General features: G+C 67.1%; 461 protein-coding genes, 12 tRNA genes and 3 pseudogenes (2 of these 476 only partly in view). 309 read left to right on the top strand and 167 right to left on the bottom strand.

Annotated features, from left to right (window positions below; genetic code table 11):
* From rlmN to BKK80_RS14720, 16 genes are all read left to right on the top strand, one after another.
* Nucleotides 1-943, top strand: the 3' portion of a protein-coding gene (gene rlmN / locus BKK80_RS14795; protein ID WP_071013949.1) for a dual-specificity RNA methyltransferase RlmN. The gene continues 221 nt to the left of window position 1, outside the view; the window shows 943 of its 1,164 coding nt (coding positions 222-1,164); the start codon falls outside the window, past its left edge; its stop codon occupies nt 941-943.
* The gene (gene pilW / locus BKK80_RS14790) at nt 940-1,716 is read left to right on the top strand and encodes a type IV pilus biogenesis/stability protein PilW (RefSeq protein ID WP_071038187.1); all 777 of its coding nucleotides are present in this window, start codon (nt 940-942) and stop codon (nt 1,714-1,716) included. Before rlmN ends, pilW begins: the two co-directional genes overlap by 4 nt.
* Nucleotides 1,709-2,743 (top strand): helix-turn-helix domain-containing protein, encoded by a 1,035-nt coding sequence (locus BKK80_RS14785; protein ID WP_071013944.1) that lies wholly within the window; start codon nt 1,709-1,711, stop codon nt 2,741-2,743. The genes pilW and BKK80_RS14785 overlap by 8 nt, the downstream gene beginning before the upstream one ends.
* A 38-nt stretch (nt 2,744-2,781) precedes the next feature.
* Nucleotides 2,782-4,074 (top strand): flavodoxin-dependent (E)-4-hydroxy-3-methylbut-2-enyl-diphosphate synthase, encoded by a 1,293-nt coding sequence (ispG, locus tag BKK80_RS14780; RefSeq protein WP_071013942.1) that lies wholly within the window; start codon nt 2,782-2,784, stop codon nt 4,072-4,074.
* A 91-nt stretch (nt 4,075-4,165) separates the two neighbouring features.
* Nucleotides 4,166-5,473 (top strand): histidine--tRNA ligase, encoded by a 1,308-nt coding sequence (hisS, locus tag BKK80_RS14775; RefSeq protein WP_167366690.1) that lies wholly within the window; start codon nt 4,166-4,168, stop codon nt 5,471-5,473.
* 110 nt (nt 5,474-5,583) lie between these two features.
* Nucleotides 5,584-6,216, top strand: a complete 633-nt coding sequence (locus BKK80_RS14770; RefSeq protein ID WP_071013937.1) for a YfgM family protein — start codon at nt 5,584-5,586, stop codon at nt 6,214-6,216.
* A gap of 42 nt (nt 6,217-6,258) precedes the next feature.
* A complete protein-coding gene (bamB, locus tag BKK80_RS14765) occupies nt 6,259-7,440 on the top strand; it encodes an outer membrane protein assembly factor BamB (protein ID WP_071013934.1) in 1,182 nt (393 codons plus the stop codon).
* 215 nt (nt 7,441-7,655) lie between these two features.
* A complete protein-coding gene (gene der / locus BKK80_RS14760; protein WP_071070084.1) occupies nt 7,656-8,999 on the top strand; it encodes a ribosome biogenesis GTPase Der in 1,344 nt (447 codons plus the stop codon).
* A gap of 210 nt (nt 9,000-9,209) precedes the next feature.
* Nucleotides 9,210-9,449 (top strand): RNA chaperone Hfq, encoded by a 240-nt coding sequence (gene hfq / locus BKK80_RS14755; protein WP_006577126.1) that lies wholly within the window; start codon nt 9,210-9,212, stop codon nt 9,447-9,449.
* 236 nt (nt 9,450-9,685) lie between these two features.
* A complete protein-coding gene (hflX, locus tag BKK80_RS14750) occupies nt 9,686-10,951 on the top strand; it encodes a GTPase HflX (RefSeq protein WP_071013929.1) in 1,266 nt (421 codons plus the stop codon).
* Between the two features lie 95 nt (nt 10,952-11,046).
* On the top strand, nt 11,047-12,432 hold the full coding sequence (hflK, locus tag BKK80_RS14745; protein ID WP_071070082.1) for an FtsH protease activity modulator HflK: 1,386 nt from the start codon (nt 11,047-11,049) through the stop codon (nt 12,430-12,432).
* An 11-nt stretch (nt 12,433-12,443) separates the two neighbouring features.
* Nucleotides 12,444-13,340 (top strand): protease modulator HflC, encoded by an 897-nt coding sequence (gene hflC, locus BKK80_RS14740; RefSeq protein ID WP_071013921.1) that lies wholly within the window; start codon nt 12,444-12,446, stop codon nt 13,338-13,340.
* Nucleotides 13,341-13,434: 94 nt separating this feature from the next.
* The gene (locus BKK80_RS14735; protein WP_071013919.1) at nt 13,435-13,623 is read left to right on the top strand and encodes a DUF2065 domain-containing protein; all 189 of its coding nucleotides are present in this window, start codon (nt 13,435-13,437) and stop codon (nt 13,621-13,623) included.
* Between the two features lie 95 nt (nt 13,624-13,718).
* Entirely contained in the window at nt 13,719-14,870 is a 1,152-nt protein-coding gene (locus BKK80_RS14730; protein ID WP_071013916.1) for an ATP phosphoribosyltransferase regulatory subunit, read from the top strand.
* 118 nt (nt 14,871-14,988) lie between these two features.
* The gene (locus BKK80_RS14725) at nt 14,989-16,329 is read left to right on the top strand and encodes an adenylosuccinate synthase (RefSeq protein ID WP_071013913.1); all 1,341 of its coding nucleotides are present in this window, start codon (nt 14,989-14,991) and stop codon (nt 16,327-16,329) included.
* A 136-nt stretch (nt 16,330-16,465) separates the two neighbouring features.
* Nucleotides 16,466-17,026: a phosphoribosyltransferase gene (locus BKK80_RS14720; RefSeq protein WP_071013912.1), complete on the top strand. Its 561-nt coding sequence runs from the start codon at nt 16,466-16,468 to the stop codon at nt 17,024-17,026.
* Nucleotides 17,027-17,090: 64 nt separating this feature from the next.
* Here BKK80_RS14720 and BKK80_RS14715 read toward each other — a convergent pair whose 3' ends face one another.
* The 3 genes from BKK80_RS14715 to BKK80_RS14705 form a co-directional block, all read right to left on the bottom strand.
* The gene (locus BKK80_RS14715; protein ID WP_071013909.1) at nt 17,091-17,702 is read right to left on the bottom strand and encodes an NAD(P)-dependent oxidoreductase; all 612 of its coding nucleotides are present in this window, start codon (nt 17,700-17,702) and stop codon (nt 17,091-17,093) included.
* A 102-nt stretch (nt 17,703-17,804) separates the two neighbouring features.
* A complete protein-coding gene (locus tag BKK80_RS14710) occupies nt 17,805-18,239 on the bottom strand; it encodes an Rrf2 family transcriptional regulator (RefSeq protein ID WP_071070080.1) in 435 nt (144 codons plus the stop codon).
* Between the two features lie 481 nt (nt 18,240-18,720).
* Nucleotides 18,721-18,807: transfer RNA gene (locus BKK80_RS14705), tRNA-Leu, on the bottom strand.
* Nucleotides 18,808-18,877: 70 nt separating this feature from the next.
* Here BKK80_RS14705 and rnr point away from each other — a divergent pair.
* The 4 genes from rnr (at nt 18,878) to BKK80_RS14685 (ending at nt 24,927) form a co-directional block, all read left to right on the top strand.
* Complete coding sequence (gene rnr, locus BKK80_RS14700) at nt 18,878-21,475, top strand: ribonuclease R (protein WP_071013904.1); 2,598 nt, start codon at nt 18,878-18,880, stop codon at nt 21,473-21,475.
* An 84-nt stretch (nt 21,476-21,559) separates the two neighbouring features.
* Complete coding sequence (rlmB, locus tag BKK80_RS14695) at nt 21,560-22,306, top strand: 23S rRNA (guanosine(2251)-2'-O)-methyltransferase RlmB (protein ID WP_071013901.1); 747 nt, start codon at nt 21,560-21,562, stop codon at nt 22,304-22,306.
* Between the two features lie 326 nt (nt 22,307-22,632).
* Complete coding sequence (locus BKK80_RS14690) at nt 22,633-23,898, top strand: GGDEF domain-containing protein (protein ID WP_071038191.1); 1,266 nt, start codon at nt 22,633-22,635, stop codon at nt 23,896-23,898.
* A gap of 270 nt (nt 23,899-24,168) precedes the next feature.
* A complete protein-coding gene (locus tag BKK80_RS14685) occupies nt 24,169-24,927 on the top strand; it encodes an SIR2 family NAD-dependent protein deacylase (RefSeq protein WP_071013896.1) in 759 nt (252 codons plus the stop codon).
* A gap of 19 nt (nt 24,928-24,946) precedes the next feature.
* On the opposite strand, the gene BKK80_RS14680 is transcribed toward BKK80_RS14685, so the two are convergent.
* Entirely contained in the window at nt 24,947-25,819 is an 873-nt protein-coding gene (locus BKK80_RS14680; RefSeq protein WP_071070078.1) for a DMT family transporter, read from the bottom strand.
* 416 nt (nt 25,820-26,235) lie between these two features.
* Nucleotides 26,236-27,180 (bottom strand): transaldolase, encoded by a 945-nt coding sequence (gene tal / locus BKK80_RS14675; RefSeq protein ID WP_071070076.1) that lies wholly within the window; start codon nt 27,178-27,180, stop codon nt 26,236-26,238.
* A 192-nt stretch (nt 27,181-27,372) separates the two neighbouring features.
* Between tal and rpiA the strand changes: the two genes are divergently transcribed.
* Complete coding sequence (gene rpiA / locus BKK80_RS14670; RefSeq protein WP_071013888.1) at nt 27,373-28,059, top strand: ribose-5-phosphate isomerase RpiA; 687 nt, start codon at nt 27,373-27,375, stop codon at nt 28,057-28,059.
* Nucleotides 28,060-28,091: 32 nt separating this feature from the next.
* Here the strand turns inward: rpiA and BKK80_RS14665 are convergent, their stop codons facing one another.
* The 3 genes from BKK80_RS14665 to argA form a co-directional block, all read right to left on the bottom strand.
* Nucleotides 28,092-28,493, bottom strand: a complete 402-nt coding sequence (locus BKK80_RS14665) for a cupin domain-containing protein (RefSeq protein WP_071070074.1) — start codon at nt 28,491-28,493, stop codon at nt 28,092-28,094.
* A gap of 328 nt (nt 28,494-28,821) precedes the next feature.
* On the bottom strand, nt 28,822-29,094 hold the full coding sequence (locus BKK80_RS14660; RefSeq protein WP_071013883.1) for an oxidative damage protection protein: 273 nt from the start codon (nt 29,092-29,094) through the stop codon (nt 28,822-28,824).
* Nucleotides 29,095-29,250: 156 nt separating this feature from the next.
* Nucleotides 29,251-30,687, bottom strand: a complete 1,437-nt coding sequence (argA, locus tag BKK80_RS14655; protein WP_071038195.1) for an amino-acid N-acetyltransferase — start codon at nt 30,685-30,687, stop codon at nt 29,251-29,253.
* Between the two features lie 23 nt (nt 30,688-30,710).
* On the opposite strand from argA, the gene hrpA reads away from it, so the two are divergent.
* From hrpA to BKK80_RS14625, 6 genes are all read left to right on the top strand, one after another.
* Nucleotides 30,711-34,814 carry an ATP-dependent RNA helicase HrpA gene (gene hrpA, locus BKK80_RS14650; RefSeq protein WP_071070072.1) on the top strand — a complete coding sequence of 1,368 codons (4,104 nt, stop codon included), beginning with the start codon at nt 30,711-30,713 and terminating at the stop codon, nt 34,812-34,814.
* A gap of 152 nt (nt 34,815-34,966) precedes the next feature.
* Nucleotides 34,967-35,947: a YVTN family beta-propeller repeat protein gene (locus tag BKK80_RS14645; protein ID WP_071038197.1), complete on the top strand. Its 981-nt coding sequence runs from the start codon at nt 34,967-34,969 to the stop codon at nt 35,945-35,947.
* Nucleotides 35,948-35,969: 22 nt separating this feature from the next.
* Complete coding sequence (locus BKK80_RS14640) at nt 35,970-36,872, top strand: polysaccharide deacetylase family protein (protein ID WP_083384112.1); 903 nt, start codon at nt 35,970-35,972, stop codon at nt 36,870-36,872.
* Complete coding sequence (locus BKK80_RS14635) at nt 36,872-37,846, top strand: sterol desaturase family protein (RefSeq protein WP_071038198.1); 975 nt, start codon at nt 36,872-36,874, stop codon at nt 37,844-37,846. Before BKK80_RS14640 ends, BKK80_RS14635 begins: the two co-directional genes overlap by 1 nt.
* Nucleotides 37,847-37,935: 89 nt before the next feature.
* Nucleotides 37,936-38,826, top strand: coding sequence for an EI24 domain-containing protein (locus tag BKK80_RS14630; RefSeq protein ID WP_071013871.1), 891 nt, complete (start codon nt 37,936-37,938; stop codon nt 38,824-38,826).
* Nucleotides 38,827-38,837: 11 nt separating this feature from the next.
* Nucleotides 38,838-39,638 (top strand): competence/damage-inducible protein A, encoded by an 801-nt coding sequence (locus BKK80_RS14625; protein ID WP_071038199.1) that lies wholly within the window; start codon nt 38,838-38,840, stop codon nt 39,636-39,638.
* A gap of 127 nt (nt 39,639-39,765) precedes the next feature.
* Here the strand turns inward: BKK80_RS14625 and BKK80_RS14620 are convergent, their stop codons facing one another.
* Nucleotides 39,766-40,230, bottom strand: coding sequence for a rhodanese-like domain-containing protein (locus BKK80_RS14620; protein ID WP_071013866.1), 465 nt, complete (start codon nt 40,228-40,230; stop codon nt 39,766-39,768).
* A 502-nt stretch (nt 40,231-40,732) separates the two neighbouring features.
* Here BKK80_RS14620 and BKK80_RS14615 point away from each other — a divergent pair.
* The 4 genes from BKK80_RS14615 (at nt 40,733) to ntrC (ending at nt 45,622) form a co-directional block, all read left to right on the top strand.
* A complete protein-coding gene (locus BKK80_RS14615; protein WP_071013863.1) occupies nt 40,733-42,148 on the top strand; it encodes a 3-hydroxylaminophenol mutase in 1,416 nt (471 codons plus the stop codon).
* A gap of 133 nt (nt 42,149-42,281) precedes the next feature.
* The gene (locus BKK80_RS14610; RefSeq protein WP_156811290.1) at nt 42,282-42,836 is read left to right on the top strand and encodes a DUF4124 domain-containing protein; all 555 of its coding nucleotides are present in this window, start codon (nt 42,282-42,284) and stop codon (nt 42,834-42,836) included.
* Nucleotides 42,837-42,840: 4 nt separating this feature from the next.
* Entirely contained in the window at nt 42,841-43,998 is a 1,158-nt protein-coding gene (glnL, locus tag BKK80_RS14605; protein WP_071013858.1) for a nitrogen regulation protein NR(II), read from the top strand.
* A 91-nt stretch (nt 43,999-44,089) separates the two neighbouring features.
* The gene (ntrC, locus tag BKK80_RS14600; RefSeq protein WP_071013857.1) at nt 44,090-45,622 is read left to right on the top strand and encodes a nitrogen regulation protein NR(I); all 1,533 of its coding nucleotides are present in this window, start codon (nt 44,090-44,092) and stop codon (nt 45,620-45,622) included.
* Nucleotides 45,623-45,735: 113 nt separating this feature from the next.
* Here the strand turns inward: ntrC and BKK80_RS14595 are convergent, their stop codons facing one another.
* Nucleotides 45,736-46,527, bottom strand: a complete 792-nt coding sequence (locus BKK80_RS14595) for an HAD-IIB family hydrolase (RefSeq protein ID WP_071013855.1) — start codon at nt 46,525-46,527, stop codon at nt 45,736-45,738.
* A gap of 226 nt (nt 46,528-46,753) precedes the next feature.
* Between BKK80_RS14595 and ugpB the strand changes: the two genes are divergently transcribed.
* From ugpB to BKK80_RS14505, 18 genes are all read left to right on the top strand, one after another.
* Nucleotides 46,754-48,070 carry a sn-glycerol-3-phosphate ABC transporter substrate-binding protein UgpB gene (gene ugpB / locus BKK80_RS14590; protein WP_071013853.1) on the top strand — a complete coding sequence of 439 codons (1,317 nt, stop codon included), beginning with the start codon at nt 46,754-46,756 and terminating at the stop codon, nt 48,068-48,070.
* A 76-nt stretch (nt 48,071-48,146) separates the two neighbouring features.
* Complete coding sequence (ugpA, locus tag BKK80_RS14585) at nt 48,147-49,028, top strand: sn-glycerol-3-phosphate ABC transporter permease UgpA (RefSeq protein WP_071013852.1); 882 nt, start codon at nt 48,147-48,149, stop codon at nt 49,026-49,028.
* Between the two features lie 21 nt (nt 49,029-49,049).
* Complete coding sequence (ugpE, locus tag BKK80_RS14580; protein ID WP_071013850.1) at nt 49,050-49,898, top strand: sn-glycerol-3-phosphate ABC transporter permease UgpE; 849 nt, start codon at nt 49,050-49,052, stop codon at nt 49,896-49,898.
* Between the two features lie 28 nt (nt 49,899-49,926).
* The gene (locus BKK80_RS14575) at nt 49,927-51,024 is read left to right on the top strand and encodes a sn-glycerol-3-phosphate import ATP-binding protein UgpC (protein ID WP_071013849.1); all 1,098 of its coding nucleotides are present in this window, start codon (nt 49,927-49,929) and stop codon (nt 51,022-51,024) included.
* A 1-nt stretch (nt 51,025) separates the two neighbouring features.
* On the top strand, nt 51,026-51,814 hold the full coding sequence (gene ugpQ, locus BKK80_RS14570; RefSeq protein WP_071070069.1) for a glycerophosphodiester phosphodiesterase: 789 nt from the start codon (nt 51,026-51,028) through the stop codon (nt 51,812-51,814).
* 364 nt (nt 51,815-52,178) lie between these two features.
* Complete coding sequence (locus BKK80_RS14565; protein WP_071013845.1) at nt 52,179-55,031, top strand: 2-oxoglutarate dehydrogenase E1 component; 2,853 nt, start codon at nt 52,179-52,181, stop codon at nt 55,029-55,031.
* Between the two features lie 92 nt (nt 55,032-55,123).
* The gene (gene odhB, locus BKK80_RS14560) at nt 55,124-56,380 is read left to right on the top strand and encodes a 2-oxoglutarate dehydrogenase complex dihydrolipoyllysine-residue succinyltransferase (protein ID WP_071070067.1); all 1,257 of its coding nucleotides are present in this window, start codon (nt 55,124-55,126) and stop codon (nt 56,378-56,380) included.
* Between the two features lie 105 nt (nt 56,381-56,485).
* Nucleotides 56,486-57,910, top strand: a complete 1,425-nt coding sequence (gene lpdA, locus BKK80_RS14555; protein WP_071013842.1) for a dihydrolipoyl dehydrogenase — start codon at nt 56,486-56,488, stop codon at nt 57,908-57,910.
* A gap of 156 nt (nt 57,911-58,066) precedes the next feature.
* Complete coding sequence (zapE, locus tag BKK80_RS14550; RefSeq protein WP_071013839.1) at nt 58,067-59,164, top strand: cell division protein ZapE; 1,098 nt, start codon at nt 58,067-58,069, stop codon at nt 59,162-59,164.
* Between the two features lie 170 nt (nt 59,165-59,334).
* The gene (locus BKK80_RS14545) at nt 59,335-61,935 is read left to right on the top strand and encodes a heavy metal translocating P-type ATPase (RefSeq protein WP_084545592.1); all 2,601 of its coding nucleotides are present in this window, start codon (nt 59,335-59,337) and stop codon (nt 61,933-61,935) included.
* A gap of 2 nt (nt 61,936-61,937) precedes the next feature.
* A complete protein-coding gene (gene ccoS / locus BKK80_RS14540) occupies nt 61,938-62,087 on the top strand; it encodes a cbb3-type cytochrome oxidase assembly protein CcoS (protein WP_071013837.1) in 150 nt (49 codons plus the stop codon).
* A gap of 163 nt (nt 62,088-62,250) precedes the next feature.
* Nucleotides 62,251-63,699, top strand: a complete 1,449-nt coding sequence (gene ccoN / locus BKK80_RS14535; RefSeq protein WP_071013834.1) for a cytochrome-c oxidase, cbb3-type subunit I — start codon at nt 62,251-62,253, stop codon at nt 63,697-63,699.
* Between the two features lie 18 nt (nt 63,700-63,717).
* Nucleotides 63,718-64,386, top strand: a complete 669-nt coding sequence (ccoO, locus tag BKK80_RS14530; RefSeq protein ID WP_071013831.1) for a cytochrome-c oxidase, cbb3-type subunit II — start codon at nt 63,718-63,720, stop codon at nt 64,384-64,386.
* A 4-nt stretch (nt 64,387-64,390) separates the two neighbouring features.
* Nucleotides 64,391-64,588, top strand: a complete 198-nt coding sequence (locus BKK80_RS14525; RefSeq protein ID WP_071013828.1) for a cbb3-type cytochrome oxidase subunit 3 — start codon at nt 64,391-64,393, stop codon at nt 64,586-64,588.
* Complete coding sequence (gene ccoP / locus BKK80_RS14520) at nt 64,585-65,499, top strand: cytochrome-c oxidase, cbb3-type subunit III (protein ID WP_071070065.1); 915 nt, start codon at nt 64,585-64,587, stop codon at nt 65,497-65,499. Before BKK80_RS14525 ends, ccoP begins: the two co-directional genes overlap by 4 nt.
* A 52-nt stretch (nt 65,500-65,551) precedes the next feature.
* Nucleotides 65,552-67,021, top strand: a complete 1,470-nt coding sequence (gene ccoG / locus BKK80_RS14515; protein ID WP_071013824.1) for a cytochrome c oxidase accessory protein CcoG — start codon at nt 65,552-65,554, stop codon at nt 67,019-67,021.
* A gap of 122 nt (nt 67,022-67,143) precedes the next feature.
* Entirely contained in the window at nt 67,144-67,362 is a 219-nt protein-coding gene (locus BKK80_RS14510) for a hypothetical protein (protein WP_071016462.1), read from the top strand.
* A complete protein-coding gene (locus tag BKK80_RS14505) occupies nt 67,359-67,604 on the top strand; it encodes a hypothetical protein (RefSeq protein ID WP_071013821.1) in 246 nt (81 codons plus the stop codon). Before BKK80_RS14510 ends, BKK80_RS14505 begins: the two co-directional genes overlap by 4 nt.
* Nucleotides 67,605-67,679: 75 nt before the next feature.
* Here the strand turns inward: BKK80_RS14505 and fnr are convergent, their stop codons facing one another.
* Nucleotides 67,680-68,405, bottom strand: coding sequence for a fumarate/nitrate reduction transcriptional regulator Fnr (gene fnr, locus BKK80_RS14500; protein ID WP_071013819.1), 726 nt, complete (start codon nt 68,403-68,405; stop codon nt 67,680-67,682).
* Nucleotides 68,406-68,485: 80 nt separating this feature from the next.
* On the opposite strand from fnr, the gene BKK80_RS14495 reads away from it, so the two are divergent.
* From BKK80_RS14495 to BKK80_RS14445, 10 genes are all read left to right on the top strand, one after another.
* Nucleotides 68,486-69,244: a sulfite exporter TauE/SafE family protein gene (locus tag BKK80_RS14495; protein WP_071070063.1), complete on the top strand. Its 759-nt coding sequence runs from the start codon at nt 68,486-68,488 to the stop codon at nt 69,242-69,244.
* A gap of 612 nt (nt 69,245-69,856) precedes the next feature.
* On the top strand, nt 69,857-70,762 hold the full coding sequence (gene scpB, locus BKK80_RS14485) for an SMC-Scp complex subunit ScpB (protein ID WP_071070059.1): 906 nt from the start codon (nt 69,857-69,859) through the stop codon (nt 70,760-70,762).
* Nucleotides 70,763-70,766: 4 nt separating this feature from the next.
* A complete protein-coding gene (rluB, locus tag BKK80_RS14480; protein ID WP_071070056.1) occupies nt 70,767-72,665 on the top strand; it encodes a 23S rRNA pseudouridine(2605) synthase RluB in 1,899 nt (632 codons plus the stop codon).
* Nucleotides 72,666-72,910: 245 nt separating this feature from the next.
* A complete protein-coding gene (rimP, locus tag BKK80_RS14475) occupies nt 72,911-73,399 on the top strand; it encodes a ribosome maturation factor RimP (protein WP_071013809.1) in 489 nt (162 codons plus the stop codon).
* The gene (gene nusA, locus BKK80_RS14470) at nt 73,396-74,871 is read left to right on the top strand and encodes a transcription termination factor NusA (protein ID WP_071013808.1); all 1,476 of its coding nucleotides are present in this window, start codon (nt 73,396-73,398) and stop codon (nt 74,869-74,871) included. Before rimP ends, nusA begins: the two co-directional genes overlap by 4 nt.
* 88 nt (nt 74,872-74,959) lie before the next feature.
* A complete protein-coding gene (gene infB, locus BKK80_RS14465; RefSeq protein ID WP_071013805.1) occupies nt 74,960-77,845 on the top strand; it encodes a translation initiation factor IF-2 in 2,886 nt (961 codons plus the stop codon).
* Between the two features lie 59 nt (nt 77,846-77,904).
* Complete coding sequence (gene rbfA, locus BKK80_RS14460) at nt 77,905-78,273, top strand: 30S ribosome-binding factor RbfA (RefSeq protein WP_071013803.1); 369 nt, start codon at nt 77,905-77,907, stop codon at nt 78,271-78,273.
* 91 nt (nt 78,274-78,364) lie between these two features.
* Complete coding sequence (gene truB, locus BKK80_RS14455; protein WP_071070055.1) at nt 78,365-79,315, top strand: tRNA pseudouridine(55) synthase TruB; 951 nt, start codon at nt 78,365-78,367, stop codon at nt 79,313-79,315.
* A gap of 369 nt (nt 79,316-79,684) precedes the next feature.
* Nucleotides 79,685-80,065: a GreA/GreB family elongation factor gene (locus tag BKK80_RS14450; protein ID WP_071070053.1), complete on the top strand. Its 381-nt coding sequence runs from the start codon at nt 79,685-79,687 to the stop codon at nt 80,063-80,065.
* A 162-nt stretch (nt 80,066-80,227) separates the two neighbouring features.
* On the top strand, nt 80,228-80,836 hold the full coding sequence (locus BKK80_RS14445) for a hypothetical protein (RefSeq protein WP_157903241.1): 609 nt from the start codon (nt 80,228-80,230) through the stop codon (nt 80,834-80,836).
* Nucleotides 80,837-80,862: 26 nt separating this feature from the next.
* On the opposite strand, the gene BKK80_RS14440 is transcribed toward BKK80_RS14445, so the two are convergent.
* The 4 genes from BKK80_RS14440 to BKK80_RS14425 all read right to left on the bottom strand — a co-directional run bounded on the left by BKK80_RS14440 (nt 80,863) and on the right by BKK80_RS14425 (nt 85,867).
* Nucleotides 80,863-82,482 carry a DHA2 family efflux MFS transporter permease subunit gene (locus BKK80_RS14440; RefSeq protein ID WP_071013793.1) on the bottom strand — a complete coding sequence of 540 codons (1,620 nt, stop codon included), beginning with the start codon at nt 82,480-82,482 and terminating at the stop codon, nt 80,863-80,865.
* A gap of 1 nt (nt 82,483) precedes the next feature.
* Complete coding sequence (locus BKK80_RS14435; protein WP_071070049.1) at nt 82,484-83,743, bottom strand: HlyD/EmrA/EmrK family protein; 1,260 nt, start codon at nt 83,741-83,743, stop codon at nt 82,484-82,486.
* A 45-nt stretch (nt 83,744-83,788) separates the two neighbouring features.
* Entirely contained in the window at nt 83,789-85,336 is a 1,548-nt protein-coding gene (locus BKK80_RS14430) for an efflux transporter outer membrane subunit (protein ID WP_071038210.1), read from the bottom strand.
* A gap of 66 nt (nt 85,337-85,402) precedes the next feature.
* Entirely contained in the window at nt 85,403-85,867 is a 465-nt protein-coding gene (locus BKK80_RS14425; RefSeq protein WP_071013785.1) for a MarR family winged helix-turn-helix transcriptional regulator, read from the bottom strand.
* Nucleotides 85,868-86,071: 204 nt separating this feature from the next.
* Between BKK80_RS14425 and typA the strand changes: the two genes are divergently transcribed.
* Nucleotides 86,072-87,892 carry a translational GTPase TypA gene (typA, locus tag BKK80_RS14420; RefSeq protein ID WP_071013783.1) on the top strand — a complete coding sequence of 607 codons (1,821 nt, stop codon included), beginning with the start codon at nt 86,072-86,074 and terminating at the stop codon, nt 87,890-87,892.
* Nucleotides 87,893-87,984: 92 nt separating this feature from the next.
* Here the strand turns inward: typA and BKK80_RS14415 are convergent, their stop codons facing one another.
* Nucleotides 87,985-88,884, bottom strand: a complete 900-nt coding sequence (locus tag BKK80_RS14415; protein WP_071070047.1) for a sterol desaturase family protein — start codon at nt 88,882-88,884, stop codon at nt 87,985-87,987.
* A 230-nt stretch (nt 88,885-89,114) separates the two neighbouring features.
* On the opposite strand from BKK80_RS14415, the gene BKK80_RS14410 reads away from it, so the two are divergent.
* The 4 genes from BKK80_RS14410 (at nt 89,115) to dusA (ending at nt 94,375) form a co-directional block, all read left to right on the top strand.
* A complete protein-coding gene (locus BKK80_RS14410) occupies nt 89,115-90,677 on the top strand; it encodes a methyl-accepting chemotaxis protein (protein ID WP_071070045.1) in 1,563 nt (520 codons plus the stop codon).
* An 84-nt stretch (nt 90,678-90,761) separates the two neighbouring features.
* A complete protein-coding gene (locus BKK80_RS14405; RefSeq protein ID WP_071070043.1) occupies nt 90,762-91,847 on the top strand; it encodes an enoyl-CoA hydratase/isomerase family protein in 1,086 nt (361 codons plus the stop codon).
* Between the two features lie 153 nt (nt 91,848-92,000).
* On the top strand, nt 92,001-92,561 hold the full coding sequence (locus BKK80_RS14400) for an NADPH-dependent FMN reductase (RefSeq protein WP_071013771.1): 561 nt from the start codon (nt 92,001-92,003) through the stop codon (nt 92,559-92,561).
* Nucleotides 92,562-93,361: 800 nt separating this feature from the next.
* Nucleotides 93,362-94,375 (top strand): tRNA dihydrouridine(20/20a) synthase DusA, encoded by a 1,014-nt coding sequence (dusA, locus tag BKK80_RS14395; RefSeq protein ID WP_071013769.1) that lies wholly within the window; start codon nt 93,362-93,364, stop codon nt 94,373-94,375.
* A gap of 574 nt (nt 94,376-94,949) precedes the next feature.
* Here the strand turns inward: dusA and BKK80_RS37090 are convergent.
* Nucleotides 94,950-95,087: a hypothetical protein gene (locus tag BKK80_RS37090; RefSeq protein WP_167366677.1), complete on the bottom strand. Its 138-nt coding sequence runs from the start codon at nt 95,085-95,087 to the stop codon at nt 94,950-94,952.
* A 188-nt stretch (nt 95,088-95,275) separates the two neighbouring features.
* Between BKK80_RS37090 and BKK80_RS14390 the strand changes: the two genes are divergently transcribed.
* The 3 genes from BKK80_RS14390 to BKK80_RS14380 all read left to right on the top strand — a co-directional run bounded on the left by BKK80_RS14390 (nt 95,276) and on the right by BKK80_RS14380 (nt 96,388).
* Nucleotides 95,276-95,533 (top strand): hypothetical protein, encoded by a 258-nt coding sequence (locus BKK80_RS14390; RefSeq protein WP_156811288.1) that lies wholly within the window; start codon nt 95,276-95,278, stop codon nt 95,531-95,533.
* Nucleotides 95,534-95,694: 161 nt separating this feature from the next.
* Nucleotides 95,695-95,770, top strand: a tRNA-His gene (locus BKK80_RS14385).
* A 291-nt stretch (nt 95,771-96,061) separates the two neighbouring features.
* Nucleotides 96,062-96,388 (top strand): hypothetical protein, encoded by a 327-nt coding sequence (locus BKK80_RS14380; protein WP_071013763.1) that lies wholly within the window; start codon nt 96,062-96,064, stop codon nt 96,386-96,388.
* 69 nt (nt 96,389-96,457) lie between these two features.
* Here the strand turns inward: BKK80_RS14380 and BKK80_RS14375 are convergent, their stop codons facing one another.
* From BKK80_RS14375 to lexA, 3 genes are all read right to left on the bottom strand, one after another.
* Nucleotides 96,458-97,618 (bottom strand): GGDEF domain-containing protein, encoded by a 1,161-nt coding sequence (locus BKK80_RS14375; RefSeq protein ID WP_231907924.1) that lies wholly within the window; start codon nt 97,616-97,618, stop codon nt 96,458-96,460.
* A 591-nt stretch (nt 97,619-98,209) separates the two neighbouring features.
* Nucleotides 98,210-98,380 carry a hypothetical protein gene (locus BKK80_RS37085; protein ID WP_167366676.1) on the bottom strand — a complete coding sequence of 57 codons (171 nt, stop codon included), beginning with the start codon at nt 98,378-98,380 and terminating at the stop codon, nt 98,210-98,212.
* A gap of 124 nt (nt 98,381-98,504) precedes the next feature.
* Nucleotides 98,505-99,161 carry a transcriptional repressor LexA gene (lexA, locus tag BKK80_RS14370; protein ID WP_071013758.1) on the bottom strand — a complete coding sequence of 219 codons (657 nt, stop codon included), beginning with the start codon at nt 99,159-99,161 and terminating at the stop codon, nt 98,505-98,507.
* A gap of 178 nt (nt 99,162-99,339) precedes the next feature.
* On the opposite strand from lexA, the gene BKK80_RS14365 reads away from it, so the two are divergent.
* The 8 genes from BKK80_RS14365 (at nt 99,340) to BKK80_RS14330 (ending at nt 105,403) form a co-directional block, all read left to right on the top strand.
* On the top strand, nt 99,340-100,341 hold the full coding sequence (locus BKK80_RS14365; RefSeq protein WP_071070041.1) for an asparaginase: 1,002 nt from the start codon (nt 99,340-99,342) through the stop codon (nt 100,339-100,341).
* A 109-nt stretch (nt 100,342-100,450) separates the two neighbouring features.
* A complete protein-coding gene (gene rpsF / locus BKK80_RS14360) occupies nt 100,451-100,825 on the top strand; it encodes a 30S ribosomal protein S6 (protein ID WP_071013753.1) in 375 nt (124 codons plus the stop codon).
* Nucleotides 100,826-100,899: 74 nt separating this feature from the next.
* Nucleotides 100,900-101,199 (top strand): primosomal replication protein N, encoded by a 300-nt coding sequence (gene priB / locus BKK80_RS14355; protein ID WP_071013750.1) that lies wholly within the window; start codon nt 100,900-100,902, stop codon nt 101,197-101,199.
* A 3-nt stretch (nt 101,200-101,202) separates the two neighbouring features.
* Nucleotides 101,203-101,481: a 30S ribosomal protein S18 gene (rpsR, locus tag BKK80_RS14350; protein WP_006575387.1), complete on the top strand. Its 279-nt coding sequence runs from the start codon at nt 101,203-101,205 to the stop codon at nt 101,479-101,481.
* A gap of 33 nt (nt 101,482-101,514) precedes the next feature.
* Nucleotides 101,515-101,967, top strand: a complete 453-nt coding sequence (gene rplI / locus BKK80_RS14345; RefSeq protein ID WP_071013748.1) for a 50S ribosomal protein L9 — start codon at nt 101,515-101,517, stop codon at nt 101,965-101,967.
* 190 nt (nt 101,968-102,157) lie between these two features.
* A complete protein-coding gene (locus BKK80_RS14340) occupies nt 102,158-103,549 on the top strand; it encodes a replicative DNA helicase (protein ID WP_071013745.1) in 1,392 nt (463 codons plus the stop codon).
* Nucleotides 103,550-103,752: 203 nt separating this feature from the next.
* Nucleotides 103,753-104,379: a DUF47 domain-containing protein gene (locus tag BKK80_RS14335; RefSeq protein ID WP_071013743.1), complete on the top strand. Its 627-nt coding sequence runs from the start codon at nt 103,753-103,755 to the stop codon at nt 104,377-104,379.
* A gap of 13 nt (nt 104,380-104,392) precedes the next feature.
* Complete coding sequence (locus BKK80_RS14330) at nt 104,393-105,403, top strand: inorganic phosphate transporter (protein ID WP_071013741.1); 1,011 nt, start codon at nt 104,393-104,395, stop codon at nt 105,401-105,403.
* Between the two features lie 81 nt (nt 105,404-105,484).
* On the opposite strand, the gene BKK80_RS14325 is transcribed toward BKK80_RS14330, so the two are convergent.
* The 5 genes from BKK80_RS14325 to BKK80_RS14305 all read right to left on the bottom strand — a co-directional run bounded on the left by BKK80_RS14325 (nt 105,485) and on the right by BKK80_RS14305 (nt 109,883).
* The gene (locus BKK80_RS14325; RefSeq protein WP_071016460.1) at nt 105,485-106,186 is read right to left on the bottom strand and encodes a C40 family peptidase; all 702 of its coding nucleotides are present in this window, start codon (nt 106,184-106,186) and stop codon (nt 105,485-105,487) included.
* A gap of 56 nt (nt 106,187-106,242) precedes the next feature.
* Nucleotides 106,243-106,713: a hypothetical protein gene (locus tag BKK80_RS14320; RefSeq protein WP_236903686.1), complete on the bottom strand. Its 471-nt coding sequence runs from the start codon at nt 106,711-106,713 to the stop codon at nt 106,243-106,245.
* Nucleotides 106,714-106,852: 139 nt separating this feature from the next.
* Nucleotides 106,853-108,556: a PhoH family protein gene (locus BKK80_RS14315; protein WP_071013738.1), complete on the bottom strand. Its 1,704-nt coding sequence runs from the start codon at nt 108,554-108,556 to the stop codon at nt 106,853-106,855.
* Between the two features lie 321 nt (nt 108,557-108,877).
* Nucleotides 108,878-109,339 carry a peroxiredoxin gene (locus tag BKK80_RS14310; RefSeq protein WP_071013736.1) on the bottom strand — a complete coding sequence of 154 codons (462 nt, stop codon included), beginning with the start codon at nt 109,337-109,339 and terminating at the stop codon, nt 108,878-108,880.
* 163 nt (nt 109,340-109,502) lie between these two features.
* On the bottom strand, nt 109,503-109,883 hold the full coding sequence (locus BKK80_RS14305; RefSeq protein WP_071070039.1) for an Mth938-like domain-containing protein: 381 nt from the start codon (nt 109,881-109,883) through the stop codon (nt 109,503-109,505).
* Between the two features lie 284 nt (nt 109,884-110,167).
* Here BKK80_RS14305 and BKK80_RS14300 point away from each other — a divergent pair, with 284 nt between their 5' ends.
* The 7 genes from BKK80_RS14300 (at nt 110,168) to crcB (ending at nt 116,868) form a co-directional block, all read left to right on the top strand.
* Nucleotides 110,168-111,403 (top strand): pyridoxal phosphate-dependent aminotransferase, encoded by a 1,236-nt coding sequence (locus BKK80_RS14300; protein ID WP_071013730.1) that lies wholly within the window; start codon nt 110,168-110,170, stop codon nt 111,401-111,403.
* Between the two features lie 51 nt (nt 111,404-111,454).
* Nucleotides 111,455-112,765, top strand: a complete 1,311-nt coding sequence (locus BKK80_RS14295; RefSeq protein ID WP_071013728.1) for a homoserine dehydrogenase — start codon at nt 111,455-111,457, stop codon at nt 112,763-112,765.
* Between the two features lie 16 nt (nt 112,766-112,781).
* Nucleotides 112,782-114,227, top strand: a complete 1,446-nt coding sequence (thrC, locus tag BKK80_RS14290; RefSeq protein WP_071013725.1) for a threonine synthase — start codon at nt 112,782-112,784, stop codon at nt 114,225-114,227.
* Nucleotides 114,228-114,469: 242 nt separating this feature from the next.
* Nucleotides 114,470-115,678 (top strand): molybdopterin molybdotransferase MoeA, encoded by a 1,209-nt coding sequence (locus BKK80_RS14285; protein ID WP_205683703.1) that lies wholly within the window; start codon nt 114,470-114,472, stop codon nt 115,676-115,678.
* Nucleotides 115,679-115,698: 20 nt separating this feature from the next.
* The gene (moaD, locus tag BKK80_RS14280; RefSeq protein ID WP_071013720.1) at nt 115,699-115,956 is read left to right on the top strand and encodes a molybdopterin converting factor subunit 1; all 258 of its coding nucleotides are present in this window, start codon (nt 115,699-115,701) and stop codon (nt 115,954-115,956) included.
* Between the two features lie 13 nt (nt 115,957-115,969).
* Nucleotides 115,970-116,488, top strand: a complete 519-nt coding sequence (gene moaE, locus BKK80_RS14275) for a molybdopterin synthase catalytic subunit MoaE (protein WP_071070035.1) — start codon at nt 115,970-115,972, stop codon at nt 116,486-116,488.
* The gene (gene crcB, locus BKK80_RS14270; RefSeq protein ID WP_071013715.1) at nt 116,488-116,868 is read left to right on the top strand and encodes a fluoride efflux transporter CrcB; all 381 of its coding nucleotides are present in this window, start codon (nt 116,488-116,490) and stop codon (nt 116,866-116,868) included. The genes moaE and crcB overlap by 1 nt, the downstream gene beginning before the upstream one ends.
* On the opposite strand, the gene BKK80_RS14265 is transcribed toward crcB, so the two are convergent.
* Nucleotides 116,850-117,794 (bottom strand): alpha/beta fold hydrolase, encoded by a 945-nt coding sequence (locus BKK80_RS14265; RefSeq protein WP_231907923.1) that lies wholly within the window; start codon nt 117,792-117,794, stop codon nt 116,850-116,852. The two genes, crcB and BKK80_RS14265, sit on opposite strands and share 19 nt — an antisense overlap.
* Before the next feature lie 247 nt (nt 117,795-118,041).
* Here BKK80_RS14265 and BKK80_RS14260 point away from each other — a divergent pair, with 247 nt between their 5' ends.
* The 9 genes from BKK80_RS14260 to clpB all read left to right on the top strand — a co-directional run bounded on the left by BKK80_RS14260 (nt 118,042) and on the right by clpB (nt 129,084).
* The gene (locus BKK80_RS14260; RefSeq protein WP_071013712.1) at nt 118,042-118,656 is read left to right on the top strand and encodes a TetR/AcrR family transcriptional regulator; all 615 of its coding nucleotides are present in this window, start codon (nt 118,042-118,044) and stop codon (nt 118,654-118,656) included.
* Nucleotides 118,657-118,767: 111 nt separating this feature from the next.
* On the top strand, nt 118,768-119,949 hold the full coding sequence (locus BKK80_RS14255; RefSeq protein WP_071038220.1) for a substrate-binding domain-containing protein: 1,182 nt from the start codon (nt 118,768-118,770) through the stop codon (nt 119,947-119,949).
* A gap of 74 nt (nt 119,950-120,023) precedes the next feature.
* Nucleotides 120,024-120,806, top strand: a complete 783-nt coding sequence (locus BKK80_RS14250; RefSeq protein ID WP_071016454.1) for an ABC transporter ATP-binding protein — start codon at nt 120,024-120,026, stop codon at nt 120,804-120,806.
* Entirely contained in the window at nt 120,799-121,527 is a 729-nt protein-coding gene (locus BKK80_RS14245; RefSeq protein ID WP_071013707.1) for an ABC transporter ATP-binding protein, read from the top strand. Before BKK80_RS14250 ends, BKK80_RS14245 begins: the two co-directional genes overlap by 8 nt.
* A gap of 61 nt (nt 121,528-121,588) precedes the next feature.
* Nucleotides 121,589-122,629 carry a branched-chain amino acid ABC transporter permease gene (locus tag BKK80_RS14240; protein WP_071013704.1) on the top strand — a complete coding sequence of 347 codons (1,041 nt, stop codon included), beginning with the start codon at nt 121,589-121,591 and terminating at the stop codon, nt 122,627-122,629.
* Nucleotides 122,630-122,648: 19 nt separating this feature from the next.
* On the top strand, nt 122,649-123,725 hold the full coding sequence (locus BKK80_RS14235) for a branched-chain amino acid ABC transporter permease (protein WP_071013702.1): 1,077 nt from the start codon (nt 122,649-122,651) through the stop codon (nt 123,723-123,725).
* 43 nt (nt 123,726-123,768) lie between these two features.
* Nucleotides 123,769-125,313 carry an acyl-CoA synthetase gene (locus tag BKK80_RS14230; RefSeq protein WP_071038221.1) on the top strand — a complete coding sequence of 515 codons (1,545 nt, stop codon included), beginning with the start codon at nt 123,769-123,771 and terminating at the stop codon, nt 125,311-125,313.
* Between the two features lie 50 nt (nt 125,314-125,363).
* Entirely contained in the window at nt 125,364-126,278 is a 915-nt protein-coding gene (locus BKK80_RS14225; protein ID WP_071070033.1) for a MaoC/PaaZ C-terminal domain-containing protein, read from the top strand.
* A 217-nt stretch (nt 126,279-126,495) separates the two neighbouring features.
* Nucleotides 126,496-129,084, top strand: a complete 2,589-nt coding sequence (gene clpB, locus BKK80_RS14220; RefSeq protein WP_071013695.1) for an ATP-dependent chaperone ClpB — start codon at nt 126,496-126,498, stop codon at nt 129,082-129,084.
* Nucleotides 129,085-129,234: 150 nt separating this feature from the next.
* Here the strand turns inward: clpB and BKK80_RS14215 are convergent, their stop codons facing one another.
* Nucleotides 129,235-129,612, bottom strand: coding sequence for a hypothetical protein (locus tag BKK80_RS14215; protein ID WP_071013693.1), 378 nt, complete (start codon nt 129,610-129,612; stop codon nt 129,235-129,237).
* Nucleotides 129,613-130,226: 614 nt separating this feature from the next.
* Between BKK80_RS14215 and BKK80_RS14210 the strand changes: the two genes are divergently transcribed.
* The 22 genes from BKK80_RS14210 to loiP all read left to right on the top strand — a co-directional run bounded on the left by BKK80_RS14210 (nt 130,227) and on the right by loiP (nt 151,587).
* Nucleotides 130,227-131,234: a sulfate ABC transporter substrate-binding protein gene (locus tag BKK80_RS14210; RefSeq protein WP_071013691.1), complete on the top strand. Its 1,008-nt coding sequence runs from the start codon at nt 130,227-130,229 to the stop codon at nt 131,232-131,234.
* 263 nt (nt 131,235-131,497) lie between these two features.
* On the top strand, nt 131,498-132,499 hold the full coding sequence (locus BKK80_RS14205) for a sulfonate ABC transporter substrate-binding protein (protein WP_071013688.1): 1,002 nt from the start codon (nt 131,498-131,500) through the stop codon (nt 132,497-132,499).
* 56 nt (nt 132,500-132,555) lie between these two features.
* Nucleotides 132,556-133,719, top strand: coding sequence for an FMNH2-dependent alkanesulfonate monooxygenase (gene ssuD, locus BKK80_RS14200; protein ID WP_071013685.1), 1,164 nt, complete (start codon nt 132,556-132,558; stop codon nt 133,717-133,719).
* Between the two features lie 10 nt (nt 133,720-133,729).
* Nucleotides 133,730-134,548, top strand: a complete 819-nt coding sequence (gene ssuC, locus BKK80_RS14195; protein WP_071013683.1) for an aliphatic sulfonate ABC transporter permease SsuC — start codon at nt 133,730-133,732, stop codon at nt 134,546-134,548.
* A gap of 88 nt (nt 134,549-134,636) precedes the next feature.
* On the top strand, nt 134,637-135,518 hold the full coding sequence (locus tag BKK80_RS14190; protein ID WP_083384230.1) for an ATP-binding cassette domain-containing protein: 882 nt from the start codon (nt 134,637-134,639) through the stop codon (nt 135,516-135,518).
* Between the two features lie 116 nt (nt 135,519-135,634).
* On the top strand, nt 135,635-135,850 hold the full coding sequence (locus BKK80_RS14185) for a TOBE domain-containing protein (RefSeq protein WP_071013679.1): 216 nt from the start codon (nt 135,635-135,637) through the stop codon (nt 135,848-135,850).
* A gap of 65 nt (nt 135,851-135,915) precedes the next feature.
* On the top strand, nt 135,916-136,761 hold the full coding sequence (locus BKK80_RS14180; RefSeq protein WP_071013676.1) for an EAL domain-containing protein: 846 nt from the start codon (nt 135,916-135,918) through the stop codon (nt 136,759-136,761).
* 32 nt (nt 136,762-136,793) lie between these two features.
* A complete protein-coding gene (locus BKK80_RS14175) occupies nt 136,794-137,492 on the top strand; it encodes an RBBP9/YdeN family alpha/beta hydrolase (protein ID WP_071013674.1) in 699 nt (232 codons plus the stop codon).
* A 162-nt stretch (nt 137,493-137,654) separates the two neighbouring features.
* Nucleotides 137,655-138,608: a sulfate ABC transporter permease subunit CysT gene (gene cysT / locus BKK80_RS14170; RefSeq protein WP_071070031.1), complete on the top strand. Its 954-nt coding sequence runs from the start codon at nt 137,655-137,657 to the stop codon at nt 138,606-138,608.
* A 1-nt stretch (nt 138,609) separates the two neighbouring features.
* On the top strand, nt 138,610-139,521 hold the full coding sequence (gene cysW / locus BKK80_RS14165) for a sulfate ABC transporter permease subunit CysW (RefSeq protein ID WP_071070030.1): 912 nt from the start codon (nt 138,610-138,612) through the stop codon (nt 139,519-139,521).
* Between the two features lie 61 nt (nt 139,522-139,582).
* Nucleotides 139,583-140,737, top strand: a complete 1,155-nt coding sequence (locus BKK80_RS14160; protein ID WP_071013665.1) for a sulfate/molybdate ABC transporter ATP-binding protein — start codon at nt 139,583-139,585, stop codon at nt 140,735-140,737.
* Nucleotides 140,734-141,681 carry a CysB family HTH-type transcriptional regulator gene (locus BKK80_RS14155; RefSeq protein ID WP_071013663.1) on the top strand — a complete coding sequence of 316 codons (948 nt, stop codon included), beginning with the start codon at nt 140,734-140,736 and terminating at the stop codon, nt 141,679-141,681. Before BKK80_RS14160 ends, BKK80_RS14155 begins: the two co-directional genes overlap by 4 nt.
* A gap of 262 nt (nt 141,682-141,943) precedes the next feature.
* On the top strand, nt 141,944-142,153 hold the full coding sequence (locus tag BKK80_RS14150; protein WP_231907922.1) for a LiaI-LiaF-like domain-containing protein: 210 nt from the start codon (nt 141,944-141,946) through the stop codon (nt 142,151-142,153).
* Nucleotides 142,154-142,188: 35 nt separating this feature from the next.
* Complete coding sequence (locus BKK80_RS14145; protein ID WP_071070028.1) at nt 142,189-142,560, top strand: DUF962 domain-containing protein; 372 nt, start codon at nt 142,189-142,191, stop codon at nt 142,558-142,560.
* An 85-nt stretch (nt 142,561-142,645) separates the two neighbouring features.
* Nucleotides 142,646-143,824, top strand: a complete 1,179-nt coding sequence (locus BKK80_RS14140; protein ID WP_071013658.1) for a sensor histidine kinase — start codon at nt 142,646-142,648, stop codon at nt 143,822-143,824.
* Between the two features lie 98 nt (nt 143,825-143,922).
* Nucleotides 143,923-144,729, top strand: coding sequence for a LytR/AlgR family response regulator transcription factor (locus BKK80_RS14135; protein ID WP_071013655.1), 807 nt, complete (start codon nt 143,923-143,925; stop codon nt 144,727-144,729).
* A 196-nt stretch (nt 144,730-144,925) separates the two neighbouring features.
* Nucleotides 144,926-146,686: a thiamine pyrophosphate-binding protein gene (locus tag BKK80_RS14130; RefSeq protein WP_071070026.1), complete on the top strand. Its 1,761-nt coding sequence runs from the start codon at nt 144,926-144,928 to the stop codon at nt 146,684-146,686.
* Nucleotides 146,687-146,741: 55 nt separating this feature from the next.
* Nucleotides 146,742-147,245: a ribonuclease E activity regulator RraA gene (rraA, locus tag BKK80_RS14125; RefSeq protein ID WP_071070024.1), complete on the top strand. Its 504-nt coding sequence runs from the start codon at nt 146,742-146,744 to the stop codon at nt 147,243-147,245.
* Nucleotides 147,246-147,247: 2 nt separating this feature from the next.
* Nucleotides 147,248-147,667 carry a gamma-glutamylcyclotransferase family protein gene (locus BKK80_RS14120; protein WP_071070022.1) on the top strand — a complete coding sequence of 140 codons (420 nt, stop codon included), beginning with the start codon at nt 147,248-147,250 and terminating at the stop codon, nt 147,665-147,667.
* 131 nt (nt 147,668-147,798) lie between these two features.
* Nucleotides 147,799-148,827, top strand: a complete 1,029-nt coding sequence (locus BKK80_RS14115) for an alpha/beta fold hydrolase (RefSeq protein ID WP_084545591.1) — start codon at nt 147,799-147,801, stop codon at nt 148,825-148,827.
* A gap of 363 nt (nt 148,828-149,190) precedes the next feature.
* Complete coding sequence (gene aceA, locus BKK80_RS14110; RefSeq protein ID WP_071038231.1) at nt 149,191-150,489, top strand: isocitrate lyase; 1,299 nt, start codon at nt 149,191-149,193, stop codon at nt 150,487-150,489.
* Between the two features lie 348 nt (nt 150,490-150,837).
* On the top strand, nt 150,838-151,587 hold the full coding sequence (loiP, locus tag BKK80_RS14105) for a metalloprotease LoiP (RefSeq protein WP_083384109.1): 750 nt from the start codon (nt 150,838-150,840) through the stop codon (nt 151,585-151,587).
* 111 nt (nt 151,588-151,698) lie between these two features.
* Here loiP and BKK80_RS14100 read toward each other — a convergent pair whose 3' ends face one another.
* Both BKK80_RS14100 and BKK80_RS14095 read right to left on the bottom strand, forming a co-directional pair.
* Nucleotides 151,699-152,133, bottom strand: a complete 435-nt coding sequence (locus BKK80_RS14100) for a universal stress protein (RefSeq protein WP_071070019.1) — start codon at nt 152,131-152,133, stop codon at nt 151,699-151,701.
* A 193-nt stretch (nt 152,134-152,326) separates the two neighbouring features.
* A complete protein-coding gene (locus BKK80_RS14095) occupies nt 152,327-153,280 on the bottom strand; it encodes a LysR family transcriptional regulator (RefSeq protein ID WP_071013634.1) in 954 nt (317 codons plus the stop codon).
* 270 nt (nt 153,281-153,550) lie between these two features.
* On the opposite strand from BKK80_RS14095, the gene BKK80_RS14090 reads away from it, so the two are divergent.
* Nucleotides 153,551-154,252: a haloacid dehalogenase type II gene (locus BKK80_RS14090; protein WP_071038232.1), complete on the top strand. Its 702-nt coding sequence runs from the start codon at nt 153,551-153,553 to the stop codon at nt 154,250-154,252.
* Nucleotides 154,253-154,296: 44 nt separating this feature from the next.
* Nucleotides 154,297-155,883: a malate synthase A gene (gene aceB, locus BKK80_RS14085; protein WP_071013628.1), complete on the top strand. Its 1,587-nt coding sequence runs from the start codon at nt 154,297-154,299 to the stop codon at nt 155,881-155,883.
* 102 nt (nt 155,884-155,985) lie between these two features.
* Here the strand turns inward: aceB and BKK80_RS14080 are convergent, their stop codons facing one another.
* Both BKK80_RS14080 and BKK80_RS14075 read right to left on the bottom strand, forming a co-directional pair.
* Nucleotides 155,986-156,459 (bottom strand): DUF411 domain-containing protein, encoded by a 474-nt coding sequence (locus BKK80_RS14080; protein ID WP_071013626.1) that lies wholly within the window; start codon nt 156,457-156,459, stop codon nt 155,986-155,988.
* A gap of 14 nt (nt 156,460-156,473) precedes the next feature.
* Entirely contained in the window at nt 156,474-157,250 is a 777-nt protein-coding gene (locus BKK80_RS14075; protein WP_071070017.1) for a 3-hydroxybutyrate dehydrogenase, read from the bottom strand.
* 161 nt (nt 157,251-157,411) lie between these two features.
* On the opposite strand from BKK80_RS14075, the gene BKK80_RS14070 reads away from it, so the two are divergent.
* From BKK80_RS14070 to BKK80_RS14005, 14 genes are all read left to right on the top strand, one after another.
* Nucleotides 157,412-158,290, top strand: a complete 879-nt coding sequence (locus BKK80_RS14070; protein WP_071013620.1) for an alpha/beta fold hydrolase — start codon at nt 157,412-157,414, stop codon at nt 158,288-158,290.
* 122 nt (nt 158,291-158,412) lie between these two features.
* A complete protein-coding gene (locus tag BKK80_RS14065; RefSeq protein WP_071013619.1) occupies nt 158,413-158,775 on the top strand; it encodes a RidA family protein in 363 nt (120 codons plus the stop codon).
* Between the two features lie 21 nt (nt 158,776-158,796).
* Nucleotides 158,797-161,019 (top strand): RelA/SpoT family protein, encoded by a 2,223-nt coding sequence (locus tag BKK80_RS14060; protein ID WP_071013616.1) that lies wholly within the window; start codon nt 158,797-158,799, stop codon nt 161,017-161,019.
* A 21-nt stretch (nt 161,020-161,040) separates the two neighbouring features.
* Nucleotides 161,041-161,117: transfer RNA gene (locus tag BKK80_RS14055), tRNA-Val, on the top strand.
* A gap of 91 nt (nt 161,118-161,208) precedes the next feature.
* Nucleotides 161,209-161,285, top strand: a tRNA-Val gene (locus BKK80_RS14050).
* 377 nt (nt 161,286-161,662) lie between these two features.
* Nucleotides 161,663-163,570, top strand: a complete 1,908-nt coding sequence (gene thrS, locus BKK80_RS14045) for a threonine--tRNA ligase (RefSeq protein WP_071038236.1) — start codon at nt 161,663-161,665, stop codon at nt 163,568-163,570.
* Between the two features lie 48 nt (nt 163,571-163,618).
* Entirely contained in the window at nt 163,619-164,140 is a 522-nt protein-coding gene (gene infC / locus BKK80_RS14040; protein WP_083384108.1) for a translation initiation factor IF-3, read from the top strand.
* 155 nt (nt 164,141-164,295) lie between these two features.
* A complete protein-coding gene (gene rpmI, locus BKK80_RS14035) occupies nt 164,296-164,493 on the top strand; it encodes a 50S ribosomal protein L35 (protein WP_006575466.1) in 198 nt (65 codons plus the stop codon).
* Between the two features lie 27 nt (nt 164,494-164,520).
* Entirely contained in the window at nt 164,521-164,877 is a 357-nt protein-coding gene (gene rplT, locus BKK80_RS14030; protein ID WP_071070014.1) for a 50S ribosomal protein L20, read from the top strand.
* A gap of 289 nt (nt 164,878-165,166) precedes the next feature.
* Nucleotides 165,167-166,204: a phenylalanine--tRNA ligase subunit alpha gene (gene pheS, locus BKK80_RS14025; RefSeq protein ID WP_205683724.1), complete on the top strand. Its 1,038-nt coding sequence runs from the start codon at nt 165,167-165,169 to the stop codon at nt 166,202-166,204.
* A 120-nt stretch (nt 166,205-166,324) separates the two neighbouring features.
* The gene (gene pheT / locus BKK80_RS14020; RefSeq protein ID WP_071070010.1) at nt 166,325-168,781 is read left to right on the top strand and encodes a phenylalanine--tRNA ligase subunit beta; all 2,457 of its coding nucleotides are present in this window, start codon (nt 166,325-166,327) and stop codon (nt 168,779-168,781) included.
* Nucleotides 168,782-168,865: 84 nt separating this feature from the next.
* Nucleotides 168,866-169,282, top strand: a complete 417-nt coding sequence (locus tag BKK80_RS14015; RefSeq protein ID WP_071013602.1) for an integration host factor subunit alpha — start codon at nt 168,866-168,868, stop codon at nt 169,280-169,282.
* A gap of 130 nt (nt 169,283-169,412) precedes the next feature.
* Complete coding sequence (locus BKK80_RS14010) at nt 169,413-169,853, top strand: MerR family transcriptional regulator (protein ID WP_071013600.1); 441 nt, start codon at nt 169,413-169,415, stop codon at nt 169,851-169,853.
* 84 nt (nt 169,854-169,937) lie between these two features.
* A tRNA-Pro gene (locus BKK80_RS14005) sits at nt 169,938-170,014 on the top strand.
* Nucleotides 170,015-170,100: 86 nt separating this feature from the next.
* On the opposite strand, the gene BKK80_RS14000 is transcribed toward BKK80_RS14005, so the two are convergent.
* From BKK80_RS14000 to BKK80_RS13980, 5 genes are read right to left on the bottom strand one after another with little or no spacing between them, the layout of a single operon-like run.
* Nucleotides 170,101-170,655, bottom strand: coding sequence for a tyrosine-type recombinase/integrase (locus tag BKK80_RS14000; RefSeq protein ID WP_236903685.1), 555 nt, complete (start codon nt 170,653-170,655; stop codon nt 170,101-170,103).
* Between the two features lie 38 nt (nt 170,656-170,693).
* The gene (gene istB / locus BKK80_RS13995) at nt 170,694-171,467 is read right to left on the bottom strand and encodes an IS21-like element ISBcen13 family helper ATPase IstB (protein ID WP_006482411.1); all 774 of its coding nucleotides are present in this window, start codon (nt 171,465-171,467) and stop codon (nt 170,694-170,696) included.
* Nucleotides 171,464-172,459, bottom strand: a complete 996-nt coding sequence (gene istA, locus BKK80_RS13990; protein ID WP_236903751.1) for an IS21-like element ISBcen13 family transposase — start codon at nt 172,457-172,459, stop codon at nt 171,464-171,466. The genes istB and istA overlap by 4 nt, the downstream gene beginning before the upstream one ends.
* On the bottom strand, nt 172,344-173,165 hold the full coding sequence (locus BKK80_RS37460) for a phage integrase central domain-containing protein (RefSeq protein ID WP_236903684.1): 822 nt from the start codon (nt 173,163-173,165) through the stop codon (nt 172,344-172,346). The genes istA and BKK80_RS37460 overlap by 116 nt, the downstream gene beginning before the upstream one ends.
* Nucleotides 173,162-173,386 (bottom strand): DUF4224 domain-containing protein, encoded by a 225-nt coding sequence (locus tag BKK80_RS13980; protein ID WP_071070007.1) that lies wholly within the window; start codon nt 173,384-173,386, stop codon nt 173,162-173,164. Before BKK80_RS13980 ends, BKK80_RS37460 begins: the two co-directional genes overlap by 4 nt.
* A 111-nt stretch (nt 173,387-173,497) precedes the next feature.
* Between BKK80_RS13980 and BKK80_RS13975 the strand changes: the two genes are divergently transcribed.
* Both BKK80_RS13975 and BKK80_RS13970 read left to right on the top strand, forming a co-directional pair.
* A complete protein-coding gene (locus tag BKK80_RS13975; protein ID WP_157903240.1) occupies nt 173,498-173,770 on the top strand; it encodes a hypothetical protein in 273 nt (90 codons plus the stop codon).
* Between the two features lie 36 nt (nt 173,771-173,806).
* Nucleotides 173,807-174,046 carry a hypothetical protein gene (locus BKK80_RS13970; protein WP_071070864.1) on the top strand — a complete coding sequence of 80 codons (240 nt, stop codon included), beginning with the start codon at nt 173,807-173,809 and terminating at the stop codon, nt 174,044-174,046.
* 2 nt (nt 174,047-174,048) lie between these two features.
* Here BKK80_RS13970 and BKK80_RS13965 read toward each other — a convergent pair whose 3' ends face one another.
* From BKK80_RS13965 to BKK80_RS13915, 16 genes are all read right to left on the bottom strand, one after another.
* The gene (locus BKK80_RS13965) at nt 174,049-175,662 is read right to left on the bottom strand and encodes a DNA cytosine methyltransferase (RefSeq protein ID WP_071070003.1); all 1,614 of its coding nucleotides are present in this window, start codon (nt 175,660-175,662) and stop codon (nt 174,049-174,051) included.
* Nucleotides 175,659-176,315, bottom strand: a complete 657-nt coding sequence (locus BKK80_RS13960) for a hypothetical protein (RefSeq protein ID WP_071070001.1) — start codon at nt 176,313-176,315, stop codon at nt 175,659-175,661. Before BKK80_RS13960 ends, BKK80_RS13965 begins: the two co-directional genes overlap by 4 nt.
* On the bottom strand, nt 176,312-176,551 hold the full coding sequence (locus BKK80_RS13955) for a hypothetical protein (protein ID WP_071069999.1): 240 nt from the start codon (nt 176,549-176,551) through the stop codon (nt 176,312-176,314). The genes BKK80_RS13960 and BKK80_RS13955 overlap by 4 nt, the downstream gene beginning before the upstream one ends.
* Complete coding sequence (locus BKK80_RS36515; RefSeq protein ID WP_157903239.1) at nt 176,551-176,700, bottom strand: hypothetical protein; 150 nt, start codon at nt 176,698-176,700, stop codon at nt 176,551-176,553. The genes BKK80_RS13955 and BKK80_RS36515 overlap by 1 nt, the downstream gene beginning before the upstream one ends.
* A gap of 184 nt (nt 176,701-176,884) precedes the next feature.
* Complete coding sequence (locus BKK80_RS13950; RefSeq protein WP_071069997.1) at nt 176,885-177,103, bottom strand: hypothetical protein; 219 nt, start codon at nt 177,101-177,103, stop codon at nt 176,885-176,887.
* The gene (locus BKK80_RS36510; RefSeq protein ID WP_157903238.1) at nt 177,100-177,351 is read right to left on the bottom strand and encodes a hypothetical protein; all 252 of its coding nucleotides are present in this window, start codon (nt 177,349-177,351) and stop codon (nt 177,100-177,102) included. Before BKK80_RS36510 ends, BKK80_RS13950 begins: the two co-directional genes overlap by 4 nt.
* Nucleotides 177,348-177,833 carry a hypothetical protein gene (locus tag BKK80_RS13945; protein WP_071069995.1) on the bottom strand — a complete coding sequence of 162 codons (486 nt, stop codon included), beginning with the start codon at nt 177,831-177,833 and terminating at the stop codon, nt 177,348-177,350. The genes BKK80_RS36510 and BKK80_RS13945 overlap by 4 nt, the downstream gene beginning before the upstream one ends.
* A complete protein-coding gene (locus tag BKK80_RS13940) occupies nt 177,830-178,756 on the bottom strand; it encodes a recombination-associated protein RdgC (RefSeq protein WP_071069992.1) in 927 nt (308 codons plus the stop codon). The genes BKK80_RS13945 and BKK80_RS13940 overlap by 4 nt, the downstream gene beginning before the upstream one ends.
* Before the next feature lie 128 nt (nt 178,757-178,884).
* The gene (locus BKK80_RS13935) at nt 178,885-179,226 is read right to left on the bottom strand and encodes a hypothetical protein (RefSeq protein WP_071069990.1); all 342 of its coding nucleotides are present in this window, start codon (nt 179,224-179,226) and stop codon (nt 178,885-178,887) included.
* The gene (locus BKK80_RS13930) at nt 179,223-179,456 is read right to left on the bottom strand and encodes a hypothetical protein (protein ID WP_071069988.1); all 234 of its coding nucleotides are present in this window, start codon (nt 179,454-179,456) and stop codon (nt 179,223-179,225) included. Before BKK80_RS13930 ends, BKK80_RS13935 begins: the two co-directional genes overlap by 4 nt.
* Complete coding sequence (locus BKK80_RS13925; protein WP_071069986.1) at nt 179,453-179,989, bottom strand: hypothetical protein; 537 nt, start codon at nt 179,987-179,989, stop codon at nt 179,453-179,455. Before BKK80_RS13925 ends, BKK80_RS13930 begins: the two co-directional genes overlap by 4 nt.
* The gene (locus BKK80_RS37760; protein ID WP_257786730.1) at nt 179,986-180,120 is read right to left on the bottom strand and encodes a hypothetical protein; all 135 of its coding nucleotides are present in this window, start codon (nt 180,118-180,120) and stop codon (nt 179,986-179,988) included. The genes BKK80_RS13925 and BKK80_RS37760 overlap by 4 nt, the downstream gene beginning before the upstream one ends.
* A complete protein-coding gene (locus tag BKK80_RS36505; RefSeq protein WP_157903237.1) occupies nt 180,117-180,278 on the bottom strand; it encodes a hypothetical protein in 162 nt (53 codons plus the stop codon). Before BKK80_RS36505 ends, BKK80_RS37760 begins: the two co-directional genes overlap by 4 nt.
* A complete protein-coding gene (locus BKK80_RS13920; protein WP_071069984.1) occupies nt 180,275-180,724 on the bottom strand; it encodes a hypothetical protein in 450 nt (149 codons plus the stop codon). The genes BKK80_RS36505 and BKK80_RS13920 overlap by 4 nt, the downstream gene beginning before the upstream one ends.
* A 132-nt stretch (nt 180,725-180,856) precedes the next feature.
* Entirely contained in the window at nt 180,857-181,423 is a 567-nt protein-coding gene (locus BKK80_RS35630; RefSeq protein ID WP_084545589.1) for a zinc-ribbon domain-containing protein, read from the bottom strand.
* A 44-nt stretch (nt 181,424-181,467) separates the two neighbouring features.
* Nucleotides 181,468-182,190, bottom strand: a complete 723-nt coding sequence (locus tag BKK80_RS13915; protein WP_071069982.1) for a LexA family transcriptional regulator — start codon at nt 182,188-182,190, stop codon at nt 181,468-181,470.
* An 83-nt stretch (nt 182,191-182,273) separates the two neighbouring features.
* Here BKK80_RS13915 and BKK80_RS38000 point away from each other — a divergent pair, with 83 nt between their 5' ends.
* Nucleotides 182,274-182,558, top strand: a complete 285-nt coding sequence (locus tag BKK80_RS38000) for a helix-turn-helix domain-containing protein (RefSeq protein WP_084545588.1) — start codon at nt 182,274-182,276, stop codon at nt 182,556-182,558.
* The gene (locus BKK80_RS13910) at nt 182,555-182,887 is read left to right on the top strand and encodes a hypothetical protein (RefSeq protein ID WP_071069980.1); all 333 of its coding nucleotides are present in this window, start codon (nt 182,555-182,557) and stop codon (nt 182,885-182,887) included. Before BKK80_RS38000 ends, BKK80_RS13910 begins: the two co-directional genes overlap by 4 nt.
* Here the strand turns inward: BKK80_RS13910 and BKK80_RS13905 are convergent.
* Complete coding sequence (locus tag BKK80_RS13905; protein ID WP_071069978.1) at nt 182,868-183,374, bottom strand: hypothetical protein; 507 nt, start codon at nt 183,372-183,374, stop codon at nt 182,868-182,870. The genes BKK80_RS13910 and BKK80_RS13905 overlap by 20 nt on opposite strands.
* 315 nt (nt 183,375-183,689) lie before the next feature.
* On the opposite strand from BKK80_RS13905, the gene BKK80_RS13900 reads away from it, so the two are divergent.
* The 5 genes from BKK80_RS13900 (at nt 183,690) to BKK80_RS13880 (ending at nt 185,317) form a co-directional block, all read left to right on the top strand.
* Nucleotides 183,690-183,914 (top strand): hypothetical protein, encoded by a 225-nt coding sequence (locus BKK80_RS13900; RefSeq protein WP_071069976.1) that lies wholly within the window; start codon nt 183,690-183,692, stop codon nt 183,912-183,914.
* Complete coding sequence (locus BKK80_RS13895) at nt 183,911-184,138, top strand: hypothetical protein (RefSeq protein WP_071069974.1); 228 nt, start codon at nt 183,911-183,913, stop codon at nt 184,136-184,138. The genes BKK80_RS13900 and BKK80_RS13895 overlap by 4 nt, the downstream gene beginning before the upstream one ends.
* Nucleotides 184,135-184,554, top strand: a complete 420-nt coding sequence (locus BKK80_RS13890; protein WP_071069972.1) for a hypothetical protein — start codon at nt 184,135-184,137, stop codon at nt 184,552-184,554. The genes BKK80_RS13895 and BKK80_RS13890 overlap by 4 nt, the downstream gene beginning before the upstream one ends.
* A gap of 170 nt (nt 184,555-184,724) precedes the next feature.
* Nucleotides 184,725-185,021, top strand: a complete 297-nt coding sequence (locus BKK80_RS13885; protein ID WP_071069970.1) for a LexA family transcriptional regulator — start codon at nt 184,725-184,727, stop codon at nt 185,019-185,021.
* A complete protein-coding gene (locus BKK80_RS13880; protein ID WP_071069967.1) occupies nt 185,021-185,317 on the top strand; it encodes a DUF1364 family protein in 297 nt (98 codons plus the stop codon). The genes BKK80_RS13885 and BKK80_RS13880 overlap by 1 nt, the downstream gene beginning before the upstream one ends.
* Before the next feature lies 1 nt (nt 185,318).
* Here BKK80_RS13880 and BKK80_RS13875 read toward each other — a convergent pair whose 3' ends face one another.
* A complete protein-coding gene (locus tag BKK80_RS13875) occupies nt 185,319-185,501 on the bottom strand; it encodes a DUF3606 domain-containing protein (protein WP_071069965.1) in 183 nt (60 codons plus the stop codon).
* A 90-nt stretch (nt 185,502-185,591) separates the two neighbouring features.
* Between BKK80_RS13875 and BKK80_RS35620 the strand changes: the two genes are divergently transcribed.
* From BKK80_RS35620 to BKK80_RS13695, 35 genes are all read left to right on the top strand, one after another.
* Nucleotides 185,592-186,569 carry a helix-turn-helix domain-containing protein gene (locus BKK80_RS35620; RefSeq protein WP_084545654.1) on the top strand — a complete coding sequence of 326 codons (978 nt, stop codon included), beginning with the start codon at nt 185,592-185,594 and terminating at the stop codon, nt 186,567-186,569.
* Nucleotides 186,566-187,072 carry a DUF1064 domain-containing protein gene (locus BKK80_RS13860; RefSeq protein ID WP_084545587.1) on the top strand — a complete coding sequence of 169 codons (507 nt, stop codon included), beginning with the start codon at nt 186,566-186,568 and terminating at the stop codon, nt 187,070-187,072. The genes BKK80_RS35620 and BKK80_RS13860 overlap by 4 nt, the downstream gene beginning before the upstream one ends.
* A gap of 83 nt (nt 187,073-187,155) precedes the next feature.
* Complete coding sequence (locus BKK80_RS13855; RefSeq protein WP_157903235.1) at nt 187,156-187,509, top strand: hypothetical protein; 354 nt, start codon at nt 187,156-187,158, stop codon at nt 187,507-187,509.
* A 2-nt stretch (nt 187,510-187,511) separates the two neighbouring features.
* Nucleotides 187,512-188,081, top strand: coding sequence for a hypothetical protein (locus BKK80_RS13850; RefSeq protein WP_157903234.1), 570 nt, complete (start codon nt 187,512-187,514; stop codon nt 188,079-188,081).
* Between the two features lie 271 nt (nt 188,082-188,352).
* A complete protein-coding gene (locus BKK80_RS13845; RefSeq protein WP_071069956.1) occupies nt 188,353-188,964 on the top strand; it encodes a hypothetical protein in 612 nt (203 codons plus the stop codon).
* Between the two features lie 195 nt (nt 188,965-189,159).
* Nucleotides 189,160-189,495 (top strand): HNH endonuclease, encoded by a 336-nt coding sequence (locus BKK80_RS13840; protein ID WP_236903683.1) that lies wholly within the window; start codon nt 189,160-189,162, stop codon nt 189,493-189,495.
* Nucleotides 189,492-189,704, top strand: coding sequence for a hypothetical protein (locus BKK80_RS13835; RefSeq protein WP_071069954.1), 213 nt, complete (start codon nt 189,492-189,494; stop codon nt 189,702-189,704). Before BKK80_RS13840 ends, BKK80_RS13835 begins: the two co-directional genes overlap by 4 nt.
* Nucleotides 189,705-189,803: 99 nt before the next feature.
* Nucleotides 189,804-190,271, top strand: a complete 468-nt coding sequence (locus tag BKK80_RS13830) for a terminase small subunit (RefSeq protein ID WP_071069952.1) — start codon at nt 189,804-189,806, stop codon at nt 190,269-190,271.
* Between the two features lie 2 nt (nt 190,272-190,273).
* Nucleotides 190,274-191,929, top strand: coding sequence for a terminase large subunit (locus BKK80_RS13825; protein ID WP_071069950.1), 1,656 nt, complete (start codon nt 190,274-190,276; stop codon nt 191,927-191,929).
* Entirely contained in the window at nt 191,926-192,117 is a 192-nt protein-coding gene (locus BKK80_RS13820) for a hypothetical protein (RefSeq protein WP_071069948.1), read from the top strand. Before BKK80_RS13825 ends, BKK80_RS13820 begins: the two co-directional genes overlap by 4 nt.
* Nucleotides 192,117-193,328 carry a phage portal protein gene (locus BKK80_RS13815; RefSeq protein ID WP_071069945.1) on the top strand — a complete coding sequence of 404 codons (1,212 nt, stop codon included), beginning with the start codon at nt 192,117-192,119 and terminating at the stop codon, nt 193,326-193,328. Before BKK80_RS13820 ends, BKK80_RS13815 begins: the two co-directional genes overlap by 1 nt.
* Nucleotides 193,306-194,001, top strand: coding sequence for an HK97 family phage prohead protease (locus tag BKK80_RS13810; RefSeq protein WP_071069943.1), 696 nt, complete (start codon nt 193,306-193,308; stop codon nt 193,999-194,001). Before BKK80_RS13815 ends, BKK80_RS13810 begins: the two co-directional genes overlap by 23 nt.
* 13 nt (nt 194,002-194,014) lie before the next feature.
* Nucleotides 194,015-195,403, top strand: coding sequence for a phage major capsid protein (locus BKK80_RS13805; protein WP_236903682.1), 1,389 nt, complete (start codon nt 194,015-194,017; stop codon nt 195,401-195,403).
* Between the two features lie 61 nt (nt 195,404-195,464).
* Entirely contained in the window at nt 195,465-195,656 is a 192-nt protein-coding gene (locus BKK80_RS13800; RefSeq protein ID WP_071069938.1) for a hypothetical protein, read from the top strand.
* Nucleotides 195,657-195,659: 3 nt separating this feature from the next.
* The gene (locus tag BKK80_RS13795) at nt 195,660-196,196 is read left to right on the top strand and encodes a head-tail connector protein (protein WP_071069936.1); all 537 of its coding nucleotides are present in this window, start codon (nt 195,660-195,662) and stop codon (nt 196,194-196,196) included.
* A gap of 2 nt (nt 196,197-196,198) precedes the next feature.
* Complete coding sequence (locus tag BKK80_RS13790; RefSeq protein ID WP_071069934.1) at nt 196,199-196,528, top strand: phage head closure protein; 330 nt, start codon at nt 196,199-196,201, stop codon at nt 196,526-196,528.
* Entirely contained in the window at nt 196,521-196,925 is a 405-nt protein-coding gene (locus tag BKK80_RS13785; RefSeq protein WP_071069932.1) for a DUF3168 domain-containing protein, read from the top strand. Before BKK80_RS13790 ends, BKK80_RS13785 begins: the two co-directional genes overlap by 8 nt.
* Nucleotides 196,926-196,991: 66 nt before the next feature.
* Nucleotides 196,992-197,633 carry a phage tail tube protein gene (locus BKK80_RS36495; RefSeq protein ID WP_071069930.1) on the top strand — a complete coding sequence of 214 codons (642 nt, stop codon included), beginning with the start codon at nt 196,992-196,994 and terminating at the stop codon, nt 197,631-197,633.
* Between the two features lies 1 nt (nt 197,634).
* Nucleotides 197,635-198,039 (top strand): hypothetical protein, encoded by a 405-nt coding sequence (locus BKK80_RS13775; protein ID WP_071069928.1) that lies wholly within the window; start codon nt 197,635-197,637, stop codon nt 198,037-198,039.
* 44 nt (nt 198,040-198,083) lie between these two features.
* Nucleotides 198,084-198,329, top strand: coding sequence for a phage tail assembly protein T (locus tag BKK80_RS13770; RefSeq protein WP_071069927.1), 246 nt, complete (start codon nt 198,084-198,086; stop codon nt 198,327-198,329).
* Nucleotides 198,329-198,763 carry an HK97-gp10 family putative phage morphogenesis protein gene (locus BKK80_RS13765; RefSeq protein WP_084545586.1) on the top strand — a complete coding sequence of 145 codons (435 nt, stop codon included), beginning with the start codon at nt 198,329-198,331 and terminating at the stop codon, nt 198,761-198,763. The genes BKK80_RS13770 and BKK80_RS13765 overlap by 1 nt, the downstream gene beginning before the upstream one ends.
* On the top strand, nt 198,756-201,641 hold the full coding sequence (locus BKK80_RS13760; protein WP_071069925.1) for a phage tail tape measure protein: 2,886 nt from the start codon (nt 198,756-198,758) through the stop codon (nt 201,639-201,641). The genes BKK80_RS13765 and BKK80_RS13760 overlap by 8 nt, the downstream gene beginning before the upstream one ends.
* Complete coding sequence (locus BKK80_RS13755) at nt 201,641-202,303, top strand: hypothetical protein (protein WP_071069923.1); 663 nt, start codon at nt 201,641-201,643, stop codon at nt 202,301-202,303. The genes BKK80_RS13760 and BKK80_RS13755 overlap by 1 nt, the downstream gene beginning before the upstream one ends.
* Entirely contained in the window at nt 202,300-202,851 is a 552-nt protein-coding gene (locus BKK80_RS13750) for a hypothetical protein (RefSeq protein WP_071069921.1), read from the top strand. Before BKK80_RS13755 ends, BKK80_RS13750 begins: the two co-directional genes overlap by 4 nt.
* Entirely contained in the window at nt 202,851-203,252 is a 402-nt protein-coding gene (locus BKK80_RS13745; RefSeq protein WP_162287347.1) for a DUF6950 family protein, read from the top strand. Before BKK80_RS13750 ends, BKK80_RS13745 begins: the two co-directional genes overlap by 1 nt.
* 117 nt (nt 203,253-203,369) lie before the next feature.
* Entirely contained in the window at nt 203,370-206,447 is a 3,078-nt protein-coding gene (locus tag BKK80_RS13740; protein ID WP_157903233.1) for a phage tail protein, read from the top strand.
* A 17-nt stretch (nt 206,448-206,464) separates the two neighbouring features.
* Complete coding sequence (locus BKK80_RS13735; protein WP_071069916.1) at nt 206,465-207,103, top strand: phage tail protein; 639 nt, start codon at nt 206,465-206,467, stop codon at nt 207,101-207,103.
* An 8-nt stretch (nt 207,104-207,111) separates the two neighbouring features.
* Nucleotides 207,112-207,714, top strand: a complete 603-nt coding sequence (locus BKK80_RS13730; protein ID WP_071069915.1) for a phage tail assembly chaperone — start codon at nt 207,112-207,114, stop codon at nt 207,712-207,714.
* A gap of 60 nt (nt 207,715-207,774) precedes the next feature.
* On the top strand, nt 207,775-208,041 hold the full coding sequence (locus BKK80_RS13725; RefSeq protein WP_071069912.1) for a spike base protein, RCAP_Rcc01079 family: 267 nt from the start codon (nt 207,775-207,777) through the stop codon (nt 208,039-208,041).
* Nucleotides 208,041-208,250: a hypothetical protein gene (locus BKK80_RS13720; protein WP_071069910.1), complete on the top strand. Its 210-nt coding sequence runs from the start codon at nt 208,041-208,043 to the stop codon at nt 208,248-208,250. Before BKK80_RS13725 ends, BKK80_RS13720 begins: the two co-directional genes overlap by 1 nt.
* A 2-nt stretch (nt 208,251-208,252) precedes the next feature.
* A complete protein-coding gene (locus BKK80_RS13715) occupies nt 208,253-209,434 on the top strand; it encodes a phage head spike fiber domain-containing protein (protein WP_071069908.1) in 1,182 nt (393 codons plus the stop codon).
* The gene (locus BKK80_RS13710; RefSeq protein ID WP_071069906.1) at nt 209,431-209,763 is read left to right on the top strand and encodes a hypothetical protein; all 333 of its coding nucleotides are present in this window, start codon (nt 209,431-209,433) and stop codon (nt 209,761-209,763) included. Before BKK80_RS13715 ends, BKK80_RS13710 begins: the two co-directional genes overlap by 4 nt.
* 464 nt (nt 209,764-210,227) lie before the next feature.
* Nucleotides 210,228-210,425, top strand: coding sequence for a hypothetical protein (locus BKK80_RS13705; RefSeq protein WP_071069905.1), 198 nt, complete (start codon nt 210,228-210,230; stop codon nt 210,423-210,425).
* Between the two features lies 1 nt (nt 210,426).
* Nucleotides 210,427-210,900, top strand: a complete 474-nt coding sequence (locus BKK80_RS13700) for a lysozyme (protein WP_071069903.1) — start codon at nt 210,427-210,429, stop codon at nt 210,898-210,900.
* A complete protein-coding gene (locus BKK80_RS13695) occupies nt 210,897-211,271 on the top strand; it encodes a hypothetical protein (protein WP_236903681.1) in 375 nt (124 codons plus the stop codon). The genes BKK80_RS13700 and BKK80_RS13695 overlap by 4 nt, the downstream gene beginning before the upstream one ends.
* Nucleotides 211,272-212,653: 1,382 nt before the next feature.
* On the opposite strand, the gene BKK80_RS13690 is transcribed toward BKK80_RS13695, so the two are convergent.
* From BKK80_RS13690 to BKK80_RS13660, 8 genes are all read right to left on the bottom strand, one after another.
* Nucleotides 212,654-212,914, bottom strand: a complete 261-nt coding sequence (locus BKK80_RS13690; protein WP_071069900.1) for a hypothetical protein — start codon at nt 212,912-212,914, stop codon at nt 212,654-212,656.
* Nucleotides 212,915-212,924: 10 nt separating this feature from the next.
* The gene (locus BKK80_RS13685; RefSeq protein ID WP_071069899.1) at nt 212,925-213,215 is read right to left on the bottom strand and encodes a DUF2471 family protein; all 291 of its coding nucleotides are present in this window, start codon (nt 213,213-213,215) and stop codon (nt 212,925-212,927) included.
* Between the two features lie 446 nt (nt 213,216-213,661).
* A complete protein-coding gene (locus BKK80_RS13680; RefSeq protein WP_071069897.1) occupies nt 213,662-214,780 on the bottom strand; it encodes a tyrosine-type recombinase/integrase in 1,119 nt (372 codons plus the stop codon).
* The gene (locus BKK80_RS13675; RefSeq protein ID WP_084545583.1) at nt 214,777-215,076 is read right to left on the bottom strand and encodes a DUF4224 domain-containing protein; all 300 of its coding nucleotides are present in this window, start codon (nt 215,074-215,076) and stop codon (nt 214,777-214,779) included. The genes BKK80_RS13680 and BKK80_RS13675 overlap by 4 nt, the downstream gene beginning before the upstream one ends.
* Nucleotides 215,073-215,249 carry a hypothetical protein gene (locus tag BKK80_RS36490; RefSeq protein WP_157903232.1) on the bottom strand — a complete coding sequence of 59 codons (177 nt, stop codon included), beginning with the start codon at nt 215,247-215,249 and terminating at the stop codon, nt 215,073-215,075. The genes BKK80_RS13675 and BKK80_RS36490 overlap by 4 nt, the downstream gene beginning before the upstream one ends.
* Nucleotides 215,246-215,782: a DUF1643 domain-containing protein gene (locus BKK80_RS13670; protein WP_071069895.1), complete on the bottom strand. Its 537-nt coding sequence runs from the start codon at nt 215,780-215,782 to the stop codon at nt 215,246-215,248. Before BKK80_RS13670 ends, BKK80_RS36490 begins: the two co-directional genes overlap by 4 nt.
* Nucleotides 215,779-215,991: a hypothetical protein gene (locus BKK80_RS13665; RefSeq protein WP_071069893.1), complete on the bottom strand. Its 213-nt coding sequence runs from the start codon at nt 215,989-215,991 to the stop codon at nt 215,779-215,781. The genes BKK80_RS13670 and BKK80_RS13665 overlap by 4 nt, the downstream gene beginning before the upstream one ends.
* Nucleotides 215,979-216,704 (bottom strand): hypothetical protein, encoded by a 726-nt coding sequence (locus BKK80_RS13660; protein ID WP_071069892.1) that lies wholly within the window; start codon nt 216,702-216,704, stop codon nt 215,979-215,981. Before BKK80_RS13660 ends, BKK80_RS13665 begins: the two co-directional genes overlap by 13 nt.
* Here BKK80_RS13660 and BKK80_RS13655 point away from each other — a divergent pair.
* Nucleotides 216,703-217,227 carry a hypothetical protein gene (locus tag BKK80_RS13655; protein WP_071069890.1) on the top strand — a complete coding sequence of 175 codons (525 nt, stop codon included), beginning with the start codon at nt 216,703-216,705 and terminating at the stop codon, nt 217,225-217,227. The two genes, BKK80_RS13660 and BKK80_RS13655, sit on opposite strands and share 2 nt — an antisense overlap.
* Before the next feature lie 2 nt (nt 217,228-217,229).
* Here BKK80_RS13655 and BKK80_RS13650 read toward each other — a convergent pair whose 3' ends face one another.
* The 16 genes from BKK80_RS13650 to BKK80_RS13585 are packed head-to-tail and all read right to left on the bottom strand — an operon-like array spanning nt 217,230 to nt 227,207.
* Entirely contained in the window at nt 217,230-219,101 is a 1,872-nt protein-coding gene (locus BKK80_RS13650; RefSeq protein WP_071069888.1) for a DNA cytosine methyltransferase, read from the bottom strand.
* Nucleotides 219,098-220,000, bottom strand: a complete 903-nt coding sequence (locus BKK80_RS13645; protein ID WP_071069885.1) for a hypothetical protein — start codon at nt 219,998-220,000, stop codon at nt 219,098-219,100. The genes BKK80_RS13650 and BKK80_RS13645 overlap by 4 nt, the downstream gene beginning before the upstream one ends.
* Nucleotides 219,997-220,269, bottom strand: a complete 273-nt coding sequence (locus BKK80_RS13640) for a hypothetical protein (protein ID WP_071069883.1) — start codon at nt 220,267-220,269, stop codon at nt 219,997-219,999. Before BKK80_RS13640 ends, BKK80_RS13645 begins: the two co-directional genes overlap by 4 nt.
* The gene (locus tag BKK80_RS13635; RefSeq protein WP_071069881.1) at nt 220,266-220,517 is read right to left on the bottom strand and encodes a hypothetical protein; all 252 of its coding nucleotides are present in this window, start codon (nt 220,515-220,517) and stop codon (nt 220,266-220,268) included. The genes BKK80_RS13640 and BKK80_RS13635 overlap by 4 nt, the downstream gene beginning before the upstream one ends.
* A 2-nt stretch (nt 220,518-220,519) precedes the next feature.
* Nucleotides 220,520-220,834, bottom strand: coding sequence for a hypothetical protein (locus tag BKK80_RS13630; protein WP_071069879.1), 315 nt, complete (start codon nt 220,832-220,834; stop codon nt 220,520-220,522).
* Nucleotides 220,831-221,013: a hypothetical protein gene (locus BKK80_RS13625; protein ID WP_071038316.1), complete on the bottom strand. Its 183-nt coding sequence runs from the start codon at nt 221,011-221,013 to the stop codon at nt 220,831-220,833. Before BKK80_RS13625 ends, BKK80_RS13630 begins: the two co-directional genes overlap by 4 nt.
* Complete coding sequence (locus tag BKK80_RS13620; protein WP_071069877.1) at nt 221,013-222,752, bottom strand: AAA family ATPase; 1,740 nt, start codon at nt 222,750-222,752, stop codon at nt 221,013-221,015. The genes BKK80_RS13625 and BKK80_RS13620 overlap by 1 nt, the downstream gene beginning before the upstream one ends.
* Nucleotides 222,749-223,429, bottom strand: coding sequence for a DNA translocase FtsK (locus BKK80_RS37990; RefSeq protein ID WP_071069875.1), 681 nt, complete (start codon nt 223,427-223,429; stop codon nt 222,749-222,751). Before BKK80_RS37990 ends, BKK80_RS13620 begins: the two co-directional genes overlap by 4 nt.
* A gap of 11 nt (nt 223,430-223,440) precedes the next feature.
* The gene (locus BKK80_RS13610) at nt 223,441-224,517 is read right to left on the bottom strand and encodes a recombinase family protein (protein WP_071069872.1); all 1,077 of its coding nucleotides are present in this window, start codon (nt 224,515-224,517) and stop codon (nt 223,441-223,443) included.
* Nucleotides 224,514-225,005, bottom strand: a complete 492-nt coding sequence (locus BKK80_RS36485; RefSeq protein ID WP_157903231.1) for a hypothetical protein — start codon at nt 225,003-225,005, stop codon at nt 224,514-224,516. The genes BKK80_RS13610 and BKK80_RS36485 overlap by 4 nt, the downstream gene beginning before the upstream one ends.
* 7 nt (nt 225,006-225,012) lie before the next feature.
* Nucleotides 225,013-225,807, bottom strand: a complete 795-nt coding sequence (locus tag BKK80_RS13600) for a RecB family exonuclease (protein ID WP_071069870.1) — start codon at nt 225,805-225,807, stop codon at nt 225,013-225,015.
* Nucleotides 225,804-225,938: a hypothetical protein gene (locus BKK80_RS37755; RefSeq protein WP_257786729.1), complete on the bottom strand. Its 135-nt coding sequence runs from the start codon at nt 225,936-225,938 to the stop codon at nt 225,804-225,806. Before BKK80_RS37755 ends, BKK80_RS13600 begins: the two co-directional genes overlap by 4 nt.
* A complete protein-coding gene (locus BKK80_RS36480; protein ID WP_157903230.1) occupies nt 225,935-226,093 on the bottom strand; it encodes a hypothetical protein in 159 nt (52 codons plus the stop codon). Before BKK80_RS36480 ends, BKK80_RS37755 begins: the two co-directional genes overlap by 4 nt.
* Complete coding sequence (locus tag BKK80_RS13595; protein ID WP_071069868.1) at nt 226,090-226,563, bottom strand: zinc-finger-containing protein; 474 nt, start codon at nt 226,561-226,563, stop codon at nt 226,090-226,092. Before BKK80_RS13595 ends, BKK80_RS36480 begins: the two co-directional genes overlap by 4 nt.
* A complete protein-coding gene (locus BKK80_RS13590) occupies nt 226,560-226,856 on the bottom strand; it encodes a hypothetical protein (protein WP_071069866.1) in 297 nt (98 codons plus the stop codon). The genes BKK80_RS13595 and BKK80_RS13590 overlap by 4 nt, the downstream gene beginning before the upstream one ends.
* Nucleotides 226,857-226,859: 3 nt before the next feature.
* On the bottom strand, nt 226,860-227,207 hold the full coding sequence (locus BKK80_RS13585) for a hypothetical protein (RefSeq protein ID WP_071069864.1): 348 nt from the start codon (nt 227,205-227,207) through the stop codon (nt 226,860-226,862).
* 177 nt (nt 227,208-227,384) lie between these two features.
* Between BKK80_RS13585 and BKK80_RS13580 the strand changes: the two genes are divergently transcribed.
* Nucleotides 227,385-227,600 (top strand): hypothetical protein, encoded by a 216-nt coding sequence (locus tag BKK80_RS13580; protein ID WP_071069862.1) that lies wholly within the window; start codon nt 227,385-227,387, stop codon nt 227,598-227,600.
* Nucleotides 227,601-227,641: 41 nt separating this feature from the next.
* On the opposite strand, the gene BKK80_RS13575 is transcribed toward BKK80_RS13580, so the two are convergent.
* The 3 genes from BKK80_RS13575 to BKK80_RS36470 form a co-directional block, all read right to left on the bottom strand.
* Complete coding sequence (locus BKK80_RS13575; protein WP_071069860.1) at nt 227,642-228,067, bottom strand: hypothetical protein; 426 nt, start codon at nt 228,065-228,067, stop codon at nt 227,642-227,644.
* Between the two features lie 312 nt (nt 228,068-228,379).
* Nucleotides 228,380-229,216 carry a hypothetical protein gene (locus tag BKK80_RS36475; RefSeq protein WP_157903229.1) on the bottom strand — a complete coding sequence of 279 codons (837 nt, stop codon included), beginning with the start codon at nt 229,214-229,216 and terminating at the stop codon, nt 228,380-228,382.
* 7 nt (nt 229,217-229,223) lie between these two features.
* Complete coding sequence (locus BKK80_RS36470) at nt 229,224-230,147, bottom strand: LexA family transcriptional regulator (RefSeq protein ID WP_205683702.1); 924 nt, start codon at nt 230,145-230,147, stop codon at nt 229,224-229,226.
* A 121-nt stretch (nt 230,148-230,268) separates the two neighbouring features.
* On the opposite strand from BKK80_RS36470, the gene BKK80_RS35605 reads away from it, so the two are divergent.
* The 8 genes from BKK80_RS35605 (at nt 230,269) to BKK80_RS13520 (ending at nt 235,617) form a co-directional block, all read left to right on the top strand.
* Nucleotides 230,269-230,577: a YdaS family helix-turn-helix protein gene (locus BKK80_RS35605; protein ID WP_205683701.1), complete on the top strand. Its 309-nt coding sequence runs from the start codon at nt 230,269-230,271 to the stop codon at nt 230,575-230,577.
* Nucleotides 230,577-230,813, top strand: a complete 237-nt coding sequence (locus tag BKK80_RS13560; protein ID WP_071069854.1) for a hypothetical protein — start codon at nt 230,577-230,579, stop codon at nt 230,811-230,813. The genes BKK80_RS35605 and BKK80_RS13560 overlap by 1 nt, the downstream gene beginning before the upstream one ends.
* Before the next feature lie 313 nt (nt 230,814-231,126).
* Entirely contained in the window at nt 231,127-231,438 is a 312-nt protein-coding gene (locus BKK80_RS13555) for a helix-turn-helix domain-containing protein (RefSeq protein ID WP_071069852.1), read from the top strand.
* Nucleotides 231,439-232,046: 608 nt separating this feature from the next.
* The gene (locus BKK80_RS13540) at nt 232,047-233,096 is read left to right on the top strand and encodes a DNA-methyltransferase (RefSeq protein ID WP_071069846.1); all 1,050 of its coding nucleotides are present in this window, start codon (nt 232,047-232,049) and stop codon (nt 233,094-233,096) included.
* 57 nt (nt 233,097-233,153) lie between these two features.
* Nucleotides 233,154-233,471 (top strand): hypothetical protein, encoded by a 318-nt coding sequence (locus BKK80_RS13535; RefSeq protein ID WP_071069845.1) that lies wholly within the window; start codon nt 233,154-233,156, stop codon nt 233,469-233,471.
* Between the two features lie 49 nt (nt 233,472-233,520).
* Nucleotides 233,521-234,519 carry a YdaU family protein gene (locus BKK80_RS37210; protein WP_071069843.1) on the top strand — a complete coding sequence of 333 codons (999 nt, stop codon included), beginning with the start codon at nt 233,521-233,523 and terminating at the stop codon, nt 234,517-234,519.
* Nucleotides 234,516-234,986: a RusA family crossover junction endodeoxyribonuclease gene (locus BKK80_RS13525; protein WP_071040239.1), complete on the top strand. Its 471-nt coding sequence runs from the start codon at nt 234,516-234,518 to the stop codon at nt 234,984-234,986. Before BKK80_RS37210 ends, BKK80_RS13525 begins: the two co-directional genes overlap by 4 nt.
* A gap of 28 nt (nt 234,987-235,014) precedes the next feature.
* The gene (locus tag BKK80_RS13520; protein ID WP_071069841.1) at nt 235,015-235,617 is read left to right on the top strand and encodes a DNA-binding protein; all 603 of its coding nucleotides are present in this window, start codon (nt 235,015-235,017) and stop codon (nt 235,615-235,617) included.
* Nucleotides 235,618-235,701: 84 nt separating this feature from the next.
* Here the strand turns inward: BKK80_RS13520 and BKK80_RS13515 are convergent, their stop codons facing one another.
* Complete coding sequence (locus tag BKK80_RS13515; RefSeq protein ID WP_071069839.1) at nt 235,702-235,902, bottom strand: hypothetical protein; 201 nt, start codon at nt 235,900-235,902, stop codon at nt 235,702-235,704.
* A 96-nt stretch (nt 235,903-235,998) separates the two neighbouring features.
* On the bottom strand, nt 235,999-236,580 hold the full coding sequence (locus tag BKK80_RS13510) for a hypothetical protein (protein WP_071069837.1): 582 nt from the start codon (nt 236,578-236,580) through the stop codon (nt 235,999-236,001).
* Between the two features lie 193 nt (nt 236,581-236,773).
* Between BKK80_RS13510 and BKK80_RS13505 the strand changes: the two genes are divergently transcribed.
* A complete protein-coding gene (locus BKK80_RS13505) occupies nt 236,774-238,156 on the top strand; it encodes a ParB/Srx family N-terminal domain-containing protein (RefSeq protein WP_071069835.1) in 1,383 nt (460 codons plus the stop codon).
* On the opposite strand, the gene BKK80_RS13500 is transcribed toward BKK80_RS13505, so the two are convergent.
* Complete coding sequence (locus BKK80_RS13500) at nt 238,153-238,482, bottom strand: hypothetical protein (protein WP_157903227.1); 330 nt, start codon at nt 238,480-238,482, stop codon at nt 238,153-238,155. The two genes, BKK80_RS13505 and BKK80_RS13500, sit on opposite strands and share 4 nt — an antisense overlap.
* Nucleotides 238,483-238,727: 245 nt before the next feature.
* Between BKK80_RS13500 and BKK80_RS13495 the strand changes: the two genes are divergently transcribed.
* The 40 genes from BKK80_RS13495 to BKK80_RS13310 all read left to right on the top strand — a co-directional run bounded on the left by BKK80_RS13495 (nt 238,728) and on the right by BKK80_RS13310 (nt 267,429).
* Nucleotides 238,728-239,138 (top strand): hypothetical protein, encoded by a 411-nt coding sequence (locus tag BKK80_RS13495; protein ID WP_071069831.1) that lies wholly within the window; start codon nt 238,728-238,730, stop codon nt 239,136-239,138.
* The gene (gene terL / locus BKK80_RS13490) at nt 239,089-240,639 is read left to right on the top strand and encodes a phage terminase large subunit (protein WP_071069829.1); all 1,551 of its coding nucleotides are present in this window, start codon (nt 239,089-239,091) and stop codon (nt 240,637-240,639) included. The genes BKK80_RS13495 and terL overlap by 50 nt, the downstream gene beginning before the upstream one ends.
* Nucleotides 240,640-240,660: 21 nt before the next feature.
* A complete protein-coding gene (locus tag BKK80_RS13485) occupies nt 240,661-242,106 on the top strand; it encodes a DUF1073 domain-containing protein (RefSeq protein ID WP_071069827.1) in 1,446 nt (481 codons plus the stop codon).
* A complete protein-coding gene (locus BKK80_RS13480) occupies nt 242,103-242,840 on the top strand; it encodes a phage head morphogenesis protein (RefSeq protein ID WP_071069825.1) in 738 nt (245 codons plus the stop codon). Before BKK80_RS13485 ends, BKK80_RS13480 begins: the two co-directional genes overlap by 4 nt.
* A 16-nt stretch (nt 242,841-242,856) precedes the next feature.
* The gene (locus BKK80_RS13475) at nt 242,857-243,366 is read left to right on the top strand and encodes an LPD3 domain-containing protein (protein ID WP_236903680.1); all 510 of its coding nucleotides are present in this window, start codon (nt 242,857-242,859) and stop codon (nt 243,364-243,366) included.
* Nucleotides 243,367-243,589: 223 nt separating this feature from the next.
* Nucleotides 243,590-244,987, top strand: a complete 1,398-nt coding sequence (locus BKK80_RS13470) for a DUF2213 domain-containing protein (protein ID WP_236903679.1) — start codon at nt 243,590-243,592, stop codon at nt 244,985-244,987.
* 9 nt (nt 244,988-244,996) lie between these two features.
* Complete coding sequence (locus BKK80_RS13465) at nt 244,997-245,503, top strand: structural cement protein Gp24 (protein WP_071069819.1); 507 nt, start codon at nt 244,997-244,999, stop codon at nt 245,501-245,503.
* 68 nt (nt 245,504-245,571) lie between these two features.
* Nucleotides 245,572-246,660, top strand: coding sequence for a DUF2184 domain-containing protein (locus BKK80_RS13460; protein WP_071069816.1), 1,089 nt, complete (start codon nt 245,572-245,574; stop codon nt 246,658-246,660).
* Between the two features lies 1 nt (nt 246,661).
* Entirely contained in the window at nt 246,662-247,123 is a 462-nt protein-coding gene (locus BKK80_RS13455; RefSeq protein WP_071069813.1) for an STY1053 family phage-associated protein, read from the top strand.
* 39 nt (nt 247,124-247,162) lie between these two features.
* Nucleotides 247,163-247,546 carry a DUF4054 domain-containing protein gene (locus BKK80_RS13450; RefSeq protein ID WP_071069811.1) on the top strand — a complete coding sequence of 128 codons (384 nt, stop codon included), beginning with the start codon at nt 247,163-247,165 and terminating at the stop codon, nt 247,544-247,546.
* Between the two features lie 8 nt (nt 247,547-247,554).
* Nucleotides 247,555-248,076, top strand: a complete 522-nt coding sequence (locus BKK80_RS13445; RefSeq protein WP_236903678.1) for a hypothetical protein — start codon at nt 247,555-247,557, stop codon at nt 248,074-248,076.
* A 141-nt stretch (nt 248,077-248,217) separates the two neighbouring features.
* The gene (locus BKK80_RS13440; RefSeq protein ID WP_157903226.1) at nt 248,218-248,577 is read left to right on the top strand and encodes a hypothetical protein; all 360 of its coding nucleotides are present in this window, start codon (nt 248,218-248,220) and stop codon (nt 248,575-248,577) included.
* Nucleotides 248,574-249,386, top strand: coding sequence for a hypothetical protein (locus tag BKK80_RS13435; RefSeq protein ID WP_157903225.1), 813 nt, complete (start codon nt 248,574-248,576; stop codon nt 249,384-249,386). The genes BKK80_RS13440 and BKK80_RS13435 overlap by 4 nt, the downstream gene beginning before the upstream one ends.
* The gene (locus tag BKK80_RS36460; RefSeq protein ID WP_157903224.1) at nt 249,383-249,541 is read left to right on the top strand and encodes a hypothetical protein; all 159 of its coding nucleotides are present in this window, start codon (nt 249,383-249,385) and stop codon (nt 249,539-249,541) included. The genes BKK80_RS13435 and BKK80_RS36460 overlap by 4 nt, the downstream gene beginning before the upstream one ends.
* 6 nt (nt 249,542-249,547) lie before the next feature.
* On the top strand, nt 249,548-249,919 hold the full coding sequence (locus BKK80_RS13430) for a hypothetical protein (protein WP_071069803.1): 372 nt from the start codon (nt 249,548-249,550) through the stop codon (nt 249,917-249,919).
* Between the two features lie 3 nt (nt 249,920-249,922).
* Nucleotides 249,923-250,504 carry a phage neck terminator protein gene (locus BKK80_RS13425; RefSeq protein WP_071069801.1) on the top strand — a complete coding sequence of 194 codons (582 nt, stop codon included), beginning with the start codon at nt 249,923-249,925 and terminating at the stop codon, nt 250,502-250,504.
* Between the two features lie 61 nt (nt 250,505-250,565).
* Nucleotides 250,566-252,383 (top strand): DUF3383 domain-containing protein, encoded by a 1,818-nt coding sequence (locus BKK80_RS13420; protein ID WP_071069799.1) that lies wholly within the window; start codon nt 250,566-250,568, stop codon nt 252,381-252,383.
* Nucleotides 252,384-252,391: 8 nt separating this feature from the next.
* A complete protein-coding gene (locus BKK80_RS13415) occupies nt 252,392-252,832 on the top strand; it encodes a phage structural protein (RefSeq protein ID WP_071069797.1) in 441 nt (146 codons plus the stop codon).
* Nucleotides 252,833-252,844: 12 nt separating this feature from the next.
* Nucleotides 252,845-253,291, top strand: coding sequence for a phage tail assembly chaperone (locus BKK80_RS13410; protein ID WP_084545581.1), 447 nt, complete (start codon nt 252,845-252,847; stop codon nt 253,289-253,291).
* A gap of 35 nt (nt 253,292-253,326) precedes the next feature.
* Nucleotides 253,327-253,482, top strand: a complete 156-nt coding sequence (locus BKK80_RS37080) for a DUF6889 family protein (protein ID WP_167366675.1) — start codon at nt 253,327-253,329, stop codon at nt 253,480-253,482.
* Complete coding sequence (locus BKK80_RS13405) at nt 253,472-255,337, top strand: hypothetical protein (protein WP_071069795.1); 1,866 nt, start codon at nt 253,472-253,474, stop codon at nt 255,335-255,337. The genes BKK80_RS37080 and BKK80_RS13405 overlap by 11 nt, the downstream gene beginning before the upstream one ends.
* The gene (locus BKK80_RS13400) at nt 255,334-255,960 is read left to right on the top strand and encodes a phage baseplate protein (RefSeq protein ID WP_084545580.1); all 627 of its coding nucleotides are present in this window, start codon (nt 255,334-255,336) and stop codon (nt 255,958-255,960) included. Before BKK80_RS13405 ends, BKK80_RS13400 begins: the two co-directional genes overlap by 4 nt.
* The gene (locus BKK80_RS13395) at nt 255,960-256,268 is read left to right on the top strand and encodes a phage baseplate plug family protein (RefSeq protein WP_071069793.1); all 309 of its coding nucleotides are present in this window, start codon (nt 255,960-255,962) and stop codon (nt 256,266-256,268) included. The genes BKK80_RS13400 and BKK80_RS13395 overlap by 1 nt, the downstream gene beginning before the upstream one ends.
* A complete protein-coding gene (locus BKK80_RS13390) occupies nt 256,268-257,191 on the top strand; it encodes a phage protein (protein WP_071069791.1) in 924 nt (307 codons plus the stop codon). The genes BKK80_RS13395 and BKK80_RS13390 overlap by 1 nt, the downstream gene beginning before the upstream one ends.
* Nucleotides 257,184-257,930 carry a Gp138 family membrane-puncturing spike protein gene (locus BKK80_RS13385; protein ID WP_071069789.1) on the top strand — a complete coding sequence of 249 codons (747 nt, stop codon included), beginning with the start codon at nt 257,184-257,186 and terminating at the stop codon, nt 257,928-257,930. The genes BKK80_RS13390 and BKK80_RS13385 overlap by 8 nt, the downstream gene beginning before the upstream one ends.
* 140 nt (nt 257,931-258,070) lie before the next feature.
* A complete protein-coding gene (locus BKK80_RS13380; RefSeq protein ID WP_071069787.1) occupies nt 258,071-258,577 on the top strand; it encodes a Rha family transcriptional regulator in 507 nt (168 codons plus the stop codon).
* 38 nt (nt 258,578-258,615) lie between these two features.
* A complete protein-coding gene (locus BKK80_RS13375; protein ID WP_071069785.1) occupies nt 258,616-258,969 on the top strand; it encodes a contractile injection system sheath initiator in 354 nt (117 codons plus the stop codon).
* Nucleotides 258,966-260,150, top strand: coding sequence for a baseplate J/gp47 family protein (locus BKK80_RS13370; protein ID WP_071069783.1), 1,185 nt, complete (start codon nt 258,966-258,968; stop codon nt 260,148-260,150). The genes BKK80_RS13375 and BKK80_RS13370 overlap by 4 nt, the downstream gene beginning before the upstream one ends.
* Nucleotide 260,151: 1 nt before the next feature.
* Entirely contained in the window at nt 260,152-260,811 is a 660-nt protein-coding gene (locus BKK80_RS13365) for a DUF2612 domain-containing protein (RefSeq protein ID WP_071069780.1), read from the top strand.
* 57 nt (nt 260,812-260,868) lie between these two features.
* Nucleotides 260,869-262,248: a hypothetical protein gene (locus BKK80_RS37450; protein ID WP_236903677.1), complete on the top strand. Its 1,380-nt coding sequence runs from the start codon at nt 260,869-260,871 to the stop codon at nt 262,246-262,248.
* A gap of 9 nt (nt 262,249-262,257) precedes the next feature.
* Nucleotides 262,258-262,440, top strand: coding sequence for a hypothetical protein (locus BKK80_RS13355; protein WP_071040206.1), 183 nt, complete (start codon nt 262,258-262,260; stop codon nt 262,438-262,440).
* An 84-nt stretch (nt 262,441-262,524) separates the two neighbouring features.
* Entirely contained in the window at nt 262,525-262,971 is a 447-nt protein-coding gene (locus BKK80_RS13350; protein WP_071069778.1) for a hypothetical protein, read from the top strand.
* Nucleotides 262,961-263,443, top strand: a complete 483-nt coding sequence (locus BKK80_RS13345; RefSeq protein WP_071069776.1) for a glycoside hydrolase family 24 protein — start codon at nt 262,961-262,963, stop codon at nt 263,441-263,443. Before BKK80_RS13350 ends, BKK80_RS13345 begins: the two co-directional genes overlap by 11 nt.
* Nucleotides 263,440-263,775, top strand: a complete 336-nt coding sequence (locus BKK80_RS13340; protein WP_071036656.1) for a ubiquitination-like system serine protease family protein — start codon at nt 263,440-263,442, stop codon at nt 263,773-263,775. Before BKK80_RS13345 ends, BKK80_RS13340 begins: the two co-directional genes overlap by 4 nt.
* Nucleotides 263,776-263,846: 71 nt before the next feature.
* A complete protein-coding gene (locus BKK80_RS13335) occupies nt 263,847-264,233 on the top strand; it encodes a hypothetical protein (RefSeq protein ID WP_071069774.1) in 387 nt (128 codons plus the stop codon).
* A 15-nt stretch (nt 264,234-264,248) separates the two neighbouring features.
* Nucleotides 264,249-265,754 carry a GDSL-type esterase/lipase family protein gene (locus BKK80_RS13330; RefSeq protein WP_071069772.1) on the top strand — a complete coding sequence of 502 codons (1,506 nt, stop codon included), beginning with the start codon at nt 264,249-264,251 and terminating at the stop codon, nt 265,752-265,754.
* A 61-nt stretch (nt 265,755-265,815) separates the two neighbouring features.
* Nucleotides 265,816-266,304: a hypothetical protein gene (locus tag BKK80_RS13325; protein WP_071036663.1), complete on the top strand. Its 489-nt coding sequence runs from the start codon at nt 265,816-265,818 to the stop codon at nt 266,302-266,304.
* Nucleotides 266,294-266,512: a hypothetical protein gene (locus BKK80_RS13320; protein ID WP_071069770.1), complete on the top strand. Its 219-nt coding sequence runs from the start codon at nt 266,294-266,296 to the stop codon at nt 266,510-266,512. Before BKK80_RS13325 ends, BKK80_RS13320 begins: the two co-directional genes overlap by 11 nt.
* Before the next feature lie 51 nt (nt 266,513-266,563).
* Entirely contained in the window at nt 266,564-267,040 is a 477-nt protein-coding gene (locus tag BKK80_RS13315; protein WP_071069769.1) for a hypothetical protein, read from the top strand.
* Nucleotides 267,037-267,429, top strand: coding sequence for a DUF1353 domain-containing protein (locus BKK80_RS13310; RefSeq protein WP_205683700.1), 393 nt, complete (start codon nt 267,037-267,039; stop codon nt 267,427-267,429). Before BKK80_RS13315 ends, BKK80_RS13310 begins: the two co-directional genes overlap by 4 nt.
* A 1,460-nt stretch (nt 267,430-268,889) precedes the next feature.
* On the opposite strand, the gene BKK80_RS36455 is transcribed toward BKK80_RS13310, so the two are convergent.
* The 5 genes from BKK80_RS36455 to BKK80_RS36450 all read right to left on the bottom strand — a co-directional run bounded on the left by BKK80_RS36455 (nt 268,890) and on the right by BKK80_RS36450 (nt 271,913).
* Nucleotides 268,890-269,759, bottom strand: a complete 870-nt coding sequence (locus tag BKK80_RS36455) for a DUF6731 family protein (protein WP_157903223.1) — start codon at nt 269,757-269,759, stop codon at nt 268,890-268,892.
* Nucleotides 269,760-269,848: 89 nt separating this feature from the next.
* Nucleotides 269,849-270,511 carry an SOS response-associated peptidase gene (locus tag BKK80_RS13305; protein ID WP_071069766.1) on the bottom strand — a complete coding sequence of 221 codons (663 nt, stop codon included), beginning with the start codon at nt 270,509-270,511 and terminating at the stop codon, nt 269,849-269,851.
* Between the two features lie 50 nt (nt 270,512-270,561).
* On the bottom strand, nt 270,562-270,966 hold the full coding sequence (locus BKK80_RS13300; protein WP_071069764.1) for a hypothetical protein: 405 nt from the start codon (nt 270,964-270,966) through the stop codon (nt 270,562-270,564).
* On the bottom strand, nt 270,950-271,267 hold the full coding sequence (locus BKK80_RS13295; RefSeq protein ID WP_071069762.1) for a hypothetical protein: 318 nt from the start codon (nt 271,265-271,267) through the stop codon (nt 270,950-270,952). The genes BKK80_RS13300 and BKK80_RS13295 overlap by 17 nt, the downstream gene beginning before the upstream one ends.
* Nucleotides 271,268-271,730: 463 nt before the next feature.
* Nucleotides 271,731-271,913: a hypothetical protein gene (locus BKK80_RS36450; RefSeq protein WP_157903222.1), complete on the bottom strand. Its 183-nt coding sequence runs from the start codon at nt 271,911-271,913 to the stop codon at nt 271,731-271,733.
* Nucleotides 271,914-271,945: 32 nt separating this feature from the next.
* Here BKK80_RS36450 and BKK80_RS13290 point away from each other — a divergent pair, with 32 nt between their 5' ends.
* The 3 genes from BKK80_RS13290 to BKK80_RS13285 all read left to right on the top strand — a co-directional run bounded on the left by BKK80_RS13290 (nt 271,946) and on the right by BKK80_RS13285 (nt 273,543).
* Nucleotides 271,946-272,152 carry a hypothetical protein gene (locus BKK80_RS13290; RefSeq protein WP_071069760.1) on the top strand — a complete coding sequence of 69 codons (207 nt, stop codon included), beginning with the start codon at nt 271,946-271,948 and terminating at the stop codon, nt 272,150-272,152.
* Nucleotides 272,153-272,503: 351 nt separating this feature from the next.
* Nucleotides 272,504-272,680 carry a DUF1232 domain-containing protein gene (locus BKK80_RS37985; protein ID WP_083384106.1) on the top strand — a complete coding sequence of 59 codons (177 nt, stop codon included), beginning with the start codon at nt 272,504-272,506 and terminating at the stop codon, nt 272,678-272,680.
* Between the two features lie 440 nt (nt 272,681-273,120).
* Nucleotides 273,121-273,543 (top strand): PadR family transcriptional regulator, encoded by a 423-nt coding sequence (locus BKK80_RS13285; protein ID WP_197523925.1) that lies wholly within the window; start codon nt 273,121-273,123, stop codon nt 273,541-273,543.
* On the opposite strand, the gene BKK80_RS13280 is transcribed toward BKK80_RS13285, so the two are convergent.
* Nucleotides 273,519-273,764 (bottom strand): hypothetical protein, encoded by a 246-nt coding sequence (locus tag BKK80_RS13280; protein WP_071016451.1) that lies wholly within the window; start codon nt 273,762-273,764, stop codon nt 273,519-273,521. The genes BKK80_RS13285 and BKK80_RS13280 overlap by 25 nt on opposite strands.
* Before the next feature lie 432 nt (nt 273,765-274,196).
* On the opposite strand from BKK80_RS13280, the gene BKK80_RS13275 reads away from it, so the two are divergent.
* Nucleotides 274,197-274,385 carry a hypothetical protein gene (locus BKK80_RS13275; RefSeq protein WP_071013593.1) on the top strand — a complete coding sequence of 63 codons (189 nt, stop codon included), beginning with the start codon at nt 274,197-274,199 and terminating at the stop codon, nt 274,383-274,385.
* A 52-nt stretch (nt 274,386-274,437) separates the two neighbouring features.
* Here the strand turns inward: BKK80_RS13275 and BKK80_RS13270 are convergent, their stop codons facing one another.
* From BKK80_RS13270 to BKK80_RS13260, 3 genes are all read right to left on the bottom strand, one after another.
* A complete protein-coding gene (locus tag BKK80_RS13270; protein WP_071013591.1) occupies nt 274,438-274,650 on the bottom strand; it encodes a DUF2188 domain-containing protein in 213 nt (70 codons plus the stop codon).
* A gap of 174 nt (nt 274,651-274,824) precedes the next feature.
* Complete coding sequence (locus BKK80_RS13265) at nt 274,825-275,436, bottom strand: 2OG-Fe(II) oxygenase (protein ID WP_083384229.1); 612 nt, start codon at nt 275,434-275,436, stop codon at nt 274,825-274,827.
* A gap of 93 nt (nt 275,437-275,529) precedes the next feature.
* Nucleotides 275,530-276,234, bottom strand: a complete 705-nt coding sequence (locus BKK80_RS13260) for a GntR family transcriptional regulator (protein WP_071013582.1) — start codon at nt 276,232-276,234, stop codon at nt 275,530-275,532.
* Between the two features lie 217 nt (nt 276,235-276,451).
* Between BKK80_RS13260 and araD the strand changes: the two genes are divergently transcribed.
* The 5 genes from araD (at nt 276,452) to BKK80_RS13235 (ending at nt 281,694) form a co-directional block, all read left to right on the top strand.
* Nucleotides 276,452-278,191 (top strand): L-arabinonate dehydratase, encoded by a 1,740-nt coding sequence (araD, locus tag BKK80_RS13255; RefSeq protein ID WP_071069759.1) that lies wholly within the window; start codon nt 276,452-276,454, stop codon nt 278,189-278,191.
* 69 nt (nt 278,192-278,260) lie between these two features.
* Nucleotides 278,261-278,980: a ribonuclease activity regulator RraA gene (locus tag BKK80_RS13250; RefSeq protein WP_071069758.1), complete on the top strand. Its 720-nt coding sequence runs from the start codon at nt 278,261-278,263 to the stop codon at nt 278,978-278,980.
* Between the two features lie 203 nt (nt 278,981-279,183).
* Nucleotides 279,184-280,191, top strand: coding sequence for a Bug family tripartite tricarboxylate transporter substrate binding protein (locus tag BKK80_RS13245; protein WP_071069757.1), 1,008 nt, complete (start codon nt 279,184-279,186; stop codon nt 280,189-280,191).
* Nucleotides 280,192-280,322: 131 nt separating this feature from the next.
* Entirely contained in the window at nt 280,323-281,261 is a 939-nt protein-coding gene (locus tag BKK80_RS13240; RefSeq protein WP_071013571.1) for a 2-hydroxyacid dehydrogenase, read from the top strand.
* A 118-nt stretch (nt 281,262-281,379) separates the two neighbouring features.
* Nucleotides 281,380-281,694: a hypothetical protein gene (locus BKK80_RS13235; protein WP_071013569.1), complete on the top strand. Its 315-nt coding sequence runs from the start codon at nt 281,380-281,382 to the stop codon at nt 281,692-281,694.
* Nucleotides 281,695-281,718: 24 nt separating this feature from the next.
* Here BKK80_RS13235 and BKK80_RS13230 read toward each other — a convergent pair whose 3' ends face one another.
* Together BKK80_RS13230 and BKK80_RS13225 are read right to left on the bottom strand one after the other, a co-directional pair.
* A complete protein-coding gene (locus BKK80_RS13230; protein ID WP_071013566.1) occupies nt 281,719-286,599 on the bottom strand; it encodes an NAD-glutamate dehydrogenase in 4,881 nt (1,626 codons plus the stop codon).
* A gap of 131 nt (nt 286,600-286,730) precedes the next feature.
* Entirely contained in the window at nt 286,731-287,204 is a 474-nt protein-coding gene (locus BKK80_RS13225) for a hypothetical protein (protein WP_071013564.1), read from the bottom strand.
* Between the two features lie 297 nt (nt 287,205-287,501).
* Here BKK80_RS13225 and BKK80_RS13220 point away from each other — a divergent pair, with 297 nt between their 5' ends.
* Complete coding sequence (locus BKK80_RS13220; RefSeq protein WP_071013561.1) at nt 287,502-289,040, top strand: acetyl-CoA hydrolase/transferase family protein; 1,539 nt, start codon at nt 287,502-287,504, stop codon at nt 289,038-289,040.
* 88 nt (nt 289,041-289,128) lie between these two features.
* On the opposite strand, the gene BKK80_RS13215 is transcribed toward BKK80_RS13220, so the two are convergent.
* The 3 genes from BKK80_RS13215 to BKK80_RS13205 all read right to left on the bottom strand — a co-directional run bounded on the left by BKK80_RS13215 (nt 289,129) and on the right by BKK80_RS13205 (nt 291,225).
* On the bottom strand, nt 289,129-289,515 hold the full coding sequence (locus BKK80_RS13215; protein ID WP_071016449.1) for a hypothetical protein: 387 nt from the start codon (nt 289,513-289,515) through the stop codon (nt 289,129-289,131).
* A gap of 244 nt (nt 289,516-289,759) precedes the next feature.
* Nucleotides 289,760-290,719, bottom strand: coding sequence for a tripartite tricarboxylate transporter substrate binding protein BugE (locus BKK80_RS13210; protein WP_156811373.1), 960 nt, complete (start codon nt 290,717-290,719; stop codon nt 289,760-289,762).
* Between the two features lie 430 nt (nt 290,720-291,149).
* Nucleotides 291,150-291,225, bottom strand: a tRNA-Lys gene (locus tag BKK80_RS13205).
* Between the two features lie 185 nt (nt 291,226-291,410).
* Here BKK80_RS13205 and BKK80_RS13200 point away from each other — a divergent pair.
* A complete protein-coding gene (locus BKK80_RS13200; RefSeq protein WP_071069756.1) occupies nt 291,411-292,319 on the top strand; it encodes a LysR family transcriptional regulator in 909 nt (302 codons plus the stop codon).
* A 216-nt stretch (nt 292,320-292,535) separates the two neighbouring features.
* The gene (locus tag BKK80_RS13195) at nt 292,536-293,927 is read left to right on the top strand and encodes an 8-oxoguanine deaminase (protein ID WP_071069754.1); all 1,392 of its coding nucleotides are present in this window, start codon (nt 292,536-292,538) and stop codon (nt 293,925-293,927) included.
* A gap of 190 nt (nt 293,928-294,117) precedes the next feature.
* Here BKK80_RS13195 and BKK80_RS13190 read toward each other — a convergent pair.
* Nucleotides 294,118-294,193, bottom strand: a tRNA-Lys gene (locus tag BKK80_RS13190).
* A gap of 269 nt (nt 294,194-294,462) precedes the next feature.
* Here BKK80_RS13190 and BKK80_RS13185 point away from each other — a divergent pair.
* The gene (locus tag BKK80_RS13185) at nt 294,463-294,726 is read left to right on the top strand and encodes a DUF1488 family protein (RefSeq protein ID WP_071013551.1); all 264 of its coding nucleotides are present in this window, start codon (nt 294,463-294,465) and stop codon (nt 294,724-294,726) included.
* A 281-nt stretch (nt 294,727-295,007) separates the two neighbouring features.
* On the opposite strand, the gene hpaR is transcribed toward BKK80_RS13185, so the two are convergent.
* The 3 genes from hpaR to BKK80_RS13170 all read right to left on the bottom strand — a co-directional run bounded on the left by hpaR (nt 295,008) and on the right by BKK80_RS13170 (nt 297,111).
* Nucleotides 295,008-295,460 carry a homoprotocatechuate degradation operon regulator HpaR gene (hpaR, locus tag BKK80_RS13180; RefSeq protein ID WP_071013549.1) on the bottom strand — a complete coding sequence of 151 codons (453 nt, stop codon included), beginning with the start codon at nt 295,458-295,460 and terminating at the stop codon, nt 295,008-295,010.
* Between the two features lie 103 nt (nt 295,461-295,563).
* Nucleotides 295,564-296,358 carry an exodeoxyribonuclease III gene (gene xth, locus BKK80_RS13175; RefSeq protein WP_071013546.1) on the bottom strand — a complete coding sequence of 265 codons (795 nt, stop codon included), beginning with the start codon at nt 296,356-296,358 and terminating at the stop codon, nt 295,564-295,566.
* 213 nt (nt 296,359-296,571) lie between these two features.
* A complete protein-coding gene (locus BKK80_RS13170; RefSeq protein ID WP_071069752.1) occupies nt 296,572-297,111 on the bottom strand; it encodes a 2'-5' RNA ligase family protein in 540 nt (179 codons plus the stop codon).
* A gap of 161 nt (nt 297,112-297,272) precedes the next feature.
* On the opposite strand from BKK80_RS13170, the gene BKK80_RS13165 reads away from it, so the two are divergent.
* Nucleotides 297,273-297,893 carry a hypothetical protein gene (locus tag BKK80_RS13165; RefSeq protein ID WP_157903220.1) on the top strand — a complete coding sequence of 207 codons (621 nt, stop codon included), beginning with the start codon at nt 297,273-297,275 and terminating at the stop codon, nt 297,891-297,893.
* A 675-nt stretch (nt 297,894-298,568) separates the two neighbouring features.
* Here BKK80_RS13165 and BKK80_RS13155 read toward each other — a convergent pair.
* The 3 genes from BKK80_RS13155 to BKK80_RS13145 form a co-directional block, all read right to left on the bottom strand.
* The gene (locus BKK80_RS13155) at nt 298,569-300,656 is read right to left on the bottom strand and encodes a M3 family metallopeptidase (protein ID WP_071069745.1); all 2,088 of its coding nucleotides are present in this window, start codon (nt 300,654-300,656) and stop codon (nt 298,569-298,571) included.
* A 121-nt stretch (nt 300,657-300,777) separates the two neighbouring features.
* Entirely contained in the window at nt 300,778-301,629 is an 852-nt protein-coding gene (folD, locus tag BKK80_RS13150) for a bifunctional methylenetetrahydrofolate dehydrogenase/methenyltetrahydrofolate cyclohydrolase FolD (protein ID WP_071013533.1), read from the bottom strand.
* A gap of 201 nt (nt 301,630-301,830) precedes the next feature.
* Nucleotides 301,831-302,052, bottom strand: a complete 222-nt coding sequence (locus BKK80_RS13145) for a hypothetical protein (RefSeq protein ID WP_071013530.1) — start codon at nt 302,050-302,052, stop codon at nt 301,831-301,833.
* 209 nt (nt 302,053-302,261) lie between these two features.
* On the opposite strand from BKK80_RS13145, the gene BKK80_RS13140 reads away from it, so the two are divergent.
* Nucleotides 302,262-302,927 carry an energy-coupling factor ABC transporter permease gene (locus BKK80_RS13140; RefSeq protein WP_071038249.1) on the top strand — a complete coding sequence of 222 codons (666 nt, stop codon included), beginning with the start codon at nt 302,262-302,264 and terminating at the stop codon, nt 302,925-302,927.
* Nucleotides 302,928-302,985: 58 nt separating this feature from the next.
* Here BKK80_RS13140 and BKK80_RS13135 read toward each other — a convergent pair whose 3' ends face one another.
* Both BKK80_RS13135 and BKK80_RS13130 read right to left on the bottom strand, forming a co-directional pair.
* Nucleotides 302,986-303,618: a response regulator transcription factor gene (locus BKK80_RS13135; RefSeq protein WP_071013525.1), complete on the bottom strand. Its 633-nt coding sequence runs from the start codon at nt 303,616-303,618 to the stop codon at nt 302,986-302,988.
* Between the two features lie 125 nt (nt 303,619-303,743).
* Nucleotides 303,744-306,326 (bottom strand): PAS domain S-box protein, encoded by a 2,583-nt coding sequence (locus tag BKK80_RS13130; RefSeq protein WP_071038250.1) that lies wholly within the window; start codon nt 306,324-306,326, stop codon nt 303,744-303,746.
* Nucleotides 306,327-306,773: 447 nt separating this feature from the next.
* Here BKK80_RS13130 and aceE point away from each other — a divergent pair, with 447 nt between their 5' ends.
* From aceE to lpdA (BKK80_RS13110), 4 genes are all read left to right on the top strand, one after another.
* Nucleotides 306,774-309,461, top strand: a complete 2,688-nt coding sequence (gene aceE / locus BKK80_RS13125; protein ID WP_071013520.1) for a pyruvate dehydrogenase (acetyl-transferring), homodimeric type — start codon at nt 306,774-306,776, stop codon at nt 309,459-309,461.
* 158 nt (nt 309,462-309,619) lie between these two features.
* Entirely contained in the window at nt 309,620-311,296 is a 1,677-nt protein-coding gene (aceF, locus tag BKK80_RS13120; RefSeq protein WP_071069743.1) for a dihydrolipoyllysine-residue acetyltransferase, read from the top strand.
* Nucleotides 311,297-311,365: 69 nt separating this feature from the next.
* Nucleotides 311,366-311,983, top strand: a complete 618-nt coding sequence (locus BKK80_RS13115) for an Ntn hydrolase family protein (protein ID WP_071013514.1) — start codon at nt 311,366-311,368, stop codon at nt 311,981-311,983.
* Between the two features lie 35 nt (nt 311,984-312,018).
* Nucleotides 312,019-313,803, top strand: coding sequence for a dihydrolipoyl dehydrogenase (gene lpdA / locus BKK80_RS13110; protein ID WP_071013511.1), 1,785 nt, complete (start codon nt 312,019-312,021; stop codon nt 313,801-313,803).
* Between the two features lie 86 nt (nt 313,804-313,889).
* Here lpdA (BKK80_RS13110) and BKK80_RS13105 read toward each other — a convergent pair whose 3' ends face one another.
* From BKK80_RS13105 to phaP1, 8 genes are all read right to left on the bottom strand, one after another.
* Nucleotides 313,890-314,531 (bottom strand): response regulator, encoded by a 642-nt coding sequence (locus tag BKK80_RS13105; protein ID WP_071013508.1) that lies wholly within the window; start codon nt 314,529-314,531, stop codon nt 313,890-313,892.
* Nucleotides 314,532-314,863: 332 nt separating this feature from the next.
* Nucleotides 314,864-316,024: a fimbrial protein gene (locus BKK80_RS13100; RefSeq protein WP_157903219.1), complete on the bottom strand. Its 1,161-nt coding sequence runs from the start codon at nt 316,022-316,024 to the stop codon at nt 314,864-314,866.
* Between the two features lie 104 nt (nt 316,025-316,128).
* A complete protein-coding gene (locus BKK80_RS13095; RefSeq protein WP_071069739.1) occupies nt 316,129-319,164 on the bottom strand; it encodes a two-partner secretion domain-containing protein in 3,036 nt (1,011 codons plus the stop codon).
* A gap of 134 nt (nt 319,165-319,298) precedes the next feature.
* Entirely contained in the window at nt 319,299-320,108 is an 810-nt protein-coding gene (locus tag BKK80_RS13090; RefSeq protein ID WP_084545578.1) for a fimbrial biogenesis chaperone, read from the bottom strand.
* A 53-nt stretch (nt 320,109-320,161) separates the two neighbouring features.
* Nucleotides 320,162-323,029, bottom strand: coding sequence for a fimbria/pilus outer membrane usher protein (locus BKK80_RS13085; RefSeq protein WP_071069737.1), 2,868 nt, complete (start codon nt 323,027-323,029; stop codon nt 320,162-320,164).
* A gap of 168 nt (nt 323,030-323,197) precedes the next feature.
* On the bottom strand, nt 323,198-324,022 hold the full coding sequence (locus BKK80_RS13080; protein ID WP_071013495.1) for a fimbria/pilus periplasmic chaperone: 825 nt from the start codon (nt 324,020-324,022) through the stop codon (nt 323,198-323,200).
* 12 nt (nt 324,023-324,034) lie between these two features.
* Nucleotides 324,035-324,610, bottom strand: a complete 576-nt coding sequence (locus BKK80_RS13075; RefSeq protein WP_071013492.1) for a fimbrial protein — start codon at nt 324,608-324,610, stop codon at nt 324,035-324,037.
* Between the two features lie 834 nt (nt 324,611-325,444).
* Complete coding sequence (gene phaP1, locus BKK80_RS13070; RefSeq protein ID WP_071013489.1) at nt 325,445-326,020, bottom strand: TIGR01841 family phasin PhaP1; 576 nt, start codon at nt 326,018-326,020, stop codon at nt 325,445-325,447.
* 351 nt (nt 326,021-326,371) lie between these two features.
* On the opposite strand from phaP1, the gene BKK80_RS13065 reads away from it, so the two are divergent.
* The 5 genes from BKK80_RS13065 (at nt 326,372) to pbpG (ending at nt 331,064) form a co-directional block, all read left to right on the top strand.
* Nucleotides 326,372-327,319 (top strand): histone deacetylase family protein, encoded by a 948-nt coding sequence (locus tag BKK80_RS13065; RefSeq protein ID WP_071013487.1) that lies wholly within the window; start codon nt 326,372-326,374, stop codon nt 327,317-327,319.
* A 53-nt stretch (nt 327,320-327,372) separates the two neighbouring features.
* Complete coding sequence (locus BKK80_RS13060) at nt 327,373-328,224, top strand: DMT family transporter (protein WP_071016447.1); 852 nt, start codon at nt 327,373-327,375, stop codon at nt 328,222-328,224.
* 97 nt (nt 328,225-328,321) lie between these two features.
* Nucleotides 328,322-328,771, top strand: a complete 450-nt coding sequence (locus BKK80_RS13055) for an acyl-CoA thioesterase (protein ID WP_071013484.1) — start codon at nt 328,322-328,324, stop codon at nt 328,769-328,771.
* A 109-nt stretch (nt 328,772-328,880) separates the two neighbouring features.
* On the top strand, nt 328,881-329,588 hold the full coding sequence (locus tag BKK80_RS13050; protein WP_071038572.1) for a nitroreductase: 708 nt from the start codon (nt 328,881-328,883) through the stop codon (nt 329,586-329,588).
* A gap of 279 nt (nt 329,589-329,867) precedes the next feature.
* Nucleotides 329,868-331,064 carry a D-alanyl-D-alanine endopeptidase gene (gene pbpG / locus BKK80_RS13045; protein WP_084084790.1) on the top strand — a complete coding sequence of 399 codons (1,197 nt, stop codon included), beginning with the start codon at nt 329,868-329,870 and terminating at the stop codon, nt 331,062-331,064.
* A gap of 84 nt (nt 331,065-331,148) precedes the next feature.
* Here pbpG and BKK80_RS13040 read toward each other — a convergent pair whose 3' ends face one another.
* From BKK80_RS13040 to BKK80_RS37435, 4 genes are all read right to left on the bottom strand, one after another.
* Nucleotides 331,149-332,561, bottom strand: coding sequence for an FAD-binding oxidoreductase (locus tag BKK80_RS13040; RefSeq protein WP_071069736.1), 1,413 nt, complete (start codon nt 332,559-332,561; stop codon nt 331,149-331,151).
* 64 nt (nt 332,562-332,625) lie between these two features.
* Nucleotides 332,626-333,351, bottom strand: a complete 726-nt coding sequence (locus tag BKK80_RS13035) for a FadR/GntR family transcriptional regulator (RefSeq protein WP_071069733.1) — start codon at nt 333,349-333,351, stop codon at nt 332,626-332,628.
* A 139-nt stretch (nt 333,352-333,490) separates the two neighbouring features.
* On the bottom strand, nt 333,491-334,099 hold the full coding sequence (locus BKK80_RS13030; protein ID WP_236903676.1) for a cytochrome P450: 609 nt from the start codon (nt 334,097-334,099) through the stop codon (nt 333,491-333,493).
* Complete coding sequence (locus tag BKK80_RS37435; protein WP_236903750.1) at nt 334,065-334,352, bottom strand: cytochrome P450; 288 nt, start codon at nt 334,350-334,352, stop codon at nt 334,065-334,067. The genes BKK80_RS13030 and BKK80_RS37435 overlap by 35 nt, the downstream gene beginning before the upstream one ends.
* A 26-nt stretch (nt 334,353-334,378) precedes the next feature.
* Between BKK80_RS37435 and BKK80_RS37430 the strand changes: the two are divergent.
* A pseudogene (locus BKK80_RS37430) lies at nt 334,379-334,486 on the top strand (AraC family transcriptional regulator); the annotation flags it as partial.
* A 31-nt stretch (nt 334,487-334,517) separates the two neighbouring features.
* Here the strand turns inward: BKK80_RS37430 and BKK80_RS13025 are convergent.
* Nucleotides 334,518-335,303, bottom strand: a complete 786-nt coding sequence (locus tag BKK80_RS13025; RefSeq protein WP_071013474.1) for an IclR family transcriptional regulator — start codon at nt 335,301-335,303, stop codon at nt 334,518-334,520.
* Between the two features lie 298 nt (nt 335,304-335,601).
* On the opposite strand from BKK80_RS13025, the gene BKK80_RS13020 reads away from it, so the two are divergent.
* Genes BKK80_RS13020 through BKK80_RS13010 form a run of 3 tightly spaced genes read left to right on the top strand, consistent with a single transcriptional unit; the run spans nt 335,602 to nt 338,083 of the window.
* Nucleotides 335,602-336,327 carry a (Fe-S)-binding protein gene (locus BKK80_RS13020; RefSeq protein ID WP_071013471.1) on the top strand — a complete coding sequence of 242 codons (726 nt, stop codon included), beginning with the start codon at nt 335,602-335,604 and terminating at the stop codon, nt 336,325-336,327.
* Nucleotides 336,328-336,371: 44 nt separating this feature from the next.
* On the top strand, nt 336,372-337,784 hold the full coding sequence (locus BKK80_RS13015; protein ID WP_071069731.1) for a LutB/LldF family L-lactate oxidation iron-sulfur protein: 1,413 nt from the start codon (nt 336,372-336,374) through the stop codon (nt 337,782-337,784).
* Nucleotides 337,781-338,083 carry a hypothetical protein gene (locus BKK80_RS13010; protein ID WP_071013466.1) on the top strand — a complete coding sequence of 101 codons (303 nt, stop codon included), beginning with the start codon at nt 337,781-337,783 and terminating at the stop codon, nt 338,081-338,083. The genes BKK80_RS13015 and BKK80_RS13010 overlap by 4 nt, the downstream gene beginning before the upstream one ends.
* A 97-nt stretch (nt 338,084-338,180) precedes the next feature.
* Here the strand turns inward: BKK80_RS13010 and BKK80_RS13005 are convergent, their stop codons facing one another.
* The 10 genes from BKK80_RS13005 to BKK80_RS12960 all read right to left on the bottom strand — a co-directional run bounded on the left by BKK80_RS13005 (nt 338,181) and on the right by BKK80_RS12960 (nt 347,274).
* Nucleotides 338,181-338,975 carry an ABC transporter ATP-binding protein gene (locus BKK80_RS13005; protein ID WP_071013463.1) on the bottom strand — a complete coding sequence of 265 codons (795 nt, stop codon included), beginning with the start codon at nt 338,973-338,975 and terminating at the stop codon, nt 338,181-338,183.
* A 1-nt stretch (nt 338,976) separates the two neighbouring features.
* Nucleotides 338,977-339,873, bottom strand: coding sequence for an ABC transporter permease (locus BKK80_RS13000; RefSeq protein ID WP_071013461.1), 897 nt, complete (start codon nt 339,871-339,873; stop codon nt 338,977-338,979).
* A 165-nt stretch (nt 339,874-340,038) separates the two neighbouring features.
* Entirely contained in the window at nt 340,039-341,010 is a 972-nt protein-coding gene (locus tag BKK80_RS12995) for an ABC transporter substrate-binding protein (protein ID WP_071013458.1), read from the bottom strand.
* A gap of 262 nt (nt 341,011-341,272) precedes the next feature.
* Entirely contained in the window at nt 341,273-342,331 is a 1,059-nt protein-coding gene (locus tag BKK80_RS12990) for an aldo/keto reductase (protein WP_071069729.1), read from the bottom strand.
* A 76-nt stretch (nt 342,332-342,407) separates the two neighbouring features.
* Nucleotides 342,408-343,445 (bottom strand): quinone-dependent dihydroorotate dehydrogenase, encoded by a 1,038-nt coding sequence (locus BKK80_RS12985; protein ID WP_071016443.1) that lies wholly within the window; start codon nt 343,443-343,445, stop codon nt 342,408-342,410.
* 178 nt (nt 343,446-343,623) lie between these two features.
* Nucleotides 343,624-344,406, bottom strand: a complete 783-nt coding sequence (locus BKK80_RS12980) for an arginyltransferase (RefSeq protein ID WP_071013452.1) — start codon at nt 344,404-344,406, stop codon at nt 343,624-343,626.
* A gap of 80 nt (nt 344,407-344,486) precedes the next feature.
* Nucleotides 344,487-345,230: a leucyl/phenylalanyl-tRNA--protein transferase gene (gene aat / locus BKK80_RS12975; protein ID WP_071013450.1), complete on the bottom strand. Its 744-nt coding sequence runs from the start codon at nt 345,228-345,230 to the stop codon at nt 344,487-344,489.
* Between the two features lie 28 nt (nt 345,231-345,258).
* Complete coding sequence (locus BKK80_RS12970) at nt 345,259-345,843, bottom strand: NUDIX hydrolase (RefSeq protein ID WP_071013447.1); 585 nt, start codon at nt 345,841-345,843, stop codon at nt 345,259-345,261.
* 215 nt (nt 345,844-346,058) lie between these two features.
* Nucleotides 346,059-346,134, bottom strand: a tRNA-Met gene (locus BKK80_RS12965).
* 219 nt (nt 346,135-346,353) lie between these two features.
* Nucleotides 346,354-347,274, bottom strand: coding sequence for a helix-turn-helix transcriptional regulator (locus tag BKK80_RS12960; RefSeq protein ID WP_071069727.1), 921 nt, complete (start codon nt 347,272-347,274; stop codon nt 346,354-346,356).
* A 246-nt stretch (nt 347,275-347,520) separates the two neighbouring features.
* Here BKK80_RS12960 and BKK80_RS12955 point away from each other — a divergent pair, with 246 nt between their 5' ends.
* The 10 genes from BKK80_RS12955 (at nt 347,521) to BKK80_RS12910 (ending at nt 359,690) form a co-directional block, all read left to right on the top strand.
* On the top strand, nt 347,521-349,143 hold the full coding sequence (locus BKK80_RS12955) for a benzoate-CoA ligase family protein (RefSeq protein ID WP_071069725.1): 1,623 nt from the start codon (nt 347,521-347,523) through the stop codon (nt 349,141-349,143).
* Between the two features lie 161 nt (nt 349,144-349,304).
* Nucleotides 349,305-350,099, top strand: coding sequence for an alpha/beta fold hydrolase (locus tag BKK80_RS12950; protein ID WP_071070842.1), 795 nt, complete (start codon nt 349,305-349,307; stop codon nt 350,097-350,099).
* Between the two features lie 148 nt (nt 350,100-350,247).
* Complete coding sequence (locus tag BKK80_RS12945; protein ID WP_071013440.1) at nt 350,248-351,435, top strand: ABC transporter substrate-binding protein; 1,188 nt, start codon at nt 350,248-350,250, stop codon at nt 351,433-351,435.
* A gap of 108 nt (nt 351,436-351,543) precedes the next feature.
* Nucleotides 351,544-352,410: a branched-chain amino acid ABC transporter permease gene (locus tag BKK80_RS12940; protein WP_071013438.1), complete on the top strand. Its 867-nt coding sequence runs from the start codon at nt 351,544-351,546 to the stop codon at nt 352,408-352,410.
* Between the two features lie 96 nt (nt 352,411-352,506).
* On the top strand, nt 352,507-353,562 hold the full coding sequence (locus BKK80_RS12935; protein WP_084084794.1) for a branched-chain amino acid ABC transporter permease: 1,056 nt from the start codon (nt 352,507-352,509) through the stop codon (nt 353,560-353,562).
* Between the two features lie 8 nt (nt 353,563-353,570).
* Nucleotides 353,571-354,392: an ABC transporter ATP-binding protein gene (locus tag BKK80_RS12930; protein ID WP_236903675.1), complete on the top strand. Its 822-nt coding sequence runs from the start codon at nt 353,571-353,573 to the stop codon at nt 354,390-354,392.
* A complete protein-coding gene (locus BKK80_RS12925) occupies nt 354,389-355,114 on the top strand; it encodes an ABC transporter ATP-binding protein (protein ID WP_071013432.1) in 726 nt (241 codons plus the stop codon). Before BKK80_RS12930 ends, BKK80_RS12925 begins: the two co-directional genes overlap by 4 nt.
* A gap of 85 nt (nt 355,115-355,199) precedes the next feature.
* Nucleotides 355,200-356,150 (top strand): NUDIX hydrolase, encoded by a 951-nt coding sequence (locus tag BKK80_RS12920; RefSeq protein ID WP_071070840.1) that lies wholly within the window; start codon nt 355,200-355,202, stop codon nt 356,148-356,150.
* A 266-nt stretch (nt 356,151-356,416) separates the two neighbouring features.
* Entirely contained in the window at nt 356,417-357,487 is a 1,071-nt protein-coding gene (locus BKK80_RS12915; RefSeq protein WP_084545576.1) for a tripartite tricarboxylate transporter substrate binding protein, read from the top strand.
* A 304-nt stretch (nt 357,488-357,791) separates the two neighbouring features.
* On the top strand, nt 357,792-359,690 hold the full coding sequence (locus tag BKK80_RS12910; protein ID WP_071013429.1) for a potassium transporter Kup: 1,899 nt from the start codon (nt 357,792-357,794) through the stop codon (nt 359,688-359,690).
* A gap of 157 nt (nt 359,691-359,847) precedes the next feature.
* Here BKK80_RS12910 and BKK80_RS12905 read toward each other — a convergent pair whose 3' ends face one another.
* Nucleotides 359,848-362,205 (bottom strand): Tex family protein, encoded by a 2,358-nt coding sequence (locus BKK80_RS12905; protein WP_071013427.1) that lies wholly within the window; start codon nt 362,203-362,205, stop codon nt 359,848-359,850.
* A 205-nt stretch (nt 362,206-362,410) separates the two neighbouring features.
* Between BKK80_RS12905 and BKK80_RS12900 the strand changes: the two genes are divergently transcribed.
* From BKK80_RS12900 to BKK80_RS12890, 3 genes are read left to right on the top strand one after another with little or no spacing between them, the layout of a single operon-like run.
* Nucleotides 362,411-363,223, top strand: coding sequence for a hypothetical protein (locus tag BKK80_RS12900; RefSeq protein WP_071013424.1), 813 nt, complete (start codon nt 362,411-362,413; stop codon nt 363,221-363,223).
* Nucleotides 363,224-363,270: 47 nt separating this feature from the next.
* Nucleotides 363,271-363,474, top strand: coding sequence for a YdcH family protein (locus BKK80_RS12895; protein WP_071013421.1), 204 nt, complete (start codon nt 363,271-363,273; stop codon nt 363,472-363,474).
* A 46-nt stretch (nt 363,475-363,520) separates the two neighbouring features.
* Nucleotides 363,521-365,698, top strand: a complete 2,178-nt coding sequence (locus BKK80_RS12890; RefSeq protein ID WP_071069720.1) for an ATP-dependent DNA helicase — start codon at nt 363,521-363,523, stop codon at nt 365,696-365,698.
* Nucleotides 365,699-365,829: 131 nt separating this feature from the next.
* Here the strand turns inward: BKK80_RS12890 and BKK80_RS12885 are convergent, their stop codons facing one another.
* Nucleotides 365,830-366,660 (bottom strand): outer membrane protein assembly factor BamD, encoded by an 831-nt coding sequence (locus BKK80_RS12885; protein ID WP_083384100.1) that lies wholly within the window; start codon nt 366,658-366,660, stop codon nt 365,830-365,832.
* A gap of 16 nt (nt 366,661-366,676) precedes the next feature.
* Here BKK80_RS12885 and BKK80_RS12880 point away from each other — a divergent pair, with 16 nt between their 5' ends.
* Both BKK80_RS12880 and pgeF read left to right on the top strand, forming a co-directional pair.
* Nucleotides 366,677-367,897, top strand: coding sequence for an RluA family pseudouridine synthase (locus tag BKK80_RS12880; protein WP_071069718.1), 1,221 nt, complete (start codon nt 366,677-366,679; stop codon nt 367,895-367,897).
* Nucleotides 367,881-368,699 (top strand): peptidoglycan editing factor PgeF, encoded by an 819-nt coding sequence (gene pgeF / locus BKK80_RS12875; RefSeq protein WP_071069715.1) that lies wholly within the window; start codon nt 367,881-367,883, stop codon nt 368,697-368,699. Before BKK80_RS12880 ends, pgeF begins: the two co-directional genes overlap by 17 nt.
* A 48-nt stretch (nt 368,700-368,747) precedes the next feature.
* Here the strand turns inward: pgeF and BKK80_RS12870 are convergent, their stop codons facing one another.
* Complete coding sequence (locus BKK80_RS12870; protein ID WP_071069712.1) at nt 368,748-368,966, bottom strand: hypothetical protein; 219 nt, start codon at nt 368,964-368,966, stop codon at nt 368,748-368,750.
* A 315-nt stretch (nt 368,967-369,281) separates the two neighbouring features.
* Between BKK80_RS12870 and phaC the strand changes: the two genes are divergently transcribed.
* The 4 genes from phaC to phaR all read left to right on the top strand — a co-directional run bounded on the left by phaC (nt 369,282) and on the right by phaR (nt 374,029).
* Nucleotides 369,282-371,060, top strand: a complete 1,779-nt coding sequence (gene phaC / locus BKK80_RS12865) for a class I poly(R)-hydroxyalkanoic acid synthase (protein ID WP_071069710.1) — start codon at nt 369,282-369,284, stop codon at nt 371,058-371,060.
* A gap of 97 nt (nt 371,061-371,157) precedes the next feature.
* Nucleotides 371,158-372,339: an acetyl-CoA C-acetyltransferase gene (locus tag BKK80_RS12860; protein WP_071013403.1), complete on the top strand. Its 1,182-nt coding sequence runs from the start codon at nt 371,158-371,160 to the stop codon at nt 372,337-372,339.
* 70 nt (nt 372,340-372,409) lie between these two features.
* On the top strand, nt 372,410-373,150 hold the full coding sequence (locus BKK80_RS12855) for a 3-ketoacyl-ACP reductase (protein ID WP_071013401.1): 741 nt from the start codon (nt 372,410-372,412) through the stop codon (nt 373,148-373,150).
* A gap of 321 nt (nt 373,151-373,471) precedes the next feature.
* Nucleotides 373,472-374,029, top strand: coding sequence for a polyhydroxyalkanoate synthesis repressor PhaR (gene phaR, locus BKK80_RS12850; RefSeq protein WP_071013398.1), 558 nt, complete (start codon nt 373,472-373,474; stop codon nt 374,027-374,029).
* A gap of 115 nt (nt 374,030-374,144) precedes the next feature.
* Here the strand turns inward: phaR and BKK80_RS12845 are convergent, their stop codons facing one another.
* Complete coding sequence (locus BKK80_RS12845) at nt 374,145-375,371, bottom strand: hypothetical protein (protein WP_157903218.1); 1,227 nt, start codon at nt 375,369-375,371, stop codon at nt 374,145-374,147.
* 145 nt (nt 375,372-375,516) lie between these two features.
* On the opposite strand from BKK80_RS12845, the gene BKK80_RS12840 reads away from it, so the two are divergent.
* Nucleotides 375,517-375,882: an RcnB family protein gene (locus BKK80_RS12840; RefSeq protein WP_071069706.1), complete on the top strand. Its 366-nt coding sequence runs from the start codon at nt 375,517-375,519 to the stop codon at nt 375,880-375,882.
* Between the two features lie 486 nt (nt 375,883-376,368).
* On the opposite strand, the gene BKK80_RS12835 is transcribed toward BKK80_RS12840, so the two are convergent.
* Nucleotides 376,369-377,187, bottom strand: a complete 819-nt coding sequence (locus BKK80_RS12835; protein WP_205683699.1) for a cysteine hydrolase family protein — start codon at nt 377,185-377,187, stop codon at nt 376,369-376,371.
* 116 nt (nt 377,188-377,303) lie between these two features.
* Between BKK80_RS12835 and BKK80_RS12830 the strand changes: the two genes are divergently transcribed.
* The 5 genes from BKK80_RS12830 to BKK80_RS12810 all read left to right on the top strand — a co-directional run bounded on the left by BKK80_RS12830 (nt 377,304) and on the right by BKK80_RS12810 (nt 383,234).
* Nucleotides 377,304-378,197 (top strand): LysR family transcriptional regulator, encoded by an 894-nt coding sequence (locus tag BKK80_RS12830; RefSeq protein ID WP_071038276.1) that lies wholly within the window; start codon nt 377,304-377,306, stop codon nt 378,195-378,197.
* 130 nt (nt 378,198-378,327) lie between these two features.
* Entirely contained in the window at nt 378,328-379,707 is a 1,380-nt protein-coding gene (rimO, locus tag BKK80_RS12825) for a 30S ribosomal protein S12 methylthiotransferase RimO (protein WP_071016427.1), read from the top strand.
* Between the two features lie 141 nt (nt 379,708-379,848).
* The gene (bktB, locus tag BKK80_RS12820) at nt 379,849-381,033 is read left to right on the top strand and encodes a beta-ketothiolase BktB (protein ID WP_071038277.1); all 1,185 of its coding nucleotides are present in this window, start codon (nt 379,849-379,851) and stop codon (nt 381,031-381,033) included.
* A gap of 2 nt (nt 381,034-381,035) precedes the next feature.
* Entirely contained in the window at nt 381,036-381,734 is a 699-nt protein-coding gene (locus BKK80_RS12815) for a hypothetical protein (protein ID WP_231907919.1), read from the top strand.
* A 294-nt stretch (nt 381,735-382,028) separates the two neighbouring features.
* Nucleotides 382,029-383,234: a cystathionine beta-lyase gene (locus BKK80_RS12810; protein ID WP_071070836.1), complete on the top strand. Its 1,206-nt coding sequence runs from the start codon at nt 382,029-382,031 to the stop codon at nt 383,232-383,234.
* Between the two features lie 60 nt (nt 383,235-383,294).
* Here the strand turns inward: BKK80_RS12810 and BKK80_RS12805 are convergent, their stop codons facing one another.
* From BKK80_RS12805 to serB, 4 genes are all read right to left on the bottom strand, one after another.
* Nucleotides 383,295-384,950: a PepSY-associated TM helix domain-containing protein gene (locus tag BKK80_RS12805; protein ID WP_071069702.1), complete on the bottom strand. Its 1,656-nt coding sequence runs from the start codon at nt 384,948-384,950 to the stop codon at nt 383,295-383,297.
* Nucleotides 384,947-385,222: a hypothetical protein gene (locus tag BKK80_RS12800; protein ID WP_418235859.1), complete on the bottom strand. Its 276-nt coding sequence runs from the start codon at nt 385,220-385,222 to the stop codon at nt 384,947-384,949. Before BKK80_RS12800 ends, BKK80_RS12805 begins: the two co-directional genes overlap by 4 nt.
* Nucleotides 385,223-385,230: 8 nt before the next feature.
* Nucleotides 385,231-385,554, bottom strand: coding sequence for a hypothetical protein (locus BKK80_RS12795; RefSeq protein ID WP_071069701.1), 324 nt, complete (start codon nt 385,552-385,554; stop codon nt 385,231-385,233).
* 217 nt (nt 385,555-385,771) lie between these two features.
* Nucleotides 385,772-386,626, bottom strand: coding sequence for a phosphoserine phosphatase SerB (gene serB, locus BKK80_RS12790; protein WP_071069698.1), 855 nt, complete (start codon nt 386,624-386,626; stop codon nt 385,772-385,774).
* Between the two features lie 199 nt (nt 386,627-386,825).
* Between serB and BKK80_RS12785 the strand changes: the two genes are divergently transcribed.
* Nucleotides 386,826-388,418 carry a histidine kinase N-terminal 7TM domain-containing protein gene (locus BKK80_RS12785; protein WP_071069696.1) on the top strand — a complete coding sequence of 531 codons (1,593 nt, stop codon included), beginning with the start codon at nt 386,826-386,828 and terminating at the stop codon, nt 388,416-388,418.
* Nucleotides 388,419-388,756: 338 nt separating this feature from the next.
* On the opposite strand, the gene BKK80_RS12780 is transcribed toward BKK80_RS12785, so the two are convergent.
* A complete protein-coding gene (locus BKK80_RS12780; RefSeq protein WP_071070834.1) occupies nt 388,757-389,014 on the bottom strand; it encodes a hypothetical protein in 258 nt (85 codons plus the stop codon).
* A gap of 225 nt (nt 389,015-389,239) precedes the next feature.
* Here BKK80_RS12780 and BKK80_RS12775 point away from each other — a divergent pair, with 225 nt between their 5' ends.
* A complete protein-coding gene (locus BKK80_RS12775; RefSeq protein WP_157903217.1) occupies nt 389,240-390,259 on the top strand; it encodes a sensor domain-containing diguanylate cyclase in 1,020 nt (339 codons plus the stop codon).
* A gap of 481 nt (nt 390,260-390,740) precedes the next feature.
* Here the strand turns inward: BKK80_RS12775 and BKK80_RS12770 are convergent.
* From BKK80_RS12770 to BKK80_RS12760, 3 genes are all read right to left on the bottom strand, one after another.
* Nucleotides 390,741-390,827, bottom strand: a tRNA-Leu gene (locus BKK80_RS12770).
* Nucleotides 390,828-390,993: 166 nt separating this feature from the next.
* A tRNA-Leu gene (locus BKK80_RS12765) sits at nt 390,994-391,080 on the bottom strand.
* A gap of 166 nt (nt 391,081-391,246) precedes the next feature.
* Nucleotides 391,247-391,333 (bottom strand) — tRNA-Leu (locus BKK80_RS12760).
* 162 nt (nt 391,334-391,495) lie between these two features.
* Here BKK80_RS12760 and ilvD point away from each other — a divergent pair.
* Complete coding sequence (gene ilvD, locus BKK80_RS12755) at nt 391,496-393,358, top strand: dihydroxy-acid dehydratase (RefSeq protein WP_071013325.1); 1,863 nt, start codon at nt 391,496-391,498, stop codon at nt 393,356-393,358.
* Between the two features lie 91 nt (nt 393,359-393,449).
* Here ilvD and BKK80_RS12750 read toward each other — a convergent pair whose 3' ends face one another.
* From BKK80_RS12750 to BKK80_RS12740, 3 genes are read right to left on the bottom strand one after another with little or no spacing between them, the layout of a single operon-like run.
* Nucleotides 393,450-394,787: an ATP-binding protein gene (locus tag BKK80_RS12750; protein WP_084545575.1), complete on the bottom strand. Its 1,338-nt coding sequence runs from the start codon at nt 394,785-394,787 to the stop codon at nt 393,450-393,452.
* 11 nt (nt 394,788-394,798) lie between these two features.
* Complete coding sequence (locus BKK80_RS12745) at nt 394,799-395,512, bottom strand: response regulator (protein ID WP_071038282.1); 714 nt, start codon at nt 395,510-395,512, stop codon at nt 394,799-394,801.
* A 49-nt stretch (nt 395,513-395,561) separates the two neighbouring features.
* Nucleotides 395,562-395,855: an EF-hand domain-containing protein gene (locus tag BKK80_RS12740; protein WP_071038283.1), complete on the bottom strand. Its 294-nt coding sequence runs from the start codon at nt 395,853-395,855 to the stop codon at nt 395,562-395,564.
* A gap of 454 nt (nt 395,856-396,309) precedes the next feature.
* On the opposite strand from BKK80_RS12740, the gene BKK80_RS12735 reads away from it, so the two are divergent.
* Together BKK80_RS12735 and BKK80_RS12730 are read left to right on the top strand one after the other, a co-directional pair.
* The gene (locus BKK80_RS12735; RefSeq protein ID WP_071069694.1) at nt 396,310-397,239 is read left to right on the top strand and encodes a sterol desaturase family protein; all 930 of its coding nucleotides are present in this window, start codon (nt 396,310-396,312) and stop codon (nt 397,237-397,239) included.
* Nucleotides 397,240-397,441: 202 nt separating this feature from the next.
* Nucleotides 397,442-397,819: a RidA family protein gene (locus BKK80_RS12730; RefSeq protein ID WP_071013322.1), complete on the top strand. Its 378-nt coding sequence runs from the start codon at nt 397,442-397,444 to the stop codon at nt 397,817-397,819.
* Nucleotides 397,820-397,834: 15 nt separating this feature from the next.
* On the opposite strand, the gene BKK80_RS12725 is transcribed toward BKK80_RS12730, so the two are convergent.
* A complete protein-coding gene (locus tag BKK80_RS12725) occupies nt 397,835-399,271 on the bottom strand; it encodes an aminotransferase-like domain-containing protein (protein ID WP_071069691.1) in 1,437 nt (478 codons plus the stop codon).
* A 186-nt stretch (nt 399,272-399,457) separates the two neighbouring features.
* On the opposite strand from BKK80_RS12725, the gene BKK80_RS37205 reads away from it, so the two are divergent.
* Together BKK80_RS37205 and BKK80_RS12715 are read left to right on the top strand one after the other, a co-directional pair.
* A complete protein-coding gene (locus tag BKK80_RS37205) occupies nt 399,458-400,318 on the top strand; it encodes a DMT family transporter (protein WP_071013316.1) in 861 nt (286 codons plus the stop codon).
* 125 nt (nt 400,319-400,443) lie between these two features.
* Nucleotides 400,444-401,025, top strand: a complete 582-nt coding sequence (locus BKK80_RS12715) for a hypothetical protein (RefSeq protein ID WP_071013314.1) — start codon at nt 400,444-400,446, stop codon at nt 401,023-401,025.
* Nucleotides 401,026-401,052: 27 nt separating this feature from the next.
* Here the strand turns inward: BKK80_RS12715 and BKK80_RS12710 are convergent, their stop codons facing one another.
* Nucleotides 401,053-401,970, bottom strand: a complete 918-nt coding sequence (locus BKK80_RS12710) for a helix-turn-helix domain-containing protein (RefSeq protein WP_071069689.1) — start codon at nt 401,968-401,970, stop codon at nt 401,053-401,055.
* 170 nt (nt 401,971-402,140) lie between these two features.
* Between BKK80_RS12710 and BKK80_RS12700 the strand changes: the two genes are divergently transcribed.
* The gene (locus tag BKK80_RS12700; RefSeq protein ID WP_071013306.1) at nt 402,141-403,067 is read left to right on the top strand and encodes a DMT family transporter; all 927 of its coding nucleotides are present in this window, start codon (nt 402,141-402,143) and stop codon (nt 403,065-403,067) included.
* Nucleotides 403,068-403,228: 161 nt separating this feature from the next.
* Entirely contained in the window at nt 403,229-403,369 is a 141-nt protein-coding gene (locus tag BKK80_RS36440; protein ID WP_156811272.1) for a hypothetical protein, read from the top strand.
* A gap of 145 nt (nt 403,370-403,514) precedes the next feature.
* Here the strand turns inward: BKK80_RS36440 and BKK80_RS12695 are convergent, their stop codons facing one another.
* Together BKK80_RS12695 and BKK80_RS12690 are read right to left on the bottom strand one after the other, a co-directional pair.
* A complete protein-coding gene (locus tag BKK80_RS12695; RefSeq protein ID WP_071013304.1) occupies nt 403,515-404,570 on the bottom strand; it encodes an alkene reductase in 1,056 nt (351 codons plus the stop codon).
* A 79-nt stretch (nt 404,571-404,649) separates the two neighbouring features.
* Entirely contained in the window at nt 404,650-404,946 is a 297-nt protein-coding gene (locus BKK80_RS12690; RefSeq protein WP_071016412.1) for an ArsR/SmtB family transcription factor, read from the bottom strand.
* Between the two features lie 352 nt (nt 404,947-405,298).
* On the opposite strand from BKK80_RS12690, the gene BKK80_RS12685 reads away from it, so the two are divergent.
* Nucleotides 405,299-406,042 carry a DNA/RNA non-specific endonuclease gene (locus BKK80_RS12685; RefSeq protein ID WP_071013302.1) on the top strand — a complete coding sequence of 248 codons (744 nt, stop codon included), beginning with the start codon at nt 405,299-405,301 and terminating at the stop codon, nt 406,040-406,042.
* 202 nt (nt 406,043-406,244) lie between these two features.
* A complete protein-coding gene (locus BKK80_RS12680) occupies nt 406,245-407,426 on the top strand; it encodes an FIST signal transduction protein (protein WP_071013299.1) in 1,182 nt (393 codons plus the stop codon).
* Nucleotides 407,427-407,665: 239 nt separating this feature from the next.
* Here the strand turns inward: BKK80_RS12680 and katG are convergent, their stop codons facing one another.
* Nucleotides 407,666-409,846, bottom strand: coding sequence for a catalase/peroxidase HPI (gene katG / locus BKK80_RS12675; RefSeq protein WP_071069687.1), 2,181 nt, complete (start codon nt 409,844-409,846; stop codon nt 407,666-407,668).
* A gap of 490 nt (nt 409,847-410,336) precedes the next feature.
* Here katG and BKK80_RS12670 point away from each other — a divergent pair, with 490 nt between their 5' ends.
* A complete protein-coding gene (locus BKK80_RS12670) occupies nt 410,337-411,215 on the top strand; it encodes a PhzF family phenazine biosynthesis protein (RefSeq protein ID WP_071013294.1) in 879 nt (292 codons plus the stop codon).
* A gap of 106 nt (nt 411,216-411,321) precedes the next feature.
* Here the strand turns inward: BKK80_RS12670 and BKK80_RS12665 are convergent, their stop codons facing one another.
* Both BKK80_RS12665 and BKK80_RS12660 read right to left on the bottom strand, forming a co-directional pair.
* Entirely contained in the window at nt 411,322-412,665 is a 1,344-nt protein-coding gene (locus BKK80_RS12665) for a sulfatase family protein (RefSeq protein WP_071069685.1), read from the bottom strand.
* Nucleotides 412,666-412,727: 62 nt separating this feature from the next.
* Nucleotides 412,728-413,834, bottom strand: a complete 1,107-nt coding sequence (locus tag BKK80_RS12660) for an ABC transporter substrate-binding protein (protein ID WP_157903216.1) — start codon at nt 413,832-413,834, stop codon at nt 412,728-412,730.
* A 199-nt stretch (nt 413,835-414,033) separates the two neighbouring features.
* On the opposite strand from BKK80_RS12660, the gene BKK80_RS37425 reads away from it, so the two are divergent.
* The gene (locus BKK80_RS37425; protein ID WP_231907918.1) at nt 414,034-414,390 is read left to right on the top strand and encodes a class II aldolase/adducin head domain-containing protein; all 357 of its coding nucleotides are present in this window, start codon (nt 414,034-414,036) and stop codon (nt 414,388-414,390) included.
* A 25-nt stretch (nt 414,391-414,415) separates the two neighbouring features.
* Here the strand turns inward: BKK80_RS37425 and BKK80_RS12650 are convergent, their stop codons facing one another.
* Complete coding sequence (locus BKK80_RS12650) at nt 414,416-415,303, bottom strand: AraC family transcriptional regulator (RefSeq protein WP_071013286.1); 888 nt, start codon at nt 415,301-415,303, stop codon at nt 414,416-414,418.
* A 265-nt stretch (nt 415,304-415,568) separates the two neighbouring features.
* Between BKK80_RS12650 and BKK80_RS12645 the strand changes: the two genes are divergently transcribed.
* Nucleotides 415,569-416,492, top strand: coding sequence for a hypothetical protein (locus BKK80_RS12645; protein WP_071069684.1), 924 nt, complete (start codon nt 415,569-415,571; stop codon nt 416,490-416,492).
* A gap of 140 nt (nt 416,493-416,632) precedes the next feature.
* Here BKK80_RS12645 and BKK80_RS12640 read toward each other — a convergent pair whose 3' ends face one another.
* Together BKK80_RS12640 and BKK80_RS12635 are read right to left on the bottom strand one after the other, a co-directional pair.
* Nucleotides 416,633-417,886, bottom strand: a complete 1,254-nt coding sequence (locus BKK80_RS12640; RefSeq protein WP_071013281.1) for a lipoprotein-releasing ABC transporter permease subunit — start codon at nt 417,884-417,886, stop codon at nt 416,633-416,635.
* Nucleotides 417,887-418,082: 196 nt separating this feature from the next.
* Nucleotides 418,083-418,550 carry a MerR family transcriptional regulator gene (locus BKK80_RS12635; RefSeq protein ID WP_071038292.1) on the bottom strand — a complete coding sequence of 156 codons (468 nt, stop codon included), beginning with the start codon at nt 418,548-418,550 and terminating at the stop codon, nt 418,083-418,085.
* Nucleotides 418,551-418,626: 76 nt separating this feature from the next.
* On the opposite strand from BKK80_RS12635, the gene BKK80_RS12630 reads away from it, so the two are divergent.
* The gene (locus BKK80_RS12630) at nt 418,627-419,856 is read left to right on the top strand and encodes an NADH:flavin oxidoreductase/NADH oxidase family protein (protein ID WP_071013276.1); all 1,230 of its coding nucleotides are present in this window, start codon (nt 418,627-418,629) and stop codon (nt 419,854-419,856) included.
* 104 nt (nt 419,857-419,960) lie between these two features.
* Here the strand turns inward: BKK80_RS12630 and BKK80_RS12625 are convergent, their stop codons facing one another.
* The 5 genes and pseudogenes from BKK80_RS12625 to BKK80_RS12610 form a co-directional block, all read right to left on the bottom strand.
* Nucleotides 419,961-420,791 carry an alpha/beta fold hydrolase gene (locus BKK80_RS12625; RefSeq protein WP_071013274.1) on the bottom strand — a complete coding sequence of 277 codons (831 nt, stop codon included), beginning with the start codon at nt 420,789-420,791 and terminating at the stop codon, nt 419,961-419,963.
* 304 nt (nt 420,792-421,095) lie between these two features.
* Nucleotides 421,096-421,620, bottom strand: a complete 525-nt coding sequence (locus tag BKK80_RS12620) for a helix-turn-helix transcriptional regulator (RefSeq protein WP_071013271.1) — start codon at nt 421,618-421,620, stop codon at nt 421,096-421,098.
* Between the two features lie 106 nt (nt 421,621-421,726).
* Nucleotides 421,727-421,966 (bottom strand): annotated as a pseudogene (locus BKK80_RS37420) (hypothetical protein); the annotation flags it as partial.
* Nucleotides 421,967-422,327: 361 nt separating this feature from the next.
* Entirely contained in the window at nt 422,328-424,058 is a 1,731-nt protein-coding gene (locus BKK80_RS12615; RefSeq protein WP_071013268.1) for an acetyl/propionyl/methylcrotonyl-CoA carboxylase subunit alpha, read from the bottom strand.
* 8 nt (nt 424,059-424,066) lie between these two features.
* A complete protein-coding gene (locus tag BKK80_RS12610) occupies nt 424,067-425,734 on the bottom strand; it encodes a 5-oxoprolinase subunit B/C family protein (protein WP_071069682.1) in 1,668 nt (555 codons plus the stop codon).
* A 462-nt stretch (nt 425,735-426,196) separates the two neighbouring features.
* Here BKK80_RS12610 and BKK80_RS12605 point away from each other — a divergent pair, with 462 nt between their 5' ends.
* Entirely contained in the window at nt 426,197-426,865 is a 669-nt protein-coding gene (locus BKK80_RS12605) for a GntR family transcriptional regulator (protein WP_071013263.1), read from the top strand.
* A 129-nt stretch (nt 426,866-426,994) separates the two neighbouring features.
* Here BKK80_RS12605 and BKK80_RS12600 read toward each other — a convergent pair whose 3' ends face one another.
* Complete coding sequence (locus tag BKK80_RS12600) at nt 426,995-428,287, bottom strand: MFS transporter (protein WP_156811369.1); 1,293 nt, start codon at nt 428,285-428,287, stop codon at nt 426,995-426,997.
* 107 nt (nt 428,288-428,394) lie between these two features.
* Nucleotides 428,395-429,180 carry a putative hydro-lyase gene (locus BKK80_RS12595; RefSeq protein WP_071070829.1) on the bottom strand — a complete coding sequence of 262 codons (786 nt, stop codon included), beginning with the start codon at nt 429,178-429,180 and terminating at the stop codon, nt 428,395-428,397.
* Nucleotides 429,181-429,406: 226 nt separating this feature from the next.
* Here BKK80_RS12595 and BKK80_RS12590 point away from each other — a divergent pair, with 226 nt between their 5' ends.
* The 3 genes from BKK80_RS12590 to BKK80_RS12580 all read left to right on the top strand — a co-directional run bounded on the left by BKK80_RS12590 (nt 429,407) and on the right by BKK80_RS12580 (nt 432,318).
* Nucleotides 429,407-430,339 (top strand): LysR family transcriptional regulator, encoded by a 933-nt coding sequence (locus BKK80_RS12590; RefSeq protein ID WP_071013258.1) that lies wholly within the window; start codon nt 429,407-429,409, stop codon nt 430,337-430,339.
* A gap of 126 nt (nt 430,340-430,465) precedes the next feature.
* Nucleotides 430,466-430,687, top strand: coding sequence for a DUF3820 family protein (locus tag BKK80_RS12585; RefSeq protein ID WP_071013255.1), 222 nt, complete (start codon nt 430,466-430,468; stop codon nt 430,685-430,687).
* A gap of 107 nt (nt 430,688-430,794) precedes the next feature.
* Complete coding sequence (locus BKK80_RS12580) at nt 430,795-432,318, top strand: argininosuccinate lyase (RefSeq protein WP_071069680.1); 1,524 nt, start codon at nt 430,795-430,797, stop codon at nt 432,316-432,318.
* A 43-nt stretch (nt 432,319-432,361) separates the two neighbouring features.
* Here the strand turns inward: BKK80_RS12580 and paaX are convergent, their stop codons facing one another.
* Nucleotides 432,362-433,315, bottom strand: a complete 954-nt coding sequence (gene paaX / locus BKK80_RS12575) for a phenylacetic acid degradation operon negative regulatory protein PaaX (protein ID WP_071069678.1) — start codon at nt 433,313-433,315, stop codon at nt 432,362-432,364.
* A gap of 117 nt (nt 433,316-433,432) precedes the next feature.
* On the opposite strand from paaX, the gene paaA reads away from it, so the two are divergent.
* The 12 genes and pseudogenes from paaA (at nt 433,433) to BKK80_RS12515 (ending at nt 443,313) form a co-directional block, all read left to right on the top strand.
* Entirely contained in the window at nt 433,433-434,416 is a 984-nt protein-coding gene (gene paaA / locus BKK80_RS12570) for a 1,2-phenylacetyl-CoA epoxidase subunit PaaA (protein ID WP_071013247.1), read from the top strand.
* A gap of 56 nt (nt 434,417-434,472) precedes the next feature.
* Complete coding sequence (gene paaB, locus BKK80_RS12565; RefSeq protein WP_071013245.1) at nt 434,473-434,754, top strand: 1,2-phenylacetyl-CoA epoxidase subunit PaaB; 282 nt, start codon at nt 434,473-434,475, stop codon at nt 434,752-434,754.
* A 26-nt stretch (nt 434,755-434,780) separates the two neighbouring features.
* Complete coding sequence (gene paaC, locus BKK80_RS12560) at nt 434,781-435,533, top strand: 1,2-phenylacetyl-CoA epoxidase subunit PaaC (protein WP_071070827.1); 753 nt, start codon at nt 434,781-434,783, stop codon at nt 435,531-435,533.
* Between the two features lie 11 nt (nt 435,534-435,544).
* The gene (gene paaD / locus BKK80_RS12555; protein WP_071013242.1) at nt 435,545-436,087 is read left to right on the top strand and encodes a 1,2-phenylacetyl-CoA epoxidase subunit PaaD; all 543 of its coding nucleotides are present in this window, start codon (nt 435,545-435,547) and stop codon (nt 436,085-436,087) included.
* A 17-nt stretch (nt 436,088-436,104) separates the two neighbouring features.
* Complete coding sequence (gene paaE, locus BKK80_RS12550) at nt 436,105-437,181, top strand: 1,2-phenylacetyl-CoA epoxidase subunit PaaE (RefSeq protein WP_071038301.1); 1,077 nt, start codon at nt 436,105-436,107, stop codon at nt 437,179-437,181.
* Between the two features lie 95 nt (nt 437,182-437,276).
* Nucleotides 437,277-438,941 (top strand): phenylacetic acid degradation protein PaaN, encoded by a 1,665-nt coding sequence (paaN, locus tag BKK80_RS12545; RefSeq protein ID WP_071069676.1) that lies wholly within the window; start codon nt 437,277-437,279, stop codon nt 438,939-438,941.
* Nucleotides 438,942-439,045: 104 nt separating this feature from the next.
* Complete coding sequence (gene paaK, locus BKK80_RS12540; RefSeq protein WP_071069673.1) at nt 439,046-440,395, top strand: phenylacetate--CoA ligase PaaK; 1,350 nt, start codon at nt 439,046-439,048, stop codon at nt 440,393-440,395.
* Nucleotides 440,396-440,567: 172 nt separating this feature from the next.
* The gene (locus BKK80_RS12535) at nt 440,568-440,789 is read left to right on the top strand and encodes a YgaP-like transmembrane domain (protein ID WP_071069671.1); all 222 of its coding nucleotides are present in this window, start codon (nt 440,568-440,570) and stop codon (nt 440,787-440,789) included.
* A gap of 1 nt (nt 440,790) precedes the next feature.
* Nucleotides 440,791-441,309, top strand: a complete 519-nt coding sequence (locus BKK80_RS12530; protein ID WP_071038304.1) for an RNA polymerase sigma factor — start codon at nt 440,791-440,793, stop codon at nt 441,307-441,309.
* Nucleotides 441,310-441,467: 158 nt separating this feature from the next.
* Nucleotides 441,468-441,552, top strand: a tRNA-Leu gene (locus tag BKK80_RS12525).
* 164 nt (nt 441,553-441,716) lie between these two features.
* A pseudogene (locus BKK80_RS12520) lies at nt 441,717-442,928 on the top strand (tyrosine-type recombinase/integrase).
* Nucleotide 442,929: 1 nt separating this feature from the next.
* Entirely contained in the window at nt 442,930-443,313 is a 384-nt protein-coding gene (locus BKK80_RS12515) for a hypothetical protein (protein WP_071069669.1), read from the top strand.
* Here the strand turns inward: BKK80_RS12515 and BKK80_RS12510 are convergent.
* From BKK80_RS12510 to BKK80_RS37410, 3 genes are all read right to left on the bottom strand, one after another.
* A complete protein-coding gene (locus BKK80_RS12510) occupies nt 443,292-443,828 on the bottom strand; it encodes a DUF1643 domain-containing protein (protein WP_071069667.1) in 537 nt (178 codons plus the stop codon). The genes BKK80_RS12515 and BKK80_RS12510 overlap by 22 nt on opposite strands.
* Before the next feature lie 196 nt (nt 443,829-444,024).
* On the bottom strand, nt 444,025-444,366 hold the full coding sequence (locus tag BKK80_RS37415; protein WP_236903674.1) for a hypothetical protein: 342 nt from the start codon (nt 444,364-444,366) through the stop codon (nt 444,025-444,027).
* Nucleotides 444,367-444,372: 6 nt separating this feature from the next.
* Entirely contained in the window at nt 444,373-444,762 is a 390-nt protein-coding gene (locus BKK80_RS37410; protein WP_236903673.1) for an ASCH domain-containing protein, read from the bottom strand.
* Nucleotides 444,763-444,797: 35 nt separating this feature from the next.
* On the opposite strand from BKK80_RS37410, the gene BKK80_RS12500 reads away from it, so the two are divergent.
* On the top strand, nt 444,798-444,871 hold the 5' portion of the coding sequence (locus BKK80_RS12500; RefSeq protein ID WP_157903215.1) for a hypothetical protein. Its footprint extends 550 nt past the window's final position; 74 of the gene's 624 nt are visible here — the first part of the coding sequence; its start codon is at nt 444,798-444,800; its stop codon lies beyond the right edge, outside the window.

Raw genomic sequence — 444,871 nt, 5'->3', positions numbered from 1 at the left:
ATCGGCGGACGGTACGCGCAAGTGGCTGCTCGACGTCGGCGCCGGCAATGCGGTGGAGACGGTCTACATCCCGGAGGAGACACGCGGCACGCTGTGTGTTTCCTCGCAGGCGGGATGTGCCGTCAATTGCCGTTTCTGCTCCACCGGCAAGCAGGGCTTTTCGCGCAACCTGAGCGCGGGCGAGATCATCGGCCAGCTCTGGATGGCGGAGTTCGCCATGCGCGCACGCCTCGGACGCGGCCCGAAGGACGACCGTGTCATCTCCAACGTGGTGATGATGGGCATGGGCGAGCCTCTGCTGAACTACGACCAGGTGGTGCCGGCCATGCGCCTGATGCTGGACGACAATGCCTATGGACTGTCGCGCCGCCGCGTCACGCTGTCCACCTCGGGCGTGGTGCCCATGATGGATCGCCTGGCCAAGGACCTGCCGGTCGCGCTGGCAGTATCGCTGCACGCGTCCAACGATCCGTTGCGCGACATGCTGGTGCCGCTGAACAAGAAGTACCCGCTGGCCGAGCTGATGGCGGCATGCCGCCGCTACCTGGAGTTCGCGCCGCGCGATTTCATCACTTTCGAATACTGCATGCTGGACGGCGTCAATGATGGCGTCGAGCATGCGCGGGAACTGTTGCAACTGGTGGCCGATGTGCCCTGCAAGTTCAACCTGATTCCCTTCAATCCCTTCCCGGAATCCGGCCTCAAGCGCTCGGGAAACGAGCAGATCCGCCGCTTTGCCCAAGTGCTGATGGATGCCGGTATCGTCACTACCATCCGCAAGACGCGCGGCGACGATATCGACGCCGCCTGCGGGCAGCTGGCCGGCGAGGTCAAGGACCGCACCCGGCTGGCCGAACGCGGCAAGTTCGGCAAGATCACGCCGCTCGTGCCCGTCGCCGCCAGCGGCCCGGACACGCCGTCCCGGGAGGTTCGCCCTGCATGATGCGCCTGTTGATCGCGGCCCTGCTGGGGCTGGTGATGCTGACCGCCTGCCAGGCGCCGCGTCCGCCGGCGCCGGAGGTCCAGGCGAACAGCCAGGCTGACCTCAAGCGGCGCGCCATCATCCGCCTGCAGCTGGCCACCAACTACATGCAGGCGGGCCAGAACGCCGTTGCGCTGGAGGAGGCGCAGCAGGCCATCGCCATCGATCCCGAACTGGCGGATGCCTACCATGTGCGCGCACTGGTCTACGCGAACATGAACGAGGGCGCACTGGCCGAGCAGAGCTTCCGCAGCGCGCTGTCGCTGCGTGGTGACGATGGCGACCTGCTCAATAACTTCGGCTGGTTCCTGTGCCAGCAGGCGCGCTACCAGGAGGCGCTGCCGATGCTGGAGCGTGCCGTCGCCGCCCCGTCGGCCAGCGGCCCGCTCAAGCCGCAGATCAGCCTGGGCGTCTGCCGGCTGCGCCGCGGCGACCTCGACGGCGCCGAGAAGAGCCTGCAGAGGGCCCTCGGCTACGATCGCAGCAACGCGGCGGCGATCACCAACCTCGCGCTGGTCTACTACCGGCGCGGCGAATTCCCGCGTGCCTGGCAGACCGTCGGGCGCGTCAATGGCGGCAGTGCCGCCAGCGCGCAATCCCTCTGGCTGGGAGCGCGCATTGCCCACCGGCAGGGCGACGCTGCCGCGCAGGAGGCGATGATTGCGCAGTTGCGCAGCCGCTTCCCGGAGTCGCCCGAACTGGCCGCATATGAACAAGGAGCTTGGGATGAGTGAACAGGGGGATCGCGTCGACAGCCAGCCTTCGGCAGGTAGCGCCGAGCGCGATGCGGTCGTGCGCGAGATCGGCGCGCGGCTGGCCGAGGCCCGCGAGGCGCAGCGTCTTTCCATCGAGGATGTCAGCGCGCGGCTGAAGGTCGCCGCCGCCAAGCTCAAGGCGCTCGAGGCGGGTGAGCTGGGCGGCATGCCGGACGTCATCTTCGCCAAGGGCGTGATGCGCGCCTATGCGCGCATGCTCCATGCCGACGTCGACGCGCTGCTGGCACGGCTGCAACCCAGTCCGGAACCGACCGTCGATCTGGTCGCGCGCCGCGACGGCGGGTTGAACCAGAGCTTCGATGGGCGCAACCGCTTCGCCTCGCGCAGCCCGGTCGGCTCGCGCAGTTCGGGTGGGCGCTGGATCTGGCTGGCACTGGTGGTCGTGGTGATCGGCGCCGGTGCCTATTTCGGCCTGGACCACGCCAAGGAATGGCTGGAAGCGCGCAAGGCCGCCGTCAATGCCCAGCCGGCGGAAGATGCTGCAGCATCCCAACCCGATGCCGCCCCGGGCACGGTCTCGGCGACCCTGCCCACGGTCATGAACGGTGCCGACAGTCCGGCGCCGTCCGAGGATACTTCGGCCGCCAGCGGTGCGGCTGCGAGCGGTGCAGCGGCGACGGCGTCCGTGCCTGCGGCCCAGGTGCCCGCAGCCACTGTGCCGGCTGCGGCGGCAACGGCGGCTGCGGCAGCTTCGGCGCCCGTGGCGGCAGCGCCGGCCAGCCCGGCCGCGACGGCAGCCGCCGGCAATGGCGAGCTGCAGATCCGGTTCGCCGCCGAGACCTGGTACGAGATCCGCGATCGCCGCGGCAAGGTCGTGCTGGGTGGTTCCGCCAAGGCTGGACAGGAAGTCAGCGGTGGCGGCGAGGCTCCCTACAAGGTAGTGATCGGCAACGTGAAGGGCGTCGAATCGATGACCCGCAATGGCGCGCCGGTCGACCTGCAGGCGGCCAACCGCAATAACGTGGCGCGCCTGACGCTGCCCTGAGGGCAGCGGGCGAGCAGCTTAGCAAGGTAGGATTGACCATGAACCAACAGGCCTGTCAGCCGGTACTGCCCGGCTCGCAACCGCGCCGGCAGACGCGCCAGGCGCGCGTCGTCTGGGGCGGCAATGTCGTCACCATCGGCGGCGATGCACCGGTGCGCGTGCAGTCGATGACCAACACCGATACGGTTGACGCGATCGGCACCGCCATCCAGATCAAGGAACTGGCCCGTGCCGGCTCGGAGATCGTGCGCATCACCGTGAACACGCCGGAGGCTGCGGCGGCCGTGCCCGCCATCCGCGAGCAGCTCGACCGCATGGGGATCGACGTGCCGCTGGTCGGCGATTTCCACTACAACGGCCACAAGCTGCTGCAGGACCATCCGGCCTGCGCCGAAGCGCTGTCGAAGTACCGTATCAACCCCGGCAACGTCGGCCAGGGCGCCAAGCGCGACACGCAGTTCGCCCAGATGATCGAGATGGCTTGCCGCTACCAGAAGCCGGTGCGTATCGGCGTCAACTGGGGCAGCCTCGACCAGGACCTGCTCGCGCGCATCATGGACGAGAACGGGAACCGCGCCGAGCCGTGGCCGGCCCAGAGCGTGATGGTCGAGGCGCTGATCACCTCGGCCATCGAGTCGGCGCGCAAGGCCGAGGAGATCGGGCTGCCGGGCAACCAGATCATCCTGTCGTGCAAGGTCTCGCAGGTGCAGGAATTGATCGCCGTCTACCGCGAACTGGCACGCCGCTGCGAATATGCGCTGCACCTGGGCCTGACCGAGGCCGGCATGGGCAGCAAGGGCATCGTCGCTTCCACCGCCGCGCTGTCGGTGCTGCTGCAGGAAGGCATCGGCGACACCATCCGCATCTCGCTGACGCCTGAGCCGGGAGCGCCGCGCGAGAAGGAGGTCTACGTGGGGCAGGAAATCCTGCAGACCATGGGACTGCGCAATTTCACCCCGATGGTGATTGCCTGCCCGGGCTGCGGGCGTACCACCAGCACGGTATTCCAGGAGCTGGCTGCCAGCATCCAGGCCTACCTGCGCGAGCAGATGCCGGTATGGAAGACCGCCTACCCGGGCGTCGAAGAGATGGACGTGGCCGTGATGGGCTGCATCGTCAACGGTCCGGGCGAGAGCAAGCATGCCAATATCGGCATCTCGTTGCCGGGCTCGGGCGAGTCGCCGGCGGCACCGGTGTTCGTCGACGGCGTCAAGGTCAGGACGCTGCGCGGAGAACGCATCGCCGAGGAGTTCCAGGCGATCGTCGATGAGTATGTGCGTACGCACTATGGACCGGGCGCCGTGAAGGCGGCGGCCGAGGCGGCCGCCTGAGGGCGCCGCGGCAAGATTGGAAAAGATGAGCGAATCCGTGAAGCCGGCAGCCGACGCTGCCAAGACCGAGAGCCAGGCCAAGGCCAAGCCGATGCAGGCCATCAAGGGCGTGAAGGGCATGAACGACATGCTGCCCGCCGATGCGGCGCTGTGGGAGCATTTCGAGAATGCGGCCCGCGCCATGCTGCGCGCCTACGGCTACCAGCAACTGCGTACGCCTATCGTTGAGCATACGCAACTGTTCGTGCGTGGCATCGGCGAGGTGACCGATATCGTCGAGAAGGAGATGTACTCCTTCACCGATGCGCTGAACGGCGAGCACCTGACGCTGCGCCCCGAAGGCACGGCGGCGGCGGTGCGTGCCACCATCGAGCACAACCTGCTGTACGACGGCCCGAAGCGGCTGTGGTACACCGGCCCGATGTTCCGCCACGAGCGTCCGCAGCGCGGCCGCTACCGGCAGTTCCACCAGCTTGGCGCCGAGGCGCTGGGCTTTGCCGGTCCGGACGTCGACGCTGAGATCATCCTGATGTGCCAGCGCCTGTGGGATGACCTGGGCCTGGTCGGTGTCCGGCTGGAACTGAACTCGCTCGGCCAGGCGCATGAGCGCGCCGCGCACCGCGAGGAACTGATCAAGTACCTGGAGGGCTTCCAGGACATCCTCGATGAGGATAGCAAGCGCCGTCTCTATACCAATCCGCTGCGCGTGCTCGACACCAAGAATCCCGCGCTGCAGGAGATGGCAGCCAACGCGCCCAAGCTGATCGATTTCCTCGGCGAGGAGTCGCTGGCCCACTTCGATGGCGTACAGCGCCTGCTGAAGGCCAACAACGTGCCGTTCACCATCAACCCGCGCCTGGTGCGGGGGCTCGATTACTACAACCTGACCGTGTTCGAGTGGATCACGGACAAGCTCGGCGCGCAGGGTACCATCGCCGGCGGTGGCCGCTACGATCCGCTGATCAGCCAGATGGGTGGCAAAGCGGCGCCGGCCTGCGGCTGGGCCATGGGGATCGAGCGCATCATCGAACTGATCCGCGAGGAAGGGCTCGTGCCCGAGGCCGAGGGTTGCGACGTCTACCTGGTGCACCAGGGCGAGGCCGCCGCACAGCAGGCGATGATCGCCGCCGAGCGCCTGCGCGATGCCGGGCTGGACGTGGTGCTGCATGCCACGGCCGACGGCAAGAGCGGCAGCTTCAAGTCGCAGATGAAGCGCGCCGACGGTAGCGGTGCTGCTTACGCCGTTATCATTGGCGACGATGAAATGGCCGCCGGCGCGGCCCAGGTCAAGGAACTGCGCGGCGGCGCGCAGGCCGAGGGCGGCGGGCAGCAGGTCTCGGTGCCGCTCGAGGCCCTGGTCGACCACATCGTCGACGCCATGGTGGGCGCCAGCGAATAGGACGCCACCAGCCAGGGCCGCTGCCGCGTCGAGGCGACTCGCGCGATGGCGGCGGCAAGCACTGAATGTGACAAACGCAGCGAACCTTACACTCCGGTAGACGCCTCGATATGGCTTACGATCTAGAAGAACAGGAACAGCTTGAGAGTCTCAAGGCCTGGTGGCGCCAGTATGGCAACGCCCTGACCTGGCTGGTGATTGCCGGCCTGCTGGTCTTTGCTGGCTGGAACGGCTGGAAGTACTGGCAGCGCAAGCAGGCCGCCGAGGCGGCCGTGCTCTATGAACAGGTGCTGAAGGCCGCGGATGCACGCGACGCAGCGCTGCTCAAGCGCGCTGCCGGCGACCTGGAAGAGAAGTTCGGCAAGACCGCCTACGGTCCGATGAGCGCGCTGGTGGCGGCCAAGGTGCTGTACGATGCAGGCGATCTCGCCACGGCCAAGACGCAGTTGCAGTGGGCCATCGATCACGGCAACGCCGAATATGCCAGCCTGGCGCGCGTGCGCCTGGCCGGGCTGCTGCTGGACGAAAAGGCATACGATCAGGGGCTGGCCCTGCTGGCCGGCGAGCCGCCGGCCGCGTTTGCCGCGCTGTACGCGGATCGCCGCGGTGATCTGCTGGCCGCCCAGGAAAAGCGGGCCGACGCGCGTGCAGCCTACCAGCAGGCCATCGACAAGCTCGGCGGCGGCGACGCCGCGATGCGCCAGATCATCCAGTTCAAGCTGGACGCGCTCGGTACGGCCTGATCCCGCCTCGCGCGTTCTCACCCAAAACACTATCGGAACCTTATGACGTCATTGCTTTCCGCAGTCGGATCCGCCTCCAGCCAGCGCGGCGGTGCCCTGGCCCGTGCCATGGCCGTCGGCGCCTGCCTGGCGGTGCTGGGCGGTTGCTCGTTGTTCGGCAAGGAGGACAAGCATCCGCCGGCCGAGCTCAAGCCGATCACGGCGACGCTGTCGGTGCGCCAGGCCTGGAAGGCCGGCGTCGGCAAGAGCGGTCCGTACATCCTGCAGCCCACCGTGGCCGACGGCAAGGTCTATGCCTCTTCGAACGGCGGCAAGGTGGTGGCGCTGGAAGGCGCCAGCGGCCGCGTGCTGTGGAAGGCGGAGACCGATGTCGACCTGACCACCGGTCCCGGCAGCGACGGCAACGTGACGGCGGTGGCGGGCGAGAAGGGCGTGATCTACGCGTTCGACAATACCGGCAAGCAGATCTGGAAGAAGCAGGTCAACGGTGAAGTACTGTCCACGCCCCTGGTCGGCAATGGCATGGTCGTGGTGCGCACCACCGATACGCGCGTGCTCGGCCTCGATGCACAGAACGGCGATCGCCGCTGGATCTACCAGCGCTCACAGGCGGCGCTGAACCTGCGCGCCGGCATGGGCATGGTGTTCGCCGGCGACGGCATCGTGATGGGCTTCCCGGGCGGCAAGCTCGGCGTCCTGGCGCCATCCAACGGCGTGCTGCGCTGGGAAAGCACCGTGTCCTATCCGAAGGGGGTTTCGGAGATCGAGCGCCTGAACGACGTCACCGGCTCGCCGGTGGTGATGGGACGTCAGGTCTGCGCGACGACCTTCCAGGGGCGTATCGCCTGCCTGGAGCTGTCGAATGGACAGCCGCAATGGGCGCGCGACTTCTCGTCGCCGGCGGGCCTGGCCCAGGACGAGACGACCCTGTTCGCCAGCGATGAGCGCTCGGTGGTCCATGCCTTCGACCGCCAGAATGGCAATGAGCGCTGGAAGGACGACCAGCTGCAGAACCGCCGCCTCGGTATCCCGACCGTGGTGGGCCGCTCGGTAGTGGTGGGGGATTTCGAAGGGTATGTGCATTTCCTGTCGCGCGACGACGGCCAGATCGTGGCGCGCATGAAGACCGATGGCAGCGCGATCGGCGCAGCGCCGGTCCTCGCCGGCCAGACGCTGGTGGTACAGACCCGCGACGGCGATCTCTACGGCTACGTGCCGGACTGAGCGGCGGCGCGGCGCCAGCCGCGCGCCAGTACACGGCGCCGCCCGCGCACCTGTCGGCGGGGGCGGCGCTGATCCGGTAGCATGAACCGCGCCGCGGCGCGGAGGATCCCGACAGGACAAGCGGCAGGCCGCGCTCAGATGCGGCCTGCCGTCGGACCAATATGACTCCGGAGCCCGGGGGGCGGCAGGTGCCGGCCCCCGCTTCCTTTTTTTGCATGAAACCAGTTATCGCACTCGTCGGACGGCCCAATGTGGGCAAGTCGACGCTATTCAATCGCATGACCCGCTCGCGCGACGCCCTCGTCGCCGACCTGCCCGGGCTGACGCGTGATCGCCACTATGGCGAGGGGCGCATCGGCGGGCGGCCATTCATCGTCATCGATACCGGCGGCTTCGAGCCCGTGGCCAAGGACGGCATCATGGCCGAGATGGCCAAGCAGACGCGCCAGGCCGTGGTCGAAGCCGATGTCGTGATCTTCCTCGTCGACGGCCGTCTCGGCCTGGCGCCGCAGGATCGCGTCATCGCCGATTACCTGCGCAAGACCGGCCGGCGCGTGATGCTCGCCGTCAACAAGGCCGAGGGCATGAAGTACACCTCGGTGGCGGCCGACTTCTACGAGCTCGGCATGGGCGATCCCTATGCCATCTCGTCCACCCACGGCGATGGCGTGCGCGAGCTCGTCGACGAAGCGCTCGAGATCGCCGTGCAGGAGCGCCCCGAGCTTGCCGAGACGGATGACGCGGGTGCCCGTGGCACCAAGATCGCGATCGTCGGTCGTCCCAACGTCGGCAAGTCGACCCTGGTCAACACGTTGATCGGCGAAGAGCGCGTGATCGCCTTCGACATGCCGGGTACCACGCGCGATGCCATCTATGTGGAATTCGAGCGCGGGGGCAAGCCCTATACCCTGATCGACACGGCCGGCCTGCGCCGGCGCGGCAAGGTGTTCGAGGCGATCGAGAAGTTCTCGGTGGTGAAGACACTGCAGTCCATCGACGATGCGAACGTGGTCGTGCTGTTGCTCGACGCCCAGCAGGACGTGTCCGACCAGGACGCTCACATCGCCGGCTTCGTGGTCGAGTCGGGACGGGCGCTGGTAGTCGGCGTCAATAAGTGGGACGGGCTGGACGGCCACGCCCGCGACCGCATCAAGCACGATCTGCAGCGCAAGCTGCAGTTCCTCGACTTCGCCAACTTCCACTTCATCTCCGCGCGCGAGCGCTCCGGCATCGGCGCGTTGATGCGCTCGGTCGACGAAGCCTACGCGGCGGCCATGATCAAGATGCCGACGCCGCGCCTGACGCGGGTGCTGGAGGAGGCCGTGCAGTTCCAGCAGCCGCGCCGCGTCGGTGCGACCCGGCCGAAGCTGCGCTACGCGCACCAGGGTGGTTCCAATCCGCCCATCATCGTGGTGCATGGGAACTCCCTGTCGGGCGTGCCGGAGACCTATCGGCGCTACTTGGAGAACCGATTCCGTGCGGCGTTCAACCTCAAGGGCACGCCGCTGCGCATCGAATTCCGTACGAACAAAAACCCGTTTGCGGAATCGAACGAGTGAGTCGGCGCCGGGGCGTTTGCCACGGCAAGTTTCGTTTGCGTTCGCTTGGAACTGAGGCTAAATTCACGTAAGCGGGGCCACCCGCCTGTTGAAACCGGCTTGGTACCACCGTTTTGTTTTTTTTCTGGCGCGTTCTTGCGCCGATCGACTTGAAATCGGGGACTGATGTCCCCATTGATCATCACTAAACCTATAAATTTGGAGTGTGCCATGAGCAACAAAGGGCAACTGCTACAAGACCCGTTCCTGAACGCGCTGCGCAAGGAGCACGTGCCGGTTTCCATCTATCTCGTCAATGGCATCAAGCTGCAGGGCAATATCGAGTCCTTCGACCAGTACGTCGTCCTGCTGCGCAACACGGTGACGCAGATGGTCTACAAGCATGCGATCTCCACCGTCGTCCCGGCGCGCGCGGTCAATTTCCGCGTCGATGATTCGGCCGAAGGCTGATACGACGGCGACCGACATCGCCAGCCGCGCGCCCGCGCGGCTATCGTTTTACGGATCGGTGCCGCCGCCCCGCGAGGGCGGCGGCGCTGCTCTAGGCCTGGCCGATTGCGGTATGCCGGCACCTGCGCCACTCCCCCGCCGTGTGATCGACCGGCCGGGCACAAATGGCCCCGGCGCCAAACGCGTGGCAGGCTATTCCACCCTGATTTCCCCCCGGCGCGCTGCGCCCGACCCGCTTGCAACCCAGAGACACTTCTAATTCCGCGCCCACCCGCGCCATCCTGGTCGGCGTCGATTTCGGCAAGCACGACTTCCAGGAGAGCCTGGGCGAACTGGCGCTGCTGGCCACGACGGCCGGTTCGCTGCCCGTCCATACGCTGACCGGCAAGCGCTCGCGTCCCGACCCCTCGCTGTTCATCGGCTCGGGCAAGGCCGAGGAACTGCGGGAGGCCGCCGATGCGCTCGATGCCGACGTGGTCGTGTTCAACCATGCCTTGAGCCCGGCGCAGCAGCGCAACCTCGAGCGCTTCCTGAATCGCCACGTCATCGATCGCACCGGCCTGATCCTGGACATCTTCGCGCAGCGCGCGCAGAGCCACGTCGGCAAGGTGCAGGTGGAGCTGGCCCAGGTCCAGTACCAGGCCTCGCGCCTGGTCCGCGCCTGGAGCCACCTGGAGCGGCAGAAGGGCGGTATCGGCATGCGCGGCGGCCCTGGCGAACGTCAGCTCGAACTGGACCGCCGCATGCTGGACGACCGGGCCAAGCGGCTCAAGTCCGACCTCGCGCGGCTGCAGCGCCAGCACAGCACGCGCCGGCGCGCGCGCGAACGAAACGACACGCTGAGCATCTCGCTGGTGGGCTATACCAACGCGGGCAAGTCGACGCTGTTCAATGCGCTGACCAAGGCGCGCGCCTATGCGGCCGACCAACTGTTCGCCACGCTCGACACGACTTCGCGCCGCCTGTACCTGGAGGGTCTGGGCAATGTGGTGCTGTCCGACACCGTCGGCTTCATCCGCGACCTGCCCACGCAACTGGTGGCGGCCTTCCGTGCCACGCTCGAGGAGACCGTGCACGCCGACCTGCTGCTGCACGTGGTCGATGCTTCCAGCGCGGTGCGGCACGAGCAGGTGGAACAGGTCAACCGGGTGCTGGCGGAGATCGACGCGGCGGATATCCGGCAGATCGTCGTGATGAACAAGATCGATGCGTCGCCCGAACTGGCTGCGCAGGGTCCGCGCGTGGAGCGGGACGAAGCGGGCGTGCCGACGCGCGTCTTCGTCAGTGCGCGCGAAGGGCTGGGCCTGGAAGCGCTGCGTGGGGCCATCGTCGAGGTCGCGCACTGGCTGGCCGAACGGCCGGACGATCCCGAGCCGCTCGACCCGCGCCTGGCGCACCTGACCGAGATGGCGCCGCACGGCGGTGCCGGCGAGCAGGGGGCGGATGACGCCGAGGGCGGCGCTGACGGGGAAGCCGGCAGCGCCCAGGTTCCCGCCCGTTAGCCGCAATTCGCCGGCAATTTGGCCGGGTTCGCCAAATGTGGCGTCGATGGCTGCTAGAATCCCCCTGTTACAAACTTCCTGGACCCGTGCACTTCATGCCCCAGTTCTCCCGGAATCCTGCCTCGCACCGCCTCGCCGGCGGCGCAGCCCCGTTGCGCGAGGCTTGGCTGCGGCTACGCGCCATCTTCTCGCTGAACGATCCCCGTTGGGGCCGCAATGGTCAGGATGACGATGGGCGCGACAAGGAAGGGCGCGACGACAATCGTCAGCAGAACCAGCGGCCTGACGGCCCGCCCGATCTCGACGAACTCTGGCGGGATTTCAACCGGCGCCTGAACGGCCTGCTGGGCCGCAAGGACCAGGGCGGTGGCGGCAACCAGGGCTTCGGCGGCGCACCCCGCCCGGGTGGCAAGGGTTCCGGCGTCGGTGTCGGCGTCATCGTCGTGGCCGCGCTCGGTATCTGGCTGGCCAGCGGCTTCTTCATGGTGCAGGAAGGCCAGACCGCCGTCATTCTGCAGTTCGGCAAGTTCAAGTACAGCACCGGCCCGGGTATCAACTGGCGCCTGCCCTGGCCGATCCAGTCGGCCGAAATCGTCAATCTGTCGGCCGTGCGTTCGGTCGAGGTGGGCCGTTCGACCTCGATCAAGGATACGAACCTGAAGGACTCGTCGATGCTGACGCAGGACGAGAACATCATCGACGTGCGCTTCACGGTGCAGTACGACATCGACAATGCGCAGGACTACCTCTTCTACAACAAGACCGAGCGTGGCGGTGACGAGGAACTGGTGACCCAGGCCGCCGAGACCTCGGTGCGCGAGATCATCGGCCGCAACCGCATGGATGCGGCGCTTTACGAGAACCGCGAGCAGATCGCGCAGTCGCTGGCAAAGTCGATCCAGGGCATCCTGAGCGCCTACAAGTCGGGCATCCGCGTGATTTCCGTCAACGTGCAGAGCGTGCAGCCGCCCGAGCAGGTGCAGGCGGCGTTCGATGACGTCAACAAGGCCAGCCAGGATCGCGAGCGCGCGATCAGCGAAGGCCAGGCGTACGCCAACGACGTGATCCCGCGTGCCAAGGGCACGGCGGCGCGCCTGGTGGAGGAAGCCGAGGCCTACAAGGCGCGCGTGGTGGCCCAGGCCGAGGGCGATGGCTCGCGTTTCCGCCAGGTTCAGGCCGAGTACGCCAAGGCACCGCAGGTCACGCGTGACCGGATCTACCTGGAGACCATGCAGCAGATCTACAGCAACACGACCAAGATCCTGGTCGATGCCCGCCAGGGCGGCAACCTTCTCTACCTCCCGCTGGACAAGCTGCTGGCACAGGCGCAGGGTGACGCGCGTGGCGCGGCGCCCGCCGCGCAGACGCCGGCATCGTCGCAGTCGGCCAGCGGTGCGGGCGCAGCTTCGGCGCCCGACATGTCCGGCGACAGCAGCCGTTCGCGCGATGCCCTGCGCAACCGCGACCGCGACTCGCGCTGAGGAGGCCAGACATGAATCGACTCATTTCCTTCGTCATCGGCCTGCTGATCGTGCTGGCCGTGGGTTCCTCCATGCTGTTTGTGGTGGACCAGCGCCAATACGCGGTGGTCTTCGCCTTCGGCGAGATCAAGCAGGTCGTGCGCGAGCCCGGCCTGCACTTCAAGCTGCCGCCGCCGTTCCAGAACGTGGTGTTCATGGACCGCCGCCTGCAGACCATCGACGTGGCAGCCAACGAGCGCTTCCTCACCGCCGAGAAGAAGAGCATGGTGGTGGACTGGTTCGTCAAGTGGCGTATCACGGATCCGCGCAAGTTCTATGTGGCCTTCGGCGGCAATATCCGCGGCGCCCAGGACCGCATGACCCAGCGCATCGACTCGGTCGCGCGTGAGGAATTCGGCAAGCGCACCGTTGCCGATGTGGTCGCCGGCGAACGCGAGAAGGTCATGCAGAACATCCGCGCCGGCATGGCGGAGTACGCGCAGTCGGTCGGCGTCGAGATCCTCGACGTGCGGCTCAAGCGGGTCGACCTGCTGCCGGCGATCAGCGAGTCCGTCTATCGCCGCATGGAGGCCGAGCGCAAGCGCGTGGCCAACGAGTTGCGCTCTACCGGGGCAGCCGAGGGCGAGAAGATCCGCGCCGATGCCGACCGCCAGCGCGAAGTGCTGCTGGCCGAGGCCTACCGCGATGCACAGAAGGCCAAGGGCGAGGGCGATGCGCGCGCGTCGCAGATCTACGCCGAGGCCTTCGGCCGTGATCCGCAGTTCGCGCAGTTCTGGCGCAGCATGGAAGCCTATCGCAACACCTTCCGCGACAAGCGCGACCTGATGGTGCTCGAGCCCGATTCCGAGTTCTTCAAGTACATGCGTTCGAGCGGCGGTGCGGCGCCGGCACCGGCGGGACGCCGCTGACCGGTCCGGCCAGCCCCGGCTTCAGGCGAGACCCCGGCCCCGGCCGGGGTTTTGTCCGGATGGCGGGTGCGACGATGCTTGTTGGGGCACTTCGATGAGTGACGCACTCTGGCTCGCGCTGGCCTTGCTGCTGGTGCTCGAGGGGATGCTTCCCTTTGCCGCGCCGGCGTTGTGGCGCCAGGCGATGCTTCGCCTGACACAGCTGCCTGATGCACAATTGCGCGTGTTCGGGCTGGTAGCGATGGCTGCTGGCCTGCTGGGCGTCCTGCTGCTGCGGCATTGATGTCCTGAAGTCCTGAACGCGCGTGCCGCCCCGGGCGGCTGGCCGGACCGGCCGCCCGCAACCGATTACCAGATTCACCGAGAAGAGATTCCCCCATGTCCGACCACTGGCTGCTGCCTGAAAACATTGCCGACGTGCTGCCGTCGGAGGCGCGCAAGATCGAAGAACTGCGCCGCCGCATGCTGGACCTGTTCCGCACCTACGGCTACGAGCTGGTGATGCCGCCGATGATGGAATACCTGGAGTCCCTGCTGACCGGTACCGGCCACGACCTCGACCTGCGCACGCTGAAGCTGGTGGATCAGCTCTCGGGGAGGACTCTGGGCCTGCGCGCGGACATCACGCCGCAGGTGGCGCGTATCGATGCGCACCTGCTGAACCGTCCCGGGGTCACGCGGCTGTGCTATGCCGGCAATGTGCTCCATGCGCGACCGGCGGGCTTCCATGCCACGCGCGAGCCGATCCAGATCGGTGCCGAGATCTACGGCCATGCCGGCCTGGAGGCTGACGTCGAGATCCAGGAGCTGATGCTCGCCGCGCTGCGTGCGGCTGGTCTGTCCGGCATCCGCCTGGACCTGTGTCATGCCGGCATCCTGGAGGCTCTGCTGGAGGGGCTGCCGTCTGGTCGCAAGATCGAGGCCGACCTGTTCGCCGCGCTCGAGACCAAGGACGTGCCCGCGCTGCGCGCGATCACGGCAGGCATGCCGGAGGCCGAGCGCGATGCGCTGCTGGCGCTGCCGACGCTGTACGGTGGAGTCGAGGTGCTGGAGCGCGCGCGCGCCGTATTGCCGGCGAGCCCGAAGATCCAGCGCGCGCTCGACGAGCTGACCTTCCTCGCCAGCGAGGTGCGCGACGCCAGCGTCAATATCGACCTGGCTGACCTGCGCGGCTACCACTACCACAGCGGCGTGATGTTCACCGCCTACGTTGCCGGCCTGCCCAACTATGTGGCGCGCGGCGGCCGTTACGACAAGGTCGGTGAGGCCTTCGGCCGGGCCCGTCCGGCGACCGGCTTCTCGCTCGACCTGCGCGAGGTGGCGTCGTTGTCGCCCGTCGAAGTGCGGGCGCTGGCCGTATTCGCGCCGTGGGATGCCGATCCCGCGCTGCGCGCGGCGATCGCGGCGCTGCGCGCGGGTGGCGAGATCGTCATCCAGTCGCTGCCGGGGCATACCAAGGAACTCGACGAGTTCAACTGCGACCGCCAGCTCGTCCGCCAGGACGGAGCCTGGAAAGTCATTCCGCGCTGAGCCTTCGCATCACCGGCAGGGCCGCGTGGGGCGGCCCGTGCGCGCTTGCGCCTCCAAAATGGCGGGCGTGCCGCGCAACGAGAGTAGAATACGTTTTTAACCTTCTGACCGAAACAACATGTCCGCTTCTGCAGTAAGCCAGGGACGCAATGTCGTCGTGATCGGCACCCAGTGGGGTGACGAAGGCAAAGGGAAAATCGTCGATTGGCTTACCGACCACGCAAAGGGCGTGGTGCGGTTCCAGGGCGGCCATAACGCCGGCCACACGCTCATCATCGGCGGCAAGAAAACCATCCTGCGCCTGATTCCGTCGGGCATCATGCGCGAAGGCACGATCTGCTATATCGGCAATGGTGTCGTGCTGTCGCCGGAAGCGCTGTTCCGCGAGATCGAGGAACTGGAGTCGGCCGGCCTGCAGGTGCAGAACCGCCTGCGCGTGTCCGAGGCGACCACGCTGATCCTGCCCTACCACGTGGCCATCGACAAGGCACGCGAAGCGCGTCGCGGCGCCGGCAAGATCGGCACCACGGGCCGCGGTATCGGACCGGCTTACGAGGACAAGGTGGCGCGCCGTGCACTGCGCGTGCAGGACCTGTTCGACCCGCAGCAGTTCGCCGAACGCCTGCGCGAGAACCTCGACTTCCATAATTTCGTGCTGACCCAGTACCTCGGCGCCGAAGCGGTCGACTTCCAGCAGACGCTGGACGAGACGCTGGCCTATGCGCCGCGCCTGGCGCCGATGGTGGCCGATGTCTCGGCCGAGCTGTACGCGGTCAACGCGGCCGGTGGCAACCTGATGTTCGAAGGCGCGCAGGGCACGCTGCTCGACGTCGACCACGGTACCTATCCCTTCGTCACCTCCAGCAACTGCGTGGCCGGTGCCGCTGCCGCGGGCGCGGGCGTCGGCCCGGGCCGCCTGAACTACATCCTGGGCATCACCAAGGCCTACTGCACGCGCGTGGGCTCGGGGCCGTTCCCCAGCGAGCTGTACGACAACGACAATCCGTCGCGCCAGGATCCGGTCGGCGTGCGCCTGGCCAATGTCGGCAAGGAATTCGGCTCGGTGACCGGCCGTCCGCGCCGCACCGGCTGGCTGGACGCCGCCGCGCTCAAGCGCTCGGTGCAGATCAACGGCGTGTCGGGCCTGTGCATGACCAAGCTCGACGTGCTCGACGGCCTCGAAACCATCAAGCTGTGCGTGGGCTACACGCTCGACGGCAACACCGTCGACATCCTGCCGCGCGGCTCGGATGCCGTGGCGCGCTGCGTGCCGGTCTACGAGGAATTCGCGGGCTGGAATGAGTCCACGTTTGGCGTGAAGCAGTGGGACGCACTGCCCGAGGCGGCCCGTGTCTACCTGAAGCGCATCGAAGAAGTGGTCGGCATCCCGATCGACATGATCTCGACCGGCCCCGACCGCGACGAGACCATTCTGCTGCGTCACCCCTACCTGGCTTGACGCCTCCGGGTGCCGCCCACCGGCGGCGCGTCGGCAAGCAATACGGCCCGCGCAAGCGGGCCGAAACGTATCCGCCTCCGGCACCGGAGGCCCTGACAAGACGAGCGCGACACCGCGCCAAAGTGAAGAGCCAATCATGAACCTGCCGAGCAACGACGACGAGAACCTGTGGGTCTCCTGGGACGAATATCACCGCCTGATCGCGCGGTTGTCGTTGACCGTGCACGAGTCCGGCTGGAAGTTCGACAAGATCCTGTGCCTGGCGCGCGGCGGCCTGCGCGTCGGCGACCAGATGTCGCGCATCTTCGATGTGCCGCTCGCCATCCTGGCCACCAGCAGCTATCGCGAGGCGGCCGGCACGCAGCAGGGTGAGCTCGATATTGCCCAGTACATCACCATGACGCGCGGCGAACTGACCGGCAAGATCCTGCTGGTCGATGACCTGGTCGATTCGGGCGTGACCCTGGAGCGTGTGGGCCGGCACCTGAAGGAGCGCTATCCCGCCGTGACCGAAGTGCGGTCGGCGGTGCTGTGGTACAAGGCCTGCTCCAAGGTGGCGCCGGACTACCACGTCGCCTACCTGGCGACCAATCCCTGGATCCACCAACCCTTCGAAGAATACGACACGCTACGTCCGCACAACCTGTCGGCCTGGCTCAAGCGCGGCCGCCACGGCGGCGACGCAACCCAGGGCTGAGCCCGCGCTTAGCGGTCGGGGAGGGCTTACCGCCCCGGCCGTCGCCTGCTGATGCTGCGCTGGTTCAATAGCCCACTGTGAAGCGCTGGCGTTCGTGCGCCGGCTTCTCGATCTCGTCCAGCATCGCGATGGCGTAGTCTTCCATCGAGATCCAGCTCTTGCCGCTGGCGTCCGCCAGCAGCGTTTCCTCTCCCGTGCGGTAGCTGCCGGTGCGCGTGCCAGGCTCGAACAAGGCCGAAGGCGACAGGAAGGTCCAGTTCAGCGCGGTCTCGCTGCGCAGTGCGTTGAGGAAGTCCCGGCCGGCGAGCGCCTCGGCCTTGTAGATCTCGGGGAACTGCGGCGCATCCACCAACTGCGTGCCCGGCGCCACGAAGAGGCTGCCGGCGCCGCCGACCACCAGCAGGCGCGGCACGCCCGCCTGCTTGACCGGGCCGAGGATCTGTTCCGGCTTCGCGTCCAGGAAGCGCACCGTGCTGATGGCCACATCCTGGCCAGCGAGGGCGGCGGCCAGGGCGGCGCCATCCGCCACGTCGACGTCGAGCGTGCTCAGGCCGGCGCGCGGCGCGAGGGAGGTGGCCTTGCGCGAGAGTGCGGTCACCGTGTGGCCGCGGCGCAGGGCCTCGTCGATCAGGCGCGTGCCGACGCGGCCGGTGGCACCGATGATGGCGATCTTCATTGCAATTCTCCTTGTCTGCAGGTTGATGACAGCTTAGTCAATGCCCGCGTATTGCGGGCGGTCGATATGAAACTATTGTGGTTACATATCGGGATAAAAAAATCAGCGCCGGTGGCGCTGTGCGGCCTGTTCGACTTCTTCCAGCATGCCGGCAATCGTGATGCCGGCCAGCGCCTGGTCCATCGCGTCCTGGGCACGCGTCGCCACCTGCTTGAGCGCCCCGGTGATCTCGCGGCCTACCATGCAGGCCGGGTTGGGCGCGCTGTGGTGCAGCGAGATCAGCGCGCTCGTCTCGACGGCGCGAAAGACCTCGAGCAAGGTGATGCCGGCGGCCGGGCGGGCCAGCGCGGCGCCACCGGTGCTGCCCATGACCGTGGTCACCATGCCGGCTTCCGCGAGGCGGCCGATGAGTCGGCGGATCAGGGCGGGGTTGGTGCCCACGCTGCCCGCGATCAGCGATGACGGCAATGGTTCGCCAGCCTGCGCAAGCAGGGTCAGGATATGCACGGCGACGGCGAAGCGGCTGCTGGTGGTCATGGTGGGCGGTCAATATGAAACCATCATAGTTACAGATAGACCGGCCTGTCAAGGCGGACGACCAGGTGAGGCGGGCGGCTGCGCGGACTGTCGGCGTCGGGCTGCTTTGCTGGTCCGAAGAGGGGAACTTCCAACAGCATCTGAGCGTTTCTGTCGGAAGGATGCCGGAAGCGGCACTGAAACTGATACACTGGCCCACGGCGCAACCGTGGCCTGCCAGAGGGTCGGTTGCCAGGTGGCCCGCGGACATCCAGACGATATCCGCCGGCTGCGTCAGCAGGGCTGTCGTATTGCGGCCCAGTTGCATTCGAGCACTAGAGCAGCAATAGAGCAATAGAGTAATCGCGCGATCGAGCGTTTCGTTCACGCATTCACGCGCTGCGGCGCGAACGGGGAGTGGAATTTGCCGGGTCCGGGAAACAGCAAAGTGGAAAACAAAAAACCCGCAGGGCTCGAAAGCGCTGCGGGTTTCCCGGTGATCTGGTGCCCAGGAGAGGACTCGAACCTCCACAGTGTTGCCACCGCTAGGACCTGAACCTAGTGCGTCTACCAATTCCGCCACCTGGGCAGGTGTCGAAACAACCGAAGCGCTCATTATAGAGAGCGCAAAGCGTTTGTCAAATCATTCTTTGAAGAAATTGAATCAGAACAACTATCCGATCCCCAGCCGGGAAGAAATCCTGGGCGTGCTGAGAACTTCCGGCTCGCCGCTGTCGGCGGGGGATATCGCCAAGGCTCTGGCCGTCACGCGCAAGGAGCATGACGGCTTCCAGAAACGGCTCGCCGCCATGGAGCGCGACGGGCAGGTCGAATTGAACCGCAAGGGCCGCTACGAGCTGGCCCACCAGCCGAACTTCGTCACCGGGCGCGTGCAAGGCCACCGCGACGGCTTCGGCTTCCTGATCCGCGACGACGGCGACGACGATATCTTCCTGCCCGAGCGCGAACTGCAGAAGGCCATGCACAACGATCGCGCGCAGGTGCGCGTGGTCGGCTACGACCGGCGCGGTCGTCCGGAAGGCCAGATCGTCGAGATCCTGGAGCGCGCCAACCGGCGCGTGATCGGCCGCCTGCTCAGCGAGGGCGGCGTGCTGGTGGTGGCGCCGGAGGACAAGCGCATCAGCCAGGACATCCTGATCCCGCCCAACGCGCAGGGCAAGGCCAAGGTGGGGCAGGTGGTCAGCGTCGAGATCGTCGAATACCCGGACCGCTACGTGCAGCCGGTGGGGCGCGTGGTCGAGGTGCTGGGCGACATCGACGACCCGGGCATGGAGATCGAAATCGCCGTGCGCAAGTACGGCGTGCCGCATGCCTTCTCCGCTGCAGCTGCGGCCGAGGCGGCCGCGTTGCCCGACACGGTGCAGCCGTCCGACCTGCAGCACCGCATCGACCTGCGCGACGTGCCGCTGGTCACCATCGACGGCGAGGACGCACGCGATTTCGATGACGCGGTCTATTGCGAACCGGTCAAGATCGGCCGCAGCAAGGGCTGGCGCCTGATCGTGGCGATCGCCGACGTGTCGCACTACGTGCGCCCCGGCACGCCGCTCGACACCGACGCGCTCGACCGCGCCACCTCGGTCTACTTCCCGCGCCGCGTGATCCCGATGCTGCCGGAGAAGCTGTCCAACGGCCTGTGCTCCCTGAACCCGCAGGTGGACCGCCTGTGCATGGTGTGCGACGCGGTCATCACCGCCAAGGGCGAGATCAAGGCCTACCAGTTCTATCCCGCGGTGATGCACTCGGCCGCGCGCCTGACCTACAACGAGGTCTGGGCCGTGCTGTCGAACACCAAGGGGCCCGAAGCCCACAAGCGCGTCGAGCTGGTGCCCCAGCTGCAGGACCTGTACGAGCTGTTCCAGGTGCTGCTCAAGTCCCGGCGCGCGCGCGGTGCGATCGACTTCGACACCACCGAGACCTATATCGTCTGCAATGCGCAGGGCAAGATCGAGCAGATCCTGCCGCGTACCCGCAACGATGCGCACCGCCTGATCGAGGAGTGCATGCTGGCCGCCAACGTGTGCGCGGCCGACTTCCTCGAACGCTTCGGCCACCCTGCGCTCTACCGCGTGCATGCGGGCCCGAGCGAGGAAAAACTGAAGCTGCTGCGCGAGTTCCTCAAGACCGCCGGCCTCAGCCTGGGCGGCGGGGACAAGCCGCAGGCCTCGGACTATGCCGAGGTGATGGACAAGATCAAGTCGCGTCCCGATGCGCCGATGCTGCAGACCATGCTGCTGCGCTCGATGCAGCAGGCTGTCTACAGCCCGGACAATATCGGCCACTTCGGCCTGTCCTATTCCGCCTACACGCACTTCACCAGCCCGATCCGGCGCTATCCGGACCTGCTGGTGCACCGCGCCATCAAGGCGGTGCTGGCCCATACCAAGTATCAGCCGGCCTATGCCGACGGCGTCGTGCTCAATACCGCGATCGCACCCAAGGCGCGCCGCCTGCAGGCCAAGGATGCGGAGCAGAAGGCCGAACGGGTGGCCGCGCGCGCGCGCCGCAACGAGGCGATCTGGGACGAGCTGGGCCTGCACTGCTCGGCCAACGAGCGCCGCGCGGACGAGGCTTCGCGCGATGTCGAGGCCTGGCTCAAGTGCTACTTCATGCGCGACAAGCTGGGCAATGAGTTCGCCGGCACCGTCAGCGCCGTGACCTCCTTCGGCATCTTCGTGCAGCTCGACGAGCTGTACGTCGAGGGCCTGATCCATGTGAGCGAGCTGGGCAGCGACTATTTCCAGTACGACGAGGCGCGCAACGAACTGCGCGGCGAGCGTACCGGGATCCGCTACCGCCTGACCGACCGCGTACGCGTGCAGGTGCTGCGCGTCGACCTGGACGCGCGCAAGATCGACTTCGGCCTGGTGCAGGAACCCTCTGCCAAGGCGTTGCGCGGCGGCCGCCCGCCTGCATCGGAGACCGCCCCCCACGTGCCGGCCGCGCACGCCCAGCCGGCGCGCAAGCGCGGCAAGCAACTGGCAGCCCTGCTTGGCGGCACCTCCAAGCCGGAAGAGTCCTTCGACGAAACGTTGGACCGCGTGATCGAGGAACAGCCAGTGTTCGAGGCCGTGATCATGCCAGCCAAGGCACCCGGCAAGGCGCACGTGCCGGCGGGCAAGCCCGCCAAGCGTGCCGCCAAGCCCAAGCCGCAGCACCTCGCCACGCCGCGCAAGGGCGCCAAGCCGCGTCCCAAGCCTGCCGGCAAGAGCGGCCGCCCCGCGCGCAAGCGCTGAGCCCGGTGTTCCTGCCGCTTGCCTTCCGGCCCCCGACGCCCGGTTCCCGCCGGGCCCGGCCGGCCGGGCGGGTACAATCGCGCCATGGCTAAACACAAACTTCTGATCGGCTTCCATGCCGTCACCGCCCGGTTGCGCCAGAACGCGGCCGGTGTCACCGATGTCTATGTCGAGTCGGCGCGCCGCGATCGCCGCATGCAGGACTTCATCCGCCTGGCCGAGAGCCTGGGGGTGCGCCTGCATCCGGTCGATGCCGAGCGCCTGCGCGGCCTGGCCGGCACCGACCGCCACCAGGGCGTGGTGGCACGCGCCGAGGAGGCATCGCTGGCGCTGACCATCGATGAACTGCTAGACGGCATCGAAGGCCCGCCGCTGCTGCTGGTGCTCGACGGCGTCACCGACCCGCACAACCTGGGTGCCTGCCTGCGCGTGGCCGACGGGGCCGGCGCGCACGCCGTGATCGCGCCCAAGGACCGCAGCGTCGGCGTCAACGCCACCGTGGCCAAGGTCGCCAGCGGCGCGGCCGAGACCGTGCCCTACATCACGGTGACCAATCTGGCGCGCACCCTGCGCGAACTGCAGGAACGCGGCATCTGGGTGGTCGGCACCGCGGACGGCGTCGACAAGACGCTCTACGATGTCGACCTGAAGGGGCCGATGGCGCTGGTGATGGGGGCCGAAGGGGAGGGCATGCGCCGCCTCACGCGTGAGACCTGCGACGAACTGGTCGGCATCCCGATGGCCGGCGGTGTCGAGAGCCTGAACGTTTCCGTGGCCAGCGGCGTCTGCCTGTACGAGGCCGTGCGCCAGCGCCGCGTGCTGGCGGGCTGACAGAGTTCGCGCATCCGGCCGGGCTTGCTGCTTTCCTTCTCTATCGCTCCCTCCTTTCGTTTCCGGATCTTGTCCCAGGGCCCCTGCCGCTGCGCAACGGGCCTGGGGCTGCGTCGACGGTACCGGGCGGCATGCTCTGCCCGGCCGGATGCTTGCCGCAGGCGGGCAGCCATCGCGCAAATGCGGGAAATCCCGACAAAAACTCTCAGAAATCCGGACATAGTGACGCATTTGCGCTGACTTTTTGATCGCATCGGCCAAAAGGCAGGGCGGGATCGGTGATTTTGTAATACATTCGCGCCATCCCAATCGCTGCGCCACTCACCTTGAATCCGGAAGTCCGTACCGAACTTGCACTAGACCGGCTGCGCGTCGAGTTCACGCAGCCTGAAACCGAGCGGGATTTTCAGCTGCACCATCTCAGCCGCACCCAGGCGTCGCTGCGCCTCACGCTGCTGTTCTGCTCGCTTTTCTACGTCGCATTTTCGTTGACGGACGTGGCGGTCCTGGGGCAAGGCCGCGCAGCGCTCTGCCTGCTCGCCGCGCGCACGCTGGTCGCGGTCACGGCGGTGCTGGGCCTGCACCTGGTGCGCCAGCAGCCCGAGTCCGTCAACACGGTCTGGTTCGCGGCGAGCATTGCCGAGATCGTCGGCATGTCCACCTTCATGCTGATCGTCTGGTTCCGGCCGCACGAAATCCCGTGGCACGCGATGTCGCTGTGCATCATGCTGATCGTGGTCTACGTGTTCATTCCCAACCGGCTTTGGATCGCGCAAGGGATCGCGCTCGCCGCGACCGCGGCGTTCATCCTGCTTGCCGTGCGCATCGGCAAGCTCGAGCCATCCGATGCGCAGACCATGGCGATGCTGCTGCTGCTCGTCAACAGCTTCGGCATCGTGGCGGCGCGCCGCTATCATCGGCTCTGGCGCGATGAGTACCGCGTCCTGATGGACCTGCAGCAGCTGTCCGTGCACGACCCCCTGACCGCCTGCTTCAACCGGCGCCACCTGCACCAGACACTGCTGCCGATGGAGATCGCCAGGGCACGCCGCTTCCGGCATTGGCTGACGCTGATGGTCTGCGACATCGATCGCCTCAAGTCGATCAACGACACCTACGGCCACCAGGCCGGCGATGTGGTGCTGCAGCGGGTCGCCGCCCAGTTGCGCAGCGCCTCGCGCGACCATGTCGACAGCGTGGTGCGCTTCGGCGGCGAGGAGTTCCTGGTGGTGCTGCCGCAGACCGACCTGGATGGCGCTCTCGCGGTGGCGGAGCGGCTGCGTGCCGCCATCGCCGGCAGGCCCGAGGTGGACAACGCCGGGCTGGCTATCGCTGCGACGGCCAGTTTCGGTGTGCTCGCGGTGAATTTCGCCACCGTTGGCGAGTCGGTGACGGAAGCTTCCCTGGTAGCCGCAGCGGATGCCTTGCTGTATGAGGCCAAGCACGCGGGCCGCAATACGATCCGCTACCGCGAATGGGGCGGCAGGCCGATGGTGCGCGCAGAGGGCTCGCTGCCCTTGACTCTGTACGAGTCCAGCCCGTGGACGGACACGGTGCGCCAGGGCGAGCCGGGCGGGCGGCTGGTGCCCTGAGTCGACGCATTGGTGATGCAGGGCACTGGTCCATTGCGTCATTCGAAAAGCCCCCCGTTCGACAGCGCGTCCAGGCCGCATGCGTCGTTGCAAATGCTCGCCATAGCCGTGCCATGGCTGCGCTTTGCGCCTAGCCCGCGATCTGGAGGCACTGCCGCTCGGCTGCGCGCCCGGGTGCGTTTTCTCTGATGCAGTGGACTAGAATCGCGGGCATGCCGTCCGCGGCGGCGCCGGCATCGCGGCGCACCGGAGGCGGGCGCGGGAGAAGTCATGAGTGAAACAAAGGAATTACTGGATCCGCAGCAGGTGCAGACCGCGCGCGCATGGGTCGCTGCAGCCCGGGACATCTTCGTCCTGACCGGCGCCGGCATCTCGGCCGAGTCCGGCGTGCCGACCTTCCGCGACGCGCTGACAGGGCTGTGGGCGCGCTACGATCCTGAGGAGCTGGCCAGTGCTGCGGCATACCGCCGCCATCCGGGCATGGTCTGGAAGTGGTACCAGCATCGCCGCGAAATGGTGGCTGCTGCGCAGCCAAACCCGGGCCACGCGGCGCTGGCGGAGCTGGCCGGCCGCAAGACGCTGACGCTGGTCACGCAGAACGTGGATGGCCTGCACCAGCGCGCCGGCAGCCAGGACGTGGTGGAACTGCACGGCAGCTTGTTCGCCGACAAGTGGCTGGACGGCTGCGGCCGCTGCGACATCGCCACGGCGGTGCCGGGCGAGCCGCCGCGCTGCGGCACCTGCGGCGCCATGCTGCGACCAGGTGTGGTCTGGTTCGGCGAGGACCTGCCGCGCGTGGCGCGCTTCCGCGCCGAGCAGGCGGCACAGCATTGCGACCTGTGCCTGGTGGTCGGTACCTCGGGCCTGGTCTATCCGGCGGCTGCGTTGCCCGGCATCGCCAAGGACGAAGGGGCGCGAGTGATCGTGATCAATCCCCAGCCTTCCGCACTGGACGAGACCGCCGACCTGGTGCTGCGCGCGCCGGCCGGGGCCTGCCTGCCGCTGCTGGTCCGGCAGGACGGCGCCTGAGGCGCCGTCCTGTCCGGATTCAGCGAGCCACCGCCACCGGGGCGCGCATCACCAGGTAGAGTCCGCACAGGATGATGGCCATGCCTGCCAGGCTGGACGCCGACATGCGGTTGCCCAGCAGCAGGAAATCCATGGCGGCGGTGACGCCGGGCACCAGGTAGAACAGGCTGGTGACATTGACGAGGTTGCCGCCCCGGATCATGCGGTAGAGCAGCAGCTGCGCGCCGACCGAGATCACCAGGCCCAGCCAGAGCAGCGGCAGCAGCAGCCCGATGCCGGGCTCCAGTGCCACCGGCTGTGCCGGCAGCAGTGCCAGGCACAGCAGCAGGCTGATGCCATATTGCAGCGGCAGGACCTGAGCCGGTGTTTGTGCGATGCCTTTCTGCAGGATCGCGCCGACCGTCATGCAGGAGAGCGCGCCCAGGGCGGACAGCGTGCCGGCAGCGGAAAAGTGTGCCGCCGCGATGCCCTGGCCGACCACCAGTGCCAGGCCGCCCAGTGCCAGCGCCAGGCCGGACAGCCGGCGCGGATGCGCGCCGGGTTCCAGCCAGGCCAGCGTCAGGATGGGCTGGGCGCCACAGACCGTGGCCAGTACCCCGGGTGTGATGCCATGTGCCAGCGCGAGGAAATAGCATGCCGTGTAACCGCCGATCAGCGGCAAGCCGATCAGCGCGACGCGCAGGCGTGTGCCTGGCGCCGGCAGCCATTCCTCGCCGCGCAACAGGCCGAGCGCGGCGAGCGAGCCGCCGGCCAGCGCGAAGCGCAGCGACAGCAGGACGAAGGGGCTGGCGTGGTCCAGGCCCCAGCGGGAGAAGATCGCGCCGCTACCCCAAAGCAGCACGAAGAGGGTGGTCGGACCATAGGCGGTCCACAGACTTCCATTGGATTTCATGGGTTTGCACCTGTCGAGGCAACAACAGGCTCCAGCCGCGCGCAAAGCGGCGCCCCGGTCGGCACGACCGGCGGATCAGGGCAGGCTGGAGCGGAAAAGGGCTGAGAGGATCAGCCGAGCACGACGGCCGTGGCCGGCGGGCTGACGACCGCGGCGACCACGCCGTACGGCGGGGACGCCGGGGGAGGCGCGACAGATGCGACGACACCAGTGCGCGCGGTGCGTGCGAAGCCGTGCGCCCGATGGTCGGGGCATACGGCTTGCGGCAGGCGGGTGCGTGGTGTCATGGGAAGTTCGGTGTTCCGGAGGGCCTCCGCCGCGCTCCAGGCGCTTCAGGGAGGACTTAAGGGCGGACAGGCCAGCAGAGATGCTAGAGGCGACGGGCGCTGGCGTCAAGCGCCCGTCGCTGGCCGGGCTCAGGCGTCGATCAGCGTTTCCAGCTTGACCGCATCGGCGGCGAACAGGCGGATGCCTTCGGCCAGCTTCTCGGTGGCCATCGCGTCTTCGTTCAGTTGCCAGCGGAAGTCCGGCTCGTCGCTGGCCACGCGCGCCACATTGGCGGACTGTGCCTGCTCGATGGAAAGCTTGCGCTCGACTGCGCCCTCGCCGGCGGCAAGCTGCTCGAGCAGCTCGGGACTGATGGTCAGCAGGTCGCAGCCGGCCAAGGCCAGGATCTGCCCGGTGCTGCGGAAGCTGGCGCCCATCACCTCGGTGGCGTGGCCGAACTTCTTGTAGTACTCGTAGATCTGGCGCACCGAGCGCACGCCCGGGTCGTTGTCGCCGGCGTTGGCGACGGCGTCCCATTTGTCGCCGGCCTGCTTCTTGTGCCAGTCGAGAATGCGGCCGACGAAGGGCGATATCAGTTGCGCGCCGGCCTCGGCACAAGCCACAGCCTGGGCCAGGGAAAACAGCAAGGTCATATTGCAGCGGATACCCTCGCGCTGGAGCACGGCGGCGGCGCGGATGCCCTCCCAGGTCGAGGCGATCTTGATCAGCACGCGCTCGCGCGCGACGCCGCGCCGCTCATAGAGGGCGATCAGGTGGCGTGCCTTGGCGACCGTGGCCTCTGTGTCGAAGGACAGGCGCGCGTCGACCTCGGTCGAGACACGTCCCGGCACGATCGCCAGGATCTCGCAGCCGAAGGCGATCAGCAGCGCATCCATCACCGCATCGGTGCCGGCGGCGCCATGGTCGCGCACGGCCTGTTCGAGCAGCGGGCGGTAGTCAGGCTTCTGCACGGCCTTCAGGATCAGCGAAGGATTGGTGGTGGCGTCCTGTGGCGTGTACTGCTTCATCAGCTGGAAGTCGCCGGTGTCGGCGACCACCGTGGTGAACTGCTTCAGTTGCGCGAGCTGGTTCATGATCGGTCCATTGCTGGCCTGCGCGGGCGCCGCCGCCGGTGGCGGCACGGCCCGGCAGAGAGGAGGATGGGGGAGGGCGCGCAGGGCGGCACCCCTTGCGGCCATTGTACCCGTGGCTTCCGGCGTGCAGGACCGCCCGGTGCGATCCGCTACACTACGGGGTTTCCATCCAATGCATCCACTGGCTCTGTCATGAATCAGGACGAACTCAAGGCGCTGGTCGCCCAGGCTGCCGCCGACTACGTGAAGCAGGAAGTACCGCAGGGCGCGGTGCTCGGCGTCGGCACCGGCTCGACCGCCAACCTCTTCATCGATGCCGTGGCGGCTTTCAAGGACCGCTTCGCGGGTGCCGTATCGAGCTCCGAGGCATCGACGCGCCGTCTGCAGCAGCATGGTTTCACCGTGCTGGACCTGAACGAAGTGGACGAGATTCCCGTCTATGTCGACGGCGCCGACGAAATCGACGCCAGCGGCGCCATGATCAAGGGCGGCGGCGGCGCGCTGACGCGCGAGAAGATCGTGGCCTCGGTCGCGGCACGCTTCGTCTGCATCGCCGACGGCAGCAAGCTGGTCGAGGCCATGGGGGCGTTCCCGCTGCCGGTCGAGGTGGTGCCGATGGCACGTGCGGCCGTCGCGCGCCGGCTGGCGGCGCTGGGCGGCCAGCCCAAGCTGCGCATGACCAAGGAAGGCGGGATCTACAAGACCGACAACGGTAACGTGATCCTGGACGTGGCCGGACTGCGCATCACCGATCCCAAGGGCATGGAAGCCGACATCAACCAACTGCCTGGCGTGGTCACGGTCGGCCTGTTCGCCCTGCGCGGGGCGGACGTGCTGCTGCTCGGCACGCAGGACGGCGTGCGGCGCACCGACTTCTGATGCCGTCGGGGCCGGCCTGCGTGCCGGCCCGTTCAGGGAGCCGGGCTGGCCAGTGGCTTGCCCTTCTCCACCACATAGACGCCGACCAGCCGGACCGGCGTAGTGCCGGGATTGTGCGCGTCGTGGACCACGCCGGCCGGTACCACGAAGGCTTCTCCTGCCTTGATCCGGCGCGGCGGCTGGCCGTCCACCAGCAACTCCTCGCCCTCGGTCACGTAACTGATTTCGTCGCCGGGATGCGTATGGCGCCCGGCATGAGCGCCCGGCGCCACCTCCACCTTCGCCACCACGGCCTCGCGGCCTGGCACCGAGGTGTCCTCGCGCGAGACCAGGGTGCGCGTCAGGCCGCCGGCCTGGGCCAGCGCCGTGCCGGAAGCCAGCGCCAGGCCGGCCAATGCCAGCGCGCCGGCGTACTGCGTCATCTTGCGGTCCATCTCCTCTCCTCCTCTGCCCGGGGTTGTCGTTCTGCTTCGATTTGCTTCAGGCTGCGCCGTTGCCATGGCGGCTGCCTGGGCGGCAGGCTGGCCGCAGATGCAGGGTGATGCAGGGGTGATGCAGGGGTGATGCAGGGGTGATGCAGGGGTGATGCAGGGGTGATGCAGGGGCGGGCCGGATTGCGCGCCGTGCGGATGTGGACGCATCGTAGCAAAGGCCGGCGGCCAGCGTAACAGGCGGGCGGAACTTGGCAAACAAAAAAGGGTGCCTCGGCACCCTTTTGCGTCATGGCCGCATCACGGCCGCATCACGGTCGATGTGCGGCGCTCAGCTCTGCGGCGGCACGTAGCCGGCGGCCTGGTCGGCGCCTTCGCCGAAGAAATACTTCTCGGTCTGCTTGAGCAGATACTGGCGTGCGCGCGTGTCGGCCATGTTGAGGCGGTTCTCGTTGATCAGCATGGTCTGGTGCTTGAGCCAGCCGGCCCAGGCTTCCTTCGACACGTTCTGCCAGATCTTCTTGCCCAGTTCGCCGGGCAGCGGCGGGAAGTCGAGGCCTTCGGCTTCCTTGTTCAGCTTGACGCAGTGGACCATGCGGGCCATGGAGACTCCTTGGAATTTTGTGCGGTGCGATTGTCGGGACGCGCCGCCGGCGCCGGGGCGGCGGGCGGCGTGCCGTGCGTGGGTGGCGCTATTGTAGCGAAGCGCGGGCGACCCGGTGCCCACGCCCCTATCGCGCGCAGCGTCTTCAGTGTGTCTTCAGAGCTTCTTCAGCAGCACCATGGACTTGCGCTGCCAGTTGTACAGCTTGCGCTTGTCTTCCGGCAGGTCGTCCACGGTGGCGTGCACGAAGCCGCGCTTGAGGAACCAGTGCTCGGTGCGCGTCGTCAGCACGAACAGCCGGTCGAGGCCGAGCGCGCGTGCGCGCCGCTCGATGCGCTTGAGGATGCGCTCGCCGTCGCCGGTGCCCTGTGCCTCGGACGAGACCGTCAGGCAGGCCATTTCCGCCATGCCCTCGCGCGGGTAGGGGTAGAGCGCGGCGCAGCCGAACAGCACGCCATCGTGTTCGATCACGCTGAAGTTGGCGATGTCGCGCTCGATCAGGTGGCGTCCGCGCGGCACCAGCGTGCCGTCGGCTTCCAGCGGCGCGATCAGCTGCACGATGCCGCCGACGTCATCCAGCGTGGCCTCGCGCAGGCTTTCCAGGTCGGTATCGGAGACCATGGTGCCGACGCCATCGTGCAGGAACAGCTCCAGCAGCACCGAGCCGTCGAGCGCGTAGGGGATCAGGTGGGCGCGCGGCACGCCACCCTTGAGCGCCTTCACCAGGTGCTCGAGGTAGTAGGCCACGTCGCGCGGCAGGTGGTTGTTCTGCAGCCGTTCCACCGCCGTGCGCAGTGACAGTTCGGGGATCAGCTTGCCGACCGGGTCGGGTACGCCGGGCACCTCGGTGATGAAGATCAGCTTGTCGGCCTTCAGCGCGCTGGCGGTGGCGCTGGCCACGTCTTCCATCGACAGGTTGAAGGCCTGGCCGGTAGGCGAGAAGCCCAGCGGCGACAGCAGCACGACCTTGCCGTGATGCAGGGACATCTGCACCGACTCCGCGTCCACCTTGCGCACCAGGCCGGTGTGCTGGAAGTCGACGCCGTTGACGATGCCGAGCGGCCGCGCCGTGACGAAGTTGCCCGATACCACGGAGAGCTGGGCGCCCGCCATCGGCGTGTTGGGCAGGCCGCGGCTGAAGGCGGCTTCGATGTCCAGGCGCAATTCGCCGGCCGCCTCCTTGGCGCATTCGATGGCGGCATTGTCGGTGATGCGCACGCCATCGACGAACTCGGATTCCACCTGGCGCAACGCCAGCTGTTCCTGCACCTGTGGGCGCGAGCCATGCACCAGCACGACATGCATGCCCATCGCGTGCAGCAGCGCGACGTCGTTGACCAGGGCGTCCAGGCAGCCCGCCTTGACCAGCTCGCCGCCGAAGGCGATCACGAAGGTCTTGCCGCGGAAGGCGTGGATATAGGGCGCCACCGCTCGCAGCCAGTCGACGAACTGCTGGTGGCTCGGCGCCGGGGCCCCGCGCTCGAGGGGCGCGGCAGGGGCGGCGTCGGCCGGGGTGGCGGGGGGCGCGGGCTGGGGTTCGGCCGGCTCGGCGGGCTGGGGCGCCGGCTGCGGCGTGTCGGTTCTGGCGTTCATCCGGCGGATTATAATCCCGCCCAATGTCAGAACAACGTCCCGTCAAGCCGCTGCCGCCGGAGCGGCAGCCCGCCGCGCCGGCCAGGTCCCGCCCGGCGCCCCGTCCCGGCCCTCAGTCCGCCAGCCCGAACGGCCCGCAGCCCCCGCGCCGGACCGCCGTCGGCGCGGCCGACGCCGCTGCGCCGGTGCGTGCCGGCGGGCCGGCACCGGACGGCCGCGCGCAGCGCGGCGCGCGCCCGCGCCAGGGCGATGCCGAGCGTCCCCCACGGACCCCACGGCCGCGCCGCCCGGCCAATCCGCTGCCGGAGATCACGTTCCCCGAGGCGCTGCCGGTTTCGGCGCGGCGGGAAGAGATCGCCGCGGCGCTGCGCGCGCACCAGGTGGTGGTGGTGTCGGGCGAGACCGGCTCGGGCAAGACCACGCAGTTGCCCAAGATCTGCCTGTCGATCGGGCGCGGCCCGGGCGCGGACGGCAGTGGCGGCCTGATCGGCCATACCCAGCCGCGCCGCATCGCGGCCACCTCCACCGCCAAGCGCATCGCCCAGGAGCTGGGTACGCCGATCGGCGAGCACGTCGGCTACCAGGTGCGCTTCAACGACACCATGTCGCCCGGCGCCTCGGTCAAACTGATGACCGACGGTATCCTGCTGGCCGAGACGCAGAACGATCCGCTGCTGCGCGCCTATGACACGATCATCATCGATGAGGCGCACGAACGCAGCCTCAACATCGATTTCCTGATCGGCTACCTGAGGCAGATCCTGCCGCGGCGGCCGGACCTGAAGGTCATCATCACCTCGGCCACCATCGACGCACAGCGCTTTGCCGAGCACTTCACCCTGCAGGGAAAGCCGGCGCCGGTGATCGAGGTCAGCGGCCGCCTGTACCCGGTGGAGGTGCGCTACCGGCCTATCCAGCAGGATGCGCCGGGCACGCCGGGCACGGCAGGCGACCCGCACAAGGCCGCTGCCGCGCGCGAGCGCGACCTGTACGACGGCATCGTCGATGCCGTCGACGAGCTGTGCCGGCTGGGGGCGGGCGATGTGCTGGTGTTCCTGCCGGGCGAACGCGAGATCCGCGAGACGGCGGAGGCGCTGCGCAAGCACCATCCACCGCACACGGAGATCCTGCCGCTGTTTGCGCGGCTGTCGGTGCAGGAGCAGGAGCGGGTGTTCCGGCCCTCCAACGCGCGCCGCATCGTGCTGGCCACCAATGTGGCGGAAACCTCGCTGACCGTACCCGGTATCCGCTACGTGGTCGATACCGGCCTGGCGCGCGTCAAGCGCTACTCCTATCGCAACAAGGTCGAGCAGTTGCAGATCGAGTCGATCTCGCAGGCGGCGGCCAACCAGCGCGCCGGCCGCTGCGGCCGGGTCGCGGACGGCGTCTGCATCCGGCTCTATGAGGAATCGGATTTCGCCGGCCGCCCGCGCTTCACCGATCCCGAGATCCTGCGCTCGTCGCTGGCCGCGGTGATCCTGCGCATGAAGGCCTTGCGCCTGACTGCGATCGAGTCGTTCCCCTTCATCGAGCCGCCGCTCGGCCGAGCCATCGCCGACGGCTACCAGCTGCTGCAGGAGCTGGGCGCGATCGACAACAAGGGCGACAGCTACGAGCTGACGCCCGTCGGGCGCCAGCTTGCCAAGCTGCCGCTGGACCCGCGCGTGGGCCGCATGATCCTGGCCGCGCGCGACCACCAGTGCCTGCGCGAGGTGCTGGTGATCGCCAGCGCGCTGTCGGTGCAGGATCCGCGCGAACGCCCGCAAGAAGCCCAGGAGGCGGCCGACCAGGCCCACCGCAAGTTCGTCGACGAGAAGTCGGAGTTCCTCGGCTGGGTGCGCATGTGGAAGTGGTTCGAGGAGGCGGTTGCGCACAAGAAGACCAACCGACAGTTGCAGGAGCAGTGCCGCGCGCATTTCCTCTCCCACGTGCGCCTGCGCGAATGGCGCGACGTGCATTCGCAACTGCTGACCACCGTGACCGAGCAGGGCTGGCGCTTGAACGACAGCGAGCCGACCTTCGAACAGATGCACAAGGCCCTGCTGACCGGCCTGCTGGGCAATATCGGCTGCAAGCTGGAAGAGGCCGACGGACGCGGCCGCGAGTACCTGGGCGCCCGTGGCATCAAGTTCCACCTGTGGCCGGGTTCCTTTATCGCGCGCAAGGTGGGGCGCTGGATCATGGCGGCAGAGCTGGTCGAGACCAGCCGGCTGTTCGCGCGCACGCTGGCGCGCATCGAGCCAGAGTGGCTGGAGCAGGTCGGCGGCCACCTGCTCAAGGTGAGCTGGAGCGACCCGCACTGGGAGAAAAAGGCCGGCCAGGTGCTGGCGCTGGAGCGCGCCACCCTGTACGGCCTGGTGGTCTACCAGCACCGGCGCGTGCATTACGGGCCGATGAATCCGGCCGAGGCGCGCGAGATTTTCATCCGGCGTGCGCTGGTCGACGGCGAGCTGGACACCCGGCTGGCGTTCTTCGCGCACAACCAGCGCCTGGTGCGCGAGATCGAGAACCTCGAACACAAGTCGCGCCGGCAGGACGTGCTGGTCGACGATGAACTGATCTACGCTTTCTACGATCGCGCCATCCCGGCCGACATCCACCAGCAGGCCAGCTTCGAGCAGTGGTACAAGCAGGCCGCCGCCGACGACCGCAAGCTGCTCTACCTGAATCGCGACGAGCTGATGCGGCACGAAGCGGCTGGCATCACCACCGAGCTGTTTCCCAAGGTGCTGAGCGTGGCCGGTGTCGACATGGCGCTGACCTACCATTTCGAGCCGGGCAGCCATCGCGACGGCGTGACGCTGGCGGTGCCGCTGTATGCCCTCAACCAGATCCGCCCCGAGCGCTGCGAATGGCTGGTGCCGGGCATGATCAAGGAGAAGGTGCACCTGCTGCTGAAGTCGCTGCCGCAGAAGCTGCGCCGCCACTGCGTGCCGCTGCCCGACTACGCGGCCGGCTTCGTCGAGCGCCGTCCCTTCGGCGAAGGCGAGCTGGTGGACGTGCTGATCGCCGATATCCGCGAGCAGACCGGCACCATGGTCAAGCGTGCCGACTTCAAGCTCGAGACCTTGTCCGCTCACCACTTCATGAATTTCAAGGTGGTCGACGAGCACGGCCGCCAACTGGAGATGGGGCGCAACCTGGCGCAACTGCGCGCCGAACTCGGCGGGCAGGCGCAGCAGTCGTTCCAGAGCCTGGCCGCGCGCGGCGCGGGTCAGGCGCAGGCGGCCGGCGGCAGTGGTGCCGCCGCGGTGCCGGCCGGACAGTACGAGCGGCTGACGGCCTGGTCGTTCGGCGAGCTGCCGGAGCTGCTGGAGGTGCGCAAGGGCAACCAGACGCTGTTCGGCTATCCGGCGCTGGTCGACCGCGGCAGCCACTGCGACATCGAAGTGTTCGACGATCCGCAGGAAGCGGCGCGCATCCACCGCACCGGATTGCGCCGCCTGTTCGCGCTGCAGCTGCGCGAGCAGGTCAAGTTCGTCGAGAAGAACATCCCGGGGCTGCAGCAGATGGCGATGCAGTACATGAACCTGGGCACGCAGGAAATGCTGCGCGACCAGATCGTGGCGCTGGCGCTGGAGCGTGCCTGCCTGCAGGAGCCGCTGCCGCGCAACGCGGAGGAGTTCGCCGCGCGCAAGGACGAGGGCAGGGCGCGCCTGTCCCTGCTCGCGCAGGAGATCGCGCGGCTGGTCGGCGCGGTGCTGGCCGAGTATGCGGGGCTGCCGCGCAAGCTGCTGCAGGCCAAGTCCTTCGCCGCCGCCTACGCGGACATGGAAGGGCAACTCGGGCGGCTGATGGGCAAGCAGTTCGTCATCGACACGCCCTATGCCCAGCTGGTGCACTATCCGCGCTACCTGAAGGGCATCGCCATGCGTGTCGACAAGATCAAGGGCGATCCGGCGCGCGAAGGCCAGCGCATGCAGGAAATGGCGCCGCTGCAGCAGCAGTGGCAGCGTGCCGAAAAGCAGTTGCGTGCGCAAGGGCGCGGCGTGGAAGACGCCAGGCTCGACGAGTTCCGCTGGATGCTGGAGGAACTGCGCGTGGCGCTCTTCGCGCAGGAGCTGCGCACGCCGGTACCGATGTCGGTCAAGCGGCTGCAGAAGGTGTGGGAGTCGATGCAGCGCTGACGGCCGGAGCGCGCGGCATCCTCGCCGGGGCGCGGTTAACGGCGCCCTGCGGTATTTCTTGAGGCCGGAATCGCGCGGAATCTTGCGCCAGGTCATCGGCGCGGCAGGTGAAACCGTTAGAATGCTCCATTCCGAATCAGAATCCCGGTCCTATGTTCGTATTGCGTAGAGTTGTTGCAGGTCTGGCCACGGCCGGCGCACTGGCTTTGGTGTCGGCGCCTGCGCGGGCCGAGGTGGTGGTGACACTGAATTCCGGTGATGCCACCATCACTTTGATCGACAAGGACACGCAGAAGGTATTGGAGACCTTCCCGGTCGGCAAGGAACCGCACCACCTGATCGCGACGCCGGACGGCAAGTCGCTGATCGTGGCCAACGCGGTCGGTAACGACCTGGTCTTCCTCGATCCGCTCTCGGGCAAGGTGCAGCAGCGCGTGCCCAATATCGACGACCCCTACCAGATCGGTTTCTCGCCCGACCAGAAGTGGTTCCTCACCACCGGCAACCGGCTCGACCGCGTCGACCTGTACCGCTGGGATGGCAAGGCGCTGAAGCTGGCCAAGCAGCTGCCGCTGGCCAAGACGCCGAGCCATATCGCCTTCACCGCGGACAGCAAGGTCGCCTTCGTCACGCTGCAGGACTCCAACGAACTGGTCGCCATCGACCTGCCCACGCAGACCGTGATGTGGCGCATGACCACCGGTTCGGCGCCGGCCGGCGTATGGGTCACGACCGACCAGAAGTACGTGCTGGTCGGCATGACCGGCGCCGACTATGTCGCCGTAGTCGACTGGCATACCCGCTCGGTGGTCAAGCAGATCCAGACCGGCAAGGGTGCCCACAACTTCCGCGCGCTCGGCGATAAGCGCCACCTGTTCCTGAGCAATCGGGTCTCCGGCACCATCAGCATCATCGACCAGCAGACCCTGACCAAGGTGGGTGACATCACCGGCCTGCCGCCCGGCCCGGACGACATGGAGTTGACGGCCGACGGCAAGACCCTGTGGGTCAGCTTCCGCTGGGCGCGTTCGGTGGGCCTGATCGACGTGGCCAGCCGCAAGCTGGTCAAGACCATCCGCGTCGGCCGCTCGCCCCATGGCATCTACTTCCACACGCGCGCGCCGCTGTACTGACGACAGGCACGCGAACGCAAACATGCGCAGATCTTCGATTTTCTGCAGCCGCAGCCGTCTCGTGCTGGCCGCACTGGGCCTGTGCGCCGGGCTGGCCGCGCCGGCGCTGCTGCCCGCTGCCGGTGCCGCCACCGGCGTGCCCACCGGCACCCCTGGCGCGGCGCCCGCCTGCAGCGCCGGCACGCTTTACCTGACTTTCGATACCGGCAGCATGAGCCAGGCGGAGCTGATCGCCAGCACGCTGCGCAAACACCACATCAAGGCGACCTTCTTCCTTGCCAACGAGCCCACGGTGCGCGGCGACAATTCGCTCGACAAGGCCTGGGCCCCGTACTGGAAGGAGCTTGCCGCGGACGGCCATGCCTTCGGCACGCATACCTTCGACCACGTCTACCTGCGTAGCGTGCGCGACGGCCGGGTGACGATGCGGCCGCAGTTCGGCGCCGAGGGCGGGCGTGACGTCGAGATGCGTGCGGGCGATTTCTGCGACGAGCTGCGCCGCAGCGCCGCCGCTTTGCACGCCTATACCGGGCAGACCATGCTGCCACTCTGGCGCGCACCGGGCGGGCGCACCGCGCCGCAGACGCTGCGCTGGGCCGAGCAATGCGGCTTCAAGCACGTGGGCTGGGCCTCGGCCGGCTTCCTCGGCGATGAGCTGCCGTCCGACCGCTTCCCCAATGCGGTGCTGCTGCAGCGGGCGCTGCGCGACCTGCGCGACGGCGACATCACCATGGCCCACCTGGGCATCTGGTCGCGCAAGGATCCGTGGGCACCGGCGGTGCTGGAGCCGCTGATCAGCGGCCTGGAGCACAAGGGCTTCTGCTTCGCCACCTTGCGCGAGCACCCGGCCTACCGCAAGTGGTTCGAGGAGCAGGCGGCGGAGCAGACGAAGCGGGCCCCCGGGCAGGCCGAGGGCCGGCGCTGATGTGGGATGTGCTCGGCGGCTGGATCGGCGCGCTGGAAGGCGCGTTGTTCCAGAACGTGGTGCTGCCGCTGGTCTACCACCTCGGCCTGGGCGGCTACGCCGAGGATGCCTATACGGCGACGGAATGGCTGCTGGTGGGCCTGGTGCAGATCGGCGTGATGGTCCTCATCCTCGGACCGCTGGAGCGCTGGCGTCCGGTGGAGCCCGTGACCGACCGCGGTGCGGTACGCACCGATATCTTTTATACGCTGGTGCACCGGCTCGGCCTGTTCCGGCTGGCGATGTTCTTCCTGCTCGATCCGCTGATGGACGGCCTGGAAGGACACCTGCGCCTGCTCGGGTTGCAGCGCGTCAACGTCGAGGCGTGGTGGCCGGGCGTGACCTCGATCCCGCTGGTCAGCTTCTTCGTCTACCTGCTGCTGTTCGACCTGCTCGACTACTGGTACCACCGGCTCTCGCATACCTTCCGCTGGTGGTGGGCCTTGCACGCGGTGCATCACAGCCAGCGCCAGATGACGCTGTGGAGCGACAACCGCAACCACTTGCTCGACGATATGCTGCGCGACGTGGTGTTCGCCGTGGCGGCGCTGGCGGTGGGCGTCGAGCCGTCGCAGTACGTGCTGCTGGTGGCGCTGTCGCAACTGCTGCAGAGCCTGCAGCACGCCAACCTGCGCCTGCACTTCGGCCGGCTGGGCGAGCGGCTGCTGATTTCCCCTCGCTTCCACCGCACGCACCACGCGGTCGGCCTCGGTCACGAGCAGTCCGGTCGTCCCGGCCGCCTGGGCGGCTGCAACTACGGCGTGCTGTTCCCCTGGTGGGACATGCTGTTCGGTACCGCGGACTTTTCCGCCGATTACCATCCGACCGGTATCCGCGACCAGATGCTGCCGCCGGTGGGCAAGGGGCGCGACTACGGTGCCGGCCTGCTGCAGCAGCAGTGGCTGGGCCTCAAGCGGCTGCTGCGTATCGGCTGAGCGCCGCGCCCGCTCGCGCAGGCGGCGCGGGCGCGGCCGGCGTATGCTAGTCTCTTCGTCCTGGCTAGATTGTCGACCGCTCCTGCTGCATGAACGACCTGTTCCGCTCGTTTGCCCGTGCCATGGTCAGCCAGCTGCATCCCCGCATGCTGCTGCTGACCGTGCTGCCTTTCCTGCTTGCCACCGCGCTGTGGGGCGGACTGTTGTGGTGGGGCTGGGATCCCATCATGCAGGCCGCGCGCACGCTGCTCGAAGGTTGGGCGCTGACCCGCTGGATCTACGCCGCGCTCGACTGGATGACGCTGCAATCGCTGCGCGCCGTAGTGGCGCCGCTGTTCGTGGCGGCCCTGATGATCCCGCTGGTGATCGCTTCGATGCTGCTGTTCATCAGCCTGTGCTCGGTGCCCGCGGTGATGCGCTACCTCGAGCGCGGCTATCCCGGCCTGGCCAAGGCACGCGGCGGCAGCGTGGTCGGCAGCGTGCTGCAGTCGCTGGGCAGCACGCTGGTGTTCCTGCTGTTGGTGCTGGTGACGTTGCCGCTGTGGCTGGTGCCGCCGTTCTTCGCCCTGATCCCCCCGCTGCTGTGGGGCTGGCTGACCTACCGCGTGATGAGCTACGACGCACTCGCTGAGCATGCCACCGCCGAGGAACGCAAGACGCTGATGCGCCGCCACCGCACGCCGCTGCTGGCGATCGGCGTGGCGGTCGGGCTGCTCGGCTCGGCGCCGACGCTGCTGTGGGTATCGTCGGCGGCCATCATCTTCCTCTTTCCCTTCGTGCTGGTCGGCACGCTGTGGCTTTATGTCCTGATTTTCATCTTCTCGGCGCTGTGGTTCGGGCATTTCTGCCTGCTCGCGCTGGAGAAGCTGCGCGCCGAGCGCGCCGCGGCAGCGGCCGGCCCGGCCAGTCCGTCGGGCGGTACGCTGTCCGGTGTCATCGATCTCGCGCCGGAAGATGTCCGGCGCATTGAACAATCCTGAGTGGGGAAATCATGGGGTTCGGCCTGATCGTCATCGGTGACGAGATCCTGTCGGGGCGGCGCGAGGACAAGCACCTGCGCCGCACCATCGAATTGCTGGGCGCGCGCGGCCTGGCGCTGGACTGGGCGGAGTACGTCGGCGACGAGCGTGAGCGCATCACCGCCACGCTGCGCCGCACCTTCGCCGGTTCCGACGTGGTGTTCTGCACGGGCGGCATCGGTGCCACGCCGGACGACCATACGCGCCAGTGTGCCGCGGCCGCACTCGGGGTGCCGCTCGCGCTGCACCCGGAGGCGCGCGAGCAGATCACCCAGCGCATCATCGAAACCGCCGAAGGTGACCCCGCCAAGGCCGACCTGAACCGCCCGGACAACCAGCACCGCTTCAAGATGGGCGAGTTCCCGGTGGGCGCGCGCATCATCCCGAACAGCTACAACCGGATCCCCGGCTTCTCGGTGGCCGATCACCACTTCATGCCCGGCTTTCCGGTGATGGCGTGGCCGATGATGGAGTGGGTGCTGGATACCTACTACGCCGACCTGTTCCACCAGCGCGGACAGGCCGAGCGCAGTTTCTTCGTGTTCGAGGCGCCCGAGTCCACGTTGACGCCGCTGATGGAGCGCGTGGAAGCCGCCTTCCCGGGCATCCGTGTGTTCAGCCTGCCTTCGGTGGGCGACGCACAGCGCGGCGAGATCTTCGCGCGGCGCCACATCGACCTGGGGGTCAAGGGGGCGGCGGAGCACGTCGAGGCCGCCTACGCGATGCTGCGCGATGGCGTGACGGGGCTGGGATTCGAGGTCGTCGAAAACTAGTCTGTCGCAGCTGCGCGGGCCGAGGCCGGGCATCGCCGGCCAGGCCGCCGCCCCTGTCCCGGCGGATGGAGCAGCCAAGTGCTTGGCCCCACGCCGGAGCCGGAGCCGCAGCCGCGCCTGCGACGCGTCACGCGCCGTGCCAGGGCAGCCCGCGGAAGCACCAGCCCTCGACGGTCTTGCGGTGATGTTGCTCGTTGCGCGCGCCTTCGAACCCTTCCAGCACATCCATTGCGAACTGGTAACCGGCCGCTGTCGCCACGCGTGCCGCATGCTTGGAGCGGGCCGCGCTGCGGCACAGGAACAGCACCGGCGCACCGGTCGGCACGCGTGCCTTCAGTTGGTCGAGGAACGCCGGGTTCTGCGTGCCGGCCGGATAGGTGATCCACTCGATGTGAAGCTGCTGCGCGTCCGGCAGGTCGGGGCCGCCGACCCAGTCCAGTTCCGCCTGCGTGCGCACGTCCACCAGCACGGCCGCCGGGTCGGCCTGCAGCAGGCCGAAGGCTTCCTGCGGCGAGAGCGCGCCGAAATACGGGAGTTGCTGCGCTTGCTGGCGGCGGGCTGCGGCCTGGAGAAGTTCGTCTCGTGCGGTCATCTGGGCGACAAAAACGGGAAGATGGAATGGCGGGATTGCCAGGAGGCTATTCTAGCGCGCCAGGGCGGTCGCCCCAACCGCGACGGCCTCGTGCGCCCCGGGCGGTTGATGCGGGCGTCCGCACCATATCGATGCATCTTTCCTGTGTCGGCACTATTTCGGTGCTTTAAGTCGTTGTTTTGCACCGGATTGGTGTTTGTGCGCCCGAACCGGTTTGCCGTGGTGCCCCGTGCGGTCTCGGAGGCGATTCGCCGGCGCGCCAGGCGGTGGCGCGGCACGCACGCCGGGTGGGCGCCGTGTCGCGCAGGCGCTGCAGCGGGTGCACATTTTTCGGGAGCAGCAGCGCATTTTGGGGATTCCGCTGGCATGCTTTCTGCTAACATTCCTCGTCCCTTTCGAGGCCGATTTTCCCAGGCGCGCCATGGCTGAATGGCCGAACCGCCAGGAGGATCGACGAAAGAATGGCTCTTACTGAACTCAGCCGCATTCCCAGGAGATAGGCATGGCCAACAGCGTTGCAGACGTGATGAAGCTGGTGAAGGAAAACGACGTCAAGTTCGTCGATTTCCGCTTCACCGATACCAAGGGCAAAGAGCAGCACGTCTCCGTGCCCGTGTCGCACTTCGACGAGGACAAGTTCGAGAGCGGCCACGCCTTCGACGGTTCGTCGATCGCCGGCTGGAAGGGTATCGAGGCTTCGGACATGCTGCTGATGCCGGACTCGAACACCGCCCACGTCGACCCGTTCTACGAAGAGCCGACGCTGGTGCTGACCTGCGACGTGATCGAGCCCTCGGATGGCAAGGGCTATGACCGCGATCCGCGCTCCATCGCCAAGCGCGCCGAAGCCTACCTGAAGAGCACCGGCCTGGGCGATACCGCCTTCTTCGGCCCGGAGCCCGAGTTCTTCATCTTCGACGGCGTGACCTGGAACGTCGATATGCAGGGCTGCTTCGTCAAGATCCACTCGGAAGAAGCGCCGTGGTCCTCGGCCAAGGAATTCGAGCATGGCAACAGCGGCCATCGTCCGGGCAAGAAGGGTGGCTACTTCCCCGTCGCCCCGATCGACACCTTCCAGGACATCCGTTCGGAGATGTGCCTGATCCTGGAATCGCTGGGCATCCCCGTGGAAGTCCACCACCACGAAGTGGCGGGCCAGGGCCAGAACGAGATCGGCACCAAGTTCAGCACGCTGGTGCAGCGCGCCGACTGGACCCAGCTGCAGAAGTACGTGATCCAGAACGTCGCCCACACCTACGGCAAGACCGCCACCTTCATGCCGAAGCCCATCGTCGGCGACAACGGCTCGGGCATGCACGTGCACCAGTCCGTGTGGAAGGACGGCCAGAACCTGTTCGCGGGTAACGGCTACGCCGGCCTGTCGGAATTCGCGCTGTACTACATCGGCGGCATCATCAAGCATGCGCGCGCGCTGAACGCCATCACCAACCCGGGCACGAACTCGTACAAGCGTCTGGTGCCGGGCTTCGAAGCCCCGGTCAAGCTGGCCTACTCGGCCCGCAACCGCTCGGCCTCGATCCGTATCCCGTACGTGGCGAACCCGAAGGGCCGTCGTATCGAGACCCGCTTCCCGGATCCGCTGATGAACCCGTACCTGGGCTTCTCGGCGCTGCTGATGGCCGGCCTGGACGGCGTGCAGAACAAGATCCACCCGGGCGAGGCTGCCGACAAGAACCTGTACGACCTGCCGCCGGAAGAAGACGCGAAGATCCCGACCGTGTGCTCGAGCCTCGACCAAGCCCTCGAGTACCTGGACAAGGACCGCGAATTCCTGACCCGTGGCGGCGTCTTCTCGAACTCGATGATCGATGCCTACATCGAGCTGAAGATGGAAGAAGTGACCCGCTTCCGCATGACGACCCATCCGGTCGAATTCGAGATGTACTACTCGCTGTAAGCGCAACCGTTGCCCGGTTGTGACCTGGCAACAGAAGCACTGGAAAGGGGCAGCCTAGGCTGTCCCTTTTTCTTTTGTCGCAGTTCCGCTGAACTAGAATGGGGCTCCGCGCTCAACCCTAGCTCTGATGTCGATGCCAACCCAACCGTCCGTCCCGACGCTGCTCACCTCCAACTGCCGGCGCCTGCACCGTTTGCGTGAATCGATCCCTGTCCTTGGTGCCATTCTGGTGCTGGCCGCCACAGGCTGGAGCATGCCGGTGGCGGCGCAGTCCTCCGACGTCTATGTCTGCACGGGCCCGAACGGCGTGCCGGAGTACCGCAACGGCAACGGCGGCAAGAACTGCCGCAAGCTGAACCTGCCGGAGGTGGTGGCCGTACCCGGTGGGCGCACCGCGCCCGCGGCCACCGCCAGGCCGGCGCCGGGGGGCTTCCCGCGTGTGGACGGTGCCACGCAGAAGAGCCGCGATGGCGAGCGCCGCGCGGTGCTGGAGCAGGAATTGCAGAGCGAGCAGGCCAGGCTGGCGTCGCTGCGTGCCGAATACAACAACGGCGAGCCAGAGCGTCAAGGCAATGAACGCAATTACCAGAAGTATCTCGATCGCACCGCCGCGCTGCGTGACAACATCACGCGCAGCGAAGCCAACGTCGCGGCGTTGCAGCGGGAACTCGCCAACCTGAAGGACTGAATCCATGCGCCGCTTGATTCGCAGCGTTTCGCGCCGCGTGACAGCCACCGACCGTGGTGCCGCGGCCGCCGGCCAGGCCGCCGGCGTGCAGGAGGATCCTGCCGAGGCCCCGCTGCACGCCGGCCTCGATGTGATGGCCAACCCCGTGCTGCTGGTGCGTGCCGCCAGCCTGCGCATCGTCTATGCGAATGCCGCGGCGGAGGCCAGCTTCGCGGTGTCGCGCAAGTCCATGCGCGAGATGGCGCTGCCGGAACTGTTCGGGCCCTCCGAGGAATTGGCCGGCATGATCGAGAGCGTGCGCACGCGGCAGTTCGACGTGCGCCGCCAGGACGTGGTGCTGCAGCGCGCGCTGCAGGAGCCTAGCCATGCCCACGTGGTGGTCGGCGTGCTCGAGGCCACGGCCGACACCGTGCTGGTCGAGGTGCTGCCCAACGAGCAGAAGGTGCGCAGCGAGCGCGAGGAGCGCATCCTCGACCTGACCTCCGCCAACAAGGAACTGATCCGCAACCTGGCGCACGAGATCAAGAACCCGCTCGGCGGCATCCGCGGCGCCGCCCAGCTGCTCGAGTTCGAGTTGCCCGAGCGCGGGCTGCGCGAGTACACCCAGGTCATCATCAAGGAGTCGGACCGGCTGCAGACGCTGGTCGACCGCCTGCTGGAGCCGCACCGGCACCCCCATATCGTCTCGGAGCTCAATATCCACGAGGTGCTGGAGCGCGTGCGCCTGGTGGTGCTGGCCGAATTCCCCAACGGCCTGGAGATCGTGCGTGACTACGATGCCAGCCTGCCCGACCTGCGCGGCGACAAGGAGCAACTGATCCAGGCGGTGCTCAACATCGTCCACAACGCGGCGCAGGCGCTGGCGGACCGCATCGCCGCCGGTGATGCGCAGATCGTGCTGCGCACGCGCGTGGCCCGCCAGGTGACCATCGCCAAGCGGCTTTTCAAGCTGGCATTGGATTTGCATATCATCGACAACGGCCCCGGCATTCCCGAGGATATTCGCGAACGCATCTTCTACCCGCTGGTGTCGGGCAAGGATGGCGGCAGCGGTCTCGGTCTCACACTCGCTCAAACCTTCGTGCAGCAGCACGAAGGCTTGATCGAATGCGAGAGCCGGCCGGGCTGTACCGACTTCCGCATCCTGCTGCCGCTGCATTAGTCCGCATCGGCGTACCGGGCGACCGCATCGCAGGCCGCTGGCAGCCGGAGCGACGGAAGACCATATGACACCGAGCAGACAAGCGACGCATATGAAGCCGATCTGGATAGTCGACGACGATCAATCAATCCGCTGGGTCCTGGAAAAGGCCCTTGCCCGGGAAAGCCTGCTCTCGCGCAGTTTCACCAATGTGCGCGACGTGCTGGCCGCGCTGGAGGAGGATGAGCCGCAGGTGCTGATCTCCGACATCCGCATGCCGGGCGGCTCCGGACTGGACCTGCTGCAAGCGATCAAGGCGCGCCATCCCGGACTGCCCGTGATCGTGATGACGGCCTACTCGGACCTGGACAGCGCGGTCGCTGCCTTCCAGGGCGGGGCCTTCGAATACCTGGCCAAGCCCTTCGACGTGGACAAGGCGGTGGAGCTGATCCGCCGCGCGCTGGAAGAGAGCCTGCGCGAGGAGGAGATGGACGAGCGCCTGGCGGACGCGCCCGAGATCCTCGGCCAGGCTCCGGCAATGCAGGATGTCTTCCGCGCCATCGGGCGCCTGTCGCAGTCGAACGTGACGGTGATGATCACCGGCGAGTCCGGCACCGGCAAGGAACTGGTGGCGCGTGCCCTGCACAAGCACAGCCCGCGCGCCAACGGGCCATTCATCGCGCTCAATACCGCGGCCATTCCCAAGGACCTGCTGGAATCGGAGCTGTTCGGCCACGAGCGCGGTGCCTTCACCGGCGCGCAGACCATGCGGCGCGGGCGCTTCGAGCAGGCCGAGGGGGGCACGCTGTTCCTCGATGAAATCGGCGACATGCCGTTCGACCTGCAGACGCGCCTGCTGCGCGTGCTGTCGGACGGCAACTTCTATCGCGTGGGCGGGCACAATCCGCTGCGCGCCAATGTGCGGGTGATTGCCGCCACCCACCAGAACCTGGAGTCCCGCGTCAAGGACGGCTTGTTCCGCGAGGACTTGTTCCATCGCCTCAACGTGATCCGCCTGCGCCTGCCGCCGCTGCGCGAACGGCCCGAGGACATCACGCTGCTGGCGCGGCATTTCCTGCAGAAGAGCGCCAAGGAACTCGGTGTCGAGCCCAAGCGCATGTCGGACGAGGCCCTGGCCTATGTCAGCACGCTGCCTTTCCCGGGCAATGTGCGCCAGCTCGAGAACCTGTGCAACTGGCTGACGGTGATGGCGCCGGCGCAGACCGTCGAGGTGAAGGACCTGCCGCGCGAGATGATCGGTGGCGAGGTGCCTGCCATGCCTGCGCCGATGCGCCAGCCGGAGCGTATGGTCGAAGCCTACGGCGCAGGCCGCGCCGGGGAGGGCAGCGAGGCGCTGCTGGCCGAGGGGGGCGGTATGCCCGTGCTGGAGGCCGCGCCCGTTCCGTTGGCGGGGCGGCCGGCCGCCGCGCTGCCCGACTGGGAGAGCCTGCTGGCGGGAGAGGCGCGTGCCATGCTGGAATCAGGCCAGCCCGAGGTCATGGACATCCTGACCCGGCGCTTTGAGAAGGCCGTGCTGGAGGCAGCGCTTGGCGTCACACGCGGACGCCGGGTCGAGGCCGCCACCCGCCTGGGCATCGGGCGTAACACGATCACGCGCAAGCTGCAGGAGCTGGGCTTCGATTGAGCGCCCGGCGGGCGTGCCCGCGGACCAGTCAACCGGGCTTCTCGGCGAGCCCTGCGGCCGGGCCAGTCCCGGCCGTTTTTCTTCCCGCCGCCCAGCCGGGCGGACGGCGGCGTTCAGCCGCGTGCCGCGAGCAGCAGGCCGGCCATCTCGGCAAAACCCTCGCCGCCGCTGGCCTCGGTCACGTAGGCAGGCGGTGTCGGCAACTGGTCGGCAATGGCGCGCACATTGGCGACGCCGACCGAGAGCGGGAAGTGCGCGAACATCGAGGCGTCGTTGGCCGAGTCGCCGATGAATAGCCACTGCCCGCGCTCGGCGTCGAGGTCGGCCCCCAGCAGTTCGGCCGCGCACAGCCGGCTCATGCTGAGCTTGTCATGCTGGCCGAACCAGCCGTTCACATGAATCGAACTGACTGTCGCGGTCATGCCGGCGTCGCGCATCAGCGCCGCGATGCGCGCCACCGCCGGCGCGGGCAGGGGCGCCACGTCCTCGGCATGGTCGATGGCCAGGTCGGCCGCATGCCAGGCCTGGTCCGAAGCCAGTGCGGAACCCGGTACTTCCCTCAGGATGCGCGCGCCCAGCGCCTGGATGCGCGCCAGGTTATCCGCCCGCGTGGCGGCGTCGTCGAGGAAGCGCGTATGCAATCGACCCGCGCGCAGATGCGAATAGAAAGCGCCGTTCTCGCCGATGATCGCGTCGACCGGCCACAGCCGGGCCAGGATTTCGGCCCAGGCGATGCAGCGGCCCGTCACCGGGATCAGGTGCAGCCCGGCATCCCTGATCTGCTGCATGGCGAGGTAGGTGGCTGCCGGCAGGCGGCCGTCGGATGTCAGGGTGCCGTCGATATCGGTCAGCACGCCGCGGATACCGCGCAGGGCGGCGGGGGGCAGGGTCTGGATGGCTTGCATGGCGGCGCATTCTATCCGTGTCCGCGCAGGCGAACGACCTTTCTGCCATCTTTGTCTTTTTTTTTCGATTGTGAGGGATTGCCCGGTTTCCACGCGGCGAAAGCGAGGGTAACATCCCGCTGTCATAAAACTGGAATAGATTCGAACGCTTTTGTTGTTCGTTTCGTTTCGTTTCCAAACATTACCTTGCGCCGAAACGGGTGGCGCAAGAAACCGGAGATCGCTCATGTTCCTGAAACGTACCGCCTTGACGCTCGCCGCGCTGCCGCTGATGGTTGCCGCGGGATCGGCTCATGCCGTTACCGAGATCCAGTGGTGGCATTCGATGGAGGGCGCCCTGAACGACAAGGTCAACGAACTCGCCAACAAGTTCAACGCCAGCCAGTCCGACTACAAGATCGTGCCGGTGTACAAGGGCCAGTACGACGAGTCGCTGGCCGCCGGCATCGCGGCCTACCGCGCCGGCAACGCACCGGCCATCCTGCAGGTGTTCGAGGTGGGCACGGCCACCATGATGAATGCCAAGGGCGCGATCGTGCCGGTCAGCAAGGTCATGAAGGATGCCGGCGAGAAGTTCGATGCCAAGGCCTACGTGCCCGCCGTGGCCGGCTACTACACCTCGAGCAAGGGGGACATGCTGTCCTTCCCCTTCAACAGCTCGACCACGATCATGTATTACAACAAGGACGCCTTCAAGAAGGCGGGCCTGGATCCGAACAAGCCGCCCGCAACCTGGCAGGAAGTGGCGATCGACGCGGCCAAGCTGAAGGCCGCCGGCGTGCCCTGCGGCTATACCACTGACTGGCAGTCGTGGGTGCACCTGGAGAGCTTCTCGGCTTGGCACAATGTGTCGTTCGCCACCGAGAACAACGGCTTCGGCGGTCCCAAGGCTCGCCTGAATTTCAATGGTCCGGTCCAGGTCCAGCACATCGAGCATATGCTCGACATGGCAAAGAAGGGCTATTTCACCTACGCCGGCCGCAAGGACGAGCCGAAGGCGAAGTTCATCGCCGGTGAGTGCGCGATGCACACCGGTTCGTCGGCCGCGCTGGCCAACATCCGCAAGAACGCCAAGTTCAATTTCTCTCCGGCACCGCTGCCCTATGAGGCCGGCGTGCCCGGCGCGCCGCAGAACACCATCATCGGCGGCGCCTCGCTGTGGGTGATGGGCGGCCACAAGGCCGACGAGTACAAGGGCGTGGCCAGGTTCTTCACCTTCCTGTCGCGTCCGGAGATCCAGGCGGACTGGCACCAGTCGACCGGCTACCTGCCGGTGACCATGGCGGCCTACGAACTGACCAAGAAGTCCGGCTACTATGACAAGAACCCGGGTGCCGACGTCGCGGTCAAGCAGATGATCGTCAAGACCACCGACAAGTCGCGCGGCATCCGCCTGGGCAACTTCCCGCAGATCCGTTCGGTGATCGACGAGGAGCTGGAATCCGTCTGGGCCGGCAAGAAGACGCCGAAGGCTGCCCTGGACGAGGCCGTGGCGCGCGGCAACGAACTGCTGGTCCGCTTCGAGAAGACCGTCAAGGAATAACACGACGGGCGTGCGCGCCGCCTCACTGCCGGCCCGCGGCGAAAGCGCGGGCCGGCAGTGCATTTTGAGAGTCTTCATGGAAAAGCGAGTTGTCTTCCGATCGCGCTGGCTGCCCTACCTGCTGGTGGCGCCGCAGATCGTCGTCACCCTGGTGTTCTTCTTCTGGCCGGCCGGGCAGGCCCTGTACCAGTCGCTGCTGCGCCAGGACGCCTTCGGCATCAGCCTCGAATTCGTCGGCCTGGAGAACTTCCAGGACCTGCTCGGCGACCCCACCTACCTCGGGTCCTTCAAGACCACCGCGTTGTTCGCCATCGGCGTGACGGTGGTCGGCCTGGGCACGTCGCTGGCGCTGGCTTATTTCGCCGACCGCGCGCTGCGCGGCGCGACCTTCTACAAGACCCTGCTGATCTGGCCCTACGCGATCGCGCCGGCCGTGGCCGGGGTGCTGTGGAGTTTCCTGTTCAATCCCACGCTGGGCATCGTCTCCTACGTCATCCGCATGATGGGGGTGGAGTGGAATTACGTGCTCAACGGCGGGCAGGCCATGCTGCTGGTGGTGGTCATCGCCGCCTGGAAGCAGATCAGCTACAACTTCCTGTTCTTCCTGGCCGGGCTGCAGAGCATCCCCAAGTCGCTGATCGAGGCCGCCGCCATCGACGGCGCCGGGCCCTGGAAGCGCTTCTGGTCGATCGTCTTCCCGCTGCTGTCGCCCACCACCTTCTTCCTGATGGTGGTGAACATCGTCTACGCCTTCTTCGACACCTTCGCCATCATCGACTCGGTGACGCAGGGCGGCCCGTTCAAGGCCACCGAGACGCTGGTCTTCAAGGTCTACCAGGACGGCGTGCGCGGGCTGGACATCGGCGGTTCGGCCGCGCAATCGGTGATCCTGATGGCGGTGGTGATCGTGTTGACCATCGTCCAGTTCCGCTACGTCGAGCGCAAAGTCCAATACTAAGCAATACAAGGGTCCGGACCCATGATCGAACGCCGTCCATTCCTGGACTTCCTCACCCACCTCGTGCTGATTCTGGGCGTGGTGATCGTCGCCTTCCCGGTGTATGTGGTCTTCGTCGCGTCGTCGCTGACGGCGCAGGACGTGCTGCAGGCGCCGATGACGCTGATCCCCGGCCCGCACCTGATCGAGAACTACCGCCAGGTGCTGACGCAAGGCATGGGCAATTCGGCCACGCCGGTCGGCACCATGCTGATGAACAGCCTGATCATGGCGCTGGGGATCTCGCTCGGCAAGATCGCCATCTCCATCATCTCGGCTTTCGCCATCGTCTATTTCCGCTTCCCGCTGCGCAAGACCTTTTTCTGGCTGATCTTCGTCACGCTGATGCTGCCGGTGGAAGTGCGCATCCTGCCGACCTACAAGGTGGTGTCCGACCTGGGCATGATCAACAGCTACTTCGGCCTGACCATCCCCATCATCGCCTCGGCCACCGCCACCTTCCTGTTCCGCCAGTTCTTCCTCACCATTCCGGACGAACTGGCCGAAGCCGCCCGCATCGACGGGGCCGGTCCGCTGAAGTTCTTCTGGGACGTGGTGCTGCCGCTGTCGCGCACCAGCATCGCCGCGCTGTTCGTGATCCAGTTCATCTACGGCTGGAACCAGTACCTGTGGCCGCTGCTGATCACCACCGACAAGAGCCTGACGCCGATCGTGCTGGGCGTGACGCAGATGATCTCGCGGTCCGGCGATTCCGCCACCGACTGGAACCTGCTGATGGCCACCGTGATGCTGGCGATGGTCCCGCCGGCCCTGGTGGTGATCTTCATGCAGCGCTGGTTCGTCAAGGGCCTGGTGGAAACCGAGAAGTAAAAGACAAGATATTGGAAGTCAATCCGCAATGGCAAAACTGTCCCTACGCAACGTCCAGAAGACCTACGCCGGCAATGTCCAGGTGGTGCACGGCATCGACATGGAGATCGCCGACGGCGAGTTCATCGTGATCGTCGGCCCCTCCGGCTGCGGCAAGTCCACGCTGCTGCGCATGGTGGCCGGCCTGGAGGCCATCACCGGCGGCGAAGTCTGGATCGGCGAGCGCGTGGTCAACCAGCTGGAACCGGCCGAGCGCGATATCGCCATGGTGTTCCAGAACTACGCGCTCTATCCGCACATGAGCGTCTACGAGAACATGGCCTACGGGCTGAAGATCCGCGGCATGGACAAGGCCGAGATCGCCAAGCGCGTCGAGCATGCCGCCGGCATCCTCGAGCTGGCGCCGCTGCTGTCGCGCAGGCCGCGCCAGCTCTCCGGCGGCCAGCGCCAGCGGGTGGCCATGGGCCGTGCCATCGTGCGCGAGCCGGCGGTCTTCCTGTTCGACGAGCCGCTGTCGAACCTCGACGCCAAGCTGCGCGTGCAGATGCGCCTGGAGCTGAAGGAACTGCACCGGCGCCTGCGAACCACCAGTCTGTACGTGACCCACGACCAGGTCGAGGCGATGACGCTGGCCGATCGCATGATGGTGCTCAACGGTGGCCGCGTCGAGCAGATCGGCACGCCGCTCGAGGTCTACTCGCGTCCGGCCAGCACCTTCGTCGCCAGCTTCATCGGTTCGCCGCCGATGAACCTGGTGCCGGTGGTGCGGGATGGCGCCAACGGCCAGGTCGGCATGAAGGTGGTGGCGGGGCAGGGTGGTGGCGCTGGCGCTTCGCTGGGCCACCTGCCGATGGGGCTGCACCTGCCCGAGCGCGCGCTGCTCGGCCTGCGCCCCGAGCACATCGAGCCATGCGCCGCGCACGAGGCCATTGCCGAGGTCGAAGTGCGCGTGGTGGAGGCGCTCGGCGCCGACTCGTTCGCCTACGGCGCGCTGGGCGGCCAGCCGGTGGTGGTGCGGCTGGACAGCCAGCTCAAGGTGCGCGCGGGCGACCGCCTGCCGATCACCTCCAGCGCCGACCACCTGCACTTCTTCGATACCGATTCCGGCAAGCGCATCGAGGCCTGACATGTCCGCACCCGACACCGCGGCCGCGGCCGCTTTCGCCCCCTGGCCGGCGCCCTGGCCGTATCCGCGCCACATCGCCCACCGCGGCGCCGGCAAGCTGGCGCCGGAGAACACGCTGGCGGCTTTCCGCCACGGTGCCTCGTTCGGCTACCGCATGTTCGAGTTCGACGTGAAGCTGTCTGCCGACGGCAAGCCGGTGCTGCTGCACGACGCGACGCTCGACCGGACCACCAGCGGCCACGGCCGTGCCGACGCGCTGACGCTGGGCGAACTGGCCATGCTGGATGCCGGCGGCTGGCACAGTCCGGCCTTCGCCGGCGAGCCCATCCCCACGCTGGCGGCAGTGGCGCGCTACACCCGCGCCAACGGCTTCCTGGTCAATATCGAGATCAAGCCGGTACCCGGCGCCGAGCGCCGGACCGGTGCCGCCGTGGCGCTGGACGCGGCGGCGCTGTGGGCCGGCAGCGCGGTGCCGCCGCTGCTGTCTTCCTTCTCGGAAGCCGCGCTGGAGGCCGCGCGCGAAGCCGTGCCGACGCTGCCGCGGGCCCTGCTGATGGACCGCCTGCCCGCCGACTGGCTCGAACGGCTGCGCCGGCTCGATTGCGTGGCCCTCGATGCCAACCATCGGGAGCTGGACCGGCAGGTGATCGAGGCCGCCCACCAGGCGGGCTTCCGCGTAGCCTGCTACACGGTCAACGACTCCGCCCGCGCGGCGGAGCTGCTCGGCTGGGGGCTCGATGCCCTGATCACCGATGCGGTCGACCGCATCGTGCCCGATCCGGTGGCATAGCGAGCCGGCCGCAAGGGCTGCATGCTTGCGCGCGGGGGTGATGGGCGGCACCCCGCAGACCGAATCCGTCACTTTCCGGCAATAATCGCCGGCACTGTTGTAGTACTACCGCGTATACCCGGAAAAAACGCGGGCGCGCCTAGGCAAACGTGCTATGCTTATGCGAGTGAAGACTTAGGTCCTTCCCGCACAACTTGCCCTTGAAGGTCCTCAGCAGTGTCGGCGCCGCCCAAACCAGGCTGGCGCCGTTTGCTTAAGAGGGGCTTCAAAGAGTTGTTTGCAATCCGCTAACCGGTCAAGCCGTGTCGCGGAAGGTTGATGAACCCGCTTAACTCCGGCAGTCCCGGAGAATAGTGAGCGCCCCATGATGCAGCAGTATCAGAGCAATTCGTACCTCTTCGGCGGTAACGCGCCCTACGTGGAAGAGCTGTACGAAGCCTATCTCGAAAACCCCGCCTCGGTTCCCGACAACTGGCGTGCGTATTTCGACGCGATGCAGAACGTGCCCGCCGTCGATGGTTCCAACGCCCGCGACATCCCCCACGCTCCCATCGTCGCCTCGTTCGCCGAGCGCGCCAAGCAAGGCCCGATCAAGACCATCGTCGCCTCGGCCGATTCGGACATGGGCCGCAAGCGCGTGGCCGCCACGCAGCTGATCGCCGCCTACCGCAACATCGGTTCGCACTGGGCCGACCTCGATCCGCTCAAGCGCCAGGAGCGTCCGCCCCTGCCGGACCTGGATCCCGCCTTCTACGGTTTCTCCGAGAGCGATCTCGACATCGTCTTCAATGCCAGCAATACCTATTTCGGCAAGGAGTCGATGAGCCTGCGCGAGTTGATCAACAACCTGCGCGAGACTTACTGCGGCACCATCGGCGCCGAGTTCATGTACATCAGCGACCAGGCGCAGAAGCGCTGGTGGCAGGAGCGCCTGGAAACCACGCGTTCCAAGCCGGTGTTCACGCTGGAGAAGAAGAAGCACATCCTGGAGCGCCTGACCGCCGCCGAAGGCCTCGAGCGCTTCCTGCACACCAAGTACGTCGGCCAGAAGCGCTTCTCGCTGGAAGGCGGTGAAAGCTTCATCGCCGCGATGGATGAACTGGTCCAGCACGCCGGCGGCAAGGGCGTGCAGGAAATCGTGATCGGCATGGCCCACCGCGGCCGCCTGAACGTGCTGGTCAACACCCTGGGCAAGATGCCGGCGGACCTGTTCGCCGAGTTTGAAGGCAAGCACGTCGATGACCTGCCTGCCGGCGACGTCAAGTACCACAAGGGCTTCTCGTCGGACGTCTCCACCGAGGGCGGCCCGGTCCACCTGTCGCTGGCCTTCAACCCGTCCCACCTGGAAATCGTCAACCCGGTGGTCGAGGGTTCGTCCAAGGCCCGCCAGGAACGCCGCGGCGGTGCCGGCCACAAGGAAGTGCTGCCGGTGCAGGTGCACGGCGACGCAGCCTTCGCCGGCCAGGGCGTGGTGATGGAAACGCTGAACCTGGCGCAGACCCGCGGCTATGGCACGGGCGGCACGATGCACATCGTGATCAACAACCAGATCGGCTTCACCACCTCCGACCCGCGTGACGCACGTTCGACGCTGTACTGCACGGACGTGGTCAAGATGATCGAGGCGCCGGTGCTGCACGTGAACGGCGACGATCCCGAAGCCGTGGTGTTCGCCATGCAGCTGGCAGTCGACTTCCGCATGGAATTCAACAAGGACGTCGTCGTCGACATCATCTGCTTCCGCAAGCTGGGCCACAACGAGCAGGACACGCCTGCCGTCACCCAGCCGCTGATGTACAAGAAGATCGGCCAGCACCCCGGCACGCGCAAGCTGTATGCCGACAAGCTGACGGCGCAGAACCTGACCGGCGGCGAGTTCGGCGACCAGCTGGTTAAGGAATACCGTGCCGCCATGGATGCGGGCAAGCTGACCGTCGACCCGGTGCTGTCGAACTTCAAGAACAAGTTCGCGGTGGATTGGATCCCCTTCCTGAACCGCAAGTGGACCGACGCCGCCGACACCGCCGTGCCGGTGACCGAGCTCAAGCGCCTGGCCGAGCGTATCACCACCATCCCCGAGCACCTGAAGCTGCACCCGCTGGTGGAGAAGGTGATCAAGGACCGCGCCAACATGGGCCGTGGCGACCAGTCGCTGGACTGGGGCATGGGTGAGCACCTGGCCTTCGCCTCGCTGGTGGCCTCGGGCTACGCCGTGCGCATCACCGGCCAGGACGCCGGCCGTGGCACTTTCACCCACCGCCACGCCGTGCTGCACGACCAGAACCGTGAGCGCTGGGATGCCGGTTCCTACGTGCCGCTGCAGAACGTCTCGGAAGGCCAGGCCCCGTTCACCGTGATCGACTCCGTGCTGTCCGAAGAGGCAGTGCTGGGCTTCGAATATGGTTACTCGACCGCCGAGCCGAACGCCCTGGTGATCTGGGAGGCCCAGTTCGGCGACTTCGTCAACGGCGCCCAGGTGGTGATCGACCAGTTCATCAGCTCCGGCGAAGTGAAGTGGGGCCGCGCCTCGGGCCTGACCCTGATGCTGCCGCACGGCTACGAAGGCCAGGGTCCGGAACACAGCTCGGCGCGCATCGAGCGTTTCCTGCAATTGTGTGCCGACCACAACATGCAGGTAGCCCAGCCGACCACGCCGGCGCAGATCTTCCACCTGCTGCGCCGCCAGATGATCCGCCTGTTCCGCAAGCCGCTGGTCATCATGACGCCGAAGTCGCTGCTGCGTAACAAGGATGCGGTGTCGCCGCTGGCCGACCTCGCCAAGGGCCACTTCGAGACCGTGATCGGCGACCAGGGCGACCTCAACGCCGCCAAGGTCAAGCGCGTGGTCCTGTGCTCGGGCAAGGTCTACTACGACCTGGTCAATACCCGCAAGGAACGCGACGCGTCGGATACCGCCGTGATCCGCCTGGAGCAGCTCTACCCGTTCCCGCACAAGGCACTGGCGGCCGAGCTCAAGAAGTACCCGGGCGCGACCGAGATCGTCTGGTGCCAGGACGAGCCGCAGAACCAGGGTGCATGGTTCTTCGTGCAGCACTACATCATGGAGAACATGACCGACGGCCAGAAGCTCGGCTACGCCGGTCGCCCGGCTTCGGCCTCGCCTGCCGTGGGCTACTACGCCAAGCACAACGAGCAGCAGAAGGCGCTGCTCGACGCGGCCTTCTCCAAGCTCAAGGGCTTCGTGCTGACCAAGTAATCGAGACTGCCCGGGCGGCGCGATCACCGATCGCGTCGCCCGGTGCCATGCATCGTCGAAGAACACACGCATACATCTAGGAATATCCAACCATGGCTATTGTTGACGTCAAGGTTCCCCAACTGTCCGAGTCGGTCGCCGAAGCGACCATGCTGAACTGGAAGAAGAAGCCCGGCGAGGCTGTCGCCCAGGACGAAATCCTGATCGAAATCGAGACCGACAAGGTCGTGCTCGAAGTGCCGGCCCCCTCCGCCGGCGTGCTGTCGCAGATCGTCAAGAATGACGGCGACACCGTCGTCGCCGACGAAATCATCGCCAAGATCGACACCGAAGCCACCGCCGGCGCCCCGGCCCCGGCCGCCGCCGCGCCCGCTCCGGCCGCCGCGCCCGCTGCCGCTCCGGCTGCCGCTGCCGCTGCCGCTCCGGCCGGCGCCGTCGCCATGCCGTCGGCCGCCAAGCTGATGGCCGAAGGCAATCTGTCGGCCGGCCAGGTCGCCGGCACCGGCAAGGATGGCCGCATCACCAAGGGTGACGTGCTGGCCGCCTCCGCCGCCCCGGCACCGGCCGCCAAGGCCGCTCCCGCTCCGGCAGCCGCCAAGCCGGCGCTGCAGCAGGTCGCCGCCCCGGTCGACTTCGCCGCCCTGGGCGACCGCCCGGAAGAGCGCGTGCCGATGAGCCGCCTGCGTGCCCGTATCGCCGAGCGCCTGCTGCAATCGCAAGCCACCAACGCCATCCTCACCACCTTCAATGAAGTGAACATGAAGCCGGTGATGGACCTGCGCAACAAGTACAAGGACAAGTTCGAGAAGGAACACGGCGTCAAGCTGGGTTTCATGTCCTTCTTCGTCAAGGCAGCGGTGCACGCGCTGAAGAAGTTCCCGCTGATCAATGCCTCGATCGACGGTAACGACATCGTCTACCACGGCTACTTCGACATCGGTATCGCGGTCGGTTCGCCGCGTGGCCTGGTGGTGCCCATCCTGCGCAATGCCGACCAGATGAGCCTGGCCGACATCGAGAAGAAGATCGCCGAATTCGGCGTGAAGGCCCGCGACGGCAAGCTGTCGCTGGAAGAACTGACCGGCGGTACGTTCTCCATCTCCAATGGCGGCGTGTTCGGTTCGATGCTGTCGACCCCGATCATCAACCCGCCGCAATCGGCCATCCTGGGCGTGCACGCCACCAAGGAGCGTGCCGTGGTGGAAGACGGCCAGATCGTGATCCGTCCGATGAACTACCTGGCCATGTCCTACGACCACCGCATCATCGACGGCCGCGAAGCCGTGCTGGGCCTGGTCGCCATGAAGGACGCGCTGGAAGATCCGGCCCGCCTGCTGCTGGACCTGTAATCCGGCTGTCACGCCATGCCGCCGCCGCGCCCGCGCGGCCGGTGGCCTGAAGAATCGAAAGCGCCCCGGCCGGCATCTGCCGGGCGGGCCGCAAAAGGAATCTCCATGAGCAAACAATTCGACGTGCTGGTGATCGGCGCCGGTCCCGGCGGCTACATCGCTGCCATCCGCGCCGGCCAGCTGGGCCTGAACGTGGCCTGCTGCGAAGGCAACGCCTACGACGATCCGAAGAACGAGCCCCGCCTGGGCGGCACCTGCCTGAACGTGGGCTGCATTCCCTCCAAGGCGCTGCTGGCCTCCTCGGAAGAGTTCGAGAACGTCTCGCACCACCTGGGCGACCACGGCATCACCGTGGGCGACGTCAAGGTCGACGTGGCCAAGATGCTCAAGCGCAAGGACGATATCGTCGGCAAGATGACCAAGGGCATCGAGTTCCTGTTCCGCAAGAACAAGGTCACGCTGCTCAAGGGCTACGGCAAGTTCGTCGGCAAGACCGCCGAGGGCTTCCAGGTCGAGATCGCCGGCGAAGTCGTCACCGCCAAGCAGGTCATCATCGCCACCGGCTCGAAGGCACGTCACCTGCCTGGCATCGCCGTCGACAACAACCTGATCAGCGATAACGAAGGCGCGCTCAAGTTCGCCTCCGTGCCGAAGAAGCTGGGCGTGATCGGCGCCGGCGTGATCGGCCTGGAGCTGGGCTCGGTGTGGCGTCGCCTGGGTGCCGACGTGACCGTGCTGGAAGCCCTGCCGGCCTTCCTGGGCGCCGCCGACGAAGGCGTAGCCAAGGAAGCGCAGAAGCAGCTGACCAAGCAAGGCCTGAAGTTCCACCTGGGCGTCAAGGTCGACGAGGTCACCACCGGCAAGGATGGCGTGACCGTGCGCTATACCGACAAGGATGGCGCGGCGCAGACGCTGGAAGTCGACCGCCTGATCGTCTCGGTCGGCCGTGTGCCCAACACCGACAACCTGGGCCTGGAAGCCGTCGGCCTGGCGACCGACCAGCGCGGCTTCATCGAGGTCGATGACCACTGCGCGACCAAGGTGCCGGGCCTGTGGGCCATCGGCGACGTGGTGCGCGGCCCGATGCTGGCGCACAAGGCGGAAGACGAAGGCGTGGCCGTGGCCGAGCGCATCGTCGGCCAGAAGCCGCATATCGACTACAATTGCGTTCCCTGGGTCATCTACACCTTCCCGGAAATCGCCTGGGTCGGCAAGACCGAGCAGCAGCTCAAGGCCGAGGGCCGCGAGTACAAGGCCGGCCAGTTCCCCTTCATGGCCAATGGCCGTGCGCTGGGCATGGGCCACGCCGACGGCTTCGTCAAGATGCTGGCGGACGCCAAGACCGACGAGATCCTGGGCGTGCACGTGGTTGCCGCCAACGCGTCGGACCTGATCGCCGAAGCCGTGGTGGCGATGGAGTTCAAGGCCGCCAGCGAAGACATCGGCCGTGTCTGCCACCCGCACCCGTCGATGTCCGAGGTCATGCGCGAAGCTGCGCTGGCCGTGGACAAGCGTCAGCTCAATATGTAAGGTCCGCGCCTTTGCAGGCCTGACATCTTGCAGCTTCGGCGCGCCGTTCGCACGGCGCGCCGTTTTCGCTTTCAGGCGCGGCATCGCCTCTTCCGCGCCGACGCACAGTCCGGCAGCGGTCGCGGCCGCCGCCGGCAACACAAGACAGCAGACAGCATGAACGTTCGCGAGTACTACGATCAGGAACTGAAGCAGCGCGGCTACACCTCGGACGAGGCCCAGCTGCGCGCGGTCGAGCGGTTGCAGCGGTGTTACGACGACTGGGTCGCCTACAAGGGCCGCCGCAACAATGCGCTGAAGAAACTGCTGGTCCATCCCGAGGTACCGCGCGGCGTCTACATGTGGGGCGGGGTGGGGCGCGGCAAGTCCTTCCTGATGGACAGTTTCTACGCCTGCGTGCCGGTGGTGCGCAAGACCCGCCTGCATTTCCACGAGTTCATGCGCGAGGTGCACCGCCAGCTCGAAGAGTTGCGCGGCCGGCCCGATCCGCTCGACGAACTGGCACGCCGCATCGCCAAGCGCTTCCGTCTGATCTGCTTCGACGAATTCCACGTCAACGATGTCGCCGACGCGATGATCCTGCATCGCCTGCTGCAGCAGCTGTTCGCCAACGGTGTGCAGTTCGTGATGACGTCCAACTACCGGCCCGATCTGCTCTATCCGGACGGACTGCACCGCGACCGCGTGCTGCCCGCCATCGCGCTGTTGCAGGAGAAGCTCGATGTCCTCAACGTGGACGCCGGCATCGACTACCGCAAGCGCACGCTGGCGCAGGTGCAGGCCTACCATACCCCGCTCGGGGCCAAGGCCAATTCGGCCCTGCGCGATGCCTTCACCGGCTTGGCCGGGGTGGCTGACGAATCGCCGATCCTGCATATCGAGCACCGCGAGCTGCGTGCGCTGCGGCGCGCCAACGGCGTGGTGTGGTTCGATTTCGCCACCCTGTGCGGCGGCCCGCGCTCGCAGAACGATTATCTCGAGATCGCCTCGCAGTTCCACACGGTGATCCTGTCCGAGGTGCCGCGCATGACGCCGCGCATGTCGTCCGAGGCGCGCCGCTTCACCTGGTTGATCGACGTCTTCTACGACCACAAGGTCAAGCTGCTGATGTCGGCCGAGGTGCCCGCCGACGAGCTCTACGTCGAAGGCCAGATGGCCAACGAATTCCACCGCACGGTGTCGCGCATCATCGAGATGCAGTCGCGCGAGTATCTCGAGTCCGAGCGGCGCGTGGTGGATACGACACTGACCTGAAGGCGCCCGCCGGCCCGCCGGGGCGCCGGCTCACGGGTCCCTGCCTGCGGGGGATGCCGGCCCCAGGTACAGGCCGCCTTTCCCGGCGGCAGCCGGCCCGGGACTTGATCTGCGTCAAGTTCGTTTGACGGCTGTGCCTCTACCATGCATCGGGTAAAAAGAGACCCCCGATGCCTTCTGCCGACACATGTCCCCTGCCAGCCGGCACGCGTGCCGTGCCGCGCCCGCTTGCGGGCGGGACGGGGCGCCACGCCGCGGCAGCCTGCTTTCACTGCGGGCAGGCCCTGCCCGAGGCCGGTGTCCTCCGCGCAGACATCGATGGCGAGGCGCGTGCATTCTGCTGCGGAGGTTGCCAGGCCCTGGCGCAGACGCTGCACGCGGCCGGCTTCGGCCATCTCTATGGCGACCAGACGCGTTTCGCCCGCCCGATCGACGATGCCGCGCGGCGCGAGGCTGAGCCGGTGTGGGCAGCCTACGACAGCGAGGAACTGCGCGCGCAGTTCGTGCGGCCGCTCGATGGCGGGCGCGCCGAAATCACGCTGACCCCCGAGAACATCCGCTGTGCCGCCTGCGCCTGGCTGATCGAGCAGCACCTGGCGCGGCTGCCGGGCGTCGAGTCGGTCGTGGCCAACGTGGCCACCCGCCGCGTGCTGGTGCGCTGGCGCCCGCAGCAGACCGGCGTTGCCGGCCTGCTGGCGGCACTGGCCGAGATCGGCTACCTTGCCTGGCCCTTCGAGCTGTCGCGCTCGGACGCGGATGACCGGCGCGAGCGCCGCGGCCTGCTGATGCGGCTGGCGGTGGCCATGCTGGGCATGATGCAGGTGATGATGTACGCGTGGCCGATCTACACGCACGAGGCCACCATCGACCCCGCCATGCTGCAGCTGATGCGCTGGGCCAGCCTGCTGCTGACGCTGCCGGTCGTGCTGTATTCCGCCTCCCCCATCTTCGCCGGTGCCTGGCGCAGCCTGCGCCGGGGCCACGCCGGCATGGACGTGCCGGTGGCACTGGGCATCGGCGCGGGTTTCCTGGCCAGCGTGGCGGCGACCGTGCACGGCAGCGGCGAGGTCTACTTCGATTCGGTCACCATGTTCGTCGCCTTCCTGCTGGCGGCGCGATACCTGGAGCTGCGCATGCGGCAGGCCTCGCGCAGCGGCGCGGAGATGCTGGCGCGCCAGTTGCCGGCCACCTGTGAACGCCTGGACGCCGGCGGCAATGTGGAGCGCGTGCCGGTGGCGCGCTTGCGCGCCGGCGACCGCATCCGTGTCAAGGCAGGCGAGGTGGTGCCGGCGGATGGCGTGGTCGAGGCCGGCAGCAGCGCGATCGATGAGTCGATGCTGACCGGCGAGAGCCGGCCGGTCCGGCGCACGGCCGGCGAAGCGGTGCTGGCCGGCTGCTTCAACACCGCCAGCCCGCTCGAGATCCGCGTCGAGCGCATCGGCGCAGGCACGCGCCTGGCGGAGATCGTCGCCGTGCTGGACCGTGCGCTGGCCGACAAGCCCCGCCTGGCGACCTTGGCCGACCGCGTCGCTGGCTGGTTCGTGGCCGCCTTGCTGCTGCTGGCGGGCGTGACCGGCCTGGTCTGGTGGGCCTGGATCGATCCGGCGCGCGCGTTGCTGGTGGCGGTGGCGGTGCTGGTGGTGAGCTGTCCCTGCGCGCTGTCGCTGGCGACGCCGGCTGCGCTGGCGGCTGCCGGCGCCTCGCTGTCGCGGCGCGGCGTGCTGCTGACGCGCGGCCATGCGCTGGAAACGCTGGCGCAGGTCAGCGATGTCGTGCTCGACAAGACCGGGACCTTGACCGAAGGACGCTTCGCGCTGGCCGAGGTGCGTGCGGCGCAGGGCGCGCCAGCCGACCAGTGCCTGGCGCTCGCCGCTGCCATGGAGGCGGCAAGCGAGCATCCCATCGCACAGGCCTTGGCGGCGGCGGCGCAGGAGCGCCGCGCGGCCACGGCGGCCGATGGGGAGGGGGACTCCCCGCCCCAGGTGGTGCCGGTCGCCGCGCTGCGCAGCGTGCCGGGGCAGGGCCTCGAGGCCCGCATCGGCGCGCGGCGCCTGCGGCTCGGACGCCAGTCCTTCGTCGCGGAACTGGCGGGAGGCGCCCCGGGCGATCTTCTGCACGGTGCGGCCGAGCCCGATCTTCCGGCAGGCGCCACCACGGTCTGGCTCGGCGAAGCGGACCGCTGGCTGGCGGCTTTCGTGCTGCACGATGTCGAGCGGGCCCGTACCGGCGTCCTGCTGGCGCGACTGCGGGGCCTGGGCGTGCGCTGCCACCTGGTGTCCGGCGATGATCCGGCGACGGTCGACTGGTGGGCGCGCCGCTTCGGCATCGCCGATGCCCGCGGCGGCACCACGCCCGAGGACAAGCGCGACTATGTGAGCGCGCTGCAGCAGCGCGGCGCGGTCGTGCTGGCGGTCGGTGACGGCATCAACGACGCGCCGGTGCTGGCGCAGGCCCAGGTCTCGATCGCGATCGGCAGCGGCGCTCCGCTGGCGCAGGCCGGCGCGGACGCGGTGCTGGCGCACGGTGGCGTCGACGAGATCGCGACGGCGCTGGCCATCGCTCGCCGCACGCGCCGCGTGGTGCGGCAGAACCTCGCCTGGGCCTTCCTCTACAACGTGCTGGCGATCCCGCTGGCGGCCACCGGCTTCGTCACGGCCTGGATGGCGGGTCTCGGCATGTCGATCTCCTCGCTGCTGGTGGTGGCGAATGCCTGGCGCCTGCTGTCGGCGCCGGCCGCGTCCGGTGCGACGGATCCAGCCTCGGAGGACTGACCATGGAAACGCTTTACCTGCTGGTGCCGCTGAGCCTGGCGCTGGTCGTGTTGATTGCCGGCGCCTTCTGGTGGGCCTTGCACGCCGGCCAGTACGACGACCTCGACCGGCCCGCCGAAGCGGTGCTGCTCGACAACGACAAGCCGTCCTGAGGGCGGTGGCAGGTGGCGTGCGACCGTGGCCGATGCCTTCGGTTCTGCGCGCAGCGGGGGGCGCTTGATGCAGATCAACGCACGCGGGGCCCGGGCTTCATACATTCACATCATCGGCGCTTTCGCCAGATCGGTTTTCACTACTTAGTCTTGGGGGGTCTGAATGGATGTCACTGCCGCGTCTTCACGCGTCGACACCTTCAACTACGGCGTCGTGAGGCAATTCGCCATCATGACTGTGGTCTGGGGGATCGTCGGCATGGCCGTCGGCGTGCTGCTCGCAGCACAGCTGATCTGGCCGGAGCTCAACTTCAACACGCCGTGGCTGTCGTTCGGGCGCCTGCGCCCCTTGCACACCAATGCAGTCATCTTCGCTTTCGGCGGCAGCGCGCTGTTCGCGACCTCGTACTACGTGGTCCAGCGCACCTGCCAGGCCCGCCTGTTCTGCGGTCCGCTGGCGGCCTTCACCTTCTGGGGCTGGCAACTGGTGATCGTGGCGGCGGCCATCACGCTGCCGATGGGCATCACCAGCTCGAAGGAGTACGCCGAGCTGGAATGGCCGATCGATATCCTGATCACGCTGGTGTGGGTGGCTTACGCGGTGGTGTTCTTCGGCACCATCATCAAGCGCAAGACCAAGCATATCTACGTGGCCAACTGGTTCTTCGGCGCCTACATCCTGACCATCGCGCTGCTGCACATCGTCAACAACCTCGAGATGCCGGTGTCGATGTGGAAGTCCTACTCGGCCTATGCCGGCGTGCAGGACGCCATGGTGCAGTGGTGGTACGGCCATAACGCGGTGGGCTTCTTCCTGACCACCAGCTTCCTGGGCATGATGTACTACTTCATTCCCAAGCAGGCCGAGCGTCCGATCTATTCGTACCGCCTGTCCATCGTCCACTTCTGGGCGCTGAACTTCACCTATATGTGGGCCGGCCCGCACCACCTGCAGTACACCGCGCTGCCCGACTGGGCGCAGTCGCTGGGCATGGTCTTCTCGCTGATCCTGCTGGCGCCGTCCTGGGGCGGCATGATCAACGGCATCATGACCTTGTCGGGCGCCTGGCACAAACTGCGCACCGATCCCATCCTCAAGTTCCTGGTGGTGGCGCTGTCCTTCTACGGCATGGCGACCTTCGAGGGCTCGATGATGTCGATCAAGACCGTCAACGCGCTGTCGCACTACACGGATTGGACCATCGGCCACGTGCACTCGGGTGCGCTGGGCTGGGTGGCGATGATCTCGATCGGCTCGCTTTACTACCTGATCCCGCGCCTGTTCGGCGAGAAGCAGATGTATAGCGTGCGCCTGATCGAGCTGCACTTCTGGATCGCCACCATCGGCGTGGTGCTGTACATCGCCTCGATGTGGATCGCCGGCGTGATGGAAGGCCTGATGTGGCGTGCCACGCAGCCGGACGGCACGCTGACCTACGCCTTCGTCGAGGCGGTCAAGGCCAAGTACCCGTTCTACCTGATCCGCCTGGCGGGCGGTATCTGCTTCCTCTCGGGGATGCTGCTGATGGCCTACAACGTGGCCAAGACGATCGTCGGGCGGCCCGCGGTCGATGCACCGATCCCGGCGAGCCTGCCGGCCACCGCCCACTGATACGCCCAGGAAAGGACCATGTCTGAGAATCGAAGCTTCTTTTCGCACGAGACGCTGGAGAAGAATGTCGGCTGGCTGATCATCTGCACCATCGTGGTCGTCAGCATTGCCGGCCTGGTGCAGATCGTGCCGCTGTTCTTCCAGCACTCGACCACCGAGCCCGATCCCGGCATCAAGCCATACTCGGCGCTGCGCCTGATGGGCCGCGACATCTATATCCGGGAGGGCTGTGTCGGCTGCCACTCGCAGCAGATCCGCACGCTGCAGGCCGAGACCGAGCGCTACGGCCATTACTCCACCGCGGGCGAGTCGGTCTACGACCATCCCTTCCTGTGGGGTTCCAAGCGTACCGGCCCGGATCTGGCGCGCGTGGGCGGCCGTTATTCGGACGACTGGCAGCGCATCCACCTGCGCAACCCGCGTGACGTGGTGCCGGAATCGGTGATGCCAGCCTACCCGTGGCTGGAGAGGACCGTGCTGCCAACGCATGACGTGCAGGCGCGCATGCATGCGCTGCGCCGCCTGGGCGTGCCTTACACGGACGACGAGATCGCCAAGGCGCCGGCCGAGCTGGAAGGCAAGACGGAGGAAGACGCGCTGGTGGCCTATCTGCAGGGCCTGGGCATCAACAAGCGCAATGTGCGGGTCGACACCGCGGTTGCCGGCGGGCAGCCGGCCAAGGAGTGAGGCCATGGCCATGCTGAGCGCATTCTCGACCGTGCTGTCGATGCTCTTCTTCCTCGGCATCTGCTGGTGGGCCTGGTCCGCCGGCCGCCGGCGCGCCAACGAAGAGTCGGCCATGCTGCCGTTCGCACTGCCTGACGAGACGTCGGTGGCGGGCGCGGGCAGCCATGTGGATACCACATCTAGCAGGAAGATCAGTTCATGAGCGACTTCATCTCGGATTTCTGGAGCTACTACATCGCGGCGATCGCCCTGGCGGGCATCGTGTGGTGCGTCTGGCTGCTGTTCTCGCAACGCAAGGTCGCCAAGGCACAGGGCGCGGTCGAGGACACCGGCCATGTCTGGGACGGCGACCTGCGCGAGCTCAACAACCCGCTGCCGCGCTGGTGGATGTGGATGTTCCTGCTGGCCTGCATCTTCGGCCTGGGCTACCTGGTGCTGTATCCGGGGCTCGGTTCCTACGCCGGCCTGCTGAAGTTCTCCACACAAGGCGAACTCGCAGCGCACCGGCAGGCGGCGGAGAAACTGCAGAACTCGGTCTACGCGAAGTACATGAAGATGGATATCAAGCAGGTGGCGGCCGATCCGGAGGCGCGAGAGATCGGGCAGCGGCTGTTCCTGAACTATTGCGCGCAATGCCACGGCTCGGACGCGCGCGGCAGCCGCGGCTTCCCCAACCTGAGCGATCACGACTGGCTGTACGGCGGCGAGCCGGAGACCATCCAGCAGACCATCACCAAGGGTCGCAATGGCGTGATGCCCCCGTTCTCGGCGGTCATCGATGCCAAGCTCGCCGGCGACGTGGCGCAGTATGTGCGTTCCCTGTCGGGCCTGGCCTACGATCCGATCCGTGCCGCACGTGGCGAGGGCGCGTTCAAGTCCACCTGCGCGGCCTGTCATGGCGCCAACGGCAAGGGCAACCAGGCGCTGGGCGCACCGAACCTGAGCGACAACACATGGTTGTACGGCAGCTCGGAGTCCACCATCGTCGAGGGGATCCTGAAGGGACGCAACAACCATATGCCTGCGCATGAAGAGATCCTGACGCCGGAGCGTATCCGCATGCTGACCGCCTACGTCTGGGGGCTGTCGAACGCGCCGGAGGCGTCACGATGAGGAAAGTGCATCGCGCCGCGCCGCAGGGCGCGTGCGCCGCCGGAGCCAGCCAATGAATGCACCGGAGACGGAACCGCTGGCCCGCAAGGGCGGGCCGGCAACCGCAGCGCCTGCGACCGAGTCGGTCGACGAGGCGTTGTATGAAGTCCGCCGCAAGATCTACCCGCGCTCGGTCAGCGGTGCCTTCTCGAACTGGCGCGTCTGGCTCGTGCTGCTGACGCAGCTGATCTACTACGGTACGCCGTGGCTGCAGTGGAACGGGCGCCAGGCGGTGCTGTTCGACCTGGGCGCGCGCAAGTTCTATATCTTCGGGCTGGTGCTGTGGCCGCAGGACGTGATCTACCTGAGCGTGCTGCTGGTGATCTCGGCGCTGGCCCTGTTCCTGTTCACCGCCATCGCCGGCCGGCTGTTCTGCGGCTATGCCTGTCCGCAGACGGTCTATACCGAGATCTTCATGTGGATCGAGCGGCATGTCGAAGGCGATCGTTTCGCCCGCATCCGCCTCGACGGCGATCCGTGGTCGCTGCGCAAGCTGCGCATCAAGGCGACCAAGCATCTGCTGTGGATCGTGGTGGCGCTGTGGACCGGTTTCACCTTTATCGGCTATTTCGCGCCGATCCGCGAGCTGGGCGGGCAGGTGGCTGCGTTCGCGCTCGGGCCCTGGCAGGCCTTCTGGATGCTGTTCTACGCCTTCGCCACGTGGGGCAACGCGGGCTTCATGCGTGAGCAGGTGTGCAAGTACATGTGTCCCTACGCGCGCTTCCAGAGCGTGATGGTGGACCGCGACACCTTTGTCGTTACCTACGACAGCGGCCGCGGCGACCCGCGCGGCAGCCGCTCGCGCAAGGCCGACCACCGCGCCGCTGGGCTTGGCGACTGCGTCAATTGCAGCATCTGCGTGCAGGTCTGCCCGACCGGCATCGACATCCGCGACGGCTTGCAGTACGAGTGCATCGGCTGCGGCGCCTGCATCGATGCCTGCAACCAGGTGATGGACAAGATGGACTACCCGCGCGGGCTGATCCGCTACACGTCGGAGAACGCGATGCGCAAGGGCTGGTCGGCCCAGGCGACGCGCAAGCGCCTGCTGCGTCCGCGCGTGATGATCTATTCGGCGATCTGGCTGGCACTGCTGGCGGGCTTCGCCATCTCGCTGTCACTGCGCACGCCGCTGAAGGTGGATATCATCCGCGATCGCGGCAGCCTCGGGCGCGAAGTCGAGGGGCGCTGGGTGGAGAACGTCTACCGCCTGCAGCTGATCAATACTAGCGAGGCGCCGATGCAGTTCACCATCCGCGCCGACAGTGCGGAACTCGGCAAGCTGCGCGTGGAGTCCGACGGGGCGACCGGCGAACTCGCACCGACCTCGAACCGCCTGCTGGCCATCCGCGTGCGCGTGCCGCTCGAGCAGGCGCGGCAGGGCACGCACAAGATCCGCGTGACGGTGCAGGGCGGCCAGGAGGAGGGGCATGTCGTCGAGGTGAACCAATCGACCAGTTTCATCGTGCCGCGCGACCTGTAGGGCGTGCGGAGGGGATTGCCGCAGGGCAGACAAGCGGGGCGGCCACGATGCCGCCGTGCGTAACAGCAAGGAGCGAAGCCATGCAAGGACCCGCCCGACAATCATTGACGGACGCCGGCACGATGCAGCAGGCCGTGCGGCCGTGGTGGAAGGAACCCTGGCCCTGGCTGCTGATGAGCGGGCCGCTGGCGGCGATGGCCGCCTGCGGCGTGACCATCTGGCTGGCGATGACGCATCCCGACAAGCCGATCGAGGAGGGCGTCAGCCGGCACGGGCTGGTGGTCGAGCGGCAGGGCGCGGCGCGGGCAGTGTCCGGCGCGACAGCCACGGAGCGGCCATGAGACTGCGCTGGCTGATGTGGGTCCTGTGGCCGGCCTTCCTGGTCGCCGGTGTGGCAACCGCCGCGGTGTTCTCGCTGGTGGATCCAAGCGATCTCAGGCTGTTCGGGCGGCCGGTCGAGGCCTCGCGCGAGGCGGTCTACACCATCGGCTTCCTGCTGGCCTGGCTGCTGTGCTCGCTGTCGAGCGCCCTGACCTTTTATACGATGCCGGTGCGCCTCGGCGATACCGACGAACTGGAGTAGGGGATGCGCGCAGGCCGAAGGGCTGGGCAGAACGGGGCCTGTCGAAGGCGCCGGATGCCTGCGCCCTCGGCTTGGTCAGCAGCTCTTGCCGTAGATCTGCTTGATGCCGGGTACGTCGACCAGCTTGACGTGGCGCTGGCGGATCTGGATCAGCCCGGCCTCGGCGAAGCGCGAGAACAGGCGGCTGACGGTTTCCAGCTTGAGGCCGAGATAACTGCCGATTTCCTCCCGGCTCATGCGCAGCACGAACTCGGTCGACGAGTAGCCGCGCTCCGACAGGCGCTCGGACAGGTTGACCAGGAAGGCGGCCAGGCGCTCCTCGGCGCGCATGGAGCCGAGCGTCAGCAGCATGACCTGGTCCTGCGTGATCTCCTTGCTCATCATGCGCAGGAACTGCTGTTGCAGCGACGGCACGGTGGTCGACAGGGTCTGCAGGTCGTTGAAGCGCATCACGCAGACCTCGGTGTCTTCCAGTGCGGTAGCATCCGACGCGTGCTGCATCTCGCCGAGGCCGTCGAGTCCGACGACTTCGCCCGGCAGGTGGAAGCCGGTGATCTGCGAGCGCCCGTCTTCCATCGTCACGTGTGTCTTCAGGGTGCCGAAGCGCACCGCGTAGACTGCGCTCAGGGGTTCGCCGAGCCGGTAGAGCGTCTCGCCCTTGTGGACTCGCACGCGTTCCTTCACCAGCGAGTCGATCTTTTCGATGTCGTTGCGGTTCATGCCGACCGGCACGCACAGGTGTCCGAGCGAGCAGGACGAGCAACGGGGCGACATCGCGGTGACGGGGATGGAATTGAGCAAGCCGGGGCCTATTGTCGTTGAGCTGCGAGGGCGCAATTTCTGCATTTTACTGTGTGAAGGCATCCGAAGGGGAGCGAAAGTTGACTGCGGCGGTCTTTTTCAGTGTTTTTCTGCTGGCCTTGCTGGGTGGCGTGCACTGCGCAGCCATGTGCGGCGGCATTGCACTGGCGGTCGAGAGGCCGCAGGCGGAAGCGCCGGTCGTCGTGCAGCGCAGGCCGCGGGACTGGTTGCGTGAACAGTTATCCATGCATGCGGGGCGGGTGGTGACTTACATGCTGCTCGGTGCCGCGCTGGGCGCGGTCGGCGCCGGTGCCTGGCGAGCCCAATACCTGCCGCTGCAGCGCGGCCTGTTTGCCGCTGGCAGCATGGTCCTGCTGGGCACCGGCCTGTGGCTGCTGGCCGGGCGCGCGCCGCAGTTCGCCGCGCTGGAGCGCTTGGTGGCGCGTGGGGCCGGAGCCCTGGCAGGCCGCCTCCGCGGGCGGCGCGCCGGTGCCCCGTCCGCCCCGATTCAGGTCCGCCCGCGCTTGCTCAGGCGTTTCGGCATCGGTCTGGCGTGGGGGCTGGTGCCGTGCGGCATGGTTTACGGTGCGCTCACCCTATCGTTGCTTGCCGGCAACGCGTTGTCGGGGGCCTTGCTGATGGGGGTATTCGGTCTCGGGACCTTGCCCAACCTGCTGATGCTGTCCGGCCTGTCCGGCGCGTTGCGCGGCTGGTCGCGCCGGCCCTGGGTGCGCGTCGGTGCCGGCGTGGCAGTGATGGGGTTTGGTGCGGCCGGGCTTGTGCGGGCGGCGATGTTGCCGCACACGCTCGCCGCACACGGCTTCTGTGTGGTGTTCTGAAGGGGGCTCTTCTGTTTTGGTGATGCGTGAGGCACTTTGTCGGGTGTGCCGAAGGCGCCGCGCTGGTGATGGGCGGTTGCAGCGCCGGGCCGGAATGCCCTACAATCGGCAGCATTGCAGTATCTATCGCGCTGGCGCTGCCGCGCGCATGGCCGGGCAACTCGAACGGCCGTCCTGAGGCCAGTCCGGGCAGAATGTTGCTGACGGACGTAGCCACCTCGCAGCAAGCCATGCCGGTTGACAAGATCTCCGGTTCAAAAGACCGGCTGGGCGTTGCGCGACGGGAGGTGCGCAACACCGTGCGGATGACTGCATCGTTCTTGCGGCGGAAGGGGTTGGACCCGTTCGCGCCGATCCGCCGCTCCAGAAGGGCGGTGCAACGCAAGAGGCCTTTCGGCCGGCGCTGAGGCCGGCAGCAGGGCAATTCTCCGCCGGACTGACCCGGCAACCCGAAGCAGAATAAGATGGGCGCGCGGCTTTCATGCGGACGGCATGCCGGCCGGCCGCGCAATGAGATGGCGATGGCGCTTCGGCCTCGCTGGATCCGAAATCCCCGAATCCTCCGGCGGTCCGCCGGGGGCAGGTGCAAAGACAGGCTGCACACATCCGTATATGAATACCCAAGAGGCGAAAATCGTCCTCGAGACTGCGTTGATCTGCGCGCAGGAGCCCTTGCGCGTGGCGGAACTGCGACGGTTGTTCGCCGATGAGGTGGCTGCCGACACCATCCGCGTGCTGCTGGACGAGTTACGTCTGGATTGGCGTGATCGGGGCGTGGAACTGGTGGCGCTGGCCAGTGGCTGGCGTTTCCAGAGCCGGCCCGGCATGCGCGAATACCTCGATCGCCTGAATCCGGAGAAGCCGCCGAAATACTCGCGCGCGGTGATGGAGACGCTGGCGATCATCGCGTACCGGCAGCCGGTAACCCGCGGCGACATCGAAGAGATCCGCGGGGTGACCGTCAGCACGGAGGTGATCAAGCGGCTCGAGGACCGCGAATGGATCGAAGTGATCGGCCATCGCGATGTGCCAGGGCGGCCCGCGCTGTACGCGACCACCAAGGCTTTCCTCGATGATCTCGGCTTGCGTACCCTGGACGAGTTGCCCCAGCTGGAGGATGCGCAAGCGCAGATCCAGGCGGCCTTGCTGGACCAGCAGGCCATTGACTTCGAGTCGCTTGGCCAGGCCGGCGTGCCCGCCGGGCAGGAGGCGGAGGGGCAATTGGCCCTGGATGGCATGACGGTCGCCGAGGCCGGCCGTGTCGCCGGCGGCCTGGCGCCGGCGACGCTTACCGAGGCGATCATCGAAGCCGCACCTGGGCAGGTTCCCGCCGGGTTTGACGCCGTTCCCCAGGCTGAGCGGCAGATACCTGAGCCAGCCAGCCATGCCGCCGAGGCGTCCGCGCGGACGCCGGCCGACGGCGTACCCGATACCGAGACCGCATCCGCCCAGCCGGCCGATGCTCTCACGCCGGCAGACGGCGAGCGCGATGCGCGCGACGAGCGCCTGCCTAACTGAACCCATGCAACATCCGATTGTGAATACTTTGTCCGATTCTGTAGAGCAAGACGTCCGCCACGCGGATGCGCCGGGCAGCGATGCCGGCAGTGCGGCCGAGTCCGGCGCATCTCCCGAGGGCGGCGCACGCCGCAAGGGCCTGCGGCGCGGCTTGCGCAATCTGGTGGCGAGCCGCCGCCAGGCGGCGCAGGATCGAGAGGCCGGCCGTGGCGCGGCGCCCGAAGGCGGCGGCGATGCCGCGCCTGGCGAGCCTGCGCCGGCGGCGTCGGCTCAAGGCGGCAAGTCGGCAGGGCGCAGCCGCGGCAAGCGCAAGGCTGCAGCGGTCGACGCGGAAGCCGAGGCCATCCGTGCCGAAGCGGCACAGGCTGCGCCGGGCCAAGACGGGCAGCCGGTGCCGGCCGCGCCGGGTGGCCGCGAAGGTGGTGCGCGCAAGCGCAGGCCGGGACAAGGCCAGCAGGGGCGGGCGGCAAAGCCGGCCGGCGAGTCGGCCAAGGTCGGCGGCCGCCCGCAGGCCAAGGGCAAGGCCACGCAGCCGCGTCAGGGCGCGCCCAAGGGTACTGGCAGCCCCGACGATCTGTTCCGCTTCGTGATCTCGGACCAGTTCGACCAGGAAGAGACCGTGGTGCCGCGCACCAAGGCGAAGCCGGTGCGCGAACTGTCGGCCGACGATGATGCGCCCAAGCTGCACAAAGTGCTGGCCGATGGCGGGCTGGGTTCGCGCCGCGAGATGGAAGAACTGATCCTGCAGGGGCGCGTGTCGGTCAATGGCCTGCCGGCCCATATCGGCCAGCGCATCCTGCCGACCGACCAGGTCCGCGTCAATGGCAAGCTGATTGCCCGCAAGATTTCGAGCAAGCCGCCGCGCGTGCTGCTCTACCACAAGCCGTCCGGCGAGATCGTCAGTCAGTCGGATCCGGAAGGCCGCCCGACCGTGTTCGACAACCTGCCGCGCATGAAGACCGGCAAGTGGGTCGCGGTCGGCCGCCTGGACTTCAACACGGAAGGCCTGCTGATCTTCACCACCTCCGGGGACATCGCCAACCGCTTCATGCATCCGCGCTACGGCGTCGAGCGCGAGTACGCGGTGCGCACGCTGGGTGAGCTGGCCGAGTCCGATCGCCAGCGGCTGCTGCACGGCATCCAGCTCGACGACGGTGAGGCGAGCTTCCTGCGCATCGCTGATGGCGGCGGCGAGGGCATCAACCGCTGGTACCACGTGGCCCTGACCGAGGGGCGCAACCGCGAGGTGCGCCGCATGTTCGAGGCGGTGGGGCTGACGGTGTCGCGCCTGATCCGCACGCGCTACGGACAGTTCCTGCTGCCGCGCGGACTCAAGCGCGGTCGCTGGCACGAGCTGGAGGCCGAAGAGGTACGCGCGCTGATGAGCGGCATCGGGCTCAAGCTGCCCGGCAAGGGCGAGCAATCGAGCAAGGGTGTGACCAAGGTCGGCGGCCGCAAGCAGCGCGAGGAAGCGGCGCTGGCAGGTATGCCGATGCCGACCGGCATGGACGGCCTGCCGCGTTTCGAGCGTGCCGCAGGCGGCCGGGGCAATGGTGCCGGCCGTGGCCAGCCGGACCCGATGCAGACGTCGATGGGGTACATCAGTCACGGTCCCACCCTGCTGACTTCGCATTCCAAGCTTGCCAGCGGCGTGAGCCTTCCCGGTGCAGCCATGCCGGTGGGTGGCAACAAGGGCGGCAACAAGGGTGGTGGGCGCGGCAAGGCTGGCGCCGGCGGCGGCGGCGGTGGTGCCGGTCGCCAGCAACAGCAGCGACGTGGCGGCGATGTGAACGGCAACGTGATGCCGAAGGCGGCCAAATCCGGTGGCGCTAACCGGCGCCCGCGTGGTCGTAGCGGCGGTGGCGGCGGTGGTGGTGGCGGCCAGCGCGGCGGAAACCGCTGAGGTGCGGTGAAAGGCGCAAAGCCGGGTGGCGTGGCTGCCCGGTCGGCCTTTTGCCTTTTGCACATAATCTGCGTATAATCCAAGTCTATTCAAAAGTGTCATCCTCAGATGGGTGAGCGAATGATGGGCATTGCGCCCATTTTTTTTTGCTCCATCCGGTTTCTCGTTTCGGGGGTGGCGCGGCGAGCCGAAGCGGATGCCGCACGGCCCGCGATCGTGTTTGAAGGCCATTACTCGGGAATACAGTGCATCTGGCAGATTTGATCGAAACCACCCTGAACGGCATGGGGTACGAGCTGGTCGAGCTCGAGCGTGCCCCGGCAGGATTGCTGCGCGTGTATATCGATCAGCCTGAGACGGGCATCGTCATCGAGGATTGCGAGAAGGTCAGCCGGCAGTTGACGCACGTGCTGACGGTCGAGAACGTCGACTATGAGCGCCTCGAGGTGTCGTCTCCGGGGCTGGACCGGCCGCTCAAGAAGCTGGCCGACTACGTCCGCTTCGCCGGCGCGCAGGCCAGGGTCACGCTGCGCCTGCCGGTCGACGGGCAGAAGAACTTCGTCGGCGTGCTGCAGGCACCGGCCGGCGAGCCTGGCGCCGAGAAGATCGGCCTGGAGTTCGAAGGGAAGAACGGCCCGTCGCTGCTGGAATTCACTGTATCCGATGTCGACCGCGCGCGCCTGGTGCCGGTGATCGACTTCAAAGGAAATCAAAGAAAAGGGAACAAGCAATGAGCCGCGAAGTTCTGTTGCTCGTCGATGCGCTTGCGCGTGAGAAGAACGTCGACAAGGATGTGGTATTCGGTGCGCTCGAGGCGGCTCTTGCCTCGGCCACCAAGAAGCGCTTCGAGGAAGACGTGGACATCCGTGTCGCGATCGATCGTGAAAGTGGCGAGCATGAAACGTTCCGCCGCTGGCTTGTCGTTCCCGATGAACAAGGCCTGCAGGAGCCGGACAAACAGATCCTGCTGTTCGAGGCGGTCGAGCAGAATCCCGACATCAAGCTCGATGACTACATCGAGGAACAGATCGAGTCGGTCGAGTTCGGCCGTATCGGCGCCCAGGCCGCAAAGCAGGTGATCCTGCAGCGCATCCGCGACGCCGAGCGCGAGCAGATCCTGAACGACTACCTCGACCGCGGCGAAAAGATCATGACCGGCACGGTCAAGCGTGCCGACAAGAAGGGCCTGATCGTCGAGTCTGGCCGCGTCGAGGCGCTGCTGGCGCGCGACCAGATCATCCCGAAGGAGAACCTGCGCACCGGCGACCGTGTGCGTGCGTACATCCTGAACGTCGACCGCACCGCACGCGGACCGCAGATCGAGCTGTCGCGCACCGCGCCCGAATTTCTCGTCAAGCTGTTCGAGAACGAAGTACCCGAGATGGAGCAGGGCCTGCTGGAGATCAAGGCCGCCGCGCGCGATCCTGGCGTGCGCGCCAAGATCGCCGTGGTCGCCCACGACAAGCGTATCGATCCGATCGGCACCTGCGTCGGCGTGCGTGGCACGCGCGTGACCGCGGTGCGCAATGAGATCGGCGGCGAGGCGGTGGACATCGTGCTGTGGTCGGAGGATCCGGCGCAGTTCGTCATCGGCGCGCTGGCACCGGCGCAAGTGCAGTCGATCGTGGTCGATGAAGAGAAGCACTGCATGGATGTGGTGGTCGACGAGGAGAACCTCGCCGTCGCCATCGGCCGCAGCGGGCAGAACGTGCGGCTGGCGTCCGAGCTGACCGGCTGGCAGATCAACATCATGACCCAGGAAGAGTCGGCGCAGAAGCAGGCCGAGGAAAGCGAGGTCGTGCGCAAGCTGTTCATGGCCAAGCTGGACGTGGACGAGGAAGTGGCCGACATCCTGATCGAAGAAGGCTTCTCCACGCTGGAGGAAGTGGCCTACGTGCCTATCAGCGAGATGCTGGAGATCGAGGCGTTCGACGAGGACACGGTCAACGAACTGCGCAACCGCGCGCGCGACGCGCTGTTGACGATGGAATTGGCCCGGGAAGAAAGGGTGGAAGAGGTGTCGCAGGATCTGCGTTCCCTCGAAGGCCTGACCCCGGAACTGATCGGCAAGCTGGCGGAAGGCAATATCCACACGCGCGACGACCTGGCCGAGCTGGCCGTCGACGAAGTGATCGAGATGATCGGCGTCAGCGAGGAAGAAGCCAAGGCGCTGATCATGAAGGCACGGGAACACTGGTTTAACTGAGGGACACGCCCGGGGCCCGCGCGCCCCGGGCGCGATTTCCGCGAACGAAACTGTCCCGACGTAGAAACCGAGCATTGAAAGGGTTTGAATGGCAAGCACAACAGTTGCCCAACTGGCCGCAGAACTGAGTCGCAGCGCAGCTGCCCTGCTGGAACAATTGCAGGCAGCTGGAGTGGGCAAAGCCACTGCTGACGACATTGTTACCGAGTCGGACAAGACCCGGCTGCTGGACTATCTGAAGCGCGTCCATGGCGCCGCGGACGATAGCGCCCGCAAGAAGATCACGCTGACCAAGCGCGAGACTTCCGAGATCCGCCAGGCCGACTCCACAGGCAAGACGCGCACCGTGCAGGTCGAGGTGCGCAAGAAGCGCGTCCTGATCAAGCGTGACGAGGCCGGCGGCGATGGCCAGGTCGACGCGCACGACGGCCGCGATGCCGCCGCCGAGGCTGCCGATCAGGCACGCCGCGAGGAGGAAGAGCGTCAGCAGGCGGAACTGCTGGCTCGCCAGGAAGCCGAAGCGAAGGCGCGCCGCGAGGCCGCCGAGCGCGAAGAGGCCGAACGTCGCGCCAGGCAGGAAGCGCTGGAGGCCGAGGAACGCCGCCAGGCCGAACTCGCCAGGGCGAAGGCCGAGGAAGAGGCTGCGGCCAGCCGTGCGGCGAACGATGCTGCCGAGGAAGCGGCGCGCAAGACGGCCGAGGACGAGAAGAACCGTCTGTCAGCCGAGCGTGCCGTGGCGCAGAAGGCCGCCGATGATGCCAAGGCAGCCGCCGACAAGGCGCGCGCCGAGCAGGATGCCGCACGTAAGCGTCGCGAGGCCGCCGAGGCCGAGGCCCGCGCCATCCAGCAGATGTTGAATGCGCCCGCGCGCGTGCTGAAGGCGCCGTCCGAGCGCAAGGCCGAGGAAAAGAAGGCCGAGCAGACCGGCACCCTGCACAAGCCGGTCAAGCCGGCCGGTACCGAGGCCAAGAAGGAAGACAAGAAGCCTGCCACGACCACGACGACCGCTGCCACGACCGACAAGAAGTCGGGCAAGGTGCTGAAGTCGGGCAGCTCGTCGACCTGGCAGGACGAAGGCAAGAAGAAGGGTGGCGGCCTGAAGACCCGCGGCGATTCCTCCGGTGGTGTCGGTGGCTGGCGCGGTGGTCCGCGCGGCCGCGGTGGCAAACAGCAGGTCGATGACAGCCGCAGCAATTTCCACGCGCCGACCGAGCCGGTGGTGCGCGAAGTGCACGTGCCCGAGACTATCTCGGTGGCCGACCTGGCGCACAAGATGGCCGTCAAGGCATCCGAGGTCATCAAGCAGATGATGAAGCTCGGCCAGATGGTGACCATCAACCAGGTGCTGGACCAGGAAACCGCCATGATCGTGGTGGAAGAAATGGGCCACAAGGCGTTCGCCGCCAAGCTGGACGATCCGGAAGCCCTGCTGGACGTCGGCGAGGAGCATACCGACGCCGAGCAGCTGCCGCGTCCGCCGGTGGTGACCGTGATGGGTCACGTCGACCACGGCAAGACCTCGCTGCTGGACTACATCCGCCGCACCAAGGTGGCTGCGGGCGAAGCCGGCGGCATTACGCAGCATATCGGTGCCTACCACGTCGAGACCGAGCGTGGCGTGATCACCTTCCTGGACACCCCGGGTCACGAGGCGTTCACCGCCATGCGTGCGCGCGGTGCCAAGGCAACCGACATCGTCATCCTGGTGGTGGCCGCCGACGACGGCGTGATGCCCCAGACCAAGGAGGCGATCTCGCACGCGAAGGCAGCGGGCGTGCCCATCGTGGTGGCGATCAACAAGATCGACAAGCCGGATGCCAATCCCGATCGCGTCAAGCAGGAACTGGTGGCCGAGCAGGTCTTGCCGGAAGAGTACGGCGGCGATTCGCCTTTCGTTCCGGTGTCGGCCAAGATGGGTACGGGCGTGGACGAACTGCTGGAGCAGGTGCTGCTGCAGGCGGAAGTGCTCGAACTGAAGGCACCGGTCGATGCCCCGGCCAAGGGCCTGGTGGTGGAAGCCCAGCTGGACAAGGGCAAGGGCCCGATCGCGACCATCCTGGTCACCAGTGGCACGCTCAAGCGTGGCGACGTGGTGCTGGCCGGCAGTGCGTACGGCCGCGTCCGTGCGATGCTGGACGAGAACAGCAAGCCGACCAAGGAAGCCGGTCCGTCCATCCCGGTGGAAATCCAGGGCCTGTCCGAGGTTCCGGCCGCCGGCGAGGAAGTGCTGGTGCTGCCGGACGAGCGCAAGGCGCGCGAGATCGCGCTGTTCCGCCAGGGCAAGTTCCGCGACGTCAAGCTGGCCAAGCAGCAGGCAGCCAAGCTGGAGACCATGCTGGAGCAGATGAGCGAAGGCGAAGTGCAGACGCTGCCGCTGATCGTCAAGGCAGACGTGCAGGGCTCGCAGGAAGCGCTGGTGCAATCGCTGCAGAAGCTGTCGACCGACGAGGTGCGCGTGCAGATCGTGCACGCCGCGGTGGGCGGTATCTCCGAGTCCGACGTCAACCTGGCGACGGCCTCGAAGGCGGTCATCATCGGCTTCAACGTGCGTGCCGACGCTGGCGCGCGCAAGCTGGCCGAGCACAATGGCATCGACATCCGCTACTACAACATCATTTACGATGCGGTAGACGAGATCAAGGCGGCGATGTCCGGCATGCTGGCGCCCGAAAAGCGCGAGACGACCATCGGCCAGATCGAGGTGCGCCAGGTGTTCCGCGTGCCGAAGGTCGGCGCCGTGGCCGGCTGTATGGTTACGGATGGCCTGGTCAAGCGCTCGTCGCTGGTGCGTGTGCTGCGCAACAACGTGGTCATCCACAGCGGCGAACTCGACTCGCTCAAGCGTTTCAAGGACGACGTCAAGGAAGTCAAGCAGGGCTTCGAGTGCGGTCTGTCGATCAAGAACTTCAACGACGTTCAGGAAGGCGACCAGCTCGAAGTGTTTGAAATCACCGAGGTGGCGCGCACGCTGTAAGGCGGGCGCGGCGGCGGCCGGCCGGGCCGGCCGCCGCCATCTCGACAACGCAGGTTCGCATGGCCAAGAAAGGCTCCATTTCCTCCCGCAATCTCCGTATCTCCGACCAGATCCAGAAGGACCTGGCCGAGATGATCCAGCGAGAGCTGCGTGATCCGCGCCTCGGCCTGGTCACGCTGCAGTCAGTCACGCTGACGCCGGACTACGCGCACGCCAAGGTGTACTTCACCGTGCTGGGCGCCGAACCCGAGGCGGCCGCGGCGGCTCTCAACGAGAAGGCAGGCTACCTGCACTCGCTGCTGTTCAAGCGCCTGCATATCCATACGGTGCCGACGCTGCATTTCCATCACGATACCTCGGTGGAACATGCCATCGAGATGTCCAAGCTGATCCACCAGGCCAACGCCGACCGCGCCAAGGACGACTGATCCGGGCGGCCGGCCCTGCCGCAACGGCAGGGGCCTTCCGGCGCGGCCGTACATCGTAGCGATCGCCCGCCGCGCTTCCTTCCAGATTCCGATGACCGATTCCAACGCGTCCCGCCCGCCGCGCCTGCCGCGCCGCGACGTGCATGGCGTGCTGCTGCTCGACAAACCGCTCGGGCTGTCGTCCAACGACGCCCTGGTGCGTGCCAAGCGCCTGCTGCGCGCGAACAAGGCCGGACATACCGGCACACTCGATCCGCTGGCGACCGGGCTGCTGCCCTTGTGCTTCGGCGAAGCCACCAAGTTCTCGCAGGATCTGCTCGAAGCCGACAAGACCTATGAGGCGACTGTCTGCCTGGGTGTGACCACCGCCAGCGGCGATGCGGAGGGAGAGGTCCTGCGGCGGCGTCCCGTGACGTGCGGGCCCGAAGCGCTGAATGCGGTGCTGGCGCGTTTCATCGGCGAGATCGAGCAGGTGCCCCCGATGTACTCGGCGCTGAAGAAGGACGGCCGGCCCTTGTACGAATATGCCCGTGCCGGGCAAACCGTGGAGCGCGCCGCGCGGCGCGTCACCATCCACGAGCTTGCCCTGCTCGATTGCACGTTGCCGGCACAACCGGGTTTTTCCATGCGTGTCCGCTGCAGCAAGGGCACCTATATCCGCACCCTGGCCGAAGACATCGGTGAAGCCCTGGGCTGTGGTGCCCACCTGACCGCCCTGCGCCGCACGCAAGTGGGCGACCTGAGCCTGGCGGGTGCTGTCACGCTGGAACAGATTGAGCAGCAGGCGGACGAACAGCGTCCGGCCTTGCTGGCGCCCGTCGATGCCCTGTTGCAGCGCTGTCCGCCCGTGTCCCTCGATGTTGCGGCGAGTGCGCGCTTCCTGCAGGGACAGCGGATCGCAAGGCGCGACCTGCCGGCCGGTGCACCGGCTCTGCAGGAAGAGATGCTGGCGCGCGTGTACGCGGCGGAGGACGGGCGGTTGCTCGGGGTGGCGCGCATGCGCGAAGGGGCGCTGCGTCCCGAACGACTGGTCAGGCTCTAGCCAAACCGCGGCCTCGATCGCCTGGTTTCGCGAAATGTCTGTTTCTGCGGCCAACGTCGGCAAATCCTTCACTTTTGTTGTGAAATCTGGTTGAATGGTGCTTCCGTCCTGGTTGTCGATGTCGACATCGCCAGGACGTTGAACCGTCGACCATGATCACCGCCGTCACCTATCTCCTGCGCGCGGCGACAGCCGCCGTCCTCATCTCCGCCCGGTCCCTCGTCTGACGCTGTCTGCGCCAGGCCGAGGCACCGGGCCGAAACCCGCTCCCGTCAAGACCCTGTTCGGGCGCGCCGCGCGGCGCGCCCTGTCTGCACACGATGGCACGCGCTTCCCAGCGCGGCGCCGTCCCTGACTTTGGGAGTCGCCATGCGAAACACGGTTTTCCTGACCGCGGCCGAAGCCGCACGCCTGCGCGAGCTGGCAGTCTCCACCCGCACGGCGCCCGAACTGCGCCGCTCCTTGCATGCCGTGCTCGATCGGGCCGAGATCCGTCCCGGCCAGGCCTTGCCGGCGGCGGTGGTGCGCCTGCACGCGCCATTTCTCTGCATCGAGGTGCGCCATCGCGAGCACTTCCATTGGCGCATCGTTTATCCGGAACAGGCGGATTTCGGTCGCGGCTGGCTCAGCGTTCTGTCGCCGGCCGGTGTCGCGCTGCTGGGTACGCCTGTGGGATGCCCGGTGCGCTTGCCGGTGGAGGGCGACGGCCAGGCGCTCGAACTGCTGGTCGAGGAAGTGCTGCCGGGCTGAGGGCGGCGGTCGCTTCCAGTCGATACGCGCTGCACTGGCGCTGCGCGTGGTCATGCGGGGTGGGCGGCGCTAACGGCTGGCCGCCGGCCGCCCGCGGGTGTGCAAAGCGGGGAGAAGAGAGGGATGTCCATCATGCGTTGGATGGGGGCGCAGCGCTGGCCAATGTCCGCTGCCCGGGCGCGGGAGCGTATCGAGGTCGCCGCGCTGGAGTTGCCGGAAGGTGAGCGGCGCTGGCTGCGCGACCGGCTCGTCTGCCAGGACCTGGCCGACGCGCTGGCAGCGCAGGGGGCCGCGTTGCTCGGGCGGGTCGACCATGAGCCGGTGCACGGCTGCTGCGTGGCGCAGATCGCGGGAGGGGCGCCGATGCGGCTTCATGTGGCCGTGCTCGGCGATGCGATCGGCAGCGGTAACGGCAGCGGCGGCCGGATCGGCCGTGTCGGGCCGGCGGCATGGCTCGAGGCAGTGGATGCCGCGCTCGCCAGCGTCGATGCACAGGCGGCCGCTGAAGCCGCCGGCTTGGGTGGCACACCGTACGCGGTCTGCGCAGTGTTGCTGGCGGAGCCCGCCATGCCCGTCGCACCCGACGTGCTCGGCGCGCTGCCAGTGGTGGAATGGTTCGGCTTCGGTCCCTATCGCTGCCTGCGAGCCGCCTATGTGCTGGCAAGCAATCCGGCTCGGCCGTCGGGATGGCAGGCCTTGCGCGTGGGGATCGAGACAGGGCAGGCGGGCTGGCGCGGCGAGACGGTACTTGGCCGGCGCCGCGGTGCCTGAGGGGGCACCGCGGCGCCGGCGGGGGCTCAGTGCGCGCCGGCCGCTGCGTCGGCGCCGCCCCCGCCCCCGCCCTTGGCGGGCTTGGTCAGCCAGACGAAGCCGATCAGTACGAAGAACAGCACTCCGGAGATCCAGAAGATATCGTTTGCGCCCAGCATCGACGCCTGCAGGCTGAGATTGCGCTCGATGACCCCGGTGGCCTGGGTCTGGCTCATGCCCATCTGCATCAGGTGGTTGAGCTGGTCCAGATAGGCCGTGTCATAGGGGTTGACCTTCTCCACCAGCCGCGCGTGGTGCAGCGCCGAGCGGTTCTCCCATACCGTCGTCGAGATCGACGCGCCGATCGCGCCGAAGGTGATCCGCACGAAGTTCGACAGGCCCGAGGCGGCGGGGATCTTCTCCGGCGGCTGGCCCGACAGGATGATCGAGGTCAGCGGGATGAAGAACATCGCCATCGCCGCGCCCTGGATCAGGGTCGGGATCATCAGCGTGCGGGTGTCGACCTGCGTGGTGAAACCCGCGCGCATCAGGCTGACGATGCCGAAGGTGATGAAGGCCGTGGTGGCGACCCAGCGCGCATCCATCCGCGGCAGGTTGCGGCCGATCACCGGGGACAGCAGGATGGCGAAGATCCCCACCGGGGCCATCACGATGCCTGCATCGGTGGCGGTGTAGCCCACGATCGTCTGCAGCCACAGGGGCAGGATCACCAGGTTGCCGAAGAACAGTCCGTAGGCCACGGAGATGGCCACCACGCCCGCGCTGAAGTTGCGGCCCTTGAACAGGCTGATGTCGACGATCGGATGCTTCTCGTAGCTTTCCCAGATCAGGAAGAACAGGAAGCCGACCACCGCCACCAGCGTGAGCACCACGATCTCGGTGGAGTGGAACCAATCGAGTTCCTTGCCCTTGTCGAGCATCAGCTGCATCGAGCCGACCCAGATCACCAGCAGCGCCAGTCCGATACGGTCGATCGGCAGCAGCTTGGTGGGTGTCTCGCGTTCGCGGTAGATGACCCAGGTGGCGTAGGCCGCCATCAGGCCGACCGGGATGTTGATGTAGAAGATCCACGGCCACGTCATGTTGTCGGAGATCCAGCCCCCCAGCAACGGTCCCATGATCGGCGCGACCAGTGTGGTCATGCCCCACAAGGCCAGCGCCATGGTGCTCTTCTGCGGTGGATAGCTCGACAGCAGCAGCGACTGCGACAGCGGGATCATCGGGCCGGCCACGGCGCCTTGCAGGATCCGCGCGGCGAGCAGTACCTCGAGGTTCGGCGCCACGCCGCACAGCCACGACGAGAGCACGAACAGCAGGATCGAGGTGATGAACAGCCGCACCGCGCCGAAGCGGGTGGTCAGCCAGCCGGTCAGCGGCACCGAGATGGCGTTGGCCACGGCGAACGAGGTGATCACCCAGGTGCCCTGGTTGGGCGCCACGCCAAGGTCGCCGGAGATGGCCGGAATCGACACGTTGGCGATCGACGAGTCGAGCACGTTCATGAACGTGGCCAGCGACAGCGCGATGGTGCCGATGATCAGCCGGCCGCCGGTCAGCGGGGCGGGTGCAGCCGGCCGCGGCGCCGGGCGCGCAGCCGTGTCCGGCTTGCGGTCCGGGCTGGCCGGAGCGGAGGCGGTAGCGGCCATGTCAGCTGTTGGCGTTGGCGGCCGTTGGCTTGGCGCTGGCGCTGGCGCTGTCGGCCTGCGGGGTTGCCGGCAGGCTGGCCGGGCGGCCGCCGTTGTTGTTCGAGATGATGCGCTCGATCAGCGCGTCCGCATCGTGGCCGACCTTCTCATAGACGTCGGTCTGCAGCGGGCGCGGCGCTGGTGCGGCCGCCATGGCGGCGCCTTCCTCCTTGCGTACGTCGACGGTGACGTTCATCGACAGGCCGACGCGTAGCGGATGGTCCTTGAGCTGCTGCGGGTCGAGCGCAATGCGAACCGGCAGGCGCTGCACCACCTTGATCCAGTTGCCGGTGGCATTCTGCGCCGGCAGCAGCGAGAAGGCCGAGCCGGTGCCGGCGGAGAAGCCTTCGACCTTGCCCTGGTACTTGACCTTGGAGCCGTAGACGTCGGCTTCCAGCGTGACCGGCTGGCCCACGCGCATATGGGTGATCTGGACCTCCTTGAAGTTGGCGTCGACCCACACCTGGTCGAGCGGCACCACTGCCATCAGCGGGCTGCCGGCGGCGACGCGCTGGCCTACCTGTACCGACCGCTTGGCCACGTAGCCGGTGACCGGCGCCGGCAGCGTCGAACGCGCATAGGCCAGGTAGGCCGAGCGCAGGTTGGCGGCGGCGCGCTGTACATTGGGATGCTTCTCGACCGTGGTGTGGTCGGTCAGCGCCTGGTTCGAGGCCAGCTGCTCGCGGGCGGCCAGCAGCGAGGACTCGGCTGCCTTGAGCGCGGTCTGGGCATGCGAGATCTCCTCGCTGGACACCGCGCCGGTGCCGGAGATCGCCTGGCGGCGGCGCAGGTCTTCGCGGGCCTTGGCGAGATCGGCCTCCCGCATCGACACATTGGCGGCCAGCGAGCCGTTGTTCACATACAGCGTGCGCACTTCGCGCACGGCCTGCGCGAGCTGCGCCTCGGCCTGTTCGAGTGCCACCTGCGAATCGGCGCGATCGAGCTGGATCAGCGGCTGGCCGGACGTGACCAGCTGGGTGTCGTCGGCGGAGATCGAGACCACGGTGCCGGCCACCAGCGGCGTGACCTGGACCACGTTGCCGGCGACATAGGCGTCGTCGGTGTTCTCGAAGTAGCGGCCGTACATGGCCCAGTAGGCGCCGTAGGCCACGCCCGCGACTACGATCACGGTGGTCAGTGTCAGCAGCATGCGCTTGCGCTTGCCGTTGGGATTCGAGGCTTGTTGCGGCTGCTTGCCGGCCGCGTTCTGGTTTTCGCTCATGATTGTCTTTCTGGAAATAGGCTGTGCAATCCGGAAGGCGCCGCGTCAGCCGCGCGCCGCCGCCTCGTTATTTGCCGTGGACCGGCTGGCGGGCGCCGGGGTGGCGCCGGACTCGGCGGCTTCGCCGGCCTCCTCGCGGTAGCCGCCACCGAGCGTCTTCATCAGGCTCATCTGCAGGTCGAGCCGGCGCGACATCATGTCGGCGGCCAGGCGGCGCTGCTGCAGCACGTTGCTCTCGGCGTTGAGCACGGTGAGCTGCGTACCCAGGCCGGCCTTGTAACGGGTGGTGGCCAGCGAATAGGCATGCTCGGCCAGGTCCAGCGCCTGTTTCTGGGTCTGGATCTGCTGGTCGACGCTGTGGATGCTGGTCATGGCATCCGCGGTCTCGCGCAGTGCGTCGACCAGCGTCTGGTTGTAGCTGGCGACGGCCGAGTCGTACTTGGCGTATTTGCCCTTCAGGTTGGCGCGCAGGCGGCCGCCTTCGAAGACCGGCAGGGTCAGCGAGGGGCCGAAGCCGAAGGTGCGGCTGATGCCCATCAGCAGCTTGCTGGTATCGAGCGAGGCGAAGCCGGCGAAGGCGGTCAGGCTGACGTTGGGCAGGAATTCTGCCTTGGCCACATCGATATCCTTGGACGCGGCTTCCACTCGCCAGCGCGCAGCGACCAGGTCGGGCCGCCGGCCCAGCAGGCCGATGGCGAGGTCGTCAGGCACGTTTGGCGAGGCGTTGGCCAGCAGCGTGGGGCGGGTGATGGCCTGGCCGCGGTCGGGGCCCAGGCCCAGCAGTGCGGCGAGCTGGTTGCGCACCAGAGCGATCTGCTCGTCCACGCGCTGCAGGTCGGTCTGTGCCGCGGCGACGGTACCGCGTGCCTGGGTGGTCTCGACCTGGGTGTCGAGGCCCGCGGCCAGGCGGTCGCGCGACAGCTTGCTCAGGTCTTCACGCTGGGCGATGGCACGCACATCCACGTCGCGCTGGGCGTAGAGCGCGGCCAGTTGCGCGTAGGCGCGTGCCACCGCGGTTGTCAGCACCAGGCGCGCCGACTGTGCTTCGGCCTCGGTGACGCGGTCGTCGGACAGTGCTGCCTGCAAGGCCGCGCGGTTCTTGCCCCAGAAATCGAGATCGTAATTCAAGCCCAGCTGCATGCGGCCCTGGTTCTCCCAGGCGCCGGCCAACGGGGTGCCGGCGAACAGGTCGGTCTGGGAGAAGCGCTGGCGTGTCAGGCTGCCTTCGAAATCCACGCTGGGGTAAAGCGCGGCGCGTGTGGCATCGGCCATCGCGCGCGAAGCGGCCAGGCGGGCATAAGCCGATTGCAGGCTCGGGCTGTTCTGGATGGCTTCATCCACCAGCGTGCGCAGCTGAGGGTCATGGAACTGGTCGACCCAGTCCATCGAAGGCCATTGGCCGTGCTCGGCCGGCAGCGTCTGCGAGGCGGCCAGCGCGGCCGGGTCGGTTTTGCTCAGCGTGCTGTGCGCATCGCCGAAGGCCGCACAGCCGGCCAGCGCGGCTGCGGCCAGCGCGGTCAGCGCCAGCGGGGCGGCGCGACGCATCAGGAAATGCGCGGCCCGCGCGGGCGGGAAGGGGAGGGCTGATTTCATCGTGTCGCTCCGAGGCGGAGCCATGCTGTTGGTTTTCAAGTCTTGTCGTGGCGGTGCGGCCGGGCGCTATCCGCTGTTGTTATCGATGACGCGCGTCAGCATGGTGCGCAGGCAGGTGATTTCATCCGGCGAGAAGCCGCGCAGGCGGCGTTCCACCACGCGGATGAAGATGGCGGGCAGGTGCACCATCATGGCCCGGCCCTGTTCGGTCAGCGAGAGTTCCACCACGCGCCGGTCGGAGGTGCTGCGCTGGCGCTCGATCAGGCCGCGCTTTTCCATGCGGCCCAGCAGCCGCGTCACCGATCCCATGTCGGTGCCCATTTCGCGGCCGAGGTCGGTGACGGTGCTGGCGCGGCCGGTGCCCAGCATCATCAGGCACACCGCCTGCACATGGGTGATGTCGAGGGCGCTCACTTCCTGCTCGACCTCGTGCGTCAAGGCGGATTTCGCCCGCGCCAGCAGATAGCCGATGCTATCCTGCATGTTGTACTCGGCGGGATTCAGGGAAGGCGTCATCAGGTTGGCCGACATGTTTTTTGCCAATGCAATCTTTGCCCTGGCAAATATATGTTTACGAATCACTATCGGCAAGGATGGAAATTGTCTATTCCGGGATCCGCAATAAATAGCGTGGCCGGCCGGGCGTTCCCATCGCCTGGACGTAGAAGGTTTTGCGACGCAGCATGCTAGAATGCCGGGTTATCTTTCGAGGCCCGCTTTCAGCGAGACGCAGCAATGACCCGCGCCATCCGCAATATCGCCATCATCGCCCACGTCGATCATGGCAAGACCACCCTAGTCGACCAGCTCCTGCGCCAGGCAGGCACCTTCCGCGAGAACCAGCAGATCGCTGAGCGCGTGATGGATTCGAACGACCTGGAAAAGGAGCGCGGGATCACCATCCTGGCCAAGAACTGTGCGGTCGAATACAACGGCACCCACATCAACATCGTCGACACCCCGGGCCACGCTGACTTCGGCGGCGAGGTCGAGCGCGTGCTGTCGATGGTGGACGGCGTGCTGCTGCTGGTCGACGCGGTTGAAGGCCCGATGCCGCAGACGCGCTTCGTGACCCGCAAGGCGCTCGCGCTGGGCCTGAAGCCGATCGTCGTGATCAACAAGATCGACCGCCCGGGGGCGCGCCCGGACTGGGTGATCAACCAGACCTTCGATCTCTTCGACAAGCTGGGCGCCAACGACGAGCAGCTCGACTTCCCGGTGATCTACGCCTCGGGCCTGAACGGCTACGCCGGCCTGACCGACGATGTGCGCGGCGGCGACATGAAGCCGCTGTTCGAGACCGTGCTGGACAAGGTGCCGGTGCGTAACGACGATCCGGACGGCCCGCTGCAGCTGCAGATCATCTCGCTGGACTACTCCAGCTATGTCGGCAAGATCGGCGTGGGCCGCATCTCGCGCGGCCGCGCCCGTCCGCTGCAGGACGTAGTCGTCAAGTTCGGTCCCGAGGGCAGCCCGATCAAGGGCCGCATCAATCAGGTGCTGAAGTTCCAGGGCCTCGAGCGCGAGATCGTGCCCGAAGCCGAGGCCGGCGACATCGTGCTGATCAACGGCATCGAGGAACTGGGCATCGGCTGCACCGTATGCGCGCCGGAGGCCCAGGACGCCTTGCCGATGCTGAAGGTGGACGAGCCTACGCTGACCATGAACTTCTGCGTCAACACCTCGCCGCTGGCCGGCCGCGAAGGCAAGTTCGTGACCAGCCGCCAGCTGCGCGAGCGGCTGGACCGCGAGCTGAAGTCGAACGTGGCGCTGCGCGTGGCCGACACCGGTGACGACACCATCTTCGAAGTGTCGGGTCGCGGCGAACTGCACCTGACCATCCTGCTGGAAAACATGCGCCGCGAAGGCTACGAGCTGGCCGTGTCGCGCCCGCGCGTGGTGTTCAAGGAAATCGACGGCGTCAAGCACGAGCCGTTCGAACTGCTGACCGTGGACGTGGAAGACGGCCACCAGGGCTCCATCATGGAAGAGCTGGGCCGCCGCAAGGGCGAGCTGCTCGACATGGCATCGGACGGCAAGGGCCGCACCCGCCTCGAGTATCGGATTCCCGCGCGTGGCCTGATCGGCTTCCAAGGTGAATTCCTCACGCTGACGCGTGGTACCGGCCTGATCAGCCATATCTTCGACGACTACGCGCCGGTGCGCGAAGGCGGCCTGGGCGAGCGCCACAACGGCGTGCTGATCTCGCAGGACGACGGCGATGCGGTGGCCTATGCCCTGTGGAAGCTGCAGGACCGCGGCCGCATGTTCGTCAAGCCGGGCGACGCGCTGTACGAAGGCATGATCATCGGCATCCACAGCCGCGACAACGACCTCGTGGTCAACCCGATCAAGGGCAAGCAGCTCACCAACGTGCGCGCCTCGGGTACCGACGAGGCCGTGCGCCTGGTGCCGCCGATCCAGATGTCGCTGGAGTATGCGGTGGAATTCATCGATGACGATGAACTGGTAGAGATCACGCCCAAGAGCATCCGCCTGCGCAAGCGCCACCTGAAGGAGCACGAGCGCAAGCGTGCCTCGCGCGAAGGCGCGTAAGCCCGCACTGACCGCACCGGCGCGATGCCGGTAGTCTGACAAGAAACCGCGCCTGTGCGCGGTTTTTTGTTGCTTGCGCCACCGGTCGCGGATCAGCCGGGCCGGCCGGCGTGCGCGCGTTGGGCGTCGCGCGGATGCTGCCACTCCGGTGGCTTCCAAAGGTGGCGCAGGTCGCGGTTGCGCCACGTATCGGCGAACATGTCACGCCATTCGTGGAAGGTCAGCGTCAGCGGGTTGTGGGTGGCGATGCGGCGGGTGATGCCGTAGTGCGGCGCCTCTTCCTCTGGCACGAAGGTGCCGAACAGGTGGTCCCAGACGGTCAGCACGCCGGCATAGTTGCGGTCGATGTAGCGCGGATTGCGCGCGTGGTGCACACGATGCACGGAAGGCGTGTTGATGACGCGCTCGAGCCTGGGCCAGCGCCGCCCGAGGCGGGTGTGGACGAAGAACTGGAAGGCCAGGTTCAAGCCCACCGCCAGGATGACCCAGTCCGGCGTGAAACCGATCCAGGCCAGCGGCAGCCAGAACACCCACATGCCCGACAGCGGATAGGTCAGGCTCTGCCGGAAGGCGGTGGAGAAATTCATGCCCTCCGACGAGTGGTGGGTCACGTGCGAGGCCCAAAGCCAGCGCACACGATGACTGGCGCGGTGGAAGCCGTAGTAGAGCAGATCTTGCAGCACAAGCAGCAGCACGAAGGACCAGGCGGTCTCGGGCATGGCGCGCAGCCCGTGCTGGTAGCACCAGGTGTAGGCGGTGCGCACCATCAGCCAGAGGAAGACCGCGTCGGAGGCCTGGTGCATCAGCGCCAGGGTGGCGTTGGAGACGGTGTCGCGCAGGCTGTAGACCGAGCCGTCGCGGCGCGACCAGTACCAGGCCTCGGCTGCGATCGTCAGCACGAAGGCGGGGGCGAAGGCCAGCAGGATCAGGCCGGGATCGAAGGCGGCCTGGCTGGCGGACGCGGATGCGGATGCGGATGCGGATGCGGTCATGCGGGCAGTGTGCGCGCTTCGTTCCGGGTTTGGCTTGAGGGATTCCTCCATACGCCGAGCCGTGTTGCGCCAACGCCAGTGCAGCATGGCGCGGGTGGCATCGGCTCCACCTGCCGCCATCCCTGACAAAAATGCAATTCAGTCCGTCCTTGGCAAACGGTCAAGCTTCGAATGCGCGCGCCGTAGACCAGCTGATCGCTGCATGGGCAGCCGTTTCCGGAGGAGCCAGGATGTTTCGCAACACTACGATCGGAGCCAGATTGTGGTTCCTGACTGTCGTCACCAACAGCTTGCTGCTGATTGTCGGCGCAGTCGGCTGGCTGGGCATGTCGCGCAGCAATGAAGCCACACGTCAGATCTACCAGCAGCAGCTGAAGGCTGCGGTCGACCTGGCGGAGGCGCGCTCCAACCAGTTGCTGGTACGCGTGCTGCTGGACCAGGCCACCTTTGCCACCGACCCCGCCGACGCGCGCGCCCGCGCGGAGGGCGCGCAAGGCTTCGCGCGCCAGTCGGAGGCCGCCTGGAAAGCCTATCTGGCGCTGCCGCGCTCGCCCGAGGCGGAGCGCGCCACCGCCGAGGTTTCCGCCCGGCGCGAGGCGCTGTTCACACAAGGCGTGGCGCCCATGATCGCGGCGCTGCATGCGGGCGACCGCGACACGGTGATGCGCTACGTGCTGGATACCATCCCCAAGCTCGATATTGCTTTCACCGCGGTCAACAGCGACCTGAATCGGCTGCAGGTAGCGAGCGCAGCCGCGGTGTACGAGCACTCGCAGCAGCGCTACGACCGTCTGCTGGCGCTGGCCGGCGGCGTGCTGTTGCTCGGGCTGGCCTTCAGCACCGTGGTGGCCTGGCGCCTGCGGCAATCGATCGTGCGGCCGCTCGATATCGCCATCGGCCGCTTCGCGCAGATCGCCTCGGGCGACCTGCGCGAAGTCCGCGCGGAGGTGCACGGCGCCAATGAGCATGCACGCAACGAAACCAGCCGCATGCTGGGCATGCTTGGCCGCATGCAGTCCAGCCTGGTCGCCATGGTGAGCGAGGTACGTAGCGGCGCCGATGCGATTGCCAGCGCCAGCCAGCAGATCGCCTCGGGCAACACCGACCTTTCGCAGCGCACGGAGCAACAAGCAGCCTCGCTGGAGGAAACCGCCTCGAGCATGGAGGAGCTGACCGGCACCGTGCGCCAGAACGCGGACAGCGCGCGCGAGGCCAGGGCGCTCGCGATCGCCGCCACCGACCTGGCCGAGCGGGGCAGCGGGGCGGTGTCGCGCGTGGTGCGCACCATGCAGTCGATCGATGCCAGCTCGGGCAAGATCGTCGACATCATCGAGGTGATCGAGAAGATCGCGTTCCAGACCAATATCCTCGCCCTGAACGCGGCGGTCGAGGCGGCGCGTGCCGGCGAGCACGGCCGGGGCTTCGCCGTGGTCGCCGGCGATGTGCGCGACCTGGCCCAGCGATGCGCCGCGGCGTCCAAGGAGATCCGCTCGCTGATCGGCGCCTCGGTGGCCGATGTCCGCGACGGCACGGGCCTGGTCGACCAGGCCCGTGCAGCGATGCAGGATATCGTCGACGCTGTGCAGCGGGTCAGCGCCATCATCGGGGGCATCAGCACGGCGTCCGACGAGCAGTCGCATGGCATCGAGCAGGTCAACCAAGCGGTGTCGCACATGGATGCGATGACGCAGCAGAATGCCGCGCTGGTCGAACAGGCGGCGGCAGCCGCCACCGCGCTGGATGACCAGGCGCAGCGGCTGACGCGGCTGATGGCCACCTTTCGCCTCGCCTGAGGCGCCGATGCCCGGGGCCGTGCGCGCCGATGGCTGGCGTAGAATGCCGGCTTGAATTTTTGCTGAGAAGTGGAGACGAGACAGATGACGGACTTCGTGACGACCGAAGTAGTGGGTGGCATTGGCTACCTGACGCTGAACCGCCCGCAAGCGCTGAACGCGCTTTCCCTCGACATGATCCGGGCCATCACGCACGCGCTGACCGCGTGGGCCGAGGCGCCCGGCGTGGTGGCGGTGGTGGTGGCCGGTGCCGGCGGCAAGGCCTTCTGCGCCGGCGGCGATATCCGCTTCTTCCACCAGGCAGCGCTGGCCAAGGATCCGCTGCTGGACCAGTTCTTCGCCGAAGAGTACGCGCTCAACCATCAGATCCATCGCTACGGCAAGCCCTATATTGCACTGATGGACGGCGTGGTGATGGGCGGCGGCATGGGCATCTCGCAGGGTGCGCGCCGGCGCATCGTCACCGAACGGACCAGGATGGCCATGCCGGAAACGAATATCGGCCTCTTTCCCGACGTCGGTGGCGGCTGGTTCCTGGCGCGCACGCCGGGCCATCTCGGCGAATACCTGGGCCTGACCGGCACCGTCCTGGGCGCGGCGGATGCGCTCTATGCAGGACTGGCCGACCTTTACCTGCCGTCCAATGCGATGGCTGAGGCGCTGGCCGCGTTGCGCGGGCGCAGCTTCGCCAGCGGCGAGGAAGTGCTCGCCCTGCTCGACGCGGCCGCGGCGGCGCACCGTGCGGGCGTCGCGCCGGAGCAGGGCATGCTGGCGCGCGAGCGCCCGGCCATCGATGGTTTCTTCGCGCAGCCGGACGTCGAGTCGATCCTGGCGGCGGTCAGCGATGCCGCCGGCGACTGGGCCGCGCAGACCGCCGCGGCGCTGCGATCGCGCTCGCCGCTGATGCTCAAGGTGACGCTGGAGCAAGTGCGCCGTGCCCGCGACATGTCGCTCGAGAACGAACTGCGCATGGAGCTGGACATGATGCACTACGTGTTCCGTGGCGGCGATGGCATCGAAGGCATCCGGGCGTTGGCGGTGGACAAGGACCATCGGCCCAGGTGGCAGCCCGCCCGGCTCGACGAGGTTGCGCGTGAGCGCGTGCTGTCGTTCTTCGACAGCCCGTGGCGCGGCGCGCAACACCCGCTCGCCGGCCTCAGCGCAGGCTGAGTGCAGCTTGGGCGCGGCTTGGGCGCGGGCGCGCGCTCAGATGGCATCCAGATGGGGTAGAGTGCCGATTGGCGCGGCAGCTTGCGCGCCGGGCCCGGCTGTCGCCGCAGGGCTGGCCGGCGGGATTCGGATCACTTCGTCAAAGGAACCCCAATGAGCAATCCTCGTGATGTCGCCGTGCTGGTGGGCAGCCTGCGCAAAGACTCCCTGAACCGGAAGCTGGCGCAGGCGCTGGTAGCGCTGGCGCCGGCCAGCGTGAAGCTGGAGCTGGTCGAGATCGGGCACCTGCCGCTCTATAACCAGGATCTGGATGCCGATCCGCCTGCCGCGTGGACGGCATTCCGCGACCGCATCCGCCGTGCCGACGGCGTGCTCTTCGTCACCCCGGAATACAATCGCTCGGTGCCCGCCGCGATGAAGAATGCTATCGACGTCGGGTCCCGGCCGTACGGCCAGAGCGCCTGGGACGGCAAGCCGGGCGGCGTGGTCAGCGCCTCGCCCGGTGCCATCGGCGGCTTCGGCGCCAACCACCATCTGCGGCAGTCGCTGGTCTTCCTCAATGTACCGGTGCTGCAGCAGCCGGAGGCCTATCTCAGCGGCGTCGACAAGCTCTTCGATGCGCAGGGCGGTATTGCCAACGAGTCGACGCGAGGCTTCCTGCAGAAGTATATGGATGCCTATACGGCCTGGCTGGAGCGTAACGCCGCGCGCTGAGGCGACCGATCCAGGGCCAGGGCGGGCGCCGCCCGATGGGCCCTGGTCGGCGTCGGCCGGCAGGACCTTGCGGGCCCGGCTGGCGGCGGCCGTGGCCGGTTATTCGTCTCCTTGGCGGTTGGCGTCCGAAGCGGGCCAGGCCTCGGACTCGGAGGGGACATCCTCCCGCATCGCGGGGTGGTGTTTGATGAGCCAGCGCGCCCCGACCATGGGAACGAGCAGGCTGATCAGGACATAGCCACTGACGGTAAGCGTAGCGCTCATATCGATTGACCCATTCCATTTGTGCACACGCCGGCTCTTTGGCTCGGTGAACCGTGAGTATGCACGCAGCATCGTTGCGTCGGCATCACACTGGAGAGGGGTGACTCGGATTGGCGTGGGAAGCCGGCCGGACCGGTTCCATGCATCCGCGGGCAGGGCATCGCCGGCATTCATTGCCGGCATGCAAAAGAGAGGCCCTTGCCGTGCAGCGGAGGGCCTCTGTCAAAACGAGTCTGGCAAAAAAGAGTTTGCCGCTTTTGGTATAGCCACTGGGGTGGGCTGTGGCAAGTGGCGAGCATGCGGTGTGCCGCGGATGCCAAGCGCCGGCCCACCAGCGCTGCCGCGCACGGTAGCCTATACTCTCGTCCTCGCGCCACACAGTGTGCTGGCGCTTTGCCGCACGGGCATGAAGTGCCGTGAAATGCCTTGTGCAAGGCAGATGTGCTCGCCGCAAGGCGCGCGGGCCGCTGCGCGGCGGCCGTTCCACCAAGGCAGGGCCGCCCCTGCCTGCTCAATCCGTTTTGAAGCCGTTTTCCATGACAACCACCCCCCGCCGCGTCTCGGTCGCCCCGATGATGGATTGGACCGACCGCCATTGCCGCATGTTTCACCGCCAGTTGAGCCGCCATACCTGGCTGTACACGGAGATGGTGACGACCGGTGCCCTGTTGCATGGCGATGTGGCGCGCCATCTCGACTATGACGAGGTGGAACAGCCGGTAGCGCTCCAGCTCGGTGGCAGCGAACCAGCCGACCTGGCTCATGCTGCACGATTGGGCGAGCGGTGGGGCTATGCGGAAATCAACCTGAACTGCGGTTGCCCCTCCGAACGGGTGCAGCGCGGGGCCTTCGGTGCCTGCCTGATGGCGGAGCCGGCGCTGGTCGCGGACTGCGTCAAGGCGATGCGCGATGCGGTTTCGGTGCCAGTAACGGTCAAGCACCGCATCGGCATCGACACTATCGAACACTACGATTTCGTGCGTGATTTCGTCGGCACCATTGCGCAAGCCGGTTGCGAGACCTTCATCGTGCATGCGCGCAATGCCATCCTCAAGGGGCTCAGCCCCAAGGAGAACCGCGAGATCCCGCCGCTGCGCTACGAGGTGGCTTACCAGTTGAAGCGCGAGTTTCCGCAGCTTGAGATCCTGATCAATGGCGGCATCGTGGACTATCAGCAGATGGACGCGCATCTCGAGCACGTCGATGGTGTCATGATCGGGCGCGAGGCCTATCACCATCCTTATCTGCTGGCCGAGGTCGATGCGCGCTTCTACGGGGCTGCTACGCCGATCGCGTCGAGGCTGGAGGTGGAGCTGGCCATGCAGGCCTATATCGGGCGCCATGTCGAGGCAGGCGGGTATATGGGGGCGGTCACGCGCCATATGTTGGGCCTGCATCGGGGGATCCATGGCGGACGAGGCTGGCGGCGCATCCTGTCGGATGCCCGGCGAATGGCCGCGGCACGTTCTTCTGCTGAGGTGGATGCCTTGTTCGAAGAGGCGCGCAGCCATCTGCGTCGCGAAGCGGAGCCGGTAGCCGAGGCAGTCTGACAGCGCCTGTCGTCGCCCTTCCGTTCAGGGTGGCGTGCCGGTCCGAAGAAAAGCTCTAACTCCGAATTGTCTTTTTGTGCGGTGCTGGCCGGACGTTGAGATTGCGACACATGCGCCGCGGTTGTCGCAGTGTGCTACCGGGAAAGTCGCGCCGGCAAAGGGATTCCCCTAAATGCAGAGTGACGGCGGACTCCATACACTGGCCCTGCCCTCGAATACAGGGCTTTCTTCAACTGATTATTCAGCCCGCCTTGTGCGGGCTGTTTTTTTTGTCGCGGGCATCGTTGCCGGTGGATCCTGTCATCGGCTTGGCCGCATGATGGCCATTCGAGGTGGCAGCTGCATGACAGATGCCTGCGCCGCACCGGCATGCTGCGTCTTGCCTGTGGTTCGTCGAGCTTCTTGCGGCCCGAATCGATATTATGCAGCTTGCGCCACATGTGGTCGCGGGCGTAAAGTCTTTAGGGTGGGATATCTCTCAAAAGTTCCGCTTGCTTGCCGACATTCCCTAGGCCCCTGCTCGCGCGTCTATCATGTTCAAAGACGGCACTGCTTGGGTCGACAGGGAAGTGGGTCAGCGGGTGTGGCTGATCCCGACGTCGATGGTGCCGTAGGTCGAGATGCCGGTACCGGCGGTCTCACTGCCCGTGGCGGCGCATGCGGCCAATGCGCTGGCCAGCAGGACGATGGCGAGGCGTAGCAGGGAGGTCATGAGGAAGGGTGTCGGGATCGGGTTGGCAATACGGTTCAGTCCCGCACCTCGCTCGATTGGTTCCCTTGCGGCGCGCGAGCAGGGAGGCAACAGCGAGACACTAGAGCCAGCAGAGAAAGAGAGAGTGCGGCCGCCGTCGGCAGGCCGGCCGGGATGCGGGGGAGCATCTGAGCTTGGAGGGCAGGACATTGGACGAGTTGTTTGGCGTGGAATTCGAAGGCTTCCGCGTCGTGTGGGTAGCCGAGCGGCTGCAGGACGGCAAGTGGACGGCGCGCTATTGCTGGCGCTTCGGCATCGACGGAGAGGCCAGCAAAGCCTTGCAGGCCGACGTGCTGAACGGCAGGTCTCGCCGCCTGCTGGGCCTGTTCGACACGGAGTCCGACACGATCGAAGCGATCAAGGAGGCGGTCCTGCTCGAGTCGAAGTGGGACCTGAGCCGTCGTTGAGCTGGTGGACGGCGCATGCCGTTTCTCGGGCATGCGTCAGCGGCTCTCGGTGGGTGCTGAAAAATTTTGTGTTGAGTACTAGCCATGACGGAAACTTCTCCGTATAATCCTGGTTTTCGCTGATCGACGGTTCGCAACGAATCGAAAGCAGCAAAACGACGGTGGCTGTAGCTCAGTTGGTAGAGTCCAGGATTGTGATTCCTGTCGTCGTGGGTTCGAGTCCCATCAGCCACCCCAGGAATTTCTTGTAGAACGGCCGCTTGCAGAAGCGGCCGTTTTGCTTTGGGCTCGCCGCGCGGTAGTGTGCTGTTTTCACGGGGAAATCCCAGTCGTTAAGTTAGGGATGCGGGCTTGTCCAACGATGCGGTTGGCATAGCTCCGATTGCACGCTTTGACTTCGATGTGCCGATGCTTTCTCGGCAGCCGTTCCCGGGCCTGTTGCGGTTGCGGCCAATGGATGGCGTAGACCATTCGATACGGTGCCTCGTCCTGCCATGCTAGCATTGCTCGACTCTCCAGGAGATGGCGATGGCGAAAACGACGGTCTCGAAGAAGCAATACCTGCGCAAGCTTAACCGGCGCCTGGCCAAGGAGGCGGGGGTGCCGGAGGGTGTCGAGTTTGTGTTCTATCCGCTTGGCGCCAAGGCCCGGGCGGCCACCGGGGTGGCGGCCTCAGAAGGTGCGGGGCCGGCGGTGCGTGCCGTCATGGATGCAGTGCAGGCGCGGGTCGCTGCCAAGTACGCTGTGGATGGAGCTATCCTGGGCAACGGCAAGGCCGCACCGATCGAGCATGCGGAGCCCTGGCCTGCGGCGTCAGGCGGAGCTGCCGGCGCGCAGGTGGCTGGTAAGGACTGAGGTCGCACCGGTTTTCAGGCAAGGTCGGCTGATAGTCGTCCTTGCTCCTCGTCGCGCTGCGGATCCTGCCTAGGCCGCCTGGCGGGAGTTCGCCAGTTGTGCCGGTGGCGGATTGTGCTCGAATGCCACGCAATTCCTTCCCTCGCGCTTGGCGGTGTAAAGCAGCATGTCGGCCCGGGTCAGCAGGTCATCTAGCGATTCCCCGGCGGCGAGCGCGGTGACGCCGAAGCTGGCGGTCACGGTACATGTGCCGGGCAGGGCCTCGAATGCCGTCGTCTCGAGCGTGTGGCGCAGGCGTTCGGCGAGGTGCAGCGCGCTCGCAACGTCGGTGCCGGGCAGCAGGATGGCGAACTCTTCGCCGCCGATGCGGCCTGCAATGTCCCGATGGCGGATGCTTGCGAGGACCAGGTGGCCGAATTCCGACAGGACCGTGTCGCCTGCGGCGTGGCCGTGGGTGTCGTTGATGTGCTTGAAGTGATCGATATCGCAGAGCAGCACGCTGAGCGGCTGGCCTTGGCGGGGCGGAATCTCGCGCTCAGCCAGCACCTCGAAGCTACGGCGGTTGTGGAGGCGGGTCAGGGGATCGGTGTCGCGTTCCTCGCGCAGCTTGTCGATCACGTCGGACATGGCGCCTGCGAGCAGGGCCAGGCCGAGCACGATGCCGAACAGTACCAGGCTGAGCTGCAGTGCGATCCAGAAGGGCGAGTGCGCTAGTGAGTCGGCGTTGCCGGACGCGGCGGATGTGATGGTCAGCGCCGAGCGTGGCACGAAGCTCAGCGCAAACGCCAGCAGGATCCAATACAGCGCGCGGTCGACGGCGGCGCCCAGGCGCAGTTTGCCAAGCCGCGCGACGCCGGTCAGCAGCATCACTGCGATGCCGCCGTGGAGTATGTAGATGCGTGCCGCGATCTGGTCGTCGGCATAGTGGAAGTACGCCAGCGCGATCAACTGCAGACAGGCCAGCGTGGTCAGCGGCACGGCATCGAACTGCGCGTCGGCGCGTGCTACGACGCCGCGCAACAGCAACAGGGTGCTACCCAGGTAGAGCGCGCAGGACAGCAGCAGGTTCACGCCAGCGTCGCGCGGCAGTTGCAGGATCTGCGCTGACGCGGCCAAGGCATAGATCAGGAACGATGCGCAGAACATCAACAGGTGACGCTGCGCGCGCTCGTAGCTCCAGGCCAGCAGGAAGCACAGGGATAGCAGCGTGGCGATGGCGGGATTGCCCAAGGCCAGAACCTGGACAGTTTGAAGCGGCAAGCGAGGTCCCCGATCTGTAGTCGTTGTGGTGGCCGGGAGCGCTGTCCGGAGGGTGGTCGGTGTGCCGAGGCAGGCAGCGTGGTATGCCTCGGCAATGCAGCAGCGCGGCGCGTACGAGCGCCTGTCAGTCTTGCCGGCGACTCCGCAGATGGAGCTGCTGCCGGTGCGGCGCTATTCCAATGTCAGCGGCCATTCTAGCGAGCCGGCACGCGAATCTCGCCGGCACTGACGTGCTGCGCGCCGCTGCAATTGCAAACAACGGTAAAGATACGGAAATGCCCCCTTCGAACGAGGGGCGGAGTGTGCATCAAGGGAGGGGCACCCTACGCATTGCCTGGCATAGGCAGAGGGTTGGACGCGGATTGAAGGCGCCATGGAACATCGCGGAATCGTTGGTGCGCGACGACCGCTCGGGCATGCGATTGCTCGGGCGCCGTCGTGCATCATGCAAAGCAGATGCGCGGCAAAGCGAATGCGGCAAAGCGAATGCCCGGCGTGACAGGCACGGCACGGCGAGCCGCGCCTGTCACGTACCCGTGCGTACTCGGGTGCCGCGCAGGCTCAGACGTGCAGCTTGGCCGGCTCGGCCAACTCCAGCATGCGGCAGATGGCGGCCATGCTGCCGACCATGGTGCGGCGCTGCGCGCCTTGGTAGATGCGCACGCCCTTGCATTGGCGGAAAGGCACTGGCTTGACCGGGCGGCGGGCGGAGATGGTATTGGCTTGCGGCATGGTTGCACCTGTCGATTGACAATAGTCGGGGGATGGCGCCAGCGTCGGCGGGCGCCTTCGGAACGGTGAGGCAGGTGCCGCCACGCTGCAGACCTGGCGGCGGCGAGGGGTCGGGCCGGCTGCGCTAGAAGCCGGCCGGACGGATCAGTCCGACCGCGATACCCTCGAGAGAGAACTCTTCTTCTCCCGGTTTCACGAGGATGTTGGGGTAGTCGGGGTTCTCGGCAATCAGCTCGATGCTGTCGCCTCGTCGCTTGAAGCGTTTGACAGTGACGTCCTCGCCAAGGCGTGCTACCACGATCTTGCCGTTGCTGGCCTCGCTGGCGCGCTTGACTGCGAGCAGGTCGCCGTCGAGGATGCCGGCATCGCGCATGCTGAGGCCGCGTACGCGCAGCAGATAGTCGGGCTGTTCGTCGAAGACCGAGGCATCCACCTGATACTGCCGGTCGATGTGCTCGGCGGCGAGGATGGGGCTGCCTGCCGCGACGCGGCCGACCAGCGGCAGGGTCAGTTGCATCACGCCGGCCATCGGCAATGTGAACTGGTCCGGTGTTTCCGAATCGCTGCGCGAGACCTTGAGGCGGATGCCGCGCGAGGCGCCCGGGGTCAACTCGATCACGCCCTTGCGCGCCAGTGCCCGCAGATGTTCCTCGGCGGCATTCGGGGAGGAGAAGCCGAACTCCGCGGCGATCTCTGCGCGCGTAGGCGGAAAGCCGGTGCGGCGGATCGTGTTGCGGATCAGGTCGAAGATCTGTTGTTGCCGCGGAGTCAGGGTTGCCATGGAGTCGCCGCTTTGTTCTTGGTGTCAGGGGTACTGTATGTTTAAACAGTATGCTGTGATTTTATACAGTATGTGACGAAGTGCAAGTGGAATTTGCGCGACCTGTGGCCGGTGCGGCGGAGTGATGGTGGTTGGGCGTACGGTTACAATCGCGGCTCACCCGTGTTCCCGCCCTGATATGTCCAAGCTTCCCCGCATCGTCGTGCTTGCCACCGGCGGCACCATCGCCGGTTCCGCCGCCAGCGCGGCCAGCAGTGCGCATTACCAGGCAGCCACGGTGCCGGTGACGGCGCTGCTGGATGCCGTGCCGGCGTTGAAGTCGGTGGCGCGCCTGGAGGCCGAGCAGGTGGCCCAGGTCGACAGCAAGGACATGGGCTTTGCGCTGTGGGCCAGACTGCAGGCGCGCGTGGCATTCTGGTGCGCCCAGCCCGATGTGGCGGGTGTGGTGGTGACTCACGGTACCGATACCCTGGAAGAGACGGCCATGCTGCTGCATCTGTCCTGTGCGGTACCGGTTCCCGTAGTGATGACCGCGGCCATGCGGCCTTCGACCTCCCTGTCTGCGGATGGCCCGCTCAATCTTCTCGATGCCGTGCGTGTGGCGGCCCATCCGGAAGCGCGCGGCCGTGGCGTGCTGGTGGTGCTGAACCAGCAGATCCATGCTGCGCGGGATGTCGTCAAGGCACATACCTCGGCGGTCGATGCCTTCGTGTCGCCGGTGGGCGGCCCGCTCGGTTTCGTCCAGGATGAGCTGGTGAGCTTCATGCGCGCGCCATTGCGCCGGGTCGAGCGGTCCTGGCCGCTGCCAGCCGGGGAGTGGCCGCTGGTGGAAATTGTGCCGAGCTATGCGCAGCCCTCCCGTATCGTCGTCGACGCGCTGGTGGCTGCCGGCGCGGCGGGCCTGGTGGTGGCGGCGGCGGGGAACGGTTCGATCCACGAGGCGCTGGCTGCCGCGCTGGCCGACGCGGCGCGCGCAGGTGTCGCGGTGGTGCGCAGTTCCCGCACCGGTGCGGGCCATGTATCGATTCCGGCACTGCCGAATCCTGGCGCCGGCCTGTTCGTCTCCGCGGGTGACCTGAATCCCTACAAGGCGCGCGCGCTGCTGTTGCTCGCTCTGGCTCGGGATCCTCGGCTGGCGGCGGACCCTGGCCGGCTGCAGCAGTGCTTCGCGCAGTGCTGAGCGGGCAGTCTGCTTGCCGTGCCAGCTTGCTGCGGGCTATAATGGCAGGCTATCCAACCTTGCCGCACCGGACGTGACGCCCGGGTGGCTCATCCCAAAAGGAGCGTCAATGCGTCATTACGAAATCGTCTTTATCGTCCATCCGGACCAGAGCGAACAAGTGCCCGCGATGATCGAGCGTTACAAGTCGCTGGTCACCTCGCAGAATGGCCAGGTTCACCGCGTGGAAGACTGGGGTCGTCGCCAACTGGCCTACATGATCCAGAAGCTGGCCAAGGCTCACTACGTTTGCCTGAACATCGAATGCGGCAAGGAAACCCTGGCCGAACTCGAACACGCGTTCAAGTTCAACGATGCGGTGCTGCGTCACCTGATCGTCCAGACCAAGAAGGCCGAAACCGCTCCCTCGCCGATGATGAAGGAAGTGCAGCGCGAAGAAGCCCGCAAGGCCGCGCAACAAAGCAGCGAGAGCCAGGCCGCCTGATCGGCGGTGCGGTGCGCTAGAGCGCTGCCCGGCCGGATCGGCGGGGTGGCCCGGGACCAGCAAGGAGGCGCGCGTTGAACCAGTTGCGGCTGTCCGCGACCCTAGTCGAACGCGAAGCCCTGCGCTACACGCCGGCCGGCGTGCCTGTCGTGAACTGCTTGCTGCAGCACGCTGGCGAGGTGGTCGAGGCGCAGATTCCCCGGCAGATCGAGTTCGCCATCGCGGCGATGGGCATCGGCCCGGTCGGCCAGCGCCTGGAGCGCATGCCGCTGGGCACGCTGCTCGACTGCGAAGGCTTCCTGGCCCGCAAGCATCGCAACAGCAAGGCTCTCGTCTTTCACATCACTGGATGTAAAGCATTCGAAAAGGATTGAATCATGGCATTCGTCAAACGTGACAACAAGAACAAGAAGCGCTTCCAGCAGCAGAACCCGCTGTTCAAGCGCAAGCGCTTCTGCCGCTTCACCGTGGCTGGCGTGGAACAGATCGACTACAAGGATCTGGACACCCTGAAGGACTTCATCGGCGACAACGGCAAGATCACGCCGGCACGCCTGACCGGTACCAAGGCGCACTATCAGCGTCAGCTCGATACGGCTATCAAGCGTGCGCGTTTCCTCGCGCTGCTGCCGTACACCGACCTGCACAAGAACTGATTGTCCAGGCCCTAGGTAAAGGAGAGATATACGATGCAAGTCATTCTGCTTGAAAAAGTCGTCAACCTGGGCAACCTGGGTGACATCGTTCGCGTGAAGGACGGTTACGCCCGTAACTTCCTGATCCCGAGCAAGAAGGCCCGCCGCGCGACCCAGTCCGCCATCGAAGAATTCGAAGCCAAGCGTGCCGACCTGGAAAAGGCTGCCGCCGAGAAGCTGGCCGCCGCCCAGGCGGAAGGCGAGAAGCTGAACGGCCTGACCATCCAGATCACCCAGAAGTCGGGTGTGGATGGCCGCCTGTTCGGCTCGGTGACCAACGCCGACATCGCCGAAGCCCTGGCTCCGCAAGGCTTCGTCGTCGAGAAGGCGCAGGTCCGCCTGCCGAACGGTCCGCTGAAGATGGTCGGCGACCATCCGGTCAGCGTGGCGCTGCACACCGACGTGGTGGTCGACGTGACCGTCTCGGTGCTGGGCGAGCAGGTCTGAGATTCCGGCGCCAGGCTGGAGCGGTGCCCGCAGCGGCACGCACCGGCCGGTTCGGATCACGAGAAAAGGCAGAAGCTTGGGCTTCTGCCTTTTTTCTTGTCCGTCGCGTGACGCCGCCGACGCCACAGTGGTTCGCCACTGCCGAATTCTCCGCGCGGGCCGGGCCCCGTCGCCGCTATAATTGCCCCCCATGAATGCGCCCGTCGCCGACCCCCAACTAGACAACCTCAAGGTCCCGCCGCACTCCATCGAGGCCGAGCAATCGGTGCTCGGCGGCCTGCTGCTGGACAACGCCGCCTGGGACCGCATCGCGGATTTCCTGTCGGAGGCGGACTTCTACCGCTTCGACCATCGGCTGATCTTCCAGAGCATCGCCCGCCTGATCTCGGCCACCAAGCCCGCCGACGTCATCACCGTCTACGAGATGCTGCAGGTGGCAGGCAAGGCGGAGGAAGTCGGCGGCCTGGCCTATCTCAATTCGCTGGCGCAGAACACGCCGAGTGCGGCCAATATCCGCCGCTATGCGGAAATCGTGCGCGAGCGCTCGGTGCTGCGCAAGCTGGTGACGGTGGCCGACGATATCGCCACCGCCGCTTTCGCGCCCAAGGGCCGCGAGGTGCGCGAGCTGCTCGACGAAGCCGAATCCAAGGTCTTCGCCATCGCCGAGGAAGGCGCGCGCGGGCAGGCCGGCTTCCAGGAGATCCAGCCGCTGCTGACCCAGGTGGTGGAGCGCATCGACGAGCTGTACCACCGCGATTCGACGTCCGACGTGACGGGCGTGCCTACCGGCTTCATCGACCTGGACCGGATGACCAGCGGCATGCAGCCGGGCGACCTGGTCATCGTCGCCGGGCGTCCGTCGATGGGTAAGACGGCGTTCTCGCTCAATATCGGCGAGCACGTCGCTGTCGAGCAGGGGCTGCCGGTCGCGGTCTTCTCGATGGAAATGGCGGGTACCCAGCTCGCCATGCGTATGCTCGGTTCGGTCGGCCGGCTCGACCAGCACCGGCTGCGCACGGGGCGCCTGCTCGACGAGGACTGGCCGCGGCTGACCCATGCGATCCAGCGCATGAACGATGCCCAGCTCTTCATCGACGAGACGCCCGCGCTGAACCCGATGGAGCTGCGCGCGCGCTCGCGCCGGCTGGCGCGCCAGTGCGGCCAGCTCGGCCTGATCATCATCGATTACCTGCAGCTGATGTCGGGCTCGGGCGGCGGCGAGAACCGCGCCACCGAGATTTCCGAGATCTCGCGTTCGCTCAAGGGCCTGGCCAAAGAGCTGAACTGCCCGGTGATCGCGCTGTCGCAGCTCAACCGCAGCCTGGAACAGCGGCCGAACAAGCGGCCGGTGATGTCAGACTTACGCGAATCCGGCGCCATCGAGCAGGATGCCGACGTGATCCTGTTCATCTACCGCGACGAAGTCTACAACCCGGATTCGCAGGACAAGGGCACGGCCGAGATCATCATCGGCAAGCAGCGTAACGGTCCGATCGGCACGGTGCGCCTGACCTTCCTGGGCCAGTTCACCAAGTTCGACAACTTCAGCGGCGGTCCGGCCTTCTTCGACAACGACACCTGACGCCAGCACCGGCGCGGCTTCGCGGGAAGCAGACGCAAATTGCGTCGATTGTCGCGGCGCGGCGCCGGCAACCCTGTAAAATATTGCGACTTGATGACAGCCGCCTTCGCGCGGCTGTCGTGTCATGCGGACCTGTGTCCGCCGCATCCACCCCCCGCAACAATCCCAGCGGCGCCCCCCGGCGCTACGACAAGGAACATTTCATGTTCGGCCGATTCATGCCCACCGAGGGCAAGTTCTTCGAATATTTCAACCAGCACGCGGAATGCGCGACCACCGCCGCGCGCGAACTCGAGGTCTTGGTGAACGACCTGCCGAATGCCGAAGCGCATGCGCGCCGCGTGCAGGCCACCGAGAAGAAGGCCGACCGCATCACGCACGACACCATCGACCTGCTGCACAAGACCTTCATCACGCCGCTGGACCGTGACGAGATCCACAAGCTGATCACCACCATGGACGACATCCTCGACCTGATGGAGGACGTGGCGGAAACCATCTCGCTGTACGACGTGACCAGCCTGACCGAGGAGGCACGCCGCCTGGCCGCCATCTGCGTGCAGTGCTGCGACCAGGTCAAGATCGCCGTGGGCCTGCTCGAGGACATGAGCAATGCCAGCACCATCCTGAAGACTGCCCAGCAGATCGACCAGCTCGAGTCGGAAGCCGACCGCGTGATGCGTGCCGCCATGTCCAAGCTGTTCCGCGACGAGACCGACGTCAAGCGTCTGATCAAGCTGAAGGCCATCTACGAGCAGCTCGAGACCATCACCGACAAGTGCGAGGACGTGGCGAACATCATCGAGGGCATCGTCCTCGAGAACGCCTGAGGCGCGTACCCGCATGCAGACCGTACAAATGAGCCTGTGGGTGATCGCCCTGCTGGTGGCGCTCGCCTTGCTGTTCGATTTCATGAACGGCTTCCATGACGCGGCAAACTCCATCGCGACCGTGGTCTCCACCGGGGTGCTCAAGCCCCACCATGCGGTGGCGATGGCGGCCATGTGCAATGTGGTCGCGATCTTCATCTTCCACCTCAAGGTCGCCGCCACCGTGGGCACCGGCACCATCGACGTGGCGATCGTCGACCACTATGTGGTGTTCGGCGCGCTGATGGGGGCGATCGCCTGGAACCTGATCACCTGGTACTACGGCATTCCGTCATCGTCGTCGCATGCGTTGATCGGCGGCCTGGTCGGTGCGGCGGTGGCCAAGTCGGGCACCGGCGCACTGGTGGGCGGCGGCCTGCTGAAGACGGTGGCCTTCATCCTGATCTCGCCGCTGCTCGGCATGGTGCTCGGTTCGCTGATGATGGTGATCGTCGGCTGGACCTTTTTCCGCACGCCGCCGTCGCGCGTCGACCGCTGGTTCCGCCGGCTGCAGCTGCTGTCCGCCTCGATGTACAGCCTGGGCCACGGCGGCAACGACGCGCAGAAGACCATCGGCATCATCTGGATGCTGCTGATCGCCAGCGGCCACGTGGCCGCCGGTGGCGCCGAGCCCCCGGTGTGGGTCATCGTCTGCTGCTACGTGGCGATCGGTATGGGCACGCTGTTCGGCGGCTGGCGCATCGTGCGCACCATGGGGCAGAAGATCACCAAGCTCAAGCCGGTCGGCGGCTTCTGCGCGGAGACCGGCGGTGCGCTGACCTTGTTCATCGCTTCCGCGCTGGGCGTGCCCGTGTCCACCACCCATACCATCACCGGCGCCATCGTCGGCGTGGGCTCGGTGCAGAAGATGTCCGCCGTGCGCTGGGGCGTGGCGGGCAATATCGTCTGGGCCTGGGTGCTGACCATTCCGGCCTCGGCCTTCATGGCGGCGATCGCCTGGTGGGTGGGCAAGCACGTGCTCTGACCCCGCATGCCGCGGGTGCCGGGGCGACCGGCATCGGATGACAGAAAAGGCCGGGCGATGCCCGGCCTTTTGATTTCGGCTTCAGCGGTTGGCGAAGGCCGCGATCGGATCGTCGTCGTCGGCCGGCTGGGCCGTGGCCGCGCGGACGGGCGTGGAGGAGGAGGCGGGCGCCGGGGTCGATTGCACCACCATGACCGGCGAGTCGCCGGGATCCAGCGGGCCCGAGACCCGGCGCGCGCCGTTGTAGCGCGAAGCCCAGTAGGATTTGCTCATGTCCTCGAGGCGCACCGTGCCTCCTGTGGACGGTGCATGCACGAAACGGTTCTGGCCGACGTAGATGCCGACATGGGAATTCGGCCGGCCCGTGGTATTGAAGAAGACCAGATCGCCCGCCGCCACCTGGCTGCGCTCGAGCGGAGCGCCGCGCACGCCCATGGCTTCGGTGGTGCGCGGCAGGTTCACATTGGCGGCACGCGCCACCACGTAGCGCACCAGCCCGCTGCAATCGAAGCCGGAATCGGGTGTATTGCCGCCATAGCGATAAGGCGTGCCGACCAGCGACATAGCCTGGATGGAGATTTCCTCGGTGCCGGCAGACGGGTCGGCGATCACGGGGCGAGGCGCGCGCGCGGAGCCAGCATAGCGGGCTGGCGGCGACGAGGCGCAGGCAGCCAGCAGCAGGGCCGCCAGGCAGGCCAGCGCGAGGCGCGGGCGGCCGCAGCCGACCTGGCGGGCAGGTCCGGTGGGCGCTGCGACGGCTGCGGGGTGTCGGCTTGCGGGCATCCTCTGGGTCTCTTCCATCCGGCTGCCAGCAGGCTGCTGCCTGGCTGCCAGCGCGGCTACCAGCGCAATTGCGCGTTACGGGTGCCGGTGTTCACCGTGAGAGAGCGCGGCTGCCCCTTGTAGCTTGCTTCAATATTGTAGCTGCCTTCCGGCGCACGTATCAGGCAGCGCGGACCGTTCGCTCGGAAACGGGCGACCTCCTGGCCGTCGTAGACCAGGCGCACCGACACGTCGGCCAGGTACTCGCCGTTTTCGCCGCGCGTGAACAGCACCCCCATATTGAAGTTCTGCTCCTGCGCGGCCAGCGCCTGGCGCTCGTCCTCGGCGACGCCGCCGCAGACGTAGCTGACCGGCCCCATGGTGCGGATCACCAGCCCGTCCGCGGCGCAGGCGGGGTGCCAGGCTACGACGGCGGACAGGCTGGCGAGCAGAGGCAGCAGCGGCAGCCAGCCGGTACGGGAAGCGGTCGCGGGTGCGCGGGCGGCACGTGGCCGCTGCCTGGAGAATTGCGTCGGGCAGTCCTGCATCGATGACTCCTCCTGCCAGGTTGAAACAACGGAAAGCAACGCCCGCTGGAAGCGCGAACGCCCGCCACGCCGTCTCGGGCGTGGCGGGCACACGCCGGCGGGCCCCGTCCTGGGCCCGCCGGGACGGTGGTCAATTGCCTCAGAGCACGTCGGCGGCGTGGTCAGCCAGGCGCGAACGCTCGCCGCGCGCCAGCGTGACATGGCCACTGTGGCTCCAGCCCTTGAAGCGGTCCACCACATAGGTCAGGCCGGACGACCCTTCGGTCAGGTAAGGCGTGTCGATCTGCGCGATATTGCCGAGGCACACGATCTTGGTGCCTGGGCCGGCCCGAGTCACCAGCGTCTTCATCTGCTTGGGCGTCAGGTTCTGCGCCTCGTCGATGATGACGAACTTGTTGACGAAGGTGCGCCCGCGCATGAAGTTCATGCTCTTGACCTTGATGCGGGAACGGATCAGCTCCTGCGTGGCGGCGCGGCCCCAGTCGCCGGCGCTGTCGTCGCTCTTCTGCAGCACCTCGAGGTTGTCGTCGAAAGCGCCCATCCAGGGCTGCATCTTTTCTTCCTCGGTGCCCGGCAGGAAGCCGATGTCCTCGCCGACCGGCACCGTGGCGCGGGTGACAATGATCTCGTTGTACAGCTTCTGGTCGAGCACCTGCTCCAGGCCCGAGGCCAGCGCCAGCAGCGTCTTGCCGGTGCCGGCCTGGCCCAGCAGGGTGACGAAGTCCACCTCCGGGTTCATCAGCAGGTTCAGCGCGAAGTTCTGCTCGCGGTTGCGCGCGGTCACGCTCCAGACATTGTTCTTGTTGTGGGTGAAGTCCTTCAGTGTCTGCAGCAGCGCGGTCTTGCCGTTGATCTCCTTGACTTGCGCATAGAGCGGCAGACTGCCGTCGGAGGGCTCCAGGTAGACGAACTGGTTGACCAGGAAGGACGGCACCAGCGGGCCGGTCAGGCGGTAGAACATCGCGCCCGACTTCGGATCCTGCCAGCTTTCGACGCCCTTGCCGTGCTTTGTCCAGAAGTCGCCCGGCAGCGCCATCACGCCCGAGTAGAGCAGGTCCTTGTCTTCCAGGACCTGGTCGTTGAAGTAGTCCTCGGCGGGCAGGCCCAGCGCGCGGGCCTTGATGCGCATATTGATGTCTTTCGACACCAGCACCACCTGGCGGCCCGGCTGCTGCTCCTTGAGCGCGCTGACCACGCCGAGGATCTGGTTGTCGGCCTTGCCCTGCGGCAGGCCTTCGGGCAGCTTGATGTCGTTGAGCCGGGTCTGGAAGAACAGCTTGCCCTGCGCGTCGCGGTTGCCGAGCTTGGCCAGCAGCAGGCCTTCGTCGAGCGCGCCGTCGGTGTTTGCCACCAGCGCGTCGAGCGTGCGGCTGACGGTACGGGCGTTGCGCGCGACTTCGCTCATGCCCTTCTTGTGGTTATCCAGTTCCTCCAGCGTCATCATCGGCAGATAGATGTCGTGTTCCTCGAAGCGGAACAGGGAGGACGGATCGTGCATCAGCACATTGGTGTCGAGTACGAACAGCTTGCTCGGGCCGTTGTCCTTGCGCGCGCGCCGGCTCGGGGCGGTGGCCGGCTTGAGGACGCTGACGGGGGCTGCTACGGGCGGGGCCACCGGAACCGCGGGCACGTCCTTGGCGCGGGCGCGCGTGGTCGTGGCGCGCGCTCGTGTTGCCGGGGCGGGTTCCGCATCACCGGTTTCCAGCAAGGCCACGCGCTCCAGCGCGGGCACCGGTTTCTTGCCCTGTGTCGCGGTCCTGGCCTTGGGCAACGCGGTGACCGGGGCGAACTCGCTCGGATCGAGCAGTTGAGCCGGCTTGGTGGGCATGGTGGGCAGCGGCATGCTTGGCTTTCCTTTCAGGGGGACGCAGCGGGAAGCGCGCGCAGGCCGGCGGGTGCCAGGCGGCGGCCTGGTTGCGCGCACAGACAAAAAAACCGCCGAACCCGGTAGACGGGCAGGGCGGTTTTCATCGCGGGCGGCGACACGGCAGCTCCGCTACCGGCCCGTGGCGGGGAGCGCCTGGGTCGGAACGACGAAACGGTGTGGCAGCCGGATTCTGAACTCATTACGGGTCAATGTATCTGAAGCCCCCGTGTTTGGCAATCGGCGCCCGGCGTGGCCAGCGTGGCGCGCCTGCCACGCCGGCGCGGGCCTTGCCGGCGCTCAGAGCGCGCGCACGAGCTCGAGCACTTCGTCGACGTGGTTGGGCACCTTGATGCCGCGCATGGCGTGGCGCAGCACGCCCTTGGCGTCGAGGATGAAGGTGCTGCGCTCGATGCCGCGCACCTCCTTGCCATAGAGTTTTTTCATCTTGATGACATCGAACAGCGTGCAGACCGCTTCGTCGCCGTCGGAGATCAGTTCGAAGGGCAGTTCCAGCTTGGCCTTGAAATTCTCGTGGGACTTGAGGCTGTCGCGGGAGATGCCGAACACTACGGCGCCCGCGGCGACGAAGTCCTCGTGCTGGTCGCGGAAGTTCATGGCCTCGGTGGTGCATCCGGGCGTGTTGTCCTTGGGATAGAAGTACAGCACCAGCGTCTTGCCGCGCTGTCCGGCGAGGCTGAAGGTGCCTCCGGTCGCGGGGGCGCTGAAATCCGGTACGGGCTTGTCGAGGCTGACGGTCATTGCTTGAGGCTCCTGGGGGAGAGGCAGGAAACGGGGGCTGCCACCACGGGGTTGTCCCCACTGGGCGGCCACTACGGCAAAGGCAGATTGGGGCGCCCGGCCAGACTTCAAGCGTGGCGGCCGCTCAACTTCCCGGGTGCGCCGGGCGGACCGGAGAGCGGCTTCAGGCCACCGGGTCCAGCATCAGGATGGCCGCCACGCGCCGGCCTTCGGCCATCAGGATATTGTAGGTGCGGCATGCTGCCTGAAGGTCCATCGCGTCCACGCCGATATGACGGTTCGCGAGCGCCGCGGTCAGCCTGGGGTGCGGGAAGCGCAGGCGGGCGCCGGTGCCCAGCAGCACCACTTCCGGCCCCAGTTCCAGCAAGGCCTCGAAATGGGCAGCCTGCAGGTCCTCGAAACGCTCCACCGGCCATGGCCGGATCTCGCCCTCCGGCATCACCAGCACGGACTCGGTGTGGCGGATCAGGTTGATTTCGATATAGCCCGGACCATAGGCGGTGACGGTATTGAGCGCTTGGGGCTGGTCGGCGTGGAGTTTCAAAGGGCACCTTCGAGGTGCCCGCCGGTGCGGGGCCGGTGCCGGGCCGCGGGCGGCCCGGCCGTGCAGCGCGGGGGCGGGCGGGTCACGGCGGCGGCACGGCATGCACTGCGCTGCAATGCAAGAATCCGCGCCGAAGTCTGTCATAATCCGATAAATTATAGCTTTTGCCTCCCTGTCTGCCACGTTCGCGTTGCATTGCAGCGGACGCGCCTCCCGATTTCCGTCCAGATTCCCGAATTGCCCGCTGCCGAGGAGACCGGCAGCCCAGCCCTCGCCGACACGCCGTGAAACCGATCCAGAAATCCCACAAACTCAACAACGTCTGTTACGACATCCGCGGGCCCGTGCTGGAGAAGGCCAAGCAGATGGAAGAAGAAGGGCACAAGATCATCAAGCTGAACATCGGCAACCTGGCCGTGTTCGGTTTCGACGCGCCGGAGGAGATCCAGCAGGACATGATGCGCAACCTGCCCAACTCGGCGGGCTATTCGGACTCCAAGGGCATCTTCGCCGCGCGCAAGGCGATCATGCACTACACGCAGGAAAAGAAGATCCAGGGTGTGGGCCTGGAAGACATCTACGTCGGCAACGGTGCATCCGAGCTGATCGTGATGTCGATGAACGCCCTGCTCAACAGCGGCGACGAGGTGCTGGTTCCGGCACCCGACTACCCGCTGTGGACGGCGGCGGTGAGCCTGTCCGGCGGTACGCCGGTGCACTATATCTGCGACGAGCAGAACGAGTGGATGCCCGACCTGGACGACATCCGCGCCAAGATCACGCCGAACACCAAGGCCATCGTCGTCATCAACCCCAACAATCCGACCGGCGCCCTCTATTCGGACGAGCTGCTGCTCGGCATCGTGGCGATCGCGCGCGAGCATGGCTTGATCATCTACGCCGACGAAATCTACGACAAGGTGCTGTACGACGGCCGTACCCACACCTCGATCGCCTCGCTGTCGACCGACGTGCTGACCGTCACTTTCAACGGCTTGTCGAAGAACTACCGCTCGTGCGGCTACCGCGCCGGCTGGATGGTGGTGTCGGGCGACAAGCGCCCGGCGCAGGACTATATCGAGGGGCTGAACATGCTTTCCTCGATGCGCCTGTGCGCCAACGTGCCGGCGCAATGGGCCATCCAGACCGCCCTCGGCGGCTACCAGAGCATCAACGACCTGGTGGCAGAGGGCGGCCGCCTGCGCCGCCAGCGCGATCTCGCCTACGAGCTGGTCACCGCCATCCCGGGCGTCAGCTGCGTCAAGCCCAAGGCAGCGCTCTACCTGTTCCCCAAGCTCGACCTGTCGATGTATCCGATTCAGGACGACCAGGAGTTCATCTACGAGCTGCTGCAGGAATCGAAGGTGCTGCTGGTGCAGGGATCGGGCTTCAACTGGGGCAAGCCCGACCACTTCCGCATCGTGTTCCTGCCGCACGAGGAGGACCTGCGCGAGGCCATCAGCCGTGTCGCGCGCTTCCTCGAGGCATACCGCAAACGCCACGGTGCCATCGCGGCCTGAGGCCCGGCGCGGCGCCGTTTCCCCCATTCGTCAACTGGAAGCAGATTGTTCATGAACCCCATCAAAGTAGGCCTGCTTGGCATCGGTACCGTCGGTAGCGGCACGTTCAACGTGCTGAAGCGCAACCAGGAGGAAATTCGCCGCCGCGCCGGGCGCGGCATCGAAATTGCAATGGTCGCCGACCTGAATACCGAACGTGCCCGCGAGCTGACCGGTGGGCAGGTGGAAGTGGTGGCCGACGCCAACGAGGTGGTGAACCGTCCCGACATCGACATCGTGGTCGAGCTGATCGGCGGCTACGGTGTGGCCAAGGAGCTGGTGCTCAAGGCCATCGCCAATGGCAAGCACGTGGTCACCGCCAACAAGGCGCTGCTGGCCGTGCATGGCAACGAGATCTTCGAGGCGGCGCGCAACAAGGGCGTGATCGTCGCCTTCGAGGCCGCGGTGGCCGGCGGCATCCCCATCATCAAGGCGCTGCGCGAGGGCCTGACCGCCAACCGCATCCAGTGGATCGCCGGCATCATCAACGGCACCACCAACTTCATCCTGTCGGAGATGCGCGACAAGGGCCTGGACTTCGACACGGTCCTTAAGGAGGCGCAGGCGCTGGGCTATGCCGAGGCCGACCCGACCTTCGACATCGAAGGCATCGATGCGGCGCACAAGGTCACGCTGATGAGCGCGATCGCCTTCGGTATGCCGGTGCAGTTCGACCGCGCGCATGTGGAAGGCATCACCAAGCTGTCGGCGGTGGATATCAAGTACGCCGAGGAGCTGGGCTACCGCATCAAGCTGCTGGGCATCACGCGCCGCCGCGAGGAAGGTGTCGAACTGCGCGTGCATCCGACCCTGGTGCCGGCCTCGCGCCTGATCGCCAACGTCGAGGGGGCGATGAATGCCGTGCTGGTGCAGGGCGACGCCGTTGGCGCCACGCTGTACTACGGCAAGGGCGCGGGCGCCGAGCCGACCGCTTCGGCCGTGATCGCCGACCTGGTCGACGTGACCCGCCTGCATACCGCCGACCCCGGCCACCGCGTGCCGCACCTGGCCTTCCAGCCCGACGAACTGTCGAGCGTGCCGGTGCTGCCGATCGAGGAGGTCACCAGTTCCTACTACCTGCGCATGCGCGTGTCCGACGAAACCGGCGTGCTGGCCGACATCACCCGCATCCTGGCCGACGCCGGCATCTCGATCGATGCCATGCTGCAGAAGGAATCGCGCGAGGGCGAGCCGCAGACCGACATCATCATGCTGAGCCACCTGGCGCGCGAGAAGCAGGTCAATGCCGCCATCGCCAAGATCGAGGCGCTGCCGACCGTGCTGTCGTCCGTCACGCGCCTGCGCATGGAAGAACTGAACTGAGCGAGTGCCCGGTCCCATGAAATACCTGTCGACGCGCGGCCACCAGGCGCCGCAATCGTTTTCCGAAATCCTGCTGGGCGGCCTCGCGCCGGACGGCGGCCTCTACCTGCCTGATCAGTACCCGCAGGTCAGCGCCGAGGAGCTCGAGTCCTGGCGCAAGCTTTCCTACGCCGACCTGGCGTTCGAGATCCTGTCCAAGTTCTGCGACGACATCCCGGCCGAGGACCTGCGCGCGCTGACGCGCAAGACCTATACCGCCGAGGTCTACTGCAATGCGCGTGCCGGCGACAATACCGCCGACATCACGCCGCTGCGCACGCTGGGCGAGGAAGGCGGCGCGCCGCTGCAGCTGCTGGGCCTGTCCAATGGTCCGACGCTGGCCTTCAAGGACATGGCCATGCAGTTGCTCGGCAACCTGTTCGAGTACGCGCTCGCGCGCGCCGGCCAGGAGCTGAACATCCTCGGCGCCACCTCGGGCGACACCGGCAGCGCGGCGGAATACGCGATGCGCGGCAAGCGCGGCATCCGCGTCTTCATGCTGAGCCCGCACCGCAAGATGAGCGCGTTTCAGACCGCGCAGATGTTCAGCCTGCAGGACCCGAACATCTTCAACCTGGCGGTGGAAGGGGTGTTCGACGACTGCCAGGACATCGTCAAGGCGGTCTCCAACGACCACGGCTTCAAGGCGCGCCAGAAGATCGGCACCGTCAACTCGATCAACTGGGCGCGCGTGGTGGCCCAGGTGGTCTATTACTTCAAGGGCTGGCTGCTGGCGACCAGCGGCCCTGGCCAGAAGGTCTCGTTCTGCGTGCCCTCCGGCAACTTCGGCAACGTCTGCGCCGGCCATATCGCGCGCATGATGGGCCTGCCCATCGACAAGCTGGTGGTGGCGACCAACGAGAACGATGTGCTCGACGAGTTCTTCCGCACCGGTGCCTACCGCGTGCGCAAGTCGTCCGAGACCTTCCATACCTCGAGCCCGAGCATGGATATCTCGAAGGCCTCGAACTTCGAGCGCTTCGTCTTCGACCTGCTCGGCCGCGATCCGGCCAAGCTGGCGGCGCTGTTCCGCGATGTCGACACCAAGGACGGCTTCGACCTGGCCGGCACGCCTGAATTCGGCCGTATCCGCGAGTTCGGCTTCGTCTCGGGGCGCAGTACCCACCAGGACCGGCTGGCGACCATCCGCGACCTGTCGGCGCGCTATGGCATCACCATCGATACCCATACGGCCGACGGCATCAAGGTGGCGCGCGAGCACCTGAGCGCCGGCGTGCCCATGGTCGTGCTGGAGACCGCGCTGCCGGCCAAGTTCTCGGAGACCATCCGCGAGGCGCTCGGCCACGAACCCGAGCGTCCCGCCAGCTTCGAGGGCATCGAGGCGTTGCCGCAGCGCTTCGAAGTGGTGCCTGCCGACGCCGACCGCGTGAAGGCATTCATCGCCGGCCACACCGGCCTCTGACCTGAGAGGGGCGGCGCGGCCGCCCCTTGCCTCCGGCGCACCACTCCGGCCGCAGCTGGCCGCCGGCATGCCGCCGCGCCTGCGGCGCCGCCGCATGCCGCGCGGCCGTCGAATCGCTACAATCTGGCTGTCAGTCCCCGCCTCGCCGGGGTTTGCGGCGCTGCCGCCCAACCGACTCCAAGACGTCCCCCGATCGTCCTGCCCGCCCCATGCCCGAAGCTGCCGCCACGCCGCGCCCGCCCATGCTGACCCTTGCCCAAGCGCTCGCCACGCTGCTCGACGGCGCGCGCCCCATCACGCAGACCGAGCGTGTCGACACGCTGCTGGCCAACACTCGGGTGCTGGCCAGCCCGGTGTCGAGCGCGCTCGACGTGCCGCCCGCGGACAATACCGCCATGGATGGCTATGCGCTGCGTGCCGCCGATGTGCCGGCCGCCGGCACGCGCCTGCGCGTGACCCAGCGCATCCCGGCCGGCCATGTCGGCACGGCGTTGGAGCCGGGTAGCGCCGCGCGCATCTTCACCGGCGGGTTGATCCCGCCCGGTGCCGACGCGGTGGTGATGCAGGAGCAATGTACGGCCGAGGGCGGGGACGTGGTGGTCAACCATGTGCCGCGCGCCGGCGAGTGGGTCCGGCGCGCCGGCGAGGACATCCGCGCCGGCAGCCGTATCCTGGCAGCCGGCACGCGCCTGACGCCGCAGGCGCTCGGGCTGGCGGCCTCGGTCGGCCAGGCCGCCCTCGACGTGGTGCGGCGCGTGCGCGTCGCCGTCTTCTTCACCGGCGACGAACTGGCGATGCCGGGCGAGCCGCTGCGGCCGGGCGCCATCTACAACTCCAACCGTTTCACGCTGCGCGGGCTGCTGGAGAACCTGGGCTGCGAGGTCAGCGACTTCGGCATCGTGCCCGACTCGCTGGCGGCCACGCGTGCGACCTTGCGGCGCGCGGCCGACGGCCATGACCTGATCATCACCTCGGGTGGCGTCTCGGTCGGCGACGAGGACCATATCCGCCCGGCGGTACAGGCGGAGGGGCGGCTCGACCTGTGGCAGATCGCCATCAAGCCGGGCAAGCCGCTGGCGTTCGGCCAGGTGGCGCGCGGCGAGGCGCCGCCGGCCTTCTTCCTGGGCCTGCCAGGCAACCCGGTGTCCAGCTTCGTCACCTTCCTGCTGTTCGTGCGGCCGTTCATCCTGCGCTTGCAGGGGGTGGCAGACGTTGCGCCGCGCCGGCTGCCGCTGCGCGCCGACTTCACGCTGGAGAAGGGTGACCGCCGCAACGAATTCCTGCGTGCCCGCCTCAACGCACAGGGCGGGCTCGAACTGTTCCCGAACCAGAGTTCGGGCGTGCTGACGTCGACCGTCTGGGGCGATGGGCTGATCGACAATCCGCCGGGGCAGGCCATCCGCGCCGGCGACATCGTGCAGTTCATCCCCTTCGGCGAACTGTTGTACTGAGGCGCGAAGGAGGAGCGGCCATGAAGATCGAATTGCGCTACTTCGCCAGCGTGCGCGAGCAGCTCGGCCGTGCCGGGGAGCAGGCCGAGGTGCCGGTCGAGGTGGCCGACGTGGGCCAGCTGCGCCAATGGCTGCGCGCGCGCGGCGGGGTCTGGGAAGCGGCGCTGGGCGAGGGCAGGGCGCTGCGCATGGCGGTCGACCATGCGGTGGCGCGTGCCGATACACCTCTCGCGGACGGTTGCGAAGTGGCATTTTTTCCGCCGGTGACGGGCGGCTGAACGGAGCGCGGCGATGAGCGTGCGGGTACAACGCGAGGACTTCGATCTTGGCGCGGAAGTGACGGCGCTGCGGCGCGGCAATGCAGCGGTCGGCGCGGTGGCGAGTTTCATCGGCACGGTGCGCGACGCCAGCGGCGGCACCGCCGTCAGCGCGATGGAGCTGGAGCACTATCCCGGCATGACCGAGAAGGCGCTGGCTGCCATCGAGGAGGCCGCGCGCCAGCGCTGGCCCTTGCTCGGCGTCACCATCGTGCACCGGGTCGGGCCCCTGCAGCCGCAGGACCAGATCGTGCTGGTCGCCGTGGCATCGGCGCACCGCGGTGAGGCTTTCGCCGCTTGCGAGTTCATCATGGACTATCTCAAGTCCGAGGCGCCGTTCTGGAAGAAGGAGACCACGCCGGAGGGCGCACGCTGGGTCGATGCCCGCGTCACCGACGAGGCCGCGCTGCGGCGCTGGGGCGTGGCCTCGATCAACGCCAGCGGTGACGGCGTGGCGGGCGCCGGTGGCGACGCGGCTGCGGAGGCGCCCTGATGGGGCCGTTCGGCTTCGTCGCCGTCGGGGTCGGGGCCGCCCTGGGGGCCTGGCTGCGCTGGTTCTTCTCCGTGACGTGGAATGCGGCCAATCCTGCGCTGCCCTACGGAACCCTGGCCGCCAACCTGGTCGGCGGCTATCTCATCGGGCTGGCCGTCGGCTTCTTCGAGACACATGCCGGCCTGCCGCCGGAATGGCGCCTGTTCGCCATCACCGGCTTCCTCGGCGGGCTCACCACCTTCTCCACCTTTTCCAGTGAAGTGGTCGGCAACCTGATGGCAGGCGACTTCGGCTGGGCCTTGCTCCACCTTCTGGCCCATCTCGGCGGCTCCCTGCTGTTGACGGCCGCTGGCCTGTGGACTTACCGCCTGCTCTCCTGAGGTGCGGAAGCGGCTCGTGAGAATCGGACTCCCGCCCGATCCAGCAATGCCAGCAAAGCGGCATTGAAGGCCGCCGGACGCTCCAGGTGAGGGCTGTGGCCGGTGGCGGCGATGCTGCATTGCAGCGTGGCCGGGTTCAAGGTGCCGACTGCCGCCGCCATCGCCGGGCCATAGAGCCGGCTGCGCTCACCGTGCAATAGCAGCAGCGGCAGCCGCGCGTGGCGTAGCGCCTGGCGCAGGTCCTGCGCCGCCATGTCGCGCCACAGGGAAGACAGTGCAAGTGGATCGCAATGCTGTTGTCCGTGCGCCACCAGTTCGGCGGCAGCGGGCGAAGGGGCGCTGCCCGCCGCCCAAAGGTCTGCCGCCACCGCCGGCGCCAGTCCCGGCCAGTCTTGCCGCACCCGCACCGCCATCTGCTCCACCTGGTCCGCCGAATAGCCGCCGCGCAGGCCGTGCGGCCAGTCCGGCGCACTCAGCAGGCGCGGCGTCATGTCGATCGCGGCCACTGCTGCCAGCGGCACTTCCGGGTGGTCCTGCATCAGGCGCCAGGCCGTGGTCGCGCCCAACGACCAGCCTACCACTACCACATCGTCCAGCCCAAGGTGCGCGATCAGCGCGGCAGCGTCGGCCGCCAGCCTGCCGATGTCCGCGCGAGCCGCGCCGGGCAGCGAGCGCGACAGCCCGTGGCCGGCATGGTCGGGAGCGATCACCCGCCAGCCGCGCCGGGCTAGCGCCGCCTGCCCGCTGAAGGCGGTGCCCGGTATCGACCATCCATGCAGGCAAAGCAGGGGACGTCCTGCCCCGGCTTCGCGCCAGCCCGGCAGCACGCCTTGCGCCGGGAACTCGGCGAAGGGGCTCATGACGGGCTGCGGCAGGGTTTCCGCGGCGGCCGGGCCGGTGCGCCGGGGCTGGGCCGATGTATCCAATGGCGATCGCTCCTGGTGTGCCGGGTCGTGTGCAGGATGGCAGTCCGGGCGTCGGTAAAGGCATCTATTGACATCCGGATTCCAAGCTTTATATCATGAAACATGAATCAGCTATCATGTTTTCGCCTGCGCGGATGTCCTGTCCGGGAGGGCGGCGGACGGCTCTGCTGGAGCGGTCCGGACACCAGGAAAAAACAGGGAGCGCGCCGCCGTGGCTGAGCCGGCGCGCCGCCACGATGGAGACCCGATGCCAGCAAGCGATACCCGGGCGGCGAGCCCCGCCAGTCCCAAGACGGCGCGCGGCCAGAAGACACGCGAGGCCTTGCTGCGGGCATCCGAGAAGGTTTTCGGCGGGAAGGGCTACTATGCGGCCTCGATCTCGGAGATCACCCAGGAGGCCGACGTGGCCATGGGTACCTTCTACCTGTACTTCAAGGACAAGGAGGATGTGTTCCGCGCGCTGGTGCAGCATATGCTGGAGTTGCTGCGTGCCCACCTGCGCAAGCACGTGGCGCCGGCCACCACGCAGATGGAAGCCGAGCGCCTCGGCCTCAAGGCCTTCCTCAGCTTCGTGTCGCGCCACAAGAACCTGTACCGTATCGTGCTGGATTCGTACTCCGTCGACGAAACCATCTATAGCGGCTACTTCCAGGTCTTCGCCGAACTTTACAGCCGCCGCCTGGCCAAGGCCGAAGAGCAGGGCGAGATCCTGCCGGGCGACGCCGAAGTGCGCGCCTGGTGCCTGATCGGCATCAGCAACTTCCTCGGCATGCGCTACGCGCTGTGGAAGCGGCCGGCGTCGATGGACAAGGTGGTGGACTCGGCCTTCGATCTGATCGAGCACGGGCTGGCTGTGCGCTAGGCGGCCGCCGGGAGCGCGCTGCGAAACGCGCAGGATCCACAAGCCGCAAGAACGCACAAGAACGCGCAACGAGACGCAACAAGACACAACGAAACGAGAGAGGAGACAACCATGCAGGGCAAGCAACTGAGCACGCTGGCGCTGGCCGCCTGCCTGCTGGCGGCAGGCGCGGTCCACGCCAAGGACATCAAGATCGCCCACGTCTATGACAAGACCGGGGCGCTCGAAGCCTATGCCAAGCAGACCCAGGTCGGGCTGATGATGGGGCTGGAGTACGCCACCAATGGCACCATGACCGTCAACGGCAACAAGCTGGTGGTGATCGAGAAGGACACCCAGGGCAAGCCAGACGTGGCCAAGGCCCAGCTGGCCGCGGCCTACAGCGACGACCGCGCCGACATCGCGGTCGGCCCGACCTCGTCGGGCACCGCGCTGGCGATGCTGCCGGTCGCGGAGGAGTACAAGAAGATCCTGCTGGTCGAGCCGGCGGTGGCCGACTCCATCACCGGCGAGAAGTGGAACCGCTACATCTTCCGCACCGGCCGCAACTCCTCGCAGGATGCCATCGCCAACGCCGTGGCGCTCGACAAGCCGGGCACGCAGATCGCCATGCTGGCGCAGGACTATGCCTTCGGGCGCGACGGCGTCAAGGCCTTCAAGGGCGCGCTGAAGAACGCCAAGATCGTGCACGAAGAGTACCTGCCGACCAATACCACCGACTTCACCGCAGGGGCGCAGCGGCTGTTCGATTCGCTCAAGGACAAGCCGGGACGCAAGGTCATCTTCATCATCTGGGCCGGCGCCGGCAACCCGTTCAAGATCGCCGATCTCGATCCCAAGCGCTACGGCATCGAGATCGCCAGCGGCGGCAACATCCTGCCGGCCATGACTGCCTACAAGAACCTGCCGGGCATGGAGGGCGCGACCTACTACTACTTCGGCATCCCGAAGAACAAGGTCAACGAGTGGCTGGTGTCCAACCACTACAGCAAGTACAAGACCCCGCCCGATTTCTTCACCGCCGGCGGCATGTCGGCCGGCATCGCGGTGGTCGAGGCGCTCAAGAAGACCGGCGGCGATACCAATACCGAGAAGCTGATCGGCGCCATGGAAGGCATGTCCTTCGACACGCCCAAGGGCAAGATGATCTTCCGCAAGGAAGACCACCAGGCGATGCAGTCGATGTACCACTTCAAGATCAAGGTCGATCCGGCCTTCGCCTGGGGCGTTCCCGAGCTGGTCCGTGAGATCAAGCCCGAGGAAATGAACGTACCGATCCGCAACAAGCGTTGACCACCGTGGGCGCCACTTCTTCCGCGGCCGCCGAGGCCGTCCAGCGCGCCGCCGGCGCGGGCGGCGCGCCCGCGCTGGAGACGCGCGGGCTCACCATCCGCTTCGGCGGGCACGTCGCCGTCAACGCGGTGTCCTGCGCCTTCCGCGCCGGCGAGCTGACCTGCATCGTCGGGCCCAACGGCGCCGGCAAGACCACCTACTTCAACCTGATCTCCGGCCAGCTTCCGGCCAGTGCGGGGCAGATCCTGCTCGGCGGCGAGGACGTGACGCGGTTGCCGGTGCCGGAAAAGACCCGGCGCGGCATCGGGCGTGCCTTCCAGCTCACCAGCCTGTTCCCCAACCTGACCGTGTTCGAGAACGTGCGGCTGGCGGTGCAGGCGCGTCTGCATCTCGGCCTCGACCTGTTCAGCGTATGGAGCCACCACCGCAAGGTGCGCGAGCAGGCGGAGGCCTGCCTGGAGCGCGTGGCGCTGGCCGACAAGCGGCACCAGCCGGTGGCAGCGCTGCCGCACGGCGACCAGCGCAAGCTGGAAGTGGGCATCCTGCTGGCATTGCAGCCGCGCGTGTTCATGTTCGATGAGCCGACCGCGGGCATGAGCGTGGACGAGGTGCCGGTGATCCTGGACCTGATCCACGAGATCAAGCAGGACCGCAGCAAGACCGTGCTGCTGGTGGAACACAAGATGGATGTGGTGCGTTCGCTGGCGGACCGCATCATCGTGCTGCACAACGGTACCTTGATGGCCGATGGCGATCCGGCCGAAGTGATCGCCTCGCCCATCGTGCAGCAGGCCTACCTGGGCGTGGCGCCGCCGGACGGAGCGGGCGCCGGCAACGCGGAGGCCAGCCATGGCTGACGATCCCATCCTGCGCCTGCGCGGCGTCCACACCCATATCGGGCCCTACCATATCCTGCATGGCGTCGACCTCGACGTGCCGCGCGGTGGCGTGACCATGCTGCTGGGCCGCAACGGCGCCGGCAAGACCACCACGCTGCGCACCATCATGGGCCTGTGGCGGGCTGGCCAGGGCAGCGTCCATTTCGACGGCCGCGACATCACGCGCCTGGCCACGCCGGCGATCGCCCAGGCCGGCATCGCCTACGTGCCGGAGAACATGAGCGTGTTCTCCGACCTGACGGTGGCGGAGAACATGCGCCTGGCCGCCCGCAGCGGCGCCATCGACGAGCAGCGCCTGGACTGGGTCTTCCGCATGTTCCCGGCGCTGAAGATCTTCTGGCACCAGCGCGCCGGCGTGCTGTCCGGCGGGCAGAAGCAGATGCTGTCGGTGGCGCGCGCCATCATCGAGCCGCGCCAGCTGCTGATCGTGGACGAGCCCACCAAGGGGCTGGCGCCTTCGATCATCCAGAACATGATCTCGGTGTTCTGCGAGCTGAAGCAGACCGCGGTCTCCATCCTGCTGGTCGAGCAGAATTTCCACATGGCCCGATCGGTGGGCGACACCGTGGCCGTGATGGACGACGGCCGGGTGGTGCATGCCGGCACCATGGCCGACCTGGCCGGCGACGAGGCACTGCAGCAGCGCCTGCTCGGCCTCTCGCTGGCCGCGCACCAGTGAAAGCGCGGCGCGCGCCGGTGGCGCCGCCGCCCACCATTCCATCGTGTCAGGATCCGCAGACATGACGACTTCAAGCACCCTGCCCGAGGCACCGGGCGTTCCCTCCGCGCCGGCCGACCTGCCCAAGGTCCGGCTCGACTGGACCCCGCTGGCGCTGGCTCCCTTGCTGATGCTGCTGGCCTACCCGCTGGTGGGCAGCGGCTCGACCTGGCTGACGCTGACCGTGGCGGGGCTGGCCATGGGCATGATCATCTTCGTGGTGTCGTCCGGCCTGACCCTGGTGTTCGGGCTGATGGACGTGCTCAATTTCGGCCACGGCGCTTTCATCGCGCTGGGTGCCTACGTTGCGGCTTCGGTGCTTCTGCCGCTGGCGCCGTGGGTCGAGGCCGACAACCTGGCCCTCAACCTGGGCGCGTTCGCACTGGCGATCGGCGCGGCCATGCTGGCATCCGGCGCGGTCGGCCTGTTCTTCGAGCGCGTGGTGGTGCGGCCCGTCTATGGCCAGCACCTGAAGCAGATCCTGATCACCATGGGCGGCATGATCGTGGCCGAGCAATTGATCAAGGCGATCTGGGGGCCCGAGACGATCGCGCTGCAATTGCCGGCCGGCCTGCGCGGCGCCGTGCTGCTGGGCGATGCGGCGATCGAGAAGTACCGCCTGCTTGCCGTGGTGCTCGGCCTGGTCATCTTCATCGCCATGCTGCTGCTGCTCAACCGCACCCGCATCGGCCTGCTGATCCGCGCAGGCGTGGAGAACCGCGAGATGGTGGAGTCGCTGGGCTACCGCATCCGCCGCCTCTTCATCGGCGTGTTCGTCGCCGGTGCAGCGCTGGCGGGCCTGGGCGGGGTGCTGTGGGGGCTGTACCAGCAGAACATCACGGCGTCCATCGGTGCCCAGGTCAACGTGCTGATCTTCATCGTCATCATCATCGGCGGCCTCGGCTCGACCACCGGCTGCTTCGTCGGCGCACTGCTGGTGGGGCTGATGGCCAACTACACCGGCTTCCTCTTTCCCAAGGTGGCGCTGTTTTCCAACATCCTGCTGATGATGCTGGTCCTGCTGTGGCGTCCGCAGGGCCTGTATCCGGTGGCCAAGCGCTGAGCCAGGGAGATCCTCGACCATGACCCGACTGCTTTCCGGCGACCTGCCACGCAGCCGCGCGCTGTCCGTGCTGCTGCTCCTGCTGCTGCTGGCGCTCGCCTGCGCACCCTTCCTCTTCCCGGGCGCGCGCGCCCTCAACATGGCGGCCAAGATCTGCATCTTCGTGGTGCTGGTGGCCAGCTACGACCTGCTGCTCGGCTATACCGGCATCGTGTCCTTCGCCCACACCATGTTCTTCGGCATCGGCGGCTACGGCGTGGCCATAGCCATGTCGCGCATGGAGCCCGGCTGGGCCGCGCTGGCCGCCGGCACGCTCGGCGCGCTGCTGGTGGCGGCCCTGCTGGCGCTGGTGATCGGGCTGTTCTCGCTACGCGTGCGTGCCATCTTCTTCGCCATGATCACGCTGGCGGTGGCGACCGCCTTCGCCACGCTGGTGTCGCAACTGTCCGACTGGACCGGGGGCGAGGACGGCATCAGCTTCAAGGTGCCGGAGGTGTTCACGCCGGGCTTCTCGCTGGGCGACACGGAGTGGTTCGGCGTGCCGCTCAACGGCAAGCTCTTCACCTACTACTTCATTTTCTGCGCGGCGCTGGCGCTGTTCCTGCTGCTGCTGCGCATCGTCAACTCGCCGTTCGGCCGCGTGCTGCAGGCGATCCGCGAGAACGACTTCCGTGCCGAGGCGATCGGCTACCGCACCGTGGTGTTCCGCACGGTGTCGACCGTGCTGTCGGCCGTCTTCGCCGCGCTGGCGGGTGTGCTGATGGCGCTCTGGCTGCGCTACAACGGCCCGGATACCTCGCTGTCCTTCGAGATCATGGTCGACATCCTGCTGATCGTGGTGATCGGCGGCATGGGCACGCTGTACGGCGCGGTGGTGGGCACGGCGCTGTTCCTGGTGGCGCAGACCTACCTGCAGGACGTGATGAAGCTGGCCAGCGACGCCACGGCGGCGGTGCCGCTGCTGTCCGGCCTGCTGCATCCGGACCGCTGGCTGCTCTGGCTTGGCCTGCTGTTCATCCTGAGCGTGTACTATTTCCCGCAAGGCATCGTCGGGCGGCTGCGCGGCGAGGGAGCCGGAAGGGACGTCGCCACCTGAAGACCCGGGAGTGGCGTCCATCGACACATGGAGACCCCGGGCAATGTACGTGATCGACTGGCTGCACAAGAACGCCCAGCATCATCCGGACAAAGTGGCGCTGGTGGACGTGGAGAGCGGCCGCAGCGTGACGTATCGCCAGTTCGACGAACGCGCGAGCCGCTTCGCCGAATACCTGACCGACGGCCTGCGGCTGGCACCCGGGGCACGGGTGGCCGTGCTGGCGCACAACAGCAGCGACTATTTCGAGATGCTGTATGGCTGCGCCAAGGCGGGCATGATCCTGGTCTGCCTGAACTGGCGCGCACCGGCGGCCGAGTTGCTGCCGATCCTGCGCGATTGCGCGCCGGATCTGCTGGTGGCCGGCGACGGCATGCTCGGCGTGGCCGCGCAACTGGCCCGTGAGATCCCGCTGCGCGCCGTGCTCCACCTGGCCGACGACGAGGCGGCCGACGTGCCGGGTGGCTGGACCGAGTACGAGGCGGCCCTGGCCTCGGCTTCCGGGCGCATCGTCGAGATGCCTTGCCGCGACGAGCACGAGGTCTGGCACCTGCTCTATACCTCCGGCACCACCGGCCGCCCCAAGGGGGTCAAGCAGACCTACGGCATGGTGTACTTCAACGCCGTCAACGCCATGCTGGCCAACAAGATCACGCGCGACGACGTGTTCCTGAACGTGCTGCCTTTCTTCCATACCGGCGGGCTGAACCTGTACGCCAACCCTGTGCTGCACGCCGGTGGCACGGTGCACATCATGCGCCAGTTCGACGCCGCGGCCACGCTGGACCGCCTCGATGCCCGCCACGGCGCCGGCATCACCATGTTCTTCGCGGTGCCGTCGGTCTACCTGTTCCTCAGCCAGCATCCCGGCTTCGCCGCGGCCGACCTGTCCGGCCTGCGCAGCGCGGCGGCGGGCGGTTCGCCGGTGCCGCAGCCGCTGCTGGAGGCCTATCTGGCCAAGGGCGTGACGATCTGCTTCGGCTTCGGCATGACCGAGACCGGCCCCACGGTGTTCGTCTGCGAGGAGCAGACCGCGCGGCGCAAGATCGGCACCATTGGCAAACCGGTCGGCTCCATGCTGACGCGCGTGGTCGACGCCGACGGCCGCGACGTGCGTCCGGGCGAGCGTGGCGAACTGCTGATCAAGGGGCCGGGCGTCACGCCCGGCTACTGGAACCTGCCGGAAGCCACGGCGGCGGCCATCCGCGACGGCTGGCTGCATTCGGGGGACATCGCCTACATGGATGACGAGGGCGACTACTACATCGTCGACCGTGCCAAGGACATGTTCATCTCCGGCGGCGAGAACGTCTATCCGGCGGAAGTCGAGAACGTGCTGTTCCAGCTGCCGCAGGTGGCCGAAGCCGCCGTGATCGGCACCGCCGACGCCCGCTGGGGCGAGGTCGGCCTGGCGCTGGTGGTGCGCAAGCCAGGCGCCTCGCTGGACGAGCCGGCGGTGCTCGCGCATTGCCGCGCGCGGCTGGCAGCGTTCAAGGTTCCACGCCATGTGCGCTTCGTCGACGCACTGCCGCGCACGCCCTCGGGCAAGGTCGAGAAGCACAAGCTGCGCGGCCTGTACCCATCCTGAACCGATCCCCGGGGCGCCGCGCTTTCCGTCGCCCCCACCGGAACCCGACCATGAACGCATCCCGTCCGCGCGTGCTGGCGCAAGAGGACTTCGACCGCTTTGCCGTATTGTCGCGCGACGACAATCCCATCCACTGCGACCCGGCCTTCGCGCGCGCAACGCATTTCGGTGCCACGGTTGCGCACGGGATGCTGCTGTTCTCCCTGCTGTGCGCGCAGATACGGCGCAGCATACCGCGTCCTGTGCTGCCGATCGCGCAGACGCTGATGTTTCCGCGCCCGACCTTCGTCGGCGATGGTGTGACAGCCGCGCTGGTGCTGCAGGATGCGCCCGGCCCGGGGCGCATCGCGCTCGACACATCGATCCGTTGCGTGCAGCGCGGCCGCGAGCGCATCACGAATGCCGAGGAGCAGGTCACGGCGCACGGCGCGGCAATGCTGCTGGCCGATGCCACCGCCGACCTGCTGGCGATGATGCGGCCGGCGCCACTCGACCAGGATGGCATGGCGCGCGTGCCGGCGGTCGACGCCTCGCTCTACCATCTATCGATCGGGCAGGAGGCGTCTGCCGCACGTACCTTCGGTGTCGACGATACCGACGAGTACGTGTCGCTGACCGACGACAGCAATCCCTTCTACACCGATCCGGTATTCGCCCGCAGCCGCGGCTTCGATGGCGCCATCGTGCCGCTGCCATTGCTGGCCGGCATGTTCTCCGACCTGCTCGGGACCCGCCTGCCCGGCCGGGGCACCGGTTGGATGAAGCAGTCGCTGCGGCTGTGCTCGGCCGCGCGCCTGGGCGAGCCGCTGACCGCTTCGGTGCGGGTTACGCGGCTGCGCGCCGACAAGGAGCTGGTCAATCTGGCCACGGTGGTGTCGGGCGGCGACGGGCGTGTGGTGCTGCAGGGCGAGGCCCTGGTGCTGGTGCGCAACCTGGAAAACAAGGGCGCGCGCGGAGCAGTCTGAAGCACTCCATCATGTGCTTTTTGATGCGCATCAGAAGTCATGCACGGCAGCCTTGAAATGTCTCGCGCAAGCCCTATCTTCCCGTTAGACATTGGCTGTCCGACATGGGGAAACGGGCGCGGGAAGCGCTCCGCGATGGTTGCCTGGCGTGGCAAGCGCCGGCATCGGGACCATCGCCTCCTCCTCATCAGGACACACACCGAGAGAGGGATTCCACATGCGTTTGGACAAACTGACGACCCGGTTCCAGGAAGCGCTGGCTGATGCACAGAGCCTGGCGATCGGACACGACAATCAATACATCGAGCCGCAGCACGTGCTGCGCGCGCTGCTGACGCAGCAGGACGGCGGGGCGCGCAGCCTGCTGGCCCGCGCCGGCGTCAACGTGAACGGCCTGCAGTCGGCTCTGGATGCTGCCATCAAGCGTTTGCCGCAGGTGCAGGGCAGCAGCGAGGTGCAGGTCGGGCGCGACCTGGGCGCGCTGCTCAATGCCACCGAGAAGGAAGCGATCAAGCGCGGCGACCAGTTCATCGCCAGCGAATTGTTCCTGCTGGCCCTGTCCGACGACAAGGGCGAGGCGGGCCGCATCGCGCGCGAGAACGGCCTCAGCCGCAAGTCGCTGGAGGCAGCCATCCAGGCCGTGCGGGGCGGTGACAACGTCAACAGTGCCGATGCCGAGACCCAGCGCGAGGCGCTCAAGAAGTACACCATCGACCTGACCGAGCGCGCGCGCCTCGGCAAGCTCGATCCCGTGATCGGCCGTGACGACGAGATCCGCCGCGCCATCCAGATCCTGCAGCGCCGCACCAAGAACAACCCGGTGCTGATCGGCGAGCCGGGCGTGGGCAAGACCGCCATCGTAGAGGGCCTGGCCCAGCGCATCGTCAACGGCGAGGTGCCCGAGAGCCTGAAGAACAAGCGCGTGCTGGTGCTCGACATGGCCGGCCTGCTGGCTGGCGCCAAGTACCGCGGCGAGTTCGAGGAGCGCCTGAAGGCGGTGCTCAACGACGTGGCCAAGGACGAAGGACAGACCATCGTCTTCATCGACGAGATCCACACCATGGTGGGCGCCGGCAAGGCCGAGGGCGCGATCGATGCGGGCAATATGCTCAAGCCCGCGCTGGCGCGCGGCGAGCTGCACTGCATCGGTGCCACCACGCTCGACGAGTACCGCAAGTACATCGAGAAGGATGCCGCGCTCGAGCGCCGTTTCCAGAAGGTGCTGGTGGACGAGCCCACGGTGGAAGCGACCATCGCCATCCTGCGCGGGTTGCAGGAGAAGTACGAGCTGCACCACGGCGTCGAGATCACCGACCCGGCCATCGTCGCAGCGGCGGAGCTGTCGCACCGCTATATCACCGACCGTTTCCTGCCGGACAAGGCCATCGACCTGATCGACGAGGCGGCGGCGCGTATCAAGATGGAGATCGACTCCAAGCCGGAGGCGATGGACAAGCTCGACCGCCGGCTGATCCAGCTGAAGATCGAGCGCGAGGCGGTCAAGAAGGAGACCGACGAGGCTTCGCAGAAGCGCCTGGAACTGATCGAGCAGGAGATCGAGCGCCTGCAGAAGGAGTATGCGGACCTCGATGAGATCTGGAAGGCCGAGAAGGGCGCAGCCCAAGGGGCCGCCGCGCTGAAGGAAGAGATCGACAAGATCAAGCTCGAGATCGCCAAGCTGCAGCGGGAAGGCAAGCTCGACAAGGTGGCGGAGCTGCAATATGGCAGGCTGCCCGAATTGGAAGGCAAGCTGAAGGCGGCGACGGCGGCCGAGGCCAGCGAGCAGAAGCAGCCCAACAAGCTGCTGCGCACGCAGGTGGGCGCCGAGGAGATCGCCGAGGTGGTGAGCCGTGCGACCGGCATCCCGGTGTCGAAGATGATGCAGGGCGAGCGCGAGAAACTGCTCAAGATGGAGGACCGGCTGCACCAGCGCGTGGTTGGGCAGGACGAGGCCGTGCGGCTGGTGTCCGACGCCATCCGCCGTTCGCGCGCCGGCATCTCGGACGAGAACAAGCCCTACGGTTCCTTCCTGTTCCTGGGGCCGACCGGCGTGGGCAAGACCGAGCTGTGCAAAGCGCTGGCCGAGTTCCTGTTCGACTCCGAGGAGCACCTGATCCGCATCGACATGAGCGAGTTCATGGAGAAGCACAGCGTGAGCCGCCTGATCGGTGCGCCTCCGGGCTATGTCGGCTATGAGGAAGGCGGCTACCTGACCGAGGCGGTGCGCCGCAAGCCGTACAGCGTGGTACTGCTGGATGAAGTCGAGAAGGCCCACCCGGACGTTTTCAACGTGCTGCTGCAGGTGCTCGACGACGGCCGCCTGACCGATGGCCAGGGCCGCACGGTGGACTTCAAGAACACCGTGATCGTAATGACGTCGAACCTGGGTTCGCAGTTGATCCAGTCGATGGCTGGCGAGCCGCAGGAGGCGGTGAAGGGCGCGGTATGGCAGGAAGTGCGCACACATTTCCGCCCCGAGTTCCTCAACCGCATCGATGAAGTGGTGGTGTTCCACGCGCTCGACCAGCGCAATATCGAGTCGATCGCGCGCATCCAGCTGCAACGCCTGCAGGCTCGCCTGGCCCGCATGGACATGACGCTGGAGGTCACCGACGAGGCGCTGCGCAAGATCGCCACGGCGGGCTACGATCCGGTGTTCGGGGCGCGGCCGCTCAAGCGGGCGATCCAGCAGCAGATCGAGAACCCGGTCGCGCGTGCCATCCTCGAGGGCAGGTTCGCCGCCAAGGATGTGGTACCGGTGGACTATCGCGACGGCGAGTTCACCTTCGGCCGCAACGTCCACTGAGCGGTATCGGCCGCTCGCCGGGCGGCCGATGCGTTGCCATGAAGACCGCCCCATCCGGGGCGGTTTTTGTTTGCGACGCGGTGAAATGAGAGGGTGGATGGGGACCATGCCCCGAGCACTGGGTCAAGCGCGGTCACGTTCACCGCACGTTCATCGGTGATGTTCGCGCCACTCCTCATGGCCACGTTCGCGCCACTCCTCGTGCCCACGCCCGCGCCACTCATCGTGGCCACGCCCACGCCATTCCTCGCGGCCCCACCAGCGGCGGCCGTCCCAGTAGCGGTCGCCGTGCCAGCCGATCACGATGCCCGGCGGCGCAACCATCACCGGTGCCGCCGGATAGGCCGGATAGACCACCGGGGGCGGTGCATAGACCGGCGCGGGGGGCGCCACATAGACCGGCGGCGGGGCATAGACCGGGGCCGGGACACCGATGTTCAAGTCGACGTCGACGCGAGCCAGTGCGGACTGCGCGGCGACCAGGGCCAGGGCACCGCAGGCCGCGACGACCAGCAAGGGGCGCTTCATGATTTTCTTCTCCGGGGACGTCGATGACTCTACTCTAGCCCCAGGCCTACATTACAGTTGGCCGGCTTTGTAACGGCTCCTTTACATCCTCAACCGGACGTGTCCAAGTGCAGGTCGAGCGCGGCCATGCCGAGCCGCCGCGTGTCACGAACGGCACGAGGGCCGCTCCTGCGCGCGTCTATCGGGCATGCTGCCGGCGCCACTCTTACCAGCGTGCATGGCCTTTGACGTGCGTCAAGCCACGCGCGGGACGCCCTCGCTATCATGGGTTCGGTCATGGAGATGCGGGGGCGCTCTTCATGACTTGTCTACCCGTTTCCGCCAGGAAACTTGACCCGCGCGCCGCAAGGCGGGCGGGTTTTTTCTTTGGGCCGCGCCATCGTGGCGGCGGCTGTCACCGTGCTCCCGGCCGGTCCGCTGCCGTTGTGCGGCATGTGCATATAGCGGCCGGATCTTATGCGCAAAGCGCGCAAGGATCGGCGAAACCATTCGTTCCGTTCAGATAGGCCGCTCGGTAGTCTTCTCCCCTGACACAAGCAAGCTTTCCCAGCGCGGAAGGCCATAAAGCCGGCGCCGATGGGCGCTTCACGACACGAAGAAGGGAGCAAGACAAGATGATTCGCAAGCTGGCCATCGGACTCGCGGCAGTCGCACTGCTCGGCGCGGCGCAAGGCGCCTCGGCCAACACCAACCTGCTGAACGTTTCCTACGATCCGACCCGTGAGCTGTATGTCGACGTCAACGCGGCCTTTGCCAAGGAGTGGAAGGCCAAGGGCGGCGACGCCGTGACCATCCGCCAGTCGCACGGTGGCTCGGGCAAGCAGGCGCGCTCGGTGATCGACGGCCTCGATGCGGACGTGGTGACGCTGGCGCTGGGCTACGACATCGATGCGATCGCGGAGAAGGGCCTGCTCAAGCCGGACTGGCAGAAGCGCCTGCCGCACAATGCCTCGCCCTACACCTCGACCATCGTGTTCCTGGTGCGCAAGGGCAACCCGAAGGGCATCAAGGACTGGGGCGACCTGGTCAAGCCGGGCGTGCAGGTGATCACGCCGAACCCGAAGACCTCCGGCGGGGCGCGCTGGAACTACCTGGCAGCCTGGGGCTATGCACTGCGCCAGCCGGGCGGCAATGAACAGAAGGCGAAGGAATTCGTGGGCGAGCTGCTCAAGCATGTGCCGGTGCTGGACTCGGGAGCGCGCGGCGCCACCACCACCTTCGTCGAGCGTGGCCTGGGCGATGTGCTGATTGCCTGGGAGAACGAAGCGATTCTCGCCGTCAAGGAGCTCGGTCCGGACAAGTTCGACATCGTCGCGCCGTCGGTCTCCATCCTGGCCGAGCCGCCCGTGGCGGTGGTCGACAAGGTGGTCGACAAGAAGGGCACGCGCAAGGTGGCCGAAGCCTACCTGCAGTTCCTCTACAGCGAAGAGGGCCAGGAGATCGCCGCCAAGAACTACTACCGCCCGATTTCGGAGAAGGTGGCGGCCAAGTACGCGGCCAACTTTCCCAAAGTGAAGCTGTTCACCATCGACGAAGTGTTCGGCGGCTGGCAGAAGGCGCAGAAGGCCCACTTTGCCGACGGCGGCTCGTTCGACCAGATCTACCAGCCAGGCAAGCGCTGAACCCCGGGGGGCTGAGGCATGCGAACGGAGCCCTGGCCCGCGTAACGAAGGCGAGGCAGGCGGTCGCCCCCCGCGAACGATGTCCCGCTTGAACTGAAGGACGGCAGGCAAGGGCCGGTGCGCCACGCGCGTAGCGAGCCCCGGTCCCGCCGCAGGCATGCGGCCCGCGCGGCGGGCTGCAGGAGGGCGGTCGTGCGCGCCTGTCGCGCCATGCGGCCGTGCCGACGATGGAATGCTGCAGACCGAACCAGGAAGCGCTACCGATGAACGCCAGCCAGAATTCCCTGCCGACCCTGCCGAACCGTGCCCGCAGACTGCTTCAGGTCGCGCTGGTGGCGGCGGTCGGCCTTTTCTACGCACTGCTCGCCACGCCGGCCGGCGCGCAGTCCATCAATCCCAAGCAGCTCCGCATCGGCTACCAGAAGTACGGCACCCTGACGCTGCTGAAGGCCCGCGGCACGCTGGAGCAGCGCCTCGCGCCGCTCGGCATCGGCGTCAAGTGGACGGAGTTCCCGGCCGGTCCGCAGTTGCTAGAGGGCCTCAACGTCGGCTCGATCGACTTCGGCACCGTGGGCGAGGCGCCGCCCATCTTCGCCCAGGCGGCCGGCGCCCAGCTTGCCTATATCGGCAACGAGCCGCCGGCCCCGGCCGCGGAGGCCATCGTGGTCTCGCGCAATTCCGCCATCCAGCGGGTGGCCGACCTGCGCGGCAAGCGCGTGGCGCTGAACAAGGGTTCCAACGTCCACTACCTGCTGGTGCGCCTGCTGGAGAAGGCGGGCGTGCCCTACAGCGAAATCCAGCCGGTCTACCTGGCGCCGGCCGATGCGCGCGCCGCGTTCGAGCGCGGCGCGGTCGATGCCTGGGTGATATGGGATCCGTTCCTGGCCGCCGCGCAGGTCCAGCTCAATGCCCGCGTGCTCGCCGACGGCCGCAACGTGGTCAGCAACCACCAGTTCTACCTGGCATCGCGGGCCTATGCGCAAGCGCGGCCCGATGTGGTCAAGCTGATCCTGGACGAACTGGCCGCCCTCGGCGCCTGGGCGGAAAAGAACCCCAAGGCCGCGTCTTCGGTGCTGACCACCGAACTCGGTCTCGAACCCGCGGTGGTGGACCTGGCCGTGGCGCGCTTCGCCTATGGCGCGAAGCCGGTCACGCCCGAGGTGCTGGCCGAGCAGCAGCGTATCGCCGATGTGTTCCACGGACTCAAGCTGATTCCCAAGGCGATCCAGGTCGCTGACGCCAGCTGGCGCCAGGCGCCGCGCTGATGGCGCCCGCAACGACGGCTTAGCGAAGACTTAGCGAAGACAAACGAGGCAAGGACATGCAGGTTTTCTGGTTCATCCCCACCCACGGCGACAGCCGCTACCTCGGCACCTCGCAGGGCGCGCGCATGGTGGATTTCGACTATCTCAAGCAGGTCGCCGTGGCGGCGGATTCGCTGGGATACGACGGCGTGCTGATTCCCACCGGGCGTTCCTGCGAGGATCCCTGGGTGGCCGCCTCGGCGCTGGCCGCGGTGACGCGCAAGCTGCGCTTCCTGGTGGCATTGCGTCCGGGCCTGATGACGCCGACGTTGGCCGCCCGCATGGCCGCCACCTTCGACCGCATCTCGGGTGGACGCCTGCTGGTCAACCTGGTGACGGGCGGCGACGTCGCCGAACTGGAGGGTGACGGCCTCTTTCTCGACCATGCCGAGCGCTACGAGGCCTCGAGCGAGTTCCTGCGCATCTGGCGCGAGGTCCTGGCCGCCAGCCACGAAGGCGGCCAGGTCAGCTTCGCCGGCAAGCACCTGCAGGTGAAGGGGGCCAAGGTCATCTATCCGCCCTTGCAGCGCCCGCATCCGCCGATCTACTTCGGAGGTTCTTCGGAAGCTGCCCATGAGCTCGCCGGCGAACAGGTGGAGACCTACCTGACCTGGGGCGAGCCCCCCGCGGCGGTGGCAGAGAAGATCGCCGACGTGCGCGCGCGCGCCGCGCGCCATGGCCGCACCGTCAGCTTCGGCATCCGCCTGCACGTGATCGTGCGCGAGACCGAGGCGGCGGCCTGGGCGGCGGCCGACGACCTGATCAGCAAGCTCGACGACGACGCCGTGGCGCGCGCGCAGGCGGTCTTCGCCAAGATGGATTCGGAAGGCCAGCGCCGCATGGCCGCGCTGCATGCCGGCGGTGCCAAGCGTTCGCGCGAGGCGCTGGAGATCAGCCCGAACCTGTGGGCCGGCGTAGGCCTGGTGCGCGGCGGGGCCGGCACCGCCCTGGTCGGCGACGCCAAGACCGTGGCGGCGCGCATGGCCGAGTATGCCGAGCTGGGCATCGACACCTTCGTGCTGTCAGGCTACCCGCACCTGGAAGAGGCCTACCGTTTCGCCGAGCTGGTGTTCCCGCTGCTGCCGCGCGCGGTGCGCGAAAAGCTGCCGGGCCAGGTCCTGTCGGGCCCCTTCGGCGAAGTCATGGCCACCGGCATCGTGCCGCGCGCGGCGCAGGGCTGAGGAGACCGCCATGTCCGCTCCCTTGGTGACGGCGTCGCAGCGCGGCCCGCGAACGGCCCGGGTGCGTGCCCTCGGGCAGGCCATCGCACCCTGGGTGGTGCCGGTGCTGCTGGTGGTGGTGTGGCAGGCGGCCTCGCAGGCCGGCTGGCTGTCCAACCGCGTGCTGCCGGCGCCGCTGGCGGTGGCCGAGGCCGCCTGGGGCCTGGCCGTGTCGGGCGAATTGTGGAAACACGTCTGGGTCAGCACCTGGCGCGCGCTGGCCGGTTTCGCCGTCGGTGGCGGCCTCGGCCTGGCGCTGGGCCTGCTGACCGGCACTTTCCGCCCGGCCGCGACCTTGCTCGACAGCACGCTGCAGATGGTGCGCAACATCCCGCCGCTGGCGCTCATCCCGCTGGTGATCCTGTGGTTCGGCATCGACGAGACCGCCAAGCTGTTCCTGGTCTCGCTCGGGGTGTTTTTCCCCGTCTACCTGAATACCTACCACGGGATCCGCTCAGTCGACGCGGGCCTGGTGGAGATGGCGCGCAGCTACGGCCTGTCGGGCTGGCGGCTGTACCGCGAGGTGATCCTGCCCGGCGCTCTGCCCAGCATCCTGGTGGGCGTGCGTTTCTCACTGGGGCTGATGTGGGTCATCCTGATCGTGGCCGAGACTATTTCCGCGCAGTCGGGCATCGGCTACATGACGATGAACGCGCGTGAATTCCTGCAGACCGACGTGGTGCTGGTCGGCATCCTGCTGTACGCGCTGCTAGGCAAGCTGGCCGATGTGCTGTCGCGCGGGCTGGAACGCTTCTGGCTGCGCTGGCATCCAGGCTATCAATCGGCCTGAGCGGGCACCGGCAAGGACGAGGCAAGGAGCAAGCATGCAGAGCAATCCGATCGAACAGGCCGCGCTGGCCCTGCTGGAAGCGCGCACGATGGAAGCACGCACGAAAGAGCGGGCGGCGCAGGAGCGGCCCCGCGAACTGGCAACTGCCGGCGGTATGGCCCTGCGCATCCAGCAGGTCGTCAAGCGCTACGACGGCCGCGAAGTCCTGCATGGCGTGGACCTGCAGGCCGCGCCGGGGGAGTTCGTCGCGATCGTCGGCCGCAGCGGCTGCGGCAAGAGTACCTTGCTGCGCCTGGTGGCCGGGCTGGAGGCGGCCGACGCGGGCGAGATCGCGCTCGATGGCCGGGAAGGCGAAACGGCCGGCGGGCTCCCGGGTGACATCCGCGTGATGTTCCAGGACTCGCGCCTGCTGCCGTGGAAGCGCGTGCTGGACAACGTCGCGCTCGGCCTGCCGCGCGAGCGCCGCGGGGAAGCCGCGCGCGTGCTGGATCAGGTCGGCCTGGCCGAACGGGCCGGCGAATGGCCGGCGCGCCTGTCCGGCGGCCAGCGCCAGCGGGTGGCGCTGGCGCGCGCGCTGGTGCACCACCCGCGCTTGCTGCTGCTGGACGAGCCGCTGGGCGCGCTGGACGCGCTGACCCGCATCGAGATGCAGGCCCTGATCGAATCCCTGTGGCGGCGGCTCGGTTTCACCGCGCTGCTGGTGACGCACGACGTTTCGGAGGCGATCGCCCTGGCCGACCGCGTGGTGCTGATCGAAGACGGCCGCATCACGCTGGACCATGCCGTCGCGCTGGCGCGGCCGCGCCAGCGCGGCAGTGCCGCCTTCGCCGAACTGGAGGACGCGGTGCTGCGCCGCGTGATGCGCCAGGCGCAGCGCGGCGCCGAGGATGCGCCGGCGCCGCACGGGTGCGAGGCGAGCGCCGACTGGTCGCTGGTGCGCAGCGTCGAATCGGTGCGCTGGGCGGTCTAGGCCGCGTGCCGGATGGTGCATGCCTGGCGTGGTGCCAGCGCCGCTTCCCCTGATCAACCTTGCCGGGCTTCCGCCCGGATTCAACTTTTACTCCCTCAACCCCAGGAGCTTCTATCATGAGCATTCAGGCCATCAACGTTCGCAACCAGTTCCGCGGCAAGGTCGCCGCCATCATCGAGGGACCCGTGGTCTCCGAGGTGGACGTGCAGACGCCGGCGGGCATCGTGACCTCGGTCATCACCACGCGCTCGGTCAAGGATCTCGGCCTGACCATCGGCAGCGATGTCGTCGCGCTGGTCAAGGCCACCGAGGTTTCCGTGGCGAAGCTGTGACGCAGACGACGGACTCGGCGGCGACGGTCGCCATGCCCGGCGGAGATTTGCGCGAGGAAACCGCAATGGCAAGCGAGATCGAATCCGGCGCGCTGGCAAGCGCGCTCGCCCGCTACATCGACACCCTGCCGCGCCAGCCCGAGTCCGGGCGCACGCTCTGGCGCGACGCGCGCGGGCAGGTGCAGGGGCAGTTTTTCCACTGTTCCCTGACCAGCGCCTTCGAGCCGCTGGTCAACCTCGCCGACCGGACCGTGGTGGCGCACGAAGGCTCGATCCGGACCTACTCCGGCGCGCAGGCCGGCGGCGACGATCCCGGTCTGGCGGCCTGGAAGTTGTTCGCCATGGCTGCCGACGACGATTCCCTGGTCTCGCTCGACCGGCTGTCGCGCCTGGTGCATGCGATCAACTATTTCGCCGCCGACGGCAGCGGCAGGCTGGTGCTCAACGTGCACAACCGCCTGCTGGCCGCAGTGGCCGACGACCATGGCGCGGCTTTCCGGCGCGCGCTGTATTCGCTGGGCCTGCCGCTGGATCGCTTCGTGATCCAGGTGCCGGCGAGCGCCAACGAGGACCTGCCGCTGCTGCTGCACGTGGTGGGCAACTACCGCCGCAACGGCTTCGCGGTCAGCCTGCAGGCCGCCGATCCGGCCGAGGCCGGCGCGCTGATGGCGCATGCTCAGCCTGACTGGCTCAAGCTGGACATGCGCCGTACCTGGACCGACCGCCAACTGGCCGGCCTGCATGCCAGCGCCAGCAATGCGGGGGTGACGCTGGTGGGGCGGCGGCTGCAGGACGCCTTGTCGGTGGAGCGCCTGCAGGCGGCCGGTATCGCACTGGGGCAGGGAAGCTACACCGGCGAGGCGGTGACCGTGCGCAGCCTGCGCGCGGCCGCGCCCCTGGTGCAACGCTGAACATCGAAAGCGGAAACCGAAAGGAAACTGGCATGAACCGGATCATCACGCAGGGGGCGGGCAGGGCGGTTGCCCGAGCGGCCGTCGACGAGGCCCGCCTGGATGTACCAAAAGGGCTGCAGGTGCTGACCGTTCCGGGCCTGCATGGCAGCGGCCCGGCGCATTGGCAGAGCCGCTGGGAACGCCGCTTCGCCGGCTGGCAGCGCATCGAACAGCACGACTGGTCGCGGCCCAGCCTGGCGCTATGGACCGAGCGCGTCTCCGAGGGCGTCATGCGCGCGCAGCGCGTGGCGCCGCGCGGCGCGGTGCTGGTGGCGCACAGCTTCGGCTGCCTGGCCGTGCTGCGGCAGGCCGCGCTCGATCCCTCGGGCATCGCCGGCGCGCTGCTGGTGGCGCCAGCCGATCCCGAGAAATTCGGCGTCGGCGGCTTGCTGCCCACCTCGCACCTGCCCTTCCCGTCTCTGCTCGTCGCCAGCCGCGACGACCCCTGGATGCCGCAGCGCACCGCCTTCAGCTGGGGCACGCTGTGGGGCAGCGAACTGGTCGACGTGGGCCTCCTCGGGCACATCAATGCCGAATCCGGACTCGAAGAGTGGCCCGCCGGGCTGGGCTTGCTCGCGACGCTGCTGCAACGGATCGACGCGACGGAGGCGGGCGCGCTTTCGACCGAGGAGCGGGCCGGGCCCTGGGAATCGGGGGTGGAAGTCGTGCCGACGGTTCCTTATATCTAAATCGATTAAAGAAATGCGCAAATATTCGTTCTGTTTATAAGGGCCGATCTGCAGAATCTGTCTCGTAGGCTGGCGCGATATGCGTTGGCGGCATAAAGAAGAGAGCCCCCGTCCCGGGAGCGCCGCGCAAGCGGCCCACCGGGCTTCAGCAAACGAGACGAGATGCCTTCCTCCCTTTCCCTGGCGGACAATCCGCCACCGGCCCGGCCGGATGCGCCGAACACCGCGCGGCGCGGCAGCAGCCAGCGCATCAGCCAGCGTTTCACCGTGCTGCCGGGCTTCGGACTGTCGCTGGGCTTCACACTGTTCTATCTCGCGCTGATCGTCCTGATCCCATTGTCCGCGACCTTCCTGAAGACCTTCACCATGAGCTGGCAGGTCTTCTGGAACACGGTCAGCGCGCCGCGCGTGGTGGCTTCCCTGCAGCTTTCGTTCGGTGCCTCGCTGGTGGCGGCGGTGGTCAACACCGTGTTCGGCCTGGTGGTGGCGTGGGTGCTGGTGCGCTACCGCTTCCCCGGCAAGCGCCTGATCGATGCCCTGGTGGACCTGCCGTTCGCGCTGCCGACCGCGGTGGCCGGCATTGCACTGACTGCGCTGTTCGCCGGTAACGGATGGCTCGGCCGCTGGCTGGAGCCGCTCGGCATCAAGGTTGCCTTCACGCCGCTGGGCGTGGTGGTGGCGCTGACCTTCGTCGGGCTGCCCTTCGTGGTACGCACGGTGCAGCCGGTGCTCGAGGACGTGGAGCAGGAACTGGAGGAGGCCGCCGCCAGCCTGGGCGCGACCCGGCTGCAGACCTTCCGGCGCGTGATCCTGCCGACCATCCTGCCGGCCCTGCTGACCGGCTTCGCCATGGCCTTCGCGCGCGGCACCGGCGAGTACGGCTCGGTGGTGTTCATCTCCGGCAACATGCCGATGGTCTCCGAGATCGCGCCGCTGATGATCTATTCCAAGCTGGAGCAGTACGACTATGCCGGTGCGACCGCCGTGGCGGTGGTGATGCTGGTGATCTCGTTCGTGCTGCTGCTGTTGATCAACCTGCTGCAGGCCTGGACCCGGCGCCACCAGTCGGGTGTGCGGGCAGCCGCGCATGGCGCCGCTGCGGCGGAGGAGCACTGAGATGGCCGGAACCGCAGCGAGCTCGTTGGCAGGGCGCCTGAACGCAAGGCAGCCCGCCGGCACTTTCCACGACGCTACCGGCGAGGCGCCCTGGGTGCGCCGCGCCCTGATCGCGGTGGCGGTGCTGTTCCTGGCCCTGTTCCTGTTCGTGCCGCTGGCCTCGGTCTTCTACGAGGCCCTGCGCAAAGGCGTGCAGACCTATTGGGAGGCACTGGTCGAGCCCGACGCCCTGTCGGCGATCCAGTTGACGTTGACGGTGGCCGCCATCGCGGTGCCGCTGAACCTGGTGTTCGGCGTGGCGGCGGCCTGGGCCATCGCCAAGTTCGAGTTCCGCGGCAAGAGCCTGCTGGTCACGCTGATCGACCTGCCGTTCTCGGTGTCGCCGGTGATCTCCGGCCTGATCTACGTGCTGCTGTTCGGCGCGCAGGGCTGGCTGGGCCCGTGGCTGGAAGCGCACGACATCAAGATCATGTTCGCCGTGCCGGGTATTGTGCTGGCGACCATCTTCGTGACCTTCCCCTTCGTCGCGCGCGAACTGATTCCGCTGATGCAGGCGCAGGGCAGCGAAGAAGAGGAGGCCGCCATCGTGCTCGGCGCTTCGGGCTGGCAGACCTTCCGCCACATCACGTTGCCCAATATCCGTTGGGGCCTGCTGTACGGCGTGATCCTGTGCAATGCGCGGGCCATGGGCGAGTTCGGCGCGGTCTCGGTGGTGTCGGGCCATATCCGCGGGCTGACCAATACCATGCCGCTGCACGTGGAGATCCTCTACAACGAATACAACTTCGCGGCGGCATTCGCGGTGGCTTCGCTGCTGACGCTGCTGGCACTGGTCACGCTGGGCATCAAGACCTTGGTCGAGATGCGCGCCGCCAGGGAAAGCAAGGCCGGCGCGCAGGGCGCGCCGGCGTGAAGCAGGGCAGGTGAGGCAGGACAGGGGCAAGCCCCCACGACAGGCAACAAGGACAGGCATCATGAGCATTCAGGTCAGGAACGTGGAGAAGCGCTTCGGGGATTTCGTCGCGCTCGACAAGGTCTCGCTGGATTTCGCCGAGGGCGAGCTGACGGCGCTGCTGGGACCGTCGGGCTGCGGCAAGACCACGCTGCTGCGCATCATCGCCGGATTGGAGCGGGCAGACGCCGGCCAGGTCCTGCTGTCGGGCAGCGATGCCTCGCAGCAGCATGTGCGCCAGCGCAACGTCGGCTTCGTGTTCCAGCACTACGCGCTGTTCAAGCACATGACGGTGTTCGAGAACGTGGCCTTCGGCCTGCGCGTGAAGCCGCGCGGCGAGCGGCCCGGCGAGGCGCAGATCCGCGACAAGGTGCGCTCGCTGCTGGAACTGGTGCAGCTCGACTGGCTGGCCGACCGCTATCCCACCCAGCTTTCCGGCGGCCAGCGCCAGCGTATCGCGCTGGCCCGCGCGCTGGCGGTGGAGCCGCGCGTGCTGCTGCTGGACGAGCCGTTCGGCGCGCTCGACGCCAAGGTACGCAAGGAGCTGCGCCGCTGGCTGCGCAGCCTGCACGATGAACTGCACGTGACCAGCGTGTTCGTCACGCATGACCAGGAAGAGGCCCTCGAAGTGGCCGACCAGGTGGTGCTGATGAACCGCGGCCAGGTAGAGCAGGCGGGTACGCCGGAAGCGGTCTACAACCATCCGGCCACACCGTTCGTGTTCGGCTTCCTCGGCAACGTGAACCTGTTTCACGGCCGCCTCGAGCTGGGCGCCGGCGGCGGGGTGCTGCATACCGGCGAGGCCTCGCTGCCGGTGGTGGCCGGCAGCTACGAAGCCGACCACGAGGACGGCAGCGAAGCCGTGGCCTACGCGCGCCCGCACGAACTCGACCTGGAGCGCTATGCGCCGGGTGCCGAAGGCATCGCCGTGACGCTGCGCCGCGCGCTGGCGCTGGGGCCGGTGGCGCAGCTCGAACTGGAGCGCGAAGACAAGCTGGGCGTGATCGAGGCGGCCTTGCCGCTGGAGCGCTTCCGCCACGCGGGCTTCCGCGAAGGCGAACTGCTCGCGGTACGCCCGCGCCAGTTGCGCGTGTTCGTGCAGCGCGGCGAAGGACAAGACAAGAACGCGGCGCGTGCACGAGGCGCGCATGCCGCCAAGCAGGGAGCCACACAATGAATTTCCAGCAACTACGATCGATCCGCGAGGCGGTGCGCCGCCAGTTCAACCTGACCGAGGTCGCCAACGCCCTCTACACCTCCCAGCCAGGCGTGTCGCGCCAGATCCGCGAACTCGAGGAAGAGCTGGGCGTGGAGATCTTCGAGCGCTACGGCAAGCGGCTGACCGGCCTGACCGAGCCGGGCCGCGAGATCGTGCGCATCGTCGAGCGCCTGCTGCTCGAGGCCGAGAACCTGCGCCAGGCCGGCGACGAGTTCGCCGGGCGCCACACTGGCCGGCTGACGGTGGCCACCACCCATACACAGGCGCGCTACGCCTTGCCCAAGGTGGTGCAGAGCTTCCGTCGCGCCTACCCGCATGTGACGCTGGCGTTGCAGGAAGCTTCGCCTGCCCATATCGTCGAACTGTTGCTGACCGGGCAGGCCGACATCGGTATCGCCACCGAGGCGGTGGCCAGCGAAGCCGGGCTGACCTCCTTCGAGGCCTACCACTGGCAGCACGTGCTGGTGGTTTCGCCGGATCACCCGCTGACGCACCTGCCCGAGCCGACGCTGGAAGATATCGCCAGCTTCCCCATCATTACCTACGACGCCGGTTTCACCGGACGCCGCAAGATCGACGGCGCGTTCGCCGCCGCCGGCCTCCAGCCGGAGATCGTCCTGACAGCGATGGACGCCGACGTGATCAAGACCTATGCGGAGCTGGAGCTCGGCGTGGGCATCATCGCGTCGATGGCCTACGACGAGCGCAAGGATGCCGGCCTGGTGCGCATCTCGGCCGACCATCTGTTCGAGGCCAACACCACCAGCGTGGCGGTGCGGCGTGGTGCCTACCTGCGCGGCTATGCCCATGCTTTCATCAATATGTTCGCCCCCCACCTGTCGCGCGAGACCGTCAGCACGGTGCTGACCGAGACGGCGGGGCGGCAGGCGCTGGCCGCCTGAGCCCGGCGTCCTGCCGGCGCCGGGGCCTGTGCGGTCGATCAGGCCGCACAGGCAGCCACCGCCGCCCGCTCGCGCATCCTGCCGGGCCGTTGGCGCCTCGCCAGGCCCATTCGTCGCACGCATCTTCCGCCGCGGCGGCGCCGGGCGTACATTGCGTTCACGCTGCGGCGGCGGCGCTGCTCCCCGAGCCCGGACACGGGCTGGAGCCGGCATGCTGCGGCGCAGGAAACGGCCCCTCGAGGCCGGTGCGAGGAGAGCGCGAGTGAGCAATGCGAACGAATTGAAGGAAGGCTGCGGCCGCCCCCGCTACCGCGGGCTGCTGGCCCCCCTGATCCTGATCCTGCTGGGCGGCGTGTTCCTGCTGCAGCATGCGGGGCTGCTGCCGCAAGCATTCGCGCGGCAGTGGTGGCCGCTGCTGCTGGTGGTCATCGGCGTGGCGATGCTGCTGCGCCGCAGCGCCCTGCGCCGCTGAGCAGCGCACCCGCCAGCCCCCCGAGGCGCCCGATCATGCGCGATGACCCGCTGCTGCGGTGGCAGTGGCGCGGCTATGGCCGCAACCACCAGGATCCCCGCAACCTGCTGCTGCACCTGTTCGCTGTGCCCCTGTTCATGGCCGGCACATTGGCCGTGCTGGCCGGCGTCCGCCAGGGGAGCCCGCTGTTCGCCGGCGCCGGCCTGGCCGCCGCGCTCGGCTCGCTGGCACTGCAGGGGCGCGGCCATCGACTTGAGCGTCACGCGCCCGAGCCGTTCGGCGGTGCAGGCGACGCGCTGGCACGCATCCTGGCCGAGCAATGGATCACTTTTCCGCGCTTTCTGTTGAGCGGTGGCTGGCGCGAGGCGTGGCGTGCGCGCAGGCCGCAGCCGGGTGCGGCCGACTGAGGTGCGGGCGGCGGGCGTGCCGCGGGCGTTGCCGGCGCGGTGCCCGGGCCTTGCCGCTGCCACGGACGCGGTTAAGATAGTTGCCATGAAACCCTGCCTTGCTCTTGCCGTGCCGTCGCGTTTCTCGATCCTCATGCGTGATCTCGCGTTCGTGCTCTGCATGAACACCGTGATTGCGGTCAGCCTGAACTACGGTTTCCAGACCGGCGGCTCGCTCTGGCACAACTTCGTCTACAGCCAGTTGATCGGTCTGTCGATCTGGGTGCTGATCGATATCCCGCGCGTCTTCCTGTGGTGGAACGACAAGCCGCGCCGCCTGCCTTTCCTGTTGCTGGCGGCGGCGGCAGTGCCGCTGGGAGTCATCATCGGCGGCTGGTGCTCACGCGTGTCGCTGGGCCTGCCGCCCAAGACGCCGGGCGAGATCAGCGAAATGATGCGTGTCAGCCTGGTGGTGGGGATGCTGGCCTCGGCGAGCATGATCTACTTCTACTGGTCGCGCGAGAAACTGGCCTACCTGGAGCGGCATGCGGCGCTCGACGCCTTGCAGCGGGAGGAGGCGGAGAAGCAACTGGTGCGTGCGCAGCTGATGGCACTGCAGGCGCAGATCGAGCCCCACTTCCTGTTCAATTCGCTGGCCAACCTGGATGGCCTCATCGCCACCGACCCGCACGCTGCGCGCCGCCTGCTGCAGCGGCTGATCGGCTTCCTGCGCACCTCGCTGGCGCATACGCGCGCCGAGCAGTGCACGCTGAGCCAGGAGTTCGAACTGCTGCGCAGCTACCTGGATATCCAGGGCATGCGCTTCGGCGCCCGCTTGTCGTATGAGCTCGACCTGCCGGCCGAGCTGGCGGAGGTCGAGATCCCGCCGATGCTGATCCAGCCGCTGGTCGAGAACGCCGTCACCCACGGTATCGAGCCTTGCATGATGGGCGGACGCATCGTGCTGTCGGCACGGGCCGCAGGCGACGGCGCCGTGCAGGTGTCGATTGCCGATACCGGCGTCGGGTTTGCGCATGGCGGCGGCAAGGGTTCCGGCCTCGGCCTGACGCATGTGCGCGAGCGGCTGGCGCGCATCTTCGGCGCCGGGGCTTCCATGCAGATCGAAGAGAACAGCCCGCGTGGCGTGATCGTGCGCCTGACCCTGCCGATCGGCCAGGGGGCGAGGGATTCCGGCCAGCGCGCCGCTTCCGGTGCCGGGGAAGCCGGGCCGGCGCTGGCGGGAAGGCCTGCCACCGCTTCGCTCGGCGCCGCCGCACGTTCCTGAGCCGCGGGCCCTCGGCGGCTGTGCCGGCAGCGGCCGTGGCAACTGAACGGCAATGACAACGACAACGACAACGACAACGATATCGAGGAGGTCCGCTGATGGCGCAAAGTCCCACCGTCCTGATCGCCGATGACGAGCCGCTGCTGGCCCGCGTGCTGGAGGCCGAGCTGGCACGGCTGTGGCCGGAGGCACTGGTGGTGGCGGCGGTGCATGATGGCGTGGCGGCGCTGGAGGCAGCGCGTGCCGAAGCGCCGCAAGTCGCCTTCCTCGACATCCGCATGCCCGGCATGAGCGGCCTGGACGTGGCGCGCGAACTGCTCGAGTCGCCGCGGCCGCCGCTGGTCGTGTTCGTGACAGCCTATGACCAGTTCGCGGTAGAGGCTTTCGAGCGGGCCGCGGTCGACTACGTGCTCAAGCCGGTACAGAGCGAGCGCCTGGCCGCCACCGTCGCGCGCCTCAAGGCCCGCCTGGCCGGGCCGGCTGCCGCCGGACCCGCACCGGCCCAGGTCGACAGCGCGCGCCTGGCCCAATTGCTCGAGCGGCTGGAGTCGCTCGAGCGGCCGCCGCAGCAGCCGGGCCAGTACCTGCGCTTCATCAAGGCCCTGGTGGGCCAGGAAGTCCGCATCATCCCGGTCGACGAGGTGATCTACCTGGAGGCGACCGATAAGTACGTCAACGTGGTGTCGGCCAATGGCGAGGCCTTGATCCGCACCAGCCTGCGCGAGTTGGCGCAGCAGCTCGATCCAGAGCGCTTCTGGCAGATCCACCGCGGCACCGTCGTCAACATCGATTGCGTAACCAGTGCCGTCAACCAGTCGCTGGGGCGGGTCAGCCTCAAACTGCGCCACCGCAACGAAATGCTGCCGGTGGCGCGCCAGTACGCGCACCTGTTCCGCCAGATGTAGCGGCGGCGGTCCCGTCGCGCGGGACACGCTGCGCTGGGCAGCGTGGATTTCCTCTATGATGTCGAGCTTGGGGCGGCGCCTTGCGCGCCCCGACCGGCCTGGGACGCGCGGCGGCCAGCACGCTGCGGTTTGCTGCGTCGCGCTGCCGCCCGAGCCTTCCCTCGACGTCATCTGCCGCCAGCCGCCGCCAGCCGTCATGTCCCAGCCGATTCCCGCTCCTGCTCCCGCTGATCCCGCTGTTTCCTCGCCATCCGCCGAACTGGGTGGCCACCTGCTGGTCGACACCCTGCTGGCCCAGGGCGCACGCCTGGCCTTCGGCGTGCCGGGCGAAAGCTACCTGGCCGTGCTCGATGGCTTCCACCGGCGCCGCGAGCAGATGCGTTTCATCGTCTGCCGGCAGGAGGGCGGGGCGGCCGTGATGGCCGAAGCCTACGGCAAGCTGACCGGCCAGCCTGGCCTGGCCTTCTGCACGCGCGGGCCAGGGGCGACCAATGCCAGCATCGGCGTCCACACGGCTTTCCAGGATTCGACGCCGATGATCTTGTTCATCGGCCAGGTCGGCACCGACTTCATGGACCGCGAAGCCTTCCAGGAAATCGACTATCGCCGCATGTTCGGCCAGATGGCCAAGTGGGTGGCGCAGGTCGACCGGGTGGAGCGCATTCCGGAGTATGTGGCGCGCGCCTACCAGACCGCGACCGCCGGCCGCCCGGGGCCGGTCGTTCTGGCGCTGCCCGAGGACATGTTGACCCGGCACGCCGCGGCGGCCCTGCCCGCGCCCTACCAGCGTGTCATGAGCTGGCCCGGCGAAGCCGAGCTGGCGCGCCTGGCCAGCCTGCTGGCCGGCGCCGAGCGTCCCTTCCTGCTGCTGGGCGGCAGCGGCTGGACGCCCGAGGCCTGCGCCCAGATGGAACAGTTCGCGGAGCGCTTTGCGCTGCCGGTGGGCTGCGCCTTCCGCGGGCAGGACCTGTTCGACAACCGCCATCCCAACTATGCGGGCGACGTCGGCATCGGCATCAATCCCGCGCTCGCGGAACGGATCCGCGGCGCCGACCTGTTGCTGGCGGTCGGGCCGCGCCTGGGCGAGATGACCACCGGTGGCTATACCCTGGTGCGGGCGCCGCGACCAACGCAGACGCTGATCCACGTGCACGCGGGCGCCGAGGAACTGGGCAGCGTGTACCAGGCCGACCTGATGGTGCAGGCCTCGATGCCGGCCATCGCCGCGCGCCTGGCGCGCCTCGAGCCGCCGGTGGCGGCGCGCTGGCGTGCCTGGACCGAGGCGGCCCATGCCGACTACGAGCGCTATCGCGTGCCGCCGGCGGCCGAGGCGGGCGCTGCGCACGCAGGCGTGGACATGGCCGAAGTGGTGCGTACCCTGGACCGCGTGCTGCCCGACGATGCTGTGGTGACCAATGGTGCGGGCAATTACGCCAGCTGGCTGCACCGCTATTTCCGCTATCGCCCCTTCCGCGCCGGCGGTCGCGGCCAGCTCGCGCCGACCAGCGGTGCCATGGGCTACGGCGTGCCCGCCGCGGTCGGGGCCAAGATCGCCTTCCCGCAGCGCACGGTGGTGGCGCTGGCCGGCGACGGCTGTTTCCTGATGAACGGCCAGGAACTGGCCACGGCCGTGCAGTACGGCGCCGCCGTGGTCTTCATCGTGGTCAACAACGGCATGTACGGCACCATCCGCATGCACCAGGAGCGCGAGTACCCGGCCCATGTCAGCGGCACCGAGCTGCACAACCCGGACTTCGCCGCGCTGGCGCGAGCCTACGGCGCGCACGGCGTCCTCGTGACCGAGACCAGCGCCTTCGAGCCTGCCCTGCGCGAAGCACTGGCGGCGGGGCGCCCGGCATTGATCGAGGTCCGCGTCGACCCGGATGCAATCACGCCACGCACGACCCTGTCGGCGATCCGTGCGCAGGCACTCGCCGCCGGCCGCGGCGGCCAATGAGTGGCGCGGGCATGCGCCGCCACCGCATTCCTTCAACCAAGTCCAGGAGTTACCCATGATATTCGCCACCACCGACCTGTGCGACGCCAACGAGCCGGCCATCGCCGCCGGCACGCTGCGCGTGCTGGCGCCCGTGTTCGCGCGGCAGCTCGGCAAGCGCGCCACGTTCGCGGGGCAGGCCGCCACGCTCAAGGTCTTCGAGGACAACTCGCTGGTGCGCGCGGTCCTGGAGACACCGGGCGAGGGCCGCGTGCTGGTGGTCGACGGCGGCGGCTCTCTGCGCTGCGCGCTGGTCGGCGGCAACCTGGGCCAGCTTGCCGACAAGAATGGCTGGGTGGGCATCGTGGTCAACGGCTGCGTGCGCGATACCGACGAACTCAATGCCTGCGAGGTGGGCGTGCGGGCGCTGGCCGTGCATCCGCAGAAGAGCCAGAAGCGCAACGTCGGCGAGCGTGAGGTCGCCGTACAGATGCCGGGCGGCGTGGTGCATCCCGGCGACTGGGTCTATGCGGATGCCGACGGCGTGCTGGTTGCCGACAAGCCCCTCCATGCAGGCTGAAGATGCCGCTGGTCTTCGTCTATGGAACCTTGCGCGCCGGCGAGGTCAACGATCTGAATACCGCTGCGGCACGCCATGGCATCGCCGCGCCGCGCTGCCTGGGCAGCGGCACGGTGGCGGGCCGTCTCTATGACTTCGGCAGCTATCCCGGGCTGGTCGCCGACGGCGCCGCGGGAGCGGTGCTGGGCGATATCTACGAGGTCGACGAGGCGCTGGTGCCGGTGCTCGACGAGATCGAGGAGGTCTATCCCGGCCAGGCCACGCTGTTCGTGCGCACCACCATGCCGGTAGCGCGCCCCGGCGGGGCGCCGCTGGACTGCCTGATCTATCCGGTCGACGCCGCGGCTGCCGCCGCGCTGCCGCGCATCGAGAGCGGTGACTGGGTGACCTACCGGCGCGCGCGCGACCAAGCACCCGCCTGACGCTTCGTCTGTCGGCGGCACCGGCGGCGCCGCAACGACCGATCCGTTTCAAACGGCTGTCCGGGCTGCCTGCCCGGCCGCCTTCCGGTTAGCATGGGCAACCCTGACATCCGTTGATGTAAAGGAAGCCCATGCCCCCACCTTCTACTCCCGCCTTCGTGCCGCTTAAGGAACCGAAGCCTTCCCCGGCGGCCGGGCCGCCCGGCCAAGGCGCGCCAGGCGGTGTCCGCATCGCCGCCGCGCGGGCCTTTGCCGTGATGTCGGGCGACGTGCGCCTGGCCGGCCGCATCTGGGAGCGTCCGGGGTGTCCCGTGGTGGTGCTGGTGCATGGATACCCGGACAACAGCCATGTCTGGGATGGCGTGGCGGCCTGCCTGTCGAGCGCTTTCGAGGTGGTCGTCTACGATGTGCGCGGCGCCGGGGCCTCCGGCGCTCCGGCGGGGCGCGATGGCTACCGCCTGCAATGCCTGGCCGACGATTTCATCGCTGTGCTGGATGCCGTGTCGCCACAGGGGCCGGTGCATCTGGTGGGCCATGACTGGGGCTCGATCCAGAGCTGGGAATTCGTCACCGATGCGCGCCTGCGCGGGCGCATCGCCTCCTTCACGTCCTGCTCCGGGCCGTGCCTGGATCACGTCAGCCTGGCGCTGCGCGAGCAGGCCGGGCGCCCCACGCCGGGTGCGCTGTTGGCCTCGTTGCGCCAACTGATGGCGTCCTGGTACATCCTCTTCTTCCATCTGCCCTGGCTGCCTGAATGGAACTGGCGGACCTGGCTCGGACGTCACTGGTCGCGCTATCTGCGCCTGAGCGAGCGGGTCGAGGTCGGCGCCAGTCCCACCCAGGCCGAAGACGGCTGCCGCGGCGCGGCACTGTACCGCGCCAATTTCCTGCCGCGCCTGCGGGCGCCGCGCCAGCGCTACGCCCATGCACCGGTGCAATTGATCGTGCCGACGCTCGACCGCTATGTGCGTCCCGCACTTTTCGACAAGCTGCCGCGCTGGGTGCCGTCGCTATGGCGGCGCGAAGTCGAGGCGCGGCATTGGCTGCCGCTGTCCGACCCTGCCGGCATGGCCGCGATGGTGCATGAGTTCGTCGAGCATATCGAGGGCGCCGAGGCGAGTGCCGCGCTGCTTGCCGCGCATGTGCAGCGAGCGGCTTGACTGGTACCTCGTTTTTTTGCGATATGAAATGAGGTTCTGTTCGGCAAAAATGCACGGATGCACGGTGCTGGCGTCCTATCTCATGATGGAGGACTGCTTGCCATATCATGGAATGATTTCTTTAACTATTTGATTTTTATAAAAAATAAAACTGTCTGTTTGACACCTATGACGCTTGTTGCGGCGCGGGATGGTTTTCTAAACTCTTATATAAGACACATGACCTGGCGCTCGGAACAGGCACCGCTGGCTGGCCATCAGCGCCAACGGATGCGGGGCGGCAGGTCGGACGGCAGGCGGGCGCCCCGCGCCGATCCAACGAGTTTTCTTCGCCATACCCTCAAACGTCATTGGAGAGCGAACATGTCCCGCGAACTCGAAGCGCAGAAACTGCAGAATGACTGGGAAACCAACCCCCGCTGGAAAGGCATCAAGCGCAACTTCAGCGCCGAGGACGTGGTGCGCCTGCGCGGCTCCGTGCAGATCGAGCACACCCTGGCCCGCCGCGGTGCCGAAAAGCTGTGGCACCTGCTGAACACCGAGCCCTTCGTCAACACGCTGGGCGCGTTGACCGGCAACCAGGCCATGCAGCAGGTCAAGGCAGGCCTCAAGGCCATCTACCTGTCGGGCTGGCAGGTCGCCGGCGATGCCAACCTGGCCGGTGAAATGTACCCCGACCAATCGCTGTATCCGGCCAACTCGGTGCCGATGGTGGTCAAGCGCATCAACAACACTTTCCAGCGTGCCGACCAGATCCAATGGAGCGAAGGCAAGGGCGACACCGACTTCTTCGCGCCGATCGTGGCCGATGCGGAGGCCGGATTCGGCGGCGTGCTGAACGCTTTCGAACTGATGAAGTCCATGATCGAAGCCGGCGCCGCCGGCGTGCACTTCGAAGACCAGCTGGCTTCCGTGAAGAAGTGCGGCCATATGGGCGGCAAGGTGCTGGTGCCGACCCGCGAGGCCGTCGCCAAGCTGACCGCCGCGCGCCTGGCCGCCGACGTGTCGGGCGTGCCGACCCTGGTGATCGCCCGTACCGACGCGGAGGCCGCCGACCTGCTGACCTCCGACGTGGATGATCGCGACAAGCCCTTCTGCACCGGTGAGCGCACCGTCGAAGGCTTCTACCGTACCCGTGCCGGCATCGAGCAGTCGATCGCCCGTGCCCTGGCCTACGCCGAAGTAGCCGATCTGGTGTGGTGCGAAACCGGCAAACCGGACCTGGAATTCGCCAAGAAATTCGCCGAGGCCGTGCACGCCAGGTTCCCGGGCAAGCTGCTGGCCTACAATTGCTCGCCCTCATTCAACTGGAAGAAGAACCTGGACGATGCCACCATCGCCAAGTTCCAGAAGGAACTGGGCGCGATGGGCTACAAGTTCCAGTTCATCACGCTGGCCGGCTTCCATTCGCTGAACTACTCGATGTTCAACCTCGCCTACGGCTATGCCCGCAACCAGATGAGCGCCTTCGTCGAACTGCAGGAGAACGAATTCGCCGCCGCCGAGAAGGGCTTCACCGCCGTCAAGCACCAGCGCGAAGTCGGTACCGGCTACTTTGACGCCGTGACCCAGACCATCGAAGGCGGCCAGTCGTCGACCACCGCGCTGAAGGGCTCGACCGAGGACGAGCAGTTCTTCGAGGACAAGAAGAAGGTCGCCTGACTTTCCGCAGCCGATCATCACCACACAGTGGCCGGATGCCTGGTGCATCCGCCTGCCACGCCAGGGAGCGCGCGACCATCGCGTTTCCTTTTTGGGCGCCGCGCCGTGTCTCTCTCAGGACGGCGCGGTTTTTTTTGATGTATCGCGCGCCGTCCCGCGCTGGCCGGGCTCGGGCGATTGTGATGATTTTGGTAATTGTCACAATTTGCAACAATTCAAGGTATCGGGTTTCGATTCTGTGGCGCCAGGGGTATCCTCTTGTGCGCATCTTTGCGCACATATACCACAATAAGCAGGCCGCTTCGTACCGATGGGTGCGGATGCCTGCACTCTCCAGGGCCTAGAACCATGAAGACTCCCGCAATCCTGGCCGCGGCGGCTGCCGCAGTCATGTTGAGCGCTTGCGCCGGCACCGATGTGAACGGCATGGTGGGCGCCGGCAGTGCGCTGCTGAAGGCAGCCACTCTCAGCGACGCCGATGTCAAGAGCCTGTCCGACCAGGCGTGCGCCGAATCGGACAAGACCAGCAAGATCGCCGCCGCGAACAGCGCTTATGGCAAGCGCCTGGCCAAGATCATGACCGGCCTGACCACCGCCGACGTCTCCAACGTCAATGCCAAGGTCTACCTGACCAAGGACGTGAACGCCTGGGCGATGGCCAACGGCTGCGTCCGTGTCTACAGCGGGCTGATGGACATGATGACCGACGATGAGGTACGTGGCGTGCTGGGCCATGAACTGGGCCACGTAGCGCTGGGCCACACCAAGAACAAGATGCAGGTGGCCTATACGGCGATGGCAGCGCGCGGCGCGCTGGCGGCGTCCGGCAATGGCGCCGCGGCAGCGCTGTCGAACTCGCAGCTCGGCGAGCTGGGCGAGGCCCTGGTCAACGCGCAGTTCTCGCAGACGCAGGAAAGCGCGGCCGACGATTACTCCTTCGACCTGCTGAGCAAGAACAAGGCCAACACGCGCGGCCTCGTGACCGCCTTCCAGAAGCTGGCCAAGCTCGACGGTGGCAAGTCGAGCATGTTCTCGTCGCATCCTGGCTCGGACGACCGCGCCAAGCATATCGAAGACCGCATCCGCAAGGCCGGCTGAGCGCCGTCGTCCCTGCAGGTGAAAAAGGCCGCACCGTGCCACGGTGCGGCCTTCTTTCCATGTCTGCCGGCGATCGTGCCGGCGATCCGGTGATGCGGCGGCGAGCGGGGCTCAGCGATAGACGATGACCGGGATCTCGCTGTGCGTCAGCACCTTCTGCGTCTCGCTTCCGAGCAGCAGGCCGGACAGGCCGCGCCGGCCGTGCGAGGCCATCAGGATGACGTCGCAGCCATGGCGTTCCGCGGCATCGATGATGCCGAGGTAGGGCACGGCGAAGGTGGTCATGTCGGAATCGAAGGGAATGCCTGCCGCTGCCGCGGCCGTTTCGACTTCCTTCAGGTACAGCCTGGCCTGGTTCTCGATGCGGTCTTTGAAGGCCTGCGGCGCTTCCACCACGATCTCGCTGAAGGGGGTGTAGGGATACTCCTCCAGGCAGACATAGGCGGTGACGCGCGCGCCGATCGCCTTGGCCAGTTCCAGGCCGCCGTTGATGGCCTTCTTCGAGAGTTCCGAACCGTCGGTCGGCAGCAGGATGTGCTTGAACATACGAGGCTCCTCCTTTAGGGGGCGATAGTCAGGACGGGTGCCGGTGCCGCGATCCTGGCGCAGGCCGGGGCGGTCCGGGCAGGGGCGCCCGCCCGCAGGCCGGGAGGCACTCCTTCCTTTTCATTGTAGACAGGGTGGCGAGTACGGCATTGCGCTAGATCAATGCCTTGAACGCCACCCCGCCGGCGCCCCTTCAGCCGGCCACCGCCTGGACCGCGGCCATCGGCTTGCCGGCCAGCTCCGCGCGACGCCAGTAGGAGGGGTTGCCGTAGGTGTTCTTGAGGTGGTCGATGAACAGGCGGACCCGCAGCGGCAGGTGCTTGCGCTGGGGGAAGACCGCATGGATGCCGATCGGCGGCGCCTGGAACTCATCGAGCACGGTCACCAGCCGGCCACTGGCGATCTCATCGCCCACTTCCCACCAGGAGCGCCACGCCAGGCCGTGTCCCTGCAGGCACCAGCTGTGCAGCACCGCGCCGTCGGTGCATTCCATGGTGCCGCCGACCTTGATGGTGACGGCACGCTCCTTGTGCTGGAATACCCAGCCGCGCTGCACGTTGGCGCTGGCGCCGAAGGACAGGCAATTGTGGCGGGCCAGGTCCTCCGGCTGCTGCGGCACGCCGCGCCGTGCCAGGTAGTCGGGCGACGCCACCACCACGCGGCGGTTTTCTGCCAGCCGGATCGAGACGAGGCTCGAGTCGGGCAGGTCGCCCAGGCGGATCGCGCAGTCGAAGCCTTCATTGATGAGGTCGACCAGCCGGTCGGAGAGGTCCAGCGTGATGCTGACGTCGGGGTGGGACTCGATGAACAGCGGTACCAGCGGCGCCACGTGCTTGCGGCCGAAGCCGGCCGGGGCGGTCACGCGCAGGTGTCCGCTGGCCTTGACGCCGCCGGCGGAGACGCTGGCCTCGGCATTGTGCAGGTCGTTGAGGATGCGCTGGCAGTCCTCGAGGAAGGCCGAACCCTCGAAGGTCAGGCTGATCTTGCGCGTGGTGCGCAGCAGCAGCTTGACCCCCAGACGCTCCTCGAGCGCGTCGATGCGGCGCCCGATGATGGCCGGCGCCACGCCCTCGGCCGCGGCGGCCGCCGACAGGCTGCCGCGCGAGGCGACCGAGACAAAGGTCTCCAATTGCTTGAAATGATCCACGAAACCTGCCAGTGAGTGCCGATGGCGGCACCCCAGGGGGCGTGCGCCGAACGGTGGAGAAGTTTTGGGTGCGGATTATCGGTTCCGCCCGCTCAGATTAGTGTTGCAAAAGTAAAAGATCAAGTGACCCGCTTCGTCTTTGTCGCAGTGCAGCGCTTTCATACAATCTTCTGCATTCCACCGTGTACAGGCCCACGCAGCGTCAGGGGCCGCACGGAACGCAGCGCCGCCAAGCCGCCCGACTCATTTCGATATCGCTTGATACCGCCCATGAACAAGATCCGCGCAGTCGTCTTCGATGCCTACGGCACCTTGTTCGACGTTTACTCCGTCACGGCGCGTGCCGAGCAGCTGTTCCCCGGCAAGGGAGAGGCGCTGGCGCTGCTCTGGCGCGACCGCCAGATCGACTATTCGCGCATCCGCAGCCTGGCCGCGCCGGACGGCGCCCGCTACAAGCCCTTCTGGGACCTCACCGTGGATGCGCTGCGCTATGCCGCCGAGCGCCTCGAACTGTCCCTGGACGAGGCCGCCGAAGCGCAACTGCTGAAGGAGTACGCCTGCCTGTCGGCATTCCCGGAGAACCTGGGCGCGCTCAAGCGGCTGCGCGCAGCCGGCCTGCCGCTGGGCATCCTGTCCAACGGCAATCCGCAGATGCTGGACATCTCGGTCAAGAGCGCCGGCATGCAGGGATTGTTCGACCATGTGCTGTCGGTCGAGTCTGTGCGCCTGTACAAGACCGCGCCGGCCGCTTACGGACTGGCGCCTGCCGCCTTCGGCCTGGCGGCGCAGGAGATACTGTTCGTGTCGTCGAACGGGTGGGATGCCTGCGGCGCCACCTGGTTCGGCTACACCACTTTCTGGATCAATCGTGCCGGCCATCCGCCGGAGCGGCTGGACGTATCGCCCTCCGGTGCCGGGCACGACATGAACGACCTGCTCGCATTCGTCCGCGCCGCCGGCGTGGCGGTGTAAGAGCGGGCAACCCCGACCATCCCATCGATCACAGGAGAACACTGATGGCTATCACGCTGCCCGCGGGCATGAAGATTACCGGCGAGATCCTGCCGGCCTACGAAGACATCCTCACGCCGGAAGCGCTGGCCCTGGTGGACAAGCTGCACCGCGCCTTCGAGCCGCGCCGCCAGCAACTGCTGGCCGCGCGCGTCGAGCGCGCCAAGCGCCTGGACGCCGGCGAACGCCCCGATTTCCTGCCCGAGACCAAGGCCATCCGCGAAGGCGACTGGAAGGTCGTGCCGGTGCCGCCCGCACTGCACTGCCGCCGCGTGGAGATCACCGGCCCGGTCGAGGCCAAGATGGTGATCAACGCCTTCAACTCGGGTGCCGACAGCTACATGACGGACTTCGAGGACTCCAACTCGCCGAACTGGCACAACCAGCTGCAGGGCCAGGTCAACCTGAAGGCCGCCGTGCGCCGCACGCTGACGCTGGAGTCCAACGGCAAGCAATACAAGCTGAACGACAAGATTGCCACGCTGCAGGTGCGCCCGCGCGGCTGGCACCTGGACGAGAAGCACGTCACCATCGACGGCCAACGCGTCTCGGGCGGCATCTTCGACTTCGCGCTCTTCCTGTTCCACAACGCCAAGGAGCAGATCGCCCGCGGCGCCGGCCCCTTCTTCTACCTGCCGAAGATGGAAAGCCACCTGGAAGCGCGCCTGTGGAACGACATCTTCGTGATGGCGCAGAACGAGATCGGCCTGCCGCAAGGCACCGTCAAGGCGACCGTGCTGATCGAGACCATCCTCGCCGCCTTCGAGATGGAAGAGATCCTGTACGAACTGCGCGAGCACAGCGCGGGCCTGAACGCCGGCCGCTGGGACTACATCTTCTCCTGCATCAAGAAGTTCAAGAACGACAAGGACTTCTGCCTGGCCGACCGCGCCAAGGTGACGATGACCTCGCCGTTCATGCGTGCCTATGCGCTGCTGCTGCTGAAGACCTGCCACAAGCGCGGCGCGCCCGCGATCGGCGGCATGAGCGCACTGATCCCGATCAAGAACGATCCGGAGAAGAACGCCATCGCCATGCAGGGCATCATCAACGACAAGAAGCGCGACGCGACCGATGGCTACGACGGTGGCTGGGTGGCCCACCCGGGCCTGGTCGAGCCGGCCATGAAGGAGTTCGTGGCGGTGCTGGGCGACAAGCCCAACCAGTTCGAGAAGCAGCGCCCGGACGTCGAGGTGAAGGCGTCCGACCTGCTGGACTTCCAGCCCGAAACGCCGATCACCGAAGCCGGCCTGCGCATGAACATCAACGTCGGTATCCACTACCTGGGTGCCTGGCTGGCCGGCAACGGCTGCGTCCCCATCCACAACCTGATGGAAGACGCGGCCACCGCCGAGATCTCACGCTCGCAGGTGTGGCAGTGGATCCGCTCGCCCAAGGGCAAGCTGGAAGACGGCCGCAAGGTGACCGCCGAGATGGTGCGTGCGGCGATCCCCGAGGAGCTGGCCAAGGTCAAGGCATCGGTCGGTGGCGACACCAAGACCTACGACCGTGCCGCCGAGATCTTCGAGCAGATGTCCACCTCGGAAGGCTTCGCCGAGTTCCTGACGCTGCCGCTGTACGAAGAAATCTGAGTGCCGGCCGCCCCGTCCCGGCGGGGCACGCCCGCGCGGACGCCGGCCCGATGAGAAAAACCCCGCGGTGCGCAGCCGCGGGGTTTTTTCATGGTGCCAGGATCAAGCCTTGGCCTTGTTGTAGCTGGCGAAGACCGTGGCGGTACCGTCCGCCTTGACCAGCAGTACGTCGTAAGGGTCCTTGCGCGGTCCCTGGTCCATGCCGGGCGAACCGAGCGGCATGGCCGGCACCGCCAGTCCGGCCGCCTTGGGCTGTGTGGCCAGCAGGCGCCGGATATCGGCCGCCGGCACATGGCCTTCGATCGCGTAGCCGGCCACCAGGCCGGTGTGGCAGGAGGCGAAGCGCTCCGGCATGCCAAGGCGCTGGCGCCACGGGCCGGTGTCCTCGACGTTCTGCGTGCTGACGGCGAAGCCGTGGTCGCGCAGGTGCTTGACCCAGTCTTCGCAGCAGCCGCACAAGGGGCTCTTGTAAACGGTGATGGCCGTGCGCGCCGGACCTTGCGCCAGCGTGGCCAGCGGACTCAGGGCGACGCCCAGTGCCAGGGACTGCAGCAGGCGCCGGCGTCGCGGCCGCATAGTGCCGTCGTGCCTCATTGCGCGACCCAGCCGCCGTCCATGTTCCAGATCGCGCCGCGCACCTGGCGCGCTGCTTCGCTGGCGAGGAACACCGCCAGCGCACCCAGTTCGTCCGGCGTGACGAACTGGCCCGAGGGCTGCTTCTCGATGACGAGTTCGCGCTTGGCCTGTTCGACGCTGATGCCGTCGCGCTGGGCACGCGCTTCCACCTGCTTCTGCACCAGCGGCGTCAGCACCCAGCCCGGGCAGATCGCGTTGGCGGTGACGCCGGTCTGCGCGGTTTCCAGCGCGGTCACCTTGGTCAGGCCGACGATGCCGTGCTTGGCGGCCACGTAGGCGGACTTCTGTGCCGAGGCGACCAGGCCGTGCGTGGAGGCGATGTTGATCACGCGCCCCCAGTTCTTCTGCCGCATGCCGGGCAGGGCCAGCCGCGTGGTATGGAAGGCCGAGGTCAGGTTGATGGCGATGATGGCGTCCCAGCGTTCGGGCGGGAAGTCCTCGATGCTGGCGACGTGCTGGATGCCCGCATTGTTGACGAGGATGTCGGCGCCGCCGAATTCCGCCTCGGCATAGCGCATCATGTCCTCGATTTCCGACGCCTTGCTCATGTCGGCACCGTGGTAGCCCAGGCGGATGCCTTGGCCGGCCGCCGCGATCTGCTGCCGGGCCCCGTCGGCGTCGCCGAAACCGTTGACGATGATGTTGGCGCCTTGCGCCGCCAGGGCCTGGGCGATGCCCAGTCCGATGCCGCTGGTGGAACCCGTGACCAGCGCCGTCTTGCCTTGAAGCATGGGAGTCTCCATCGAAAGTCGCGCGCCGGCCGGCATGCCGGCGTGCAGAAGTCGGTTGCTGCTGCGAGTGCTGTGGCATTGTAACCGCCGGAGCGTACAATCCAGTTTTGCTCAACGTCGGTGCCGCATCCTGCTGTGGGCCGCTTTGCCAGGGAGTCCAGATGTCCGCCAGCCCGCGCCTCGGCTTCGTCCAGTGCTTGAGCCCGTCGGGCCTGCATCGCATGGCGTACCACGAATGGGGGGACGCCGCCAATCCGCGCGTGCTGGTCTGCGTGCATGGACTGACCCGCACCGGACGCGATTTCGATGCGCTGGCCCGTGCCCTGTGCGGTGACTACCGCGTGGTCTGTCCCGACGTGGCGGGACGAGGCCGTTCCGACTGGCTGGCCGACCCGCATGGCTATGTGCTGCCGCAGTACGTGGCCGACATGGTGACGCTGATCGCGCGCCTGAACGTCGAGCAGGTCGACTGGTTCGGCACTTCGATGGGCGGGCTGATCGGCATGGCGCTGGCCGGCTTGCCGAAGTCGCCGGTACGCAAGCTGCTGCTCAATGATGTCGGCCCGCGCGTGGCGCCATCGGCGATCGAGCGCATCGGCGCCTACCTCGGCCTGCCGGTACGTTTCAAGACCTTCGAGGAGGGGCTGGCCTACCTGCAGACCATCAGCGCCTCCTTCGGCCGCCACACGCCGGAGCAGTGGCGCGAACTGAACGGCGCGATCCTGAAGCCGCTGCAGGGTGCCCAGGGCCTGGAATGGGGTTTGCATTACGATCCGTCGCTGGCCGTTCCCTTCCGTGAGACCACTCCCGAAATGGTGCAGGCCGGCGAGGCGGCGCTGTGGCGGGCTTTCGAAGCCATCCAGGCCCCGCTGCTGGTGGTGCGCGGCGCCCAGTCGGACCTGCTATTGCGCGACACCGTGGCGGAGATGGAGGCGCGTGGCCGCCAGGTGAGCGCGGTGGAGGTGCCGGATGTGGGGCATGCGCCGACGTTTATCGACCCGGCGCAGATCGCCCTCGCGCGGGCATTCTTCCTGGCCTGAGGCGACGCTTGCCACGGTACCTGGGCTGGCGCCGGGAAGCAGTAACTGACAACGACAATGGAATCCAAGGTCGCGGCGGGCCGTCCGCGGGCGGCCGCCGCAGAACGTAAGCGTGATAAAGCATGAGCGACAATGAACTGAAACGTGCCCATGTGGGCAAGCGCCTTTCCGAATATGCCGTCTACAACGGCGTGGTCTACCTCGCGGGCCAGGTGCCGGAAGTCGAACCGGAGGCGGATATCCGCGGCCAGACGCAGGAAGTGCTGGGCCATATCGACCGCCTGCTGGCGGAGGCGGGCAGCGACAAGACGCGCATCCTCTCGTGCCAGATCTTCCTCAAGGACGTCGACCAGATCGGCGCCATGAACGAAGTGTGGGACGCCTGGGTGGCGCAGGGCAACACGCCCCCGCGAGCCACCGTGGAGGCGCGCCTGGCCAATCCCGACTACCTGATCGAAGTGGTGGTGACCGCCGCCCTCAAGTGAGCGCAGGCAGGTGCAGTTGATATGGTGACACCGACGGAACTTCCAGGCCAGGTGGCCGGCACGCCGGACGCCGGCCTGGTGGTGCGCGCGCTCGCCTTCGTGCGTGCGCGGGGCGCCGGCGCGGAGCTGCCGACCGGCGAAAGCGTGCTGTCGCATGCCGAAGGCATGCTGCGCATCCTCGACGGCCTGCGCGTGGACGATGCGGCGCGCGCCGCCGCCTGCCTGTTCCCGGTGGCGGCCTACGTGCCGGGTTGCGAGGCAGACATCGAGGCCGATTTCGGCGAGGAAGTGGCGCGCCTGGTCAAGGGCGTGCGTCAGTTGCTGCGTATCGGTGCGATCGCGGTGACGCAGGCCGAGGCGCAGGAGCCGGGCAAGAACGAAGGCGAGGCGCGCCACGAGCAGGTGGAGGCGCTGCGCAAGATGCTGCTGGCGTTTGCGCAGGACATCCGCGTGGTGCTGGTGCGCCTTGCGTCACGGCTGCAGACACTGCGCTGGCTGGCGCAGGCCAAGCGCGCGCCGCTGCCCGGCGTGGCGCGCGAAACGCTGGATATCTACGCGCCGCTGGCCAACCGGCTCGGCATCTGGCAGATGAAGTGGGAGCTGGAAGATCTGGCTTTCCGTTTCGAGCAGCCGGACACCTACAAGCGTATCGCGCGCCTGCTCGACGAGAAGCGCATCGAGCGCGAGGGCTACATCGCCAGCGCGATCGCGCGCCTGCAGGCGGAGCTGGCGGCGGCGGGGATCCGCGCCGATGTCAGCGGCCGGCCCAAGCACATCTTCAGCATCTGGAAGAAGATGCGCGGCAAGGAGCTGGACTTCGCCGACCTCTACGATGTGCGTGCCTTCCGCGTCATCGTCGACGACATCAAGGACTGCTACGCGGTGCTCGGCATCGTGCACCACATCTGGCAGCCGATCCCGCGCGAGTTCGACGACTACATTTCGCGGCCCAAGCCCAATGGCTACAAGTCGCTGCACACGGTGGTGATCGGCGACGACGGGCGCGCCTTCGAGGTGCAGATCCGCACCCAGGAGATGCATCATTTCGCCGAGTACGGCGTCGCGGCGCACTGGCGCTACAAGGAGGCCGGCAACAGGGGCTACAGCGGCCAGTTCTCGGCGGACGAGCGCTATGACGAGAAGATCGCCTGGGTGCGTCAGCTGCTGGCCTGGAAGGATGATGCCGATCACACCGTGGCGCACGAGGACTCCCCCTGGGAGCAGCTCAAGCATGCCGCGATCGACGATCACATCTACGTGCTGACGCCGCAGGCACGCGTGGTGGCGCTGCCGCAGGGCGCCACGCCGGTCGATTTCGCTTATTACCTGCACACCGACCTTGGCCATCGCTGCCGTGGCGCGCGCGTGGACGGCGCCATGGTGCCGCTGAACACGCCGCTGAAGAACGGCCAGACCGTGGAGGTGGTGGCAGTCAAGCAGGGCGGACCGTCGCGCGACTGGCTCAACCCCGAGCTGGGCTATCTCGCCAGCGGCCGCGCACGCGCCAAGGTGCGGGCCTGGTTCAATGCGCTGGACTCGCAGGAAACCATCGCCCAGGGGCGCGCGCAGGTCGACAAGACGCTGCAGCGCGAGGGCAAGACCGCCGTCAACCTCGACGACCTGGCCGCGCGGCTCGGTTTCAAGGCTCCGGACGAGCTGTTCGCGGCGGTGGCCAAAGAGGAGTTCAGCCTGCGCCACGTGGAGCAGGCGCTGCGCCATCCGGCCGGCGAGGTGCAACCGCACATCAGCGAAGAGGACGCCGTTACCAAGAAGAGCCGCGCCACCAGTGTGGCGCGCGGCGCCAAGAGCGGCGTGCTGGTGGTGGGGGTCGATTCGCTGATGACGCAGATGTCGCGCTGCTGCAAGCCGGCGCCGCCCGACGATATCGTCGGTTTCGTCACACGCGGGCGCGGCGTTTCCATTCACCGCCGAACCTGCCCGACCTTCCTCCAGTTATCGGCCCGCGCGCCCGAGCGCGTGATCCAGACGGAGTGGGGCAAGAAGAGTGACGCCGTCTACCCCGTCGACATCCACGTGGAGGCGGTCGACCGCCAAGGCCTGCTGCGCGACATCTCCGAGGTGCTGTCGCGCGAGAAGATCAATGTCACGGGCGTGAAGACGCTGTCGAGCAAGGGCGTCGCGCGGATGCAGTTCACGGCGGAGGTCGCCGAGGCGACCCAGCTCCAGCGCGCGCTCGCTTTGATAGAAGATGTGGTTGGGGTGTTGCAAGCGAAAAGAAAGTGATGTTATACTTTCAGCTTCGCTAGGCTCGTAGCTCAGCTGGTTAGAGCACCACCTTGACATGGTGGGGGTCGTTGGTTCGAGTCCAATCGAGCCTACCAACGAATGCAGTAGAAGGTAGTAAAAAGGTAGGGCAGGAAGGCGGCGCGCAGTGGTGGCGCCGCCGGTAGTGAGCAGTATAAGCAGTGCAATAGGCTCGTAGCTCAGCTGGTTAGAGCACCACCTTGACATGGTGGGGGTCGTTGGTTCGAGTCCAATCGAGCCTACCAACGAATCATGTAGTACAGGCAGCCTGGCGGTAATGCCGGTTGCAAAGCCGGTTCAACCCAATAAGGAACGGAAAGGCGCCATGGTTATGACACCGCGAACTACTACCGCTGATCAGCGACAGTAGTCGAGGTGCGCCTTCGTCCCGGTCCTGCCGGGTTTGAATCGAAAAAGAACGCAGCCTTGGCTGCGTTTTTTTTCGTCTGTCGCTTGTCGGCTACCTGTTAAGCTGCCCGCTTTCCGCCTGGTTGCCTGGAGGGATCGGGTGGAGTTCCCGCAGTCCGCGCCGTGCCGTATCCCGGGCATGGGTGGGCGCCACGAGATGCTTTATCCGCCTGCCGGCCGGCGCCGGGCAGTCGGATTCCTGATGAGGTGCAAGATGATCGCAATCACGCTGCCGGACGGTTCCCGCCGCGAGTTTCCCGGCCCGGTGACGGTGGCCGAAGTGGCGCAGAGCATCGGCTCGGGCCTGGCCAAGGCTGCCCTGGCCGGCAAGGTGGATGGTCGCATGGTCGACACCAGCTTCACGATCGACCGTGACGCGTCGCTTGCCATCGTCACTGAGAAGGATGCCGACGGCGTCGATGTGATCCGCCACTCCACTGCCCACTTGCTGGCCTACGCCGTCAAGGAACTCTATCCTGAGGCGCAGGTGACGATCGGGCCGGTGATCGAGAACGGCTTCTACTACGACTTCGCCTATAAGCGCCCGTTCACGCCCGAGGACCTGGCTGCCATCGAGAAGAAGATGGTGGAGCTGTCGCGCAAGGACGAGAAGGTGGTGCGCGAGGTCTGGAACCGCGACGAAGCGGTCGCGCTGTTCGAGTCGATGGGCGAGAAGTACAAGGCGGAGATCATCGCCTCGATCCCTGCCGACCAGGAAATCGGCCTGTATCGCGAAGGCAAGTTCGTCGACCTGTGCCGCGGTCCGCACGTGCCGTCGACGGGCAAGCTCAAGGTCTTCAAGCTGATGAAGGTGGCCGGTGCCTATTGGCGCGGCGACGCCAACAACGAGATGCTCCAGCGCATCTACGGCACGGCCTGGGCCAGGAAGGAAGACCAGGAGGCCTATCTGCACATGCTGGAAGAGGCCGAGAAGCGCGACCACCGCAAGCTGGGCAAGACGCTCGATCTGTTCCATCTGCAGGAAGAGGCGCCGGGCATGGTCTTCTGGCACCCGAAGGGCTGGCAGATCTGGCAGGCGGTCGAGCAGTATATGCGCGGGCGCCTGGGCGAGGCCGGCTATCAGGAGGTGCGTACGCCCCAGGTCATGGATCGTTCCTTGTGGGAGAAGTCGGGCCACTGGCAGAACTACAAGGAGAACATGTTCGTCACGGAGTCGGAGAAGCGTGACTACGCGATCAAGCCGATGAACTGTCCCGGCCATGTACAGATCTTCAACCACGGCCTGCGTTCCTATCGCGACCTGCCGCTGCGTCTGGCCGAGTTCGGTGCCTGCCATCGCAACGAGCCGTCCGGCGCGCTGCATGGCCTGATGCGCGTGCGCGGCTTCGTGCAGGACGATGCCCATATCTTCTGCACGGAAGAGCAGATCGTCGCGGAAGCCAAGGCATTCAACGAGCTGGCGTTCTCCGTCTATGACGATTTCGGCTTCAAGGACGTGGCGGTCAAGCTGTCTCTGCGGCCGGAACAGCGGGCCGGATCGGACGAAATCTGGGATCACGCCGAAGAGGGCCTGCGCCTGGCGCTGCGTGCCTGCGGTGTGGAGTGGGAGGAGCTTCCGGGCGAGGGTGCCTTCTATGGCCCGAAGGTCGAATACCACATCAAGGACGCCATCGGCCGCTCTTGGCAGTGCGGCACGCTGCAGCTCGACCTGGTGCTGCCGGAGCGCCTGGATGCCGAGTTCGTCGCTGAGGACAATTCGCGCAAGCGCCCGGTCATGCTGCACCGGGCCATCCTGGGCTCCTTCGAGCGCTTCCTGGGCATCCTGCTGGAAAACCACGCCGGCGCGCTGCCCGCCTGGCTGGCGCCGGAGCAGGTGGTGGTGATGAATATTGCCGACTCCCAGGCCGAGTATGCGCAGGGCATTGCGCAACTGCTGCAAAAACAAGGGTTTAGGGCCAAGGCGGATTTGCGTAATGAGAAAATTACGTATAAAATCCGCGAGCATTCCCTTCAGAAGATCCCCTACCTGCTGGTAGTGGGCGACAAGGAGCGGGATGCCAATCAAGTGGCCGTGCGTGCCCGTGGCAACGTGGATCTGGGTGTGATGCCCGTCTCCGCGTTCGTGGAGCGTCTGCAACAGGACGTTTCCAGCAAAGCCTGAAGGGTAGGGAGCACGGCTCGTTTTTTTGTCTTCTTGAGGTAACGCAACATCGCTACAGACAAAGGTCACCGCATCAACCGGGAGATCAGCGCGCCTGAGCTGCGGCTGGTAGGGGTTGATAACGAGCAGCTGGGCATCTTCAAGTTCATTGAAGCGCTGCGCATGGCTGAGGACAAGGACTTGGATCTGGTGGAGATCGCGCCCAACGCGAGCCCGCCCGTAGCCCGTATCATGGACTACGGCAAGTTCAAGTACGAAGAAGCCAAGCGCGCACACGAGGCCAAGCTGAAGCAGAAGATCATCCAGGTCAAGGAAGTCAAATTCCGGCCGGGTACGGATGACGGCGACTACAACGTCAAGCTGCGCAACTTGAGGCGCTTTCTTGAGGATGGCGACAAGACCAAGATCACGCTGCGTTTCCGCGGCCGTGAGATGGCGCACCAGGAAATCGGTGCACGCATGCTCGAGCGCTTGAAGGTAGACCTGGAGGAGTTCGGCCAGGTCGAGCAGATGCCTAAGATGGAAGGCCGCCAGATGGTGATGGTGCTGGCCCCCAAGAAGAAGAAGTGAGTTTTGCGCGGCGTGCCGCGGTGCCAGTCACCGCGGCACGGAGCGCGAAGCGTGCGCGGGCCTGGCGGTCCGCGTGCAAAACAAGTGGATGCGGGTCTTGCAAGCGTCGGCGCCAGCCGGCCACCTGCATGCATGTCAGAGAGCTGGAGTTTTTCATGCCGAAGATGAAGACCAAGAAAAGCGCTTCCAAGCGCTTTACTGCGCGTCCGAACGGTTCGTTCAAGCGTGGCCAGGCCTTCAAGCGTCACATCCTGACCAAGAAGACCACCAAGAACAAGCGTCAACTGCGCGGCACCCAGGACGTCCATGAGACGAACCTGAAGTCGGTGCGCGCGATGATGCCGTACGCATAACCCTGACGAGATCGAAAGGAGAGTTACATGCCTCGAGTCAAACGTGGGGTCACTGCACGGGCCCGTCACAAGAAAGTCATCGACGCTGCCAAGGGTTACCGCGGCCGTCGCAATAATGTCTATCGCATCGCCAAGCAGGCGGTCATGCGTGCCGGCCAGTACGCATACCGCGATCGCCGCAACAAGAAGCGCGTGTTCCGCGCGCTGTGGATTGCGCGTATCAATGCTGCCACGCGCGAGCATGGCATGACCTACAGCGTGTTCATGAACGGCCTGAAGAGGGCTTCGATTGAACTGGACCGCAAGGTGCTGTCGGACATGGCTATCCATGACAAGCCTGCCTTTGCCGCCATCGTCAACCAGGTGAAAGCCACCGTTGCCTGATGCCGGCGCCGGGAATGCGTAAGCGTTCCCGGGCAAGCACCGACCGCAAGGTCGACCGCGGCCGCCGGGCCACCCAGCGCAGTACGCTGCGATGATTGCCCGGCAAGACCGCTGAAACGGGGCTCCGCGTGGGCCCCGTTTTCATTTCGAATGCCGCCACCAAGCGGGCTGCGCTCCGGCGTTGCCGTGGCCGAGACGGCATCCGAAACGAACACCGCACGAAGTGCCAACCTCCGCCAAGGCGCGCCGCGCCGTGGCGCCTAAACCTTCCACGACCGCTGCCATGTCCCTGGATCTGGATCAAATCGTCGCCGGCGCCCAGGCCGCTTTCGCCGCCGCCAATGACAACGCCACGCTGGAAAACGAAAAGGCCCGCTTCCTCGGCAAGACCGGTGCGCTGACCGAACTGCTGAAGAGCCTGGGCAAGCTCGATCCCGAGGCACGCAAGAGCGAGGGCGCGCGCATCAACCAGGCCAAGCAACAGGTCGAGGCCGCGCTCAACGGCCGCCGCCAGGCGCTGGCCGATGCACTGATGAACGCGCGCCTGGCTGCCGAGGCGATCGACGTGACGCTGCCCGGCCGCACGGTGGCGCGTGGCAGCCTGCATCCGGTGATGCGCACCTGGGAGCGCGTGGAGCAGATCTTCGGTTCGATCGGCTTCGACGTGGCCGACGGCCCCGAGATCGAGACCGACTGGATGAACTTCACGGCGCTGAACAACCCGGACAACCATCCGGCGCGCTCGATGCAGGACACCTTCTACGTGGACGGGCGCGACAGCGAGGGCAAGCTGCTGCTGTTGCGCACTCACACCAGCCCGATGCAGGTGCGCTATGCGCGTATGCATGTGGAGAAGTACAAGGGCCGCGCCATGCCGCCGATCAAGGTGATCTGCCCGGGGCGTACCTACCGCGTCGACAGCGATGCCACGCACTCGCCGATGTTCAACCAGGTGGAAGGCCTGTGGATCGGCGAGGACATCAGCTTTGCCGACCTGAAGGGCGTCTACACGGATTTCCTGCGCAAGTTCTTCGAACGCGACGATATCCAGGTGCGCTTCCGCCCGTCCTACTTCCCCTTCACCGAACCGTCGGCCGAGATCGACATGGCATTCGAAGAAGGCAAGCTGGCCGGCAAATGGCTGGAGATCTCCGGCTCGGGCCAGGTGCACCCGAACGTGCTGCGCAATATGGGCCTCGACCCCGAGCGCTACATCGGCTTCGCCTTCGGCTCCGGGCTGGAGCGGCTGACCATGCTGCGCTATGGCATCAACGACCTGCGGCTGTTCTTCGAGGGCGATGCGCGCTTCCTGCGCCAATTCGCCTGAAGCGCCTGAAGCGCCTGAAGCGCCCGAGGCGCCCGAGGCGCCTGGGACGCCTTCACCTGCCCAGGCCCGCCGCCGTCTTTCGTCACCGATACACCGCATACTTACCGGATCAGAAGCGCCATGCAATTCTCGGAATCCTGGCTTCGCAGTTTCGTCAATCCTGAAAAGGTCTCCACCGACGCGCTCTCGCACCGCCTGACCATGGCCGGGCTCGAGGTGGAGGAAGTGGGCCCCGTCGCGCCGCCGTTCGAAAAGATCGTGGTGGCGCGCGTGCTCGCCACCGAGAGGCATCCCAATGCCGACCGTCTCAATGTGTGCCAGGTCGACGCCGGCACCGGCGAGACGCTGCAGATCGTCTGCGGCGCGCCCAACGTCAAGCCGGGCATCCTGGTGCCGTGCGCGCTGGTCGGTGCCGTGCTGCCGCCGAGCGAGCCGGGCGGCAAGCCCTTCGAGATCAAGGTCGGCAAGCTGCGTGGCGTGGACAGCTACGGCATGCTGTGCTCGGCGCGCGAACTCAAGCTGTCGGAAGACCATGAAGGCCTGCTGATCCTGCCGGAGGATGCGCCCGTCGGCCAGAACATCCGCCAGTACCTGGATCTCGACGATCAGGTCTTCGTCATCAAGCTCACGCCGAACAAGGCCGACTGCCTGTCGATCCACGGCGTGGCACGCGAAGTGGCGGCGCTCACCGGTGCCGCGCTGCAGGTGCCGGCAATGACGCCGGTGGCGGTGACGCTGGACGAGACGCTGCCGGTCAAGGTGTCGGCGCCCGATCTGTGCGGCCGTTTCTCCGGCCGCGTGATCCGCGGTGTCAACGCGCGCGCGGCGACGCCTGCATGGATGGTGCAGCGTCTCGAGCGCTCGGGCCAGCGCAGCATCTCGGCGCTGGTGGACATCTCCAACTACGTCATGCTGGAACTCGGCCGTCCGTCGCACGTGTTCGACCTCGACAAGATCCACGGCGGCCTCGACGTGCGCTGGGGCCGCAAGGGCGAGCAGATCAAGCTGCTGAACGGCAATACCATCGAGGTGGACGAGCAGGTCGGCGTGATCGCCGACGACAAGGAGATCGAAAGCCTGGCCGGCATCATGGGCGGCGACAGCACCGCGGTCACGCTCGATACCGCCAATATCTACCTCGAGGCCGCCTTCTGGTGGCCGCAGTCGATCCAGGGTCGCGCGCGCCGCTACAACTTCTCGACCGATGCGGGCCACCGCTTCGAGCGCGGCGTGGACTTCGCCACCACGGTCGAGCACATCGAGCGCATCACCGCGCTGATCCTCGACATCTGCGGCGGCCAGGCCGGCCCAGTCGATGACCACGTGGTCAACCTGCCGGAGCGCAAGCCGGTGCGCATGCGCGTGGCACGTGCCGAACGCGTGCTCGGCATCGAGCTGTCGGCCGCCGAGATCGCCGATGTCTTCCAGCGCCTGCAGCTCGCCTTCACGCGCGAGCAGGGCGATGACGGCGAGGTCTTCGTGGTGACGCCGCCGAGCTACCGCTTCGACATCGAGATCGAGGAAGACCTGATCGAGGAAGTGGCCCGTATCTATGGCTTCGAGCGTATTCCGGCCCGTCCGCCGGTGGCCGAGAGCGAGATGCGCCCGACCGATGAGGCTCGCCGCTCGCAGCACGTGGTGCGCCATGCGGTGGCCGCGCGCGACTATCAGGAGGTGATCAACTTCGCCTTCGTGGAAGATAAGTGGGAGCGCGACTTCGCCGCCAACGACAACCCGATCCGCCTGCTGAATCCGATCGCGAGCCAGCTGGCAGTGATGCGCTCCACGCTGATCGGCGGTCTGCTCGACAAGGTGCGCTACAACCTGAACCGCAAGGCCGGCCGCGTGCGCCTGTTCGAAGTGGGCCGCGTGTTCCACCGCGACGGCTCGGTGGCCGACGGCGGCCTGACCGTGGCAGGCTATCGCCAGCCCATGATGGTCGCCGGCATCGCCTACGGCCCTGCCTTCGAAGAGCAGTGGGGCGTCGCCACGCGACCGGTCGACTTCTTCGACGTCAAGGGCGACGTGGAATCGCTGTTCCACCCGCGCGTGGCGCGCTTCGAGCCGGTCTCGCATCCCGCGCTGCATCCGGGCCGCGCTGCCCGCGTGCTGGTCGACGGCAAGCCGGTGGGTGTGGTCGGCGAGCTGCATCCGCGCTGGCTGCAGGAGTACGAATTGGCGCAGGCACCGGTGCTGTTCGAACTTGAACTGCAATCGCTGCGCGAGGTCGGCCTGCCCGCCTACAGCGAGATCTCCAAGTTCCCGGCCGTGGTGCGCGATCTCGCCGTCGTGGTCAAGCAGTCGGCGCGTGCGCAGGACCTGCTCGATGCGATGCGTGCAGCGCTGGATCAGGCCGGTTTCGGCCGCTTCTGCCAGAGCCTGGTGCTGTTCGACGAGTTCCGTCCGAAGGCCAATGCCGCGGCTTCCAGCAGCATTGGCGTGGACGAGAAAAGCCTTGCGTTCCGGGTGACCTTGCAAGATACTGGGTCGACCCTCCAGGACGAGACTGTCGACAGCGCCGTGCGCTGCATGGTTGATGCGCTGGTGGCCGCGTTCCAGGCACGGCTGCGTGGCTGAGAACGCTGTCCCCGCGACGGCATGGAGCGTCCGGGCCGCTGCGCCCGGACGGATCGCCAGATTGAACGACAATGCACGATCAATATGAATGATCGACATCTGAATGTCATGACTGCTGCAGCTCTGGGTGAGGCAGGCGACCGGCAAGCAGCCCACCGCGACGACGACACGCCGGAATCCCGCGTGACCGAGGTTCCCACTCTCACCAAGGCCGAGCTGGCGGAGATGCTGTTCGACCAGGTCGGTCTGAACAAGCGTGAATCCAAGGATATGGTCGAAGCCTTCTTCGACGTGATTCGCGAAGCCTTGGAGCAGGGTGACAGCGTCAAGCTATCCGGCTTCGGTAACTTCCAGCTGCGCGACAAGCCGCAGCGCCCCGGCCGTAATCCCAAGACCGGCGAGGTGATCCCCATCACCGCACGCCGCGTTGTCACCTTCCACGCCAGCCAGAAGCTGAAGGCACTGGTGGAAGAGCGGGCCGGCCTCGCGCTGCCTGGCTGAGCCGTGCCGCCGCGTTGCTCGCGGCAACGGGAATCGGTATCCTTCTGAGCGCGCAGGCGCGCCTCGCGTGCTTCCATTCGATCCCTAGCGTAACTCCTGCGGGCCGCGGCTCTGGCCGGCCCCTTCATGCATGTCCGACAAACCAAGCGATCGCGTCGCGCTGCCGCCGATTCCCGCCAAGCGCTACTTCACCATCGGTGAGGTAAGCGAGCTGTGCGCCGTCAAGCCGCACGTGCTGCGCTACTGGGAGCAGGAGTTCACGCAGCTCAAGCCCGTCAAGCGGCGCGGCAACCGGCGTTACTACCAGCACCACGAGGTGCTGCTGATCCGTCGGATCCGCGAGCTGCTGTACGAGCAGGGCTTCACCATCAACGGCGCGCGCAACCGGCTCGATGAAGGGCGGCATCATACGATACCGCCCGTGCAGGAAGAGAGTGTCGGCGCGGCACCGGCGCACGTCGAAGACGCCCCGGTGTTGTCGGTCGATCTGAACGCGCTGCGCAATGAACTGGTCGACGTCCAGCATCTGCTCGCGCAGTTGCGCGAGATCGCCGGACACGGTCCGAAGTAAGTCGGCGAGCGAAGCCGGGCACGGCAAAAAAGTGCAGAAGACACTAGTCAAGATGAAAATCCTTCTGATATAATCTTTTTCTCTCGGGGCGTAGCGCAGCCTGGTAGCGTACCTGCATGGGGTGCAGGTGGTCGGAGGTTCAAATCCTCTCGCCCCGACCAGTTTGAAACCCGCTTGGTGTAAAGCCAAGCGGGTTTTTTGCTTTTGTGGCCGCCAACCACGATTTGTCTAACTTGGTTGTGGTTGTCTAACTTGAGCGCTTCATAGGCACTGGCGTCACGTGCTCGACCTCTCGCGCCTTCGTGTAGTGCGCAGTCATTTCTGCGGTCGTGTGCCCGGCCAACGCCTGGGCAGCTGCAGCGCCATCTTGCCTGCGTTTGTCCGTCAAGGCTTTCGCGCGTAGGTCGTGAAAGTGCATTCCAGCCAGATAGTGACGATCGACCGGCGTTGCTGCGTCGCGACATGATTTCTCATATCGTTGCCGGGCGCGCTGGCAGGCCCGCTTCCAAGCCGTCTGCGCTCCGCTATACGTGAAGCGTCCACCAGTCTGCGTACAGACCACTGGACCGATCGCCTTCACCTTTCCGACCTTCGCAGACTCGAGTGTTGCCTTGAGGTCCGGTGTCATCTCGATCAGCATCCGCACCCCGGAACTGTTCACTGTCTTGGCTGGGTGGAACAGAATGCCCTCGTCACTCACTTCCGACCAGTTCAGCGCCAGTAGGTCGCCGATGCGCTGGGCCGTTTGATACGCCAGATCGATTAGCGCGACGATGTCAAACGCATTTGAAATCTGAGCCACTTCGCGCCTGATCGCGCAAAGTAAAACTGAGCCAGTCGTTACTTCTTCGATGACGAGACGTGACCGGCTTGACGTTGCTGTCTCAGTCTGTAGCTGTCTCCTTTGATCTGGATGATGTGGGCATGGTGCAGGATGCGGTCGAGCATCGCTGCAGTCAGTGTGGTGTTGCCACCGAAGGTCTCGTCCCACTGCGCAAACGGCAGGTTGCTGGTCAGGATCATTGAACCGCGCTCGTAGCGTTTGGCGACGATCTGGAAGAAGTGGCTGGCCTGATCTCCCGAGAGTGGCAGATAGCCAATCTCGTCGACGATGAGCAACCTCGGGCCGAGAATGTTGTGTCGAAGTACGGCGTCGTATCGCTCCTGTCGGCGTGCGGCCTCGAGCTGCAACATTAGATCCGCCGCCGTAATGAACTTCGTCTTGATGCCGGCCTGCGTTGCAGCGTATCCGATCGCTATCGCGAGATGCGTCTTGCCCACGCCTGACGGGCCAAGCAACACGGCGTTCTCGCCCCGTTCGATGAAGCGCAGGGTGGCGAGCTCGTCGATCGTCTTGCGCGGGGCCCCGACGGCGAAGCTGTAGTCGTAGTCATCCAGTGTCTTGAGAGCGGGGAACCCCGCCATGCGCACCAGTGTTTGCCGCGAACGAACTTGCCGCGTCTCTCGTTCGTGCGCGAGCGCGTTCTCGAGGAAATCGAGGAAACTCCATTGTTTGGCCGCCGCGTCGCTGGCCAGAGCGACGTATCGGTGCATGAGCCCCTCGAGCTTCAAACTCTGGCAGTGCCCGTCGATGCGTTCCTGCTGCAAGTTCATGCGCGCACCTCGGTCAGTAATTGCTGGTAGACGGACAACGGGTGCTGGATCGACATTGCTGGATCAACGCGTGGCCGAGCGACGGCACGAGCCGGCAATCGGGGCACCGCGTAACCCGGCATATCGCGCAAGCAAGCCCGTTCGCGTTGCTCCAACAGAATCGCGGGTGCCAGCCCTGTAACCGGATGCACTCGCTGGTTAGCCACGTCGCGCAGCCATTTACTCACCTCGACGTTCGCAGTCACGGCATCGAGCATCAAGCCGGATTGCTTGAGCTGGCTCGCCAGCGGCACATAGAAATTGCCACGCAGGTAGCGGTGGAATCGCTCGACCTTGCCTTTGGTTTGCGCGCGGTACGGTTGGCACAGTCTGGGTAGGAAGCCGTACCGCTTGGCCAGATCGAGCATGCCGGCGTGCCAGCGGTGTTGACCGTCGCCATATGCATCGCGCTCGACAACGATAGTCTTGGCGTTGTCGTAAAGGATCTCGCGAGGAACGCCACCCAAGGCTTCGAACAGCGCATGATGACAGGCGACCAGCGTCTCGGCGCGTTCATCGGTGGTGAAGCGTGCCCAGCGCCACCGACTAAACCCGAGCGTGGCGGTGAAGGCGTAAAGCGGGTCGGTGCCTCGGCGGAAGACCACGAAATCGCACTGCATCTGCCGGCCAGGCTCGGTCTCGAACCTCACGACCGGGTCTGGCTTGGGCACGGACTTATGCGCGTTCATGAAAGCCTGCAGGCTTCGCAGTTGGCCCTCGTAGCCGCGCGCACGCAGCTCGCGCAGCAGCGCCGGCGCAGCGATGATCTCGGGTGCTGCGGCGCTCATGCGATCGAGGATGTACGCCTCGAACGCTCCGAGCTTGGTTGGCCGCGGTTCACGCGGCTTGTAGCGCGGCACGTCCTCGGCCGACAGGTACCGCGCCACCGTGTTGCGAGAAATACCCAGGCGCCGCGCGATCTCGCGCTCCGATACGCCTTGGGCTTTGAGCACATGGATTTGCATCCACTGTTCCTTCTGGAGCATCGCCAGCCTTTGCGCGCAAAAGGCTGACTGTACTGAAAGGTGGCTCAGATTTACTTCGCGCGAAGTGGCTCATTATTACTTTGCGCCCAACAACGATGGCGCGCCCGGATGGCGTCGGCTTGTCGTCATTGCCAACCAGAGCTGCAGCGCGCACGGCGTCCAACTCGGCGTCGGTGATGTAGCGGTCACGCTTCTTCTCGGTGGCACCGGCCACCTCACTCACCGGGTTGGCGTTGCGCAGACCCTTGCGTACCGCGAAGGTGAACATGACCGACAGCAGCGCGCGGTACTTGTTGCTGGCGTTCGGCTTCGCCTCGAAGTGCTTGTCGAGAAAGCGTGCCACGTCCTTCGGCTCAACGTCCTCGACGCGCCATTGCCCGTCGAACTCTGCCTTAATGAACGTCGCCATGCGCCGGTACTCCTCCTGCGTCTTTGGTGAGTATTTCGACAGCCTCGCAAGCAACCACGCGTCGATCAGTGCAGGCATCGTGTCGGTGGGGCGATCGTCCGCGTCCCGGCTGAAATTGGCCAGGGCGGTGTATAGGGCCGTGAGGCCTTCGCTGACGCGGCAGAGCTTGTGCCACTTCCGCCGGATGTCGACGAAGTACCAGGCGCCGTTCTTCTCATAGACCCGCGAGGGTAAAGGGGAGGCCTTCTTGCGGCGACCAATCATGCTGCTTTCCTGTCAGAGGCGAGTTCGGGCTTTCGACGTGGAGCCTTCGCTTGTTTGGGCGCGCCGATGCCCATCATGTGGTGGCGCCAGACGCGCACGCTACCATCCGGGCGGCGGTCGGCGGGAACGCCGGCCTTGAGTAGCACGGCAAGCTGCTCGGCGGCGCGGCGGTAGCCAGTGGCCTCCACGATCTCGTCAACGGTGAGGGTGAGCGACTGCATATTTCACTCCAATCCGCCATGCCTGGCGGGTCAATTCGACGATGCGTTCTGCGTTTTCCTGTATTGCCTGAATGCCCTACATCTTTGCTAGCCGGTGCCGATATGGCGACCATGAGCAAGTTCTTTGACAAGAAGCTCGAAGAAGAGCTGGGCACTGCGGCCGCCCTCCAAATCGCCGCGATCGGCGCGAAGTTGCGCAGCCAAATGGACGCGATAGACGCCGTCAGGATTGCGAAGGGCAGACCTACCTTGCAGGAGGAAATGGAGGAGGCCGAGGCCGACATTCGTCAAATGATTGCGAATGGCGAAGTCACCAAGGACGACTATCCGTGGCTGTTCGATGACTACGATCCCTGCGGAAGTGGTATCGATCGGCTCGATTGACGCCACTACGCTTTGCTCATTTGCGAGGACAACAGCATGGCGAAGCAGAAGCTTTCTGTGGAGGAGTTCATCGCGGAGATGAACAGCCGCCTCCCGAGTCACTACGGATACAAGCCTGGTCTCCATATCTTTCTGATGCCAATTGGGGCGAATGCTGCTGAGGCGACAGGCTACGACTGGGCCCCCAAGGATCTCGACACGACTGCGGCAGTGTCTGCCGTGCATGAGCACGTAGCGTCGCTCTACGATGTCGCGCCTATACCGCGTAGTGAGTAGTTTCACGCCGCGATCCTCCGTTCCTTCGCCTCGCGCGCCGACCAGCTGGCCAGCTCGGGCACGTTGGCGCGCACCAGCGCGGCCGCCATCGGCGGGCTGACGCTGTTCCCGCACATGCGAACCTGGGCATGCTTCGGCAGCCGGCGCCCGTCGATCACGGGCGCGATGACATAGCTGGCCGGGAAGCCCTGGGCCGCGTACAGCTCGTGCGGCTCCAGCATGCGCATGCCGATGTCGGCGATCTGGTATTCCTCGCCGGCCACCGTCACCAGGCCGATGCGGTCCTTGGTGGGGATGGTGTGCATCGGGTCGCGGCAGTCCTGGTCCTGGCCTCCCTCGCTGTAGTACTTCACTAGGAAGGCGCGGACCTCGGCCACATGGTTGCCGGTCGTCAGCGTGGGGACAGGTGCCGTTGTGGCGCCGCCAGAGTGGCCGGTCGTGTTCACCATGAGGTTCGACGTGACCAGGGCGTGGTGGTCGGTGGTCGTGATGGTGTCGACCGGGGCGCCCAGGGACACGCCGGGGCCGGTGTAGTTGCCGCCGTAGTGCTTGGCCAGAAAGGCGGACACGAGCGCGTGCTTAGCGCCGCCTGCTACGACAGTACCGAGCGGCTTGTCGAGCCCGGGCGCGCGGGGCGCCTGGCCGGCGCGCTCGCCGTAGCCGGTCTGCACCAAGGTGGCTGCAGCCAGGGCGAAGTGACCGCCCTTGACCTCAGCGCATTGGGTGCGCAGAGGCTCGTCGGCATGGAACGTGCGCTGCGTTGATGCGTTTGCGCATTCCGTGATGAAGGGCGCCTCGATGCTTTCAGGCAATCGGACGGCGAACGGCTTGGCCGAATCGATAACGTAGCGGCGCAGGCCGCGCGCGATCCGGCGCTGCGTGGCCTCGGCGAGGGGGCGGGCGCGTTCGAAGATCGACGGGCAGGGGATGGACCAGTCAATGCACTCGGCCGCCGTCCGCCAGGCCGAGCGCTTGCCAGCCTTGACCGCCGGGCTGCTTGGAGCGCCGTGGCTTTGCTCGGGCCAGACAACGGGCCTGCCGTCGCAGCGCGCGACGAGGAACAGGCGCTTGCGGATGGTGGGCGCGCCGTAGTCGCACGCGCGCAGCTCGCGCCATTCGACCGCATAGCCCTTCTCCTGCAGCTGGTGCACGAAGCTGCGGAAGGTCTTGCCCTTGCGCGCGGAGCAGGGCGAGCCATCAGCCAGCAGCGGCCCCCAGGTCTGGAATTCCTCGACGTTCTCCAGCAGGATAACGCGCGGGCGCACCAGCGCCGCCCAGCGCATCGCCACCCAGGCCAGCCCGCGGATGTTCTTGTCGCGTGGCTTGCCACCCTTGGCCTTGCTGAAGTGCTTGCAGTCGGGGCTGAACCAGGCCAGGCCCACCGGCCGGCCGCGCGTGACCTTGATCGGGTCCACATCCCACACGCTCTCGCAGTGGTGCTCGGTCTGCGGATGGTTCATGGCGTGCATGGCCACGGCCTCGGGGTCGTGGTTGATGGCGATGTCGACGTGCCGGCCGAGGGCCAACTCGATGCCGCAGCTAGCGCCACCGCCGCCGGCGAAGTTGTCGACGATCAGCTCGGGGGCGATGTCCAGCAGGAACTGGTCGCGGATCATGCTGCACCTCGTTCTTGCTGGGCGGCGGCTTGACTGGCTGCCTCGTCTTGGGGGCGGCGGTAGAGTTGACGGAAGGCTTCGGCATCGCACTGGGATACCCACGCGGCATCGCTCTCGCCATACTTGTAGGTGGCGTGGTGCACCCCACCAGGGAAGGTGAAGTAGGCGCGACAGTAGCCGCCCTTGGCCTCCAGCTGGTGGCCGAAGACGTTGACGTGGGTAACCTTGCTACCCGGATACTTGGTCTCCACAAGCTCGATCAGCGCAGACTCTGCCGTCTCGCGCGATCGCCTCTCAGCTCGCTCCATTGCCGCGCACGAGACGCTGCAGTAGACCATCTGGCCCACGGCCACCGGACCGAGTTCCGATGCGTCAAAGTGCGGGTCCGGCTCGACATTCTCCATGTCCTCGTCGACGCGGCAGCCACAGTGACCGCACTCGTAGTGCCAGCCGGCCGCGATCAGCGCGAGCGGCGGCACTGGGCCAGGTGCATGCCGGTCAAGTTCGGGTTTGCGGCGGCAATGGTCGATGTTCTCCCACTCGCAGCCAATTTCGCCTGCGCCTTCACGGCGCGCGGTGGCGGAATTGGTGGCGAAGACAATCACCCAGTTGTCGCCGCCGTCGTAGACCTCGTAGGCCTTCATGGTTGTCATGCCGCGCTCCCTTCGTGCTGGACACCCTCAAGCTCAGCCAGATCCGCGAAGAAGTAACGGTCCGTGATGTGCTCGTGCGATACCTTGTAGCGTTCCGGGAAGTACTCGCTCATGCCGCGCACCACCAGCGTTTCGCCGGCCTTCGCGCAGATGTAGCACCCAAGGCCGTCCTCGCGCAGGTCGTCAATCAGGTCGATCTTGGCGCGCACCTTGTCACCCACATTGAACTTGGCCATCACGCACCTCCCTCGCGCAGACGACGGCAAAGCTCGCGGCCAGAAGCGTTGATCGGCTCGCCGTCTGAGTTGGAGAACATCGCATCGCGGTAAAGCCATTCGGTTGGCACCGTGCGCCAGTACAGCCAATCGATGAATCGCGCGATCATGCCGCACCTCCCTCGTGCTGGGCTACCAACGGCAGCCACTCCACGACAGATGCTGCTTCATACCCATCGTCTTTGCATAGGTGACAGAAGTACTGGCGGTGCCCGGACTCATGAGCACCTATCCAAGCCGCTGGCCTGCCGCACTCACCGTTGAACCATCCAGGTTGCGAATTCGCGCACCGCATCACGACGCCTCCTGTATCTTCTTGATCCTGTCGATCGCCCATTGCGCCTTCGTCACCGCCCATTCGGCCTGCTCCTTCATCCGAGCGAGGTGCTCGATACAGCGATTTAGGTCATCTCGGTTGAGACGCCGCTGAGCGTCCTCAGCCCGCACAAGAGCAGATGCGGCATGATCGAGCGCTTCCTGAACTTCCCACTTGGCATGATCGATGGAGTTCATGCCGCACCTCCTTCGCGCTGGGCAGCCGGAGCCACGTCGATCCGGAACGAATAGCTGGGGTAACGCTTCGCAGCTTCCCGCACTGCACGCCTGGCGTCGGAGAACTTCCCAAAATGCAGAGCACTAGCAATGTCGCCTGTCCGGGGAGGTAAAGCGCTCTGCCCGGCATCATCTTCGTCGCTGTTCAGGCCGAGGCATCCGCGAGGCTCTGACGGCGATACCAGAATCACGTAGTCCTGTTTCGTCATGCCGCACCTCCTTCGCGCTGGGCAGCCAGGGCTGCGTCGGTGCGCCGGCGAGCAGGCATGAGCGCGCCGGGGATATAGTTCCGCCCGACCCAAATCCCGTTCACGTCGGTGCGCCAAGTGCGTGCATCCGTCTGGAGCCACTCGTCTCCGTCCTCGATCACGTCAGCATGGGTAAGCAGTCGGTACTGCTGCTCACCATCACGCGCCGCCGCGCTGTCGGGGGAGAGGGCGAGGGCACGCGAACGGAACAACAGTGCCGTCATGTCATCAATGGCCGGATGATCGGTGCCAAGGGCGCGCACCAACATCGCCATCAACCGCTTGTCGCCTTCTTCCAAATCGATGCCAACGAAGGTGTAGCCGAATTCGGTATCGCCGTAGCCATCGGCCGCCGGCAGCGCTGCGGGTTCCGCCTCGCGCTCGATGAATGCAGCGACATCTTCCGCCGTCGTCAGCGCCTCGTGCTCACGTTGTTCCGTCATGCCGCCTCCCTCATATCTTCTTCGGGTTTGCGTTCGCCTCCGAGGGCATCCGTCAGATCCCTGAGCAGCGTCGCCAACTCGGCGGACATCATCAGGAAGTCAGCATCGAACCGCTCTCCCTCGCCGGTCAGCGTGGCGTCGGCCTGCTCTTTGATGACGTCCAGGGGCGCCATCCGCTTGATGGTCAGGGCGTCGGTCAGGACGAAGGAGACACGGTCGTCCCAGGTCATTGCAAGGCGGGTGCAGCGCTTGCCGGCGGCGATGTGGCGGCCCATGTCGGCGACGTCGAGTGGGTGGCGGGCGTAACGAATGGTCGCCCGACGCTCGCTTCTCGATTCCAACGTCAGCTCCTGGTCGATGGTGAAGCCGGCCGGCGCGGTGTCGGTGGCGAGCCATTCGGTCATGGCCGCCACGGGCGAGTGGTTGACCTGCAGCATCATGGCCGGCAGCGGGTCCAACGACTTGAACAGCATCCCGCGCACATCCTCTGTCTTGCTGGCGCTACTGGCGTCGATTGCCAGCCAGCCGTTGACCGGATCAATCCAGACGCGGGTGTAGGCGCTGGAGACGAACGCCTTGCTGAGCAGCTCCTCGACGATCTGTTCCTTCAGCTCTCTCAACTGCTTGCGGCCAGGCTTGAACCCCTGCTGTTGCTCGACCTGGGCGGCGCGCGCCTTCGTGGCTGCGTTCACGACCCGCGCCGGCAGGATCTTCTGATCCGTGCGCAGGGCGATCAGGAGTTGGCCATTGCAGGCGCGGACGAGGCCGCCGCCATCGAGCGGCGGGGCCCAGCCGCTCGATGCCAGATCGAAGGCGCCGCACGGGAGGAAGGCGAATCGCGCCAGCGCGGCGGCGACGTCCGCGGCGGAATGAGGGAAGCGAGACAGGCGAAGCAGGGAGAGGTTGCGGAACCAGGTGAACATGTGTTTCTCCGTTTAGATTTCGTCGTTGAGGTCGTCGAGGCGCTTTGCCAGCGCGTAGCGCGAATAGGCGCCGACAGCCAATGCCGCGAAGAGCGCGACCATGTGGAAGGAGAGGGCGACTCCGTAGCTCACGGCGCGCTCCTATAGGGCTGCCAGCCCATGAGGGGCAGGCCGCTGGACTTGCTGATGACTGGGTTACCCTTCTTGTCCTCCTTTGGCTTGCGAACCATGACGCGCGCGCCGTAGATGCGCGACGTCTTGCGCGCGACGAGGATCCATTCCTCGGCGAACTGAGGGGCGTCGAAGGGAGGGCTGACCTGGATAGGCTTCGCGCTGATCAGGATCTGCTCAGCGGCTTCGTGCACCTTCTGCTTCCACACGTCCATCGTCAGCTTCTCGCCTGCGAGCTTCTTCTCGGCGCGCTTGATAGCGGCGTCGAGGGTCATGCCGAACACGCAGAAGGCGCTCATGGGTGATCTCCAAGGACGGCGACCATGCGGTCGCGCAGGTCTACGAGGCCGGCATAGGCATCCTGGGCCGCGACGCCGTAGAAGTTGCCGGTGTTGATGGCCGCGTTGAGGATGCGCACGATGTCCGCCATCGGCGGGACGGGCCCTGGCGTGGCGGCGGCCGGCCGCGCGCGGCGCGCGAACTCGGCGTTGTTCTTGAGCGTGCGCGAGAGGAAGTCGGGCATGCTCATGCCGGGCTCCAGGCGGTCGTGTGCATGGCTTGCCGGCGGGCCTTGAGCGCGGCCTTGTAGCTGGCCTTGGCCTCCTTCTTGGTAGGGGCCCAGTCGCCTTGCACTTCGCGGCCGTATCCGTCGCGACGGAACATGCGGTACTGGTAGTGCTCCTTCCACGTCCCATAGTCCCGATGCCAGCGCGTTTCGAACTCTGGCAGGCGGATGCCGCAAAGGAACTCCCCGAACGAGTCTCCAGCGCATCCATCTGCGTCGAGATATTCCTCGTATCGTGTCCGCTTCCGCGGCTCCGGCAGTGACGTGATTGCCAGGGCGCGGCCCGCTTCGGTGGTGTAGAAGACGATGGAGCTTTCCGGCAGGAACGCGGGCCTATAGCCGCGCACCATGAGTCCGGCGGCTTCCAGCTGCTCGAGGTCCGGCATGTCGTGGTGGCCCGGGCCGGCGACGAAGTGGTTACGGTGCGGCTCGCGATGACGCTCGCTGATACCCAGCGTGTGCTGCAGCAGCCCGATCTGTGCGGATGTCGGCGTCATGCTCGCTTCACCTTCACGCAATGGGCGCCGGCAAGGGCTGCTCGGTTGAAGGCGCTGGCGTAGGCATCCCACCAGGTGGGGAAGGGGCCGGTATAGGCCGGCGCGCCGTCGAGGAGGATGCGGAAGATCATGCCGACCTCCGGTAGGTGGTCGGGTGGATCGCGTTGGCGGCGCCGTCCATGGCCGTGGCGAGGCAGGAGACGGCAACCAGGGCGATGGCGATCAGTGTGCCGATCAGGAGGGCGCGGTTATTGCGCGCGATCTTCGCGGGGTCGTGGCGCTGGGTCATGCTGCCGTACCCACTTCTTCCGCCGGCGCAGCTGCAGCGCGGGCGCGAGCCTGATCCACCTTGATGAGAACCTCGGTGTCGACGCTCATGCCGAGGCGAAGGCGACCTTTCTTGAGCAGCAGATGCGCACGGCTGCCGCAGGAGTCCTGCTTCTCGATCTTGAATCCGACCGTCAGGAGTGCATTGAGGTGGCGCGCTTCAGCGCTGCCGAAGGCGACGGCGGGGAGGCGCAGGATCTTGCCGAAGGCATCGGTCTCGATCTCGGAACCGTGGATGTCGAGCCCGGCCGCCTTGAGTGCGCTTTGCTCTGCCTCGAGGAGCGCCAGCTGGGCGTCCATGCGCGTGAGCATGGCCATCCGGGACTTGTGGCGCTGCTCCTCCAGCGCGCGCGCCTGCTGGCGCAGGGGCATCGCCAGGATCTGCTGGTGTGTCGGGGACTTCGGCATCGCAATCTCCATCGTGGGGGCGCCGGGTGGCGCGTCGATGGAGTGGATAGTAGTCCGACTGCTAAACAGCGTCAACAGTCGGACTAATAATTTTTCAAAAAAGAATGCCCGCTCTGCGGCGGGCACTACCGATCAGGGCTTAGGATCTGTTGCTTTTGTCGCCCAGAAGGTGGCAGTCCAGTACGAGTGCTTGTGTCTTGATGGGTCGAGTTTGTACTGTGCAAGTGTGGTCTGGCTGATTTGCATGATGCGCCCGCGGACCTGCAGCACAGTCCATGTCTGCTCAGGGTTTAGGGCTCCACCCGAGAAGCACCATGGAGCGTCGTTGACGATTCTTGCCCAAGCTGAGTACTCCTTCTGGTTGTAGTGCTCGGCGGCTTCTGCAAACTTGTGCTCAAACTCGCAACCGAAGGAAGCCTTATCCATCTTTACCACATCATCAGCCTTGATCCCGAGCTCATTGCCGGTAGTTGCATCAGCTGTGGCGGAGGTCGAGCTTCGAGAGCTATTGGCACTTATCGTCGCTGCTATGACGAAGATCCCCACAAGGCCAACAATGCCCAGGCCAACCCCTAGTCGGCCAGAGCGCTTGGGCGGCTCCTGATGCTGCGTCGCTGCAATGGGATTTCCGCATCGTGGGCACGCTGTTGCACGATCGCTAACTTCGGCATTGCATTCGCTGCATGCGATGAGGGCCATAGTCGTCTGTCTTGTCGTTGTTTATGGCGTAGGGTACCAACCCTTTATAGCCGAGAGCCAAACCACTTGGCCCGCCCCTTGATCTCGAAGCCGCCCAAGGACTCGCCTGCGATCCTGCGATCCGGGAAATCGTCCTTATTCGGGTTGTCGGACAGAAGGTAGATGTCCCCCTCTCGTCGCGCGAGTCGCTTTACGACGACTTCGCCATCGACAACCACGACGTAGACCTTTCCATACCTGATCGGCTCCTGCTGGGTATTGATGAGTACGATTGCCCCATCTGGCAGCGTGGGCTCCATGCTGATCCCTTCGACGTCGACTAGCGCCGCATTCTTCTCCGATAGGCCAAGATCACGAAGGAAGTCACGCCGGAACGCCAGCCGTGATTTTTCGCCGGCAAGGAATACAAGCCGCCCAGGGCCGGCCGACGCCTTGACGTCAAGACGACGTACTAGCGCAAACTCGCTATCGATCTTGTCTGGAACCTGGTCCGCAATCTCGCGCATCTTTTCGGCAAGATCAGGACTGATGTCTGACGGGTCGCAGCGCAGAAGGGCGCACCACTTCAACATGGCGGCGACATTCAGCGGAATCTTGCCACGCAAGTATTGGCTGAGTGCGCTTTGATTGAAGCCGAGGAGTTCGCTGGCGAACTCCTGAGAGGATGGCTCGCCCTGCGCGCGTCGCGCGTGTTGCCAATCTTTAAAGAGGCGAGTAAGGCGCTCGGCGTCGCGTTTCTGGTCGTCGGTTAGGGGTTGGGCGGGCATGGGCCGAAAGATATTAGTCGGTCTAATTTTTGGCAAACAGTCCGACTGTTGACCTTACTTAGCAGTCGGACTACTATTCGTGCATGAACGGTCTCACTGAACTGCGAAAGAAGCTCGGCCTATCGCAAGCGAAGCTTGGGGCTGCGATAGGCATTGGGCAGTCTGCGATCTCGCAATGCGAACGGGGGCTATGCCTTATGTCGATTGGTCAGGCGTTGCGCCTCGTGGACTTTGCGAAGTCCCGGGGTGTTGAGGCGACTCTGGATCAGATCTACCTGGAACTGCCAGGTCAGCGTGGTGGCTGGAGGCAGGATGCGAGCGACGACACCCAACCACCAAACGGAACGCACCAGGAGGAAGGGAAATGAAGGCCTTGTACGCGCGCTTCGTGCTGTGGTTGATCCGGCCGGCATTGGAATCGCTGAATCGAGAGCAGCCGTCGATAAGCCAGGCCATCAGCATCGATGCGCGAGGCGATGCCGAGGCAATCGCTTCAGCAATACATGCGGCCAGGGATGCGGCGATCGCAGAGGTTCGGCAGTCAGCGTACCGACGCATTGCCGTGTCGAAGTGCAAACACCACTTCTGGCTGGACTCGCACTTCGATGCCGGCTTCCGCTGTTCCAGGAAGTCCGGCGAGGGCGTGGAATGCGATGGCTGCCCCGGCGTGAACCCATCTACTCCGCGGAGGGTTTGAATTGGTTGGGCCAGCCATTGACGACGCTGACGAGGCGAATAGGGGATTCGGTGAGCACTTCGGGCACGCGCGGCGATTCGCCAGCCCAATAGCGTTGAGCGTGCTGCGTGATCGCAGGGAGAAAGTCCGACGCCGGCAAGTTGATCAGTTCGTAGTCCCCGGTATGGCTTGCGGCCGAGGGGTCGACTATCTCGGCGATGAAGATCCGAGTGGCCAGCTCCGATTGCGTGTTCATGTGGTTGTTGGCGTGACCAATGTCGGTGAACAAGAAGCACGAGTTCAAGCGGCTCGGCTTTGAGCGGAACTGAGGGATAGAGCTGCGGGTTAGCTCGAAGGCGAGTTCCCTGGAAAGGAGCCACGGATTGCCGAGCGGCTTGATGTTTTGAGCGCCGATTCGGTACTGGTTCAGCAGGTTGCCCCAGTTGCCTGGCTCGATCACGCTGCCGACCGCTACGGGTGCAGACGTCACGTGGAAGAAGGTTGTCATGCGCGCCCCTGTCGTGGGTAGTTGAGAAGGTGAGAGATCTCGATTGTTCCATGGCCGCGGGCGCGCGCCACATAAGAAGGCGGTAGCCCCCACGAACAGGGGGAGCCGCCAGTAGTTGAGCGGTAACCCTGGGCGCAACGGCGCCCGGGCCGGGGGAAGTCCAAAGCAGAGGCGCCGTTCTGGCGCCTGGCCGGCGGCGAGTCTTGCTGCTGGCACCGATCCCCCTTTGCTCAGAGGTTCCGGGCATCGCCCCGGCATTCGAAGACAGGCTCATGGCTGGCTCCTGGGTTTGTCGCACGCAGCGGAGAAGAGGAAATGTCACGTCGAAGCGAGTATCGGAACGAGGTCAAGACACGCCTGCGCGACCGTGCCTACGACGCGCTCCAGGTCTACAAGCAGGTCTATGGGATCGAGAGCGATTCCGCAGCCCTGGCCCGCATCGCCGAAGTGGCGTTGTTCGGCGCTGTAGGCACTTTGCCCGCTCCCATCGCAGGCGTCAGTGACGAACTGGGCCACTTTGGGACGCAGGTGGCGGCATGAAGGGGGTTGACAAGAAGCCCCTGGCGACGGCGACGGCGCTGCTCCCGATGGAAGAGGCGAGGCAATTGGTGCTGAAAGCGGTCGAGCAGGGCGTCACTACGCCGGAATTACTCGGCTACTACATCCTGCGCAGCGCTTACGGCGACCTTCACCCGGAGGTGATTGCATTCGAACGGCGGCCCAAAGTGGGACAAGTTGGGACAGCAACTGGGGGCGAACAGTGATCCGCGAACCGATCAATCTGCGCCCACAGGACAGCGAGGCGCCCGCTTTCATGCGCGTCACGGCGCCGCAGCTCACCACCATCGTGCAGCGTTGCTCGCCGCACCATCGGGAAGGCCGTTGGGCGAGTGCTGAATGCGCGCTCCTCGCTGCATGCGTATCGCATTGGCTCCTGGACCTGGTTCTCGTGGCTCGCGAGCAGTTCCGCGAGGAGCGGGTGCTGTGGGCGAGCGGCAAGGCGCGCGCGCTGCTGCTGCACGAGCGCGCCAGCGTCGATGCCATGGCGTCATGGCTTGGTCTGGGCAGTGACTGCCTGGACAGGCTTCTGGCCGCGTTGCATCTGAATTTTCCCCGCGAGGCCGGCGAGGCGCCGCGGCGGGGCTACCACGAGGGAGGGCACACATGCTCCACGAATTGATGCCGCGCGCTGTGGTGCGCGAGGCAGGGGCTGAGGCATTCCGCCTGGGCCTTGAGCCCGAGGATAACCCCCACTGGCCGCCGGGTAGCGACGCGCACCTGGAGTGGAACGCGGGGTTCAAGGACGAGAAGTACCGGCCGGCTAAGGCCAAAGCTGCATAGGAGGGCGACATGCATACCGCAGTGGCGGATACCAGCATCAGGAGCTATGACCGGATGCGCGCCTCCGGCGAACTGGGGCGGATCCAGCAGGAAATCATGGAGGCCATCGGCGTCTGGCCGCGGGACTACTCGCTGCAGGAGATCTGCAAGGCGACGGGCCTGGCGATCAACACAGTGAGCGGGCGTGTCAATGAGCTGCGGCAGAAGCTGGGCCAGCTTGAGCAGGCGCCGGCGCGCCCGTGCAAGGTCACCGGCCGCACGATTCGCCCGGTTCGCCGGCCGCATCCGCAAGGGAGCTTGTTCTGATGATGTTCCGTAGCCAGAGGCTCCTCGAGGCCGTCCGGTCCTTCCCGTGCCAGCACTGCAACAGCCAGGACGGCACGGTGGTGGCGGCGCATTCAAACCAGCTGCGTGACGGCAAGGGGCGCGGGATCAAGGCCCATGACTATCGCATCGCAGCGCTTTGCTACACGTGTCATGCGGAACTTGATCAGGGCCGGCGCATGACGCGTGTCGAGCGCGAGCAAATGTGGGAAGCCGCCCATCGGAAGACGATAGGGCGGCTCTTTGAGTGCGGCATCCTGGAGGTGGCCGCGCGATGAACTACTTGCTCTTCTTGATTTCCTGCTCAACGCGAGTTCGAACGGGGCCAACTTTCTCCAACGCCTTCTTCACTACTGCTGGCGTCACGCCATGCTTTTTAGCTACCTGGTTGACTTCCCAGGCTTCGCTCTTGTTCACCTTCGCGCGGTCGCGCCCGTCCTTCTTCTTCAGGTCGTCAGCCATCACTGTCTCCTATGTGCGCCTTCAATGGCGAATCAAATGTGGCATGTGCAGGCTGCAACTAGTTATCCCTCGGATGAGGGGATGCCTCCCATGAGCACGATCATCATGTCCCAGTGCTGGCCCCTGGAGGGGATGTCGATCGCCCAGAAGGCCGTGCTGATCTCGCTGGCGGATAACGCCAATGACCAGGGCGTATGCTGGCCGGCCATTGCAACGATCGCCAAGCGGGTTTGCGCGAGCGAGCGGGCCGTGCAGACCGCAATCAAGTGGTTGGAAGATGCCGGCGCGCTGCAGACGAAGCGGACGACTGGTCGCAGCACCAGCTACACCGTCACCCCCGCAGAATATTCACCCCCGCAGGAAATGCACCCCCGCACGGCGCGCACCCCAGCAGGAAATGCACCCCCGCAGGATATGCACCACACCCCCGCAGGAGATGCACCCCACCCCCGCAGCAAATGCGGGGGACCCCCGCAGGAGATGCACCCTAACCGTAAAGAACCTACAAAGGAACCATCAGGGAACCGTCAGGGCGCACCCGCGAGGGGCGGCAAGGCTGCAAAGTCGTCGGCGTTGTTCGACCGGTTCTGGCAGGCCTACCCGAAGAAGGCCGCCAAGGCAGACGCCGAGAAGGCCTTCGCCAAGCTGCAAGTCGACGAGGGCAAGCTGGAGATGCTGCTTGCCGCCATCGCGAAGCAGGCGGCACAGCCCGAGTGGCGCGAGGAGAAGGGCAAGTTCATCCCGCACCCGGCAACCTGGTTGAACGGCGCACGCTGGCTCGACGAGGCCGCGCCCCAGCAGCCAGCCGCAGCTGGCGGCGCGCCGGTGGGCAGCGATGCGGCCTGGTGGGAGACCGCCCCCGGCATCGAGGCGAAGGGCGCCGACGTGTGGCGGGCCAGGAAGCCGGGCGAGGAGTTCCAGCGCTACAAGGTTGGCGTCTTCAAGAACGCCGGGGACGGTCCGTGGCGCCAGGCTCTGCTGGCCGACCTGCTGCGCACAAAGTCGTCGGCCTATGCCAGCGTCCACGAGTACTTCTACGGCCATCCGCCGCTGGATGCAACGGCATGACGGGGCGGCGCAATGCGATCGGACGAGGTGTGGCGGCACGAGTGCGAGGTGCGCTGGCTGGCGCCGCTGCCGGACGGGCGGGTGACCGAGTTCCTGGAGAAGGTGGAGAAGCACAGGGGGCGGCCGGCGGCGGTCAAGCTGGCATCGGACATGCGAGCGGCGCGGCGCGCGGCAAGAGCAAGTACGGAAACCGCCGCGTCACGCTGAACGGCGAGAAGTTTGACAGCCAGCGCGAGATGGAGCGGTACAGCCACCTCCGGCTGATGGAGCGTGCCGGGCTGATCGGCGGCCTGCGGCGCCAGGTGGCCTTCGAGCTGGCGCCGGCAGTCGTGATTCAGGGCCGGAAGAGGCCGCCGCTGCGCTATGTGGCTGACTTCGTGTACCGGGAGGCCGGCGCCGAACTGGACACGATCGAGGACAGCAAGGGCGCGATCACAGAGGCCTATCGGATCAAGCGCCACCTGATGGCAGCGCTCGGGTTTGCGATCAAAGAGACGAAGTAGGGGAGGCAGATGGACGACCTGATGAACCTGTGGGTGGCGGCAACCATGGCAGTGATGCTCGGCGCCGCGGTGTGGGGGCTCCGGTGACTGGGCCCCGCTTCCTGGCCGAGAGCGAGCTGCAGCTGACCGAGCGCGCTGCGGCGGCGGCCGGCTACGAGGTGCGCCGCTTCCGGGCGCGTGACCTGGTGGTGGTGCACGTGCGCGAGCCCGGTGGCCCGTGGCGGTACTTCGCGCCGCTGGACAGCAACGCCGAGGCTTTCGCGCTTCAGGTGCGGATGTGCATGTCTGTAGATGTCGGGACGGACAGGCACGCGACGGCGAAGACGCCGATTGCACCCCAGATGCGGGAGCCGCTTCCTGTCGGGCATTGGAGCGAGGCAGCTGCGGCGGCGCGGCTGGCGATCGTCAAGGCGGTGGCGCTGGTGAAAGGGGAATGAGGATGGCGAAACACTGGACTGAAGAAGAGATGGATCTGCTTCGCACACTTCATGATCGGGGAGACCTATCCCTGCGGGAGATTGGCGCCCGCCTCGGCCGCTCGGCGCATGCGATCCAAGACAAGGCGCAGAAGATGGGCCTGGGCCCGAAGGCATTCACGGGGAACCGGTCGGCGGTCTGGTCCTACGTGGTGAAACTCTGCGCCGACCGCCGGCCCCGCAGCGTGCACGAGCTGGCGCAGCTGACCGGGGCCTCACGCACGCGGATTGACAAGATGATGCGCGACCGCCGGGCGGCCGGGCAGGCGCACCACGCGGGCTGGCAACGCCATACCAGCGGCTGGCCGGCGCCCCTTTGGCTGCCGTTCCCTGGCAAGGACGTGCCGCGCCCGGCTCCCATCTCCAACGCGGCACGCCAGCGCGATCGCATGCGCCGGATGAAGGAAGAGGATCCCTTGCGCTACAAGGCAATCATCGAGCGGACTGTGATCCGCCGGCGCATGCGCGATGGGATCGTGACCCCGCAGCATGAGGTGGTACGGGCGATGTTCGGCATGGGTAAGGCGGTATGACGGCGCCAGGGAAGGGTGGCGCGCTGGCGAAGCTGGCAGGGATGTGGTGCGCGAGCGCTGAATTCTGGCGGTTCGTCGCAGCACGCTCCGGGGAGCCGTGCCGCAATGCAGACGAGGCCGCCGGGTTTGTGCGGGCAGTCTGCGGCGTGGCGTCTCGGGCGGATCTGGATCACCTGCCGGCCGCCGAGGCGAAATTTCATGTGAGCGTGCGCCTGCCGTATATGCGGTGGCTCCAAGGCGTACGGGCGCAGCAATAGCAAAGGGGAATCAGTTGGAACAGCTATTCACGGACAGCCGTAGCGCGCTTCGCTTCGCGTTCTCGTACTCGACCCAGCAGTACGCGCTGACGCCGATGGCGAAGCTGATGCGGGGGCATGTCGGCAGCGGAAAGGGCTTGGTGGGGAATGATGGCGCCGGCCAGGCCGGAATGCTGCGCGAGCGCCTGGACAATGCGCTTTCGGGCCTGCATGTCGCCATCCTAGTGGCGCGCTTCTCGCCCGCGTGGTTGCCCTGCGACTGCCGCAGTTCATGCTGCAGCGGCCGTCGACGCAATCAGGAATGGGAGCTGGCAATCGTCTACCTGACGGAGGAGCTGGTATCCGTGCTGGCCGGTTGCGTCTCCCATCGCCAGCTTCGCCGCTTTCTCATCGAGCGCTACTTCGGCGCCGACAAGGATGCGTTCGGGCGAAAGGTGACAATGGAAGCGCTGGCCGACAAGTGCGGCGTGAGCCGGCGCACAGCCACCAGCCACGATGCGAAGCTGCGCCAGTACCTACGTGGTACCAAGGGCATCAACGGAATCAAGGGGCAAGAGGATCTCGCCCTATACCTTGCCGATGATGCGCTGCGAGGTGCCGGCTTCCTCGAGGCCGCTGCAGCATAGTGCTAGGCGACTGCTCAAAAGGTGAGTAATATAGGCGTCAATTCGATACACGGAAGAATTGCGTCCAAGCCCGCCAGGTGAAAACCTCGCGGGTTTTTTTGCATTCCGGCGCCCCATTCCAGTTGTCTCCTCCTGGCATCCCGCTGGGTTTGCCTGCCACTCGGCAGGCGCTTTCTACACCAGGACCACCGCACCATGAAGCAGAAGACGCGTATCCCCATGCTGGGTGCGAGGCTTCCAATGGCAGCGCGTCCGCACAAGGCGATGGCGCCAACCCAGAGCGAGCAACGCATGGCCGGCCGGAAGCTACAGGCACGGCGGCTGCGGATCTGGACGAACGATCCGACTTGCGCCGGCTGTGGCCAGGTGACGGCATTCCCCGCAGGGTTCGAGCTGGACCACCGCGTGCCGCTGTCGCAGGGTGGTGCCGACACCGACGAGAACTGCCAGGTGCTGTGCGCCGGGCCGGATGGCTGCCACGCCAAGAAGACGGCGACGGACTTTGGTCAGACACGGCGGAGGCGGGCATGAGCCCCGGCCCGGTGGTCATGGTGAGCGTTCGCATTGCGTGGTGGGCGCTGTTGTACGCGCGCTGCGTCTACGCCTTTGCCTATTGGCACGGGCTTGAGCCTGACGGCGCAAAAGTGGACGCGGTGCTGCAGAAAGGGGTGCGCGTTCGGCTCGTGCGACGCGACCCGCGCGGTCTGTGGGCCTGGGTGCGCCGAATCGCGCACTTCTAGGCGCCGGGGTGGGGGGGGCTTCAATCTCTGGGGCCTTTCCGGCCGGAAACCGCACGTTCCCTCACGCACAGAAAATTTCCCCCTTCAGGAGATTTGTTAATGGCTTTAACAGGCAAGAGGCGGGTGTTCGCCGATGCCGTTATCGCCGGGAAATCCAATAAGGACGCGGCAATCGCGGCGGGCTACAGCGTCAAGACGGCCTCGGCAGCGGGGTCGCGCCTTGTTAAAGACCCGGAGGTGGCGGCCTACATCGCCAGTCGCCACAAGGGTGGCAAGAAGGTGGCGGCCCCGGTCGAGCCGCCGCCGAAGCCGGCGCCGGCGTTCGACCTGGGTGCGGCGCTCGCGCATAAGGACCCCAAGGCGTTCCTGATCGCCGCGATGAACGACCTGGAGCTAGACCCCAGGCAGCGTATCGACGCAGCCAAGGCGCTGATGCCCTTCATGCACAAGAAGCTGGGCGAGGGTGGGAAGAAGGAGCAGAAGGACGAGGAGGCCAAGAAGGTTGCCAGTCGGTTCGGGCAGGCCGCGCCGCCCAAGCTCGTGGCAAATGGCGGCAGGAAGGTGTGACCATGGAGTGGACGACAGCTTGCCCGGATTGGGAGGAACGCCTGATCCGGGGGGAGTCGATCATCCCGCCGCCGATCTTTCCCGACCAGGCCGAACAGGCCCTGGCGATCTTCAAGGAGCTGCGCGTCGTCGACCTGCCCGGCAAGCCGACGTTCGGCGAGTGCAGCGAACAATGGGTATTCGACTTCGTAGCCGCCATCTTCGGCGGCTATGACGCGGAGACCGGCAAGCAGCTCATACGGGAGTTCTTCCTGCTGATCAGCAAGAAGAACACCAAGTCAACGATCGCGGCCGGCATCATGCTGACCGCCGTCATTCTGTGTTGGCGAGAGGAAGAAGAGCACCTGATCCTGGCGCCGACCAAGGAGGTGGCCGACAACAGCTTCAAGCCGGCCGCTGGCATGATCCGGGCCGACGATGAGCTGGCCGCGCTGTTCCACATCCAGGACCATATCCGCACGATCACACACCGTGTGAGCCGCGCCACCCTCAAGGTGGTGGCCGCCGACACGGATACGGTTTCGGGCAAGAAGTCGGGGCGCATCCTGGTCGACGAACACTGGCTGTTCGGCTCCCGCAAAGACGCCGAATCCATGTTCATGGAAGCCACCGGCGGCCAGGTGTCGCGCGAAGAGGGGTGGGTGATCTACCTCACCACGCAGAGCGACGAGCCGCCAGCAGGCGTGTTCAAGGAGAAACTCGCCTACTACCGCGACGTGCGCGACGGGAAGATAGACGACCGGAAGTCGCTTGGGGTGCTGTACGAGTTCCCCGCGGCCATGATCGAGTCGAAGGCCTACCTCGATCCGGCGAACTTCTACATCACGAACCCGAACATCGGGCGATCGGTCAGTGCCGAGTGGCTGGAGGACCAGCTACGGAAGAACCGCGCCAAGACGGATGGCACCTTCCAGCAGTTCCTGGCGAAGCACCTGAATGTCGAGATTGGGCTGAACCTCCGGTCCGACCGCTGGGCCGGCGCCAACTTCTGGCTGTCGCGCGGAAACTCCGCGCTTTCGCTGGAAGGCCTGCTGGCGCGCAGCGAAGTGGTGGATGTCGGGATTGATGGCGGCGGCCTAGACGATTTGCTCGGGCTGGGCATCATCGGGCGCGAGGCCGGGACCAGCCGGTGGCTGCATTGGGGACGGGCATGGGCCCATCCGTCTGTTCTCGAGCGCCGGCAGTCCGAGGCGCCGCGGTTCCTGGACTTCGAGCGGGCCGGAGACCTGGTCATCGTCCAGGAGATTGGCGAGGACATCGAGCAACTGGTAGCCATCGTGGCCCAGATCTATGCCACCGAGCTACTGGACAAGGTCGGAATGGACCCGAGTGGGGTCAATTTCGACGATGACCTGGTCACTGCCGGCGTTCCTGCGGAACTGCTGGTCGGCATCTCACAGGGCTGGAAGCTGGGCGGCACGATCAAGACGGTGGAGCGCAAGTTGGCCGACGGCACCTTCGAGCACGGTAGCCAGCCGATGATGGCCTGGAGCGTGAGCAATGCCCGGGTCGAGCAGCGGGCGAACGGCATCCTGATCACGAAGCAGGCCAGTGGCACAGCAAAGATTGACCCGCTGATGGCGCTGTTCGATGCGGCTCACCTGATGAGCCTGAACCCTGGCCCGAAGGGGCGATCCTTCTGGGATGAACCGCAATGAAACGACTGAACGAGATCCTGCTGAAGGCTGGCGAGATCGCCTCGGCCTGGTTGCCTGACGCGCTGATGGCCGGCGGCGCAGCTGCGGTCGCCTTCGGTGCCGGCTTGGTGTATCTGCCCGCCGGCTTTATCACGGGCGGATCTCTTGCGATTGCCGCTGGCGTGCTGGCAGCGCGAGGGGCGCGCTAATGGGTGTCCTGAGCAGGGGGCTGGAGCGGCGCGCTGCCGCGCTGACCTACGACCAGATCGCCGGGATGATCGACGGCGTGAGCGGTGGGCGGATTGCCGGCGTGGTCGTCACGGACAAGACGGCGCTGCAGGTCGCCACGGTCCTGGCGTGCGTCAAAGCCATCGCGGACGGTTGCGCGACGCCGAACCTGACCGTCTACCGCGAAAAGGCGGACGGCCAGCGTGAGAAGGCGATCAACATCCCGGAGTATCGCCTGCTGGCACGGCGACCGAATGAATGGCAGACGTCGTTTGAATGGCGACGCCAGATGACGGTGCATGCTGCGCTGACCGGCGCGGGCCTGTCGATCAAGGTGCGTGGCGACAATCGGCGCGTGCGCGAGCTGATCCCTGTGCAGCCCGGCCAGTGGGATGTGCGCCGCATTTCGCGCTATGAGGTTCGGTACCGTTGCTGGGACGAATTCGGGCTGATCGGCGAATTCGAGCCAGAGGATGTCTTCGTGCTGAATGGTCTGCAGTGGGACTGGGTCAAGAGCATGAACGCGGTCACGCTGGCACGCTCCGCCATCGGGCTGGCGATGGCGACGGAGAGGAGTCAGGCGGCGATGCATGGCAACGGGTTGCGGCCGAGTGGCACCTACACGGTCACGGGCACGCTGACTCCTGAGCAGCATGATCGCCTGACGGACTGGATCAAGCGCCAGGGCGGCCCGGAGAACGCGGGGAACCCGCTGGTGCTGGACCGTGACGCCAAGTGGATGAGCACGGCCTTGTCCGGCGTGGACGCCCAGAGCGTCGAGACGCGCCGCCTCCAGGTCGAGGAGATCTGCCGGGCCTACGGGGTCTTCCCGATCATGGTCGGCCACTCGGACAAGACGGCCACCTTCGCCAGTTCGGAGGCCTTCTTCGCGGGGCACGTCAAGCACACACTGGCGCCCTGGCATCGCGCCTGGACACAGCGGATGGACGAGATGCTGCTCGACGGCGCCGGCCCGCTCTATGCGGAGTTCGACGTGCGCTACCTCCTGGCCGGTTCGATGAAGGATCGCGCGGTCTGGGCGCGCACGATGGCCGAGATGGGCATCTATACCCGGAACGAGATCCGGGACGAGGACGGCAAAGAGCCGCTGCCTGGCCTGGATGAGCCGCTGACGCCGCTCAACACGACCACCAAACAAGGAAACAGCAATGATCAGACGGGCAATGCTTGAGCGCCGCAGCGCCGTCGGTGGCCGGGAGATCCGCAACTTCGCGCTGCAGCTCAAGGCCACGGGCGACGACGGGACCGTTGAGGGCTACGGCTCCGTGTTCGGCGTCCGCGACAACTACGACGACGTGATCGCCAAGGGTGCCTTCGCGGCAACGCTGGCGCAGCACAAGTCCGATGGCACTATGCCGGCCATGCTGTGGCAGCACGATGCCACCGAGCCGATCGGTGTCTGGACCGAGATGGTCGAGGACGCGAAAGGGCTGCGGATCAAGGGGCAGCTTGCGCTGGACACCACCCGCGGGAAGGAGGCCTATGCGCTGCTCAAACTGGGTGCGCTCAACGGCCTGTCCATTGGCTTCGTGTCCAAGCAATGGGCCTACGACCGCGATACCGAGGTTCGCACCCTGACCGAGCTGGACCTCTGGGAAGTCTCCCTGGTCACGTTCCCGGCCAACGAAAAGGCCCGAGTTACCAATATCAAGGGCGCCAGCGAAGAACTGGTCGTCCCGAAAGATGCCGAGCGAATCCTGCGCGATGCCGGATTCAGCAAGGCCGACGCCACGGCATTCGTGTCGCGCGTCATGCGGATGGGAGAAGAGCGGAGGGATTCCGCGGATTCGACCGCGCAGGCATTGCGGGCGGCTCAACGGCTGCTCTCCAACCTCCACTCCTGACCACAGGTGCTACATGAACCATATGAACCGCGATTTCGGCGCCTTCCGCGCCAAACTGATGGCCGCAGCTGCAATCGGCATGGTCGCCGCGCTCGAGCTGCGCGACGAACCGTCGCTTGGCAGCATTGCCGAGGCGATCGACAAGATCAACACGGCCTTCGAGGAATACAAGAAGACCAACGACCAGCGCATCGAGGCCATCAAGAAGGGCCAGTCGACCGAGGCGCTGGACGCCAAGCTCGCCAAGATGGACGAGCACATGAATGGTCTGTCCGAGCAGAAGAGCCGCCTGGAGAAGCTGGAGGCGAAGCTCGCCCGGCCTGGCGCGCTGACCGGTGGCCGCCCGGTCGACGGCGAGTCGAATGAGGAGGCGGAGTATCGTAGCGCCTTCCTGGACTGGATGCGTGCGCCGGGTGACCACGAGCGCCAACAGAAGGCCACCCAAGCGCAGAAGGCGCTGGAGGCCAAGATGGCCGTCGACGGGCGCGAGGCTCGCGCCACTCAGACGGTGGTCGGCAACAACGCTGCCGGCGGCTATGCGCTGCCCAAGGTCATCGAGAGCACCATCGCTCGCCTGTCCGTCGACATCTCGCCGATCCGCCAGATCGCCACGGTGCGCACGGTGGGCACGACCGACTACCACGAGCTGTTCGACGTCAACGGGGCCGGGTTCGAGTGGCTCGGCGAGGGTGACACCCGAAACCAGACCAATACCCCGGATCTGGCGGAAATCGTCCCGACCTTCGGCATGGCCAGCGCCAAGCCGCAGGCGTCGGAGGAATCGCTCGACGACCTGTTCTTCGACGTGGAAGGCTGGCTGACGATGTCGGCGTCCGAAGCGATCGCGCTGGGTGAGGGGGCAGCCTTCGTCAACGGCAATGGCACGAAGAAGCCGACCGGCTTCCTGGCCGGGCCGGCGCCGGTAGCGACGGGCGACGGCACCCGCGCCTTTGGCACGCTGCAGTACTTCGCCTCGGGCCAGGCCGCGGCGCTGCCGACCAGTGCGGACACGTTCCTGGATATGGTGTATGGCATCCGCGCCCGCTATCGCAGCAATGCGGGGTGGGTGACCGCCAAAGCGGTGCTCGCAGCTATGCGCAAGTACAAGGACAGCACCGGCCAGTATCTGTGGCAGCCGGCGCTGAGCGCGGGCCAGCCGGCCACCTTCCTGGGCTATGGCATCACTGAGGCCGAGGATATGCCCGGCGTCGCCGCCAATGCCTTCCCGGTCGCCTTCGGTGACTTCAAGGAGGGCTACCTGATCTGCGACAAGGTGGGCATGCGTATCACCCGCGATGAGATCACCACGCCGGGCTTCGTGAAGTTCTACGTGCGCAAGCGCGTCGGCGGCAAGCTGCGCAACACGCAGGCCATCAAGCTGCTGAAGATCGCCACCGCCTGATCATCGTCAACCCGGCAAGCGGCCTCCACACGGGGGCCGCTTTGCATTTCGGAGAAACATCGTGCGCTTGATTGCAACGCAGGATTTCAAGTGGGCCCACCGCGGCTGTATCGTCGAGGAGTTCAAGAAGGGTCAGGAGATCGAGACTGAGGATGAGGATCTCATCCGCGTGTCGACCGAAGAGAGCTGGGCGGAAGACGCGGACAAGCCGGCCGAGAACAAAGCGCGTAAGGGCGCACCCGAGACCAAGTAAGCCATGGGCCTGCGCCGCACAACCACGCCAGCTGCCGAGCCTGTGTCGCTCGCTGAGGCGAAGCTGCACCTGCGCGTCGACGCCGGCGACGAGGATTCCATGATCGGGGATCTGATCGTTACCGCGCGGACGACCGCGGAGGAACGCCTGCGGCGTGCGCTCATGTCGGGCGGCTGGACGCTCACCCTGGATGCATTCCCGGGAGTGATCGAATTGCCGATGCCGCCGCTGGTCACGGTGGCCAGCATTGCCTACGTCGACAGCGCCGGCGCATCTCAGCAATTGCCGTCCGCAGCGTACTTTGTCGATCCAACCAGCGAGCCCGGCCGCGTCGTGCCCCTGAACGCATGGCCTGCGGTCGCACCGCGGCCAAGCGCCATCACGATCAGCTATACGGCGGGGTGGGCGACAGCCGCAGACGTTCCGCGTCCCATCAAACAATGGATGCTGCTGGCTGTCGGTGAGATGTACGCCAATCGGGAGGCGTTGCCGGATGGCTTTGCAGACCGGCTGCTGGACCCATACCGGATTTGGAGGTAGCGATGAAGGCAGGTCCGCTCAACAAGCGCGTCACGATCCAGCGCCTCGGCGAAGAACAGGACAGAACAGGGAACCCGATTCCTGTGTGGACCGATGTCGGGCGGCCGGTCTGGGCCAGCATCCTGCACCAATCCGGCCGGGAGACGATCAAATCGGACGCCTCCACGTCCATTGTGCGGGCGAGCATTCGGGTGCGGTACCGCGCCGATGTGGATGCAAGCATGCGCGTGCTGCACGGAGCCAAGATCTACGCGATCAAGGCGGTGCTACCGGACGAAGTTCGGCGCGAGTACATCGACCTGGTGTGCGAGACGGGGGGATCGAATGGCTAAGACAGTCGAGGAACTGGTATTCGATGCGCTGCGCTCACTGGTCGCGGATCGCTGCTATCCCGATCAGGCGAAGGCGAAGGCCGCGCGCCCGTACATCGTCTACCAGGCAGTGGGGGGTCTTGGCACCGACACGCTGGAGGGGCGCTCAGACCTGCAGAACGCTCGCATGCAAATTGCCGTCTGGGCCGACACCCGCCTATCGGCCGCTCGACTGATGCTGGCGGTGGCATCGACGCTGTCTACAGGTATCAAGTCGGCGAACTTCGCTGCCGACACGCAGGACTGGACGCTGGATCTGCAGCAGTCGGTCCAAATCGGCCAGCCTGTCAGCGTCTACGAGGAAGACACCGGCCTGTACGGCTCCCGGCTGGATTTCTCCATCTGGTACTACCCCTAGGCACGCTGCCTCGGGAAATTCATCAACGCCCCGCGCCGCGGGGCTTTTTCATTTGCGAGGTATCGCATGCCATCCACTGCAATCAGTGCCCAGGGGTCGAAGATCGAGGTGTCCGGAACCACCGGCGCGGCGAAGACCATCACAGGCATTGCCCTTGGTTTTCCCACCATCCTGACCATCGCGGCCCACGGATTCAGCAACGGCGACGTGGTGACGCTGGCCGGCCTGACCGGCGCCGATGCGGCGCTGCTCAACGGCCAGACCGCCGTGGTCAAGAATAAGACCACCAACACGTTCGCGGTGGAAATCGACTCCACGGGCAAGACTATTACCGCAGCCGGCACGGCGACGCCGGTGACGTGGACGAAGATCAAGAACTTCCTGTCCTTCAAGGGGTTCGACGGCCAGGCCGACGAGATTGACACGACCGACCTCGATTCGACCGCCAAGGAGAACATCCTCGGCCTGCAGGACTGGGGCACCTTCACGTTCGACGTGAACAAGGATTTCACCGACCCCGGCCAACTCGCGCTCGATGCTGCCAAGCGTACCAGCGCGCAGAAGTCCTTCAAGCTCACTCTGCCCAACGGCAAGACCAAGACCTTCACCGCGTCGGTGAAGAACAGCCCGCTGGAAGGCGGCGTGAACGCGCTGGTGAAGTCGACCGGCGTAACCCTCCGGATCTCCGGGGACGTGGTGGACGCATAACATGAACTATCTGACGAAAGAACAGATCCTGTCCGCCTCGGACATCAAGACCGTCGACGTGCCGGTGCCCGAGTGGGGCGGCGTGGTGCGTGTGGCGATGATGTCCGGCCTGGCGCGCGATGCGCTGGTTGCTGGGCAGGGCGCCGGTACGCTGAGCCACAGCGAGTTCGCGGCCCATCTGCTTGTGGCCACTGTGGTTGATGCGAGCGGCGATCCGCTCTTCACCAGTGACGCAGTCGAGTCGCTGCGGATCAAGAGCGACGTCGCGCTGCGCCGCGTGGTGAGCGCGGCTGTCAAGCTGAACGGGCTGGGTCCGCAAGCGGTGGAGGAAGCGGAAAAAAACTCCGAAGCCGCCCAGAGCGGCGCTTCTGGTTCCGCCTCGCCCTCCAGCTCGGCTGCTCCGTAGCCGAGGCGCAGCAGAGGGTAAGCAGCAGGGAGTTCACCGAGTGGATGGCCTTCTTCCGGATGGAACCGTTTGGCAGCCACTACGACGACCTCCGGGCCGGCATGGTGGCCGCCATGATTGCGAACGTCCACCGGAACCCAAAGGTGCGGCAAGAGCCGTTCTCGCCGTTGGATCTAGCCCCGTGGAATGACCTTCACCGGGAGCATGCAGATCCGGAGCCGATCTACCTTGAGGACAAAGAGGAACTGTCGCTCCTGATCGAAACCATGATGTTCCCGCGGAGGGAGTGATGGCAGGCCAACTGCGAATCAAGAACCCGGAGGCCTTGAAGGCGCCGCTGCGCGCGCTGGAGGCGATCGCCAGCGAATCAGTACTGCGGCAGGCCGCCGTTGCCGGCGCGCGCGTGATCCATGCCGAGGCGAAGCGGCGCGCGCCTGTCGACCTGGGCATCTACGAAGGCAAGATTGGCAAGCATCCGCCGGGCTTCCTGCGCGATCACATGCTGATTGCCTACGACCGGGAGCGCTCCGTCGAGGGTCGCCGGGCCACCTACCTGGTCACGTGGAGCAAGGAGGCGTTCTACGGGCGCTTCCTCGAGCATGGCACGTCGAAGATGGCGGCGCGGCCGTTCTTGCGCCCAGCCTACGAGGCACGCCGCCGAGAGGCTGCCCAGGTCGCGCGCTCGGTGATTCAGGAGAAAGTGAGGGAGCTGGTGAATGGATGACGAAACCGTTGTCCGCGTCACAGCGGACGCCGATGGCTATATCTCGGCGCTGGAGCGTGCACGCAAGAGCGCCGCCGACTTCGTAACGGGCCAAGATGCTATCCGCCAGCGCTTGACCAACTCGGTTTCCGCGATCGAGGCGGCGCGCCAGGCGGTCAAGGCGCAGGGCGACGAAGCGCTGGCCGCGTTCAACAAGTCGTCCAAGACGGCTGAGCGGTGGCTGACGCAGCTGCAGCGCCAGGCCGCCGAGGCCGGCAAGACTCGCGAGGAGCTGATGCGCCTGCGTGCGGCCGAGCTGGGTGTGTCGGACGCGGCCGACAAGTACATTGCGCAGATCGAGGCGGCAAACAACTCGCACCGCAAGCTGCAGGAGGGTGTCGGCATGTCGGCGGCGGCAATGAATGCCGCCATGCGTTCGGTACCGGCTCAGATGACCGATGTGGTGACGCAGCTCGCTGGCGGGCAGAGCCCGCTGCTGATCCTGACCCAGCAGGGCGGCCAACTGAAGGACATGTTCGGTGGGGTGGTGCCGGCCATCAAGGCGACGGCCACCTACATCGCCAGCCTGATCACGCCAACGACCATCGCCGCGGCGGGCATGGCAGCGCTGGGCTATGCCTGGTACGCCGGGACAAAGGAGGCGAAGGAGTTCAACGCCGCCTTGCAGCTGACGAGCAACTACGCGGGGCTCACGGCATCGTCATTCCAGGCGATGACGCAGCGGGTGGCAGCGGACGCCAGGACGTCGTTCGGCAGCGCTCGAGAAGCGCTGCTTGGCTTCGCCAAGGGTGGCGAGCTGACCGGCTCCCAGATGGAAAGCCTGGCCGACTTGGTCGTGCGCACGTCGCGCATCTCCGGGGAAGCGCTGGCCGAAGTCAGCAAGGACTACGCCAAGCTGGCACAGGACCCGGCAAAGTGGGCTGTCGAGCACAACCAGTCCATGCACTTTATGGACGTGGCGACGTACCAGCACATCCAGGCGCTGCAGGAGGCGGGCGACAAGCACGGCGCCATCCAGGCCGTCATCGATGCGGCGACGGCGCAGGTTGCCAATTCGACTGTCGAGCATCTGTCGAAGGCCGAACGCGCGTGGCGGGATCTCAGCTCCGGCTTGCAGCAGTTCTGGGCCGAGCTGAAGAAGGGATTTGGTTCCGGGCCGACGATGCAGGACCGGATTGATACGCTGCTTGGTGAGCGGAAAGACATCCAGGGTTATGGCCTCGCAGCCGGGCGCGTAGCCGAGATCGATCGCCAGGTGGCTCTTCTGCAGGAACAGCAGCGCATGGAGCAGCGCGCTGCGGAGTCGCAGGCGAAGGCTGCACAGGTTCAGCAGGCGGCCGTAGAAGCTGAAGTTCGCGTCGACAAGCTGCGCGATCAGGTCATGTCCAATGCACAGCGCCGGCAGAAGGAGCTGGAGAAGCTGAATCGCGACCGTGCCGCGATCCTGGCCGGCGGAGGCGCCTTCAGCGATGCCGACTACCGCAAGCTCGTTGCCGACATCAACGATAAGTACAAGGATCCCAAGACCGCCAAGCCGAAGGCATTCCAGGACGACGCGGCTACGAAGTTCATCGAGCAGATCCGCCAGCAGGATGCCGCGGTGCAGGCCGCGCTGGCCTCCACCAGCAAGCTGACGGAGGCCGAGAAGAAACAGGCCGAGTTCGTTCAGCTGATCGCCGACCTCAAGGGGAAGTCGGTCTTGACGGCCGACCAGAGGAGCCTGCTTGCGGCCCAGGACAAGGTGAAGGCCGCGCTAGATCAGTACGTGGCCGACTCCAAAGCGCTCAAGGTGAAGGAGGATCTGGTCAAGCTGGAGGAGCGCTCGGCCCAGATCAATGAGCATATCGCCAGCTACCGGCAGTCTCAGCAGGATCAGTACCAGCGGCAGCTGGATGCCATCGGCCTGGGCAGCCAGGCGCAGCAACAGGTTGAGGCGACGAAGGCGATCTACCGCGAGTTCCGCCGGCAACAGGAGCAGCTGACGAAGGCGACGCCGGAGAGCCAAATCGGCGGGGCGCAGTACCTTGCCGAGACGGCGGCTATTCAGGCCCAACTGGAGGCGTCGCTGAAGGACTACGAAGCCTACTACGCCAGCCTCAAGGCGAAGCAGGCGGACTGGACCAATGGCGCCACGCAGGCTATGGCGAACTACCGTGACTACGCCGCCAATGTGGCGGACCAGACCAGTCGGGCCTTCGCCAACGCATTCCAAGGTCTGGAGGACGCGGTAGTCAATTTCGCGATGAACGGGAAGCTCAGCTTCTCCGATTTCGCCAAGTCGGTGATCGCGGACCTGGTCCGGATTCAGGCGCGAGCAGCGATCTCTGGCCTCGCGCAGATGGGCATCAATGTGGTCGGCGGCATGTTCGGATCGGCCGAGACATGGAACGGCGGGGTGCAAGGGGTCACTGGGGAATTCACCGGATCGCAGGCCACTGGCGTCTTCTACAAGGCCGGCGGCGGCTTGATCAGCGGCCCGGGTACCGGTACCAGCGATAGCATCCCGGCGATGCTTTCCAATGGCGAATTCGTCGTGAATTCGGCGGCGACCGCGCAGCATCGGAATCTTCTTGAGGCAATCAACGGCGGCGCATGGCCGGCGCGGTTCGCATCGGGTGGATTTGTTGGGGAAGCGGACGCGGGCCTATGGTCAGGAACAGCAGATTCCGGAGCAACGCTGAGCAATGCGTTCGAGCCGCGGGCTTCAGGGGATGGCGGTGGCGATGTGTACATCACGCAGCACATCAACGTTGACAGCCGGGCAGATCAGGCCTCCATCATCCAGGCGATGCATGTGGCGAAGGAAGCGGCTGTGCGGGAGATCCAGGCTGATCTGCGGCGTGGCGGGCAGACGGCGAAACTTGCGGGGAGGGTGTAATGGCAATCGTCAACTGGCCGGCGAGCCTGGTTCCGGCCAAGGTGACATGGGGGCTTCAATCCAACACAGAGACCTTCACGTCGCCGCTGAATCGCTCGACGCAGACGCTCGAGCGACCTGGTGCGCGCTGGAAGGCGTCGCTGGAGATGCCGCGAATGGACCCGGACACACGTGGTCAGCTCGAAGCATTCCTGGTGTCGTTGGGGGGCATGGCCGGGCGCTTTCGCCTGTGGCCGCACGCGCGGCCAGTTTCGGCGATCGGTGTTGGAGCCTCCGACTATGGGGTGGTGCTGGATTTCGTCAATCAGTCCTACCAGGCGCAGGGATCTCCGATGGTCAGCGCGGCATTGAGCAACTACAAGCTGCTACCGACCACGTACTGGCCTGCCAGCACGCGCGTGCTCAAGGCTGGGGAGTTCATCGAGGTAGGCGGGGAGCTGAAGATGGTTACGGCGGACGTGACAAGCGACGCTGCAGGCAACGCGCAGATCCCGGTTGCGCCGGCATTTCGCAAGGCGCCGGACATTGGCGCAGCGCTCGTTCTCGACCGCCCGAAGGCCACCATGATGCTTTCCACTGATGAGTTCTCCGTGGGGGTTAGCGAAGGTGCGAGGCGGATCTCGGATGCGGTGGTGATCGCAGTGGTGGAGGCGTGGACATGACGCGGTCACTCGACGCGGCGGCGGTCGGTGCGGTCACGGCCGGCCATGCTCCATACCTGTTCTTCATCCAGTTGGATTTTTCGCAGCCACTGCGCGTATGCAGCGCCGGCTATGACGTCGACTGGAACGGAGCGACGTGGATGGGGATCGGTGCGCTGGGAAGTATCGAGCCTATCCAGGAGCAGGCGAGTCTGGAGGCGATCGGGGTGCAGCTGACCTTGTCTGGGGTGCCATCCGAGGTGATTGCCATCACGTTGGCCGAGCAGTATCAGGGAAAGCCCTGCCAGATCTGGTTCGCTCCGCTGCGCGGTGACCTGCAACTCGCGACACAGCCGATCCGGCTTTTCGCGGGGCGAATGGACACGATGAACACCGAGGTGGGCGACACGGCAACCATCACCCTCTCGGCGGAGTCGCGCATGGTGACATGGGATCGTCCGCGTACGCGGCGCTACAACAACGAAGACCAGCAGAGCCGATACCCAGGTGATCGCGGCTTCGAGTACGTGGCGCAGATGGTGGAGAAGTCACTGATATGGGGGCGCTGATGGAACGCTTGCAGGATTGGCCGAGTCGGCTAGCGGAGTTCGTCGAAAGTCGCCGCGATGTTGGCTTTGCGCGAGGCAAGGCGGACTGCTGCATGCTGGTGGCGGATGCCGTGCAGGCGATGACAGGCGTGGACTATGCGGCGCGCTGGCGAGGAACCTACTTGACCGACAAGGCGGCATTCCGCCTGCTGCGGGACTACGGCGGTGTGGCCGGTGTCGCCACGCTGCTGCTCGGTCCCGCTGTTTCCCCGGCGCTGGCTGGTCGCGGGGATGTCGTTCTGATCGAAGCGCCCGAAGGCGAGGCGCTTGCGCTGTGCCTCGGCGACAAGATCGCTGTGCAGGATCGCAACGGCCTCACCTTTGCGCCGACTTCCGCTGCGAAGGCCGCGTGGAAAGTTTAGGGGAGTTATATGGCGGAAGGGATAGCAGCTATTGCAACGTACGTGGCAGGTGTCATTGCCACGAGCGGTACCGCTGCCTATGCAGTTGCGTACGCCGTAACGTACGCTGTGGCTAGCATGGCAGCGGCATATAGCATCAGCGCGCTGATGGGGGCGATCTTCAAGCCTCGTACGCCGAACAGCTTCAGCACAGAAGCCCAGGGGCGCACACAGATCGTGCGCTCCAACGTCCAGCCCCGGAACCTGATCTACGGCCGGGCGATGACATCTGGCCCCCTGATCTTCGCCGCGAGCACGGATGGGAATGGCAAGTCGAACCAGTTCATGCATCTGGTCATCGCGCTGGCCGACCATGAGTGTGATGCGATCGAGGAGGTGTACTTGGGGGACGATGCCGTTGGCCAGGTTGACGGCTTCGGCTATCCGACAGGTGGAAAGTTTCTAAAGGAGTGGGGCGATTCCAGAACCGTCAATTGGACGGTCGTGCCGGGACTCTACCCCGTCATGGTGAATGTCGGCGATGTGGTGCGCAGGATCACGTCGGTCGTGGCAATTACGCCAGGGGGCGACAGCGCATTCGGAGACACCCGCATCCCCATGCAGGCCGTGGTCGGCGGAGGCCCGACGCATGTCACGCTGGGCCCGGTCCCCGAGGGGGCGACTTCGGTAGCAATCACCTTCGAGGCGCAGCGTAGCAAGAGCTTCGTGCGCGTCAAGAAACACCTTGGGTCCGTGGATCAGGGGGCCGATGGCGATATGGTTGCGGAGGTGCCAGGCTGGACTTGGGACCATCGCTTGCGCGGTGTCTGCTACATCTACGTGCGCCTCGAGTACGACGCGGATCTGTTTCCAAACGGTCTGCCCAATGTCAAAGCCCTGGTGCGCGGGAAACGGGTGCGCAATCCCAGCGCAGGCGCGGCCTACTGGACCGACAACTGGGCGCTGTGCGTCTACGACTACCTCAAGGAGGAGAGGGGATTCGGTTGCGCCGATGCAGACATCGATATGGCTAGCGTGACGACGGCTGCCAATATCTGCGAGGAGGCAGTTCCGGTCGGGAGTGGTGTCTCCCAGCGGCGGTACGTCTGCAATGGGGTGGTGATGCTGGACAAGTCGCCGCGCGACAACCTGACCGAGATGACGACGGCCGGCGCCGGCGCTGTGGTGATCTCGGGCGGCGTGTTTCGTCTGTTCGCGGGGGCCTATGACATCCCGACCGTCACGCTAACCGAGAGCGATCTGCGCGGCCCGGTGAAGGTGCAGCCGCGGATGTCCCGGAAAGACCTCTTTAACGTGGTCAAGGGGACGTTTGTCAACCCGGGGAACGCCTGGCAGCCGAGTGACTTCCCGCCTGTCAGCAACCCGCTTTACGCGCAGCAGGACGGCGAGGTGATTGCGCGCGACATTGAGCTGCCGTTCACGACGGATGTGGTTATGGCGCAGCGGCTGGCGAAGATCATCCTGGAGCGTTCACGTCAGGGCATCGTGGTCGAGTTTCCCGCTAAGTTGACGGCCTTCCGCCTCATGGCCTACAGCACCGTCAGGCTGTCGCTGGCGAAGTTCGGCTGGTCGGAGAAGGTCTTCCGGGTCATGTCCTGGAAGATGAGCGACGACGGTGGCATCGACCTGGTCCTCAATGAGGAGGCGGCCGCGGTCTACGAGTGGAACTATGGGGACACCACTACGCGCGATCCAGCGCCGGATACGAACCTGCCGAATCCGTTCGACGTGGAATCGGTGGGGCAGATCCGAATGGAGTCCGGCGAAGAGCAACTGATACTGAGCCAGAGCGGTGTGGTGATCTCGCGCGCGCTGGCGACCTGGCCGGCTCCTACCTCGGTGACGCTGCTGCAGGGCGGCCGAATTGAGGTGGAGTACAAGCGACTGGAAGAAACGTCCTGGACCGCTTTCCCGCCGATGGCTGCCTCGACGACCAGCATCTTTCTGTCGCCGGTCGAAGATGGCGCCTACTACATGATGCGGGCGCGCTACGTGTCTACGCTGGGCGTTCGCAGTCGGGACTGGACCTACTCGGCAGCGCACCAGATCATCGGCAAGTCAGCGCCACCACGCAACATGACCGGGCTATCGCTCACTGTGCTCAATGGCATGGCAAACCTAGCCTGGGATGCTGCCGTTGAGCTGGACGTGCGCAACGGCGGGCAGGCCAGGATTCGACACACGACGGACATGTTCCAGGCGACATGGGGTAGTGCCGTCGACATTGGCGGCTATATCTCCGGCGCAGCAAATTCGGCACAGCTTCCGTTGCTGGAAGGCGTCTATCTGGCCAAATGGATCGACTCGAGCGGGAATGAGTCTCTCGCCGCAGTTCAGGTTGCCACCACCGCGCCGTCGCTGCTGGATCTCAATGTCGTGGCCACGGTGGTGGAGCAGCCGCTGTTCGCCGGCGGCAAGGCGAATGTGATCCGTGATCCGGCACTGAATGGCATCAAGCTGAGCGGCCACGGCTTGGTAGACGATCAGGGGATGATCGATGCTAGTGGGCTGTGGGATAGCCAGCCGGCTATCGATGCGCTTGGGCTGATCGATACGGTGGTCGGCAGCAGTGGTTGGGGGCTGATCGACTCGCTGGGCGGCATCGTGTCCAGCGGAACCTATTCGTTCGCAGGCGCGCTCGACCTAGGTGTCGTCGAAAAGTCGAGGCTGACGGCGACGGTGGACACCGTGTCTTTCGATACCGGAGACATGATCGATTACCGTACCGACCGGATCGACGGATGGCTGTCGATTGATGGTGACCTGATCAACGACACCGGGGTGACGCTGTATGTACGCACGACAAGCGATGACCCGGGCGGAGCGCCGGATTGGTCTGCTTGGCAGCGGTTCTCCATGGGTGACTATGAGGCGCGAGCCTTCCAGTGGAAGGTGGAGCTGCAGAGTGCGTCGCCCACGCATAACGTGCTGGTGACGGGCCTGTCGGTGACGGTGGACATGCCGGATCGGCGCGAGTACGCGCGCGACGTGGTGGCGGGCGTGGGGCCACATGCGGTGGTCTTCAAGAAGCCGTTCCGCATCGTGCCGGCCATCGGTATCACGGCGCAGGACATGGCCCAGGGTGACTTCTTCACGGTCTCGGCCAAGAGCGCGGCCGGCTTTACGGTGAACTTCTTCAACAGTGTCGGCACCCCAATTTCCAGGAAGTTCGACTGGGATGCCGTCGCCTACTAGCAACGAGAGGAACGAACATGTCCCAGCATGACATGGTGATAGATAATCAGGCGGGCGCGGCTTTCCGCGCTGACTTGAACAGTGCACTGGGGGCGATCGCCACCAATCAAGCCGGCTCTGGGGAGCCGAACCCATCCTATCCGTTCCAGTTCTGGGCGGACATCGGTGCCGGTGTGCTCAAGATGCGCAATTCGGCGAACAATGCATGGATCAAGCTCGGGCTGCTTGGCGCGACGAACTTTGGCCTGATCCAGCCGGGCGCAATCGTCTTCCACGCCAAGAACGTAGTGCCGGCCGGTTTCCTCAAGTGCAACGGTGGGGTCGTTCCGCGCAACATCTATGCCGACCTGTTTGCGGAGATCGGTACGACCTTCGGTGTGGGTGACGGTAGCACTACGTTCAATCTCCCCGAGCTGCGTGGCGAGTTCATTCGCGGGTGGGATGACAGCCGCGGCATCGATGTGAGCCGGGGGTTCGGCAGCGCGCAGGCGCAGGGCGAGCGCACTCATTACCATGCGATTCAATACAACATATATGGGCTTGGGGGCGGAGGATCGAACATCACCATCGTGAACTCGAGCACGGACTCCGCCACGACTACGGGTGGCGAAACGCGCCCGCGTAACGTGGCCCTGCTGGCCTGCATCAAGTACTGAGGACATCCATGGAAATCTACAACTACCACCCGCTCACCGGTGAGTATCTTGGCAGAGGGCTGGCCGATGAGAGCCCGTTGGATCCAGGCAACCCCATCGTGCCGGGCTACGCGACGCCGAACGCGCCGCCGACACCCGTCGGCCGCGGCATTGCAGTTTTCCGCACGTCCACCGGTAGCGTGCCGCAGAACTGGCCGGATGGCGCCTGGACTTCGATGCCCGACTACCGCGCGGTGCCGCTCTATCGGACCGCTGACGGCAGCCGTTTCGAGCCTGGTGCAGAGTACAGCGGTATCGGCGATCTGCCGGCGTTCCTGACCGACGAGGCCAGGCCGGGCCCGGCGCATGTGTGGCGCGACGAGGCGTGGCAGCTTGACGCAGCGGTGGAGGCACAGCAGCTCGCTAGCATTGCGCGCGCGCAGCGAGACGATTTGCTGGCCGAGGCTGACCGGCTGATCGCGCCCCTGATGGATGGTTTTGTGCTGGGCGAGCTCTTGGCCGCAGATGAGGCGCGGCTTAAGGTGCTGAGCCAGTACCGGAAGGCCCTGCGCGCGGTGCCGGATCAGGCTGAGTTTCCGCGCGCGATTAACTGGCCAGTCAAGCCCGCATAGGGCGATGGCACTTGAGCAATCCAGCCGCCTCCGGGCGGCTTTGTCATTTCAGGAGTGGCAATGCCTGCAACTGATCCTTTCGCCGGCTGGGCCAAGCCCATCGGCGCGCCGTCCGAGAGCTACTTCGCCATCACGCCGAGCGACTCGGTGGACTTCTCGGTGGTGGCCAACAGCATCCGCGTCGGCACGGGCGGCGACGTGTCGGCCGTCCGCCTGGATGGCACCTCGGTGCTGTTCAAGAACTGCGCAGCCGGCGAGGTGCTGCCGATCCGTGCGCGGCGTGTCAACGCCAGTGGCACGACGGCAACCGACCTGGTGGGGCTGTGATGCTGGGCCTCAGCCTAGGGCTGGCCGCTCGACGGCGCGCGGGAAAGTATGACGCGGACGATCTGTCCAAGGGCACGCTGCTGCTCGACTTCACCGCCACGAACGCGCCAACGCTGGATCTGAACTTCGTAACCGATCGCTATGCCGCCTGGGCCGATGACCCGGGGTGGCCCTACGGCGTCGTCGGTGTCTTCAAGGCAAAGGGATAACGATGCTGGTAAGCAAGAACTTCGGTGACATCGTCACCTTCTCGCGCGCGTCGAGCGGCTGGGCCTTCAGCAGCGGTGGGGTGCTGATGCAGTCGGCGGCCGGCGTGCCGCGTTTTGACTATGACCCCATCACACTGGCTGCGCGGGGGCTATTGCTGGAAGAGGCGGGAACGAACCTGTGTCTCTACTCTTCGAACATGGCGAACGTTGTGTGGAACAAGAGCAACTGCGTGATTTCCACGGATGGGCGCCTTGCACCTGACGGGACTTCGGCAGCGCAGTTGCTCACTGTGAGTACCACGGCATTCACGAACTTAGTGCAGACGGTCGGTGCTGTCGCGAGCGGTGATAGCCGGGTGTTTCGCATTTGGCTCTCGGCGGGAACGGTAGACACGTTGATGTTGGGCATTTATGACGGCTCGTGGACTGGGACCGGGCAGAGCGCGCGGATTGCTTATGGTCCAGGTGCGATTGCGCAGTCTGTGGGGGCGCGATATTCGGTGTCCGGGCTCTCGACGACGGAATGGACGCTTGTGGAAATCACTCGAACGGGCTTCTCCGGTGCGACTGCCCAGGTCTTCATCTATCCCCGCAACGCCGGGTCAGCAAATGCTGGTGACTCGCTCTATCTATGGGGCGCCGATGTGAAGTCTGGTATCAACGGGACTTCGCATGTCCCGACAACGTCGGCGCAAGCCACCCGCGCCGCCGACAGCGCAGTCATCAGTGACCTAAGCAAGATCGGGTACAACCCGACAGAAGGAACTGTGTACGCCGAGTTTGTTGTCCCGCAGATCGGCGGAAGCTCGCGTGGTGTACTTGTTTTCAGCGATGGGACAGCCACGACAAATCGCCTTGTGCTTTACATGAACAATGGCGGGAAAATGGGGGGCATCTCAGCAGTAGGCGGTGTATATGCCGTGAGCATGCTCGACACGGCGGTGCTAGTGGCAGGGAGCGTCGCCAAGGTGGCATTAGCCTACAAGGCGAATGACTTCTCATTGGTCGTCAATGGTGGCGTGCCGGTGACAGCCTCCAGTGGGGAAGTTCCGCCCGTGAACCAGATGCGTCTGGGAACGGCATATGGGAATGGCACTGGCGAGATTCTCAATAGCCAACTGCGCAGGGTGAACTATGTCCCGAAGCGCGACGCCAATTCCACGATGCAGGCGAACACACGATGACGAGCTACCACGACTACTACCTGCGCGGCCCCGACCGCGACGCGACGCGTGCTGCGTTGCTTGCGGCCAGCCTCACGGTTGAGATGCCAGGCGAGGACGGCCAGCCTCAGCGCATGCCCGCTGATGGCGTCAATCTCTCGACCATCGGCACGATCTACGAGGGCGGCGACTGGGGCCCGGACGGCGAGGTGATTGCGGCGCCGACTGCGGTGCCCGGCTGGCACGTCAACCTGCGCCTGGCGCGCCCGCTGACCGAAGCCGAGCAGACTGCGCTGGCCGGCATGCTGGTGGAACCGGTACCTGGGACTCCCTACCGGGTGTGGGCGTAAAAAGAAGAGGGCTGGCCAGCAGTGTGGTGGCCAGCCCGCGCAAGAGCGCAAGCGGTGACGAGTGCAGTTTAGGTGCGCCCCGCGGAGAGTTGTGGTGGAAGTGTGTCCTGCAGGCGGCCTACCGGTCGAGTCGGTGTGGGGGGCACAGCTGCAGGCTTGGCTCATCGCTTGAATAGTGCAAGCAGGGCGAGAAGCAGACAAAGACTCAAAATGAGATTGGTGATCTTTTCCATGGGGTTCTCCCGGTGATTGATGATGAGGCCTATCGTCTCTGCGATTCGGCGAAGCTCAAATAGGGGAATCGACGTTTGCGCTGCTAGTTTCCTAGCGCGCATTCCGTTGAAAGTTGCACTTGAAACAACGCAGTAAAAACTATCGTCAGAGCGCACATGTTCCCGTCCTGACAAGGCGCTCTTTCTGTGATATGGCCCACCACTAGGTGGGCTTTTTTTTCCGGGAAACCAATGAACCAAGCCGATATAGCAGTCGAAGCTGTCAAGGTGGCGCCGGCCGCGCCAGTCGCTGTGATGACCTTCATGGGCTACAGCGTGTCCGACTGGGCGAGCTGGCTGACGGCTTTCTACGTGCTGCTGCTGATTGCCCAGTTCTTCTGGACGAAGGTCATCCGACCGTGGCGGCGCGTGCGGCAGCGGGAGGAGTGACATGGCGCTCAATCCCAAGCTGGTCGGCGTGGTCGGCGCTGCGGCGGCGGCTGCGTTGCTGGTGCTGGTGCCCAAGAACGAGGGCACCGTCTACAAGACCTACCGCGACATCGGGGGCGTGCTGACCTACTGCGACGGCGCCACCGAGAACGCGCAGTGGGGAAAGACCTACACGCCGGCCGAGTGCCGGGCCCAGCTCGACAAGGATCTGGCACGGCATGCGGAGGGTGTCATGGCCTGCGTGCGCGTGCCGCTGACGGATGGCCAGAAGGTGGCCTTCGTCGACACGGCTTACAACATCGGCGTGGCAGCTTTCTGCGGCAGCAGTATGACCCGGAGGGCGAACGCCGGCGATATGGACGGCGCGTGCGCGGCCTTGGCGCTGTGGGTCAACGTCAACGGCAAGCCTGTGCGTGGCCTGGTCAACCGTCGCGCCCTGGCGCGCGAGTACTGCGAGGGGAGGCGAGCGCTGTGATCGACGTTCCCTTGAACGGGCGCTCTGCCGGCGCCGCGGTGCTGGCCGGCGCTCTGTTCGCAGCCGGCTGGGTCACCAATGGCTGGCGAAAGGACGCCGAGCTGGCCGAACTGACTGCGGCGCGCGCCCAGGCTGACGTGGCGACCGCAAACCAGGCGCTGGGCGAGCTGCGCGCCGCCGGCGCTGGCATCCGCGCGCGGGCCGACGAGTACCGCGCTATTCAGTCGACGCTGAGCACCCGGCTCGACGCCATCCAGAAGGAGCTGAAGAATGCGAAGCCTTTGCCTGCTGACTGCCGGCCTGATGCTGGCCGGGTGCGCATGCTCTCCAACGCCGTCGACGCAGCCAAGCAAGCCGCCGCCGCTCGATAGCGCGCTGGCGGCGCCGTGCGAGGTGCCGGATGCGCCGGCAGCTGGCGACTACGACGCTTGGCAGGCGTGGGTGATGGGGCCCGTGCTGGGCGCGCTGGGCGACTGCGCTGCGCGGCACCGCAAGACAGTGGACGCGTGGTCAAGCGCCGGTGGCTGATGTTCTGTGGCGTGCGGATGGATGGGAGGACGCACTGAGGACTGGACCCGGCGCCGGCCTCCGAGCGAGCCTATGGCGCTAACGGTGGCGAACGATGGGCATTGGGAAAAAGAGCGCATAGGTGCGGGGAGCCCCTATGCGCCCAGGAATGGCAACGGGGTCAATGTGCGCTGCCAGGCGGCATTTTTGGTGCGGCGCACGGACGTCGCTACCCTGCATCGGGCGGGAGCCTTGATCGTGAGTCTGACAATCTGAACGTGGTAAGCGGTGATGCCTGGAAGTCGTGCCAGGTAGGCCGGATTTCGTCTTGGGAGAGGCTAAAAAAAAAGCCCGCTCGATGGCGGGCCCAAGTTAGGGATCGCGCGCCCAGGGAGGCGCGCGCAGCCGGATTCTGCTAGAAAGTCTCGTCGCCGCCCACGCCTCTTCGCGACCGACGGCCAGTTACTCAAAAAAAAGCGCCCCTGCCGGGAAGCCGGGGCGCAACGAACGCGGATCCTGGTTCGAAGATCCGATGGCAGGATAAATACAGATTTTTCACAAATACCCCCTACTAACGAGTGGTGTGTCATAGGTCTGCGCTTGGGGGGGGAGCCGGCGCGTCTATACGCGCGGACATAACGTGCGTGCGGCAACGAAAAAATGCCCTCCACCTGCCGGAGGGCAAAAAAGACGGTCGCACCCCCGGGCGCGACCGCGTTCAACTTTACGTGGCGACCGCACGCAATTCGACCCTTGAACGGGTGATGCTGCGGATTATTCGTAGTCGCCGTATCCGCATCGGGTCATTGTTTCCAGTGACCGCAGGAGAGAAAAGGGCCCTCGCTGGCTCAGCCGAGGGCCCAATAAGACGGGCGTTGCGAACGAGCCCTGGGGAATTCTTGCTTGCGCCAAGCGGTCGCTTGAATGCGGGAAATTCCCTGATGCGGCCATGCGACAGCGGGCTTGACATATGGGCCGTTCACCGGCCGTTAGCTATCCGTCTCATGGCCCGCATAGCAGCTGACCAGGACAAAGAGGGCCGTGAATTCATGCTGACAGTCCTCGCAGGTATATTCTTGGTGAACTGTCAGGGCGCCAATTGCGCAAGCGCCCATGGTGACGTCAGTTGACTGGCATGCCGGGCAGAAAGTCTGACCTCCAGCGACGACCCGGCGCCTCCATTCCTCGGAGTCTTCCATGTTGATCCCCCCATACTTGCAACCATTCTAGAACGACGCACGGGGTTCTACCTGATCGGGAACTTGGCCGTGAGCGCGCCGCCTAGCGATGGCGCGGCAACGCGATAGCGGTGATGCTCGCCGGCGACTTCGAAGGACAGCGCGTCCGGCGTCCAGCCGAGCCTTTCTAGGTGGCGCGTCTCAATGCCGCGCACGCTCACGGCGCCGTTATGGACCACGACGGTGGAGCAGGGCAGCCGGATCTCCTCCCGGTCACCTGGCAGGTAGTCGGCTTCGAGGAAGATGGATGTGGCGAGGAAGGCGGGCATGGCCGGCACCTCAATGGAGCTTGTTCCATGCCTGTGCGGTCAGGGCGAAGGCGATCGGCAGGACATCGTGCTTGCTTAGGTCTGCCACGCTGTCATTCCGTGGGAATGACATGAAGGGCGACGACTTCAGCACAGCAAGCATCATCGGCGCCACTTTCCCGGTTGCGGACACCTCCGACATAACCTCGTCCTCGATCTGGTGAAGCAGTTTCCAGGTCAGGTGCCCGGCTGAGCGGTGACGGGCGATGATAGGCGGGAGAGCATCCTGGATGGCAGACTCGATAGCGGCTAATGGCAGCATGGTTGGGCATTCTGAATGCTGTATGAATATACAGTATAACGTAGGCGCCAAGCTTGGCGAGAACAGCGGTGGGAACTCGCGCTTTCTCGGTCAGGCGCTCGTCAGCCATGCCGCGTAGACTCGCGCCGCTGGACTTCTGGCCCGTCAACGCTCCCCGCCGAGGCGGGCCGCTTTTCCCTTCATAGGGCCCGAAATGCTGTCTAAGATGCACTCCGAATCGCCCGGGATCCCGCATGCCGCCGTGCCTAAATTTTACGCAGCAAGTTAGAGGAATCTGCGTAAGTGATTGATTTATATCACTTACATATGTATATGGGGTGCAGGTGGTCGGAGGTTCAAATCCTCTCGCCCCGACCAAATTGAGGCCTCTGTAATCAATCGATTACAGAGGCCTTCGTCTTTTCTGCCGTCCGCAAAAGATGCTGAATTTTGGACAGTGTCCAAAATTACGCGGCAGGGAGACGCAGGCGCACGACTGAAACAGGCACGTCGCGCTGCTTGATGTAGTCCTCCGTTGTGGCCCGATCCGCATGGGCGCCGGCGACCTGCAGCTCATCGATGCCGTGGCCGGACCGATACGCATCGGTGAGCGCCTTCGCGCGAATGTCTTTCACCACGTAGTCCATCTTCTCCAGCTTCGAGCGGACCAGTCCGTCTCGCCAGGCATCGCGGCAGGCCGCTGCGGTCTTCGGCTTTCCCCTCCGATCCGTGATGACGTAGTCGTGCAGCGGCTGGACCGTCAGTTCCCGCCTCAGTGCGCGCGCGCGCCGGAGGACGGCGGCAATCTCGGGGGTGATCGGCCAGTCCACCGCCTGACCGCTGCTGTTCTCCGTCTTGGTCGGCTTGAACCGGATCACGCCGGCGCGCTCATCCACTTGCGACCAACGCAGCAGCCGAATCTCGGTCGAGCGCTGGCAGGTCAGGTAGCACAGGTCGACGAAGATCTGCATTTCCGGCCCGGTCGGGACCTTGGCGGTGATGACCTGGAGCTTCCCCTTAATCTTCTTCTCGTAGCTGTAGCTGGCCAGCGCGGCGCGGATCGCCATGAAGTGGTCGTGCGGGATGTAGACGTCGCGCACAGTCGGCTTCTTGACCTCGACCTCGCGGCAGGGATTGACCTGCGCGTGGCGGCGCCGGACGGCCCAGGCGAAGAACTTGGACAGCCAGCCTTTCATCGCACGCTGCGTCGGCAGCTTGTCGGCCCAGTTCTGTAGCAGGAAGTCCTCAATCAGGCCGGAGTCCACCTGCTCGACGCTGTGGTGCTTGAATGCCTTCCGTACATCCTCGCCGCGGCGCTTCCACTCATCGCGGAAGGTGTCCGAGTACTGCCCCTCGAATTTGTCCATGTAGATGGCGACGAGGCGGGACATGCTGCCTTCGTCGCCGTCCACTTCCACCTTCCGCTTCTCGGCGGCCAGGCGCTCATACATCAGCGTCTCGCCCTCGGCCACGCGGCACAGCTTCAGCCACTTCTCGTCCGTTGGTCGTACCCAGAAGAAGCTGTTGCGCCGCACATAGACCCGACTCGGCAGGCCGTCTGCCTTGGTTCTGCGGCGGGCGTTCACGCGGCCCTCCGCAGGGGCACGAGGGCCGGGCGGTTGTCCGGTTGAGCAGCGCCCGGTAGCACGCCGGCGCGCTTGGCCTGCAGGGCCTCGAAGGCTGCCCAGGTCAGGATGATCCTGCCGTCGGCGCGCTGGACAGGCGTCAGGCCGAAGTGGCGTTGAAGCCATGCCGCTTGCAGCTTGTGCCGGCGCAGGCCGGTTACGTCACGCAGGTCTTGCTCGCTCATCAGTCGGTTGTCCATCTGCATCTCCCAGGCCTTCCGGGTCGTTTCGATCACTTGTGCTGCTGCTTCGGTCATGCTGGGATGGCCCTCAGGGCTGTGGCCAGCTTCCGGTACTCGTCGCGGTCCTGTTTCTGTGCTTCGCTGCCTTCCCAGCGGCGCCCAACCATGAAGGTCTCGTCCATCTCGCTGGCGATGCTGTCCAACAGCTCGGCGGCGCGGCGGATGGCCTTCTTCTGTTGCTCTGTCACGATTGATCCTCTGGCTTGAATGGTTGCGGCCGCGTCTTGGCCGCGATGTAGAGCGGGTGCTTCGGGCTGCCGTCCTGGTTCAGCCCGAGGTGATAGAGCAGCTTCCCGCGGCCGCACATCCGGACGATGCGCAGCACCTCGGCCGCGCGCGCCGGCGCCGCCTTGTGGGCGCCCCAGGCGCAGATGACCATCGCGCACCGGTCGATCGCGTCCATGATGGCGCCGTCGTTCTGGTCCGCGCGCTCGCCCAGCGGGGCCGGGTGCGTCAGCAACCCGTCCGGATCGGTCGAGCGCAGCGGGAAGAGGTTGACCACTTCCAGGCGGCCGTACTTGCCGGCGATCGCGCGCTGCAGGCACCGGGTGATGGTCGGGTCGTCGACCTCGTGGTCTGCCGTCGACGGGTTGAGCATGATGAAGCCGAGCGCCGGCCGGCTGCTGTCCCACTCGCGCCAGAGGCGGTAGCGGTACTGCTCGCAGTCCGAGAGGATGGCGCCGGCCTCGCCGACGAGGGTCTGGGTGATCAGGCGCTTCATGGAGCCTCCGACTTGCGAGCGAGACACGGGAAGAGGTCCGCCAGTCCCTGTGGGCTGCACACCAGAGTGCGCGGGCGCCGCAGGCTTACCAGCGCGCCGGCCACCATGACAGGGTCCCAGTCGTCGAGAGACGGGGCGGTGCCGGGGTAACGTTCGACCTGTATGGCCGCGCGGGCCTGTCGATATTCGTCCAGCGTCAGTTCGCGCATTGGACCCTCCTAAACTCCACCACCCACACCCAGGGATTGGTCTCCCAGGTGCCGGCGCCGTTGATCTCTTCCCACAGTTGCTCGTACCGCTTCACGTGCGTGTCGCAGTGCAGGCAGTCCGTATCCGGCAGGGCACCACCGCCAGCACTGATGGCGGTGTAGAGACGAGTTCCGCCGCACCAGCGGCAGATGGAGTGGTCTGGCTCATACCGCTCGACGTCCACCTGCGCCACGCCCTCGGCCAGCGCGTCCTCCTCGCTAATGTCCTGCAGCCGCTCGACGCGCACGCCGCTGATCTCCAGCATCAGCCGGCACAGCGCGCGCGGCATGTGGATGCTCGGCTTCCAGGTAATCGTCTCGGCTGGCGGGACGTTTTCGAAGCCGGCCGGCACGCAGGCCGGGTAGTCTGCGCGATAGACGGTCGGGCCCGGGTCCAGCGCTGCCGGCTGTGCCCACGTCTCGCGCACCCACAGGCGATCGCCAGACTGACCGTAAGGGCTCTTACGACCTTCTGTTTCATCCGATGCGCCGAAGATTTCCGAACCGGGCACTTCATATCCGCCATTGGCGATGACGGTAGGGTTGTAGGCTCCGACGAGAGGGTTCCAGTACGGGCCTGGCTGCGGCTTCACCACGCGCCGCGTCTGCGTCTTCCGGCCGTCGAGGACGGCGCGTACCATGGCGCCAGAAAAGAGAATAGGGAGTTCACGCATGGCAGGCATCCTGGGTTGGATCGAAGCGCATCCTGCACTGGCTGGATGGGTTCAGGCGGTGGCATCGGTCGCGGCTATCTGGTGGGCCGGGCATACCAGCGTCCGGTTGCAGCGCTCCGACAGGCAGCACGCGCGCAAGACTCTTGGCGAAGCGGTGCAGAAGATTGCTGAGGCTGCGCGCGACACTGCCGGGCATGTCATCAAAGAGATCCCTGATCGTCAGGCCGTATACGACATCGCCCAGGGCAACAAGCATTTTGACCAGCAGGTTCTCGTGCAGATTGACCGCAGCGTGTCGGGCATCCCTCTGCACGAGCTCAACACCGCGAACCTCGTTACTTTTGTCATCATGCTGGGGTCGCTGACCCGGCAACTGAAGGAGCAGGTGGCGGCGGCGCTGGAGTTCCATCGCGAAATGGACGCGGCGCAGTTTGAGGCCTTCTTCAAGGCGCTCAAGCAGATGCGAACTGCCATCGAAGACATTCGAGGCAAGATCGAAACCGAGGTGAAAAATATTCACTAACATCAAGCAGCCTCCGCCTGTTGCGCAACGGAGAGCGCAACGGCCACCGGGCGCACCCAAACCGGCGTGGCCGACAGCATGAACGTCTCGCCGGTTTCCGCCAGCAGTAGCGTGGTGCCCATCACCTCGGCGATCGCCTGGGCGGCATCCGGCGGTACCGCGTTGCCGATGCGCTCGCGCCAGGCCTGGTCGCTCTCGCCATCCAACTTGAAGGCCTTGGGGCCAAGCAGGGCGGCGCGGTTGTGCGCGTCGAAGGTATCGATTTCCCGCTGGACCTTCGGGTCAGCTGACCACAGCTCGGCCGGATCGATGAGGCTCTGCAGGGCCGCCAGCTCCAGCGTGGTGAAGGGGCGGTGCCAAGTTCCATCCAACGCGCGGATGACGGCTACCAGCTTGTCGTTGGCCAGGGGCAACCGCGGGTCAGCGACCGACCATCGCCCGTTGTCATGACCGGCAGCTGCCGAGACGGCGCCGCTGTGCTGATCCCAGCCGACCACGCCGTAGTGACCGCCGGTCAGGTAGGCATCGCCGCGCTCGCGGCGCATACCCGGGCGCGGGTCGGCCACAGCAAATGCGCCTTGGCCGGTGTCGCTGCGCGCGATGACCGTGCCGGCCGGTTCGTCGTAGCCGGTGACGCGGTACTTTCCTGCGCCTTCGAAGCCGGTTGAGGCGCGCGGATCCTGCACGCACTGCCCGGTGCCGTGGGCACTGGTAACGGCGCCAGCAGCCTGCTGCCACGGCACGATCCGGAACTCGTTGTTGTGCTTCGGCGTGCCGTCATGGCGTGGATCCGCGACGCTGAACGTGCCCTGCCCGGGATTGGTGCCGGCCGTGATGGCACCGGACGCCTCGCCCCAGCGGAGAACTCCGTACTGCTGGTATTGGGCCGCGCCGGCTGCGTGACGAGGATCTGCCACCGAGAATGCCCCATTCGTCGGCAGCGATTCGCCAGCCACGGTGCCGGCTGGCTCGTGCCAGTCCACCACGCCCAGATGGCCACCGCGGCGCTCGGGCAGGATCAGGTAGTCGCTCAGGTAGCCGTCCTGAACCGCCAGCTTGTTCAGGCTGCGCCAGTCGCTGCCGGCCTCGACAAAGGCCAAGCGCACCCACGTCTTCCACTGCAGCGCTGGCACGCGGTGCATCGGGCCGCCGGCGGTCGCACCGGGCAGCGGCATACGGCCGAGCACTGTACCGACGCCTTGCAGTCGTCGCACAGGCGGCTCGTACAAGAAGGCTGGCACCTTCGCGGTGTGCCGTGCGACCAGGAGGAACCGCTTGCGGCTCTGTGCCAGGCCGCCGATCACACCACAGTCGTGCGTGGTCTCGTTCACCGCATAGCCATAGTGCCGCAGGATCTGGCCGATCTGGTCGAGCAGGTGCCGGCCGCGCGTGGCCAACCGTGGCACGTTCTCGAAGACGATCAGCTCGGGCGGGTCGTCCTTCCACGCCTCGCACATCAGCCAGACGCATCGTAGGGTCAGCTCGTTGAGCGCCTGGTACTTCGGCGTGCGACTCAGCGCCTCCGACAGGAGGCCGGACGCGCCTTTGCACGGCGACGAGATGAACACGCAATGTGGCCGCTCGTTGCCGGCGGCGCGCCGGATGTCGATAGGCAGTGCTTCGCGCCAGCCAGCTGGCGGCTCCTTGTCCCAGAAGGCGGTGTATTGCTGTCGCGTGAATAGGTCCATGACCGTGCATGGCACACCCACGAGCATCTCGAAGTCCCGCGCCGCGGCCGGGTCCACATCGATGCCCCCGATGCAGCGCCAGGTCGCGATCATGTTGCCAACGCGCGAGGCCGCCTTCTTGAAGCCTTTGGCACCCCCGCCAAGGCCGCAGCAAAAGCCGAACGTTCTGTACTCGCGGCGGATCATGCCGCACCTCCCTCGCGCTGGGCGGCCAGGGCGGCGTCGATGGCGGCATCCAGTTCCTCCGCCCGCAACGCGTTTCCAATGCCGTCGACCACGCTCCAATGCTGCCCACGCCGCGCCAGTCGATACCGCTCCGCATCAAGCGCCAACCCGCGCACCAGCTCCACAATCTCGTCAATCTCGAAGCCGCCGCGCGGCCCACGCACGATGGAGACGATGCTGCGGAAGCCGTCCTCCCAGCGGCCCTTGTGCACACGCTTGCCGTCCGCGCGCATTTCGTACTCGTCCGCATCGCGCGTCTCGCTGGGCTTGGAGGCGAGCAGAGCGCGATCCACAGCGACACAGAGCGCACGCTTGATGGCGGCCTTTATGTCTCCCAAGTCCGTATCGCCATCATGGAAGTATGACCACGCGATTTGCTGCACCTCATGCTCGGTGAGCCCAGCGCGTGCCCATCTTGGCTCATCTGTCAGCGCGGCAGGCGATGCGCTCGGCTTGCTGTTGGCCCAGCCTCGCCATGCATGCTCTGTTTCGAGGTAGCGATAGGTGCGGAGCGAGCCCTCGCTGGCCGGCAGAGGGTCCAGGCCCTGGCCACGGGCCCACACTTCGAACGCTGCCTTTGCGTCGAGGAGCGATGCGCTCTGCGCCTGGCAAACGAAGGCAGCCAACGAGTAAGGTCGGACAGAAGAAGCGCTTGCGCCACCATCGCGCACTGCTCCCGCCTTCTGAGCGGCCGAGATAACGCGCGTAGGGTCGTCCTCATGCACCCATGCGCTTGGCTCGCTCTGCTGCGAGAGGGCGGCGACGATCGTGTCGAACGCCACCGCCGGCATCGTGAAGTCGTGATCGCCCATCACGTTGAGCAGCCATGCCTGCGCCTCGCGTGTTTGATTGCGCGTCATGCTGCCTCCTGGGCACGTACCCAGCCCTTGCCGGTGTGGCGGATCTTCCCGGCCTTGCGCAGGGCCTGCAGGCGGCGGTCCAGAATGCGCCAGCCATGAATTTCGCGCCACTTCGGGAGGTCGCGCGCCTTGTTGTCTTCGTCCGCGATGCGCTCGCACTCCTTCTTGACGTTCCGCTGGTAGATAGAGTTGAAGTCGATCGGGTTGCCAACGATGGCGGCCATGATCAGGGCGTCGAGTTTTTCGTACTTGGTCTTGGTGGTGGTCATGCTGCGTCTCGCATCCGTTTCAGAAGATCGGCCTCGGGCCCGAAGTGCACCCAGCGGCTGAGCGCCTGGAAGGGGCTCTTCGCCGCGGCGTGGTTGATAGCTGCCGCCAGCCGTTCCAGCTCGAGCACGCGCGCCGCGGTGAGGACCGCCGACTCGCGGCCGATGGCCAGCAGCTGCTGCGCCTCGTCGCGCTCGCGCTCGGCGGTGGCTACGCGCTGGTGCAGGTCGTTGATCAGGGTCTGGTCCATGGTCAGCCTCGCGCCAGCATGCAGAGGTCCGAGAAGCGCCGCAGGCTGGCTTCCCAGCCGCGCAGCTCGCCGGTGCCCACGATGCGCGTCGGCCGCTCGCGCAGCTCTTCCGGCGCCGGGATGAAGAACATCCGGGTCTTGCCGTCGACCATGCGGCGGACCTGGCCAGCCTCGAACAGCTCGCTCAGCATCTCGCGCGCCTGGTCGGTCGGCCGCTTGAACAGGTGGCCGATCTGGGTGGGCGTGTAGCGCTTGCCGGCGTTCTCGCGCAGGTGCGTCAGGACGTTGGTGCGGGTGAAGTGGCGGGGGAGGTTCATGCGAAATGCCTCCCGTGGAGCTCGTCCAGCTTCTCGACCTGGTCGCCGCTGAGCTTCGTCACCTCGCCAGCGTGCATGCGCGTCGCCAGCGAGCGCACGAAGCTCTGTTCCGAGGTGTTCAGGTCGTCGGTGCCCAGCAGCCCTTCCAGCCGCTGAATCATGGTGGTGGTGCTGACCATCACGCCGCCTCCCGCACAGTGCCGACCTGGTGGTCCTGCACCCAGAAGGGGGTGATCCCCTCGGGCAGCCCCGTCGGCATGCTCTTGAGGCTCATGAACACCAGCGCGGTGTCGATCTCGCCGGCGTCAGCCAGGTCAGCCAGCCACCAGAAGAGCCGGTCGCGCTCGGCGCCGATCAGCACGTCCGCGCGGTCGAGCACCAGCAGGCGCAGGCCGGTGAGCTTGCCAATGGCGTAGGCGACCATGGCGTCCGCGCGCCACTGCTCGGATTCGGACAGCAGGGCATAGAGCCGGCCGTCGCCGGCGGTGATGGTCATGTCGCGCTCGATGCCGACCCGGAACCACTCGGACAGGTTTGCCGCGGCCGCCAACTGCTCGTTGATGGGGCCCAGGGCCTCGGCCAGCAGGTCGGCCGGGATGCCGCTGGGGCCCAGGGCCTCGGCCAGGGCTTCCCAGGCGACCACGTCGGCGTGGTGCTGGCCGGCCTTGCGGGTCAGCTCGGCGGCCTCGCCGGCAGCGCGCTGCGCCGCGCGCGCGGCGGTCAGTTCTTCGCCGACGCCCTTGATGGCTTCCTGCAGGGTCTTCAGCTCGCTCTCGATTTTGCCGCGCAGCTCGGCGTCGTCGCCGGCGTCGGCCGCGGCGTCCTTGCGCAGCAGCTCGGCTTGGTTGGCGGCCGCCGCCGCGGCGTCGCGCTCGGCCGTGCGGCTTTTCAGGGCGTTCTCCAGCACGGTCAGGCTGCGCTCGTACTCGGGCAGCCGGCCGGCGGCGTCCGGGTCGGCCTGGGCGACCCCGCGCTGCGCCAGCTGGCCGGCCAGGTACTGCAGCAGGGCGCCGCATTCCGGGCAGGTGCACGACACGCCGGCCTGCTTGCCGCCGGCGGCCGCGCGCAGGGCTTCCACTTTGGGCAGGAAGGCATCGCGTTCGGCCAGGGCGCGCGCGACGGATTCTTCCGCCTTCGGCAGTTGGTCGGCCTTGGACACCAGCCCGGCGATTTTCTCGGCGCGCTGCCGGCGCTGCTGCTCAGCCGCGTCCATCTGGCCCAACTGGCGCTGCAGGTCGCCGGCGTCGCCGGTGGCCTCCGCGATCTCGGCTTCGAGCTCGGCGATCGCGGCGGCGGCATCCTGGGGCGCCGGGCCACCGGCGGGGACCGGCGCGGTCCAGTCGGCCGCCTTCACGGCGCCGTAGTTCTCGTTCGTCAGCGCGCGCCAGGCGCCCTTGGCGGCGGTGGCCTTGGTCTGCGCTTCCTTGGCGGCCGCGTCGAAGCCGGCACGCACCAGCGGCAGGACGGCCGCGATCTTCTTCGCATCGCAGCCGCGGGCGGCCAGGCGCTCACGCACCATGTCGGTCCCCAGCTTCAGGCCCATCAGGTCGAAGAGGAACGCGCGGCGCGCCTTCTCGTCCAAGCTGGCGAAGCGCTGGGCGTCCAGCACGTAGGCCAGGCGCGGATCGTCGGGCAGCCCGTTCTTGGCCTTGCCGGAGGGCAGGGGCACGCTGTTGGCCTGAGGGCCGGCCGAGACGACGATCGAGCCCGTCTCGGCGCCGTCGTGCAGCAGCTGGCCGTAGTCCTTCTTCAGGCCGACGCGCACGCTCTCGCCGGCCAGCGCCAGGCGGACAGCCTCTTGAATCGAACTCTTGCCGGCGCCGTTCGGGCCGCAGATCAGCGAGACCGGCGTGGCCGGGATGATGTCGGCGGCCTGGATGCCCAGGAAGTTGCGGATGTGGATGGCGGTGATCTTCATGCTGTTGCCTCTGCGGTGATCAGGACCATGCGATTCCCAGCGGCGTCGGTGGCTGACACGTCGCCTCGTGCTTCGAGGGCCTCAAGGAGGCGGGCGGCGCGGTTGTAGCCGATGCGAAGATGGCGCTGGACCAGGGAAATGGACGCGCTGCGGTGGCTGGCGACCAGCTCACGCGCCGCCGGAAGCAGCTCGTCGTCGGCGCCGTCGTAGGTGTTGACGTGACTGTGAGCCGCGCCGCCGTCGCCGAAGTCCAGTTCGCTGTCGCTCGGCGTCAGGCACAGGTCAATCTCGTCCTGCAGGAACTCGGCGACGCGCGCCACCTCGTCGCCGCTGGGCTTGAACGAGACCGCGAAGGTCACACCGACCTTGAAGCCGTCCTTGGGTTCGAGCGCAAACTTCTTGACGCGCACGCCGGTGAAGGTGCTGCCGACCATGTCCAGGCGGTAACTCTCCAGCTCATGGGCGAAGGTGATGGGGCCCATGACCTTGTTGCGCACCGCGCCGTTCGACAGGAAGACGAAGGTGGCCAGCTGCTCGTCGAAGTAGCGCGTGATCATGACGTCGGCCGTCGCCTTCAGCTTCAGGTCGACCGCCAGTTCTTGCGCGTCCTCGGGGCCTTCCTTCCTGGTGTTCAGGTGCAGGATGGTCGCGTTGCCCATGAATTGGAACTTGTCCATGGCCGTCTATCTCACTCGGCGCCGATCGGGGTGCGCGTGCGACGCGCCGGCTGGGCTGCAGCGGCCGGTTCGGCGTCCGCCGGCGAGGCCAACTCGCGCATGCGGCGCGCGGCCACCTGGTTGAGCGAGGCCTTTTCCTTCTCGTCGGCCACGTCGCGGATCAGGCTGCGGGCATAGTCGAGATCCTCGACGGACTTCGCGCCCAGCAGCTCGCGGTTCACTTCCTGGAAGGTGCGGGCGCCGGCGGCGTCGGTGGTCGTGCCCGGGTCGCCATCGTCGGGCGGCAGCAGGTCGTCTTCCTGGTCACCCTCGGCAGTGCCGGTGGGCGCGTCATCGCCGGAGGTCGTGGCGAACGTCTCGGGCTGGCGTTCGACCACTTCGGCAGGGCGGGCAGGCTGGGCGCGCTGCGCGCGTGGCTGTCGCGCGCCGCCACGCAGTTCGTCCACCGTGGCGCCGGAGACACTGAACGTGCCGTCCGGATGGACGTCGATGATGTCCATCGACTCTTCCACTGTCGGCAGGCCCATGCTCAGTTCGGGTGCGTTGGTGCGCGCCCAGAATGCCGCCGCCCGGTACATGAACATCTGGTCGGGCATGGTCTTCCACTTGGACCCGTTCTTCGAGTCCCAGCCCTCGGCGCGGACCATCTTCCAGGTCACCCAGACCCCATTCAGGCGCTCGCCCGTTGCCTTCTCGGTGGTCCAGGCGCGGCAGCCGTAGTCCTCGGAGCCGGGCTTGTCCTCGTTGCGCCATTCGTACTTGAGCGAGGCGTAGCGGCCGCAGGCGTTGACCGTGGCGATCAGGAACTTGCTCGACCAGCTCGGTTGCCCGTGCACGTCGTACAGGTTCTGCATAATGAAGATCGGGTCCGCGTTCATACGCTGCGCCATGTTCAGCGCGATCATGCAGCTGGCCAGGTTGCCGCGGTAGGCCTTGGGCACGAGGTCGGTGCTCACGAAAGCCTTGGCGACGCGCTGCATGAGCTCGAAGCCTTGGAGATCGAAGAAGCCGGCGCGGACGGTCGGCATCTGCGCTTCGCGCGGGCCGGCGCTCTGTTTCATCTCGGCGAGGGTAGTGGTGGCGGTCATTGCGTGTCCTTTGCGGTGGCTCGTTTGTTGCGGTTCTGCTCGGTTCGTGTGGCCCACCGGCAGTTGCCGGGTTCGTAGTTGCCGTTGCTTTCGATGCGGTCCAGCGTCTTGTCTGGCGGGCGCTCGCCCATGTCCGCGAGAAAGGCTTGGAAGCTGGTTTTCCAGGCTTCGGCGACCTTGATCCCTCTGCCGCCGTAGTCCTTGAACTGCTCGTGGGTGGGATCACTGCAGCGAGCGAGCATCGCGCGCCAGCTGCGATAGGTCGGTGATGCGTAGTGCCCGTGCTTGGTCTGCTTTGCGCGCATCATCTCGGCGCGAAGGCAGCCGCACGACCGAGACTCGCCGCTGCGCAGCGTCTGCGAGGCGATGACGCGCTCAACGCCGCACGCACATCGGCACAGGTATCGCGTTGGCGCGGGCGGGTTCATGGCGCGGGACAGCACTGTCCACTTGCCGAACACCTTGCCTTCGAGAGGGATGCGCTGCATGGCTGCCTCAGCTCTTGTAGGGGCAGGTGGCGTGGCGCGGGCAGTACTTCGCCGAGCACAGGAAGGACTTGCCGTTGCCGTAGAAGGCGCCGGACTGGATCAGGCGCGAGGCGTGCTGCAGCAGGCCGGGCTGATCCTCGGTGCCCAACAGCGCGGTGCGCGGCGACTCGATCTCGCCGGTGCCCACGCGTTGGCCGGCGGCCGTCTTGCCGGTGTTCATGCCGACGATCTGCGCCGGTGCGCTGATGGGGATGCCCATGGCGTGCTCGGCCAGCAGCTCATAGACGCCCAGCTGCGGCCCGTGGCCGGCGGTGACCGCCACGCCATCGGTGCCGACGGCGCGGCCGCCCGTCTTGAGGTCGCTGATGCCGGCGCCGGCCTCGGTGGTGCGCACGCGGTCGGTCGTGCCGGTCAGCGCGAGGCCCAGCTCGGGGATCTCCAGGCGCTCGCATTTCACCTCGACGCCGATGTAGTGCTGGCGCGGCGCGATCTCGACGCAGTACCGGGTGTGCAGGGCCAGCGCAATGCGCTCGGCGGTGGCCGGGTCGCTGTCCTCCCAGTCGACCTCGGCATCCTTGTCGTGGATCGAATCCACCACGGCGGCGGCCGCGTCGTCCGCGGTGATGGGCGCGCCGTCCAGCACGGCCTGGTCGAAAGCGGCCGTGCCGGCGTGCACAGCGGTGCCCAGGTGCGATGCGCCGCTCGAAGGCATGCGCATGCCCAGGATGTGCTTGGCTTCCCAGCGCGCCGGGCAGTCGAATAACTCTGCCAGCGAGCTGGCGCGGATGGTGACGATGTTCATTGCAGCGACTCCAGGATGATGTCGAGCGCCACGCAGATGGCATCGACGGGGTTCTGAGCGATCACGGTGAGCGAGAGGCCGGCGCCGTGGACGTGGTACGTGTGGCCCGGCACGATGGGGAGAGCGGTCATACGGTCCTCACGTGCTTGGTGGGCCGGACCGGCGCGGCCGGCGCGTTCGTGGCGAAGAAGTAGGCGAGGGCGACCACCACGATCACTGCGACGGTGACCATGTTCAGCCGGCGGGTGTTGCGCGCGATGCGCGCTGGGTCGTGGCGCGGGGTCATTGACGCGACTCCCGGATGACCTGCTCAACTCGCTGGCAGGTGCTCACGTCGAACCATCCGATATGGCACTCCTCGGTCTTCTCGATGCCGAGCGCCCGGGCGAGCCATGCATAGGCCTCGCCGCGAGTCATGCGGCCCGACTGCCAGATCGGATTGAAGGCAGCCTTGGCCCGCTTCCGCGCGGCGCGGGTTGGGCCGTCGGCCAAGGTGCCGAGCGGGATTGCGGTAAAGGGGTGCAGGCCCACGTATGCGCCACAGCCTGCGGCCGTACAGGCGTAGGCATAGGGCCATTCGCCGTATTCGCGGCCGTAGATAGCGCTGTTGTTGACGAGGTCGACAGCACCGTTGCAGTGGGGGCAACTGGTGGGGGCGGGCAGAGGGTTCTTCACGCGCGCCGTCGCCTTGCGCGAAGGATTCCAGGGGGTCTTCTTCCCGCTCGCGCGGTCGAAGGCTTCTTGCATTGCGCTCATGCCCGATCTCCCAGCGCCTTCGAATGCGCCATGACCGCCTTGGCCATCAGCCATTCGGCAGGGTCGTTGCTGTCCAGGTCGGCAGCGATGCCCGCCATGCGGAAGGACTTGATCAGGGCGTCGACCACGCCGAACAGCTCGGGCGCGGCGGCCATCAGCGTGGCCTTCGCGCTGGCGCCTTCGGTGTTCGCGGGCACTTCTGCGACCAGAAAACCGGCGCCGCTCTCCGCCGTGCGCTTCTCGCGGATCAGGTTGCTGCAGGCCTCCCAGGGTCCGAACTTGGCATCAGCCATGGCTCAAGCCCTCCCTTCCGTCAGGAACTCGACCGCCAGGCGCTCGAATTCGGCAACCGACATGGCCGTGAAGAAGTCGATCAGCTCGGGGCCCTGGCTGCCGTCGGCGTTGACCATGCGGATGCTGGCTGCGACGAAGGCGGGGGCCTGGCCGGGCCCGGGCGTGGTGAACTCGCCGATGACCGACCACCACTCGCCGGCGGTCATGACGACGGCGGACTGCTCGTCGGCGCGCGGAAGGCGCGGCGCGGTGGCCGGTGCGAGGAAAGCCGGCGCAGGCTGGCCGGCGGCGCGCTGGCGCGCCTCATAGGCGTGCTGGTACGCGGCAGCGGTGGGAACGGCATTGGGCATCTCTGTCTCCAGCGAGCCGCTGCGGAGGTGAGCGGCGTGGAGGAATATTAGGAGACGCTAATGCATGAAGTCAATAGGAACTCCTAATTTTCTGCGTAGAGGGCCTGGCCCATGGTTTGAGGGCCGGACTAGCTATGCAACTGGACTAGACTGGATCGGGTACTCAGGAGGGCACTCATGGACCCAGACGACGTGATCCGCAGGTTCGAAGAGCTGGCGCTCGATGACGACCAGGATCTGGACGTGGATGACGCGATCGCATTGCTGGCGGCGCTGCTGGCCGACGAGACGATCGAGGGGAAGGAGAGGGCGGCGCTAGAGCAGGCCGGGGCTACGCTCTATCGCGTGGGGCTGAATGAGAGGGTTATTGCGGCGGCGAGACGGCGGCGATAGGCAGAAAAAACCCGCCTGGGCCGGCGGGTTCTTCGGGATGGCTACTTTGCCGGCGGCGCCGGGGCAGCGGGGCTTGGCACCGGCACCTGGATCACAATCGGCGCGGCCGCAGCCTGGGGTTGCGGCGAGGATGCAGGCTTCGCGGCGTTCCAAATGGTGAACAGGAGGCCGATCGCCCCGAGCACAAAGGCGCCGAACATCCCCATTGTCGCAGTGTGCGTCCAACGTGAATTCTCCGCGATCGCTTTGTGGATATCAGCCCGGATTTCGGCGACGTCCGCCTTGGTCGCATAGTTGGCCACGATCACCGCCACATCGCTCTTGAGAGCGGCCATGTCGGATTCCAGGCGGGAGACGGCGCCCTCGAGGCGCTCAATGCGTTCCATATCGCCATTATAGGGCGGCCCGCCGCCCCCGCCGGAATGCTCATAGTTCTCGTCGACGGGTGCGAGGCGGCGCTCAGCCATTGCCGACCTCGTCGTCGAACATCTCCAGATACCCGCAGACCGGGCAACGAAAGATGGACACGGTATATATGCGACCGGATACCGTTGTCCGCGAGAGAGGTTCGCCGACGGGTGTCCCCGCCCGAAATGGGACGAGCGTAGCCCCCATGAGGCCAAAGTAGTGCGTTTCGGGTTCTCGGGGGATCTCCTGCAACTCCCCGTGCTCGTACCGGCAGGTGGGCGTGACTTTCATGAGGGCAAGCGTTTCATTGAGGTCATGTAGATCAATCCTGGTGTCAGGTTGATGCCTAGTAGTCGCGAAGCCCGCGCCTCTCAGCGCACGGCGGAATTCAAGACCCATCCGTTACTCTGGATGGCGCGCAAGCACCGCCGAATGTCGTTATCGCCGGACACCTTCGATGCTGGGCATGATGCACGCACGAACTTCACGCATTGCGACCAACCGAGGTAGTTCTCGGACACGCTGAATCCAACGGCATCCTGGCACGCCGCCCAGAAATCAACGCGAACTTCAGGGTCCGATCGCATCGCCAACAAGTCATCGTAACCTCGGTGGTTACCGCGTTTGCAGGCGTCGCCAAAGCCCTGTCGGCCAGACGAAAACCCTAAGTCGTCACAGGTACGGTCAGCGTTAACAAGCGCCTGAGGATGCGGCATCGGCAACGCCGCAGGCAATGCTGCCAAATGCTCAGCAGAGAGATCTACGGAGGACCTCTCCGGTAGTCCCAAAGGGCCTCGTGCGACGCTGTAGTCTTTCAGGAACGCAGGCTTCGACGATTTTGTATTTTCGATGGCCTCGTCAAAATCCCGCGCGCACGCTGGATCCTCCGCATCCTTGAAACAGGAAGATGTCTCCGGTATTCGCGCGGCTGCCCAGTAGATGAGAAAGAGGTATGCTTTTTGTGCCGCCGGGACAGGAGCCAGGTTGGGGCTCTTGCCCGATAGCCACTCGCTCAACTCGCCTAAAAATTGCGTCTCAGATTCTCCGGCTGGAAGTTTGAATATTCCTTGGCCGGCCGATCTGGTAACGCGTAGATCTTGCGCAACCAATCTCTGAACGAGAGTCAGCGCATTCGCATTAACAGAGTACTCAGCCGCTTGGGAGAGCCCGGATAGTGCAATCGCTGCCGAGATTAGAATGCGCTTCATTATTGCCTTAGTCCGGCACCCAGGCCGACGCCTTCACGATGGCCTCGATGAAGTCCAGCTTCTCGATATCGTCGTTCGGAATCTTCACGATGCCGTGCTTCTGGTTGACGGACAGGAAGCTAGTGTAGCCGTCCCGCGCGAAGCCCAGGATCTTGATCATGACGCGGCCGTCCTTGGACTTGACCAAGACCTCATCGCCATTCGTGACCGAGTGGTTGGGGGCGGCCACGACGAACTCGCCATCCTTGATCCGCGGCTCCATCGAGTCGCCCACACACCGTAGGCCGTAGGCATCAGGGTCCGAGCTGAAGAATTGCAGATACCCGTCGCCGTGGCCGACCGGGTATTCCATGTCGCAGAAGTGCCCGTTGTCGCCGAGTTGTGCCATCGCCAGGACCGGAATTTTTCTGATGGAAGCTTGCGGGATCGGGAGAGGGTTCCAGTCGTCGTTGTGGCGAATGGCAACTTTCTTCGGCCCCTTTCCGAGCAATAGCCACACGGAACTGATGCCAGTAGCCTCTTGGATCTTTACTGCCAAATCCACGGGCATCGTGTAGCCGCCTGCGACGCGAGTGAACTCAGAATCTGACATGCCGATTTTGCGGAGCAAGTCGACAGCGCTGCACTCCTCAAAGACTTCGTCGAGGCGGTCCTGCAGTGGAATAGCTGTCGCCGCCAGAAGCTCGGCATTCTCGTGCTCTCGCTGCTCAGGAGTGGTCCTAAGCGATTCAAGTCGAAGCCCAGTGGTCGTCCGCATTGGGCCTTGCCCCGTCGCGAGCCACTCCTCCGAGACATTGAGAGCCCGGGCAGCCGCAAGGAGGTTCTCTCCTCGCAAGAATTTTGATTTGCCACTCAGCCATCCATTGACGCTGGGGGGCTTCACGCCACAGGCACGAGCCAGATCAGCCTGGCTGACGCCGGCTTCCTTCATGGCGAGTTTGAGTCGTTCAGAGAGCATTAGCCAAGACTAACATTCAGTCGGTTAGGAGTTGCTATTGACTTGTGTATTAGCTAGTCCTAACATCATGCTAGGACCGATCACGAGACCTTCCATGGATGCAAGCACTCTCATCGACGCACTTGGCGGCACCAATGCCGTAGCACGGTTGCTCAACATCAAGGCGCCGTCTGTCACGGCTTGGCGCGAAAAGGGCATTCCTGATGACAAGCTGATTCGGCTGGCCCCGTATGCGGAACGAGTGGGGGTCGCCACACGGAAAGAGCTGCGCCCAAACGACTGGCATCTGATTTGGCCTGAGCTTGCAGAGGCATCGCGCGGTTTGCCGACGTCCGGCACCCCGCCGCGCAAGCCCGGCAAGCCCCGGGCCGCCGCCCACGAGGCCCACAGCGAGGCCGCGTGATGAAGAAGGGCGCCGTGACAGCCGCCATCTGGTGGGTCAAGGTCCGAGCTCGCCAGCTGGGCGAGTCGCAATCGGCGGAGAAGGGGACCGGATTGCCTGACCGAATCCGAGCGTTTCGGCGTCGCTTCCCGCTCGTCTCGAGGCTCATCGCCGGCCAGCTCGGTGCGTTCGTCGTGATCCTCACCTTCTGGGTGGCGGTGTGGGTGATCGACTGGCTTCCGTGGCCGAAGGGCTGAGCACGAAGCGCACGCCCGCGCGCAGTAGCTGAATCGAACAACAGCAGTTCCGCGTGCCGCCTGTCGGCGCGCTTTGTGATTTCAACGGGCCCACGCCCGACCGGGGAATGAACCATGCCGCGCACGCTGCAGGTATCGCTTTGTGACCACCCGGCGCTCGCACGCGCCGGCATCGCCGCCGCCGCGAGCGGTAGCCGGTGGTGGCATCCATTTCCCATGTTTTCCTTTTCCTGGCCGGGCACCGTGGCGCGCCGGCTCTGCTGTCTCGTTGGGATGAATCGTATGGAAACCGCAATGCACTTGGGAGCAACCGATGCATGTTGCTGATCGCAACGAAGTTGTGGTAGTGCGCCGGATCGCGCAGCACACGCAGAAGACAGTCGCCGAAGCGATCGGCGTTGAGGCCTCGAACTTCAGTCGCTTCCACAACGGGCGCGGCCACGGCCTGCAGCTGAAGAAATTCTGCGAGTTGCTGGCCTTCCTCGGCATCGATCTCTCCCAGCTGGCCGGCGATGACGACGAGCCCGGGCAGCCGGCCCAGGACATGGTGACCATCACACGCGCGCAGTTCGAAGCGTTGCGCACGCTGGCCGAGATCGGCATGAAAGGGATGGAGGTGTCGTGATGGATCAGCTGGTCATGGAAGGGGCCGTCGCGCTGCTGCTGGTGGCGATCGTCGGCTCGATCGTGTGGGGGTTCTTGCCATGAATTGCAAGCCTGGGATTCTGGCCTACATCGTGCGAGACCCGTTCCCCGAGAACGTTGGGCGTGTGGTGCGCGTCATCGCACCGGCCAGCCCGATTTACGGGTGCGCGGCCTGGACGGTGCAAGGTGAGGGCGCCCCGTTCCACGTGCTGGACGTGTCAACGGGGGCACGTGGCCTTAGCAATGATGGCGACTGCCTGGACGCGGACCTGCGTCCTATCAGCGGCGTGCCGGTCGAAGCGGAAGAGGGCGCGGAGGTGGAGGCGTGAGTGGATCTACAGGCGAACGACTGGCAGAGGCCCTACATGTCGAGGTCTATAGAAGCGGATGGCGAGCGCAGCCGCTCGACGCGGAGCGGCTTCACCTCCAGAGCGCAACTGTCAGTGCTCCCTCCGTTGTCAAGGCAGCTCGTGAAGCTCCGTGCCTGCGTGCTCGTCGCGAAAACGTAGACTTTTTCCCCGACGATTACCCTCGATCCTTCGACCTTGTACTGCATTCCTGCTCCTTGTTGTTCTTGACGATCCTAGCATGACGCTCGACCACTGCTACCAAGGCGACTGCCGCGATGTCATGCGCGATCTGCTCGCCGCCGGCGTGCGCGTGCAGTGCATCGTGACCAGCCCGCCGTACTGGGGCCTGCGCGACTATGGCGTCGGCGGCCAGCTCGGCCTGGAGCCGACGCTGCGCGAGTTCCTGGCCAACATGGTCGAGGTGTTTGACCTGGCGCGCGAGCTGCTCGCGGACGACGGTACCCTTTGGCTGAACATGGGCGACAGCTACGCTGGCTCGTGGGGCTCGCAGGGTCGCGAGTACAGTGGCGTGGCGGTGTCCGCGCTGAGCGCCCGGCAGGTCGCTGCGAGTCAGCGCAAGGCCAGCGGTACCGGAACCATCCGAGAGCCTGGCATCAAGGCTAAGGATCTGATGGGCCAGCCCTGGCGCCTCGCCTTCGCCCTGCAGGACGCCGGCTGGTGGCTGCGCCAGGACATCATCTGGCACAAGCCGAACCCGATGCCGGAATCGGTCACGGACCGCTGCACGAAGGCCCACGAGTACCTGTTCCTCCTGACGAAGAGCGCGCGGTACCGCTTCGACGCCGAGGCGATCAAGGAACCGGCCACCTATGGCGCGACGCCCAGCGGTGTGGGATTTGGCCACGGCTACGACGCCGACTGGCGGGCCCGCGGCCGCATCACCGCCGGGTCGAAGCGCAACAGCTTCGCGCGCGAGACGAAGTACTCCACTGCCGAGCACGGCCAGAAGGCTCAGCACCGGCCCGGCCGTGAGGACATCGAGTACTGCGAGACGCGCAACAAGCGTTCCGTCTGGACCATCGCCACACAGTCCTATAGCGGCGCCCACTTCGCCACCTTCCCCGAGGCCCTGGTCGAGCCCTGCATCCTGGCCGGCAGCCGCCCTGGTGACATCGTATTCGACCCGTTCATGGGCTCGGGCACGGTGGCCAGCGTCGCGCAGCGGCTCGGCCGACGCTGGCTCGGCGCCGAGCTCAACCCCGAATACATCGCCCTGCAGGCTGAGCGCACGCGCCAGCCGGGGCTGGTGTTGGAGACTGCAACGTGAACTCCGACCAACCGCCACTGACACCCCCCGACTGCTTCCTGCGCATCGCGCTGGCTTATGATCTGGTTTCCAGTCGGGCAGCCGGTGGCCACCGGCGCGCGGCAGTCGCCTGCCATGCCGCGCCCGCCCGTCCCTTCAACCAGGCAGGACATGAGGCAGACAAGGATGCAATCGGATGGGAAAAACGGGTACGTGGTGGTAGGCGATCGGCCGCAGATCTCGATCGAGCTGACACCGTACAGGGATGTCAAGATCACCGTGGCGGGTATCGCGCAGGACTTCGAGTCAGTCAGTATCAAGGAAGTCGACGTGCCGCTGGATTGCGTCGAGGCGCTCGCGAAGGGCTTGCTGAAGCTGTTGGAAGAACAGCGCTAAGCACTCTCGCAGACGTCAATTTCAAGGCCCTTCCGCATTGGAGGGCCTCATGAACTTCTACAAGCGCTACACAGGCGACTACGCGCGCGATACGGTCCACCTCTCGATGGTCGAGGACGGCGCCTACAACCGCCTGATGGACTTCTACTACTCGACCGAGAAGCCGCTGCCCACCGACCGTAAGGCCGTCTACCGCATCGCGCGTGCTACCGACAAGGCAGAACAGAAAGCCGTTGACAGCATCCTCTTGCAGTTCTTCCAGGATGGCATCGACGGGTTCCGCCACAAGCGGATCGACGCGGAAATCGAGAAAGCCAAGCCGAAGGCGGATGCAAACCGAGAGAACGGAAAAAAGGGCGGCCGTCCGAGGAAAGGGCAACCCACGGATAACCCACCAGAAAACCCAATGGGTTTCGGTTCGGTAACCCAAATTGAACCCACCTCAGAACCCGCGCTGGTTAACCATAGCCATAGCCAGAAAAACAATACCTACTCAAGCGGCGTAGGTAGTTCGAACGTGGTAGGCCCTGTGGATAACTCGGAATCGCCGCCGCCGCTTTCCGCCGATGAGATCGGGGAAGCCCTCCAGCGCTTGGAGGCCGAGCGGGGCAAGACCGTCGCCCTGACCCCGCGCGCACGCGAGGCGTTGCTCCGGATTGCCGTGCGCCGCATTGCCGTGCCGGTGTTGCTCCGGGCTCATGCCCTCGCGCGTGCGCGAAGGGATGCCGACAGGGACAGCTCGGCGGTGAACCCCGGCTTCCTCGAGCCGTTCGTCGACGAGGCGCTGGCCGGCGACCGCAGCGGTCCGCCCGGCACGGACTGGGATGCCACGACCGACGGCGTGCTGGCCAAGGCCGGCGAGCACGGGCTGAGGCAGGGCGCCGACGAGCCTTGGCTCTGGTTCCGTCTGCGGGTGATCGGGGCCTCGGGCGACCAGCGGCTGATCGAGCGCGAGGTCAGCAAGGCCGAGCGCATGAACCCGAACGAGTTCGAGCGCGTGCACGTGCTCATGTACGGCGTGGCGCCGGGACAGGTGGCCGCAGCATGACGACGCAATCGCTCTTCGCCGACGGCCGCGCACTGCGCCGCGTCGTGTTCGCCGTGCCCGGGCAGCCGGTCGCCAAGGGTCGGCCCAAGTTCTCGCGCCAGGGCGGCTTCGTGCGGACCTACACCCCCGAGCCGACGGCTCGATACGAGAACCTGGTCAAGCTGGCCGCGACGCAGGCCATGGCCGGCCGGCCGCCCATCGAGGGCCCGGTCGAGCTCTGGCTCGACATCGAGCTGCAGATCCCGGCCAGCTGGTCCAAGAAGCGCCAGCAGCAGGCCATTGCCGGCCAGATCGCGGCGACGAAAAAGCCCGATGCCGACAACGTGCTCAAGGCCGTGAAGGACGGCATGAACGGCATCGTGTGGGTCGACGATGCCCAGGCGGTCGAGTACCGCATCAGCAAGCGCTACAGCGCCTCGCCCGGGGTGCGCGTGAGCGTGGAACAACTGCCGCTGCAAGCGGCTTGAAGGATTGAACGTGACGGGGGAAACCACGATGGAAGAACGCCTCTTCGACAGCTCTCACGACGCGCTGCGCTTCGCGTTCAGCTACTCGGGCCAGCAGTACCAGGCCTCGGCGATGAACAAGGCCATGTCGCCCGCGATCGGGTCAGGGAAGGGGCTTGTCGGTGTCGACGGGGCCGCCCAGGCCGGCATGATCCGTCGAGAATTGGGTACGCTGCCCGAGCTGCATCAGCGTGTGCTGACCGCGCGCGCCGCGCCGCGCGAGCTGCCGTGCGAGTGCCGGTCGGCCTGCTGCATGGGCAAGACACTGAACCCGGAATGGGCCGAGGCCATCGTCTGGCTGACGGACCAGGCCATGCAGCAGTTGTCGGGGTCGTTCTCGCACTACCGTGTGCGCCGCTCGATCCTGGAGAAAATCTTCGGGGTGAAGATCGACCTGGTGCAGATCGCCGAGGACTGCGGCGCCCACCGGAACACGGTCGGCGAGCAGAACAAGCGCCTCAAGCTGTGGATCGAGGGCGAGCGCGGCCGCCGCGGGCTGAACTCGGCGCCCGGGGTAGAGCAGGTTGCCTGGACGGCCATCGACATCCGCCTGAAGGCCGCTGGGATGGTGAAAATCGAGGTCGCCGCTTGACAATGTGCAAATCGTGCACAAAAATGGCGTCAACTCGATACACCTGAGAACTACGTCCAAAGCCCGCGCAAGCGGGCTTTTGCGTTATATGCGGGTAAATCTTGCCTTCGTGTCAGGCATCTCGAACTGGTTCTCGGAGATTCGAACCAGCGCCTTTCCACTGCGGGTTTCGAAGGTCTGCGCCGGCTTGTCGCCGATCCGCAGTTCGTAGACGAACACGTCGTGCACGGTGCCAGTTCCCTGGTGCCGCACCTTGAAGGCGTCGACTCGCTTTCTTTCGGTCATCTGGATTCTCAATAGCCAGCCAGCCTCAATTATCGCTGCGGACCGGCTTCGGGTGTGCTCGCGACTCTCGCTGGAGAGGGCGCCTTTCGTGGGCCTCTACTTTGCCGCTACTGCTTTGCATTGAGGGCAGCTCTCATTCTGTGGCCAACCGCATGATCGGGGCGCCTTATGCCGAGCTTCGTACAGGGCCCTCAGAAACGTTGCCTCCTTCTCGCCCTGCTTCCAGCCAATAAGCGACCCGCACGGGAACAGCTCGCTGGATAGATCGATGGGGTAGTAGCAAGGAGTTGAATGATTGCCGCGGCTAGGGTTCTCACTGGTTAGGCCGATTACCGTTTTGTCCCGTTCGAGGAAAAAATCGAAGAAGTCTTTCAGGGGTCTCGGCTCATCGCTCCTGAGCAAGGCTTCCGCAGTGCTGGAACGGCTGTAAATGTGGCCGCGCTGGAGTAGCTTTTCCTTGGGCTTCTCGAAGTGGTGCTCTTTGAAGACTTCCAGCGCAGCAGGTGTGATGCCAACCACGCGCCACGACCAGGGCTTGGAGCCCATCAGACTCGTGAGCATCCGGGTTGCATCGGCCTTATTCAATTGGTCAGGACAGGCTTTGAAAGCCTTGAATTGCGCAAGGTATATCGAATACAGCGCCTCGCGGAGCTTCTTGTCTTTGTAGATGGTATTCATGCGGCACGCGATCGAATGAGGGGAAATCGAACGATTTTCCTCCCATCTTGTGCGCGCAGCAAACTCCCCTCCGCTGGCGCTCGATCTGGCGCCAGCGGATAGATTTCCTCTGTCTCCTCCACCGCTCCCCGCAGTGGATTGCCCGGCCACGCGCCGGGCTTCTTTCTTCCGCGTCCCAGCATTTCTGTCGCCTATGAAAAACCCCGACCAGCTCGCCGTCGTGTACCGCGCGGCGGCCGACCTGGTCCGGTATGAGCGGAATGCGCGGACGCACAGCGCAGCCCAGATCGAGCAGCTCAAGGCCTCGCTGCGGCGCTTCGGCTGGACCAACGCGGCCTTGACCGCCGGCGACGAGCTGCTGGCCGGGCACGGCCGGCTTGAGGCGGCCACGCAGCTGTGGGCGGCCGGCGAGTCCATCCGCCACTGCCCAGTGGCTGGCGAGGTGCCCACGGTCGACCTGTCACACCTGGACGCTGACGAGCGCCGAGCCTACATCCTGGCCGACAACAAGCTGGCCGAGAACGCTGGCTGGGACACCGCACTGCTGGCCGCCGAGCTGGCGGACCTGCGTGATGCCGAGTTCGACCTGAGCCTGATCGGCTTCGACGCGGGTGAGCTGGCCGAGCTGCTGGACCCCGGCGAGCCGGGCCCGGGCGGCGCCAGCAAGAGCCTGGCCGACCGGTTCATGGTGCCGCCGTTCAGCACGCTCAACGCGCGCGACGCGGCCTGGCAGGAACGCAAGGCCGCCTGGCTGGCGCTGGGTATCCAGTCCGAGTTGGGCCGCGACGCGCCGGCCTACGCCAAGGCGTCCGAGCACCAGAAGGCGGACAGCGGCGCGCCGGCGCAGCACCGGACCAGCATCTTCGACCCGGTGCTGTGCGAACTGGCCTACAGCTGGTTCTGCCCGCCGGGCGGGATTGTGCTGGACCCGTTCGCCGGCGGCAGCGTGCGCGGCCTGGTGGCCTCGCGGCTGGGCCGGCAGTACATCGGCATGGAGCTGCGCGCCGAGCAGGTGGAAGCGAACCGCGGCCAGCTCCACCTGGTGCGGACGGAAGACCCGGCGCCGGCCTGGCACGTGGGCGACAGCCGGCAGATCGGCCGGCGCCTGGCAGACCTGGAAGCCGACTTCGTGTTCTCGTGCCCGCCCTATGCGGACCTCGAGCGCTATTCGGACGATCCGGCCGACCTGTCCACGATGGACTATCCGGCCTTCCTGACCGCCTACCGCGAGGTGATCGCCGGCGCAGTGGGGCAGCTCAAGCCCGACCGCTTCGCCTGCTTCGTGGTCGGCGACGTGCGCGAGAAGCGCGGCACCGGGCCATACCGGAACTTCGTGGCGGACACGATCGAAGCCTTCCTCGATGCGGGCATGGCGCTGTACAACCACGCGGTGCTACTGACCGCCCTGGGCAGCCTGCCCATCCGGGCCGGCAAGCAGTTCAGCGCCAGCCGGAAGCTGGGCACAGCCCACCAGCACGTGCTGGTGTTCGTGAAGGGCGACTGGAAGCGGGCAGTGGCCGCCTGCGGCGATGTGGAGATCTCAGACGACCTGTTCCCCGACGCCGAGACGTCCTAGGACAGGGCGTAGCTGAGCCAGCCTGCGCCGAACAGGAAGAAGGCAAGCGATGCGAAGCCGAGCCACTTGAACCAGGGGGATTCCAGTACCTGCTGCATTTCAGGATGATCGGCGTCCCCGAGGATGAGCGCCTCGATTTGCCGTTTTCGGTGCATCCGGAGATCTTGCGAGCCCATTCCAAGCGCCAGCACGGCGGCGTAGAGGCCGAGCGTGAAGAGCCAGATCCATGCGCCGGCGACGCCAGCTTTCCCCTGTAGGAGGCCCGTGCCAGCCAGCGTCGCAGATGCGGTGAGGCCTAGGCCGTTCAGCAGGGTCAAGTGCTTCATGAACTCCTGCTTCCAAGACCAGTACTGGCCAAATATGGCCGTATAGACCGCCATGCTCTCTGCCCGTCTGTGGGTTGCAGCCAGTGCCCGTGGCGGCGCGGCCACCTGCGAACGGCGGTGGCTTGGGCGGCGTAGCGATCTCCTATGCTGTGCCATCTCGAATCCTGAAAGACGCAAATCCTTCTATTTCGGCGGTGAGCCCGGCTGTTTAAGCCCTCCGGAAGTTGGGGGTGGGAAGCAATGACATGGCAGGACGCAAGCCCTTCGTGCCGACGGACGAGGACCGGAAGCTGGTGCTCTCCCTCGCCGGCTTCGGCGCGCCGCACGAGTACATTGCCGAGCGGGTCCACAACCCGCAGACGGGCAAGGCGCTCGGTGTGGTCTCGCTCAGGAAGTACTTCCGCAAGGAGCTGGACAGCGGCAAGGACCAGGCCAACACGCTCGTCGCGCAGTCGCTGTTCCGGCATGCCACCGGCAGCGGCAAAGGCGCCGTGACGGCGGCCATCTTCTGGCTGAAGACCCAGGCCGGCTGGAAGGAGCCACCTCAGGGCGTCGAGCTGACCGGCAAGGACGGCGGACCGGTCGAACAACGCACCACCGTCGTCGATGAAAAACAGGTCGCAGCCGCCGTCGCCAAGCTCGAGGACGACTATTGACCCTGCGGTCGAGCGCGCCGTCCTGAAGGCGAAGTGCGAGCGCGATCACCTGTTTTTCAGCCGGTACTTCTTCAAGCACCGGCAAGGCATCAAGTTCCGGGTCAACTGGCACCACGTCCTGATTGCGGACACGGTCCAGCGCGTGATCGACGGCGAGCTGAAGAACGTCGTCATCAACGTGCCGCCGGGCTCGTCGAAGACCGAGCTGGTGGCGATCAACCTGATCGCCCGGGGGCTGGCGCGGAACCCGCGCGCGCGGTTCCTGCACATCTCCTACTCGGATGACCTGGCGCTGCTGAACAGCGAGACGGCGCGCGAGATCGTGCAGTCGGACGAGTACCAGGCTCTCTGGCCGCTGACCATCGCGGCAGACGCCAAGTCGAAGAAGCGCTGGAACGTCGTTTCCGAGGGCAAGAAAGCGGGCGGCGTGTACGCGGTCTCGCTCGGCGGCCAGATCACGGGCTTCCGCGCGGGCCACATGGCGGAGGGGTGGCAGGGCGCCATCATCATCGACGACCCGCTGAAGGTCGAGGACGCCTACAGCAAGACGAATCGCGACAAGGCGAACCGCAAGCTGCTGTCGACGGTGAAGAGCCGGAAGGCCAACCCGGACACGCCGATCATCGTGATCATGCAGCGGCTGGCCGAGGAAGACCCGACGGGCTTCATCAAAGCCGGCAAGGTGCCGGGCGACTGGGAGTTCATCGAGATCCCGGCGCTGATCACCGATGAGTATGTCGATCGGCTGCCCGAGCGCGTGCGCGCGCTGGTCGAGCGCGGCGAGACGGACGACGCGGGCCGGTTCAGCTACTGGCCGTATAAGGAGCCGCTCGACGACCTGCTGGCCAGCGAGAAGGCTGACCGCTACGTCTTCAGCGGCCAGTACATGCAGCGCCCGAGCCCGCTGGGCGGCGGGATCATCCAGAGCGGCAAGTTCCAGCGCTACCGCGTGCTGCCGCAGCTGCGCCATCGCCACATCTACGGCGACACGGCGCAGAAGACGGCCGAGCGCAACGACTACAGCGTCTTCGAATGCTGGGGGCTTGGCTACGACAACCGCCTCTACCTGCTGGACCTGATCCGCGGGAAGTGGACGGCGCCGCAGCTCAAGCAGCAGGCCATCGACTTTTGGAACAAGCATCTGGCCGCCGGCAGCGACGCGAACCTGGGCGCGCTGCGGCAGATGTACGTCGAGGACAAGGCGAGCGGTACCGGCCTGATCCAGGACATCCAGGACGAGGGGCGATTCCCGATCGAGGGCATCCCGCGCTCGACCGACAAGCTCACGCGCGTCATGGACGTGGTGAGCTGGATCGATTCCGGCTTCGTCTGCATTCCAGAAGAGGCGCCGTGGGCGAGCGACTTCACGACTGAGTGCGATGCGTTCACCGCGGACGACACGCACATGCACGACGACCAGATCGATCCGATGGTCGACGCGATCAATGACATGCTCGGCGCTGCCCGGGGCCTTTCGGTCTGGGAGAAGCTGGCCGGGTAGCAACGACAGGACGTTCTCCCCATGGCGCGAAAGAACCGGCCCACCTCCCGCCAGCAGCCGGCCGCGCAGCGCACGAACGACTCGTTCGCGAACTTCCAGGCTCGGCTGGGCTGGGGCGCCGAGAACCAGTCGTCCGCGTCCCAGTACACGCTGACCTACCAGAGCCGCAACCGGGTCTGGCTGGAAGCCGCGTATCGCGGTTCCTGGATCGTCGGCGCCGCGGTCGACGCGATCCCCGAGGACATGACCCGCAAGGGCATTGAGATGTCCGGCCTGGACCCGGCCGACATCAACAAGCTTGAGCGCGACATGATGCGCCTGGCGATCTGGGAATCGCTGTGCGACAACGGCAAGTGGGCCCAGCTCTACGGCGGCTCGATCGCGGTCATGCTGATCGAGGGCCAGGATCTGGCGACGCCGCTTCGGGTCGAGACGGTCGGTCGCGGCCAGTTCAAGGGGCTCGCCGTGCTCGATCGCTGGATGATCGCGCCGCCCGTCGGCGAGGTTGTGAAGGAACTCGGGCCGGATCTCGGCAAGCCCGAGTACTACGACGTCATCGCCGAGTCGGCTGGGCTGCCGAGGGGGCGCATCCACCATTCCCGCGTGCTGCGGATGGATGGCAAGGAGCTGCCGCACTTCCAGCGCATCAGCGAGAACGGGTGGGGCCTGTCGGTGCTTGAGCCGATGTGGGACCGGCTGATCGCGTTCGACAGCGCGACGGTCGGCGTCGGCCAGCTGGTCTACAAGGCTCACCTGCGCGTCATCAGCATCGAGAACCTGCGCGAGATTGTCGCCATGGGCGGCCCCGCGCTGTCTGGCCTGAAGGCGCAGATCGAGTTCACGCGCCTCGCGCAGACGAACGAGGGCATGACCGTCCTCGATGCGAAGGACAAGTTCGAGACGCACCAGTACACCTTCAGCGGCCTGTCGGACGTGCTGATCCAGTTCGCGCAGCAGCTCAGCGGCGCCACTGGCATCCCGCTCACGCGGCTGTTCGGCCAGGCCCCGCAGGGCCTGAACGCCACGGGCGAAGGCGAAATGAAGCAGTACCACGAGAAGGTGCACGGGCGGCAGGAACGCTCGCTGCGCAACCCGATGCACCGGCTGCTGGCGGTGATGTCGATGTCGTCGCTCGGCCGGCCGCTGCCGGAAGACTTTGCCTTCGAGTTCCGCAGCCTGCAGGAGATGTCGGAGAAGGAGAAGTCCGAGATCGGCGAGAAGACGACGAATTCCGTCGCCACGGCGGTCGACGCGAACCTGCTCAGCCGCAGCGGCGGCATGAAGGAGCTGAAGGCATCCGCGCCGAACACCGGCATGTTCGGCAGCATCACCGACGAGCAGATCGCCGAGGCCGAGCAGCAGGAGCGGGATGTGCCGCCGCCCGGGCCGGAGCTGGCGCTGCCCGACCTGGGCGCCCTGGCGAACACCAAGGACTCGTTCTTCCGGCGATTCTTCACGAAGCGATGATCCTCACCCTCGACCGCAAGCGCAAAGGCAACCCGGTCAACACGCGCGGCGCAGAGAAGCGCTACGGCTCGGCGCTGAAGAAGGTCGCCGCGCAGGTGGGCACGATCATCCAGCCGTTCACGCCCGGCGACCTCAGCCAGGTGCCGACGATCGAGCGCCTGCTGAACGCCTACGCCGACATGCTGCAGCAGTGGGCGACGATGACCGCCAGCAACATGCTGATGGACGTCGCGCTGCGGGATGAGCAGAACTGGAAGGTGCTGGCCCGCGACATGGGCCGGTCGCTGCGGGACGAGATCCGGAACGCGCCGACGGGCGAGGTCATGCGCCAGTTGCTGGCCGAGCAGGTCGACCTGATCCAGAGCATTCCCCGCGAGGCTGCCGTGCGGGTGCACCGGCTCACGCTGGAAGGCATCGAGAACAGCAGCCGGGCCAGCGCGATCGCGGCCGAGATCATGCGCTCGGAAGAGGTCTCGGCGAGCCGGGCGCTGCTGATCGCGCGGACAGAGGTCACGCGCACCGCGACCACGCTGACGCAGGCCCGCGCCACGCACGTCGGGTCGAAGGGATACATCTGGCGCACGGCTGGCGACGGTGACGTGCGGAAGTCGCATCGGGAGATGAACAGCGAGTTCGTCCCCTGGGATGAGCCGCCAGAGCTAGACGGCATGACCGGCCACGCCGGCTGCCTGCCGAATTGCCGGTGCTACGCCGACCCGGTACTGCCGGACTGAATTGATGCGACGGAATTTGCATATCCACATCCACGTGCGTGACGCGCAGTGGGAGGAAGAGAAGCACCCGCGCGCCAAGAACGGCCAGTTCGGTGCTGGCGGCGCCGGCGGCGCGCAGGCTGCGAGCGGCGAGCACGCCGTCACGGTCCGCGGCGACGAGCTGGGCGACTACACCAGCATGAAGGAGCTGCGGCAGAAGGCGCTGGCGCACGCCGAGCAGTTCATCGGGAAGTCGTTCAGCAACCGCGCGACGGGCAACAAGATCCTGGTGACCAAAGCCGGCGTGAAGCACACCGTCTCTGGCGCATCGGACATGCTGGTGCGCACGGTCCCGGCGATTCCGGCTTTGCTCGAGGAAGCGAAGTTGGTGGCGTCGGCCCCGGACAAGCGCGGGGACGTGAACATCCTGGCGGTGGAGACCTACGAGGCGCCGGTCACGATCGACGGCCAGGCCCACAGGGCGATCTTGACCGTGAAGAAGTACTCGGATGGCCGTCGCTACTACGACCACGGGCTCGTGAAATGAAAAGAGACCGGCGTTTAAGTAAGGTACCTCGCACGCTGCCAGGGCGGGATGGTTTGAACCTCCGTCGGTCTCAGCGGCGATTATAGCGCCGATCTCGCGCCGCGTTTATCTGTGTCGAATCAAGCACTTACCAGCCCGCCCAGCGCGGGCTTTTTTGCGTCTGACCATGACCGCTCCATGCCAATGCGGCCGCTGCCGGCCGAAGACCGCCACTCAGGACGCCGTGAGCGCCTCGGGCTTCTTCACGTCCCAGCAGCTGGGCCCCAAGCAGTCGTTCACGCCTGAAGGCTTCCTGCTGTGCGAAGAGGTGCCGATCGCGCGCATCGGCACGCAGGACTACGCCGAGATCGAGCTGCCGGGCCTGGTGGGCAAGGACGGCGTGATCGTGGTCGAGCGCACGGCCGACGTTGTGTTCAGCCCGGAGACGATCGCCAGCTTCGCCGGGAAGCCCGTCACGATCAACCACCCGTCGGATGGCGTGACACCGGACAACTGGTCTGCGGTGGCCAAGGGAACTGCCCACAACATCCGGCGCGGCGCCGGCGCGCTGAGCGACTTCCTGCTGGCCGACCTGCTGATCACCGACAAGGGCGCCATTAATGAAGTGCGCGCCGGCCAGCTGCTCGAGGTGAGCTGCGGCTACGACTCCGATTACGAGCAAATCGCGCCGGGGCGGGCGCGGCAGGTGACGGTGCTGGGAAACCACGTCGCGCTTGTGAAGAACGCCCGCTGTGGCCCCAGTTGTTCGATTGGGGATAGCAAAGCCAACCTGACTGGAGAAAGCGATATGGCAACCAAGAAGAAGCCGGCGCCGTCGAGCCTGCTCGACAAGCTGCGCAAGGCCTTCATGACTCGCGACTCGGAGGCCTTCGAGGCCGCCGCCAACGAGATGACGGGCGACGAAGACGAGTCCGGCGAGCAGCACATCCACATTCACATGCCTGGTGCCGCCGGCGCGGAAGGCGCCACCGTCAAAGACGGCGGGGAGGGCGCTGGCGGTGGTGCCGGTGCCGGTGCCGGTGCCGGTGCCGGTGCCGGCGGCGGCGCTGAGCCCATGGACAAGGTGCTGGGCGCGATCGCCGAGCTGGGCGAGGCGGTCAAGGCGATCGGCGACCGCGTCGCGAAGCTCGAAGCCGGCGGCACGGCCACCGGCGATGGCGATGATGACGAGGACGGTGACGGCACCGGGGAGGGCGATGGCGCCGGCGATGGTGGCAAAGGGGCCAAGCCGACCGCCGACAGCGCCGGCCTGCGCGACGAGTTCCAGGACGCGCTCTCGCGCGCCGAGATCCTGGCCCCGGGCGTCCGGCTACCGACCTACGACTCGAAGTCGGACCGCAAGAAGACCGCCGACTCGATCTGCGTGCTGCGCCGCCGCGCGTTGCGCGCCTCGCTGGCGAACGAGAACGCCGACCTGGTGCAGTCCGTGACCGGCGGCGCCGACGTCTCGAAGCTGACCTGCGACGCCGCCAAGGTGGTGTTCAACGCGGCGTCCGAGCTCGTCAAGCAGCGCAACAAGATCGCCCTCCAATCCCGCACCGGCGATGGCCATGGCCAGCAGCCGGCGGAGAAGAAGGACATCAACCAGATCCACGCGGAATTCTGGAAAAACCGGAAGTAAGGAGCCGACATGCCCTCGTTGCAAGCCTATACCTATCGCATGCCGGCGGGCTTCGCCGGTGACCTGCAGCGCGCCGAAGCGTCGACTGTGGAACCGCAGCTGATCGATTCGTCCGCCCCGCCCACCGCCTTCGGCGTCGCCGTGAAGATGGTGAACGGCAAGGTCCAGCCGATCAACAGCGGCTCGGACACCGCGGCGTTGGTCTACGGCGTCAATCTGCGCGCCTACCCGATCCAGACCAACGGCAGCGACCCGCTGGGCACCTCGACGCCGCCCGTGGCCGGTCTGACCGACATCCTCAAGCGCGGCTACGTCAACGTGCAACTGAACGGCGCGACCGCCGCGGCGAAGGGCGGCACCGTCTACGTGCGCGTGGCGAACGCCAGCGCCGGCAAGCCGATCGGCGGCTTCGAGGCGGCGGCCGACGGCGCCAACACCGTCGCGATGCCGGCCAGCTGGTACTTCACGGGGCCGGCCGACGCCTACAGCATCACCGAGATCGCGATCAACATCTGATCCTTGGCGCCGGACGGCGCATCAACCAGCCCCGCCCAGGCGGGGTTCTGTTTTTCCGGAGCCAACACATGGATATGTCCGAACTGAAGCGCCTGCAGCGCTTGGCCGCCGCAGGCAGCCGCAGCGAGATCGCCGAAGCGACTCGCCGCCTGATCCGTGCGCGCACGCACGACGGCATGATGACCTACGACCAGGCCACTATCGACTCGACCGGCGTGTTTCTCGTCGGCCAGCTCGAACGCCTGGACCAGACGTTGAACGAGCCCCTGGTCGAGTACACCTGGTCGCGCGACGTCCACATCCGCAGCGACGTGTCGGCGGCCGACGAGATCGCGTCGTTCACCAACTCGGCCTTCGGCATGAGCGGTGGCATCAACCCGAACGGCCTCAACTGGATCTCGAACGAGGGCAACGCGCTCGCCGGCCCGTCGGTCGACATCGGCAAGACGCCGCAGCCGCTGCGCCTGTGGGGTGCCGAGGTCAAGTACACGGTGCCCGAACTGGTGAAATCGCAGCGGCTCGGGATGCCGATCGACGCGCAGAAGGTCGAGGCCATGAACCTGAAGCGGAACATGGACATCGACCAGATCGTCTACTACGGCGACTCGCAGCTTGGCTTCACCGGCCTGGTCAACTCCAACTCGGCAGTCGGCAGCGTCTCCAACGTCGGCAACGGCGTCGGCGGCACGCCTCAGTGGACGACCAAGACGCCGAGCGAGATCCTGAAGGACGTCAACGAGCTGCTGACCTCTGCCTGGCAGGCCTCCGGCTGGAAGGTGAAGCCGAACCGCCTGATGCTGCCGCCGGCCCAGCTCGGCTATGTCGCGTCGCAGCCGGTCAACACCGCCGCCCAGAAGTCGATTCTGACCTACATCCTCGAGAACAACATCTGCACGCAGCAAGGCGTGCCGCTGGAGATCCTCGAGCTGAAGTGGCTGATCGGCGCCGGCGTCGGCGGCACCCAGGGCCAGCTGGGCACGGTCGACCGCATGGTCGCGTACAACAACGACAAGAAGTACGTGCAGTACCCGATGACGGACCTGCAGCGCACGCCGCTCGAGTACCGCTCGCTGTTCCAGATCACGACCTACTGGAGCCGCCTCGGCCAGATCGAGTGGCGCTACGGCGTGACGGCGGCCTACCGCGACGGGATCTGACATGCCGAAGATCTACATCAAGACCCCGTTCACGCTCACCCACGACGACGGCGCCAAGGTGCATTTCGTCATCGGTGAGCAGGAAGTCGACCAGGCCCTCGCGGATCACTGGTACGTCAAGGCGCATGCCGGCGAGAAGCCGGTAGCCGGGGCGCCGGCGTCGGCCGAGGGCGCCCCCGTGGGCCCCACCGAGGCCGACGGCCTGGCCGAGCAGCGCGCGGCGCTCGACGCCGCCGCCCAGGCGCTGGCCGGCCGCGAGCAGCAGCTCGACCAGCGCACGGCCGACCTGGCCGCCCGCGATGCGGCGCTCGCCGCGCGCGAGCGTGCCGTCGCCGACCGGGAAGACGCGGCCGACGAGCGCGACGTCTCGCTGCTGAACCGCGAGAAGGCGATCGCCGAGCGCGAGCAGGCAGCCGAGAAGGCCACGGCGGAAGCGCCGAAGGCGTCGAAGCAGTCGAAATGAGGGGTATGATGCCCCGAGAGGGGCATCGCCATTCCTGCCATGACACCTGAACAGTTCCGCGCCGACTTCCCGGAGTTCTCCGACACGACGAAGTACCCGAACACGCTCATCCAGATGTGGCTGACCGTGGCGACGTCGCTGGTGAATCCCGTCCGCTGGATGGAACTCACCAATCTGGGGTTGGCGCTCGTCACGGCCCACCACCTGGTGCTGGCGCAGCGGGACGGCGCCACGGCCGACGTGGGCGGCACGCCCGGCGAGGTCAAGGGGCCGACGTCGTCCAAGTCGGTCGACAAGGTGTCGGTCTCCTACGACACGGGCGCCGTGGCGCTGTCGGACGCCGGATTCTGGAACATGACGTCGTACGGAATCCGGTTCCTCAACTTCGCGCGCATGATAGGCGCCGGGGGCCTGCAGCTATGACCGTCAAGATGACCGTCGACAAGCTCGGCGCGGTCATCAAGGCGATCAGCCAACTGGCCACCAAGGAGGTGCTCGTCGGCGTGCCGCAGGCGAATGCCGAGCGGGACGACGACCAGCCCATCAGCAACGCGGCGATCGGCTACCTGATGGAGACCGGCTCGCCGGCGAACAACATCCGGGCGCGCCCGCACCTGGTGCCCGGCATCCAGGACGTCCAGGACGAGGTCGCCGGCCGGCTGCGCAAGGCCGCGACCGCCGCGCTGACCGGCTCGCCGAGCGGCGTCAACGCTGCGCTGAACGCCGCTGGCATGGTCGGGCAGCGGGGCGTGCGCGCCAAGATCACCGATGGGCCGTTCGTGCCGCTGGCCGAGTCGACGCTGCGTGCGCGCGCGCGGCGTGGCCGGAAGGGCGCCGCGAAGGAGCTGGCCAGCCGCGCCGCTGGCAACACCCCGGACAACGCGAACGCGAAGCCGCTGATCGACACCGGCCAATACAGGCAGGCGATCACCTACGTGGTCCGCCAGAAGTAACCCGTCATCACTGAAACCTGAGGGCTGCCGCGTGCGGCCCTTTTCCGTTGGGCGTTTCCCCGCCGGTCAGCCCTGATCGGCCCCTCGGCCAGTCTCCGGACTGCCGCAGCCACCCCGCACCCCTGATTCCCGAGGACTGAAATGCAACGCTTGATCAATGGCGATCTCGTGGAGGTCAGCGCTGGCCTGAGCTTCTACCCGAGCGGCGCCGCGCAGAACCCGCCGACCGCCGGCGCGGCACTGGCCGTGACCGCCGCGGTCCAGCAGATCAGCCTGCCGGCCACGCTCACGCGCGCCGCGACGGTGCGCATCGCCAACTACGGCACGCAGCCGATCGCCTTCGCATACGGCACCGCGGCGGGGCTGACGATGGCAAACGGCGTCTTCATGCTGGCCGGGACGGTCGAGACGTTCTATCTGCCGGCCGGCACGTCGAAGCTCAGTCTGATCGCGCCGGGGCCTGGCTCGACGGTGTATGTCAGCGTGGGGGACGCACAATGACGATGCGAGCTGCGGTAACCAGCGCCGTTCCAACGGTAGGCCTCGCGGGCGGCGCTATCCAGACCGCCGCTTACACCTGGGCCGCCGGCGACCTGGGCAACTGCCTGATCCTCAACCCCGCGTCCGCCATCTCGCAGGCCCTGCCGACCCCAACGGGCTCGTCCGGCAACTTCGCGAACGGCTGGAACGCCAGCGTGGAGAACGTCTCGGGCAACGTGGTGACGCTGACGGTGCCCGCTGGCGTGAGCCTGGACGGCGTGAGCAACGGATCGGTCACGCTCTACCCGAACACCGGGTGTCGATTCTTCACGGACGGCACGAACTGGTACACGACTCGCGGCCTGTCGAACGGCGGCGGCGTTGGACTGAAGGCGCCGGGAGTCCTGTACACATCGTCTGCGGCCAGCACCTTGACGGGAACCACGTCGCAGACGGTCATGGCGACGGTGGTGATACCAGCCAATGCGATCGCTGATGGCGGCAAGTTGGAGGTCGACGGGATCGTGAGTGCAAACACGAGCCCGGCGGGTACACGGCAGTTCACGCTGGCGCTCAACGGCATTTCGTGCCTGACCACGACGCTCGCGACTACAGCATTTGGGTCGTTCCCCTACATGGAGTTCTACCGGCGCGGCACTTCCATGGTGCACGCTACATCCATCGTGCCGGCGACATCCATCACCGCAGGCCTGCAGACGCGTGCCGTAGACCCGACGCAAGCGATCACCCTGACTATGCTCATGCAGTTGGCCAACGCAGCGGACAGCATCACGCTGGACGCTATGACCGTTAAGGTGTTGAACAAATGATTACCGTGCCAGTCGTGATCGTTCAAACCGATTCCGGACCAGTCATCGCGCCGGCCTCGCCGCTTCCAGACAACCGGATCTACACGGTCTGCGACGGCGTGAACTACACCGTCTACGAGCCGGGCGACACCGTGCCGGCGCAGGCGCGGGGGTAATCGACCATGCCGCTACTCGACGTCTCCGATGTCCTGCTGGACCCGGACTTCCTCGACACCACGCTGGTCGTGACCCGCAACGCGCAGACGGTCGGTAGCGACGGCATCGCCGTCGACACGCCGATGACCGGCCCCTTCTACGGCGTGGTCACCAGCATGGGCGGCGCCGTCCTGCAGCGCGTGGCGGAAGGCGCGCGGATCACCGACACGATCACCATCCACACGCAATTCCAGCTGATCCCGGGCCAGGAAGGGTTCGACGCCGATATGGTGACGTGGTCCGGCCGGCAATGGACGGTGACCAACGTGAACAGCTACAGCTCGTACGGCCGTGGCTTCATCGCCGCGACGTGCACGCTGAAGAAGCTCGCAGGGTGACCCATGAACGACAGTTCCACTGGCGGCTACCTCTCGCCGGCCGCCGCGTCGCCGCCGCTGGAGGATGCTGCACTCGACGCGGTGTTCCAGCAGATGGTCGTCGGCATCACCGGACTGCCCGGCAACATGGTCCGCCCGCGCTGGCAGCCGACGGTGCCGAAGCAGCCCGAGCCGTCGGTCAACTGGTGCGCGCTCGGCGTCACGGTGCAGACGGCGGACGCCGGCCCGGCGATCACCCACAACCCGGCCGGCGAGGGCAGCGACACTTCGGTGCGGCATCAGGAGATCGACGTCCTGGCGTCGTTCTACGGCCACAACGCCAAGCAGTACGCGCAGCAGCTGGTGGACGGCCTCGGCATCCCGCAGAACCTCGAACAGCTCAAGGCCAACGACATGCAGTCGGTCGCTGAGGGCTCGATCCGCGGCGCGCCGGATCTGCTCAACGAGCAGTGGATCCGGCGCTATGACGTCGTGCTGAGCTTCCGCCGCAAGATTACGCGCACCTACGCCGTGCTGAACGTCAAGTCCGCCGGTGTGGAGGTGCAGACGCCCACCACCACGGCGCCAGTCAGCGTCACCCCGTAATTCCCGATTCACCCCTTCGACAAGCCCGCCGCGCGCGGGCTTTCTGCATTTGGAGCGGTCCATGCCGAATACCCTGCCGGTCTCGCGGCTCATCAACGTCACGATCAACATGTCGCCGCAGGCGGCGCAAGGGGCGAACCTCAACACGGCTCTGATCCTGGGCGCGTCTTCGGTCATCGACCCGGGCGAGCGGTTCCGGGCCTATGCGTCCGCCGCAGCCGTGGCCACCGACTTCGGCCTGAGCGCGCCGGAATACCAAGCGGCCGCGCTGTACTTCAACCAGACCCCGCAGCCGCAATCGCTGCTGGTGGGCCGCTGGGCGAAGACCGCCACGTCGGCCAAGCTCAAGGGCGGCCTGCTGGCCGCTGCCGCCCAGGCCATGGCGAACTGGACCGTCATCTCGAACGGCGGGTTCAACGTCACGGTCGACGGCACCCTCAAGACCGTCACCGGGCTGGATTTCACCGCGCAGACGAACCTGAACGGCGTGGCGTCCGTGATTTCGACCGCCCTCGGCGCGGCCGCCAGCTGCGTCTGGAACGCGAACTACAGCCGCTTCGAGGTCACCAGCGCGTCGGCCGGCGCCGGCACGGCCGCCGGCGGCACCATCACGCTGACGGGCAATCCGGCCGCCAACGACACGGTTACCATCGGTGGCACGGTCGTCACCTTCGTGAGCGCCAACCCGACCGCCAACCAGGTGCTGCTGGGCACGACCGCCGCGCAGACCGCCGCCAACCTGCAGGCCTTCCTGCAGGCGTCCGCCGACGTCAACCTCAGCAAGGCGCGGTACTCGACGACGCTGGGCGTGGTGACGGTCACCTACGGCGCGCTGGGCACCGCCGGAAACAGCTTCACCCTGGCCAAGTCCTCGACGAACATCACCCTGTCCGGCGCGACGCTGTCCGGCGGCGTGAACGCCTCGACGATCACCTACGCCACGTCGCCGGCAGTGGGCACCGACGTCTCGGCGCTGCTGGGGCTGACCACCGGCGTCGCGTCGGCGCCGGTCAACGGCGTGGCCGCCGAGCAGCCGGTCGACGCGGTGAACGCCATGGTGACCAACTTCGGCCGCCAGTTCCTGGGCATCACGTTCGCCGACACCACGGTCACCAACACGCAGCATCTGGCGGTGGCGGCCTTCGTGGAGGCCGACCAGGCCCACCTGTACGCGGTGACCTCGCAGGAGGCCGCGGCGGTTGACCCGACCCAGACCACGGACATCGGCTACCTGCTCAAGCAGCTCGGCTACAAGTACAGCTTCCCGCAGTGGTCGAGCACCAGCCCATACGCGGCGGCGTCGCTGCTGGGCCGCCTGCTGACTGTGAACTTCAACAGCAACCGCACGACCATCACCCTGGCGTACAAGACCGAGCCGGGGGTCGTGGCCGAGTCGCTGAACACGACGCAGGCCAACGCCCTGGACGCCAAGAACTACAACTACTACGTCAACTACGACAACAGCACCTCGATCATTCAGAACGGCGTCACGCCGAGCGGGATCTTCATCGACTCGATCTACAACGCGATCTGGTTCCGCAACCGGGTGCAGACCGACCTGTACAACGCGCTGTACACCAGCCCGACGAAGATCCCGCAGACCGACGCCGGCAACCAGACGCTGTCCGCGACGATGGAGACGTCGTGCGCTGCTGCGGTGACCAACGGCTATCTGGCGGCGGGGGTGTGGAACCAGGCCGGTTTCGGCGCCCTGAATCAGGGCGACACGCTGTCGAAGGGCTACTACATCTACACGCCGCCGATCTCGTCCCAGTCGACGTCGGACCGCCAGGCCCGCAAGTCCGTCCCGTTCCAGATTGCCGCACTGGAAGCCGGCGCGATCCACTCGATCTCGCTGACCGTCAACGTTCAACGCTAAGGTGAACCATGCCCTCGTATAGCTTCAAAGACGTCACCGCGACGCTCGTCGGCCCGACCGGCTCCATCGAACTGGGCTACGGCTCAGCCGCCGCCGAAGAAGGCATTGATGTGGCCGCCGCCAGCGACAAGAACACCATGACGGTCGCCGCGGACGGGGAGGGCATGCACAGTCTGCATGCCGACAAATCGGGCCAGATCACCTTTCGCTTGCTCAAGACGAGCCCGGCAAACCGGAAGCTGATGGTTGCCTACGACGCGCAGGCCCTTAGCGCATCGCTCTGGGGCAAGAACATCATCACGATTTCGAACACTGCTGCGGCCGACCTGCACGTCGCGCGCGAGTGCGCCTTCAAGAAGAAGCCCAACATGAAGTACGCCAAGGACGGCGACATCATCGAATGGGTGTTCGACTGCATCAAGATCGACTCGGTGCTTGGCACCTACTGACCGGGGGCATAGATGCAGACGATCGAATTTGACATCGCGGGCCAGCGGTACCGGGCGGCCAAGCTGGACACGATCAAGCAGTTGCACGTGTCGCGCAAGATCGGGCCGGTGCTGCCCAAGCTGCTACCGGTGTTCGTGAAGTTCACCGAGTCGGCCAAGGCCGGCACCCCCAACGAGGATCTGGCCGGCATCGCGGCCGCCGTCGAGCCGCTGGCGCAAGCGCTGGCGGACATGACCGACGGGGACTTCGAATACGTGGTGAACACCTGCCTGGCGGTGGTGCTGCGCAACCAGATGAACAACTGGGCGCCGGTCTTCGTGCCGGGCGGCGGCTTGATGTTCGACGACATCGACCTGGGCGGCACCGTCCAGCTGGTCGCCAAGGTGATCTGGCACAGCCTGGGCCCTTTCTTGTCCGGGTTCCTCGCCAGCGCTCAAGCGACGAACCCGGCGGCATAGCCTGGGCAACCCTGCCCGACGGGCTGGACTGGCTGATGCGGCCGGTCGTGAAGGGCATGTGCCTCTTCGAAAGCCTAAAGGACGGCAGGATCGACCTGGCGGACATCGCGCTGATGAACGAAGCGCTGGACGTGCTGGCAGAGAACACCCAGCTGGCGCACCAACTCGCAGAGCAGAAACATGGCAGGTGACGTCGATACGATCCGCGAGTTTCTCGTCGGCCTGGGCTTCAAGGTCGACGAGCGCGGCCAGAAGAAGTTCACCGACGGCATCCTCTCGGCCACGCTGAAGGTTGCAGAGCTCGGGATCGCGATCAAGACCGCGTCGGCTGCCGTGGTGGCCAGTGTCACGGTGATCGCCAGCCAGATGGAGTCGCTGTACTTCGCGTCGCAGCGCACCGGCGCGGCCGTGGCCAACATCCAGGCCCTGGGCTTCGCCGCCGCGCAGATGGGATCGACGGCGGAGGCCGCGCGCGGGTCGCTGGAGAGCCTGGCGCGCCTGATGCGCAACAGTCCGGGCGGGGAAGGGCTGATCCACAGCATTGGCGTGCAGACCCGCCAGGCGAACGGCGGGCTGCGCGACACGACCGAGATCCTGGCGGACCTCGGCAAGCAGTTCGCCGGCATGCCCTTCTACCGGGCCAACGCCTACGCCCAGGCGCTCGGCATCGACGAGAAGACGCTGATGGCCCTGCGCGAGGGCATGGGGCAGTTCGGCGATGACTACCAGGACATGCTGGCCAAGGCCGGCATGGATTCGCAGGAGGCCGCCAAGTCGTCGCATGCGTTCATGAATGAGGTGCGCTCGCTGGGCGCCGCGTTCGTGATCCTGGGCCAGAAGGTGGCCACGACGCTCACCGGCAAGCTGTCCGGTGATCTGCGGCGCTTCCGCGACGGCGTGGTCGACAACTTCGGGCGGATCGCCGGCATCGTCGAGAAGGTCGCCAGCGGCGTGCTGCTGGTGGCCGACATCATCAGCACCCTGGCCCTGCGGGGGATGCAGGCGATCGGCGCGGTGGTGGACTGGTTCAACGGTCTGGACGGCACGGTGAAGACCGTCATCGAGGCAGTCGCGGCGCTCGGGATCGCCTGGAAGGTGCTGTCGGCTGGCTTCCTGGCTACGCCGATCGGGCGGATCATCGCGCTCGGCGCCGCCATCCTGGCGCTCTACGACGACTACAAGGTCTGGAGGGAGGGCGGCCAGGCGCTGATCGACTGGTCGAAGTGGGAACCGGGGATCAAGCTCGCGGGCAAGGCGATCGCCTGGCTGAGGGACTTGCTCGGGGACATGATGTACCGGGCGATCGCCGCCGTCGACGCCATCGACGCGATCGTCCACAAGGACTGGGGGCGCCTGAAGTTCGCCGTCGGCGAGTTCCTGCACGGCAACGGTAAGCCCTACGGCGGGTCCGACGCTCAACAGCCGGCAGCGACCGCGGCGCCCGCCGCGTCCGCCGGGGCGGCTGCGCCGGCGGCGGCGGCCGGGCGCCAGCCGCGAGGCATCCGCAACAACAACCCGGGCAACCTGAACTTCGTCGGCCAGGCCGGGGCGACCCGGGAAACCGGCCCGAACGGGCGGTTCGCGGTGTTCGAGACGGCCGAGGCTGGCTTGCGGGCGCTGGCCGACCAGTTGCGCCGGTACGGCGCGCGGGGGATCAACTCGGTCCGCGCCATCATCTCGAAGTTTGCGCCGCCCAGTGAGAACAACACGCAGGCCTATATCGGCAGCGTTTCGCGGCGCCTGGGCGTGGATTCCGATGCGGCCCTCAACCTGAACGACCCGCGCCTGATGCATGGCCTGATGGACGCCATCATCAAGGTCGAGAACGGCCGGAACCCCTACAGCACCGAGCAGCTGGCGTCTGCCTCGGCAGCGCGGGCCGCCGGCCCGCAGACCGCGGCCGGCGCGCCGGTCAGCGTGACCCAGGAAACGACGATTCACGTGACGGGTGGTAGCGACCCACAAGGCACCGCGCAGGCGGTGGCTCAGGCCCAGAACGGGGTGAACCAGCGCCTGGTGCGCAACATGAGGACGGCCGCGCAATGACGAGTCTCGTAACAAGCGGTCTGGCGGTGGCCGCGCTCGCAGGCGCCGACCTGGTCAGCGCGATCTTCATGCCGAAGCGGTCGATCAGCTCGTCGCTTGGGACGTTCAGCGCTTACGTGACGCTTGAGGAGCAGCACAGCGACGAGCTGGTCATCACGGACCACCCGGTCGAGCAGGGCGCCCAGATCTCCGATCACGCCTACAAGAAGCCGGCGGAGCTGACCATTACGATCGGCTGGACGAACAGCAGCCTCGCGTCCGTCACGTCGCTACAGTTCGGCAACTACTCGTCCTACGCCTACGACCGGCTGTTGCAGCTGCAGAAGCTGCGCGAGCTGGTCAACATCTCAACGGGCAAGCGCAAGTACCTGAACATGTTGATCCGGTCGATCAGCGTCACGACGGACGCCCGCACCGAGAACGCGCTGATCGCGACGTTGAACTGCCGCGAGATCATCGTGGTGCAGACCAGCACGACGCAGCTGGTGCCGGCCGAGAATCAGGCGATGCCGCAGAAGACCGGGCAGTCGACGAACGCGGGCACGAAGCAACCGCAGGCCACGAACACGAGCCTGCTGTATCGGGGCGTTTCCGCTGGGAAGTCGGCTTTGGGACTGAACTGATGCAGACCTTTGAGATTCCGCTGACCGCGCAGCCGCAGACGTTCACCATCACGCTGGTGGGCATGCAGTACCAGTTCGCGCTGGCCTGGCGCGATACCGACGGCGGCGGCTGGTTCCTGGACATCGCCGACGCGAGCGGCAACGCATTGCTGTCGGGCATTCCCCTGGTGACCGGTGTGGACCTGCTGGCGCAGTACGGCTATCTGGGCTTCGGCTTCGAGCTGTGGGTTCAGACCGATGCGGCCGACGCGCCGCCGACGTTCACGAACCTGGGAACGCAATCCCACCTCTACTGCGTGGTGCCCTGATGACCCAACAATGGCTTCGCCGTGTGAGCCTGATCGTGGGGAACGCGAGCGGGCAAGGCCTCGACCTGTCGGAACTGCACGTCTCCTTCCGGACTTTCAGCGCCACCACACAGAGCCCGGCGCACGCGACCATCCGGGTGTACAACGTGGCCGATGCGACGGCCAAGAGCATCCAGCAGGAGTTCAAGCAGGTGTTCCTGCAGGCCGGGTACGGCGACAACTTCGGGCTGATCTTCTCTGGCGGCCTCAAGCAGGTGCGGAAGGGGCGGGAGAACGCCACCGATACCTTCATCGACCTGATCGCGGCGCATGCGGACGAGGCCTATAACTGGTCGGTCGTGAACACGACGCTGGCCGCCGGCTGGTCGCAGTCGGACTACCGTGCGGCGCTGCTGCAGTCGATGGCGCAGTACGGCATCGTCTCGGGGTATTCGCCGGCGTTCGCGCCGACGAAGATGCCGCGAGGCAAGGTCTGCTACGGAATGACGCGGGACTATATGCGGCAGCTCGCTGGCGCGAGCGGTACGCAGTGGTCGGTGCAGAACGGCCAACTGCAGATGGTGCCGGTGAACGACGTTCTCCCGGGGGCGGCCGTCGTGCTGACTTCGGCCACCGGGATGATCGGGAACCCGGTCCAGACGGTTGATGGCATCGTCGTCAAGAGCCTGCTGAACCCGAATATCCGGCCCGGCACGCGGGTCCAGATCGCCAACGCCAGCATCCAGCAGGCGGCGCTGAGTGTGGACTACACGGCCACGAACTACTTCCCGAGCCTGGACGACGACGGGTTCTACAAGGTCTATGCGATGAGCCAGTCAGGCGACACGCGCGGCCAGGACTTCTACACCGAGATGATCTGCGCCGGCCTCAACGGGACCGCGCCGCTGACATCGACCTACACGAATGCGGTGACCAGTGGATAGCCGAGAACGTTGGGACGACCCCGAGGAAGCCTTGCGCGTGGCGCTGGATGGCCTGCAGACCGGCATCTGGACCGCCATGCCCGGCATCATCCAGTCATTCAGCGACGGCGCCGTCACCGCGACCGTGCAGCTCGCGATCAAGGGCATCGTGCATGCGCCGGACGGTACCGCGCAGTTTGTCAACCTCCCGCTGCTGGTCGACGTGCCGGTGCACTTCCCGCGAGGCGGTGGCTGCACGCTGACCTTCCCGGTTGCCAACGGCGACGAGTGCCTGGTGGTCTTCGCCGCGCGCTGCATTGACGCCTGGTGGCAGTCGGGCGGTGTGCAGCCGCCGATCGAGCCGCGGGTGCACGACCTGAGCGACGGCTTCGCCTTCGTCGGATTCTTCTCCCAGGCCACCAAGATCAGCGGCATCAGCACCGTCAGCACGCAGCTGCGCAGCAACGACGGCGCGACCTTCATCGACCTGAACCCGACCAGCCAGAAGGTCAAGATCGTGGCGCCGGGCGGCTTCGACGTGGTCACGCCGCTGGCTACCTTCTCGAACGGCGTGACGATCACCGGGCTGCTGACGTTCATCGGCGGCATGGTCGGCAGTGCGGTGAGCGGTGCCGCGGCGGTCTTCAACGGCGTGCTGAATGTGATCGGCCAGATCACCGCCAACGGCAAGCGTGTCGACGACACGCACACGCACAACGGCGTGCAGCCTGGCACCGGCAACTCCGGCAACGTGAACTGACCAACGCTGCCGTCCTCTCGGGCCCCGCCTTGTGCGGGGCCTTTGCTTTTGTGCTGCGGATAGGCCGACGGGCCGAACACACGTTTCCCTGGACGTGCTGCCGCAGCCACCCATTCCCAGGGCTCGACAGGGAGATCCCCATGACTGACCTTCCGCTCCAACTCGTGACCGTCATCGACGGCGAGCCGCGCGCGTCGTCCGATGTGGTCGCGAGAGGGCTCGGCCAGCGGCACCGCGCCGTCATCCAGCTCATCCGCCGGCATCTGGCAGCGCTGCAGGAGTTGGGAGGGGTGCAATTTGAAGTTGCACCCTTCGCGACGGCCGGCGGCACCCAGAAGCGGGAAGTCGCGCTGCTCAACGAGCACCAGGCCGCCCTGCTGATCTCGCTGATGCGCAACACCGAGAAGGTCGTCGACTTCAAGATCTCGCTCGTGAAGGAGTTCTTCCGGATGCGCGACGCGCTGCAGCATCGGGATCAAGGCCTCTGGCAGCAGATGCAGGCGCTGATCGCGCGCGAGGTCGAGTCCAAGGTACGCGCCTCCTTTGGCTCGCACCTGATGCTGGAGCGAAAGCGGGAGATCCCGCGCTTCCATGACGAGCGGGCCAGGCTGGAAAGCCAGATTCAGCCCTCTCTGCTGACCCACTGACCCGGCCCGGCGCCGGGTCTTCCATTTCTGGAGGTGCCATGCGGTACCGAAAGCTCGACGCCAACGGCGACTACTCCTGGGGCAACCAGCAGGGCGATTTCTATCGCGACCAGGCCGAGGCCGTGGCGCAGGCCGTGCAGACACGACTGCGCCTCACGCTCGGCGAGTGGTTCCTCGATGTCACCGATGGCACGCCGTGGAACACCGAGGTGCTCGGCAAGTACACGAAGGACCAGTACGACACCGCGATCCGCGATCGCATCCTGGGTACCACGGGCGTGACCGAGATCGTCAGCTACTCGAGCACGGCCGACACGCAGGCGCGCACGCTGACTGTCACGGTCACCATCAATACGCAGTACGGCCAAGCCACTTTCACGACCACGCTATGACCATCCCCTCTGTCGCACCGGTCATCAGTGCTTCCGGAATCAGCGCGCCGGCGTTCTCGGACGTGCTGGACTACGTCGTATCCAAGTACCGGGCGATCTATGGGTCGGACGTCTACCTCGGGAACGACTCGGAGGACTACCAGTTCCTGGTGGCCGGCATCGCAACGCCGATCAATGACCTGAATGCTGCGATCATCGCCGGGTACAACGGTTTCTCGCCGGCCACGGCGCAGGGCGCGAACCTGTCCAGCGTAGTCAAGATCAACGGCCTGCGGCGCAATACGCCGAGCAACTCGACGGTCGACCAGATCATCGTCGGCGTGGCGGGCACTGTGATCACCAATGGCGTGACGCAAGACGCCAATGGCAACAAGTGGGCGCTGCCGACGACGGTCACGATCCCGCCGAGCGGCACCATCACCGTGACGGCGACCTGCCAGACGGCCGGCGCGGTGCAGGCTGGGGTCGGCGCGGTCAACCAGATCGCGACGCCGACGCTGGGTTGGCAGTCGGTCACGAACGCGAGCGCCGCCCAAGCCGGCGAGCCAGTCGAAACCGATTCCCAGCTGAAGGCGCGACAGGCCACGTCGACGGCGCTGTCGTCGCGGACAGTCCTGGAGGGGACGGTCGGGGCGGTGTGGGCGGTGCCAGGCGTGACCCGCGTGACCCCCTATGAGAACGACACGAGCGTCGTCGATGCCAATGGCATCCCTGCCAACAAGATCTACCTGGTGGTGGAGGGCGGCGACGCTACGGCGATCGCGCAGGCCATCGCCGCCAAGAAGGGGCCGGGGTGCGGCACTTACGGCACGACGACCATCTACGTGACCGACGCCTACGGCATCGCCCATCCGATCAGCTTCTACCGGCCGACGTACGACGCCATCACCTGCGCGATCACGTTGAAGGCGCTCACCGGCTACACGTCGACCGTCGGCGCGGCGATCCAGGCCGCGGTGGCCGCATACATCAACTCGGTGGTGATCGGCGGCGCGCCGAGTGGCTTCGTCGAATGGGATTCCGCTCTGGCGGCCGCGAAGTCAGTGCCTGGCAGCAACACGTTCCGCATCACGTCACTGACGCTGAGCGGGCCCGGCGGCGTCGGCGCGCCGGACGTGCCGCTGGCCTTCAACCACGCCGGTCAGGCGACACCTGCGAGCGTGACGATCACGGCGACATGACATGGCACAGGCATCCGACTACACCGCTCTGATCACCACCCAGCACGCGGACAAGCCGAAGTTCATGGCCATGGTGGCTGTCGTCGCGCAGTGCTTCGGCGACCAGATTAACGTCATGCAGTCGATCCCGGCGGCGTTTGACCTGGACAACGCCGTTGGCGTGCAGCTCGACGCCGTCGGCCTGTGGGCCGGCATCAGGCGGCAGGTCCGGACACCGCTGAACGTCTACTTCTCGCTCGACACCGCAGGCCTGGGCTTCGACCAAGGCAACTGGCAGGGCCCCTTCGATCCCAGCACCGGCCTGACGTCGCTCGATGACGGCACGTTCAGGACGCTGATCCGCGCCAAGATCGCGGCGAATAGCTGGGACGGGACGGTGCCCGGCGCCGCGGCGGCCTACGCGAACCTGTTCGCTGGGTCGGCCAGCAACATCTTCATCCAGGACAACCAGGACATGACGATGACGGTGGGTGTGTCGGGGGAGATCCCGAGCGCGCTGCTGCGCGCACTGTTCTCCGGCGGCTACCTACCGCTCAAGCCGGAAGGGGTGCTTGCCAACTACGTCGTGCCGTCCGCCAACAATACGCCGCTCTTCGGATTCGACGTCTCCAACCAGTACATCGCCGGCCTCGACGCCGGCTCGTGGGCGGTCCCCGCCTGACCTCACCTGCTGCCACACAAGCCGCCTTCGGGCGGCTTTTTCTTTTCCGGAACCCCAATGCCCATCCAGAACGACTTTCTGCCCTTCGCTGCAGGGGCGGGCGCCAACGTGCTGACGCAGGCCCAGTACGCGGCGCTCACCTCCCTGATCGCCAACGGCTTTTCTGCCGGCGTCGCGCCCTCGGCGCAGCTCAACAAGGTCTGGCGCCAGAGCAGCATCATGACGGCGGTCCTGGCGCAGTTCATCGTTGCCAACACCGGCCAGACGGCCATCGACGATGGCACGACCGCGACGCTGCTGGCCAATCTGGCGACGGCGATCTCGGTGACCGCGCGCCAGAATCCAGTTCTGGCCGACACCGGTGCGGCGAACGCCTATGTAGTGGCCAACCTGGCCGCCCTCTCGGCCTACCCGACGTCGTCCGGGTTGACGCTCGACGTGTCGATCGCCAACGCGAACACCGGCGCGTCGACGCTCAACGTCGACGGACTGGGCGCAAAGCCGATTCTGGGGCTCGGTCTGCAGCCACTTCAGGGCGGCGAGCTGCCTGCGAAGGGCGTCGCATGCCTGCTGTACGTCGTCGCGTCGACCGTCAACGGTGGGAACGGCGCCTGGGTCGTGATGGAGTGCACGGGCGGCGCGCAACAGGTGGCCCAGGGGACGCAGAGTAATCACGCTGTGACCGTGGCGCAAGCGGCCGGCGTCGTTGGCCAGGCGCGCAATCTGAAGGTGAACAATGCCGTGGCCTCTGCGACGGTGGCGCTCACGGCCGACGAGATCATCGTCGAGACCGCACTCGGCGGCGCGCGCTACTGCCTGCCGAACTTCAACAAGACCATCAACCTAGCCGCCACCGGGGCCGGCGGCATGGACACTGGCACTGCGCCGGCCTATGGGTACGTGGCGCTCTACGCGATCTACAACCCATCCACCGGGGCGAGCGCGCTACTGGCGGTCAACGCGACCTCTGCGGTCGCCCCCAGCGTCTACGGGGGCGCGAACATGCCGACCGGCTACACCGCATCGGCGCTGGTATCCGTGTGGCCAGTGGATGGCAATGGGAAACTCGTAGCGGGTGCCCAGCTCGATCGCGAGGTGTGGATCCCGGAAGTGGCGATCCTGACGACCTCCACGGTTGCGTCGACGCCGACCTCCGTTTCCGTCAGTACGATCGTCCCTCCGAACGCGCGAGCAGTGCGCGGGACCATGGTCGTCAACAACAACACGGTGAATGGCGGTAGCAATGCCTCCTTCGTTGGCAATGCGCAATCCGTGGGGTCGATCCGCATCGGCACGACCGCGCCCGCGTCGGGTGCGGGCGCGGCATATTCCTTTAGCGGCCTGCCGATTCTCGTGAGTCAAACGATCTACTACACACTCACCAACGTTTCCGGCTCCGGGACGCTGTACGGGTTCATCTCTGGCTATTCGATCTAGGAAGGCGCCATGCTCAACGTCCAATTCTCCGACGGCACGCAGTCGACGATCGTGTCGTACTTCGCGTCCCCGCAAGACAGTTCGGTGTTCGCCAACCTGGGCGAGGTCGATGCGAGCGACGCGCGGTGGGCCGCATTCTATGAGTCGCTGCCAGAGTTGGCGCGGTCTGGGATGCCGGTGCCGACCAAGTAGCCGGCTGATTCGAACGACACAAGCCGCCTCCAAGCGGTCTTCTCATGCCCGCGTCGAGCGGGCTTTTTCATTTTCGGGGGTCAAATGTCCGAACCAATCAGCGGCACCGTCGCAACCGGCGCAGCTGTCAGCGCCACCGCCAAACTCTTCGGCCTGCAGATCGGCGCCGGCGCCGTCGCAGCCGCGCTGGGCTTCATGGTGCTCTGGCCGAAGACGAAGCGGGAAGGGTTCGCCCGGCTCGTCTCGTCCGTCCTGGCGTCGATCGTCTTCGGCCCGGCGCTGGTGGCCTACGTCAATGCCAAGGCGCCGGATCTGTTCACGTCGGCGCGCGCCATGGGCGTGACTTTCGGCGTCCCGCCGGAATTCGGCGTGCTCTACGCCAGCGCGCCGTTCCTGGTCATCGCCGGCCTGCCGGCCTGGTGGGTGATCGGCGCCGTCGTGCGATGGTTCGAGAAGCGCCGGGGCAAGGACATCGGTGAGCTGATGGCCGATGCCAAGGAAGCGGTGGCAGGAGAGAACCATGCCGGGTGACATGGATACCCCGAACATCCGGCCCTTCCTGGACATGATTGCCGTCGCCGAGCTTGGCCGGGCACTCATCGCCAAGTCGGATAATGGCTACAACGTCCTTGTGGGTAGCACACCGGCTGCGCCGAAGCTGTTTCGCAGTTATGCCGACCATCCGCGGCAACTGGTGCTGATCCGGGCGGGTCTGTCTTCGACGGCGGCCGGCCGCTACCAGGTTCTCGCGCGCTGGTATGACATCTACAGGCGCCAGTTGGGACTGACGGACTTCGGCCCGGTGGCGCAGGACCGTATTGCGGTACAGCAGATCCGCGAACGCTTGGCGCTGCAGTTGATCGCTGCGGGTCGCTTCGACGAGGCAGTGTCCCGCGTGCGCAACATATGGGCAAGCCTGCCGGGCGCCGGCTACGGGCAGAACGAACATTCGCTCGACTACTTGCGCGGTATCTACGTGCAGGCGGGTGGGGTGCTCGCATGACGGCCCTCTCCAACGTCCTGCGCGAGCTTGCGCCCGGAGTGCTGTCCTTCTGGTGCCCGGGTTGCGGCGTCTCGCATTCGATCCAGTACGGCGCCGGGCCGGGGCCGCGGTGGGGTTGGAACGGCCACGCCGAGCGGCCGACCTTTACGCCGAGCGTGCTGGTGCGCACTGGCCGCGCGGTCGACCCGGCCTTTGTGCCGATGGACGGCGATCCGCCGGAGGTCTGCCACACGTTCGTGACGGACGGGCAGATCCAGTACCTGGGTGACTGCACGCATGCGCTGGCCGGCCAGACAGTGCCGATGGTCGCCTTCCCAGACAGGTGGGGCTGAGGCCTCTCCCATCTGCCCCCTCCACACCCCAGGCCCCGCCGCGCGCGGGGCTCTCTTCATCCTGGACCCCTATGGCTGATCGCTTGGATTTCCTGATTGACCAGGGCGCCGATTGGAGCGTCCAGCTGGTTCTGCAGAACGACGACAGAACGCCGCTGAACCTGACCGGCTGCCATATCTACCTCAAGTGCCGCGCGTCGCAATCGAGCCCGACTGCGCTGATCGACCTCTCGACGAAGGCAGGGACGATCACGCTTAACGGGCCCCTGGGCCAACTGAACTGGACCGTGCCTGGCGCGTCGACAGCGCTCTATTCGGGGCAACCGTACGCCTTGCCGCAGTTCGGGGCGATGCCGTTCGGGGTCTATGACCTTTTCGTCGAGACGCCTGGCGGCGGCCTCATCAAGTACCTCTGCGGCCAGATCCTGCTGGCGCTGAGCGAGACCCCTCCATTCTGATCACCGGAGCTTTGCATGACCGTAATTCTGGCAAGCACGCCTGGCCCGCAAGGCGAGCCGGGCGCTGGCATCAATCTGCGCGGCACCTGGTCGTCGACCGTAGCCTATGCCATCAACGACTGCGTGACCTACAACGGCTCGGCCTATACCGCTCTGACTGCGAGCGTCGGCGCCCAGCCGGACATCACGCCGATGCAATGGAACCTCTTCGTGGCCGGGGCCGAGTTGAGCCCGGCGGCGCAGGAGGCGGTTGCGGAGGCAGTGTCTGCTGCCTCGGCGGCGACGGCTGCTGCCGCGACGGCTTCCACGGCCGCATCAGCAGCCGCAGCCGCAGAAGCCGTTGTGATGGCGCCACTGACCTTTGCCGGCCAGAAGGTCGGCATCGTCGGCGTCGGCGACAGCATCTCGGCGATCGCCTACTCGGGCCTGACGAACTGGCTGCGCGACCTGTGCTATCTGAGCGGGCAGACTTACCGCTACCGCTACGGCGCCGACTTCGCCGTGTCCGGCTCGACCGCGGAACAAGCGCTGGCGTCGCAACTGCCGCAGGTGCTGGCGATGAACCCGCTGCCCAAGTCGTGCGTCATCGCATGCGGCTCGAACAACTACAACTCGTCGGCGGAGATCGCCAGCGGCTTCGCGGCCGTGACGACCATGATCCGCCAGCTGATTGCCGCCGGCATCCAGCCGATCCTGTGGACCATCCCGCCGCGCGGCAACGTGCCGGGCAGCCAGACCGGCATCAATGCCTGGAACGCGCTGGTCTACCAGATGCAGGCGCAGTACGGCTTCCCGCTGGTCGACTGCAATGCGGCTTTCCAAGATCCGAACAACCCGGCATTTCTGAAGGCGGCGTACACCTTCGACGGGACGCACCCGACGGTACTCGGCAGCGGCGCGCTGGCGGCGTACGTGCTGGCCGATCCGAAGTTCAACGCCGCGGCGAAGAAGGACACGCCGCCCTGGCTGGTCACCTACAACTCCGACCCGGCCAATCTGCTGCAGAACGGCCTGTTCAACTCGGGAAGTGGCAGCACGTCGGTGGCCGATGGCGTGCAGTTGGCCAGCGGCGTGACGGGCCTGCTTGTCAACGATGGCCAGTGCCTGGGCAATTGGCAACGCTTCACGCGCCCGGCGAACGCCGGGGCGGTCGGCGCGTCGTCGCTGGCGTTCGGCGGCGTCGTGGCCGGCAGTGTGATCGAGGTGAGCTGCCGCCTGCGCGCGAGCACGCCGGCGGTGACCTGGGGCACGGCGGACGCCATCACGGGGCCGTTCGGCCAGATGCTGGGTGTGGCGTGGCAGAACGCCAGCTGGAGCCAGACCATCAGCACGGCCTACCTGCGCCAGACGAATACCGGCGCGTCCGAGAGCGGGATCATCTGCGAGCGCCTGCTCGTGCCGGCTGGCGCGGCCAACGTGTCGGTCCTGATCGGCGCCTCGAGCGCCGGCGGCAACACGCAGCCAATCTCGGTGGACATCGCCCAGTTGGCGTTCCGGGTGATCTCGCCGCCTGCCGTCTGACCTGCACCACCTGCACCCCAGGCCCCGCCGTGTGCGGGGCCTTTGCATTTCTGGAGGGCCTATGGCCGTCACGGATACCCACGAAGAGAAAGAGACCCTGGCGGTCGACGTGCTGCTGCCCGGGCACGAGCCGCGTGCCACCACGGCGCTGTTCGAACGCACGAAGAAGCAGCTGATCGCTCGCGAGGGCGGCCGCTGCTACGTCTGCGGCGCCACGGCGCAGGAGAGCGGCCAGCCGCTGGAAGCCCATCACCACCCGATCGAACGGTCGCTCGCCAACATGATCGACTGGCCGGCGGTCCAGGCTGCCGCGCGCGCCGGCGCGCTCGGGCCGCACGCCGCGGCGTTCGACTGGGCCGCCTTCGACCCGGCCGACCCGTACACCTTCGTCGACGACATGACGGTGAACGGGCTGCTGCTCTGCCGCCAGCACCACACTGGCAAGGACGCGGGCATCCACGCGCTGCCGTTCCCCCTGTGGCTGGCCCAGAAGTTCGGCCGCGAGGGCTACCAGTTCACGCCGGGGGAGGTGATCCACCATGCGACCTAGCCGCGCGGCGGCCGCAGGTGCGTGCCTGGCCGCCCTGGCGCTGCCCGGCTGCGCGGTGGTCGAGCACGCTCAGGTCGTGCCGCTGGTGGACCAGAGCCTGCACGTCAGCTGCTGCTGCGCCTTCGTCGAGATCCCGCCCTCGACCCAGATCACCGCCACCTTCGACCGTGCCGGCCGCCTCATGGTCGGCGCCAGCTGGATTTTCTGAGCAGTCCCATCCCGCCGCGTCCGCGGCATTCACCCGTAAGAGGAACGTCACATGAAGAAGCTGATGCTGTTGTGCGCGGCAGGAATCGTCGCGCTCGTCTCCCTGGCCGGCTGCGCCGGCGCGCCCCAGGCCGCCACCACCTTCCAGGCCCAGGTCGTGAAGGCCTGCGCGGTCGTGCAGCCGACCCTGCAGTCGGTCCAGGCCATGACGGTCGACGACCCGGCCAAGCAGGTCATCCTGGCGCAGCTGGTGAAGGACAATGGCGCCGTGTGTGCCGCCGGCGCGTCGGTCGACGCCTCGAGCGTGCAATCGCTGGTGAACACGTCGGTGCCGGCCGCCATCCAGGTGGTGGGCCTGCTGCCGCTCGACCCAGCCGCGCGCAGCGGCGTGCAGATCGGGCTGATGGCATTCCAGGTGGCCCTGGCTGCCGCACTGGCGCAGTATGGGGCGCCGGCGCCGAGCTCGACCCTGGCGCCGGCCAGCGCGCCGGCCGCGCCCGCGGCGGCGGTTGCCGGGGCGACGTCGTGAGCCAGTTCCTGACCAGGCTGGTCATGGAGAACGCCACGGACCAGGATGACGGCCTGTGGCGGCTGGTCGAGCCGCTGGTCTACCAGTCGGACATGGCCGGGCAGACCTTCGAAGTTCCGGCCGGGTTCGAAACCGACCTGGCATCGGTGCCGCGGCTGCCGGTGGTCTACCTTCTGGCCGGCGGCACGTCCAACGAAGCCGCCGTGGTGCACGACTTCCTGTACACCGAGCACCCGGTACCGCGCGCGGTGGCGGATGCCGTGCTGCGCGAGGCTTCGGCGGTCACTGGCGTGCCGGTGTGGCGCCGGTGGCTGATGTTCTGGGGTGTGCGGTTGGGTGGCGGGTCGCACTGGGAACCAGCCACCTCACAGGCGCCGACCGGCGGTTAGCCGAAAAATGGGGCAAAGGCGCGGGTAGCGCCTTTGCCCTCTGGGAGTGGCAGCGGGTCGGATGTCGCTGCCTAGGCGCATTCTGCTCTAGTGTGACAAATTCGTTACCCCGCACAAGTCTGGTGCATACAAGAGTGGGGTATAGATAATGCCTTACGCTGGCGGCCGATCTTGTGGGCGGTGTGCCTGCGTGGTGGCTGCGGAAAGAAAAAAGGGCATAGGTGCGGGGAGCTCCTATGCCCTTGAGAATGCAACAAGATGGTGGTCGAGTTGCTGAGATGATTTTCCATACCTTGGATATGGTTTTTCATCCCCCTAGGCGTATGGGGCACCAGAAGGAAGGGTAAAGATTCTGGTGGTTCGGGAACTGCGGCGACAGTGCTAGGCTGCTATTCGGCTCGGCAGGCGTGGATGATGGGATAGTTGCTCGGTGCGCTGAGCGACAGTGCAGCGCGGCACTGGAAGACAGTGCCGGTGTGGCCGCTCTGGTGATGTGCAAAGAAAAAGCCCCAACTGATGTCTGGGGCTCAAAAGGGAACGGGATGCATTGCACCCCAAGACTGAGTCTACGGTGTATGGCGGCCGCCGGCTTGCCTCAAATGGGGCACGTCAGTGCGATCCGTGTGGCATGTTGAGCAATTGCGCGCGCCGCTTATCGGCGACGAAGAGAAGAGGGCCCTCGCTAGCTCAGCCGAGGGCCCAATAAGACGGGCGTTGCGAACGAGCCCAGAGCAATTCTGGCTTGCGTCAAACGATCGCTTGAATGCGGGAAATTCCCTGATGCTGCGATGCGACAGCGGGCTTGACATGCTGACCGTTCATCTGCCTTCTCCTATAGAGACTTGGAGGTGCCTGATGACCACACCGAGCGCTGATCGGAAGCTGAAGGGGACACCGAAGGGGATGCGGCGCCGGAGTTGGCCGGCATGGAGGGCGACTAAATCTAAGGGTAAATGCTTCTCCGCACCAAGTCCGTATCTATGATGTCTTCAGTAGTCCAAAAATTACGCGAAGGATTCGGAAAAATGCGAGGAACGCGAATGCTGAGAGACCAACCCACATGGGCAATAGTACTTGAGAGATAGGGATCGGGCCGACACCCCAATACGGTCCGACATTCCACCCTTTATATCTTCCCGGGTCCAGCGAGAAAAGAACTAGCGAGAAAATACAAAGTGATAGCGCGGCGAGCATTGCTTGACTGAAGTAGCTTAATAGCATGCCCCATAAATACTTGTTTGCGCGAATCGCCTGGTACTGTCTCGAATTAAATGATAATAGCATGGCCTTTGCGGTGCCAAGGAAACCCATCAAGATTGCTGATACATTGATGGTGGATGACAGTTGATTGGTAACCTTTGCGTCTTCAAAGACTAGGTTCATATGCCATGCCGTTACCGCGGCCGCCGTCGCAATGGCGGCCGGGTAGGATTTCTCCCAAATGCGGGCGACAGGGATTCTTACTTTTCCCATTCTCGATAAGCCTGTTCCAGGAGGGCGAACATGTGGTCCGGCGAATAGCGCCTGCCCTGGGTGCGAGGAATACTGTCAGCATTATACTCCACGCATTTCTTCGATTCTAGAAGGTTCAGTTCCTCGACTGCATCGTCTTCATCCGCCTTGGCCGAAACAACCAGCTTGTCATTATCTCCATTGCGGCCAAGTACTTTATCTACCATTTTTTGGACAGTTCCCTTGTCCAACTGATTCTTGCGTTCACGCGCATCGACTGAAAATGTAACCCTCATTCGTCGTGCTGTCCCATCCACTGCTTGATTAATTGCCCCCTGGAGGCCGCTTCCTCCAAAGTAGGCTATGTCCGTGGCCGACACGTCGTCGATCACCACATCGATAGCTGTAACGATCTTCTTGTCCGCATACTTGTCGAGGGCGTCGCTGCTCAGAACCGGCAAGAGACTATGGCCGCCTTCGCCGTATGCACCGGATTGCAGCAGATATTCTTGAATTTTAGATGCTCGCACACCAAAATGGTTGTACTGAATAACTGCACGTTGAGAGGCTGGCGCATACAGCATAGAGGTTTCCTCCGAAAGGATCTCATCCTCGTCTAGCTCGAGATCTTTTGCGGCCTCTTCCAAGGTGGCCACTGCGGGCCAATTGTCGTTCCGGAAACGAGAGAACCGAAGCAGCCAATAGGCTTTATCAGCAGTTGGCGGGGTAAGATGATCCAGTCGCACGTCTATGTAGTTACAGTTTTTCGTGCGATCGGATATATCTACAGCTGCTAGTTTGCCGAGCAGCGTCTCGAGTGGCTCGGTTTTGGCACCATAACTTTCCACCTTAAAATAGTGGATCTTGATCTTCTTCATCGTCACCTTCCCTGTATCGGATGACGCGTGAGTTTAAACGCCGTAGTTGTCCTTTCCTTCCGCCGCAAAGGGTTACGTGTTAACCCTAGTTATGCCGTTGCTGGCTCTGCCACCAAGGAATCGGGTGGGCTTAGTTGCAGGAAACTCCGCGCCACCTCCGGATCCCGACACGTCAGCCAGTCATCCCAATGCCCGCGCGGCACGATCACGATGCCTCGCTTCTCCTTCCCCGGCGCGTGCATGCGCTTCATCACCGGGTGGTGGTCGGCGTTCACCGTCAGCATGGTGAACGTGAAGGCCCCATCCGGCCAATCCCTCCAAAGTCCGGCTACCCCGAACGCCGGCTCGTCCTTCATCCAGATCCGGTACCGCACCGACTTGGGCCCGTGCTCGTAGTTCGGTTCGTAGAAGGCGGTCATCGGCACCAAGCAGACCTGGCCCTTCTTCCAGGAGCCTGAGAAGGACGCCTTCGAGCCGAGCGTCTCGGCCCGGGCGTTCATGGTGTCGTAGTCCTTCAGCTTCGGCGGCGCGCCGGTGCGCTCTTCCTGCTCGGCATTGCGCCGCTTGATCTCGGCTCGCGGGATCATGCCGAAGCCGGCCAGCACGCAGTCGCGGCGGCCGTCCTGGTCGGCGCGCATGATCGGGGCCGGGTAGTCGCGCCAGGTCTCGGACTTCCAGACCGACGCCGGCGGCTCGACGCCGAAGACGTCGCGCAGCAGCTGGGCCTGCACTGGGGCGTAATTCGTGCACATCGGCGATTCCTCCCGATCGTTGGCGCAGCGCCTGGGCCGCGCATGCAAGCCTACCCGCCGCGGAGGCGCCGGGCTTCCCGCTCGGCCTCGCGCCTGGCCTCGCCGGCGGAGATCGCGCGCTCCGGCTGCGGCCCGAAGTCGGAGGCCGGGCCAGGGTAATCGATCCTGCCTGCCATGACGCAGGCTTCCCGCTTGAGCGCGGTCCGCAATGCATGCAGGTAGGGCGCAATCGCGGTCTCGAGCGGGATCTCGGCGACCAGGAGCTGGTCGAGTTGAGTCGGCGCCAGCATGTCGGCCAAATCCTGGGCGCGCTGGGCGAGAGCCTGCAGCCGGGCGATCTCCCACAGCAGGCGCTTGACCTCGGGGGTAGGGCAGCGCTCGTAGAGCGCCCGCAACTCGGCCTTGGTCAGCGCCGGCGGGAAGCTGCGCGACCGGCCGCTACGCGTGGTCGGCATCGGCGTGCGCCGTGTCCGGGGTGACCGGCTCGGCTCGGTAGGCCATCCAATAGTGGTAGTAGCTCTTGTGGTGGCGGGAGAGCTTCCGCTCGAAGAAGATCCGGACGGTACCGAAGTTGCCGGCCTCGATGACCACCTCGGCATGCGTGCGGCTGTCGCTGTCGGCGGGGCCGAGCGTCTGCCGCGCCTGGTGCACGTAGTCGCCCGCGATGTATGCCAGGACGCCGTTCGCCGGGTTGATGGTGGGGCCGCGCGAGTCGCTGTCGGACTTGTCGACCGGGCGGAGCTTGGGATTGCCCATGATGCATCACCTGCTGAATACTGTATGGATATACAGTATAGCCTGGGTGCCAGGCTTGGCGAGAACAGCGGTGGGAACCCGCGCTTCCTCGGTCAGCCATCCGTCAGCGATGGCGCGTAGACTGCGGCCCTTACACTTCCGGCCCGTCGACGCTCCCCGCCGAGGCGGGCCTTTTTTTTGCCCTTGAAAGTGTCCAATAACACCAGCAGAGAAGGGCGCCAAGCCGCATGAATACGTGATGTGTATCCTCTGGTCTTATTGGACACGGATCCCGGAATCCGTTGCCAGTATTGGGAAAAGTGCTTTTCCAGTACCTGCATGGGGTGCAGGTGGTCGGAGGTTCAAATCCTCTCGCCCCGACCAAATTAAGGCCCGCGTAATCATTCGATTACGCGGGCTTTTCTCATTCTGGCGTCAGCGCTTTGCGTGATATCAGACCGTGATATTAGAAACTCTCTAATATTCAGGCGGACGGCAGCGGTAAGCCGCATCGACACTGGCATCTGGCGCTGCGTGATGTAGCCCTCGGTCGTGGCGCGGGCCGGCTGCTGTCCGATTCGCGCCAGAAAGCACTGCGATGCTGCTCGCAGTCCGAGCGGATGGCCTCGGCCTTGCCGACGAAGCGCAGGTTGATCAGGCCCGTCATGCTAGGATTCCTCTGACATCGGAGGGCCTGCTATGGAATTTCGATACCGAGGCCGTGAAATCCTGATTCACGTCAGGCTGGTCACCAGCGGTCATTGGGACTGGTCGTATGTCGTTCGAGGGCATGGCCATAGGCAGAATGCCGGCGAACTGGCTTCGTCCGAAGCCGTGGCGATCGACGAGGCTCTTGCCGCTGCGAAGCGGGAGGTCGACCAGGTTGCCGCTGACGGCGAGGACTAGCGTCTGCCAGACCGCACTACCCAGACCCACCCATACCTACCGATTCGCATCCCAGGCACCGGCGCCGTGGAAGTTGTTCCAGCGGCAATGGTAGTGCCGGGGCGGCATGGTGCTGCGGGGACAGTCGCGCTTGATCCGTACCCACCGCAAGTATCGGTGTTGACTTCGTTGTGGCGTCGTCCCTCTGGCGCTGCGAAGCACGCCTGAACGGAATCCTGGGGGCCGAGGTGGAACGGTCAATCTGGTAGCGCATGCGTCTGGCCGCACGCGAGATCAAGCGTGATGCGGTGGCGCTTTGGTTGGCATATCGGCACCCGCGCATGCCACTAGCCGTCAAGTCACTCTGTCTCCATCGTCGGCCCTCTTGAGCTGGTTCCGGATTTCATTCCGGTGTTTGGCTATGCGGACGATGCGCTTCTGTTGCCTGGATTGATCCTACTCGCGGTGCGCTTGTTTCTATCGGTTGGTCGGAAACATGTCCGCAATCTGATTGTTCCGGACAAGCCGCGTTTCGACGGTACCGAGTAGACTCGCGCCGTTGCACTTCCGGTCCGTCGACGCTCCCCGCCGAGGCGGGCTTTTTTTCTCTTCTTGCCACATGGAGTGCACGTCTGTCACGCCCGCCGGCGTCTTGAGGCCCGCATGCGGAATGCGAGTGCCGTCGTTGCCTGCGTCTTCCGCCACTGCCCGCTTCAGCGCGGCGGCCTCGTCGTGGTCTGACTGCCGGGGCCACGATCACCCGTCGGTCCTCTTCGGACAGAACGAGAATGCGGCGGCTCCCGCGTGTTGTCGGAAAGGTTGAGGCCGAGGAGCGGTCGGAAACGGGCCCTCTTCCCGCGGTCGGCGACGGGGCTGATCCGTAGACTTGCCGGATTGGATTCCGCCCCCGGTGTGCCGGATATTCCTGCGCCGCGCCGCCGGGGGTGCGCGGCGCATCGGGCGTCGCTTCAATCTCCTGTGGCTGCGATATGAAACGAGAGTCGCTTGATTTGCTGGCGCAGTTCTACGTGCTCCAACTGGTGCTGGAAATGCCGGCCACGGCAGTGGAACTGGGGGACCGGCTCCTCGAGTACCACACGGCGGGCGGTATCGCTGCGGTGAGGCCGCTGTTGCGCACACTGCTGACGAAGGGGTGTATCGCGAGCGCGGCGAGGGACGGCGTCGGGCGCGTGTATTTCATCACCGAACTCGGCAGAGGGGTGCTGGACAACAGCCGTGTATTGCTCGACACGATGTTCCATCGGAGGCCTGCAGGCACCGGTTGCGCGATCGTGCCGGCAGACGGCGGGCGGGCTGATGTGTCGCCGCTGGTGTCGCCGCTGATCTTCGCAAGCCATGCCGAGGTCGATGGCGACAGCCGCGCCCGTCAGTCGTCCAGGGTCGGGATCTGACCTTCCCTGGTCAGGATGCGAGGGGAGTCCATCTGTCCCGTTTCCTCGTCGACCAGCACCTCGTAGGCGGCGACGCCCGCGAAGCTCGATGCCATGGCGGTGGCGATGCGGATGGCGCTGACTTCGCTGGAAGCCTGGCGGATTTCCCCGGGCTGCAGTGCGTCGCCGTTGCCCTTGCGGTAGGGCACGACGATGTATTTGACAGTGCGGGTATCAGTCATGGCGGAAGCGGGCATCGTGGAGTCTCCGTGCGTGGGTGATTGCTGCGCAATGTACTACAGAATACTGTATGAATGTACAGTAGTCGAGGCCCGGTGCGAGGCTTTGTGGCAGACGGAGGATCGTGGGATTCCGCGCTGGCTGGCGGCGATGCGGCGCGCGAAAAAAAAGGGCTGGTCGGCCAGGCGAGGCCGCCAGCCCGCGCAGGGCGCAAGTGGTTGAGGGCCTATTGTCGGGCGCGGTGCGGTGGAAATTGTTACGCAACTGTGTATTGGCGGGCGCGCTGCTTGCCGCCGCCGCGGCTCGGGGGAGGGGGCGTGGCGGGCATGGCCGGGCGCGGAAGTCATGGCGGCCGGATGGGCGCGCTGAGATAATCGGCCGGGCGGCGCGCTGCGAAGGCAGGCGCGCCAATTCGTACCGATATGAGGAAACCCATGGAACCAGATGATGTGATCCGAGAGTTCGAGCGGCTTGCCCTCGACGAGGCGGAGGAACTCCCGGTGGACGACGCGATCGCGCGGCTGGCGATGCTGCTGACCGATCCGGCGATCCAGGGGCGCGAGCGCACCCTGCTGATCGAGGTCGGCGCGACGCTGTACCGCTACGGCATGCAGGGCGAGTGAGCGCGGCGTGCCGCGCCGATGTCCCGAGCCGGAGAAATCGCGGTTCGGGACGCTAGTCTTTCGCGCGGAAATCGTGGTGGCGGCGCACGGCGCCATCTTCCCCGTGAATGAACAATTCGACGCCATCCAGCCTGGCCTTCTGCTCGCCGGCCGCCACGGCTTCCAGCAGCGAGGGGTAGTGCGAGGTGGCGCCGTCCGTGCCTTCGACCTCGACCGCCCAGCCATTGTGCGCGGTCAGCACGACGTGGATGTTGGGTGCCGTCATGGGTGGCCTCCTGCCGCCTGAGCGGTACCCGTTATTTATATGCCATGGTGCCGGCGCCCGCCACTCGGCGGGGCTGTGCATTGCCGCAGGCGATGGTCCTGCGCGCTGGCGCGGACGGGCGCGCCGAAACGAGGCGCGCCGGGGTATCCGCGCGGCACGCGGCGGCGTATCCCCTCAGGCGGCGGCGTCGGTGCGGAACCAGCCGGTCAGCGCGCGCCGCGGGCGTCGGCAGGGCAGCACTGCATGCGGGATCAGTTCGCTGCGGAACAGTACCAGGCGGCCGCCCTGCGGCAGGATGCGCGCGCTTTCGCGCGTGTCGTCATCGGCCGCATGGATGGCCAGTTCGCCGCCATCGTCCGCATCCCACTCCGGGTTCAGGTACAGCACCAGCGAGATGCGGCGGTGCGGGCTGCCGCGATGCTGGTCGAAGTGCTTGCGGTAGCCGGTGCCGACGGGGTAATGGGAGAAATGGAATTCCTCGCGGCGCAGGCCGAGGAAGTAGCGCTGGTTGAGCTCGGCGCGCAACTGCGCGGCCCAGTCCATGAACGCGTCCATGACCGCGTCGCCGTGCCTGCGTTCGAGCCACAGGATGGAATCGCCCCGTACCGTCTCGTCGCGCGTGGCGGCCTCGCCGCGGCCGATGCGCGCGGGATGGAAGCGGCCGGCCTGCCAGGCGGCCTCGCTGCAGGCGTAGAGCTGCTGCCTGAAGGCCGGCGCGATGCTGTCGTCGCAGACGGCCCAGCCGCGCGCTTCCAGCATTTCGAACAGGGCGGGGGTGACGGACATGGCGGGACGGGCGGCGCGGATCGGCGGGGCGCCCATTTTACGCAGCCGCGGCGGGCATGCGCTAGTGCCAGGGCGGCGCTGGCGCGGCCGGTGCTAGCGCAAGTAGTCCTGGAAACGCGCGCGGATGTCGTCGAGGTTGGTCAGGGTGCCCGACAAGTGGCGGCGCAGGCGCGCCTGCGCCGCGGCGGGGTCGCCCGCGGCGATCGCGTCGACGATGCCCATATGGTCCTCGACCACCGCGCGCGCCTTGTCGTCGATGGGCAGATGCAGGCGCCGCAGCCGGTCCAGGTGGCCGCTCTGGCGGCGCACCAGCAGCCACAGGTCGGGCACTTCGGCGGCGTCGTAGAGCTGGCGATGGAAGGTCTGGTCGGTGCGCGACAGTTCGGCGAAATCGCCCGCCACCAGCATGGCGTGCTGGTAGGCGAGACTGGCGCGCAGGCGCTGCACCAGTGCCGCGTCGGGACGCTCTGCCAGGCTGCGCACGATCTCCAGTTCGACCGAGCGGCGCAGGAAGTGCGCCTGCTGTGCCAGCGCGATGCTGATCGGGCTGACCACGGTCGCGTGCTGCGGGAAGACGTCGACCAGGCCTTCTTCGCTGAGCCGGATCAGCGCATCGCGTACCGGTGTCTGGCTGGTGCCGTACTCGGCGGCCAGGTCGGCCCGCGACAGCACGCTGCCCGGCGGCAGTGCCATCGAGATGATGCGTTCGCGCAGGTGCTCGAAGACCTGTGGCGCGGCGTGGCGCGTGCGGTCGAACTGGAACGCGGCAAGCGCGGGGGACTGAAGGGTGTCTTCCATGGATCGGATGCGATGCCTGCCGGCGCGGCGCGCCGGCAGCGATGCGCGATTCTAGCTGAGTGGACCGGGTTTGACACACTAATATATTAGTGCTCTAATCCTTCACAACAAAAAGCAAACAAGCGTGGCGACTGCCGCGGGCGCGCCCGGACGATGCATCGTCCGTGGGGCGCCGCCGCTCCGTGTCGCCGCCGGCGGCCACCGCATCGGAGGAGACATGACCGCACCCAAGAAGACGCCTGAGGCGCTGCGCAGCGCCCGCTGGTTCGCGCCGGACGACCTGCGCTCGTTCGGCCATCGCTCCCGCATCATGCAGATGGGCTACGCGCCCGAGGAGTGGATGGGCAAGCCCGTCATCGCCATCCTGAACACCTGGTCCGACCTGAATCCTTGCCACGGACACTTCAGGCAGCGCGTGGAAGACGTCAAGCGCGGCGTGCTGCAGGCGGGCGGATTCCCGGTCGAGCTGCCGGCCATTTCCTTGTCGGAGAGCGCGGTCAAGCCGACCACCATGCTCTATCGCAACCTGCTGGCGATCGAGGCCGAAGAGCTGATCCGCTCGCATCCGGTCGACGGTGTGGTGCTGATGGGCGGTTGCGACAAGACCACGCCGGGCCTGCTGATGGGTGCCACCAGCGCCGGCGTGCCGGCCATCTATGTGCCGGCCGGGCCGATGCTGCGCGGCAACTGGAAGGGCAAGGTGCTGGGCTCGGGCTCGGATGCCTGGAAATTATGGGACGAGCGCCGTGCCGGCAAGCTCAGCGATGCGGAATGGACCGGCATCGAGGGCGGCATCGCGCGCAGCCACGGTACCTGCATGACGATGGGCACGGCCAGCACGATGACGGCCATCGCCGAAGCCATCGGCATGACGCTGCCGGGCGCGTCCTCGATCCCGGCAGCCGACGCCAACCACATCCGCATGTGCTCTGAGGCGGGCCGGCGCATCGTCGGCATGGTGTGGGAGGACCTGGTGCCGGCGCGCATCCAGACCCGCGCTGCCTTCCTCAATGCCATCGTGGTGGCAATGGCGATGGGCTGCTCGACCAATGCGATCATCCACGTCATCGCCATGGCGCGGCGCGCCGGCTGCGAGATCGGCCTGGACGATTTCGACGCCGCCAGCCGCCGGGTGCCGGTTATCGCCAATATCCGACCCAGCGGCGATACCTACCTGATGGAGGACTTCTTCTATGCCGGCGGCCTGCCGGCGCTGATGAGCCGGCTGCGCGGCCTGCTCGACCTGGAGACGCTCACCGTCACCGGCCGCACCCTGGGCGAGAACATCGCCGGTGCCGAGGTCTGCAACGATGACGTGATCCGGCCGCTCGAACAGGCCCTCTACGAAGAAGGCGCGCTGGCCGTCCTCAAGGGCAATATCGCCCCCGACGGCTGCGTGATCAAGCCGAGCGCCTGCGAGCGCCGCTTCTTCCGCCACACCGGCCCCGCGCTGGTGTTCGACGACTATCCGTCGATGAAGGCGGCGATCGACGACGAGGACCTCGATGTCAGCGCGGACCACGTCCTGATCCTGCGCAATGCGGGCCCTCAGGGCGGGCCGGGGATGCCCGAGTGGGGCATGCTGCCGATCCCCAAGAAGCTGGTCAAGCAGGGCGTACGCGACATGCTGCGGATGTCGGATGCACGCATGAGCGGTACCAGCTATGGCGCCTGCATCCTGCACGTGGCACCCGAGTCGTATATCGGCGGCCCGCTGGCCCTGGTGCGCACCGGCGACCACATCACCGTCGACATCGGACGGCGCAGCATCCATCTCGAGGTCAGCGACGAGGAGCTGGCGCGCCGGCGCGCGCAATGGACGCCGCCGCCGCCGCGCTTCGAGCGCGGCTATGGCTGGATGTTCTCGCGCCATATCCGCCAGGCCAACGACGGCTGCGACTTCGACTTCCTGCAGACCGATTTCGGCGCCCCCGTCGGCGAGCCGAGCATCTACTGACCGATCGACCCTCACGCACCCGGCTTCCGCCGCGGGAGCCAGGTGCCCAGCCTGCGAGCCCCCAACGCCATGAGCGAACTCAGCCAGACCCTGCGCAATCAACTCAAGACCGTCAGCACCGCCACGCTGTGCACCGCGCTGTTCAAGCGCGGCCTGCGCAACCAGTTCATCCAGGACGTGCGGCCGCTGAACCCCGAGGCCGGACCCATGGTCGGCGAGGCCTTCACGCTGCGCTACATTCCCGCGCGCGAAGACCTCAACCCGATCACCGTATTCCAGGACCGCAACCACCCGCAGCGCCAGGCGATCGAGCAGTGCCCGCCCGGTGCGGTGATGGTGATCGACAGCCGCAAGGATGCGCGCGCGGCCTCGGCCGGCTCGATCCTGGTGACGCGGCTGATGCAGCGTGGCGGCGCGGGCATCGTCACCGACGGCGGTTTCCGCGACTCCCCCGAGATCGCACGCCTGGGCATGCCCGCTTACCACCAGCGGCCGTCGGCGCCGACCAACCTGACCCTGCACCAGGCCATCGACATCAATGTGCCGGTGGGCTGTGGCGATGTGGCAGTGTTCCCGGGCGATGTCGTCGTCGGCGATGGCGAGGGCGTGGTGGTGATCCCGCGCCACCTGGCCACGGAGATCGCCCTGGAGGCGGTCGAGATGACCGCGTTCGAGGACTTCGTCACCGAGGAGGTGCAGCGCGGCCGTTCCATCATCGGCCTCTATCCGCCGACAGACGAGCGTGCCCGCAGCGACTTCGCTGCCTGGCGTGCCGCCAACGGCCGCTGACGGCCGCTGACGGCCGCTTACGCCGGCACGCGCTCGCTGAGCGCCGCCGCGGCGGCATCGGAATCACCGGCACCGGACGCCAGCCCGTGGGTGGCGCCGGCCTGCACCCCAGGCGCTGCAGGACGTGGCGGCCGGCGAGGTGCCGTTCCTGTTCGACCAGCTGACGGCGGGCGATGCCATGGATCACGAGGGGGAGCGCGGACATGAAATACATCGGACTGCAGATGGGACGGATGGCGCGCGGCGCAGCCGTGCTGGCGGCAATCTGCGCGGCGCTGGCGGCCTTGCCCGCGCGGATGGCGGCAGCGGCGGAGGCGTGGCCGGCCAGGCCCGTCACCATCATCCTGCCGTTCGCACCGGGCGGCGGCACCGACCTGGCCACGCGGCTGGTGGCGCAGAGGCTGTCGCAGCTGTGGGGGCAGCCGGTGGTGGTCGACAACCGGCCGGGCGCGGCAGGCAACGTCGGGCTGGAGCTGGCTGCGCGTGCCCGTCCCGACGGCTATACCCTGGTATCCGGCAATGCCGGTACCCAGGCGGCCAATCGCTGGCTGTACAAGAAGCTCAACTACCAGCCCGACGCCTTCGTGCCGGTCAGCCTGATGGCGGAACTGCCCTTCGTGCTGGTGGTGACCGAGAAGCTGCCGGCCGCCAGCGCGCGCGAGCTGGTCGCGCTCGCCAAGGCCCGCCCGGGCAAGCTCACCTTCGCCAGCTCGGGGCAGGGCGGCACGCCGCACCTGACGGCGGAGATCTTCGAGGCGGCCACCGGCGCGGAGATGCTGCACGTGCCCTACAAGGGCGGTGGTGCCGCCATGGGCGACCTGATCGCGGGCAATGTCGACATGCTGTTCGCCTCCATCCTGGAAACCGCCGGGCACGTGAAGGCGGGCAAGCTGCGCGCGCTGGCGGTGACGGGCAAGGTGCGATCGCCCGTGCTGCCCGGTGTGCCGACGCTGGCCGAAGCGGGCATCGGCGGCGCGGAGTCGGGCTCCTGGGCCGGCCTGCTGGCGCCGCCGGGCACGCCCCAGGCCATCGTCGACAAGATCGCCGACGGCGTACGGCAGGCCGTGGCGGACCCGCAGGTGCGTGCGCGCCTGCTGGAGCAGGGCGCGATTCCGGTGGGCAGCACGCCGGCGCAGTTCGCCGCGCAGATCGCCGCCGACAGCCAGCGCTTCGCCAGGATCATCCAGGACCGGCATGTGAGCCTGGACTAGTGGCGAGTCACAAGTGTGCGGAGCCGCGAATCCTGGAGACAGGACTCCGGTTCCTCTCCAATCACGTTCGACCACCACCAGGATCGACCACCACCAGGATCGACCATCACCAGGAAACAGGAAACGCAGCGATGAAACCCCGTTTGTTGCAGCACGGCAGACTGCCTGACGCGCTCGAGGCGCGCCTGGCGGCGCAATACGATGTCCATCCCTTCTGGCAGGAGCGCGATCCGGCCGCCTTTCTCGCCGCGCATGGCCACGAGTTCGTGGCGCTGACCACGCGCGCGGCGCACGGCGCGGATGCCGGGTTGATCGGTGCCTTGCCCGCCCTGCGCGTGATCTCGAGCTTCGGCGTCGGCCTGGACAAGATCGACCTGGAGGCGGCGCGCGCGCGCGGCATCGCGGTCGGCTTCACGCCCGATGTCCTCAACGACTGCGTCGCCGATGCCGCCTTCGCGCTGCTGATGGACGTGGCGCGCGGCATCAGCGCGGCCGACCGCTTCGTGCGGCGCGGCGACTGGCCGCGCGCGGCGTTCCCGCTGAGCACGCGGGTCAGCGGCAAGCGGCTGGGCATCGTCGGCATGGGCCGCATCGGCAAGGTGATCGCGCGCCGTTCGCAGGGTTTCGACATGGAGGTCCGCTACCACACCCGCGGGCCGGCAGATGGCGTCCCGTATGCGCATGAGCCATCGCTGGAGGCGCTGGCGCGCTGGTCTGACTTCCTGGTCATCGCCACCGCCGGCGGGCCGCAGACGCGCGGCCTGGTCTCGGCGTCGGTGATCGAGGCGCTCGGTCCGCAGGGCTTCCTCATCAACATCGCACGCGGCAGCGTGGTCGACGAAGAGGCGCTGGTGCGCGCACTGGCAGCAGGCCGGCTGGGCGGTGCCGGGCTCGATGTCTTCGCGCACGAACCCGAGGTGCCGGATGCCTTGCTCGGCCTGGACAACGTCGTGCTGCTGCCGCATATCGCCAGCAACACGCGCGAGACACGGCAGGCCATGGCGGACCTGGTGGAACGGAATCTCGCGCACTTTTTCCAGCATGGCAAGGTGCGCGAAGCGGCCATCTGACGCCGTTCGCCGGCGCGCGGGGCGCCTCGGGCAGTGGCTGGACATACCCAACCTTCGTAGGGGGCGGGGTGCGGCGCCGCCAGCTAAAGGCTGTCCCGGTGGCGACGTTAACGTGGGCATGAAGCAAAGTGACCATTCCCATGGGGCCGCCAATGCCGAACTGCTTGGCTGGACCGGCGCCTCGCCGCAGGTGATTGCCCGCGTCCTCAATGCCGCGCTGGATGCGGAAGACCTGACAGGCTTTGCCGCCCTGTTGTCGGACATCGCCCGCGACAAGGGGCTCAAGGGTGATCGCGGCGCACACCAGTCGATTTTCGACATGCCCTACGCCAGCCTGCTGCCGCGGCAACAGCACCTGCTCGCTGACGCCTTTGATCTCTTCATCCGTTTCGGGCTGGAACTCCGCGCGCGCGAGGCCGAACAGCAGGACTGAGCCTGCACCGGGACGGTGCAGGCTTCAGCACCGCTCCAGCAATCCGATCTCGCGCACCGCGACCGACAGCACAGACAGTCCGCCGGCACCGCTGGCGCGTTGTTCGGCGAGCATCTGCGCGTAGTGCTCGAGCCGTTCCTGCCGGTTGGCCCGCCAGGCAGCGATCAGCGCTTCCGGCGTGTCCGGCTCGTGTGGTTGCGATAGCACGCTGGCGGTCAGCACGCGCCGCAGTCTGCTCAGGTCTTCCAGCATCGAGGTGCGTGCCAGCAGGTCCCAGCGCGTGTCCACCGGCAGCGCCAGCGCGCGATCGCGCAGCCAGCCGAAGCTGAGCAGGGCATCGAGCGCGAAATACGCGCCGGCGGCGACCGCGAGGTCGCGCCCGGTGTCCGCCGCCACTTCCGCAATGTCCAGCGCCGCAGCACTGATTTCCCCCGCCGCGACGCGCAAGGCCAGTTCTCCGCCCACGCCGGCATCGAGCAGCGCCTGGCGGCGCTCGGCCAGGGCGGCCGCACCGGCCTCGTCCAGCAGTGCCGGCAACTGCGGCGTCAGCCATGCCGCGGCGCTGGCGAAGCGTTCCGCGCTGCCGGCCGGCAGGCCGGCTCCGTTGCGCAGGTGGCGCAGCAGCCAAAGGGCCGCACGTGCCATCAGGCGGGCCACGGCGGCGAACATCTGCGCCTGCTGGGCATCGGGCACGCGATTGTCGAGCGCATCGATCTCCTGCCAGAGCGGCTCGAGCCCGAACACGCGGCGCGCGATCATGCAGGCACGCACGATATCGGCCGCCGCCGCGTCGGTTTCCTCCATCACGTGGTGCACGAAGGTCGCGCCGATCCGGTTGATCAGCAGGTTGGTCAGGTGGGTCGACAGGATCTCGCGCCGCAGCGGATGGTGTGCCATGGTGTCGCGATAGCGCTCGCGCAGCGGCTGCGGGAAGTAGTCCACCAGCAAGCCGACGGCCAGCGGGTCGTCCGGCACCTCCGAGGCCAGCAGCGCGTCGTACAGCCACATCTTGCTGTAGGCCAGCAGCACGGCGCGCTCCGGCGTGGTGAGCCCCGCGCCGGCGGCCTTGCGCTGGGCGATGTCGTCGTCGGAAGGGAGAAACTCCAGCGGGCGGTTGAGGCGGCCGGCGCGCTCCAGGGAGCGGATCAGCCGGGCCTCCGGACCCAGCAGCTCGGCCGCATAGCGGCTGGCGACCGACAGCGCCTGGGTCTGGAAGTAGTTATCCTGCAGCACCAGTTGCCCGACTTCCTCGGTCATCTCTGCCAGCAGCTTGTTGCGCTGCTTCTCGGTCATCTCGCCGTCGGCCACCACCAGGCCGAGCAGGATCTTGATATTGACCTCGTGGTCGGAGCAGTCGACTCCGGCGGAATTGTCGATGGCATCGGTATTGATGCGCCCGCCGCGGCGGGCGAACTCGATGCGGCCGAGCTGGGTGAAGCCGAGATTGCCACCTTCGCCGACCACCTTGCAGCGCAGGTCGGCACCATTGACCCGTACCGCGTCGTTGGTGCGGTCACCCACCTGCTGGTGCGTCTCGCTGCTCGCCTTGACGTAGGTGCCGATGCCGCCGTTGTAGAGCAGGTCGACCGGCGCCAGCAGGATGGCATGGATCAGCTCGGCCGGCGACAGGGAGGTGGCTTCGGTGCCGAGCGCGGCCCGTACCTGGGGCGACAGCGCGATCGCCTTGGCGCTGCGCGGATACACGCCGCCGCCGGCGGAGATCAGGCGGCTGTCGTAGTCCGCCCAGCTCGAGCGCGGCAGCGCGAACAGGCGCTCGCGCTCCTGCAGGCTGGACGCCGGATCCGGGGCGGGATCGAGAAAGATATGGCGATGGTCGAAGGCGGCCACCAGTTGGATATGCGGCGACAGCAGCATGCCGTTGCCGAACACATCGCCCGACATGTCGCCGATGCCGACCACGGTGAAGTCGTTGTTCTGCGTGTCGACGCCCATCTCGCGGAAGTGGCGCTTGACGGATTCCCAGGCGCCGCGCGCAGTGATGGCCATCTTCTTGTGGTCGTAGCCGACCGAGCCGCCGGAGGCGAAGGCATCGCCCAGCCAGAAGCCGTATTCGGCCGAGATCGCATTGGCGTAGTCGGAGAAGCTGGCTGTGCCTTTGTCGGCGGCGACGACCAGGTAGGGGTCGTCGGTGTCCAGGCGGACCACATCGGCTGGCGGGACGACCGCGCCGCCGGCAAGATTGTCGGTCAGGTCGAGCAGGCCGCGCAGGAACAGCTGGTAGCAGGCCACGCCTTCCTGCAGCCAGGCGTCGCGCTCGCTGGGCGGTGGCGGACGCTTGACGACGAAGCCGCCCTTGGAGCCGACCGGTACGATCACTGTGTTCTTGACCATCTGCGCCTTCATCAGGCCGAGCACCTCGGTGCGGAAGTCCTCGCGCCGGTCCGACCAGCGCAGGCCGCCACGCGCGACGCGGCCGCCGCGCAGGTGCACGCCTTCCACGCGTGGTGAGTAGACCCAGATCTCGAACATCGGGCGGGGCTCGGGCAGGCCCGGCACGCGGGAGGGGTCCAGCTTGACCGACAAGTAGGGGTGGGCCAGGCCATCGGCGCCGCGCTGGAAGTGGTTGGTGCGCACGGTGGCTTCGATCACGCCGAGGAACATGCGCAGGATGCGGTCCTCGTCGAGGCTGGGAACCTGGTCCAGCGCACTGTCGATTGCCTCCAGCAACTGTTGGCAGCGTTCGGCGCGTGCCGTCTCGGGCCCGGCCGGGTCGAAGCGGGTGATGAAGAGCGTGACCAGCCGCGCCGCGATCTCCGGATTGCCGGTCAGCGCGCGTTCCATGTAGGCGTTGCTGAACGGCGCGCCGGCCTGGCGCAGGTACTTGGCATAGGCGCGCAGGATGGTGACGTCGCGCGCTGCCAGCTCGGCGCGCAGCACCAGGCGGTTCAGGTCGTCGCTTTCGATGCGTCCGTCCCAGGCCTGGGCGAAGGCATCCTCGAACAGGGCCTTGACACGATCGATATGCAGGTCGAGCCCCTCGGCGGCGCGACCGCTTCCGCTTTCCGCGCCGTCGGCGAGCTCCAGGCCGAAGTCGTGCATCCAGAGCGGCGCCGCGCCGGCCGGCTCGATGCGGTAGGGGCGTTCATCGTTGACGCGCACGCCGAGGTGTTCCAGCAGCGGCAGGCTGTGCGACAGCGCGATCGGCGCGCCGACATGGTAGACCTTGAGCCGAAGCATGCCGGCCGGAGCCTCGATCGGGCGGTACAGGTTCATCGCCAGCCCGTTGCCATGGCTGGCGGCTTCGGCCAGCTCGACATCGCGTACTGCGCTGCGCGCCGGGTAGTCCTCGCGGTAGCCGGCGGGGAAGGCCTCGGCATAGCGGCGCAGCAGCCGGTTGCCGGCGGCCTCGCCGCTGGCGGCGAGCAGGGCGTCGGCAAGGTCGTCCTGCCAGCGGCGCGTGGCCTGCACGATACGGGCTTCGAGTTCGGCGGTGTCGACCTGCGGCATGGTGCCGGGCGCGCCGCGCACGATCATCTGGATGCGCGCCAGCGGTGCTTCCGACAGCAACGGCGTGAATTCGCAGCCCTGGCCGTTGAAGGCTTCGACCAGCAGCTTCTGCAGGCGCTGGCGCAGGTCCGTGTTATAGCGATCGCGCGGCACGAAGACCAGGCAGGAGACGAAACGGTCGAAGCGGTCGCGGCGCACGAACAGTCGAACCCGTTGGTGTTCCTGCAGCCGCAGGATGCCCAGCGCGTTGACGTACAGCTCTTCCTCGTCGGCCTGGAACAGGTCGTCGCGTGGATATTGCTCGAGGATGGTGGTGAGGGACTTGTACAGGTGCCCGCGTGCCAGGAAGCCGGCGCGCTGCAGGATGTTGGCGCACTTGCGGCGCACCAGCGGAATCTCGCCGCTGGAGACCATATAGGCCGTGGAGGTGTACAGGCCGACGAAGCGGCGCTCGCCGAACAGATTGCCGTCGGCATCGAGCAGCTTGATGCCGATGTAGTCGAGGTAGCCGGGGCGGTGCACGGTGGCGCGCGAATTGGCCTTGGTGAGGAAGATCGGCGAGTCGCCGGCAATGATGGTGGAGGCTGCCGCCGGCAGCGGCGTCAGCTCTTCGGCAGCCGGGTCGCGCAGGCTGGGGCGCAGGATGCCGGAGCCGGAGTCCGGCAGGCCGCGCAGGAAGTAGCGCCCGTCCTGGCTGATCAACTGGTAGTCGCGCTGGCCGAGGAAGCAGAAATGGTCGTCGATCATCCACTGCAGGAAGGCGCGTGCCTCGGCGGCATATGGCGTGGCGGCGTCGGCGGCGCCTGCCATGGTCGCGATGGTCGCACGTGCCGTGTCCTGCATGGCCGGCCAGTCGTCGACCGCGGCGCGCACGTCGCCGAGGATGCGTGCGACGCCGGTGCGCAAGGCCTCGAGCTGTGCCGCCTCGCTGCAGCGGTCGATCTCGAAGTGGATGAACGATTCGAGGCGCGATGCCTCCGTCGCGCCGCCGGCATCGGCGGTGCCCAGGCTGACGCGGGCGATCGCGCCATGGGCGTCGCGCCAGACGCGGAAGACCGGATGCAGCGCGGAATGCAATGACAGCCCCTGGCGATTGACTTCCATCGTCACCGAGTCGACCAGGAAGGGCATGTCGTCGTTGACGATCTCCACCACGGTGTGGTCGGAGTGCCAGCCGTGCTCCTCCAGCCGGGGGTTGTAGACGCGCAGGCGGGCCGTGCCCGAGACGAACTTGCGTGCAGTCTGCCAGTGGGCCATGGCCGCGCCGTAGAGGTCGGCCACGTCGCGCTGCAGCAGATCCTCCGCGTCGCTGAGGTCATAGTAGTGGCGCAGGAACGGCTCGACCACCGGCGCCGTGGCCTGGGGCAGGCGCCCGCGCGCGAACTCGATCAGCGCATCCAGGCGTTGTGCGACCTTGTCTTCTTGTTGCGGCAGCATGTTGCCTCCCCGGCGAGGTGCTTGTGCATGCTCCCACTTTAGGCAATCTGCGCGGCCGGAGCGGTCCCGCCGGGGAATTTCGCGTGATGCACTGCCATGCGGGCCGTGCCGGCGGCCCGGGCCGCACCGGCTCAGGAGGCCGCTTCGGTCTCCTGAGCCGGCGCGAGGCGGCGCTGGCGCCCGGTGTGGTCGTGCAGGGTGCCTTTCATGCGTTCAAGCAGCGATCCCAGCGCGACCCGTTCCTGTGCATTGAAGGGGGCCACCGATACCGAGTGCAGGGCCTTGACGGCCTGCCAGACGCGCCGTACCCGGTCTTCCGCGTCAGTGCGGATGCGCGGCGCCTCGCTGCCCGCGAAACTCAGCCAGCCGTCGTCGCGCAGTTCGCGCAGCAGTCTCTCGGACCAAGGGGGATCGATCAGCACCGGACCGCACAGGGCGGCACCGCGCGTGAAATTGCCGCGTGCGATGGCGCGCAGCAGCAGCCACTTCACGTAACTCAGCCCGGCGGCGGACAGGGTGAGCTCGAGCGCGCCTTGCCAGGCAGTCATGGCGTCGGTCAAGGCGAGGATCAGGGGTTCGCTGGCTTCGAGTGCACTGGATGGCATGAACGGCGTGTCTCCTTCGGGTTTGCCGACACCCTAGCAGAAAGGCCTGAGTGCGATGCAGCATGGCGCCGATATCCCGCGGCTGCGTGGGGGCATGGTGCGCTATCCGGCGGATGAAGGCGTGAGGGGAGCAGGGCGAGATATGACGCAGGATTTTCATGAAAAAAGCGACTTAATCGTATGACTTTAAATCCCCGCGGGAATGTGAAAGCCTTCGTACACTTCTGCATGCACTTGCGGTGCGCGCCGCAGCGGCGTGTGGCCGCGGCGGGCGCCTCCGCTGAAGGAGACACTCTGATGTACCAAGAACGCATCCGCCTGCCCCGGCTCCATGACAAGGTGATGGAGGCCGACGAGGCCGCCAAGCTGATTCGAGACGGCATGGTGGTCGGCATGAGCGGATTCACCCGGGCCGGCGACTGCAAGGCCGTGCCCTTCGCGCTGGCGCGCCGCGCGGCAGACGAGCCGTTCAGCATCACCCTGATGACCGGCGCCTCGCTCGGCAACGACATCGACAAGGTCCTGTCGCAGGCGGGCGTGATCGCGCGCCGCCTGCCCTTCCAGTCGGACGAGACCCTGCGCCGCAAGATCAACGCGGGTGAGGTCATGTTCATCGACCAGCATCTGTCCGAGACCGTGGAGCAACTGCGCGGCGGGCAGATCGCGCCGATCGACGTGGCGGTGGTGGAGGCGGCCGCCATAACCGAGCAGGGCGGCATCGTGCCGACGACCTCGGTGGGCAATTCCGCCAGCTTCGCCATGCTGGCCAAGAAGGTGATCGTCGAGATCAACCTGAACATGCCGCTGGCGCTCGAAGGCCTGCACGACATCGCCTTCCCGGTGCAGCGCCCCCACCGCCAGCCGATCCCGCTGATCTCCGTCGACCAGCGTATCGGCCTGCCGTACATCCCGGTCGATCCGGAGAAGATCGCCGCGATCGTGATCACGGCCAAGGACGACAGCCCGTCCAACGTGCTGCCTCCGGACGCGGAGACCCGGCAGATCGCCGGGCACCTGATCGCCTTCCTCGACCGCGAGGTGCGCGCCGGCCGGCTGTCGCCCTCGCTGCAGCCGCTGCAGGCGGGTATCGGCACCATCTCCAATGCGGTGCTGCACGGCCTGATCGACTCGCCCTTCTCCGACCTGAAGATGTATTCGGAGGTGTTGCAGGACAGCACCATCGAACTGCTCGACGCGGGGCGCCTGAGCTTCGCCTCGGCGTCCTCGGTCACCTTGTCGCGCGATGTCTATGCGCGCTTCCTCAGCCGGCTCGACCACTACCGTTCGCGCGTGCTGCTGCGCCCGCAGGAGATCAGCAACCACCCGGAAGTGATCCGCCGGCTGGGCCTGATCACCATCAATACCGCGCTGGAGTGCGATATCTACGGCAACGTGAATTCCACCCACGTGCTGGGCACGCACATGATGAACGGCATCGGGGGCTCCGGCGATTTCGCCCGCAATGCCCACCTGTCGGTGTTCGTGACCAAGTCGATCGCCAAGGGCGGCAATATCTCCAGCGTGGTGCCGATGGTGGCCCACGTCGACCACACCGAGCACGACGTCGACATCATCGTCACCGAGCACGGCCTGGCGGACCTGCGCGGTCTCGCGCCGCGCGAGCGCGCGCGGGAGATCATCAACCACTGTGCCGACCCGCTCTATCGCGATGCCCTGCGCGACTACGTCGCGCGCGCCAGCGTGCGTGGCGGCCAGACGCCGCATCTGCTGGAAGAGGCATTTGCCTGGCACCTGCGCTATCGCGACCACGGTTCGATGCGCGAGGATGGTCCGCTGGCGGCTGCCGTGCAAAAGAAAGAGCCCGCCTGCGCGTGAGCGCGGGGCGGGCCCGGGGCCACGGTCGCGGCGGGCCGTGGCCGTGCGCATCGGCGCGCGGCCGGGCTTGCGCCGGCCGCGCCGGTGCTTACTGCTTCTTGGCGCCGTCGGTGTAGGGGTCGAACTTGCCGGCCTTGGCGCCGTCGGTGTACGGGTCGGCCTTGCCGGCCTTGGCGCCATCGGTATAGGGGTCGAACTTGCCGGCCTTGGCACCGTCCGTGTACGGATCGGCCTTGCCGGCGGCGGGGTTCAGGTTGGCCTCCGTCGACTTCTTGCGGGCACCTTCGCTGTACGGATCGAACTTGCCCTTGCGCGCGGCCGAGCCGGTCGGGTCGGTCTTCTTCTTCTGCGCGCTGTGCGCGCCGCCGTACAGGTCGCCGCCCTCCGTGTAGTTCTTCTGCGCATGGGCCAGCGGCGCCATGGCGGTGAACGCAAGAGTGGCCAGGGCCAGGGTAGAGACGGTCTTCTTCAGCATCATCTTCCTCGCTAGTGATGGCCTCGCGCGGCATGCGCGCGGCGCTGACTACGATATCGGGGCGGGCCGCCCGGCCTCAAGTCCCCGCGAGGTGAAACATTCCTCTAATTCGATTGAACGCTTTCTCGCATGACGCCAGCCTGCGCCAGATCAAAAGTACCGCCGATAATCGAACGCAGATGAGGCGCCGGCCATCCGGATAAGGACGCCCGGCCGGTTCGTTGCCGGCCGGGCGACGTGCAGCTTACTCCAGCGTGATGTTCTGGTCATGCGCGATCTTCTTGCGCATTTCCAGTTCGCGCTTGATCTGCGCCGCATATTGCTGCGGCGTATTGCCGTCCGTATAGGCGCCGCTGTCGGCCAGGCGCTTCTTCACCGCCGGGTCCTGCAGGGTCTTGACGGCGGCGTCGTGCACGCGCGCGATCACGGCGGCCGGCGTATTGGCCGGCGCGACCAGACCGTACCAGGCCATGTTGTTCATGTCCTTCATGCCGGCCTCGGCGAAGGTCGGCACGTCGGGCAGGCCTTCCACGCGCTTGGGCGCGGCCACCGCCAGCGCGCGCAGCTTGCCCGCCTGGATGAAGGGCATGGAGGAGGGCAGGTTGTCGAACTGCGCGCTGACCTGGCCGGCCAGCGTATCGTTGAGCGCCGGACCCGATCCGCGATAGGGGATGTGCACCATGTCGGTCTTGGTCAGGAACTTGAACAGTTCACCGTCCAGGTGGGAGATGCTGCCTTTGCCGGCCGAGGCGTAGCTGAACTTGCCCGGGTTGCTCTTCAGCAGCGTGACGAACTCGTGCACGCTCTTGGCCGGTACCTTCGGGTTGACCGTCAGGACGTTGGGCACGTTGACGAGGTTGCTGATCGGCGCGAAATCCTTGATCGGGTCATAGGGATTGCGCGCGTTGGTGGCCGGATTGGTCGCCATGGTGCTGACCGTGGCGATGCCCAGCGTGTAGCCGTCCGGGGCCGACTTGGCGAGAGCGTCGGCGCCGATCGCGCCGCCGCCGCCGCCGCGGTTCTCGACCACGACGGGCTGGCCCAGCTCGCGCCCGATGCCGTCGGCGACCGAGCGTGCGACGATGTCGGTGGTGCCGCCGGCCGCGAACGGCACGATCAGGCGGATCGGCTTGGTGGGATAGGACTGAGCCAGGGCGGTGCTCGCCGGGATGGCGGCGACAAGCGCGGCGACGGCGCCGGCGATCGATGCGAATTTCAAGAATGCCTCCAACTATGCTTTGTTCGTTTGCAGAAGCCCGGCAGCAAGGCCCGGCGCTACCCGCACAGGCAGCCCGCTTGCGTCGGGGATCGCGTCTGGTTCCGTTAAGCGGAACTCTGTTTCGCAATATGGGCTGGGTCGCCATTCAAGCGCGAAAGCACGGCCCGCGGAATCGGTAACTACCCGGCTTGCGCGGAGTCGGAAAAACCTGAAAGGAGGGGCGCTGCTTGGATATGGGCGCGGGCGGCGGTGGTGCGGTTGCCGCTGAGTGGCGGCAACCGTGGCGGCGCAGTCGCGGGAAGTCAGGGTGACGGCGACCGTTGCTTCGCCCGAATCCGGGCGGACCCAACGCTTCCAAAGCGCCCAAGCAAAAAAACCGGAAGCGGTGAGGCTTCCGGTTTTTCTGGGAATTCGGTGGTGGGGCGTGAGTGACTCGAACACTCGACCTACGGATTAAGAGTCCGCTGCTCTACCAACTGAGCTAACGCCCCCCGAAGAAGAACGAAATTCTAGCAAGGCTATTCCGATCGCGCAAGCACCGAATTCAAATTTCTTTCTGGCGGCGGCAGGTCGTGAGAGCATGCGCGATGTCGCCATGGGGCGCGGCATCGTGCATCGCCGCCGGTGCGGGTCCGCGCTGGCGTCTCGCCCTTGTTCCGCTTCTCTTCATCACGCCATGCATGCCAGAGTCCTGCGTTATCTCGACGAGGTGGTCCGCTGCGGTTCCATCCGCAAGGCGGCCGAGGTGCTGCACGTCGCGCCGACCGCAGTCAATCGCCAGATTCTCGACCTCGAGGCCGAGCTGGGCGCGCCGCTGTTCGAACGTATCGGCAAGCGGCTGCGCTTGACGCCGCTGGGCGAGATGGTGCTGGCCCACGTGCGCCAGACCTTGCGTGAACATGCTGCCCTGCTCGGGCGCGTGGAGGAGCTCAAGGGCGCGCGCCGTGGCGAGGTTGCACTGGCCACTACGTCCGGCCTGGCCGCTTCGCTGATGCCCGCGCTGGTCGGCGCATTCCGGGCGCGCAATCCCGGCATCGTGGTGCGGCTGCTCGACCTGCCGGTCGAGGCGATCGCCGCTGCCGTCGTTGCGGGCGAAGTGGATCTCGGGCTGGGTTACGACCTCCCCGCGCATGCGTCGCTACGCGTGCTGGCGGGCAACGATTGGGGTATCGGTGCGGTCATGGCGCCGGGTCATCCCCTCGCCGGCGCGCAGGCGCTCCGACTGGCCGACTGCCTGGGGCATCCGCTGATCCTGCCGGCGCCGGCGCTGTCGATCCGCGCCATCCTCGACGAGGCGCTGGCACACGAGGGGCTGGTGGCGGTGGCGGCGGTCGAAAGCACGTCGACCGCGTTGATCCAGCGCCTGGCGGCGACCGGGGCCGGCGTGGCCTGGCTCAACCCGCTCGATGTGGTCGAGGCGCGCCGCCGTGGGGAGCTGGCCTATGTGCCGCTGCGCGACGCTCACCTGCGGCGGCAGGCGTTGACGCTGGTGGCGCGCCGGCAGGGCGGGGCGGCGGTGGCCGTGAAGCTGTTCGCGCAGGCGCTCGAAGCGGAGCTGGCGGCGCGCTCGGCGGAACTGGGCTGAGTTTTCCGCGCCGGACGCGGCCACGCACGCCGCGGCGGCGCTGTGCAACTTTTGTGGACAGCGTCGGCGCAATTCTGCGCTTGGCGCCGGCCCCGGCCCGCCCCTAGACTGGGCCCCGTCCATCCCGGGCGCGGTCGCTCCGCCTGTCGAGGCGTCTGCCGCGCAGCGTTGCCGGGTTTTTCCCTTTCCTTGCTGCATCGATATCGGAGCCTGTCCATGACGCTGATCCTGCTCAACGCCGACGTGCTTGTCACCATGGATGCCGGCCGGCGCGAGATCGCCGGCGGCGCGCTGGTCGCGCAGGGGCCCGCCGTCGAATGGGTGGGCGCCACCGCGGACCTGCCCGTGGCCTATCGCCGCCAGATCGACGAAGGCCGCGCCCAGGTGCTGGACATGCGCGGCCATGTGGTCATCCCCGGCCTGGTCAATACCCACCATCACATGTACCAGAGCCTGACGCGCGCGGTGCCCGCCGCGCAGGACGCGGAGCTGTTCGGCTGGCTGACCAGTCTCTACATGCTGTGGTCCCACCTGACGCCCGAGATGATCGATATCTCGACCCGTACCGCCATGGCGGAGCTGATGCTGTCCGGTTGCACCACCACCAGCGATCACCTCTACCTGTATCCGAACGGGGCGCGCCTGGACGATTCGATCGCTGCGGCGCAGGCCATGGGCATGCGCTTCCATGCGGCGCGTGGTTCCATGAGCGTCGGCCGCAGCCAGGGCGGCCTGCCGCCCGATGCGGTGGTCGAGGACGAAGCCGCCATCCTGCGCGACAGCCAGCGCCTGGTCGAGCAGTACCACGACGCGCAACGGCACGCCATGCTGCGGGTCGTGCTGGCGCCGTGCTCGCCGTTCTCCGTGTCGCGCGAGCTGATGCGCGAGTCGGCGCTGCTGGCGCGGCAGTACGGTGTGTCGCTGCATACGCACCTGGCGGAGAACGACAACGACATCGCCTACTCGCGCGAGAAGTTCGGCCTGACGCCGGCGCAATATGCGGAAGACCTCGGCTGGATCGGCCACGATGTGTGGCATGCGCATTGCGTGAAGCTGGATGAGGCTGGCATGGCGCTGTTCGCCCGCACCGGGACCGGCGTGGCCCATTGCCCTTGCTCGAACATGCGGCTCGCCTCCGGTATCGCGCCCGTGCGCGCCATGCGCGACATCGGCGTCAAGGTGGGGCTGGGCGTCGACGGCAGCGCCTCCAACGACGGCGCCCACATGCTCGGCGAGGCGCGCCAGGCGCTGCTGCTGCAGCGCGTGGGCTACGGCCCCGCGGCAATGAGTGCACGAGAGGCGTTGGAGATCGCCACGCTGGGCGGGGCCAGCGCGCTCAACCGTGACGACATCGGCGCGCTGGCGCCGGGCATGTCGGCCGACTTCGTCGCCTTTGACATGTCGGATGTGGGCTATGCCGGAGCAGGCCACGATCCGGTGGCGGCGCTGGTGTTCTGCACGCCGGGCAAGGTGTCGCTCAGCGTGATCCACGGCAAAGTGGTGGTGCGCGACGGCGAACTGCTGACAGTCGAGCTGCCGCGGGTGCTGGAGCGCCATCGCGCGCTGGCCCGCACGCTGTACGAGCGTGCCCGGCACGGCGGCGCCTGAGCTGCGGCTCGGGCGGCGGGCGGCACAGGGTGCTTCAGGCGCGCCTTGCGCACGTGATGTCCGCGCTTCTGCTGCGATGAAACCGCCAAGCCGGCGCGAGGAAGCGGAAGCGGTCCGCCGAAAGCGAAAATCGCCCGCCAAAAGCAAAAAACCGGAAGCGGCGAGGCTTCCGGTTTTTCTGGGAATTCGGTGGTGGGGCGTGAGTGACTCGAACACTCGACCTACGGATTAAGAGTCCGCTGCTCTACCAACTGAGCTAACGCCCCCCGAAGAAGAACGAGATTCTATCAGCATTTTCAGATCTGTCAAATCTTTTTGCGTGATCCCTTTCGGCAAGGGGGCGAGCGCACCTTCTTTGCGGCGCTTGCGGCGTGCATTAGGCGCGGGTGCGCACGCCTGCGCCGGCAGCGCATGGCGCGGAACTCCCGGCGCTGCCGGTGGTCTTCCCGCACAGAGGGCATGGCTGGCGCGCGCTCACGATTTGCACGGAGCCATGTTAGGATGTTTGCTCACTTGCATATGGAGGGCTGTACCGATGGAAATCAAATTCCAAGAGCAAGAGCGCTACGACATCAATAACGAAGGCTTGCTGTTCCATGCCATTGTCAATGGCGAAAAGGTGACTTGCGTGGTGACGCGCGAGGCGCTGTGGGAAGGCTTCAGCGCCGATCAGGTGCTGTCGCTCGAAGAGGCATTCCGTGCCGGGCGCGAGACCATCGAGCGCGCTGCGGTCGTGCTGATCGAGCAGGGTGCCGCACAACCCATCGTGGTCAAGCGCGCCCACGTGGCACCGCTCTGAGGTGGCGTTGCCGCGGCCTGCCTTCCGGCCAGGCGTGCAGATTGCCGCGGACGCCCGCCTCGCTGTCAACCATCCCTTGCCTGATCGCTCCCTACCGGACCGTCGTCCAGCCTAGCGGCATTCCACGCAGCGTCCCAACCGTCATCCCTCAGTCCCGCTTCGCAGTTCCCGTGGCTCCTGCCGCCTGCGTGCCTGCACGCGGATCGTGCGGTTCGTTTTCCTGTCGTCCCTGACGCTTCGTTCCGAACGGCCGTCTTGCGGCTTCCGACGCGGCGACGCGTTCAAGGCCGCTCGGCGGTTTCCTCGCCGAAGCACATCAGCATCTCGTCGACGGCGGCATAGACCTTGGCGAGCCGATCGGCACCGACCAGTTGTTCCAGTTCACCGTAGCGGCGATCGATCAGGGGCTCCATTTCCGCGACCAGGTTCCGGCACAGGTCGGTCAGTGAAATCAACTGGCGGCGCTGGTCCGTGGTCGAGCGGGATCGATGGATCAGGCCGGCCTCTTCCATGCTGCTGAGCATGCGGGTCAGGCTCGGGCTGAGGATCAGGCAGGCATCGGCGAGCTGGTTGGGCTCCATCTCGCCTTGCTCGTTGAGCGTACGCATCAGGCGCCACTGCTGTTCGGTCACGCCATACTGGCGCAGGATCGGGCGGAAGCCGGCCATCAGGGTTTCGCGCGCTTGCAGCAGCAGGTGGGGGAGGTTGCGATGGCGGAAGGCGGCCGGTTTCATCCTGGGCTCTGGCATGGTCATCTTGGCGCTGTCGGGCGCGTGGGTCTGCGGGCAGTGTAGCGCAGCGGCGGCGCGGCATGCCCTGCCGTTCCGCCGTGGCGTATCAGCCGGCCAGCGTGGCCACCACCGGCGTATGGTCCGAGGGCTGTTCCCAGGTACGCGGCACGCGGTCGATCACGCAGGCGCTGCACTGGTCGGCCAGTGCCGGCGACAGCAGGATGTGGTCGATGCGCAGGCCGGCGTTGCGGCGGAAGCCGAGCATGCGGTAGTCCCACCAGGTGAAGCTCTTGTCCGGTTGCTCGAAGCGCCGGAATGCATCCGCCAGGCCCAGTTCGAGCAGGCCGCGGAAGGCGGCGCGTTCGGGCGGCGACACCAGGTTCTGGCCTTCCCACTTGGCAGGGTCGTGCACGTCGCGGTCTTCTGGCGCGATATTGAAGTCGCCCAGCAATGCCAGTCGCGGATGGCGCGTCAGCTCGTCCTTCAGCCAGGCCGTCAGCGCCTCCAGCCACTTCAGCTTGTAGACGAACTTGTCCGACTCGGGCGACTGGCCGTTGGGGAAGTAGGCACAGACCAGCCGCAGGTCGCCATAGGTGGCAGTGACCACGCGGCGCTGCTCATCCTCGAAGCCGGGAATATTGAGCAAGGTGTCGGTCGGCTCCGGCAGGCTGGCCGTGCGTGCCAGGATGGCGACACCGTTGTAGGTCTTCTGGCCGGTGTAGAGGCCACGGTAGCCGACTTGCGCCAGTTCCGCGGCCGGGAACTTGTCGTCGGGCAGCTTCAGTTCCTGCAGGCACAGCGCGTCGATCGGCGTACCGGCCTGTTCCTGCTCGGTCAGCCATTGCAGTACCTGGGGCAGGCGTACCTTCAGCGAGTTGACATTCCAGGTGGCAATGCGCATAGATTCTCGTGTCCTAGTCCGGATAAGGCCTTGGGGTAGGCGACCAAGGAAATCTCTTTCTGGCTACCCGGCTGGCTACCCGATTGGGTTTCGCTAGACTCTCGGCCCGCTCAGGAGGGCCTCAATGCTCTCCGCAGCGATGCCGCTCGAGCGCGGGCCGATCTTTACGAGGCGGAGTGTACCAGCGGCAACCGCGCGCCGGCAGCCGCTCCCTCAGGCCATGGTGCCGGGCGATGCCCCGAGGGGAAACTCCGCCAGGTGCCGCAGCTCGCCGCCGTCCATGGCGGCGACGGTCACGGTGTCGACGCGGCCGGGGATCTCGATGCCGGGGGTGTTGAGCCGGTCGCTGGCCAGCTTGGCCGTGGCGGGATCGGCGGTGCCGAGCGTGATGTGCGGAATGTAAGGCAGGTCGAGCCGCAGTGCGCCCGCCAGCGGCCCGCGGTACAGCGTGTCGTGCAGCCGCGAGAGTCCGCTGAAGCCCTGGTCGGGGACGAGATAGACATAGGCTCGTGCCGGGCCGTCTGCGGCCGGCATGGCATAGCGGCAGACAAAGTCGAGCGGGCGTGCCTGGCGGCAGACCGCCTCTACGTGTCGCAGGTAGGTCTCCGTGACAATGCTGTCGCAGCCGAACACGAGCGTGAAGTGGGCCGGCAGCAGGGCGGCGTGCGGATCGTGGGCGCGGCGGAACGCCTCGATGCGGTGGCCGTCCTCGGGATGAAGCCGGGGATAGGCAAGTGTGTAGAGCGTGGTCATGGTCGGGGCATGCGGTTGCGGGAAAGCCGGTGCAAGGTCCGGAACCCGTGCTGCAGCCAGCACAGCGTCACATCGCCATTGTCGATTGGGTTCTAAGATACAAGCAAGCCTGCGGCAGGCGGGCGGCATCGATGTGCACCAACGTGGGAGGAAATCTTGTCATGACAACCGTTGAGCGTTACATGGCGGGCATCTCCATCACCGGCGAGCGGATCGGCCTCGACCTGCACCCGGACATGGAGCCTGGCGGCGCGGGCGCCGGCGCGGTGCGCATCATTGCGACCGGTGCGCCCGAGGCGACGGCCCTGGATTGCTGGAGCGCGCTCGGGCATGCCGAGTCGCGCGGCACGTTCGGACCGCAGGAGATCCGCCTGGCGGGAGACGAACTGCTGTGCATGGCGGCGCGCGTGCCGGGCGTGCCGCAGTACCGCGAGGGATTTTCGCTGGCGCTGGAGCCCGGCATGGCGCAGGCGCTCGACCAATGGCTGCCGCGCCTGCAGGGCGCCAGCGCGCTGGCCAAGGCGGTGCTGGCGCGCCTCGCCGAGCGGTCGGGGCGCGAAGCCTGGCCGCAGGAGGCGGAGCTCGTCGCTGAAGTGGTGTCGCGCCGGGTGCTGGACAGGCTGGCCGTCGACGATGCCTTCGCCATGGCGACGGATGCCGAGGGCGAGCGCTATTTCCCGCGGCGCGAGGCGATGTACGAGGCGCTGCACGACGCCCTTGTCCTGCAATGGCTCGAACAGGCGCTGGCGCCGCAGGACGCCGCCGCCCAGGCAGCGGCTTGAGCGTCCCGCGCGTTCTGCGCGTCCTGAATGGCGTGGCGGTGGCCCCTGTCGGGTTGGTGAGGATGGCGTCGGACTCGCCGCACCGGTTCGGGACCCAGACCCCAGCCCGGGCTGGGGTGGGCGACGAAGAGGCGGTCGTGCGTATCGATGGCCATGCCGTCCGGGCCGCTGGTCCCATCGACTTGCCCTTGCCCTTGCCCTTGCCCTTGCCCTTGCCCTTGCCCTTGCCCTTGCCCTTGCCCTTGCGCAGTGGCCCGGGCATGGACGGGAAGACGCGCAGTGGAATCTCCCGCGGCAGGGCGCTGAAATACTTGGAGGGCCTGGTCCACTGAATCGCTGAGACCGGTCGGTGCCTGCCACGCCGGGCGGGTGCATCGCGCGGTGGCAAAGGCTCGCCATGGCCGGGCTAGGGCTGCGCTTTGCGCCTGGCACCGATTCCCGCCTGGCATGTCCTTCCTCCCCACTCCAATGATCCAATTGCCTGGGCGGGATGGCCGGTGCCGGGAGGAAGATGCCGCGTCGGCGCACAAGGGGGGGGCAGGCGGGCCGCAGGGCAGTTTGTTCTGGCTGCGGCGGCCGGACAAAAAATACAGGGCGGCCCGGGTCTCCCCGGCGCCGCCCTGTGCATAGCCGATGGCGGCGGTCCCGGCGCGGGATACCGCCGCGGTCAGCCGGTCAGGCCGCCATGCCGCCGTGGCGCAGCAGCGCGTCGATCTGCGGCTCGCGGCCGCGGAAGGCGATGAAGGACTCCATGGCCGGCCGGCTGCCGCCGACGGCCAGGATCTCGCGGCGGTAGCGCGCGCCGGTCTCGTTGTCCAGCACGCTGCCCGAGAGCTTGCCGGCCTCCTCGAAGGCGGCATAGACATCGGCCGACAGCACTTCTGCCCACTTGTAGCTGTAGTAGCCGGCCGCGTAGCCACCGGCGAAGATATGGCTGAAGGTGTTGGGCCAGCGCGAAAGCGGGTGCTGCGGCACCACGTGCACGCGGTCGTTGATTTCACGCGACAGTGCCAGCACGGACGTCCCGCCTTGCGGGTCGTAGTCGGTGTGCAGGTGCATGTCGAAAGACGAGAAGACGATCTGGCGCAGCGTCATCATGCCGTTCTGGAAGTTCTTGGCGGCCAGCATGCGGTCGAACAGCACGCGCGGCAGCGGCGCGCCGCTTTCGGCGTGCGCGCTCATGTCGGCCAGGACCTCGTACTCCCAGCAGAAGTTCTCCATGAACTGCGACGGCAGCTCGACCGCGTCCCACTCGACGCCGTTGATGCCTGACACGCCGAGTTCGTCCACCTGGGTCAGCATGTGGTGCAGGCCATGGCCGAACTCGTGGAACAGCGTGATCACCTCGTCGTGGGTGAACAGCGCCGGCTTGTCGCCGACCGGTGCCGAGAAGTTGCAGGTCAGGTAGGCGACCGGGGTCTGCAGGCCGTTGTCGGCGAGGCGCTTGCGGCCGCGCGCGTCGTCCATCCAGGCGCCGCCGCGCTTGCCTTCGCGTGCGTAGAGGTCGATGTAGAACTGCGCCAGCAGCTCGCCCTGGGCCGAGGTGACGCGGAAGAAGCGCACGTCCGGATGCCAGGTCTGTGCCTGCTCGGCGGCGATGCGCACGCCGAACAGCTTCTCGGCGACGCCGAACAGGCCCTGCAGCACCTTGTGCTCGGGCAGGTACTGCTTGACCTCGTGTTCGGAGAAGGCGTAGCGCTGCTGCCGCAGCTTTTCCGAGGCGTAGGCCACGTCCCATGGCTGCAGCGCGGCCAGGCCGAGCTCCTTGGCGGCGAAATCCTGCAATTCCGCCCAGTCGCGCTCGGCGAAGGGGCGGGCCTTGGCCGCCAGTTCATCGAGAAAGCGCAATACGTCGGCAGGCGATTGCGCCATCTTCGGCACCAGCGAGACCTCGCCGTAGTTCCGGTAGCCGAGCATGCGCGCCTCTTCGCCGCGCAGCGCGAGCTGCTGGCGCATATTGCCGGTGTTGTCCCACTGGGCCTGACCGTTGCCGTATTGCGCACCCAGTTCCGAGGCACGGGTGACGTTGGCCTCGTACAGGGTCTGCCGCAGCGCGCGGTCATCCGCGTACTGCAGCACCGGGAAGTAGGAAGGGAAGTGCAGCGTGAACTTCCAGCCGTCCTTGCCGTCCTTGCCGGCGGCCAGGCGGGCCGCTTCGCGCACGTCCTCGGGCAGGCCCTGCAGCCGCCCGGCATCGTCTACGTAGAGCGCGTAGGCGTTGGTGGCATCCAGCACGTGATCGGAGAAGTCCTTCGACAGCCGGGCCTGCTCCTCCTGGATTTCGGCAAAGCGCGGTTTCTGCGCCTCCGGCAGTTCCGCGCCGCCCAGGCGGAAGCCGCGCAGTTCGTTCTCCATCAGCTGGCGCCGCGCGGCATTCATCTGCGCGAAGGCTTCGCTCTGCGAGAGCGCCTTGTACTTCTCGAACAGCGCCAGGCTCTGGCCGAGCGAGGACCAGAATTCGGTCATGCGCGGCAGGTTGTCAGCGTGCGCCTTGCGCAGCTCGGGCGAATCCGCCACGGCGCTCAGGTGGCCGACCACGCCCCAGGCGCGGCCCAGCGGCTCGGTGGCGGCTTCCAGGGCCGTGACGGCCTCTTCCCAGGTGGCCGGCGTGGCCGGGTCCTCGGCGCGCGCGACGGCCGCCTCGGCAGCCTGCAGCAGGATGTCCAGCGCAGGCGTGATGTGCTCGGGGCGGATTTCGGCGAAGCGCGGCAGGCCGCTGAAGTCGAGCAGCGGGTTGGCGTTGGCTTGGGAGGCTTGGTCCATGGCGATTCTCTGGTTGGCGGGCCCGGGCGTCAGGCAGTCAGGCGATATCCGGCAGATGGGGGCGGTGCGCCGCATTTCCACCCCCGGATGTGGCGGGTGCGGCGCAGGCGGCGCGGCGGGGTCAGCCGGCGGCGCGCTCGGCAGCCTCCAGGGTGTTGACCAGCAGCATGGTGATGGTCATCGGGCCCACGCCGCCCGGTACCGGCGTGATGTATCCGGCGACTTCCTTGACCCCGGCGAAGTCCACGTCGCCGCACAGCTTGCCGTTGTCGTCGCGGTTCATGCCGACGTCGATCACCACGGCGCCAGGCTTGACCATGTCGGCGGTGAGGATGTTGCGCCTGCCCACCGCGGCTACGATCACGTCGGCATCGCGGGTGTGGGCGGCCAGGTCGCGCGTCTTGCTGTTGCAGATGGTCACGGTGGCGCCGGCCTGCAGCAGCAGCATGGCCATCGGCTTGCCGACGATGTTGGAGGCGCCGACCACGACCGCGCGGGCGCCGCGCAGCGGGTACTGGACCGACTCCAGCATCTTCATGCAGCCGTAGGGCGTGCAGGGACGGAACAGCGGCGCGCCGGTCATCAGCGCGCCGGCGTTGGCCACGTGGAAGCCGTCGACGTCCTTCTCGGGAGCGATCGCCTCCAGCACCTTATGGCTGTCGATGTGCTTGGGCAGCGGCAGCTGCACCAGGATGCCGTGGATCTGCGGGTCGCGGTTGAGCTGTGCGATGCGGTCCAGCAGCTCGGCCTCGGACAGGTCGGCGGGGTAGCGGTCCAGCGAGGAATGGAAGCCGTTGTCCTCGCACGCCTTGACCTTGTTGCGCACGTAGACCTGACTGGCGGGATCCTCGCCCACCAGCACCACGGCGAGGCCGGGGCGGTGGCCGCGTGCGGTCAGGCGGGCGGCGCGCTCGGCGGCTTCGGAACGGATTTGTTTGGCAAGCGCGTTGCCGTCGATCAATTGGGCGGACATGGGGAAAGCGATGGAGGGGTAGGGAAAGCGATGCGAAAGCCGAATTATAAGGTCTGGCCGGCACCGGGCACCTGCGCGCGTGGCGGCGTGGTGCGCCGGGCAGCTCGCCGCGCCGCGCCGCGCGGCGACACGCGGGCGCCGCCGGCCGACCGGGCGGGAGGCGTCCGCCTTCCTCGGTCCGGAGGGCGTCGCCTGCCGCGCTCAGTCCCAGAGGCAGCGGAAGGCGGCGGCGGCGATCACCGGGACGGTGATCACGAGCGGGATCTCGAAGAATGGCACTTCAAGGTCGACCGTCCAGGAGTAGATCAGCCAGCCGACGCCCACGGCCAGCGTGACGAGGCCGATGAGCGCGGCGATGGCGTTCAGGGCGCGGTCGGAGGGGCGCCAGTGCGCCCGCTCCTCCTTGGGGGACAGGGTCTTCATCGCATCTCCCGTGCGTGGCGTGTGGCCGTCGGCCTCGCCACATCGATGTCTTTATTCTAGTGAGTGCACGGGGTCCTGGAAATGATGGGCGCTTGGAAGGAGGCGGGTGATTCATGCGCATCTTTTGTGCGGTGCGCCGCCGGAGATCCGGGTGGGCGGGCTTGATCCGGTGCAAGTGCGGCCATCCCGGCCGCTGCTAGCATGGCGGCATGCCCGCCACCCTCCCATTTCTGCTGCCCGTCCTGTCGCTCGCCGGTCTTGCCTGGGCCGTGTGGCAGCGGCCGTGGCGCCCGCTGGCGCACGATGACCTGCAGCATGGCTGGCTGGGCGCCCTCGTGCTGACGGCATTGTTATGGACCGTGCGTGCCACGCTGCCGGGCGGGCTGGTGCTCCAGTTGACCGGCGCCGCGCTGCTGACGACCTTGTTCGGCCTGCCGCTGGCGCTGCTGTCGCTGTTCGCGGTCGACGTCATCTCGTTGCTGGGACTGGCTTTCCTGGCCGGCAGCGGCTGGCAGGAAATCGGCTGGGCGGCGCTGTGGCCGCGCTTCGTCTGGATGGGCCTGGCGCCAGCGCTGCTGGCGGCGGTGCTGCAGGCGGCGATGCGGCGCTGGCTGCCACACCACCCCTTCATCTTCATTCTCGGCCACGGCTATTTCAGCGCGGGCCTGGCGGCGCTCGGCGCGGGGGTCGCGCAGGCCTTGTGGCGCGAGTGGGGCGGGGCGCGCGGTGTGGTGCCCCTGGCGGATGTCCTGACCGGGCTGCTCGTGCTGGCCTTCGGCGAGGCCTTCCTGAGCGGGATGCTGGTCGCGGTATTCGTGGTCTATCGCCCGCAATGGGTGCTGACTTTCCTCGATGAGGACTATCTGCGCCGCTGAGCCTGCGCCGGGCCGGCAGCTGGCGCGGCCCCGGGGCTTGCGGTTCAGGCGATGCGCCTCAGCTGTTGCGCGACAGCGCCAGGCGCAGCAGGTCGGCCACCGTGTTGACGTTGAGCTTCTCCATGATGTTGGCGCGGTGCGCCTCGACGGTCTTGATGGAGATGCCCAGGTCATCGGCGATCTGCTTGTTCAGGCGGCCCGCCACGATGCGTTCCAGCACCTGCTGCTCACGCGTGGTCAGCTTGCCCAGCAGGTCCTTGGCGGCGCGCTGCTCGCGCGCGACGGAGTGGTCGCTGCGCGCTTTCTGCAGCATGCGCTCGACCAGCGCGCGCAGTTCGGCCTCATCGAAGGGCTTCTCGATGAAGTCGATCGCGCCCTTCTTCATCGTCGACACGGCCATCGGCACGTCGCCGTGGCCGGTGATGAAGACGATCGGAATGTTGATGTTCTCGGCGATCATCCGTTCCTGCAGCTCCGGGCCGCTCATGCCCGGCATGCGTACGTCGAGGATCAGGCAGGAGACCTGGCCGGCGTCGTAGGCGGCGAGGAATTGTTCGGCGCTGCTGAAACTGCGAACCTGGTAGCCATTGCCCTCCAGCAGCCAGGTGAGCGAGTCGCGCATCGCTTCATCGTCGTCGACGATGAAGACGGTCTCGCCGCGGTGGGAGGTGGGGTTTGGCGTTGCGGTCATGAAGTCTCCTGGGACAACGAAGTCGTAGCTGCCAAGTGTAAACGCCCTTGGCGCCGGATGGCAGCTGATGGCGGCTGATGGCAGCGCATCGCGGGCGTCGCTCCACCCCCGAGGGGCGGGAGGACTTACTGCTCGGTCAGCCCGGGATGCATCGGCAGCGTGATTTTAAACGTACAACCGATGCCATCCGCATTGTTTTCCACCCACAGGCGGCCCTGGTGCGACTCGATGATGGAGCGGCAGATATTGAGGCCCATGCCCATGCCATCCGACTTGGTGCTGAAGAAGGGCTCGAACAGGCGCTCCTTGGTCGCCTCGTCCACGCCCGGCCCCTGGTCGATCACGTCGATGTGCACGTTCTGGCCGAGGTCGCCCTGCTCGATGCGGGCGTGCAGGCGCACCACGCCGGTGGCACGCATGGCCGGCAGGCCCGACATGGCCTCGACCGCGTTCTTCAGCAGGTTGACCAGTACCTGCTCGATCAGCACCGGGTCCACGTAAAGCAGCACCGGTGGCGCCGGCAGGCGGGTCAGGATGGTGACGCGGCGGCGCGTGGCCTCCAGGTCGGCCAGCCCGACCGCGTCGGCCACGATCTCGTGCAGGGCGGCCTCGCGGCGCTGCGGCTGGCTGCGCTTCACGAAGCCGCGGATGCGGCTGATGATGGTGCCGGCCCGCACCGCCTGGGCCGAGGTTTTCTCCAGGATGGGGATCAGGTCTTCCGGCGTGCTGCGGCCCGAGTGCAGGCGCGCGACCGCGCCCATGCAGTAGTTGTTGATGGCCGCCAGCGGCTGGTTCAGCTCGTGCGCCAGCGAGGAGGCCATCTCGCCCATGGTGGTCAGGCGGCTGGTGAACTGCAGCCGCTCCTCGTGCTGGCGCGCCATTTCCTCGGCGGCCTTGCGCACCGTGATGTCGGTGGCGATCTGCATCTGCGCCAGGTGGCCATCCACCCACTGGATATAGCGGCGGCGCACCTCGAACCACTTCTGCATGGCCGGCACGAAGATCTCGCGCGCATCGGAGCTGTAGGGCATCAGCTCCGAGGCGGGCAGGCCGGCGTAACCGTCGACGTGGTCGGTGTGGTCGCCCGATACCTGTTCCTTGTCCACCTCGTCGCCGGCCAGCTTGAGGTGGCCGTCGGCGTCCCAGCCGAACAGTTGGCGGTAGTAGCGATTGGCGAACAGCAGTTCGGGACGGTCGGTGGCCAGCACCGAGACCGCCGCGTCCAGGCTTTCCAGCACGGTGGTGAAGCGGTCGTGGGCGGCGGCGAGTTCCTCGCGCGCGCGCTTGGGCTCGGTGATGTCCGTCATCGAGCTCATCCAGCCGGTATGGCGGCCGCGGCTGTCCACCAGCGGCGAGACGTACATGCGGGCGAAGAAGCTGCTGCCGTCGCGCCGCATCACGCGCATTTCGTAGCCGCCGGCCGGGGACTTGCCCTGCAGCGTCAGGTCGATCTGCTTCTGCATCTCCGGCTGGTCGTTGGCGGGCCAGTAGGGGAAGGGCGGCAGGCGGCCGACGAGGTCGCCTTCCTGCCAGCCGGTCATGCGGCAGAAGGCGGGGTTGACGTAGGTGATGCGGCCTTTCAGGTCGAGCGCGCGCAGGCCGATCAGCATCGAGTTTTCCATCGCGCGGCGGAACGAGGTCTCGGCCAGCAGCGCGCGCTGTGCCTCGGAGCGGCGGCTGGTGTGGCGCCACATGCTCCACAGGCTCCACAGCAGGAAACAGGACAGCCCGACCACCAGCCACAGCAGCATATTGTTGGGCAGGTTGGAGGGCGGCGGATAGGCGTCGGCGCGCAGCGACAGCGAATGGCCGGGCGGATCCAGCAGGACCTCGTAGGACAGCGCATTGCCGGGAACCGGGCGCAGTGAGGTGCTGGCGCGCACCAGGTTGTTCTTGTCGATCAGCGAGAAGCGGTAGCGTTCGGTCAGCTCCGGCGGCAGCAGGTGGGTCAGGATGCCGTTGATGGAGTACAGCGCGCCGAGCGTGCCGAGGAACTCGTTATCGCGCACGATCGGCACCTCCATCAGCATGAAGCTGTCGCCGCGGTCGTTGACCAGCGGGCGCGAGTAGACCACGCGCTGCGTCTCGCGCGCGGCGTCGAAGGTGTCGAGGACTTCCGGCTCGAGCGGCTGGTCCTGCGTCTCGCGCAGGCGGTTGGCGAACTCCGAGGTGGACGGCAGCGACCAGCGGCTGCGCCGCGTGGCGTCGAGCCAGTTGATGAAGACCACTTCCGGGTTTTCGCGCAGGATCTCCTGCGCGGCGGTGCGGTAGGCGCCCTGGTCGAGCTGGGCGGCGGCGATGTCGCGGGCCAGCGAGGCCAGCTGGTCCTGGTTGCTCAGCAGCGACAGGCGCACGCGCTGCTGCGCCCAGGCTGCGTCGCGGTAGAGGGCGTCGCGCTGCTGCTGGCGCTCGGTCTCGTGCAGCGACCACAGGATGACGCCCATGGCCACGGTGAACAGCACGATGGCCACCAGCGGGATGAACATGAACCAGCTGGTCGCGACCAGGTTGCGCCAGCGCAGCCACCACAGGCTGCGCGGCGGCGGACTTGCCGCGATGGCGTCATCGGCCGGGCCCAGGCTGTCGAGCGGCGCCATGCCGCCGCCCGCTGAGGGCGGCCCGCTGGATTGCGCCTGGGCCGGGCCGGAAGCGGAAGGAGGGAGGGCGGCGGCGCGCAGGCCATGCAGGAGGCGGGCGAGGAACGACATGACGGGATTGACGGCTGACGGGCCAGTGTAGCGGGAATATTGCAGTGCGTCGCTTGGGGAAAGCGCCTATGAAGGCGCCGGCCGCCTGGTGCCGCCGCGCCATGCCGGCGGTGGCCGGCGTGGTGTCGGGCGGGGCGCCGCTGCCAGAGCGTAGGGCGACGATGCGGGCGGGAACGGAGTGGCTTGTGGTGCGTTGCGTCAATATTTCACATTATAAGAAACGATACCGTAATTTGAAAATTCCGCTTGTGCTGCGCATGCAGCTTCCATAGAATCGGTCGCACCGAACAACGAGGGCGGGAAAGCCACGCGCCAGCGCGCGGCAGCCCGAGGCAGCACGGCGCGGTGGAGGCATCCGCAATCGCCGCCGCGCCGCGGTTACACCGACAGAGCGGGCCCGAGCCAACAGCAGGGGCCGACGCTGGAACTCACCAGGAGACGACAGTCATGTCAGCCGTACCAGAACAGATCCTCGGCGCCGGCAGCGCCAACGACGCAGATCCCCAGGAAACCCATGAATGGCTCGAGGCCCTGCAGGGCGTGATCGGTGCCGAAGGTCCTGAACGCGCCGCCTTCCTGATCGACAAGCAGATCGAATACGCACGCGTGAACGGCGTCACCCAGCCGTTCCACGCCGAGACGCAGTACATCAACACCATTCCGGTCGAGCAGCAGGCCCGCATCCCCGGCGACCAGGACATCGAGCACCGCATCCGCTCGTACACCCGCTGGAACGCCATGGCGATGGTGCTGCGCGCCAACAAGCACACCAACGTCGGCGGCCACATCTCGTCCTTCGCCTCGGCGGCGACGCTGTACGATGTCGGCTACAACCACTTCTGGCACGCGCCGTCCGACAAGCACGGCGGCGACCTGGTCTTCGTGCAGGGCCATTCGGCACCCGGCGTCTATTCGCGCGCCTTCCTGCTGGGCCGCCTGAGCACCGAGCAGCTCGACAGCTTCCGCCAGGAAGTGGACGGCAAGGGCATCTCGTCCTATCCGCACCCGTGGCTGATGCCGGATTTCTGGCAGTTCCCGACTGTGTCGATGGGCCTGGGCCCGATCATGGCCATCTACCAGGCCCGCTTCATGAAGTACCTGCACAGCCGCGGCCTGGTGCAGGCCGAAGGCCGCAAGGTGTGGGCCTTCCTGGGCGACGGCGAGACCGACGAACCGGAATCGCTGGGCGCGATCGGCATGGCCGGCCGCGAGAAGCTCGACAACCTGGTCTTCGTCATCAACTGTAACCTGCAGCGCCTGGACGGCCCGGTGCGCGGCAACGGCAAGATCATCCAGGAACTGGAGTCGGAATTCCGCGGTGCCGGCTGGAACGTGATCAAGGTGGTGTGGGGCAGCCGCTGGGACTCGCTGCTGGCACGCGACACCAAGGGCCTGCTGATGAAGCGCATGATGGAGTGCGTGGACGGCGAGTACCAGACCTTCAAGGCCAAGGACGGCGCCTACGTGCGCGAGCACTTCTTCAACACGCCGGATCTGAAGGCCATGGTCGCCGACTGGTCCGACGAAGACATCTGGCGCCTGAACCGCGGTGGCCACGATCCGCACAAGATCTACGCCGCCTACAAGGCTGCGACCGAGCACAAGGGCCAGCCCACGCTGATCCTGGCCAAGACCATCAAGGGCTATGGCATGGGCGACGCCGGCCAGGCCATGAACATCACCCACCAGCAGAAGAAGATGCCGGTGGAGGCGATCCGCCGCTTCCGTGACCAGTTCAACATCCCGGTGCCGGACGACAAGATCGAGGAAGTGCCCTACGTCACCTTCGAGGAAGGCTCGAAGGAACTGGAATACATGCGCCAGGCGCGCTTGAACCTGGGCGGCTACCTGCCGGCCCGCCGCCAGAAGGCCGAGCCGCTGCCGGTGCCGGCGCTGTCCGCGTTCGAGGCACTGCTCAAGGCCACCGGCGAGGGCCGCGAAGTGTCCACCACGATGGCCTTCGTACGTATCCTGAACACCCTGCTCAAGGACAAGCAGGTCGGCAAGCACGTGGTGCCCATCGTGCCCGACGAGTCGCGCACCTTCGGCATGGAAGGCCTGTTCCGCCAGATCGGCATCTGGAACCAGGAGGGCCAGAAGTACGTGCCCGAGGACCATGACCAGCTCATGTTCTACAAGGAGTCGCAGACCGGCCAGGTGCTGCAGGAAGGCATCAACGAAGCCGGCGCCATGTGCGACTGGATCGCCGCCGCCACGTCGTACTCGACGCACGGCGTGCAGATGATCCCCTTCTACATCTACTACTCGATGTTCGGCATCCAGCGCATCGGCGACCTGTGCTGGGCCGCGGCCGACATGCGCTCGCGCGGCTTCCTGCTGGGCGGCACCTCGGGCCGTACCACGCTGAACGGCGAAGGCCTGCAGCACGAGGACGGCCACTCGCACGTGTTCCATGCCGCCATCCCGAACTGCATCTCCTACGATCCGACCTTCCAGTACGAACTGGCCGTGATCATGCAGGACGGCCTGCGCCGCATGTACGCCGAGCAGGAGGACGTCTACTACTACCTGACGGTGATGAACGAGAACTACGAGCATCCGGAAATGCCGGCTGGCGTGGAGCGCGACATCGTCAAGGGCATGTACCAGTTCCGCAAGGGCGTCGAGAACAGCAATGCGCCGCGCGTGCAGCTGCTGGGTTCGGGCACCATCTTCCGCGAGGTGATCGCCGCTGCGGAACTGCTGAAAAAGGACTGGGGCGTCGAGTCCGACCTGTGGAGCTGCCCGAGCTTCACCGAGCTGGCGCGCGAAGGCCAGGACGTCGAGCGCTGGAACCTGCTGCACCCGACCGAGCCGCAGCGCGAGTCGCACGTGGCCAAGAGCCTGAAGACCGTGCGCGGTCCGGTGATCGCTTCCACCGACTACGTGCGCGCCTTCGCCGAGCAGATCCGCCCCTTCGTGCCGCGCCGTTTCTCGGTGCTGGGCACCGATGGTTTCGGCCGCTCGGATACGCGCGAGAAGCTGCGCCACTTCTTCGAGGTGGATCGCTACTGGGTCACGCTGGCCGCGCTCAAGGCGCTGGCCGACGAAGGCGCGATCGGCCGCGACAAGGTGGCCGAGGCGATCAAGAAGTACAACCTCGATCCCAACAAGCCGAATCCGACCACGGTCTGATCGGGCCGTCCGCACCAACCCCCGCAGGCGCGGGAGTGCCGCATGGCGTCCGGCCGTGTCCGGAAGCCTTGCGGCGTGGCGGCGTGACAGATGCCGGCGGCGGGGGTAACCTCGCCGCTTGTGCCTGTCGCGCCCCGTGCCTGTCCAGGAGACACTGAATGAGTCAAGCGATTGAAATCAAGGTGCCGGACATCGGCGACTACGACGCCGTTCCCGTCATCGAAGTGCATGTGAAGCCGGGCGATACCATCCAGGCCGAGGACGCCCTGGTCACGCTGGAGTCCGACAAGGCGACGATGGACGTGCCGTCGCCGCAGGCCGGCACGGTCAAGGAAGTCCGCATCAAGGTCGGCGACAACGTGTCCGAAGGCACCGTGCTGGTGATGCTGGAGCCCGCAGGGGCTGCCGCACCCGCGCCGGCGCCTGCCCAGGCCGCCGCGCCGGCTCCGGCTCCGGCCGCTGCGCCTGCCCCGGCCCCCGTGCCGGCGGCGGCCCCGGCCCCGGCTCCCGCCGCAGCCGGCGGCACCGTCGAGGTCAAGGTGCCGGATATCGGCGACTACAAGGGCGTGCCCGTGATCGAGATCCACGTCAAGCCTGGCGATGTGATCCAGGCCGAGGATGCCGTGGTCACGCTCGAATCGGACAAGGCCACCATGGACGTGCCGACGCCGGTCGGCGGCACCGTCAAGGAAGTCAAGGTCAAGATCGGCGACGAAGTGGCCGAAGGCACGCTGCTGCTGATCCTGGAGGCCGCCGGCGCAGCCGCGGCACCGGCGTCACCGGTGGCTGCGGCGAGCGCGCCGGCGGCGGCTGCCGCCAGCGTGCCGGCACCGGCCGCCCCGGCGCCGGCCGCTCCCGTGGCTGCCGCGCCCGCGGCCCAGGTGGCCCCCGCGCCGGCTGGCGTGAGTGGCAAGGCCGCGCACGCCAGCCCCTCGGTGCGCAAGTTTGCGCGCGAGCTGGGCGTGGACGTGTCGCGCGTGCCGGGCACCGGCCCGAAGGGCCGCATCACCCAGCAGGACGTGCAAAACTTCGTCAAGGGCGTGATGAGCGGCCAGGTGGCGGCGCCCGCCCAGGCGGCGCCGGCCGCAGCCGGCGGTGGCGAGCTGAACCTGCTGCCGTGGCCGAAGGTCGACTTCACCCGCTTCGGCGAGGTGGAAAGCAAGCCGCTGTCGCGCATCAAGAAGATCTCGGGCGCGAACCTGCACCGCAACTGGGTGATGATTCCCCACGTCACCAATTGCGACGAGGCCGACATCACCGACCTGGAAGCCTTCCGTGTCCAGCTGAACAAGGAGTACGAGAAGCAGGGCGTCAAGGTCACCATGCTGGCCTTCATGATCAAGGCGGCCGTGGCGGCGCTGAAGAAGTTCCCCACCTTCAACGCCTCGCTCGATGGCGACAACCTGGTGCTGAAGAAGTACTTCAACATCGGCTTCGCCGCCGACACGCCCAACGGCCTGGTGGTGCCGGTGATCAAGGACGCCGACAAGAAGGGCGTGCTCGAGATCGGCCAGGAAATGGGCGAGCTGGCCAAGCTGGCGCGCGACGGCAAGCTGAAGCCGGACCAGATGCAGGGTGGCTGTTTCTCGATCTCGTCGCTGGGCGGCATCGGCGGCACCTACTTCACGCCGATCATCAATGCGCCCGAGGTCGCCATCATGGGCGTGTGCAAGTCGTACCAGAAGCCGGTCTGGGACGGCAAGCAGTTCGTGCCGCGCCTGACGCTGCCGCTGTCGCTGTCGTGGGACCACCGCGTCATCGACGGTGCCGAGGCCGCGCGCTTCAATGTCTATTTCGCGCAGCTGCTGGCCGACTTCCGCCGCATCCTGCTGTAAGCGGGCGGGGCGCGGCGGCTGTGCCGCCGTGCCCGCGGCGAGGCAACGACGAGCAAGACGAGGCGAGCCATGACTACCTGCGTAGTCGTCAAGAAGGACGGTGAGGTGGCGATCGCGGCGGACGCGCTGGTCACCTTCGGCGACACGCGCCTGTCGCGTGCCTACGAGCGCAACCAGAAGGTGTTTCCGGTCGGCGAGAGCTTCATCGCGCTGGCCGGCACCACCGCGCATTTCCCGGTGATGCGCAGCCTGCTGTCCGGGCTGGGCGAGGAGTGCCGGCTGGGCTCGCGCGACGACGTGTTCCGGACCTTCCTCAAGGTGCATGAGAGGCTCAAGACCGAGTACTTCATCAACACCAAGGAGGACGAGGACGATCCTTACGAGTCGTCGCAGATCGTCTGCCTGATCGCCAATCCCGAGGGAATCTTCGGCGTGTATTCGTATCGCGAGGTGTTTGCCTTCGACCGCTTCTGGGGCATCGGTTCCGGCCGTAACTACGCGCTCGGCGCGATGCATGCCGTCTATGACAGCCCCGGGTTCGACGCGGCGCGGATCGCCCGCATCGGGGTCGAGGCCGGCGTGGAGTTCGACAAGAGTTCGGCCGGCCCGGTCGAAGTGCATGTGCTGCGCCTGCGCGCGGCGGACGGCGCGGCGGGCATGGCACCCAACAACGACGGCGTTGCCTGATCCCGACGGGCGGGCGGCGCATTGAGGAGCAAAGCATGAGTGTGATCGAGGTCAAGGTGCCGGATATCGGCGATTTCGACGCAGTGGAAGTGATCGAGGTGCTGGTCAAGCCCGGCGACACGGTCGAGGTGGAGCAGTCCCTGATCGTGCTGGAGTCGGACAAGGCCAGCATGGACGTGCCGTCCTCGGTGGCGGGCACGGTGGTCGATGTGCGCATCCAGGTGGGCGACAAGGTCGGCCAGGACATGGTGATCTGCACGGTCGAGACCGGCGCGGCCCAGGCCCCCAGCCCGGCGCCCGCTGCCGCGCCGGCACCCGTTGCCGCTGCCGCTGCGCCGGCACCTGCAGCCGCCGCGCCGGCCGCCGCGACCCATGGCGGCGGCGCCGACATCCAGTGCGAGATGCTGGTGCTGGGCGCCGGCCCCGGCGGCTATTCCGCCGCCTTCCGCGCGGCCGACCTGGGCATGAGCACCGTGCTGGTCGAACGCTATGCCACGCTGGGCGGCGTCTGCCTGAACGTCGGCTGCATCCCTTCCAAGGCACTGCTGCACAATGCGGCGGTGATCGACGAGGCCAAGGCGCTGGCAGCCCATGGCATCCTGTTCGGCGAGGCCAAGATCGACCTGGACGGCCTGCGCCACTACAAGCAGTCGGTGGTGGGGAAGCTGACCAACGGCCTGGCCGGCATGGCCAAGGCACGCAAGGTGCAGGTGGTGCGCGGTATCGGCAGCTTCCTCGACCCGCATCACCTGGAGGTCGAGCTGACCGAAGGCGAAGGCAAGCAGGCCACCGGCAAGAAGACCGTGATCCGCTTCGAGAAGGCCATCATCGCCGCCGGCAGCCAGGCGGTGAAGCTGCCCTTCATCCCCGAGGATCCGCGCATCGTCGATTCCACCGGTGCGCTGGAGCTGCCTGAGGTGCCCAACAAGATGCTGGTCATCGGCGGTGGCATCATCGGCCTGGAAATGGCGACCGTGTACAGCACGCTGGGCGCCGAGATCGACGTGGTGGAAATGCTCGACGGCCTGATGAACGGCGCGGACCGCGATCTGGTCAAGGTCTGGGAGAAGAAGAACAAGGACCGCTTCGGCAAGGTCATGCTCAAGACCAAGACGGTCGGGGTGGAAGCCAAGGCCGATGGCATCTACGTCAGGTTCGAGGGCGAGCAGGCGCCGGCCGAGCCGCAGCGCTACGACCTCGTGCTGGTCTCGGTGGGCCGCTCGCCCAACGGCAAGCGCATCGGCGCCGAGAAGGCCGGCGTGGCCGTGACCGAGCGCGGCTTCATCGACGTCGACAAGCAGATGCGCACCAATGTGCCGCATATCTTTGCCATCGGCGACATCGTCGGCCAGCCGATGCTGGCGCACAAGGCGGTGCATGAAGGCCACGTCGCGGCCGAGGCGGCGCATGGCGAGAAGGCCTTCTTCGACGCCAAGCAGATCCCGTCGGTGGCCTTCACCGATCCGGAAGTGGCCTGGGCCGGCCTGACCGAGGACGAATGCAAGGCACAGGGCATCAAGTACGGCAAGGGCATGTTCCCGTGGGCAGCATCGGGTCGCGCCATCGCCAATGGCCGCGACGAGGGCTTCACCAAGCTGCTGTTCGATGAAGAGACCCACCGCATCATCGGTGGCGGCATCGTCGGCACGCATGCCGGCGACCTGATCAGCGAGATCTGCCTGGCGGTCGAGATGGGCGCGGACGCCGTCGATATCGGCCGTACCATCCACCCCCACCCGACGCTGGGCGAGTCGGTGGGCATGGCGGCCGAGATCTACGAAGGCGTCTGCACCGACGTTCCGCCGCCGCGCAAGCGCTGAGGGCAGGGTCTTCGCAAGACGGGAGCAGGCCTGTGGCCTGCTCTTTTTTTTTCGGCGCCCGGCCGGCGGTTCCTCGGCGGCGATGCTCAGTCATGTCTGCGCTCCCAGTCGTTGGCGTAGCGGATCAGGTCCGAGTCCCGCTTGATACCGAGCTTGCGCATGGCGCTGATCTTCTGCGTGCTGATGGTCTGCACGCTGCGGTTGCATTGGCGGGCGATCTCGGAGATGGTCATGCCGCCGCCGAACAGGCGCACGATCTCTGCTTCGCGCGCGGTCAGCACATTGCGGGACGCCAGCGATTGGCCGACCACCTGATCCTTGATCGACGGCGAGAAGTAGGGCTGGTGCAGCAAGGCGGATTGCGTGGCGGCGCTGACATGACCGATGCGGTCCGATTTGCTGAGGATGCAGTTGATGCCCAGCCGCAGCAGGGCGCGGATCAGTCCGGGATTGTTCAGCATCGTCAGCACGACCAGGCGCAAGGTCGGGTAGCGGCGCCGGAGCTGGGAGAACAGGGCGATGCCGTCGCCGTGCATGCCGCCCGGCATGGCGTAGTCGGAGATCAGCACATCGCACTCCAGTTCTTCCAGCGACTTGAACAACTCGGTGGAGTTCCTGGCGCGGGCCACGATCGCGAGAGACAGGTCCTTCTGCAGCTCGTGCTGGACACCCATCACGATGGCAGGATGGTCATCGGCAATGATGACGCGGATAGTGTCTGTAGACATGGTCGGTTTCCTCTGGTCCAGATGACAGGTTGCAGGCAAGGTCGCTTTCCATCCCGGGGGCGGCGGAAACAGAGGAAAGCACTGGCTGGCAGGCGCGGGGGCTGGCAGGGACGCTTCCGTCCTCAGGTTGTCTCCCGCTCTTCGCGGGACTTTCGCTAGGAAGGCTCACGAGTGCACTGCGTCCTTCGAAGGGCATGCCCGATCGACAGCGCCTTCGGGCCGTCTGCGTCGTTGCAAAGGCTCGCCATCGCCGCGCGCGATGGCCGTGCTTCCCGCCTGGCCTGCGACCTGGATGCAACGCCGCTCGGGTGCGCTTGTTCCGACGCAACGGATTAGGGAAAGGTGATGAAGTAGCTGGCGAGGCCGTTGGCATCCCCCGCCGCCAGCGGTTCCCCGGTGCGCACATAGCGTGCGAAGAACTTGAGCGTGGCTTCCGTGCCGTTGACTTCCATGGCGTGGTGGCCGGAACTGCCGGCGGGCGGGGCCGAACTGAAATACTTGACGCGCCTTGCGGGCTTGCCGGTGGGAAGGCTGAACATGGCGATGCCGATACCGCCGGCGCCACCGCTGACGCTGAGCGTGTCGGAGGTGTTGCCGGGCTCGTTCTCATCGCGGAACCATATCTGCGGCTTGGCGTTTTGCGCGCAATCGCTGAGCTTCAAGGTGAATGGGTCCGATCCCGGGTCTTCCCAGGCGGGTTCCGCCACGTTGAGGAGCGAATAGTTCTTCATCGTCACGGGAATGGTCGTGACTTCGACTTTGCATCGGTTGGGGATCGTCTCGCGCGGGATCAGGGCATTCATCAGCTTGCCCGTGGCGAGATTGCTGTTGCAGGCGTTGACCTCCGCATGGGGCGCGACGGTCTGGCCGACGATGCCTTTGCTCGCATCCACCGAGTAGGTGAACAGTTCCACCATGGCACCCTTGGCGATGCCGGTGATCTTGATATCCCCGGCGGGCAGTTCCTTCGGGTCGACCAGCAGTACGAGTTCCTGGAAGAGGTCGAAGGCATAGTTGGTGTCCTCTGTAGCGAGTTCCTTGACATTCAGGATGGTCTGCTGCTGCGGGCCCCGATAGATCGCCTGATCCTTGTGGCTCATGCGGATGCCGATCTTCGATACGAATGGTGTCGGATCGTTTGCGAGGACCACCGGCATGATGTCGGTGTTGACCAGTTGGACCGGATTGATCCAGTTGCCCAAGGCCGCGAGGACTTGCGGCGACTGGGTGCGCTTTGTCTCGAAACGGACGAAGAAAGAGACGGTGCGCTTGAGCAGGACGTCGCCGGGCTTTGCCGCTGCGGTGAGGCCGGTGCCGCTCCAGCCACCGTCGCCGCTCGGCGGCAAGGGAACGCTGCATCTCATCGCACCGTTGTAGCTGGCCGCCGCGACGGAAGCCGGCAGCAGGAGGAGGAGAAGTCTGAAGGCCCCCGCGAGGGCGCGGGCACGGCGGCGCCGGGGGCGCTGCGTCCATGCTGGGGAATTGCGGGTCATAGGGTACTCCGAGGAAGATTGCTTGTTCTGCCGAGGCGGAACAACCGTGTCCGAGGCCAGGACGTGCAGCCCGGCATGGCGGGCTGCCGGGCCGTCCTGGACCGTTATTGCAGCAGGCCGGAGTTCGAACCTGCCGGCGGTAGCAGGGAGGCCGCGCCATAGGCGACGTTGCCCGTCATGCGTCCGGTGTTGAGGCCGGCGAGGCCGCCATAGACCTGCTGGTAGCCCGCCGGTTGGTAGTTGACGCGGGTGGCGGCGGTGGAGTAATCGATCACGCTGCGGTTCACGCCGGCCAGTCCGCCCAGCGCGGCGTATGTTCCGCCACGCACCGAGCCGTTCGCGTGGGAATACGACACCGTGCCCTGGTTGTCGCCGACCACGCCGCCGACATTGCTGCGGCTGCCGCCGGTCACTTCGCCCAGGCCGATGCCGCCGACGATAGTGCCGAGGTTGGCGCCGGCGACGCCGCCCGCGCTGGCGTTGTTGCCGGCGGTGACCTTCCCATGTCCTTCTGCGGCGGTCAATGCGCCGAGGTTGTAGCCGGCGACGCCGCCGGCCAGGCTGGTGGAGCCGCCGGAGACGTCACTGTAGCCCTTGGCGTTGAGCACCTCGCCGCCATAGAGGTTGCTGCCGACCACACCCCCCACGCGGCTGCTGTTGCCTGCCCGTACCTGTCCGGATGCCGTGGCATGGGACACGGTGCCGAAGCTGTTGGCACCCACCACGCCGCCGACATTGGCGCCGGAAGCATCGACGACCGGCCCGGTGGCCGCGACATGGGCGAGGCGGCCGCCATTGGCGTTGAGACCGGCGATGCCGCCCAGGTTGGCGGTGGCGCTGCCGTTGACCTGGCCGCTGGCCTGCGAGGCGGCAATGGTGGCCCCCGAGTTCAAGCCGACCACGCCGCCGGCGTTGCCGCGCTGGTTGCCCTGCACGCGACCGCTGGCGCTGGCGCTCTCGATCGTGCCGGCGTTGGCGTTCAAGCCGGCGATGCCGCCCGCGTTGACACCGGCCCGGCTGGCGGTGACGGCACCTTCGCTGCGGACATCCTGCAGCGTGCCCCCGTTGTTGACGCCGGCGATGCCGCCGATGCCGCCGCCGATGTCGTTGAGCACGCCGCCGGACACCTGCGCGCGGGAGACCGCACCGCGGATCGCGGCCGGGTCGCCGGCGCCGGCGAGGATGTTCTCACCGGCCACGCCACCGACGGCGCGCGCGTTGACGCCACCGTAGACGGAACCGCTGGTGCTGACGTTCTCCAGCGTGCCGGTATTGATTCCCACCAGCCCGCCGACAGTGGTCGAGCGCGAGGTGTTGCTGCTGACGTTGACCCGTTCCGTGCTGACGTTGCGGATCAGGCCCCGGTTCACGCCTGCCAGAGCTCCCACGGAGCCCGGGACCGGGCCATAAGCGTTGTCGGTCACACTGAGGTTTGCCAGCTTCACGTTGCTGATGGAGCCGGCCGCTTCCGAGAACACACCGACATTGGCGCCGCGCCCGGTGATCGAGAGTCCGCCGATGGTGTTGCCCAGGCCGTCGAAGCTGCCGCGGAAGACGCCGTACGGCCCGCCGATGGACAGCAGGCGGCCGCCTGTGATGCCGTTGCCCAGTACATAGTGGCCATAGAGATTGGTGTCGATCTGCTGCAGCTGGGCGACATTCTGTATCACGGTGTGGCGGATGCCGTTGGCGGTGAAGCCGGCACTGCTCCCAGATAGCGTGACCGAGCCCTTATCGCCGAAGTTGCGTCCGCCCGGCGCGTTGATCTCGAGTTCGCTGGCAGTGCCGCTGAGGGTGAGCTTGTCGTTGATATTCACCTGGTTGCCGGCGTTCAGCATCAGTCCGGCGCGGATGCCGCTGGCACTCACCGGGGCGTTCACGTGGAGGCTTCCGGCCGCCTCCAGCGACAGATGGTTGCTGGAGTTCCAGGCCACCGGGCCCTTGAGGGAAAGGTCTCCGGTCTCGCTCCTGGCCTTGATGTGCGTGGTGGCAAGGTTCTGTGCCAGCGTACCGCTGTAGGCATTGGCGCTGCTGTCGTTGGCGTAGCGGCCGATCGTCATGTCCGGGGCGCTGAGCGTCCAGTTGCCGTGCATGCCGTTGCTGGCGCGCGTGTCGACCATCAGGCCCAGACCGACATCGAGGCCCCGGCCGCGGGTCACGACTTCGCCGCCGTCGCCGACCGTGTTCATTGCGCTGGTGCTGAGCCGTCCGCCGACGAAGGTACGGCCGACGTCGCCGCCGTCCAGCGTGATCTTGCCCGCACGTCGGCTCAGTGTATTGGCTTCGATCGCACCGACGTTGTTGACCACGGCCTGCAGCAGGGCGCCGCTGCCGCGTGCGGTCATCAACACCTGGCCGCCGTCGGCCTTGAGCAGGCCGCCATTGTGCGCCAGCGCGTCCGCGGCGGCACCGTTGATCTCCAGGTTGAGCAGGCCGTCGGCGGCGCCGAAACGCACCATCGCGTCGCCGCCGGCACCGAGTGCCACGCTGCCCATCGGAGCCAGGATCAGGCCATCGTTGCGTACGCGGCCTCCCAGCAGGGCGATGCTGCCGCCCACCGCGGCGGTGAGGGTGCCCTCGTTGACGACGGCGTTGGGGGAGTTCGAATCGGTGAAGCTGTAGTTATGGCCTGGTGCGAGGAACTGCTGGTCGGAGATGCCGTGGGTGGAAGCGACCAGGCCGCCCACGTTGACCTGGGCGCTCTTGCCGAACAGCACGCCATTGGGGTTGACCAGGAAGACTCGCCCGTTGGCCTCCATCCTGCCGAAGATCTCGCTGCTGTTGTTGCCGATGACCCGGTTCAATGCCACGGCAGCGCTGCCGGGCTGGTTGAAGCTCACGCGCTCGCCTGCGCCGATGTTGAAATCGTTCCAGTCGATGATCAGCTTGTCGGTCTTCTGGTTGATCGACATCGCCTGCTGGCTCGCATCCTTCTGGATGTCAGCGCTGCCGCCGGCGATGTTCTGGCCGCTCGGCAGGGCATGGGCCGATGGGGCGGCGACGAGCCCGAGCAAGGCCGCCGCCGCCGCAGTGGCCGCCAGCGCCGGCTTGCCTCGCCTGCCTTGCCGACGCGCGCCTTCGTGCGCAACCTGCCAGCATTGCTGGGCCGTGTTCCAGACCAGGATGTAACTACGGTTCATCTTGCATACCTCTTGTTGTTGAAAGGACTCAGCCGGACTTCGGCAGAGCGGGCATCCGGGCCCAGGGTGGACCGGAAGACGGCTGCAGCCCGCCACCGATGGGGCGGGCTGCAAAAGAATCCAGTGCTCCTTGCTCATGGCGCGGGCGAGCCGTCCCGGGCGATCTCGGCTTCGCCGTGGATGGCCTCGCCACCGTCGCCCGCGGCCTGGTAGCGCAACGGGGTCCCGGGGGGCAAGGCTTCGATGCCCTGTGGCAACGGCAGCGCGGCGCTGCCGAAAGGCGGCACCGTGAGGCCGCCGAGGCGCAGCGGCGACGGCGTTCCCGCTAGCGCAACCTCGGCGAGACTGACGAAGTAGGGCGAGTCGTTGCGGGCTTCCAGTGTCGGGCCGGCTCCCCGTTCGCCGGGCCGCAGCTGCCAGCGCAGGCGCGCGATGGCGCGTTCCGGACTGCCATCCAGGCCGCGCGGGCGGTACAGGACTTTCATGCGCAGGCGCACGGCGAGCTTCAAGCGCCAGTTGTCGCCGGGCGGGCGAGGCGGCACTTCCAGGAAGTTGATCCAGAACACGGACTCGCGATCCTCGGGCATGGCTTCGCCGCTGTGGCGGAGCTGCAGGGCGACGCTCCCCTTGGGGTCGAGGCGTACGAGCGGCGGCGTGAGCAGGAAGGGCACGGCCAGCGTGCTTGGGTCGGCATCCGGCGCGCCGCGATCCAGCCAGGTCTGCAGCAGCACCGGCTGGTCGCCGCTGTTGGCGACGCGGATGGTCTGTTGCGTCAAGCCGGCGGGATAGATGAAGCGGGTGCCTGTGACGGCGAGGGCCGCGTGTGCGCTGCCGGCGCCCGGCAGCAGGCCGCACGCCTGCAGCGTTAGCGCCGCCAGCGCGGCAAGCAGCGCCTGCAGTGCCGACCGTACCGACCGTACCGACCGTGCCGACCGTGCCGACATTGCCCGCGATGCGGGCATGCCGGATGGGGGGATACGCGAGTGCGTCGCCGGGCTCACCATGTGACGGAGCCGGTGGCACGCCAAGGCGTCGCGAAATGCCGGCCGGCGGCGGATGCCTGGTCGGCTCCGTAGGCTTCGCGGCGCGTCCGGTCCGCCTGTTCGCCGGCGCCTCCCGTGCCGCTGCGGTCCGGTGCGGCGGGCCGTGCCGCGGGGAGCAGACGGCAGGGCAGCTCGAACTGCTGGAAGCCGCGCTGCCGCGCGCCGTCGCTGGCCGGCAGCGCATAGTCGATCTGGCACTGCTGTCCGCCCCACTGGACGAGGATGCTGCCGCGCTCCTGATCGGTGCGGACCACCAGCCGGCTGCCCTGGCCCACTGCGCCGATCACGGCTCCGCTGCGGGCGTCGACCGCCGTGGCGGCGAAGGGCAGCGGCCTGCCGTCCGGCTGGCGGCTGTCGATCAGGATCGGGAAGGCACGCTGTGTGGGGTAGTCGAGGCGGACGATAGCGCCTGCGCGGGGCGCCACGCTGCGCGCACTCTGCTTGAGTTCGACGTCCTGCGACATGCCGCTGGGATCGAGCTCGATGGTATTGAGGCGGTAGGGCGACAATGCCGTGACCACGGCGTAGCCGTGCCGATCGATCTCGGTCTGCGAGGTGGTGCGCGCGCCTTCGGCGTGGGGGGCATGGACCAGCGCGATGGTCTCGCCCAGCGAGCGTGCCAGCGTGACGCCGCCAGGGTGCGCGACCACGCCGCCGGATGCGCTCAGCGAGCCCTGGCGCGAGCCGTTGCCCCAGGACACGCTGGCGCCGACATCGGCGCTGGACAGGCGGTAGCTGACGCTGGCGTTGGCGGTCGCGCGATTGCTGCTGCTGTCGCCCGAGAGCGACAGGTTGTAGTAGCCCTGGCTCAACTGGCCGAAAGTATCGCTGGCACCCAGCATGCCTTGCGTGCCGGCGCGGTCGTCGTGGGTGGTGAAGAGGCTCAGCGTCGGCGCGCCGCCCACTTCGCGTCCGAGCGGGATGTTGAGATTGACGCTGATCAGGGTATTGGTGCGGTTGCCGGCCGACGAGGCGAGGGACTGGGTCGTCAGCCGCTGGGCGGACACGCTGTAGGTGATGCCGCGCCAGCTGTTGCTGTAGCCCGCCGCGAAAGAAAGCACGGTCCCGGGCTGGTTCCAGTACTGCATCGACGAGCCGGTCAGGTAGATGCTGCCGCCGGTATTGCCGAGGCGCTGGCTGATGTTGGCGTCGAGCCGGGTGCGCATGCGCGTCGTGCTGCCGAAGCTGATGCCGCGGTCAGCCCGGTCGCGCATCGCCACTGCGTCGGACAGGCCGAGGTAGCCCGGGGTGGCATAGCGGTAGGCCAGCAGGGAGAAGTCGGTACCGGCCTGCGGCAGGTTCTTGCTGTAGGTCAGGCGATAGCTCGTCCCGCGGTGGCTTCTCCCTCCAGGCGGGCTGGTATTCGATGCGGTGACGTCGGCGGTGAATGCGCCGACGGGGGTATTGATGGCGGCCCCGGCCAGCGCGGACTGGTAGCCGTTGGTCAGCGAGGCGCCGCCGTAGACGGTCAGGTCGTTGTCGAGGCCGTATTGGTAGACCCCCTGCAACAGGAACTGCCGGTGGCTCAGGCTGGGGTCGTTGGTCTGGCCCAAGGTCGCGCTGAAGCGGTGGGCGCCGGGGCGCAGCATCTGCACCGCCGTGGCGAAGGGAACGGTGAACGTATGCACCTGTCCGCCGGCCTCGGTGACGCGCACTTCCAGGTCGCCGCCGTAGCTGGCCGCCTGCAGGTCGTCGATGGCGAATGGCCCGGGCGCGACCGTGGTTTCGTAGATCTGGTAGCCGCGCTGGTGGATGGTGACCTTTGCGTTCGAGTTCGCCGTGCCGCGCACCACGGGCGCGTAGCTGCGATAGATGTCGGGCAGCATGCGGTCATCGCTGCTCAGGCGCACGCCGCGGAAGGAGACGGGGTCGAAGAATTCGGCGCCCGTGGTGCTTTCGCCGAGCAGCAGCTGCGAACGCAAGGGTGGGAGATCGGTCTGGGCATAGGTCAGGCCGCGCTGGTAGTCCAGGCCGCTTTGCGGCGACCAGGCGACGGTGCCGCTGTGGCGCAGGCGTACGCTGCCGATGTTCACTCCCATGTCCAGGCCGGCATAGCCGCTGGTCTGGCTGCTGCCGTTGGCCTGGGTCGTGAACAGGTTGGTGTGGTAGTTGAGCCGCGCGCCCGGGATGCCCTGGTCCCAGTTCTCGGGGGCGACATAGGTGGGCGAGCTGCCGCTGCGCAGGAAGATGCGCGGCACCGTGAGGTAGAGCTTCTGCTCGCCCTGGTCGAGGCGCACCTCGGCCCCCGGCACATAGTCGGAGAGCGGCGCGCACACCAGGCCCTCGGGCATCTGGGTATTGCCCAGCTGGTCCTGGCCGCGCGCGGCCTTGTCCAGGTCCACGCCGGCCCGGGCCAGCAATTCGCGGCTGAAGCAGGGGACGGGCTCAGCCTCGGCTCGATCCGACGCGCGGCGGAACTCCACGTCTTCCAATCCGCGCCACTGCCCGTTGACCATCAGGTCGAGGCGATGTTTTCCGGGCTCGACCGGATTGCCGCGCGCGAAGCGCGCGGTGTCGATCTGCTGGCCGTCGGAGCCCTGGACCAGGAAGGCGCTATCGAAGACCACTGCTTCTGCCGCGCGTAGCGGCGTGCGGGCCGGCACCTCTTGTGCGCTGCTGGCGCCTTTGGCGTCTGCCGCCGCCGACGCCTGCGCGCTGGCAGGGGCGGCCGGCGGTGCGTTGCTGTCGGCCTCGCTCGACGCCGGGCCGGTGGCCTTGTCCGGGTCGCTGGCACGCGCCTGCTCCAGCAGCATGCCAATGCCGGCACCCGTTTGGCCGGCACCCAGCGCGAAGGAGGGCAGCATCAGGCCGACCGCCAGCATGATGGGGCTGTGCGTTGCAGAACGCGTCCGCCCGTGCCGGGACGAACGAGGCATGCGGGTTGGCGGGAAGCGAGATGTGGGTTGATTGCGCATGGAACGAGCGAGTACTGACGGGCGGCGTCGCCTCCGCACCCCTTGGCAGCGGGTTGAGGAGGGCAGCGCGAGCGCCTAGCGCGATGGCGTCATCGGGGGAGGCGCCACCGGGGACGGCGTCACCGCAGGCGGAGAATCGAGGAACTTCTCCAGCGTGTGCGTACCGCCGAAGTCGGTGATCACGTGGTAACGGACGGCTGGCCGTTCAGCGGTGCGAGGCAGGTTGTCGTGAAGATCGAAGCGCAACTGGCTGAACGGGGCGACCATGCCGCCGCCGGCATCCACCACCTTGTCGCCGACCTTGGCCTCTACAGCACTGAAGGAGACGTAATAAGGCGTGGGATTGGAAACCTCGATCTGCTGCGCGGCCCGTCCCGAGGGCGGCTGACCGGCGTGCGCCGGGGCTGGCAGCAGCGTCCAAGTCAGCCGGTCGCCTGCAACCGAGACTTCCCGCGTGACCAGCGGTGCCGGACGGTAGAACAGCTTGATGCGGGTGCGGAAGGACAGAAGCACGAAGTCCCTCTGCGTGGTCTTCGGCGTGGGCGGAACGTCGACCACGTTGATCCAATAGACGGACTCGCGGTCCTGGGGCAGGTCGTCTCGCAGCCGGCTGATGCGCAGGACGGCGCCGCTGTCGGGTTCGACACGGCTGACTGCCGGCGTGACCATGAAAGGCGTGGTCACGCGATCCGGCGGCAGGTCCGCGCGCCCGTCGTCGATCCAGGTCTGCATCAGGGCGGGTGCGTTGCCGCTGTTCTGGATCTGCAGCGATACGTCGCGGGCATTGCCGGGAAAGACCAGGCGCGTGCCCTGCAGGACCAGGCTGGCCTGAACCGGGGCCGCCAGCGCCATGGCACCGGCGGCCAGGAGGAAGAGGATGCTGCGCATCGCCGGCGCCATGTCTCGCCCTCCTTATTCGTAGGCGATCTGGTAGCGGATCTGCGAGTTGTAGATGCCGGGCCGCACGCCGGCGGGGCCGGTCGTATCCTGGCGGACCAGGTTGGCGTAGTACTTCAGCGTCACCGAGTTCGTGGCCGAGTCGATGGCGAAGGACGGCGTGGCCGGATTGCTTCCCAGCATCAGTTTCTGGGTGCCGGCACTATCGCCGTAAAGGTTGACCTGGACGTTCTCCGCGTAGTCAGTACCGGTCAGGTTCATCAGGCCGCCGTTGTTGCGATCCACCAGGGCGCCGAGATCGTCGAACTTGATCTTGGCCTTGGGGGTGGAGCCTGCGCTGAAGGTGCAATTGGACAGCTGGATGCTGAATTCCGTCGGCGACAGGAGCGTGTTTGCCGGTCTGCCGTTGGTGTCGAAATCGGCAGGCTTGAGCTGGGGAAACTCCACGAGCTTGTCGGTATCGCTGGGGTTGATCTTGCAGGTGGTGTCGAAAATCTTGCCCGAGAACTGGATCCTGCCGTCGAAGGCATGCGACAGCGTGGGCAGGCCGGCCGCCAGGGCGACGAGCGAGGCGAGGGCGATACGTTTCATTTTTAAGGTCCTTTTCAATGATTTGAAAAATCGCTCCAGCACGTTTTTGAAAATCCGGGGGCACGGGAGCGGTTGGGTATCCGGTGGAGGCTTTCTGCTTTACCGCCGGGGACGCCGTGGAAGGCGTGCATGCGCCTGAACGTGATCTCTCAGGCATCTGCAGGGACTACTTTAATGGCTCCGGCGCGGCTTAGGTCTAGTAATAATGCGAAATTTGGATAGTATTTATCCGATATTTGTTTTTCTTAATTCTCCTTTTTGTATCTTTTATCTTGTTTGATATTTATTCCGCGATTAATGGTGGATATTTCCCCTTGTCATTGGTTTTTCTGTGATCTGTCCGATTTGATTTGATCGTCTTGGGTGGGTTTTTTCTTATCCGGTGGCAGGCCATTGCATATGGCCGTGAAACAGCCGGCCGGTGAAGGACGTACACAGCGGGCGGCATGGCGCAGCTGATCGATGGCAGAGGTCGATGGGAGCGGCCCGGCCGCAGGCTTGCCGGCAGAGCGGTGGCCGGGTGAAACGGGATAGTATTGGCGGCATCCTTGCGCAATTAACGGCCAAGACAGTCGGCCGTCAGGAATGCCTGCGGTCAAGCTGGAAGGCGGGCAGTCGGATGCAAGGAGGGGGGACGAAAAAAACCCGGCGTGTTGCCGGGTTCAAGGGTACCGTTGCGTTACGCAAGGCGGATACCGAGGAGACAAGGGGAGGGGTCCGATCGGACCGCCGTTGGCAAAGCGCGCTGCTGTGGCAGGGGCGCTTTGCCAACGGGCCGGCGAGGCCGGCCGGACCGCCGCCGGCAGGGCCGGCGGCGGTGCTGCTTTGCCTGACTTAGGCGGCAGCGGGCTTCTTGGCAGCCGAGCGGGCAGTGGCGCCGGCTTGCTGGGCAGCCTTGCTGGCAGCGCTGGCGGCAGCTTGGAAATTGCTTTCGGCGATTTCCACGGCTTGCTTGGTGGCCTTCTGCACCGACTCGTAGGCGTTGTTGGCGGCGCTGATCGCGGACTTCACGATGGCGACGGTCGATTCGGAGCCGGCCGGCGCGTTCTTGGCGAAGTTGTCGACCAGGGCTTGCACCTTCTTCGAGCCTTCGGCCAGTTGGGCTTCGGCGACCTTGGTGAACTCGCCCTGGGTTTCCGAGGCGATTTCATACAGGTGACGGGTGTAGGCCAGGGCCTTCTCGGCGACGGGCTGGACCAGCGAAGCCTGGATGGCCAGCAGTTCCTGCGCGTCCTTGGCGGACAGCGCCTTCTTGGCGTTGTCGACGTTTTCGGCGAAGGTGGTCTTGACGACCTGCAGGTTCAGTTCAACCAGCTTCTCGACGCCTTCGAACGCCTTGGTGGTCAGGCCGAACAGGGTTTCCAGATTGGCTTTTTGTGCAGCTGCAACTTGTTCCGGGGTCAGGATCATGCTGAGTCTCCAGTGGTGGGTTCAGATTCAAGCAACGTTAGGCCGCCCAGATGTCATAGCGGTGACAGGTGGAACCTGTCGTAAAGCCAAGCCCAGGCGTATTCGTCCGCAGCACTCACCCGCTTCGATCGAGGATGATGCGCTGCAACAATTCCTATTCTAGGGGAAGCGCGGAGGCTGTCAAGCGCTTTTTGTGCATCGCACAAAAAAGAGGGTGCATGTCGAGGAAAAGTGCCGCCTCGTACGCCTGCAACCCCCGCGCCGGTGGGGGGCGGGGAGCAGTGCTAACATCTCGGCTTCGCGTGGCGACTGCCAGCCGCGCTTGCCCCGCCTGCCCCGCCTGCCCGAGCCATGCTTGCCTACTACGCCGACGAGTTCGTCTTGCCGCTGCCGCCGGACCACCGCTTCCCGATGCGGAAGTACCGCATGCTGCGCGACGGCGTGGCGGCCTCGGTAACCGGGCTGGAGCTGTGCGAGGCGCCGCGGGCGGACGATGCAGACTTGCTGCGCGCCCACACTGCCGACTATGTGCGGCAGGTATCGGCCGGGCAACTCGATGCAGCGCGCCAGCGCGAGATCGGTTTCCCTTGGTCGGTCGAAATGGTGGAGCGCTCGCGGCGCTCCGCCGGTGCGTCGATCGCCGCGTGCAGGGCGGCGCTGGCCGACGGCATCGCGGTCAACCTGGCCGGCGGCACCCATCACGCCTATGCCGACAAGGGCGGCGGCTTCTGCGTCTTCAACGATGCCGCCATCGCGGCACGGGCGCTGCAGGCGGAGGGCCGCGTCGCACGCGTAGCGGTGGTCGACCTCGACGTGCACCAGGGCAACGGCACGGCCTCCATCCTGGCCGGCGACCCGAGCATTTTCACGCTGTCCTTGCACGGGGAGAAGAACTACCCCTTCCGCAAGGAGGCCAGCGACCTGGACGTGGGCCTGCCCGACGGCTGCGGCGACGAAGCCTACCTGCAGGCGCTGCAGCAGGCGATCGAAATGCTGTCGCAGCGCTTCTCGCCGCAACTGATCATCTACCTGGCCGGTGCGGATCCGCATGAGGGCGACCGGCTCGGCCGGCTCAAACTCACCCTGGGCGGCCTGGCTCGGCGCGATGCCCTGGTCTTCGACTATGCGCTGGCGCGCCGTCTGCCGGTGGCCGTGGCGATGGCGGGCGGCTATGGCCGGCAGATCGAGGACACGGTGGCCGTCCATGTGCAGACCGTGGCACTGGCGGCGCAGTATCAGTTACGCCATCCGCTGCGAGGCGCAGCCGCGACGGCGCGCGTGGCAGGAGCGGCGGCGTGAGCGGCGCGGCGGCGGGTACGCGTGCCGGCGGCTCCCGGCTGTGGGTGGCCTGCATGCCATGGCTGTTCGTGCTGATCTGGAGCACCGGCTTCATCGTTGCCAAGTACGGCATGCCTTATGCCGAGCCCATGACCTTCCTGTTCCTGCGCTTCGCCGGCGTGCTGGTCTTCATGCTTCCCTTCGTGCTGCTTGCGCGGGTGCCGCTGCCGCAACGCCAGGGACGTACCGACTGGCGCAAGGTCGGCCATCTGGCCCTGGCCGGCCTGTTCCTGCAGGCTGGCTACCTGGGCGGGGTCTGGGCCGCGGTCAAGCTGGGCATGCCGGCCGGCGTGTCGGCGCTGATCGTGGGCATGCAGCCGGTGCTGACCGCGCTGATCGCCACGCGGCTGGGCGAGCGCATCGGTGCCCGGCAATGGCTGGGGCTGCTGTGCGGCATCGCCGGCGTCGGGCTGGTGGTGGCCAACAAGCTGACGGTGGCCGGCATGTCACCGGCGTCGCTGCTGCTGGCGCTGGGCGCCTTGCTGTGCATCACCATCGGCACGCTGTACCAGAAGCGTTATTGCCCGGTGTTCGACCTGCGCATCGGTTCGGTGATCCAGTTCGCGGCATCGGCGCTGGCCTGCCTGCCGTTCATGTTCCTGTTCGAGACACGTGAGGTGCAGTGGACCGCGGCGATGGTGTGTGCACTGCTATGGTCGGTGCTTGCCTTGTCGATCGGCGCTATCTCGCTGCTCTTCGTCCTGCTGCGGCAAGGTGCTGCCACGCGCGTGTCCAGCCTGATGTACCTGACGCCGCCCACCACGGCGGTGATGGCCTGGCTGTTGTTCGGCGAGCGTTTCCCGCCGCTGGCAGCGCTGGGCATGGCCTTGGCGGTGGCGGGGGTAGCCCTCGTCATGCGCCGTTGAGCGCCGCCGCCTTCGGGAGACTTCGCCGTCTCCCGGGCCGATTTTCCGGCCCATCCCATCCACTCGTCCATTCGCTGAACCTGACCGAGCGCGAGCCATGAAACCGCAAGCAGAACCCCGCAGCGCCTATCGTCATTTCCTTCCCATCACCACGCGCTGGATGGACAATGATGTCTATGGCCACGTCAACAACGTCGTCTACTACAGCTACTTCGATACGGTGGTGAACCGCTACCTGATCGAGCAAGGAGTGCTGGACCCGGCCGCGGGCGAGACCATCGGCCTGGTCATCGAAACACAATGCAACTACTTCGACTCACTTAGCTTTCCCGATACCGTGGTGGCCGGGCTGCGCGTGGCACGCCTGGGCAATACCAGTGTGCGCTACGAGGTGGGGCTGTTCCGCGGCGAGGCGGAGACGGCGGCGGCGCAGGGACACTTCGTCCATGTCTACGTCGACCGCGCGTCGCGCCGGCCGGTCCCGCTGCCCGAGGCACTGCGGCGGGTACTCTCGCCGCTGGCGGTCGAGCTGGCGGAATCGGCATGAGGCAGGGTGCCGTGGCGCACCTGCCGCACGGGGCGGGAAGGCGAGGGGCCGGCGAGGTGAACCAGCCGTGAAGCAAGCCGTCAAGCAAGTCCTGAAGCAAGCAAGGTCCGTGGAGCCGCAAGGCCCGCTGCCCGACGAGGTGGCGGCGGTCGACCGGGCCATCCTCACCCGGCGCTCGGTGCGCGCTTTCCTCGATACCCCGGTGCCGCGCGAGACGGTGGAGGACATCCTCGGCGTGGCCAGCCGCGCACCGTCCGGTACCAATTCCCAGCCTTGGCGCGTCTACGTGCTGACCGGCGATGCCAAGGCGCGCCTGTGCGCCGATGTGCTGGCGGCCTACGACGATCCGGAGCGCGACAGCAAGTATCTGGAAGAATATCCCTACTATCCGCGCGAGTGGATCGATCCCTATCTGGCGCGGCGCCGCAAGGTGGGCTGGGATCTCTATGAATTGCTGGAGATCAGCCGCGAGGACAAGGCGCGCATGCACGAGCAGCATGCGCGTAACTTCCGCTTCTTCGACGCGCCGGTCGGATTGATCTTCACCATCGACCGCATCATGGAGCAGGGCAGCTGGCTCGATTACGGCATGTTCCTGCAGAGCCTGATGATCGCGGCGCGGGCGCGCGGGCTGGATACCTGTCCACAGGCGGCCTTTGCGCGCTTCCATCGCGTCATCGGCGATCATCTGCGCCTGACGGAAGACGAGATGGTGGTGTGCGGGATGTCCCTCGGTTACGCCGATCCGGATGCCATCGCCAATCAATTGAGCACGGAACGTGAACCGGTCAGCGGGTTCGCGCGTTTTCTCAGTTGAGACCGCAGTGACATCGCGAGGGAGCGCCGTAACCGGCCTCCCACCTTGTGTTTGTGGCTGACGAGTCGTTTCCGGGCATGGTCCCGCAGGCGATCCGGTGGATCGCCTGTTTCGTTGGGTGACTGGGGAATCCGGCCGATGAGTGCTTTTTGCATAACATTTATCGCATCGTGGAAATGTTTGCAAATCGAACTTTAAGGAGCGATCGTAAGTCTCTAATCTTGCTAACAATTTCAACTTTTCCTAAACTGGCGCCATCCCTGATGCGCTGAACGAATCATGTCCCGGTCCGATTCCCCATTCCTGAGATTCTTCGGCCTCTCCTCGTTGTCCTCCGCCGCCACTGCCGTGATGGTGTCCGCGTCCCTGCTCGCCGTGCCCGTGGCGCACGCGGCCGACGCCGGATCGAACGGCAAGACCAGTAAGACGGCCAAGAAGACGAGCAAGAGCACGAAGAAGACGGCCGCCGCTGGCGCGGCCAAGAAGTCCGCCAAGGCGGAAGGCGCCACCCGCAAGGTGGTGGTGCTGAAGAACGGCAAGCGTCACGTGGTGACGCAGCGCCAGGCGGTGCCGGTGCGCACCGCCTTCACGCCGGCCAAGCCCTCGATGGGCGAGGCGCTCGGCCTGCGCGAGACCGCCGACGCGCTGGCGCTGCGTTCCAGCGTGGCGCTGGTGATGGACCAGGACACCAATGAGGTGCTGTTCCAGAAGAACCCCAATGCGGTGCTGCCGATCGCCTCGATCACCAAGCTGATGACGGCGACGGTGGTGCTGGAGGCGCGCCAGCCGATGGATGAGATGCTCACCATCACCGAGGAAGACCGCGATACCGAGAAGCACAGTGGCTCGCGCCTGCGTTTCGGCGCCCAGCTCAGCCGCCACGACATGCTGCTGCTGGCGCTGATGTCTTCGGAAAACCGCGCCGCCTCGGCGCTCGGCCGCAACTATCCGGGCGGCCTGCCTGCCTTCGTGCAGGCGATGAACCGCAAGGCGCGCGAGCTGGGCATGAACGACACGCACTACGTCGACTCGAACGGCCTGTCGAGCAGCAACGTCTCCAGCGCGGTCGACCTGGCGCGCCTGGTCAATGCGGCCTACCGCAACCCGACCATCCGCGAGTTCTCCACCCAGACCGAGTACGAGGTCAACGTGCTGGGCCGCCCGCTGCACTATGTCAGCACGAACCGCCTGGTGCGCGGTGGCAACTGGGATATCGGCCTGCAGAAGACGGGCTTCATTTCCGAGGCCGGCCAGTGCCTGGTGATGCAGGCGCGCGTGCACGGCCGCAATGTCGTGATGGTGTTCCTGGACTCGGTCGGCAAGCTGTCGCGCTTCGCCGATGCCACCCGCGTGCGCGACTGGCTGGAGCACTCGCCGTCGATCCAGCCGCGCCCCTTTCCCGGAGCACCCAATCTGACCCAGGGTCCGACGTCGCCGCAGGCGGTGCTGGCGTCGCAGCAACCTCGCGGGACCTGATCCCGGGCAGCGGGTGCACGTAAGACAAAGCGCCGGTCGATCGACCGGCGCTTTGTTTTTTGCAGCCTGTGCGGCGCAGCCGCGTCAGAGCAGCTTGCCCGGGTTCATGATGCCTGCGGGGTCGAAGACCCGCTTGATCTCGCTCATCAGCCGCAACTCCAGCGGATCCTTGGTGCGCAGGAAGTCATCACGCTTGAGCTGGCCGATGCCGTGCTCGGCGCTGATGCTGCCGCCATAGCGCACCACTTCGTCGATCACTTCCGCCGTGACCGCCTTGCCGTGCCGGGTGGCCCAGTCGGGGCCGGCGCCGGCCGGGCGCGAGAGGTTGTAGTGCAGGTTGCCGTCGCCGAAGTGGCCGAAGATGAAGGGGCGGATGCCGGGATCGAGCCGGGCCACCCGCTGCGCCATGCTGTCCATGAAGGCCGGGATCCGTTCGATCGGCAACGAGACGTCATGCTTCAGGTGGGGACCGTCGGCCCGTTGCGCTTCCGAGATCTCTTCGCGCAGCTTCCACAGGGCCTGCAATTGCGCCAGCGAGGCCGAGACCGCGGCGTCGAGGCATAAGCCGTCATCCAGCGCCGTGCCGATCACTTGCTCGAGCAGGGCGCCGAGCGCGGACTCGTCGGTCGTGTCGGCCAACTCCACCAGCACATAGCCGGGGTAACGCGTGGCAAACGGCTCCTGCACGCCTTCGGCATGGGCCAGCACGAGGTCCACGCAGTCCCCGGTGAAGAACTCGAAGGCCTGCAGGCGCGCGCCGCAGCGGGCGTAGAGCAGCGAGAACAGCGACAGGGCCTGCGCCGGGGACTCCACGGCGGCCAGCACCACGCTGCGCACGTCGGTGCGCGGCAGCAGGCGCAGCGCGGCTGCGGTGATGACGCCCAGCGTGCCTTCCGAGCCGATCAGCAATTGCTTGAGGTCGTAGCCGGTATTGTCCTTGCGCAAGGCCCGCAGGCCGTGGAACACCTCACCGGTAGGCAGCACGGCTTCGATGCCCAGCACCAGTTCGCGCGTCATGCCGTAGCGGACCACATTGACGCCACCGGCGTTGGTGGCGAGGTTGCCGCCGATCTGGCAGGAGTCTTCCGCTGCCAGGCTCAGTGGCAGCAGCCGGTGCTCGGCCTCGGCGGCGCGGCGCAGGTTGCCCAGGATGCAGCCGGCCTCGGCCACCATGGTGTTGGCGATGGTGTCGATCGAGCGGATCGCGTTCATGCGGTCCAGGCTCAGCACCACGTTGCGGGGGCTGCCATCCGGCGTGGCGGCGCCGCACAGTCCGGTATTGCCGCCGCGCGGCACCACCGGTACCGCGGCCTGCTGGCACAGGGCGAGCGCGCGCGACACTTCCTCGACGCGGCGCGGGCGTACCACCGCCTGTGCCTGGCCCCGATAGAGGCCGCGCCAGTCGGCGAGCCAGGGGGCGATGTCTTCCGGGCGGGTGACCACCGTATCGGGGCCGAGCGCCTCCACGAGGCGGGGCAGGAAATCGTCAGGTTGCATGATCGGGCGGGAGGGTCGGGTTCAGGGAAATGGATGCGGCGTGCCGGCTGCCGGCACGCCGCCGTCAGGCCGGGACCGGGGGCAGGGGGCCATTGCCTTCCAGCCGCAGGCCGAGGCGGGCGGCCGCGCCGCGCAGATGGGCCTCGGCGGCGGCCCGGGCGCGCACGGGGTCGCCTGCCTCGATGGCGGCGAACACGGCTACATGCTCCTCGTGCACGGCTTCGGCCAGTCCCGACTGGCGCAGCGTATTGCTGCGCGCGGTGCGCACGGCGTCGTGCAACTGCACGTTCAAGTACTGCAGCAACTGCTGGTAGTACTTGTTGTGCGTGGCGGCAGCAATCGCGATATGGAAGGACGTGTCGAGGTCGGCGGCCGGCTGCGGTTCCAGCAGGCGCTGGCGCAGGCCTTGCAGCAGGTCCGACAGCGAGTCGAGGTCCTGCTGCGTGCGCCGCAACGCCGCCAGGGCAGCGGCCGCGCCTTCGAGCTCGAGCCGCAATTCATAGAGGCTGGCCATCTCCTCTCGGTCCACGGCCAGTTGTGCCGGCAGGCGGAAGCCGGCACTGCCGGTGCGCGCGCGCACCATGCAGCCCAGACCCTGGCGGCTTTCCACCAGCCCCTGCGCACGCAGGTGCTCGGTGACCTCGCGGATCACGGCGGCGCTGACACCGAAGCGTTCCGCCAACTGGCGGCCGCTCGGCAAGCGGCTGCCGAGCGGGTAGTCGCCGCGGGCGATCTCCGCGCTCAACTGCTGGGTGACCTGTTCGGTGAGAGTGACGGCTCGGGTACGCATGGAGCCGATTATATGCTTTGCAGCTTATCTGATAAGTAAGGGTTAATGCTAGGTCTTGCGAAAGGGAAGGCCGGCCCTGGAAGCTCTGGCGAAGACCACGCCGGGGCGTCGGGCGACGGCGAGTAAGGACGTGCGGTGGCTATGTCGCGGGGGCGAGTCCCAGCCGCATCGGCTGGGCCGGCCGCAAGGTAATGTGCAGCACGGTACCGAGCCGCCCCGCATCCCCCGTGTCCGGCAGCAGCGACAGCGAAAAACGCTGCAGCACCATGGCTGCGGCGACCGTCAGTTCTGCCATCGCCAGATGCTGCCCCAGGCAGACCCGTGGGCCGGCACCGAACGGCAGGTAGGCGCCGCGCGGGAAGTCGGGGGCGCCGGCGGCGAAGCGCTCGGGCCGGAAGGCGAGCGGTTCGTCGAACCAGCGCGCATCGTGGTGCATCAACTGGACCGGGAGCATGAACAGGGTGCGCTCCGGGAAGGTCCAGGGGCCGAGGGTCAGCGTACGCTTGCTGCGGCGGCTGATCAGCACCGGCGCCGTCGGGTACAGCCGCAGTGTTTCCTTGATGGTCTGCGTCAGATAGGTCAAGTCGGACAGCCTGTCGGCGCCGGGCGCCCGTCCTTGCAGCACGCGCTCCACTTCCGCGCGGGCCGTGGCTTGCGCGGCGGGGTTCGCGGCCATGCACCACACCCACCAGGCCAGCGTGGCCGCGCTGGTTTCATGGCCTGCCAGGCCGGCGCCCGGGTCGGCCATTGCGCCAGCGCCTGTCGCAGGCTGCGACGATGGTCGGCACCAGCGACTGCACCGCCCGCGGCGAGAAGGCCGGCTGCAGCGCCGTGCGCTTGCCATGCCAGGACTCACCCTCGACGACGAGCACGCTGCGACCCTGCAGTCCGGAGAACACGTGCATGGCGTGTTCCCAGCGCACGAGATCGGCGTGATGGGCCACGAGCAGTTCACGCGCCAGTTCGGGATCGCTGACGACGACCTGGTGCTCCGGCCAGATCGCCAGGTGGACGATGTCGCCGTGGGGCGCACCTGAGCCGGGCGACCAAGCGCATCACCGGCTTCGCGCCGGCGGAATTCACGCGGCGCTACCTGGAGGACGAGTCCTTCTGGATCTACCGGCTGTGGGTGTGAGGCTTGCGCGGCGCCAGGGCCGCGCTTGCGCTCAGGCGCTTTCCTCGGCCGTGTAGCCCATGCCGCGCGAGATCTGCAGCGCGGTGTCCTTCAGGTTCTGCAGCCAGCTGTCCTGCAGCCGGTCGGCCGGCGCCGACAGCGACAGGCCGGCGATCAGGCGGCGCGAGTCGTCATAGATGCCGGCCGCGATGCAGCGCACGCCCAGCTCCAGTTCCTCGTTGTCGCGCGCATAGCCGTTGCTGCGCACCCAGCTCAGCTCGCGCTCCAGCTTGGGCAGGTCGGTGATCGAGGTACGGGTGTGCCCGGCCAGGCCGGTGCGCGTGGCATAGCTGCGCACGCGCGCCGCCTCGTCGACCGCCAGGAACAGCTTGCCGACCGAGGTCAGGTGCAGCGGCGCGCGGCCGCCGATGGCGCGCACCACCTGCATGCCCGAGCGCTCGCTGTAGGCGCGTTCGATGTAGACGATCTCGTCGCCCTGGCGCACCGACAGGTTGACGGTCTGTCCGGTCACGCGATGCAGCGCGCGCATGGGTGCCAGCGCCGCTTCGCGTACCGAGAGCCGGGCTTTGACGAGATTGCCAAGCTCCAGCAGGCGCATGCCGAGCCGATAGCTGCCTGGGTCGGAGCGGTCGACGAAGCGGCAGGCCACCATGTCGTTGAGGATGCGGTGGGCGGTCGAGGGGTGCAGGCCGGTGGTCAGAGACAGTTCTTTCAAGCTGACCGGATCTGCGTGCTGGGCGAGGGCGTCCAGCAGGGTCATCATGCGTTCGATAACCTGGATCGAGGTCTTTCCAGGCGATTTGTCAGCGTCAGACATGGGAGAGTCGGGCGTTGCTGCCCTGCAATAGATTTTAAGCGTCTACGTGATTCTATCTCGCATCGTGAAAATTTCAATACGTGAAATGCAATCCCAGTAGAAAGACTCTAGCCGAAGCGCGCTCCTGGGCGCTTTCCGGGGGGGCGCGGCGCCGCCGCGTTGCCGCGCTAAGTCGTTGATTCATCGAGTGTCCGCGCCGGGCTCCCTGCCGAAGCCGGGCGTGTGGCCGCACCATGTGCGCCAGTCGAGGCGCCAGGGCGCATAATTGCGGGGTTTCGGGTCTCGATGAAGGGAAACAATGCGAGTCGGTCTGTTCGCCACCTGCCTGGTGGACCTCATGCGCCCGGAGATCGGGTTCTCGGTACTGAAGCTGCTGGAGAAGGCCGGGTGCGAGGTGATGGTCCCGGAGGCGCAGACCTGCTGCGGCCAGCCGGGCTACAACTCCGGCGAGCGCGCGGGCGCGCGCGACCTGGCCGAGAAGTTCCTGCGCGAGTTCGAGATGTTCGACTACGTGGTGGTGCCCTCGGGCTCCTGCGCCGGCATGATCCGCCAGCACTATGGCGACCTGCTGCGCGACGACCCGGAACTGAACGGCCGCTACGAGCGCCTGCGCGAGCGCGTCTACGAACTGACCGACTTCCTCGTCAACGTGGCCGGCCTGGAGACCCTCGACTCGGATTTCGCCGGACGCATCACCTATCACGATTCCTGCTCGGGCCTGCGCGAACTCGGCGTCAAGGCGCAGCCGCGTGCCTTGCTGGCCAGGCTGCCGGGCGTGCAGCTCACCGAGATGAAGGACTGCGAAGCCTGCTGCGGTTTCGGCGGTACCTTCTCGGTCAAGTACGGCAATATCTCGACCGCCATCGTCGACGAGAAGTGCGCCAATATCCGGGACAGCGGCGCCGACGCCGTGGTGCTGGGCGATCTCGGCTGCATCCTCAATATCGAAGGCCGCCTGCGCCGTACCGGCGACGCACGCACGCGCGTGCTGCACATCGCCCAGGTGCTGGCGGGCGACGCCTGAACGGCGGCACAGCCCGGCAGGCAAGAAGCGGAGGCCATCACACGATGCAAGTCCACAGCATGGAATTCAAGGCGCGCGCCGGCCAGAAGCTGGCCGACCAGCGCCTGCAGCAGAACCTGAAGAAGCTTTCCACCAAGTTCGTCACGGCGCGCGCCGAGGCCATCCACGAGATCGATTTCGACGCCACGCGCGCCGCGCTCAAGGAGCGCCGCAACCGGGCGCTCGAGAATCTCGATGTCTGGCTGGCCACCTTCGAGGAGAACGCCACGCGGCGCGGCGCGACCGTGCTGTTCGCCGAGACCACCGCAGATGCCGCGCGCCTGGTGACGGAGATCGCGCAGAAGCACGGCGTCAGGAAGGTCATCAAGAGCAAGTCCATGGTGACCGAGGAGATGCGGCTGAACCAGGTGCTGGGCGAGATGGGCGTGCAGAGCATCGAGACCGACCTGGGCGAGTACATCCTGCAGATCAACGACTCGGAGCCGCCCTCGCACATCATCGCGCCGGTGGTGCACAAGGACAAGGACGAGATCGCCGACCTGTTTGCCAAGGTCCACCACAAACCGCGCCTGACCGAGATTCCCGACATGACCCGCGAGGCGCGCGAAGTGCTGCGCCCGGAGTTCCTGTCGGCGGACATGGGGGTCACCGGCGGCAACTTCATCATCGCCGAGACCGGCTCGGTGGCGGTGGTCACCAATGAGGGCAACGAGGGCATGTGCACGGTGATGCCACGCGTACATGTCGCGGTGACCGGCATCGAGAAGGTGCTGCCGACGCTGGAAGACCTGGCCACGGTGATGCGGCTGCTGCCGCGCTCGGCCACCGGCCAGGCTATTTCGAACTACTTTTCGCTGCTGACCGGACCACGCGCAGAAGGCGAGCGCGATGGCCCCGAGCACATGTATTTCGTGCTGGTCGACGGCGGCCGTGCCGGCCTGATCGGCGGCGAGTTCCAGGAGATGCTGCGCTGCATCCGCTGCGGTGCCTGCATGAACCACTGCCCGGTCTACCAGAAGATCGGCGGCCACGCCTACGGCTGGGTCTATCCGGGCCCGATGGGCAGCGTGCTGACACCCAGCTACGTCGGGCTGGCCAATGCCGTCGACCTGCCGCAGGCCGCCACACTGTGCGGCGAATGCAACCGCGTCTGCCCGGCCTCGATTCCCTTGTCGGACCTGCTGCGCAAGTTGCGCGAGAAGCAGATGGAGCGGGGCCTGCGCCCGTGGCAGGAGCGCGTGGCGCTGCGGGCCTGGGCCTATGTTGCCGGCCGCCCGGCGCTGTATGCGCTGGCCACGCGCATCGCCGCGCGCCTGCTGGCGCGCATGGGCGGCAGTGGCAAGTCGATCGCCAGCCTGCCGCTGGCGGGCAAGGGATGGACGGAGACGCGCGATATGCCGGCCCCGGCCGGACGCACGTTCCGCGAGCTGTACAAGGAAAGGAGGGCACGCGCATGAGCGGCACCGATGCACATCCGGCGGCACAAGGCAATCCGGCCAATACCGCGGCGCTGGCCAGCATGCGCGCCGCCCTGGACGCACACGTGGCGGGCCGGCTGGCCGCCGGCGGGCTGGTGCAGGGCTGGCGCGACGCGGCGGTAGGGCTGAGCCTGCCGCCGGTGTTCGGCCAGGCCATGGAAGAGCTGCTGCGCCGGCTGGAGATGTCGGCCGTGTTCGCCCAGGACAGCTGCTCTTTCTCCAGCAACGCGGTCACCGACCAGCTGAAGCGCTGGCTCGACAAGGCGGCGCAACAGTAGGCCGGCCCTCGCTTGTGTGAAAACGCCCGCGGGCCGAGGCACGCGGGCGTTCATATCTGCCGGCCGGGCCGCCGCCCCGGCGCGGGGCGGAGCGCCATCAACCCAGCAGCAGAGCGTCGTCGTCGAGCTGCTCGTGGCGGGTCTGCTCGAACATGCGCAGCAGGTCGGGCACGTCCAGGCCGCGGCGCTTGTCGCCGGAGACGTCCAGCACCACCTGGCCCTGGTGCAGCATCACCGTGCGCTGGCCGTAGTCCAGCGCCTGGCGCATGCTGTGGGTCACCATCATGGTGGTCAGCTTGCTTTCCTCGACGATGCGCGCCGTCAGTTCCAGCACGAAGGCCGCGGTCTTCGGATCCAGCGCCGCAGTGTGCTCGTCCAGCAGCAGGATGCGCGACGGCTGCAGCGAGGCCATCAGCAGGCTGACTGCCTGGCGCTGGCCGCCGGAGAGCAGGCCGATGCGGTCGGTCAGGCGGTTTTCCAGCCCCAGGTTGAGCAGGCGCAGCTTGTCACGGAACAGCTCGCGCGACTGGCGGTTCAGCGCCGCGCGGAAACCGCGCTTGCTCCCGCGCGCCATCGCCAGCGCCATGTTCTCCTCGATGGTGAGTGCCTCGCAGGTGCCGGCCATCGGGTCCTGGAACACGCGCGCCACCAGGTGGGCGCGGTCCCAGGCGGGCTGGCGCGTGACGTCGGTGGCGTCGATGGTGATGCTGCCGGAGTCGACCATCTGGTCGCCGCTGACGGCGTTCAGGAAGGTCGACTTGCCGGCACCGTTGGAGCCGATCACGGCGACGAACTGGCCGGCGGGGATTTCCAGGTTGAGCCCGCGCAGCGCGCGCGTCTCGATCGGGGTGCCCGGATTGAAAGTGAGCTTCAGGTCTTTAGCGCGCAGCATCTCAGGCACCTCCGTTCTTGCGGCCGAACAGCTTCTTGCGCGTGGCGGGCAGCACCAGCGCGAAGGTCACGAGGGCGGCAGTGACCAGGTTCAGGTCCTGCGCCTTGAGGCCGATGAAGTCGCTGTTGAGCGCCAGCGCGATGAAGAAGCGGTACAGGATGGCGCCCAGCACCACGGCCAGCGTGGTCAGCACGAGGCGGCGCGCCGGCAGGATGGTCTCGCCGATGATGACCGCGGCCAGGCCGATCACGATGGTACCGATGCCCATCGAGATGTCGGAGCCGCCCTGGGTCTGCGCGAACAGCGCGCCCGCCAGCGCTACCAGGCCGTTGGACAGGGCCATGCCGGCCAGCGTGGCGCGGCCGGTGGCGATGCCCTGGGAGCGTGCCATGCGGGGGTTGGCGCCGGTGGCGCGCATGGCCAGGCCGAGCTGCGAGGAGAAGAACCAGTCCAGGCCCAGCTTGGCGACGACCACCACGATCAGCAGCAGGGCCGGACGCAGGACGTAGTCGGGCAGCCAGTCGGGCTGCAGCAGGGTGAACACCGTCGACTCGGTGATCAGCGGCACGTTGGGGCGGCCCATGATGCGCAGGTTGACCGAGTAGAGCGCGATCATCATCAGGATACTGGCGAGCAGATCCATGATCTTCAGGCGCACATTGAGCCAGCCGGTGATCAGGCCGGCGACCGCGCCCGCGGCGATGGCGGCCGCGGTGGCCAGGAAGGGGTCCTGCCCGGCGGAGATCAGCGTGGCCGCGACGGCACCGCCCAGCGGGAAGCTGCCGTCGACGGTCAGGTCGGGGAAGTTCAGGATGCGGAAGGAGATCAGCACCCCGAGGGCGACCAGGCTGAAGATCAGGCCGATCTCCAGGGCGCCCAGAAGGGAAAAGAGGGACATGGGGAAATCCTGTGACGAATTCCGGCGCGCTGGGCCGGAAGCGGCCGGCAGTGGCGCAGCACCTGGGTAAGCCGTGCGCCGCCGCCGCCGGGATGGGCCGATAGGCCCGGGGGGCGCGGGCCTGCCCGGCGCGGGGCGCGGGCGGGCCACGGCGAGCGCCGCTGCTTACTTGATGACTTCCTTCGCTTCCTTGACCAGTTCCGGCGAGAGCGTGACGCCTTGCTTCTCGGCGGCGCCGGTGTTGACGAACAGCTCAAGGTTGTCGCTGGTCTGCGAGGCGATCGCGCCCGGCTTCTCGCCCTTCAGGATGCGCACCACGACCTTGCCGGTCTGGTGGCCCAGGTCACCGTAGTTGATGCCCAGCGCGGCGATGGCGCCACGCTTGACGCTGTCGGTATCGGCGGCGACCAGCGGGATCTTCGACTCGTTGGCCACCTTGACCAGGGCCTCGTAGGCGGATACCACGTTGTTGTCGGTGTTGGTGTAGATGACGTCGACCTTGCCGATCAGGCTCTTGGCGGCCGGGCCGATGTCGACCGTGCGCGGGGCGGCGGCTTCCTTCAGCGCGATGCCTTCCTTGGCCAGCAGGCCGGTCAGCTCCTTGACCACCACGACCGAGTTGGCCTCGCCCGGGTTGTAGACCATGCCCACGGTCTTGACCTTGGGCACCACGCGCTTGATCAGGGCGACCTGCTTGTCCAGCGGCAGCTTGTCCGACACGCCGGTCACGTTGGTGCCCGACGGGCTCCAGCTCTTGACCAGTTGCGCCGCCACCGGGTCGGTGACGCCCGAGTACACCACGGGCACGCTCTTGGTGGCGGCCACGACGGCCTGCGCCGACGGGGTGGCGATGGCCACGATCACATTGGGCTGGTCGCCGACGAACTTGCGGGCGATCTGTGCCGCGGTGCCGGTGTTGCCCTGGGCACTCTGGTATTCCCACTTCAGGTTCTTGTCAGCGTCGAAACCGGCTGATTTCAGCTCGGCGCGCACGCCGTCGCGGATGGCGTCGAGGGCCGGGTGATCGACGATCGACAGGACCTTGACGCTCTGCGCCTGCACGGCACCGCCGTACAGCAAGGCGAGCGCGGCGGCGGCGCCCAGGATGGTCTTTGTGGTCGACTTGAGGCTCTTCATCTTCTTTGATCTCCCCCTACTGGCAGCATGGGTGGTATAGGCCGCATGGATCATGGTTTTGCCGTCCTGGCCGGACCGCGCGGGGCGCGGGATGGCCGGGCCGCCGCGGGCACCGCGCACCCGGCGGCGGGCGGGTGCGGGCGTGGGCCGTGGCGGTTACGACGGCGATGCGGCAGGGAGCATACCACTTCCGCGGCGGCTGGACTTTTGCGGTGCACAAAAATGCCGCAGAAACACCAGAAAGTCGTTGCCGGGAGGTCAATTATTGCGCGGGATTGTGAATCTCAGCGTGGATTCGCTCGATTGCCGCGATCACGTCCTCGGGCAAGCGGACCTGCCAGGCATCGATGTCTTCCTGCAGTTGAGCCAGGCTGGTGGCACCGATGATGGTGCTGGCGGCGAACCAGCGCGAATAGCACCAGGCCAGTGCCAGCGAGGCCGGTGACAGCCCGGCCTCGTGTGCCAGGGACACGTAGCGGGCCGATGCGGCCAGCGTCTCGGCGCGCATGTAGCGCGGGCTCCAGTCGGGCGAGAAGCGGGTCAGGCGGCCCTGCGCGGCCTGGTTGAAGACCGGTGCGTCGGCGGGGCCCGCCAGGTACTTGCCGGTGAGCTGGCCGAAAGCGAGCGGGCTGTACACCAGCAGGCTGACCTCGCTGCGGTAGCAGGCTTCGTCCAGCCCCTGCTCGAAGCTGCGGTTGAGCAGGTTGTAGGGGTTCTGGATGGTGGCGATGCGCGGCAGTCCATGCAGCTCGGCCTGCTTGACGAATTCGGCCACGCCCCACGGCGTCTCGTTGGACACACCGACGTAGCGGATCTTGCCGGCGCGCACCAGTTCGCCCATGGCCTCCAGCTGGGCCTGGATCGAGGCACATTCGCGCTCGCGCGCCGGGTCGAAGGCCTTCTGGCCGAAGATCGGTGCGTTGCGGGCCGGCCAGTGGATCTGGTACAGGTCGATGTGGTCGGTCTGCAGGCGCGCCAGCGAGCCCTCCACGGCCTCGCGGATGCTGGCCGGCGTCAGGTCGCCGCCATTGCGGATCCATGGCATGCGTGCCGGGCCCGCCACCTTGGTGGCCAGCACCACGCGGTCGCGCGGCTGGCGCTTGAGCCACTTGCCGACGATGCGCTCGGTCTCGCCGTAGGTTTCGGCGCGCGGCTTGACCGGGTACATCTCGGCGGCGTCGATGAAGTTGATGCCGCGCGACAGCGCGTAGTCGAGCTGGCTGTGGCCTTCGGCCTCGGTGTTCTGCTCGCCGAAGGTCATGGTGCCGAGGCAGATGCGCGAGACCTGCAGGTCGCTGCGGCCCAGTCGGATGGTTTCCATGGCGCGGGTGTCCTTGTGCGTTGCCGGGAGAAGCGTGGATGGGGAGGCCCGGCCGAGCGGCCGGGCGCGCGTCATGTCAGCGTGTGCGCAGCGCGGCGGCGCACTCGCTGACCAGGTTCGGGCCGCGGTAGATCAGGCCGCTGTACAACTGCACCAGCTGGGCGCCTGCCTCGATCTTGGCGCGTGCCTCGGCGCCGCCGAAAATGCCGCCCACGCCGATGATGGGCACAGCATCGCCGACCACGGCGCGCAGCGCCTTGACCACCGCGGTGGACGGCGCGAACACCGGGCGGCCGGACAGGCCGCCGGCCTCCTCGGCGTGCGGCAGGCCCTTGACGGCCTCGCGTGAAATGGTGGTGTTGGTGGCGATGACGCCGTCGATGCGGTGGCGCACCAGCGCGTCGCCGATATTGCCGATCTGGTCGGCGTCGAGGTCCGGCGCGATCTTCAGTGCCACCGGTACGTAGCGCTTGTGCTGGTCGGCCAGGCGCTGCTGCGCGTTCTTGAGTGCGGACAGCAGGCCATCCAGTTCGCTGGCGCCCTGCAGCTGGCGCAGGTTCTTGGTATTCGGCGAAGAAATGTTGACGGTGACGTAGCTGGCGTGCGGATAGACGCGCTCCAGGCAGTACAGGTAGTCATCGGCGGCACGCTCGATCGGCGTATCGGCGTTTTTGCCGATATTGAGCCCCAGCACGCCGCCTTCGGCCTTCCAGCGCGAAGCCTGCACGTTGGCGATGAAGGCGTCCACCCCGCCGTTGTTGAAGCCCATGCGGTTGATCAGCGCATCGGCCTGCGGCAGGCGGAACATGCGCGGACGCGGATTGCCGGGCTGGGCGCGCGGGGTGACCGTGCCGACCTCGATGAAGCCGAAGCCCAGCGCGGCCAGCCCGTCGATGTAGGCGCCGTCCTTGTCCAGGCCGGCGGCCAGGCCGACGGGGTTGGGAAAGCGCACGCCCATCACGGTGCGCGGATCGTCGGCCACCCGGTTGCCGATGCAGCCGGCAAAGCCCAGGCGCCGGGCGCGGCGCAGGTTGTTCAGCGTGAAATGGTGGGCATCCTCCGCATCCATCGAGAAGAGGGCGGGGCGAAACAGGGGGTAGAGCGCGTTGAGCACGTTGAGGACCGGAGACTGGCGAAGACGGAAGGAAGCGGCGCGAGGCCGGGCGGCGTGGGCGCCGGCGGCGAAGCGCCGCGGACCAGGCGGCATTGTAGCGTTTCGGGCTGCTGCCCGAACTGCGCGGCCCGCGCGGGGCGGCGTGCACCGGCGGTGCCGCCGGCCTCGGTTGCCGGCTTCAGGCGCCGCCGGCGCCGTCGCTCCGGATGCCGTCTTCGACGCTGGAGAAGGGCTGCCACTGGTTGCCGCGCAATACCTGCATCGGCTGGAAGCGCGCCTTGTACGCCATCTTGCGGCTCTGTTCGATCCAGTAGCCGAGGTAGAGGTGGGGCAGGCCCAGCTCGCGCGTCTGGCGGATCTGCCACAGGATGTTGTAGGTGCCGTAGCTGGCACGCACCTCGAGCGGGTCGTAGAAGGTGTAGACCGAGGACAGCCCGTCGTCCAGCACGTCGATCATGCTGACCATGCGCAGGCGGCCGGCCTCGGGCGACTCCGGCGGCTCGCGGAACTCCACCAGGCGCGAGTTGACGCGGCTCTGCAGCAGGAACTGTTCGTACTGGTCGCGGCTGTCCTGATCCATGCCGCCGCCGGCATGGCGCATCGACTGGTAGAGCAGGTAGAGCGCGTAGTGTTCTTCGACGTAGGTCAGCGGCGCCACCAGCGCGCGCAGCGTGTGGTGGCGTTCCCAGGCGCGGCGCTGGCTGCGGTCGGGGGAGAAATGGTCGACCAGCACGCGGCAGGGCGTGCAGGCCTGGCAGTCGTCGCAATAAGGGCGATAGGTGAAGATGCCGCTGCGGCGGAAACCGGCGCGTACCAGGCGGGAGTACACATCGGCATTGATCAGGTGCGCGGGGGTGGCCACCTGCGAGCGGGCCATGCGTCCGTCCAGGTAGCTGCAAGCATAGGGCGCCGTGGCATAGAACTGCAGCGCGGACAGGGGCAATTCCTTCAGCTTGCTCATGATTCGCCTGTTGCGGGTGGGGCGGCCGGGCAAGGCACGGCAGACGGCACATCGGCCACGGGCTGCCGCGCGCCTCCGGTTCAGGACTCCGCCGCCTGCGTCCAGCGCGCCAGCACCGACTTGTCGAAGTCCCAGGGCACGATGGCCGGGAGCTGGGTGGCGCCGCGCACATGGGCCACGAAATCGGCGCGGGAGATGGGACGGGCGCCGAGCGAAGCCAGGTGGTCGGTTTCCTGCTGGCAGTCTATCATCGCCACGCCGTGCTTGCCGAGGAAGGCGCACAGCGCCGCCAGGGCGATCTTGGAGGCATCGGTGCGGTGGGCGAACATCGACTCGCCGTAGAACATGCGGCCGATCGCCACCCCGTAGAGCCCGCCCACGCGCTCTCCGCGGTACCAGGTCTCGACGCTGTGGGCGAGGCCCTGCCGGTGCAGTCCGCCGTAGGCGGCGACGATGTCGGGCGTGATCCAGGTGCCTTGCTGGCCTTCGCGCCAGGTGTTGGCGCAGGCGTGCATCACGGCGATGAAATCGTCGTCAACGCGGATCTCCCACTCGGGCTCGCGCAGCACGCGGCGCAGCGTCTTGCGGAAAGTGGCAGAGATCTTGAAGGCCTGCGGCACCAGCACCATGCGCGGATCGGTGCTCCACCACAGCACCGGCTGGCCTTCGGAATACCAGGGGAAGATGCCCTGCCGGTAGGCCAGCAGCAGCCGCTGCGGGGTCAGGTCGCGGCTGGCCGCGAGCAGCCCGGGCGCGTCGGTGCCGGCACCGAGCGCGCGCTCCAGCGGCGGAAAGGGGTCTTGAGGTTCCAGCCAGGCGATCATGCGGCGCGGCGCGGCGGCACGCCGGCCGTCAGGGAGCGACGGTCGCCCGCGTGGCCAGCGGGCGCATGGGCTTGTCGATGTCGAAGCTGTACACGCGGAAGCTGCCGTCGTGCAGGCGGCCGGCGGCACGGTCGGCGTAGAAGCTGCGCAGCGTATGGACCACGGTGGGGAAGGCCAGTTCGTCCCAGGGCACGTCGGCCTCGGCGACCAGCTTGACCTCGAGGCTCTCCTCGCCCGGTGCGATGTCGAGATCTTCGAGCCGGGCCAGGTAGAACAGGTGGACCTGATGCACATGCGGCACATTGAGGATGGAGTACAGTTCACCGACCTGTACCCGCGCACCGGCTTCCTCCAGCGTCTCGCGCGCCGCGCCCTGGGCGGTGGTCTCGCCGATTTCCATGAAGCCGGCCGGCAGTGTCCAGAAACCATAGCGCGGCTCGATGGCGCGCTTGCACAGCAGCACCTTGTCTTCCCACACCGGGATGGTGCCGACCACGTTGCGCGGATTGACGTAGTGGATCGTGCCGCAGTTGTCGCACACATGGCGTGGGCGGCTGTCGCCATCGGGCACGCGCAGCACGACCGCATGGCCGCAGTTCGAGCAGAATTTCATGAGGGGCGTCCGGGAGGAATGGCGGAAGTGTATCACCCCGACCCGGGCGTCGTAGGGCGCGGAGCGCGGCTGCAGGCGGTGCGAGGAGCCTGGCCGGTGGTGTCGTGCATGAGGCTGCGTCCCTTTCCCTTCGAGGGAAAGATTGCCGCGCCCAAAACAAAAAACGCCCGGAAGGGCGTTTGATGTGATTCAGGCCGCAGGCCTGCGACGGTAGTTGGTTGCGGGGGCAGGACTTGAACCTGCGACCTTCGGGTTATGAGCCCGACGAGCTGCCAACTGCTCCACCCCGCGTCCGTCGAAGAAAAGATTATATGGGAACCGCTTGCGCATTGCAACAGGAAATTTCGTGAGACCCGCTGCCCTGCGAACTTTGGATGTGCACCGCGGCCCCATATCGTCCGCACCTGATCATTAGATTGCCGGCAAGCGCCCAGGTTCGGCGCGATCGCGGCAATGCTCTTGATCGGGTTTGCGCGGCGCCTTGTGCAAGGCAAGGCGCGCGCCGGTTCTTCAGGCGCCGAGCAAGCGCAACTGCGCGCGCAGCGCCTGCAGCGAAGCCTGCGGATCCTGACCGCTGGTGTCGATGGTGACATCCGCGCGTGCATACAGCGGCGTGCGCGCCTGCAGAATGCGGCGCAGGTCCGTCATGGCCTCGCTGTTGCCCTGCATCGGTCGCATGTCGCCCTGCGCGACCACGCGCGCCATGTGTTCTTCCGGCGAGGTGCGCACCCAGACGGTGTAGCAGTGCGCCAGCAGCAGGTTGAAGGTGGCCGGCTCCGACACCAGGCTGCCCGGAGTCGCCAGCACCATGTGCTCGTTGTCGCGCAGCACGCGCTCGAGCGCACGCATTTCGTAGCGGCGGTAGGCGGCTTGTCCATACAGCGAGTGGATCTCCGACAGGCTGGCGCCTGCCTCTTCCTCGATGGCGCGGTTCAACTCGACGAAGGGCACACCGAGCGCCTGCGCCAGCCCGCGCCCCAGCGTCGATTTGCCGGCGCCGCGCAGTCCGATCAGGGCGACGCGGCGATGGCGCGCGTCGCGCGAGTCGGCAGGCGCCAGCGCGTTGCGGCAGGCTTCGCGCACGCGGGCGAGCTGGTCGCCAGGCAACTGGGCCATCCACTGCATGAGCTGGGTGAATTCGGCGGCACGCGGGCCGCCCTGGTCGTCCACCTCTGCAAGAACCACCGGCAGCGGCACATCGAGCGCATGCGCGACCTGGCGCAGCAGCAGTACCGAGGCGTTGCCGGTGCCGGTCTCCAGGTTGGCGAGATAGCGTTCGGAGACGTCGGCGCCGCGTGCAAGATCCTTGCGCGACATGCCGCGGGCGGCGCGCAGGGAACGAATGCGCTCACCCAGTTGTGTCAGGTAGGGGTCGCGCTCACCTGCGGCGCGGGTGTCGGGGGAGAGCAGGGTGGAGGGATCGCGGGGCATGGCGGGCAAGGCATGGAATTCCTAGGCTGGCGGCATTATAAGCCCTGTCGTTGCTGCGCTATATTGCACTACGGTGCTTGCATAATAGACGATATGCAATAAAATGCATGGACATGAGCGGAGGCCTGCGGCGCGTATCGACGTGCGCGGCGATCCGCCCGAGAACAGGAGACCGCCCGCAAGCACGGTGCGGCCAGCGGACACGGCGCCGATCGCCGCGCCGCAGAAGAACGGAGGAGACCCGAGATGACGCCCCCCACCGCCGGCGCCGCCGCGCCGATCGCCGTGCTGCCCGCGCACTACAACGCCGCGGCCGACTTGCTGGCGCGCAACCTCGCGGCAGGCCGTGCCGGCAAGATCGCCTATCTCGACGATGCCGCTTCGCTCACCTTTGCCGAACTCGAGCAGCGCAGCCGACGCTTTGCCAGTGCCCTGCTGGAGGCGGGGCTGCGGCGTGAGGAGCGTCTCCTGCTGTGCGCCCTCGACACCATCGATTTTCCGGTCGCCTTCCTCGGCTGCCTGCTGGCTGGCGTGGTGCCGGTGGCGGTGAATACGCTGCTCACGGCCGACGACTACGCCTATATGCTGGGCCACAGCGGCGCGCGTGCCGTGGTGGTGTCGGAGGCCCTGGTGGAGCGGATGCGCGCGGCCATCGGCAGCACCCGCACCGATCCCCTGATGATTCTCGCCGCGCCGTACGCGGGGGCGGTGCCGCAAGGCAGTGTGAGCGCGCTGGCAGTGACGGCGCCGCCGCTGCCGGAAGCCGCCGCGACCGGTCCGGACGATATCGCCTTCTGGCTGTACTCCTCCGGCTCCACCGGTCGCCCCAAGGGGACCGTCCACACGCACGGCAACCTGTTCCATACCGCTGACCTCTACGCGCGGCAGGTGCTCGGCCTGCGCGAGGACGACGTGGTGTTTTCCGCGGCCAAGCTGTTTTTTGCCTACGGCCTGGGCAATGCGCTGACCTTCCCGCTCGCGGTCGGGGCTGCCACGGTGCTGATGGCCGAGCGCCCCACTCCGGCCGCCGTGTTCCAGCGCTTGCGGGCGCAGCGGCCCACGGTCTTCTGTGGCGTGCCCACACTGTACGCGGGCATGCTCGCGGCGCAAGGGCTGCCGGCGCGGGAGGAGGTGGCGCTGCGCGTCTGCACCTCGGCCGGCGAGGCGCTGCCCCGGGATATCGGTGAGCGCTTCCGCGCCCGCTTCGGCTGCGACATCCTGGATGGCATCGGCTCCACCGAGATGCTGCACATCTTCCTTTCCAACCGGCCCGGCGAGGTGCGCTACGGCACTACCGGCAAGCCGGTGCCGGGCTACCGGATCAAGCTGCTGGACGAGGCCGGGCAACCGTGCGCGCCGGGTGAGATCGGCGACCTCTATGTGATGGGTCCCTCCGCCGCCCTGATGTACTGGGGCAACCGCGAGAAGAGCCGCGACACCTTCGTCGGCGCGTGGACGCGCAGCGGCGACAAGTACCTGTGCGACGCGGAGGGCTACTACACCTATGCCGGGCGCAGTGACGACATGTTGAAGGTGGGCGGCATCTATGTCTCGCCCTTCGAGGTGGAAGCCGCGCTGGCACAGCATCCGGCGGTGCTGGAGGCGGCGGTGATCGGCATCGAGGACGCCGACCGTCTGGTCAAGCCCAAGGCCTTCGTGGTACTGCGACCCGGGCAGCAATGGCATGAGGGCATGGCCGCCGAACTGCAGGCCTTCGTCAAGTCGCGCCTGGCGCCCTACAAATACCCGCGCGAGATCGTCTGCCTGGAGGAACTGCCCAAGACCGCCACCGGCAAGATCCAGCGCTTCCGGCTGCGCGAACGCGAGCGGCCGGCACCGGCCGCGTCGACGCCGCCGGGCGGGGCCTGACCCCGTGCCCGGCCCCGCCTTTCCGGATCGCCACCAAGGATGACCGAGTCATGCAGCCATGCGGAGTGCAACAGCAGCAACAGCAACAGCATCAGCAAGAACAGCAGCAAGAACAGCAGCAAGAACAGCAGCGAGAACAGCAGCAACCGCAGTGGGCGGAGATCCGCTTCGACGGGCGCCCCATCCGCATCGAGACGCAGTGGCTGCGGCCGGAGCGGGCCGGGCGGCCACTGCTGGTGTTCCTGCATGAAGGCCTGGGATCGGTCAGCCTGTGGCGCAACTATCCGCGCCGCCTTTGCGAGGCGGGCGACTTTCGCGGCCTGGTGATCTCGCGCTACGGTTACGGGCGCTCGACGCCGCGCCCGCACGAAGAGAAGTGGGGTGTCGATTTCATGCACCGGCAGGCACGAGAGGCGCTGCCGGCGCTGTTCGACGTGCTCGACATCGGCCCCGGGCGCGCACACGGCCGCCCGTGGTTGTTCGGACACAGCGACGGCGGCTCGATCGCACTGATCTACGCGGCCAGCTTCGCGCCGGCTGTGGAGGGCGTGGTGGTGGTGGCGCCGCACATCCTCGTCGAGGACCTGTCGGTGCGCAGCATCGAGCAGGCCAGGCGGGCCTATCTGGAAACCGACCTGCGCGACAAGCTGGCACGCCACCACGACGATGCCGACTCGGCGTTCTGGGGCTGGAACGATATCTGGCTGGATCCGGCATTCCGCGCCTGGGACCTCCGGCCGCTGCTGTCCGGGCTGCGATGCCCGGTGCTGGCCGTGCAGGGCGAGGACGACGAATACGGCACCATGGCGCAGATCGAGGGTATCCACCAGCACGCGTCGCAGACGGTCCTGCTTAAACTGCCGCGGTGCGGCCACTCGCCCCATCGTGACCAGCCCGAGCAGTTGACGGCAGCCGTATCCGCATATATAAACGCAGAAACTTCAAGCCTAAAATAATTTGCGCGCCAGTCCACCGGGGCGCTGGCCAGGCTGGCTCCGCCCGATCCGTTGCGATCGGCCGGGGCATGCCTCGTGGCCACGCACCGCCGGACAGGCGACGACGAAGTTCACCCGGAACGGCCGGGTATCAGGAGGAGACGGAACCATGCATCGCAATGCATTGCGCAGGCTCGCGCCTGCCTGCCTGGCCGCGGCTGCGGCCCTGGCCATCGGCGGGGGCGCCAGCGCCCAGACCGCCGCCGGCGGCAAGATCAAAGTCGGCTTCATGCTGCCCTATACCGGCACCTACGCCGCGCTCGGCAATGCCATCGAGAATGGCTTCAAGCTGTACGTGCAGGAGCAGGGCGGCAAGCTGGGCGGGCGCGAGATCGAATACTTCAAGGTCGACGACGAGTCGGACCCGGCCAAGGCTCCGGAAAACGCCGCCAAGCTGATCAAGCGCGACCAGGTCGACGTGGTGGTCGGCACCGTGCACTCCGGCGTGCAGATGGGCCTGGTCAAGGTGGCCAAGGAAAACAACACGCTGCTGATCATCCCCAATGCCGGGGTGGACGAGGCCACCGGCCCGCTGTGCGGCGCCAACATCTTCCGCTCCTCGTTTTCCAACTGGCAGCCCGGTTATGCGATGGGCCACGTGCTGGCCGAGCGCGGCCTGAAGAAGGTGGTCACGCTGACGTGGAAGTACGCGGCCGGCGAGCAGTCGGTCAAGGGCTTCAAGGAAGCCTTCGAGTCCAAGGGCGGCAAGGTCGTCAAGGAGATGAGCCTGCCGTTCCCCAACGTCGAGTTCCAGGCGCTGATCACCGAGGTGGCGGCCCTCAAGCCCGATGCGGTGTTCGTCTTCTTCGCCGGAGGCGGCGCCGTCAAGTTCGTCAAGGACTGGGCCGCGGCCGGGCTGAAGGACAAGATCCCGCTGTACGCTTCCGGCTTCCTGACCGACGGCACGCTCGAAGCACAGGGCGCCGCGGCCCAGGGCCTGGAGACCACGCTGCACTATGCGGATGGTCTCGGCAGCGCGCGCGACAAGACCTTCCGGCTGGCGTATGCCAAGACCTTCAAGCTGCAGCCCGACGTCTACGCCGTGCAGGGCTATGACGCCGCGCAGATGCTGTCGGCCGGCACCGGCGCGGTCAAGGGCGACATGAGCCGCAAGGCGGAACTCTACAAGGCCATCGAGGCCGCGCGCATCGACAGCCCGCGCGGCGCCTTCACCTTGTCGAAGGCGCACAACCCCGTGCAGGACTTCTACCTGCGCAAAGTGGACGGCCGCGAAAACAAGGTCAGCGGCGTGGCCGTCAAGTCCCTGGCCGACCCGGGGCGCGGCTGCCGGCTCTGAGCCGGCGGGTCTCGTCGCGGCCGCGCGGTGCGACACTGCGCGCGCATGGGCATCCGTGCGCGCGCGGGGCGCGGCCTTTTCCTTGAACCGGCTCCCGGGGTACGGCGCATGGACATCGTTTCCTTTCTCATCCAATGCCTGAACAGCGTGCAGTACGGCCTGCTGCTGTTCCTGGTGGCGAGCGGCCTGACGCTGATCTTCGGCATCATGGGCGTGATCAATCTCGCCCACGGCAGCTTCTACATGCTCGGCGCCTATCTGGCCTTCACGCTGGCCAGCCTGACCGGCAGCCTGTTCGTGGCCATCCCGCTGGGCATCGCACTGGCGGTGGCTTTCGGCTATGTACTGGAGTGGCTGTTCTTCAGCTATCTCTACGAACGCGACCACCTGCAGCAGGTGCTGATGACCTACGGCCTGATCCTGGTGTTCGAGGAATTGCGCAGCATCCTCGCCGGCGACGACGTGCATGGCGTACCGGTGCCAGCCATCCTCGACGGGGCGCTGCCGATCGGCAACGAGATGACCTACCCGGTCTACCGGCTCTTCATCTCGGCGGTGTGCCTGCTGGTCGCCGCGGCGATGTACCTGGTGATCCGCCGCACGCGGCTGGGCATGAGGATCCGTGCCGGTGCCAGCAACCGCGAAATGGTGCAGTCGCTGGGCATCAACATCACCTTGCTGTACCGCCTGGTGTTCGCGCTGGGCGTGGCGCTCGCGGTGCTGGCGGGCATGATCGCGGCGCCGGTTTCCTCGGTCTATCCGGGCATGGGCGCGCAGGTGCTGATCGTATGCTTCGTGGTGGTGGTGATCGGCGGCATCGGCTCGGTCAAGGGCGCCCTGGTGGCGGCGCTGCTGCTGGGCTTCGTCGATACCTTCGGCAAGGTCTTCTGGCAGGAGGCGGCCGGCGTGCTGATCTACCTGCTGATGGCGGTGATCCTGTTGTGGAAGCCCCAGGGCCTGTTCAAGGCGGGCTGAACATGGAGGGTTGTTCAAGGCGGGCTGGATAGATGGTGACGCGGGCGGATGGCTCGGGCGGCCGCAGGTGCGGCCGCGCAGCATGAGGAGGCGAGGATGTTGGCAGGAGCAATGAGGGAAGGGCGGGGCGAGCGTCCCGCCTGGCCGGCCGTGCTGGCGTGGCTGGTGGCGCTGGGTGCGCTGGCCTGGCTGCCGCCGCTGCTGGACGGCGATGCGGGCAAGTTCTACATCGAGCTGCTGAGCAAGGTGATGATCATGGCCATCTTCGCGCTGTCGCTGCAGCTGCTGATCGGCTATACGGGGCTGGTCAGCCTGGGCCATGCCGCCTACTTCGCCGCCGCCGCGTACGCCACGGCGATGCTGGCGCCGCAGTCCGGCCCGGGCAACGGCTGGCTGCTGATGGCTGCGGCGATGGCCGCCGCGGCCATGCTGGCGTTGCTCGTCGGCATGCTGGTGCTGCGCACGCGCGGCATCTACTTCATCATGGTCACGCTGGCCTTCGCCCAGATGGTCTATTTCGTCTTCCACGACACCAAGCTGGCCGGCGGCAGCGATGGCACCTATATCTACTTCCGGCCCGAATTCGGCCTGCCCGGCGGCCGGGTCTTGAATGTCGATGGGGCGGCCGCCTTCTATTGGCTGGTGCTCGCCGCGCTGGCGGCGACGGTGGCGATGCTGGCGCAATTGCTGCGCTCGCGTTTCGGCCACGCCCTGGTCGGCATCCGCCACAACGAGCAGCGCATGCGGGCGGCCGGCTATGCGAGCTACCGCTACCAGCTCGGCGCCTTCGTCGCCGGCGGCACGCTGGCCGGGCTGGCCGGCTACCTCTACGCCATCCAGTTCGGCTTCGTGAATCCGGAGATCGCCTCCTGGCACCAGTCTGGCAACGTCATGCTGATGGTCATCCTGGGCGGCGTAGGCAGCCTCGCCGGCGCGGTGCTGGGCGCCTTCTCCTTCGTGCTGCTGGCCGAGTGGTTCAGCGGCCTGACCCGGCACTGGCAGTTGCTGATGGGCGGCTTCATCATCCTGGCCGTGGCGTTGCTGCCGCGCGGGCTGGTCGGGCTGGGCGGCAGCCTCGGTCCGCGGCTGCGGCGGCGGTCGCCGCCGTCGCCGCAGCGCGGCGCCAGCCCTGGCGCGGGGGAGGCAGCATGAGCACGCCCATGAGCACGCCCGTGTTGCAGGCCGAAGGCTTGAGCCGCCGCTTCGGCGGCCTGCTGGCCGTATCCGCGGTGAACCTGTCGCTGGAACTGGGGCAGGTGCATGCGGTGATCGGTACCAATGGCGCCGGCAAGTCCACGTTGATCAATATGCTGTCGGGCGAGCTGGCGCCGTCGGGCGGGCGGCTGCGCCTGCAGGGGCAGGACGTCACCGGCTGGGCGCAGCCGCGCCTGGCGCGCCATGGCGTGGGCCGCAGCTACCAGCGCAACAATATCTTCCTGCCGCTGAGCGTGCGCGAGAACTGCCGGCTGGCCGCACAGGCGCGCGCGCAGCGGGCCTGGCGGCTATGGGAGGGCGCGCAGGGCTGCCGCCTCAGCCGCGCCCTGGCCGACGAGGCGCTCGAGCGTGCCGGTCTGTCCGGCGTGGCCGGGGTCGTGGCCAGTGCGCTGTCGCACGGGCAGAAGCGCCAGCTCGAAGTCGCGATGTGCCTGGCGACGCAGCCCCAGGTGCTGCTGCTCGATGAGCCGCTGGCGGGCATGGGGCCGGAGGAGTCGGCGCGCATGCTCGACTTGCTGCACGGCCTGCGCGACGGCCATGCCGTGCTGCTGGTGGAGCACGATATGGAGGCGGTATTCGCCGTGGCCGACCGTATCACGGTGATGGTCAATGGCACGGTGATCGCCTCGGACAGCCCCGCGGCGATCCGCGTCAATCGCGAAGTGCAACTCGCCTACCTGGGGGAGGACGATATGGCTGAGGGTGAGCACGGTGAGCACCGCGCAGGCGATGCCGGCGCCCAGAGCGAGCAGGAGCACGCGGCATGAAACCGACCTCCGGAGAGCCGATGCTGCGCGCTGCGGGCGTCGAGGCATGGTACGGCAGCAGCCACGTGCTGCGCGGCATCGATTTCCGCGTGGCGCGCGGCGAGACGGTCGGGCTGCTGGGCCGCAACGGCATGGGCAAGAGCACGCTGTTGCGCACGCTGCTGGGCCATGTGCGCCAGCGCCGCGGCGAGATCGTGGTGGCCGGGCGCGATGTCTCGCGCGCGCGGCCGCACGAAGTGGCCCGCCTGGGCGTGGCCTACGTGCCGGAAGGGCGGGGCGTATTCCCCAACCTGTCGGTGCGGGAAAACCTGATCATGGCGGCGGGCAAGGGCAGCAGCGGCCGTTTCGACTGGGACGAGGCGCGCGTGCTCGACCTGTTCCCGCGCCTCAAGGAGCGGCTCTCGAACGGCGGTCATGAGCTGTCCGGGGGCGAGCAGCAGATGCTGTCGATCGGCCGCGCGCTGATGACCAATCCCGAGTGCCTGGTCCTGGACGAGGCCACCGAAGGGCTGGCGCCGCGCATCGTGCGGGAGATCTGGCAGGTCATCGCCACCATCCGCGCGACCGGCATCGCCTGCGTGGTGGTCGACCGCAACTACCGCGCGGTGCTCGCGCATGCCGACCGCGCCGTCGTGCTGGAGAAGGGGCAGGTCGTGCTCGACGAGGCGGCGCCGGCGCTGGCCGCCGCGCCGGCACGGCTGGACCGCTATCTCGGCGTCTGAGGGCGCGGCCGCGGCATGCCGGAGCGGCCCGGCAGGAGTGGCTGCCGGGCGGCGAGCCTCTACAATGTGGCTTTTCTCCGACGCCATGCCATCCGCCGACTCCCGTTCTCCCGTGCCCTCCGCCGATGCGGTCGCGGCCGAGCTGGTCGCCGTGCTGGTCGCAGTCAGCCAGGGCCAGCCCCGCGTGCTGACGCGCGACGGTGCCCACGCCTTGCCGGCCGGTCCGTTCGAATCCTCGCACCGTTCGCTGCAGGCCGGGCTGCGCGCCTGGGTGGAGACGCAGACCCATCATCCGCTGGGCTACGTCGAGCAGCTCTATACCTTTGCGGATCGCGACCGCGCCAACCAGCAGGGCCAGCGTGTCATCTCGGTGAGCTATCTCGGCCTCACGCGCGAGTCGGCCGAAGCCGGCGAGGAGGGCATCGGCTGGCAGGATTGGTACCGGTATTTCCCATGGGAAGACTGGCGCGAGGGCTCCCCTCCCGTGGTGGCCGGGCGGATCCTGCCCGCGCTGCACCGCTGGTCGGCGCTGGCAGACGACGCGGCCACCCGGCGCCGCCGCCGGCAGCGCATCGATTTCACCTTCGGGGCCGACGAGGCCTCCTGGAACGAGGAGATGGTGCTGCAGCGCTACGAACTGCTGTTCGAGGCCGGACTGGTGCCCGAGGCCGCGCAGCGTAGCGCCGGGCAGGGGAGCGAGCTGGTGCCCGGCGATGCGATGCTGCACGATCACCGCCGCATCCTGGCCACCGCCATGGCACGCCTGCGCGCCAAGATCCGCTACCGCCCGGTGGTGTTCGAACTGATGCCGCCGACCTTCACGCTGCTGCAGTTGCAGCAGGCCTTCGAGGCGGTGGCGGGCCGCAGCCTGCACAAGCAGAATTTCCGCCGCTTCATCGAGCAGCAGGCGCTGGTGGAAGAGACCGGCCAACTGACGCAGGGTTCGGCCGGCCGGCCGGCCAAGCTGTTCCAGTTCCGCGGCGACGTGCTGCTGGAACGGGCCATCGCCGGTAGCAAGCTGCCGCTGGCCCGCTAGCGTTCCGGGCCGATGGATTCCTGTGACGCGGGGCAACCGTCCCCGCACGGCATGGCCGCCTGGCCTGCGCGCCCGGGCCGCCCGCCGGTGGGAAAACCCGGGCTTGACGTGAATTATGCTCATTGCTAGCATAATTATCGTGATGCTCTCCGACGGGGACCGCTGGCGGGAGGCCGCCAACATGCCGTGCTATGCAGGCAGGGCGACGTGCCTCAGGCGAAGCGGCGTGTTATTCGTCTTGTTCGTTTACCCAGATAATGCTCAGTATGAGTATAAGTAAGCTGCGATTCCCGGCCAGCAGTACTCCTGCCCGCTCGCCGGCGCGCGGCGTTCTCGTGGCAGCGGGCGCCATTGTCGTGGCGCTGGCGGCGGCACCGTCTGTGGCGGCACCGCGCGCAGGCGCCGCGCCCTATCCCGGCCGTCCGATCGAGCTGGTCGTCACCTTTCCGCCGGGCGGCGGCACCGACCTGCTGGCGCGCAAGCTCGCCGCACGGCTGGAAGGGGAGCTGGGGCAGCCGGTGGTGGTGGAGAACCGCGCCGGCGCCAGCGGCAACATCGGCGCACAACTGGTGGCCCATGCCAGGCCCGACGGCTACACCTTGCTGATGGTCAACAGCAGCTATGCCATCAATCCCGCCGTCTACCGCAAGCTCGGCTTTTCGCCACAGTCTGACCTGCGCGGCGTGATCAATGTGGCCTACGTGCCGTCGGTGCTGGTGACGACGGTGTCGTCGCCCTGGCTGAGCCTGCGCCAGGCCCTCGACGCGCGCGCGGTGCGGCGCGTGGGGCTCGGTGCCACCGGCCCGGGCGCCACGGCGACGCCGGCCTACGCATCCTGCGGCAACGGCACGCCGCAGCAGCTGGCCGGCGGGATGCTGATGCGCCGCACCGGGGCGGACTGGCTGCACGTGCCGTATCGAGGCTGCGGTCCCGCCCTGCAGGCGGTGCTGGCCGGCAACGTGCCGCTGGGCATCGTCACCGCATCCAGCGCGCTGCCGTTCATCCAGGCCGGCACGCTGCGCGCACTCGCGGTGACCTCGCCGCAGCGCTCGCCGTTGCTGCCCGGGGTGCCGACGGTGGCGGAGCAGGGCCTGCCGGGGTATGCGCTCAACCAGTGGCACGGCGTGCTGGCTCCGGCGGCGACGCCGCCGGCCATCGTGCGCCGCCTCAACAGCGCCATCGCCGCAGTGATGCGGCGGCCTGAAATGGCTGCCGAACTGCAGGCCCTGGGCTATGACGTCACCACCAGCACCCCGCAGGAGTTCCAGGCCGTGATCGAGCGCGATATCGCGCGCTTCGGCGAGCTGGCCAGGCAGATGGACCTGCACGTCGACTGAGTGCAGGGCCGTCGAGCCCGTCGAGTATGGCTTGGTGCACTTTGTGTGGCGGACGTGCAACGCCACACGCTGCGCGCACGGATCGGCCGCCGGCGCCCGGGGGGTTGACCGTATGCCGCTTCCCTCGCATGCTTGCCAAACCGGATGGCGCAGCCAGTATCTCCCGCAGTGGCCGTAGTCCGGCTCTTCCACTAGAATGGCGCGCGTTTGTGCAATGCAATAGCGAACCGGAGCCGAGCCGCATCCGGCCTCTGGCCTTCCGTCCTGTCCGGGGCGGTCGAGCCGGCCAAGCTGACCCCAATCCATGACCCAATCCGCAACCAGCCACTATTACGTCGAAAGCCCGAGCACGCGTGCCCTGGTGATCGGCGCAATCGGCGTCGTCTTCGGCGATATCGGCACCAGCCCCCTCTACTCGCTCAAGGAGTGCTTCAGCGCGGAGCACGGCATCCCCTTCAGCGAGGCGGCCGTGCTCGGCATCATCTCGATGCTGTTCTGGGCGATGATCATCGTGGTCTCGCTCAAATACGTGCTGTTCGTGATGCGCGCGGACAACGACGGCGAAGGCGGCGTGCTGGCCCTGATGGCGCTCGCGCTGCGCACGGCCGCGCCACGCTCGCGCCGGGCCAAGATGCTGATGATGTTCGGCATCTTCGGCGCCTGCATGTTCTACGGCGACGCGGTGATCACGCCGGCCATCTCCGTGATGTCAGCGGTGGAAGGGCTGGAGATCGCGGCGCCGGGGCTGTCGCATTTCGTCATCCCCATCACCCTGGTGATCCTGTGTGCGCTGTTCCTGATCCAGCGCAGCGGCACCGCGACGGTCGGCAAACTGTTCGGCCCGGTGATGGTGGTGTGGTTCCTCGCACTCGGTGCGCTGGGCCTGCTGCACCTGATGCACGCGCCGGGCATCCTGATGGCGCTCAGTCCGCACCACGCGATCAGCTTCCTGATGGAGCACTCGCTGCAGGCCTTCGTGGTGCTGGGCTCGGTCTTCCTGGTGCTGACCGGGGCCGAGGCGCTCTACGCCGACATGGGCCACTTCGGCGCCCGCCCGATCCGCTACGGCTGGTTCGTGCTGGTCATGCCCTGCCTGATGCTGAACTACTTCGGCCAGGGCGCGATGCTGCTGCAGAACCCCAAGGCGATCGAGAACCCCTTCTACCTGATGGTGCCGGACATGCTGCAGCTGCCTATGGTGCTGCTGGCCACGCTGGCCACGGTGATCGCCTCGCAGGCGGTCATCTCCGGCGCCTTCTCGCTGACCAGCCAGGCCATCCAGCTCGGCTTCGTGCCGCGCATGCGCATCCGCTATACCTCGGACGCGGAGATCGGCCAGATCTACCTGCCGGTGATCAACTGGATCCTGCTGGTGCTGGTGATCGCCGTGGTGGTCGCCTTCAAGAAATCGGACAACCTGGCCGCGGCCTACGGCATCGCCGTGACCACCACCATGGTCATCACTACCTTCCTCGCCGTGGTGGTGATGCGCAATGTCTGGAAGTGGAACCCGGTGCTGGTCATGCTGATCGGCCTCGGTTTCCTGATGGTGGATCTTGCCTTCTTCTCTGCCAACCTGCTGAAGGTGGCCGAGGGCGGCTGGTTCCCGCTGCTGCTGGGCGGCCTGGCCTTCTTCCTGCTGATGACCTGGTACAGCGGCCGCAAGCTGCTGCGCGCGCGCAGCCTGGAGGACGGCATCCCGCTCGAACCGTTCATCGCCGGCCTGCTGGCGCACCCGCCGCACCGCGTCGAAGGCACCGCCGTGTTCCTGACCGGCAATTCGGACTATGTGCCGGTCTCGCTGCTGCACAACCTGAAGCACAACCGCGTGCTGCACGAGCGCGTGGTCTTCCTGACTTTCGTGACGCGTGACATCCCCTACGTCGATGATGACCGCCGCCTGGCGTGCAAGGACCTCGGCGGTGGCATCTACATCCTGCGCTCCGAATACGGCTTCAAGGAGACGCCCGATGTGCAGAAGGTGCTGGACCTGGCGCAGCGCAAGCTGGGCATGGCCTTCGAGCTGATGGAGACTTCCTTCTTCATCGCGCGCGAATCGGTGATCCCGTCCAAGCTGCCGGGTATGTCGATGTGGCGCGAGAGCCTGTTCGCCTGGATGCACCAGAACGGCGCCAAGCCGTCGGACTTCTTCTCGATCCCGGCCAACCGGGTCGTGGAACTGGGCACCAAGGTCGAGATCTGAGCGGCCGGCTGGCCGCTGCACCCAGGAAAAAGCCCCCGCATGCGCGAGCATGCGGGGGCTTTTTCCTGCCTTGCCGGGCGCCAGCGGGCAGCGCGTGCGGCCGGCGGCTGGCTACCGCCTATCGCCTGCCGCCTGCCGCCGCGCCGGTGCCGGGTCTTCAGCGCTTGAGCTTGGCGAAAGCCGCTGCCATCGCGCCCGCCGGCTCCGCTTCGCGGCGTCCACCGCCGAAGCCCTTGCCGCCGCTGCGCTGGCCGCCGCGCTCGCTGCCGCGATCGCCGCCGCCGGCCGGACGTGAACTCTGGCCGGGCTCATCGTCCAGCCGCATCGACAGGCCGATGCGGTTGCGCTTGACGTCGACTTCCATCACCTTGACCTTGACGATCTGCCCGGCCTTGACGACCTCGTGCGCATCCTTGACGAACTTGGAGGAGAGCGCGGAGATGTGGACCAGGCCATCCTGGTGCACGCCGATGTCGACGAAGGCACCGAAGGCGGCCACGTTGGTCACCACGCCTTCCAGCACCATGCCGGGCTGCAGGTCCTTGATCTCCTCGACGCCTTCCTGGAAGGTGGCGGTCTTGAACTCGGGGCGGGGATCGCGGCCGGGCTTCTCCATCTCGGCCAGGATGTCGCGCACCGTCGGCAGGCCGAAGGTGTCGTCGGTGAACTGGGCCGGCGACAGGCCGCGCAGGGCTTCACGGTTGCCCAGCACGGCGGAGAGGTCCTTCTTGATATGGTCGAGGATGCGCTTGACCACCGGATAGGCTTCCGGGTGGACCGAGGAGCGGTCGAGCGGGTTGTCGCCGTTGTTGATGCGGAGGAAGCCCGCGGCCTGCTCGAAGGTCTTGTCGCCCAGGCGCGGCACCGCCTTCAGTGCCTCTCGGTTGGCGAAGGCGCCGTTGGCGTCGCGGTAGTCGACGATATTGCGCGCCAGCACCGTATTCAGGCCCGAGACGCGCGCCAGCAGCGGCGCCGAAGCGGTGTTGACATCCACGCCCACGGCGTTCACGCAGTCCTCGACCACGGCGTCCAGTGCGCGCGCCAGTTCGCGCTGGTTGACGTCGTGCTGGTACTGGCCCACGCCGATCGACTTGGGATCGATCTTGACCAGCTCCGCCAGCGGATCCTGCAGGCGGCGCGCGATCGACACCGCGCCACGCAGCGAGACGTCGAGCTCGGGGAATTCCTTGGCCGCCAGTTCAGAGGCCGAGTAGACCGAGGCGCCGGCCTCGCTGACCACGATCTTGGTCAGCTTCAGCTCGGGAGCCTGGCGCATCAGGTCCTGCACCAGCTTGTCGGTCTCGCGGCTGGCGGTGCCGTTGCCGATCGAGACCAGGGCCACGCCATGCTGCTTGGCCAGCCGCGCCAGGGTGGCGAGCGAGCCGTTCCAGTCGCGGCGCGGCTCGTGCGGGTAGATGGTGGCGGTCTCGAGCAGCTTGCCGGTGGTATCGACCACGGCTACCTTGCAACCGGTGCGGATGCCGGGGTCGACGCCCATCACGGCCTTGTGGCCGGCCGGCGCCGCCAGCAGCAATTCGTGCAGGTTGCGGCCGAACACCTTGATGGCTTCGCCCTCGGCGGTCTCGCGCAGCTGGGTCAGCAGCTCGGTCTCGATGTGCGGCTGCACCTTGACGCGCCAGCACCAGCGGCACACGTCGCCCAGCCATTTGTCGGCGGGGCGGTTCTGGTTCTGGATGCCGAAGTGGCGCGCAATCATGCCTTCGCAGGGGTGGGGCACCAGCGTGTCCTGCTCTTCGCCCAGGCCCAGCTTGACCATCAGCACGCCGGCGTTGCGGCCCCGGAACAAGGCCAGGGCGCGGTGCGACGGCACGTTGCGGATAGGCTCGCTGTAAGCATAGTAGTCGCGGAACTTCTCTTCCTCCGCGCCTTCCTTGCCTTCCATCACGGTCGAGCTGACCACGCCCTGGTTCCACAGGTGGTCGCGCAGCTTGCCGAGCAGTTCGGCGGTTTCACCGAACTGCTCGGAGAGGATGTCGCGCGCGCCGTCCAGCGCGGCTTTCACGTCGGGCACGCCGCCGTCGGCAGTGGGGTTGCCGTTGACGTACTTGGCGGCCTCGGCCTGCGGCTCGAGCGTGGGATCGGCCAGCAGGGCCTGCGCCAGCGGCTCCAGGCCGCATTCGCGCGCGATCTGGGCGCGCGTGCGGCGCTTGGGCTTGTAGGGCAGGTAGAGGTCTTCCAGCGCCTGCTTGGTCTGGGCGCCTTCGATGGCGGTGCGCAGGACGTCGGTCAGCTTGCCTTGTTCTTCGATCGAAGCCAGGATGGCCAGGCGGCGCTCTTCCATCTCGCGCAGGTAGAGCAGGCGTTCTTCCAGCGTGCGCAGTTGCGTGTCGTCCAGGTTGCCCGTGACTTCCTTGCGGTAGCGGGCGATGAAGGGCACGGTGGCGCCTTCGTCCAGCAGCGCGACGGCCGCCGCCACCTGGCGGGGTTGCACCGAGAGTTCGGCCGCGATCAGCGACTCGATCTTTTGTGAAACGTGGGCGGGCAGGTTGGGCATCCGGAATACAGGAAAACAGTCAGTCGAAAGCGGGGCATTTTGCCACAAGCCCGCGGCGCCGCCAGCATCGGCCGCCGGGCGCGCCGGCAGCCGGGCCGGCGTGCCCGCCGTGTGCCGTGCGCGGCCAGGCGGCAGCGCCCGGCGGCGGCGCCGCAGGCACGCGGGCGGGCGCCGGCGCGGGCCGCCCGGATGCTAGAATCGCACCATGATCGACAAGCCACACCAGGCCACCATGCAGGCCAAGCATCCAGGCGTGCCACGCTCGCGCGCGGGCGCCCCCGCAGCTCCAGTCGCCGGCGCTGCCGTGCGCGCACCGCGCCGGCCCGGCGCGCTGCTGATGGCGGCCTGCCTGGCCGCCGTGCTTGGCGCAGCGGTGGGTGGCGGCCGGGCGCATGCCCAGGCCCCGGTGCCGGCGGCCGAAGCCGCGCCGCGCGACTTCGACGCCGAACGCAAGGCGATCGATGATTCGCGTGCCTGGACCAACTACCGCTACGCCAAGGCCGAGCACGATTGCTATGCGACGTTCTTCGTCAACCACTGCGTCGACAAGGCCAAGGACGTGCAGCGCGAGGAACTGGAGGTGCTGCGCAAGCGCGAGCTCGAGGTCAGCGCCGCCGAGCGCGCCTACAAGGCCGTGCAGCGCGACCAGCGCCAGGCGCTGCAGCGCGCGCAGGACGAAGCGGAGCGACCGCAGCGGGAGGCCAACGAGAAGGCCAGCCGCGAGGCATTCGGCAAGAAGCAGCAGGAGCAGCAGCTGCGCGATGCCGAGCGCCAGGGCCAGGCCCCGCAACGTGCGGCCAATGCCCAGGCCTACGACAAGAAGCAGGCGGATTTCGATGCGCGCCTGAAGGAAGCGCAGCAGCATGCCGCCGAAGACGCGCGCAAGCGTGCCGAGAACGTCAAGGACTACGAAGCCAAGCAGCGCGATGCCGCACAGCGGCAGCGCGAGCTGGACGAGCGCCGCGCCAAGGCCAAGGAGCAGGGTTCGGCTTCGTCGCCGCGTCCTTTCGGCTTCTGAGTGGCCAGCGCCCGGCAACGTGGACCGTGGAGGAGGGAGGTGCGACCATGGATCTGAACCTGAACACCCTGCAGCGGCAGATCATCGAGCTGCAGATCGAGCACCGTGACCTGGACTATCTGATCGACCACATGTCGCAGGACCCGGCCCATGACGAGCTGCAACTGCGGCGCCTGAAGAAGCGCCGCCTCAAGCTCAAGGACGCCATCACCTTGCTGCAGCTGCAGCTCGAACCCGACGTGCCTGCCTGATGCCACTGAGCGGCAGCCCTGACTGCCGCGCGCTATCTCCCTAGCCTTGTCCGATTCCCCAGACCTGATTTCCGCCGCCGAGCCGGCGCCCCCGACCGCCACCGCGACAGCGCAGGACGACGGCGCGGCCGCGCGCGCGGCGGCCAAGGCTGCCCACGTCGCCACGCTGTCCACCGTGTTCGCCCCGGATGGCACGCTCGCCCAGGCGATTCCCGGCTATCGCCCGCGCGATGCCCAGGCGAGCATGGCGCAGGCCGTGGCCGGTGCCATCGAGGATAGCGAGACGGTGATCGTCGAAGCAGGCACCGGCACCGGCAAGACCTTCGCCTACCTGGTGCCCGCCATGTTGTGGGGCGGCAAGGTGATCCTGTCGACCGGTACCAAGAACCTGCAGGACCAGCTGTTCCAGCGTGACATCCCGACCGTGCGTCGCGCGCTCAACGTGCCGATCTCGGTAGCCTTGCTCAAGGGGCGCGCCAACTATTTATGCCACTACCACCTGGAGCGGGCTGAGGTGGCGGGCAAGCTGGCGTCGCGGCAGGATGCGGCATGGTTGCGCGAGATCGGGCGTTTCGCCAAGGTCACTTCGACGGGAGACAAGGCCGAACTCGCCGCGGTGCCCGAGAATGCCCCGGTGTGGCAGCTCGTCACCTCGACCCGCGACAACTGTCTCGGCACCGAATGCCCGCACTACAAGGAATGCTTCGTCATGCGGGCGCGCAAGGAGGCGCAGCAGGCCGACATGGTGGTGGTGAACCACCACCTCTTCTTCGCCGATGTGGTGCTGCGTGATACCGGCATGGCCGAGCTGCTGCCGGCCGCCAATACCGTGATCTTCGACGAAGCCCACCAGCTGCCCGATACTGCCACCCTGTTCTTCGGCGAGACACTGTCGACCAGCCAGCTGCTGGAGCTGGCGCGCGATACCGTGGCCGAAGGCCTGTCGCACGCGCGCGATGCCGTCGACTGGGTGCGCCTCGGTGCGCCGCTGGAACGCGCCGCACGCGACCTGCGGCTGGCCTTCTCCAAGGACAGCACGCGCATGGCGATCAGCCAGATCGAGGCGGATCCCCGCATCGCGCCGGTCTTCAACGAGACGCTGGATGCGGTCGATGCCGCCCTGTCCGAATTCGTCGAGCTGCTCGAGTCGCAGGCCGAACGTGCCGAATCGCTGCAGCAGTGTCACCGCCGCGCGGTCGAACTGGCGCAGCGGCTGGCCGCCTGGCGCGAGCAGCCGGCGCCGCCGCGGCCGGCCGCGGCCACCGGCGAGGAAGTCCCTGCCGTGCCCGCCGATGCGTTCGGCCCGGACACCGTGCGCTGGGTCGAGGTCTTTTCGCACACGGTGCAACTGCACCGCACGCCGCTGTCGATCGCACCGATCTTCACGCGCCAGCGCGAGGGCCCGCCGCGCGCCTGGATCTTCACCTCGGCGACGCTGTCGGTGAAGGGTAACTTCACACACTATGCCGCCCAGCTCGGCCTGGACAAGGATCGCTCGCTGACCCTGCCCAGTCCCTTCGACTATGCGTCGCAGGGCTTGCTGTACGTGCCGCGAGGATTGCCGGCGCCACAGGCGCCCCATTTCACCGAGGCGGTGGTGGAGGCGGCGCTGCCGCTGATCGAGGCCGCCGGCGGGCGTGCCTTCCTGCTGTGCACCACCTTGCGTGCCGTGCAACGTGCGTCGGACATGCTCTACGATGCCTTCGCCGAGCGCGGGCTCGAATTGCCGCTGCTGGTGCAAGGCCAGGCCAGCCGCACCGAACTGCTGGATCGCTTCCGCGAACTTGGCAATGCCGTACTGGTGGGCAGCCAGAGTTTCTGGGAGGGCGTGGACGTGCGTGGCGAAGCCCTTTCGCTCGTCATCATCGACAAGCTGCCGTTCGCGCCCCCCGACGACCCGGTGCTGGCCGCGCGCATGGAGGTGCTGCAGAAGAAGGGCCTCAGCCCCTTTGCCGTGCACCAGCTGCCGCACGCCGTCATCACCCTGAAGCAGGGAGCGGGCCGCCTGATCCGCTCGGAGACCGACCGCGGCGTGCTGGTGATCTGCGATACGCGCCTGGTGGAGAAGCCCTATGGCCGGCAGATCTGGCAGAGCCTGCCGCCGTTCGCGCGCACGCGCGAGGAGCAGACGGTGCTGCGCTTCCTGTCGGACCTGCGCGGCCAGCCTGTGGCGACGGGCGACGATGGCGGCGATGGCGGCGAGGGTGACGGCGACGCGGTGTGATGCCGCACGGCGGCCGTCCCCGGTGCGTCGCCGGTGCGTCCCCGCGGAAATCTGACAAAAAGAAAGCCCGACATCGTCGGGCTTTCTTTTCTTCTATCGGGCCCCTGCCACGCACAGCGGCAGGGGCGGCCTCAGAACAGCTGCCACCAGGACTTGTCCTTGCGGCGCTCGCCATACTTGATGAAGTCGCTGTTCGGGTAGTTCTTCTCCAGCACACGGGCGGCGTCGTCGCGCAGGTCGTTCAGGCCCAGCAGGTCGTACGAGCGCACCATGATGTACAGCGCTTCCTCGTTGGCCGGCGCGCCGTCGTAGTCCTTGAGCGACTGCTGGGCGCGGTTGGCTGCTGCCAGGTAGGCGCCGCGGCGGAAATAGTAGCGAGCGGCGTGGACCTCGTGTTCGGCCAGCGAGTTGACGATGTACTGCATGCGCGCGCGCGCGTCAGGCGTGTACTTGCTGTCCGGGTACTGCGTGACCAGGGTATTGAAGGCGTCGAAGGCCGCGCGTGCTGCCTTCGGATCGCGTTCGCTCAGGTCCTGGCCCGAGAAGCGGCCCAGCCAGCCCAGGTTGTCGTTGAAGTTGATCAGGCCCTTCAGGTAGTAGGCGTAATCGATGTTGGCGTGGTTCGGGTGCAGCTGGATGAAGCGGTCCACGGCCGCCAGCGCGGCCGCCGTCTCGCCATCCTTGTAGTTGGCGTAGGCCGTGTCGATCTGGGCTTGCTGCGCATAGCGCCCGAACGGGTAGCGGCTCTCCAGCTTTTCGTACAGCTTGACCGCGCGCGTGTAATCGGCGCCATCCAGTGCGTCCTTCGCTTCCGAATATAATTTATTCGCCGACCAACCAGCGGTCTCGTCGGGCTGGTCGGCCAGCAGGCCGCATGCCGACAGCATGACGGCGCCGCCTGCGAGCAGAATCGCTCCAATTCTCGCGCGCCAACTGGCGCGTTTCATGCTCATCGTTTGCATGGGCAACGAATCCCGGATGAAAAAAAATAGCGTCAAGCATTATAGCCGAAGCCCCAAGTCACCAGCCGGTGGCGCGGACATCACGCAGCAGGACGCCGCCCAGCCGGCGGCGGAAGGTCTCGAAACGCAGGACGAGGAGGGCGGCGCGGACACCGGCGCGCCGGTCGCCGGCGATTTCCTGCCGCTCGAACTGGAGGTGAACGGGGCCGACCACGGAGAGCGGCTGGACAAGCTGCTGGCGCGGCATTTCCACGAGTTTTCCCGCAGCCGCATCCAGCAGTGGATCGAGGATGGCGCGGTCACGGTCGATGGCGCGCCGGCACGCGTGCGCACCGCTGTGCAACTGGGCCAGCGCATCGAGGTGCGCCCGCAGGCCGCGCCCGAGACGCAGGCCTTCACCGCGGAGGACGTCCCCCTCTCTGTGGTACATGAAGACGACGCGCTGCTGGTCATCGACAAGCCGGCCGGACTGGTGGTGCACCCGGCCGCCGGCAACTGGAGCGGTACCGTGCTCAACGGCCTGCTGTACCGCTATCCCGCCGCGGCTGCCCTGCCGCGCGCCGGCATCGTGCACCGCCTTGACAAGGAAACCACCGGCCTGATGGTGGTGGCCCGCACGCTGACCGCGCAGACCGAACTGGTGCGCCAGTTGCAGGCGCGCACCGTCAAGCGCACCTATATCGCGCTGGTGTGGGGGGAGACGCCTGACGAGGGCACCATCGACGCGCCGATCGGCCGCGATCCGCGCGAGCGCATCCGCATGGCCATCGTGCGTACCAGCAGCGGCAAGCCCTCGCGCACCCATTTCCGCACCGTGGGCGTGGCCAGGCTGGGGCGTGCCACCGTATCGATGGTGCTGTGCCAGCTTGAAACCGGGCGTACCCACCAGATCCGCGTGCACTTCGAATCGATCGGCCACCCGCTGCTGGCCGACCCGGTCTACCACCGCGCCACGCAGCGCGGCATGCGCCAGGCCGTCAAGGCGCCGCTGCCGGTGCCGCTGGAGCGGCAGGCCCTGCACGCCTACAAGCTCGGGCTGATCCATCCGGTCAGCGGCAAGGCGGTGTCCTGGCAGGCGCCGCCGCCGGCCGACCTGCAGGCCCTGATCGATGCCCTGGAGTTCACCGCGCCGGGCGACGAGGAAGAGGAGGGCGATGAGGGCGGCGAGGGCGAGTACGGCTACGAAGTCGGTGGCGAGTATGGCGACGATGAGGACTGGGATGACGACGAAGCCTGATGCCGGCTGGCTGGTCCCGGACTGGCCGGCGCCCGCGCAGGTGCGCGCCTTGTCCACCACGCGCCAGGGCGGCGTCAGTGCCGGGCCCTATGGCCTGGCCGGCGGTGCGGCAGGTGGGCTGAACCTGGGCCTGCACGTGGGCGACGATGCGGCGGCCGTGCAGGCCAATCGCGCGCGCCTGGAGGCGGTCTTGCCGCGCGCGCCGCGCTGGCTCGACCAGGTGCACGGCTGCGGCGTGGCTACGGCCGGGCAGGCCGGCGGCGCCGAGCCGGCGCCGCCGCGTGCCGACGCTTGTATCAGCGTGGAGGCGGGCCAGGTCTGCGCGGTGATGACGGCGGACTGCCTGCCGGTGCTGCTGTGTGATCGCGCCGGTACCGTGGTCGGCGCCGCGCATGCCGGCTGGCGCGGGCTGTGCGCCGGGGTGATCGAGGCCACGCTGGCACGCATGGCCGGTGCCAGGAGCGGTGCCGGTGGCGCGCCCGGGTGGCTGGCCTGGCTGGGGCCGGCGATCGGGCCGGCAGCTTTCGAGGTGGGCGCCGAGGTACGCGAAGCCTTCCTGGCCGAGGCCGACGCGGCCGGTCGCGGCGAGCAGGCCGCGGTCGCCGCGGCCTTCCGGGCTGGCGCCCCGGGCAAGTACTACGCCGACATCCATGCGCTGGCCCGGGTGCGCCTGGCGCGCGCCGGCTGCCACGCGGTCTACGGCGGCGACGCCTGCACGGTGGCCGATGCCGAGCGCTTCTACTCCTACCGGCGCGATGGCGTCACCGGGCGCATGGCCACCCTGGTCTGGCTCGCATCCTGAGCGCGCAGCAAACCAGCCGCCGCACGATGTTGCCCCGCTGAAGGGGGGTCACTGCGGGCCGTCTGCCGGCGGCGCCTTCGCCGCCATGCCGGCCTGCTCGCGCGACCGGCGCCGGCGTCGGCGCGCCGGTGTGCCGAGGATGTACAGCAGCAGGGCCACGGGACCGAGCCCGTACAGCACGAAGGTCGCCACGCCGGCGACCACATTGTGTTCGGTGATGGCCATCATCAGCGCCACGTACAGCCAGCCGATGGCAACGATATACATCAGGTTTTCATCCTTCTCGTGCAAACTCCGCGGCAGGGCGCCGGCCAGGCCTCGACGGCCGCTCCCGGAGCGGGCCGGGGAGCGTCTGCGCGCCAGGCCGGCGGCACGAAATAATCCGCATTGACAGCGCAGACATTGCAAGGCAACAATGGGTCGGACTGGCCTCCAGAGCGGCCGCTTTGTGCCCCGGGCGCCGCCGGCAAGCATACCGCATCACGCTGACAGCCGAGGCGCGAGGCGGGCCAGTCCAGGGGCCGGCCGGATCACCGATCCGGTCTGTCTTCGTGAACAAAACGGCAGAGAGACGACGACATCATGGCGACCGGCAAGGGTGCGGCAGCTTCCTCCCAGGAAGACCAGTTCCGACCATTTTCAATTCCGCCGGGGCCATTCGATCCAGCCGCATGGCTGGCATGGTCCCGCCAGGCGCAAGCCAACGGCGCGGCAGCGGCCCAGGGATTCCCTGGCTTCGACGGCCTGGCGTCCGGGCCCGTATTTTCCGGCCTGAAGGTGGCGCCAGGGCAGTTGGCCGAGATCCAGCAGCGCTACCTGCATGACTTCGGCCTGCTGTGGCGGGCGATGTCGGAGGGGCAGGGCGAGCCGGGCATCCCGCTCAAGGACCGCCGCTTCGCCGGCGATGCCTGGCACCGCAATGTGCCCTACCGCTTCGCCGCGGCTTTCTACCTGCTCAATGCGCGCGCCATGAACGAGCTGGCCGACGCGGTCGAAGCCGATGCCAAGACGCGCCAGCGCATCCGTTTCGCCGTATCGCAGTGGGTCGATGCGATGTCGCCGGCCAACTTCCTCGCCACCAATCCCGAGGCGCAGCAGAAGCTGATCGAGTCCGGCGGCGAATCGCTGCGCGCGGGCGTGCGCAACATGCTCGAGGACATGGGGCGCGGCAAGATTTCCCAGACCGACGAGACCGCCTTCGAGGTCGGCCGCAACGTCGCCGTCAGCGAAGGCGCGGTGGTCTACGAGAACGAGTACTTCCAGCTGCTGCAGTACAAGCCGCTCACCGACAAGGTGCATGCGCGCCCGCTGCTGCTGGTGCCGCCCTGCATCAACAAGTACTACATCCTCGACCTGCAACCCGAAGGCTCGCTGGTGCGCCACGCGGTGGAGCAGGGCCACACGGTCTTCCTGGTGTCGTGGCGCAACCCCGATGCCAGCATGGCCGAGCGCACCTGGGACGACTACATCGAGCACGGCGCCATCCGTGCCATCGAGGTGACGCGCGAGATCAGCGCGCAGGACCGCATCAACGTGCTGGGCTTCTGCGTCGGCGGCACCATCATCGCCACGGCGCTGGCCGTGCTGGCTGCGCGCGGCGTGCGCCCGGCCGCCAGCCTGACGCTGTTGACCACGCTGCTCGACTTCTCCGACACCGGCATCCTCGACGTCTTCGTCGACGAAGCCCACGTCAAGCTGCGCGAGGCCACCATCGGCGGTGGCGCCGGTGCGCCTTGCGGCTTGCTGCGCGGCGTGGAGCTGGCCAACACCTTCTCCTTCCTGCGGCCCAACGACCTGGTCTGGAACTATGTGGTCGACAACTACCTGAAGGGCAACACCCCGGTTCCTTTCGACCTGCTGTTCTGGAACGGCGACGCGACCAACCTGCCGGGCCCGTGGTACTGCTGGTACCTGCGCCATACCTATCTGCAGGACGAGCTCAAGGTGCCGGGCAAGCTGAGTGTGTGCAATGCGCCGGTGGATCTCGGTGCCATCGACGTGCCGACCTACATCTACGGTTCGCGCGAGGACCATATCGTGCCCTGGACCGCCGCCTTCGCGTCCACGGCGCTGCTGAAGAACCAGCTGCGCTTCGTGCTGGGAGCCTCCGGCCACATCGCCGGCGTGATCAATCCCCCGGCGAAGAAGAAGCGCAGCTACTGGACCAACGACAAGCTGCCCGCGACCTCGCAGCAATGGCTGGGCGGGGCGCAGGAACATCCCGGCAGCTGGTGGCCCGACTGGATGGCATGGCTGGGCAAGCATGCCGGTACCAGGAAGGCCGCGCCCCCGGGCTACGGCAACCAGCACTATCCGGCCATCGAGCCGGCGCCGGGCCGCTACGTCAAGGCCAAGGCATGACGGGCGGCGCGGCCATGCCGCGCCACCCTGTCTGCCCGGCCGTTGTGCATTCCGCCTACCACGCCAGGTATCCGGACATTTTTCAAGAGGACTCCAAATGACCGACGTTGTCATCGTATCCGCCGCGCGTACCGCGGTCGGCAAGTTCGGCGGATCGCTCGCCAAGATTCCCGCCCCCGAACTGGGCGCCATCGTCATCAAGGCTGCGCTGGAGCGTGCCGGGCTCAAGCCCGAGCAGGTCAGCGAAGTGATCATGGGTCAGGTGCTGACCGCGGCGTCCGGCCAGAACCCGGCCCGCCAGGCCTCGCTCAAGGCCGGCCTGCCGAGCTCGGTGCCGGCCATGACCATCAACAAGGTGTGCGGCTCGGGCCTGAAGGCCGTGATGCTGGCAGCCAACGCCATCATCGCCGGCGAAGCCGAGATCGTGGTCGCCGGCGGCCAGGAGAACATGAGCGCGGCACCGCACGTACTGCCGGGCTCGCGCGACGGCTTCCGCATGGGTGACACCAAGCTGGTCGACTCGATGATCGTCGACGGCCTCTGGGACGTCTACAACCAGTACCACATGGGCGTCACGGCGGAGAACGTGGCCAAGGAATACGGCATCACGCGCGAAGCCCAGGACGCCTTCGCCGTGGCCTCGCAGAACAAGGCTGAAGCGGCGCAGAAGGCCGGCAAGTTCGCCGAGGAGATCGTTCCCGTGCTGATCCCCCAGCGCAAGGGCGAACCGCTCGCCTTCGACCAGGACGAGTATGTCCGCCATGGCGCCACGGTGGACTCGATGGCTGGCCTGAAGCCCGCCTTCGACAAGAGCGGCACCGTGACCGCCGGTAACGCGTCGGGGCTCAACGACGGCGCCGCGGCCGTAGTGGTGATGTCGGCTGCCAAGGCCAAGGAGCTGGGCCTGACCCCGCTGGCGACGATCAAGTCCTACGCCAACGCGGGCGTGGACCCGAAGGTGATGGGGATGGGGCCGGTGCCGGCTTCCAAGCGCTGCCTGTCGCGCGCCGGCTGGGGTGTCAATGACCTCGACCTGATGGAGATCAACGAAGCCTTCGCCGCACAGGCGCTGGCCGTGCACCAGCAGATGGGCTGGGACACCTCCAAGGTCAACGTCAACGGCGGTGCGATCGCCATCGGCCACCCGATCGGCGCATCGGGCTGCCGTATCCTGGTGACGCTGCTGCACGAGATGAAGCGCAGTGGTGCGAAGAAGGGCCTGGCCTCGCTGTGTATCGGTGGCGGCATGGGCGTGGCGCTGGCAGTCGAGCGTCAGTGAGGGGTGTGCCGGTGCGCGGGTGCTCTCCCGTGTGCCGGCGTCAATAAGAAAGAGCCAACAAGGAGTGGATATGTCTCAGCGCATTGCATATGTGACCGGCGGCATGGGCGGAATCGGAACCGCGATCTGCCAGCGTCTGGCCAAGGATGGCTACCGTGTCGTCGCGGGCTGCGGTCCGAACTCGCCCCGTCGCGAGAAATGGATCGAGCAGCAGAAGGCCCTGGGTTTCGATTTCACCGCCTCCGAAGGTAACGTGGCGGACTGGGATTCGACCAAGGCTGCCTTCGACAAGGTCAAGGCCGAAGTCGGCGAGGTCGATGTGCTGATCAATAACGCGGGCATCACCCGTGACGTGGTCTTCCGCAAGATGACCCGCGCCGACTGGGACGCCGTGATCGACACCAACCTGACCTCGCTGTTCAACGTGACCAAGCAGGTCATCGACGGCATGGTTGACCGTGGCTGGGGCCGCATCGTCAATATCTCGTCGGTCAACGGGCAGAAGGGCCAGTTCGGCCAGACCAACTATTCGACCGCCAAGGCAGGCCTGCACGGCTTCACCATGGCCCTGGCGCAGGAAGTGGCGACCAAGGGCGTGACGGTCAACACCGTGTCGCCGGGCTATATCGCCACCGACATGGTCAAGGCCATCCGCCAGGACGTGCTCGACAAGATCGTCGGCACCATCCCGGTCAAGCGCCTGGGCGCGCCCGAGGAAATCGCCTCGATCTGCGCGTGGCTGGCCTCGGATGAGTCCGGTTTCTCGACCGGCGCCGACTTCTCGCTGAACGGCGGACTGCACATGGGCTGAGGCCCGCCGGGCCAACCCGGCAGGGGTCTTGCTGCGGCGCAATCGGCGCGCTGCACAAGGTCCATGCAGTGCCATCACGATAACGGTTTGCGGGCCTGACGGCCCGCAAACCGTTTATTCTTGCGGGTTTTCCTTAAGCCGGGCCGCTTTCCTTAGTGCTTTGTTGGGCATAGAATCAGGACAGCGGCACAGCCGGCACCAATCAGGCGCACGCGCTGTGGATGTGGATTCCCGCGGGGGCGCGGACGATAACGACATTGCGCATCGCACAGGATGCGGTGCAGCAGCGTGCATCAGCGACGATACAAGGATAGAGCACCGATGGCCACGACAAAAAAGGGCGCAGAGCGACTGATCAAGAAATATCCAAATCGCAGGCTCTACGATACGCAGACCAGTACCTATATCACGCTGGCTGACGTCAAGCAGCTCGTGATGGATTCGGAAGAATTCAAGGTCGTCGATGCCAAGTCGGGCGAGGAACTGACCCGCAGCATCCTGCTGCAGATCATCCTGGAAGAAGAAACCGGCGGCGTGCCGATGTTCTCCAGCGCCATGCTGTCGCAGATCATCCGCTTCTATGGCCACGCGATGCAGGGCATGATGGGCACCTACCTGGAAAAGAACATCCAGGCCTTCATCGATATCCAGAACAAGCTCGCCGAAAACTCCAAGGGCCTGTACTCGGGCGAGGCGTTCAGCCCCGATATGTGGTCCCAGTTCATGAACATGCAGGCGCCGATGATGCAGGGCATGATGAGCAACTACATCGAGCAGAGCAAGAACCTGTTCGTGCAGATGCAGGAGCAGATGCAGAACCAGGCCAAGAGCATGTTCGGCGCCTTCCCCTTCAACCAGCCGCCGCAGGACAAGAAGTAAGCCCTGGCGGCACGCGCCCCTCCGGCGGGTGCCGCAGAACGGTTCCTCGCGGCGGCACGGTCGCGAGTCCCGGGGCAGCGCTCCTCGGGCCGAGCCCGGTCTTCCCGCCTCGTTCTTACTTGACGCCGCAGCCCTTCAGAACGGCGGGCACGAGCATCAAGCCACCGAATCCGCCGAGCAGCAGGCTGCCTCCATCGCTCCCGGCGATCAGGAACAGCGTTCCCAATAATCCCAGCGGGGCCGCTACCAGCCAGCGCAGTCGTCCGAGACCTGCCGCGCGCTGGGCCGTGTCATCCGTCATCTCGAGACGCCGGATCTCCTGGCGAAACTGCGGCGCCTGCTCGCTCTGCTCGCGCGCATCGACATCCGATGTGGCACCCCTTGCGGGCTCGGCGAGATCTGCGCGCGCGGCATGGTCCTGGCTGCCGGGCTCCGCTCCCATCTCGTCTGGTGCCGCTGCATGCGGGGCCCGGGTCTCGGGGCCCGCTGCCGGCGATGCAAGAGGGGCGGGGTTCAGGGCTCGCTGGGTATCGCCCAGGACGCCGCCAATCGCAGGCACAGCCACTGCGCGGTCCACGTGCTGTGGAAAAAAGCGGAGCATCGTATTGGCCGGGGCTGCCGGAGTTCCTGCAGCACCTGCCCCTATGGGTTGGACGGCCGGCATCGAGGCTGCTTTCCCGGCGTGGTTCGGGAAGAAGCGAAGCATGGCGCTGTCCGGCCGGCCCTCGGCCGCTTCTCCGCCTTGCACTCCGCCGTGCACTCCGTTTTGCACATCCGTTTGTGGTGCGGGGGCCGTAACGTCCGGAGTTTTCACATTAGCCCGACCCAGGGCGACTTGGGCCGCATCCGGCGGCAGCGCGCTTGCGTCGAACTTGCCGGCTTCGGCGACTTCGCTGCCCCGGCTTGTCGTGCTATTCGTGTCAGTCGTGCTCATAGCGCTTGTTGCTCGAGTCGGGAAGACCTTCCTGATCGCGAATACGACCAGGTAGAGCGCGGCCGCAAGTGCCAGGATGAACAGGAATGGCACCATGCGGCTGACCTCGCTCGCGTGGTATGACCCGTTCATGGTTGCGTTCAGTGCCAGCAGGAATTTGAACGCGACGATCAGGAGCGAGGTGACGATGATGTACTTCAGCGCTTTCATGGACAGTCGGGTCGGGAGGGTCTCGTGTTTGTTATCGGCGGGCCGGGCCGGATCATTGATCACCGTGTGGCCCGTTCGCCGCCCCGGTTCATCGCCCCACCATGCCATGGCGTGGCGTTCCAGGATGTAGGTGGTACTTTGTGGATGCTGCGTTGGCAGATGGGATCGGAAGCGACCGATTACCTGCGTGCAGCGCATTTTGCATCTTGTCCGACACGTCTGAAATAGCCGGAAGAGGGGTGCCCAGTGCAAAAGGCCGAAATAATCGCTAACAATTGTGAACAAGGGGCCGACCTACACTCGTTCATGCGCCTTGCCATGAATGAGGCGCAGGAGATCCTGAATGACGAAGTCCAAGTTGCTCTCCAGTCTGCTGCTGGCGGCTATCGCCATGTCGTCCGCCACGGGCTTTGCGCAGGACCGCGATGACCGCGATCATCGCGGCGGACCACCACCTGGCCAGGAGAATCGAGGCCGCGGACCCGAGCGGGATCGAGGGCCCGAGGGACGCATGCCGCCCCGGGGCGGCTGGCACAAGGGCGACAGGCTCCCCCCTGAATATCGCGACCGGCAGTACGTCATCGACAACTGGCGCGAACACCGGTTGACGCCGCCGCCTCGCGGCTATCAATGGGTCGGGGTGGGCGGAGACTATTTCCTGGTAGCGATTCCGACCGGCCTGGTCTTTCAGGTCGTTATCGGTCACTAGCCTGCGGACGGGTGACGGCCCGTTTCGTGCGGGCCTTGCCGCAACTGCGCGTTGCCGCTCAGGCACCTATTTCCACTGGGAACGTCTCGTCAGGCAAGGTCGCTAGCAATTGCGCCGCCCATTGGGGGAGCGGGAGGCGGCATTGCGGTGTCGAAAGCCCAATAGCTGGGCGGGTCGACGGTCTTGCCACGACGGGAGGAGTTGAAGACGGCGGCGCCGGAAGCCTGCGGATCGGGAGGCGGTGCGCCTGCGACGATCAGCCCAGCGTCATGGCAGGCACGACTCAGGTTGCCCGATCCAGCGGACAAGTTTCGCGCAACATCGCCACGGCGACGATCTCGACCCGGACATCCGGATGGAACAGCGACTCGACGCCGATCAGCGCACTGGCCTGCGCATGTCCCTTGAGCCCGCGATCGCGTACCCCTCGGGCAATACCAGATCGCCATGGGCCAACGTGGCGCCCGAGATGCCAGGAGTCTCCGGTCAAGGCACCGTCACGCTGCGCATTGCCGTCGGCATGGCGGCCGGCTCCATCTGATCTCTGCCGCTTTTCGATGCCGGGCCGGATCGGCCCGCATCCGACAGCATGTCGACGAAGGCCTCAGTCGGCATGCTCCTGCCGAAATGGTGCACGATTTCATTCAACACGTGCTGTTGCTGCTGGGTAGTGAAGGCCGCCGTGGCATCGCTGAGCACCACCGGTTCATAGCCCAGGTCATGTGCGGCACGCATTGTCGATTCGATGCATACGTGGGTTGCGTAGCCGGCAAGGTAGAGGCGGGTAATGCCCTGACCGCGCAGGAAATTGTCCAGGTCGGAGGCGGCGAATGCACTGGCTCCGGCACGGCCGCTGATGACGAATTCATCTGGCCGCGGTGCGAAAGGCCCGTAGAACTGCCAACCGCTGTCCTGTTCCTGCCAGGTACCGGCTCTGGGTATCGCACCGCGCAGGCCGAACCTTGCGCGGCCCAGTTCGCGGTAGTCGGACGACATCCGCAGCGTGGCATGGATCACCGGCATGCCGGCCTTGCGTGCGGCCTCCAGGGCTCGCTTGCCTGCCTCTTGGGAGTCAGCGAACGCTTGCTCGTCTTGGATCAATCCACGCAGCTTTCCTTCCGGGGCCAGCCACTCGTTGACGAACTCGATCATGACCAGCGCTGCATGCCCGTCCTCATGGGCCGGCGGCGGCAACTGTCCCGCTGCGGTGGGGGCAGCCTTGGGTTGGGATGACGGCGATGCAGCCTGACTTTTGGTGACGGCCATGGCAGGCAGCAGGAACAGTCGCGAGAGCAGGTTGCTCATGAAATCCGGCATGTCAAATCCCTCTTGAATTGATGTGGGATCCACTATATGAATGATTCAAAGGAATGATAAGCAATATAAAATCACACTAATTGTGAATTCCAGGAACAATAGAAGTGGACCCGTTCACGGACATCAACACCTTCGTCCGGGCAGCCGAAGCCGGGAATTTCACGCGAGCCGCACGTGTGCTCCGCGTCACGCCGTCCGCCGTGAGCAAGTCGGTGGCGCGATTGGAGGCAGAGCTTGGGATCCAGTTGTTCCACCGCTCGCCGCGGCAGATCACCCTGACCGGCGACGGCGAAGCATTCTTCGACGTCTGCCGCCAAGGCATGACGGCCATCGAGGACGCCCGCAGCAGATTGGCCGGGGAGGCCCAACCGTGGCGTGGGAAGCTGCGGCTTTGCGTGCCGGTGAGCTTCGGCCAATATGTGGTGGCGCCAGCCCTCAGTGAGTGGCTGGCCGCCCATCCGGGACTGGATATCGAATTGACGCTGACGGACAGGCATGTCGACATGACCGCCGAACGATTCGACCTTGCCGTCATGCTGGGCGAAGTGCCGGATTCCCGCCTGGTAGCTCGCCCGCTACCGCCACACCGGTTCTTGACCGTCGCCGCGCCGACCTACCTGGAACAGCATGGTTCACCCAGCAGCCCAGGCGATCTTGGCAGGCATGTCTGCCTGCGCTATGTGATGGCCGACAGTGGACAGTTTCGTACCTGGACATTCTCCCGTGGTAAGGAGGAGTACAGTCACTTCCCCATCGGGCCGTTGGCCAGTGACCACGTCGCCGTGCTTCTTGCACTGGCTGAAGGCGGACGCGGGATTCTCCAGGCACCGCATTACGTCGTGGCCCCGGCGCTGGCCACAGGCCGGCTGGTTGCCGTGCTGGCCGGGCTCGACAGTATCGGCGCACCGTTGTCCGTGGTGTACGAAAAGGCACGCCATGCTTCAGCCCGCAATCGACTGGCGGTGGAGTTCCTGCTCGCCCTCGGCAATCAACTCTAGCCGCAGGTCCGCCAGCCCATGTCGGGGATCAGGCGCCGAGAAATTTTCGCAAACGGTTAAAATGCGCGGTTGGCCTTGTACCGCCAGGCGGCCATGCCCCGCCTCGCCCGCCCCACATCTGGATGTGACCGTGAAAAACCCCGCAGAATCAACGACCAAGAAAGACCATATCCCTAATGTGGGCTTCGTGAGCCTTGGATGCCCGAAGGCCTTGGTCGACTCCGAGCAGATCATCACCCAGCTCCGCGCCGAGGGCTATGCCATCAGCGGCACCTACGACGGTGCCGACCTGGTGGTGGTGAATACCTGCGGTTTTATCGACGAGGCGGTGCAGGAGAGCCTGGATGCCATCGGCGAGGCGCTGACCGAGAACGGCAAGGTCATCGTCACGGGCTGCCTGGGAGCGAAGAAGGACGCGAGCGGCAACGACATCATCACCAGCGTGCACCCGAAGGTGCTGGCCGTGACCGGTCCGCATGCGCTGGACGAGGTGATGCAGGCGGTGCACACGCATCTGCCCAAGCCGCATGACCCGTTCACGGACCTGGTGCCGGCGGCTGGCATCAAGCTCACGCCCAAGCATTACGCCTACCTGAAGATTTCCGAGGGCTGCAACCATCGTTGTTCCTTCTGCATCATCCCGTCGATGCGCGGTGACCTGGTCTCGCGTCCGGTGGCGGAGGTCATGCTGGAGGCCGAGAACCTGTTCAAGTCGGGCGTCAAGGAGCTGCTGGTGATCTCGCAGGACACCAGCGCCTACGGCGTCGACGTCAAGTACCGCACCGGCTTCTGGGACGGCCGCCCGCTCAAGACCCGCATGACCGAGCTGGTGGCGGCGCTGGGCGAGCTGGCACGCCGGTACGGTGCCTGGGTGCGCTTGCACTACGTCTATCCGTACCCGCATGTGGACGAGATCATCCCGCTGATGTCGCAGGAGGGCGTGCTGCCCTACCTGGACGTGCCGCTGCAGCATGCCCATCCCGATGTGCTCAAGCGCATGAAGCGCCCGGCCAACGCCGAGAAGACGCTGGACCGCATCCGCGCCTGGCGCGCGGTGTGCCCGGAGCTGACCATCCGCAGCACGTTCATCGCCGGCTTCCCGGGCGAGACCGAGGAAGAGTTCCAGACCCTCCTGGACTTCATTGCCGAGGCCGAACTGGATCGCGTTGGCTGCTTCGCCTATTCGCCGGTGGAAGGCGCCACGGCCAATGAGCTGCCTGGCGCGCTGCCCGACGAGGTGCGCGAGGAACGCCGCGCGCGCTTCATGGAGGTGGCCGAGGCGGTGTCGGCACGGCGCCTGCAGCGCAAGGTCGGCCAGACGCTGCGCGTGCTGGTCGACGAGATCAACCAGGACGGCGGTATCGGGCGCTCGGCGGCCGATGCGCCGGAGATCGATGGCCTGGTCTACATCGCCCCTGTCACGCGTCACTCCCAGCGCTACCGCGTTGGCGAGTTCGTCGACGTGCGCATCACGGGCGCCGATGGCCACGATCTGTGGGGCGAGATCTGAGGTTTTCGAAGGGATTTGCGCGCTCTATGCGCCACTTTTTTTGCGCTACCGCAATGCCGCATTAGGTAAAAGTACGACCGTTCGATTCCGGCCGGGCGGCGCTATACTGTGCACCGCAACATAACCTCTTGGAGACGAGACATGACGCGTGAAGTGGTGGTAGTCAGCGGCGTTCGTACCGCGATCGGAACCTTCGGCGGCAGCCTGAAGGACCTGGCCCCGACCGAGCTGGGCGCCCTGGTGGTGCGTGAAGCGCTGGCCCGTGCCAAAGTGGACGGCGGCGACGTCGGCCATGTGGTGTTCGGCAACGTCATCCAGACCGAGCCCAAGGACATGTACCTGTCCCGCGTGGCGGCCGTCAACGGCGGCGTCACCATCGACGCGCCGGCCCTGACCGTCAACCGCCTATGCGGCTCGGGCCTGCAGGCCATCGTCAGCGCGGCGCAGACCATCCTGCTGGGCGATACCGACGTGGCCATCGGCGGCGGTGCCGAGAGCATGAGCCGCGCTCCCTACCTGGCGCCGGCCGCGCGCTGGGGCTCGCGCATGGGCGATGCCAAGCTGATCGACATGATGCTGGGCGCGCTGCACGACCCGTTCCACACCATCCACATGGGCGTGACCGCCGAGAACGTCGCCAAGGAGTACGACATCTCGCGCGCGCAGCAGGATGAGGCTGCGCTGGAATCGCACCGCCGCGCTTCGGCGGCGATCAAGGCGGGCTACTTCAAGGACCAGATCGTCCCCGTCACCCTCAAGTCGCGCAAGGGCGATATCCAGTTCGACACCGACGAGCACGTGCGCCATGACGCCACCCTGGACGACATGACCAAGCTCAAGCCGGTCTTCGCCAAGGAGAACGGCACGGTCACGGCTGGCAATGCCTCGGGCCTGAACGACGCTGCTGCCGCGGTCGTGCTGATGGAGCGCGCCGAAGCCGAGCGGCGCGGCCTCAAGCCGCTGGCTCGCCTGGTCTCGTACGGCCACGCCGGGGTCGACCCGAAGACCATGGGTATCGGTCCGGTGCCGGCCACGCGCAAGGCGCTGGAGCGCGCGGGCCTGTCGGTGGCCGACCTGGACGTGATCGAGGCCAACGAAGCCTTCGCCGCACAGGCGTGCGCGGTCACCAAGACACTGGGCCTGGATCCCGCCAAGGTCAACCCGAACGGTTCGGGCATTTCGCTGGGCCACCCGATCGGCGCCACCGGTGCGCTGATCACGGTGAAAGCCCTGTACGAGCTGCAACGCGTGCAAGGCCGCTACGCCCTGGTGACCATGTGCATCGGCGGCGGCCAGGGCATCGCCGCCATCTTCGAGCGCCTGTAAGCATGCGGCACGGCATGGGCTGCCAGCGCACGTTTCCCGGCCGGGCCGAGCCGGCCGCGCCGGCGGGCCGCGGACGCGCCGGCCGCCTGCTGCCGGCCCTGCTGCTGTGCTGTGCCGGACTTGCGGCGGCCGTGCCGGCCCTGGCCGCCGGTGGCACCGAATTGTCGACGGGCGGCACCGCGATGCCGGTGGTGCCGGCACCCGTCGACGGTGCGCTGGGCCTGAACCAGGCCATCCGCGACGGCGAGTCGCGCCGTGGCACCACCTTGTCCACCGGGCAGGCGGCGCCGCTGGCGCCGCGCCCCGAATACGCCAGGCTGCCGGTCTACGCCGGCACGCTCGGCGACCAGCCGGTACGGCTGCGCCTCGGTCCCAAGCCGGACGAGCGCGACAGCGTGCACGGCGAGTACGCTTTCGGCAACCGGCCGGGCGTGCGCCTGCTGGCGGGCGAATACGAGAACGGCGGCTTCCTGATGGAGGAGTCGGATGACGGCACCCACGTCACCGGCAACTGGGAAGGGCAGATCGATGCGGCCGGCGTAGTGCGCGGCACCTGGACCGACGCCCTCAATCCCGCCATCGTGCTGCCCTTCATGATCCGGCCGCTGGGCCTGCTGGTGATCCCGCCGTTCGACATGCGACCGTCCAGCGGCATCACCTACGCGCCGCCGCCGCCCAAGTCGTCGATCACGCCGCGCTAGCCGCGCGGATTCGTCATCCTGCGCCGCGCCACCACCACGGGTGGGAGGGCGCGGCGATTGCTGGTAAGCTCGAAGCCTTTTCGATCACCTGACCGGGGATCCGCCCGGATCTCCGGACTCTTGGATTGCCTGCGCGTCCGCCGCGCAGGCGCATCGAGCAACGGGCGCGCCGCGGCGCCGTTCCCCCGCTGGCGCCGCGCGGCGCGATGCGTGCCGGGGCGGCGAAGCGGGCGTGCGCCAGACAAGGAAGCCGCCGTGTCCGACCAGACCCCGACCGACCCGTCCACCAGCGCCGTGCCGTCCGATGACGACGGCGCCTATCCGCAGACGCTCGCCGTCCAGCCCGGCCTGCAGATCCCGCCGGGATTCGATTCCTTTTCGCCGCCCACCTGGCGCGGTTCCACCGTGGTCTTCCGCAATCTCGCCGAACTGCGTGCGCACGGCGATGCCGGCACCACCTACTGGCGCTACGGCCTCCATGCCACGCCGACCAGCGAGGCACTGTGCCAGCACCTCGCCAAGCTGGAGGGCGCACGCGATACGCTGCTGCTGCCGTCGGGCCTGGCTGCCATCTCGCTGGTCTACTTCGCGCTGCTGCGCAGCGGCGACGACGTGCTGGTGCCCGACAACGTCTACGGACCCAACCGCGAGCACGGCGAATGGCTGGCGCGCGACTTCGGCGTGACGGTGCGCTACTACGATCCGATGATCGGTGCCGGCATCGGCGCCCTGATCCGGCCCAATACGCGCCTGATCTGGATGGAGTCGCCCGGTTCGGTGACCATGGAGGTGCCGGACAGCGAGGCCATCGTGGCGGCGGCGCGCGAGCGCGGCGTGCTGACGGCCATCGACAACACCTGGTCGGCGGGCCTGTACTTCCGCCCTTTCGACAAGGGGATCGATATCTCGGTGCAGGCGCTGACCAAGTACCAGTCGGGCGGCAGCGACGTGCTGATGGGCGCGGTGCTGAGCCGCGACGAGGCGCTGCACGCGCGCCTGAAGCGCACCCGCATGCTGATGGGCTGGGGTGTTTCCGCCGACGATTGCTTCCTGGTGCTGCGCGCCTTGCCCAGCCTGCCGGTGCGGCTGGCCGCGCATGACCGCGCGGCACGCGAGGTGGCCGAATGGCTGAGCCAGCGGCCGGAGGTGGTCAAGGTCCTCCATCCGGCATTGCAGGACTGCCCGGGCCATGCCTTCTGGCGGCGCGACTTCAGCGGCGCCACCGGCCTCTTCGCCATCGTGCTGCACGAGCGCTACACGCGCGCGCAGGTGGACGCCTTCGTAGAGGCGCTGGAGCGCTTTGCCATCGGTTGGTCGTGGGGTGGGGCGCACAGCCTGGCCGTGCCTTACCACGTGCCGTCGATGCGCCCGGCGGGCAGCTGGCCGCCGGAGGGCTGGCAGCATGCCGGCGAACTGGTGCGGCTCTACATCGGGCTGGAGGACACGCGCGACCTGATCGCCGACCTGCGCCGCGCGCTGGAAACCAAGCTGAGCGCATGAGCGCATGAGCGCATGAGCGGGGGCGGTGGGGCCTGTATGGCCCCGCGCCGCCTTGCGCCGTCAGTGGCGTGGCGGCGGCCCGGGCAGGACTGGCGGCGCCGTGGCGGCCACGCCTGTCGCGCCGTCCGGCCGGGCCGGGGGCAGGGCCCAGACGGAGTCCAAGGGGCCGCTGCGGGCACGCTTGCGGGTGGCATGGGCCAGTGCGGCAAAGCCGCAGGCCATGGCCAGGGCGCCGATGTCGAAGCCGGCCACGGCCCAGTCGCCGCGCTGGGCGGCGCGCCAGAACGGATCGCCCGCCACCAGCGCACTGCAGACCGGGATCAGCGCCGTCGCGGCGACGGTCGCGTAGAGCAGGTCGAGTGCCGCACGCGCCGGCTGGCGCAGCAGCGACCAGGCCAGTGCGGCCAGGAAGACCGGGAAGTAGACCTGAGCGGCCGGCCGCTCAGGCCATAGCAGGGCGCCGCTGAAGGCGGCCGCTACGCCGAGGCAGCAGCCCAGGCAGACGCCCACGGTGGCCTGTGCCAGCAGCTTGTGCACACGCGGCTGCACGGCCTGGCGCTGCTTGCGGCGCGACTCGATCCACAGCAGGTTGCCCGAATAGAACAGGAAGGCCCCGGCCAGCCCGGCCACCAGGTAGACGAAGCGCAGCGCGACGTCGCCGAAGGTACCGAAGTGCAGGCCGTACATGGCGCTGTAGACCGCATGGTTGGTATCGCGGCCGGCCGGGGTCTGGTCGCCCATGACCTGGCCGCTGCGCGGCTGCCCGGCCGCCGCGTGCAGCGCGATCGAGCCATAGCTGCCCAGCGCGCCGTCCGCGTTGCCGCGCACCTCGGCCACCGCGTTGGCGTCGCCGATGCGCTGGTAGCGGATCGAGGTCGGTGTGAAGGCCGTGCCGCCGCCTGCGCGCGCGGCGGCCAGCAGGGTGGCGGCCGGCAGCAGCGGCGCTGGCCGGCCGGCGCTGTCCACCTCGGGGGCGGCCGCCGTCAGGCGGGGCACCGCCGGCATCAGCTTGCCGTCGAAGGCCAGCGTGTCGAATGCCATCACCAGCACCATCGACAGGCAGAACATGGCGCCGGTCACGGCGAAGACCAGGTGGAAGGGCAGGCTGAACAGGCCCAGCACATTGTGCGCGTCCATCCAGAAGCGCTTCAGGTTGCGCCCGGGACGCACCGCCAGCAGGTCCTTCTTCAGGCGCGGCAGGTGCAGCAGCACGCCCGACACCAGGGCCAGTCCGTACAGCACGCTGATCGCCCCCATCAGGTACATGCCGGCGTCCGACAGGCCCAGCGAGTAGTGCAGGGAGTTGAGGAAGTTGGCCAGTTCGCCGCGCACGCGCTCGAGCGACGTCTCGGCAGGCGAGGTCTTGCCGGCAGCCAGGCGGCTGGCGGTCGTGAACTGCCAGGCGCCGTTCTTTTCCTGCCAGTAGGCCGAGAGCTCCGGCTCGCCGGCCGTGGGCAGGCTCACGTAGACGCTGGCGGCGGCCGCGGGATGGCTGGCCGCCAGCGCTTGCACGAAGCGGTCGACGCTGGCGCCGTCCGGGGTGCCGGCGGGCGCGGCGGCCGCATGCCGGGCACGGTGCACGCTCTGCCAGCTGTGCAGTTCCTCGTGGAAGACCGTGAGGGCGCCGGCGAAGAATGCGATGAACAGGGCCCAGCCGGCCATCAGGCCGACCCAGGTGTGCAGGGTCTGGTACAGGCGCAGGGTGGCGGCCTTCATGATGCCGTGCCTCCCATGGCGGTGAAGGTTCGGGCCACCGCCAGCGCGCCGAAGGCGAGCAGGTTGCCGGCCAGCAGCCACAGCCAGGCGGCGCGGCTGCTGCGGAACAGCACGCTGGCCGAGATCACGGCCACCCACAAGGGCAGGCAGGCCGTCACCGCGATCACCGCTCCGCGCTCCCAGCCGCCGGGGGTGAGCCTGGCACCCAGGCCGCAGGCGGCGATGGCCAGTGGCAGGCCGAGCAGCGTGCCGGCCAGCCATTTCGTTCCCATGCCGGCGCTCATGCCCGGCCTCTCGCATGCGCCCGGCGCGCCGGCAGGCCGTGCTGGCGCCGGCTGAAAGCATAGGCACCGAAGAAGGGGCACAGGCTCAGACTGCAAGGCACGGCGACCAGCGTCGCCGAAACCGCCGCGGGCCAGCCCAGGGCCTGCCGCCACAGCACCAGTCCCAGCAGCGCCAGCAGCGTGCCCAGGACCAGCCCAGCGCGGTGCCGCCTGCGCGCGGCAGCGGGGCTCGCGGACGGGGGGAGCAGCAATTGGTTCGGCGCCGCCAGGTAGAGGCAGCAGGCCGCGGCGAGGCAGCACAGGGCGGCAAGCGCGAGCATGAATGGATCAGCTATTTCCTAAAAATAGAAATGATAGTGATTCGCATTTCATGACGCAAGGTGAACGCGAGGGGAACGAGGAGGGACGGTGGGGGAAGGGGCGGGGAAGGGTGGCGCGAAGGGGCGGCGGCGCACGGCCGCGAAGCGCGGCGTACCGCAAGCCAGGGCGGAGGTAGGCCGGGCCGGGGAGGTCGGTTGCCCCCCGGCGGCGTCCCGCTCAGTGCGGGAACAACTGCAGCAGTCCGTCCAGGCCGACGTGGTTGAAGGCGACGCTGGCCTGCGCACGCACCACCGGCTTGGCGCGGAAGGCGACCGAGAGGCCGGCCACCGCCATCATCTTCAGGTCGTTCGAGCCATCGCCCATGACGATGGCCTGCCCGGGCTGCGCGCCGATCTCCGAGCACACTTCCTGTACCGTGCGGGCCTTGACGTCCGCATTGACGATCTCGCCGACCACCTGGCCGGTCAGCTTGCCGTCGACGATTTCCAGCGTATTGGCGCGGGTGAAGTCCAGCCGCAGCCGCGCCTTGAGCTTCTCGGTGAAATGCACGAAGCCGCCCGAGACCAGCAACGTGCGCAGGCCGAGCGCCTGCACCGTCTGCAGCATCCGTTCGGCGCCCGGCGACAGGCGCAGGCGCTCGTCGTAGACGCGGTCGAGCACGCTGGCGTCGAGGCCCTTGAGCAGCGCGACGCGGCGCCGCAGGCTCTCGTTGAAGTCGGTGATCTCGCCGCGCATGGCCGCTTCGGTGATGGCCGAGACCTCGGCCTTGAGGCCGCAGAAGTCGGCGATCTCATCGATGCACTCGATGGTGATCAGGGTCGAGTCCATGTCCATCGCCACCAGGCGGAAGTCTGACAGGGCGCGGCCGTCCGGCACGATGGCCCAGTCGATGGCGCGCGGGCCGCAGTACGTATCGAGCGCTTCGCGCAGCGCGGGCGTGAGCGGCGCGCTGTCTGCGGCGCCGGCCACGGTGTCGCTGCGCAGCGACAGGCCCGGAGCCTGGGCGAGGGAGCGGATGGCGTCGAGATCGGCGGGGGCGAGCGGGGCGGGGCTTTGGAGGATCAGGGACATGGCGGACGGCGATCGGGTGCCGCGCGGGTCGCACGGGGCGCGGCGGCAAAGGCGATATTGTAATCGGCGCAGCCGGCGATGCCATGCCTGGCCGTGCATTCATGGCATTCCGCCCCGGCGGCCGGCGGGGCGCTGGTCGCGCATATAATTCGTCCGACTCGGCTCGGCCGCGCGCTGCCCCGCATAATCGTCTCGTCGGATGCCCTCGTACATACTCATCCTGTGCCTCGCCTTCGCGGTGGTCGGCAGCCTTGGCGTAGCCGTGGCTGCCTGGTCGCGCCGGGATGATCCCACCGTCAAGTCCTTCCTGGTGCTGACGGCCGGCGCGGCGATCTGGAGCGGGGGCCGGCTGATGGAGGTCAACGCGCTCGACCTGGCCGATCGCATCTGGTGGGCCAAGTTCCAGTACCTCGGCATCGCCGCGGTGCCCATCGGCTGGCTCTGCGCCATGGTGCAGATCAGCCGGCCGCGCCACGTCATCCGCTGGTCGCTGTTGTCGGTGCCGGTGCTGGTGGCCTTGCTGATGCTCGCCCTGGTCTTCACCAACGAGCGGCACCACCTGATCTGGAGCGCTATCACGACCACGCCCGGCGGCGTGCTGCCGGTGGCGGTGTTCTCGCATGGCCCCGCCTACTTCGCGGCGGCCGCGTGGACCTACGGCCTGCTCTTCTTCAGCCTCTATTTCCTGCTGACCGCGCGCGTGCCGAATGGCAGCCTGACGCGGGCCGGGCGCGCGGTGCTGGCCGGCAGCCTGGTGCTGCCGCTGCTGGCCCACCTGGCCTACATGCTGCGCTGGACCGGGCCGCTCGGCGGCGACCTGACTCCGGCCACCTTCTCGCTGATGAGCGCGCTGCTGTGGCTGTGCGCGCTGCGCCCCCACCTGGACGACATCGCCCACTACGCGCGGCTGCGCGTGTTCGATTCATTGCGCGAAGGCTGCGTGGTGGTCAGCACCGACCTGCGCATCGTCGATTTCAACCCCGCCGCGGCGCGCATGTTGCCAGCCCTGCGCCCGGGCGAGGCGGTGCCGGCCGAATGGGCGGTGCTGGTGGCACAGGCGGGCGATGGCACGCCACCGGGCCTGGTACCGCGCACGGAAGCCGGGACCGAGTACGAGGTGTCGCTGGAGACGGTGCGCCGCCTCGATGGCAAGGTGGTCGGCACGCTCGCCTTCCTGCGCGACGTCAGCCAGTACCGCTCGCGTGAACTGGCCCTGACCGTGCGGCTTGGCGCCACCGAGGCGCGCCTGTCGCGCATGGCGGCGGATCTCGAACACGATGTGCTGACCAGCCTGTTCAACCGGCGCTATTTCGAGCGTGAAGGGCAGGCCGCGGTGGCCGAGGCCTGCGAGCAGGGCACCTCGATCGGCCTGCTGGTGCTCGATGTCGACAACTTCAAGCCATACAACGACCTGCATGGCCACGTCGCGGGCGACGCCTGCCTGCGCCAGGTGGCCGGTGCGATCGCCGGCATCGTCGCCCGGCCGGACGGCTTCTGCGCGCGCCTGGGCGGCGAGGAATTCGCTGTAGTGCTGCCTGGCGGCACGGCGGCGGAAACGCGCGCGGTGGGCGAGCGCCTGGTGCTGGCGGTGCGTGCGCTCGGGCTGGCGCACGGCGGCGTCGCCGGCCAGCGTTTCGTCACCATCAGCGTGGGCGCTGCCTGCGAGCGGCCCGCGGTGGCGCGGCTCGATGCCCTGGTGCAGAAAGCCGACGCGGCCATGTACCGCGCCAAGCGGGCAGGGCGCGACCGCTTCGTGATGGATGTCAGGAACGGCGAAGGCGCGACGTCGTAGCCCTGCGCCGCTTGCTGGGTGGCATGGCGCTCGCGGCTGGCCGCCGCTGCGGCGTGCCAGAGCGCAATCGCGCTGCCGATGGCATGAATGAGCTCTTCTGGCCGGCAGCGTCACGAACACGCTGTTGTTGTTGGCCGAGGACGGGCACAGGCGAAGGCGCAATACACGATCCGCCTGCCATTGCGCCCGCAGGATGCGGGTCGAGCTGCCGGGTCGCCAGTCGACCGTGCCGAGAAAACAGGTCTGCCGTCGCCGCGCGCTCCAGGATCGGCGACCAGGCCGAAGCGGGTCGTCAGGAAGGTGTGCAGGCGGTGCGGCTCATGCCGGCCGTGGCCACGCTATCGCTCATCCTTGTGGAAGGCGTGCTTGACGGCGTGGACGCCCTCGCGCGTGGCATGGGCGATGCCATGCCCGGCCGCCTTGGTCGCGTGCGCGATGCCGTGGCCGGCCTCGCGTGCCGCTTCGCCGGTCTTGTGGACGGCCTCCTTGGTCCCTTCCTTGATGTCGTGTGCTGCCTCGTGCACGCCGGCCTGCGCCGGCAGGCTGCACGCCAGGGCGGCGAGGGCCAGCAGCGCGATGGCCGGTAGTCGCTGCATGTTCACGGGGGACTCCTCGCTGGCGGGCCGCGCGGGCCCGGGAAACGCTATTGTAGACTCCCCGGCGGCGACAGCTCCGTGGCCGGCATTGCGGCTAAAGTTGGCGGGCAAACGGCCGTTTCATGCACCATAGCTGCTGCGCGGGGAGTGTCCCCGCGAGCCGGCGGTGGCGTGGCACCGCTGCCGGCCCGTACTGACCGCCACCCACGCCGAGAGGCTCTCACTTTGGATTCCATTCTCAGCCAGCTGTCGGCGACGCTGCCGGCAGCCAAGACCATCGAACAACTGACGCGGCCCTTGCTGGAAATGCTGGGCGAGGTGACCGGCCTGGAATCGACGTACCTGACGTCGGTCGATCTGGTCGAGAACGTCCAGCACGTACGGTTCGCCCGCAACACGGGCAGCATGACGATACCCGAGGGACTGTCGGTGCCCTGGGCGGACACCTTGTGCAAGCGGGCGCTCGATGCGGGAAGGATGGTCACCGACGATGTGCCGGGCTGCTGGGGCGACTCCGGGGCTGCGCGCCAGCTCGGCATCCAGACCTATGTCAGCGCACCGGTGCGGGCCGAGGATGGCGAGTTGCTCGGTACCTTGTGTGCGGCATCTGCCGACCGCCAGCCGCTGCCGCCGGCGGCGCAGTCCGTGCTGCAATTGTTCTCCAGCATCGTCGCCAACTTCGTCGAGCGCGAAGCGCTGCTGGCGCGCCTGAGCGCCGCCAACGAGCGCCTGGCTGCCTATGCCTTGACCGATGCCCTCACCGGCCTGCCCAATCGCCGCGCCTTGCTAGACGAACTGCAGCGTCTGCTGGCGCGGGCCGTGCGTGAACGTTCCAAGGTGCTGGTCGGCTGCATCGATCTCGATGGCTTCAAGGCGATCAACGACCGGTATGGCCACCAGGCGGGAGACATATTCCTGCAGGAGGTGTCGCGCCGGCTGGCTTCGAGCCTGCGCGTGATGGACATGCTGAGCCGGATCGGCGGAGATGAATTCGTCTTTGTCGGTCCGGAGCTGGCGCCGGAGGCGGGCGAGGCCGAACGTGCCGCGCGGCTGCTGCAGGCACGCGTTACGGCGGCCACCGCGGGGCACTATGTGCTGGGCGGCCAGGCGCTCGCATACGATGGCGCCAGCGTTGGCGTGGTCTCGCTCGATCCGATCGGCCTCAGCACGGAAAGCGCGCTGAAGCAGGCCGACATGCGTATGTATGAGGTCAAGCGGCAGCGCAAGCGGGCGGTCGCGCACTAACCTCCGGTGCCCGGACGAGGACTCGGTCACACTGGCGCGACCCCGGCCTGGCTTGCAAGCCAGGCCCTTCGAGTCCCCACGTCAGGTGCGCAGGCACCTGACTTTCTGGGCGGACAAATGAGACAAATGAAAAAGGCAGATGACCTTGCGATCATCTGCCTTTCAAATATGGTGCCCAGAAGAGGACTCGGTCACGCTGGCGCGACCCCGGCCTGGCTTGCAAGCCAGGCCCTTCGAGTCCCCACGTCAGGTGCGCAGGCACCTGACTTTCTGGGCGGACAAATGAAAAAGGCAGATGACCTTGCGATCATCTGCCTTTCAAATATGGTGCCCAGAAGAGGACTCGGTCACACTGGCGCGACCCCGGCCTGGCTTGCAAGCCAGGCCCTTCGAGTCCCCACGTCAGGTGCGCAGGCACCTGACTTTCTGGGCGGACAAATGAAAAAGGCAGATGATCTTGCGATCATCTGCCTTTCAAATATGGTGCCCAGAAGAGGACTCGAACCTCCACAGTGTTGCCACCGCTAGGACCTGAACCTAGTGCGTCTACCAATTCCGCCATCTGGGCGCGGAAGCCGCGGATTATACAGAATCCTTCGCGTGGATCAAGCCCCTTGCCGCATGGTTCGCGGCGCTGCCCCGAAGTGGGTAGGAAAGAGTGGGGGAATGCGCGGTTGGTCTGGGCGGACAAATGAAAAAGGCAGATGACCTTGCGATCATCTGCCTTTCAAATATGGTGCCCAGAAGAGGACTCGAACCTCCACAGTGTTGCCACCGCTAGGACCTGAACCTAGTGCGTCTACCAATTCCGCCATCTGGGCGCGGAAGCCGCGAATTATACAGAATCCTCCGCGTGGATCAAGCCCCTTGCCGCATGGTTCGCGGCGCTGCCCCGCAGTGGGTAGGAAAGAGTGGGGGAATGCGCGGTTGGTCTGGGCAGACAAATGAAAAAGGCAGACGATCTTGCGATCATCTGCCTTTCAAATATGGTGCCCAGAAGAGGACTCGAACCTCCACAGTGTTGCCACCGCTAGGACCTGAACCTAGTGCGTCTACCAATTCCGCCATCTGGGCGCGGAAGCCGCGAATTATAGCGAAGCGGACGGGCTTTGCAAGCCCCTTGGCCGGCTTTTTCGTGCCGGGCAGGCGGACGGGGCGCGGCTGTCCGGCCAGGGCGCCATGCCGCGCTTTATAATTGCGTGCTTTGCGCCCCACAACATACGTTCGAGACAGATCATGCCGCAATACCGTTCCCGCACCTCCACCCATGGCCGCAACATGGCCGGGGCGCGCGCCCTGTGGCGCGCCACCGGCATGAAGGACGGCGACTTCGGCAAGCCCATCATCGCCGTGGTCAACTCCTTCACCCAGTTCGTGCCGGGACACGTGCACCTGCGCGACCTCGGCGCCCTGGTGGCGCGCGAGATCGAAGCCGCCGGCGGCGTGGCCAAGGAATTCAACACCATCGCGGTCGACGATGGCATCGCCATGGGCCACGGCGGCATGCTCTATTCGCTGCCCTCGCGCGAACTGATCGCCGATTCGGTCGAGTACATGGTCAACGCGCACTGCGCCGATGCCATGGTCTGCATCTCCAACTGCGACAAGATCACCCCGGGCATGCTGATGGCCGCCATGCGCCTGAACATCCCCGTCGTGTTCGTCTCCGGCGGCCCGATGGAGGCCGGCAAGATCAAGTCGCCCACCGATGGCCAGGTGATCGCCAAGATCGACCTGATCGACGCCATGATCAAGGCCGCCGACCCCAAGGTCAGCGATGCCGAGGCCGAGGAAGTCGAGCGCAGCGCCTGCCCCACCTGCGGCTCCTGCTCCGGCATGTTCACCGCCAACTCGATGAACTGCCTGACCGAGGCGATCGGCCTGGCGCTGCCGGGCAACGGCACCATCGTGGCCACGCACGCCTGGCGCCAGGGCCTGTTCGAGCAGGCCGGCCGCCTGATCGTCGACCTGTGCCGCCGCTACTACCAGGAAGAAGACGCCTCGGTGCTGCCGCGCCAGATCGCCACCAAGCGCGCCTTCGAGAACGCCATGGCGCTGGACGTGGCCATGGGCGGCTCCACCAACACCGTGCTGCACCTGCTGGCCGCGGCGCAGGAGGCGGGCGTGGACTTCACCATGTCCGACATCGACCGCATCTCGCGCAAGGTGCCCTGCCTGTGCAAGGCCGCGCCGGCCACCGACAAGTACCACATCGAGGACGTGCACCGCGCCGGCGGCATCCTCGGCATCCTCGGCGAGCTGCTGCGCGCCGACCTGATCGACCCCAGCTGCGGCAACGTGCACAGCGGCACGCTGGGCGCCGCGATCGCGCGCTGGGACGTGGCGGGCAGCGGCGAGGATGCCGCGCACAAGTTCTACCGCGCCGCGCCGGGCGGCATCCCGACCCAGGTCGCCTTCAGCCAGGAAGCCACCTTCGACACGCTGGACCTCGACCGCGAGCGCGGCTGCATCCGCAGCAAGGAGCACGCGTATTCCAAGGACGGCGGCCTGGCCGTGCTGTACGGCAACCTGGCCGAGAAGGGCTGCATCGTCAAGACCGCGGGCGTGGATGAGTCGCAGTGGGTGTTCAGCGGCCGCGCGCGCGTGTTCGAGAGCCAGGACGACGCCGTGGCCGGTATCCTGGGCGACCAGGTGCAGGCCGGCGACGTGGTCATCATCCGCTACGAAGGCCCCAAGGGCGGCCCCGGCATGCAGGAGATGCTGTACCCGACCTCGTACCTGAAGTCCAAGGGCCTGGGCAAGACCTGTGCGCTGTTCACCGACGGGCGCTTCTCGGGCGGCTCCTCGGGGCTGGTGATCGGCCATGCGTCGCCGGAAGCGGCGGAAGGCGGCACGGTGGCGCTGGTCAACGATGGCGACATCATCCACATCGACATCCCCAAGCGCCGGATCCACCTCGACGTCTCCGAGGCGGAGCTGGCCAGCCGCCGCGCCGCCATGCAAGCGCGCGGCGCGCGTGCCTGGCAGCCGGAGCACCGCGAGCGCGTGGTCTCGGCCGCGCTGCAGGCCTACGCGGCGCTGGCCACCTCGGCCGACCGCGGCGCGGTGCGCGACCTGTCGCAGCTCAAGCGCGGCTGAGCCTCGCCTGCGCCCGGGTGCGACCGGGCGTGAAAAAAAGGAAAGCCGGCACGGTCCTGGACCGTGCCCCCCCTCGGCACAGCCGGTATTTCTAGGCAGCGCTCGCGTGCAGCGGCAACGCCACCACCGCCTCCAGCCCTCCGCCGGCGCGCGGGCGGAAGTGCAGCGTGCCACCGTGCAGACGTGCGATGCGCTCCACGATGGCCAGGCCGAGCCCGGTGCCGCCGGCGTGGCCTTGCGCGTTCCTGCCGCGGCTGAAGGGGGCCTTGAGGGCTTCCAGTTCCGGTGCGCTGAGGCCGCTGCCGCGGTCGCAGATGGCGATGCAGGCCCTGTCGCCTTCGCGCCAGGTGCGCACCGCCAGGCCGTGCTTGCCGTAGACGATGGCGTTCTGCATCAGGTTCATCAGCAGGCGCATCAGGCTGACGGGGCGGAACGGCAGCGGCGGCAAGGCGCCAAGCGATAGCTCGAATTCGTGGCCAAGGCCGGCGAAATCCGCAGCCAGGCGGCCGACCAGGGCGTTGAGGTCGCCTGTTTCCGGCGGCTCGCGCTCGCCGCTGCCGGCGTAGTCCATGAACTGCTGCAGGATCGTGTCGATCTGGTCCAGGTAGCCCTCGACTGCGGCGACGAAGCTGTCGTCGGCACCGCGCGGGATTGCCATCGCCATGGCCAGGCGCAGCTTGGTCAGGGGCGTGCGGATATCGTGGGAGATGCCGGCCAGCATCAGCGAGCGCGTGGCCTCGGCCTGCTGCAGGGCCTGCGTCATCTGGTTGAAGGCGGTGCTGACCTGGGCGATCTCGGTCGGCCCGTCGGTGGGCAGCGCGACCGGCGCCTGGCCAGCGCTGAGCAGGCGCGCGGCATGCGCCAGTTCCTGCAGCGGGCGGTTGATGTGCCGCTGCAGCCAATAGCCGGTCAATGCGGCCAGCAGGGCCAGCACAGCCGACATCAGCACGGTGGCGGTCAGGCCGCCGGCGCGTGCGTCCTCGATCACGGGCAGGGGCAGCCAGGCGGGAGCGCCGGCGGGGCCGGCGTGGCGCAGGCGTATCCATACGCGCTCGTCGCCGTTGTCCTGCCAGCGCACCAGCAGTTCCGGCGGCAGGCGGCGCTGCAGCACGTCGAGAAAGACGTCGCGCTGGTAGTCGCGGAGCAAGCGCAGCGGGCTGGGCGTGGGCTGCGGCGCCGCGGCCGGCGGCGCCTGCGGCTGTGCGCCGAGGCCGGCGGCGGTGGCGGCGGCAGCGCCGGCGGGCATGGCGGCGAGCATCGCGTCGAGGGTCTCGACGTAGCCCGCGAAGATATCGGCGGCGCGTTCCAGCCGGGGACGCTGCACGAAGCGCAGCAGTACCGCCAGCGAACAGGCCTGCGAGAAGGCCAGCAGGGCCACCAGCGGGACGATGTTACGCGCCAGCAGCGAACGGGGCAGGATGGAGGGCATCAAGGGACGTATCAGGTCTCGACGCCTGCCACCAGCATGTAGCCGACGCCCCACACCGTCTTGATGAAGCGCGGCTTGGAGGGGTCGTCCTCGACGATCTGGCGCAGGCGCAGGATCTGCACGTCGATGCTGCGGTCGAGCGCGTCGTGGTCGCGTCCGCGTGCCCGCGCCAGCAGGTTCTCTCGGCTCACCGCGCGGTTGGGCGAAGCGCCCAGCGCCTGCAGCAGCTGCATCTGGGCCGAGTGGATCTCGACCGGCTCGCCGCCGCGCAGCAGGACCAGCCCGGCCGGATCGAACCGGAAGTCGCCGAAACGCAACCGCTGCGTGGTCACGGTGGGGTCGCCCGCCGCCATCTTCTGGCGGCGCAGCAGCGCACGGATGCGCGCGACCAGCTCGTCCGGCACGAATGGCTTGGCCAGGTAGTCGTCGGCGCCGGTCTCCAGCCCGGTGACCCGGTCCATCGGGTCGCCCTTGGCGGTCAGCATCAGGATGGGCAGGGTGTGGCCTTCGCCGCGCAGGCGGCGGCAGATGGTGAGGCCGTCCTCGGGCGCCATCATCAGGTCCAGCACGAGCAGGTCGTGCGGCTCGCGCTGCAGGTAGCGGTCGAGTTGCTTGCCGTCGGCGACCACGCGCACGCGGAAGCCGTGCGCGCTCAGGAAGCGCTGCAGCATATTGCGCAACTCCGCCTCGTCGTCGAGCACGAGGATCCTGGTTTCCTGCTCCATGCTGTTCTCCCGGGTGAAGATGGGACGGGGTGCCGCGCAGATCCGGCCGTCAGCGCGACATGGCATGCTGGCGCAGGAAAGCCGCGATCTGCGGCAGGGTGACATAGCCTGCCTGCTGCGTGTCGATTGCGTCGAAATACCTGGCCACCATCGGCATGCCGGCAGCGGCCTGCTCGCGCGTCAGCTTGCCGTCGTGCGTGGTGTTGGCGCTGGCGAAGCGTGCCTCGATCTGCCGCACGGCCTGGCCGAGGCGCGTGCTGCCTCCCGCGGCGGGCGCGGATTCCTGCGCCGAGGCGCCTACCGAAACAATACACAAGATGAGGGTGGCGATCATTCGCTGCATGGGTTTCTCCGTGGGGTAGCCGACCGGGAACCGGCACGTGCCGGATGCCGGCGAGAAGCGGCCGGCGGCGGGTCGGACGGACTATAGGCGGGCAGCACGCGGAAATCGCGCTCGAAAACATGTCGCCGCGTTACATGCGGCGACCACGGCGCAAACAGGCGGCGCCGCGCCGGCATGCGCGCAGGGAATGACTGCGCGCCGAGCCCCCGGAGGCACCACCAGGAGCCGGGCTGCCGGCGGGGGCATTGCTGCGGTCGCCGCGGCGCGCTGACCTACGCGACGACCTATGGGCTGACCTATGGGCTGAAATATGGCGACATGGTTTCCGCATGGCGCGCGCCCGCGCCGCCCGCTACATTGCCTTCACCCGACGCGACGGCGGCCATCCGGCTGACGGTGGGTCCCGAACCAGGCTGTCGCGCGGATCATGCTGACTACTGGAATGGTGACTGGAATGGTGACTGGAAACCTCGGAACACTTGCGCTCTATGTCTCGGCCTTCGTCGTCTCGGTCTCGCTGATCGAGGCCGCCGTCCTTACCTGGCGGAGCCGTCGCGGCGGCAAGCCGTTCGACTGGTCGGAGGCCTGGCTCTCGCTGGCCGACCTGGCCGGCCGCAAGCTGCTGGCCCTGTTACCGCTGTCGCTGGCCACGCCGGTCTTCCACTTCGCCTGGGAGCACCGCTTCTACACGGTTCCGCTCGACAGCGCGCTGACGATGCTGCTGCTCTTCCTCGGGCAGGAGTTCTGCTACTACTGGTACCACCGCGCCTCGCACCGCGTGCGCTTCTTCTGGGCCACGCATGCGGTCCACCACTCGCCCAACCAGTTATCGCTGTCCTCGGCCTTCCGGCTCGGCTGGACCGGCAAGCTCTCCGGCACCGCTGTCTTCTTCACGCCGCTGGTGCTGCTGGGTGTGCGTCCCGAGGTCGTGCTGGCCACTGTCAGCCTGAACCTGATGTATCAGTTCTGGCTGCACAACACCTGGATACCCAGGCTCGGCTGGTTCGAATACGTCTTCAACACGCCGTCGGCGCACCGCGTGCACCATGCTTCCAACGTCGACTACCTGGATGCCAACTACGGCGGCGTGCTGATCGTGTTCGACCGCCTGTTCGGCACCTATGTCGAGGAACGTGCCGACGAGCCCTGCCGCTACGGCCTGGTGACGCCGTCGCATACCCGCAACCCGCTGCGCAACCAGTTCGAGCACTGGATCAGCCTGGCGCGCGACATGGCTGCGGCCGGCAATCCGTGGGACGCGCTGCGCTACGTGTTGATGCCGCCGGGCTGGCGTGCCGACGGCAGTGGTGGCACCACCGAGAACCTGCGCCGCCAGAGCCGCATCGCGCAGTCGCCGGCAGCCACCGGCAGCCCGGCTCGGTAAGGCGGGCCGGGTAAGAGGAGGTGTTCCACGGACTTGCTGACGGGCACGCCAAGCGTGCCGGCTTTTCCTACACTCAAGGTCGGGCGCCGAGCAGGCGCGGTGCGCAGGGCACCGCGCCTTTCGCCTTGGTGCCGTTCTCGACCTCGGTGCGGATGGCGGCGTCCGGCCCGGGCGCCGGCCGCCGCTCATTGGAGGGTACGACATGGAATTCCTGAACTCCGGCAAGATCCTCCCGGCGGGGCTGCCGTTCTCCGAAGGTGTGCGGGTCGGCCAGTGGCTGCTGCTGTCCGGCCAGATGGGCATCGTGCCGGGCACCACGCGCCTGGTGCCCGGCGGCATCCGCGAGGAGGCCAGGCAGGCGCTGATGAATGTGCGCGTCGCGCTGGAAGCCCACGGCCTGTCCTTGCAGCGCGTCGCCAAGTGCACCATCATGCTGGCCGACATCGCCGAGTGGCAGGCCTTCAACGAGGTCTACAAGGAATTCTTCCAGGCGCCCTATCCGGCGCGCAGCGCGCTGGGCGCGAGCGGGCTGGCGCTGGGGGCGCGCGTGGAGATCGAGTGCATGGCCGTGTTCGATTAGCCGGACCGATCCGGCTCAGCTTCGCGCCGCCGCCATCACGCGCCGCAGCGTCTCCGGCACGCGCGGGTCGCCCGACTGCGCCACGTTGATGCGCAGGAAGGAGGCGGCCGACTGCGACACGCTGAACACATTGCCCGGCGCCAGCACCACGCCATCGGCCAGCGCCAGGCGGGCCAGCACGGTGGAGTCCAGGCCGTCCGGCAGGCGGCACCAGAGGTAGAAGCCGCCGCGCGGCATCAGCCAGGGATCGATGCCCAGCGGCGCGAGCCGCGCGGCGATGTCGCGCCGCGCCTGCGAGAGCCGCCGCCGCAGTGCTTCCATATGCTTGCGGTAGCCGCCGCCGGCCAGCACCTGCCCGACCAGTTCGGTCGCCACCGGGCTCGCACCGCCGAAGCTGGTGGCCACCTGCAGGTCGACCAGTCCTTCGATCCAGTCGGCACGGGCGGCGATATAGCCGCAGCGCACCGAGGCGGACAGCGTCTTGGAGAAACTGCCGATGCGGATCACGCGCTCCAGACCGTCCAGCACCGCCAGGCGCGGCGAAGGCTCGGGCTCGAAGTCGGCGAAGATGTCGTCCTCGACGATGGTCAGGCCATGCGCGGCGGCCGCGCGCAGCACGCGGTGGGCGGTCTGCGGCGAGAGCGAGGCGCCGGTCGGGTTGTGCAGCGCGGAGTTGGTCAGGTAGAGGCGTGGCTGCTCCGAGGCGAGCACCGTTTCGAAGGCCGTCACATCGGGACCGGACGGGGTGTAGGGTACGCCGACGACGCGGGCCTGGTGCGCGCGCAGCAGCGCCTGGAAGTTGAAATAGCAGGGATCGTCGACCAGGACCGTATCGCCGGGCTGCAGCAGGAAGCGGCAGATCAGGTCGATGGCCTGCGTGCCCGAGCCGGTCAGCAGGAGCTGCGCGGGCGCGGCCTCCAGGCCTTCCTCGGCGAAGCGGCCCAGCAGCAGCCGGCGCAGTGCCAGCGATCCACGCGTGCTGCCGTAGTCGGCGAGCAGCGCGGGCTCTGCGCGTGCCAGCGCGCGCAAGGCGCGGCGCAGCGCGGCGTGCGGCATCCAGTCCTCGGGCAGCCAGCCGCAGCCGGGTTTCAGCACGGCCGGATCGGCATCGAGCGACTGGCGCGAGACCCAGAACGGATCCACTGCAAGTTCACGGGCCGGCTCCGCCGCCAGTGCCATCGGCGCCGGTACGGTGGCGGCAACATAGAAGCCGGAGCCGCGCCGGGCCCGGATCAGGCCCTCGGCGGCGAGTCGGTCATAGGCCTCCACCACCGTTGAAGGTGAAACGCCCTGGGCCGCGGCGAAGCGCCGGATCGACGGCAGGCGGTCGCCGGCGGCCAGCGCGCGGCTCGCCACCTTGGCGCGGATGGCCGCCATGACCTTGCCGGTCCGCGTGCCAGCCTCGTCCTGCGTGTCGCCTTGCCTGCTCGTGGTGGTGGTGATTGCCGTCATTGCCGTCGTGCCCCGTGCGCGATGCTGCCGCGTCGCTGTGCCGCCGCACTGCAAAGTGTGTGGCAGCGCATATCCATACAGTTCTTTCGGATTGTATTGGACTGTCTCTGCCCAGGCCAGATAGGAGGGCCTAGCATCGTGTGCTTGAAGGATGCGTGCGGACGCCGGGACGGAGAGAGCGGAGAGATGGCAACGATGGCAAAAGGGTGGGGCAGCGGACTGCTGGGCGTGTTGATCTTCAGTGGCTCGCTGCCGGCGACGCGGGTCGCCGTGGGCGGCTTCTCGCCGCTCTTCCTGACCTCGGCGCGGGCCGTCATCGCCGCCTTGCTCGGCGCCGTGTTCCTGGCGGCGCTGCGCCAGGCGCGGCCGGCGCGGCGCGACCTCGTCCCGCTGGCGGTGATCGCCCTGGGCGTGGTGGTGGGCTTCCCGCTGCTGACGGCGCTGGCGCTGCAGCACATCACCTCGGCACGCTCCATTGTCTTTATCGGCCTGCTGCCGCTGTCCACCGCGCTGTTCGGCGTGCTGCGCGGCGGCGAGCGGCCAAGCCCGGTGTTCTGGCTGTTCTCGGGCCTGGGCGCCGCCACCGTGGCTGGCTTTTCGCTGCATCAAGGCAGCGGCGGCTCGTCGGCCGGCGACCTGCTGATGGTGGCGGCCATCGTGCTGTGCGGGCTGGGTTATGCCGAAGGCGGCGTGCTGTCGCGCCGCCTCGGCGGCTGGCAGGTCATTTCCTGGTCGCTGCTGCTGGCGCTGCCGCTGATGGCGGCACTGGCCTTGTTCACGCTGCCGGCCACCTGGCAGGGCATCGGCGGCGGCGCCTGGACCGGGCTGGCCTATGTCTCGGTGTTCAGCATGCTGGTGGGCTTCATCTTCTGGTACCGCGGGCTGGCGCTGGGCGGTATCGCCGGCGTCGGGCAACTGCAACTGCTGCAACCGCTGTTCGGCCTGATGCTGGCCGCCTGGCTGCTGCATGAGCCGGTCGCGTGGACCATGGTGGCGGCGACGGCGGTGGTGGTGCTGTGCGTGGCCGGAGCGAAGCGGTTCGCCTGAGGGCTGCGCCCGGCGTCCGCGCCGGTCGGTACACACGGACCGGTGCGCAAGGCCGGTGCCGCTCGCTACAATGCCCTCCTGCGCCTTCCCATACTTTTCCGCAATCCCCTGCCGCCCCCTGACCGATGCGAAAACTCAAGCTTGCGCTCGCCGCCCTGCCGATCCTGGCCATCGTCATGCCGCTGGCCGCGCTGGCCTTCGTCAAGCCGCTGCGCGCAGCGGTGCCCGGGTGGATGCCGGGCGTCCAATGTCCGCGCGCGGATCTCTGCATGGACGACGTGGGGCGGCTGGCCGAGGCGCAGCAACTCTACGCGCAGGGCTATGCCACCGCCACCGCGGCCGTGGGCCCTTTCCACGGCCGGCCCCGCCTCGTGTTCTGCTCGACGCAGGCCTGCGCCGACACCTTCGGCCTGGGCCGGCGCGCGGCGGCGGCGGTGGGCGACTTCGGCCTGGCGGTGGCACCGCGCGGCTGGCAGTCCTACTACGTCGCGCATGAACTGATCCACTACCGGCAGGCGGAGACGCTGGGCAACGTGGCCGTTGCGACCGGGCCCGGATGGCTGATCGAAGGCATGGCCTACGACCTCAGCGGCGACCCGCGCCCCGTGCTGGGCGAGCCCTTCCAGGGCTGGCGTGCGCAGTTCCGCGCCTGGCATGCGGGCCTGGGCGGCCGGGACCTGTGGGAGGCGGCGCGGGCGGTGCGCTGAAGCGGGGCCGGCCCCGGCCCCGGCCGTTCAGCTTGCCTGCAGCGCCAGCCGGTACGCATTCGGCGGCGCGCCGTGCGCGTCGCGGAAGCGGTGGCTCAGGTGGGCCGCGTTGGCGTAGCCGCATTGCGCCGCAACCTGCGCCAGCGGCAGCGCGGTGGTCTTGAGCAGCGCGCGCGCCCTGGCCAGCCGCTGCTCGGCCACCCAGGCATGGGGCGCACTGCCGAAGGACAGGCGGAACATGCGCGTGAAATGGTATTCGGACAGCGCGGCCAGGTCGGCCAGTTCCCCCACCGTGAGCGGCTGGGTGAGATGGGCTTCGATGTATTCGCGCAGGCGCCGCCGTACCGCCGGCGCCAGGCCGCCGCGCGGCCGCAGTCCGGCGCGGTTGACGCTCTGGCCGCGCAGCAGCTGGCTCAGTACCTCATGCGCGGCTTCGTTGACGCGCAGCCTGCCGTCGGCATCGTCCCAGCGCTCGCGCAGCAGCGCGCGGCACAGCGCGTCGATGCGTGCGTCCTCGAAGTAGGTGCGGTCGGCCAGCGTCAGTTCGCGTGGTTCGCGGTCCAGTTCCTGCACCGCGCGCCGGGTGAAATGCTCGGGCAGGAAATACAGGTGCAGGAAGTGCATCTCGCCTCGTACCCACCAGCGCGATTCGTGGTCGCTCGGCAGCGCGCACAGCCGGCTCGGGGCGCCGAAGCCGGGTACCTTCTGGCGCTCGGTGCGGTAGCCGCCGTCCAGGTAGCAGGACAGCGTGTGGTGGCCCGGCTGCTCGTACGAGGTCTCGGTCTCTTCGGTGATGCGCGTCCATTCGGCGATCGCCAGCCCGTCGCCGAGCCAGGCGAAGCGCTCGAGCGTGGCATTGGCCTCGCTGAGCGTGCGGCAGACCGACTGCAGGCCGAAGGGGATCCCGGCGTCGGTGCCGGCGGGAACGGTGGGGCGATGGCGCATGATGCGGGCCAGTATAAGCGCAGGCGCTGCCCGCGCGGCTGCCGGCGGGAAAAGACCGCAATTCTGGACAATGGCCCCGGCAAGGAAAGCGGCAGCATGATCGACAAGGCCGGGGGCGGCAGCTCCGGCGGCTTTCCCCGGCCTTCCCCGGCCTTCCTGTTCCCCCTGCGATGAATCTCTTCCTCTACATCCTGACGGTACTGATCTGGGGCACCACCTGGATCGCGATCAAATGGCAACTCGGCGTGGTACCGCCGCCGGTGTCGATTGCCTGGCGCTTCTGGCTGGCGGCGGCGGTGCTGTTCCTGCTGCTGCGCCTGACGCGGCGCAGCGTGCGTGTGCCGCGCGCGGCGTGGCGCATTCTCGCCGCACAGGGGGTGACCTTGTTCTGCCTGAACTTCCTGTGCTTCTACTATGCCGAGCAGGTGGTGCCGAGCGGCCTGGTCGCCGTGGTGTTCTCCACCGCGCCGCTGCTCAATGCCATCAACGGCCGCCTGTTCATGGGGCGCCCGCTGCAGGGCCAGGCCATCCTCGGCGCGCTGCTGGGGCTGACCGGCATCGCTTGCCTGTTCTACCAGCAGATGGCGGGGCATGCGGCCGACCACGCCCTGTGGCAGGGGCTGGCGGTGGCCTTCGCCGGGACCCTGTGCTTCTCGACCGGCAACCTGCAGTCGAGCCGGATGCAGGCGATGGGCCTGCATCCGCTGGTGACCAATGCCTGGGCCATGTTGATCGGTGCCGCGGTGCTGAGCGCCGGCGCCTGGCTGGCCGGGCTTTCCTTCCGGCCGGATACCGGCCCGCTCTACCTCGGCGCGCTGCTCTACCTGGCCGTGCCCGGCTCGGTGATCGGCTTCACCGCCTACCTGACCCTGGTGGGACGGATCGGGCCGGAGCGTGCGGCCTACTGCACGGTGCTGTTCCCGATCGTGGCGCTCGCGGCCTCGACCGTGTTCGAGGACTACCGCTGGTCGGCGCTGGCCGTGGCGGGCCTGGTGCTGGTGGTGGCCGGCAACCTGGTGGCGTTCGGGCTGGCGGGACGGCTGCTGGCCGGGCGCGCGCGTCAGCACGGTGCAGCCGGCGCGCGGCGTCCGGGCTAGCGGCGCGGGCTTTACCGCATTTTGATCGGGAGCGCCGCGATCTTCACGCGGCCTGTATGGAGACTGGCATAGCCTTGAGCCAGGCAAGAGGGAGCGCTTGCATTGCCTGCCGGCCGTCCCTCATGCATGCACCGACAACGGATCCCGATGGGGAAACAGCCATGTGGCATCGCTTCGTTCTGGCCGGCCTGGCGCTGCTGGCCCTGATCCTGTTTTTTCTCGCCCAGTACCGGTTGGTCAATGCTGTCAGCCGCTGGGAGGACGATGCCATCCTGCCGCTCGACGACGAAAGCGGCCGTTAGCGGCCGGCGCCACCCCGGCGGGTGTCGCCGGCCTCGTGCGACGCGGCCAGCTGGCCGGACGCCTCGCCGATGCGAGGCGGGCCTTCCATGCGGACCTGCTGTGCGGACCTGCTGTGCGGACCTGGAACGCGGGCCAGGTATCGTTTCAGGCCAGGGCCGGGTAGTCGACGTAGCCTTCGGCACCCGGATGGTAGTAGGTCTCCGGGCGCGGCACATTCAACTCCGCGTTCAGATGCAGGCGGCGCGGCAGGTCGGGGTTGGCGATGAAGAGCTGGCCGAAGGCCACGGCATCCGCTTCGCCGGCGGCCAGCACCTGTGCGGCGCTCTGCCTGGTCATCTTCTCGTTGGCGATGTAGACGCCGCCAAAGGCTGCCTTCAGCGCCGGCCCGAGGCGGTTCTCGCCGAGCGCTTCGCGTGCGCACAGAAAGGCGATGCCGCGCTTGCCGAGCTCGCGTGCGACGTAGCCGAAGGTGGCGGCGGGGTCGGAGTCGCCCATGTCGTGCGCGTCGCCGCGCGGTGCCAGGTGGACGCCGACGCGGCCCGCGCCCCACACCTCGATGCAGGCATCGGTGATCTCCAGCAGCAGGCGCGCGCGATTCTCGATCGGGCCGCCGTAGGCATCGGTGCGATGGTTGGTGGAGTCCTGCAGGAACTGGTCGATCAGGTAGCCATTGGCGGCATGCACTTCCACGCCGTCGAAACCTGCCTTCCTGGCGTTCTCGGCGCCATGCCGGAAGGCCGCCACCACCCCAGCGATCTCCTCGGTTTCCAGCGCGCGCGGCGTGACGTAGGGGCGCTTGGGCCGGACCAGGCTGACGTTGCCCTGGGCGGCGATGGCGCTCGGCGCCACCGGCAGGTCGCCGTCGAGGAACACGGGGTCGGAGATGCGGCCCACGTGCCAGAGTTGCAGGAAGATGCGGCCGCCGGCCGCGTGCACGGCGTCGGTCACCTGCTTCCAGCCGGCGACCTGCTCGTCGCTCCAGATGCCGGGGGTATCGGCATAGCCGACGCCCTGCGGCGTGACGGCGGTGGCCTCCGACAGGATCAGGCCGGCCGATGCACGCTGCACGTAGTACTGCGCCATCAGGGCATTGGGCACGCGCTGGCCGCCCACCGCGCGCGAGCGCGTGAGCGGCGCCATGATGACGCGGTTGGGCAATTCGAGATCGCCGAGTCGGAGGGGATCGAAAAGAGTGGGCATGGTTGTCCGCCTTGCGGTTGGGGAGGGGAAAGGCACGGTCGCGTTCGCGGCGGCTCGCCGTCGGCGCGGCCTGTGCGGCTCAAAGCTCCTGGTGAAGCTGGTCGAGGAAGGCCTGGATGGTGGCCTCGTCCCGTTTGAAGAAGACCCATTGGCCGATGCGCCTGGCGCGGATCAGGCCGGCGCGCTGCAGGGTGGCCAGGTGGGCGGATACGGTGGACTGCGACAGTCCGGCGTGCGCATCGATCAGCCCCGCGCAGACACCGAGGTCGAGCGGATATTCCTGCGCCGAGAAATACGCTTCCGGCGTGCGCAGCCACGCCAGGATATTGCGCCGCACCGGATTGGCCAGCGCCTTGTGGATCGTATCCACGTCCAGCGCTGGCGTATCGCCGGTTGCCTCCGGCGCCGCTTGCTTCGCTCTCTGCTTCGCTGTCTTGCGAACCATGAATCGGGGAATCTCCAAATTGATATCGGAAATATACGATGCATCGATCGGGCCTGCTCGATGCGTTTGAATGACCCTGTCGATGGTGTGGGGGCTGGGTTCCGCGGAGCAACGAATGGTTCGCCGGCGCGCCGGGCGGCATCGCGTCGGAGCCGGCCAACTCAGAATTTGCTGATTCCCGTTACGAGTTGAAACAAGGTCACCTGCCGCGGGCACGAATGTTATCCTTCCGGCCCCTTTCTACCAGTCGGGAAGGGCAATCCAGCATTTCAGGAAGGAATTCATGCATCGTATTTTCAGGCTGGCCGCATCGACCGCCTTGTTTCTCGGCATCACCACGGCCGCTCACGCCGCCGCCGATTTCGCCGGCTGCCAGCAGTTCTTCGCCCAAGGCGCGGTTCCCCAGCTTCACAAGGCCCAGAACCTGAAGCCGCGTGCGCTGTGCTTCGACTCTTTCGCGATCCTGCATTCCGGCACCACCAAGACGCCCGTCTACGTGGCGGAGCGGATCAACGCGGCGCAGGTAGAGGACGCCCAGGACGAGCAGCGCACCAACCGCTTCTTCGCCGATGCGCGCCTGCCCCGCGCTGAACGCGCGGAGCTGGACGACTACAAGGGGTCGGGCTACGACCGCGGCCACATGGCACCGGCCGGCGACATGCCCAGCGCCACTGCGATGGCACAGAGCTTCTCGCTGGCCAATATGGTGCCGCAGGCGCCCCAGAACAACCGCCGCAGCTGGGCCGGTATCGAGCAGGCGACGCGCAAGTACGCGCGACGCGCCAAGGGCGACATCTACGTGATCACCGGGCCGGTCTACGGCAGCACGCCGAGCACCATCGGCCCGGGCCAGGTGTGGGTGCCGCAATACCTCTTCAAGCTCGTCTACGATCCGTCGAACCACCGCGCCTGGGCGCATTGGATCGAGAACACCGATTCGGCGCGCGCAGGCCGCCCCATCAGCTACCAGGAACTGGTCAAGCGCACCGGCATCGAGTTCCTGCCTGGCGTCACGCTGACGGAGTGAGGCGGGGCGGGCACGCGGGTTTGCGCCGCTGCCCGTGCGGGCACGGCCAAGGCCGCGTGCCGCCGCGCCGCAAGCGGGCAAAGCGGGCGCCCGTGACCTACAGTGGAACGAGGGCGCGCCGCGCGCGGCCCGGGATGCCGGCGCCGAGGCGTGCCGGCGGACGACCGGGCCACGCGGCCGTCCGGCATGCGGAGATCCTGCCATGTCCGAGGCATCCTTCCTTTGTGCCCATGCGGCTCACGTCCGCTGGCGGGAGGCGCTGGCCGAATGCCAGCGGCAACTCGAGATGCAGGCTGCCGTGCGCCGGGCGCGCGACGGTACGGCCGCTCCGCTCACGCTCGGCTGGTGCTACCTGGGCGAGGACTACGCCGAGGCGGCCGAGGCGATCCTGGCCGAACTGAAGGAGGACTGGCCCGGTGTGGCCTGGGTCGGGGCCGACGGTGTCGGCGTGTGCGCGAACGGGGTCGAGTACATCGACGAACCGGCCCTGGTGCTGATGCTGGCGCCCTTGCCCAGCCAGTCGTTCCGACTCTTCTCCGGGCGGCGGCCGCTGCCCGGCCCGACGTCCGGGTTCTCTGCCCATACCGCGCAGGTGCATGCCGACGGCGGCACGCCCGATCTCCAGGACCTGCTGCGCGAACTGAGCGCACGCACTGCCACCGGCTATCTGTTCGGCGGCGTGGCGTCGGCGCGCCGCCGGCCGCTGCACGTGGCCGACGACGTGCTCGGCGGTGGCCTGTCCGGTGTGCTGTTCAATGCCGATGTGGAACTGGTGGCGCGGGTGACACAGGGCTGCCAGCCGATCGGCCCGAGCCGTACCGTGACGCGCGCCGAACGCAACCTGCTGATCGCGCTGGACGGCAGGCCCGCCCTCGATTGCGTGCTGCAGGATCTCGGACTGGCGCGCGACGCGCCACTGGAGCTGCTCTCCGAGGCCTTGTCGGGAACGCTGGCCGGACTGGGCGGCGGGGTCGAGCAGGCGCCGCACCAGCCGGGTACCTTCGGCACCGACACGCTGGTACGGCATGTGATCGGCGTAGACGTGCTGCATCGGGTGCTGGCGCTGGCCGACGTGGCCGAGCCAGGTGTGCCGCTGGCCTTCTGCCGGCGCAATCCCGACGCGGCGCTGGCAGACCTGGTGCGCATGGCTGGCGAAGTGCGGGCCGAGCTCGGGCGCCGTGGGGCAGGGCGGGCCGCGGGAGCGGTCTACGTCAGTTGCTGCGGCCGGGGCGGACCGCATTTCGGCGCGCCCAATGCCGAGTTGCAGGCCTTGCGCGGGGTGCTGGGTGAACTGCCGCTGGCCGGATTCTTCGCCGGTGGCGAGATTGCCCGGGATCACTTGTACGGCTATACGGGCGTGCTCACCGTCTTTGTTGCACATTGAGCGAGGGACGGCCGGGCGTTGTCGCGGTGCCCATGCCTGCGCCGGGATCGCGGTTCGCGCAGCGAGCCGCTGCCTCACCTCCTCACCTCCTCACCGCATGATCGCCTTGTCGATATGCCGGCGGCAAATGACGATGGCCGATCTCGCGATCGGCCATCGTTCGGGAGCGGGCGGCGCGCCGCATCGGACGGCCGCCGCCGGCCATGCCGGGTCCGGCAGGCTCAGGCGGCGCCGGCGCTTCAGGCCAGGTCGAAGCGGTCGAGGTTCATCACCTTGCTCCAGGCCGCGACGAAGTCATGCACGAACTTCTCCTCGGCATCGGCGCTGCCATAGAACTCGGCCAGCGCGCGCAGCTGCGCGTTCGAGCCGAACACCAGGTCGACGCGCGTGCCGGTCCACCTGATCTGGCCGGAGGTGCGGTCGCGCCCTTCGAACACGTCCTTGGCGTCGGACACCGGCTTCCATTCCGTGCGCATGTCGAGCAGGTTGACGAAGAAGTCGTTGCTCAGCGCGCCCGGCCGTTGCGTGAAGACACCGTGGCGGGTCTGCCCCACATTGGCTTCGAGCACGCGCAGGCCGCCCAGCAGGACCGTCATCTCCGGCGCCGTCAGCGTCAGCAGCTGGGCCTTGTCGATCAGCAGTTTTTCCGCCGGGATGGTGTACCTGCCCTTCAGGTAGTTACGGAAGCCGTCCGCGATGGGCTCGAGCACCGCCATCGAGGCGACGTCGGTCTGCTCCTGCGTAGCGTCCGTGCGGCCCGCTGCGAACGGCACCGTCACCACGTGGCCGGCATTCTTCGCGGCCTGCTCGACAGCGGCGGCGCCGGCCAGCACGATCAGGTCGGCCAGCGATACCTTCTTGCCGTCGCGCTGCGCGCCGTTGAACTCGGCCCGGATGGCCTCCAGCGTCTCCAGCACGTTGGCGAGCTGCTCCGGCTGGTTGGCCTCCCAGTCCTTCTGCGGCGCCAGGCGGATGCGCGCACCGTTGGCGCCGCCGCGCTTGTCCGAGCCGCGGAAGGTCGAGGCCGAGGCCCAGGCGGTCGATACCAGCTGCGGCACCGACAGTCCCGAGGCCAGTACCTTGGCCTTGAGCGTGGCGATGTCCTGGGCGTCGATCAGCTTGTGGTCGACGGCCGGCACCGGATCCTGCCACAGCAGCTCTTCCGCCGGCACTTCCGGGCCGAGATAGCGTGCACGCGGGCCCATATCGCGGTGGGTCAGCTTGAACCAGGCGCGTGCGAAGGCATCGGCGAACTGCTCGGGGTTCTCGTAGAAACGCCGCGAGATCTTCTCGTAGGCCGGGTCGAAGCGCAGCGACAGGTCGGTGGTCAGCATGGTCGGCCCACGGCGCTTGGCGGGATCCTGCGGGTCGGGCACGGTGCCGGCGCCGGCATCGCCCTTGGGTTTCCACTGGTGCGCGCCGGCAGGGCTCTTGGTCAGTTCCCACTCGTACTCGAACAGGTGCTTGAAGAAGTCGTGGTTCCACTGCGTCGGCGTGGTGGTCCAGGTGACTTCGAGCCCGCTGGTGATGGCGTCGCGGCCCTTGCCGGTGCCGAAGCTGCTCTTCCAGCCCAGGCCCTGTTCTTCGAGGCCGGCCGCTTCCGGCTCGGGGCCCACGTGGGATGCCGGGCCGGCGCCGTGGGTCTTGCCGAAGGTATGGCCGCCGGCGATCAGTGCCACGGTTTCTTCATCGTCCATGGCCATGCGCGCGAAGGTCTCGCGGATGTCGCGCGCGGCGGCGACCGGGTCGGGGTTGCCGTTCGGGCCTTCCGGGTTGACGTAGATCAGGCCCATCTGCACCGCTGCCAGCGGGTTTTCCAGCTCGCGATCGCCGCTGTAGCGCTTGTCGTCGAGCCACTTGGTCTCGGCGCCCCAGTAGACGTCTTCGTCCGCCTCCCAGGCGTCGACGCGGCCGCCGGCGAAACCGAAGGTCTTGAAGCCCATCGATTCGAGCGCGACGTTGCCGGTCAGGATGATCAGGTCGGCCCAGGAGATCTTGTTGCCGTACTTCTGCTTGATCGGCCAGATCAGGCGGCGCGCCTTGTCCAGGCTGACGTTGTCGGGCCAGCTGTTGAGCGGCGCGAAGCGCTGCTGGCCGGAGCCGGCGCCACCGCGGCCGTCGGCGGTGCGGTAGGTGCCGGCGCTATGCCATGCCATGCGGATGAAGAGTCCGCCGTAGTGACCGAAATCGGCGGGCCACCAGTCCTGCGAATCGGTCATCAGCGCGCGCAGGTCTTCCTTGACCGCGGCCAGGTCCAGGCTCTTGAAGGCCTCGGCGTAGTGGAACGCCTCGCCCTGCGGATTGGACATGGCGGGATGCTGGTGCAGGATCTTCAGGTTCAGTTGGTCAGGCCACCAATCCTGGTTCGACGTGCCGCCGCCGGCGGTATGGTGGAACGGACATTTTGCTTCAGTCGTCATGGACAGGTTCCTTGGATCGTTAGCACTTCACCGCTCGGTTTCGGTGAGGGGTGTGGGGGCCGAGCATTGCCCGCAAATGGTAGGGCCTCTCATCGCAGCACGGAAATTGGATTATTTGATGACCGTGTAAGGCATTGACTATAGTCATCGAATTGCCGCGGTGCGGGAACCATACCTTGCAGCGGCCGACCCATACCTTCGGACTAGCCGCTGGCGCTGCATCACGGCAACTTGCGGTAGATCAGGAACGCGTGGTGGTTGGCCAGCGCATTCCGGTTCGGACATCCGTTTGAACTCCTTGGCAGTGACAGCTACCGTGGTCCGCGCTCGTGTGCGGCGACGAGAGGGAAGGCGGCGGCGCTGCGTAGCATTGGGCAAGGCCCCGGCGAGGACAAGGCGCGCCGCGACGGCTCTGGTACATTGCTTGTCCCAGGCGCAAGGCCGCTGCCCGTCACAGGGGGTGTGGGGCCGCGCCAGCAGGAAGCCTCCCATGCCCATTCCAGTCCATCTCGTCCATTCGCTCATCGACGGCGCCGCCGGCGGCAATCCAGCCGGCGTCGTGATCGCCGCCGATACCCTCGGCACCGCGCAGAAGCTCGCCATCGCCGCACGCGTCGGCCTGTCCGAGACGGCCTTCGTTTCGCGCTCGGCGTGCGCCACCGTCAAGCTGGAGTTCTTTACGCCGACGCGCCAGATCGCTCACTGCGGCCATGCCACCATCGCCGCGTTCTCGCTGCTGCGCGACCTCGGCCGGATCGGCAGCGGGCCCGCCACAAAGGAGACCATCGACGGCACGCGCCGCATCCAGGTCGACACCGGCAGGGTGTTGATGGAGCAGCGTGCTCCGGTCTATACCGAGGTGGCGCCGGAATCCGCGCTGGGCCGGCGGGTGGCAGCGTCGCTGGGGCTGGCCGCCGGCCAGCCCGGCGCCACGCTGGCGCCGGTGGTCGTCGATACCGGCAATGCCTTCCTGATGGTGGCGCTGCCCGACGCCGCAACGGTGGCGTCGGTCCAGCCGGTGCTGCCCCTGGTTGCCGCCGTCAGCGAGGAACTCGGCCTGGTGGGCTACTACCTGTTCTCGCGCGAGACGCGCCAGGCGGGGCGCCACGCGGGCACGCGCATGTTCGCGCCGCGCTACGGCATCGACGAGGAGTCGGCCACGGGCACGGCCGCGGGGCCGCTGGCCTGCCTGTTGCATGATCGCCTGGGCGTGGCGCAGACGGCGATCCGCATCGAGCAGGGCTGGCTGATGCGGCCGCCGTCGCCGAGCGTGATCGAGGTGGAACTGGAGACGCAAGACGGACGCATCGCCGGCCTGATGGCAGGCGGCGCGGCGCGGCTGGACCGGGTCATCGAAGTCCAAGCCTAGTCCGATCGACCCGGGTGCGTCGCGGCGGCTACGGCCGGCTCGACGGGGTTCGCATCGCGCCGGTTCGCTCCCCTCTCCGTGAGGGAAGAGGGAAAACACCTGTTGGCTAGTTCGATCGGCCTGGGTGCACCCGGCTGGCGCGCTCCGGCACATAGCGGTCAGCCTGGATATCAGGCGTGAGCCCGTGGGTGAAGACCGCGTCGGTGATCGGCAGGAAGCCGGCGTTCCAGTCTTCCCATTGGCGTTGCAGCCGCGCGAACACTTCAGGATGCTTGTCGCGCAGATTGGCGCGCTCGCGCTCGTCCGCGGCGACATCGAACAGGAAGGCGTTGTCGTTGATCTTCAGGTACTTCCAGTCGCCGTCGCGCACGGCGCGCTGGGCCTGGGCCTTGTAGCGCCAGTAGAGCGTGCGCGCATGCACGGGGGCGCGTCCTTCCAGCACCGGCAGGATGTTCTCGCCATCGCTGGGCCAGTCCGGATGGGGCGCGCTGCCGGCGGCGGCCAGCAGGGTGGGCAGCCAGTCCATGCTGATGGTGACCTGCTCCTGTACCTGGGGCTGCAGCCGCGCCGGCCAGCGCAACAGCGTCGGCACGCGCAGGCCGCCTTCGAGCAGCTCGGTCTTCTGGCCGGTGAAGGGCCAGGTCTTGGAGAAGCGTTCGCCGCCGTTGTCGCTGGTGAAGACCACGAGGGTATCGCGCGCCTGGCCGGTGGTGTCGAGCGCGCCGAGCACCTGCCCGACGGCCGCGTCGAGCGACTGCACGATCTCGCCGTACTTCTTCAGGTTGCCGCCGTCGTAGTGGAACAGATCGCGCAGTTCGCGTGAGACCGCTTCGTCCTGCGGGCCCTCCCAGGGCCAGTGCGGCGCGGTGAAATGCAGCGACAGGAAGAAGGGGCGGGCATGGTCGATGCGGCCGCGCACATAGGCCTCGGCCTCGTCGGCCAGGATCTGCGTGTAGTAGCCGCTGCGCTCGACCGGCACCTCGCCTTCCCACAAGTCGCGCGGTACATCGGCGCCGACCCCCGGCTTGTGCGTGAAATAGTCCACCACGCCGCCCAGGTTGCCGAAAAAGCGGTCATAACCGCTCCGCAGCGGGCCGTGGGCGGGGGGATGGCCGAGATGCCACTTGCCGATCAGCGCGGTGTCGTAGCCGGCTGCCTTGAGCAGCGAGGGCAAGGTCGGGTGTTCCGGTGGCAGGCCGAGCCCGTCGCGCGGTCGGGCGATCGGTTCCTCCAGCCCCCCGCGCAGGCGGTACTGGTAGCGGCCGGTGATCAGCGCGAAGCGGGTCGCCGAGCAGACCGCCGAATTGGCGTAAGCCTGCGTGAAGCGCACGCCTTGCGCGGCGAGGCGATCGAGATGAGGGGTGGCGAAGCCGGTCTGGCCATAGACGCCGAGGTCGGCCCAGCCCAGGTCGTCGGCCAGGATGAAGAGGATGTTCGGGCGTGTGGGCATGGCCTGTGTCTCGCGTGGTCCTTCGTGTGGTCCGTGTTGCACGATGGTCTTTTGCCGCGCGCTCACTTGCCCGCGGCGTGGGCGCTGGCGGCGCTGGTCGCGGTCCAGAATCCTTGCAGCTTCAGCGTCCTGAGCGCCTCGTCGAGGAAGCGCGGATCCGCCCAGCCCTTGGGATCGAAGCCCTGGCGCACGATGCCGGCCGCCTTGGCGCCTTCGATCACGTCGCCGAAGTGGGCGATATAGCCCGCGTCGAGCAGGGGCGAGTAGCGTGCCTTGATGTCGGTGCCCTCGAACTCGCTGGAGAAGAGCTGCACCGGCAGCCCGCTGATGTCATGGAAGCGCTGGAACAGCGTCTCGCGTGGAATGGCGCCGCTCGCCGCCGCGTGCGCCTGCTGCACCAGCACCTTGACGATACGCGTCAGCGCCTCGGGATGCCTGCCGGCGAAGTCCTCGGTGGCGATCACGGTGGAGTGGATCGCGTACAGGTCGCCGCGGCCCTTGGTGCTGACCGGGATGTCGGCGCTGCCGGCGAGCTTGAGCAATTGCAGGTCGGCGCCGCCGAAGGTGGCGTCGATGTCCTTGTTGACGACGGCGGCCTTGGAGGTGGGCCAGTCCAGGTTGGTGAAGCGCACGTCCTTTTGCGACAGGCCTTCCGCCTTCAGCAAGCGGTCGAACGGCAGCTGGTAGGCCGTGCCGCGCAGCACGGCCACGCGCTTGCCCTTGAGATCCTTGAAGCTGCGGATGTTCGAGCCGGGCGCGGTGGCGAGGTAGCTGTTGGCGCCGCGGCCCGCGCTGGCCACCAGGCGTGTCCTGAGGCCGCTGGCGCGGCCGATCACCGCTGCCAGGTCGCCCAGGAAGACCACGTCGAGCTGGCCGGTGGCGAGGCCCTCGTTGATGGCGGGCCCGGCACCCTTGAAGAATTTCCACTCCACCTGCACGCCATCCTTGGCGAACTCGGCTTCGATCGCCTTGCTGGCATAGGCCAGTGAAACCGGCCCGGCGCCGGCGAAGGACTTGCCCTGGCTGCCCTGCTCGGGTGCTGCCAGGTGGATCACCTTGGGCAGGTCGCCGGCGCTCGCGGCGGGCGCCGCGCAAAGGCCGGCAATGGCGGTGGCGAGCGTGATGGCAGCCGCCAGCAGGCGGCGGGGGGCGGTGGGGGCGACGTGCAAGAGGGCTCCTCGGTCGGGCGGCATCACGGAATCGGGCAGGGCTGGCTTGGGCGCTGCCGCAGCGGGCCTATTCTGCGAGGGGCACCGGCAGGCGTCAAAGAACCATGCCGAGGAAGGTTATGCGGTGGGGGCCGCAGGCATGGCCTCATTGCCGGGCACGCACGGCACTGCTCACGGCGCGCTTGCGCCGATCACGTGCATGACGTTGCTGTGGCGCACCAGACCGGAGACTGGTGTGGCCGCGCTGCACCAGCCTGGACTCAGGGTTTCTACGCAATCAGCCGGGCTTGCCCTAGCCGCGCCAATTTCTTGTTTGTCTCCCGCGCCGGCGGTCGCCGAAGCCTTCACGCGCATGTTCTACCTGAATCGGGCCTGCGAGATTCAGCTTGCCACGCTTTCGGCCGGCCAGGAGCTCATCATTCCGTCGCCCGAAGTCTGCGAACACGCGGCCCGGCAGCACGACGACTACGCTTACCTCGACACGGTACACCTCGACCGCGAATGGACGGCGCTGCTGCGCCTATTGGAACGGGACGGGGCAGCCTACCGCTGCTGAGCGCCGGGCGGGCCGGCTTCCTTCGTCAGCCCAGCCCGGCAGCCTCCAGCGCGGCCGCCTGCCTGGTCAGGAACAGTGAGCGAAAGTCGCGCCGAGCGAAGCGGTAGATCCAGAATCCGGCGTCGTCGCCGGCCGCGAGTTGCACCAGCCGGGCCGGTGCGTGCCCCGTCAGCGCGACGAATTCACGCACCATGTGCGGCTGGTCGAAATAGCCGTAGTGCTGCGCCAGGTGGGCGAGGCGGCCGCGCCATCCGGCGCCGGTCAGCAGGTCCGACAGGCTCAGGCCGAAGCGTGCCAGCCGCCTCAGGTCGCGCAGGGTGGTACCGTAGACGCGGTCCATGCGCCGTTCGAACTGGCGCTGCCCGATGCCGAGGCTGCCTGCCAGCTGCGCGGCGGGGGCGAACAGCAGGCGCGGGTCGCCGAGCTCGAGGCGCGCGCGGTGGGCATTGGCGCGCGGACGCAGGTTGTCTACCAGCCATTGCTGGGCATGCTCGATCCAGCGGGCCGGCTGTCCATCCTCATCGATGCGCGCCAGCATGCGCGCCACTTGCGCAGGTGGGAAGGCCGCATCGAGCGGCACTGTCTGCCCGCGTAGTTCGTTGAGACCCGGCCCCAGCGCTTCCGCCAGCATGCCGGGGCGGAACAGGATGGAGATGACACAGGTGTCCGGCGCGCTGCGGGTCGCCGCCGGCCGCAGCCGGGGGCCTGACAAGCCTGCGCGGGGCAGTGGGGCTGGCGCGCTGGCGTCGTGTTCCGGCTGCTGCCAGCCGCTGCCGCGCGCGAAGATCAGGATGGCCGGGCTCAACACCGCGGGCAATTGCGACACGCAGCTCTCGCGCAGCGGCATCAGCAGGATGTGGTGGATCCAGGGCGCGAGCTCCGGTCGCGGCGGGAGGATCAGCGGCGCGATCATGTCGTTCGGGAGGTTGGGCGTTGCCGCATGCGGTGACCGGATGTCGCCCGGGGCAGGGTGGTCGGGAGGCGCGAGGCACGCCTGGCATCAGCCTCGCATGCCCGGCCATCTCCGGATACGAAGAAGGATTCTATGCCATGCGCTGGTCACGAGGCTTCGCGCGCCACGGGAAGCATCCGCGGCTTGAGGGCTGCGGACAAACGCGGCAGAATGCCCGGGCCGCGCCACATGCCGCGGTCTTTCTTTCGACTACGCTTCGCTGCCCATGCCGCATTCCGTCCTCCACAGGCCCCTCCTGGCCGGCGCCTTGCTGGCCCTCGCGGTTGCGCTTCCGGCCCGCGCCGAAGGCACCGCCCGTTCCATCGACCAGGCGCGCGGCGTCCTCAAGACGCCCGAGGCCCGCGCGGTCTACGACCGCGAGATCCGTGGCGCGGCGCAGCCCGATGGCCTGGGCGTCCGTTTGCCGGAAGGCTTCACCGCCAAGGGCCTGCTGGCGGCGCTGGTGCCGGGCGGCGACCCCGCCGCGCTGGTGCTGGCCGGGGCCAGGCCCTGGCCGGCGCGCCCGGACAGCTATGTGGCGATCGTCTGCGTGGCGCGGTCTGCCGCGGCCGCGGCCAATGAGCGGAAGTACTGGCCCGATCAATGCCGGACCGAGCAGGCGCAGGCGTGGTTCGGTGTGTTCGAGCGCGGGGCCGGCGGCCAGCCGCGCCTGCTGGCGCGCACGCGCGGGCCGGTCGAGGCGCCCACGTCCTGGGCCGGCAGCAATCTCGATTCACCCCAGGCCCTCGAGGGTGGCGACACGCAGGCGGGCATGCCGGAGAGCTGGCTGCGCTTCGATCTCGCGCCATACCGCATCCGCGACGACGAACTGGCCTTCGGGGTGCGCGCCGGCTGGAGCGAAGGGTATGCCGGCGGTGGCGCCTCCTTCGAGGCGCTCTACCTGTTCCGCGTGGACGGCGAGGCGCTGCGCGTCGTGTTCACGGCGCCGATGATGTACTACAAGATGATCGCCGGCGACTGGAACAAGGACGGCACGCGCAACCACGATATGTACGAAGGCAGCAACCTGTTGAACGTGCAGGGCGCGGCCACGGCCGGCTTTCACGACCTGCAGTTGCGCGAGCGCGGCGGCAAGTGGCGCAGGACGTATCGCTGGTCGGAGGCGAGCAGGAACTACGTCGCCCGCTAGTCCATTGCGCCGGAGAAAGCGCCCCCGAGCGGCGGTGCGTCCGGGTCGACGGCCCCTGCAGGCGCTGTCGATCGGGGCTGCCTTTCGGATGACGCAGTGGATCCGCTGCAGGCGCCGCGCCCCGCGGCCTCAGCCCGGCCTCATTCGTAGCGCAGCGCTTCCGCCGGATTGACGCGGGCGGCACGCCAGCTCGGATAGAGGGTGGCCAGCGTGGACAGGCCGAAGGAGGTGAGGCCGATGGTGGCGATGTCGTGCAGGCTCGGGTCCGAGGGCAGCTCGCTGATGAAGTAGATGTCGCGCGGCAGGAAGTGGACGTGCAGCAGGCGTTCGATGAAGGGCACGATCACGTCGATGTTGAAGGCGATCAGTGCGCCGCCGGCCACGCCCAGCAGGGTGCCGATGAAGCCGATCAGCACGCCCTGCACGATGAAGATCTTCATGACTGAGCCGGGCTGCGCGCCCATGGTGCGCAGGATGGCGATGTCGGCCTGCTTGTCGGTGACCGTCATCACCAGCGTCGACACCAGGTTGAACGCGGCCACGGCGATGATCAGCGTCAGGATCACGAACATCATGCGCTTCTGCGATTGCACGGCGGCGAACCACTGGCGGTTCTGCTGCGACCAGTCGCGCACGTAGAGCTCGCCGGTGAGTGTGCCGGCGAGCTGGTTGGCCACGTCCGGCGCGCGCTGCATGTCGGCCAGCTTGAGGCGAACGCCGGTGGGGCCCGACAACTGGAACAGCGCCTCGGCGTCCTGCAGGTTGACCAGGGCGATGCTGCTGTCGAACTGGAAATGCCCGGCCGAGAAGATGCCGACCACGGTGAACTGCCGCAGCTGCGGCAGCGCGCCGGCCGCCGAAATGGCGCCGCCGCGCGCGGTCGCCAGCATGATCTTGTCGCCCACCTGCACGCCCAGTGCGCTGGCCAGTTCGTTGCCCAGCGCGATGCTGGATTCGCCGGGCCGCAGATCGTCCAGCGCGCCCGCGCGGAACTGCTTGCCGAGGTCCGACACCTTGGGCTCCTGGGCCGGGTCGACGCCGCGCAGCAGCACGCCGCGCACTTTGTCCTCGCGCGTCAGCATGGCTTGCGCCGCCACATAGGGGGCCGCACCGATCACTTCCTGGCTGCGCATGGCCTCGGCGGCGGTGCGCTGCCAGTCGGGCAGCGCACCGGGCGCCATGATCTCGATATGGGACAGCACCGACAGCATGCGGTCGCGCACCTCCTTCTGGAAGCCGTTCATCACCGACAGCACCACGATCAGCGCGGCCACCCCCAGGGCGATGCCGGACATCGAGATCATCGAGATGAAGGAAATGAAGCCATTGCGGCTGGCGCGCTTGCCGGCGCGGGTGTAGCGCCAGCCGATCTGCCACTCGTAGGGGAAATGCAAGAGGCGTCCTGTGTTGTCGGAAGTCAGGTGGGCGCGGCCGGGCCGCCGGGCGGGACAGGCGTTTCCCGCGCCCGCGGCGCATGCGGCCGCTGCGAGAGGCGTCCGCCGCGGGCAGGCGCGCTTCGCAAGGCGCCTAGTGTACAACGGCGCCTGCTGGCCGGCCGGCTGCCGCCCGGGCGTGGCGCCAGGTGCCTGTTCACGCTTGCCGCCTGCGGCGCCGCATCGGCGCTTCGACGGGCCCCGGGGCGGCATCGGCCGTTTCGATGCGCTCCAGCACCTGGCGGGCGCGAGCCGCGCAGTCTTCGCCTCCGATGTGTTCGCCCGAGCCGTCGATGTCCTCGATCAATGCCAGCAGGCCGCTCCTGCTCTGGGCGAGCTGCCGTTGCAAGGCCTCTATCTCATCGACCTTGCGCCGCAAGGCCTGCAGTATCTCCTCGCGCGGCCACTGGCCCAGGTCGGGCGGCAGCAGGGAGCGGATCTCGTCCAGCGAGAAGCCGGCGCCCTGGGCGCGCAGGATGATCTGCAGCCGCGTCAGGCTTTCCTGCGCGTACTCACGGTAGCCATTGGCGTGGCGCAGCGCCGGCCGGAGCAGGCCGGCGGCCTCGTAGAAGCGGATGCGGGAGGCGGCGATCCCGCTCAGCCTGGCCAGTTCACCGATCTTCATAGTGCGCTCTCCGCTGCTTGACATTAAAGTTGACTTTAATCTTAAGGTTGGGGCTTCGTCAAACCTGGAGGCCACCATGCCGCTGTTCCAACCCCTGGTCCTGCCCAACGGCGCAGTGATTCCGAACCGACTCGCCAAGGCCGCCATGGAAGAAAACATGGCCGACGCCGACCATGCGCCCTCTGAGGCGATGGTGCGCCTGTACGGCGCGTGGGCGCGCGGCATGTCCGGCCTGATCCTGACCGGCAATGTGATGGTGGACCACCGCGCCATGACCGGTCCGAACGGCGTGGTGCTGGAGGACGATGCGCACCTCGACCGCTTCCGGCGCTGGGCGCAGGCGGCGCGTGCCGCGGGTGCCCAGGTCTGGATGCAGATCAATCACCCGGGGCGGCAGATGCCCGCGGCGATGGGGCAGGCCACCCTGGCGCCGTCGGCGGTCGCCATGGACCTGGGGGCCTTTTCCAAGCAGTTCCCGGTGCCGCAGGCCATGCGCGAGCAAGACATCGAGGAGGTGCGCCGGCGCTTCGCGCGCACGGCACAGCTGGCGGAGCAGAGCGGTTTCACCGGCGTGCAGATCCACGCCGCCCACGGCTATCTGCTGAGCCAGTTCCTGTCGCCGCTGAGCAATCGGCGGGAGGACCGCTGGGGCGGCAGCCTCGAGAACCGCGCGCGCCTGTTGCTCGACATCGTGCGCTCGGTGCGCGAGGCGGTGTCGCCAGGATTCGCGGTGGCGGTCAAGTTGAACTCGGCCGACTTCCAGCGCGGCGGCTTCAGTCCGGAAGACGCCCGGAGCGTGGTGGAGATGCTCAATCCGCTGCAGGTGGACCTGGTGGAACTGTCGGGCGGCAGCTATGAGGCGCCAGCCATGCAGGGGCAGGCGCGCGACGGCCGCACGCTCGCGCGCGAGGCCTACTTCCTCTCGTTCGCGCACGACATCGCCGCGGTGGCGCGCATGCCCCTGATGGTGACCGGCGGCATCCGGCGCCGGGCGGTGGCCGAGCAGGTCGTGCAGAGCGGCATCGCCATGGCCGGCATCGCCACCGCGCTGTCGCTCGAGCCGAACCTGCCGCGCGACTGGCAGGCCGGCAAGGACAGCGCGCCGGTGCTGCGCCCGATCACCTGGAACAACAAGGCGCTGGGATCGCTGGCCAATATGGCGATGGTCAAGTTCCAGCTGAAGCGCCTGGGTGCCGGCCGGCGTACCGATGCGCAGGTTTCGCCGCTGCGCGCCCTGGTCGGGCAGCAGTTCGCCACCTATTGGGAGACCCGGCGCTACCGGCGCTGGACGGCCGCACGGGGCTAGTGTCCAGGGCGGCGCCGGGCCCTTGCCGCCAGATTCACGCGCACGGGGCAGCGGAGATCCGGGTCTGGCGATGGGGTATCAAGGCTCAGGGCAATGACCGGGCCTCACTCTGCCGCTTGCACCTTCGGCTTTGCCTGCGCAGGATCAAGTAAGCCCTGGCCCTCGCCGCGCAGGAAGGCCTCGACCACGGTGGCGAAGCAGGGTGGGCACTCCTGCATCGGATAGTGCCCGCAGTTCGGCACCACCAACAGGCGGGCCCGTGGATGCCAGGCCAGGAAGGTGCGCCGCATGGCGGCCTCGTCCAGGCCCGGATCCTTGTCGCCGACGATCACCAGCAGTTCGATATCGAGGCCGCGCACATCGTCGACGAAATCCGTATGCACCAGCATGTCGAGATAGCCGGCGCGGCAGGCTGCCGAGACCGCGCTGCGGTTCTGCTGCAGCTTGACGTCGGCCCACCGCGCGGACAGCCCCCCGCTGACGTAGCGGAACAGCCGGCGCAGCGCATCGTCGTTCTCGGCGGTGCTGGCAAAGAATGCCTTGGCGTCTGCGTCGAGCCGGTTGCCGGCGGCGGAGACCGGGCATACCGCCACCGCGCGCTGGATTCGTGCCGGGGCGTCGGCGGCGATGCGCTGCACCGCCATGCCGGTCATCGAATGGCCGATCAGGTGGAAACGCGGCCAGCCCAGCCGGTCGGCCAACGCGAGGCAGTCGGCGGCAATCTCCTCCACCGAGCAGGCACCGGTCAGTGCGATCGATTCGCCGTAGCCGCGCAGGTCGGCGAAGACATAGGTGAACGCGCTGCCGTCGAGATAGGGCAGCACGGCATCGTAGTTGCGGTGGTCGCCGAGCCAGTCGTGCAGGACCAGGACCCGCTCCGGGCCGTTGCCATGCCGGACGTAGCCCAGGCGGGCGGGGATTGGGGCTTGCTTCATTTCAAGATTTCCTTTCGGGTGGGGGAACCAGGTGGGGGGAACCAAAAGGAAACGCCCTCCCGGCGGACCGGGAGGGCGTCTTGAAAGCCAGGGCATCGTATCAGGCGGCGGCACGGAAGTCCATGGCGGGACGCGGCGAATCTGGCGGACGTCGTCGGAAGCAAGCCGCGGGGTGGTCAATTGCTCAATTGCTCAATTGGCCAGGCGGCCAGGCGGCCAGGCGGCCAGGCGGCCAAGGGGGCACCGGCGAGCCGGCACCCGCGCCGCCACCCCGTTGCCCCTTGCCTGCCGCCGGCTGCGGGCTTTATCCGAGCAGCGCCTTGACCTCCTTGCCTATCCTGGGAACGAGCTGGCCGGCCTGGCGAGCCAGGTTGACCTGCATGGTCACGACGGCAAGTTCGCCCAGGGGTTCCGGCAGCGGGTAGCCTCCCTTGGCGCGGAACCAGGCCAGTACCTCGGCCAGGTGCCAGATGGCGGCAGAGCCTTCATGCACCGGGGAAGGAAAGCTGGTGGCATGGCTGAGCATCAGCTTGCGCACGTTCTGGCGGCTGACTCCGACCACGTCGGCCACGTCGGTCAGCCCGACGAAATCCGGTGCGGCCTCGACCAGCCGGGCGGAGGGCATCGCTTGCCGCGCATCGGACAACGCGCCGAGCAGCGCGGCCTCGGCCGACTCGGCCTCGCGGGTGAACTCCAGCGCGATGCGGCCCGGCTGGCCGATGCCGACGAGGGCATCGTCGCAGCCGGCGGCACCCAGGCGTTCGGCGAGCGCATCCGGCTCCCAGTCCTGCATGGGCAGGCGGTATTTCAAGGTGAATGTGTATTCCATGGTGCCCCTGGTCCTTCCCGTTCTTACGGTCCTTCCTGCCCATCTGGCCCATCTGGTTCATCTGATCCTTCTGGCTCGACTGGCCCTTCCGGCATTGCATCGCCTCGCGGTGCCACACGCAGTGATCCACCACGCGCATCAAGGCGCGCGCGTGATTGCCAGGATTACGCGGCGTGCTCCAGACGCAGGCGATACAGAATTCACCGCAGCGGCATTCCTGATCGTCGTATGGGCAGAAGATCTTGCCCCAGGCATGCCCGCCGCCCGGCACCACGCGCCAGCCGTTGGCTTCCGCATGGCGCAATGCGGCTTCGACTTCCTTCTTGGGATGGGCGGCACGACGCATCGGGTCCTCAGCATAGTTGTCTCATTGGCGGTTGTCAACTGACAACCTTTGCGGGGCGCCGGATAGCTGTGCCGGCAACCTGCAATTCCCGCGCTGGCACGGTGGCGCGCTCGACCCCGGGGCGCGCGGACGGGGTGCGCGCAGGCGGGCCTTGCCTGGCAGCTTATCCAGCAGGAGGGAGCAATGTGTTTCGGATCGTGCCGATTGCCGCCGTCGACGGGGGAGAGGCGCGCTCAGGCCCCGTCCTGCCCGTCCACCGGCACCGCGAGACTTTGTTTCACCGTGGCCATGACCACGCGCATGCTGCGGGCGGACTGAGCCGCGCGCCCGCCGCCGGCCGGCCGCAAGGACCGGCGCGCGCTCAGCCGATCGTCGCGATCGGGGCGCCGGCTGCCACTGCGCTGCCGGGGCTGGCGTGCAGCGTGATGCGTCCGGCGCGATGCGCGTGGACCTGCATCTCCATCTTCATGGCTTCCATCACGGCCACCAGGTCGCCTTCCTGGACCTCGGCGCCCGCTTCCACCTTCCAGGCGTGCACGGTGCCGGCGATCGGCGCCAGCAGGTCGGCTTCGGAGGCGCCGGCGGCCTCGCCCGCGGGGCCGGCGGAGGTGGCCCCAGGCGCATCGGCCAGGCCGCGCATCAGCTGCGCCGGCAGTCCCAGGCGCACGCGGCGGCCGTCGATCTCGATGACGGTGCGCAAGAGGCCGGTGTCGGGCTGCGGCTCGGCGCGCACGGCGGCGGCCAGCGGCTCGGCGAAGTCGGATTCGATCCAGCGGGTATGCACGCGGAAGCCATCGGCGCCGAGGAAATCCGGGTGGTCGACGACAGTGCGGTGGAAGGGCAGTACCGAGGCCACGCCCTCGATGTGGAACTCGCGCAGGGCCCGGCGCGCGCGGGCCAGGGCCTGCTCGCGGGTGGCGCCGGTGACGATCAGCTTGGCCATCAGCGAGTCGAAGGTGCCGGGCACCACCGAGCCGGTCTGCACGCCGGCATCGACGCGCACGCCGGGGCCCGACGGTGCCTCGAAACGCTGCACCGGGCCGGGGGTGGGCAGGAAGCCGCGGCCGACGTCCTCCGCATTGATGCGGAACTCGATCGAATGGCCCAGCGGAGCGGGCGTGGCGGTGACGGACAGCGGCAGGCCGTCGGCCACGCGCAGCTGCTCCACCACCAGGTCCACGCCGGTGGTCTGTTCGGTCACCGGATGCTCCACCTGCAGGCGGGTGTTCACCTCCAGGAAGGAGATGGCGCCGCCGGTGCTGAGCAGGAATTCCACCGTGCCGGCGCTGGTGTAGCCGGCCGCGGCGCAGATGTCGCGTGCCGCGCTGTGGATGCGTTCGCGCTGGGCGTCGCTGAGGAAGGGCGCGGGCGCTTCTTCCACCAGCTTCTGGTTGCGCCGCTGCAGCGAACAGTCGCGCGTGCCCAGCACCACCACGTTGCCGTGGGTGTCGGCCAGCACCTGGGCCTCGATATGGCGGGGTTTGTCGAGGAACTGCTCGACGAAGCACTCGCCGCGGCCGAAGGCCGTGACGGCCTCGCGCACGGCCGAGTGGTAGAGCTCTTCCACCTCGTCCATGCGCCATGCGATCTTCATGCCGCGGCCGCCGCCGCCGAAGGCGGCCTTGATGATGATGGGCAGGCCGTGTTGCTCGGCGAAGGCCAGCACCTCGCCGGCATCCTTGACCGGGTCGGGCGTGCCGGCCACCAGCGGGGCGCCCACCTGCAGGGCGATCTTGCGCGCCTCGACCTTGTCGCCCAGCTTGGCGATGGTGGCCGGCGAGGGGCCGATCCAGCGCAGGCCGGCATCGATCACCGCCCGCGCAAAGGCCTCGCTCTCCGAGAGGAAGCCGTAGCCGGGGTGCACGGCATCGGCGCCGCTGCGCCGGGCGATCTCCAGCAGCTTGGGAATGTTGAGGTAGGTATCGGCCGGCCGGTCGCCGTCCAGGCCGTAGGCTTCGTCGGCCAGGCGGGCGTGCACGGCGTCGAGGTCGGCATTGGCGTAGACGGCCACCGACTGCACGCCGTAGTCGGCGCAGGCGCGGATGATGCGGACGGCGATCTCGCCGCGGTTGGCAACCAGGACTTTCTTCATGATGGGGCTCACAGGGTGCCAGCCTTGCCGGCGGCGTCGGTTGTAGAGAGGTCTTCGAAAGCGCGGATCGGGCGGAAGCGCAGCCAGGCGCCCACCGGGATCTGTCCGGCGCGGTCGAGGTGGTGCGGCGCCACGGTGGCGATCACGGGATAGCCGCCGGTCAGCGGGTGGTCGGCCAGGAACAGCACGGGCTGGCCGCTGGGCGGCACCTGCAGGGCGCCCAGGGCGGTACCTTCGCTGGGCAGTTCGCCGCCCACGGCGCGCTCCAGCGGCACTTCGCCCGCCAGGCGCAGGCCGACACGGTTGGACTGGGGCGTGACCTGCCAGCGCTGGCCGGCCAGGCGGGCCACGGCCTCAGGCGTGAACCAGTCGGTGCGCGGGCCCATCACCACGTCCAGCACGACCTCCTGCTCCAGCGTGGGCAGGTCGGCCGCGGGCGGCACCGGATCGCCCACCACGGCGCCGGCCGCCGCCGGACGCAGGCCCAGCACCTCGCCCACGGCCAGCGGCGCGGGACCGACGTTGGCCAGGGTGTCGGTGGCGCAACTGCCGAGCACCGGCGCCACGGCAAAGCCGCCACGCGCGGCCACGTAGCAGCGTGCGCCGGCCGTCGGCTGGCCGATCGCCAGCACGTCGCCGTCGGCGAGGGCGAGCGCCTGGTGGCCGGGCACGGGCCAGCGGCGGCCGTCGGCGGTCTTCACCGTGAGAGGCGCATCGGCGCCGGTCACGGCCACCACGGTCTCGCCCAGGCTCTGCAGTTGCAGGCCGCCGCCCACGGTCTCGAGCGCAGCCGTGTCGCTGGGGTTGCCCACCAGGCGGTTGGCCGTCTTCAGCGCCGCCTGGTCCATCGCGCCCGAGGCCGACACACCTTGCCCGGCCTGGCCATGGCGGCCCAGGTCCTGGAACACGGTCAGCAGGCCGGTGGCCTTGACCTGCAGCGCGGCCTGGCCCGGGGCGAGGTCGGCGCGGCTGCGGCCGCCGGCGGCCTGGGCGGGCGCGCCGCTGCTGTCGCTGCTGCGGCGGCCACTGTCGGCATCCCAGGCGGCGCGCGCGCCGGCCTCCAGCGTGGCGATATCGACGAAGCGCACACGGTAGCCGGGCTGCAGCAGTGCCGGCTGCTCACGGCCCAGGTCCCACATGGCCACCGGCGTCACGCCGATGATCTGCCAGCCGCCGGGGCTGGCCTGCGGATAGACGCCGCTGAAGGTGCCGGCCAGGCCCACGGCACCGGCCGGGATGCGCGTGCGCGGCGTGGTCCGGCGCGGCACGTCGAAGCTCGGGTGTCCGCCGGAGAGGTAGGCAAAGCCCGGCGCGAAGCCGGTGAAGGCCACTGTGTATTCGCTGCCGGTGTGGCGGCGGACCACCTCTTCCGGCGTGATGCCCAGCCGTTGCGCCACCTCGGCCAGGTCCTCGCCATCGTAGTGGACGGGGATCTCCACCAGGGTCGCGCTGCGCTCGGCGCGCTGGCTCAGGTCGCGCGCGGCAATGGCCTGCGCCAGCTGCGCCAGGCCGCAGGCCGAGGGGCGGAAGCGCACCAGGATGGTCCGTGCCGCAGGCACGAGTTCCTCCACACCGGGCAGGGGCTCGCGCTGCAGCGAGGCCAGCAGGGCCAGCGTCTGGTCCAGGTCGGCCAGTTCCACCAGCAGCGCATTCAGGGAGACGGGTAGGAAACGCAAGAGGAGACTCCGCGAGCGGTCAATTCGAGTAGGCACGGCTCCGATGCGTCAGCACCGCGGCAGCGGGAGGGCAGGGCCGGGATCCGTGTCGCGGCGTGGATGGCACAAAGTGTCGGGCCACGTACGCAGGGGATCGGTCAAGCGGCGCGATCGGCGCGATCGGCGCCAACTCCCTCTCATCTTGTCTGGCGATACACATACAGTGCAGGTAGTGCCGGCAATGAATAGTCAGATCGTATTTTCGATCAACTATGGTTATAAGATTGTTGAACAATCCGTTAAAGTTGACGATCATGGTATACACCTAGGTCGACAATGGTGCGCGGATATGCGCCTAACCGGTGCAAATCGCCCGGCAGAGTGCGCTAACATGCCAGCGCGGCCGTCCGGCGCCGGGTTGCGCTACCGCGATTGGCCGGCCGGACAGGAGCGCAGGCCCGACCACGCATGAGCCAACGCTAGATGACATCCAGTCCTGATACCAAGAACCTGGCCGAACGGGTCACCGACGAGATCCGCCAGAGGATCGTGCAAGGCGATTTCCTGCCTGGCCAGCGCCTGTCCGAAGCCGCCCTCGCCGAAAGCCTGCAGATCTCGCGCAATACCCTGCGCGAGATCTTCCGCGTCCTGACCAAGGAGGGCCTGCTCAAGCACGAGCCCAACCGCGGCGTCTCGGTGGCGGTGCCCGGCATCGCGGACATCGTCGATATCTACCGCGTGCGCCGGCTGATCGAGTGCCAGGCGCTGGCCCAGGCCTACCCGAGCCATCCGGCGGTGCGGCACCTGCGCGCCGCGGTCGAGATGGGGCTGCGCTGCCGGGCGCAGGGTGACTGGCAAGGCGTGGGCACGGCCAATATGGACTTCCACATGGCCATCGTCGAACTGGCCGACAGCGAGCGCTTGAAGACCATGTTCTCCCACCTGCTGGCCGAGCAGCGCCTGGCCTTCGGCATCCTGCAGGACGCCGAGTTCCTGCACGGTCCCTACGTCGACATGAACCTGCGCATCCTGCAGTTGTTCGAAGCGGGCAAGCTGGCCGAGAGCGCGGCGCTGCTCAATGACTACCTGTCGCAGTCGGAGCGTATCGTGCTGTCGGCCTGCGCGCGGCATCCGATGTTCAATTCGCGCTGACGCGCCACGCGGGCCGGCCGGCGGCCGGCCGCTCGCTGCGCGAGCCCGGTGCCGCCGGCTGTGGATGACGCGTGCGTCGTCGTGGATTGTCGTGCGTTGCGATGCGTTGCTATGCGTCGTTGTGCATCGTTACGCGCCGGCCGCTTCCAGTTCCCGGCCGCGTGTCTCCGGCAGCGTCAGCGCCGCCAGGATGAGCACCCCGTAGGCCGCCGCGGCAAAGATGCCGATGCTGGTGCCCAGGCCGTATTCCTTGGACAGCGCGCCGATCAGGAAGGGGAAGAGGGCGCCGACCGCGCGGCCGAAGTTGTAGCAGAAGCCCTGGCCGGAGCCACGTACGCGGGTCGGGAACAGTTCCGTGAGGAAGGCACCCATGCCGCTGAAGATGCCGGAGGCGAAGAAGCCGAGCGGAAAGCCGAGCCAGAACATGGCGCCGTTGGTCAGCGGCAGCATGGTGTAGCTGAAGGCGATCGTCATCGAGCCGAGCGCGAACAGGATGAAGTTGGGCTTGCGGCCGAGGCGGTCGGTCAGGTAGGAACTGACGAGGTAGCCCACCCACGAGCCGAAGATGATCATCGCCAGGTAGCCGCCGGTGCCCATCACCGTCAGGTGGCGCTCCGTCTTCAGGAAGGTCGGCAGCCAGGTCGTGATGGCGTAGTAGCCACCCTGCGCGCCGGTTGCCAGCAGCGCCGCGCGGATGGTCGTCGACAGCAGCGCGGGACGGAAGATCTCGGTCAGGCGCGGATGGTCGCTGGCCTTGCCCTGCGCGGCCTTTTCCTTCTCATAGACGTCCGGTTCCTTCACATAGCGGCGGATCACCACCACCAGCAGTGCCGGCAGCAGGCCCACCAGGAAGAGCGCGCGCCATGCCAACTCTGCCGGCAGGACGGAGAACAGCACGGAATACAGGATGGCCGTCAGGCCCCAGCCGATGGCCCAGCCGGACTGCACCAGGCCGACGGCCTTGCCGCGGTCCTTGGCGCGGATCACCTCGCCGATCAGCACCGCGCCGGCGGTCCATTCGCCGCCGAAGCCGAAACCCATCAGCGCCCGCGCCGCCAGCAACTGGTGGTAGTTCTGCGCCAGGCCGCACAGGCCGGTGAAGACGGCGAACCACAGCACCGTCAGCTGCAGCGTGCGTACGCGCCCGATGCGGTCCGACAGGATGCCGGCGGCCCAGCCGCCCAGCGCCGAGGCCAGCAAGGTGAGCGTACCGATGAAGCCGGCGTCGGCCAGGCTGATGCCCCAGGTGGCGACCAGGGTCGGGATGACGAAGGACAGCATCTGCGTATCCATGCCGTCGAGCATGTAGCCGACCTTGCAGCTCCAGAAGGCGCGTTTCTCGCGCGGCGCAGCGTCGCCGTACCAGGAGAACAGGTTGCCGCCGGCATCGGCCGACGTCTTGGGCGGGATAGGGGGGGCCATCGCGGGGGTCTGGTGGTCCATGAAACGCTCCTGGGTGCGTGAGGGGGAACGGCGAAGCAAGGGCGGGAAAGTCGGAAAAAGGTGCCGGGGCAGGCGGGGCGGCGAGGCTAGAAGACGGCGAGCGAGGCGTTGCGGATGTCGGTCACCAGCATGTGGCCCGGCTTGTGCGCGATCGCCAGCGGCAGCCTGGCGGCCATGATCGCGGTCTGGGGCGTGACGCCGCAGGCCCAGAACACCGGCAGTTCGCCCGGCTTGACGGTGACAGCGTCGCCGAACTCGGGCCGTGACAGGTCCTCGATGCCCAGCTCGGCCGGGTCGCCGATGTGGATCGGCGCACCATGGACGGCGGGAAAGCGGCTGGTGATCTGCACCGCGCGGATGGCGTCGGCGCCCCGCATGGGCCGCATCGACACCACCAGCTGCCCGCCGAACACGCCTGCGCGCCGGTTGGCGACGCGGGTGCGGTACATCGGCACGTTGCGGCCTTCTTCCACATGCCGCAGCGGAATGCCCTCCTGCGCCAGCATCTGTTCGAAGGAGAACGAGCAACCGATGGCGAACACCACGAAGTCGTTCTGCCACAGCTCGGCCAGGGAGTCGGTCTCTTCCGCCAGCTTGCCGTCGCGGTAGACGTTGTAGGCCGGCACGTCATTGCGGATGTCGACCTCGCGCCCGAGCTCCGGCACATGCCACTGCCCCGGCTCGCCCACGCCCAGCAAAGGACAGGGCTTCGGATTGGCCTGGCAGAAGCGCAGGAAATCGCCGGCGTGCGCCGCCGGCAGGATGGCGAGGTTGGCCTGCGCGTAGTCGCCGCAGTGTCCGGCGGTGGGGCCGCGGAACTGGCCGCTGCGCACGGCCTGGCGGAAGTCGAAAGGGGTCGGGTGGGCGGGCATCGTCAGGGGCATGTCGGAATGACGTGGTCGTGTCTGACCTGAACGATAGGGAGTAAAATTTTCTGTCGCCAACGACTTTTTATTGGCATCCCTGTAAAGCAATTCTTAACGTTTATACGGGTTTTCCCTTGATTTCCCTCTGCCGGTGCGCATGCGCCTTGGACGTGAACTGCGGTGAACGCGCAGGCAACTCGATGTCTTCCGCGTCGATACGGGCGGCAGCCAGATGAATACGCGCTTCCTGGAGACCTTCGTCACGCTGGCCAAGCTGCACAGCTTCCGTGCAACCGCGGCCGCTCTGCATGCGACGCCAGCGGCCATCTCGCAACGCATCAAGGCGCTGGAGGACGAGTTGCAGACCGTGCTGGTGGACCGCGAGAGCCGCGAGTTCCGCCTGACCCCCAACGGCGAGTACCTGCTCGGCTACGCCAGGAGCGTGGTCGAGGCGGCGCGCCGCCTGCATGCCGCCGCCTCGGGGGACAGCAAGATCCGCGGGCGCCTGCGCCTGGGTGTGATCGAGACCGTGGTGCATAGCTGGCTGCCGCACTACATGCGGCGCCTGGCCGCCGACTATCCCCAGCTGGAAGTCGAACTGACCGCCGATGTGAGCGTGGTGCTGCAGCGCCGGCTGATCGCCGACGAGCTCGACCTCATCATCCGTGTCGAAGGCAGCGACGAAAGCAATGTGGTGTGCAATGCGCTCGCCAACTACCCCGTGCACTGGGTGGCGCGTGCCGGCCTGCTGTCGCATACGCGCGGCCCGCTCGCCTTGCAGGTGCTGCAGCACCCCATCCTCACCTTCGGCCGCGGCACCGCGCCGCATCGCGCGCTGGAAGACATCGTGGCCAAGCTCGCCGGCGTGCACGGCGTGCCGCTGTCGGAGACGCGCATCACCGGCTCGCCGTCGATTGCCGTGATCGTCCAGCTGGTGCGCGACGGTTTCGGTGTGGCCGCCATCCCGCGGCTGTTCGTCGACCGCTTGATCGAGAGCGGGGAGGTGGTGGAATTGCCGCTGCAGCCGGCGCCGCCCTCCATCGTGGTGTCGATGTCGCGGCGCGCCGATGCGCCGCTGTTCGTGCACGGCGCGGCCAATTCGGCGCGGGCGGCGTGTGCGGAGTATTGCCACAACAGCGACAAGCGGCTGGTGGAGGCGCTGTGAGGCCGCCGGCAGGCGTCCGCCACCCTGGCGGGCGCCTGCGTGCCATCGTCGTGCACAGGGTGCTGCAGGCCATCACGGCGCTACCACGGCGCTACAATGCCGGCCAGTCGTTCCCGGCCCACCACCATGCTCCCCGACAGCGAATCCCTCCTCCTGCTCGTCACACGCAAGATGCCCTTCGGCAAGTACAAGGGGACGCTGATCGCCGACCTGCCCGGCAACTACCTGAACTGGTTCGCGCGCGAGGGCTTCCCTCCGGGCGAGCTGGGCCGCCTGCTGGCGTTGATGCAGGAGCTGGACCACAACGGCCTGGGGCACCTGCTGCAGCCGCTGCGCGGGCGGGTTTGAGCGGCGGGGAGGACATCCGTGCGCCCTCGCGCACGGCCGATCTGGTGTATGGTGCGCCTCCATGGCAGCCCGCGCACGCCGGGCAGGATGAAAACCAAGGAGACCCCATGCCCACCGCACGATCCCCCCATCGCCTGAGAACCCTGGCCGTGTCGAGCGCGCTCGCCTGGCTGGCCGTGGCTGCCCCGCAGGCGGCGCTGGCCGCGGACGGTGCCAGGCACGATGCCTTCTTCTGGCTGGGCGAGATCAACAAGGCGTCGACGGTGATCAATACCGACGAGGGGCTGCTCGAGCGGACGCTGGCGCCGCGCGTGGCCGGCGGCATCGCCAAGGTGCTGGCCGACGGCGACAAGCCCGGCGGCAAGCGCCCGTCCCTGGTGATCACCTTCGAGCCGCTGATGATCCAGGCCGCCGGACAGGAGGTCACGCTGATCCACGCCGGGCGTTCCAGCCAGGACATGCTGGCCACGGTGCGCGCGGCCATGCTGCGCGAAGAGGTGCTGGGTCTGGCCGACCAGCTCGACAAGACTTCGGCCACCATCGTCAAGCTGGCGCGCCAGCATGCCGGCACCATCGTGCCCAACTACACCAATGGCGTGGCGGCGCAGCCGAACAGCTACGGGCACTACCTGCTCGGGATCCAGGCCGGCCTGGAACGCGACGCGCAGCGCCTGCGCGAGGCCTACCAGCGTATCGACCGCTCGCCGATGGGCACCACGGTGCTCAACGGCACCGGCTGGCCGCTCGACCGCCAGCGCATGGCGGGCTATCTCGGCTTCTCCGCCCTGGTCGACAACGCCTACGATGCGTCGCAGATCAGCGCGGTCGACCTGCCGGTGGAGGTCGGCGCCATCGTCACCAGCATCGCCCTGCACGTCGGCGGCTTCATCGAGGACGTGATGACGCAGTACGCGCAGCCGCGCCCATGGATCCTGCTGCAGGAAGGGGGCGGCAATACCTATGTGTCCAGCGCGATGCCGCAGAAGCGTAATCCCGGCCTGGTGAATTCCACCCGCGAGAAGGCCTCCACCGCGATCACGCTGGCCATGGGGCCGGTGATCCGCGCGCACAACCTGCCGCCGGGCATGTCCGACGCCAAGGATGCGGTGACCAACGGGCAGATGGTGCAGAGCGCGGTGACCGCGCTGCAAGGGCTCGACCGCATCATGACGGCGCTGGTGATCGACCGCCAGCGCGCGCTGGAGGAACTGGACAGCGACTGGACCGCGTCGCAGGAGCTGGCCGACGAGCTGATGCGCAAGTACAAGCTGCCGTTCCGCGTCGGTCATCACTTCGCCTCCAACCTGGTCGACTACGCCAAGGCGCACGACATCAGGCCCAGTGCCTTTCCCTACGCCGAGGCCAGGCGCATCTATGCGGAGTCGGTGCACGACTACGGCAGTACCGAGTTCCCGATGAGCGAGGCGGAGTTCCGCGCGGCGCTCGACCCGGTGGCCATCGTCAACCACCGTGTGACCTCCGGCGGCCCGCAGCCGGCGGAAATGGAACGCATGCTGAAGGCCGCCGAGCTGGATCTGGCGCGGCAGCAGGCGTGGATCCAGGCGCGCCGCGGTGCCATCGATGCGTCGCTGGCCCGGCTCGACCGGGATTTCGACAAGCTGCTGAAGTGAAGGAAGGCCGCGGCGCGGCCGCGGGCCATCGGACAGGCGGCCGTCAGGCAGCCGGCTGTCCGGCCGGGCGCGCGGTGCCGGCGCCGAAGCGCTTGCGCAACTCGCGCCTGGCGCCTTGCAGCGGGCCGTCGGCGGTCTCCACTGTAGCGTGCAGGTAGTCTTCGCTGGCGTCCAGCAATGCCGTGTACATGTCGCGGCACATCATGCGTGCGGTGCGGCCCGGCCAGTCGGCCGGCAGCAGGACTTCGGGCAGGTCGGGGTCGCGCAGCAGCACGCGGCGGTACTCATGCAGCAGCAGGGCCCGCAGGAAGAAGGCGTCGACCGGCGCCAGGCCGGCGGCACTGTCCAGCAGCGGCGAGAAGCGGCGCAGCAGCGCCTGCCAGGCGGCGGCCACGTCGCCCAGCCGGAAGGTCTGTTGCATCAGGACCTGCAGCGGCTCCAGCGAGAAGGCGGCCAGGCTGGCCGCCTCCATCACCGCCACATAGTCGAGCGCCTTGGCGGCAGTGAGGATTTCCCGCAGCGATGACGCGTCCGCTCGCGGATGGGCGAACACGCCGGGAGCGATGGCGCCGAAGCCTTCCCATAACAGCTCCCGCTTCAGTTGCTGCCGCAGCGTGGCGCGGGCGTCGCCGCGCACCAGCACCAGGGTCCAGCGTCCGTCCCACTGTGCCGCTTCGCCGGCATAGATGCGCTTGCCCGCGTGCGTCACACGCTGCAATCCCGCTTCCGACAGCCCGTAGTAACTGCGCCGTCCGAGGCGCGTGGCACTGAGCCAGTCGTCCGCGGCCAGCCGGAACGTCGCGGTGCGCACCAGCCGGTCGTTGATGCCGAATGGTGCCGCGAGGTGGATCAGGCTGCCCAGCCAGAGCGCCTGCGGCCGTGGCGCCACCACATCGCCGAACAAGGTCACCAGCATCGAATTGGCGCCGAGCTTGAGTCCGCGGGCGAGCCGCGCAAGCTGGGGAGAAACGGTGTCGATATCCAGGCGGGTGGCCATGCGTACACCTTGAAAGTGATACAGAAACATCGATTGTTTGAATCAAATTGTATCACTATCATCCCCTTCATCGAGACGGTTTGACGCAGGTCAAGACCTGGAAAAACGGAGCACGGGATGTACGCACAACTGGTGGAGACGGGGGCGACAAGGCTTCGCGCGCTGGACGAAATGGACCCGCAGGAGCGCGAGTTCCAGGCGCGCATCGATGCCGGCATCAAGATCGAGGCCAAGGACTGGATGCCCGAGGCCTACCGCAAGACGCTGGTCCGCCAGATCTCGCAGCATGCGCATTCCGAGATCGTGGGACAGCTGCCCGAGGGCAACTGGGTCACCCGTGCACCCACGCTGGAACGCAAGGCGATCCTGCTGGCCAAGATCCAGGATGAAGCGGGCCACGGCCTCTATCTCTACAGCGCGGCGGAAACGCTGGGCGTGTCGCGCGACCAGTTGCTGGATGACCTGCACGCCGGCAAGGCCAAGTACTCCAGCATCTTCAACTACCCCACGCTGAGCTGGGCCGACATCGGCGCCATCGGCTGGCTGGTGGACGGTTCCGCCATCATCAACCAGGTGCCGCTGTGCCGTTGTTCCTTCGGCCCCTATGCCCGTGCCATGGTGCGGGTATGCAAAGAAGAGTCGTTCCACCAGCGCCAGGGCTACGACATCCTGCTGGCGCTGTGCCGCGGCACGCCGGAGCAGAAGCAGATGGCGCAGGACGCGCTGAACCGGTGGTGGTGGCCGGCGCTGATGATGTTCGGCCCGTCCGACGCCGATTCGCCCAACAGCGCGCAATCGATGCAGTGGCGCATCAAGCTGTTCTCCAACGACGAGCTGCGCCAGAAGATGGTCGACCAGACCGTGCCGCAGGCCGAGTACCTGGGCCTGACCGTTCCCGATCCGGACCTGAAGTGGAACGAGGAACGCGGCCACTACGACTTCGGCGCCATCGACTGGGACGAGTTCTACAACGTGCTGCGCGGCAACGGGCCGTGCAACCGCGAACGCCTGCGCACGCGCGTCAAGGCCTGGGACGACGGCGCCTGGTTCCGCGACGCCCTGGTGGCGCACGCCGACAAGGCAGAGCGCGCCGCCGCCTGACACCGGGCGCGCCGGCCGGCGCGCCGACCCACCGCCAACCTGACAGGAGAGTTGCCATGAAAGAGTGGCCGCTTTGGGAGATCTTTATCCGCAGCCAGCACGGCCTGGCCCACAAGCATGTGGGCAGCCTGCATGCGCCCGATGGCGAGATGGCCATCAACCATGCGCGCGATGTCTACACGCGCCGCAACGAAGGCGTCAGCGTCTGGGTGGTGAAGGCCGCCGACGTGATGGCGAGCAGCCCGGGCGACAAGGGCCCGCTGTTCGAGCCCGCCAACAGCAAGATCTACCGGCACCCGACGTTCTTCCCGATGCCGGAAGAGGTCAAGCACATCTGATGGCAGCGCGCGAGGACGACTCCACCATGGACCAACACAAGCTCGAATACCTGCTGCGCCTGGGCGACAGCACGCTGGTACTGGGCCAGCGCCTGTCGGAATGGTGCGGTCGCGGCCCCGCCCTGGAAGAGGACATCGCCCTGACCAACGTGGCGCTGGACCTGATCGGCCAGACGCGCCTGTGGCTGGGCTATGCCGGGGAAGTGGAGGGGGCCGGCCGCAGTGCCGACCAGCTCGCCTACCTGCGCGACGCGCACCAGTTCCGCAACCTGCTGCTGGTCGAGCAGCCCAACGGCAGCTATGCCGATACGCTGGCACGCCAGTTCCTGTTCGACACCTGGCACTACTTCCTGCTCGACGGCCTGCAGCACAGCGCCGATGCGCGCATCGCCGAGATTGCGGCCAAGTCGCTGAAGGAGGTGGCCTACCACGCGCGCCGCAGCGCCGACCTGGTGGTGCGCCTGGGCGACGGCACCGTGGAAAGCCGGCGCCGCATGCAGCAGGCCTTCGACGATCTGTGGATGTTCACCGGCGAGTTGTTCGAAAGCGATGCCGCCGACGCGGCGCTGGCGGCGCAGGGTGTGGCCGTCGACCCGGCCACGCTGGCCGGCGCGTGGCTGCGCCATGTCGACGAGGTGCTGGACGAGGCGACGCTGAGCCGCCCGGCCGGCGGCTGGGCGCAGAGCGGCGGACGCCAGGGCCGGCATAGCGAGCACCTGGGCTACCTGCTGGCCGAGATGCAGTTCCTGCAGCGCGCCTATCCGGGCGCCAGCTGGTGAGGGAGGCCGCCATGTCAGCGACAGTTGCCGAGCGCGCCAGCCTGGACCAGGTCTGGGCCTGGCTGGACAAGGTGCCGGACCCGGAAGTCCCGGTGATCTCGGTGGTGGACCTGGGCATCGTGCGCGATGTGGCCTGGCTGGACGACACCTGCGTCGTCACCATCACGCCGACGTACTCGGGTTGTCCGGCCATGACGGCGATCCGCGAGGAGATCGAGCGCACGCTGGCGGCGCACGGCGTCGGGCACGTCAGCGTGCAGACGCGCCTGGCCCCGGCCTGGACCACCGACTGGATGAGCGCGCGCGGCAAGGCCAGCCTGTCGGGCTACGGCATCGCGCCGCCGGCGGAGCAGGCCATCGACATCAGCGGCCTGCGCGGCGCCGGCGGCTCGCTTGCCATCGGCCGCAAGGCCTCGCCGGCACTGGTGGTGGCCTGCCCGCACTGCGGCTCGCGCCACACCCGCCTGGTCAGCCAGTTCGGCTCCACGGCATGCAAGGCCCTGTACCGCTGCGGCGACTGCAAGGAGCCGTTCGATTACTTCAAGGCTCACTGAACGAGACAGGTGGGGAGATGAGCAAATTCCATGAGCTGACGGTGGCTTCGGTCACCCGCGAGACCCGCGATGCGGTGGCGGTGACCTTCGCCGTGCCCGACGCGCTGGCCGATGCCTACCGCTACGTGCAAGGGCAGCACCTGACGCTGCGCGCCGGCATCGACGGCGAAGACGTGCGCCGCTCGTATTCGATCTGCTCGGCGGTGCAGGACCGGCGCCTGCGCGTGGCCATCAAGCGGGTCGAGGGCGGGCGCTTCTCCAACTGGGCGAACGACACGCTGCACCCCGGCATGACGCTGGAAGTGATGCCGCCGGCCGGACACTTCCACGTGCCGCTGGCCGAAGCCAATCGCCGCCACTACGTCGCCTTTGCCGCCGGCAGCGGCATCACGCCGATGCTGTCGATCATCAAGACCACGCTGATGACGGAGCCCGGCAGCCGCTTCACGCTGTTCTACGGCAACCGCGCCTCGTCGTCGGTGCTGTTCAAGGAAGAGCTGGAAGACCTGAAGGACACCTACCTGGAACGCTTCAACCTGGTCTTCGTGCTGAGCCGCGAGCAACTCGACATCGAGCTGTTCAACGGCCGCATCGATGGCGACAAGGTACGGGCCCTGCTGCGCCACTGGGTGAAGCCGGAGGACATCGACGTGGCCTTCATCTGCGGCCCGCATTCGATGATGGAAGAGGTGGCGCAGGCCCTGCAGGAGAGCGGGGTGGACAAGGCGAGCATCAAGCGCGAGCTGTTCGCCACCAGCCTTCCTGCCGCGCGGCCGGTGGCACACGTACATAAGCAGGTGGGCCGGCAGCAGTGCGAGGTGACCGTGATCCAGGACGGCCGCACGCGCCGCTTCACGCTCGACAAGCACAAGGAGACCGTGCTCGACGCCGCGCTGGCCCAAGGCATCGAACTGCCGTACGCCTGCAAGGGCGGTGTCTGCTCGACCTGCCGTTGCAAGCGTATCGAGGGCGAGGTGGACATGGACGTCAACTTCGCGCTGGAGGACTACGAGGTGGCGCGCGGCTTCATCCTGAGCTGCCAGAGCTACGCCGTCAGCGACAAGCTGGTCATCGATTTCGACCAGGAAACCTGACAGCCGGAGCGCTGCCAGGTATCCAAGTATCCAACCCATCCATCACGCCGTCCATGCCATCCAGGCAGGCAGTCGCCGTTTTCCCGGAGCAAGCTGTGTCCCATCCGTTTTTCACCCGCCACCAGGCGTTGCTGGAGCAAGCCACCGAAGCCATCGCCACGCGCGGCTACTGGAGCCCGTTCGTCGAAATGCCGAGCCCGAAGGCCTACGGTGAGAGCGCCAACGCGGACGGCCGCGCCGCCTTCGAGGCGCGCCTGGGCCGGCCGTTCGCGCTGTCCCAGCCCGGCACCGTGGGCGAGGCGGGCCAGGAAGTCTCGCCCTACGGCATGGCACTGGGCGTGCGTTATCCGAAGCCCGATCTCGATCGGCTCTTCGCCGGCGTGGCGCAGGCACTGCCGGCCTGGCGCAAGGCCGGCCCCGAGGCCTGGGTCGGCGTCTCGCTGGAGATCCTGCAGCGCTTGAACCGCCGCAGCTTCGAAATCGCCTATGCGGTGATGCACACCACCGGCCAGGCCTTCATGATGGCCTTCCAGGCAGGCGGTCCGCACGCGCAGGACCGCGGCCTGGAAGCCGTGGCCTATGCCTGGGACGAGATGCGCCGCATCCCCAGGCGCGCGCTGTGGGAGAAGCCCCAGGGCAAGAACGAGCCGCTGCGCATGGAAAAGCAGTACACCGTGGTACCGCGCGGCGTGGGCCTGGTGATCGGCTGCTGCACTTTCCCCACCTGGAACGGCTACCCCGGCCTGTTCGCCAGCCTGGCGACCGGCAATGCCGTGGTGGTCAAGCCGCATCCGGGCGCCATCCTGCCGCTGGCCATCACCGTGGAAGTGGCGCGCGAAGTGCTGGCGGAAGCCGGCTTCGATCCCGATATCGTCACCCTGGTGGCCAACGATCCCAGCGAACACATGGCGTCGACGCTGGCACTGCGCCCCGAAGTGCGCCTGATCGATTTCACCGGCAGCACCGCCAACGGCGACTGGCTGGAGCGCAACGCCCGGCAGGCCCAAGTCTTCACGGAGAAGGCCGGTGTCAACCAGATCGTCGTCGACTCCACCGCTGACTTCAAGGGCATGGTGCGCAATATCGCGTTCTCGCTCGCCCTGTACTCCGGCCAGATGTGCACGGCGCCGCAGAACATCTATGTGCCCAAGGACGGCATCGAGACGCCGGAAGGGCGCTTGAGCTTCGACCAGGTGGCCGCCGCCATCGGCGAAGCCGTGGGCAAGCTGACCGGCGATCCCGCCAAGGCGGTGGAACTGCTCGGCGCGATCCAGAACGACGGCGTGGTGCAGCGCATCGCGGCATCGCGCGCACTGGGCGAGATCGTGGTCGACAGCCGTGCCCTGGTACACCCGGAATTTCCCGGCGCGCGCGTGCATACGCCGCTGGTGCTGAAGACCGATGCCAGCGACGAAGGCAAGATCATGCAGGAACTGTTCGGCCCGATCTCCTTCGTGGTGGCCACCGAGGACACCGCGCACAGCATCGCGCTGGCCCGCCGCGGCGCGAAGGAGCATGGCGCGCTGACGCTGTCGGCCTACACCACCGACGATGGTGTGGCCGATGCCATCCGCGATGCGGCGGAGGACGCCGGCGTGGCACTGTCGTTCAACCTGACCGGCGCCGTCTTCGTCAACCAGTCGGCCGCCTTCAGCGATTTCCATGCCACCGGTGCGAACCCCGCCGCCAATGCGTCGCTGTCCGACGCGGCGTTCGTGGCCAACCGCTTCCGCGTGGTGCAGAGCCGCTCGCATCTCTGATTTCCGCGCAGCACCCGCAGCACCCGCAGCATCCGCAGCATCCGCAGTGCCCGCGCGCCGCCCCCCTCGTATCCGGCGCCATGATGACAACGATGGAGTAGACAATGGTCCAACGCATCCCCCACCCCGACGAGCTGGAACCGATCGAGCGTGCCAGCCGCGACGAACTGCAGGCGCTGCAGCTGGAACGGCTGAAATGGAGCGTGCGCCATGCCTACGACAACGTGCCGCACTATCGCCGCGCCTTCGATGCCGCGGGCGTGGCGCCGGATGACCTGAAGTCGCTGTCGGACCTGTCGAAGTTCCCCTTCCTGGTCAAGCAGGACCTGCGCGACAACTATCCCTTCGGCATGTTCGCCGTGCCGCGCCAGAAGATCGCCCGCGTGCACGCCTCGAGCGGCACCACGGGCAAGCCCACCGTGGTGGGCTACACCGCGCGCGACCTCGATACCTGGGCTACCGTGGTGGCGCGCTCCATCCGCGCCGCCGGCGGACGGCCCGGCGACCTGGTGCACGTGAGCTACGGCTATGGCCTGTTCACCGGCGGCCTGGGCGCGCACTACGGCGCGGAGAGGGCCGGTTGCACGGTGGTGCCGATGTCGGGCGGCCAGACCGAGAAGCAGGTGCAGCTGATCCGCGAGTTCCAGCCGGACATCATCATGGTCACGCCGTCCTACATGCTCAACCTCATCGAAGAGATGATGCGCCAGGGCATGGACCCCACCGAGACTTCGCTGAAGCTCGGGATCTTCGGCGCCGAGCCCTGGACCGACGCGATGCGGGCGGAGATCGAGGCGCGCGCGGGCATCGACGCGGTCGACATCTACGGCCTGTCCGAGGTCATGGGACCGGGCGTGGCCTGCGAATGCGTGGAGAGCAAGGACGGGCCGGTCATCTGGGAAGACCATTTCTACGCGGAAATCATCGACCCCGTCACCGGCGAAGTCCTGCCGGACGGGGAAGAAGGGGAACTGGTGTTCACCTCGTTGACCAAGGAAGCCCTGCCGGTGATCCGCTACCGCACGCGCGACCTGACGCGCCTGCTGCCGCCGACCTCGCGCTCCATGCGCCGCATCGGCAAGATCACCGGCCGCTCCGACGACATGCTGATCATCCGCGGCGTGAACGTGTTCCCGTCGCAGATCGAGGAACTGATCCTGAAGACGCCTGCGCTGGCCCCGCAGTTCCAGCTGGTGGTGACGCGCGACGGCCATCTCGATACCCTGGCCGTGCGCGTGGAAGCCCGCCCGGAGGCCGCGGGGGCACTGGGCGCGGAGGGCAGGGCGGCCCTGGAGCGCGAGCTGAAGGCCCAGATCAAGACCTACGTCGGCGTCACCACGCAGGTACAGGTGGTGGACGCGAACGGCATCGAGCGTGCCACCACCGGCAAGGCGCGGCGCGTGCTGGACATGCGGCCCAAGATCACCGGCGAGGCACTGGCCGAGGCGGGGTGACGGGGCGGGCGGGACAGGTCGCGTGACCCAGCGGCCGGCTGCCGGCCACGGAATGTGGCTACTCAGTCCCCCGGAATTCGTCGCAGCATTTTTTTTGCCCGTGCGCGAATCCTCTCGCGCGTCCGCTGCCTCTTGTCGGTCGAGGGACTTCCTCGACTTTCAGGAGATGACGATGTTCTACGTGAAGAATGTGCCGGGCCGGGAGCGCGTACTGCGCATCGTTGCCGGAGCGCTTGCCGTCGCCGGTGCGCTGGCCTGGCTGCCCGCTAGCTGGCGCATCGCCGGAGCGCTCGCCGCCGCTGGCATCGTGGTATCCGGCCTGGTAGGCTTCTGCCCGATGTGCGCCATGGTCGGGCGGCGCCTGGACAAAGGCGCCGTCACCCGGCGGAACTGACATGAAGGTTGCCGAGCAACACCTGCCGCTGCTGCAGCAAGCCCAGACCGGGGATCCCGCTGCGCTGGCGGAGATCCTGCGCCTGTGCCAGCCCGATATCCGGCGCTACGCCAAGCGGCATTGCCTGGTCAGCGACATCGACGACGCCGTGCAGGAAGCGCTGCTGATCCTGTCACGCCACATCGGCTCGCTGCGCGCGCTGGCCGCGCTCTCGGGCTGGCTGTTCCGTGTGGTCGAGCGGGAATGCCGCCGGCTGGGACGCAAGGCGCTCCGCTTCGATCCCTACGACGAGGAAAAGCTCGACCACTGGCTGGGCTCACATTCCCGCGAGGGCCTGCGCATGGAGCTGGCCAGCGCCCTCGAATCCTTGCCGGCGGATTATCGCCAGATCATCCTGCTGCGCGACTTCGAGGAACTGACCGTGCGGGAACTCGCCGAGCGCCTGGGCATCAGCCAGGCGGCGGCCAAGAGCCGCCTGCACCGGGCACGGACGATGGCGCGGGAGTACCTGCTCGGTTAAGCGTGTACCCGCGGGCGGCCCGGCCGCCGCGGGGGCCTGCCGACCGCGAATGCCGCGTGCGAGAGGCCTGCCGGGAACGCGGAAACCCGCCTCGCAATGGATGGATCGACGCGCACCAGTTCACAAAATCGCTTCCAGCCGTTACAATGCGCCCCCTTGCCCAGATGGCGGAATTGGTAGACGCACTATCTTGAGGGGGTAGCGCCGCGAGGCGTGCGGGTTCGAGTCCCGCTCTGGGCACCACTCATTGGCCGCTGCAGTCCGCAGTGGTTCACCATCCCAAGTAAATCAAGGATTTAGGCGCATTTTGCGTCCGTTGGTGTTCGCCGTCGAACGTTGGCATCCTGCACTTTTTGGGGCATTCTTAGGGGCATCGCTGATGCCCCCATTCCCGGTGCCCCTATCCGATGCCCCGTACCGTTGAGCCACTGACCGACACGAAGATCCGCAACGCCAAGCCGCGCGAGCGGCCCTATAAGCTGTTCGACGGGGGAGGCCTCTATGTCGAGGTCATGGCCGACGGGCGGAAACTCTGGCGCTTCAAATACATCCGGCCGTCCGGCAGTGAGAGCCGCCTTGGCTTCGGGGCCTATCCTACGGTTTGACTGGCCCAGGCGCGCGCGCAGCGCGAGGCAGCACGCGCCCAAGTGGCCGCGGGCCGTGATCCGGGTGTCGTCAAGGAAGAAGGGCGCCGGGCAGCCAAGATTGCTGCTGGCCATTCATTCGAGGCGGTGGCCCGCGGTTGGTTCGAGACGCAGAAGGAAAGCTGGACCGAGAGCCACGCCGCCCGGGTGATTGCCTCCATGGAAAGGGAGGTCTTTCCGGAGATCGGGGCCATGTCGGTCGCTGACATTCGGGCGCCTGCCATCTTGGAAGTGCTGCGCAAGGTCGAGGCGCGCGGCGTGCGCGAGACGACGAAGCGGCTGCTGCAGCGGATGCGCGGCGTCTTCCACTATGGAATCATCAACGGCGTGTGCGACCGTAATCCCGCGGCCGACATCGACAGCGTCTCGGCGCTGCGTTCGGCGCCCGTCCAACACCAGACCCGAATCCCGCTCGCCGAGCTGCCGCAGCTGCTGCGCGACATTGATGCCTATCCGGGCGACCCGGTGACACGCCTGGCACTGCAGCTCATGACCCTCACGTTTGTCCGCACTAAGGAACTGATCCAGGCGCGCTGGGAAGAGTTCGACGAGGACAAGGCGGAGTGGCGCATTCCCGCCGAGCGGATGAAGATGCGTGACCCTCATGTCGTGCCGCTGTCCACCCAGGCCCTGAGAGTGCTCGGCGAGCTGCGAGAGCTCACTGGCCGGCGCGAGTTCGTCTTCTTCAGCGCGCGCGGCCGTGGTGGCCATATCAGCAATAACACGATTCTCTATGCGCTGTACCGGATGGGTTACCACTCGCGCATGACGGGGCACGGCTTTCGTGGGGTGGCATCGACTGCGCTCAATGAGCTAGGGTTCCGACCAGACGTAATCGAGCGCCAGCTCGCCCACGTCGAGAGGAACAAGGTGCGGGCGGCCTACAACCATGCCCAGTATTTCCCCGAGCGTCGGCAGATGATGCAGGCATGGGCTGATCATGTGTCGGGCATCAAACAAAGAATGGAGGCGTGACATGGATGATGTGGCTCGTAAATTCGATGTTCAGGCGGTGATTGATGGGCGGCCGGGGGACCCTGGCTATGTCAAATGGTTTGCAGATCGCGCGATCGAGCGCGCTCATGAGCTTGCGACGTTATTGGATGATTTGGCAAATCTCCGCGAGCCGTTTGACGAGGACTTCTTGTCGCGCGCGAATCTTGCCGTTGCTGAGTTGCGCGCCCTGACCTTTGGGGTGCAGCGTGCGTGGCTGGAGAAATTCAAGCTAGTCGGCTATTCCGCATGGGAGACCAGCGTTGTTGAGCAAGTCAACGGTCAAAGGGAGAGGGGAGAGCAATTTCATCGCCAAGTAAGGGGCTGGTTCGATATCAGCGAGCCCTACGCTGAACCGAGGCGCTGAAAGGGCTGCGGCCGCGTCTTGGCCGCGATGTAGAGCGGATGCTTCGGGCTGCCGTCCTGGTTCAGCCCGAGGTGGTAGAGTAACTTCCCGCGACCGCACATCCGGACGATGTGCAGGACCTCCGCCGCGCGCGCCGGCGCCGCCTTGTGGGCGCCCCAGGCGCAGATGACCATCGCGCACCGGTCGATCGCGTCCATGATGGCGCCGTCGTTCTGGTCCGCGCGCTCGCCCAGCGGGGCCGGGTGCGTCAGCAACCCGTCCGGATCGGTCGAGCGCAGCGGGAAGAGGTTGACCACTTCCAGGCGGCCGTACTTGCCGGCGATCGCGCGCTGCAGGCACCGGGTGATGGTCGGGTCGTCGACCTCGTGGTCTGCCGTCGACGGGTTGAGCATGATGAAGCCGAGCGCCGGCCGGCTGCTGTCCCACTCGCGCCAGAGGCGGTAGCGGTACTGCTCGCAGTCCGAGAGGATGGCGCCGGCCTCGCCGACGAGGGTCTGGGTGATCAGGCACTTCATGGGGCCTCCGATTTGCGAGCGAGACACGGGAAGAGGTCCGCCAATCCTTCTGGGCTGCACACCGGAGTGCGCGGGCGCCGCAGGCTTACCGGCACGCCGGCCACCATGACAGGATCCCAGTCGTCGAGAGACGGGGCGGTGCCGGGGTAACGTTCGACCTGTATGGCCGCGCGGGCCTGTCGATACTCGTCCAGCGTCAGTTCGCGCATTGGACCCTCCGAAACTCCACCACCCACACCCAGGGATTGGTCTCCCAGGTGCCGGCGCCGTTGATCTCTTCCCACAGTTGCTCGTACCGCTTCACGTGCGTGTCGCAGTGCAGGCAGTCCGTATCCGGCAGGGCACCACCGCCAGCACTGATGGCGGTGTAGAGACGAGTTCCGCCGCACCAGCGGCAGATGGAGTGGTCTGGCTCATACCGCTCGACGTCCACCTGCGCCACGCCCTCGGCCAGCGCGTCCTCCTCGCTAATGTCTTGCAGCCGCTCGACGCGCACGCCGGTGACCTCCAGCAGGATGCGCGAGGCCCAGCGCGGCATGTGAATTTATGGCCTCCAGCCTTGACGCAGGTTGTCCTCGGCGTCCATGAATTCCGGGGGAGGGCCGCCGTCGGCTGCGTACTCGCAATACTTCGGCGAGTGCGCGTCTTCCGGGCGGTTGTCCCAGTCTCCATCCCACATCGGGCCTTGCCAAGTCTCGCGCACCCACAGGCGCTCGCCAGGCCGGCCGTAGGGGCAGCCGAAGCGGGGCAGAATCTCCCCAATCAGGTAGTCCCGGGGCCCGCTGAATGACCGACCGCCGTACTGCACCACGCAGTCGTCACCGTCGCGCAATTCCGGCTGCGGCTTCACGATGCGCCGCGTCTGCGTCTTCCGGCCGTCGAGGATGGCGCGCACCATGGCGCCGGAGAACAGAATGGGGCGTTCCTTCGTCATGCTAGGATGCCTTCCAAAAAAGGGGGGCTTTCAAAATGATTGCGCGTTGGCGTAGCGCTGTCCTTGTTGCGATGGGCTTTGGCTTGGGCATGGTATTGACAGCGTTCAC

Origin of the sequence: Cupriavidus malaysiensis (assembly GCF_001854325.1) — a bacterium.
Taxonomy (GTDB): domain Bacteria; phylum Pseudomonadota; class Gammaproteobacteria; order Burkholderiales; family Burkholderiaceae; genus Cupriavidus; species Cupriavidus malaysiensis.
The sequence above is the reverse complement of the archived record's forward strand: the minus strand, read 5'-3'. Positions and strand labels throughout refer to the sequence as shown.

Coding starts and splice junctions, on each gene's coding strand:
- pilW (WP_071038187.1), top strand. CDS start 940: ATGATGCGCCTGTTGATCGCGGCCCTGCTGGGGCTGGTGATGCTGACC.
- BKK80_RS14785 (WP_071013944.1), top strand. CDS start 1,709: ATGAGTGAACAGGGGGATCGCGTCGACAGCCAGCCTTCGGCAGGTAGC.
- ispG (WP_071013942.1), top strand. CDS start 2,782: ATGAACCAACAGGCCTGTCAGCCGGTACTGCCCGGCTCGCAACCGCGC.
- hisS (WP_167366690.1), top strand. CDS start 4,166: ATGCAGGCCATCAAGGGCGTGAAGGGCATGAACGACATGCTGCCCGCC.
- BKK80_RS14770 (WP_071013937.1), top strand. CDS start 5,584: ATGGCTTACGATCTAGAAGAACAGGAACAGCTTGAGAGTCTCAAGGCC.
- bamB (WP_071013934.1), top strand. CDS start 6,259: ATGACGTCATTGCTTTCCGCAGTCGGATCCGCCTCCAGCCAGCGCGGC.
- der (WP_071070084.1), top strand. CDS start 7,656: ATGAAACCAGTTATCGCACTCGTCGGACGGCCCAATGTGGGCAAGTCG.
- hfq (WP_006577126.1), top strand. CDS start 9,210: ATGAGCAACAAAGGGCAACTGCTACAAGACCCGTTCCTGAACGCGCTG.
- hflK (WP_071070082.1), top strand. CDS start 11,047: ATGCCCCAGTTCTCCCGGAATCCTGCCTCGCACCGCCTCGCCGGCGGC.
- hflC (WP_071013921.1), top strand. CDS start 12,444: ATGAATCGACTCATTTCCTTCGTCATCGGCCTGCTGATCGTGCTGGCC.
- BKK80_RS14735 (WP_071013919.1), top strand. CDS start 13,435: ATGAGTGACGCACTCTGGCTCGCGCTGGCCTTGCTGCTGGTGCTCGAG.
- BKK80_RS14730 (WP_071013916.1), top strand. CDS start 13,719: ATGTCCGACCACTGGCTGCTGCCTGAAAACATTGCCGACGTGCTGCCG.
- BKK80_RS14725 (WP_071013913.1), top strand. CDS start 14,989: ATGTCCGCTTCTGCAGTAAGCCAGGGACGCAATGTCGTCGTGATCGGC.
- BKK80_RS14720 (WP_071013912.1), top strand. CDS start 16,466: ATGAACCTGCCGAGCAACGACGACGAGAACCTGTGGGTCTCCTGGGAC.
- BKK80_RS14715 (WP_071013909.1), bottom strand. CDS start 17,702: ATGAAGATCGCCATCATCGGTGCCACCGGCCGCGTCGGCACGCGCCTG.
- BKK80_RS14710 (WP_071070080.1), bottom strand. CDS start 18,239: ATGACCACCAGCAGCCGCTTCGCCGTCGCCGTGCATATCCTGACCCTG.
- rlmB (WP_071013901.1), top strand. CDS start 21,560: ATGGCTAAACACAAACTTCTGATCGGCTTCCATGCCGTCACCGCCCGG.
- BKK80_RS14685 (WP_071013896.1), top strand. CDS start 24,169: ATGAGTGAAACAAAGGAATTACTGGATCCGCAGCAGGTGCAGACCGCG.
- BKK80_RS14680 (WP_071070078.1), bottom strand. CDS start 25,819: ATGAAATCCAATGGAAGTCTGTGGACCGCCTATGGTCCGACCACCCTC.
- tal (WP_071070076.1), bottom strand. CDS start 27,180: ATGAACCAGCTCGCGCAACTGAAGCAGTTCACCACGGTGGTCGCCGAC.
- rpiA (WP_071013888.1), top strand. CDS start 27,373: ATGAATCAGGACGAACTCAAGGCGCTGGTCGCCCAGGCTGCCGCCGAC.
- BKK80_RS14665 (WP_071070074.1), bottom strand. CDS start 28,493: ATGGACCGCAAGATGACGCAGTACGCCGGCGCGCTGGCATTGGCCGGC.
- BKK80_RS14660 (WP_071013883.1), bottom strand. CDS start 29,094: ATGGCCCGCATGGTCCACTGCGTCAAGCTGAACAAGGAAGCCGAAGGC.
- argA (WP_071038195.1), bottom strand. CDS start 30,687: ATGAACGCCAGAACCGACACGCCGCAGCCGGCGCCCCAGCCCGCCGAG.
- hrpA (WP_071070072.1), top strand. CDS start 30,711: ATGTCAGAACAACGTCCCGTCAAGCCGCTGCCGCCGGAGCGGCAGCCC.
- BKK80_RS14645 (WP_071038197.1), top strand. CDS start 34,967: ATGTTCGTATTGCGTAGAGTTGTTGCAGGTCTGGCCACGGCCGGCGCA.
- BKK80_RS14640 (WP_083384112.1), top strand. CDS start 35,970: ATGCGCAGATCTTCGATTTTCTGCAGCCGCAGCCGTCTCGTGCTGGCC.
- BKK80_RS14635 (WP_071038198.1), top strand. CDS start 36,872: ATGTGGGATGTGCTCGGCGGCTGGATCGGCGCGCTGGAAGGCGCGTTG.
- BKK80_RS14630 (WP_071013871.1), top strand. CDS start 37,936: ATGAACGACCTGTTCCGCTCGTTTGCCCGTGCCATGGTCAGCCAGCTG.
- BKK80_RS14625 (WP_071038199.1), top strand. CDS start 38,838: ATGGGGTTCGGCCTGATCGTCATCGGTGACGAGATCCTGTCGGGGCGG.
- BKK80_RS14620 (WP_071013866.1), bottom strand. CDS start 40,230: ATGACCGCACGAGACGAACTTCTCCAGGCCGCAGCCCGCCGCCAGCAA.
- BKK80_RS14615 (WP_071013863.1), top strand. CDS start 40,733: ATGGCCAACAGCGTTGCAGACGTGATGAAGCTGGTGAAGGAAAACGAC.
- BKK80_RS14610 (WP_156811290.1), top strand. CDS start 42,282: ATGCCAACCCAACCGTCCGTCCCGACGCTGCTCACCTCCAACTGCCGG.
- glnL (WP_071013858.1), top strand. CDS start 42,841: ATGCGCCGCTTGATTCGCAGCGTTTCGCGCCGCGTGACAGCCACCGAC.
- ntrC (WP_071013857.1), top strand. CDS start 44,090: ATGAAGCCGATCTGGATAGTCGACGACGATCAATCAATCCGCTGGGTC.
- BKK80_RS14595 (WP_071013855.1), bottom strand. CDS start 46,527: ATGCAAGCCATCCAGACCCTGCCCCCCGCCGCCCTGCGCGGTATCCGC.
- ugpB (WP_071013853.1), top strand. CDS start 46,754: ATGTTCCTGAAACGTACCGCCTTGACGCTCGCCGCGCTGCCGCTGATG.
- ugpA (WP_071013852.1), top strand. CDS start 48,147: ATGGAAAAGCGAGTTGTCTTCCGATCGCGCTGGCTGCCCTACCTGCTG.
- ugpE (WP_071013850.1), top strand. CDS start 49,050: ATGATCGAACGCCGTCCATTCCTGGACTTCCTCACCCACCTCGTGCTG.
- BKK80_RS14575 (WP_071013849.1), top strand. CDS start 49,927: ATGGCAAAACTGTCCCTACGCAACGTCCAGAAGACCTACGCCGGCAAT.
- ugpQ (WP_071070069.1), top strand. CDS start 51,026: ATGTCCGCACCCGACACCGCGGCCGCGGCCGCTTTCGCCCCCTGGCCG.
- BKK80_RS14565 (WP_071013845.1), top strand. CDS start 52,179: ATGATGCAGCAGTATCAGAGCAATTCGTACCTCTTCGGCGGTAACGCG.
- odhB (WP_071070067.1), top strand. CDS start 55,124: ATGGCTATTGTTGACGTCAAGGTTCCCCAACTGTCCGAGTCGGTCGCC.
- lpdA (WP_071013842.1), top strand. CDS start 56,486: ATGAGCAAACAATTCGACGTGCTGGTGATCGGCGCCGGTCCCGGCGGC.
- zapE (WP_071013839.1), top strand. CDS start 58,067: ATGAACGTTCGCGAGTACTACGATCAGGAACTGAAGCAGCGCGGCTAC.
- BKK80_RS14545 (WP_084545592.1), top strand. CDS start 59,335: ATGCCTTCTGCCGACACATGTCCCCTGCCAGCCGGCACGCGTGCCGTG.
- ccoS (WP_071013837.1), top strand. CDS start 61,938: ATGGAAACGCTTTACCTGCTGGTGCCGCTGAGCCTGGCGCTGGTCGTG.
- ccoN (WP_071013834.1), top strand. CDS start 62,251: ATGGATGTCACTGCCGCGTCTTCACGCGTCGACACCTTCAACTACGGC.
- ccoO (WP_071013831.1), top strand. CDS start 63,718: ATGTCTGAGAATCGAAGCTTCTTTTCGCACGAGACGCTGGAGAAGAAT.
- BKK80_RS14525 (WP_071013828.1), top strand. CDS start 64,391: ATGGCCATGCTGAGCGCATTCTCGACCGTGCTGTCGATGCTCTTCTTC.
- ccoP (WP_071070065.1), top strand. CDS start 64,585: ATGAGCGACTTCATCTCGGATTTCTGGAGCTACTACATCGCGGCGATC.
- ccoG (WP_071013824.1), top strand. CDS start 65,552: ATGAATGCACCGGAGACGGAACCGCTGGCCCGCAAGGGCGGGCCGGCA.
- BKK80_RS14510 (WP_071016462.1), top strand. CDS start 67,144: ATGCAGCAGGCCGTGCGGCCGTGGTGGAAGGAACCCTGGCCCTGGCTG.
- BKK80_RS14505 (WP_071013821.1), top strand. CDS start 67,359: ATGAGACTGCGCTGGCTGATGTGGGTCCTGTGGCCGGCCTTCCTGGTC.
- scpB (WP_071070059.1), top strand. CDS start 69,857: ATGAATACCCAAGAGGCGAAAATCGTCCTCGAGACTGCGTTGATCTGC.
- rluB (WP_071070056.1), top strand. CDS start 70,767: ATGCAACATCCGATTGTGAATACTTTGTCCGATTCTGTAGAGCAAGAC.
- nusA (WP_071013808.1), top strand. CDS start 73,396: ATGAGCCGCGAAGTTCTGTTGCTCGTCGATGCGCTTGCGCGTGAGAAG.
- infB (WP_071013805.1), top strand. CDS start 74,960: ATGGCAAGCACAACAGTTGCCCAACTGGCCGCAGAACTGAGTCGCAGC.
- rbfA (WP_071013803.1), top strand. CDS start 77,905: ATGGCCAAGAAAGGCTCCATTTCCTCCCGCAATCTCCGTATCTCCGAC.
- truB (WP_071070055.1), top strand. CDS start 78,365: ATGACCGATTCCAACGCGTCCCGCCCGCCGCGCCTGCCGCGCCGCGAC.
- BKK80_RS14450 (WP_071070053.1), top strand. CDS start 79,685: ATGCGAAACACGGTTTTCCTGACCGCGGCCGAAGCCGCACGCCTGCGC.
- BKK80_RS14445 (WP_157903241.1), top strand. CDS start 80,228: ATGTCCGCTGCCCGGGCGCGGGAGCGTATCGAGGTCGCCGCGCTGGAG.
- BKK80_RS14440 (WP_071013793.1), bottom strand. CDS start 82,482: ATGGCCGCTACCGCCTCCGCTCCGGCCAGCCCGGACCGCAAGCCGGAC.
- BKK80_RS14435 (WP_071070049.1), bottom strand. CDS start 83,743: ATGAGCGAAAACCAGAACGCGGCCGGCAAGCAGCCGCAACAAGCCTCG.
- BKK80_RS14430 (WP_071038210.1), bottom strand. CDS start 85,336: ATGAAATCAGCCCTCCCCTTCCCGCCCGCGCGGGCCGCGCATTTCCTG.
- BKK80_RS14425 (WP_071013785.1), bottom strand. CDS start 85,867: ATGTCGGCCAACCTGATGACGCCTTCCCTGAATCCCGCCGAGTACAAC.
- typA (WP_071013783.1), top strand. CDS start 86,072: ATGACCCGCGCCATCCGCAATATCGCCATCATCGCCCACGTCGATCAT.
- BKK80_RS14415 (WP_071070047.1), bottom strand. CDS start 88,884: ATGACCGCATCCGCATCCGCATCCGCATCCGCGTCCGCCAGCCAGGCC.
- BKK80_RS14410 (WP_071070045.1), top strand. CDS start 89,115: ATGTTTCGCAACACTACGATCGGAGCCAGATTGTGGTTCCTGACTGTC.
- BKK80_RS14405 (WP_071070043.1), top strand. CDS start 90,762: ATGACGGACTTCGTGACGACCGAAGTAGTGGGTGGCATTGGCTACCTG.
- BKK80_RS14400 (WP_071013771.1), top strand. CDS start 92,001: ATGAGCAATCCTCGTGATGTCGCCGTGCTGGTGGGCAGCCTGCGCAAA.
- dusA (WP_071013769.1), top strand. CDS start 93,362: ATGACAACCACCCCCCGCCGCGTCTCGGTCGCCCCGATGATGGATTGG.
- BKK80_RS37090 (WP_167366677.1), bottom strand. CDS start 95,087: ATGACCTCCCTGCTACGCCTCGCCATCGTCCTGCTGGCCAGCGCATTG.
- BKK80_RS14380 (WP_071013763.1), top strand. CDS start 96,062: ATGGCGAAAACGACGGTCTCGAAGAAGCAATACCTGCGCAAGCTTAAC.
- BKK80_RS37085 (WP_167366676.1), bottom strand. CDS start 98,380: ATGCCGCAAGCCAATACCATCTCCGCCCGCCGCCCGGTCAAGCCAGTG.
- lexA (WP_071013758.1), bottom strand. CDS start 99,161: ATGGCAACCCTGACTCCGCGGCAACAACAGATCTTCGACCTGATCCGC.
- BKK80_RS14365 (WP_071070041.1), top strand. CDS start 99,340: ATGTCCAAGCTTCCCCGCATCGTCGTGCTTGCCACCGGCGGCACCATC.
- rpsF (WP_071013753.1), top strand. CDS start 100,451: ATGCGTCATTACGAAATCGTCTTTATCGTCCATCCGGACCAGAGCGAA.
- rpsR (WP_006575387.1), top strand. CDS start 101,203: ATGGCATTCGTCAAACGTGACAACAAGAACAAGAAGCGCTTCCAGCAG.
- rplI (WP_071013748.1), top strand. CDS start 101,515: ATGCAAGTCATTCTGCTTGAAAAAGTCGTCAACCTGGGCAACCTGGGT.
- BKK80_RS14340 (WP_071013745.1), top strand. CDS start 102,158: ATGAATGCGCCCGTCGCCGACCCCCAACTAGACAACCTCAAGGTCCCG.
- BKK80_RS14335 (WP_071013743.1), top strand. CDS start 103,753: ATGTTCGGCCGATTCATGCCCACCGAGGGCAAGTTCTTCGAATATTTC.
- BKK80_RS14330 (WP_071013741.1), top strand. CDS start 104,393: ATGCAGACCGTACAAATGAGCCTGTGGGTGATCGCCCTGCTGGTGGCG.
- BKK80_RS14325 (WP_071016460.1), bottom strand. CDS start 106,186: ATGCCCGCAAGCCGACACCCCGCAGCCGTCGCAGCGCCCACCGGACCT.
- BKK80_RS14320 (WP_236903686.1), bottom strand. CDS start 106,713: ATGCAGGACTGCCCGACGCAATTCTCCAGGCAGCGGCCACGTGCCGCC.
- BKK80_RS14315 (WP_071013738.1), bottom strand. CDS start 108,556: ATGCCGCTGCCCACCATGCCCACCAAGCCGGCTCAACTGCTCGATCCG.
- BKK80_RS14310 (WP_071013736.1), bottom strand. CDS start 109,339: ATGACCGTCAGCCTCGACAAGCCCGTACCGGATTTCAGCGCCCCCGCG.
- BKK80_RS14295 (WP_071013728.1), top strand. CDS start 111,455: ATGAACCCCATCAAAGTAGGCCTGCTTGGCATCGGTACCGTCGGTAGC.
- thrC (WP_071013725.1), top strand. CDS start 112,782: ATGAAATACCTGTCGACGCGCGGCCACCAGGCGCCGCAATCGTTTTCC.
- BKK80_RS14285 (WP_205683703.1), top strand. CDS start 114,470: ATGCTGACCCTTGCCCAAGCGCTCGCCACGCTGCTCGACGGCGCGCGC.
- moaD (WP_071013720.1), top strand. CDS start 115,699: ATGAAGATCGAATTGCGCTACTTCGCCAGCGTGCGCGAGCAGCTCGGC.
- moaE (WP_071070035.1), top strand. CDS start 115,970: ATGAGCGTGCGGGTACAACGCGAGGACTTCGATCTTGGCGCGGAAGTG.
- crcB (WP_071013715.1), top strand. CDS start 116,488: ATGGGGCCGTTCGGCTTCGTCGCCGTCGGGGTCGGGGCCGCCCTGGGG.
- BKK80_RS14260 (WP_071013712.1), top strand. CDS start 118,042: ATGCCAGCAAGCGATACCCGGGCGGCGAGCCCCGCCAGTCCCAAGACG.
- BKK80_RS14255 (WP_071038220.1), top strand. CDS start 118,768: ATGCAGGGCAAGCAACTGAGCACGCTGGCGCTGGCCGCCTGCCTGCTG.
- BKK80_RS14245 (WP_071013707.1), top strand. CDS start 120,799: ATGGCTGACGATCCCATCCTGCGCCTGCGCGGCGTCCACACCCATATC.
- BKK80_RS14240 (WP_071013704.1), top strand. CDS start 121,589: ATGACGACTTCAAGCACCCTGCCCGAGGCACCGGGCGTTCCCTCCGCG.
- BKK80_RS14235 (WP_071013702.1), top strand. CDS start 122,649: ATGACCCGACTGCTTTCCGGCGACCTGCCACGCAGCCGCGCGCTGTCC.
- BKK80_RS14230 (WP_071038221.1), top strand. CDS start 123,769: ATGTACGTGATCGACTGGCTGCACAAGAACGCCCAGCATCATCCGGAC.
- BKK80_RS14225 (WP_071070033.1), top strand. CDS start 125,364: ATGAACGCATCCCGTCCGCGCGTGCTGGCGCAAGAGGACTTCGACCGC.
- clpB (WP_071013695.1), top strand. CDS start 126,496: ATGCGTTTGGACAAACTGACGACCCGGTTCCAGGAAGCGCTGGCTGAT.
- BKK80_RS14215 (WP_071013693.1), bottom strand. CDS start 129,612: ATGAAGCGCCCCTTGCTGGTCGTCGCGGCCTGCGGTGCCCTGGCCCTG.
- BKK80_RS14210 (WP_071013691.1), top strand. CDS start 130,227: ATGATTCGCAAGCTGGCCATCGGACTCGCGGCAGTCGCACTGCTCGGC.
- BKK80_RS14205 (WP_071013688.1), top strand. CDS start 131,498: ATGAACGCCAGCCAGAATTCCCTGCCGACCCTGCCGAACCGTGCCCGC.
- ssuD (WP_071013685.1), top strand. CDS start 132,556: ATGCAGGTTTTCTGGTTCATCCCCACCCACGGCGACAGCCGCTACCTC.
- ssuC (WP_071013683.1), top strand. CDS start 133,730: ATGTCCGCTCCCTTGGTGACGGCGTCGCAGCGCGGCCCGCGAACGGCC.
- BKK80_RS14190 (WP_083384230.1), top strand. CDS start 134,637: ATGGAAGCACGCACGAAAGAGCGGGCGGCGCAGGAGCGGCCCCGCGAA.
- BKK80_RS14185 (WP_071013679.1), top strand. CDS start 135,635: ATGAGCATTCAGGCCATCAACGTTCGCAACCAGTTCCGCGGCAAGGTC.
- BKK80_RS14180 (WP_071013676.1), top strand. CDS start 135,916: ATGGCAAGCGAGATCGAATCCGGCGCGCTGGCAAGCGCGCTCGCCCGC.
- BKK80_RS14175 (WP_071013674.1), top strand. CDS start 136,794: ATGAACCGGATCATCACGCAGGGGGCGGGCAGGGCGGTTGCCCGAGCG.
- cysT (WP_071070031.1), top strand. CDS start 137,655: ATGCCTTCCTCCCTTTCCCTGGCGGACAATCCGCCACCGGCCCGGCCG.
- cysW (WP_071070030.1), top strand. CDS start 138,610: ATGGCCGGAACCGCAGCGAGCTCGTTGGCAGGGCGCCTGAACGCAAGG.
- BKK80_RS14160 (WP_071013665.1), top strand. CDS start 139,583: ATGAGCATTCAGGTCAGGAACGTGGAGAAGCGCTTCGGGGATTTCGTC.
- BKK80_RS14155 (WP_071013663.1), top strand. CDS start 140,734: ATGAATTTCCAGCAACTACGATCGATCCGCGAGGCGGTGCGCCGCCAG.
- BKK80_RS14145 (WP_071070028.1), top strand. CDS start 142,189: ATGCGCGATGACCCGCTGCTGCGGTGGCAGTGGCGCGGCTATGGCCGC.
- BKK80_RS14140 (WP_071013658.1), top strand. CDS start 142,646: ATGAAACCCTGCCTTGCTCTTGCCGTGCCGTCGCGTTTCTCGATCCTC.
- BKK80_RS14135 (WP_071013655.1), top strand. CDS start 143,923: ATGGCGCAAAGTCCCACCGTCCTGATCGCCGATGACGAGCCGCTGCTG.
- BKK80_RS14130 (WP_071070026.1), top strand. CDS start 144,926: ATGTCCCAGCCGATTCCCGCTCCTGCTCCCGCTGATCCCGCTGTTTCC.
- rraA (WP_071070024.1), top strand. CDS start 146,742: ATGATATTCGCCACCACCGACCTGTGCGACGCCAACGAGCCGGCCATC.
- BKK80_RS14120 (WP_071070022.1), top strand. CDS start 147,248: ATGCCGCTGGTCTTCGTCTATGGAACCTTGCGCGCCGGCGAGGTCAAC.
- BKK80_RS14115 (WP_084545591.1), top strand. CDS start 147,799: ATGCCCCCACCTTCTACTCCCGCCTTCGTGCCGCTTAAGGAACCGAAG.
- aceA (WP_071038231.1), top strand. CDS start 149,191: ATGTCCCGCGAACTCGAAGCGCAGAAACTGCAGAATGACTGGGAAACC.
- loiP (WP_083384109.1), top strand. CDS start 150,838: ATGAAGACTCCCGCAATCCTGGCCGCGGCGGCTGCCGCAGTCATGTTG.
- BKK80_RS14100 (WP_071070019.1), bottom strand. CDS start 152,133: ATGTTCAAGCACATCCTGCTGCCGACCGACGGTTCGGAACTCTCGAAG.
- BKK80_RS14090 (WP_071038232.1), top strand. CDS start 153,551: ATGAACAAGATCCGCGCAGTCGTCTTCGATGCCTACGGCACCTTGTTC.
- aceB (WP_071013628.1), top strand. CDS start 154,297: ATGGCTATCACGCTGCCCGCGGGCATGAAGATTACCGGCGAGATCCTG.
- BKK80_RS14080 (WP_071013626.1), bottom strand. CDS start 156,459: ATGCGGCCGCGACGCCGGCGCCTGCTGCAGTCCCTGGCACTGGGCGTC.
- BKK80_RS14075 (WP_071070017.1), bottom strand. CDS start 157,250: ATGCTTCAAGGCAAGACGGCGCTGGTCACGGGTTCCACCAGCGGCATC.
- BKK80_RS14070 (WP_071013620.1), top strand. CDS start 157,412: ATGTCCGCCAGCCCGCGCCTCGGCTTCGTCCAGTGCTTGAGCCCGTCG.
- BKK80_RS14065 (WP_071013619.1), top strand. CDS start 158,413: ATGAGCGACAATGAACTGAAACGTGCCCATGTGGGCAAGCGCCTTTCC.
- BKK80_RS14060 (WP_071013616.1), top strand. CDS start 158,797: ATGGTGACACCGACGGAACTTCCAGGCCAGGTGGCCGGCACGCCGGAC.
- thrS (WP_071038236.1), top strand. CDS start 161,663: ATGATCGCAATCACGCTGCCGGACGGTTCCCGCCGCGAGTTTCCCGGC.
- rpmI (WP_006575466.1), top strand. CDS start 164,296: ATGCCGAAGATGAAGACCAAGAAAAGCGCTTCCAAGCGCTTTACTGCG.
- rplT (WP_071070014.1), top strand. CDS start 164,521: ATGCCTCGAGTCAAACGTGGGGTCACTGCACGGGCCCGTCACAAGAAA.
- pheT (WP_071070010.1), top strand. CDS start 166,325: ATGCAATTCTCGGAATCCTGGCTTCGCAGTTTCGTCAATCCTGAAAAG.
- BKK80_RS14015 (WP_071013602.1), top strand. CDS start 168,866: ATGAATGATCGACATCTGAATGTCATGACTGCTGCAGCTCTGGGTGAG.
- BKK80_RS14010 (WP_071013600.1), top strand. CDS start 169,413: ATGTCCGACAAACCAAGCGATCGCGTCGCGCTGCCGCCGATTCCCGCC.
- istB (WP_006482411.1), bottom strand. CDS start 171,467: ATGAACTTGCAGCAGGAACGCATCGACGGGCACTGCCAGAGTTTGAAG.
- BKK80_RS37460 (WP_236903684.1), bottom strand. CDS start 173,165: ATGATTGGTCGCCGCAAGAAGGCCTCCCCTTTACCCTCGCGGGTCTAT.
- BKK80_RS13980 (WP_071070007.1), bottom strand. CDS start 173,386: ATGCAGTCGCTCACCCTCACCGTTGACGAGATCGTGGAGGCCACTGGC.
- BKK80_RS13975 (WP_157903240.1), top strand. CDS start 173,498: ATGAGCAAGTTCTTTGACAAGAAGCTCGAAGAAGAGCTGGGCACTGCG.
- BKK80_RS13970 (WP_071070864.1), top strand. CDS start 173,807: ATGGCGAAGCAGAAGCTTTCTGTGGAGGAGTTCATCGCGGAGATGAAC.
- BKK80_RS13965 (WP_071070003.1), bottom strand. CDS start 175,662: ATGATCCGCGACCAGTTCCTGCTGGACATCGCCCCCGAGCTGATCGTC.
- BKK80_RS13960 (WP_071070001.1), bottom strand. CDS start 176,315: ATGACAACCATGAAGGCCTACGAGGTCTACGACGGCGGCGACAACTGG.
- BKK80_RS13955 (WP_071069999.1), bottom strand. CDS start 176,551: ATGGCCAAGTTCAATGTGGGTGACAAGGTGCGCGCCAAGATCGACCTG.
- BKK80_RS36515 (WP_157903239.1), bottom strand. CDS start 176,700: ATGATCGCGCGATTCATCGATTGGCTGTACTGGCGCACGGTGCCAACC.
- BKK80_RS13950 (WP_071069997.1), bottom strand. CDS start 177,103: ATGAACTCCATCGATCATGCCAAGTGGGAAGTTCAGGAAGCGCTCGAT.
- BKK80_RS36510 (WP_157903238.1), bottom strand. CDS start 177,351: ATGACGAAACAGGACTACGTGATTCTGGTATCGCCGTCAGAGCCTCGC.
- BKK80_RS13945 (WP_071069995.1), bottom strand. CDS start 177,833: ATGACGGAACAACGTGAGCACGAGGCGCTGACGACGGCGGAAGATGTC.
- BKK80_RS13940 (WP_071069992.1), bottom strand. CDS start 178,756: ATGTTCACCTGGTTCCGCAACCTCTCCCTGCTTCGCCTGTCTCGCTTC.
- BKK80_RS13935 (WP_071069990.1), bottom strand. CDS start 179,226: ATGAGCGCCTTCTGCGTGTTCGGCATGACCCTCGACGCCGCTATCAAG.
- BKK80_RS13930 (WP_071069988.1), bottom strand. CDS start 179,456: ATGAGCATGCCCGACTTCCTCTCGCGCACGCTCAAGAACAACGCCGAG.
- BKK80_RS13925 (WP_071069986.1), bottom strand. CDS start 179,989: ATGACGCCGACATCCGCACAGATCGGGCTGCTGCAGCACACGCTGGGT.
- BKK80_RS37760 (WP_257786730.1), bottom strand. CDS start 180,120: ATGATCTTCCGCATCCTCCTCGACGGCGCGCCGGCCTATACCGGCCCC.
- BKK80_RS36505 (WP_157903237.1), bottom strand. CDS start 180,278: ATGACCCAGCGCCACGACCCCGCGAAGATCGCGCGCAATAACCGCGCC.
- BKK80_RS13920 (WP_071069984.1), bottom strand. CDS start 180,724: ATGCCGAAGTCCCCGACACACCAGCAGATCCTGGCGATGCCCCTGCGC.
- BKK80_RS35630 (WP_084545589.1), bottom strand. CDS start 181,423: ATGGCCCTCATCGCATGCAGCGAATGCAATGCCGAAGTTAGCGATCGT.
- BKK80_RS13915 (WP_071069982.1), bottom strand. CDS start 182,190: ATGCCCGCCCAACCCCTAACCGACGACCAGAAACGCGACGCCGAGCGC.
- BKK80_RS38000 (WP_084545588.1), top strand. CDS start 182,274: ATGAACGGTCTCACTGAACTGCGAAAGAAGCTCGGCCTATCGCAAGCG.
- BKK80_RS13910 (WP_071069980.1), top strand. CDS start 182,555: ATGAAGGCCTTGTACGCGCGCTTCGTGCTGTGGTTGATCCGGCCGGCA.
- BKK80_RS13905 (WP_071069978.1), bottom strand. CDS start 183,374: ATGACAACCTTCTTCCACGTGACGTCTGCACCCGTAGCGGTCGGCAGC.
- BKK80_RS13900 (WP_071069976.1), top strand. CDS start 183,690: ATGTCACGTCGAAGCGAGTATCGGAACGAGGTCAAGACACGCCTGCGC.
- BKK80_RS13895 (WP_071069974.1), top strand. CDS start 183,911: ATGAAGGGGGTTGACAAGAAGCCCCTGGCGACGGCGACGGCGCTGCTC.
- BKK80_RS13885 (WP_071069970.1), top strand. CDS start 184,725: ATGCATACCGCAGTGGCGGATACCAGCATCAGGAGCTATGACCGGATG.
- BKK80_RS13880 (WP_071069967.1), top strand. CDS start 185,021: ATGATGTTCCGTAGCCAGAGGCTCCTCGAGGCCGTCCGGTCCTTCCCG.
- BKK80_RS13875 (WP_071069965.1), bottom strand. CDS start 185,501: ATGGCTGACGACCTGAAGAAGAAGGACGGGCGCGACCGCGCGAAGGTG.
- BKK80_RS35620 (WP_084545654.1), top strand. CDS start 185,592: ATGAGCACGATCATCATGTCCCAGTGCTGGCCCCTGGAGGGGATGTCG.
- BKK80_RS13860 (WP_084545587.1), top strand. CDS start 186,566: ATGACGGGGCGGCGCAATGCGATCGGACGAGGTGTGGCGGCACGAGTG.
- BKK80_RS13850 (WP_157903234.1), top strand. CDS start 187,512: ATGGCGAAACACTGGACTGAAGAAGAGATGGATCTGCTTCGCACACTT.
- BKK80_RS13840 (WP_236903683.1), top strand. CDS start 189,160: ATGAAGCAGAAGACGCGTATCCCCATGCTGGGTGCGAGGCTTCCAATG.
- BKK80_RS13835 (WP_071069954.1), top strand. CDS start 189,492: ATGAGCCCCGGCCCGGTGGTCATGGTGAGCGTTCGCATTGCGTGGTGG.
- BKK80_RS13830 (WP_071069952.1), top strand. CDS start 189,804: ATGGCTTTAACAGGCAAGAGGCGGGTGTTCGCCGATGCCGTTATCGCC.
- BKK80_RS13825 (WP_071069950.1), top strand. CDS start 190,274: ATGGAGTGGACGACAGCTTGCCCGGATTGGGAGGAACGCCTGATCCGG.
- BKK80_RS13820 (WP_071069948.1), top strand. CDS start 191,926: ATGAAACGACTGAACGAGATCCTGCTGAAGGCTGGCGAGATCGCCTCG.
- BKK80_RS13815 (WP_071069945.1), top strand. CDS start 192,117: ATGGGTGTCCTGAGCAGGGGGCTGGAGCGGCGCGCTGCCGCGCTGACC.
- BKK80_RS13810 (WP_071069943.1), top strand. CDS start 193,306: ATGATCAGACGGGCAATGCTTGAGCGCCGCAGCGCCGTCGGTGGCCGG.
- BKK80_RS13805 (WP_236903682.1), top strand. CDS start 194,015: ATGAACCATATGAACCGCGATTTCGGCGCCTTCCGCGCCAAACTGATG.
- BKK80_RS13795 (WP_071069936.1), top strand. CDS start 195,660: ATGGGCCTGCGCCGCACAACCACGCCAGCTGCCGAGCCTGTGTCGCTC.
- BKK80_RS13790 (WP_071069934.1), top strand. CDS start 196,199: ATGAAGGCAGGTCCGCTCAACAAGCGCGTCACGATCCAGCGCCTCGGC.
- BKK80_RS13785 (WP_071069932.1), top strand. CDS start 196,521: ATGGCTAAGACAGTCGAGGAACTGGTATTCGATGCGCTGCGCTCACTG.
- BKK80_RS36495 (WP_071069930.1), top strand. CDS start 196,992: ATGCCATCCACTGCAATCAGTGCCCAGGGGTCGAAGATCGAGGTGTCC.
- BKK80_RS13775 (WP_071069928.1), top strand. CDS start 197,635: ATGAACTATCTGACGAAAGAACAGATCCTGTCCGCCTCGGACATCAAG.
- BKK80_RS13770 (WP_071069927.1), top strand. CDS start 198,084: ATGGCCTTCTTCCGGATGGAACCGTTTGGCAGCCACTACGACGACCTC.
- BKK80_RS13765 (WP_084545586.1), top strand. CDS start 198,329: ATGGCAGGCCAACTGCGAATCAAGAACCCGGAGGCCTTGAAGGCGCCG.
- BKK80_RS13760 (WP_071069925.1), top strand. CDS start 198,756: ATGGATGACGAAACCGTTGTCCGCGTCACAGCGGACGCCGATGGCTAT.
- BKK80_RS13755 (WP_071069923.1), top strand. CDS start 201,641: ATGGCAATCGTCAACTGGCCGGCGAGCCTGGTTCCGGCCAAGGTGACA.
- BKK80_RS13750 (WP_071069921.1), top strand. CDS start 202,300: ATGACGCGGTCACTCGACGCGGCGGCGGTCGGTGCGGTCACGGCCGGC.
- BKK80_RS13745 (WP_162287347.1), top strand. CDS start 202,851: ATGGAACGCTTGCAGGATTGGCCGAGTCGGCTAGCGGAGTTCGTCGAA.
- BKK80_RS13740 (WP_157903233.1), top strand. CDS start 203,370: ATGGCAGCGGCATATAGCATCAGCGCGCTGATGGGGGCGATCTTCAAG.
- BKK80_RS13735 (WP_071069916.1), top strand. CDS start 206,465: ATGTCCCAGCATGACATGGTGATAGATAATCAGGCGGGCGCGGCTTTC.
- BKK80_RS13730 (WP_071069915.1), top strand. CDS start 207,112: ATGGAAATCTACAACTACCACCCGCTCACCGGTGAGTATCTTGGCAGA.
- BKK80_RS13725 (WP_071069912.1), top strand. CDS start 207,775: ATGCCTGCAACTGATCCTTTCGCCGGCTGGGCCAAGCCCATCGGCGCG.
- BKK80_RS13720 (WP_071069910.1), top strand. CDS start 208,041: ATGCTGGGCCTCAGCCTAGGGCTGGCCGCTCGACGGCGCGCGGGAAAG.
- BKK80_RS13715 (WP_071069908.1), top strand. CDS start 208,253: ATGCTGGTAAGCAAGAACTTCGGTGACATCGTCACCTTCTCGCGCGCG.
- BKK80_RS13710 (WP_071069906.1), top strand. CDS start 209,431: ATGACGAGCTACCACGACTACTACCTGCGCGGCCCCGACCGCGACGCG.
- BKK80_RS13705 (WP_071069905.1), top strand. CDS start 210,228: ATGAACCAAGCCGATATAGCAGTCGAAGCTGTCAAGGTGGCGCCGGCC.
- BKK80_RS13700 (WP_071069903.1), top strand. CDS start 210,427: ATGGCGCTCAATCCCAAGCTGGTCGGCGTGGTCGGCGCTGCGGCGGCG.
- BKK80_RS13690 (WP_071069900.1), bottom strand. CDS start 212,914: ATGCCCGCCTTCCTCGCCACATCCATCTTCCTCGAAGCCGACTACCTG.
- BKK80_RS13685 (WP_071069899.1), bottom strand. CDS start 213,215: ATGCTGCCATTAGCCGCTATCGAGTCTGCCATCCAGGATGCTCTCCCG.
- BKK80_RS13675 (WP_084545583.1), bottom strand. CDS start 215,076: ATGACCGAAGCAGCAGCACAAGTGATCGAAACGACCCGGAAGGCCTGG.
- BKK80_RS13670 (WP_071069895.1), bottom strand. CDS start 215,782: ATGAAGCGCCTGATCACCCAGACCCTCGTCGGCGAGGCCGGCGCCATC.
- BKK80_RS13665 (WP_071069893.1), bottom strand. CDS start 215,991: ATGCGCGAACTGACGCTGGACGAATATCGACAGGCCCGCGCGGCCATA.
- BKK80_RS13655 (WP_071069890.1), top strand. CDS start 216,703: ATGGCAGGCATCCTGGGTTGGATCGAAGCGCATCCTGCACTGGCTGGA.
- BKK80_RS13660 (WP_071069892.1), bottom strand. CDS start 216,704: ATGCGTGAACTCCCTATTCTCTTTTCTGGCGCCATGGTACGCGCCGTC.
- BKK80_RS13650 (WP_071069888.1), bottom strand. CDS start 219,101: ATGATCCGCCGCGAGTACAGAACGTTCGGCTTTTGCTGCGGCCTTGGC.
- BKK80_RS13645 (WP_071069885.1), bottom strand. CDS start 220,000: ATGACGCGCAATCAAACACGCGAGGCGCAGGCATGGCTGCTCAACGTG.
- BKK80_RS13640 (WP_071069883.1), bottom strand. CDS start 220,269: ATGACCACCACCAAGACCAAGTACGAAAAACTCGACGCCCTGATCATG.
- BKK80_RS13635 (WP_071069881.1), bottom strand. CDS start 220,517: ATGGACCAGACCCTGATCAACGACCTGCACCAGCGCGTAGCCACCGCC.
- BKK80_RS13630 (WP_071069879.1), bottom strand. CDS start 220,834: ATGAACCTCCCCCGCCACTTCACCCGCACCAACGTCCTGACGCACCTG.
- BKK80_RS13625 (WP_071038316.1), bottom strand. CDS start 221,013: ATGGTCAGCACCACCACCATGATTCAGCGGCTGGAAGGGCTGCTGGGC.
- BKK80_RS13620 (WP_071069877.1), bottom strand. CDS start 222,752: ATGAAGATCACCGCCATCCACATCCGCAACTTCCTGGGCATCCAGGCC.
- BKK80_RS37990 (WP_071069875.1), bottom strand. CDS start 223,429: ATGGACAAGTTCCAATTCATGGGCAACGCGACCATCCTGCACCTGAAC.
- BKK80_RS13610 (WP_071069872.1), bottom strand. CDS start 224,517: ATGACCGCCACCACTACCCTCGCCGAGATGAAACAGAGCGCCGGCCCG.
- BKK80_RS36485 (WP_157903231.1), bottom strand. CDS start 225,005: ATGCAGCGCATCCCTCTCGAAGGCAAGGTGTTCGGCAAGTGGACAGTG.
- BKK80_RS13600 (WP_071069870.1), bottom strand. CDS start 225,807: ATGAACATCGTCACCATCCGCGCCAGCTCGCTGGCAGAGTTATTCGAC.
- BKK80_RS37755 (WP_257786729.1), bottom strand. CDS start 225,938: ATGACCGCTCTCCCCATCGTGCCGGGCCACACGTACCACGTCCACGGC.
- BKK80_RS36480 (WP_157903230.1), bottom strand. CDS start 226,093: ATGACCCCGCGCCACGACCCAGCGCGCATCGCGCGCAACACCCGCCGG.
- BKK80_RS13595 (WP_071069868.1), bottom strand. CDS start 226,563: ATGAGCGCAATGCAAGAAGCCTTCGACCGCGCGAGCGGGAAGAAGACC.
- BKK80_RS13590 (WP_071069866.1), bottom strand. CDS start 226,856: ATGGCTGATGCCAAGTTCGGACCCTGGGAGGCCTGCAGCAACCTGATC.
- BKK80_RS13585 (WP_071069864.1), bottom strand. CDS start 227,207: ATGCCCAATGCCGTTCCCACCGCTGCCGCGTACCAGCACGCCTATGAG.
- BKK80_RS13580 (WP_071069862.1), top strand. CDS start 227,385: ATGGACCCAGACGACGTGATCCGCAGGTTCGAAGAGCTGGCGCTCGAT.
- BKK80_RS13575 (WP_071069860.1), bottom strand. CDS start 228,067: ATGGCTGAGCGCCGCCTCGCACCCGTCGACGAGAACTATGAGCATTCC.
- BKK80_RS36475 (WP_157903229.1), bottom strand. CDS start 229,216: ATGAAGCGCATTCTAATCTCGGCAGCGATTGCACTATCCGGGCTCTCC.
- BKK80_RS36470 (WP_205683702.1), bottom strand. CDS start 230,147: ATGAAGGAAGCCGGCGTCAGCCAGGCTGATCTGGCTCGTGCCTGTGGC.
- BKK80_RS35605 (WP_205683701.1), top strand. CDS start 230,269: ATGGATGCAAGCACTCTCATCGACGCACTTGGCGGCACCAATGCCGTA.
- BKK80_RS13560 (WP_071069854.1), top strand. CDS start 230,577: ATGAAGAAGGGCGCCGTGACAGCCGCCATCTGGTGGGTCAAGGTCCGA.
- BKK80_RS13555 (WP_071069852.1), top strand. CDS start 231,127: ATGCATGTTGCTGATCGCAACGAAGTTGTGGTAGTGCGCCGGATCGCG.
- BKK80_RS13540 (WP_071069846.1), top strand. CDS start 232,047: ATGACGCTCGACCACTGCTACCAAGGCGACTGCCGCGATGTCATGCGC.
- BKK80_RS13535 (WP_071069845.1), top strand. CDS start 233,154: ATGATCTGGTTTCCAGTCGGGCAGCCGGTGGCCACCGGCGCGCGGCAG.
- BKK80_RS37210 (WP_071069843.1), top strand. CDS start 233,521: ATGAACTTCTACAAGCGCTACACAGGCGACTACGCGCGCGATACGGTC.
- BKK80_RS13525 (WP_071040239.1), top strand. CDS start 234,516: ATGACGACGCAATCGCTCTTCGCCGACGGCCGCGCACTGCGCCGCGTC.
- BKK80_RS13520 (WP_071069841.1), top strand. CDS start 235,015: ATGGAAGAACGCCTCTTCGACAGCTCTCACGACGCGCTGCGCTTCGCG.
- BKK80_RS13515 (WP_071069839.1), bottom strand. CDS start 235,902: ATGACCGAAAGAAAGCGAGTCGACGCCTTCAAGGTGCGGCACCAGGGA.
- BKK80_RS13510 (WP_071069837.1), bottom strand. CDS start 236,580: ATGAATACCATCTACAAAGACAAGAAGCTCCGCGAGGCGCTGTATTCG.
- BKK80_RS13505 (WP_071069835.1), top strand. CDS start 236,774: ATGAAAAACCCCGACCAGCTCGCCGTCGTGTACCGCGCGGCGGCCGAC.
- BKK80_RS13500 (WP_157903227.1), bottom strand. CDS start 238,482: ATGAAGCACTTGACCCTGCTGAACGGCCTAGGCCTCACCGCATCTGCG.
- BKK80_RS13495 (WP_071069831.1), top strand. CDS start 238,728: ATGGCAGGACGCAAGCCCTTCGTGCCGACGGACGAGGACCGGAAGCTG.
- terL (WP_071069829.1), top strand. CDS start 239,089: ATGAAAAACAGGTCGCAGCCGCCGTCGCCAAGCTCGAGGACGACTATT.
- BKK80_RS13485 (WP_071069827.1), top strand. CDS start 240,661: ATGGCGCGAAAGAACCGGCCCACCTCCCGCCAGCAGCCGGCCGCGCAG.
- BKK80_RS13480 (WP_071069825.1), top strand. CDS start 242,103: ATGATCCTCACCCTCGACCGCAAGCGCAAAGGCAACCCGGTCAACACG.
- BKK80_RS13465 (WP_071069819.1), top strand. CDS start 244,997: ATGCCCTCGTTGCAAGCCTATACCTATCGCATGCCGGCGGGCTTCGCC.
- BKK80_RS13460 (WP_071069816.1), top strand. CDS start 245,572: ATGGATATGTCCGAACTGAAGCGCCTGCAGCGCTTGGCCGCCGCAGGC.
- BKK80_RS13455 (WP_071069813.1), top strand. CDS start 246,662: ATGCCGAAGATCTACATCAAGACCCCGTTCACGCTCACCCACGACGAC.
- BKK80_RS13450 (WP_071069811.1), top strand. CDS start 247,163: ATGACACCTGAACAGTTCCGCGCCGACTTCCCGGAGTTCTCCGACACG.
- BKK80_RS13445 (WP_236903678.1), top strand. CDS start 247,555: ATGACCGTCGACAAGCTCGGCGCGGTCATCAAGGCGATCAGCCAACTG.
- BKK80_RS13440 (WP_157903226.1), top strand. CDS start 248,218: ATGCAACGCTTGATCAATGGCGATCTCGTGGAGGTCAGCGCTGGCCTG.
- BKK80_RS13435 (WP_157903225.1), top strand. CDS start 248,574: ATGACGATGCGAGCTGCGGTAACCAGCGCCGTTCCAACGGTAGGCCTC.
- BKK80_RS36460 (WP_157903224.1), top strand. CDS start 249,383: ATGATTACCGTGCCAGTCGTGATCGTTCAAACCGATTCCGGACCAGTC.
- BKK80_RS13430 (WP_071069803.1), top strand. CDS start 249,548: ATGCCGCTACTCGACGTCTCCGATGTCCTGCTGGACCCGGACTTCCTC.
- BKK80_RS13425 (WP_071069801.1), top strand. CDS start 249,923: ATGAACGACAGTTCCACTGGCGGCTACCTCTCGCCGGCCGCCGCGTCG.
- BKK80_RS13420 (WP_071069799.1), top strand. CDS start 250,566: ATGCCGAATACCCTGCCGGTCTCGCGGCTCATCAACGTCACGATCAAC.
- BKK80_RS13415 (WP_071069797.1), top strand. CDS start 252,392: ATGCCCTCGTATAGCTTCAAAGACGTCACCGCGACGCTCGTCGGCCCG.
- BKK80_RS13410 (WP_084545581.1), top strand. CDS start 252,845: ATGCAGACGATCGAATTTGACATCGCGGGCCAGCGGTACCGGGCGGCC.
- BKK80_RS37080 (WP_167366675.1), top strand. CDS start 253,327: ATGCGGCCGGTCGTGAAGGGCATGTGCCTCTTCGAAAGCCTAAAGGAC.
- BKK80_RS13405 (WP_071069795.1), top strand. CDS start 253,472: ATGGCAGGTGACGTCGATACGATCCGCGAGTTTCTCGTCGGCCTGGGC.
- BKK80_RS13400 (WP_084545580.1), top strand. CDS start 255,334: ATGACGAGTCTCGTAACAAGCGGTCTGGCGGTGGCCGCGCTCGCAGGC.
- BKK80_RS13395 (WP_071069793.1), top strand. CDS start 255,960: ATGCAGACCTTTGAGATTCCGCTGACCGCGCAGCCGCAGACGTTCACC.
- BKK80_RS13390 (WP_071069791.1), top strand. CDS start 256,268: ATGACCCAACAATGGCTTCGCCGTGTGAGCCTGATCGTGGGGAACGCG.
- BKK80_RS13380 (WP_071069787.1), top strand. CDS start 258,071: ATGACTGACCTTCCGCTCCAACTCGTGACCGTCATCGACGGCGAGCCG.
- BKK80_RS13375 (WP_071069785.1), top strand. CDS start 258,616: ATGCGGTACCGAAAGCTCGACGCCAACGGCGACTACTCCTGGGGCAAC.
- BKK80_RS13370 (WP_071069783.1), top strand. CDS start 258,966: ATGACCATCCCCTCTGTCGCACCGGTCATCAGTGCTTCCGGAATCAGC.
- BKK80_RS13365 (WP_071069780.1), top strand. CDS start 260,152: ATGGCACAGGCATCCGACTACACCGCTCTGATCACCACCCAGCACGCG.
- BKK80_RS37450 (WP_236903677.1), top strand. CDS start 260,869: ATGCCCATCCAGAACGACTTTCTGCCCTTCGCTGCAGGGGCGGGCGCC.
- BKK80_RS13355 (WP_071040206.1), top strand. CDS start 262,258: ATGCTCAACGTCCAATTCTCCGACGGCACGCAGTCGACGATCGTGTCG.
- BKK80_RS13350 (WP_071069778.1), top strand. CDS start 262,525: ATGTCCGAACCAATCAGCGGCACCGTCGCAACCGGCGCAGCTGTCAGC.
- BKK80_RS13345 (WP_071069776.1), top strand. CDS start 262,961: ATGCCGGGTGACATGGATACCCCGAACATCCGGCCCTTCCTGGACATG.
- BKK80_RS13340 (WP_071036656.1), top strand. CDS start 263,440: ATGACGGCCCTCTCCAACGTCCTGCGCGAGCTTGCGCCCGGAGTGCTG.
- BKK80_RS13335 (WP_071069774.1), top strand. CDS start 263,847: ATGGCTGATCGCTTGGATTTCCTGATTGACCAGGGCGCCGATTGGAGC.
- BKK80_RS13330 (WP_071069772.1), top strand. CDS start 264,249: ATGACCGTAATTCTGGCAAGCACGCCTGGCCCGCAAGGCGAGCCGGGC.
- BKK80_RS13325 (WP_071036663.1), top strand. CDS start 265,816: ATGGCCGTCACGGATACCCACGAAGAGAAAGAGACCCTGGCGGTCGAC.
- BKK80_RS13320 (WP_071069770.1), top strand. CDS start 266,294: ATGCGACCTAGCCGCGCGGCGGCCGCAGGTGCGTGCCTGGCCGCCCTG.
- BKK80_RS13315 (WP_071069769.1), top strand. CDS start 266,564: ATGAAGAAGCTGATGCTGTTGTGCGCGGCAGGAATCGTCGCGCTCGTC.
- BKK80_RS36455 (WP_157903223.1), bottom strand. CDS start 269,759: ATGAAGAAGATCAAGATCCACTATTTTAAGGTGGAAAGTTATGGTGCC.
- BKK80_RS13305 (WP_071069766.1), bottom strand. CDS start 270,511: ATGTGCACGAATTACGCCCCAGTGCAGGCCCAGCTGCTGCGCGACGTC.
- BKK80_RS13300 (WP_071069764.1), bottom strand. CDS start 270,966: ATGCCGACCACGCGTAGCGGCCGGTCGCGCAGCTTCCCGCCGGCGCTG.
- BKK80_RS13295 (WP_071069762.1), bottom strand. CDS start 271,267: ATGGGCAATCCCAAGCTCCGCCCGGTCGACAAGTCCGACAGCGACTCG.
- BKK80_RS36450 (WP_157903222.1), bottom strand. CDS start 271,913: ATGACGGGCCTGATCAACCTGCGCTTCGTCGGCAAGGCCGAGGCCATC.
- BKK80_RS13290 (WP_071069760.1), top strand. CDS start 271,946: ATGGAATTTCGATACCGAGGCCGTGAAATCCTGATTCACGTCAGGCTG.
- BKK80_RS13285 (WP_197523925.1), top strand. CDS start 273,121: ATGAAACGAGAGTCGCTTGATTTGCTGGCGCAGTTCTACGTGCTCCAA.
- BKK80_RS13280 (WP_071016451.1), bottom strand. CDS start 273,764: ATGACTGATACCCGCACTGTCAAATACATCGTCGTGCCCTACCGCAAG.
- BKK80_RS13275 (WP_071013593.1), top strand. CDS start 274,197: ATGGAACCAGATGATGTGATCCGAGAGTTCGAGCGGCTTGCCCTCGAC.
- BKK80_RS13270 (WP_071013591.1), bottom strand. CDS start 274,650: ATGACGGCACCCAACATCCACGTCGTGCTGACCGCGCACAATGGCTGG.
- BKK80_RS13265 (WP_083384229.1), bottom strand. CDS start 275,436: ATGTCCGTCACCCCCGCCCTGTTCGAAATGCTGGAAGCGCGCGGCTGG.
- BKK80_RS13260 (WP_071013582.1), bottom strand. CDS start 276,234: ATGGAAGACACCCTTCAGTCCCCCGCGCTTGCCGCGTTCCAGTTCGAC.
- araD (WP_071069759.1), top strand. CDS start 276,452: ATGACCGCACCCAAGAAGACGCCTGAGGCGCTGCGCAGCGCCCGCTGG.
- BKK80_RS13250 (WP_071069758.1), top strand. CDS start 278,261: ATGAGCGAACTCAGCCAGACCCTGCGCAATCAACTCAAGACCGTCAGC.
- BKK80_RS13245 (WP_071069757.1), top strand. CDS start 279,184: ATGAAATACATCGGACTGCAGATGGGACGGATGGCGCGCGGCGCAGCC.
- BKK80_RS13240 (WP_071013571.1), top strand. CDS start 280,323: ATGAAACCCCGTTTGTTGCAGCACGGCAGACTGCCTGACGCGCTCGAG.
- BKK80_RS13235 (WP_071013569.1), top strand. CDS start 281,380: ATGAAGCAAAGTGACCATTCCCATGGGGCCGCCAATGCCGAACTGCTT.
- BKK80_RS13230 (WP_071013566.1), bottom strand. CDS start 286,599: ATGCTGCCGCAACAAGAAGACAAGGTCGCACAACGCCTGGATGCGCTG.
- BKK80_RS13225 (WP_071013564.1), bottom strand. CDS start 287,204: ATGCCATCCAGTGCACTCGAAGCCAGCGAACCCCTGATCCTCGCCTTG.
- BKK80_RS13220 (WP_071013561.1), top strand. CDS start 287,502: ATGTACCAAGAACGCATCCGCCTGCCCCGGCTCCATGACAAGGTGATG.
- BKK80_RS13215 (WP_071016449.1), bottom strand. CDS start 289,515: ATGCTGAAGAAGACCGTCTCTACCCTGGCCCTGGCCACTCTTGCGTTC.
- BKK80_RS13200 (WP_071069756.1), top strand. CDS start 291,411: ATGCATGCCAGAGTCCTGCGTTATCTCGACGAGGTGGTCCGCTGCGGT.
- BKK80_RS13195 (WP_071069754.1), top strand. CDS start 292,536: ATGACGCTGATCCTGCTCAACGCCGACGTGCTTGTCACCATGGATGCC.
- BKK80_RS13185 (WP_071013551.1), top strand. CDS start 294,463: ATGGAAATCAAATTCCAAGAGCAAGAGCGCTACGACATCAATAACGAA.
- hpaR (WP_071013549.1), bottom strand. CDS start 295,460: ATGAAACCGGCCGCCTTCCGCCATCGCAACCTCCCCCACCTGCTGCTG.
- xth (WP_071013546.1), bottom strand. CDS start 296,358: ATGCGCATTGCCACCTGGAATGTCAACTCGCTGAAGGTACGCCTGCCC.
- BKK80_RS13170 (WP_071069752.1), bottom strand. CDS start 297,111: ATGACCACGCTCTACACACTTGCCTATCCCCGGCTTCATCCCGAGGAC.
- BKK80_RS13165 (WP_157903220.1), top strand. CDS start 297,273: ATGACAACCGTTGAGCGTTACATGGCGGGCATCTCCATCACCGGCGAG.
- BKK80_RS13155 (WP_071069745.1), bottom strand. CDS start 300,656: ATGGACCAAGCCTCCCAAGCCAACGCCAACCCGCTGCTCGACTTCAGC.
- folD (WP_071013533.1), bottom strand. CDS start 301,629: ATGTCCGCCCAATTGATCGACGGCAACGCGCTTGCCAAACAAATCCGT.
- BKK80_RS13145 (WP_071013530.1), bottom strand. CDS start 302,052: ATGAAGACCCTGTCCCCCAAGGAGGAGCGGGCGCACTGGCGCCCCTCC.
- BKK80_RS13140 (WP_071038249.1), top strand. CDS start 302,262: ATGCCCGCCACCCTCCCATTTCTGCTGCCCGTCCTGTCGCTCGCCGGT.
- BKK80_RS13135 (WP_071013525.1), bottom strand. CDS start 303,618: ATGACCGCAACGCCAAACCCCACCTCCCACCGCGGCGAGACCGTCTTC.
- BKK80_RS13130 (WP_071038250.1), bottom strand. CDS start 306,326: ATGTCGTTCCTCGCCCGCCTCCTGCATGGCCTGCGCGCCGCCGCCCTC.
- aceE (WP_071013520.1), top strand. CDS start 306,774: ATGTCAGCCGTACCAGAACAGATCCTCGGCGCCGGCAGCGCCAACGAC.
- aceF (WP_071069743.1), top strand. CDS start 309,620: ATGAGTCAAGCGATTGAAATCAAGGTGCCGGACATCGGCGACTACGAC.
- BKK80_RS13115 (WP_071013514.1), top strand. CDS start 311,366: ATGACTACCTGCGTAGTCGTCAAGAAGGACGGTGAGGTGGCGATCGCG.
- lpdA (WP_071013511.1), top strand. CDS start 312,019: ATGAGTGTGATCGAGGTCAAGGTGCCGGATATCGGCGATTTCGACGCA.
- BKK80_RS13105 (WP_071013508.1), bottom strand. CDS start 314,531: ATGTCTACAGACACTATCCGCGTCATCATTGCCGATGACCATCCTGCC.
- BKK80_RS13100 (WP_157903219.1), bottom strand. CDS start 316,024: ATGACCCGCAATTCCCCAGCATGGACGCAGCGCCCCCGGCGCCGCCGT.
- BKK80_RS13095 (WP_071069739.1), bottom strand. CDS start 319,164: ATGAACCGTAGTTACATCCTGGTCTGGAACACGGCCCAGCAATGCTGG.
- BKK80_RS13090 (WP_084545578.1), bottom strand. CDS start 320,108: ATGTCGGCACGGTCGGCACGGTCGGTACGGTCGGTACGGTCGGCACTG.
- BKK80_RS13085 (WP_071069737.1), bottom strand. CDS start 323,029: ATGCTGGCGGTCGGCCTGATGCTGCCCTCCTTCGCGCTGGGTGCCGGC.
- BKK80_RS13080 (WP_071013495.1), bottom strand. CDS start 324,022: ATGGCGCCGGCGATGCGCAGCATCCTCTTCCTCCTGGCCGCCGGTGCC.
- BKK80_RS13075 (WP_071013492.1), bottom strand. CDS start 324,610: ATGAAACGTATCGCCCTCGCCTCGCTCGTCGCCCTGGCGGCCGGCCTG.
- phaP1 (WP_071013489.1), bottom strand. CDS start 326,020: ATGATCCTGACCCCGGAACAAGTTGCAGCTGCACAAAAAGCCAATCTG.
- BKK80_RS13065 (WP_071013487.1), top strand. CDS start 326,372: ATGCTTGCCTACTACGCCGACGAGTTCGTCTTGCCGCTGCCGCCGGAC.
- BKK80_RS13060 (WP_071016447.1), top strand. CDS start 327,373: ATGCCATGGCTGTTCGTGCTGATCTGGAGCACCGGCTTCATCGTTGCC.
- BKK80_RS13055 (WP_071013484.1), top strand. CDS start 328,322: ATGAAACCGCAAGCAGAACCCCGCAGCGCCTATCGTCATTTCCTTCCC.
- pbpG (WP_084084790.1), top strand. CDS start 329,868: ATGTCCCGGTCCGATTCCCCATTCCTGAGATTCTTCGGCCTCTCCTCG.
- BKK80_RS13040 (WP_071069736.1), bottom strand. CDS start 332,561: ATGCAACCTGACGATTTCCTGCCCCGCCTCGTGGAGGCGCTCGGCCCC.
- BKK80_RS13035 (WP_071069733.1), bottom strand. CDS start 333,351: ATGCGTACCCGAGCCGTCACTCTCACCGAACAGGTCACCCAGCAGTTG.
- BKK80_RS13030 (WP_236903676.1), bottom strand. CDS start 334,099: ATGGCCGACCCGGGCGCCGGCCTGGCAGGCCATGAAACCAGCGCGGCC.
- BKK80_RS13025 (WP_071013474.1), bottom strand. CDS start 335,303: ATGTCTGACGCTGACAAATCGCCTGGAAAGACCTCGATCCAGGTTATC.
- BKK80_RS13020 (WP_071013471.1), top strand. CDS start 335,602: ATGCGAGTCGGTCTGTTCGCCACCTGCCTGGTGGACCTCATGCGCCCG.
- BKK80_RS13015 (WP_071069731.1), top strand. CDS start 336,372: ATGCAAGTCCACAGCATGGAATTCAAGGCGCGCGCCGGCCAGAAGCTG.
- BKK80_RS13010 (WP_071013466.1), top strand. CDS start 337,781: ATGAGCGGCACCGATGCACATCCGGCGGCACAAGGCAATCCGGCCAAT.
- BKK80_RS13005 (WP_071013463.1), bottom strand. CDS start 338,975: ATGCTGCGCGCTAAAGACCTGAAGCTCACTTTCAATCCGGGCACCCCG.
- BKK80_RS13000 (WP_071013461.1), bottom strand. CDS start 339,873: ATGTCCCTCTTTTCCCTTCTGGGCGCCCTGGAGATCGGCCTGATCTTC.
- BKK80_RS12995 (WP_071013458.1), bottom strand. CDS start 341,010: ATGAAGAGCCTCAAGTCGACCACAAAGACCATCCTGGGCGCCGCCGCC.
- BKK80_RS12990 (WP_071069729.1), bottom strand. CDS start 342,331: ATGGAAACCATCCGACTGGGCCGCAGCGACCTGCAGGTCTCGCGCATC.
- BKK80_RS12980 (WP_071013452.1), bottom strand. CDS start 344,406: ATGAGCAAGCTGAAGGAATTGCCCCTGTCCGCGCTGCAGTTCTATGCC.
- aat (WP_071013450.1), bottom strand. CDS start 345,230: ATGATCGCCTGGCTGGAACCTCAAGACCCCTTTCCGCCGCTGGAGCGC.
- BKK80_RS12970 (WP_071013447.1), bottom strand. CDS start 345,843: ATGAAATTCTGCTCGAACTGCGGCCATGCGGTCGTGCTGCGCGTGCCC.
- BKK80_RS12960 (WP_071069727.1), bottom strand. CDS start 347,274: ATGCCCCGCGATCCCTCCACCCTGCTCTCCCCCGACACCCGCGCCGCA.
- BKK80_RS12955 (WP_071069725.1), top strand. CDS start 347,521: ATGACGCCCCCCACCGCCGGCGCCGCCGCGCCGATCGCCGTGCTGCCC.
- BKK80_RS12945 (WP_071013440.1), top strand. CDS start 350,248: ATGCATCGCAATGCATTGCGCAGGCTCGCGCCTGCCTGCCTGGCCGCG.
- BKK80_RS12940 (WP_071013438.1), top strand. CDS start 351,544: ATGGACATCGTTTCCTTTCTCATCCAATGCCTGAACAGCGTGCAGTAC.
- BKK80_RS12935 (WP_084084794.1), top strand. CDS start 352,507: ATGTTGGCAGGAGCAATGAGGGAAGGGCGGGGCGAGCGTCCCGCCTGG.
- BKK80_RS12930 (WP_236903675.1), top strand. CDS start 353,571: ATGAGCACGCCCGTGTTGCAGGCCGAAGGCTTGAGCCGCCGCTTCGGC.
- BKK80_RS12925 (WP_071013432.1), top strand. CDS start 354,389: ATGAAACCGACCTCCGGAGAGCCGATGCTGCGCGCTGCGGGCGTCGAG.
- BKK80_RS12920 (WP_071070840.1), top strand. CDS start 355,200: ATGCCATCCGCCGACTCCCGTTCTCCCGTGCCCTCCGCCGATGCGGTC.
- BKK80_RS12915 (WP_084545576.1), top strand. CDS start 356,417: ATGAGTATAAGTAAGCTGCGATTCCCGGCCAGCAGTACTCCTGCCCGC.
- BKK80_RS12910 (WP_071013429.1), top strand. CDS start 357,792: ATGACCCAATCCGCAACCAGCCACTATTACGTCGAAAGCCCGAGCACG.
- BKK80_RS12905 (WP_071013427.1), bottom strand. CDS start 362,205: ATGCCCAACCTGCCCGCCCACGTTTCACAAAAGATCGAGTCGCTGATC.
- BKK80_RS12900 (WP_071013424.1), top strand. CDS start 362,411: ATGATCGACAAGCCACACCAGGCCACCATGCAGGCCAAGCATCCAGGC.
- BKK80_RS12895 (WP_071013421.1), top strand. CDS start 363,271: ATGGATCTGAACCTGAACACCCTGCAGCGGCAGATCATCGAGCTGCAG.
- BKK80_RS12885 (WP_083384100.1), bottom strand. CDS start 366,660: ATGCAAACGATGAGCATGAAACGCGCCAGTTGGCGCGCGAGAATTGGA.
- BKK80_RS12880 (WP_071069718.1), top strand. CDS start 366,677: ATGAAAAAAAATAGCGTCAAGCATTATAGCCGAAGCCCCAAGTCACCA.
- pgeF (WP_071069715.1), top strand. CDS start 367,881: ATGACGACGAAGCCTGATGCCGGCTGGCTGGTCCCGGACTGGCCGGCG.
- BKK80_RS12870 (WP_071069712.1), bottom strand. CDS start 368,966: ATGTATATCGTTGCCATCGGCTGGCTGTACGTGGCGCTGATGATGGCC.
- phaC (WP_071069710.1), top strand. CDS start 369,282: ATGGCGACCGGCAAGGGTGCGGCAGCTTCCTCCCAGGAAGACCAGTTC.
- BKK80_RS12860 (WP_071013403.1), top strand. CDS start 371,158: ATGACCGACGTTGTCATCGTATCCGCCGCGCGTACCGCGGTCGGCAAG.
- BKK80_RS12855 (WP_071013401.1), top strand. CDS start 372,410: ATGTCTCAGCGCATTGCATATGTGACCGGCGGCATGGGCGGAATCGGA.
- phaR (WP_071013398.1), top strand. CDS start 373,472: ATGGCCACGACAAAAAAGGGCGCAGAGCGACTGATCAAGAAATATCCA.
- BKK80_RS12845 (WP_157903218.1), bottom strand. CDS start 375,371: ATGCGCTGCACGCAGGTAATCGGTCGCTTCCGATCCCATCTGCCAACG.
- BKK80_RS12840 (WP_071069706.1), top strand. CDS start 375,517: ATGACGAAGTCCAAGTTGCTCTCCAGTCTGCTGCTGGCGGCTATCGCC.
- BKK80_RS12835 (WP_205683699.1), bottom strand. CDS start 377,187: ATGAGCAACCTGCTCTCGCGACTGTTCCTGCTGCCTGCCATGGCCGTC.
- bktB (WP_071038277.1), top strand. CDS start 379,849: ATGACGCGTGAAGTGGTGGTAGTCAGCGGCGTTCGTACCGCGATCGGA.
- BKK80_RS12815 (WP_231907919.1), top strand. CDS start 381,036: ATGCGGCACGGCATGGGCTGCCAGCGCACGTTTCCCGGCCGGGCCGAG.
- BKK80_RS12805 (WP_071069702.1), bottom strand. CDS start 384,950: ATGAAGGCCGCCACCCTGCGCCTGTACCAGACCCTGCACACCTGGGTC.
- BKK80_RS12800 (WP_418235859.1), bottom strand. CDS start 385,222: ATGGGAACGAAATGGCTGGCCGGCACGCTGCTCGGCCTGCCACTGGCC.
- BKK80_RS12795 (WP_071069701.1), bottom strand. CDS start 385,554: ATGCTCGCGCTTGCCGCCCTGTGCTGCCTCGCCGCGGCCTGCTGCCTC.
- serB (WP_071069698.1), bottom strand. CDS start 386,626: ATGTCCCTGATCCTCCAAAGCCCCGCCCCGCTCGCCCCCGCCGATCTC.
- BKK80_RS12785 (WP_071069696.1), top strand. CDS start 386,826: ATGCCCTCGTACATACTCATCCTGTGCCTCGCCTTCGCGGTGGTCGGC.
- BKK80_RS12780 (WP_071070834.1), bottom strand. CDS start 389,014: ATGCAGCGACTACCGGCCATCGCGCTGCTGGCCCTCGCCGCCCTGGCG.
- ilvD (WP_071013325.1), top strand. CDS start 391,496: ATGCCGCAATACCGTTCCCGCACCTCCACCCATGGCCGCAACATGGCC.
- BKK80_RS12750 (WP_084545575.1), bottom strand. CDS start 394,787: ATGCCCTCCATCCTGCCCCGTTCGCTGCTGGCGCGTAACATCGTCCCG.
- BKK80_RS12745 (WP_071038282.1), bottom strand. CDS start 395,512: ATGGAGCAGGAAACCAGGATCCTCGTGCTCGACGACGAGGCGGAGTTG.
- BKK80_RS12740 (WP_071038283.1), bottom strand. CDS start 395,855: ATGCAGCGAATGATCGCCACCCTCATCTTGTGTATTGTTTCGGTAGGC.
- BKK80_RS12735 (WP_071069694.1), top strand. CDS start 396,310: ATGGTGACTGGAAACCTCGGAACACTTGCGCTCTATGTCTCGGCCTTC.
- BKK80_RS12730 (WP_071013322.1), top strand. CDS start 397,442: ATGGAATTCCTGAACTCCGGCAAGATCCTCCCGGCGGGGCTGCCGTTC.
- BKK80_RS12725 (WP_071069691.1), bottom strand. CDS start 399,271: ATGACGGCAATCACCACCACCACGAGCAGGCAAGGCGACACGCAGGAC.
- BKK80_RS37205 (WP_071013316.1), top strand. CDS start 399,458: ATGGCAACGATGGCAAAAGGGTGGGGCAGCGGACTGCTGGGCGTGTTG.
- BKK80_RS12715 (WP_071013314.1), top strand. CDS start 400,444: ATGCGAAAACTCAAGCTTGCGCTCGCCGCCCTGCCGATCCTGGCCATC.
- BKK80_RS12710 (WP_071069689.1), bottom strand. CDS start 401,970: ATGCGCCATCGCCCCACCGTTCCCGCCGGCACCGACGCCGGGATCCCC.
- BKK80_RS12700 (WP_071013306.1), top strand. CDS start 402,141: ATGAATCTCTTCCTCTACATCCTGACGGTACTGATCTGGGGCACCACC.
- BKK80_RS36440 (WP_156811272.1), top strand. CDS start 403,229: ATGTGGCATCGCTTCGTTCTGGCCGGCCTGGCGCTGCTGGCCCTGATC.
- BKK80_RS12695 (WP_071013304.1), bottom strand. CDS start 404,570: ATGCCCACTCTTTTCGATCCCCTCCGACTCGGCGATCTCGAATTGCCC.
- BKK80_RS12685 (WP_071013302.1), top strand. CDS start 405,299: ATGCATCGTATTTTCAGGCTGGCCGCATCGACCGCCTTGTTTCTCGGC.
- BKK80_RS12680 (WP_071013299.1), top strand. CDS start 406,245: ATGTCCGAGGCATCCTTCCTTTGTGCCCATGCGGCTCACGTCCGCTGG.
- katG (WP_071069687.1), bottom strand. CDS start 409,846: ATGACGACTGAAGCAAAATGTCCGTTCCACCATACCGCCGGCGGCGGC.
- BKK80_RS12670 (WP_071013294.1), top strand. CDS start 410,337: ATGCCCATTCCAGTCCATCTCGTCCATTCGCTCATCGACGGCGCCGCC.
- BKK80_RS12665 (WP_071069685.1), bottom strand. CDS start 412,665: ATGCCCACACGCCCGAACATCCTCTTCATCCTGGCCGACGACCTGGGC.
- BKK80_RS37425 (WP_231907918.1), top strand. CDS start 414,034: ATGACGTTGCTGTGGCGCACCAGACCGGAGACTGGTGTGGCCGCGCTG.
- BKK80_RS12650 (WP_071013286.1), bottom strand. CDS start 415,303: ATGATCGCGCCGCTGATCCTCCCGCCGCGACCGGAGCTCGCGCCCTGG.
- BKK80_RS12645 (WP_071069684.1), top strand. CDS start 415,569: ATGCCGCATTCCGTCCTCCACAGGCCCCTCCTGGCCGGCGCCTTGCTG.
- BKK80_RS12635 (WP_071038292.1), bottom strand. CDS start 418,550: ATGAAGATCGGTGAACTGGCCAGGCTGAGCGGGATCGCCGCCTCCCGC.
- BKK80_RS12630 (WP_071013276.1), top strand. CDS start 418,627: ATGCCGCTGTTCCAACCCCTGGTCCTGCCCAACGGCGCAGTGATTCCG.
- BKK80_RS12625 (WP_071013274.1), bottom strand. CDS start 420,791: ATGAAGCAAGCCCCAATCCCCGCCCGCCTGGGCTACGTCCGGCATGGC.
- BKK80_RS12620 (WP_071013271.1), bottom strand. CDS start 421,620: ATGGAATACACATTCACCTTGAAATACCGCCTGCCCATGCAGGACTGG.
- BKK80_RS12615 (WP_071013268.1), bottom strand. CDS start 424,058: ATGAAGAAAGTCCTGGTTGCCAACCGCGGCGAGATCGCCGTCCGCATC.
- BKK80_RS12605 (WP_071013263.1), top strand. CDS start 426,197: ATGACATCCAGTCCTGATACCAAGAACCTGGCCGAACGGGTCACCGAC.
- BKK80_RS12600 (WP_156811369.1), bottom strand. CDS start 428,287: ATGGCCCCCCCTATCCCGCCCAAGACGTCGGCCGATGCCGGCGGCAAC.
- BKK80_RS12595 (WP_071070829.1), bottom strand. CDS start 429,180: ATGCCCGCCCACCCGACCCCTTTCGACTTCCGCCAGGCCGTGCGCAGC.
- BKK80_RS12590 (WP_071013258.1), top strand. CDS start 429,407: ATGAATACGCGCTTCCTGGAGACCTTCGTCACGCTGGCCAAGCTGCAC.
- BKK80_RS12585 (WP_071013255.1), top strand. CDS start 430,466: ATGCTCCCCGACAGCGAATCCCTCCTCCTGCTCGTCACACGCAAGATG.
- BKK80_RS12580 (WP_071069680.1), top strand. CDS start 430,795: ATGCCCACCGCACGATCCCCCCATCGCCTGAGAACCCTGGCCGTGTCG.
- paaX (WP_071069678.1), bottom strand. CDS start 433,315: ATGGCCACCCGCCTGGATATCGACACCGTTTCTCCCCAGCTTGCGCGG.
- paaA (WP_071013247.1), top strand. CDS start 433,433: ATGTACGCACAACTGGTGGAGACGGGGGCGACAAGGCTTCGCGCGCTG.
- paaB (WP_071013245.1), top strand. CDS start 434,473: ATGAAAGAGTGGCCGCTTTGGGAGATCTTTATCCGCAGCCAGCACGGC.
- paaC (WP_071070827.1), top strand. CDS start 434,781: ATGGACCAACACAAGCTCGAATACCTGCTGCGCCTGGGCGACAGCACG.
- paaD (WP_071013242.1), top strand. CDS start 435,545: ATGTCAGCGACAGTTGCCGAGCGCGCCAGCCTGGACCAGGTCTGGGCC.
- paaE (WP_071038301.1), top strand. CDS start 436,105: ATGAGCAAATTCCATGAGCTGACGGTGGCTTCGGTCACCCGCGAGACC.
- paaK (WP_071069673.1), top strand. CDS start 439,046: ATGGTCCAACGCATCCCCCACCCCGACGAGCTGGAACCGATCGAGCGT.
- BKK80_RS12535 (WP_071069671.1), top strand. CDS start 440,568: ATGTTCTACGTGAAGAATGTGCCGGGCCGGGAGCGCGTACTGCGCATC.
- BKK80_RS12530 (WP_071038304.1), top strand. CDS start 440,791: ATGAAGGTTGCCGAGCAACACCTGCCGCTGCTGCAGCAAGCCCAGACC.
- BKK80_RS12515 (WP_071069669.1), top strand. CDS start 442,930: ATGGATGATGTGGCTCGTAAATTCGATGTTCAGGCGGTGATTGATGGG.
- BKK80_RS12510 (WP_071069667.1), bottom strand. CDS start 443,828: ATGAAGTGCCTGATCACCCAGACCCTCGTCGGCGAGGCCGGCGCCATC.
- BKK80_RS37415 (WP_236903674.1), bottom strand. CDS start 444,366: ATGCCGCGCTGGGCCTCGCGCATCCTGCTGGAGGTCACCGGCGTGCGC.
- BKK80_RS37410 (WP_236903673.1), bottom strand. CDS start 444,762: ATGACGAAGGAACGCCCCATTCTGTTCTCCGGCGCCATGGTGCGCGCC.